This is a genomic window from Microbulbifer mixtoriginis (SeqCode) (assembly GCF_052468275.1).
On the sequence record NZ_CP174341.1, the window covers coordinates 3,743,944 to 4,205,316 of the forward strand.

Sequence of the window (461,373 nt, forward strand, 5' to 3'; positions counted from 1 at the left end):
CTTCTCAACCGCCCAACGGCTTCCCCCCTCTATTTGATGCTCAAATTCCTTCTCACCACAATATCCAGAAGCCTCTAGTTGACTAGCGATACTATTTAGCAAAGGGAGTGATTTAATGGCATGCCTTGGCTTTTCATGAAGGCATAGGAACTTGTCAAGATCAGAGAACAGCGTCATGAGGGATCTGCCATCAAGTATGGCATGTATATTTATAAAACAAATCCACTCAACAAAGCCTTGTTTATTTGTATATACCCTTAATCTATATACATGCTCCTCAGTTTTAATGAAGATCTCAGCAAGGTCCCTAAACTCTTTCTCCAAATCAAGCTGATCAACAATTAGAGTTACTTCTATTGGCACATCAACAAAATCAACATCACAAACCCACCTTAATCGCTCACCCCTTTTTACACGCGCCCTCAAAAATGGATGACGCTTATGCAAGTAAGCCAACCCCTCACGCAAGGACTCCATTTGCAAGGGCTCACAGACTTTTATAAAAGAAACAAATTGCAGGCCACCACGAGATAACCTATTCATTTCAATAAATAATGCTTCTTGGGGCCCAAGCTCTCTCGAAAATGGTTCTGGACTCATTGAAAATACCTTGTATTCATAACATTGCCTCTAACCTTTATGATGGAGACATGTAAATCAACAACTATTGATCTTTAGTTGGCCTTATTTATTCCAGGAGCATCAACAGATCGCTGAATAAAACATAGTATGCAATTAGACTTTTCTTACTCGTTGACATATACACTAACTTTCCCCCAAGAAATTTAGTAATGATGCCGGTGGTAGAGATATTTCAAGATATGTAATCCACAACAGATCTTTAAAATACAACCTTTATTTCTTTTTATCATGATTATTACAATTCTTTAGATTGTAAATTTCTTGAAAAACAGGCTATTTTTGTAAAGACGCAAATAACTCCTTATCATCACTAATGCCGCCAAATGCAGGTCAATATCTTTTGCAAAGACCAACAAATTGCTCATTGTTTATGCTATAGGAAATTAAACTGTAAAATTATTATATTACTAGTTTGTCACTTATTAAGTTGGGGATCTCCTTTTGCAAAGGTGATGCTTCAGCTTTCAAAGCACCAGAGTACATTTACATGGTCTCCTCTCCTTATAGAAGAAGCATGGCCAATGCGATTCGTGCTTTATCCATGGATGCAGTCCAAAAAGCCAATAGCGGGCACCCTGGTACACCTATGGGGATGGCAGACGTTGCGGAGGTCTTATGGAACGATTACCTAAGGCACAACCCAGCTAACCCGAATTGGCCTAACCGTGACCGCTTTGTCCTCTCTAATGGACACGGTTCCATCCTGTTGTATGCCCTGTTGCACCTTTGCGGCTACGACTTATCAATCGAAGAACTGATGAATTTCTGCCAATTGCACTCCAAGACCCCGGGCCACCCGGAATATGGTTGCACACCTGGTGTTGAGGCCACCACAGGCCCCCTAGGCCAGGGGGTTGCTAATGCCGTAGGTATGGCCCTGGCGGAGCAAGCACTGGCCGCTCAATTTAACCGCCCTGGCTATAAGTTGATCAATCATCACACCTATGTATTTATGGGGGATGGATGCCTGATGGAAGGCATATCCCATGAAGTATGCTCTCTGGCTGGTACTTTAGGCTTGGGCAAGTTGATCGCATTCTATGACGACAACGGTATTTCTGACGATGGGCAGATTGAAGGTTGGTTTACTGACGATACACCCAAGCGTTTCGAGTCCTACCATTGGCACGTCATCCCTAATGTTGACGGCCATGACGCAATTGCGATTAAAGCAGCAATTGAAAAAGCCCATGCATGTTCTGATAAGCCCACCATTATTTGTTGTAAAACCGTGATCGGCTTCGGCTCCCCGAATAAGCAAGGCCGAAAGGAATGCCATGGTCAACCACTCGGGGAGGAGGAAATAGCTCTCGTTCGCAAAACGATTGGTTGGGACTACCCTCCTTTTAAGATCCCTGAAGATATCTATGCATATTGGGATCAAAGGTCTAAAGGTAAAGCATTCGAGAAGGAGTGGAAGAGTCTCTTCGCTAAATACCGTGAGGAGTATCCTGAGATGGCATTCGAGTTTGTGCGTCGTGAGAGTGGAAAACTTCCACCAGATTTCCTGGTAAAAGCCGATAGCTACATTAAGCAATGTCAAAAAGATGTACTAAGAATCCCCTCTCGTAAAGCGAGCCAGAATACACTGAATGTTTACGGGCCTCTGTTGCCCGAACTCCTAGGTGGTTCAGCCGATTTAGCCGGCCCTTGTTTTAGCCTATGGTCCGGTTCTAAAAGATTGAACAAGAAAGATGCTTCAGGCAACTATATACACTACGGAGTTCGTGAATTTGGTATGAGCGCCATAATGAACGGCATTGCCCTGCACGGAGGTTTTATACCTTATGGTGCTACCTTTTTGGTTTTTATGGAGTATGCTCGAAATGCCGTGCGTATGGCGGCATTAATGAAGCAACAAGTTATATTCGTCTATACCCATGACTCCATCGGAATAGGTGAAAACGGCCCAACTCATCAGCCGGTGGAGCAACTCAGCGCCTTGCGTTCTACACCGAATCTACACACTTGGCGCCCCTGTGATACTACGGAATCAGCGGTAAGCTGGAAGATGGCTATTACACGCAAAGAGGGGCCCACTGCACTAGTATTCAGTCGTCAGGATTTAGCTCCGCAGGAACGAAATACCACGCAGATAGCACAAATTGAAAAAGGTGGTTATGTACTGTCTGACTGCGAAGGCGCTCCTGAGGCAATCATTATTGCGACCGGCTCTGAAGTCGAGCAGGCCATAGCGGCTAAAAGAAAGCTCACTAGCAAGAGAATTCGGGTTGTGTCCATGCCTTGCATAGAAACCTTTTTGGAACAGGAAGAACCGTACCGTGAATCAGTTCTCCCCAGTACTCTCCGCGTCCGGGTGGTGGAAGAGGCTAGTCATAAAGACTATTGGCACAAGTTCGTAGGCTTTGACGGTGAAATCATCGGAATGGATAACTTTGGCAAATCTGCACCCGGCCAGGAAGTCATGCAGTACTTCGAGTTTACAGCTGAGAAAATTATTGAAAGTATCGAGAGGCTGCTGAAGTAATTTAGTATGGAAGTACACCCTTTCTAAAGAAAATACGGTGCCGAGCATTAAAATGGCAAATATTTCATCGAGTCATTGGCCATTAATAGCTCTACATTTCAAAGTTATTTTTCATAATTGAAAAAATTAAATCATTTTGTTTTAGTCGCATCAATATCTATTCAGATTATTCCATCCTCCTTTTGGCACTCGCACAATTTTTCTTGTTTGTATTCGTGAAATTTTTATAACCTAACTACCCTACAATGAAGTGAAAGTTGCCAAATTACCTGCTCACGCTACAAATCCCCAAGTTTGCCTCCATACTCTAAAGCTATTTAGGCCCTATCATTTTCACACCTAACCAGCCTATCAGGTAAAAAACTTAACATTGGGAGAATTTAGATGTCCAAGCACCCTTACTCTTTGGCATTAACTGTAACTTTCTTGCTGTTAGGTATTGCCTGCAATGCGATTGCCCAATCAAATAACCTTGAAGAAAATAAAAAAACTGCCATGCAGGCAGCCGACCTATGGCACAGTGGGTCAAAGGTCAATCCTGATTCAATTTTGGCACCTAACTATATCAACAATCTAGACTCGGCCACAAATTTGAGTATCGGCTCACAAAAACGTAATTTAAAGGAATTCAAAGCCGAAGTCGCCAAATTTCATACGGCCTTCAAAAATGTAAAACTGATTGATTCAATGCAGGTCGCCGAGGGAGATCTTGTCGCAACCCATGTAAAAGTTAGCGCCAATCACACAGGATCATTTATGGGAGAAATTCCAACAAATAAAACCATCACCTGGGATGCCGTAGAGTTTGTTAAAATCAAGGATGGAAAAATACTAGAAACCTGGGTGACCTGGGACAAATATGGTTTCTTGAAACAGATTGGAGTATTGAAATAGCTATTAGAAATCCCAATATAACAGTGTAGATCCAGTCCCTCCAACAAAATCTGGAGATTTACCAATTGGCTTTCACTTGAATGGATTTAGCTTTCAAGTTCAGCTAAATAACTTGCACAGCAGCCATCGCCGTCTAAATTTAAGTTCAAGCTTAGGCGGCAAAGATTTCAAAATAATTACAACCACTCAATAACAACCACCTTGAGTTGATTCATCTTGAGACTCCCAATGAAAACACCTGTTTTAGTCTTTGCTTCCTTTTACCCAAAACCCGACAAGGAACAAGCTGTCAAAAATTTGCTCACAGAGATGGTTTCACCATCCAGAGCGGAGCCTGGTAATTTATTGTATGAACTTTGCGAACAGATCGACCAGAAAGATCACAAAATAATCTATAGTCTCATAGAGAAATATATAGATGAAACCGCGCTCAGTGAACACAAATCTTCAGCTCACTACATTAACTACCGAAAGAATATAGAAGATCTATTATCCAGACCTATAAGCGTGGTTGTGCTAAAAAATATTTACCAATCCGACTGAGCTCTTACTCTATGCTCAATAACTCTTGGGTACTTGACCAACTCCCACCTCATAAAGATGACCTACATCTCACGCCTCCTCAGACAGCCTAAGCTTAAACTCCAGCCTGCTATTGACACACACATTAATATTTGCACTCCCTAAAATAGGAAGAACAACAACTTTTAGACCTATAATTAAGCTGATTTAAAATCTTGAAGTTTTACCTTAAGACTTGACACCCAAATCACCTACACTGCCATCTTTAAAATGAAAGGTTCTCAGCTAATTAAGAAACTGCCAGTAGTTAGGTACTAACTGTAAGTTAAAAACCTAACATCACAACATTTACACTGTTAGCGGAGTTCAATGTTGAATCTTGGAATTACGAATAGAGTAGCTATTGTAACTGGCTCCAGCTCAGGAATTGGCTATGCCATTGCCAAAGAGCTTCTTGCCAATGGTGCAAAGGTAGTTCTGGTTGCACGAAACGAAGCACATCTACAAAAAGCAGAGAATAAGCTACATAAAAACTCAAAGTCTGAGGTCACTTCTATCTCAATAGACATAACTCGAGATCATGCTGCACAACAGATAATCGATAAAACCCTAAACACCTTTGGAGCACCAGAGATTCTAGTCAACAATGCTGGGCGCGCCCATGCTGGTGGACTTATGTCCTCAACTGAGGAAGACTGGGAACAAATGACTGCAGTAAAACTCACTTCTATGCGGAGAATGTGCAAAGCTGCCATCCCTTATATGCAGCAAAAAAGCTGGGGAAGAATAGTTAACATGTCATCTATTGGCGGCACCTACCCAAACCCAAAGCTACTCATATCTCATGTCCTAAGTGCAGCAATCAATAATCTATCAAAATCTCTTGCATTAGAGGTTGCACCGTACAATATACTAGTTAACTCGATTGGAGTAGGCGCAATTAAAACGGATAACTGGAAAAATAACATGATCCCATTTATCCGCAGTAATACGCCAGAGTATGCAACACTTACAGATGATGAAATTCTTGTTCGAGTATCGAACGAATGTACGCCTGTAAAACATCCAGGGGAACCAGAAGACATTGCTACTCTGGCGGCCTTCCTTTGTTCTGCGCGTAATAATTTTATCACTGGGGATAGTATTGAGGCATCAGGCGGAGCTGACCGCTTTATGTAGGATTTAGCTTTCTCATTAACTAACATATACAGCGGCTAACCAACAATAATAGCGCGGCCTTTTATCCATCACATATCAATATGAATAACACTTTTTTCTTCATACAAGATCATAGCTCTGGAAACTGTCATAACCTCTGTCACTATCACAAAGTTTAATCTTACCCTCTACCGGACAAACAATCATTAACACCGAGCGCACATAATAACAACCCTATACTAACAAGAACAGATTAGTGATCAAACAAACTGATTTGTCACTGGCATTTATTCGCTTACAAATAAATTCGGACGTCCTTTTACTCAAACTAACAGACAATTAAAATAAACTAAAAAATCATCAAATTATAATTTTCTTCAAGTAACAATAGAGATTTTCTCTTCCAAGAGACCGCCAAATTTTCTCAAGGAGAAATAAAGTGCCGGCTATCAACCCTATTCCAGATGCGATGAGTGTAGTGCTTGTCCAATTTTCGCCTTACCCAGCCTCTGATTCAGAAGGCATCAAACAAAACATAAAGAGAATTGAAGCATATGTTGATCGTGCATCTTTATGTTTCCCGGGCGTGGATTTAATCATTTTTCCTGAATACAGCACTTACGGATTTGGCTTCCATCCATATGCTGAGCATTTAAAACTTGCTACAACCATACCGGGACCTGAAACAGAAGCTTTTGGGAAAATAGCTAAGCAATATGGTGTTTGGCTGTGTGTATCAATTGTCGAGCTTGCACCTGAGCCACATATGAAACCATATAACGCAATGGTCCTGATCAATGGTGATGGTGAGGTCGCTCTTTCCTATCGCAAAATGGTTCCATGGTGTCCTATGGAGCCCTGGAGTCCCGGGCCTGAAATGTCAGTTTGTAATGGTCCAAAAGGGTCGAAACTGGCCATTGCGATTTGCTCAGATTTTGACTACCCAGAAGTGGCACGTGAAGCAGCTTGGAAGGGTGCAAATGTAATTCTAAGACCTGCTAAATATATGTACCCATGGGATCATATTTGGGGGATTACAAATCAAGTGCGGGCTTATGAAAACCAAGCTTATGTAGTAGCGGTCAATCATACTGGAGAAGATAGTTCCTACTCTTATTTTGGTCGCTCAATGGCCTGCGATTATGATGGGAACATCATATGTTCTCTAGATGGCAGTGAAGGTATGACAAAAGTTGACCTTTATCCTCAACTAGCTGAAGAGGCTCGTGATAAGCGACTATCGAACAACTATCTTTATCAGATTAAACACCGCGGGTATACAGGAATGCCTCCTAAGGGGGCAACTCATAACCCTTTTACCATATATAGTGACTGGGATAAGATCCCTAAGCGATGGAACCGTGATCCAAGCAACGAAGCCGAGAAGATCGCGAATAGAGGAAGAAAAATTCTGGCTGAAGCTTCAAAGAAAGAAAACCTTAAATCACCAGATTCAGAGGAGTAGCAGTCTTTGCAGAGTTCTTTCTTAGAACTACCATATTTAATTCTGAAATAATTTGGTTACTTAACTCCCCCTTTAATCAAAGGGGGGATCTTACATCCATAAGATCAGCAACTTACTACTGAATTTTCATTGCGAAAGCGGCATCTGAATGATACTTCAGGCCGAAGCTAAATGATTCAGCGCTGCATTTAATTATTTTAATTACTACTTATAAACTATCCAGTATCGAGTATTTTATCTCATCATCATTAAAACCCTAAAAAATATCACTATCAAAAGGCCCACGTTATAAATCAACTCCCTCACAACAATCCTACAACCCATAATGGGCCATTAAATCATAAATCAAATAACATTAATGAACACCCTGTAGAAACACCATCCATGTAGATATTACAACACACTCACTCACACATCTTTTTCGCCCCCTATAATTAACCACACACAACCTCAGGTAACAACATCAATAACCCTACCGTATTAATAAATTATCGTTGAACTCAATCGTGACCCGGCTCACAAACATATTCAAAGCTAAACCACCACCAATGATTACGCCTGCAACCAATTGACATTGCAAATATGAATTTTGCAGTATGAGCCAACTAATTCATTGGGAGACGCCAGCAACAGAACGATTAATTGGGAATTAACACATAGAACTTACAAAGATTAACCGCTCACACTTTTCAAGGAATGGAGAGTATCAATGCTTAATAGAATTCTAGCACTCACACTTTGTTCAATCTTTTCTATCCCCACTTTGGCAAAAACTTTACTAATTGATGGTCAACAAATTGAGATTGGAGAAGTCGCCGTTAATGGTACAGGCTGCCCTGTAGGGTCAGTAACGGCTACGGCAACAGATGATAATAAAAATATCGCGATACTTTTCAGTAAATATAGCGCCGTAACAAATTCTTCAAATCCAATTGCTAGCTCTGATTGTAACTTGGCAATACCTTTAAGTGTAGAACCTGGGTTTTCAGTAGGCATATTAGATATTGATTGGCGGGGTACAGTATTTTCTGCCGATGGATCACTTATCAACTTCCATAGAGAATACTTTTTTTCTGGCAGTCAAGGCCCGAGCCATGACAATAACTGGAATAGCTCTGGCTTTGAGAACTTTGTCCTCAATGATCGCCCACCATTTGCCTACTATTCCGGGTGCGATGGCGAGGCCCTTATTGCGAGAGCAGATACCGTTGCAACAGTAATCGGTGCCGACAGCCTATTTTCTCTGCGTTCTGCCGATGTTGGAGCACAGTTGCTTTTAAATATCCAAATTATTCCTTGTGATGAATAATTAGAGTAATTGTATTCACTCCCCCCTTAATAAGGTGGGGAGTATTTATTAAAATAAAACTCTTGATTTGCATGGCAATATCTACTTCTTGCTTTCAATAATTGAGCAGCCAACCCAGTCAGCAGATCGAAATTCATACTGATGGCTTTATCTGATATTTCGACCATTTTTCAATTATTGAACAACGAGCTACCTGAACGGCACTAGTCATAGCCCCTCCCCCTCCAGTCCTCAAGACGCAAAAAACTACTACCTTTGCTCACTTGCGCCGCAAATGCGAATCATTACCATATGAGATGAATTCACTTCTGGGGAATCACCCATGCTTCGCAAAAGCTTGATTGCCATCGCCCTCTCCTCAGCAATCCCTGCCTCTTTTGCCAATGACGCGCCTTCCGGACAAAACGCTGTAATGGAGGAGACCCTAGTGATAGGTGTCCGCCAGCGATTGTATGAACGCGGCGCCCTTTTGGACGCCATACAGAAGACTGAAGTCGTAGACGAGAGCCTGATCAAGTCCCAACAAGCGGTAAACCTGACGGATGCCATTGAGAAATCCCCCGGGGTACGGGTTTCCAATGAGTGTTCTATGTGTGGCGTCAAGCGGGTAATGCTGAATGGTATGCGTGGGGAGCACTCCACCATCCTCACCGACGGCGTTCCCTTACACACGATGATGGCTGGCTACTACGCGGTAGATGCACTGGCCACCACCGGCATCTCACGTATCGAAGTAGCCCGCGGTGCTGGCGCATCACTGCTGGCACCCGAAGCAATCGGCGGAACCATCAATGTGATTTCCAAGGAGATAGAAGAAACTGGCGTCAATATAAATGCCTCCATGGAGGACAACGACAGTTATTTTCTTGGCTTGATGGCAGGCTATCTGAGCGATGATGAACGTACCCGCACATCGCTGGTCATCCAGGATGACAAACATCACCAGATGGACAACGATGGTAACGGCGTCAGCGAAGCGCCGTTACAGGAAAATACCAGTTACGTGGTGCGTCTCTCGCAAGACCTGGGTGAACGGGACAACCTTATCCTGCGCACAGCCTACACCGACTCCAATATTTTTGGCGGCCCTCAGGGAAACAGTATTGGTTCGGTTTTACACGGACACGATGGTGTGGAATCTGATCATTTATTTATCGACGACGATGTGCGACAGCGATATATCGGTAAACCCTGGGAAACCACTGAGTGGATCGCCACCACCCGCAGTGAAATTTCCGGTAGCTGGCTACACGAATTTAACGAGTCCTATAACGCTTTGCTAACAGTTGCCTGGTCTGAGCATAAACAGGACTCCTTTTATGAGGGGTTCGACTACAGCGCTACCGACACGCTCAATTACTTCGACCTGCGCAACAACCTGATCCTGAACGACCAGCATATGCTGACGTTTGGTGTCGACCTTCGCGATGAATCCATGCGCTCCGACTCTGCTGCAGGAGAGGAAAGCGACAACTACATTGAAGATAGTTTCAATTACCAAACTACCGGCCTTTATCTGCAGGATACCTGGACAGTCTCACCAGAACTTGAGGTGGCACTAGCCATACGCCTGGATAATGCCAAGGCCGATTTCGTCGCCGAGCAAAAACCCGGTACCGAGATCGATGAAACAGTGGTAGCCCCGCGTATAGACTTGCGCTATCTGCACGATGATCAATGGACCTCCCGCGTAGCGATGGGGCGAGGCTACCGAGCCCCCCTCTCCTTTTTCGAAACGGATCACGGCATCCTGGATGCCGGAGATGGCTTTGCCATCGACATTGAAAGTCTGGAGAAGTCTCTATCTGCAACTTATGCGCTGAGCTTCGAAGGGGAGCGCCTTAACAGTACCCTGTCATTGGCATTTACCGAGGTAGATAACCTCGCCGCATTAAGTGAAACCGAGGACGGGGTACCGCTGCTTACCCAAATGCAGGAAAGTGCCTCTGTAGGCGCTGCCGACATTACTCTCAATTATGCGCTGAACGATAATCTATCTATTGGCGGCACTCTGGAGACCTACGACTACGATGATGTTTTCCGGGAATCCTTTGCCATTGCCCCAGTGGAGCAACGTGCGCTATTCAATCTGGATTACAAAGCCGATTACTGGATGCTATACGCCAGCGCCACCTGGATCGGATCTCGTGACCTGGCTGAATTTGGCTACGAAGGCTTTAACCAGCTGGGCGATTCCACACTTAAGAGCACAAACGCAGACGCCTATTGGACACTGGATATGAAATTGACCTTTGATGTGAGTGAAAACCTCAGTCTGTACCTGGGCGGCAACAATCTCACGGATTACACCCAGGTCGAGGAAGGGGAAACCCCTCTGTTCTGGGATGCCAGTGGTGCCTATGACGTAGCCTATATCTATGGTCCCCTGCGCGGCCGTGAATTCTACCTGGGCTTCGACTGGAACCTGTAATGCGAGCCTGGCTCTTACTCCTCACACTTCTGTTCGCGCCAACTGGCGCGACTGAAGTTCCCACTTCCCTATTCGATTTTGAATTGCGCAGCCTTGCCGGGCCTGAGCGTATCAACTTGCAGCACTTCAAAGACAAGCCAAGCCTGATGGTACTGGTAGAACCCGACTGCCCCTGGTGCTTTCGTCAGGTTCGAGCACTCAACCGGCTTACACACAAGTGTTCACAACAGTTCCAGCCACTTGCCCTGGGTATTAACGGATCGCGCAAAGCACTATTGGCTGAGTATCGAAAATTGCGCCCGGAATTTCCCATGTTCCAGGCGAATCGAAAACTCCAACAAGTGCTGGGTGAAACTCCCGGCACTCCCTTCAGTTTTCTAATAGCACCCAATGGCAAGCCACTGCGCCGGCTCAGGGGTTATATTCCTGATGAGCAACTGCAGCCAATCCTGGAACAAAGCTTTGGTTTTACCTGTAGTAATACTTCTTGATTTCAATTAATAACTGCAATTCCTTATGCTGTAGTAGATCATCTTGCTGTTCCTTAAATAACTCATTCGGTGACCTGTCACCCCGGCTCTCTCTAGGTTTACTATTCAGACGATCCATTACAAATTGAACCTACTCGTCTGTTATTTTATTTAAGTCGGCATCCTTTGGGAAATACTGTCGAATGAGGCCGTTAGTGTTTTCGTTAATCCCCACCATGATGAATATAGGTGGGCAAAATATATATCGACCTCTAAATCTTCTGTAATCCTTTCATAATCAGAGAATTCAAGACCATTGTCGAATGGTAATTAATTAGCCTTGTCCGCACTAAGAAAGTCAATTAAGTTTGCAGCCAAATTAAAATCAATCTTCATTCGACTTGCGTAGTTAAATGGCCGGATACTTTACCTCTAGAAATAGATAGCTCTCGCAGAAGATTTATTATCTTTGAACGTCACTCCAGATTTAATACTATAGAATTTATTTGGGCCTAAGAGTCTCTATATACTGTGCATCTACCCACATTATTTCAAAATTCGGGGGGGTACAACGACGACAGTAGAAAAGATATTTTCCATCTGGTGTTACATACCCACCACCATCTTCCCCCTCTGTATTGATTTTATCACCAAAGTTAATAGCTTCACCCCATGAGCCATCCTGCTGGCGAAAGCTAATATACATATCGCTATCACCATATCCGCCCTCTCTTTCACTATCCCAGATGATGTAAGACTCATCAGGGGCAATAAAGGGGTGAGCAGTCCACTTGCCCGTGTTTATCTGTTGGCCAAAAGGCTTTGGCGTTTCACGCTTACCATCTAACAGTCGTGAATAGCGAAGAATACCATCGCCATTTTGACCTACCTCATCAAATACAAAGGTTCCTTTCGCAGAAGCAGTAAGGCGCATAATACGAATGTCTTCAAATTGTGAACCAAGACTTTTAAGCTCTGACCAACCATTAGCGGTACGCTCTCTATATTGATTTCTAGCATACATCGTTTGACCATCCGGTGAGATGGAGCCGCCCCAGGCCACTTTAGACTCATGCCATCGATTGTTCTCAAGCTTAAATACAACTTTCGAGGATTTGCCACTTTGGTGATATCTTCTTGTAACGTAGTACTCTTTCATATCGGGCGTGAAGTAACCGCCCCAGTCACGATACTCTTTCGAAGGCTTAGGGGCGAACAGTTGTGGAGTCAGCCCAGGTGGCTTCTGTCCAAGGTAAGGGCCTTCAAGCACTACAGGGGTATCCTTGCTATAGCTGGTACCACTTAGAGTTAGCAGGGAAAGTAAAATGGCTGAAGTAGAACGATGCCTCATGACTTATCCTTATTTGATCAAGGGGTAACTGGCAATCACTGTAATCAACTTGGCTATATAGCGCCTGACGTCCTTGTGAATTTTGCCTGATTCTTATTCTGATGGCGGCAATCAGCTCACTACATGTATAAAATATATACAAATACCACCCTCTTAGGCAGGCTTTCAGTTATGGGCAGTGGTAAGCTCTAGAAGCAATAACAATACGGATCAACCTCCATAGACTCCTCAACTGTTTCCAATCCACCATTCTCCCAGTTTCAGGATTTCTATACTTTTTACTTTGTGGCCAGCCTCTACTTTAGCGATTTCTTCCTCGTAAAATTTACTCTACTATTTTGTGTCCTTCTGGCAATTGCATCGCCTTATCCAGTAGTCATATCCTCTGAGTGCAATAAAAATCCATACCCCCCACCTAACCGTAAAGCGGGCTCAATGTGTATAGACTTTCCCACCCTCCTTATGGGCATCTACCCGCTTAGGGTCGCCAAAATTCAAAGGCCCCATCCGGAAGCTTTAAAAGCAACTCATCAAATACCTCTTCATCCACATGTTTCCGTAAAGCTTTAGCAACATCTTTAATTGCTGTAACTGTTGAAAAATTGTGCTCTCCTCGTAATAACCGCACCTCCCTGGTCATTTCCTCAACACTATCAAAGTCTTTCTTTTCTTCGTTAACATCCCAGTCGGCCACAAACAAAGATCTCAGGCAAACGGGTAAGACATTGGAAAACGCAATAGCATCGGATGTAGAAATTCGACGGCGGAACACATGAAAAACGCCCTGTGTCATTGTATAGGTAACATGCGTACTCCAAAGCCCAGCTATATCTCGAGCATCAACTAAATATTCAAAAAATTTTTCAGATGCTTTCTCATATTCCAATGGCACAGTCATAATTAGTTTTACTAATCCTGATTAATATTAATTACGATTAACACCTTATATCAAACACTACTGAAGTAGCGTGATTGATGTATTCTATACTTATAATAATCTGATGTTTTTTCCTAACGATTAATCATGTATGGCAACCAAACACGCTGCCTATCATAATTCATAACCTTAAGTGTGCAGGATTATGACTGACATGTACTAAGATTGATTCAAATTTTCATAAAAACCAAACCATGACAACGTCTATACGCCAGCTCTCTGAAATGGTCCGCAAAAGGAAGATCACAGCGACATCCTTAATTGAAGAGGCCTGCGATAATGCGGTGGCCCACTCAGATCTGGATGCTTTTATCTGCCTGGATAGGCAAGGCGCATTACAGAAAGCACAGCGCATTGATAACGAGCTGAAAGAAAGCAGCAATAACTGGCATCTTGCTGGCATCCCTATCGTTGTCAAAGACAATATCAATGTGAGAGGTTTTCAAACGACTGCGGGCACACCTGGTATGAACTTCCAGGCCAAGACTTCTGCCCCAATAATTGAGAGTCTAGAGAAGGCCGGAGCTATCGTCATTGGCAAAACGAATTTGCACGAACTCGCCTTCGGCGTAACCTCGAATAACGCCGCCTATGGTGCCGTCAGGAATCCTTGGGATAAATCCTGCTTTCCAGGTGGTTCATCCGGGGGAACAGCAGTAGCCATTGCCGCCGGGATCGTATCTGCAGGCCTGGGCACAGATACCGCCGGTTCAATCAGGCTGCCAGCAGCCCTCACGGGAATTGTGGGCTTTCGACCATCCACTGGCTGCCTGAGTACCGAGGGAATAGTGCCCTCTGTACCAGCGTTTGATACCCCTGGCCCCATGGCCGCCAATGTAGAGGATACCGCTTATCTGTTTGAGATATTAACCGGGTCTGCCCTACCCCAGGCAAAGCCACTTAATCAGCTGCGCCTTGGGCTTGCCCACCCGTTATTTGATAATCTCTCACCAGGTGTATACCAAGCTTTTAAAGCTGCGTTACATTCCCTTAGCTCCGCGGGAACCACCCTAATAGAAATCGATTTATCCTCGTTAGTGAGCGCAGTACTTGATGTTGGGTTTCCTATCGGATTTCATCAAATGAAAACCGCTATGACCCAATTTCTGGCGAGCTACCAGCCTAATACCCAACTGGCTGAGTTGGTTGCAATGATCAAAAGTAATGATGTAAAGGCTGTCTATCAGGAGTCAGTACTCGGCCCCAAGGCACCATCAAATGCCGAGTATCAAACCGCTTTAAAGAAGATGCCTGGAGTACGCGACAATTACCTAAAAATCATCCAGCAGCACCAACTAGATGCGATTGTATTCCCTACAGCACCGATCGAAGCTCAATCTATTAGTACTTCATCAAACCAACTTGAACTAAACGGAAAAATACTTCCAACTCTGGACACACTCATACACAACAATGCCACAGCAGCAGTCACCGGTGCTCCCGGAATAAGTATTCCTATTGGGCGAGGCAATAATGGCTTACCGGTAGGTGTGGAACTGGATGGAGTGCCCGGCGCCGACTTAACACTTCTCGCCATAGCAAAGGAAATTGAGCTTCAGATACCGCCACTAGTGTCGAATGGTCTGAAGTGAAACTTCAAACCCCATTAGAGATGCCTCAATGACTGGCAGCTCACTTTAACCCTTCTCTTTTCTTTAAAACCATCACTTTAGCGAAAGACCGAACGCTGACAGTCTCAACCAAGTAGAAAGGGCTCTGAGCAAATAACTTATTCCATTCACTGACCGTGCGTTCACGCCCTTTTGTTCCCATTAGCATCTGCATATCCATTGCCGCTAAATTGAGATCTGCCCCTTTCTCTGGCAGTACAGCATCAACAATCGCTAAAGTAGTATTACGTTCACCCATCGCCCGATGAATATTCATTAAAAGCTCTTTAGCCCTGGAATCATTCAGCAAGTGAAAAATAGCCACACACAAATAGATGTCCTTATCACTTACTGCATCTGGAAGTGGGTCATTTAGGATATCAGTAGGATAAAAATCCAATCGTTTCTTAACATCATCACCGAGGTGACTATCCCAATACTCTCGCGCAGTCGATTCTACATTACTCCTATCAACAACAACTGCAGTCAGGTGTTTGTACGAAGAAAGGATACTGGCACTTTTACTACCTTTTGCGCCACCCAAATCAATAATTCGATCAAAATTCTTCCAGTTAAAGTCTTGCAGGTATTGTAAACCGGTAAGATGATCAACAGTATCCATTGCATCCGAAAATAGGTCACTAACCTTCGGGTGATCATTCATATAATCAAACATCTCCTTTTTATACACACCTTCAAAAGGCACGCTGCCCTCTTTGATATGCCTCTCAAAGTTGGAAAACCATGGCCTACTAAATTCAGGTGAATTATGCATCAGGATCATATTTTTTACGCTGTTGTCGGCGTTAGTACGAAGCGCTCTTGAATTTCTATTATGCGAAAAACATTTTGGTTCCTCTTCTTTAAAAATCCCCATTGCGCATAACATTCTCATCAATCGATAGAGGTACTGCTTATCGGCTTTGCAGGCATCCGCCAAGTTATCTATCGAAATGGCTTTATCTTCAATATGATCTGCAACATTAAGACAGGCAACAGCATATAAACAGCGAGATTGCCAAAATAAAGATCCTATTTGCATCAAACGAAAGGGAGCCGGGATCAGGCGATTTGGGATATTACACAAACTATAAACCGCATTAGAAACCCTCTGAAAGACCCAATTAGAGACCCTATTCTTTTGCATAGACCTGGGCATAAGAACTCCTCAGAATAAAATGTCTGATAAAAATATCCAATAAAATAAACATCTCTGTTATTACAAACAGAGACTTGAAAGGTTACATATTTTGTAAACCGACCTTTAGGATTCGGCCATTAAAATCGGCAAGCTGCTTTAAAAACTCAGGCCCCATTTCCTGGCCCATTTGCTCCTCAAGAACTGGCTTGGCCAGCATGGGCAACATGGCAAGACTGACAAACGCAATCCTGAGCAAATCATATTCAGTGCCAGCGTCCGAAGGTTCAGCGCCCTGAATTTCCGCCAATCTCCTGGTCCCCCGTTGGCGCCCCCGCTCTAAGAGTTGGCGAATAACATTCTTTCCTGGCCCCTCGTTAAGCGCCATAACTTTCAAGATTAGGGCTGGAAACTTGGGATTCTCCTGCATTGTGGCATAGTAGAGGTCGAAGAAGTCACCAAAATCCCAGTCGCCATCTAGGCTCAGCTGCTCAACAGCATTAATCAGGGGGAGTAAGGTTTGACGAATCATATCTTCGTATAAGCCATCCTTACTGCCGAAGTAATACCGAATCATTGATACCGCCACTCCCGCCTTGGCAGCAATCTGGCGAGTAGTTACCCGGTGATACTCATCGTTCAAAAAGCACTCTCGTGCCGCTTCTATCAACCGATTGGCAACATCTGACTCCTGCATATTCCTTACCATCCTCGATTTGTAATGCAATGGAGGCTAACAGGGTATAGCGCCACCTTCCATAATGACTATTGTTCAATATAAGGGGTTTGTACGAACACTAGTTTTTTTCTAATGTTATAACAATATTAGCAGCCTGCCCCAAGGTAGGCTTTTAAATAGGTATGGAGCTTCCCTTTAATAAAGCTGGTCAGACATATACTCCCTATATCTTCCAGATATTTTTGGCCAGATAAAGATTCTCCAGCGAAGGCCCGTAAATTTGATGATATTATTTTAAATTCACTTTAAAATTTAACTTATGCTAGACTCATAGATAATTTTTAAGCATCAAGTACAGATTTTTTTACAGTTCACTAGCGATTTTTAGCTCAATAACGAATGAATCCGTTCCTGACTGTAAAACTAAATGTTTTTAACAATATGGCTAGCTGCTTCGATTGGATCTCAAAATTTTTCTAACGAATTAGCTTAGCTTTCATCATATAGAAAAATAATTCGACTTCAGCATTATCTAAGTGGCACCCCTTTCGACTTAAGCTCCTTGCGAACCGACATTTCTTCAGGGCTTCTCTAAATTCATCTGTGCTATATTCGCTCCCTGATCCGAGTGGGGCAAACAACCTGCTAGGGCCGCTACCGAATTATGGTATTAATCTAGATACATTTATTAACTTTGTATCACATTTTTTTGAAAACACAGTACCACAACTATACAGATCAATGTCGGACTACTGGTGCTTGTATGATTATTCTCTTCCGATTCTTATGCTGAAATCCCTTTTCTCTAACGAGCAAATAGAGACCTACTGGCCAATTCTTCAAAGAGTACTAACCGAGTCTAAAGGAAGACTTGAACTAGAGTTTGTTTTTGCCGTAGGCAAAGCGGGATTACCTATTGTTATTTGCAATCCTTGTAAGATACTAAATTTTGCCAAATCAGCTGGATGCCTTACCAAAACAGATAAACTAGATGCAATCCATATCGCATATTTTGGTAAAGCAATGAAGTCAGAGAAACTTAGAAATATCAGTGAATTATTAATTGCCAGAAACCAGTACTTAAGATGAGGACTGTGACCTACATTGGTCTTTCCCACAAAAGTAGACACTCTAGCTATATATTTACGCTCATACTCTGCTGGACTTACATAGCCCAATGCAGAGTGCCTACGAACCCTATTGTAGAAAATCTCAATGTATTCAAACACCTCAGATTTTTCTTGCTCTTCGCTTTCGAATGTTCCGGCATAGACCAGCTCGACTTTTAGCCTGCTAAAGAATGATTCCATTGCCGCATTATCCCAACAGTTAGCCTGGCGACTCATACTCGGCTTGCACTTGCTTTCGGACAAGAGATCTTGGTATTTCTGTGATAGATATTGTACACCCCTGCCAGAGTGAACTATTAGTCCAGGCTTTATTGGTCGTCGCTCTAGGGCCATTTTCAATGCTCGACGTGTCAATTCATCGGTCATCTGGGAGTCAAATGCCCAACCTACAATACGACGAGAGTACAGATCCATAACTACCGCGAGGTATAACCACCGCTCCGGAACCCAGATATACGTAATGTCCCTGGTCCAGCGGCAATTTGGTCGACCCACATCAAAGCAACGCTTAAGTAAGTTGGCAGAGACGTTAATGCTCCCCTCTACGGGCTGACTATATCGAAAGCCTTTGCCGTTTCTCGCTTTAATATGCTTCTGATGCATAAGCTTAGCGACGTAGTTCCGTGAGCATGGCTCACCTAACTCTCGAAGCTCGCAAGCGATTCTAGGCGCTCCATAACGACCTTTAAACGTAGTAAACGTCTCTCGGATTTTCTCGATTGTTCGTATCTTTCTAATCGTGCATAGAGCTGGCAACCGTCCTAGCCACCGATAATAATCCGATCTTGAGACCTCTAAACACCGACACATAAAGCTAACCGGGAATGACCCTACATACTCTTGTATCAGTACGTGCTTTACTCTTGGTGGTTCTCAAAGTACGCAGCTGTAGGTTCAACCTGTCAAGGCAACACCCTGTTTAATAACCTGCTTTGGTGTTGCAAAGTTCAGTGTTTTTCTTGGCCTGCTATTAAGCTCGTTAGCAACTTGATTGAGTTTCCTCTGAGTATGCTGAGCCAAGCATGTCTTTTTTGGAAAGTACTGACGGATTAAGCTGTTGGTATTCTCATTCGTTCCCCTTTGCCAGGGGCTCTGAGGATCGCAGAAGAAGACAGGGACACCTGTCTTTTCCGTAAATTCAGCGTGCTTCGCCAGCTCCATTCCTCGGTCCCACGTCAGTGATTGGCAAAGCTCTTTTGGCAGTTTTTTAAACTTAGCAACAAGCGCCTGCTTCACAGAATTCGCATCTTTCCCTTTCAACTTAAGAATGATCGTATACCGCGATTTTCAATCAACAAGCGTGGCAATATGAGTGTTGTTTGAACCTGACACTAAGTCACCCTCCCAATGACCTAAAACACATCGTTCTTGTATCTCCTGAGGATGCTCCCTTATCGATGTACCGTTGACGATGTTGATAGTAGCGCGCTCGGCTTTACGTGAATGTTGTTTGCGTCTACTGCTTTATAGTATCGTCGCCCCCGATTTCTCTGAATCTCACGCGAGATTGTGGATGGATTCCGATTCAAGGAGCGAGCGATTGCTCGAATACTTTGTTTTGCAGAAAGACCTGCACGTATTTCCTCGCGTTCGGCTAATGTGAGCTGTTGAGGAGATGGCTTTCTGTGTATTGGTTTAATTCCGCCAGTATCTCTCAAAACAGTAAAAATGGTTCCTGGCTTAGAATCTATGGCATTGGCAATTTCACTAAAGCCAATGCCCTTTTTCCAAGCGTCGAAAATCCACTCTTTTTCTTCTGCTGTAAATATGCGCTTCATTCAATGATCCCCCGATAGGCCATATTCCTACAGGGGTGTTGCACTGATCAATTGAATCTACAGCTGCCTTTTTTAGAAACTCAACCTCCTGACGAGCTTCATGCAGCTCCTTCTTGAGCTTGTGAACTTCAGCGCTTTTCTGTTTGGAATAGTCGACGCCGTCTAAACTATTGAACTGCTCATCAGACAATCGATTAAATTGACGACACGAATTGTAGATCTGCTGTGCGCTGACACCTAACTCCCGCGCCACAGAAGCCGTTGTTGCTCCAAGAATCATCAAGATCATGCTACGGTATAAGGAATCTGATCCAGAACCCCAAGCTTCTCTCCGAGATTAAACACTAAATACGCATGGCAAGAATAAAACTACCAGCGTGATTCTATCCAACAACAACGGACACGCCACTAAGCGGCTAACGATCCCTCAAACAGCTCAAGGCTACTAATGTATTGATGCCAAGAATGCCATAGCTAAACCACCCCGCTTCTTGATCAACCGGAGTAGGAACTAACCACTACTCTCCTTTGCATGATGGTCAATATTTAACCTCAATTACTCTTTTTCATAAAAGTACTTGACGCCCTATGGAGAAGTCTTTATTGTGCGCACCCTCAACGACGCGCTCGTAGCTCAGCTGGATAGAGTACCTGGCTACGAACCAGGCGGTCGGAGGTTCGAATCCTCCCGAGCGCGCCATTTCAAAAGGGCTTGCATCTCCGGATGCAAGCCCTTTTTTTATTTCTTCAGTAGATAGATTCACAAGTAGTGATTTCAGGCATACGACCATACACTTCTCATTAGCCTAAGGTAATCTCGGCTTCGGACCGGCAGCATTCATTAAATCTTTAAGTAAGAGTGGCCTGCAGTCTTATGCTTAAGCGTGCGATTTTAGTCCTGCTCTGTATCCTTTTGATTTATATTGTTGCCGCTTACGTCTACAACAAGCACTTTACTCAGTCTGCCACCTTCAAAAGCTCCCCCTCCGAGCCCGAACGATCTGAAAGCCTGGATTACCTCAAAGAAAAAGACACCATCAAAATCTTGATTGTAGATGGCGGCGGTGTCCGGGGGCTCATCCCCTTATATGTGCTCAACTATATCGAAAACAAACTAAACAAACCTATTAGCGAAGTTTTTGATGTTTATAGTGGTGTATCCAGCGGTGCTATTGTAGCCAGCGGCATCAACATCCCTGAAAAATTTATTCCCAAAAACTACACCGGGCATGATTCAGCCACAGAGTACTTGATACAACTCTATAAAGAAGAAAGTGACTATCTATTTTCCTCACCCTGGTATCACGATCTATTGACAGGCTGGGGACTTTTTTCCCCCTCTTTCATGGGGGAACGGCTCCACCGTGTACTGGAAAACCACTATACAAAGTCGCTTTCTTTTACAGACTTAAATAACTTTGTTCTTATTCCTGCACTGGACATTCACAATGGTGAAATACACCTTTTCAAAAATCGTGGGGATGCAATCAAACAATTACCTACCGACAGCTTATACCAACTTATCACGGCAGCAGTCAGTGCCGAGACCGCCTTTCCCCCGGTAGTCTTCAAAACACCAGAGCAAACCAGAGTGCACCGTTACTTTGCTGATGCAGGTCTAGCCATGAATAACCCCACCAGTCTGGTGCTACTTGATATCCTTAAAGAGTTCCCAAATAAAAACTACTACGTTCTCATATTGGGGGCAGGTTCACCACCATTGGCCAGTAGCGAGGTAGATTATAGCGAGCTAAAAAACTGGGGGCGCATTCGCTGGATACGAGATGCTTTTTCTAATATCCAGAGATATATGGACCTTCAACAATTATACGCTCTTGATCTCGCCCAACATTTCTCCGATAGCGACCGCCTGGAATACGATTATCTCAATATCGAAATTGCTGATCCATTCGTCGATATCTTTGACTACGATTCCCTACACCATTTAAAAATTTATGCCGACCGCTTGATTGAAGAAAATCAACAGGACATACAAAGAATTATCGACCGGCTCAGCCAGCCAGATGGAACATCTTCTCAATAGAAGCGCATGACAAGTTCGAATATTTGAGCATCTATGTTTTCTCTGATTACTAAATATCTTCTCCTGCCCTTAACTTTCGATAGTTCACCTGCATTTTTTATGCCCTGAAGATCACCTAGTTACTCAGAAAAACCGTATAGAATACGATTAGCTCGATGATGATATTACCTGTCCTTTTGTTGACCTCCTCAACTATCAACACCATAGCCCCTTGAGATGTCACACTGATAGACTTATTGGACAGATAAAGATAACCCTAGGTCACATTGTGAAGTTTGTAGGCAAGACACCCTGACAAACCCAACTCTTCCGGCTCCACAAGATCAACACTATTTGATTGGCTCGCTTTACCATGCAGGAGCAGTTTTCCAGGCAACACCTACTAGTGCAGATTGACAATAAAGCATCATTCCAAACATTAAAGCATCATACTTTTACAGCAATCTAAGCTATGCCGAATGAAATAGGCGTAGCTTGGATGCTTTAAATGAACAAACGCTATTCCTTCTTAAACCCCCACCCGATGAAATCAGGAACTCCTAGAGCCTGCCATTCTAAAAAGGATTCAAAAGACAAGCCTGGGTAGCCTTTCTTTCTCTGGGCTTCCTATTTTTCTCAAAGTCTCTCTCTAAAACTCAGAAAACACCCTTTAACAGAAAGAGCCAAGTGCAAACTCAGCCAGCCAAATAGCGTTACCCTACTGCTGTTTTTTTAGCTGTTTCTTCGGCCAGCTCCGGCATGCCAACCAAAAATTTAAAGATGTTGGGTTTTAGAAATCAGTAATGCCCTGGCCGCTTTTATGAGATAAAGGCTGAGCACATTGAATGAGGAACTGTAGGGGTGTTCCAGCATACCATCTTATGGCAGGTAATAAATTTCCATCGATGCCTTTTCCTACCTCTTTAATATTTGCGATAAAGCAGCAGTATTCCCTAAATTTACCTTAAATAAAATACATGAATGTCAGCTAAGTCAGCTGGTTGGCACATTAATACTCTGCCCAAAAAAAACTGTGATAGGATCTCCAAACTTTTTTTCTCGAAGAGTAAGTTTCTAATGTACTCCTTCCGCATTCTATTGCTGATATTGGCCTGTCTACTTAGTGGCCAAGCTTTTGCAACGATCAGTATTTCTTCTACCACAAGTAGTACAGGAAAATACACGGTCACTTACTCCTACCCCTTGCCGCCCTCTGATTGGATGAGCCATCTTTCATCCCTAAAAGTAGTAGAGCTAAAAAATGGAACGGTTAATAGAACCTTTAGTGGTTTAAGTACTACCAATCCTTCTGGCAGCCTTTCAATTTCTGTGAGTTCAACAGCGCAATATACTTATCAATTAAAAGCGATGGTTTCTGAATGTATTAATATTCAGGATACCAGGCCGATTTCTTGTGGACGCTGGACTTTCCCGAAAGAGACTGATGCTGGGTCGGCTGTTATAAATGTCGTATTTAAACCCAATACGCCTTCATCGCTAACGTTTTCTTGGGTAGAAAGCAGAGTAGAAAGCGGATATATTGATACTACTGGAATATATAGAATCCATTGGGGGGCTCCCAATGGAGGGCATACAGTCTCTGGCTATCAGTGGTGTCAGGAAACTAATGGTAGCTGGCAATCTGATAATAGCTGCCCGAAAAAAGAAAGTGAGACAAACCTTGGCGAAGTTTTTCCCACTTCAAGAACGGGTACTATGCCAAGAGGTAAGTATCGATATCGAGTGCGCGCCTACGCTAAGGTCGGCAGTTATTACCAATACAGCGGCTGGCGTACCTCTCCCACACTCTATGTTAAGCATTATCCAGTCCAGGTTAGTGGCTGGCAGGAGCCGGGTGGCAGTACGCTACCTGGGCCCAGTTTCCAACTTAAGTGGAATTCTGTTGCAGATCCTGACGACTCTGATCCGGTAATTAACTATGACCTGGAATGGAATGTAAACGGCAGTGGCTTTAGCGATGTTTTTACCACTAAGCCCACCTCTACATTAGTCACTATCAGCAAGGCCACAACAGGCAAAGATATTACCGCGGGAGACTATGAATTCCGGGTTAGGGCTTGTAACAGTTCCGGCTGCGGCCCCTGGTCCACAACAAAACGATTAGTTCCCCCCACACCGCCAGAGCCTGAGTTTTCAGATAATCACCCTACGCAGTTTTTTAAACTGGACCAAAACATCACCTGGAAAGATGTTGGGGCGAATGTCTATAAACTGGAACGCATGCGCAAGGGTGAGAGTGGCTGGACCACTGTGGTCGCCAACACCGCAGGCACAAGCTATTTCGATGGCGGCAGTGAACCTGGCACTTACCAATATAAGCTGACCGCCTGTATTGATTTTGCGGATAATTGTGCTTCGGTACTAAGCCCCTGGATCAAAGTGCATAGTCTGGCCAATACAGACGAAGCTCCAGCGGTCACCACCGAGCAAGCAACTACACCGGGCACCCTGCCATATAGTGCCGATGTCAGTGCCACCGGTAATGCCATTATTAATGTCCCCCTGCAGCCGGCGCCTGGCGTCAATGGCTTGCAGCCCAATTTATCCCTGCATTACACCAGTGCGCGTTTCCAGAAGCGTATGACCCAAGCCCTGCCGGAAGATACCCTCGGCTATGGTTGGCGATTGGGCGGATTGAGCAGTATTCGCCGCTGTGTGGTGAATAGGCCCAACAGCGATAGAGTTCAACTGACAGACGCGGATTCACTGTGTTTGAATGGTGAGCCTTTAGTATTGGCCTCTGGTACTCACTGGCAGGCGGGCGCCCAGTATCGCACCTTGCGCGATAGCTTCCGTCTGATTGAGTTACAGAAAAATAGTGCCGGTAAGATCTGGTTCAAAGTCAAAACCCCCAGTGGCTCAATCAATGAATATGGAGCAACGGCGGATAGTCGCCTGCGAGGGGAAGATACCCCGCACTTTGCCTGGAGTTTGAATAAAGTTACCGATGCCTTCGGCAATACGATGGCCTACAAATACCATCGCGATCTTATCGAGGGTATTAACTATCCCCTGGAAATCACTTACGGCAACCAGGGCGATGCAAAAATAGAATTCCAGTACGGTACCCGTACCGATGCCCCACCCATGCCGCTGCAGGAAATCCAGCAGGAACAGCTGGTGTTACTACACCATATCCGCGTGCACTTGGATGGCAAACTGCAGCGGGAATACAAGCTGATCTCCGAGGAGGAGCCCGCCGATCGCCAGCAGGCCCATTACCGCCGCCTCAAGCAGGTACAGCTGTGTGCTTATGATGAAAATGGTACCGGTCGTCAGTGCCTGAAGCCGCTGGAATTTACCTGGAAGTTTACCGACTCTGCTAACCCGGATGACTTTGAAACCGGCATCGAAACGGTTACCAATGGCCTCGGCGCCCAAACCAAATTTACGCTGGAACGTATCTCCGATAACCCTGGCGAAGAGGAAAAGGGCCGCTTCAGCGAGGAAGTTTTTGGCCCAAATATTTCTATTCCCGATACTAGCTCAGTGCGGGCCTCAAATGGCGATTACCGCACCGTAGTGACCAAGGTGGAACGCTCCAACGGCTACAGCCTAGGCTGGCATACTACCCATTACACTTATCAGGGTGTCGGACTAGCCAGTGAGAAAGGCTGGGGCTTCCTCGGCTATCACGCCCAGCGCATCTGGGACCCGCAAGCCAAAATTGTTACCTATCGCCAGTTCCGTCAGGACTTCCCTTACTTTGGCAAGGTGGCGCGGCAGGTTCAGTATTTTGACAATTATGAGTTTGGCGAACTGCTCACTAACCAGCGCTTTAGTTACGATGCCCTTGAGCTCAGTGCCGGTGATAGTAAAACCTACTACCCCTATATGGCGCAAAGCTTGGACACCCAGTTGGAGGGGGGGCAAATACTCGGCTATGTAGTCAGCGACAACGCGCCCCAGGCTATTTCTTATGGCGACGCGGGCGATCTGTTAAGCGGTAGTGTAAGTACCAGCCGTGTAATGAAAACTGCCCAGATCAACGACTCCCAGAGTGTTTGGGGTGAGGTGTTGCCGGCCAATAATTATGGCGATATTCAACGCAGTGTGGAGAGCACCACGCTGCTGGAAAACCGCATCAGCGGCAATTGGCTGGTTGGTTTCCCCAGTGCCCAGGAACAGCGCCACTTTAGTGGCGATACCAATGGCAGCCCAGATCAACAGTCCCGTAGCGCCATGACCCCTTATGGCAATACGAATAAGGTGCACACGGCAACCCAATATCCCGGTGATGCCAAGTACCAGATGGTGGTCACTTATGATTACGATGCCTATGGCAATGTGACCAGTGAAAACGTCACCGGTAAGGTGGATGCCACAATTAATGGCTCTAGCAGCCAAACGCGCAGCACCCAGGTGAACGGCGCCTTCTCCGATCGGCGTTATCCTACCAGCCTGAGTAATGTCTTGGGTCACACCATTACCATGGACTACGACCGCCGCTTTGGCAGCATCACTCAGGTGACCGATGCGAATCTCCAGTCCAGCAGTATCCAGTACGATCCCTTCGGTCGCGAGGTTAGCAGCACCAATGCCGATGGAGTGGCATTCAACACCCAGTACAACTTCTGTTTCGCTAATTGCCCCGTTGTTGACAGTATCGAAGTGCCTTACTCGGTACAGACCAGCTCGGCAATTACTCCCACCTCGGAATACTATTACGACCAACTGGGCCGCCTGGTACAGCAGGATGTAGAGGATTTCTTCGGTAACAACGTCTCCCGCCGCGAATATAAGTACGACCCTCTCGGGCGGCTTAATATGGAGACGGCCCCCTTCTTTGCCCAAGGTAACGCAGCGGTCGATGGTTACAAACCGACTACCAATTACGAATATGACTTGCGTAACCGCCTCGACTATATAGAGAAAGCCGGTGGCGGCACGATGGATATTGATTACAGCGTAGCGACGGGCAACAGTGGCAAGCAAGTCAAAGTCCGCGTAACGGAATCGGTAGTGGGGGGGAGTGGTAACAGCACCCAGGTGCAGGAGAGCTACTACGACCTCAATGGCGACCTGGCGCGCACGATCGATGACGCCACCGGCGAAGCGGTAACGACCGACTACACCTACTACGGCAGTGGCCTGCCGAAAACCGTGTTGGTTAACGGCGGTAGCCGCAATATCGAATCCAGTTTTGTCTTCGACTACGCCGGCTTCCGCACCAGCATGACCGATGCCAATTTGGGCACCGTCTCCAGCAGTTACAACGCCTTTGGTGAGCTGCAGCGGCAGACCGATAACAAAGGTCAAAGCATTACTTATCTGTACGACCAGCTGGGCCGCATGCTGGAGCAGCAAGATGCCCAGGGCCTGGCCCAATGGCAATACGATGCCGCGAATGCAAAGGGCGGCCTGCACAGCCGTAGTTACACAGAAAACGGATCACAGGTATTTTTTGAAGAGTACATCTACCGCTCCGACAGCAAGCTGGACACTATCCGCACTCAGTTACTAGCCGGTGGTGCCAGCCGTAATTACCAACATCAGTACGGCTACGACAGTTACGGGCGCACCAACAAAGTGGTTTACCCCAACAGCGTTGAAGCCCATTATCGCTATAACGCGCGCGGCTATATGCAGAGTCTCAGCAGCGATGCAGCCGGCAACAATCCCCTGCAAACCTTTGACAGCATCAACGCCTGGGGCCAGGTAGAACAGGAGAGCTACGGCAACGGCCTGATCACCAATCGCACTTACGACCCAGATACCGGGCGCCTGCAAACCATCAAAACCGGTGGCGGTCAGGTACAAAACAACGAGTACCGCTGGCGCTCCAACGGCACCCTGCAAAGTCGCCTCACCTACAATGCCTCCCAGGCACTGCAGAAGCAGGAAGACTTTAGCTACGGCGGCCTCAATCGTCTGCGCCACGCCACTATGAAGGTCGGTGGCGACCGCGTGCTCAGCACCCAGTACGACAAGCTCGGCAATATCCTCGCCAAGACCTCCAGTGTCAGCAACGACACCCAGGTCAGCGGCTACCAGTACGGCGAGTTCGGCAATGCCGGTCCCAACGCGGTCAGCAGTGTCACCATTAACGGCGTCTCCCACAGCCTGCACTACGATGCCAACGGCGCTATTGAACGCTATGACGCCGCCAGCGGCGATGACAAATGGATCAGTTGGAACGCACGGCAACTGCCCACAGAAATTGTGCTGGGCAGCAGCCAAAGCGATAGCACACCGACCGCCAGAGACCGCTTCCACTATGGACCGGATGGCCAGCGCTTCTATCGCGAAAGCAGCTGGATGGAAGATGGCCAGCTCAAAACTGAGAAAGCCTTTATTGTGGGCAGCTATGAGGAGCAGATCCCCGCAGATGCTAGCATTCTCACCATTGAAAAAACCGCACTGGCCGGCAGCGTACAGCATGTCGCCATTACGGATCTCACCGGCACCAGCGGCGAATACCAGTATCTGCACCGGGATCACCTGGGCTCCATCGAGAAAATCACCGATGAAGCCGGCCTGGAGATCTTAAATCTCGCCTTTAACCCGGACGGCAGCCGCCGCCAGGGGGACTGGACTGGAGACCTAAACCAGCAGCAACTACAGGAACTGCTGGCAGTACAGGGCCTTACCACCAAGCGCGGCTACACCGGCCACGAGCACCTGGACAGAACCGGCCTGATCCATATGAATGGGCGTATCTACGACCCCACCTTGGGTCGCTTCCTCAGTCCGGACCCAATTGTGCAGTCACCGACCTATAGCCAGAGCTGGAACCGCTATAGCTATGTGTTCAACAACCCATTGAGCTTTACCGATCCTAGCGGATTCTCTGCTAAGGAAAAAGAAGATGAGACTAAACCGATAGACCAAGGCCAGACGCCTGAAGGGGGGGGAGGTTCGGAACCTCAAGTAGAGAGTGAAGTAGAAAGAACTGGAGAGCAGGGACCTACACCAGGAGGAACACGGATTGGTGGTGGCGCCTTCAAGAAAACTACGATGGGGGCGATTGGAGTGATGTCTGGTAGTAACCCCTCTAAAACGTTGAGTTTGGGTAGTATTGGTTCTCGTATTAAAAATAAGAAAGGGGATGAATTTAATTGTGGGGAGGATGGTGATTGTGTTTCGGTTACGGCAGATTTTGAAACTGAACGAGTGATTAGCTTTTGTTCAGATTTTATGTGTAGTTATCGAGATATTATTGTAGGAGGGACATTTAGAATAAATATCGGAAAGCTTAATGAGGTGCAAGCAATAAACCTATCTAATGCGAATACATTCTGGCGTGGAGCAAAAGTATTGGGGGCATCTGCCCTGATTATGGGAGGGGCAGCCATGCTCCCGGAGGTTGGTGCTTCGGTGGGAGCTTTAAAATTTGGAAACATAATGGCTGGTTTTCCTGGGGCGATGGCGACGGGAATCGCAGGTCTTAACGCCGGGCCAGGTTTTCAATTTATGTCTGGAGATGTTATTAATCAAACAGTAGATTTTCAGACTACTACTTTGCTGGGGAATGAAGATGGAGTTCTTATTACTCGCACTATTAATATTACTAGAGGTGATACAACTTACACCTTTACAAAGAAAAATCATTAGATACTAAGTTAAATGATGCTTATAATATTTATAATCTTTTATACTGTAACTTGGTTTTTGACGAAGAAGTTATTACAGTTCCGGCGCGATCTTATTAGATGTTTTTATTTTGTATTTGTCGGTATTTTACTCTGGAACCTTTATTCATTATTCCAATATGGTATGTTGAGTACTGCAAAATTTGATTTGTCGATTTTTACTATGATCAGGCTGTATATGTATGCTGCAATGTTTGCTATGGGATCTGTTTTTGTCACAGAAAGGCTAAAGAGACCATAGTGCACAAAAGAATAAAGAAATTTCATTGCTAGTGGATTATAAAAAAGTTGAAACTGGCTGTTCTGATTTCAGGTGTAGTTATAAGGAAGTTGCAGTTGGGTGGACTTTTACACAGGCCCCTTACAAACTTTCTTGGCAAGAAGCTCGAGCAATTAATGATTCGAATAGAACTATTTATGGCGCAAAACTATTCTTAGCTGGTTTAATTAGCTCAGAAGTAGGAGCTGTCCTTCTAGGAGCAAGAGTTGGAAGCATTTTAGGCGCAGGATATGGAATAGCAGGCTTCACAACTGGCCCGAGTTTTAGCTTTGATGGTGGAGATATTATTACTACTACAGTGGAAGTCAGAGCGGCTTCTCTGATGTTAAATGATGATGCCGTTCGAATTACAAGAACTATCAATGTGATTAGAGGCAAAGAAAACTTCTCTTTTGTAAATAAAAATTTTTAAAGGTAAAGTTGTGATTCTTATAGTAGTGTTTTTGCTTTTCTATATTGCTATTTGGTTTTTGGTGAAAAGTCTGCTAAGCATAAAGATCAATATGCTTAAATATTTATATGTGGTTTTTATATGTGTAGTGTTATGGAATTTTTATGTCTTATATGAGTACGGTATGTTGTCTGTAGAAGAGTTCGATTTTTCTGCGGGGAAAATGTTCCAGCTATTTATGTTCGCGGCAATGTTTTCGATGTGTCCTGTACTTGCGATCGGAAGGGAAGATCGATCAAAAAAATAAACGACGAAATTTTTAAAGTTTGCACAAAAGGGAATTACCGTAACTCAAAATAGTGGACTGGAAATACCTTGGCATTACAGGTTGGGTGCTCAACTGCCGGTTCCTTCTCAAGAGTTTGTTGATTTTGTTGCTGGTTTCGGTGATTCGCTCTCATTCAATCTCACAAAGCATTACAGAAATTGGCGTGGTATAGGTAGGGTGGATACAAATTCAGATAGCTATGGTTATGGTAATACAAGTGGGAAGGTGTTTGGGTTGGCCAATGCCGGGCGTGCCGGATTCCAGGTTTATAAAGGTTTAAATAAAGCAAAAAGCTGGAGGTCTAATAGTAAAACAGCTAGAAGAACCCGAGCTAGGAGAATTGCCGCAGCTGGAACTTACAGGCCGAGTGTGGGAGATGCTACGTTAACGTTGATTGGTGGGTCTGGCGTGGATTCATATGTATCACTGATAACAATTAACACTGGAGATTGAAGCCTTGAGAATCAAACCCCGGCCTGGCCTTTTCCTTTGGACATTTATTTGCGTTTTTCTAGTTTTTTGGCTTGGGTTTGATCTTTGGTCGGGTATTCATCTGAAAGAAATACAAGATTTAAGAACTGGAAACAAGCTGCTTTTAGATGATCGTCCAATTTGGTTTTGGATTGTATTTACCCTGAAATCTTTGGCTATAATGGCGTGTCTTTATTTTTTGTATGGTGTAGGTCAAATATTTAGTTTGATATTCAAGAGGAGGATAAGGAAAAGGGCAAAATAAAGTAGCAGAGCCTGTTCTCGTACCCCCGCAAAAGCCCCGCTGGTGACCCCGGCGGGGCTTTTTATTTAACTGATCTGCCGCTTGGTATCCCAACGCCGGGATTGATACTTAATAATCATCCCGTCCAGCAACTCCTTAACAATCTCTTTCTCTTCCGTTGGTAGTTGGCTGATAGCTTCAAATTGCAGCCTTAGCTGCTCATCCGGTCCGCGCTCGTCTTCTTCGAATACCAGTGAGTCAATGGTGATACTCATGGCGACAGCAATCTTCTTTAACGCCTCCAGGGTTTGTTGGGATTCATATTTTATTCCAATACGGGATACCGGTTTTTTTGCAGAAGTTATTGTCGACGAAAGAAGCTTAATATTCGAAGCCCCAATTAAGAGCTGGGGCTTCTTTGTATGCAGCAGGCTTTAAATGCAGCAGGGAATCAGGTACCTGATCGAAGCCATCGAAGAATCGGCACCACCGCTCTAGCCAAACACTAAGAGGGGCAAACGCCCCTCAGCGTTCAGGCGTTGGAGCGCCTGCGCGGCTAAACAGAAGGGGCCGTTGCCTCAGGAAAACATCCGGTTAAGGTAAAACCCGCGTCGGGGCAAAAAAGTGGCGAAGAGCCAGTGGCACCGGTAAAAATAGTTGCTAACTCGTTGATTGCGCTAGGAAAAATGGAAGGTTAAGGTGCGACCGGCCTCTGGGTGATATCTTTGCACAAAAGGCAGTGTTCGATGCAGCTATGTCACGAGCTAGTGAAGCTCTTAAAGATGGCCGCCTATCTCTTCTTGAGGCTAACTCTATCTGGCGAGCGAATAATAGGGCGGGCCTAGAAGTTACTGTTGATGCAGCTCAATTGAAGGTGGAGATAACCTCCTTATGGAGGTCGGCAGGAAATTCAAGTGCGGTTGTTAAAGGGCTGATTGGTTGGTCCATGGTTCCGTAACTTTATATAAAGACCCATCAAACGGGGCTATTTCAATCTTGCCAGGTATGTATGATTTTGAGCAACATCAAGGGCGAACAGTTAGAAATATTTTAACTTATGGTGGTTTTTATGTTGCTTCCAATGCTGGAACTATGGTTGGACATGATTATCTGATCAAGTATTCGGGCTCTCCCCAGCTAGTCACACCGCAATCTACTTCTAAGGCTGGCTCTACACCTTAATAGAGAATTTTACTTGTTATGCATAAAGAAAAATTAACAGTTTTAATTGTCCTCTCATTATTCCTTTTGGGGTGCGGAGGCGGTATTTCTGATGATTACACATATATTGAAGGACAATATTATTATTTGAATGCTGGTGAGCCGGAAAAAATGATTGTAAGGAGATCAAAAGATGGTTTGGATGAGATCGTTATTGATGCTAGGGTCGATAGATATATAGTTAAAGAGGGAAAAATCTTTATTGCTAGAAGACCAAGATCGGTTAGTGTTATCAATAATGTTGCAGAAACAAATCTATCTTCAGCTTGTGAATATTGGGCGATTGATCCTATTACTAGTCACGTTGAAAGAGTTTCCGTGTTAAGTAAGGAAGCTGTTGAGGTTGAGTGCTTATAAAAATGATTGAGGAATCAGTCCTGATTACGAGCTAATGCACAAAAGGGTTTGACGCAAGGCCAAATCAATAGCATGTCTCCAGCAGGCCTAGTTAAGTACTGGGCGACAGGAAATGGCGGTAATATCTACTTCGTCCTTGATAGTAATATGTCTCAGTTATTCAGTCAGGGGGATGGGCAACATTACTCGAAAATCTTTTTTACTCAAAATTCAATGGTAGTCCACCTCATCTTGGGAAAATGGATCGTGTTGATTGTAAGTACACATGGTTTTTCCGCGCATTTAACCTTAATGCAGCCGCGCAAGTGACGGGGACATGAAAGGGCCATGCTGTTAGGGTTCATGATCAAATTCTATTTAGGGCAGAGAATACAATGAGTTTTAGCTCTCTCACATTTGGTAGACAAAGAGCGGAGAGCGGCTGGGACTGGTTAAACCCAAAAGCCTTTGATCCAAAAGCAAATGATTTAAATATCACAATTGAGTGGTCGAGACCTGCTAGATGAAAAAAAATAAAGTGATTGCTTTCTGTGTTGCACTTTTTATCGCAATCATAATGTACGTATTGCTACTATATGGATTTAACAGGCCATTAGTAGTTGTAACTGGTTGTTACTTTCAGGATGATATTGAGCCGTTTGACAGAATCTGTCTTTATAAAGATGGAAGCTATGAACAGTTTTCTCTGAATCAGGATGGAAAATTTGAAAGCTACAATTTAGGTAGTTGGCGGAGTTATCCATCTCTATCGGGCAGTGAAAAAATTGCGGGTGTGACTTTATCAGGTTAATTTGATCGCTTTGAAAGCCAGTCAGAGTTAGATATTTGTCCATATCACAATATGTTTAATAAAGAACTATTTGTTGTGGGGCCTATAGATCAACAGAGGTTCTATGTTAAAGAGTAGAGATTCTTAATTGGAGGTAATTTAAATAAAAGCGGCAAGAGATTCCTTAGCCGCTTTTGCACAAAAGGGATTTGTTAAACCTTTACCTCCGTACAGAGCTGCTACCATTTCCTGGAAATGGAGGAACAGTATCCTACATTGATCCAAACTCTCTAACTATTTCTGTATCAGAATACAGCTTGAGGCGCTTAAGTAGCACTTCGCAAAGCGAGTGGTACTCGGTCTGTAGATTATAATTCTTCCCCTTAACTCCGGATGGTAGTAGTCATCCGGGGTTGGAGTGTATAATGTTAGGAGGTAGAGAAGGGCTATGTTGCCTATTTGCATTTTCTATGAACTAAAAAGAGAGATTCTAAAAACATGAAATATCTTATTCCACTTGCCGTACTTATTCTTACTGGTTGTGCCTCCAGCTCCATACAACAACAGCCACAAAAAAGCCTGGTAAAAGGATTCAGATCTGACGTGGCATGCAAAACTGAAAGCGTGGTAGGCAGCAGGCTTAAAAAGGTCAATATTTGTAGGAATATAAATGAGCCAGATTATAATGCCGAAAGGCTTCGTGAAAAATTAAAATAAACTATTTATTGTTTGATAAGTGACTAGAAGCTGTTTCATAACTTGAAATCAGTTATTCTTGCGACCTCATGGAATGATAAGACCAGTAAGTGTGAGTAGATTTAAGTCAGAATTAACCGACGCTCAGTGGAAATTGATTGAGCCTTCCCTTCCCCAGCGAAAACGTGGAAAAGGAGGTCCCAAACCCATTGATAATCGTACATGTTTTGAAGGTATCTTGTGGATTTTGCGCTCAGGAGCACGATGGAAGGATCTCCCCCCATCTTACCCTTCGCCGAGTACTTGCTGGAGAAGGCTCCAGTTTTGGGAAGAGCAAGGCGCTTGGTTGGAGGCTTGGAGAAAATTTCTCGGACAGCTTGATCAAAGATCCCTGCTTAATTGGGAAGAAGTCTTTTCGGATGGTAGCTTTGCTTCAGCAAAAAAAGGGGAGCAGAAGTCGGAAAAACTAAGCGGGGCAAGGGTACAAAGTGGATGGTGGTGGTCGATGGCGAAGGTATTCCATTGGGAGGCACCGTTACTTCGGCCTCACCAGCAGAAGTAAATTTATTACATCCACTACTCGATGTTACCTATGAAAATACAAAAATTCGACGACTAGTGTACGACAAGGCTGCAGATTCTGATCCACTACGCCATAGTTTGGCCCGCCGTGAAATTGACCTGATTTGCCCTCACCGTAGGAATAGAAGAAAACCTTCGAAACAAGATGGCAGAAAGTTTAGGAGATATGTGCGACGTTGGAAAGTTGAGCGAACTTTTGCATGGCTAGGGAACTACCGTCGTTTAGTTGTCAGGTGGGATCGCTACTTATCTTCATACAGAGCTTTTTTCTATATTGCCTGCATGTTAATTACGCTAAAGAAGTTATGAAACAGCTTCTAGGCCTTAATAATTTGAGGCTTAGTAAGATGTTGACGTCTAGTTATGTCTTTTAGGTATCTCCCCTTTCGAAATAATCAGCAAGTATTGATACCTGCAATGGAGCCATCAGGCCTCCATCGAGAAAATCACCATGAAGCCGGCCTGGAGATATTAAATCTTGCCTTAACCCGGACGGCAGCCGCCGCCAGGTGGAGTGGGGACCTGAACTAGTAGCAACTACAGGAACTGCTGGTAGTACAGGGCCTCACCACCAATCGCGGCTACACTGGACACGAGCACCTGGACAGAACCGGCCTGATCCATATGAATGGGCGTATCTACGCCCCCGCACTGGGCCGCTTTCTCAGCCTGTCCCCCTCGTGAGATCGCCCTAGAAGTTAATGTTTGCAGGTAAGTTCACCATTGGTGAGGATGTCTATGTTTTGACAGCTCAGTCTATAGACTCACGTTCAATCATAAAAAGAATCTTAGATGATATAAAATTGACCAACTATGATCCGGTTGATGGCGGCTCTTCGGGGAATAATACATCTACAATTGTTAGCTTAGGAGGAGGGTCCCTCCCTAATGGGGACAAAGGTGCACAAAAGGGGATAAGTCCTGTCGCCCTGTATCGCTCGGCAACCTATCCTGGGGGGCAAGGTAATCCAGTTTATGTTGATCCAAACTCTTTGACTGCCACCACCTCCGAATGGGGTAGCCCTGGTATGGCAGAGACCCCTGTATGGGGAGCATTTAAAGGGCTATTTGTGGCAAGGACTTCGCAGCTACTTGGAATTGGCGCAGCGTCATCATCTCTTGCTGGAACCGGCTTTTGGGGGGCCACCGGGGAAAACTTAACCGTTCAGGTTCAAACTACGACTTATACTGCCAGTGTTTCAGATTGGCATGGCACAGTATATTTTGGGTTAATGGGTGGAGTAAGAGCGATTGATTTTCACGGTTTATCAAATACTAGAACAATGACCTTAGAAGTCACTCGAAGCTATAGAGTTATGACTGGATCCTCAGTACTTTATACCTCCTCGTCAGAGACTATATCTATGTCCCGAGTATCAAATTTCATTCCAAACAGTAATGGATATCCAATTAATGATGTCGTTTATTAAAGTTATTTTTAAAGCGAGATTATCATTTATATCCGCTGTTTTAGGTGGGGCATTTATATATTTATGTGCCCCCTTAGCTTTAAGTTTCGGTAAGGTTTTTCTTTCTGGTCCGATGGCTAGTCCGGAACAGATCAGTGGGGCTGCATATTTTATAACCGGAGCTTCAGTTTTTATTTTCGGAGTAAGTTTTATATTTGGTGTATGTTTTTTTCTTTCAAAGAATATCTTTTTATGGGGCAGGATTACTGAGGAATTTTTATTTGTATTCTACATCTCTCAGCTCTTATGCATATCAATTTTGATTGCTGGTTTGTTTTGGTTTGACTTTGAGCCAAGTTTTGCAGCGGAATATATTGGGATTACAGTAGTTATGTTTATTTTTAGTTTTCAGAATTCTTACAGGAAATTCCAAGCTAGGAGCTAGTACATGTTTCAGTTTCAAGAAACTGACTAAAGTAAACCCTCAAGAAAAAGCGCTAACTACCAGTAGTTAGCGCTCTAATGGCCGCATAGCATTTTCCACCTGACGCTGAGCGATAATCGTATCAATCACCCGAATTACCGTGTCCTTGTCTTGATCATCAAAAGTCTCCAGCAGCTTGAAGCGCTTAAATAGCACTTCATTGCGGATCGGGCTTTCCTCCATTGGCTGACCCATCACCAGATAGTCCAGTGACACCTCGAAAATATCCGCCAGTTGGATCAGCTTCTCCAGCGACGGCGCATGCATACCGCTCTCGTACTTGTTGAGGTAGGAGTAGCGGATATCCTGTTTGTTGGCCAGCTCCTTCTGGGGCCAACCCTTCTGTTTGCGCAGTTCCTTGAGTCGTTTCCCGAAGGCTTGCCTGATGTCCTGATCATGCATGACTTGCAAAAGCTCATAAACAATAGATGCTTCTTGTCTCTATGACTCATAAAACACCTTTAAAGTGAGTCATAGAAGCTCAGTCTATGACTCACACCTATCACAAATGATGGTGCACGAAGAGTACTAAGATACAAATCAAGGTTATCAATGCCTACGTTTCATCCAACGGGGACCTGAGAGGCACCGAGCTTATAGCCCAATAGTGCAATTCTGGCTAATTGATAATGGATTCAACTAGTGAAGATCTCAACAACCTTTGAGGATCGGGCCAGCATCCGTACTTGCAAGAAAGCTCTCAATTTAAAAAGTATGATGCTTTATTGTCATATTTTTAAGATAAATATGCTTCTCTAAAACGAAAAGTATGATTCTTTAACTTTTCCAAGAAAAATATTCCCTTGTAAAATCAATAAGCTAACTTCGTGAAAGTATTAAATATTATTGTTAACTTACAACTAGATAGGTATCACCCATTAAATGCTGAGGTATGCACACTTTTGAGATTTTTCTAAAGTAGTTACACCCACTAGGAATTTGGATTATTTATGCCAATAAAGGACTTAGCTCTAGCTTGCACTGTCGTTATTATTTGGGGAGTTAATGTTTCTGTCATCAAGACCGGGTTAGAAGAGCTGCCACCTACCCTTTTCTCCAAACTTCAATTCCTTGTGGTTGCAATTCCAGCCGTATTTTTTATCCTTTTCCCCAAAACCTCCCCGTGGAACCTGCTGGGTGTTGGTATTTTTCTAGGAGCATTCAAATTTGGGTTGCTCTTCTTCGCCATGAACGCCAATGCCTCTACGGGTGTCTCTTCGCTGATCATCCAGGCCCAGGTCTTCTTTACTATCTTACTCAGCGCACTCCTTTTTAAAGAGGCAATAGAGCGATTCCAGCTCTTCGGTTTATGTATCGCACTGGCCGGATTTTCTCTGTTCCTTTCCAGCGGTGAGGGCAGCGCGACTTCTTGCGGTTTGACTCTATTATTGCTAGCGGCATTCTTTTAGGCGCTGTCGAACTTGATTATGTAACGTATCCAGGGTGTCAATCTGCTGCACTTTATGATCTGGGTATTCCTGGTACCTCCCATACCACTTTTTGTTCTCTCCTATTTCCTGGAGAGCCAAGACCCGCTAACTCTAATCATTAGTGCCAATCAGAAAACCTGGCTATCCCTTGCCTTTGTCAGTTACATCTCCACCCTAATTGCTTTCGCAATTTGGGGCAGGCTCCTTAGATCACATCCCGCTGCAGCGGCTACCCCTTTTGCTCTATTGATTCCAGTAGTAGGTATTATCACTTCTTGTATTATCCTGGACGAAAAGTTACAGAGCATAGAAATTATAGGCTTTGCGCTGATTATGGCTGGGCTTATATGCAACTCCTTATATGGTAGATTATTAGGGCTAGAAAAGCCCCTGGGTAAACCGTTCAGGCTCCCAAAGATTGAGTAGACTTGATCTCGATGCTCTCAAAGAGAGCACCCTCAGAGAAAGATTAAACAATTTCATATTTAAAGGTGTAGGGCGCAAGCTGTTCCGCAAGGGCGCCCTCCAGGCTAGGGTTCCCTCCTGTGGTAACCCTGGCAATAGTGCCAAGTACCTTATCCTGCTCCACCTTTACCTGGTTGCTGGCAGTGGCCATGTCTGTTCCCCTCACCAACTGATCAATAATCCCCTGAACACACAAACGAATCTCTTCCATTTCCAAAGCGGGCTTGAAAATCTTGCCAACCGCTGTAGTAGGGAGCTCGGCACGGAGCACAATTCTTCTGGGAATGGCCGCTCGCTCAGTAATATTTTCTTTGGCATAGGTAGTAATTGCTTCAAGCAGGGCTTTGGCCAAATCGTCCATTACAACCTCATGCCCTTTGATTATCAGGGTACTAATTGCTTCCTCTGATAACTTGACGTAGGCGACAGGAACCTCTCCCGCGTGGGCATCTGGTGTACCTACCGCTGCGGCCATGGCAACGGAAGGATGCTGGCAAAGCACCTCTTCTATCAATTTGGGCTCAATATTATGCCCTCCACGTACTATCAACTCTTTTTTTCGGCCTGTGAGCCAAAAATAGCCATCTTCATCCTGCCTGCCCAAATCCCCGGTGTTAAACCAGCGCCGTCCTTGAGCATCTTCTACCCATATCCCCTGGTTATGCTCAGGGTTAAGGTAACCATTAAATACATTATTCCCATGAATCAGCAGATTACCGATTTCATTGGTCTGGCTATACCGAATGAAATTGCCTTGCTCATCCAGTTGGGCACTTCTCATCTCTTGCAGCGGTAAACGCAGTCCGATAGAGCCCACCTTCTTCACGCCATGTGGTGGGGTGAGACTGCTAGCGCAAGTGCCTTCCGTTAAACCATATCCCTCTACGATTTGCACTCCGGTTATACGCTCAAAAGCATTAAAAACCTCAATCGGCATAGGCGCCGCGCCACACAAAGCCATTTGTAGGGAAGAGATATCGCACTGATTTACTGGCTGCTGCAGCAAAGTGGAATAAACTGTGGGCACAGCGCTGAAGCTGTTCACGCGGTAGAACTCAATAATTTTCCAAAAATTACTGAAAACACCCTCACCTCGGTAACCTTGAGGGGTCATTAATACCACTTCGCAACCATTAATAAAGGCCGCCAGCCCCGTCACAATTGCCGCATTCACATGAAAAAGTGGCAGGCCACACAAGATAACTTTTCCTGGTCCCATAATGTCGCCAGCTACCAGACCTATACTTTTTGCATTGGCCAGTTCATTCCCGTGTGTATGGGTAGCAATTTTTGGTAGGCCTGTTGTGCCCCCAGTACAAAATAGAGAGGCGGTATCATCACTGTGGATACTGCGTTTGAAATTCAAATGGCTAGACGGTTGCTGATTAAGTGCCGACTGGTAGGCTATCCGCTTTTTACCTTGCAAGGGGGGCAGCCGTTTGCGGTATTGATACTGTATCGCACTAGCCGCAATGCCTTTAAAACCTCCTGCATGATAAGCTGGGTCCACATGGAAGATATTTTTCACCTCAGGCAAATTTGGCAAGATACTTTCAATTTTTTCACAGATATCGGTACCAGGGAAAGGGCTCAAGGTAACGATAGCCTTTGCTTGGCTATGCCGAATCAGCTCTTCTATCTGCCTGGCCTCCAGTAGCGGATTAATGGCCAATACTTTAGCGGCCGCCTCTGCCCCCCAGAGTACATAGTGCGTTTCTGGTAAATTTGGCAGTACAAACGCAACCGTGTCATGTTCTTGAATGCCAACACTATTCAATAAATTAGCAGTTTGAATAATACGTTCAGCCAGTGTTTGATAGCTGATCTTTACTGGCTTTCTATAATCTTTGCCTGAGAGAAAAAAAGAAATCGCTGTTTGCTGGGAGTAACACTTGCACGCAGCCATTATTGCTTCAAAAGTGTTGCCGCTGAATTTTTCAGTAAGCGCTTTAAGGTTGGAGAAATCTTCCCCCTCTGGTTGCTTGCCCGTTAGCAAGTAATTTTCCAAAGCCTCAATATCTTTCAAAGTTGAAGTGGACATAATATTACTCCCTGATAGCCAATCAGAATGTGGCTGTATTAAATTATTTTTTATTTTGATATATAGAAAGCAAAGCGAACCTAGCTGGATTGCTGTGAGAGCCACTCCTGCTCGTCTCCGGGCTCCGGCATAACTGCCCCACCCTCAATCACCCAACTGGCGGGAACATCAATAAGATCCACCTCACAACGAGCTGATGAACAACCCAAAAGCTGAGAGGCCATTTTTATAAAGCTATTAGCTAGAGCTGACTTGATTTTATCGCTACGGCCTGAGCGAATGGAACCCAGAATATGAAGACTACTCTTTGAACGCAAATGAATGCCTCGACTAAATACAACCTGTACAAATTGCGCGGGCGCGCCAGTTATTGTGCAGTGAGCTTCTGTGACCCCGGAGACAAGAGCTTGCTGCTCGGAGCCGGATAGTGGACGCTGGGTGGAAATCGTGTAAAGCGGCATTTGCGGCCTCTTATAGATTGATATGAGTGTTGAAGTGCCCCGTGGTGCTTTTGGATCTCACTAAACGCACCAGTGTTTTGGCTATGTAGGCAATTTGCCGCAGCGGCGGCATACGTTTGCGATTTGCACTTAGAAATTTCCTGCTGAGAGACTGGTCAGGTGCAGTAATAACGACCTCGTTTTTATTGATCCCAGTGGTGACACACCACTGCTCCAGCAGTTCGTATAAAAACGGGTGACGCAGCTTGTTTGATGTCCCATCAGGCACGGGAGCCATCAGGGTAGCCACCGAAGATTTCTCTCCGTTCATAAAGGCCTGATCTGGCGGAACCTCCATCCACACCAGCCTGGGAGTGACGGACTGGTCCAGGTGACCCCGGTAAGCCCGCCGTATCACCTGCTCCAACGCAGCCTTGTTGAAACTTGCTTGCGAGCCCTCGACCAGAGCGCATAACACGATAGGTTTAAAATGCATTTCATCTCCAAATAAGTTTCATTTCGGAACTAATTTAATGCCATTAAGTTCCAAAATACAACTAAAATTGATAGGTTATCGGCCGATCTCTCAATAACCTATGGCAATATGACGGCCCGAAGCGGCCTCCAGGGAAGTTTTGTTTTGGAACTGGCTTGTGAGACTATGGCGCCTTGAGCAACCTTGGGACTGCTATGAGCGAGAGTAAACCCGCTGTTCGATGTGGGATCGAAGAGGCACTTTCTGTAATCGGCGACCGCTGGAGCCTGCTTGTTGTCCGCGATGTACTGAGAGGCGTTAATCGGTTCGACTCGCTTCAGGACAGCTTGCAGATCTCCCGAAATATCCTTACACAAAGACTCTCCAACCTGGAAGAAGCCGGCATTCTGATTAAGGCGCCCATTAAGCCCGGAGCACGGCGTATGCTGTACAGCCCTACCCCAAAATGCCTCGCGCTCGTTCCCGTTTTGGTTTCTATGATTGATTGGAGTGCACACTGGTCTGAGAAAGCCAATGTGCGCTGGTCCCGTGTGATTGATAAAAGAACCGGGGAGCCTGTTCAGATAGATTTGGTGAGTAAAGATGGTAAGCCGGTATCCCTGCTGGATCTGGATTTGAAATACTAAAGAGCAGCGGGTTAAGACCCACCGAGGGGCCTGCTCTCTCCACACTTACTTATCTCGCTACCCTCCCTCGTTCCCTCCCCTTACTCTCTGCTTGTAGCTAGACTGGTTTTTATCGATCGGTAACTAATCCTAACCACCCAATGCAACTGTATTGTGATCATTGCGGCCAAATCTGGAATATCGAGGATTCAGCGCTTATTTCAATACAGGAAATCCTCCGCGCTTTTCCCGATAGCAGAATTAGCGCAAAGCTGATCAAAACTTTAAAACCAACCATTGGCCTCCCCATGATGGCGGTGAAGCAATTCGCAGGCCACAAGACCTTAAAGAGCGGCCACTGTTTCTTTTGCAATACTCAGCTGGACAATATTCCAATTCTCTTCAAAAACTGCAGCAGCTGCGGAGCGCTAAATCTCGATATTCCGAAGCAGGGCCAGCGAGACCCTTATTAAAAACACACCTTCTTAAACATGTACTAATGGCAGGGCCTCCCAGCGTGTGGTGTAGGCGGGTGAGCGATAGGCTTGGCGCATCTTCCAGTGCTTATGCACCCCCTCAGCCCCTAGAAAAAGAGTGCCGCGGCCAAAGCGCTGGTTGACTCTATCGAGGGCCTGCATCATCTCCGCGGCACGGGCCGGCTGGCCGGCGGTAAACATATCCCCCTGCCCCAGGGAGCTGGGCACCAGCTCCACCAGGCCCACACCGGCTTTCATAAAACGATGACCAGGGCGGTAAAGCTCGGTTATGGCCCCCTTGGCCAGGCTCGCAATCAGGCGGGTGTCATCGGTGGCATAGGGGCACTGTACCAGCGTACTGCGACTGTAATAGTGAGGCTCGTGGGGCGAGGTGTGCAGAAAGACATGTATCGAAGCCACCAAGCACTCCTGGCCGCGCAGCTTTTCTGCCGCCCGGCTGGCATAGAGACTAACTGCCTGCAGAATGGGCTGTAGTTCGCTCAATTTCTCGCCAAAAGAGCGCGTGCAATAAATCTGTTTTTTTGCCGGCGGCTGCTCCTCCAGATTCAGGCATGACACCCCATTTAACTCCTCAATGGTTCGTTCAATATTGATATTGGTGTGTCGGCGCAAGATTTTAGGATTGGCCTGGGCCAGGTCATAGGCGGTCTCTATGCCCAAGCGCCTCAATCGCTTGGCAAGACGCCTGCCGACTCCCCAGACTTTATCGACCGCCATGCGTTTCTGCAGCCATTGCCATTTCTGCGGAGTATCCAGGGCACAAACCCCGTTGCACTTGGCAATTTTTTTCGCTGCCCGATTGGCGAGCTTGGCCAGAGTCTTACTCGGAGCAATCCCCACACCCACCGGCATACGTACATCGCGCCACAGAGTTGTGCGAATCCGCTGGCCGTAATCCAACCATTCCTCCTGTAAACCATACAGATTCAGAAACATCTCATCGATACTGTACACCTCCACCTCTGGGCTAAAGCCCTTCAGGGTCTCCATAACCCGGTGGGAAATATCGCCGTACAGTGGATAGTTGCTGGAGAAGATGGCCACATTGTGCCGCCGCAACAGATGTTCAATCTTGAAGAAGGGCTGCAAATCCCCAATTCCCAGTGCCTTGGCCTCTTTTGAGCGTGCCACCACAAAACCATCATTATTAGAGAGCACCACCACCGGCCTCCCCCTTAAGTCGGGCCGGAATATCTGTTCACAGCTGGCATAGCAGCTGTTGCAATCCACCAGTGCCAGCATTCAGAGAGGGCGGTGATAACGAATGGAGGCTTTAACCACCCCTTCAACAATCAGTTCCTGCCCTTCCCAAACCGGTATCGGCGGGTAACGATCGTTGGCCGATAGCAACCGCCCATGATGGCGATCCAGTACTTTGCAGGTAAGTTGACCATCCAAAGCCACCACCACCACATCGCCGTGTACTGGCGTTAGTGAACGGTCAACAACCAAAAGGTCGCGGTCGAAGATCCCCAAGCCCTGCATGGAATCTCCATTGGCACGAGCCATAAACGTGGCCGCCGGGTGAGTGATCAAATGCTGGTCAAGGCTGAGGCTTTTCTCTTTGTGGTCATCCGCCGGGGATGGAAAGCCCGCGGCCACACCGTGACTGTAGAGAGTCGCTAGTTTCATAGGATTTCACTCGATACTGTATATACATACAGTTTAGGGGGAGTTCGCCAATTCCGGCAAGGACGATGGCTGACCAGCGAGCCGTCAGCCGTGCTCGCTACAGGTCCATAGCAAGGCCACAAAAGCACAGCACGCACTAAAACGGGTACCCTGTAGCAGGGACCCACAAGGTGTAAATACCAGCTACGGGCTATTCGAGTATGTTGTGAGCCCAGTGCACTCTTGGGTAAAGCCAGGCAACGGGCCACAACCTCCCTCCAAGTGGCCGCTTGGCAGCACAGCTGCCTGGGATTATGATCCGCGCAACAGGCGGGTAATGATCGATGACAAGGCCTGCCCTAAAAAGGCAACAGCCCCCACCCGAGTGAACATAGTACGGAGACAAGACAAAAAATGAATTTGGCTATAGCGGCACTGATCGTGGCCTCCTATTTTATCTGCATGAGGCTTAGCTCCTCCGCTATCAACCGGTTCGGGCAGGCCAGGGCGGTGAAGCCCTATCGCCTCAAATATATCTCCAAGACCATCAGTATTGCCGTCTTGGTATTCCATCTGGTGCTGCTGATCAGTGCCCTGGGGTTTGAATACACTCAGGTTTCCATTTTTCTCTCCTCCGTGTTCGCAGTAATTGGCGTAGCACTTTTTGCTCAGTGGTCGATACTGAGTAATATTACCGCCAGCCTGATTATTTTCTTTGGCTTTCCCTACCGGGTTGGCGACCAGATTCGGGTGATAGACAAAGACGACGATATCTCCGGCACTATTGAGGAGATCACACTGTTCCATGTTCTCATCAGGCGCGGCGAAGAATTAATTACTTACCCAAACACTTTAATTCTGCAAAAAGGCGTAATCAAAAACCCCAGCAAGCAGCAGACTGAAGCACCTGCAAAGCTGCCGGAAGCCGGCCAGACTGAAGCGCAATAGCTCTCTACTTTCCCGCCCTCAATTCAGGGCGGGAAACCTGAAAGCGACAAGTCCTCTCTGGAACTTTTGTACCAACGCGCCCTTCTCTCCCATACAGAAAACCATGCCATCTGGCTGGCTACACCTAAATAACAAAAAACAGGCCCACAAAATCTCTACAAAAGGCACAAAAAAAGTTCTTACCACTTCCCATCTCCAGCGAAGTAATTTGCTTCAACCGTCTCAATAGTTAAAAATGCGCAAGATTCAATGAAATTGGCTTTAAGGGACTGCATGACCGATACCCTCAAAGATATACTCCACTTCGTACAGGAAATGGGCCTGAAAAATGGCTTGTTTGTCATTTTTTTCATCTTTGCACACTATTTATTGTTCTGGATGTACAGTGGGCGATTGAAAGATCGTCAAGTTGAAATTGATCGACTAGCGGCAGATAATAAGGAGTATCGGGATAGGTTCCTCAAGCTGATGGATAATGCCTTTTCCTATTCTCCGCCCACCAGAAAAGTGGCCCCAAAAAAGCCAGTTAATGAAAAGGAGTTTGAGTAGTGCTCTCCATATTGCTCGCGATCGCTCTTCTCTTCATTGCAATTCAGTTATACCGGCTTCATGAGATAAGAAAGCACGACCAACACCTGTTCGAGTTTTGTCAGCTGCGGAGAGATACGATCTCGTATCTCTCTAATTCCTATGAGAATCTCTCCAGAACAGATTATATTGCCCTCAGGAAGATCAATGATGCGCTGAGCAGCATCATAGCCGGCTACAAAGAACACAGAACCGTTGTCTTTAACTACCGCCTGTTTATCGAGTACCTGGATGAACTCAAAGCCTTTGAGAAAAAAGCCGAGAAGATATCCACCGGCAACAAAGATATTCAAGACCTGCTCAAAAGAATCCACTGCTCCATTTTCAAAGCCTTCCTGGCATTTACTCCCCACCTGAAATCAGAACTTGCATTTTCCCTCATGATGAAACTGATTTCCCTTGGCGTTAAGGCGGGGGTTAAATCTCTAAAAGACTACTTATTACGCCTCAAAGAGGCAAAGGTTATGGTGAATACCTTCAAAGGGTCTTCTACCCCCTGTTAGCCCCTAGTAGCAGATTTGGGGGCCTATGCCCCCGCCATCGCGTCCACTCCCCGCACTCAAACCCAACAGTCCCTCCTGAGGCGATATCCAGCAATTTTGGTCAAGTGCCAGACACACACAAGTCCTAGAATACTTTCATAAGAAGAGGTGACAGCTATGGCAGAGTATAGGAATAGGTTTGTGCAGGTACTGCACTATATTGAGGAAAACCTAGACTCCGAACTCGATATCGACAAACTCTGTCAATACAGCAACTTGTCTAAATATCATTTTCACCGGCAATGCTCCGCCTTTTTTGGAATGCCGGTAATAGCCCTAATCAGGCGATTGAGATTAAAAAGGGCGGCTTATCAACTCACCTATAGAGACAAAAAGGTGGTGGATATCGCCCTGGAGAGTGGCTACGACAGCCACGAGGCCTTTGCACGAGCCTTTAAGAAACTCTTTGGCAAGAGCCCCTCAGAATTTCGCCGCGCCCCAGACTGGGAAGTTTGGCATAAGCGCTATGAACCAATTACAGTACTTAGGAGTCACTTTATGGGAAATACAGCGAAATACGAAGTAACCATTGTTGAATTCCCCGAGACTCAACTCGCCGCCATGGAACATAGAGGCCCAGCCCACCACCTAGGTGCTACTATCAAACAGTTTATCCAATGGCGGAAGGCTCAAGGGCTTTCACCACGTAATAGCAGAACTTTCAACCTGGTTTATGATGACCCAGTAACCACGCCCCCTGACCAATACAGATTTGATGTCTGCTGTACCGTGCAATACCCCATTGATGCCAGTGAAAGGAATATAGTCAACAAAGTAATTCCGGCAGGGAAATGCGCAGTCATAAGGCACTTAGGCAGTGACGATACCATTGGAGCGGCTGTTCAGCACCTATACTTTCATTGGTTGGATCATTCAGATTTTGGAATTCGTGATTTCCCGATCTTTTTTGAGCGGATAAATTTTTTTCCCGAAGTACCTGAGAGTAAAATCATTACAGATATATTTCTTCCCATAGAAGAAAATATCTAACAGTAAGGGTTGAGAAAATACAATAAATATGCAGCTAAGAAGCGCCCCATAAATCACTCAAAATAATAAAACTAATCCTACCACCTGCACTCTCTATGATATGGATTAAAGAGCACAGGTCGCCCCATGAAAATCAGCCACATATCGACCATTCTGGTCGTTGTTATCATTGCTTTTGTGGGGCTATTGTATATCTACAATTATCGTCTGACCCAGAGCATTAAATTTAACGCTTACCCGGTTACAGACGAGTTTATTAATAGCAATGACTCTCTCAAAGACAAAGATACTATTAAAATTCTGATTATAGACGGAGGGGGTATACGTGGATTAATACCACTCTATGTTATCCAATTTATAGAACAACAGACTGGCAAGCCTATTGATGAACTCTTTGATGTTTTTAGCGGAGTATCAACTGGCGCCATCATTGCCACTGGGCTTAATGTCACCCAGATACCAAATCAAGAAGGTATCCCAGAAAAAATAGACTCAAGAACTAAAACTGAGAAAGTAATCGATATTTATAAAAATGAAAGCAGATACCTATTTTCATCACCCTGGTATCACAAATTAATGAGCGGGAATGGTTTTTTCTCGCCTCGCTTTAGCGGAGAGCGCCTACGCAACACCATCGAGAAACACTATACCGATGAAATAAATTTCACTGATCTAAAAAATTACATCATTATACCTTCTTTCAATATACATACAGGCCAGTTACATCTGTTCAAAAACCGTGGCGAAACGGTTAACAAACTGCCTACGGACACACTGTATCAACTGGTCACCGCCGCAGCTAGCGCAGAGACCCTATTCCCTCCTGTCGATTTTATAACTACTGGACGGGATATTCTTCACCGCTATTACGCTGATGCCGCCATATACGCAAACAACCCCACCAGTATTATATTACGCGATATCATTAAGGAATTTCCGGGGAAAAACTACTATGTGTTAATTCTCGGATCCGGCACATCACCATTGGCCACAATGGAAACCAATTACAGAAACCTAAAAAGTTGGGGGAAAATTAACTGGCTTCAGGATCTTATATCCGGTGTGCAAAGGTCCATGGATGACCAACAACTATATACTCTGGAGATTGCAAGTTCTCTAAGCCCTAAAGGAAGAATCAGTTATAACTATTTAAACGTGGAAATTATCGACCCATATGTCGATCCATTTGACTACAAATCAATCGATAAACTAAAAATTCTTGCCGATAGACTGATCAGTGAAAACCAAGGAGAGATTGATCAGGTAATCAATAACCTCAAGCAGAATGGGTAATTATTACTCTAAAACACCTTCCACACAGGTATAGTTGCTTTTCATCACGGTCAACATTACTGTTTCCCGGTGAGACATTCACAGATGCGACAATCAGTATGGCAACTGGAAAATTGACGCTGGTAATATGCATGCTCCTAGTGTTTTTAGGAGCCTCCTCACTCTCCTTGGCGAGGAGCCTCAATGAGCAGGAGGCCCGCAAAAGATGCCTGCGAACCTGCAAGCATGTTTACTATCGGTGCCTTAAAAATAACCGGGAGATTCCAGCCGACTGTGTTAGCGATAAGAGATTTTGTGATTTTATTTGCTATGACGATGATCTCTATTATCGCGAGCGGGACTACCTAAAGCGACTCCATAGGCGCAACCGTTGGTATTAATGATTGAATCTGGGGAAGATCTCAAGACATAGAGGTAAGAGGGATTAAATCGAGAAATTAAAGAACCAACATTCTCAAACCCCTGATGCCTTACACTGCCCTCGCACACCCAGTCAATAAGCCACTTTAAAATTGCAATATTCCAATCAGTTCTCCTGAAGCATTTTTAGAGTTCAACTTTTGGATAGAGCGCACAAAGTAACCAGAGTGACTTTCTAACACATTAAGCCTTACAGTATCTCCCGTCTCAACCGAGTCAAAAAAACGTTGATTTACACATGTAGAGTAAGGCTGACCATAATCAATACTATAGCAAGTATGCCCCAAGCGACCTGTCCTCACCCCTTTACGGGTAACAACCTGCTCAAAGCTAGCCTCTTCGCCAAACGTATTTGTATAGTAGGCGGGGATAGCATAATACACCGCTCCCCAAGTCAGCCCATAAGAAATTAAATACCACAGAACCCAGTAAATACCCCGAATAACAATATTCGAGCGGATTATCTTGTTTGAGGGGTGCTTATCCAGGAGAGCAGGTAGAACCCAAATCGCAGCCAAAAGCCAAACAATTACACCACCATAGCCTGGATTCTCATAGAACTGGTATCTACCAACGCTGGCAGAACCCATCAATAAAAGCACTATCGTCATGGATACCAGGGTATAAACTTTTTCTTTGCCACTGGCCCCCTCACGAAAAACAAAACTCACAAGCTAAACCTCATCAAGAAGCAATAAAAAATATAATCGGCAATCAAGACTACCTGCCCAACCCAACAAACTGGCCGCAAGGAAAGCAATTTTTACAGCGCTATTAGTGCAGATATAAGAGAAAGAATACAACTCTATTTTTAACAGCGGAACGGTAGAAAAATATAAATCCGGGAAGCTAATAGTTAAACATCAGCCTCCCTAAAAACGCTCTAAGCATCCAGAAAGCTATTAATGGCTGTAATACCTTTATAAGCCATAACCCCCGCCTGACGTATAATCGTCTCTTTGTACTTGCTGAAGGTGGCACTTTCAGCCAAGCGATGATCTATACAGCTCATCATATTAATAACCTTAGCAGTGTGGCTCTTGTAGATCAGGGGCCCCTGAACCACAGAATAACCAAAACTTTTCAGTCCGATTAGCTCTCTACCGGTCACCCTAAAAATACGATCCAGAGGATCACCACTCTTAAAGTCTTTATTAGCAATAGTCGAGGAAGTCGGCCGGGAAACCAGCTCCACCTCAGCTTTGGCGTGTACGGCTCCCAATATCCATGCGTCATTCAAAATAATTGACCAGGTTTTTGTTCTCAACACTGAGCCGTTATCTCTTGAATTGGTTGGCCCAAAAACCTTTAATGCCTCATGCAAATCTTCAATACTACCAGCGACGATCTTTCCATCCTTAGTGGTGGCAGCATTATTGTAAACCTGCCAGCAAGCTTCGATATGTTGCGCGGTACGATCGGCCGGATTCAAAAGCCCTTCGATCTCTTTTTTGAAATCACTTTCGATATACATATATAGTCCTTTAAATCTATAAGGGAAAAATTCCAGATAGTGCGGCCACCTTATGTATTAAATGCCGAGGCCAATAGTTTCCCGCCCCACAAGAGCCCATTCCTTTCATATGGGTTCTGCCACAAGAACCTGAACACCAGTACCAAATAATATTGCCCTGACCAATCACCAAACCAGTAGCTTTTGTGAAGAGCTAGGTATAGCCACAACATGTCAGAATTGACAAATGTAACCTTTTTCGAGATTACTTGCTTACCTTTGAATGTCAACATCCTTAATGATTTTTATTAGGGCAACTAGAAGAGGCTCACACTTTTTTCTATTGAACCCCTTCTCCCCCTAAAGCCTGCCATGTGGATTTTGATAAAATTTATGATCAGGTAAATCTCAGAAGCACAAACCAAAATCCTCAAGTACCATTTGTCTATGCAACACAAATAGCACAAGGATACCAAGTGGAAAATTGCTAACGAATATAGCCCCGCATCACTAATGACATTGGATCATAAAGTGGGCCCAGACCCTAAAAACTTATCGGCTGACATACAGGGAATATAAACTGAAAATGTAAAAGAAGCCCAGAAAAGCTGGGGGCCAAAAATCTGAACCCTGGCAGGAATTAACAATGCACCCCATACTTCGCACTCCACTAAGTATGCTTTTCATAGCCAGCTATAATCGTTGTACTAAGAACCGACAACTCAAAATACTTTTTCTTTACAGCTGTATATTTAGGACTGGAGAAAAAGTCATTCATTATCTGCTCAGATGGAAACCTGATTGTAAACACACGATTTATTTTAAAATTACTCTCAGATTTCAACACCTCTGACACCCTAAAATCATAGCCAAACGAACCACCATAAGACTCCAATATAGGCCTCATAGCGTTACGATATACTTGGTAGACATCATCATTACTGACATCCAAACCTACTAGCATCTCATACATTTCAGTACTCCAAATCCAACCTTCGATTACTCTCTGGGTGATACATTTCTGCCTAGGAACTTGGCTAATTGATAACTAGTCTCTCCCCTAGAACAAAATCATAAACGTTTCGCTTTACACCGAGTATAATAGGATTGCGCATTGCGTCCCAAATACATACTGCTGCACCAACAAGCCAGAAAGCCCCCCGGAATTAATAAGAGGGTGGTATTCCCTTCCTGAGAACCCAGATATAGTAAAAACACTATACTAGCCAGCACAGAGAGAAGTGATACAACTCTATACAAAGGATTATCAAAAGCCAGTAATAAAGCGGCCGCTAAATAACTAGCAGGTATGCCAATGAGCACCCAATGCTCCCACGAGGCCGCATAAAAATACACCATAGCGCTCCCGAGTACGGCAAATAAGAACTGCAAAAACTCCCAAGCTACTAAATATTTCGGCTTCCGTATCAGCTCACCGGGTATATTTTTAATCCAGGGATACTGATCCTCTCCACGATTAAAATTTCGAAATCGGATTTTCATCAGTGTTGTGTGTCAAAAATTCCAGTGGCTGGTTATACATAACATTCTTACAATAGTATCCAAATAGCGGGTTACAAATATGCCACGCAATAAACTCAACTCAGAAACTCATCCTTTTACCTCCTGTAGCCTCCTGCCAACCCTAAGCGCTACTTCTATTCTTTTGCAGATATAGAAGCTTCTATCCAATCCATAAAATAAGAAATACGAGCATTGTTTTACCCACCGTATAATCCCTCCATGATAGTTGAGCAAATCCCTTCCACTGGTATCCCAGCCACCAAACATCAATTCTTGTTTTTCATTGATATGAACCAAGCCCACACCCTCTCCATTGCCCGTCATCCCCACAAGTGGAGCAATGATTTTGTGGGATCAAAAGTGCAGGAGATACAACGTCTGTCAACACTGGAAAGCTCTACGCAAAGAAATGCAACATGAGCTATTAGATTTCGCCTCTCTTTACCATTGTCGGTAACTCTCTTCCCGGCCAACTGGATATCCCTACCTACCCATCTCATCCCTGCTGCGAGGGAGAGGTATCCGCTTCACAGTTTAATTAGCGACTCCCTGCACCATTCTAAAAGATGCTTTTCCACCCAATAAAAGGTAAGACTAAGCTTAAAAGGTATAAATATACCTATTAATGACATGTTATCCAATCCTGCTATAATAGACAAAAAATCACCTATTAAGGTAGATTTTAACTCATAAGAGATTGAAAAGCGGCTATTATGAACTTCCATGGACAATCCGATAAGCAGATACTTGCGACACTGGGCGACCGGCTTAGAGAGTATCGCTTGCGCATGAATCTCACCCAGGATGATATGGCTGAACGTGCCGGCTTATCCACCTCCACCATCAAAGGTTTAGAGGCTGGTCGCGGCAGGCTAGACAGCCTGGTCGCTGCACTGAGAGTCCTACGCCGATTGGACGCACTGGAAGCTTTTCTCCCGGCCCCAACGGTCAGCCCTATGCAACTTGCTCTTCACGGCAAACAGCGAAAAAGAGCCAGAGCCTCTAACGCTGAGAAAGCGCTTAAAGAGACCACTGCAGAAAGCCCCCCCAAGACACGCGCAAGCAAAATTAAAAAGAGAGGTAAACCAGAATGGTAAGCCAAACAAACACAGCAGTGGTGCAATTATGGGGAGAGATAGTTGGGGCCGTCCATTGGGAGAATAGTGGGTATGGAGCCTTTGAATACGCCCCAGAATTTCTGCAGAGTGGATTGGATATTGCTCCGATTACCATGCCTATCGAAGCTTCAAAGGAGCCCTATACGTTCCGCACTCTCAGCCGGGACACTTTTAAGGGTTTACCGGGACTCCTTGCAGACTGCCTGCCGGACAAATTCGGTAATGCCGTTATTGATGCCTGGCTCGCCCGGCAGGGGAGAACTCCGGAAAGCTTTAACCCTATTGAACGACTTTGCTATACCGGTACCCGTGGAATGGGCGCACTGGAGTTTCAGCCTGCAGTAGATGGTAGTTTTAGGGATTCCGTCGATCTCAATATTGAAGAGCTGGTAAAACTAGCAGCAACAATCACTCATAAGCAGACGGACCTTAACGCCCAACTTGGCAACAGCGATGCGGAGAAATCCGGTGCACTGCTGGACATATTAAGAGTGGGCACTAGCGCTGGGGGCGCCAGAGCAAAAGCAGTTATTGCCATCAATAACAAAGGAGATATACGTTCAGGCCAAGTTCCCGCATCCAGTGATTACGACTATTGGCTACTAAAATTCGATGGTGCCGGAGACCTTGAGCTCGGTACAACCGATGGGTATGGACGCATTGAATATGCTTATCATCTGATGGCCATCGAAGCCGGTATTAACATGGCAGACTGCCAGCTCTTGCAAGAAAATGGCAGAGCGCACTTTATGACGCGGCGCTTCGATCGGGTGAATGGCAAGAAACTACATATGCAGTCTCTCTGCGGCATCGCGCACCTGGATTTCAACATGGCTGGTGCCCATTCATACGAACAAGCCTTTAGCGTTATGCGTGAACTTTACCTGCCCAAAAATGAGGCGATTCAGCAATATCGCCGAATGGTATTCAATGTTTTAGCCAGAAACCAGGATGATCATACAAAGAATATTGCGTTCCTGATGAACCCCGAAGGCGAATGGTCTCTATCGCCGGCATTCGATGTAACCTATGCCCACAATCCGGGCGGCGCCTGGACCAGCCAACATCAGATGAGTATCAACGGCAAACGCGACCACTTCCAACTTGAGGATTTGCTTGCCGTGGGAAGAGCAATCAGTATTAAACGGCCCATGGATATTATTGAAGAGGTAGCAGCAGCCGTGAAGCAGTGGCAGGGCTTTGCTGAACGTGCTGGGGTTTCTGAAAGCTGGGCAGTCGAAATCAGTCAAAACCATCGACAACTCTGCTGATAGACAATCAAAACAGTAAGCCTGCAAGGAGCGCGGCTCTACAGAGGAGAAGCACAACTGTAGAAACGCTGTAACCCCTCTGCTTCTGTAGATACTCTTATCTGAGCTTCCCAGCTGCCATCTTAATTTGGATAGAGGCCCCGCAGCATTTGCCTAGGAGCCAAACATCTAGAGCCTTTTTGGCGCTAAGTTATTTCTTCACCTCAACTAGCAAACGGCTTGCTCGCGGCGCAACTCACTGCGCGCCGACTCTTTAGAGCCTCGCCGCAGATCAACCATGCGCGCGATAAACCAAATAAACGCTTCCACTTGGCCATTTAACACACAGCCTCCTTCGCAGATGCTCTTAAGCAGACTTTGTACATCGGAGGAGTGCAAGGCGGAAACAGCCCCGCTGCTTTTAAGAAGTATTGAACACGTGGGCAGACCGGAAATTTCATGATCGCTCAAAGTGATATTGCCGTCGTAATACAAAATCCTTACTGGCTCTGACTGGTCAGAAACACGAATGGATAAAGACAAGTTTGGCGTTGGACCAGAGCGCTTGGCCAGTGATCGTTTAAGATAGCTGGAAAAACTATGAGCCCAATCTTCTACTTCGGACTGTGCAGAGTTTGAATCCATCGATAGCTCTTTACTTGCCACCAATGAGCTATCAACTTCCCGCTCCGCCTCAATCAAAGCTTCAACAGTTTTATCGACATCCTCTTTCGTGTGGGCTGCCGAGCAAATAAGTCGGAGTCGGCCACGCCCACTCTCCACTATGGGATAGGTAACCGCTGATGTCTGAACACCACGTTTATATAATTCCTGTACTATCGCAAACAGCTTGTCTTTGCTACTAAAGTGCGGCGTGACAATAGGCCCATCCCCTGTTCCCAAATCATAGCCAGCTTGTTCGAAGCGCTGCCGCATATAGCGTGTCGTATCCCAGAGCCGCTCCCGTAAACCATCATCAGTACTGAGCCTGCGCAAAGCAGTCAATGCCGCGGCAATATCTGCAGGACTGATCGAAGCCTGGAAAATGTAAGCTCTGGATGATGATCTCAAAAGATCTACATATTCTTCCTTCGCCGCAATAACGCCACCGAGGCTACCAAGTGCCTTACTGAGCGTTGTCATAATAAAGTCTACTTGATCGGTAACTCCCTGAGCGGCACAAATGCCCGCTCCACCTTCACCATAAAAACCGAAAGAATGTGCCTCATCTACCAAGACAAGCGCGTCATATTTCTTGGCCGCGCGGACAATTTTGGCTACCGGTGCGGCGCCCTCTCCCATGCTGTATACGCCCTCCAGAACAACCAGGACCGTTCGGTATGGGGATACTTCCGACTCAAGCACAGACTCCAGGTCGGCCACATCATTATGTTTGAAGGTCCTAATCGTGGCACCACAAAGACGAGCGCCATCCACAATAGATGCATGACAAAGCTGGTCGATAACCACTACATCGTCTTTACCAAGAAGCCCTGCAACCACTCCAACATTAGCGGTATAACCTGTTGGGAACAGGCAAGCGCTCGGCTTTCCGACCAGCTTTGCAAACTCGGTCTCGAACTCCAGGTGAAGATCTGTGAGGCCTGATGCTGCCGCAGAGGTCCCCATACCAGTACCAAATTTCGCTACTGCGGAAGCGGCCTCCTGCATAACTTTCTTATCTCGGTTCAGGCCAAGATATAGATTGGTGGTCCAGATTATTGCTTCCTGTTCTTCATCGTTGTAAACATCACTCACCGTGCCATGAGTGGCGCTACCTGTGCGCAGGACTTTGCTGTAGGGATTTCTGCGCTGGTCGTTCACCATATACATGACTTCCTGCACCAGCTTACTCTTATCCAGTGCAGACCAGGACGGCGCTTTTGCAGCCTGGAATGTAGGATGGCTGGACTGGATATGCGATTGGAAGCTGGCAAGTGAATCCGATGCAGTGCGATTCACTTTTTCATCCGAACCCTTGGCTTCGCCATCACTCAAAGTACCGAGGATGTAGTTCGTTAGGGCATTAGGAGTGGCGTAATTAATAATCGCCTGGGAAGCAACCGAGTGACCCAAGTTGTTGCTCAAACGTCTGGCCAATTCCAGAGTTGTGAGGGAATCGAGGCCGAGACCAAAGAAGGACTGTTCTGGAGATACTTCTTTCTGATCAGGAAAATTCAGGAGAACGGCCACCTCTCTTTGAATAATCGATAATAAGATGCTTTGCTGCTCTGAGCTGGAACCAATCAGGCGCTGCATCAAGTCACTGGAATTACTCACTGTATCAACACTTAATTCCAAACCAGCATAGCCCTCCTCTAGCTCCATAAGCTTTTTGCGATCGAGCTTATCGTTGGGGAGCATAGGTAATACCTCTAGGTGCCTCACAATTTGCGGGACCATATATTTTGGAAGTCGCTGTGCCAGGAACTCTTTAACGGCTATATCTGTTACCGTTTTATCCTGGTTAACAATATAGACCGCGAGCATTTTCTGGCCAATACCACCATCTACGGCGGCCGCTGCAGCAGCATCAATACCCGGCATAATCTCAAGCGTCGACTCTATCTCCCCAAGCTCAATGCGGAACCCCCTGACCTTAACCTGCTGGTCGATTCTGCCAAGAAATTCGATCTCTCCATTTTCCGCCCACTGACACAGGTCCCCAGTTTTATACAAACGGCTATCTTGGATGAGGTCACTAGATTCTATTTCGATGAAACGCTCTTTAGTGAGGGCTTCGTCATATAAATAACCTCTTGCCAGCTTACCTCCTGCAAGATACAACTCACCGGCTTCTCCTGAAGAAACGGGTTGCATGGACTCATTTAAAATATAGGCACGGGAGCCTGGTACTGATTTTCCAATTGTGATCGACTTAGTGCCAGGCTTAATTTCGGCAATGGTCGAGTACACAGTATCTTCGGTAGGACCATAGGCGTTAAACAGCCTTAGCCCTGGCCTCAAGCTATAAACTTGATCAACCAGAGACCGCTTTAATGCCTCTCCACCAAATACAAGACACTGAAGTCCAGCTGGCAACTTCTCGGAAGCTAATAATGTCTGCATTGCGGAGGCGACAGATACGCAAGTTCTGACTTGATCTGTTGCCGGATGGTTTGGTAATTCCAGAATATTCTTACCCAGTATTACTGTGCCCCCAAGTGACAAGGTACCGAAGATTTCCATTACAGAAGTATCGAAACAGACTGAGGCCCCTGCAAAGACCCCCCGGAGTTCTTCCTCACTGAACAATTCATCCATAGAGTGGCACATGGCCACAATACACCGATGCTCAACCGCAACACCTTTTGGCTTGCCGGTAGAGCCAGAGGTATAGATCACATAGGCCAAGTCACTGGCTGATGGCCCCGCTGAATCAGTTAGAAATTCTTTGCCTTGAGCACTCACTCTGTTGAGCCAGATTAACTCACCCACTTCGCGACATAGGTCCGCAGAGCTATCACTATCCACGATAGCTGCCACAGCACCTGAATGTTCCAGCATGTAACCCACACGATCTTGAGGGTAAGCTGGATCCAAAGGTACATAGGCACACCCTGCTCGCATTACGCCAATTAAAGTTGCCACAAGCTCCCAGGAGCGCTTCATGCATACCCCCACCAAGGCGCCGGGTTGAATATCCCGGCGCTCAAGCTCCGCCGCAATCGCGCCGGCCCGCTGCAGCAGGCACTCGTAGCTCACTCTGACCTCCCCATCAATAATCGCTATGCGATGAGGAGCTGCTTTCATTTGCTGTGCAATCAAGTGGCAGATTGAAATATTGAACTGGGATCTTATTTTGGAGTTTTTAACTGGACTACTCACAGAATCTTACCTTTTATCTTTATTAAAGATCTGGAAATTAACTTTCAATGCAAATTAATGTCTTTCAAACTTGGTCAAGTTTCTTACTTTTTAGAGCTCCCCTAAATTTAAAACCAAACACACAAGTACAAATATTTATTTGAACCTTACAAAAAGTGTAACACTCAAACTGATACTAAATTCTCTATTTAGAGAAGTTTTTAGCTTACACCAAAGCTTCACCTTTTAAATAAGTACCTCCAAGAACTCTAAACCAATAAACAAACGCTACGCAGACAAAAGCTCTAGCAAGTAAATTGTTGAGTTATCTTTCAGGGAAAAACTTGATAAACAAGCACCTAAAACCCTTCCCTCGCAACCCTGCAGCTCAACCTTAATATAACCATCTTATATTTATTTTTTATTGCCAAAGAAATCTATACGACTGCACCCACAGTTAAAAATTCACAAAAAAATGATTCCCTCTCATTGAGCATCCAAATAAATGGTACATGCATGCCTACCTGCATTTCGAAAATGTTCACAGAGAGGGATAACAACCATAAAAAAGGCACCTTAAGTGCTATCAAGATTAAGCGGCTTATTTACAACTTACTAAGAACAGATAAAGAAAATAAAGTCAGACCCTGCATATCGAAAAGTTTGAGAAGATCGCCATTGACCGCAATACCCTGCTGTTGCCCCTAATAGCACCCCAAACCCTCCTATTACTCCCTGGACAGCACGATACGATACTTAGGATTGCCCGATTTCAAATGCTTAAAAGCTTCTTCTATCTGGCTCATAGGATAAATTTCCACCTGCGGCCTGATCTGATGGTGTGCGACAAAGTCAAGCATCGTTTCAATGGCTGCAGGGCTACCCACTGGAGAAGCGGAGATATCACGCTGGCCAAATATCATGGGGAAGAGGGTAAACTGGATTGGATCCACAACAGCACCGACAAAATGCAGGCGCCCTTTTGGTTTTAAAGCCTGAATATATAAATCCCAATCCAGATTGACATTGACCGTGGAGATTATGAAATCGAAACTCATGGAGGCTGATTTAATTTCCTCCGGATCACGTGAGTTCAATGTCTTGTGAGCACCGAGAGACAAAGCTTCGGTGCGCTTATGCTCACTGGAAGTAAATGCCGTTACCTCACAACCCCAGGCATTCAAAAACATCAAGGCCAAATGCCCCAGGCCTCCTATACCAATCACCCCCACTTTAGCCGTCGGTTGAATATCAAACTGTATCAGTGGATTAAATACCGTAATGCCGCCACACAGGAGAGGCCCAGCCGAAACTAGGTCTACTCCCTCTGGAATAACCACCAGGCTACCCATATCTGCACGAACTTTATCGGCAAAGCCCCCGCCGGTAAGAGTGGTAAAGCGAGCTTCGGCACACAAATTTTGATCGCCCCGCCGGCAGTAGTGGCAGGTCTCACAATAGCCGGAATTCCAACCCAGGCCGACAACCGTACCGGGCTTAAAGTGCCCGGCCTGCTCTCCCGCAGCCAACACCCGTCCAATCACTTCATGACCCGCAACAATGGGGAACTTGGACACCCCCCACTCATCCTCAATCATGCTGAGATCACTGTGGCAAATACCACAGTAGAGCACCTCCAACTCCACCTCTGTTGCTCCCAGATCCCCCACTTCTACCTGATAGGGTTTAAAGGGCCCGCCGGCTTGCATAACCCCATAGGCATTGATGGTAGTCCCACTGGTCATAACCTACTCCCGTGGTATTCACTGAAGATCAACCCTGTGCATTCGGCCTAAAAAGCCGCGGCTAAGAAGAGTGAAAAAAAAGAGCCGGGGGTTTCCCGGCCCAAGCCAAGTCCTGTGAGGTTGCCGAATATCAGAGGACCCACGAGAAAACCTGGCTAACTCCTGTGAGGGGAATTAATTGAGCACGCGATATCCGCGCCCGCGCAGACAGTTCTTGATAATCTGCTGGGCTTCTGCACCGGCACTGCCAGCACCAGAGAGGCCACCCACCAGAGCGCCCGCTCCAGCACCTGCCGCCGCTGCGCGACTGCTATCACCAACAATAGCGCCCAGCGCGCCGCCCACTACAGCTCCGCCCGCAGCACCGGTTAACCCCCGGCGCCCCTGGTCGCTGTAGGTGGAATAAGCAATCCCCTTACACTCAGAGAGGTCGATTTGATACTGGTTCATATTGACGCCCCAGGTATCAATCACAATGCCACCGGCACCAGGTACCTGTTCCGGTTGAGCAGCACAGCCAGCTAATAGAGCTATGCAAAATCCTGCAGTTGCGCTAATACCAGTTTTCATCGAACACCTCTTACAGCCTGAGCCTAGAGATTGCGTATATGTCACGCTTTTCATCTTTAGGTTTAGCTGTTGGTTGAAGATGGCGCCAGTCGATGAAGAGAAAAAGCGAAGAAAAGAGTGACCAGATAGCCTAACAATCGGAATTTGATATGGCTTGCGAACTTGCTAAAGCCATTGTGATTACCTGGAGGAAAAAGTTAAGAGGTCTTTAGGGAGTCTTCAAGGAAAGGGGTCTACCTGCCAAGCAAAAGCTTAAAAACAAGCTCTCACATAAAAATTCACCCGTGAACAGAGTTAAAACTCTTTACCGGTAAGCGGGATTAATAGCGCGAGCCAGGTAACTAAATCCCGGCAATATCAATGCCCAAATTAGAGACAGGATCATCAGTGATTGCCACAGGGGCTGACCCAACTCTACGGTGCCATTCAGAAAAGCGCCGGTGTAATAGCTAAAAGGACCAAAAAAACCACCCAGTAACACTGCCAACCACAAATTACGCTGCAAAAACACCAAGCTGTAACGCAACGTCATCGCAAAGTTTAACCATAAACACACCAGCCAAATGGGTGGCCAAGAAATACCGCTGAGATTTTGCAAGATACCTAAATGGAAGAGAACGGAATCCACCCCCACACCAAATAAAAAAACACCCCCCAACCACAAAGGCTCCCTACGCAGATTTACCACAAAAGTTAAGTGGATGAACAAATTGATCAAGGTGAAGGGCACAACAATCCAGGGGCGTGCGACTATCACACAGAGAGGCCAGGCAATATCAAATAATAAAGCGTTGACTATTAACCGCCACATATCAGCCGATAAGAGCGCGTGGCTTGGCGAAGACGAACTGAGCAGTACTGATCACCCGCTGCATAAAGCCACCCTCGCAGTAACACAAGTAGAATTCCCACATGCGAATAAAGCGATCGTCAAAGCCCAAATTGCGCACTTGCGGCAGCTGATTCAAAAATGCTTTGCGCCAATGTTGCAAGGTACGCGCATAGTCTGCAGTAATATCCTCTAACCCCACAATCTGCATATCGGTAGCCATGGCAGTCTGCTGAGCAATCACTTGATTGGATGGCAGACAGCCGCCGGGAAAAATATAGTGCTGGATAAAATCAATATCTTTGCGATATTGATGGTAGCGTTGATCCGAAATGGTAATGGCCTGCATCAACATCAGGCCATCCTCTTTAAGCAGGCGCCCACAAATTGAGAAAAATTTGTGGTGGTATTCGTGCCCTACTGCCTCAACCATTTCAATAGAGACCAGTTTATCAAAGCGTCCCTCTAAATCCCGGTAGTCCTGTAGCAGCACGTGTACTTTATCTTGTAGTCCTTCACGCTCCACCCATTGGCGAGCGTATTGATATTGTTTTTCAGAAATAGTCGCAGTGGTTACCTGGCAGCCGTAGTGTTTTGCCGCATAAATGGCCATGCCCCCCCAACCAGTGCCTATTTCTAGCAAGTGGTCTCCGGGCTTTAATTGCAGTTTTTGGCAAATATGCTCCATTTTATGGATGGAAGCCTGGTACAAGGTTGTCTGCTCTGAGGGAAATATCGCCGAGGAGTAGAGCATGGTTTTATCGAGGAATAACTGAAAAAAATCATTTCCCTGATCGTAATGTGCAGCAATGTTTTTACGCGAGCCACGGCGGTTGTTACTGTTGAGACAATGCAGGGCACGCAGCAGCATACGGGGCAATTTACTCCAGCGGCTATCCATACTTTCAATCAGGGACATATTGTCAACCATCAGGCGAATGACATCCAATAAGCACGGGGAGTCCCAAACCTTTTCCATATAGGCTTCACCGGAACCAATAGTGCCGTTTAACAATACCTGTACATAGGCAATGGGATCCCGCACACGAATATGCGCCCGAACTTTTGCCTGTTCAATTGGTTGACCAAAACGGTAATGGCTATCCCCTTCTTCAATCAATAGATGGCCGCGCTCTATCACTTGCATCTTGCCCAAAACCAGCTTGCGGGCGAGTCTGATCAACCAGGACTGGCTCTCTCCTTCGACAATAACCTGTGAAGATTCTTTTGCATTCATAAACGCTTCTCCCCTCCCTGGACTTCACCCCTGCCACCGGGATGGGCATAGACAGGTGTGCGCTTGAACCATAATTTCAGCGCCTGCCAATAAATTGTGGCAATCACTTTTACGGTCATAAATGGATACTGGATCAGGATACGATTGAGCAGGTCACCACTCAGCTCACTGCGGCGCAGACTGAGAATGGCATCAAATAAGGGGCGCTCTTCCTGCTCCTCATCGCTTAAATCAAAATTCTGTAAATAAGCGGTTAGGCGATCGCCGGGAGTAATACTTCTCCAGCGATATCCCTGGGAAATCGGCATAAATGGGGAGACGTGAAAAGTCTTTGCAAAAGCTACTTTCTGTACACGAGCCCCAGAGCGGCAATCGAGTACATAGCTATGACGCTCCTTCCAGGGAGTATTATGAACATCCAGTAATAGCCAATGCACTTCCCTGCCCTCGGCATCAAAACAGTAATAAATACTGATGGGATTCATGTTATAGCCAAAGTAGCGCCAATTAGCGAGCACGCGTATGGGCCCTTGCGGGCGCTCTCCTGCAACCCGCTCAACTCTGAGACATACAGCCTCTTCGACACTGAGTTTCGGATCGCCAAAAAAATCCTCGCGACGAAATCGAGCCGGTGCCCAGGACTTTTTGGACCACCAGCGCGATAACGAGCAAAAATCATCCAGCTCCGCCAAGTCTAAATAAACCATAAACACTTTGTAGCGGAACTGATTTTGACGGGGCGCAAAACGACGATGCTGAACCCAACCAGTATAAATAGCGCTCTTCATGGCCGCGCCAGCAACGATAGCCTTTGGCTTTTCCTTCACCAATCAACCCCAAGCCCTTTGGCAACCCGCAGCGCACTGCATACCCCATCTTCATGAAAGCCGTTGGCCCAGTAAGCGCCACAAAACCAGGTACGATTCACTCCGTTTATCCTCTCCCACCGCTGTTGGGCACGATTACCCGCCACAGAAAACTGGGGATGCGCGTATTCAAAGCGAGCGAGAATTTTTTTAGGGTTGATTCGCTCCTCAGCATTCAGGGTGACACAATAGGTTTTATCCGTTGCCAATCCCTGCAGGATATTCATGTTGTAAGTGAGTACCGGCAGCTCATCGCTTTCGGCACGCAAGCGGTAATTCCAGCTGGACCAACTGCGCCTGTGCTGTGGTAATAAAGTGGAATCGGTATGTAGAGCCACACTATTGCACGCGTAGGGGATGGCACTGAGCAGTTGTCGCTCCAAATTAGAGGCATCTTTAAGGCATTCCAGCGCTTGATCCGAGTGGCAGGCAAGGATTACCTGATCAAACGTCAGCTGCTCGCCCTTACTGGTCACTAGCTCTACGCTTTGCTCCTTGCGCCAGAGGGATTTCACTTTAGTGGAGAGCCGAATCCTATCGGCATAGGGCGTACTCAGCGCAGGAATATAAGAGCGAGAGCCCCCTTTAATCACGCGCCACTGTGGCCGCCGCAGCAGATTGAGCAGCCCGTGATTGAAAAAGAAGCGCACAAAAAAACTTACCGAGAATTCCAGCATCTGCGACACACTGGCCGACCAAATTGCCGAACCCATGGGCACCAGATAACGGTTGGCAAATTCGGCAGAATAGCCATTTGCCGGTAAATACTCACCCAGGGTCAGGCCCTCATGAAGACGCCCTTCGCGCCAATCTCGCATAGCAGTGCGATTAAACCGCACTATATCCCATAACATGCGCCAGTGGCCGGCACTGAGAAGATTGGAGCGCTGGGAAAATAATGTATTGAGATTGTTGCCGGCATACTCATAGCCCTCCCGATCACAGCGCACACTGAAACCCATAGAGGTTGGCTGGGATTCGACACCCAGCTCATTGAGTAAACGAATAAAGTTCGGGTAGGTCCAGTCGTTATACACGATAAAGCCGGTATCAATAGCCAGGGTTCGCTTGCCTTCTTCCTCTACATCAATAGTCGCCGTATGCCCCCCCAGGCGGTCCTGTGATTCAAACAAGGTAATCTCATGCTTGCGACTCAAAAGATAAGCCGCCGTCATGCCGGCAATTCCACTCCCGACGATGGCAATACGCATCAACTCTTCCTTAAGGTACGAATCCTACTTATTTTTGGTGTGCAAAAACGAAACCAAAGAGAACGGAAAAATCCGAGAAAACGCAGTGGCAGGCTCAAGCGCAGAGGAAAATCGATTATGGATTTTTTGCGAGCCAACCCCACCTCAATATACTCCGCTGCTTGCTCCGCGCTAATCAAAAAAGGCATGTCAAAGTCGTTCTGCGCAGTGAGCGGGGTGTTGACAAAACCAGGGCGGATCAACACGACCTTGAGGTTGGTATGACAGACATCCCCACGTACCGATGCCAGAAAATAATCCAGCGCGGCTTTGGAGCTGCCATAAGCCTCTGCCCTGGGAAATGGCACTAGCGAAGATAAGCTGCCCAATGCGGCAAAAACCGGAGAAGCACTGACAGCCAACAGCGGTAAAGCACAATGCAATGTATTCACTACACCAAAGAAATTGGCATCAAAAACCCGCCGGTACATTGTGGTATCAAGCTGTAAATCATCGTCGTACTCACAAGTGCCAGCACAGGCAATCACCGTATCCAGATGATCGGTTAAATCCTTGAGGCGCTCGAAGGTAGAGGCCATACCGCTGTCGTCGGCCACATCGCAGTCGAGTATGCGAATATGTGTGGGAGCGAGCTGTTGCAGCTCTTCTAGCGCTTCACGCCGGCGCCCACTGGCAATTACAAAGTTATTATGCTCGGCAAGGCGCAAGACCAAGGCGCGTCCAATGCCGGAACTGGCTCCGGTAACCCATAGTGTCCTGCCGCGAATCTCCGTCACCAGTCAGCCCCGCTCCAGACGCAACTTAATCCTGCGCAACAGGGAGCCCAGCAGGGGCACCTGCTCGTACACCATTGCCCCCATGTCATAGAAATCTTCGTGATAAAACACTTTGTCGGAAAAGCGCACCAAACTACAACCGCGTAAACGCAGCGGCCGGCCGCCCTTCAAAGACTGGTGTGCATAGTGCATATACCAGGGCAGGCAGGCACTATCACGGGTAATGGAAGCCTCCTCAAAGCGAAAGCGACACTGGGTAAGGCCGTGGCTCATATCAGAGAAATAGGCCTTGAGGGCGGGGAGCCCCTCGATTCGGTGCAGAGGATCGCGAAACACAATTTTGTCACTGTACATATTTGACAGTTCCGCCGGGTCTCTAACCAAAAAATCCCGATAATAAGACTGGACTTCTTTTACCAATGTGCGGCTGCTCATTTTCCCTTCCACTGTATTCCGCGGCGCTACCCCTCTGATTTACGTTAGCCTGCCAATGGCAGATCACAGCGCCAAAATAAAAATAACCCAATCCATTTAGTGCGCAGATGCGTAGTAAGGATCGACACAACATTAGAGAGCGCTAATATGGCGCATAGGCAAAGACAAAACGGCAATGGAATTGCGGTGAAAGCTTCCCAGGACTACAAGGATGACTGGAGCAGGCTGCTAACGCAGGTTGGCGCTCAGCGCGACCGCCAGGCGTTTGAGCGTGTTTTCCGACATTTTGCCCCGCTCATTAAGGGCTTCCACCACAGCCGCAGTACCCAGGCACTCAACGCCGAAGCGGCCGATGAACTGGTGCAGGAAGTTATGCTCAAGGTATGGCATAAAGCCCCCCGCTTTGACCAGGGCAAGGCCTCGGCCAGCACTTGGATATTCACTATTATGCGCAATTGCCGTATTGACATGCTGCGCCGCAACCAGCGCCATCAAAATCGCGACAACGATGTTGATGTGGCCGATATTTGGGATGAGAACCTGGAAAGCCAGCCGCTGCTGTTCTTACAACACAAGCGCAACGAGCGCGATATTGCCGATGGCCTCAGCGCCCTGCCCGCTGAACAGTGCCACATTTTGGAAAAGGCCTATATGGAGGGAAAATCCCACAGCGAGATCTCCGAAGAATTGCGCCTTCCCTTGGGCACGGTCAAATCCAGGGTGCGCCTGGCCATGAAGAAATTGCAAGCTCGGTTCGTCAGGTAAACATCCAATGATTCGCCATCACCCGGATGAAAACCTTCTGTTGGAATACGCCTCAGGCAGCTTGGCCAGGGGCCCCAGCCTGGTTGTTGCAGCCCATGTGCAGATGTGTGCTGATTGCCGATCCCAATTGCATACCCTGAACAATCTCGGTGGCTCCCTCCTAAATGGGAGCCCGGCGCAGCCATTGCAAGCCAACGCCTTCGAGCGCCTGATGGAACGCATCAGCCAGATCCCGGAGAAAATCCTCCACAAAAATGAAGAAAGCTCCACCCCGGCCCCGGTCAGCAGGGAACCGGCTATGGACCACTTACCCAAAGTGTTAAATAAATTATTGGCCAGCAATCCAAACAGGCGCTGGAAGACCCTGACTCGCAACCTACAAATATGCCGGCTCAAGTCTGGACAGAGAGAGTATGAAGTGGCTTTTCACAGCCTGCGCAGCGGCAGCGGACTACCGAAACACGATCACCGTGGGCGGGAATTCGCCCTGGTACTGCACGGCAGCTTTTCCGATCACAACGGTATCTATGGGCGGGGGGATTTTGTCCTGCGCGAGCCGGGGCAGGTACACAGGCCCATCGCCACTCAGGACATGGACTGCCTGTGTTTTTCCGCAGTAGAAGCTCCGGTTTCACTCACTGGAGTCCGCGGTCTGTTTCTCAATCCGCTGATCCCCTTTCGGCCGGGTTAGACCCGATAGATTTTGCCTCCAGGTACACGGTAAGAAATATCACTGGCGTCCCTGCCATACATCCATTCCTTACTTATTTCCGATGCACTCTTTCCGTTGCTTACCCAGGGGCTCAGGAAACCGCCACCGGCGCCTGCTCCTTGTTCCCCGCGGTAAACTGGGTGAATAACTGCTGCCAGCGCTCCTGTACCTGGGCAAATTTCTGCTCACGCACATGCCCGTAACCGCGCACTTGCATAGGAATTGCCAGCAATTCCTGGGCTTCGGCAAGATTGTCAGCGCTTAGCTGAGCCGCCACCGACTTCACCGCCTGTGCCACCTGGCGCGCCCAGTCCCGTTCGGCGCGGCGCTCTTCGGTGTAGCCAAACACATCCAGCACGGAACCACGCAACGCTTTACCACGTGCCAACAATGGCATTAAGCGGCCCATCCAAGGGCCAAACTGCATCTTGCGCACCCGGCCACTGGCATCGGGGCGTGCCAGCAATGGCGGGGCCATATGGAATTTGAGGGAATAATCACCGCTAAAAGTCTCGCGCAACTGACGCTGGAAATCCTCGCCGCTGTACAGGCGCGCTACCTCGTACTCATCTTTATAGGCCATGGCTTTGAACAAGCTGTTGGCTGCAGTGCGGGTCAATTCCCCCGTCGTGCCGGCAAGAGCCAGCTCCGCTCGGTATAAATGCTCGATACCCTGTGTGAACTGGTGAGCGTAAGCGGCATTTTGATATTCAACCAGCTCGCGGCTCAAACGCGCGATCAGTTGCTCCACAGATTCCTGCGGCTCGATCATCTTTACGGGCTGCGCCGGTACCGCCAGCTTTTCTATCGCCCTCGGGTCCGTCGCCAACAAGCGCCCCGCACGGAATGCGCGCAGGTTATTTTCCACTGCCACACCATTCAGTTCGATGGCCCGCTCCAGTGCCGCCTCACCAATTGGCAGCAGTCCCTTCTGACAGGCGAAGCCCATAATCATCAGGTTGCTGGCAACCGTATCGCCAAACAGCGCCTGTGCGTACTTATTCGCATCGAAGGCGAAATACTCGGCACAGAGGGACTCAATGCTCTGTTGGGTGGCATCCGCCGGGAAAGCTAATTCGTTGTCTCGTACGAAGGCCGCCACCGGCACCTCCGCCGTATTCACCAGCGCACGCATTTTGCCCGTGGCAAATTTCGGGCGCTGGCCCGCAGCGGTGACCATATCGCAACCGAGCAGCAGCTCAGCGGCGCCATCGCGGATACGTGCAGTAGTGATGGCTTCCGGGCGCGCACCCACTTTTACGTGGGCGACCACCGCACCATTTTTCTGTGATAGGCCGGTGAAATACAGCGTGGTACTGCCCTTGTCTTCCAGGTGCGCGGCCATACCCAAAAGTGCCGCCACAGTGAGTACACCGCTGCCGCCGATACCGGCCACCAAGATGCTAATAGGTTGTTCCAGGGCTGCCACCGGCGCTGGCGGCAAATCGACGATGGCAGAATCCAGGGACTCAGCCAGAGACTGAACCGGCGGTTTCTTCAGCTCACCACCCTCGATGGTGACAAAACTGGGACAGAAGCCATCGGCACAGCGCATATCTTTGTTACAGCTGGACTGATTGATCTGACGCTTGCGGCCATAGGGGGTTTCCAGGGGCTCCACGGCGATACAGCTCGACTGCACACTGCAATCACCACAACCCTCACACACGCGCTGGTTAATCAGTAGGCGCTTGGGCGGATCCACCATCAGTTTTTTCTTGCGGCGCCGGCGTTTTTCTGCGGCGCACACCTGCTCGTAAATAATGGCGGTGACACCCGGCGTTTCACGCAGACGGCGCTGGACGGCATCCAGCTCTGAACGGTCTAACACTTCCACTTTCGCCGGCAACTGGCCACGGTGCTGATGCCAGTGATCGGGGTTTTCACTGAGCAGAACCACCACCCCAACGCCTTCTGCCAGCAGCTGCGCGGCCAGACTTGGAGCGTTTACCTCGCCATCGGCAGGCTGGCCACCGGTCATAGCCACCGCATCGTTGAGAAGGATTTTGTAGGTGATATTGACCTTACTGGCGACTGCCTGGCGAATCGCCAATAAACCGGAGTGGTTATAGGTACCATCTCCCATATTTTGGAAAATATGCTCGGCATTCGAGAAGCGGTGCAACCCCACCCAATGGGCGCCTTCACCGCCCATATGGGAGTAAGTATCGGTGCGCAGCCCCTTGCCCAGCGCCATGATATGACAGCCAATGCCGGCACTGCCGAGGCTGCCCTCCGGTAGTTTGGTGGAAGTATTGTGGGGGCAGCCAGCACAGAAAATTGGCTCCCGCGCCAACAGGCCTTGTGCTCGCTGAGGCACATTGCCTCCCAATTTTTCTGCCAGGGGGATCAAACGCTGTGCGAGGTCAGTATCTGCCAGCCAGCGGGTAATCGCCTTGGCCACCTGATCTGGTCCAAAACCCCAGATCGCCGGCAGCAGATCTTCACCATTGAGGTCCTTCTTACCGACTACTTTCGGGCGGCGGTTGTCCTCCCAGCCATACAGCAGTTTCTTCAACTGGTCTTCCACCAGCGGGCGTTTTTCCTCCACCACCAGCAGTCGTTCCATGCCGTCGGCAAACTCACTGATACCGCGAGGCTCCAGGGGCCATGACATCGCCACCTTATAAATGGCAATGCCCGCCTGGCGCAGATCTTCCTCGCTCAGGTTGAGCAGTTGTAACGCTTCCAGCAGGTCCCCATGGGCCTTGCCCACAGTCACGATTCCAAAGCGCTTGCGCTCGCTTTCATGCGTTGTTTTATCCAGGCGATTGACATAGGCAAAGGCCTGCGCCGCCGGCAAGCGCTCCTCCAGCATACGGCGCTCGTACTCCAGGCGCTCAGCGGGCCAATTCAGGTGCGGGTCATAATTCAAGCCATGGGCAGGAATGGGGAAGTCCGCCGGAATAGTGAACTGTGGCAAGCTTGGAACCACCAGAGAGGCACCGGCCTCTACCGTTTCGGTAATGGCCTTGAACCCTACCCACAGACCGGAAAAGCGCGAAAGTGCAATACCAGCGAGACCGAGAGTGAGATACTCGTCGATACTGGTGGGAAACAGCAACGGCATCATTACCGATTCAAAAATCTGATCGGTGTTGTGGGAAAACATGGAGGACTCAGCGGTGTGGTCATCGCCACACAATGCCAGCACACCGCCGAGTTTGGCGGTGCCCTGGATATTCGCCTGGCGAAATACATCTGCGGTGCGATCCACCCCGTGGCCCTTGCCATACCAAATGGAAAAGACCCCATCGCGGGTAGCCTGCTCTCGGTAGTGATCGACTAGCTGGGTACCCCAAATGTTGGTGGCCCCAAGGTCTTCGTTAATACCCGGTTCAAAGTGGATATCGTGCCCAGCGAGTAGCTTCTTATGACGCCAGAGCGCTTGGTCGTAACCGCCGAGAGGGGAGCCCCGATAGCCGGAAATAAAGCCCGCAGTATTCAGGCCAGCCAGCTCATCCATACGTTTCTGCATGAGCGGCAGGCGCACCAGCGCATCAATACCAGTCAGAAAGACTCGGCCAGAATCACGGGTAAATGCGGCTTTGAGAGAATACTCGGTATCAAAGCCCAGCTCCTGATCGCCTTCGACCATTGCCATGGGTACCACCTATTAATTCATTATTGCTTTTCTTTTGCCCGGTTTGATGACGATAGCCACGGTGCCACATTTCTCTCGGCACCTACTGAAACAGCTCAAAGCCAAACCGAAGCATCTGCTTACTAGCCGCTAAAATTAACACCGCCCGGCCGGGCAGGTCATACCAAAATAAGCCTGGCTAGGGCATAATACGGACACAACTCGCTAAAGATCACAAACTACCAGCAACAATTCACTCAAAAAGTCAGTTTTTTAGGGATTCATCGAATAGGCCCTACGCGGGGGCGCCACTGTGAGAGACGCAGAATCTACCCCTACACGTAACCACCTTCCTAGTTTGCAAGTCGGTTACAGGAAAGCTGAGTGAACGAGTAGGTGGTGGCTGGTCACTCAGCACAGATCTAGTGAGCGGATATTGATAACAAAGAATAAACGGTTTCACGGCGCAGTCATAAAACAGGATAATTGCCCAGAAAGGACTCAACCGGGATGTTTTGTCATGCCGGCATGGCAGTGAAGCAGCCGGATAATCCGGTGTTCGTTCAGAGAGAAGAGATACGGAAAAAACCATGGCCTATTTACTGGATGCCATCGATAAAAAAATCCTGGAGATCCTCCAGGAGGATGCCACTATTCCCAATATTGAGCTGGCAGAAAAAGTCTGCCTTTCCCCCTCGCCATGCTCGCGGCGGGTAAAAAATCTCAATGAACAGGGATTTATCAAGCGCGCCGTGACCCTTTTGGAGCCCGAAAAAGTAGGCCTTCCAGTTAGTGTCTTTATTCAGGTAACCCTCAACCACCAAGTGAAAAAAGAGCTACAGGATTTTGAATCTGTTATCGGCCAATGGCCGGAGGTTATGGAATGTTACTTAATGACCGGTGACTTCGACTACCTGCTCCGCGTGGTTGTTCCCAACCTACAGGCCTACCAGGAATTTCTCGATAAAAAACTGACGGAGTTACCGGGTATTGATCATATTAAGAGTAGCTTTTCCCTAAAACAGGTACGTTACCGCACTGAATTACCGTTGGATCAGTTGTTGGAAAAATAAATTAGACAGAAATACCCTCCTGCCACTGTCCTGATAAATTTTTAAGGCAATCCTCCAGTTTAAAGCGCCTGAGTTATACCCGGGCGCTCTCGCTATGCAGATCGTTTATTAATCTTGCTCTTGTTAATGGGGTCCATCAGGCTAACTCATTGAGAGACAGGCTCTCATAGATCATTGAATTATCAATATACTTGATCTGGGAAAAGCTATCCGCAAAAAAGAATATGAATAATTGGTGTTTTAAGGGAAGTCATTGAAAGCAATAATCAGAAAGATCTTACTGGCCACGTCAATTGCAGGCGGCTCTATTGGAAGCATTATGGTTGCAGCAGATACCATGATTTCACGAGAATTAACATTCAATAAAGCAATTGGTAGCAGCCTAGTATTTGCCTTTTTTGTATACTCAGTATACGCGGGCATAAAATTTTTGAGATTCCCTTCAAACATTAAGCACCTTGAGCGGGTTTTTATCGTACAGATCCCCTGGATTACATCTCCTATTCTGAGTTTTAAACTTGCCACCGGAGTAGGCGCCTCCTTTTTATTGATATATCCACCCTTCAGTGATACATATCGCCTGAGCATCGGTGCTGAATACTCACTCTCCCTATTAAGCGAACAAACTTGGGGGATTGGAGTAAACTTGGCCCCTATCAGCTTCTTGGCCCTTATCAGACTTTACAAAGAGTAAAACTTTAAGGCATAGAAGCGCAAACCCAAGCTATTAGCGCTCTCTAATTCAGAGAGTGAAAAGTTAGAAATAAATAATAAAGCTTATATACCAAAGATGAAGCACTCACTAGAAAAACCTAAAGAAACTGTCCTCTTTCTTCATGGTGCACTTGCCGATGAAAGAATGTGGGAACCACACCATCGTATACTCGCAAAAGAATACAGGGTTGTTTCTCTCACCCAAAGACATTTTGGTGTTGATAATAAAGGCTCGAGTGGAAGTTTTGGCATTGAAACTCATGCCGATGATTTAATTAGTTTCTCAGCCACGCTTGGCGATGGCCCCATTCACTTGATCGCCTGGTCTTATGGTGCTGATGTTGCCTTAAGCGCAGCAATAAAAGCCCCCAAATTGTTCAAAAGCTTATTTATCTATGAGCCTGGCTATCCAGGACATCTGGATGCCAAGAAAATGGAGGCGTTTATGCAGGATGCCGAAGCCATGTTTGGCAAGGTATTCGAAGCGGTTGACAATGGTAAGCTTGAGGAGGCTGTGGCGTTTCTTATTGATGGTTCCGGGAACAGAGCTGGCTATTTCTCTTCACAAGCACCAGTACTTCGGGCCCAGCAACTGGAGAATGCTCACACCCTGCCCTTACAACTCTCTCAAACTGAAAAGCCCTGCCTGGATAAAGAGCACCTGTCGAAAATCCAAATCCCCACTACGATTGGATACGGCAGTAATACCAGAAATCTCTTTCAGATAGTATCCAAATCTGCTGCCAGTCACACTCCTTCATCTAAATTATTGCAAGCGGCTTCAGAAAATCACATGTTGCCAATAGAAAATCCAGAAAAGTTTTGCCTGTATATTAAAGAGCACCTTTCAAAGAATTAACACTCAATCATCAATAAAATAAAAAAGAGTGGTGAAACCACCACTCCTTTTGTATCAATACAAGCCTAATCTTTCTTACATATCCGCGCCTCGGAATACCAATTACCTGCTTGGCAAGTTGCCCCTTGCTCACAATGTGCATCGGTTCTGCAATAGCACTGCCCGTCAGCATTACATTGGGGCGTTAGATAATTCTCAAGAGGGTCTTGGCCACTAACCCGCTGCCAGAATGGATTGGTAAAGACATTCTCAGGATCCAATTCCGCCTTGGCATCAAGGAACTGAGACCATTTCGGGAAGCGCGAGGGCATATCCTCAAAAATAGCCACCGAATTCTTACCCCAGTGCGGTCTGGCGCCATATTTGCGTAGCGACATCTGCTCAATTTCCAGGTTTACAAAGTAGTTTTTAGGCACCGCCTCACCGCGCTGGCGCAGAGTATACTCAATACCTACAAAAGCGGTGTCGCGCCCAGCACTCATTCCCAGATAGCTATCGGAGGCCTTACCAAAGCGGAAGTAAATACCGTTCAAGGGGAAGCAGGTGCGCTCACTGTGGGCAATAATCTGGCGCACATCGGCAATCCAGTTGGGCAGCTCCTCAAAAGGTATGGCCACTTCCTGCAAGGCAATCGGCAACTTATCCCAAACACAATTGTTCGGCTCTTTACAGACAAAATGCTGCATCAGATCCGCGTGCCCCGTGGGCTTGATGAATTTCTTTAGACCGGTATTTACATCGCGGAAATAAGAACTGGAGCGGGCCGTATAGCGCAGAGATGCGGCAAAGCACTGCAGGGCAGCACTGTCGGCTTCATGCAAGCTATCAAAAATCAGGCCAAAGAGATATTCGGAAAAATCCGAGACATCAGCTTGAGCGTTATAAGCATTGCCCCGGGTGTCCAAAGGAACCTTATTATAAGTAGTAACCGTATAGCGGCCGAGACCTGGGAACCAGGCAATATTTGCGGAGTGGTTATCCCGAGCCAAGCCCAAAATGACATTCTCCAGATCGCTGTCATCCCGGTGCCCCTTCACTTTGGCTTGCACCTTGTAGCCGGGTTCGGCTTCAATAGTCACTTCAACCACAACCCCCAAAACACCAAGGTTAACCCGCGCAGCATTGAGTAGTTCACCAGTGATTACACGCAGATTCCCCTTGCCATCAACGAGCTTTATCTCGGTGACATAGTCAGAAATCATATTGCTTTTCTGAGTAAAGGTGGATCCATGAGTGCCGCTGCCGAGCATCCCGCCAATCGAGAAGATCGCCAGCTCAGTAACCATCGGTACACTGAGTTCATGCTCACGCAAATAGGCTGCTAGATCATTAAAACGCATACCAGCTTGAACAGTTACCAAGCGGTTTTCTTTATCCAGGCTAACCACCTGGTTCATATTTTCCAGAGTGATTTGCACTTCGCCGTTGCCCGCACAAGCCGCGTCTATCTGGCTGTTAAAGCGCCGGGTACCGGTCATGACCTTGCGCCCCTGAGCCGCAGCATCGCGCACTATCGACTGTACCTCAGCGATTGTTGAAGGGTCATGAATAACACCGGGAAAACAATCCTGGGTGTCCTGATAGTTTTTCAAAACCTCAGGTACATCAATGGGGGGAGGTAACTGCTCCGCCGAAGCCCCCGCAGCAAAAAACAAACCTGCCGCACACAAGAAATTGGTAGCCCGGCGCAACAAATGACTTCGCCCGGAGAGAAGTGGATGGTACATGCCTTTGCTTCCTTGTTGTTGCATTACTGAGTTGTTGTATTTCAATTAATGAAAAAATTAACCAAATCTAGGTAGTAGCTCCCGGTCGATTATTTCCTGAACATTGCGACTGTGATCAGGCGCTTTACTACGTAGGAAATCCCCATATCCAGAACGGTAAGCCATAGCTGGACGGCGACCTATAGAGGGCACCCACAGGGCATGGTTAGTGGTAGCAAATTCCAAAGACTCACTGGCGAGGATACAGAGTGGCCCCCGGCTGAGTGCGGCAGCATCAAATATCCAGAACTCTTTACCGTTGGATTGCGCACTACTCGGATTTTTCCGAACAACCGCAGCAATTAGATAACCATCATTCTGCGCGGTGGATCCAGGCCGCGCCATAAACTGCGGTGTCCGCATCACACAGTCATCGGGGAACTGATAAGCATCGGCAATTTGCATGCGGGTGCAATCCATATGCACCAAAGCAGATGGCTTACTTTGCTCGGGCATATCCCAATAACTATAAAAACGTTCTGGGTAATTGCGGTATGCCCAGGAAACGCGCATAGAAACCAAATCTGGGCGGTAGCCCACCGCAGCCCAATACAGATGCTCAAATGTCTCTGGAAACTGAAAGTGCCCTCGATAAGCTGGGTCATTCATATCCCAAAGGAGGTTTTCATCGCGGATAACCCGGTAATCGTCTTTGATTTCCCGTGCAAAGTTGGACGTTACCTGAATTCTAGCCCGCACCAGACCTCCAACATCCACAGGCGCCGCCGGATAGCCGGACAACCACTTGGGCACTAGCCCACCCTCTTGGAATATTTCATAGCGGAACAGCTGTTCAGACTTATCCATGGCTCCCATATACTGGCCATAGAGAGTGATTTCACCGGCACTGTCGTCATAGTTGCAAACAATATCGGAGGTATCAAAGCCCAGCTCCAGGTAGTCAGCAATAATATCCTCACGCCCAGGTACCATATCCGACTTGCGTATCACCCAACAGCGAGTTTTGTGTTCCTGCGGCAGCACAATATGGGTACCGAGAATACGAGTGGATTCGACCCTCGCCGCGGTCTCAAAAATAATGACATGGTTACGAGTAACCCCCAGGGAGTGGGAACTGGCCGCGATATAAGCGTTATTTCCCTGGCGATCACGAATATTCCAGCTTTTGAAAGCCCCCCGCTGATCCCAGGAAATCAAGCGAATAAAGCCCGAGCGACCGGAGTCACCCATATTGCCACCATAATTGATGGTAATGCACTCACCGGACGCCAAATCAAAGAAGGGGTGACCAGTAGTGCGAATTTGTGGGAACAACCACTTCTTTGGCGTTAGGTTATCCAATAGAGGAGGAAGACTGGATTCCCACTCTCCCACCTCACCAATAGGGGTTATCATTTCCAGAGTGGTAGCATCGAACTCATAGGGCACCCCACCCTCATAGCTCATCGCAAAGCGATTTTCCCCCATATAATTGGGGGCCGTATTGCAATAATTCATAAAGCCAAGATTTGGGCTGGAATAGATAGTTCCCCCCAGCAAATTAAACTTATCGAAACCACTCAAATCTTGCTCCTGCATAATTGCAGAGGCGGTTCTGATCATTTTTCGCGTATAAGCCACACTGCCATTACTGGCTCTACCACTGAAATCCAACCGGGTAAGCGCACCTTTTCCATTTGGAGTCAAATGGTTAGGAGCGAGAGGAATCCCCTCGGCCATCAACAAATGGCCGGTAACATCATCAGGCAAGTTACCTTGAACCACCTTAAGGAAACCGGAAGAATCCTGCAGGCTGCCATGCATAATTGACTTTGGGAAGGTGGAATCCTCTAGGCGATTACTTGCCTGAGCTGTAGAACTGGTCATACCAGCCAGTGGCAGTGCCGATAGAGCACCTGCGGCTTTCAGAAGATCGCGACGTTTCATTATTTTCCTTGTAATAAAAACGGCCGACTGCTTTAACTGACCTTATGTTTATAAATTTAGTGCAATGTATTCATATTTGATTTTTAACACCCTCTTCACCAAGCGATATATATTTATTATTTCCCAGCTTGGCGAGCACACCAAAGGTGAAAATATTTAAACCCGAGCGGCAGTTAATTATATTAAACCGCAAAAATCAAGAACGAGATGATGACACTGTTAACCAGTTTTTCCGTAAAGCATAAGCGCCCTACAGAACTAAACAGTCAGGCAAAATAATATCAATAAAACATCTACTAAATCATATTTCCAAGCATTAACTCAGACGGAAATGAGAATCTTTTTCAGTACTTATTGTAATTCCGAACATCTAGGCTAGAAAATCTCAAAGAGCCAAACTCTATTTTTATTTCAACCACCACAACCCCCTAGACATTTACCACTAAAAAATCGTGCAACTTAATGTTGCCACAACGATTTATTCAGCCTTAAAGGCTAAAAGGTTAAAAGGTTAAAAGGTTAAAAGGTTAAAAGGCTAAAAGGCTAAAAGGCTAAAGCAGGGAGTTTTTCACCACCAAACAAATATTTACATTAATCGGCATAGCATATATTTCCCGTCCACTCTCAACGCTCAATGTTATAGAAGTATTATTTGTAGAAAGCTTGTTGAGGCACCCTTACAAAGTCCTAAATTTAAAGGATGAGAGCGAATTAATATAAACCTTCCCACCTTAATACACATCGATTTCTCAGCCTATATAGGGCCCGATACAATCAATAAAAACCGCAAGGAAAATAGGCATACAGAACGTACCGAACCTTATAGGAATATAAGGACTATAATTCCAGCTTCAACCTCTCCCCATTAGAGTTATCTGAAAATCCTTCCCGACGATAAAAATCTGCTGTCCTGCTCCACTTGTCCTTCTCTGGTGTACTCACCTCCAAACGTGGCCACCCCTGCTCTCTTGCAAAATAAACCACTCGGTCCAGCATTTTTTTTCCAATCGACTGACTTCGGTATTCAGGCTCTACGTAAAACTCTTCAATTACGCCATAATACCCCCCAGCATAAATAGCTGCAGACCTGGAAACGGTAATAACAGCAATAATCTCACCCTCAACTCTATAAAGAAAAGCATTATAAGCACTCTCCCTTACCAGCAGCTTGTTACTTGCCTCAATGAGTTGATCAGGTTCGATTTCACGCTTATGCCCCACCAAAGCCATTAATAGCTTGGCAACTAGATGCGCTACTATATCGGCATGCTTTGGCGTGGCAGTTATTATTTCACCCTGCATACTTCTACTCCCTGAATTTATTTATCAAAAAAATAAGAGTCTTCAAAAGCCTGAAAATGTGATCACATTTTCAGGCTATCAGCCTAAAGCACTTATAGCAAGGGGAAATAAATACTGCCCCTAAAATCAATATTCAGCGAAAGGAGTATTTTTCAGAACAAGGGGAGAGGCGGTAGCCAAAGCTCTCAGGAATTACCTTCATACTGAGTAGCTGAAACCAGTTGTTTATTCCCTCAGCTTAAAAAGTTAGAGATTACTTTGAAATGGGGCCAGGGACAGTTAAGCGTATTGGAGAACAAAAAGCCTATCTTATTAACAGGGAAATATCACAGAGAAACAAAAAAAGCTCCCACTTGAGGAGCTTTCACAACCATCAATACTTATCAGTCCCAGCGATTAAATACCACATGCATTCCGTGGTTGTCATCACTAACAAATACGAAATAACCTGCATTGGTGTGCCTGGAAGCACATATTTTAGTACCGCCAGAGGTCTCTGAACACTCCATTTTATTGGCTTCAATACCTATCGTTTCATAGGCACATTGATTAGATTGTCCAGCCAGATTTTGCACCAGATCACGTGTAGTTCTAGCCAACACAAATCGGTAATCACCAAAGTAACGGTAATTATAGGCATCCAGGTAATACGCCTGGGAATCCACACCAGACTTTAGAAGGTCGGAGTAACACTTCGCAGGATTGGCCATCCACAGCATGTCCATGTCATTAGAGGTGTGAACTGCAGGCCAGTTTTGTTGGTCATGCTTGGAAAGGACTACATTGGTGGAATCAACGTAGTCTTTTACAACAACATAGTCACCTTCATCACTTTCTATACGGCAAACTGGCGCACCACCGATAAAATCATCACACTGTACATCATCTAATGTGATTTGAGTGGTGGAAGTGATACAGCTAGAGGCAAAGTTTTTTGCCCAGTTTTTCACCGCGATAACGGCATACTCGCGCTTATCTTCAATTTCATAGTAGAAATCTGAAAAAATGCGGTACACCTCACGGTCATTTGTATTGCTCTGAGTCGCAGCCTCGGAGCATTGGCTAAAATTCGGCAAATCAAACGTTGTGTTGGCCTGTGCAGGAATAGCAGCAGCAACAGCCATAGCTACTACAGATAAGGATGCAATGGTTTTCATTCGAAATCCTCCGTGAACTTACTCTCTCAAAATCGTCGCGGATTCTAGCAAAGTGAAGCAATCGAATGAAACATTTTTGTAATATGGTGACAGAGCAACCCTCTATTAACCAAAATCGTCCATTGAGGTATGCAGGTACTACTCAATTGCAAAAGGGCCCAAAGCATGAGAAGAGCACAATAAACTAAGTCATAGTCACCAGACCCAGCAATAAAACTTATACACTAATACACCGATTGATTAGATTAACCAGTTGCTTCAGCTGTTTTTTTGCCTGCGAACACTCTCCATTTTAATACCTTAAAGGAAAACCGCAATTGCCCCTCTGTCAATCTTTATAATAATTTAGGCTACTGAAACATACACCAGTTCATATATCCAAGCGGTACTCATTTACTAGAGTTGGGAATGTAATCTCATTTGACAGTAAATAATGACTTTAATTAAATATTAAATTTGTCCTTATATAGCATTTCTGCTATTTTAAAATCCATTTCGGTATCAATATCTATTGATTCTTCACTAGAAATCTTATAGTAGTGAGTTTGGCCACACAAATAGTTCTTATCTTCTATCAATTTTTCTCTTTTGCATATAACAAGCCCAAAGGTGGGGATAAGATATTCTTGTAAATCTTGAGAATTTGGCATTTTATTTTTTGTGAAATTAAAAGGCTTATTATCAAATATAATAAACTCTTTAAATGAGACTACTGACATTAAGGAATCGAAATCACCTTTGAAATATGTTTCTATTGCTTCTAAATAAGTTTTTTCGTTTACAAGAGGGCTTGTAACCTGTGTCACTATAATATTTTTAGATTTGGTTGTGCTTCCCAAATATTCGTGATACTCGCTATTTGAGCAATCAGAAGAAGCATAATATGGATCTCTTCTAAAATACTTTAAATTGTTCTTTTTTGCGATTTCAATCGCTAACTCTGAATCAGTGTTTATTATAATATCTTCAACTGGTAATTTTTTAACCTGATTGATTTTTATTTGCAGAAGATTGCTATCCGCAAATTTTTTAAAATTTTTGTTTTTAACTCTTTGAGAACCTGCTCTTACAGGTATGACTGCTGTAAAATTTTTCATATATTCTCAAAATTATCATAAAAGTGTTTAACGCCTAAAGATAAATTAAATTTTGGCTCCCACCCTATTGACTTTAGCTTATTATTAACTCCTGTTATATGTGTCTGATCTCCTACATAACCTTTTTTTTCTATTATGGAAACTTTCTTGTTTAACACTTTTGAAATTTGATTTATTATTTTTTCAGGAGTTTGAGGCTCCTCATGCAGAACATTATATGTTTGACTATCTGTTTTTTCATTTGAAATAGACAGATAAAATGCTTCACAGACATCGTTTACATGCACAAGCGATCTTACTCTATCTTTTTTTCCCGTTATAGGAACCTCTCCGGTATCAAGAGCATATTTCAAATAAATACTGACAATTCCTTGGTGAAGGTTGTCCATATCTTGCCCTGCTCCATATGTAGCAAACAACCTATAAATTGTATAAGGAATGTTATTATGCTCATATAGCAACTTAACATAGTTTTCGCTTGCTAGCTTACTTACTCCATAAAAGCTAATTGGATTCTCCTTTGTTTCTTCTGTGACAAACTCATTATTTCCATAAACAGACATAGAAGAAGACAAGATTATTTTTTTGATATTTGTTTTTTTACAATAATCTATCAAATTTACAGTAGCCAAACAATTATATAAACAATCTTCTTGAGGATCTAATAAAGATTTATATCCTCCTGATTGAGCCGCAAAGTGAAAAATATAATCATATTTTTCACCCAAAAGAGAAAATTTTTCTTTATTGGACATATCAAATGAAAAGCAAGTAAACTCATTTCTCTGTGAAGAGGTGGGCGTTTTTTTATCTAATATATGAACATCATGTTTTTTAAGTTTAAGAAATTTTGCAAAAGTATAACCTATAAACCCTAACCCGCCCGTTATTAAAACTTTCATTTTACAATTCCATTTTTCTTTAATTCTTCTTTACAAGAAGCTCAATTCTCAAATTTTATTGCTTTGTCGTCAAAATAAGCAACAACATTTGTTTTTTCAAAAGTAATTTCTCTGATGTATTTTAACATTCCTTTATCTTTTAACCATTCTTCAATCAACTCTTTGGCGGTTTTTTCATTAACTAAAGGTCTATCAGGGTTACATTTACAAGAAAATACAATTAAATTAAAGTTTTCTGATAAATCTTTTAATATTTTTACTGTATCTTTTATAGGTTTTCCATATATTGTACCATCATGAAAGCCTTTATCCATTTAACCTGGGAACTTGAAGCCATAAAACCAATCCTCCTGTTGGCATGCTAATCCACACCTTTGGGATGAGATGGTCAGTCAGGAAATTACGATACTGATCAACTTGCTCCCGCAATCGGGGTCTCAATGTCGCCGGGTGCTTAGCATATTGCCCACTACAGATAAAATCAGCCAAGCTCAATTGGAGTGGTGAATTTACCCCTAAGCTCTCGAGTTGACGTTGCTGCCTGTAATAATTTAAATATCGTCCAGGCAAACACCAACCCAGTCGATAACCAGAACTCAGTGTTTTTGATATAGATCCACACCATAATAAGTATCCCCCGGTATCCCAATGGCATGCTGGGAGTGGAGGGACTCCCTGGTGATCTAACTCATGGTAGACGTCGTCCTCACCCATCCCATCTCCTCCAGATAACGATAACAATTCAATGCGGTAGTCAGGCGAACCTCATTCACCCGAGCAAGCTGACGTAGAGACGGAAGCTTTTGTCCTGGCTGCACCTTTACCTGGCGAATATCTTCCATTAAATGATCAGCCATTCTCTTGTACCGCATCATACTCCCCAAACTCAATTAACCTTCCAGCCCCTTATTGGGCAGAAAGTAACAAACTGTATACTTTTTTTAATTGAAATCTGTATCTGTCCCTAACCTCAGAATGCACAGAAACTATCCCGATATCAATGGGACAGTAGTTATGAGATACAAAGATTTGAGCCTTGGAATTTTCGTGATGGCTATTTGGAGAGTCAACTTTATTGCCATTAAAGTGAGTACGACAAATCTCAATCCACTACTAGTTACCGCGCTGCGCTTCACTCTTGCAGCAATACCGGCCATTTTCTTTATTCCCAAGCCGCCCGTTGCCTGGCGCTATATCCTCAGCTATAGCTTGGTCTTTGGCACAGGTATCTGGGGACTTGCTACTTGCTCGCTTACTGCTGGGCTCTCTCTAGGTATGGCATCACTGCTGCTCCAGCTCAATGCAGCAATTAGCGTATTACTTGGCTGGCTGATCCTTAAAGAGACGGTCAGTGCACAAAAAATATTGGGAGCCAGCCTGGCAATCTTAGGATTATGGATTGCTTTCCTTATTGAGGATGGCAGTGTCAGCCCCTCGGGGTGGTGCTAGTGATTCTGGCAGCAACTTGCTGGGGTATCAGTGGTCTGATTGTCAAAGCGGCCAATACCAAGGAGGTTTTCGCTTTTATTGTTTGGAGCCTTCTGTTTGCTCCCATCCCTTTACTGGTTCTTGCGTTGGCTCTGGAAGGTAAAGAGGTTTTAAACAACCTTATTGAAATTGATAAGCTTACCCTAGCCTCAATTCTATTTCAGGCTTGGCCCACCACCTTACTAGGCTATTGGATTTGGAATCGTTTGGTTGTCACTTACCGTTTATCAACTATCGCTCCTCTTACCTTACTGGTACCAATTTTTGGTCTCCTAGCTAGCTGGCTTGTTTATCAAGAGCCTCTGGGGATAGTGAAAATCTGTTCAAGCTTATTGATCATTTCTGGGCTCATTGCGGGAGTCATAAAGTGGGATAAAGTGAGATTGAGCAAAAAGAAGCAAGCAAATGTGCCCATAAATATTCAATAAGGTTTTAGAGTAAGTGCGGATTGGGCCTCCCAACCCGCCCTCACCTCCGCCACCTAGGGCAAACAAGAAGGCGTAGTAAAGAAGTATTTTACCTCGTAATCACTACAATTCTCTGTTGCACAGAAGAAACGATAATTAGAACCGAGATTCCCCACTAATATACTCTCTCCTGTAAACCTGTAATCTAGTTTGGAATCAGCCAAGCGACCAACAACATTTACGACATCTTTTACTTCACAGGTATTGGAGATATTACCTGCCGCTTTGTGTTCATTAAAACTTTCGTAGTCAATGCCACCAGAGGAGGGGTTGTCATTATTGAGCCATTCCGTTGCGTAATAGCCAGCATTGATCAAAGAACTGGAAAGCTTGTGCACACCCAAAGCAATAACTTCATCCCCTTGGCGCCCATGGAAAGCAAATATCTGCTGGGTAGAGGTAGAAGAATAGCTCTTACAGGAACCCTGCTGCATGCCACCTGAAACTGTCTCCCCTGTACTGGAAGTCAGTTTTAAATAATAAATACTACCGGAACTGTACTTTTCATCATCCCAGCAGATTTTAACATCATCGAGATATTCACCACTGGCGGAGTCAAAACTAAGGACAGAGCCCATTGAGCCACCATCTCCGTCACCATACTCAATGCAAAGTTCATGAACGCTCGCATTTGCATGGCTGACAGCCTGCTGGAATTCATAACAAGCCTTTAACCCATCAATACGACTTCCAGAGCGAATTTGTACCGATTTCAAATTCATAGTGCCGCTACCAAGCAGTTTACGCTTGATTAAATCGATGGAATCAAATGCAGAACCACCAGTGCCACCAATCGCATCCTTTTTGAGGTAACCATAATCAGAGTAAGCATCCTGGCTGGCAAGCCAAAAATCCTCAAATACCTTATAATAATTTACCCAAACCGAAGTTGTTATGCCCTTAGTATTTCTTTCAGCATAGAGTTCAGTACTTTCAAGGGCATTATAAGGCATACCGTATTGATAGCCCTCTGCAGCACAAGCGCTATAGCCATCAGCCCAGGCACCGGTGGACTCACTGATGTGCCAATTCCTATTAGCATCTACACACGCAAATACACGGATCGTAGAGCAATCATAATCTCTAATCTCCCCATCATTAGTTAGCCAACTACAACTGTGCTCGGTACCCGGTCAGTCATCTCGCCAAGACCAAAGGTAATCTTCAATTTGTGGAGCTTTGGATGCTCCAATGGTTGTTGCATTGGCTTCAACTAAAGCCAACTCTATCAGCTGGTAACCTGCCTGTGCTTTTTCTTGGACGGTATCACCATAAATTTTGATATCGTTCTTACTGTACTCCGTAGTCGCATCCAGTACGACACTGAAATTTCCATTTTTATAGTGGGTGGTAGCGCTGCTATTACCATCAGAATCCACTGTCAACTGGCTGGAATTTTGAGCCAAAGGTTCATTGGAGGTTAGATTGCCAGCAGCATCCATTTCATCTACGCCAATCCAGACATTCCTTAAATACTTGCTTGTTTTGGATTCATCATGATAATCGCAAAGATTATTATCCCCTGTGTGCGGATACTCTCTAGGTACCTGAGTAAAAAGAATAATGTTTCGCCCTGTATCCAGCACATCTTGCTTGCTTAAAGTTTGCACTGGCAATGAAGCGCAATCCCCTTCCGCGTAACCCCAGTCAGTTGGCTTGAAAACATAGTCCCCCAGGCGACTCTCAATCTTTTCACCAATTTTGTTCCTAAAATTCTGATGATAATCTGAATCATAAGCTTCTAATTTTATAAATAACACTTCATCCTGATTATCCTCAAGAAAATCTGTGATCTCATCAAAGCCATCCCCGAGAGTTGCCGCTGTGCCTACCATGTATATGCACATAGTGGCCTCTTCAAGTCCCATGTGACACATGTGTGGAGTAGAACTAAACGTGGATGAAGGGTAGGTATCGTACTCCACTAAGCGGATACCACGATGGAACAGCTTCTCAGGGGCATACCATTGATTAACATCGGTATATACTCCTTGATCCCACTGGAAAGAAGCATAGGCATTATGTGCCCCTGCCCATAACGTTTTTGACAACGGTGCCCTAGTATCAATTTGTCCCTGCAAATCCAACCGATGCACCTTTGCATCCCCTGAATCAATTTCTCCAGCAGCCATCATCGATGCTGAGATTCCCAGTAAAAAAATAGATAATGAGTTAATTATTCTTAGCATTATTTATCCCTGACAGATCGTTTGTTAGTGAAAACACAAAATACAGAGTGTCTCTCCAGTTTTTCGGGGGTTTACTAGCGCTGGCGATTCAATAGGAAAATTACCCTAAAAGACCGCAGTAAAAGTGAATCCTTAACGTTACTTAACCATTCCATAATGCGTACACATTTTTGGATAGGAGGGTTGAGAGGTAACTTGAAAATTATAACTCTGGATCTTTCTTATTTTTTAACTATTACTTCACACACCTAGTAGCTGCTCACAGTCAATCTATAAAGCTATTTTTCATAAAATTTCACAATAGGCACAAATGAATTAGCGCTGAACGCTATCATTTAGGTATGATTGTAAAGTTTCACTTTTACTTCTGAACGTCCCATCTGGATGAATGTTACCCCCCGAGGCAACACTGGATTCAGGCAGCATTTCCAACACATGGATGAAAAAATAGACGAAGCTATAAGCGTCCAACTTTTTCCAATAGAAATACCCTACCGTCAGTACCAAGCCATAAGATACGGAAAGATCATGGCCTATACCCTTGACAGCCAATTCAGCCAAGCAATCAAGCAATTTAGGGCTTTACTGGAATCCATAGAGCCAATAGAAGTAGGTGATGTGGCCACAAGACGTGAGGTTGGTGAGCATGTTCTCAGAGAGGTATTTCAAACCCATCCCATGCCAACCGATGTATCAATAGAAGATTTTCTGGTAAAGCTGCCCGATGAATCCAGCATCATATTGCGATGGTACTGTAAACAAAACTCAACGCCGGGGTCAGCGGTACTCTACTTACATGGTGGGGGCTTGATCTTCAATGATGTAGGAATATACGACCGATTAGTCGCAAACTATGTCTCAAAGAGTGGGGTGCCATTTCTCTCAGTGGATTACCGCAAAGCGCCAGAATATCCTTTTCCAACCCCCATTGAGGATTGTTACTCGGCATTGTGCTGGCTCCATAAGAATGCCAAATTGCTGCAAGTAGACCCCAACAGGTTAGCTGTTATGGGCGATAGTGCTGGTGGAGGGCTGTCTGCGGCACTGACCATCTTAGCAAGGGACAGGAATGGCCCTTCTTTAGCAAAACAAATTCTTATATATCCAATGCTTGATGACCGGAATACTGTTGAGGACCCAAAGCTGGCTCCCTATGTACTTTGGACTAATGATGACAACCTTACCGCTTGGCAGGCTTATCTCGGAGAAACAATGGGTACAAGTAAAGTAACCGCTGTTGCCGCTCCAGCTCACTTAAAAAACGCGGAAGGATTGCCCTCCGCATATATTGAAATTGGGGAATTGGACATTTTTCGCAATGAAAATATTGAATATGCACGCTTACTCGCCAATGACGAGGTAAGTACAGAGTTCCACTTGCGTCCAGGCGTTAATCACGCATGGGAGGTATTTGCACCTACAATCCCAATCTCCATTAGAGCCATGAATGACCGTATTCGGGTTATTCAATCTGTTTGAACTCAATAGATTTTGCTGGGGAAATTAAAGGCTTTTCTCTTTATCTTTAGCTTGAAACCAAAACTCGATTTCATCTGTATCCTCTTCAAATGAGGCAGCATGTTCAGTATTTGCTGGAACATGGTACCAATCGCCAATTCCAAAGCGCTGAACAGCACCATTCATACTTAGTATCAACTCGCCTTTCGTAATCACCCCATAATTATCAGTCGCATGCGTATGATCTGGAATAACCGTTCCCGCCGGATATGATGCAAAAAGAACATCACTTCCTTTTGCCTCCAACTTGTAGGCATCAAACCGACCATCATAAAGAGGTAGCTGCTTAATTCTATCTGGATAACTTCCTGACATTCTGGATACACTCCATGTATTAAACTTTGAGCCTCGCTCCCGCAAATAAAATATTAGCCCAGGATGATAAAAAGCGCACCATTCGAAACAAAGTAACACAAGACATTAGTGGTTGTATCTAACCTATGGAGAAAAAATAGTTAATCAAAGAGAGGCAAAAGCTTGATAAAGCAAAACCCAAACAAACACTAGAGAAGCAATTATATTGACATATTACAGCAACCACCTTAGATGCAGCGAATTGCCTTTCTATTTTATTCTATCGTGTTTTAATTTCTATTGAGAATTCCACCCCCTCCAATGACTGAAGGTAATCAGGATTTTCAGGATCGTTTATTAGCTTACCACTAAAAGAGACATTCTCAGCCTTTTGCTGCGTCTCAAAAAGATTAGGCAATGTGCTTTTTCTGGAGAAATCATACTTCTCAACTGAAGATACGCCCTTCTCGAAAGCTGCACTGATATCTATCGGCCTAGAGCTTTTTTCAGTCGCGAGAGCGCTTTGAGGGCCATGTTGGTTATCAGGAGTTTCAGTGTGATCTTCCACACTTGAAATATCATCTTTAGATAGCTCAGAGGAACTAACAAAGTCCTGTAATTGTTTTTCCTGCTCCAGCGTCCCCTCAACGACCTCTTCAGTACCAAGCCTAGCTTCCCCCCCAGATTCAACTGAAAGTGACTCGGACCTGCCACATGAAGCCAAAATCAACAACAAAAGGGCCACTAAAAAATATTTAAACATAATTATTAGCCTAGAGCTCACAGCTTAGAATTCTTTACAAAACCAGTGGGTCTATATCTAGGGTTCGGTACACATCTATAATGACCCTATCTTAGCATAAGTCATAATTCGATCAGCAGAATACAGTGAGTCTAGGAGGTTATCCTAAATATCACCTTTTTGAAAGGTAGTTGTTCTCAATACCTGTGCAAAACGTTAACAGACAGTCAGAATATTGACTATGTAGATATCACAAGACCAACCAGATTATATACTCTTCTGCAATATATGCATTTCGATAGAATTCCAGAGGGAATAGCCATCTCAGCCACTCCGATCAAAACACTAACAACCCTACCAACAATATAATTTATGAATAAGAAAAATAAAAATTAAATCAAAAACTTCACTAAAAGCCACTTGGAAATAAATATTATTGCTCAAATTATGCCTGAATTGTCGGCAGGCTACTTGGGTGACACAATGAAGACCTGGCAACTTACACTCTTTACACTTCTATTGTTAGCCACAATTGGCATCACAATTTATATCTACAATCATCGCTTTACTGAAAAAACTAAGTTCCATAGGATAGCGGTTACTGAAGAAGCCATTATCTATGAAGCCCCCCTCAAGGATAAAGAAACCATCAACATCCTAATTTTGGATGGTGGAGGGGTTCGAGGTCTTATCCCACTATATGTTCTTCAATATATTGAACGTCAAGTAGGCAAGCCTATAAATGAAATATTTGATGTTTTCAGTGGAGTATCCACCGGAGCTATTATTGCTACAGGAATCAACATTCCCATGAAACAACTACGTGAACAATATGGTGACTACGGCTCAAAAATAGACCTACTGATAAAACTTTACAAATCTGAAAGTAAATATTTATTCTCAACACCCTGGTATCATAAAATATTGACTGGAGCTGGAATGTTTTCACCGAGGTTCATGGGAGATCGACTCCATCAAGTTTTAAAATTTCATTACTCAGAAAGCTTAAAATTTACTGATTTAGAAAAACCAGTCATTGTGCCTTCTCTTGATATCTACACTGGAAGGGTACATCTTTTTAAAAATTATGGTGAAGAAATTGCTGAACTCCCTTCAAACAGTGTCTATCAGCTAGTGGTTGCTGCATCCAGCGCGGAAGGGGTATTCCCTCCTGTAGACTTTATAACATCAAGCAGGGACCTCAGTCATCGATATTTTGCAGATGCCGCGGTATCAGAAAATGATCCGACCAGCATGATATTACTGGACATCATTGAAAAATACCCAAATAAAAATTATTACATACTTATAATGGGATCGGGCACCCCGCCTCTACGTAGCGCAAAGGATAGTTATCAAGACATAAAAAACTGGGGACGACTGCAATGGTTTCCTGACCTTATCACAGATGTACAACGATCTATGGATACGCAGCAGCTCTACGCTCTAAGAATTGCAAAATTATTATCTCCAAAAGGGAGGATAGAATTTGACTACTTAAACGTAAAAGTAAACAATCCCAAAGTCGGGATTTTTGACTACGAATCAATCGATTCATTAAAAATTCATGCAGATAGATTAATAGAAGAAAATAAGCCGGAAATTGATCAAGCCATTGAACACCTAAAGGAGAGATCAGAATAGAATGGGCTAAACGCCTATACTTTCGATCCCGCTTGAGCCAACAGCCTACCTGTTTATACTTTCTTACCACTAAAATTATGGCTGTCCCTTACGAGGAGCAACAGGATTTTCCATCTTTTTGAACCGGTGGGCATGCAACCGTTCCATAGGAGCAAAATACACAGCAATCGCCTTTCTTGGGACTTAATAGCTCTCCACAATTCTTACACTGATAGAACCATTGGCATGCATCAATCGGCATAGTTTCCGTATGATCATGACCACATAAAGGGCAGGTGATCCTGGAAGTTAAAACCTGCGTACTCTTTGTCATATCAATCCCTATAACGCTTATGACTTAGGCTATAAAGACAAGTCCAGAGTTTCTCAAGTAGCAATTTGATAAGAATATTTAAATAGAGGCTATTAGTATCTGCGTTAATTCCTCAGGCTTATCAATCATTACATCATGTCCACATTGAATAGAGTTGGACTGCCATCCGCTATCCCGCTGTACCATTTCATAAAATGGCTTACCAATTCCCGGAGTCCACCCTGTTGCATAGATATAAATGCGATCAGGAATTAGTTTCCAAGCCCCCTCCAAAAAGATTGGTTGCTCAAAGGTCTTGAGGGGCTGGTCTATACAGCGCCTATTAACCCAGGCCTGATCATGAATATTTACTCCAAAGTTTTTAGCCTGATCTGGGGCTACCAGAAAGCCTTTATCTGTAGACCTAGCACTTTCAAGCAAGGTAGAACTTATTTCCTTAGGTAAGAGTTCTAAAGTGCATAGCCCGCTCTCCGGCACCAAAGCATCAAGATAAACAAGGGTGCGGACATTACTGGGTACCTTATCAGCAACACCGGTAATGACCATTCCCCCATAGCTATGACCACATAAAATGATGTTAGAGAGTTCTTCCGATTCAATGACACCAAGAACATCCTGAATATGTGTGTCCAGGTCAATCTTATCATTTAAAAGATGAACTCTCTCTCCTAGACCTGTTAATGTGGGAGCAAATACTAAATGGCCAAAATTACGCAAGCGATCCGCAACCCGCCGCCAACACCAACCTCCCTGCCAAGCGCCATGTACCAAAACGAAGGTTGCCATCCGTTGCCACCTTTATGTACGTAATGAATTTATATGTAATAACCGACCAAAGAGGCTGGTAAGAAATGACTTGAAAAGTAGCATTTCACGCTGTCAATACTAAGGAAATGGGCCACCTATATTCAACCGCCTCCCTCTCATTATATGAAGCGGTTGAGAATGTTTAAGTTACTCACATGAGCTCTGCTCCCAGTACTGGGGTGCAGCAGTGGGAGACCACCAGTTTGGCCCGTAGGTGGAAGTATATACCTGGCCCTCAAAAGTTACACGATCACCAGACTGATAGGCCTCATCGCCTGCGTAGGGCTGCTGAAATTCCGGACAGGAAGCTGCCGAGTCGCCCTCTGTACTGGTATTGTCATCAGAATTGTTATTAGAGGTATTACCTGATCCCGTATCAGAATCGCTGTTTGATTCACCCCCTGCCGTTTCACAAGTGGTTTCAATCCAAAGTGATGGCACCGAGCTTGGAGACCACCAATTGGGCTCGTGTTTGGATTCGTAAGCGATACCATCGAAAATAACGATATCCCCAATCGCGTAACCCGGATCACCAGCGTAGGGCTGCTCAAATACTGCACAAGAGGTAGTCCCAGTATTCCCACTACCCTCGGTGTTTCCAGTATCATCTGAATCATTGTCATTGGTATCTGAAGTACCATCCCCCTGATCAGCACTAAGTTCGTACCCAATCTCAACGTTTCTCAGGCCACTATTTTCTAGCAGATAAATACTATTAATACCGTACAAGGGTTCAAAGCTGCTGCTACCATCATAATCACCAGCTCTAATACTGGTTTGCTCTCGGTTAATCAATTCAGCCAAGTCGTGAGACCAATTTTCTGCGATCCCTTGCTCGCTTGAGGCAATCTCCAGAAGTGTAGAATAAGAGCTATTTTCACCGGAGCTATCAAACACACGGGTATATACCTTGTCTCCAATATTTAAGTCTTGTGTTGGATTAATTGTGCCTACAGCACTCCACGCAGTATTGGTAACATTATCACCATCAAACTCAACATCGATAACGTTATAAAAAGCATTCACTGTATCACCAACATCCCAAACAGCGAGTATGACATGGTAACCCTCACGATCTGGAACCTGACACTCATGTGTCATATTTGTTGGAGGTTGCTCATAGTTTCCATCCACTTCACAGAAGGGATCAAGATCAAACTGATCACGGGTTAACGACGCGTTAGGATTCCAGTTTTCTTTGGTAATATAGTATTTCCAATCCCTGGTTACATGGTTCGCAGTGAAGTGCCATTTAAAGGTTTGCCAACCAGAACTGATATAATTCTTAACCCAGCGATCAGAAGACTGTTCATTTAGCTCTGACCAAGAGCTATTCCCCGCACTGGCAATCTGCCCATCAGCGGGTCCACTTTCCGGGAAGCCTTCATTACCCTCTACACTTTGTGGTTCCCACTGAACTGCACCGCAGTTTATATTCATCTCTCCAGAGTCGAGAGGATATTTACATAGTGTCCCACGTGCGGATGCAACCCCGCCATCAGCAGCTTCTACATAACCATGGCCAAGTACATTAGCGCTAATTCCAGTTAAAACTACAGCCATTAATGTATGACTAAAAAAAGGTTGTTTAAATACAGAAGCTAATTTGGTTTTTCGGTAAATCATATCTTTGCCTGTTATTCAATCTTGTCCGATGTCCTTCCCCAGTTAAGCTAGATCCTTCACTTACCGAAGCAGGTTTTACTTCAGAAGTAGCGTTAGCGACAAAGCTATGGACCGCCACTGATTAACACGGTTCCTAGAAACCAAGCAAAAAACCATTTAGATCGAAAATAGAACCCTGCTCTCACTAAAATTCATTAAAAGCAATATAAAACCACTTAAAAAAGCCAAGAGAGCATAAAAAACTGAAATTATGATTCGAATTCACAATGCCTTGATAAAATTAATGAACACTAACGACAATTACGGCCAGATTTTTGGCGCAAAAAAACAAGCCAATAAAAAACAAGGAGCAGTAGCCATGTTTTCCATATTTCCTGCACAATTACGCTGTAAAATGTCCAATTGTGGAAGCCCATCTATAGTTATCTTCTACCCGCAAGCACAATAAATCCTAGTGACTGACAAGCAAACCGCGCACAAAAAGATATTTCACAACTCTATTTTGGTCCAATTCGAACCAGGATATAAATAAAATCTGAGCGAGCGCATCTATGTATAGTTGAAAGTCTGCTAGTGTAAATAAATAGAGCTATATAACGTCAATTGCACTCTGAAAACTCTGTCTTCTAAGTGAAGGACCCAAAACCACTAACCGAAACCACACGCCTATACTTTCGAACAGGAAGGACATTATCTCCACCTTAAAAAACTGAAAGCACTCACCAATAAAATCCCAAGCAATATTTCTCTTTCAATTTGTAATTAACTGATATTGATCAAGGTCACTGTGTGATGTACGGTTATATTGTTGCTGACCAAGTAGTCAAATAATTGATAATTATCCGATAAGGAGGCAATGTTATGGCAGTTCAGCTAGGTGGTAATTATGCTGCTTATCGATTCAGACCGGAATGTACCTGGGTGACAGGCACCAATGCAGGAGAGCTGCGTTCTGATGGTTATGGTTCCTGTGTGGGGCTAGTACTCTATAGCGGCGCCCCTAGAAAGATTGGTGTAGTCGCTCATTTTTCAGGATCAATGCAAGCTCCGCAGGTAAGAAATGATGCCCTTGAGATAATGGCAGCAGTCTGCCCTATTGCACCGGGAAGAAAGTGGCGGGGATGGGTTTTTGGTGGCGTATCACTCAATGGTAGCTCTTCACATCAGACCATGCTTGGAAATGGATCTAGCTTGACACACACACGAGCGCTAGTTGATACCGTACGTGGCGTGTTGGAATTTAATCGCATGTTTGATGTTAATTTTAATATTACGAATATGGAAAGATTTAATTTCACTACCCAGGGAGTTTTCACTGAGATGACTTTACGTCAAGGTGGAAATTATGTTGGACATCAGGGTGTTAAGTTAGATCTCGCCAGCGGAAGAGTAACCTGGGATGATCTCAATCATGGTTCAGGCAACTCGAAAGCCAACAAGATGATTAATTCTATGTTTTGACCTTCAAAATTTGACCTGGCAGATATCTCACCACTGCTGTCAGGTCAAACCTTTCAGACCCACTTTTTATGAAGATGCCCACTTTATGAGAACATCTTTTACCCTCAAACTCTTGCCTTATAACTTTTGCAGAATTCAACATAATAACGCGAAGATATCAACAGATAAAAAGCTGCAGATGCGCTTATTATCAACCAAACATTTGATATAAAGTACAAGCTCCATAAGTATGCCAAAAATGGAAAAGTAAATATAATTAACTTATGAAAACCAGCTTTTGTTATATGAAGCCCTGCATATATAGAGACCAAAACTGATAAAGATGCACATACTAAAAGCAGTGAAGAAGACTGTAATGTCTGCATTAATAAACCCAGTAGGATAAAAACTATCAGCCCAAACCAACGGGTGTTAGGCTCAAGGGCTCCCATACTGATAGGCGCAGCCATATAACTAACAATATGGTACCCTGTTACTATTACCATAAGTGCTGCCCAACTATCCGCATTAGCCAAAACAATAGCTGCCAATACCCAGTTAACTAGAATGGATCGTCTGGAAATATTGTGCACTGGATCTAGCACCGCTAGCCAGCGAGGCATTTGCCCTACCTTGGCCATCGCAAATAAAATCCTTGATGAAGCTCCAAGGTACGTATATCCAGAAGCTGAGGGGCTAGTGATACTATCTGCAAGTAATATTAACGCCAAAAAGTGCAGGCCAAGCAGAGTGGCTAGATCTAACAGTGGTGAAGCAAAATTCAACCCCTGCCAGCCACCATTCTCTATCAACACCTGATGTGGAACGGCCTCCATAAAAGCAAATTGCAATGACAAATAAACCAAAGTAATGATTACTATCGATAGTGTTATAGCCAAAGGGATATTGCGTTTAGGATTTTTGATTTCACTAGCAAAAGCAATACTTACTTGAAATCCATTGTAGGAATAGATCAAACCTGCACCAATAATGGCTGAAAAGGCACTATGGAACTCAAACTCCTGACTGGAAGGAAGAGAAAAATTTGAGCCTATGTGATTTCGGGTAAAAACTACAATGAGTAATACTGTCAGAGCAAATAGTGGAGTAAAAATCTTGAGTACAGTTACAATATTATTGATTTTAGTTAGCCAACGAATACCATAAAAATTAATCAGTAGATATAGCGCTAAGATGCTAAGGGCAAGTAACTTTCCCCAAATCGTAAGACTATGACTTTCAATCAATAAAGAAGAGCCAATAGCAGAAGAAAGATACTGTGTAGTAGCCTGAGCCTCCGTTGCAACAACCATTAGAATGCCAAACCAATTGGCAAAGGAGAAAGGCATACCAAAGATACTGTTATAAGAAAAAGCACAGGCTTGAGCTAGCGCGCCTCGGACCGGATAAATCGACACGACACGCGCAAGACACAAACCTACCATCAGAACTAAAGCTGCAGCGAGTATCCACGCCATAAATGCCCAGTTACCTGCATATCTAGCTGTTAATTGGGAGCTAAACAGCCAGCCCGAACCTATCATGCAAGTAGCACTGAGCAATGTTGCGCTTAGTAGCGTCGCTTTTTTCTTACCACCCTTCTTATGATGCATGTTTGGTAGATTTTTATAATTTATATTTTGAGTAGATCACCATTTTACCAATCGAAGCATATCAATAGTTCTTATTCACCTGCCTGACTAAAAAACACACACAAGCTTTTGCAACTACTTATCTACAGTTCGCAGCATCCAATAGTTTTTTCGAACTTATATAAAATTACCAGGTTCATAACCTCTAAGAAGTTTTAAAGCCTAATGTTTAACTATTTGTCCTAGATATTCTGTGGTTAACAAATTCAATACCGATCAATTGAAGCACCTAGTATACTGTTTAACTATCAACCGACATCAAATAAGAATCATTCGTCGTGCAATGCCTCTAAACGGCATAGAATTCATCATTTTATCTACTGATATATCTATTTTTTCTATCTTCCTTTAGCTCACCCAAAAGAAAAATATATTTGATTAATCGATCTATACCTGTACGAACATATTGCAAGTGCATTAGAGTCACAATGGATAGCAAATAGATTTTGGGGAACTCACCTGCATTGGCCTACGTTGGATTGAAGGCTATAAGTAAGCACCAACAAAAATAAAGCCATCATCTTAATAGTTATAAAACTATAAAAACTGGCAGCTCATATAGCAATGAAATACTATTTATTTAACTATCTGCAACTGTTTCAATAGATCGGCATACAAGTTTATCTTTTGTTTTAAAAATTGTGAGATCACCACTTTAAATTGATTATTCAAGACAGTGAAGTATTGTAAGGTTCCTCTGAAAATTATTAAGTTATTTTTCAACCAATTAATATCAATCAAAGATTGATTCAACTTCCATTTAAACATCTTCCCTAACTTGATATTTCAAGGAAATTAAATGCCTAAACACACAAAATAAAAAAACATAATCCCTCACTTTTGTTTAGCATTAGATTTCAAACATTCTTAAAAATCTAAAACTACAGCTATCGAGAAATTTATTAAGATAAATGGGTATACAAACAAATAATTATGTAAAACCTTGCACAGAATCAGTACATTTGATTGCTAAATGGCACATCCCCAAAAAATTATTGAAGAAGAAGAGGATTTCCTATCAAAAGCATAAACACGATATAGCCAACCAACAGATAGACTACGAAGCTATCTAATAAATTCTGAGCTTTTCACCATCCTGTCTTGTGCTGCTTCCTATTTTTCCTCTGCCGGCAAGTAAGATCCAATCCATAACTCACTAAATAATCTCGTCGAAAGTTAGGGGCAGTCACTTTAGAATTTACAAAGCGACCAATTTCTGTACTTCAATGCATAATATGAATTAGGATGCAATAAATTTACTTCAGCTAATGAGTTAACGGTAATCCGTAATAAAATGTCTTCGCAGCCGACTATTACCATCTACTTTGTATCCTAACTCCGAATAGTTTCTCAACTTCAGCCCTCATTTTCTTGCTGTAGAAAAGCTGTAATCGGAAATGATGCCCCATTTCAAACAGAAACCTTTGATTAAGTTGTCCCAGAAACTTTCACCGCCCCCTAAACAAGTACCTTGCTCTTCCTATAGTTAGTGCCTTTTCCAGCAAGTGCTCGATGGGGATAGTAGTAAAAAGAAGACATTTCCATTGGGCTCAGGATGGAAAAAAGTCATAATATGCTTTCTAGCCGATAAGTGAGCTTTGGGCCTCTGTTAAGCGAAGAAAGGCAGAGTTTGATCATTTCCAATGATCACCTGTTAATCCTGACTTGAATCGACTCTCAACTGTCGGTCTTATTTTTATGTGAATACGTGAGACCAACCAATTTAAAATTATGTAATAGCTTTCAACAATCAAAGGTATCAATTAAAATAACTAAAATAGATTTAAGAAGCATGGAAATAGCTTTTTGAAATAAGGGTTATAGACACCTCTTTAAACACAATATCTGATACACACCCTAAATGAAATACTCCATAGCATTTTTTCCACATTGAATGTTATAAATTTAATGATGACCTATAAGGAGGCCTCCAATCCTTCTAATGACAAACTAAGCTTATTTAGAGCTTTGAAATATGGTTTACTTATAACTGAGATATTAGCTCACACACGTAGAGAGATCTAATGCAACTTTTCAGAAAGATAAGGATTAATCTATTTACTCCAGTAAAAACTCCAAAAAGTTTTGTACAGCAGTTTTTAAAGGAGCATGATACTGTAACAACATTAATGGTTTATCGCTTTAAAAAATATGGAAAGAAAGAACTTACGAGTTGCTTGAGCACACTTTATGATTTGGTAGGGCTAACTTCTGCTCCTCACTCTAAGTCTTATTATCTTTCTCAAATAAAACAATTACAAAAGCAGGCAACCAAAAACTCAAGTAGGAATTTTATTTATAGAAACCTAGAAAAAATGAGGATCCCAATTTACATTCATTTCAGTGAGAACAGCACAGACTTCATTATTGATCACGAATACTTCTCAGGATATACAGGGCTGCTGGTTGTTAAATGTGCAAAACATCTATTACAAGGCAATAAAGCTAGATCCGAAAAGTATTATTTAAAGTTAAAAAGGCTCTACCATGGGAGTAGAAATCGCTCTCTTTTGAAGTACTCAATAGATTTCCTCAAGGCCTTATTTCTCATTGCTGGACTACTTTTGTACAACAAGAGGGACCCTAAAACAAATCCTTTTCACCTGAAAGGGTATAGAAATACAAAAAGCGATCTTGGCGATATTGTAATGATATCAGCTAAAGTGAGAACTGAAGAACCTTCTCTTGAGGATATCACTGAAAAATTCATTGTTTCTTTTACAGAATTAATGGGCAGAAAAAAAGCAAACATACTAATAACACAGGAATTTACACAAAATTTACCTAAACAACACATTATTGAGAAAAGAATCGGTAACACTGCGTGTGGATTTAACTTTTCCTTCAGTACACTAAATAAATCTGCCCGTCAGCAGATTCATCTATTAAAGAAATATGATATAGCCTATTACGGAATGGTTTTACTTGATGCTCTTGGAGTGGAAAAAAAATTTGACCGGCTGATAAAAGAAGACTTTATGCTGGGTTACTTGCCTATTGGGGATGATGAGTGCATCGCGGTCTATTCAATTGCTAGAGATACTTTGAATTTTACTATCAATAAATGTGACAAGGGGTATTGGATATACACCACAGCCAATAAAGCGGCCTTTGATATAAAAAAAATAATCTTTTTCTTAAGGCAATTCTCACTTGAATGTAATGTGGCGGACATCTAATGGCTTGAGGCGTATTTTTCACGGGTATTGTGAATCATATCTTATTAAGAACCAGTAAATTTCTATTTTGATATAATTCTAGATTCCAATAAAAATATATCAGGAAGAATTATAACTACCTCAGACAATTAAAAATCAGTTAATCCAAATCGCCTGAACTCACGAGTACTAAACTCATAGTATCCGTTAATTTTCTTGCAAATGTACTGATAGTTTGGATTATTTAGCTTTTCAGTCTTTGAAACTGACTCGTCAACTTTCTCAGCCGGTGCAACCTTATCTTGATGATAAACAACTGCTTTATCTGCAAAAATTGGCTCAATATTTAATTCACTGATAATTCTGTAAGCCATATCAATATCATCATACCCCCATGTACCATCATAAAATTCGTCAAACATTCCCACTTTGATAATATCTTCTTTTTTATAGATCATATTACAACCATAGAAATGGCCCCAGGGTTGCTCCGTATCAGGTAAGTCTTCTATCTTACCTATCCTTCTATCTTTTGTTAACCCATAATTCGATGGGCTTTTAAATCTGGGGCAGGCACTTAGATGTAAATCAGTGCCGTCGATCATATCAACCTCAACGTCCTTGAAGTGAAGGAACTCCCTCAACCCTGTCATACAGATGTTCTTCCCCTTGTTATTAATTATATTATTAACCCGCATTAGGTAATTGGAGGATGGGATGCAGTCGCTATCTGTAAAAACACACCAGTCATATTTAGAAATCTTTACTCCTAAATTTCGAGCAGAATTAAGGGCAAAAGGATTATCTAAGATCTGGCGATAAAGTAAGGTTAAATTCAACTTGTCTTTGTATTCCTTATAACAAGAATAAATACCTGAATCACTTGAATTGTTATCGACAACAATAACTTCGAAATCTTCTTTTGGATAATTTTGGACAGAAAACCCTTTCAGCATGTTGCGCAAGAGACCCGAATTATTATAACAAGGGGCGATTATGCTAAATCTAGACTTCATAATATCAATCGTTCCCTTGTTACCATTAAGTTCACTTTCACTACATAATGCTCAATAAAATATTTAAGCAAATTTAACTTCCTCCCTGTGGCTGTAATTCAGAGATTTACCTTATGGGTAAGCTCCCATTCTCGCCTATCATCCGTGTACGCATAATGATTATCAAGGTGCCAAATTCTTAAACAATATTATTCATTGGGATCTTACTTGTGCAGTAGTATAAACATAATATTTGCCTACTCAAGATGAAATTCATGCAGCTTGACAGCTAGCGATCTACAATAGAGTCGGGCTTGTACACAGATCAATTCAGATCACAACCTATAGATATTCACTAGTGTTATATCCATGAATACAGAAACCAACATTTCGCCTTTCAACTATAGATTGCATCTCAAGAATTTAGGGGTTCACATTCTTACCCCTTAAAGGACAATCCGGCATATATCAAGAGGATGTTGATTTTTTATATCACAATTATTATGAAATATTAAGTAATCATGATCAAACTTGCCCTAATACACAAAGGGAGTCTAAGGCCACAGTTATTATTAGTAATGAAACCCATATTTAACATTAGCATTCATACCAATGATTCGAGAATACCTATGAGTAGTCGCCCACTAAATAAGTGTTAAATTTCACGCAATAAAGAGCCTACATTTCATTAGCCGAAACCAGGCTTTAACATGTATTTCCCTCTTTTGTATTGTACAAAATCTACTTTTAGGGAAAGTGACTAACACCATGGACTGTAGACTTTCCACAATCAATAAGCTGACAAACAGAATATATACATGCACTCAGTATTTTTTAATGACGAAATAAATTCTTACTATGGTGCCAACATTCCCCCCTTATCCTGCCCACCCTACACGACTTTACTTACGCTTAAAGCGCCCTGATTTCTTTACGGTGTTCCACTTCACTTCTATAGATTCTAATTCATCATGTTTTTCTACACAGGTAGAATCAGAACATGCCTAGTCAGGGATTACCTGCTCATACTGAAATTTAAATCTCGTACTTATTGGCAGCTATTGTATCGGCGCTATGTGTTAGCCCGCCAGAATCCTATAAATCAACATCCAACTTTACTTCAATATACCTGAATTTTTTTGTATTACGTTGTTCAGGATCACGCTTCTTCTACTTACTCTGTGGAAGAGGATACCAATAAGTCGAACCCCTAACATTTTAAAAAATGCATTCAATGCCAATACAACTCTCAGAGGATACACAAGTAGTGTCTCTCTGGCCCGGTCGTTAATAAGTAAACACTCAAATTTCAGCTCCTTCTATAAAGTGGGAACATTCAACTGAGCAAGAAAGTTCCCCCACGAGTTTTAACTTATACTATGATTCGCCAAATCTGACTTAATGTATAAGTCATACATACCCCAGCAGGAAGACAAACAATACCCCATCAGAATAAAATTATTCAAAAAACCCAAGTAGAGGTTCGAGCAGATTGAAAAATATTCTAGGGGTTGTAAGGGTACATAGGTTATAGGCAGCATTTCACGAATGGCCACAACCCTTCGAAAAATCTTTAATACCGGAATTATGCCGTTCGGAGTTTGTTACACCGATTTTTCAGGATGATTCGTATACACCATTATGAATTTAAAGACTTAGATAGCCATGCAAAGCCATACCTTGGTTACAAATTATTATTAGAGACAGAAATCTAAATAAAGCAACCAGACTTCCTCAAAATTACTTTACATGTAAAATATAATGTGATCTATCCAATCAGAGCTCTTTCAGTTGAGTAGGTTGTAGAATATGATTTATTCAAGTGTTCTTGACAAGATCCCTAAGTGTATTGATAAATTTTTCCGCGAAGTTTAAAACATTATCTTTCTTAGTAAGGGGAGAACAGTAAGAGAAAATAAATACTGAGTTCCTAACCGTTGAATAGGTTAACAGTGATATTGGGTGAGCACCATGTGTCTGGAAAGGAATAGCTGTTACAATTTCAAAAGATTTCATGTGCGTGCCCAAAGCTTTCATGCTTCCAACATTTGAAATACATAACCCTTCAGAGAAAACTGGTTTATTATTTTCATATTCTTGAGCCCAACCGATAATATCCCCTAGGATATAATCTTTAGGAAAGGCGAACTTACATGATTCTCCCTCCGCGGCTTGGCGATCAAGCTCAACTTGCAAGTATCTTGCTAGCTGCCAAATATTACTAGTATCAATATTAGGTATTACTTCTAAAGTGGTTACTGCTGAAAATGCACCCACTGCGCTTAAACCGATTTCTGATCCACATAAATCTCGAACATCTAAAGGTAAGAGGATTTTAATCCAGTCCCTATGATTAGGTAAAATTTTTGAGGCCTTAATAGCAACAGCACAAAAAAGTGCACTAGGCCTAACTTTGTAGCTCTTCCCCTGCTTTACAATACTTGAAAGATCCTCCATAGGAAATTGTCTATAAATAGCGTGCCCCTCACGCTCTGCAGCAAAGGCTGACTCTTCAACTGGCCATTTAAATAAATCATCTTTAGCGTTACATGACTCCTGTCTTGCGAAGTATTTGGAGGAGCTAAAGTAGCTCTCAACCGCTTCATACAAGGGCTGCCTTCCTAATCTAAATGTCTCAGGCTCCCTAAAATATATATCTAGAACACAAAAAAGAGTCATTACTGACCGGCCATCCAGGGCTGCATGGCTGCTTACCAGGGATATCCAGTCAACTTTATTCTGGGAATTTATATAGAACGAGAGCGTATAAGTGCATTTTTCAACATCAAGTCCAACCTCGCCTCTACGCGTAAACTCCTCTTCAAAATCAAGAGGCCCATCTAATTTCACAGCTTCGAAAGGGATAGAATCAAATGACACATCACAACGCCAACGAAGTTGCTCTCCAGACTCCACACGTGCTTGTAATAGAGGATAAATTTTATGAATAGATGCAAACCCAGACTTTAATTGCTCAACGCTTAGTGGTGTAAGAACTTTAATGAAGGAAATAACTAAAGTACCTCCACAGGTCCTCCTGGCTAATTCTGTGAATATTGCTTCTTGAGCACCTAACACTCTGGAAAGGTTTTCACTGGACACAAAATATCATCTCCATAAGGCATATCTATGCTAACTAAAGTAATTCCTAGAGGAGGTAATAACAAAGAAAATTTAGTATTGAAGAGTGATTTTTTTCATACATTTCACACTTAATAGCTGCAATATTTTTTTACTTTTTAGCATCAACCAGGAAATTAATCTACGAAACTGAACTTATACTTCTCGTGTATTGAGTTAAACTCAACTTGGCTTCAGCCTACTAAAAGGACAGGGCAATTTAAAAACCCGATGTAAAACTTCGTTATAGATAGTTGCCAATACGCCTCCCAGAATATCTGCGTACATGACGGCAGTACACAAATTAATTTCAGAGAAAATCTAATAAGAAGTGATATAGATTAACGCTTCACCAATAATACTACGGGTGCTCCCCATTAGGCTCCTTGAGCTCAGTATATTTAACTGGACAGTTTTTTTGAAGCCGCATAGTTTTAATCAAGGATGCAGTAAACACTAATTTTGCACTAAAGCGGAAATAATATAGAGTTTTGTACAAGCATTTCTCCCACCTTAATTTATCTTTAAAACTTTAGATCTAGCAATAGACAAAATGGTATCGATAATAATCTGATTTTGGACTCTTTATTTTTCTGCGGTTTTTGACGACAATTGATCCTAACCTTTTCCTACTCAGAGAATAATAATGAAGGATTTTTTGATTATAGGCGGTGGCCATAATGGCCTTGTCTGTGCCTGCTATTTGGCTAAAGCTGGAAAAAATGTAACGATTCTTGAGCGCCGGTCGATTGTTGGTGGTGCTGCGGTTACTGAAGAATTCTACCCAGGCTTCCAAAACTCTGTGGCAAGCTACACCGTGAGTCTGCTTAACCCCAAGATCATCGAAGACCTCCATCTAGGAGAGCATGGCTTGGAAATCAAATTACGGCCGCAATCAAACTTCTTCCCACTTTCAGAAGCCAATAGTCTTTCCTTCCATAAGAATCTTGCAGATACACAGGCAGAGGTAGCACGTTTCTCTGAGAGAGACGCAGCTACCTTACCTGACTTTTATGCCATGCTGGAAACCGTTGCGGATATTTTACGCGAAGAGCTACTGCGCGCTCCTCCCAACGTGGGTGGTGGCCTTATAGACCTGGTTCGCGCTGGTGGATTTGGGCTTAGAGCGAAAAAGTTAAGCATGGCATCACGCCGAGACGCTCTGGACCTGTTCACCAAGAGTGCTACCAACGTGCTGGATGCCTGGTTCGAAAATGACCATGTAAAAGCTGCGTTCGCCTTTGACTCTATTGTCGGCAACTATGCCGCTCCAAGCACTCCCGGTTCCGCCTATGTGCTCTTGCACCATGTGTTTGGCGAGGTAAACGGTGAGAAAGGCGCTTGGGGCCATGCTATGGGTGGTATGGGTGCTATCACTCAGGCCATGCGTAGAGAGGCAGAGCAGCTCGGGGTCACTATTCGTACAGACGCTGAAGTTAAAGAGGTGCTTATCGATGGTGGTCGCGCTACCGGAGCACGGCTAAGTAGCGGGGAAACTATTGCAGCTAGTAAAGTAATCGCTAATGTCGGCCCTAAACTTCTCTATTCCCAGATGATTGACGAACAACATCTGGAGCCGGAATTTCACCGCAGGGTACGTGGTTTTAGAGTGGGGTCCGGCACCTTCCGTATGAATGTCGCACTGTCTGAACTGCCAGACTTTGCATGTAAACCCGGTACTCACGTACAACCGCACCACAAGTCGGGAATCGTCATTGGCCCTACCATCGATTACCTGGAGCAGGCCTATATAGATGCGGCTCAATACGGCTGGTCAAAGCAACCCATAGTAGAGATATTGATCCCCTCCACCATCGATCCCTCCCTAGCCCCCGAGGGCCAACATGTGGCCAGCCTATTCTGCCAACAATTTGCTCCAGAACTGCCGGAGGGTAAGAGCTGGGACAACTACCGTGAGCAGGCAGCTCAGACCATTATCAATACCGTCAACAACTATGCACCCAATTTCCGTGATTCCATCATCGCCCAACAAATCCACTCACCGCTGGATTTAGAGCGCAAGTTTGGCTTGATGGGTGGCGATATCTTCCATGGTGCCTTAGGCCTGGACCAACTGTGGAGCAACCGCCCTTTTATGGGCTTTGCGGATTACCGCACGCCGATTCAGGGCCTGTATCTCTGCGGTTCCGGTAGTCACCCGGGAGGTGGCGTTACTGGAGTGCCTGGGCATAATGCTGCGATGGAGATTTTAAGGGATAAATAAAAAATGACCCGCAGAAAGCAGGCCATTATCTGTTTGGATTCAGTAGTGGGGTATGAGTCGAACTCAACCCCCTTTCAGGCGCTACAATGAACTTGTTGATCGCTATTACAATTAACGCGAGCTCACTCTAAATAGCAAATGATACTGCTTGAAATGCCTTTTTATTAACTCTCTTAGACTTTCTTAGTAGCAATCCAGCGGTCAACAAGTTGCTCTAACACCATCAGCGGTACGGCACCATTAGTTAGCACTACATCATGGAATTCACGTATATCAAATTTATTCCCTAACTTTTGACGAGCACGTTCTCGCAACTCCAATATCTTCAACATACCAGTTTTATAAGCTACAGCCTGACCCGGCATCACAAAGTAGCGCTCAACCTCAGTGGTGACTTCAGTTCTCGGAAAACCGGTCGTTTTCACCATATATTCAATCGCCTCTTCTCGACTCCAGCGCTTGTGATGTATACCGGTATCTACCACTAAACGAACAGCACGAAGCATCTCATCTTGTAATCGCCCAAGATCATCATAGGGATCATCTTGAAAACCAATCTCCTTGGCTAGTTTCTCTGTATAAAGAGCCCAGCCGTCCGCATAAGCTGTATTTGATACGGCTTTAAGAAAAGTTGGCAATCCCTCTAAGTCTTTTGCAATTGCTTCTTGAAAATGATGCCCTGGAATTGCCTCATGATAAGCCAAGGTTCGCATGGTAAATTTCTTTGTTTCATGTACATCGCGCAGGTTTACATAAAACACCCCTCCGCGAGACCCATCAATTGCCGGGGGCATATAGTATGCTTTCGGTGCGCCTTGTTCTTTGAACTCTGCAATTCGCTTAACTTCAACGCCCGCAGTTGGTTTTATATTGAAATAATCGTCAATACCTGTGTTAATCTCATCGATAATCAATTGATAGTCTTTGATAATCTGCTCACGGCCCTTATCTGAATTTTCATAAAGAAACCGAGGATCATTATTTATAGCGGAGAAACGGGAGTTAATGCTTCCCGTATCAAGACCTACAGAAGCAAAGATCTGTTTCATTTCATCTTTTATACGCTCTACTTCCATCAAGCCCGTATTGTGCAGTTCATCGGGAGTCAGATTTGTAGTGGTATGAATACGTATTTGATATGCATAAAATTCATCACCTTCCGGGAGGGCCCAAACGCCATTATTCTCTGAAACCTTATACTGTAATTCTTGATAGTAAGCGATCAAGCTTGCGTACGCAGGATAGACATCTGTTTCAATTAATATTTTTCCTCTATCAAGGATACGTGTACGCTCTTGATCTGGTAAAGTTTCAAGAGTATCCAAGCGATTTTCCAGAGAGGTATAAAGTATGTTTTCATGCGCCGGAACGTTAATAAACCCTTGCATTTCTCTTAACACACGATCAATTACAAAGCGTGGAGGCAAGATCTTTTTCTGTTCCCGAATTTTCAACCCATCCAATACTTGAGAAAATTTTCTATCTACTTCACTTAAGCGGGAGAGATAATAATCCGCTTCTTTGACATTGTTAATTTGATGCAACTCAACAAGAAACTCCGGAAGAGTATTTTGCACACCAAACATTTGATTGAGAGGGTAATTATGATGCCTCCAGCGCTCCCCTTCTACTAGACTTTCCAGGTAGTACTCCAGAATATCATAGGAAATTGCCTGCCGGTCATTGAGACTAGATCTGTCATAGCTCCTTAAAGTAGATAGTTCATCCTTAACTATCTGTATCTCATGTTGCTTCATCTTTTCAGAAACATCATCAAGATGAGCATTATGGCCATCAACCCCAAATCGCTCCAGTATGCGAAAAATTGAGAGTGTTTCCGGGCTGGTACTTTGAATTTTTATAAAGGCTCGCTCAAAATATACATTGATAGACCATGGTTTAAAATAAATTGCATTGACGGCAAAGACCGAGATTGCAACCATCCCAAACAATAGTATCCCGCCAACCCACTTGGCTGTTGTTTTTATCATTATTAGATCCTCCTAATTTGTGCCACTATTTTCACTATGCCCTTAAACAAAGCACAACCATTACCTCTAGATAATGCGTCAAACAAACCGAATAAAGCGATAAGATGCACATTGTAGATAGATCATGACAGAACAATGGCTTTCAGAGAGGCCTGAAGACCAAAGTAGCTCAAATATTAGCAAGCATGAATCTTCCACCATCCTTTCGATTCCAGCTGCGAAAGCCACCATATCACCACGCTATTCTGCTAACAAATCACTCAAGAACTGCTGGAGGTCAAAAACTAGAGAACTATCGTGATTGGTCAGCGAAAACTATTACTGGTACCATCACCAACTACAATTCGAATATTCGTAATGCCATCATCGCCTAGAAAATTCACTCTCCCCAGATTTAGAAAATAGGTTTTGTTTGATCTATTGCGATAGATACCATAACCCCTTGGGATTGTATCAAGCGTGGAGGAACTGGCTCTTTATTTACTTTGCGGATTGGCGCACCCTGTACCAAGCCCCGTATATTTGTGACTCCGGTAATCTCGATAAGTGTAGCGATCTGTTTTTGGACTTAAGATACTAAGAATCAGGTGATACAGAGGCAGTGTAGATAAAAACAACTGATAAAAACGCTGACTAAAAAATCAAAGGTAATTCAGTGGGATTACAAGAATATTGTCAAACGAAAAGGGAAGTTATTGCGTATAATATGAGCAAGGGTGCGCATATTGCTAAACATAGCATAGCTTGAGATTAATACTTGATTTTATGGATTTGTCGCCAACTTGAAATTCCAACATATAAAAACACCGGAGTTCAACCCCAGCCTTTTTGGCTTAAACTGAATAATAGCCCATTAAAGAAAACCAAAAGTAATTAACAATTTTTTATTTACTCGTGCAGCTTTTAAACAATGGAGATAACGCTCGGATAGTATCCATATAGAATCTCACCCGGTTGGCTTTGTCTAGTTGATGGCAGCCATAAAGACACCCTTTGTTTGGTGATCTGTAACTATTTCAATCAAAATCGTCGTTGACGATCAAGACATTGTATCGCCAGCAAAACCAAAGGCGTTCCATTGTTTGATAAATGGTAGAGCTTCACATCTGGTATGGGTCAGTTTTATTCCAACTTTCTTGGAATCTGTTTTTAGTTGATAATGATTCCATCCAATTTCATCTCCAAACAAAATGTGCTGCGCAGGAATATGATCTTGTTAGTATGCTCAATAAATCAGTCAATCTTTTAATTCTCTAAAGCTCTTTGAATAGCTGGGCCAATTTGGCGTTTTCGCGAGATCACCCCTTTAGCAACAACCATATCATCTACTACCTGGTCCCCAAAAGCGGAGATAATAAGATCTTTGTCTGAGGTGTCACTCCAAAGTAGATAAGATTTATTTTCACGAGTGTCGACAATTGCGAAGATCAAGTGATCGATACCTTTCTCTTTTTTTATCTCGCCCATGGCAGACTTCAGTTCATACCTTCTGTTGATTAACTGTTGAGCTGTCAGCGTTTCAGCAACACCAATACCAACTTTTTTTCCTCCGAACTCAAAATCTTTAAAATCAAGTAAAACAATATCCTTAGCGGAAAACCCACCCAGATCTGATTTCTCTAGCAACATCCGCTCTGCAAACTTATCTACATCATCTATACCAGCTCTCTTTGCCAATTTTTTTACATAGACTTTGTCGTACTCGGTTGTGGTAGGTGATGTCAGGTTAACCGTATCCGAAAGAATTGCAGCCAACCCCATACACGCCAGATGAACTGGTAATTCAATAGCAAACTTCTGAGCATGATCAGTTAAAATTGTCGCGCTCGATCCCCATGGCCTAGTCTCTATACTGATTACATTTGGAATATTAATTGGCGATCCACCAATCGCATGATGGTCGATTATTGCTACGATTAAGTCTGGATCAACGCCAGTTGGCAATTGAGTGCCTTGATTGAAATCTACCAATCCAACAGTCTTTCCTGAGAAATTCTCAATTATTTCGGGCTCCTCAGCACCACATTGTTCAATGGCGAAGCGAGTCTCCGGATTGATTTTACTGGGAATTGCTGGCTTACCACCATAAATGAAGGCTGAGAGCAAGCTCCCACTAACGGAATCAGTATCGGGTATTTTATGCCCGGTCCAAACCAAATTCTGGGTGCCTTTTAACTCTTTCCTCAGATAGTCAGCAGCAACTTCTGGGGTAGACGTATCTTGCCCCAGGTCTGAGGAACTGATTTCCTGCGCATCTAATGAAGCGCCTACAACCCAACTGAGTGAAAAAAACAAGGCTCTCGAAAGCAGACCGGGGAAGTCTATTGGGCGGTGATCACCTAGTATTGACAGGCATGAGATTAGAAATCTCACCAGCATCCTCCACAGTCATTTTCTAACAGATTAATAGAAACCTTAAAATAACCGATGGCATGACTAACGTCCGTCCATCACATTCATTCACTCATTGCATCTTAAGCGGATCGATAAACTATCAAAGCTCTCTGAGTAAATAGGTAAGCAATTCGTACTATAGACAAGGTATAGTCACTTAGCGGACAAGCCAGCTACAGCTTAACTTTACTGGCACTATTTGTCGCATGCGGATACAAATAAACGTATTCCCTCGAAACTCTAGCTACTTCATTAACTTTCATTATTGACGCCAAATAAACTAAGGACACTTCTCAACACTCACCAAATATAAAGCCTAAACCGCCAACCCTACTGATGAAATTTAATAAAACACCTTCTATTTATCCATACCAATATGAGAGCAACCAAGGACTCGGCCCAGAATCATCCAGGTATTTCTTCGCGTAACGCCCTCTTATCAGTGCACTCACCCCTACGCCTAGTACCAGTGAATTGAAACACCTATAAATAGGTTGGCATAGGTTTTAACACTTAATATCGTAGCCTATACCGTAATGAGTAATCATTACCATATCGTACTTTATATCGGTAAAAAGGCTGACCTGACCAGATATCGAAGTGATTCTTCGCTATCTGGAGCTATTTAAGGCCTTAAACTTGGCACAACGATAACCCAGGGCAGCATACTCGATCACTGTGAATCGCTAAAGCTACAAAGCGTTGCCCTTCTCTGGCAGGAAAATTTAATCAATGTCAGCTGTTTTATACACTTCTTAAATGAATCCCAGCTAATCCTGAAGACAGCGTTACAGGCCACTAATTAAAATCCTGGGCTTTATTGGATAAAAGCGTTAACGCGGCCAGTATGGGCTATGTAGACCTAAACACAATCAGGGCCAATATCACAAATACGCCTAAACACCCTGATTACACTTTGATTCAACTATGCATTCGTGCAGCAAGCTCAATAAACATAGGGTACATGGTTTGATCCACTATCGGAGTTTCCTCTTTGATAATTTAACCCTGCTCCAATCTATCAACACTACGATTTCTGACTTATTACCACAAAGTGAAGTTTTCTAAAGCCTAAATACAAGTTCTTAACATTTCACCTACCCTTATTTCCAAATCAGATATGAGTAGCCACCAGAACCGATGCTTGTCGCAAAACTGAGACTTTTCTCCAATTTTTGGGTGCCCTGAATAATTCACTCTGCAAGGCTTGGTGTTATAATTTTGGCATTGTAATAATAACAAGGTGTAAAAAATGGCAAAATACATTTACCTCCCGGTAAACAGTGATGAAATGCTAGAGTTCGCGGAGAATATGGCGAGTGCATGGGATATTCCGAAGAATCAAATTCTTGCCAACAAGGTAACATCTGGTATTGGTAAGTCTATGTACCGCTGGATAGATAAGTGTCTCAGTAGCCTCAAATCTGGTGACACTCTTTATATTGTTGCTCATGGTACCGGCGGTGGCGATGGCAAGCAAATTGGTGCACAACGCAATAGTGGTAAGAATAAACAAGCAAAAGTTTTCGATAGAGGAGTAGAGTCGTGGCAGGGTGGAGTATGGAAAACCTATACCCCCACGCAGCTAGCGGGCACTCTGGTTAAAGAGGGTTTGCCTGGCAATTTTGTCGATCTACATCTCTGCGCTTGTGGCTCAGGTTATGATGGTGAGAAGTTAAGGCCCTGGGCCCAGCGTTTACGTGAGGCGATGGCCACTACCCATAAAAGCCTAGAGGTTACCGGGTACCTCGGCTGGTTTGATGCTACCGGTAGCTCTGTAAAGATTAAGGTTAATACTCAGTATTATGATTTGAATGAGCGTGCAGTCACCTTTTCTTAATAGTTATCGACTAAAAAGTGAAGTGGGCATCTGCAAGGATGTTCAAAACTCTGCGTGAGCTAGTCATCTATAGGCAGATTATTTCTCTCGGCGATCTGGAGAACAGATCGCCAGCTGTAATAGTGCCGAATTCAGGCTTTGAATTGGGCACGCCTAGCATTAGGCAGTTTTAGTTGTATTAATTCAGGACAAATCTGACACACCCTATTTTAATTGAGAGCTGTAATGCGGACCACAATTAGGAATTTCATGAATCAAATTCTCCCTAAAAGAATCATACTTTGAAGAATATTGCTTATCGCAAGAATAATCCTCCAGCCATCATTTTCAATCAAGACTCGCAATTTAAAACACACTACTCACCCAAATTTTACTTTTGAAATTAAGTTCATCACTATTACGTGCCTCTAGAATGGCCTACAATATTTGATAAGATTCAGCTTCAATCAATTAATCAGCCGGCAAAGATATTAGTTCTACGTTATGCTTCCCCAGGACCGGCCCTATGGAGCCCATCCAAATCCATTGTGGTCAGACGGCTTACAGGGGCAAACGAACCAAACATTTCCTCTCAAGGCAAACCAAGAGCTATTTCCTCTACGTATCAATTCACTATGCAGCAGTGCTCTAGATTTAAACCGACAAACAGAGACCTACCTCCTTGTGAGTTCAAGTAGTGGCGGGTTATACGCTCCTTTAGTTTACAGTGCCCCAGCATATCAATACCAAGTTACCCGCTTTGTGAAGCGCACCTTGGAATGGAAGCGATGCCAATGCTCCGGAATAGGTTACCAATTTACTTAATGAAATCCACAACCTCCCCGAAATTGATACCCAATTGGATATATCCTTTAAAGCTGATCATTATTGGAGCTCTATTAATGAACAAGCAAATTTCTACCCCACACTAGTACAGCTTTACCAAACAATTTCTTCCCATATTGCTGCCGCGGAACAGCTAAGTAGTAGGCTCTTTCTTTGCCATAATGATTTTAAGCACTGGAAATCTCATCACTAAAAAGACCGGGCGGCTTTATGCCATTGATTGGGAATACGCGGCTATGGGCGATCGCTTCTATGATCTCGGCGTTATCATTGAGGAACATCAGCTCAACAGAATTCAGCAACAATCCTTACTCGAGCTGTATCTTAGGTGTAATCCGGCCGGAGAATATTGGCGCAGAGTGTACAAATATCTAGACTTACTCTGGTATACCGTATAATGGGGCTCTGAGATCCCAAAAACAAATTTTTTGCTTAAAAAATAGACAGAATCGGCGAAAACCTGCTCCGATCGGAACTCGCCTAACATTTATAGCCTCCCTCACCTTAAGGAGTTTAGACACTTGATAAAGTAAATGTTGTAAAATCAACACTTCCGTTACTAATAATTAACCTCTAAAAACCAGGAAAATAACTTATGCGAAATATTGTTTTTACATTGATGTTGTTTGTTTTGACAATCGATAACGCGCAGGCACAAGAGAAGCCTGAAGCATTCAAAACTATCGAGAACCTTCTAAATTACCTATCCGATGTAGACCATGAGCGTATGAGAGGCACCGTAACTGAATCTTTTCTCTTGCTCGAACATGGTGAAGTATGGACGATTGAAGATCTAATTAAGGTAGCAAAGCCATCAGATACTGTTAGAACTAATTACTTTAGCATTATTGACTTTGATGAGAAGCCAGACCTAGTCACAATCAACTATTGGAATAAGGCCAATTTTGCTAAAAAGAATGAGAGCCAGGATGTTTATTGGCTCGAAAGCGCTATTCTAAAGAAAGTGAAAGGAAAGTGGCTCATCTCACAATTGCACTCTACAAGACTGTCATCTGGAAAAGTGCCAGAAAATGTGGTGTTTAAGCCATAAGGCTACCTTAACCACCAATAAGTAAGAGCCAAAAGGGATTTTGGTCTTATACTTCAGCGCTAATGACGCATTGATATATCCTAATTGACTCAATCAATAGCCCCCTCCTCTCAAGTCAAATTCCTACTGTAAGTCATTTACTAAGTATCAAACTCTATTGTTTACCACTATTAAGTAACTAAACTAAAAACTGAAAGTATATCTCTCTAGAGAAAACCACTCTGACTGGAGAGCCCAGATAATTGAAGGCTGCAATAAGCAGGGACTGGAAATCTTTTTCTTCTCTGCGGTGACCAATCACTATGCAGTGATGCAGCTGGCTATGGTCCTGGCGTAGAAGCTAACTCCTTCTGTCGAGATCATAAGTCTGCCTAGGTCAACGCGATACGGATTAAACACCACATTTAAAATTGTGGCCTGCCTATTATTCGCTTTGGTGAAGATATAATAAATGGAATGCAGTGTTCGATGCTGGATGCTGCGTAGCGCTTGGTAAATCCCATATCCCTCTGCATAATCAATCCCTGGTACCTGCGTTAAAAGAGGTTGATGGTGCCGCTCAAGCCTGGGCACAAACACTTGACTAGGTTGACTCACTACACGGGTATCAACTTCAGCTTTATGCCATTAGAGAATCCAATAGACCCAGATTTCCCGTAATGACTGTGGGGGAACCTGATATTCACGGGAGCAAAGTCAGGATAATAGTCACCGAAGTTTGTTCAGATAGCTTGCGGTACCAATAGAGGAACTGGCTGTAGTTTAGATTGTGATTACGAACATTGGCGCACTTGGATTGAGAGCTTTTCTCCGAAGTTGATGGAGGGGGCATCGTGCCAGTCTGCCAGGGAAAATTAAATAATGTGGCTCATGCACTGCTTATATGAGTAACAACTCCTTGCAAATCAAGCTCACCAAATTTGATGAGGAAATATATACTGCCTGCGATGCGCTCAGGATCATCTATCACTAGCTTAATCTTTCATTGTGGAAATTTAAAATCCCAAACAAGCGTATGCAGTAGCACGCTGGATCGCTTTGACTTTTTTCTACTGGGTTCATCGGCTATTTTTGTCTGGTAATCTGGGGCCCAATTTGGCTACTAGTTCACTTCGCTAAATAACAAGGGACGATTGCCGGCATCACTCCTCTAGTCTTTTCAATAAGGGTGCACCAGAGAGGCAAGATTATCCCTCCTGGCTGCCGCTTTAAGCGCTTTCAGGCCTTCGCTTTCAGCTGCTTTTTGATCCGCACATAGATTTCTTCACGGTGGATGGGCAATGACCTGGGTGCACTTATACCTATCTTCACTTGATTACCTTTAACCTCCAGCACTGTGACGGAGACATTTGCTCCAATCCTTAAGTTTTCACCTATCCGTCGCTTTAAAATCAACATACACATTTCCCTCGATGGTCAAAGTTTGGGCGCCTCCCAGGTGGGGAAGCTTGGGCTTAATATTTGGAGGAAATGTTGGGTGGTGCGCGGGGGCGGTAGGCAGAGAAGAGGAAAAGGCGGGCGCTAGGGTTCCAGAGATTGGGAATAGGCCCCAAGCTGCTGAATGTACTCCACTTTATTGAAGACGAGCGGGTTTCTAGCGTATTATCCATATAGCCATCTTGATACTTATCCTATCAATTTGGTTAGCTGGCCCCGGGTGTTGGTAGCACCTTGGGTCAGCGCCTTTTACTTACTCTTACGTCACGCTACCGTTCTCCTTTGAGGGGATGGGTTTTTTATAAAATTCTCGGCTCTCACGCAGCTTTCAAAATTTTTTGAATTTCTGAAGTCTTTTTAAGCGGCCCACTCTATTACTGCAAAAATACCAAGAGTATCAATTGATTTTACCCAGCTTTGGGGTTGAAACAAACTGAATAAATTCTAATAAGAATATTTCTGCGCCTATATTTTTAGTTATTTTCGACTGAGGAAATATCAATTAACCATTGGAAAACTCAATTCACATTGAAATTAACCCCATGCTTTTCTTAAAAAATTAAAGAGCAATATTCTCAATCACATGGCTAACTAAAGGCTAAACCGGGGAATGTGAAAGTCCACTAATGATTTAATTGACTCATTAGTTTTATACTCGTATCCGCACTCCTTTGTTAAATATTGGAAGAGCGGGATTCCGCTGTAGGGATAAATATTGAGTTCAGCGTGGAGTTACCATCTTGCAAGTCACCTCTCCACACTAGTGCTATTGCTTGGTTATTTTGGATTAAAACCAACCGTACAAGTAGCCGCTGGTGAGGTCATTTGAAATTCCAGGCTTTACTGAAATAAAACGCCCTTACCGCCTTAGTGGCACTTGTGGGCCTTACTCCTATCCGTGCCAATATCACCAAGACGCCTGAAGACACTAAGTACATTTTGATTCAACTGAATTTTTGGAAACGGCTTTCGATGCTTGATGGGATCAGTGGTGGCTATGCAACAAGCTTACAGCCAGTTCAATAAACGTTGGGTACACGGCATAGGCAACTGCCGGCACTACCTCTCAGCTACCCCCTGCTAATCTAGCCCCACTCCAAACACTCAACGCCGTGATTGCCAATTTCCTATCCAAAACAAACTTTTCCAAAGTCTGAACACAAACTCCCAGCATTTCACATCCTTTACGGATGAAGAGCCTCCAGAACTGATACTTGTTACGTAACTGACACCTCTCTCCAATCCTAGGGTGCCCCGAATTATTGCAGATCTGCGACCCAACGGTAACTTCGTAGGCTTGCCCATAGTTAGTCTGCCGAAGCCGTTTTAGGCTCAATAGATAGTGAGCTATTGAAAGGACTCATCGAGGCTGCAGACCAAGAGATCAGAGAAATCTTCACTGAACCCCTAGCCAGCCTCCCGTTATGAGCACTACACGTCGTTACGAGGGGCATTAGCAAATATGGATAAATAGCTCAAAATTTGAGCAAACTTCTGCTCCAGGCGGATCACAAGTCATTACTTCCTCTCACGAATGGACATTTAGGCCAGCTGCTGGTTGTGTGAATAGCGGCGCAAAAACTAAAGCACCAGGATGAGCAAGCGCCTTCCCTTGGATTTCTGTCACTAACTATGTGGGTACCTTAAGAGACTGATTATATATGCGCCAAATAATGTTATCATTTAGAGATTGCTACTGATCAAACTTTGAAGCATACATCTTTCCTGTTCAGTAACCACTTGCCCCATTAATTGATACCTTGGTCGACGCCTAGTATCAGCAAATCAATTTGGCTCTAGAGCCATGATAACGAAGGAAAGCTATGGAACAGCTGTTTGGAGGAGTGGCCTCTCTCCTGCTATCGAATGAGGGTAAATTAGTTGACGGTACCCATTATCCACTTGCTTTATTTGCCCTTTCATCGGCAACAATGGGGTTTCTGGTTGTGCTACTTGACTGGCTTATGCACCTCTCGGGCCGAGACAGTGTACTAAAGCTAATTTATCGTGGACCCAACATTGTATGGCTTATTCTACTATGGGGGCTGGGCGCAGGCCTAGGAGGTTTCGTCGGTGCAGCCTTTGGCATCCTGCAGCTTAATCGTGCTGCCTGCATTACCATCGGTATAAGTTGGCCCCTGATCCTACCTAGAATAATTAGTTCGCTAGACCAACATGAAGAAAGAGAAGAAATTGAAAGTTTCCCTGGAGATACCGAATGAAGCTATCTCAACTGCTGCTTGGTGCACGCAAGTTCGCAAGCCAAACTCGAATTTTAAAAGTACTAAAGTCGAGCGAATACTTCGACCATTCATCTGAAAACATCAAGGAAGTAACATTACTGCTGATTTTCAAGACATCCACACAGCGCTCTTGGTTAGCATTTAGTAATCATAAGATGTACTTCATTCTTGATGATTTAAGTAGAGAACTGCCTGAGGTTCGCTGGAGAAGAATTCGTCAAAATATTATTTCAAACAACAGAATTACACTCGATCTAAAACTAGAAGAATTTACTGAAAATACAGGCCGAGTGAATATTGGAAGAATGAATAAAGGTTTTCTATATTCTAAGTCACTTTTTTTAAACGAAGGAATAAAGAAAATGATTTTCAAATTGATTCAAGAAAAGATGCTTAACGTAGCTTGCAAAAATTGAAAAATTAACAGCACATTGCTAGTTCTGTCATGATACGCACTCAAAAATTCTTAGTTTGAAAGAAGTTCTCATTTGTAGTCCTGAGCAAGCCTATGCCTTTTGTTCAGCTGCAGTGTAGATAACACGAAAACCTAGCGGAGAATCTCAAAATGGCTGGTTATTGCTTCTGTGCACCCGAAGCTCAAGAGTTAGTCAACGGCAGTGGATTGATGGAAAAAATCGCAACTCATGCCGAAACAACAAGAAAGCAAACTTATGTACTTCATAGACCTCTATCAAAAGAGGATGCTACCTACGATTATGACAACGCCATAGTTATATTCTCATCCGGAATGAAACCATGTTTTGTAAATATGGGAAATGACCAGGATGCCTTCGAAGATTATATTGATGACTTCATTGAAGATATATCTTACTTGTCCGAAAAATTTAAATACCGTGAAAAAATTGGGCGAAAAAAGCATTGGCTGTCAATATTCTCTAACAACCCTAATAAGGATATTGACTTTTCAGAATTGACCGTAGAAAAAACTTCTGATACAAGATTGGTAGACTTAATCACCTCTCTGGTTGTAGGTAGTATTAATGACATTTCAAAAATTGACTTAGAAGCCAAGGATCTACTCAGCTCTGTAAAATCAAAAATCATTCTATTCGACACTGATCAAACTAGCTTTGTTTTTCGCACAGGGTCAAACAAAAAATTTGTAATCCAGGGGCTAGCAGGATCGGGAAAAACCGAGCTCCTCCTACACAAAATAAAAGAAATTTATTCGAGAGACGACCAAGCAAGAATTGCATTTACTTGCTTCAACAAAGTACTTGCAGCGTCAATGAGAAGCAGGATTCCAGATTTTTTTGATTTCATGCGCGTCGATCGTCAGATTGAATGGACAGACAAGCTATTTTGCTTTCACTCTTGGGGAAGCGCGAAAGATCCTTTATCTGGAATGTATAGGTATATATGCTACCAATATGAGATCGCATTCGGCAATTTACAATCAGGAACATTTGAAAGTCTCTGCAAACGGGCAATCGACGATATCAGGAAAATTCCTGGAGAAAAAACTTACATATTTGATTACGTGTTTATTGATGAAAGCCAAGATTTTCCTGATAGTTTCATCGATCTATGTGAACTAGTAACAGAGAAAAAAGTTTTTGTAGCCGGGGATGTTTTTCAAAACATTTTCCAGCCCATTGATGACCGAGTTAATCGCGCAGATATGGTCTTGAAAAAATGCTACCGAACAGACCCCAAGAACCTTATGTTTTCTCATGCATTGGGAATGGGGCTTTTTGAGACTCCAGTATTGAGATGGCTAAAACCCGGTGAGTGGGATTCATGCGGTTATCGCTACTCCAAGCACGGAAATCGCGCTCATGTTTCTCGAGACCCCTTGAGACGCTTTGAGGACATACCCAATGACTTCAAAAGCACAACAATCCAGACTCTAAATGCAGGCAAAGCAATTTCGGAAAGCCTGCTAGAGGTGGTTAATGGGATCAAGCTTCGGCACCCATCTGTAAGGCAAGGTGATATTGCTGTCATATTCTTGGACAGAAGTAACTATATATACAATGTAATACCAGAACTAAAATTAGCGGTAAAAAACAAATTTAATTGGGACGCCAACGTTTCCTTCGAAACAAAAATGAGCGACCCTGATAAATTTTTTATCTCAAACATCAACAATGCAAAAGGATTGGAATTTCCTTTTGTTATCTGCTTCGCTCAAAATCTAAACCAGCGCCCAGCCTTTCGAAACGCTCTATATACGATGATGGCTCGCTCATTCTTAGAAAGCCATTTGATTTTAGGAGCCAACTCTGACAATAACGTAGTAGAACAGGTACGCACCGGTTTAGACTTCATGTCAGAAAAAAATTACATGGACCTTAGAATACCGTCTGCCGGAGAAATTGAAGCACAGAAAGATCTCTTCGTCTTGGATGAAGCAGAATCACTTGAAGACTCTATCCGCCAATTCGGTGTAGAAAAAGGAGCCTCTCCTCGGCTAATTGGCAAACTTATCAGTCGAGTAACTAACATGATTGGAGACAGTGATTACTCCAAAGAATATCTCGATGGGATTCTAAATCTAGAGTATGAAAGGCATCGAAACCTATGAGTGCCTTTTACTTCAAGAACGTCCCAGATTATAGAATGCGAGGGTTTATTGCTGTCCGGGATGCGTTCGATAACTTACGTAACATCTTACAGATTGCGGAAATTGTAAATACTTGCCCAACGTGCTTGAGCAGCCATCACGAGGCTGATTTCGACTTTGTCATATTTTCCGGCAGCTTCAGTCGCGCTTTAATCAGTAAAAGTGATGGCTATTTCTCGATGTCAATTCCTTTTCAGATAATTGATCATGGAGAGCACATTTCATTCAATTTTGATAAGGCCGGGACCGAAGTCGATGGCCAATTCATTTCAATAATGCGCAATGCTATTTTAACGTCGCGAGACGAGTGCTTTTCTTACGACGACATTGTGCACTCAATTCATGAATCCTTTGGCCTGGAAATACCTGACGCTACCCACTATTATGACGCATATATAGCACTTCTAATGGAAGACCACGGCTACCTTCGCTTTGATGACGACCCCGACCGTGAAGATGGCAATATCCACCCCCGATATCATTTTGATTTTTTCTATAAAAATTCTTCATCTGTGAAAATAGGGATAAAAAGTGCTGCTGACATTGATTGCTTCCACTCACTGTTTGATTCCAGTCGTCCCAAAAGATATCTGACTGAATAACTTTTTATTCGCCTCACAGCTTGATCCAGCACCCCAACAACAGCACACGCACCAATACCCTAACGTTTAGCTTGCCTTCACATGCAACCATCCACTCGGAAACCCCAATCTTGCACAACTGAACTTAAATCCCACCCACAAAAAAACCCGCTAAAAAGCGGGTTTCTTGGCCGTTGCCAGGCAACGATATATATGGTCGGAGCGGCCGGATTTGAACCGACGACCACCACACCCCCAGTGTGGTGCGCTACCAGGCTGCGCTACGCTCCGATTTTGAAAAATCGCTCACTTCGCTAAGTGATTGATTTTTAAAGACATCGTGTCTCGATGTGGCGTGAATCATACCTGAGTGCGGCTGGATTGCAAGCCCAGGTTTACAGTTTTTTAGAAATTCTTTCTCCCATCCAGCAGGGCCACTACATCTTTGAGTTCCGCTATCACTTCCGGCAGTACCTGTTGAAGTTGCACCACTTCTGCCCTTTCACTACCGGTCTCTATCTGCTGGCGGGCTCCTCCAATGGTATAGCCCTCTTCATAGAGTAGCGCACGAATCTGGCGCACCATAATAACGTCCTGGTGCTGGTAGTAACGGCGGTTGCCGCGGCGTTTAACGGGCTTCAGCTGTGGGAATTCCTGCTCCCAGTAGCGCAGTACATGGGGCTTCACGGCACAAAGCTCGCTCACTTCACCAATGGTGAAATAGCGCTTACCGGGGATTGCAGGTAGCTGAGCATTATTGCTCGGTTCCAGCATGTTCCTCTACTCGTGTCTTGAGTTTTTGCCCTGGTTTGAAGGTGACTACCCTGCGGGCTGAGATGGGGATTTCTTCGCCGGTCTTGGGGTTGCGACCGGGGCGCTGGCTTTTGTCACGCAAGTCGAAATTGCCAAAGCCCGAGAGCTTGACCTGCTCGTTGCTTTCCAGCGCATTGCGGATTTCCTCGAAGAAATACTCGACGATCTCTTTTGCTTCGCGCTTATTAAAGCCCAGCTCCTCGTACAACTTCTCGGCGAGCCCGGCCTTGGTCAGTGCCTCTGTCATTGGATCCTACCAATTGATTCAGAGGCGTCGACTCCAGATCGGAAGCGGCCCAAACCGCGGCGGCTTTCAACCCGGAAGCAGACGCTCTCGGGGTGCAATTCAGTCTGCACACCGAGAGCATCATGCCCTGTTAGCGCAGACTAGCGTTATATTTTTCTTCTAATTTACCGACCACCGCATCTACAGCGGCATTGATTTCTTCGTCATTAAGGGTGCGCGACGAATGCTGAAACGTCAACCCCAAAGCGACACTTTTTCTATTTAAATCAATACCTTTGCCCTGGTAGACGTCAAATATCTTGAGGTCCGTCAAGGTTTCACCGGCGGCCTCGGTGGCGGCCTCTACCAGATTGGCGGCGGGAACATCCGCGTCGATCAACAGGGCCAGGTCGCGGCGCACTTCCGGGAACTTGGACAGCGGGCGGAACGCAGGGGCTTTACCCTGGCCGATGGCTTCCAGGCTGAGTTCGAATACGAAGGCCGGCTTGGCCAGATCCAGCTTCTTCTGCAGCTGCGGGTGCAGGGCACCGATAACCCCTACTTCGCGGTCGCCGCGCATAATCTTGGCGGTTTGGCCCGGGTGCAGTGCGGAGTGTTGGCCGGCAACAAAGCGGAATTCATCGGCGACACCGGTGCGAGCCAGCAGGGCTTCCACGTCGGCTTTCACGTCGTAGAAATCCACGCTGTCTTTGCTGCCCGTCCAGTTTTCCGCAAAGCGGTTACCGTAGGCGAGACCAGCGATCATCTGCTCCTGGTGCAGCTCCGCGCCAGGTACAAAGCGCAGGCCGGTTTCAAACAGGCGCACGCGGTTTTGTTGGCGATTGAGGTTGTACTGCAAGGCTTTGCACAGGCCCGGCAATAAGGTAGTACGCATCACCGCCAGCTCTGCGCTGATCGGGTTTTGCAGAGCCACCGGGTCGGCTTCCGGGTCAAACAGCGCGGCGCTGTCGCTATCGATAAAGCTGAAAGTGATCGCTTCGTAGTAGCCGCGGCTCAGTAAGGTCTGCTCCAGATTGTCCTGGGCAATGGTGCTCTCCGGGCGCGGGGCAATTTCCAGCTCGGCGGTAAAGCTTTCGCTAGGGATACGGTTGTAGCCGTAAACACGGGCCAGCTCTTCCAGCAGATCGGCTTCGATGGCGATATCGAAACGGAAGCTGGGGGCGAGGAAGGTCCAACCTTCGTCGTTCTGGTCGATTTTTTCCAGGCCCAGGCGAGTAAGAATATCGACGATTTCGTCATCGGCCAGTTTGATACCCAGGCCCAACTCCACCTTGGCACGGCGAAGGGTAATATGGCGCTCGGCGGGCATGGTTTCGGTCAGCTCGCGCACGTGTACCGGGCCTGGCTCACCACCAACGATATCCAGTAGCAGTTGGGTAGCACGCTCAACCGCTTTCTCTTGCAGGTGATAATCCACGCCGCGTTCAAAGCGGTGAGAGGAATCGGTGTGAAGACCGTAGGAGCGGGCTTTACCGGCAATCGCCAGCGGACTGAAGAAGGCGCTCTCTAGGAAGATATGTTGGGTACCTTCGGTAACGGATGAATCCAAGCCACCCATAATACCGGCCATGGCCAGAGGCTTCTCTTCGTCGGCGATCACCAGGGTGCCTTCCTGTAGCTTCACTTCCTGGCCGTCCAGCAGGGTCAGCTCTTCGCCGGCTTCTGCCATACGCACCTTGATACCGCCGGAGAGTTTCTCCAGGTCGAAGGCATGCATGGGCTGGCCCAGTTCCAGCAGTACGTAGTTGGTAACGTCCACTACCGGATCGATACTGCGCAGGCCGCTGCGACGCAGGCGCTCTTGCATCCACAGAGGTGTTACCGCTTTGATATCGATATTGCGAATGACACGACCTACGTAGCGCGGGCAGGCGGCTTCGGCTAGCAGGGATACGGGCAGGCTCTCATCGATTTGCTGGGGTACCGAGGCAACTTCCGGGCCTTCAACAGCGCAGCGATTCAGTACGCCCACTTCGCGAGCAATACCGGCAACACCGAGGCAGTCGGAACGGTTCGGGGTGAGATCCACTTCGATGGTTTCGTCATCGAGCTGCAAGTATTCACGCAGATCGGTACCGGTGGGTGCGCCTTCCGGCAGCTCCCAGATACCGTCGTTGTCTTCGCCTAGCTCCAGTTCGGTTTGTGCGCAGAGCATACCGAAGCTCTCTACACCGCGCAGCTTGGCTTTTTTGATTTTAAAATCGCCCGGCAATTTGGCGCCTACCAGGGCAAAAGGAATTTTGATTCCGATGCGCGCATTGGGGGCACCGCACACCACCTGCATTTCACCGTCGGGGTGGCCGGCCACTTTACACACGCGCAGTTTGTCGGCATCCGGGTGCTGTTCACAGGCGACAATCTCACCCACAACCACTCCGGAAAATTCACCCGCTACTTTTTCTATGCCATCCACTTCCAGACCGGCCATGGTGATTTGATCGGCCAGTTCCTGTGTGGTGAGTTTCGGGTTTACCCATTCCCGCAACCAGGAGTTGCTGATTTTCATAGTTGATCTCTTTCTGTATTCCGTCAGCGCAACTTGGTGCGCATTTCGCCCGGGGTATTTATTTCGCCACCCGGGCCTCCACAATTCGATTGCTACTGCGAACCGCCTCGGCCATTCGCGCTCTCACTGGGCTAGAACTGTTTCAAGAAGCGCAGATCGTTGTCGAAGAACAAGCGCAGATCGTTAACGCCGTAACGCAGCATGGCGAGGCGCTCGATACCAATACCGAAGGCAAAGCCGGAGTATTTTTCACTGTCGATATCGCAGGCGGCAAACACGTTCGGGTGCACCATGCCGCAGCCGAGAATTTCCAGCCAGCCGGTGCCGGAACATACGCGGCAACCTTCACCACCACAGGCGGTGCACTGGATATCCGCTTCTGCAGACGGCTCGGTGAAAGGGAAATAAGACGGACGGAAACGCACTGGCACTTCCGCTTCGAAGAAAGCACGCAGGAATTGGTCGATGGTGCCTTTCAGATGCGCAAAGCTGATGTTCTCACCGATTACCAGGCCTTCTACCTGGTGGAACATGGGCGAGTGGGTCACATCGGAGTCGCAACGGTATACGCGGCCGGGGCAGATAATGCGCAGCGGTGGAGACTTTTTCTCCATGGTGCGAATCTGCACGGAAGAGGTGTGTGTTCTCAGTACGGTGGTGGGGTCCACGTAGAAAGTGTCGTGCATCGCGCGCGCTGGGTGGTGCGCGGGAATATTCAGGGCTTCGAAGTTGTAGTAGTCCTGCTCGACTTCCGGGCCGTTCTCAACTGTAAATCCGATGCCCGCAAAGAAATCTTCTACACGCTTTAAGGTGCGGGTGATGGGGTGAGCATTGCCCTGCTCTTCACCACGCCCTGGCAGGGTGACATCAATGGTCTCTTCAGCCAGCTTGGCATTGATGGCTGCTTGCTCCAGCATAGTGCGGCGCGCATTAATTTTTTCCTGCACCTGCTGCTTGGCTTCATTGATCTTGGCACCCGCAGCCGGGCGCTCCTCAGCAGACAGCTTGCCCAGGCCTTTCAGCAGTGCCGTCAGCTGGCCCTTTTTGCCCAGGTAATCAACACGCACCTGATCCAGTGCGGCGAGGCCATCGGCCTTCTCCACCAGCTCCATTGCCTGCTCGGTGAGGGACTGCAAATCTTGCATCGAACTGTTCCCGTTTGAATCCAACTTCGATTGAGGCCGATTGGCCCTAGTTTTGTGCTTGTTTTAACCGGTGCATTTGCACCGCGGGGGTTCCCCTGGCACCGCCACCGGTAAAAAATAGCGGAAACCCCATAAAAAAATAGGGAAGGGCCGCTACAGCCCTTCCCTATTTTAAGTATTCAGTTTTACAACTGAAGTGACAGCTTACGCTGCCAGGGCTGCCTTAGCTTTTTCAACTACGGCAGCAAAAGCGGCTTTATCGTAAACAGCCAGATCAGCCAGTACACGGCGATCCAGTGCGATTTCCGCTTTCTTAAGACCTGCGATCAGGCGGCTGTAGCTCAGGCCTTCTGCACGGGACTGGGCGTTAATACGGGTAATCCACAGAGCGCGGAAGTTACGCTTCTTAACGCGACGGTCACGGTATGCGTACTGACCAGCTTTAATAACTGCCTGCTTGGCAACGCGGAATACGCGTGAACGCGCACCGTAGTAACCTTTAGCCTGCTTCAGAATCTTCTTGTGACGACGACGCGCCTCTACACCACGTTTTACACGGGCCATAACTCTATCCTCTTAAACCTTTGCGATTTGGGCCAATTACTTGGCGCGCAGCATACGATCGACCAGACCGGCATCAGACTTGTTCATAGTCTGGGTGCCACGCAGCTGACGCTTACGCTTGGTGGTCATCTTGGTGAGGATGTGGCTCTTGTTAGCGTGCTTGTGCTTATAGCCCGCAGCCGTCTTCTTGAAGCGCTTGGCAGCGCCACTGTGAGTCTTTGCTTTCGGCATTTTGTACTCCAAAGTGAATATTCGCCTGCATAACAGGCACCTTTAGTATCTGCCGACAACCTGAGCCATCGGCACGGTGAGAGTGAGGAGGCAGCCGTCGCCCAATCACTTCTCAAAGGAGGTTCCGGGAATCGCTTCCCCAAACCTCACTTTTTCTTTTTGCTGGGAGCGAGAACCATCAGCATCTGGCGACCTTCCATTTTGGGTCGCTGCTCTACAATAGCCAGCTCTTCCAGGTCTTTTTCGATGCGCTGCATCATTTCCATACCCAGCTCCTGGTGAGCCATTTCACGACCACGGAAGCGCAGGGATACTTTGGCCTTGTCACCCGCCTCCAGGAAGCGGATGAGGTTGCGCAGCTTGATCTGGTAGTCACCGATATCGGTGCCCGGGCGGAATTTCATTTCCTTGATCTGCTGCTGCTTCTGCTTCTTCTTGGCGGCATTCTTAGCTTTCTTAGCTTCGAATACGTGCTTGCCGTAGTCCATGATCTTACAGACTATCGGCGTGGAGTCCGGGGCAATTTCAACGAGATCCAAGCTAGCCTGCTGTGCAGCTTCCAGCGCTTCATTCAGGGAGACAATGCCTACCTGTTCGCCATCAGCGCCAATCAGGCGGATTTCTGACGCTTCAATCTGATCGTTTATGCGGGCCTTTTTGGACCGTCCCTTAGTGTCTCGTTTAATAGCTATGGTCTCCCAGTTGCCAAGTTGTTATGCATTATCTTCGGACAAACGGCCGCGGCGACTGACGTCCTGCTCGAGAATCTCAAGGAAAGACTCATAAGTCATGCTTCCCAGATCCTCACCGCTGCGGGTGCGCACGGCAACCGTCTGGCTCTCTACTTCCTTATCGCCAATGACCAGCAGATAAGGGACACGCTGGAGCGTGTGCTCGCGGATTTTAAAGCCGATCTTCTCGTTTCTCAAGTCAGCACTGGCGCGGTATTGCAGCGAACCAAGGCGGGCCTCCAAGTCACGACAGTAATCGGCCTGACGATCGGTAATATTCATGATCGCCACCTGCTGTGGTGCCAGCCAGGTGGGGAACGCGCCTTCGTAATGCTCGATCAGAATTCCGATAAAGCGCTCGAAGGAACCCAAGGCTGCACGGTGCAACATCACCGGGGACTGACGCGAACCATCTTCGGCGACATATTGCGCATCCAGACGGCCCGGCATAGAGAAGTCCACCTGAATGGTACCGCACTGCCATACCCGGCCGAGACAGTCTTTCAGGGAGAATTCGATCTTGGGTCCGTAGAAGGCGCCTTCACCTGGCAACTCTTCCCACGGCAGGCCCGCGGCATCCAGCGCATCGGCCAGGGCTTTCTCTGCCTTGTCCCAGCTCTCATCAGAACCTACACGCTTCTCCGGGCGAGTGGAGAGACGGTAAATAACATCATTAAAGCCGAAGTCTTTGTACACGGAGTGCAGCAGATCCATAAAGTCAGAAACCTCTGACTGGATCTGATCTTCACTACAGAAGATATGGCCATCATCCTGTACGAAGCCGCGCACGCGCATCAGACCGTGCAGGGAACCGGAAGGTTCACTACGGTGGCAGGAGCCAAACTCCGCCAAACGCAGCGGCAGGTCGCGATAACTGCGCAGACCTTGATTGAACACCTGTACGTGACAGGGGCAGTTCATCGGCTTGATGGCAAACTGACGCTCTTCACTGGTAAGCGTAAACATGTCATCGGCAAACTTGTCCGCGTGACCAGACTTCTGCCACAGGCTGAAATCCACCAGCTGCGGAGTCTTGATTTCTTTGTAACCAAACTCGCGCTGACGGCGGCGCATGTACTGCTCGACAGTACTGTAAATAGTCCAGCCATTTGGGTGCCAGAACACCATACCGGGTGCCTCTTCCTGGATATGGAAGAGATCGTATTTCTTGGCCAGCTTGCGGTGGTCGCGCTTCTCTGCCTCTTCAATGCGACGCAGGTAAGCTTTTAATTCTTTCTTGTTGGCCCAGGCGGTGCCGTAAACACGGGTCAACATCTCGTTGCTTGAATCGCCGCGCCAGTAAGCACCAGCCACCTTGGTCAGCTTGAACGCTTTCAGTCTGCCAGTGGAGGGCACGTGGGGGCCGCGACAAAGATCTTCGAAATCGCCCTGGCGGTACAAAGAAATATCTTCGTCGCTGGGGATGCTGTCGATAATCTCGGCCTTGTACTCTTCACCCATATCGCGGAAGTACTGCACCGCTTCTTTACGGGGCATTAGCCGGCGGCTGACTGTAATATCTTCCTTGGCCAGCACTTCCATACGCTCTTCGATCTTCTCGAGATCTTCCGGCGTAAACTGACGCTCGTAGGCAAAGTCATAATAGAAGCCATCTTCGATAACCGGGCCAATAGTGACCTGGGCCGTCGGGTACAGCTGCTTAACGGCTTGCGCCAGTAAGTGTGCAGCGGAGTGGCGAATGACTTCCAGGCCTTCGGGCTGGCGGTCGGTGATGATGGCCAGATTGACATCGCGATCGATGACATAGCTGGTATCAACCTCTTTGCCGTCGACTACGCCTGCAAGTGCAGCCTTGGCCAAGCCAGGACCGATATCTGCGGCAACGTCATGCACGGAAACCGGAGCGGAAAATTCTCGACGAGAACCATCGGGGAGAGTAACAACGAGCATTGTTTGTCCTTTCTCTCAGTGGCGATCCCTACCAAAGACCGCATGAAACTATCCATGAAGTGGTTCATGGAACTATTGATTCAGATGGGTAACCATCCTTTTGAAGATGGTAGACCCGAGCGGATTTGAACCGCTGACCTCTGCCATGTCAAGGCAGCGCTCTAACCAACTGAGCTACGGGTCTAGAACTCTGCAGCGGGGGAACCCAGTGCTGCGAAGAGCGCGAACTTTAGCACCGCTTTTCAGTGTTTTCAACAACTTACTGAACTTTTTGCAGAGTTTTTTTAAGTTGCCGTGGTGGTGAGGGCAGCCGAAAAAGCCGCCCTCAACTAAACTATTCCACCTCCTTCAGGTGGGCAATCTCATCTCGCAGCTTCGCTGCAGATTCAAACTCCAGATTTTTGGCGTGCTCATACATCTGGTTCTCCAGCTCAGCAACTCGCGCCCAGCGCTGCTTATCGGACATCGGTTTGTCATCAACCTTATAGGTACCCTTCCCTTCTGCCACCTTACGCTTACTTTTGGGCACACCGGGCGCCACAGCGCCCTCAAGAATATCCGCAACGCTTTTGCGAATACCTTTCGGTGTAATGCCATACTCTTTATTGAAAGCAATCTGTTTTTCCCGGCGACGACGGGTCTCTTCCAGCGCGCGCTCCATGGAGCCGGTTACTTTGTCCGCATATAAAATAGCCCGCCCCTCAAGGTTGCGCGCCGCACGTCCAATAGTCTGGATCAGGGAGCGATCAGAGCGCAGGAAGCCCTCCTTGTCAGCATCGAAGATAGCCACCAGTGACACCTCAGGCATATCCAGCCCTTCTCGCAGCAAGTTAATACCCACCAACACATCAAACTCACCGATACGAAGATCGCGAATAATCTCCACCCGCTCGACAGTATCAATATCGGAGTGGAGGTAGCGTACCCGCACCCCATTCTCCGCCAGATACTCAGTCAGGTCCTCTGCCATCCGCTTTGTCAGCACGGTAATCAGCACTCGCTGATCCGCTTCCGCGCAGCGGTGAATTTCAGAGAGCGCATCATCAACTTGGGTCTGAGCCGGGCGGATTTCTACTTCCGGATCAACAAGCCCTGTGGGCCGCACCACCTGCTCGACCACCTGCCCTGCATGGTCGCCCTCATAGGGCCCCGGTGTTGCCGAAACGAATACTGTTTGCGGGGCCAGGTGCTCCCACTCCTCAAATTTCAGGGGGCGATTGTCCAGGGCAGAAGGCAGGCGAAAACCATACTCCACCAAAGTTTCTTTGCGCGATCTATCCCCGCGATACATGCCGCCGATTTGTGGCACGGTTACGTGGCTTTCATCGATAAATAGCAGTGCATCGTTTGGCAAGTAGTCAAATAGCGTGGGGGGCGGCTGGCCAGCATTGCGGCCGGAGAGGTAGCGGGAATAGTTCTCCACACCATTGCAGTATCCTAACTCCTGCATCATTTCCAGGTCGTAGCGGGTGCGCTGCTCCAACCTTTGCGCCTCCAATAACTTGTTATTACCGCGCAACTGCTCCAGACGTACTCGCAGCTCATCTTTGATTTCATCAATAGCGCTGACAATGGTCTCACGCGGGGTAACGTAGTGACTCTTGGGGAAGATGGTAACCCGAGGAACTTTCTTAAACTGCTCTCCAGTAAGCGGGTCAAACAAGGTGATCTCTTCAATCTCTTCATCAAACAGAGACAGGCGTACCGCCTCCAAATCGGAGTCGGCCGGGTAGATATCAATAATATCGCCGCGCACACGATAAGTTGCGCGGCGGAAATCAGCATCATTGCGCGTGTATTGCAACTCCGCCAACCTGCGTAAAATTGTGCGCTGATCCACCAGGTCGCCGCGATCCAAGTGCAATACCATTTTTAGGTATTTATCAGGATCACCCAGACCGTAAATAGCCGATACCGTGGCAACGACCACAACATCACGCCGCTCTATCAGTGCCTTGGTGGCGGAAAGGCGCATCTGTTCAATGTGCTCATTTACCGATGCATCTTTCTCAATAAAAGTATCCGAGGAGGGAACATAGGCCTCGGGCTGATAGTAGTCATAATAAGAAACAAAGTATTCGACGGCATTCTTGGGGAAAAACTCTTTGAACTCTCCATAGAGCTGAGCTGCCAACGTTTTGTTGTGAGCCATCACTATCGCCGGGCGCTGCAAGCGCTCGATAATATTCGCCATCGTGAAGGTCTTACCTGAGCCGGTAACCCCTAGCAGTGTTTGATGACTCAAGCCGTCATCTATGCCCTCGGATAACTGCTCGATCGCCAGCGGCTGATCCCCGGCCGGCTGATACTTAGATTCCACCTTAAAAGGTCGCGACTCCATACACTTCCCTCAACCACTCAATCGTTCATGCAACAGCGGATTGTAGGCTGTCGTCATACCACCCTCAAATACAAGAGAATAGCGTCCTACCCCGCCCCACCCAGACCTGAGGCATTTTGCGCACAGGCCAAATAAATAATTTCCTGACAAATCAATTAGTTAAAGATCAAAAAAGGGGTTGACCTCGCCAGGAGTGCTCTATAATATACGCGCCATCTCAACGGCACAGCCGAAAAGATATTCCGCCTTAGCTCAGTTGGTAGAGCAAATGACTGTTAATCATTGGGTCGCTGGTTCGAGCCCAGCAGGCGGAGCCAAATTTCAAAGCGCAGCTTAATTTGCGCTCTATAAGTTAGATTAAATTCCGCCTTAGCTCAGTTGGTAGAGCAAATGACTGTTAATCATTGGGTCGCTGGTTCGAGCCCAGCAGGCGGAGCCAAACAAAAACCCCGCATAGCATGCTATGCGGGGTTTTTTCTTATTCACTTTCTTCATACTTCACCGCACTTCCCTCACCCCATGGGCAGAATGGCTTTTACCTATATTCCACCCTAGGACTTACAAGCCCCCAAAATCAGGAGCTCATCTAACAGCTTACCTGGCAAGCTAGTGCAAGCCGCCCTCACTGGTAACAGGAAGACGCTCCACCGTGGCCATTTTTATCTGGGGCTTCACAGTGCGAGACCGGGACCAAACAGCATCGACCAAACCTTGCTTTGAGGTGTAACCACTTACCGCCTCAGACAAAATCTGATGAACCCTTTCACAATGATGTTCTACGCAAGCCTGCCTCAACCCTGCAATCAATCGCTGCAAGACCCCAGGCTCCAAAAACTCTTCTTCCGCACGCATTATCATCGAGTGATCAGTGCCCAACACATTGTCACCGAGTAGCAGCTCTTCATAGAGCTTTTCCCCAGGACGCAAACCTGTCACTTGAATCTCAATATCCCCATCAGGATTTCTATCATCCTTCACAGAGTGTCCCATAACCCTAATTAGCCGCTCAGCAAGGTCATATATAAGGACTGGCTCCCCCATATCCAGAACGAATACATCGCCATTGCGCCCCATATTGCCTGCCTGCAATACAAGCTGAGCCGCTTCAGGGATAGTCATAAAGTAACGCGTTACTTTTGGATGGGTTACAGTGACAGGACCGCCCGCATTAATCTGATCCGTAAACAGGGGTATCACCGAACCCGAAGACCCCAACACATTACCAAAGCGCACCATGCAAACCCGCATTTGAGTAGAGCGACGCCCATAATCCTGGCACACCAACTCCGCGAAACGCTTGGTAGCCCCCATTACGTTCGTAGGGCGTACAGCCTTATCGGTGGAGATCAGCACAAACTGCTCAACTTTAGAACCCTCCGCGGCCTCCAGAACCGACAACGTGCCCAGCACATTATTGTCCGCCCCCAGAACAACATTTTGCTCAACCAGGGGAACATGCTTATAAGCAGCGGCATGATAAATGGTATTAACCGAGAAACCCTTGATGATATCCGCCATCCGGACTCTATCCCGAACATCACCAAGCAGCGCGGTCACCCGAAGTTGATACCCCTCATCCTGCTGCTGCTGACGAAGCTCGCGCTCCATTTGATAAAGCGCATACTCTGAAGATTCCACCAGCACCAAATGAGCCGGGCCCCACTGGGCAATCTGCCTGCAAAGCTCCGATCCAATAGAGCCGCCAGCGCCCGTCACCAGCACTACTTTGCCGCTAATGGAACCAGCTATCAAAGCCTTCTCAGGCTCCACCGGAGCCCTGCCCAATACATTCTCATAGGTTTGGGACATATCTTCGGTACGGCCTGCTGCGTCAACCAGCTCCTCCACACCAGGAATAGCTTTGACTACCAACCCCTGATCACGGAGCCCTCTCGCTATTTCTCGGCGCCGGCGCTTTGGAACACCAGGCATCGCCAGTAATACTTCAGCAATATCATGCTCAGCGACCACATCAAGTATGCTTGAAGGGGAGTAGACCATAACACCATCTATCAGGGTCTTTTGCTTAGAGGTGTTATCATCAAAAAAGGCAACCGGCTTGTAGACCTCACCGTGAAGCAGGGCCTTGTAAACTTGCAGGCCAGCAGTACCAGCCCCATAAATTGCCACTCGCGTTTTATGAATTTCCAACGCCATTTGATAGTAAATTCGGACGAGCCACCGAGACCCCCCCACTGCTATCAACGCGAAACACCAGTAAATTACGGGAACCGAGCGGGGGACACCTGCGGTCGTCAAATAAGAAGCAACCGCAAGCAGAATTGAGGATGCGGTAACTCCCTGGAGCACAGCAATAACCGCTTTCTGCCCCATATAGCGGATAACTGTGCGGTAAAGACCGAGCTTTAGAAATATTAAACTGCTAGAGCAGATCGTAATAATCAAGCAACCCAGCATTGGGAGTGTTACGGCTTCAGCTAATCCATTCAATCGAATTGCCATCGCCATAAAAAAGGCAGCACTCAGCATTGCCAAGTCAAACAGCAACATCAAAACCGGCTTCCTAGCCCTCTCCAGCTTTCGCCAAATTCCCATCACAGGATTACCCCATACATAAAAATCAACCAATCCGTGGCGCCAATTAAAAGCGACCGTTGAAATCAAGTTGCCGCGAAAGCAGAAAAAGTGAACGCCAGGGCAGAGGCTGCGATCATCAGAATCAGCTGCAGGTAGAGCGCTTTTGCCACCCCGATACGAATAGCCAAGCGTTGATAAAAATGTTCTCGATGCGCCTCCCACCAACGCTGCCCGCTAGCCATTCGCCGCAACAATGTAATACTGGCATCCACCCAAAAAGGGCTAAAAACAATGATTGGAAACCATAACTCAAAGGCCCCTCTCTGCCATCCAAATAAGCTTAAGGTAAACGCCGCCAAGCCAATGCACGTCGACCCTGCATCTCCCAAGAAAATTTGCGCAGGAGGCCAGTTAAAGCGCAAGAAAATTAATGCGCACACAACGAATAAGACACACACCCCTGCCAACTCCCAGTCTTCCACCAAGAGGAATGCCAGACAAAGAGATGAGAAGCCGATCACGGTCATACTGCCAGCAAACCCATCTATACCATCCATAAAGTTGTATAGATTGATCATCCAGGCCCCGCCCAACACAAAAAGGGGAAGCCACCACCACTCCAGCCCTACAGGTAGCGCAAGGACAACCATCAAAGCAGCAATCAACTGGAAAGCCAAACGCACCTTCGCCGCCACATGCCTAATATCATCCATGGCAGATACGGCAAGGAGCAACACAAAAGACATATAAACCGGTAACGGGAGGGAAGCAGGCCCTACAGCTATGCCCAGTCCGCAGCCCGCCAACAGTGCCCATCCGCCTGTGCGCGGAATTGGAGCGCTGTGCATTGAACGGTGATTAGGAACATCTAAAGCCAAATTTCGCATGCGCAACAGCAAGACAAGCGTCACGCCATAACTCAGAACCCCTCCAGCTAGCAAGGGAAGCCACCAAGCTGACATCGGATCCACTAAACCTCTCTCCTCAATGCTCTACGATTGGCGTGAGATAGCGCCAACACTAAAAACTCAAATAAGTGCTGACGCCAAATTCACAGCAGAGGGGGTGATTGAATCCTCTCTCTAGCCCGATTAAGCAAATAGGTAGACATAGACCCCTTACCCACTCAGCAAAGAAGACCTTAATCCACCGCTAGTCAGAAGCAGCTACAACCGAATGCGCTCACGATTCTTATCCAGGGTGGCCGCCCCAATCCCTTTGACATTTAGAAGCTGATCCAAGGATGTAAAGGGTCCATATTGTTCCCGATACTCGATAATCAACTGCGCCTTAGCCTCACCAACTCCAAGAAGCTTGCCAGCAAGCTCCCCAGCAGATGCACTGTTTACATTGACCTCAAAGGCAACTTGCTGCTCACTCTCAGCCCCATCGGCAAATACTACTGATGAGGAAAAAAATGAAAGTGCAATAGCTAACAGCAAAGAAAGTAATGAATGAGTTTTAATCATGTTCGACTCCCAGTGAAAGTGTTCTAGTTTCACATTGGGACAGCTCTACCTCCCCAAGCCGGGACATGATACCAACAGGTCAAACAACACTTTGCCCGAGGGCTATTACACTACATCACACCCGGTCTAGGCAAACAAACCTTAATTTCCTGCAATTTCAGTCAATATGTCTTGAAGGGCGACCATGGGGTTCTTTGCTGCAGTAATAGGTCGACCTATCACCAAGAGGTCAGCACCTTGATCCAGCGCCTCAGAAGGGGTGAGAGTCCGTCGCTGATCGCCGGCATCACTGCCCGCAGGACGAATTCCCGGGGTCACCAGCTCAAAGTCGGGGCCGCAAGCCGCTTTTAACGCTTCAGCCTCACGGGCAGAGCAGACCACGCCATCGAGACCACAAGACTGTGCTTGTGTAGCCAGATTTAGCACCTGCTCCTGAAGCGGTTTAGCAACCCCAGTGGCAGCCAGCTCTTCCGGGGTGGTACTGGTCAATACAGTAACTCCAATCAACAATGGCTTGCGAGCACCAAATTCACTCAGAGCATCTACAGCCGCTCTCATCATGCGCTCTCCACCACTAGCATGCACATTCACCATCCAGACCCCCATGCGCGCAGCCGCCTTAACCGCCGCAGCGACAGTGTTGGGAATATCATGAAATTTCAGGTCTAGAAACACCTCAAACCCGCGGTCCACAAGGGCACGAACCAGATCGGGCCCAGCAATAGTGAAAAGCTCCTTGCCAACCTTTACCCGACAAAGCAGCGGATCTAACTGGTCAGCCATGGAGAGCGCGGCATCAGCGCTGTCATAGTCAAGAGCAACAATAACTGGGGAGGAGACTTGAGACTGCAAAGAAATACCTCTTAAGGATTAGGTTATACGGTGGCCGAGGGAGCTGATCACTCACCCTCGATCCCTTTGACTGATCGGACAGAATCCCAGTGCTTACAACTGGGGCACAACCAATGCAACTGGTTACCAGAAAAACCACAGTTGCTACACCGGTAGTGTGGGCGACTAGCGATCAACTGATCGACAAGCGCTTTCAGTAGGGAGAGATTTTCCCTCGATCTACCCTGCGCAGTACCTATATATAAGTCCAGAAAGCGGCCAAGCCCTCGCAAAGAAGGACGCAGAGCAAGCTGCTTTCCCATAAAAGCTGCAGCGGCAGCTTCGCTATCCTGCTCCTGAATTCTGCTAGTCAGGGCAATCAACACACTATTTGAAGGATGCTCCTTGAGAAGCGACTCAAGATAGCGGTCCAACCCCTTCCCATCATTAAGCTCCACGTAGCAGGTGACTAACAGCTCTAGAATCTCTGGGATATAGTCTGGACTTTGCTTGGGGATCCGCTGCAATACTTTAATGGCATCTCGCTGCTTGCCGAGCAAGTATTCGAGTCGCGCCCACAACAGGCAAGCCCTGACCGAACTTCGATCATATCCTAAAGCCGCGTCGAGATGCTTTCGCGCACTCAAGTAGTCTTTGCCGGTAATAGCCTCCTCAGCCAACTCACAGCAAAAGTGTGCCTGCACAGGAGCCCAGTCCGCTGACAGCCGCTTAAAGCGACGGCCATGCAGTAGATTTACTGCATGAATAGCCTTAGCCCACTCTCTCTCATCCCTATAAACTTCTATCAAGTGCTCGAGGCTGGTTGCACGCAGCTCCTGTGAAGTCTCAACCAGCTCTTGTAATAGTCGCTCGGCTCTATCCAACCAACCAGCAGCAATATAGTCGCAAGCCAGCTCAAATTGGGCCTTGTGCTGGCTCTGCCTTGATAGACTAGGGCGCGCCAGCAGGTTCTGATGCACTCTAATAGCCTGGTCGTACTCCCCTCGCCTACGCAAGAGGTTCCCCAAGGCCAGGTGTGTATCGAAAGTGACCGGGCTTACCTCAAGAGAATCAATAAACTTCTCAATAGTGTCATCGGGATGCTCACTGAGTAAATAGTTGAGCCCCTGAGCATAGGAGCGGGCGAGGGATTGCTCCTGCTCACTAAAGTCAGGTTTTTTCCTGGTACTGCCTCGACCCAGCACCCAACCGATTGCAACCGCAGCCAGTAAAAAGAAGAAATAGGCTAAGTCCAGCAAGTCAGTCTCCGGTAGCCTTATGATGAACAGCCTGGAGTTCGCGCTCCATCTTTTTCAGCTGCTTGTTAAGACCTCGCACGCGGCGACGCTGGGAAAAAATTGGCAAAAGGCTGGCGAGAAATCCGAGCAGGACACCCAGCAGCAACATGCAGATAAGCCAAACACCAACGCTGCCTGACTGCAATGAGTAGCCTGCAATAACCGGGGAGATTACCTGGGAGTTTTCCACCGCGAAATAAATTCCGAGAGCAACGCATACCAGGGCCAGAAGACCGAAAATAAAGTGCATCAGCCAGCGCAGAAATGACAAGGGAACCTCCACGTTCCACTAAAGGGTGACTCTAATAGCCAATAGAATTTTCTGGCGAACGGTACTGCCACTCGAGGAGCGCTGCCCCTCTGATCCCGCAAGCCCTAAGATGCAATCATACTTCGATCCCAACCACATCATGCATACTGCGATTGACTCTGTCGCGCAACTCTTTCCCCGGTTTGAAATGAGGCACATACTTACCCGCTAACGCCACAGCATCCCCCGTCTTGGGGTTACGCCCAGTGCGCGGCGCCCGGTAGTGTAGGGAAAAACTACCAAAACCACGTATCTCAATACGCTCACCCTGCGACAGGGAGTCAGACATAGTATCCAACATCACCTTCACCGCCAGCTCTACATCCTTAACTGGCAGCTGATCCAACCTCAACGCAATCCTTTCGATCAGTTCGGACTTGGTCATGCGCTCCGCAACCTTTGTAAGTCATTGATTTTCTGGAGTAGAGCGCCAATCATCTAATAGAAAGCCGGACTGGGCAACCCCAGTCCGGCTTTCGGGTCACTCCAAGCACTAAACTTGGAGCAATGAACACTTAAAGACTATTAATCTTTGTTGCTCATCTGTGCCTTGATCAGGTCACCGATAGTAGCGGGCTGAACCTGCTCAGACTGCTTCTTGCTGTGATCCTTGATGGCTTGCTTCTCGTCGTCCTGATCTTTGGCTTTGATAGACAGGCTGATCACGCGGTTCTTGCGATCCACGCTGGTGATCTTAGCTTCTACTTCTTCGCCTTCTTTCAGAACGTTGCGAGCGTCTTCAACCTTGTCGCGGCTGATTTCAGAAGCACGCAGAATGCCTTCAACTTCATCCGCCAGGGTGATTACCGCTTGCTTAGCGTCTACTTCCTTCACGATACCATTGACGATGCTGCCGCGATCGCTAGTGGATACGTAGTCGGAGAACGGATCGGACTCCAGTTGCTTGATACCCAGGGAGATGCGCTCGCGCTCGGAATCAATGCCCAGGATAACAGTCTCGATTTCGTCGCCTTTCTTGAACTTGCGAACAGCTTCTTCGCCAGCTTCGTTCCAGGAGATATCGGACAGGTGAACCAGACCGTCGATGCTGCCGTCGAGACCGATGAAGATACCGAAGTCAGTGATGGACTTGATCTTACCGGAGATCTTGTCGCCCTTAGCGAATTTACGCGCGAAGGCATCCCACGGATTTTCCTGGCACTGCTTGATACCCAGGGAGATACGACGACGCTCTTCGTCGATATCCAGGATCATCACCTCTACCTCGTCGCCAACCTGGACAACTTTGGAGGGGTGGATGTTCTTGTTGGTCCAATCCATTTCGGAAACGTGTACCAGACCCTCGACACCTTCTTCCAGCTCGGCGAAGCAGCCGTAGTCGGTCAGGTTGGTTACAACCGCCTTCACGCGGCTGTTCTCTGGGTAACGCTGCTTGATGGATACCCAAGGATCTTCGCCCAGTTGCTTCAGGCCCAGGGATACACGGCTGCGCTCGCGGTCGAACTTCAGTACTTTTACTTCGATCTCGTCGCCAACGTTCACGATCTCGCTTGGGTGCTTGATGCGCTTCCAAGCCATATCGGTGATGTGCAGCAGGCCGTCGATACCGCCCAGATCTACGAAAGCACCGTAGTCGGTCAGGTTCTTAACGATACCCTTAATGCTCATGCCTTCTTGCAGGCTTTCCAGCAGCGCTTCACGCTCTTCAGAGGTTGCAGCTTCCATCACAGCGCGACGGGAAACCACTACGTTATTACGCTTGGCATCCAGCTTGATAACCTTGAACTCGAGCTCTTTACCTTCCAGGTGCGCGGTGTCGCGAACCGGGCGAACATCGACCAGAGAGCCGGGCAGGAATGCGCGGATATTGGCAACGTCGACAGTAAAGCCACCCTTAACCTTGCCGCTGATAACACCTTTAACCACTTCGTCAGCTGCGTGAGCTGCGTCGAGGATTTTCCAGGCTTCAGCACGCTTGGCTTTTTCACGGGACAGACGGGTTTCACCGAAACCGTCTTCTACAGCTTCCAGGGCAACCTGTACTTCGTCGCCCACCTGCAGCTCAACTTCGCCTTTATCGTTGGCGAACTGAGCAGCAGGGATAACGCCTTCAGACTTCAGGCCCGCGTGAACGGTTACCCAGTCTTTGTCTACGTCAATTACAACACCAGTAACAATAGCGCCCGGTGCCATTTCAACGCTTTTCAGGCTCTCTTCAAATAGATCAGCAAAGCTCTCGCTCATTACATTACCTATAGTGCTGGGTCCAGCCGTTGGTAACTGTTGAGTTTAGTCAACCGCCAGCCAAGACCCCAACCGCGATGCCAGAACGCGGGTCGGATTACAACAACGGCCGGGCAATTCTGGCAAAACCCGGCCGTTATCGTTAAAAACTATCTGCTGCTGACCTCTGTGGTTCAGGGCGCAATTCGCCTCTGCACCAGTGCCAGCACTTCGTTGAGAACCTCTTCAATCGTCACCCCAGTACTATCGAGCTCTACCGCATCTTTCGCAGGAGCCAGGGGTGAGGCTTTTCGGTTCATATCCTGTGCATCACGGGCACGGATGTCCTCCAGCAGGTCGCGGAGGCTAACAGAAACCCCCTTCTCCCGCAACTGAGCCTCGCGCCTTCTGGCGCGCTCTTCTGCACTGGCGGTCAAATAGACTTTGACTGGAGCATCGGGAAATACGGTCGTACCCATATCGCGGCCATCAGCAACCAATCCAGGCTGTAGTCGAAAATCACGCTGGCGCTGCAACAGTGCGGCGCGCACCCCAGGAATGGCAGCGACAGTAGAGGCCGCCATACTCACCCGCTCCATACGAATTTCATGGCTGACTTCGCGCCCTTCCAGCAGGACCTGCAGACAACCATCACTGATCAGAAAGCGAACATCCAGATCTCTGGCAACCTGGGTCAGAGAATCCTCATCGGCCAGATCCACCTCTTTTTCCAGGGCCGCCAAAGCTGCAGCCCGATAGAGAGCACCAGAATCCAAAAGAACAAAGCCCAGCCTATCCGCCAGCAACTTTGCGATAGTCCCCTTACCAGAACCACTGGGGCCATCAATTGTGACGACCGGTGGCAGCTTGTTCGTTTCATTCATAGTTTTGTACAACTCAACTTCATTGTAAGCCGCGCAAACCGGCCCCTCCTTAACTCATGCCTTAGGTCATGCCAACTGCAGATTTAGACCTGCACCGACGGCCAGCTCGGCAAAATTTGGAAAGGAGGTCGCCACATTAGCGCAGTGGAGGATGCGAATTGTATCCTTTGCGCGCAACGATGCCACCGCAAAAGCCATCGCAATACGATGATCCCCCAAACTATCCACAGTGCCGCCTGAAAATACAGCATCTTCAATAGAACCATCGATTACAATTCCATCCGCGGTAGGCTCCGCGCTCACCCCCAAGGCAGAAAGGCCGTTAGCCATCGCCTGAATACGATCACTCTCCTTCACACGCAACTCTTCGGCGCCGGTCAATACCGTCTGCCCCTGGGCACAAGCGGCAGCAATAAAAAGTGCGGGAAATTCATCGATAGCCAGTGGCACCTGATCCTCTGGAATGGCAATCCCCTTTAAAGGTGCATAGCGAACCCGAATATCCGCAACCGGCTCCCCCCCTACAGTACGCTTATTTAAAAGCTCAATATCGCCACCCATGGCTCGCAGGATATTAATAATCCCGTCGCGGGTGGGATTGATGCCCACATGCTCCAGCATCACATCGGCTCCCGGGGAAATAGCCGCAGCCACCATAAAGAAAGCCGCAGAGGAAATATCCGCCGGCACATCAATACGGCAAGCCTTAAGCCCCCCACTACCACGCAAGGTCGCACAGGCGCCATTTCGCTCCACCGCATAACCAAAGCCCTGCAGCATACGCTCGGTATGATCTCGAGTGGGGGCCGGTTCTTCGGTACTAGTCTCACCTTCTGCATAAAGGCCTGCAAGTAGTACCGCAGACTTCACCTGGGCACTTGCCATTGGCAACCGGTAATTGATCCCTGACAGAGGCTTGCCGCCTTTGATCAATAACGGCGGACGCCCCTCAGGGCCAGTCTCAATAGCCGCGCCCATCTCTCGCAATGGGTTGGCAACTCGATTCATAGGGCGCTTAGAGAGGGACTCATCGCCGGTTAGGGTAACGTCGAAGCCCTGCCCCGCCAGCAAACCAGCAAGCAGGCGCATAGAGGTTCCGGAGTTGCCCAGATATAGGGGGCCAGGCGGTGCCTTTAAGCCATGAAGTCCCACCCCGTGTATTGTCACTCGGCCCTTGTCCGGCCCCTCAATCACCACCCCCATATCGCGGAAAGCCTGCAGAGTAGCGAGGGCATCTTCCCCCTCGAGGAATCCCTCCACCTCTGTCACACCTTCAGCCAGGGAGCCCAGCATTATTGAACGGTGAGACATGGATTTATCTCCAGGAACACGGAGTTTGCCACTCACTGTGCCACCCGGCTGGGCAATAAAAGTTACTTCCTTAGCTTGCATAGGTTCTGAATACGCTTGTTTTGCCAACATTTTTGTAAAGTGATCCCGCGCCGCTTTAGCGCGGGTAAAAACCCCCATCAGCGCCGCGCTATCACCGGAGGAAATGGCACTGCGCAGTGAGGAGAGGTTGAGACTGTAGAGATCGATCGACTGTAAAATGGCATCCCGGTTGGCCAACATAATGTCCCGCCACATCACCGGGTCGCTGGAGGCAATACGGGTAAAATCGCGAAAACCTCCAGCAGCATAGCGAAAGATATTTTCATTCTCGGCGTCGTGGGCCAAGGTATCCACTAGGCTGAAGGCGATTACATGAGGTAGATGACTGGTTGCAGCCAGCACCTCATCATGCTCTTCTACCGACATTGTCAGCACCTCAGACCCTGCAGCCTGCCAAGCCTGAGCCACCAAGCGCAGGCGATCGACATCGGTATCAGGAGCTGGAGTGAGGATGACACGGTGATCGCGATAAAGGTCATCTCGTGCGGCACTAACCCCGCTCTTCTCAGAGCCTGCAATCGGGTGCCCTAGCACCAGGAAGTTCGGCACCCTGCCCCAGACCTTTTCCGCCGAGCGTTGCACACTTCCCTTAACACTGGCAGCATCGGTAACCGTTACACCTTCAGGCAGATTGTCCTTCAACTGCGCAAACACCGACTCCACCGCCAAGGTTGGCACAGCAATAAAAACCAGGTCTCCCTCCTCCAACAAGTCGAGCGCTTCCGGCAGACTGGTATAGGCACGATCGACCACGCCCAGCTTCTTTGCCTCTTCACAGACCTCCTCTTGGAGTGCGACACCGATCACCTCACGGCAGGCACCCGCCGCCTTTAGGGACAATGCGAAGCTACCACCAATAAGGCCGACACCAACCACCAATAAGCGACCTATATGAGACTTCTCCATCACAGAACACCGCGCGGGTAGGACCCGAGCACTTTCAGGTCCGAGGCACAGGCGCCAACCTCTTTGAGTGCCTCTGCAATATCATCTGTATTCCGGTGCCCTTTGAAATCTACGAAAAACACATAGGTCCAATTTCCAGACTGGGATGGGCGGGTTTCCACCCTGGTGAGATCGATTCCATAACGGCGAAATGGCTCTAGCAAATCGTGCAGCGCACCCGGCTCATTGCGCATAGAGACCATCAGGGAGGTTTTGTCATCGCCGCTGGCGGGCACCCGCTGGGTACCAATGATCAAGAAGCGCGTAGAGTTATCCGGACGGTCCTCGATTTTCTCAGAGAGCACTTTGAGACCATATAATTCGGCAGCCATATCTCCGGCGATTGCCGCTGCGTTCCACTCCCCTTTAACACGCCTGGCCGCATCCGCATTACTGGAAACCGCCACCCTCTCCACGTTCGGGTAATGTGCATCCAGCCATTTTCGGCACTGGGCCAGACTCTGAGCATGGGAGTAAATCCGCGTGATCGATTCAGGGCGGGTCACGTCAGAAATCATTAGATGATGGTGAATTCGCAGCTCCACCTCACCACAGATACTGAGGTTGGAGTTCATAAAGTTGTCCAGGGTATGATTAATCACACCCTCAGTGGAATTTTCCACGGGCACTACACCGTAATTTACGGCGCCGGCTTCCACCTCGCGAAAGACCTCATCAATGGCCGCCAGCGGACGACTCTGCGCAGAATTACCAAAATGCTTCAGGGCCGCCTGCTGGGTAAAGGTACCTTCTGGCCCGAGATAAGCCACTTTGACCGGCTCCTCCAAAGCAAGGCAGGCAGACATAATCTCACGAAACAGCCTTGCCATTTCTTCATCCGTCAGGGGGCCGTCATTGCGCTCCATGGCGCGACGCAGTACCTGCGCCTCACGCTCAGGACGATAGTAGAGCGCATCCTCACCTGTCGCTTTCTTTACTTCAGCCACTTCCAGTGCACAACTGGCTCGCTCGCTGATTAATCGCGCAATCTCTGAATCAATACTATCAATACGATTGCGCAGCTCCAGCAGGCGCTGGTCGCCTCCCACGGTTTCCTCTGTCATCCGCTTTCTACTTTCTCCTGAAGTTAATAATTGTCTGCTCTCTAGCCTTTGCGGGCTTCAAAGTCTGCCATAAAGGTCACTAACGCCTTCACCGCCTCAAAAGGCACAGCGTTGTAAAGGGATGCGCGCATGCCACCCACAGAGCGATGCCCCTTCAAACTCAACAGCCCAGCTGCTTCAGCCTCTTGTAAAAACGGTTTATCGAGGCGCTCATCGGCCAGCACAAATGGGACATTCATCCGCGAGCGACTGGACTTTTCTACCGGACTGGAAAAGAAATCGCTGCCATCGAGAAACTCATAGAGTAACGAGGATTTTTTAGCGGCCTGTTGGGCCATAGCTTCAACCCCGCCCTGCGCCTTAAGCCACTGGAAAACCAGACCGGAAAGGTACCAGGCAAATGTGGGCGGGGTGTTATCCATTGAACCGGCATCGGCTGCCACTTTCCAGCTCAAACTGCGCGGAATATCTTTCATCGCCCGATCCAGGAGATCATCGCGCACTAAAGCGACCGCAATTCCCGAGGGCCCGATATTTTTTTGCGCGCCGGCATAAATTACACCGAACTTCTCCACGTCGATCGGGCAGGAAAGGATATTTGATGACATATCCGCAACCAGAGGGCAGTCCACTTCTGGAACATAATCAAACTCGATACCGCCAATAGTCTCGTTGGGCGTGTAATGAAGATAGGCCGCACCCTCGCTCTGCTGCCAGCTATTCTGCGCTGGCACATAACTGAAATTGCGGTCCTCGCTAGAGGCAACCACATTCACATCACCATAGCGCCGGGCCTCTTTAATCGCTTTTGCGGCCCATTGTCCCGAGTGGATAAAATCTGCCTGCTTAGAGCCGGCGCCAAACAAGTTCCAGGGTATCGCGCTAAATTGCCCGGTAGCGCCCCCCTGCAGAAACAGCACCTTATAGTTATCTGGCACCTGGAGCAGATCGCGCAAGTCCTGCTCCGCGCGCTCAGCCACCTCAACAAATTCCGGCGAGCGGTGGCTAACTTCCATTACTGAACAACCCAGACCCCGCCAGTCCATCAGCTCCAGCTGTGCCTGCTGTAAGACCGGTTCCGGCAGAGCCGCTGGACCAGCGCAGAAATTGTATTTCCTCATGACCTGATTTCCACAAACTAAAAATGGTTTCAAATTCAACTAGATATGCCGACGCACAAAACACCATCTTGAGAGATGGATATCACGCTTTTAAGCATTTCTTAGGGTGCCAGAGGCAAGAAAGGCCGCGATAATCGCAGCCTTTCTGTTGGTAGTTTGGGGTGGGTCACTCGGCCCCACCGTTATCTTCACCCTCTTCTTCCGTCTCCTCGATGCGCCCGAGGCCCACGAGTTTTTCACCGCTCTTGAGTCGAATGACACGGACACCCTGGGTATTGCGCCCCAGCACCGAAACCTCATCGACTCGGGTGCGCACCAGAGTACCCTGATCAGAAATTAACATCATTTCCTCACCCGGGTGGACCTGACAGGCTCCGACCAGAGCGCCGTTACGCTCGCTTTCGGCGATTGCGATAACCCCCTGGGTACCTCGACCCTTGGTGGGGAACTCGCTGATCGCAGTGCGCTTACCGTAGCCGTTTTCAGTCGCCATCATCACGGAGCCTCCCTCTTCAGGGATTACCATGGCGATCACTTCCTGCCCCTCCTGCATGCGGATACCACGCACACCGCGAGACACGCGTCCCATAGAGCGCACATTGGCTTCGGAGAAGCGGGCTGCTTTACCAGCACTGGTGAGCAGCAACACATCGCGCTCACCATCGGTTACCGCTGTAGCGACGAGACGATCGCCCTCCTCCAGCTCAATTGCGCGCAAACCAACGCTGCGCGGACGGGCAAAGGCCGTCAGTGGAGTCTTCTTCACGGTGCCATTGGCGGTGGTGAAGAAAATAAAGTGATCCTCATCGTATTCAGACACTGGCATCAGACTACTAATGCGCTCACCCTCTTCGAGGGGCAGCATATTGACCACCGGGCGGCCACGAGAGGCGCGGCCAGCAGTCGGCACTTCATAGACTTTGAGCCAATACACCTTGCCCTTGTTAGAGAAGCACAAAATAGTGTCATGGGAGTTGGCGATCAGCAGGTGCTCGACGAAGTCTTCATCTTTCACCTGGGTGGCCGACTTACCCATACCACCACGACGCTGAGCTTGGTAATCGGTCAGAGGCTGGCTCTTGGCATAGCCACCGTGGGAAATGGTCACCACCTTGTCTTCCGGGGTGATCAGATCTTCTACGGTCAAATCCTGACGGGAGGCAACAATATCGGTGCGACGCTCATCACCAAAGTCTTTTGACAGCTGCTCCAGCTCCTCGCGAATCACTTCCATCAAGCGCTCAAAACTGCCGAGGATATGCAGATACTCGGCGATCTGCTCCAAGCGGTCCTGGTATTCCGCCAGCAGTTTGTCGTGCTCCATACCAGTGAGGCGGTGCAGGCGCAGTTCGAGAATGGCCTGAGCCTGAGCTGGGGACAGATAGTAAGCGTTATCGCGCAGGCCAAACTCTTTAGGCAGGTCATCTGGGCGGCAGGCATCGGCGCCAGCGCGCTCCAGGAACTGCTGTACGTTACCCACCGGCCAACCCTTGGCTAGCAGCGCCTCACGGGCTTCCGCCGGCGTTGCGGAGGATTTAATCAGTTCAATGACCGGATCAATATTGGCAATAGCAATAGCCAAGCCTTCTAGAATGTGGCCGCGCTCGCGTGCTTTACGCAGCAGGTAAACGGTACGGCGGGTAACCACTTCCTGGCGGTGACGTACAAAGTGCTCAAGCAACTCTTTCAGGTTCAGCACCTTGGGCTGGCCATCAACCAGAGCTACCATATTGATGCCGAACACGCTCTCCAGCTGGGTCTGGGAATAGAGGTTATTCAGGACCACATCACCCAGCTCACCGCGCTTAAGCTCAATCACTACACGCAAGCCGTCTTTATCGGATTCATCGCGCAGCTCAGAGATACCCTCAATCTTCTTCTCTTTCACCAGCTCGGCAATTCGCTCGATCAGGCGCGCTTTGTTCAGCTGGAAGGGAATCTCAGTAATGATGATCGTTTCGCGATTGCTCTTGTCATCGCGAACAACGTCCGCCTTGGCGCGCACATAGATGCGTCCGCGACCAGTGCGGTAGGCTAGCAAGATACCGGCACGGCCATTAATGGTTGCGCCAGTGGGGAAGTCCGGCCCGGGAATATGCTCCATCAAGTCGTCAACAGACAGCTCAGGGTTAGCAATCAGCGCCAGGCAGGCATTAACAACTTCCCCCAAATTGTGAGGAGGAATATTGGTGGCCATGCCCACAGCAATACCGGAGGAACCGTTTACCAGCAGGTTCGGTACTCGGGAAGGCAGTACCTCCGGCATCTGCTCGGAGCCATCGTAGTTGTCGACAAAATTGACCGTTTCTTTATCGAGGTCGGATAGCAGCTCGTGGGCAAGCTTATCCATGCGAATTTCGGTATAACGCATGGCGGCCGGGCTATCACCGTCGATAGAACCGAAGTTACCCTGGCCATCCACCAGTGTGTAGCGCATAGAGAACGGCTGAGCCATACGCACAATGGTGTCGTAGACCGCGGTATCTCCATGCGGGTGATATTTACCAATCACATCGCCAACGACACGCGCTGACTTTTTATAAGGTTTGTTCCAGTCGTTTTTAAGCTCGCTCATAGCGAAGAGCACACGACGGTGTACCGGCTTGAGACCATCGCGTACATCCGGCAGTGCGCGCCCGACGATCACGCTCATGGCGTAGTCGAGATAAGACTGCTTTAGTTCTTCTTCGATATTAATCGGAGAGATTTCTTTGGCTAATTCGCCCATGGCTTACGGCGTTCCTTTTATAGCGCGGGCATGGATACTGAGCCCGGATAAGCGGGCGATTCTAGCACAGTTTGACGCCTTTGGATGGCAGTCCCCACGCACTTCCGAGCCTCACCTACAGCTGTTGCTGTGGGCAGACTCTGCCGCTAAAGTAAATCCCTATCTTAACCGTCGCCACTTACCTCCCATGCCCCAAGCAATAGATACCCTGATTCATGCGCGCTGGATTATTCCGGTAGTCCCCGAACAAAAAGTGTACGAGAACTGCTCACTCGCTGTTGAAGGCGGACAAATTACCGCTCTGCTGCCATCGGCAGAAGCCAAGATACGCTTTAAAGCAAAGCGGGAAGTAGAACTTGGACATCACGCCCTGATTCCCGGACTGATCAATACTCACAATCACGCGCCCATGACACTATTGCGGGGTTATGCTGATGACCGCCCCCTCAAGGAGTGGCTGGAGAAACATATCTGGCCAGCGGAACAACGCTGGGTGGGGCCGGAGTTTGTCGCAGATGGCAGCCGCCACGCTATTGCTGAAATGTTGCGCTCGGGCACTACCACCTTCTCAGATCAGTACTTCTACCCAGAAGCCGTAGCAATCGCCGCTCGGGAAACCGGCATCCGCGCTCATATCGCCTTCCCGATATTAGACGCACCCACCCCCTGGAGCCGCCACGCCGAAGAGGCCTTGCACAAAGGCTTGGCACTGCGCGACGACTACCGCGCCCATGAACGCATTGAAGTGATGTTTGCACCACACGCCCCTTATACAGTTGGCGATCAGACCCTGGAAAAAATCGCCGTGTGTTCCGCCGAGGCGCAAATTCCCGTGCAGATCCATCTGCATGAGACTTACCAAGAAGTGGAAACTGCGTTGAAACAAAATGGTGAACGCCCCACCGAACGACTACAGCGGCTAGGCCTAATGAGCCCACAAACGCTCTGTGTGCACATGGTAGCAACCAATGAACGGGACATAGAGTTGTTAAAAACCAGTGGTGCGCATGTGGCCCATTGCCCATCCTCCAACCTCAAACTGGCCTCCGGCTTCTGCCCCACGGTCGAGATACTCGACGCCGGTATCAATGTATCACTGGGCACCGATGGAGCCGCGAGTAACAATAGTCAGGACCTTTTTGCCGAGGCCAGTACCGCCGCCCTGCTCGCCAAAGCCGTAAGCGGCAAGGCCACTGCGCTTCCCGCTCACCAGGCACTGGCGATGGCCACCATCAATGGTGCCCGCGCCCTGGGAATTGAAGAGAAGACTGGCAGCCTGGAAATCGGCAAGAGCGCCGATATTGCCGCGATCGATCTATCCGGCCTCGAACAGCAACCAGTGCATGACCCTGTATCACAGTTAATTTATGCCAGCGGTGGGCACAATGTCAGCGATGTCTGGGTTGCCGGCAAACAACTGCTGGAGGAACGCCAGCTGTTGACCTTGAATGAAGCAGAGGTAATCCAGCGGGCGCAATTATGGCGTGATAGAATCGCCGGCCATTCACGCTAGGCGTAATTGGTTACGGTAATTCAACTGCTATAAGCAGCCAGCAATTAACGATTAACCGGGCAATTAAATTGACTCTCTTCGTCATTTATTGCCGCCCGTGAAGTACGGAAGTAGTCATTCGACCTCCTCGTATTCGCGGACTAGGACCGGCTAATAGCCGGCGACAGCACCTCAGTGCTGAACTAACCCGGCACAAATTTATTTGCGGGTTGATAGCGACGGAGTATGCAGAGAATTTCATGAGTAATGTAGATCCCGCGGAAATCGCCAAATTCGAACAACTCGCCAGCCGCTGGTGGGACAAAGAAGGTGAATTTAAACCCCTTCACGAAATTAACCCATTGCGTGCTAATTATATCGATAGATACGCCTCGGTGGCTGGTAAAAAACTGTTGGATGTCGGTTGTGGCGGTGGCATTCTAGCCGAGGCAATGGCTCAGCGAGGCGCGACGGTAACCGGTATTGATATGGGCGAAGCCCCTCTCAATGTCGCCAAGCTACACGCCCTGGAAAGTGGCGTATCGGTAGATTATCGACGTATTACAGTGGAAGCACTTGCCGAGGAAGCCCCTGGAAGTTACGACGTTGTCACCTGCCTGGAAATGCTCGAGCATGTACCCGATCCTGCCTCGGTAATCCGCGCCTGTGCCAACTTGGTCAAACCCGGCGGGCACCTGTTTTTTTCGACGATCAACCGCACCCCTAAAGGCTGGCTTTTCGGGGTGGTGGGAGCGGAATATATCCTACGCTTACTACCCAAAGGTACCCACGAATACAGCAAATTTATTCGACCTTCGGAAATGGGTGCCTGGCTGCGCGAGGCGGATCTGGAGTTACGCGATATCACCGGCATGACCTACAACCCGGTAACCCGCACCTATAAACTGAACCCCCGCGACGTCGACGTCAATTACCTGATGTATGCCAGCAAACCCGAATAAGCGAACCATAGAATGAAAGCAGTTTTATTTGATCTGGATGGCACACTCCTCGACACCGCACCAGACTTTATTGTCGTACTCAATCAGTTGCGCCACCAGGAGCAACTCCCTCCCCTGCCCGATCAGGTTATCCGTGGCACAGTCTCTAGCGGCTCGCGAGCACTGGTCACTCTGGGGTTTGGCAAGCAGGAAGGCGATCCTGAATTTTCCAGCCTTTTGCAGCGCCTACTGGATCTTTACCTGGCACACCTCGCAGAGCAGACCGTACCTTTTCCCGGCATAGAGCCATTGCTTGATACGCTGGCACAAAATGAAATCCCCTGGGGTATCGTTACCAACAAGCCCGAAGCGTTTACTGTGCCCCTTATGCGAGCATTCGAATACCTGCCGCCAGCCTCCACTGTGATTTGCCCGGATCATGTGAGCAAGTCCAAGCCGGACCCTGAAGCCATACTGCTCGCCTGCAGTAAAATAGGCTGCACTCCAGCAGATGCCGTTTATATAGGAGATCATCAGCGAGATATCATTGCCGGCCAGCGTGCGGGCATGCCCACCATTGCGTGCGCATACGGGTATATTGATGCCTCCGATGATCCCGCTAACTGGGGTGCCGATCACCTGGTCAGCTCAGTGGATGAAATCTGGCCCCTACTCCAGCAACATTATATTTAACCTTCGAAACCATGCCCGGCCCGATGCTGGGCGCCAGCATCAGGATGTTTCATGTCTGAATATGCCGGCGACTATGTCGCTCCATCAAACCTACTAAAAGATAAAATCATACTTGTTACCGGCGCTGGTGACGGTATTGGCAAGGTTGCAGCAAAGACTTTCGCCGCACACGGAGCCACTGTAATCTTACTGGGACGCACCACTCCAAAACTCGAAATGGTCTATGACGAGATTGAGGCCGCAGGAGGACCGCAGCCGGCCATTTTCCCAATGGACCTCAATGAAGCCAAAATAGAGCACTTTGAAAGTTTTGCCGAGGCCATTGAACAGGAGTTTGGCCGTCTCGATGGGCTACTTCACAATGCCAGCCTCCTCGGGCAGCGCACCCCTCTGGCAAATTACAATTTCTCCGCCTGGCAACAGGTTATGCAGGTCAATGTTAATGCCGTATTTGGACTCACCAAAACACTACTGCCATTACTAGAAAAATCCGAAGCCGGTTCAGTGGTATTCACCAGTTCCAGCGTAGGCCTAAAGGGAAGGGCTTATTGGGGTGCCTACTCTGTATCAAAGTTCGCAACGGAAGGCCTTATGCAGGTGTTGGCCGATGAGTTGGATGGCGTATCCAATGTACGGGTGAATAGCCTCAACCCAGGCGCAACTCGCACCCCAATGCGTGCAACAGCCTATCCGGCAGAAAACCCCAAGTCTGTGGCGGCACCAGAAGAAATTATGCCCACCTACCTCTACTTAATGGGCGATGACAGCCGTAGTCAAAGCGGCAAACACTTTAGCGCTCAAAAACGCTGAGCCCATGTAAACAGTAAAAAACCGGGTAAAACCCGGTTTTTTACTAAGAAGGATACCCTTGCATTACTTACTTGGGGATTTCTCTCCCAATGAATCTCTCTGCCCGACACCCTTATCGGTTGCCGCATGCTCAGGCACATCCGCAAAGATATCCCCTTCAAATTCCAACATCTCACTGCCATCGAGCATTTCACCCTTCCGAGCACCATTTACAGAAAAGTTTTGCTCTATGTTTTTACCCTGCTGTTCCTGAGACAGAGTAACCACGCTCGTCGCGGCAAAGGCCTCCCCTGCAAAAGAGAGTTGCAACCCCTCCAAACTGAGACAGCCTAGTGTGGCCAATAAAACTGCGGGAGTGATAAGACTTTTCATTTTTCCGCCCCTTGATAGTTTTTGCCTATATTTTTAACCCAGCTAATAGCTAAGCACTCGAAAATCCCCTAAGACAAGGCTGCTATTACGGACGAGCCCACCTAAACAATGAAGAGCGTCAGGATGGCCCGTCTTAATCGAGGGTATTTTTCCATGTAGGTTCCACTAAAAGCGTGCTGAGACGCACAAATCCAATTGTCCATCGTCAACTGCTCCGGCAAAATAAAGCCAACAACCGGCAAAAACGTAATAAATAGTCATGACTCGAATTTTTATAATCTCCCTTCTAGCAATCCTTACCCCCAATGTTTATGCAGATTCACTAGGAAAGCAGCTCAAGCACTGCTCTAAAGTGACGTCCAATACAGACCGATTGGCCTGCTACGATAAGCTCAGCAGCTCCATTGAGAAGCGAGCCGAACAAGATTTTGGCCAGGAGTTGAAGCAAATCAAAGAAGCTCCAGAGTCTATTGAGGCAAGAATCGCTGAGATTCAAGAGGGCGCCCACAATAAAAAGATTGTCATTCTGGAGAACGGCCAGATCTGGAAGCAAAATGATACAGGGCGCGTATTCTGGAAGGCCGGCGATCTCGTTACTGTAGAACGCGCGATGCTTGGATCCTTTTTTATGAAACCCGCTGACGGCGGAAAAAAGATGCGAGTTAAGCGCCTAAAATAATTTATCTTTTACTAACTGGGCGTTTGCTACGCCCAGCCCCTCCCCAAAAAACCCATCAGTCAGCCTTTATTGGGCGCAAAATTCAACTTTCATCTATCGTTAAGGTGAAAAGGGCGCCAAGAGCGCCTGGAGAGACTGAACAAAGCATATCGTTCACGCAGTCAACAGAAGGTTTAAGCACTTGTCCCGAGAAAACTTTTACTCAAGGGATGAAGACTGGCTGAAGGATACAGACAACGCCCTCTCCGATTCCTGCTCCAATGCGGAAAATCGCGGTCAGGCAGAAGATGCCGAACCCGATATCGAAGAGATCCATTCAGTTGGGGAATCGCTCAGCGAAAGTGGCAGCACCCCAATGCAAAGCTATCTCAAGCACCTATACAGACTTGAGCTGCTTACCCCCGAGGAGGAACACAGTACCACCTGCCTACTGCGGGATCTCGAAGATACCCTGATTGAGAAATTACAGCAGTGCGGAACCGAGCTTGTGCAATTGCGTAGTGAAGGCGTGGAGCAGCGGGGCAGTACCGGTGCCTATGACCACGGCCTGATAATTGCTCGCACGGAGATGTTACTGTCACTCGAAGAACTCACCCGACGGGAAAGAAGCAAACTCGGTGGGCTTCTGAGACGCTTTCAGGAGCAAAGAAAAAAGCTGATTCAGTGCAATTTACGCCTGGTAATCGCTATTGCCAAGCGCTTTCGCAATCCCTCAATCCCTTTTATTGATCTGATTCAGGAGGGGAACGTCGGCTTGATGAAAGCAATAGAGCGCTTCAAGCCGCAAATGGGCTACCGATTTTCAACCTACGCCTACTGGTGGATTCAGCAGGAAATACAACTGGCTATGCGACGCAATGAAGATTTGGTTCGCCAGCCAGCCAATGTGCAGGATGACTTACGCACAATTTACCGTGCTATCGGCGAGGTACGCGCGTTAGGCCAGCCCGCATCCGATGAAAATCTGGCTAGACACACGGGGCTTGACCTGGAGCGAATTCAAAGCTTGCTCAAACTACCCGGCCCAACAGGCTCACTGGACGACCCTGTCGCAGACGACCAGAGCAGTACCCGCTTGGATTACGCTCCCGCCGACGAACTTTACAATACCGATGAATTGGTCACCAACCAAGAGCTGGCAGAGCGACTACGCGAAGCTGTCGACCGCCTGCCAGCTAGGCAAAGGACGGTATTGAACCTGCGCTATGGACTGATTTCAGACAAGGATTGCTCTTTCAGAGTTATCGGCGAACAGCTTGGGCTCAGTCAGGAACGCGCCCGCCAACTGCACTCCGATGCCATTCGTCAACTGAAACGTCAGTGGCGATAACCGTCCAAAAACTCCGCGGCCTGGGGCTGATCTCAGCCCCAGCCAAACTTGAGGAAGCCGGTGGCGGTCGATAGGTAGCGTGCTTGCCTTCAATCACTTTCCCACTAGTCTTAGTTACAGCTCTTGCAACTATGATCCTCACAACCCATGCGTAAATATTCCAAAAATGGTGTAAGCGGCAACACAGCATTGGGCTGTACACTTTTGCTCGCCTGGATTCTCCCCGGAGCCCCTGCCACTATCGCCGAGCAGGAAATTATTATCAGCGCAGGAAAGGGGCTAGGAAATGTCCTGATGCAGAGAGACTCGATTTCAGCCGCCAAAGTAGGCGGTATCAACTATTCCTACCTGTTCACCTCTTTCAACAATGCCAATAATTCCTGGCAGTGGTGGGGGCAAGGCAGTTATTCCTATATTCGCCTGGAACACCTCAATAAAACCCAGCAGCAAAATATTCTAGAAATCAAACCGGTGCTGCGTTGGTATCCGCGCAGTGAACCCCTCGGTAGCTTTGGCGAGGCGGGTGTCGGCGCTTCTTATTTAAGCCAGCAGGAGTTTGGTGATATTCGACTCAGCACCAAGGTAAATTTTGCCTTACATTTTGCTCTGGGCTATCGCTTCAGTAGCGGCCATACACTATCGCTGCGCTATAGCCACTTTTCCAATGCCTATACGAATATCCCCAATCCCGGTTTCGATTTTGCCTCATTTAATGGGCACTTTAATTTTTAATCAGCCTCTGCCTAGCTGGAAGAACCAACTAAATCCCGATAGATATTTATGGTCTTTTTAACGATTTCTTCATGAAAAAAACCATTTAACTCCACTTTATCCCGCCGCTCCATTAAAGCCAGCCCCACATCACATAAAGCTTGTGAACCTCCCCGCTCAACGACTCCCCTGGGGAAGCAGCCCTCCAGCACCTCTCCAGCACAAGTATCTTTATAGGCAACCACAGAGCACCCCATCGCCAAAGCCTGCATAGCACTTTGGCCGCTAGGCTCACCAGGGCTGGCCAAACTGAAAGTCAATTGCGAGGAGGCATATAGCTCCCGTAAATCCTTTCTCTCTCCCAGAAAAAGTACTTTCCCTTCCAGCCCCAACTCTTGAGCCAGTTGCTCCAACTTGCGGATATGGTGTAAATCACCACCCTTTGATGCCCCTACCACCAACCCCAATAAATCCTCCCGGCTAGTTACGGCCCGCGCCAGAGCGTGCAAAAACACCTTCAGCTCACCCTTTTCAGACAAGGGGCCCGAATACAGCCACCAATTTTTTCCCTCCAGTTGCGGATAGCTATTCAGGAAACGCAGATGCCATTGGCCTGATACAGGTTTACTGCGATCGAACTCCCGAGAGCTAATGCCCCAGTGCACGATATGGGTAGGATTAACCAATTTTTCCCCAAGATGCGCTTTCAGGTGGCTGGCAATTCCATCGGATGATGCGATCACACATGGCCCGGAAACCAACCCTACATCCCTTCGACTGGGCGAATAATAACCATCGACATGAGTGACCAAACTGGGGCGTGTATTGACATCCATACCATCCCAAGCTCGCCAGACCACCTGGGCGGTTAAACGCCCATGGACATGGACCACATCGGCATTTAAATTCTGTAGGACACTGCGTAAGCGGCGCACAAGGGCCATAGCCCAAAAAGGCTTCTTGTTCAAAGGCAATGGGATATGTTGGACATCATGCAGTTCGAGGCGCGCCACCAAGGCCCCCCCGGCTGAGATCACAATTGGTTTTGCGTCCTGCCGAGCCAACTCCTGAATGAAATCCAGCGCAGCCTTACCTCTATCTCCAGGCTCCAATTCAGGCCAGATTTGTACAATTCTCAAAACATCTACCGCAAAAGTGGAACAAAGAGAGTATTTTGACCCTCACAGAAGTAATTTCCCAGTAGATTCCACACAGATTTGCAACAAACCCCTCTGGCAAGGCCAATTTACCTGCGCAGTCACTTGGTATCAGACGGGCTTCTCGAGTGCTAACATGATTCGCCTCAACACATTCAGGGAAAAGTAATGTTCCAACGCTACTTCACACGGTCAATCGCTCTTGTTCTTATATTATTTGTTGGCACAGCCTCTGCAGCCGAAACAGATCAAGGTATTTTCTGGAAAGCCACCAAGGAGGATAAAACTGTCTACCTGCTGGGATCTATCCACCTGGCCACAGAAGACTATTACCCAATGCGCTCCCAGATAGAGCGTGCCTATGCCCAAAGTGATGCCGTTGCTGTTGAAGCTGATATCCTCGCCGCCGAAAGCGATATGTTGATACAGCAGAAAATTATGATGGAGTCTGTTTATCAGGGAGAACGCAGCCTGCGTGATGACCTCCCCGCAGATTTGTACAAGAAATTACAAGCCTGGATGCACAAACGCAACATGCCGGAGGCTATGTTTATTCGCCAGCGCCCAGCCATCGCCATGATTTCCATGAGTATGATCGAAATGCAGGCCCAGGGGCTCAACCCGGAACTGGGTATCGATCGCCACTTCCTAAGTAAGGCTAAAAAGGACGGTAAACCGGTATTGGAGCTGGAGGGGGTTCTACAGCAATTCCAACTATTAAATGGCCTGGATAATCCCGCCCTTTTACTCCAGCAGACGCTTGAGCAGCTGGAAGATATCTCTACCTTTTTGCCAAAGCTCACCAGTGCATGGAAAGCCGGAGACGACAAAGCTCTCAATCACCTGATTATTCTCGATGGCCTTGAAGAAAGTCCCGAGTATCAGCCGCTTTATGAAAAATTATTTTTTCAGCGCAATGAGAAAATGGCGAACAAAATAATCTTAAAAGCGCCGAAGTATCAGAAACTCTTTGTGGTTGTCGGCGCCGGCCATTTAGTCGGCCAAGGCAGCATTGCTGAGCTGATGAAGCAAAAAGGCTATAAGCTGGAGCGCATCTAAACTTTCACTTATCAGGAAAACAATTGAGCTGTAACCTGCTTCATTTCCACCCAAGAAACACTTGCACAAGTATACACAGCTGCAGGTGTTTCACGGACTTACTTAAGTACACCCATCCCTTACTCGACCATACCCCAAGACCTTCTCTTTATAAGTAAACCCTACCCCAGAAAACCGAAAAATCATCAAACCTACTTGCTAAACTGCAACAATACGCAGCTAAAGATACAGCCGCCTCTAAGGACACTGCATGAAATACTACGCCCTGTATTTCGCCCTAACCTGTGTACTTTTATCTCCCTTCGCCACTGCTGATAAGGCCAAAACTGAAGGGGGACTAAAAATTACGTCCAAGGATGAAAATTTTTCTGCAGAACTCGGCGGCCGCATTCACTTTGACACATATTTTTTTGACAAAGATAAAAACTACTATGACACCATCTTGTTTGATACAGAACTTGAAGAACCCGTAAACACTACAGATTTTCGTCGAGTACGACTAAAAATGCGGGGAAAATTGTGGAAATGGGAATACGAACTGGAAAGAGACTTTGCCTCCTCTGGAACTGGAGGATTAAGGACTGTATACCTGGGCACTAAAGTCTTTGATGGAAGCCTCCGCATAGGAAATTTTAAACCCAGCCGTTCGATGAACCAACTCACTTCCTCCAATCAAATCACCATGATGGAGAGATCCTTTGCCTCATCCGCTGGTATTTACGACAACCGCGGCAGGCAACAGGGAATTGGCTGGCATACCCATTGGTGCTGTCATACCTATGGGGTCACCCTTTTTAATCTGCGCAACCCCGGTGATCCACGCAACGAGGGTATTGGTGCCGCCACCCGATTTACCTGGGCCCCAATCAGTAACTTCGACAGTACTGTACATCTGGGCGCTTCATTCAGCTATGAAGACGCCAATGAAGACACGCCACCGCGCGAGGCACTAGTCGAATACGCAGGGCGTCGCGGCCCAGAACAACTGGTTGCACTGAGCCCCGGTGGTGGTGAATTTTTCTTCGGTGATTTTGGCGATGATGAATTTTATCAGGGCGACCCCGGTGGAGATGTGTGGATTCTAGGATTAGAACTCGCTGGTGCCTATGGGCCTTTTTACGCCCAGTCTGAATACGCTTTTGGGAATTTTTCCGGAGATTTCTATTTATCCGAATTTACATTTTTTGAGTTCTTTGGTGCGCCGCCTCGTTTTTTTTGTGACCCATATACCGGTTGTTTTATCGGAGACCAAGATGTACGCACTTGGTATATCGTGGGAAGTTGGGCGATCACTGGTCAGCACAAACCCTATGATGAGAAAAATGGAGTTTTCAGATCTATCAAACCTACTCCACCAGAGAGCGCCTTCGAGATTACTGCACGCTACGATACCATCGAAAACCGGGATATTCCCGGCATGAAGGTAAGTAATTTTGTTTTTGGGTTTAATTACTATTTTAATCCCAAAGTGCGCCTGATGCTGAACGTGACTCTCGGGGATGATAAATTTACCGGCGATCAAACCAAGCAGCTTGCTATTCGTATGCAGGGATTCTGGTAAGCGGAACAACCCCGGTGGAAACCCACCGGGGCTTTAGTAGGAGCGGAACGTTAGCCCACTTGCTGAGCCTTAGTGGGGTCGAAAATTTCAACCTCTCTAGCTTGGCCGGTTTTACCAACAGGATTTTCAAAACGACTTAGCGCCTGCTCTCTTTGGCGTTGCGCCTCCAATACATTAGCCTCTTTGATGTGCCCGTAACCTTTAATAACCTCAGGATAACTGAGCAATTCAATAGCCGCCTGGTGGTTTTGTTCGTTCAACTGCCCCACCACTTTCTCAACCAGTTGCTCATACTCAGTGATTAAAGACCGCTCCATACGTCGCTCAGCGGTATAGCCGAAAATATCCAGAGCAGTACCGCGCAGGAACTTTAATTTGGCCAAGGCTCCGAATGCTTTGTGCATCCAACCACCAAACTTCATTTTGCGAGGACGCCCCAACACTTTGTCGAAACGGGCCAGTAATGGCGGCGCCAAGTTGAATTCGAGGACAAAGTCTCCGCTAAAATTCTCCTGCAAGGATTGAGTAAAGCGCCCATCAGTGTAGAGGCGCGCAACCTCATACTCATCCTTGTAAGCAAGTAACTTGGCATAATTTTGCGCAACCACTTCGGCGACCGCTTGGCGCCCGGGTACCTTAAGGGTTTCCGCCGCTTTAACTTTATCCACCAAAACTTGGTAGCGCTTAGCCAACTCTACATTTTGATAGCCTGTCAGATGCTCAACCCGGTGGGCAACAATTTCATCCAGACCTTTGGGTAGCTGTACAGGCGTCCGATCGTGAGCAAGCAACCGGTTTAGAACTTTACGGTCTGCCGCAGCAAGACGCCCGGCAGCAAAGCCCTGCAGATTGCCCTCCACTGCCACACCATTCAGCTCAATTGCCTGCAACAGCGACGCCTGAGAAAGTGGCAATAGGCCTTTTTGCCAAGCAAAGCCCAACATAAATATATTGGCCGCCAGAGTGTCACCAAGTGCAGATTTGGTCAGACGGTGAGCCTCAACAGAATCCAGAGCGTTAACCGCGTTACTTAGGGTATCGAGAACCGCTTGTGGAGAGTGAGCATCCTCACGCCCCAAAACGGTGGCAGCGGTGGGGCTCAGGTGGGTATTCACCACCGCACGACTATGGGTTTCATCCAGCTTGGCCAAACAGGCGGCGAGATTTCCCGCAGCGATCAAATCACAGGCCATCAGTGCATCGGCGCGACCATCGGAGATTCGCACCGCTTGCAATGCTTCTGGGTGGGCTGCAAAACGAATATGGGAATACACCGCGCCGCCTTTTTGCGCGAGGCCAGTCTGATCCAGGGTACTGCAGGCTTTGCCTTCTATATGGGCCGCCATCGCCAACAGAGCACCAATAGTCACCACCCCGGTACCACCCACTCCTGTCACCAGGAAATTAAAGGGCTCATCCAGACCCGGCAGCTTTGGTACAGGCAGCTTTTCTGCCTCTGTGCGCAAGACATCGCCAACGCCCGCACCTTTAGCCAAGCGCCCACCTTTTACCGTCACAAACGAGGGACAGAAGCCATTGATACAGGAGAGATCCTGATTACAACCGGTCTGGTTAACACGGCGCTTGTCCCCCAAAGCTGTAGAAACCTTTTCCACGGCAATACAGCTGGATTGCTGCACACAGTCGCCACAGCCTTCACACACCAACTCATTAATAAAGGGGCGCCCCTCAGCCTGGGGGAGTAAGCCGCGCTTGCGCTTACGGCGCAATTCAGTAGCACAGGTCTGGTCGTAAATAATGACCGTACACCCTTCCACCTCACGCAACTCCTCCATTACCGCCGGCATATAATCCCGATGGCGAATCTCTACCTCGGAAGGGAAGCTCAGGGCGCCCTGATATTTGTCTGGGTTGTCCATCACCAGAACAACCTTCTGCACACCCTCGGCCAGCACTTGGCGGCAAATCATATCCGGCGCCAACTCTCCATCATGGGGCTGGCCACCTGTCATGGCGACGGCATCGTTGAACAGGATTTTGTAGGTGATATTTACCTTAGCGGCGACAGAAGCGCGAATTGCGAGGACCCCCGAGTGGAAATAAGTACCATCCCCCAGGTTCACAAATACATGCTTTTCATCGGTGAAAGGCGCCTGCCCCACCCAGTTGACTCCTTCGGCGCCCATTTGGGTAAAGGTGAACGTCTCGCGGTCCAGCCACTGAGCCATATAGTGGCAGCCGATTCCGGCAAGGGCGCGACTGCCCTCAGGCACTTTGGTGGAACGGTTATGCGGGCAGCCGGCACAAAACATGGGTAGGCGAGAAACATTGGAACCCGCTTGTTGCGCGATGCGCTGGGCCAGGGCATTAAGGCGCATCAAGCGATGTCGCCCGCGCTCACCCAGCTTATCCTGATCCAAAATCAGACCAAGCACCTGGGAAATAATGGCCGGGGATAGCTCACCATAGGCAGGCATCAGCGGTTGATCGTGTTCATCTACTTTCCCGAGAATACGCGGGAAATTAGGGTCTTTGAGGTGAACATTGTACAGCTCCTCTTTCAGCTGCACCTCCATCAGACTACGCTTTTCCTCCAGCACCAGCAAAGTATCTAAGCCGCGGGCAAACTCCTGAATTCCAGGTACATCGAGGGGGTAGGTCATCCCCACTTTGAGGATACGAATGCCCAATTGCTGGGCTTTTTCCTCATTAATCCCCATGTCCTCGAAGGCCTGCATCAAGTCCAGGTGAGCCTTACCGGTAGTGACGATACCAAGAGTGGCATTAGAGTTTTCCAGCACTACCTTGTTCAGCTTGTTCGCCCGAGCAAAGGCCAGAGCCGCCGGGCGCTTATAGCGCCACAGGCGCTCTTCCTGTTCGAGGGGGTTATCCTCCTTGCGGATATTCAGGCCACCTGCGGGGCGCTCGATCTCAGGATAATTGAACTGTACCCGCTGGGGATCGACTTCCACGGTAGCGGAACTATCCATATTCTCTGCCAGAGTGATCATTGCCACCCAGCAGCCACTAAAACGGGACAACTCCAGGCCATAGTGGCCATAATCCAAGACCTCCTGCACAGTTGCAGGATTCAAGACTGGAAGATGCATATCCACGAAAGCAAATTCCGACTGCCCCGGGTAGGAAGAGGACTTACAGCCGTGGTCATCCCCAGCGATAATAAGAGCACCACCCTTTGGCGAGGAACCCGCAGCATTGGCGTGACGGAAGGCATCACATGAGCGATCCACGCCCGGAGTCTTGCCATACCAGATACCACAAACGCCATCGACTTGAGCGCCATCGAATAGGCCAACCTGCTGGGAGCCCCACACGGCCGTCGCGGCCAGCTCCTCATTCACGCCCGGCTGGAATCGAATATTGTGCTGATCCAGTAACTTTTTGGCCCTCGAGAGCTGCAAGTCATAACCACCGAGGGGAGAGCCGCGGTAACCGGAGATAAAAGTTGCGGTATTTAAACCGCGAGCTTGGTCCATCCGCATCTGGTCAATGGGCAGACGCACCAGCGCCTGGATCCCCGAAAGAAGCACACGGCCTTTGAGGGTGGTAAAGCGATCATCCAGTGAGATTTGTTTTTTCCCCTGGGAGTCCACCGCGCGCTGGGGACTGGCTACTTTTTCAGTCATACACCTAGTTTCCGGTCATTTATTCTTCTCGAAACCCAGTTCGAGTTATAAGTCATTATTCTTCCGAATTGCTCCGTCTCGGTAGTTAGCTGATCACTTTTTCGGCACCCTGCAAAACTCTCTGGCGGGTAATTACAAAAAGCGCTCAGGCTGAAACGGATTGGTCAGGTCATACTAGTGCGTTAAGCGCAACAGAGCATTGCTTTATTTACGTAAATGTGCGTAAATTTGTGATGAAAATCTCGATCGAGCAATTTTTTATAGGATAGGAGTCTTTATGAAGCGTTCGACAGACCTGGATGATTTCGACCGCAAGATTCTGCGAGCGCTGCAGGAGAACGCCGATTATTCCATGGCGGAGCTCGGAGACAAAGTCGGTCTTTCCCACACCCCCTGCTGGCGCCGTATCAAAAGGCTGGAGGCGGAGGGTATTATTCGCGGCCGCGTCACCCTGCTGGACCCGCGTAAATTGGACCTGGGAGTCACAGTATATTGTTACGTGACCATCCACAACCACGATGAAGAGTCCCTGAATAATTTCGAGACTGCGGTACAGGATGTTCAGGAAGTGGTCGAATGCTATTCAACCAGTGGCGACAAGGACTATGTTCTGCGTGTAGTAGTGGACAGTGTTGAACATTACGAGCAACTGTTAAAACGCTCACTGGTGCACCTGCCCAATGTAGCCTCGGTGAATTCCACCTTCGCCCTTAAACAAGTGAAATATACCACTCAGTTGCCGCTCTAGCAGAATAAGAGGCTGAGGCAATACCAGAGTCTCATGAATGAGCCCCATAGTTTGTGGGGCTCAAAAAACCTATCAAGCCAACGCCCGCAGCTTTTGCATTAATCGATCCAATGCCTGTTGCAGATTCAAACCATCACAGCGCAAAGTAATATCCGCATATTTGCGGTAGAGGATCTGGCGCTCCTCAAATAAACTGTCAAAACTTTGCTCCGGTGCTTTGGCTATCCCACGACTTTCATAATTGTGGATTCTCCGGCGAAGTTCATCTGCGGAACATTCCAAAAACACGACTGTGCCCTGCGCACGCAGATTAGCCATTCCCTCAGCACTGTAGACCGCGCTGCCCCCAGTGGAAACCACATGCTTGGGCAGCTGCGCTGCGGCAATGATCTCCCCCTCTATAGCCCGCAAATTGAGGTAGTCACTCTCCGCCATAATTTCCTGTAGTGTTTTCCCCTCCCGCGCCTGAATCAAAACATCTGTATCAACAAAATCCAGGGCCAGCTCTTTGGCCAGCAACACACCCAAAGTACTTTTACCTGCACCCGGCATGCCAATCAGAACAATACTTTTTCTTTTTTTCATCTTTTTACCTGTTCGCAAAAATCAGAGCGAAGCAGTGATCAACGTTAATCGCCGCGGCGAGGGAAAAATACAGCGCGCAGCCAGCCAAATAGGCTATTACCTTGCAGCATATATTTATCCAGCTCATCCATATTGTGAGCCTGGCGGAAAGCATCGGCAAAAAGCGCCTCGCGGGTAATCATTCTCCGTTTGGGGTTAATGGTTTTTATCGGCTTGGCTGGATTCCCTGCTACCACTGTATTGGCTGGCACATCCTTGGTGACCACACTACCCGCGCCGACAACGGAATTATCACCAATGCTTACGCCTTTACAAATAGTCGCACTATCGCCAATCCAAACATTATTCCCAAGACGCACCGGCGCAGTGCAACGAAAAGGCCTGGTACGATTATAGAGGCCATGCCAATCGGAATCAGAAATATAAACATTAGCGGCGATCATACAGGCATCGCCAATTTCTATGGACTGCGCAGCCGATATCCGCACTCCGGGAGAAATCAGCACATAGTTCCCAATGGTAATAAAAGCCTCGCGCCCCTTGTGCCCAAAGGTAGTAAAGCGAATGCACTTTTCCGCATTAGAAATTAAATGGGGATAATTACCCAGGCGAACATTCCCTCCAAAAACATGTACTGAAGAAGGGTCCATCACCTCAGGGTCAACACCTACCGCATCAAATTGAGGAAGTAAAAAATAGTGCGTGCGCCAATTGCGCCAACGCAACTGCAGGCGCTTTAACCAATAAGGCCTATGATCCTTGCGCATAATTAAATATCTACTTGATGGGGCAAACTGCCCACAAAAAATCGCAATTGCTTTTGTGCAAGCGCCGGTTTAGTGTTTGGGCCAAGTAAAATAGCAAGCAGTAAAATATGTCCATTCATTTGCCCATCGATATCAGAGCCATCAAGGGGTTCCTCGCTGCCCACGAGGGCGAAGCGCTCTATCATCTTGCCGCTGAGACCAGCAGCCTCGGCCCCTGCCTCGAAGTAGGCAGCTACTGCGGTAAGTCCACAATCTACTTAGCCTCAGCCTGCAAACTAACCGACAGTGTCGTGTTTGCCGTGGATCACCACCGCGGCTCCGAGGAGCATCAACCGGGTGAGGAATACCACGATCCCGATTTGTTTGACCAAAAAGCCAACCTAATGGACAGCTTCCGAACCTTTCGAGCCAATATGAGAGCGGCCGAACTGGAAGACTGGGTTGTGCCCGTGGTAGCTCCCTCCTCGGTGGCCGCGCGCCACTGGAATACCCCACTGGGCCTGGTATTTATCGACGGAGGCCACTCCCTTGAAGCGGCACTGACCGACTACCGCAGCTGGTCCAGGCATATTGTGCCAGGCGGCTACCTGGCCATTCACGATATATTCCCCGACCCCGCCGATGGCGGCCAAGCCCCCTATGACATTTACAAGCTCGCTCTAGCTTCCGCTCAATTCGAGCTGGTCGAAACTGTCGACACCCTGGGCATCCTGCGCCGTATCTGAAGGCAGGCACACCGAGGTAAACAAACCGCTTGCCGGCGTCAGGTCGGCGAGTGCATCTGCCGCAAGCAACATCGCACCCACGGTCCAGGTGGTTTTCTCCTCGGGCCAAACCGCCTGGTCTCGATAGACATACCCTGTCCAGTAGCCACCATCGCTGTCCTGCCAACGGTGCAGGCCGCGATAAATGATCTCCGCACGCGCCCGCTGCCCCGAGGCCAATAGGGCCATAGTCAACTCGCAGGATTCCGCCACGGTCACCCAGGGCTCATCATTGACACAACGGCAACCCAAACCGGCCACCACAAACTCATCCCAGCGCTGCTGTAGCCGAGCACGCGCAGCTTCGCCTGTAAATGCGCCAGTGAGCACAGGGTAAAACCAATCCATGGAAAAACGCGCCTTGCTCTCCCAGGTACGGTCAAAACGCTCGGGCTTACTCTGTAGGGCCTCACCTAATGCCGTGCGCCCCCGCACCCATTCCGGTCGAGCCACCCCCAACACACTGGCAATATTGATCGCACACTCAAGGCTTTTAAAAACTGAGGCACAGCCGGTAATCAGGGCATCCTCTTTGGGCTGTCCCCCGGCATCCACGGCCCAGTGAATTTCACCGTATTCAGTCTGAAGACCCAGGACAAAATCGATAGCGCGCTCAACCATCGACCAGTACTGCTGTAGAAAACCTTTGTCACCACTGATCAGGAAATAGTGCCAGACCCCAGTGGCTACGTAGGCGACAAAATTCGTCTCCCGACGCTCACCGTTATCGATCTCTCCATCTTTATAAGCCGCCCACCAGCTGCCATCCGGCAATTGAATATCCGCCAACCAGCGATAGGCTTTCTCCGCGGCACCAAATTCTCCGGCGATAGCCAATCCCATGGCCGCCTCAACATGATCCCAAGGATCGGCATAGTGCCCTTTAAACCAGGGGATTGAGCCATCGGGTAATTGCTGGGAAAGGATATAGGCTGCGCTATCACGCACAAAACTTACGGGGAAAAGGCTTGTACTCTTTTTGGGGGGCAATATCGTTTCACTCATGGGTTCACCTCCCCTGCCAAACCCAGGGGCTCAGGCGCCCGCTGCTCCGCTTTCACAAAATAGAGCGCGACACTTTTCCCCAAAAGAGGATTCAACAGCTTTTCAGCCACACGCGTGAGTGCGGGCCGCTTCATCAAGTCCCACACTAACAAGCGATGGTAAGCTTTCACCAAGCGGTTATCTGGCTTATCCCAAAACAGACATTTCAACCACCAATAGGGCGCGTGCAGTGCGTGCGCCTTGTGCCGAGCGAAATGGCGATGTCCCAGGGCTTCAATACTCTGACGCAGCTCTCGCTCACGGAAAATACGAATATGCCCCCCCTCCACCTGATGATACGCATCGCTAAGCTGCCAGCAGACCCACTCGGGAAAATACGCCGGCACAGTAGCGGCAAAGATACCTGAGGGCTTCAATACGCGGTCAATTTCTGCGAGAACCGCTTTGTACTCATGAATGTGCTCCAATACCTCGGAGCAGATCACCACATCGAATGTGGCGTCGGCAAACGGCAGCTGCAAACCATTGGCAACCCCAAGTAACAGGCGCCCTTTGGCGTGTTCAGAATTATTAAAAGGCTCTGCCCGCTCATTGGCGGTACACACATCATCTAGGCACAGATCGATGCCGTATACATCCACCTCATCAGTGATCATCAAATGAATGGAGTGACGCCCCTCGCCACAGCCCAGGTCCAAAACTTTTTGTCCCGGGCGAAGGTTCAGGTGTTGCGGATCTACAGTAATCATTAAGCAGCCTCCGCACCGCTAACATCTGTATCGACTAAGCCCGTTTCGTTCTGCTGTTGCACGACAGACTCGCCAAGTATTTCCCGGTAGTAAGCCACCAGGTTCGATGCCGCCAAACTCCAACAGAACTTGTTTTCAATACGCGCCCTGCCTTGAGCGCCCATATCCGCTTGCAAAGATTTATCCGCCAGAACACGACCAAGGGCCTCCGCCAGCGCATTACTGTCACCGGCCGGGACGACGATGCCGGCGTCGCCGACAACTTCTGGCAGCGCGCCTCCATCACTGGAAACCACCGGGGCCCCACAGGCCATCGCCTCACCCGCAGGCAAGCCAAACCCTTCATACAGTGATGGGCAGGCCACTACTGTTGCACTGCGGTAGTGGTTCACCAGTTCTTCATTGGAAATCCCAGAAACAAACTGCACAGCATCTTGCAGTTTCAACTTCTGCAACAGCTTTTCGGTAGCGCCGCCTTTGCGCAAACGGCCAACCACCAATAGCTCCAGCTCAGGAAAGCGCTCACGCAATCCGGCCATGGCCTGCAGTAAGATTCCAAGCCCTTTGAGCGGCTGGTCCGCCGAAGAGGTCGTCATAATACGCAAGGGTTGGCGTTGCACCTTGTTATCGGGGCTGAAGATCTCTGTGTCGATACCGTTATAGATCAGGTGTATTTGCTCCGGCGCCACCCCGAATTGTTCGATGATGTCCCGCTCTGACTGGCGCGATACCGTGACAATATGGCGCAACTTCCTCGAAACCTTGATTTGCATATTCAGGAAGTTGTGCCAACGTAGCACCAACAAACGAAAGCGCCAGTCCGGCGCCGCATCCAGGGCTAGCTGGCGATCGCGGGTAATGGGATGGTGAATAGTGGCAACAACTGGGAGGCCGCTACGCTCGATATCCAACAGCCCATAGCAAAGCGATTGGTTATCGTGAACTATGTCGTATTGGGGACCATGCTGACGTAAGTATTTACGCACGCGACGACCAAAAGTATATGGCTCGGCAAAACCGCCGGTCAGTTTACTCAGCCATTCAAAGAAGTCTGCCCAAGAGAGCAGATGTTTTGGTCTAAGGGCACGGCTGGGCTTTTCTACTTCATAGAGATTGAGTCCGGGCATCTTGATCAAGTTCACCCGCTCATCCAGCTCTGGGTAGGGCTGGCCGGATATCACATCGACCGAATGGCCGGCATCAACCAGAGCCTTACTCAAGTAACGGAGATAAATTCCCTGGCCACCACTGTGCGGATGACTGCGATATCCCAGTAGACATATTTTTAGTGGCCGTGTCTCGCCAGCCATTGGACCGTCTGCACAATTTCCCAAGGCGGTCATAGATTCCCCATCTGCTTGTTCTGAGACCCACACTCATTAATCAAAAAGGCAGCGCCCTGCTGTGAAGCCTGGCTAAAGCAATCGACCAATCCGGGGCCCTACGCTGATAAAGCGGAAGAATACACTGGCGGGGAAATGACTGCTAGGCAGAAGTAATCCACTCTCTTGGCCAGTCTGCCCTTCCGCGTGGCTTCTGAAGCCAAATAAAGTACGCAGCGAACTTCTATCAAATACATTATCAGCCGATGAACTACACCAGATCTCTGCGCTGCGCATACCCCATTTAAAAATATTTTTGCCTGCGCCAGGTTTACTCTCAGCCCAGTCATCAGAGGCAGGATGAATAGAAAGAAAAGTGTGACAAGAATTTTTAGCAAAAGAGATGGAAAAATAGCCTATATATTTATTTTTGACCGGCAAAAAAATGCCCGCCAAAAGGCGGGCCAGGTTTCTCGAACACACTTTCAGGAGGAGAGTTTCAAGTACGTTACGCACTTAAATTTAGGTATAGCAGAGTATCGTTCTATCCTGTGTCCCTGCCGGCATTCCTGTCGTAAAAGCCGTTCAGTATTTATGCCGCCGGCGCACGAGAAACCGTGATTAAACCCGATGCAAATAACTTTGGTATTCCACATCGGTAACTCGGGCGCCAATCTCCGCCATCTCCTGGCGCTTCAGCATAAGGAAAAGTTCGACAAACCGAGGATCGAGATATTCTCTCCACAAGGCACTCTTATCAAAGCGCTTCAGTGCCCCACTCCAGGTATTGATCAGTTGCTCGCTTTGCACCTGATAGGCATCGCCTTCAACCGGATCGGGAGCTTGTAACTGGTTCTCAATTCCGTGGCAGACACCGGCCAAAATACCCGCCAAGACCAAGTAGGGATTCACATCGGCACCGGCAATGCGGTGTTCGATACGACGAGCCTCGGGATTACTGGCTGGTACTCGCAAAGTGGTGGTGCGGTTGTCGTAGCCCCAGCACAGATTCAGCGGCGCGTGAGAACTCTCTTGGAAGCGGCGATAGGAATTGCTGTGTGGCGCAAAGAAAGCCATCGCATCATTGGCGGTTGCCAACATACCTGCCGCTGCCTGACGCAGCAGCTCGGAGCCCTCTTCACTGCCATCATCAAAAACATTTTTACCATGGCTATCAATCAAACTCATATGCACGTGCATACCGTTGCCAGCCTGATCCCCAAAGGGTTTAGCCATAGTGCTTACACGGAAGCCGTGGCTGCGCGCCACGCCTTTCAGAAGGCGCTTAAATAACAGAGTTTGATCCGCCACCTTGACAGGATCGGCACTGTGCAACAGGTTAATTTCAAACTGACCGGGCGCACACTCTGAGAGCACTGAATCAGCTGGAATACCCTGCGCCTCACAAGCGGCACGCACATCGGCAAAAAAGTGACGCTGCGCGTTCAGCTCAGACAAATCATATACATCGGTAGAGGGCACCAGTTCGGCATCGTTGTCGCTGACTGGGCGCGGGCGCGCCAAGTGATCAACGTCATCGCGCAACAAATAGAATTCCAATTCGGTGGCACAGACTGCGGTATAACCGAGCTTCTGCAGGCGATCCACCACCCGCTGCAGCTGGGCACGTGGATCGGCATAGAGCGAAGAGCCATCCGCCTCGTGCAACTGCATATGCAGCTGTGCTGTTACCTCCCGGTGCCAGGGCGCCAGACTGATCGGCGATACCGGCAGACAAACACCATCACTGTCACCACTGGCAAACACCAGAGGGCTATCTTCAATATCCCGCCCCCAGATATCCAGGCTGACAGCGCTACGCGGCATTTGCAGGCTTCCCTTCAGCAGCTTCTCCGCCGCTTCTGCTGGTAGCCATTTGCCGCGGGGGACACCATTGATATCGAACATAAAGCCTTCAATCCACTTTAGGTCCGTGTGTTCTGCCAGGAATTTGCGCGACTGCTCCAACAGTTCTGGTTGGGCAGTAAATTCTTTTTCTTGTGACATAAGTTGCCTGAGGTAATCCTGTCAAACCGCAGAAGCGGCCCAGAGCGGTCACCTGCATTCTCCGTTGACGGATAGTGGGTGACAGCCTTGCGCCGCTTCCAAAAAAGGGGCTAGACCCCGAGTTTACGCTAGAGCTTTAGCGGTGTCGTCAAGTGCGCGATGCGCTTTTTCCACAAGCTCATCCACCTGCTCAGTGGTAATAATCAGTGGCGGCGCAATCACCATGGCATCACCCACGGCACGCATGACCAAACCGTGCTTGATACTCAGATCACGACATACGCCACCGGCAGTGCAGTCATCATCAAAGCGGGCGCGGCTGGCCTTGTCTTTCACCAGTTCCAAAGCGCCGACCATACCCAGGCTGCGCGCCTCACCAACGATGGGGTGCTCAGCCAACTCTGCCCAACGTTTGGCAAGGTAAGGGCCAGTCACATCGCGCACATTCTCGATAATCTTCTCATTGCGCAGGATATTAATAGTGGCCAGGCCTGCCATACAGGCCGCAGGGTGCGCAGAGTAGGTGTAGCCGTGGGTAAATTCCCCGCCCTTGCTCTTGATCACATCAGCAACGCGATCACCTACCATGGTACCGCCGAGAGGGAAATAACCATTGGTCACCGCTTTGGCGAAAGTCATCAGGTCCGGCTTGAGGCCGTAGTAATCTGCACCAAACCATTCACCAGTGCGCCCAAAGCCGAATATCACCTCATCCATCACCAACAGAATGTCGTATTGATCCAATACTTTCTTCACTTCTGGCCAGTAGGTTTCCGGCGGAATGACCACACCACCTGCACCCTGGATAGGTTCGGCAATAAAGGCGGCCACTTTCTCAGGGCCCAGCTCCTGGATTTTTTCGTCGAGGCTGCGCGCGGCTTGAATACCGAACTCCTCTGGGGACATTTCCCCGCCCTCAGCAAACCAGTAAGGCTGCTGTACGTGTTCAATGTAATCCAGCGGCTGGAACTGCTTGTGCATACCGCTCATACCACCCAGGCTGGCACCGGCGATGGTGGAGCCGTGATAACCATTTTTGCGGGAAATCACAATGCGCTTCTCGGGCTTGTCCTGCAGATCCCAGAAACGGCGAATCAGGCGCAAATTGGTGTCATTCGCCTCAGAACCGGAGCCGGTGAAGAACACATTGCTCATACTGGCGGGAGTTACTTCTGCCAGGGCATCTGCCAGCTCGATAGATGGCACGGTAGTGCACTGGAAGAAACTGTTATAGAACGGCAGGGTATTCAGCTGCTCATAGATTGCATCGCTAATTTCCTTACGGCTATAACCCAGGTTGCAGCACCACAAACCAGACATGCCATCCAGTAGACGATTACCATCGATATCGGTGATATAAGCGCCTTCAGCACTGGTGATCACCCGGGTGCCCTGTTGCCCCAAGTCATTGAAGTCAGTAAAGGGGTGCAGCAGGTGCTCGCGGTCGTGTTGTTGCAGCTCACTTTTGTTCATATTTCGCTCCTGGCTTTGCTCTGGGGGCTCTCCACAGCACCGGACGAGAGCCCGCATGCATCGAATGAGTCATCCCGCAATTGATCACCTACCCTCCGGAGCCCATTAACGTGCCTTGCCGGACAGGGTATTGCTTCCAAAATTTGTGATCACATTCTAGTGGCGAGACTGACGGAAGCGCAAGATCTATCTATGCCTCAGGGTAACAATAGGGTCCAGAACCGCAGTTACCCTTAGCTTGTAGAAAATCCTGACCTGAAATTGCGGCAACAAGAACCCTTACAACAGGGATACGTGAAGACTCTCACAGTGACCTATCAAGATGGCTAAAAAGGTCGGGCTTGTTGGCCTGGGCTGGCTCCTATAAATATGGCTGTAAAAGCGCCTGCCCAAGCCCTAGAGTAATTCTTCGGCGGGAATTGAGCCGAGCCCCTCCTCAATATCCTGACGAATAGCAAGGCGCACTCGCGCCACATCGCCATCGGCAATCGCACCAAGCAGGTCCTCGTGACGGTCCGGCAACTCTTGTACACCGAAGCGCTGGAACACCAGGTGCTGCAGGGGAGCTGTTTGCAGCCATAGGCTCTCTATCAGCGAGAGGATGATATGGGGATGCCCCAGGCGATAGAGGGTAAAGTGGAAATCGAGATTGGCCGTCACATACTCCTCGATATCCTTCTCTCTGAGCGCTTTAGTGACTCGAGCATCTAGCTGTCGTAACCGCTCGAGGGCCCCCCGTCCTACAAAGGGCAGCGCCTGCTCTGCGGCCTGACACTCCAGCGCAACCCGTGCCGCACAAATCTCTGCGAGCTTTTCTGGCGTCATGGTGGGCACAGTGACACGGCGGGTATCAGACAGCTCTAGCGCTCGCTCCGAGGTCAGGCGCCGCAAGGCCTCACGTACAGGCATCGGGCTGCAATTCAAGTCCGCCGCCAAACCCCGGATAGTGACCGGGTGCCCCGGCAAAAACTTGCCACGCAGAATGGCATCTCGCACCTGAAAGTACACACGCTCCTGGGTAGTGCGAAACTCCTCCTGCGGAGGGCTAAATTCTGGTGCCATCTTCATGCGGCCCCAACCTTTTGCAACTTATGGGGCAAATCATCGGAACCCACTTCGATAAGATGATCTGCTACCCGGCCGGTCTGCCAGATTTCATAAAAGTCGTCTGCCACCTGCCGGCTCATTTCCACCACTTTTTTCCAATAGCGCACACGCTCATCCGAGGGCATCTTATAAAAGTCGTTGCGATCCGGGATCTTGCCAAATGGTAACTGCTCCACAAATCCCGGCGACGGTGCGATCAGTAGTGTCGACATCATGGCATCGCCACGCACACGTCGCCAGGACAACCCCTTGTCGAACCAACCGGGCACCATAAACGGGAAGAAATGCGGGTAGAGCACTAATCCACGTGGATGACTGAAGCGCAAATCAAAGTGGTAGTCTGTAATCCCGCCATCGCGATAATTTCCCAAGGGTGCGCCAGCCGGGTTGCGCACACCCGCCATTACCAGTGGTATAGAACCACTGGCGAGCACCACCTCACGAACATTCTCCCGAGTGAGGGGGGTATTCGCCGTACTCAGATTGCCAAACTTCACAGTGGCCTGGGCCCGGGAGTGAAACACTACGCGCTCCCAAAAGGCTTTAAGGCTATGTCTGGAAACCGCATTGACCAACGCAGACGTGAAGAGCGCCGGAGCGAGAATGGCCCGCTTTTCACTTGCCAGGGGGCCACGCCCACGCGCTGTCACGAAGTGACTTTGCCACAAGGGATTCTCCACCACCTCGCGCGCACCACTTTCCCCTAACACTTCCTGTAGAATCGCACCACCCGTCGCCGTAATCTCAGCCGGGGTGGGCTTGGTATCGCCGTAGCTCTGGTGAATATATCCATATTCAAGACGTTCCAGCGCCGCCAAAGGATTCTCCATGGCGTAGCACATATTGCGAAAACTGCCGATTGATGAACCCAGCGTCGCAATAGGCTCACTGCGACCTTTAAAAAAAGCCCCCATAAGAACCCGATCCAGCTGACTGATAACCAGCCACTTGGGGCCCCCAGAAGCTCCCACCAAGGTTGAGAACTGCCCTTGATGTAATCCCTCCTCGCGAACCCTACGCGCCGCTTTGGCGCCGGCCAGTAAAATGCAACTGCGGTTCTTCACATAAATTCCTTATCAATTTACCTAAAAGCCAAAGTCAAATGAGAGCCTTGCCAGGGCCAATTACCATTCGCCGCTGTTCTCCATCGACTTCCAGGGTTCCCTCGGTTCCAGGGGCTCGCCATTTTGTAACAGTTCAATTGAGATACCGTCCGGCGAACGGAAAAAGGCCATATGGCCATCGCGAGGGGGACGATTGATCGTAACCCCCGCATCCATCATTCTCTGGCAGACGGCGTAGATATCATTCACTCCATAAGCCAGGTGGCCAAAGTTTCGCCCGCCACTATAGGACTCCGAATCCCAGTTGTAAGTGAGTTCCAGCGTGGGCGCTTTATGCTGGCGAGCACTATCGACATCCTCAGGGGCCGCAAGATATACCAGGGTGAAACGCCCTTTGTCATAATCTTTGCGATGCACCAACTGCAAGCCCAACTTCTCACAGTAAAACTTTAAGGATTCTTCCAGGTTGGCCACGCGGACCATTGTGTGCAGGTATCTCACCCTCTACTCCTTCCTGTTGCCAGGATCTACAATCGCGGAATAATAAATAATTCAGCTTCGCCTGGCGAAAAGCAAATGTATAAAAAATTCTATCGTGCATTTTCTCAAGCACCCAGCGGCAGCCCATCCTCCATGCTGCACATGGCCTGTCACTCCCATCATTACTGGCCCGATGTGACATTGGAGGCAGTCCAACAATACTGGCAGGATGCGGCACTGCTCGCCGATGACAAGTGGGGACCTATTTTCCAGGAAAAAATACCCGCCTGGCAAAGTGCCGTCGCTCGAACACTAAACCTCCCCGACGCTTCTCAAATAGCTATTGCCCCCAATACCCACGAGCTTGTCTACCGCCTACTTAGTGCCTTTCCCATCACTGAACCCCTACATATCCTCACTACAGATGGAGAATTTTACAGCTTCACCCGCCAGCTGCAGCGGCTGGAAGAATTGCCCAACATACAAGTAACCCGTATACCCAAACACCCCTTCTCCACCCTGGCAGAGCGCTTTGAGCAGGAACTGCATACGGGAGACTACCAACTGGCTTATGCCAGCCTGGTGTTTTTCGATTCTGGCGTGGTATTCCCCGACCTATTGCGAATCGTCGAGCAGAAGCCAACCCAAACCCAGTTTGTAGTCGACGGTTACCATGGGTTTTTTGCCCGCCCAATCGACCTGAGTGGTATTGCTGACAAAGCATTTTTTACTGCCGGCTCGTATAAGTACCTGGGTGCCGGCGAAGGGCTGTGTTTTATGAGCATTCCTCGCGGCTGCTCCCTACGACCACTAAATACCGGCTGGTTTGCCGAAATTGCGGAGCCTGAAAATCGCCGTGGCCATGTCAGCTATGCGGACAACTGGCTGAGATTTGCCGGGGCAACTATGGATTATTCCTGCCTGTACAAGGGTCTTTCCATTTTCGATCTATTCCGACGCGAAGGTATCACCGTAGATAAAATCCACCGCTATGTCCTCAATGCCCAAAGCCGCTTCCTGAACACAATGGACAAAAACAGCCACCCGCTACTCAACCGGGAGCGCCTAATTCACCACGACCTGAAGGAGGGCCATGGCCACTTTTTCACGTTCGATTGCGGCACAACAGAAAACTCAGAAAAGCTACAAAAAGAGCTGAAAGCCCGAGCAGTCCTTTGTGACAGGCGCCAACAGCTGCTGCGCCTGGGCTTTGCTATCTACCATGATGAAAATGAAACTTATCAGCAGGTTTTTGGCTCTCCCCAAATAAATTCGGAGGCGCTGTTATGCTGATTAACAGGCTAAGCCAGCCGGCAGCCTCTATTGATCAATACTTTGATCCATACTTTTGCGGACGATGTAACCTTAAAAACTGGAGAGCCCGGACCTAATCATGAAGCTGCTTCTCCTCAACCCAAATACCACAGAATCTATGACGTCACTAATGGCGGGCGCCGCACAAAGGGTTGCATCTCCGCGCACCAAAATCGTAGCAACCACCGCCAAGATCGGCTTTCCTTATATTTCGAGCCGGGTCGAGGCCGAAATTATCGCTAGTGATATCCTCGAGACAATTGCTGAACACCACACACAGGTAGACGCAGTCATCATCTCTGCATTCGGGGACCCAGGTCTCATTGGTGCGCGCCAGTTATTCGACATTCCCGTGATCGGTGTTGCCGAGGCGGCAATGCTGACCGCTTGTGCACTTGGCCAGCGCTTCTCGATAGTCACATTTAGCGATAGTTTGGCGGACTGGTTTCGTGATGGTGTGCTGCGTGCCGGTCTCGAAAATCGCTTCACCGGCATTCGCCTACCTAGCGAGCGTTTCCAATCAATCGAAACTGTACAGGAAGAGCTTAGCGAGAGCTTGGTTCAGCTCGTAGAAGAAGCTGCATACACTGACCGGGCAGATGTCGCCATCCTCGCTGGAGGACCGCTCGCCGGTCTTGCCACAAAGATTTCTGGCAGACTGCCGATTCCTGTGGTCGATCCAGTCCCTGCCGCTGTCGTGCAGGCAGAGGGTCTTGTACGGCTCAACCCAGGTATCGCCCGCGCAGGTGGTTTCGCCCGTCCGCCCGCGAAAGACACATTGGGCCTCCCCGATAGCCTCTCCAGGCGAATAGAGCACACTGACTGAGCTTCTTCCAAGACTACCTTATAATCTCCACTCTCCCGATAGCTCTGGCTCAAAGAATTACGGAGGTTGGATTTAGCCAGCCAGATACAGCCTGCGATTAAGCATCCTAAAAACGAATGCAGCCACGTGTTTCTAACAGGCGTCGTTACCTTCTTCTCCTGAGTTTTGTTTTCTACCAAGAAAGATGAAACTTATCAGAAGAAATTTAGCTCTGATTAAGTTGGCAGCACTTTCCCGGCCAAGTGGCAAGCCAATATTGCCAAGCAGCTTGTCTACAGCTCCGCGATGATCCGTTATGCTGACCTTCTTGCTCAGCTACGGTTCAGAAAGGCATTGATAGTATTTGGCACCTAATGCATCGGAGTGATGCCAAATCCATAGCGATTGATAAGGAAAAATCATGAAGTTAGTAAAATTCTCGACAATCACAGTACTTACTCTGCTTATCGCCGCTTGCGGAAATGGGCAGGCTCCCCCCGAACGGGGAACCCTGGTCTCTATTGCGGCCCAAGGTGAGGCACGTCAGGCTCCCGATGTTGCCAATTTGTCTGTAGGCGTGGTAACCGAGGCAGACGACAGTAAGCAAGCCATGCAAGATAATGCCGAACAAATGGCTACGCTAATGAAAGCGATTAAGAAAGCCGGCATTGCCAAGAAAGATATTCAAACCAGCGGCGTCAGTCTTTCTCCCCGCTACCATTATCAGAGAGATCAGAAACCCAAAATCGTCGGCTATACTGCGCGAAATACCCTCAACATCAAAGTGCGCAAATTGGGTGAGCTGGGAGGTGTACTGGATGACCTCACCGCCGCCGGGGCCAACCAAATTAACGGTCCCAGCTTTGAGATTGGCGAGCCAGAACCAGTAAAAGCTGAGGCTCGCGAAAAAGCCCTATTGGATGCCCAGGAGCGCGCGACTATTTACGCTAAAGCACTGGGCATGAAGGTTCGTCGAATCGTGAGTATTTCTGAACAGGGTAGCGGCGGTATGCCCCGCCCTATGATGTTAAGAGGCCAGATGGAGTCAATGAAAGACAGTGCTTCAACCCCTATTGCCCCCGGTGAGACTACCGTAGCTGTCAATTTGGACCTGGTCTTCGAGCTGAAATAATCAATTACTTCTATATCGGCCCCGCAACTCTATGCGGTGCCGGTATTCTACTCACAGCTGTTAACCATCCCCCTCATGCTCCAGAAATACCTCCACTGCCGGCTCGCTGGGGTATTTGAAAACCTTGCCTTCCTTCATGACAAACTGCACCCGTTGCAATTCAGAGATATCCTCCAGAGGATTTCCTGCAACCGCAATAATGTCCGCGAGTTTGCCCTCGCTGATACTGCCAAGCTCGTCTTGAATCTGCAGTAATTGTGCGGCATTCCAGGTTGCAGAGCGGATGGCGTCGGCAGGAGTCATTCCCCCCTGTACCATCAAGACAAATTCCCGCGCATTCTCTCCATGCCGGGTCACACCGGTATCGGTCCCAAAGGCAATTTTAACTCCACGTTTATAAGCCTTGGAAAAAGTCTCTTGCATTAGAGGCCCCATAGTGGCGGCCTTGGGACGAACAATTTCAGGTAAAAAGCCATCAATCGCAGATTTCTCAGTTACCCACTCTCCTGCCATCAAAGTCGGAACAAACCAAGTGTTGTTCCTACGCATGAGATCCATCACCTCTTCATCCATGTAAGTACCGTGCTCAATGGAGTTCACACCGGCGCGAATAGCTCGAATCATGCCTTCCTTACCATGGGCATGTACCGCCACGGTAAAGCCATAATCTTTGGCAGTGGCAACAATTGCCTCCAACTCATCCTGCATAAATTGTGGATTTTGCCCACTTTTGGCAACACTCAGCACCCCGCCAGTAGCAGTGATTTTGATGAGGTCTGCACCATCCTTATAGCGCTGACGAATCGCCTTGCGCGCGGAAATAGGCCCATCCACAACACCATCGGCCGGGCTGGGATTCCCTACTAAGTCATGGCGGCGACCATTCGTGGGGTCGGCGTGACCACCGGTGGTTGCGATAGATTTTCCCGCAGTGTAAATCCTCGGTCCCTCAATAGTGCCTGCTTCAATCGCTCGCCGCAGACTGACGGTAACATTATCGTGATCACCCAGATTGCGGATGGTGGTAAAGCCCGCCTGCAAGGTACGGCTGGCCGCATCGACACCGCGCAGAGTGAAATCTGCCGGATTCCAGGTATAAGATTCCGTATAAGCACGAGGACCAAACTCATAAGTGAGGTGGCTGTGCATATCCATCAACCCTGGAAGCACAGTGTAATTGCGCAAGTCGACAAGAGTTTCCCGCTCCCGCTTGGCAAACCCTTTTTGTACCGATTCAATACGGCCATCCACAATATGAATGGTGCGATTCTCTAACAGTTTTCCATTACTGCTATTGAAGAGTTTCCCCGCATAAATAGCGAGTTCTTCAGCAGTAACCTGCTGGCAAAACAGACCGGCAAAAACAGCCAGCGCCGTGACTGTGCGGCGAAAGAAGCAGCCTCTCTTGGAACTTGTGGTCATTGTCGTCACCAGTAAGTCTCTTTTAGATTTGTAATGTTTTTATGGACAGCTGCTCAATTTAACGCAATCGCCGAGGCGAGAGGAAGCCCTATGAAGATCTATGAGTTTGCAAGCGCCCCCAATTGTCGTCGAGTTCGCATGTATCTTGCGGAAAAAGGCATCGAAGTTGAATTTACCCATGTAGATATTACCAAGGGCGAAAACCTCAGCCCCGAATATCGCAGTAAAGATATCAACAAGAAAGTTCCCGTATTGGAACTGGATGATGGCGCTTATATCTCTGAGTCCGTAGCGATTCAACGATACTTCGAAGAACTACACCCGGAGCCGGCACTCTTTGGCCGCGATGCAAAAGAAAAAGCCCTAGTGGAAATGTGGAATCGCCGTGCCGACTTCAACTTAATGTTTCCAGTAGGAATGTGCTTCCAACACGTTTCTGGCTTTTTCAAGGACCGCATGAATGTCTATCCTGAATTCGGCGAGGATTCGGGCAAACGCGCGATAAAATTTATGGGGGCCCTAAACGACCACCTCTCTGATCATGAATTTCTGGTTGGAAATTATTTCTCAGTAGCCGATATCAGCATGGTGTGCAGTCTCGATTTTGGCAAAGTACAGAATCTGCGTCCGGATGCCGAAAAACACCCCCACCTGATCCGCTGGCGTGAGCAGCTCAAGCAGCGCCCAAGCTTCAAGGCCTGAGGTAAATTTCTGAAAAACTATTCGGAATAGCCTGCCCAGTGGAGGGTATCAGGTTTTGAAAAAAACCACTAAACGCCCATAAAAAACGCCCCGGTTTATAAGAAACCGGGGCGTTTTTAGTATGACATCAATTTTTTATTGATCTTTTGCGGGTAGTACCTCTACAGGACCAATATCCAGGGCTTCAACCTCTCCCTTAATCTTTTCCAGATCGCCAACAATGACCCAAGTAAATTGATCTGGTGCAAGAAACTCTTGCGCAGAGGACTCTACCTGCTCCTTATTCAACGCGGCCACCCTTTGAGGATAATCAGCAATGTAATCTTCCGGCAAGCCTTTTTCCACCTGCCAGTTGATACTGGACAATAACTGCCCTTTGGTTTGGAAGCGTGCACTCTGTTTTAGCACCTCATCGTTTCGATAGTCCTCCAACTCCTTCTCGGTAATTGGGCGGTTAGTCAAATACTCCTGATATTCTTTGATTAATTCCTTGATGGCCGGGGCTGTTTTATCGGTCTGCACCGGGGCAAACAGAATGTAAGGCCGCTGACCTTCCGTATCCATGGAAACCGCTCGGGCGCCGTAGGACCAATGCTTGTCTTCACGCAGGTTCATATTAACCCGCGAGGTAAACTTGCCAGCAATTGTATTGGCCATCGCATCAAAAGCTTCAGCACCCTGCGGCTGCCAAGGTGGCATCACCAATCCAGCCATGATGAAACTTTGCTGGGCGCCTGGACGATCCAGGAGGTAAACCCTAGCCTTTTCCGGACGCGCCACCTTGGCCACATCAATTTGTGGCAACTCCTCTTTGGGCGCTTTCCAACCACCCAGAGTTTCATTCAGGAGCGGCTCGATCTCTTTTTCTGTCACATCACCAACAATGGTGAGAGTGGCATTATCGGGACGCACCCAGGTATTCTGGAAGTTCACCAGATCTTCGCGAGTGATCGACTTAATGCCTTCAGGTGTGCCAGAGCCGGTCAAGGGGGCGCCATAGGGATGCTCGTTACCAAAGAGCAGTGGCGGCAACTCACGCAGTGCCAATCCCTGGGGTTGTGCCTTTTCCTGGGCGATAGCATCCAGGCGATTGGACTTTACCCGCTCGAGATCAGACTCGGGGAAACTGGGCTCGGTTACTACCTTGGAAAATAACTCCAGTGAGGGTTTCAACTGTGACTTAAGGGCACTCATACTGATGGAGTTGTAATCCAAACCACTGCCACCACCAATACTTACCCCTAGTTCCTCTGCTCTGGCACTAAACTCCAAGCTATCGAGATTGCCGGCGCCCTCATTCAACATTTGTGCCGCAACTGAAGCGAGCCCGGGTTTACTTTTGTCTGCTGAGGCGCCACTGCGAAATTGCAGATTCATTAACACAACCGGCGTATCGTGGCGCTCAGCCAAAACAACCCGAAGACCATTTTTCAGGGTAAAGTTCTGCTGCTTAGGTAATTCCAGCTCTACATTTTTATCCACCTCCGGCAGCTTACTGCGGTCTGCCCCCTCGGTGGCTGCGGTGAACTGCTGCTGAGGTTGGATAATCAAAGTGTAAGAGTCATCTTTAAGCCACTGCTCTGCAACATCCTGCACCTCACGAGCGGAAACCTTGGCATACTCTTCAACACCTTTCAGAAGTGCGCCGGGATCGTCATAGTAAAATTCCGAGCGGGCGAGGATATCGCTCTTACCACCAAAGCCACCGGTTTTTTCCAATCCTTTTACCAGGCTGGCGAATTCACCCTGCTTAACCCGGCGCAACTCTTCTGCGCTGACGCCATTTTTAGCAAACTGCTGCAACTCCTTATCTAAGAGTTTTTCCACTTTATCGACAGGCTGCCCCGGCTTTACATCCACCACAATAATCAGCTGACCTGCCAACTGGCGACCGTAATAAAAAGCACTCACACTGGTCGCTACTTTTTCATCCCGAACCAATCGGCGATATAACAAGGAATTTTTACGATTTGCCAGCAGCGAAGTCATCAGCTCCAGGGCATGCTCTTCCTCACTACCAATGGCGGGGACATTCCAAACCTTGTAAATACGGGTTTGCGGTACTTGGTCGTGAACAACTTCGCGCTTTTTCACCTGGGTGGGTAACTCCCAGTTTTTGATTCGAGGTTGCACTTTAGTACTGGGAATATCAGCAAAATATTTGCGCGCCTTGGCCATCGCCTCATCAACACTGATATCACCGGCAATAACCAGGGTAGCGTTGGCGGGTTGATAGTGATCTGCAAACCACTTCTTTACATCTTCAAGGCTGGCATTATCCAGGTCTTCCATGGAACCTATAGGTGTCCATGAATAGGGGTGATCCGCAGGGAAGGTACTTTTGGCAATAATGTCAAAAGCCTTGCCGTAGGGCGCATTCTCTCCCTGGCGCTTCTCGTTTTTAACCACTCCGCGCTGCTCATCCAGCACCTCCTGGGTAATAGCACCTTGGAAGTGGCCCATCCGGTCAGACTCCATCCACAGAGCCATATCCAGAGCCCCCTTGGGAACTGTGGCAAAGTAATTGGTGCGATCGTTACTCGTGGTGCCGTTCATATCGGTAGCACCGGAGCGCTGAAAGGGTTCAAAGTATTCGCCGGGAAAGTTCTCACTGCCATTGAACATAAGGTGTTCAAATAAGTGCGCAAAGCCGGTTTTACCCTTCGGCTCATCCTTGGAGCCCACCTTGTACCAGATGTTGGTAGAGACAACCGGGGCCTTGCGATCCTCGTGCACAATAACGGTCAGTCCGTTAGGCAAAACCTCCTTGTGAAAGGGAATATCCAGTTGAGGAGGCGGTACGAATGCTTTCTGATCCGTAGCCGCATCTTTACTGCTGGCTGCGGCTTCCTTGTCCACGGAAAGAGCGTGGGGGGTATCATCGGTAGACTGATTACAGCCGGCAAGACCGGCAGTAGCGATAACGACACTGAAGAACACTGGACGCAAGTCCATATTGTCACTCCCTAGTAATAACCACGGATTCAGGATGGCAAGTTTAGGCCAGTATCCAATCCATTTACCGGCTCGCCCTCCGCAGTAACGAACCAAAAACCTGGCACCAGAATGAGGCACCAGGTCACTACATCAATCTTGAGACAAAAAAATGGGCACTAAAGTGCCCAAATAAATACATCACAGAGAGAAGCGATGATGCCAATCGCCAGGGATCAGGTCATCGGCACATCTCCCGTGCCGAATTAGGTTATGCTGCCACGGTGCCGGATTTGTTCTCCGTATCACCGGTCACAGAGTGGTATCCGAAGCGTTCTTCAGCAATACGGTCGGCCACATGCGCTGTGGTCTCGCCAGTCTCGTCTGCACGCACAAACACTTCTTTCATGGTGCTGCCGATTTCTTCGATATGGGCCTTCACCTCTGCGGCGTCGTAGTCACCTTTTTGCTGGTAGTAAACATCAATAATGCCGCCGGCGTTGATCACATAGTCTGGCGCATACAGAATACCTTTCTCGCGCAGAGCCGCTGCATGGCGCTCCTCGGCCAGCTGGTTATTGGCTGCACCAGCCACAGCACCCACCTTCAGGCGGGAAATGGTGTCGTCATTGAGGATGGCACCCATAGCGCAGGGAGCAAACAGATCCACATCCAGATCAAAGATCTCATCTGCGGTCACGGCAATAGCACCCAGCTCAGTTACCGCACGGTCGATATTGTCCTGGAAGATATCGGTCACAAACAGTTCTGCACCAGCGTCTTTCAGTAGTTTACCCAGGCGGAAGCCCACGTTGCCCACCCCCTGAATAGAGACCTTCAGACCCGTAAGGTCGTTTTTGCCCCAGCGGTGTTCGACAGCAGCCTTAAGGCCGACAAACACCCCATATGCAGTGGAGGGAGAGGGGTCACCGCCGAATTCAGAACCCGCGAACAGACCGGACACATACTCGGTGGTCTCGCCAATTACGCTCATGTCGGCAACACTGGTGCCGGAATCCTCTGCGGTAATATAGCGGCCGCCCAGGGTATTGATGAACTCACCCATGGCGCGCAGCAGCTCGGGAGTCTTTTCCTTACGCGGATCGCCAATAATGACGGATTTGCCGCCACCCAGCTTCAAGCCAGCCATAGCAGACTTGTAGGTCATGCCTCGTGAAAGACGCAGAACATCATTCAGAGCCTCGCCGTCATCGGCGTATGGCCACATGCGGCAACCACCCAGGGAGGGACCTAAATTCGTATTGTGTACCGCGATAATTGCTTTGAGACCACTCTTAGCATCTTGGTAAAACGCCACTTGTTCGTGCTTATCGTAGGCGGAATGGGAAAAAATACTCATTAACTGTTCCTCTCCGGAAGGCCGGTTCTACAGCTGGGGAACAACCACAGCCCTTATCTGTTTTTATTTAGGGGTAAGATTATATCTAGCTTCGGCAGATAAAGTTTGCATATTTTGCACAGAACAGCGCTGTAATAGCTAAATCCTCACACGAATTATTTTTTTTTAGGACAGCGGCCCCTACGGAAATATACTGGGCCATACAGTCATCGATCTTGACTGCCCCTTCAACCCGGCATCTTTGCGCTTAATCAAACGGATATGATTTCTCCTTCTTTAGCCCCCTGTTACCCGCTTCATTCTGGTCTGGTAGAATCCGCGCCTAAATCGACCCCCGAGAGATCAACTCGATGCTGAATGCCGACGCTCTGAAACAACTTTCACAACTGAAAACAGATATTCGCTCCAGTAAGGAGTTTGCCGAGGGCCGGGTTCGCGGCAGCAACGGCAAATTTGGCTTTGTGGAGCTAGAAGATGGACGCGAGGCTTTTTTACCTCCCAATGAGATGGAACGGGTTTTCCCAGGTGATCGTGTCCGCGTCAGCCTCACGGAAGAGAAAAAAGGCAAGCTCAGCGCTGAGCTGGACACACTGATCGAAAGCCAACTCGATTATCTGGTTGGGCAATATGTCCAACGGGGCCAGGGGCATTTTATCCAGCCCAGCCAGAACGGCTTGTCGCGCTGGATTTTCCTGCCTCCCAAGGCCCGCGGTAAAGCACAGCCGGGAGAGTTTATCGCCTGTAAAATCAATCGACACCCATTCAAAGATGGCCGCGCCCAGGCAAAAGTGGAAACGGTCATTGGCAAGCCCGATATCCCCGGTATTGAGCATGCTTATGTAGTAGCGCAATTCAAATTGCCTGAGCAGTTTGGCCAACCTGCGGAGGCCCAGGCGCAAGAAATCAGCGCTCAACTTGCCGAAGTGATCTCCGAGCGCCAGGATCTGTCTGAACTGGGCTTTGCCACAATCGATGCGGAAAGTACCCGCGATATGGACGACGCCCTCGCCGTCACCACCCGCAACGAAGGCTGGACCCTGCATATCGCCATCGCCGACCCCTCCAGTGTGATAGAAACCGGCAGCCCCCTGGACAAAGAGGCGTTCGAGCGCGCTCACAGCCAATACCTGCCCGGTGAAACCCTACCCATGCTGCCGCGAAACCTGTGTGAAAACCTGTTCTCCCTGGTACCCGGAGAACTGCGCCCGGCCCTGGTGGTTCATATTGATATCAACACTGATGGCAGCCTGGGCGAGAGCCGCTATGAATTTGCTGCGATTCGCTCCCAGCACAAGCTGAGCTACATCCAAGTGAGCCAGTTCATTGAGGGCGACGAATCCGCCGTACCAGAAGAGCAAAAACAGAGTTTGCGCAACCTGGCTGCCGTTTTTGAAGCTCGCTCTGCCTATCGCGCAAATCACTCCCTGGCGATGGAAGACCGCCCCGATTACGAGATTCACCTCGACGACAAGCGCAAGATCGCTCGTATCGAAAAGCAGGAGCGCAATATTGCTCAGCGCATGGTGGAAGAAGCCATGCTCGCCACAAATATCAGCATTGGCGGCAAACTGGCTGAGCTGCAACAGGGCTGCTTCTCGGTACACCTGGGTTTTCGCGAGGAACGCATGGGTGAGGTACGTAGCCTACTCAAAGAGTTACTACCGGAGCATGCAGAGCAAGACCTCGGCGAATTGCCAAATTACCTAGCCCTGGTTAAGTATCTGGAAAGCCATGGCGATGCACAGATGCAAAACCTGTTGTCGGTTCTGAAGCGCATGCTGCGCCCCGGCCAACTCGACAACAAAGCGGGAGCGCACCTAGGTCTGGGCCTTGAAGCCTACGCCACTGCGACCTCCCCCATTCGTAAATACAACGACCTGCATAACCATCGGGTACTGCGTGCCGCCCAACAAGACGGCCCTGCTGCGGCGCTTGGTGACGAACAGATCGAAGCCCTGCAGGACAGCCTGACCCGCGGCCGCCAGGCCAATCGTGCGCTCGAGCAATGGCTTTATGCCCAATTTATGCAGGACAAGGTTGGACAGGCGTTCAGCGGCAAGATCACCCTGGTCAATGGCGCCGGTCTCGGTGTGCGCCTGGACGAATTTGGTATTGATGGATTTGTTCGCCTAAATGGGGATAAAAAGAACCTGCCGAATTTTGACGGCAAGCACCTTACCCTTACCTACAACGAACAGAGCTACCAGCTGGAACAAACTATCAGCGTTAAAGTTTCCTCTGTAGATGTCGATAAACGCCGCATCTCCCTGGAGCTCTTACCTGAAACTTCAGCAAACGAAATGGCTATAGAGAAATAAGCCAAGTAGAACCCCAAAGAGCCCGGCACCCGCCGGGCTCTTTACTGTTATGCCCTAGCTGCGCCAATTTAAACGCAGAGCATAAAACCAACCCATAACAATGCCCGAGGCCACCAATGAGCAATATTGCTGAGCTGAACCCTAAACCGCTATGGCAACACTTTGCCAAACTCTGTGAAATTCCCCGCCCATCCAAGCATGAAGACCGCGTTGTCGAACACATTGTGGAATTTGCCAAGAATCGCGGCTTAGAAGTTCAGCTCGACGAAATTGGCAATGTCATTATCAAGAAGCCGGCTACCCCCGGCATGGAAAACCGCCAGACACTGGCACTGCAAAGCCATGTGGATATGGTGCCGCAGAAAAATGCCGATACTGATCACGATTTTCTGACGGACCCCATCAAACCCTATATCGATGGTGAGTGGGTAACCGCAGAAGGCACCACCCTGGGGGCCGATAACGGCATCGGTGTAGCTGCCATCCTCGCCCTGATGGAATCTACAGATATCCCGCACCCAGCCCTGGAAGCACTGCTGACTATTGATGAAGAAGCGGGTATGACCGGAGCGAAAAATCTTAAGCCAGGTTATTTCGAAGCAGACCTGCTGTTAAATCTCGATACCGAAGATGAGGGAGAACTCTACATCGGCTGTGCCGGTGGAGTGGACGTTAATGCCGCCTTACCCTACACCGCCGAGCCTCTGATGGCTGATGCTCAGGCTTTCAAACTCACTGTACGCGGTCTACGCGGTGGGCACTCCGGCCTGGACATTGACAAAGGTCGCGGTAACGCCAATAAAATTGCCAATCGTGTTATTGATACCGCTCAGCGAAGCATTCCCCAATTGCGCATTGCCAGCCTCGATGGTGGCAGCTTGCGCAATGCCATCCCTCGGGAATCTTTCAGCACTCTGGTTGTACCGAATAACGCACAGAAACAGTTACAGGAAATTGTTGAGCAAGAGAGCGCGCAAATTGCACGCGAATTCGACAATGAAGCAGCGCTGGAGATTTGCTTAGAAGCAGCCGAAGCACCGAGCAGCGTTATGGATGAAGCGAGCCAGCTGAAATTAATCCGTGCTATTCGCGCCTGCCCCAACGGTGTAGAACGCATGAGCACCGCACTGGATGGTATTGCCGATACATCCAACAACTTGGCTCGTGTGGTAACTGTTGAAGAAAACGGCCAACATCAAGTAAAGATGCAATGCCTGGTACGCAGCCTCTCCGACAGCGCCCGAGACCACCATGGACTCGACGTAGCCGCCATATTCGAGCTGACCGGTGCAAAAACCAAACTGGGCAATGCCTATCCCGGCTGGACGCCAAACCCAGCCTCACCACTACTTGCCATGATGCGGGAAGTGTACAAGGAAATGACTGGGGAACATGCAGAAGTAAAAGTCATCCACGCCGGCCTGGAATGCGGTCTTTTAGCCAAGCCATACCCCAACTGGGACATGGTCTCATTCGGCCCCACTATCCGACGCGCCCACTCACCCGAAGAGCGAGTGCATATCCAGAGTGTGGCTAACTTCTGGGATTATTTTATTAAAGTTGTGCAGGCCATTCCTGCCCGTAGCTAGCTTAACGATCAACCTATAGAGCTATCTTTAACAGTATCATCCTTTTTTATTGCCTGCCCACTACAAATCATCTAAGTAGGCAGGCGACCCCCAACAAGAAAAAATCTAGTCAGCAGTCTTCTTTCTCAATCTGATTTACTTTTTTATCCCATCAATTAATAAAATATTTTTCATTTTCCAAAGAGTGCTCAGCGCCTTTATAAAAATTCTTGCTCTAGAAACCACCATGGAACTTCCCTTGAATACCTTAGGTCAATAGAATCGCTTTAACACAACATGGAAGAACTATGAAAAGTGTGATTTTTGCCGGTATTCTTTTCCCATCCTTCGCATTCGCCTCTGCAAATCTGAATAACCACCTTAGCCTTGGTGTAGGTACACAATATGGAGGCCTTTTAGGTATCAAGTACTCAACCACCTATGGGACCGACACTTTTTATATCGGAGGAGGGCTGGCCGACAACCTTGATGAGGAGTATGGAATAACCCTTGGATGGGAAAGAAGCTTGAACCCGAAACACTCCCTCGGCTTGCTTATAAGAACAAAAGAGCTAGATTGGGAACATTATATTTATGAAAATTCAAACCTTCTCAGCGCATCGCCGAACGATAAGTCATTATCTGAATTCAAATATAAAGGACGTTATGAAAGCTATATCGCAGGATCTTACACTTACTTCTTCAATAGATATGACGAGGCCAGCCTCTTAGGTGGTATCAGTTTGGGAAAATCCTACCTAAAAACTAATAAAGATGGCTCATTCAGAGATGGGACCGAGCTAAAACTACATTTCGGCTATCAATTCTAAACATTCACAGGGAACGATATTAATGAAAACTATCAGTCTAGCAATTTGCTCTCTTATGTTAACGGGCTGTGGGACTTTCACCACCCTCTCCAGCACAGACCGTGAAATTTCTGCAAATTTAAAACGGCAAAAATCCAACTGTGAATCCATCCCGAGAGTCTACAGCGGTCTTTCCTACAATATATGTAAAATGCATTCAGACAGTGAATCAATAAATGTCGACTTACTTCTCGGCGTGTACCTCGTAGACAGCCTCTTTTCCACCGCAACTGACACAATAGTGCTTCCATTTACCATGATTGAGCAGAGGAAGAACGGAAATATTTCAGTCTCCAGCAGCCAGTATTAACAACGGTATTTAAGTAAAAACAGAGAATAAAAGCCGCTGGCAGATCTATGAAGTATCAATTGCTGCCAGCCTCTTATAAATTAACAACATTTCCTATGACAGTTGAAAAACCCTATTGACCTCGACAACACAAAGAGCTTAATAAGGTTAACTACTCCCCCCCCGCTGAAGGGTGCTGAGAAATCCAATGTTTGGCAATATCTGACCTTCTACAAATCCAAACTTTTTCATGATTTTGGATATAGTCAATAAATTGGAGTAAAGCCATTGCACGAGCGGGGTGGCCACTGATTCGGCCATGTAAGCCAACCGTTAACATTTTCGCCTGACTCTCCCCTTCTAGCCAGAGAAGATCAAAAGCATCTTTTAAAATTTGAAAAAAATCTTCTGCCGAAGCGCAGCCATTTGGGAAAAGATATCGAACATCATTATTCACAAGGCTATAGGGAATGATTAGCCTAGGCTTTGGGGTGTAACTCCAGTATGGCAAGTCATCGCTGTAGGAGTCAGAACTATAGAGGACCTGGGAAACTTCCCCTAGAAGTTTGCGGGTATTAGCACTAGTGCGACCAATATACCAACCAACTTCTCTCTCTCCAGTTAGTCTTTCAATGCATTTATGGGTTGTTCGTATATGCTCTCGCTCAACAGCTTCATCAATATGGCGATAATCTAACCAGCGATATCCATGCCCTGCTATTTCATGACCTGCAGCTACCAATGCCTGTGCCACACTTGGGTTCAATTCCAGTGCCAACCCACAGGCGAATGCCGTTAGTGGGAGTTTGTTAGAGTTGAAGATATTGAGGATACGCCACACGCCAGCCCGGCTACCATACTCATACATACTCTCAACACTGAGGTCTCTTTCCCCTAAACGCGGCTCCCTACCAAAGAGTTCATGTAAGTAAGCTTCCGATTGGTCATCCCCGTTTAAAACACAAGATTCAGCGCCTTCCTCTATATTCAGTACAAATTGAACGGCTATCCTGGCCCCATTCGGCCATTTTGGATCCGGAGGCTGCCCTGCATAGCCTTCTAAGTCACGCTCAATCATCAACCCAGCTCAAAGGTTGTTACACCGAAAATACGCTCATGAGCAATATCGGGCTTAGAGCCTAGGTACATACGCGCACAACCAAATACCTCTTTCATATTATATTTTTTAACTAAAGCCATGGCTTCTTGATTATTTTCCGGCACGTCCAAAAATACAGCCCCTCCTGAAGAAAACTTTGTCAATTCAATCAATAGCGCTTCAGCCAACTGACCGTTATTGGCAAATAAAGGGCCCACTTTACAACCTTCACCACAGCGGCGAATTACCCCATAACCTTTCAACGTTCCCGATTGCAATACCCCCAAAGCCTGAGCCCCTTCTTGATTCAGCCAAGTACGCAAGAATTTTTCCCTTCCTGCAGGGAAGCAGGTCATGTCATATTGAAGAAGCTGGTCGAAAGGAATCTCTGCAAGAGGTAATATTTCAAAATTTCCACTACTATTTGAAGCCACTTTTAAAGGCACGGCCATACTAAAACGCAAGTTGCGATGAGAGAATTTAAAGCCGCCTTCCCCATAGAAATCCTGCATCTGGAATGCAGCATCCAGCCCCACTGAAGCTCCTGGGCTTAACCTTTCAAGCATTCGTTGACGACGAAAATACCAAAGTTTACGACCAAGCCCCAATCCTCGGTACTCTGGCTTCACAATAAAGAAGCCCATAAAGCCATATATTCCCTCATACGAGGTAATAGCACCACCACCTATCATTTTGTCCTGAACCAGTGCAGCGATAAATGCTTTAGAGTCCGTTTGCCAAAAAGTTTCAGCATCATGCAATCCTGGATTCCAGCCCTCTTGAGCTGCCCAATGTACCAAGACATCGACTTCAGGGCGCTGCATATTACGTATAGTCATTGTATCTTTCATATCCACCCCTATTTATAAAGAGACTGAGATCAACTCCATTTATAATCTAGTTAAATGTGACTTTTTAACTCCGGTTAACTCTTTGGTGCAAGAAATTTAAAGGGAGTTGCCGGCTTAAGCTGCGAAGATATTTCACCACCAATATCACTCGGGGTATCCAGCTTCATAGATAAAACCTTCGCTCCACTTTTAAAATCTAAATTACTAAAATCCAACCAAACCACCGAAGGATTAATCACGGAGTCAAAGTAATATCGCATTCTCTTTTGATCTATCACTGAACGCCACAGGGTCGAGGCAATATTAGGTTTCCCTGGATCACTCATCCCCAGTGGCACACTCACAGCGCGTATTTGTGAGAAGACTGAGGCAACTGCCTTTCGATGATCTTTAAAATTTGGTGATGACTCAAGGGCAAAGCTAGCACGGACAAAACGATCTGCTGCAGTTATGGTACCTGGCAGAAAATTCTCACCACCAATCTGGCTCCAATAAGTATTAATCGCCAGTTGTTGGCTATATATCGGAGAGTTGGTCATGACCTTATATTGTTTGCCATGATGGACCTGTAGTGCTCCATTGATATACTCGAATATCGCAGAATCCCCACTGGGATCGGAGATTGAAATATGCGCAGTAGCGGGCTTACCATCAGGCAAATCAGCTCCTATCACAGTAAATGGATCTGCCTCCATCGCTGTAACCACTTCTTCAACAGTTGCATAATTGTCCAGCATATATTGAAGCCAGGCTCCAACTGAAATTGTCGGTTTTCCACGCTTTTGAGGGTTCCCATATTCAGCCTCGGCCAGATAAAGTAGATTCCCAGCCAAGCCTGCCTCATTAAGGCCATCAGAAGTTGCCGCCTCATAAATACTTATTACTACCGAACCGTACTTCGAAGTCCAAGTTATCGACTGTTGACCGACACCTCCATTTCTCTGCATCCCTTTTGGGAACAACCAAAAGTCCATTGCAGCTGTGGTATCACTCCAGTCCATACTTCTCCCTGTAATATAAGAACCATCACCAGCCTCATAAAAAATTCTAGTGCAGGCACTGGCATTGCTTTGGCTCAACCCAACAAACAAGATCAGAGCTGTACCAAGTAAGCCGCGAACAAATTTATTGTCCATCATCTTTTCCCTGATATACATGCCATTAATTTCCTTTTAAATTTTTAAAGCCACACCGATCAGCCGCTAATCAATTCTATTTCAATAACGATCAAGTCATCTTTAATGGCCAAGTCTAGCTTTAGCTGCCAACAATAAACGACAACATGTGGAAAGAGACGAAAACGATTTAACTGAATATTTCCACCTAACTCTAACCCCATAAAAAGACGCTTAAAGATTCATTATGAAGATCGCCCACAAGCCTTAAAGCGATCCTGAATCTCACTATCTGATAACGTGAACAGCAACCGTTTGATACATCTAATTAGAACCCCTTGTGTTTAGGCACTACAGGAGTATTTCTGTCATATAATTCTACGTTGTGATTTAATCAAATTCTGACTGCAATAGTATTCAGTACAACAAAGCCAGTTAATATCAAGCCCTTCTATCAACATTCAATCAGCAAAGACGGGATTTTATGAACACTATAGGAAGATTGGTTATTCTTGTTCGTGACTACGAAGAAGCTATTACTTTTTACCGTGACAAACTTGGTTTCGAAGTATTTATTGATTCAGAGGCTCCGCCATTAAGATTCGTTCACCTTCGCCTACCCGAACAAAAAGACATGGGTATTTGGCTCTTACAAGCCTCCTCCAATAGTCAATTGGATCAGGTTGGCAGGCAGACGGCGGGTCAACCCTGTGCAGTTATTTATACAGAGGATTTTGATAATGAATATAAGCGCCTAATAAATAATGGAGTAAAATTTACTAAGCCAAGAACCTCAGATTCCAACGCTGAGTTTGCCCATTTTGAAGACCTGTATGGCAATGAGTTTATACTTGTCCAGCTGCAAACAGAAGTGGTTGATTAAACTGCTTTTTCTACCAAACTTGCCACCGCTAGCACTCAACTACGGTGGCAGGGGTTCAATTTAAATCTCTCCGAACTCACTAACTGCGCCTCATTCATTCGTTAGTATAGAAGCCATACTATTGTAAAATTTCCTGTTTACTTCTCTTTCTCTATCACATATAAATCGGGCAAGACTCGCTTTACATGTACCAATTCCCATACTTTTATACCTCTTGATCTAACCCGAGCTAATTACAGGTCAAGTTTTCAGCATCGGAGTATGCATAACCAGTCCAAAACTGGTGCGTCAAAGAATAAAAGGAAGTTTGTTTCTTAACATAATAATACTCAAAACATATAGGGCTCTTCAGGCCATTGAACTACGGGCACTAACTCAAAGAATGAAGCAGCCCGAGGCTCAACACTATCATTTGGAAGTACCATGAAAAGAAACTTGATAATGCTGGTACCAGGACTTACCCGTGTCACCAGTACTGCACAATTGTCCGAGTTTACAGAGGGGCTTATTGCTGCGAGTGAACGTATACCACTCACCCCCATAGCGGCGCCCACTATTCCCCCGGGCGTTCAGCGTTTACGAGCTACCTCCGCAGGGCAGGAAATGGAACTAGACCTGGTTGAAGCTTATTGGAACGACCTGGTACCCAGTATTACCCAACAGACATTAAAAACTCGCCTCGCCAGGGGCTTTTCACTTATCTGGTTCTGGCTCGCTAATTTACATATTTGGAAAGGAGTACTGCGGCGCAAATACCTCACCTTTGGGCTAACCCTGTCAGCACTAGCCTTTATAGTTTGGTACTTGGGTACCATTATACTATTTGTTGAAGCTATTGAACCTGCCGCTGATAACCCATTCTTCCCTCTGGTAGAGGAATTGAAAAGATCTGTTGAATATATTGGTGGCTGGCGTATTTGGGCAGTGGCAACAGCGATTGTCGCTCTCATGCCCGTATCGCTACTGGTTGATATCTCAGATTTTTGTAAGCGCTACCTAACCAATGAGCCCGCGGCCAGAGGTAAACCCGCTGTGCGCTTTGAGATTATCAGACGTGTGCGCGAGCAACTGCAAAGCAGCCTAGCCTTAGAAAACTATGAATCAGTTACAATAGTCGGGCATAGCTTTGGTAGCGTAGTTACTGTGGATCTCTTTGCAGACCTTCCCTCCTTTGGCACGCCAGTGCGAATTCTAACCATGGGCTCATTAATCGAAGTTCTGGGTAAACAGGCCCCATGGCTACAAAACGAAGTTCTAGAGTTATCCCAGCGCGATGATCTGATTGAATGGATTGATATCAAATCCCACTCCGACTGGTTTGCCAGCGGCTCAGCCGTACCTGAAGCTCATAATTGCTATGAGAGGGTAATCGGTTCTTATGGCACTTTTCCAGATAAAATCGCGGCTAAAGTACATTCCCGCTATTTCGACAATCAGGAAGCAGTCAGATTTCTATTGTCATATTTTGAACGGCAGGGCTCCGCTAAAGTTTGTACAAATGAAGAAGCCTTAGAACCAGCTTAATGAAAGTTGAGCGATAGTAGCCATCCAACTATCGCTTACTTGAAGTAACAATCAGAATATCCATAAACGTCAACAGCAAGGAGAGTACAGATGTTGTCCACCCCACCCAAGGTAGCATCCGCTCTGTTATACATAGTTCTAGCTCTAGCCATCAGCAGTTGCTCCCAGCTAGCTCCAAGATATGATGCGGAACTCTATTCAGATCTCACTGAGGTGAATGCAGAACTGATGCAGTTCTTTTCCTCAGTTTCTCATGGTACAGATAAAGAATCCTATGCTAAAAGAGACCAAAACTACCATGCATTAATTGGCAAGATTGACGCCTTAGCGATGCAATCCAACACCCGGCCAATGCCCAATAAAGATACACTCAAGAAAATCAACAACTATTTGAGTTCTACAGGAGCAGATATCGTTTTCAATGAGCAGCCACCCAGTGTCAATTCACTTAAAAAAATCTCTAGCAGTCTTAATCGAATGCGTAAAGAAGACGAAGACAAGGGGCTTCGCTCTACCATTGTGGCGCTTTTCAAGAATGAAGTTGTAATCTCTATGGACCAGGCTTTAACTTACGAATCCTTCTTAAACCGCTGAGGACTTTGCCATGTCACTGGACGTAACCCAATTGATCTCAGATATTAAAGATGCAGCCTCTACCGTTATTGAGCATGACATCACAGAAATCCGTGGCTTCTCAGAGCGCCAGTTATCCGCTCTAGCCCTTCAGGCAAAATTGATTGCCAAAGCCATCGCGGAAAACGAAATCGGTGAGGACTTGAGAGATTACTTTCTTGATTCTATCGAGGATATGGCTTTGAATTTTGCCAGAACCCTCCGCGGCCTTCTCGCTGTAACCATAGAAAAAATCTGGAATGCCGTCGTGGGAGTAATTTGGACCGCATTGGAAGCCTGCACAGGTATTTCATTAAAAATTGCTTCCTGAGCATTCAGTAATTATATAGCCCCACAAATGTCACGGACTGACTGTGGGGAATGCCATGATGTAATTGTTTTTATATTTCAAGCAGTTTTACGGAAATAGCATTCTTCATTACCGCCACACTGCCCCTCTAAATCAGCTTCAGATTCCGCGAACAATTCAAGTAGCCATCCGGGAAATATCGAAGTAATCCTTTGCTAAAGATAAGTCAATCCATTTACTTCTTCCTCTTCAAGGTTAATATCGATAAGCGCCCAGCGGCTTAAAGACACATTACCAAACAGAGAATAATAATTGGCCTTGCTGAAATATGGGGTTAAGGTTGGACTACTGGCGTGGTGTGACCGGCTCAGATAAATCTGGCCAGCAGCCCTGCCCCCTACTTTTAAACGGTTAGGGGAGTTCTCCGATGACCCTACCCTTTAACAGAACCAGGTGTCTGCGACTGCACTCAAACTATTGCAGCTCAGCCACAAAGGCTTTCACAGAGAAAACGGCCCCGTTACGACCATCCTGCTGAAAGAACAATAACCTACAATCTCTGCAGGCATTGATGCTGAACATTCTATCCTGCCCCGCCAAATTTCGGACAAAAAACAACCAATTCGTCATTTGGAAACAGCTCACTAGCTGCCGCGCCCCAGTTTCCGCATAATTAACGTCCGCACACGCAACTGAACACCAAATGGCCTGATGTATGTGGTTTAAGAACCTTCGTATTTACCGCTTAACCAAAGAATTCTCTCTGGATGCCGAAAAACTAAACGAGCTACTGGAAGCCCAGGCATTTGTGCCTTGCGGTAGCCAGGACAGTGTCCGCTACGGTTGGGTCTCTCCCCTAGGCAGACACGGCAGTCAATTGGTACATGCCACCAATGGCTACCTGATGGTCTGCGCCAAGAAGCAAGAAAAAGTTCTACCAGCAGCCGTTATCAATGAGAAAGTAGAAGAAATGGCCCAGGCCATTTCAGAAAAAGAGGCCCGACAGGTGGGCCGCAAGGAACGTCAAAACCTCAAAGATGAGGTACTGCTGGAAATGCGGCCCAAGGCTTTTGCACGGTCCCGCTTGCACTTCGCCTATATCGCCCCGCAGGAAGGCTGGGTAGTGGTTGATGCTTCCTCTGCCTCCGCCGCTGAAGAGTTATTAGAAAATCTACGCGAAGCCATTAGCAGCCTCGCGGTAGTCCCTCTATCAGCCAAAAACCTGCCACAACAAACAATGACCCACTGGCTCACCGCTCCCGAGGCCCCCGCTCAATTTGATTTCGGACACGAATGCGAACTGCGCGACCCAAAGGACAGCGGCAGTGTGATCCGCTGCAAAAACCAAGACCTATGCGCCGAGGAAATTCACAACCACTTGGTTGCTGGCCTGCAGGTACATAAATTAGGGTTGGTTTGGCGCGGCGGGGTCGATTTCCTGGTGGACGACCAACTCTCCGTGAAACGGGTAAAGTTCAGCGATGAGCTGCTGGAAAAGGCAGATAACACCGATGCCGAAAGTGCGGCGCAGCGCTTCGATGCAGATTTCGCAGTAATGGCACTGGAAATTTCAGCCCTAATCAAGGATCTACTCAATGCCTTTGGTGGCGTTAATACCGAATCTACCAGCGTAGAGGAGATGGTCGCTAAAGCCTCCCACTCTGAAGCTGAAGAGCTGGCGCGAGAAGTAGAAGAAGTGGTCTTCTGATAGCCTTGTTTTACTGCAAAAGAAATGAATGGAGCAGTGAACAATAACCTGACCCTGAGCGGGACGAAAGCCCCGCCCAAGGTCAAAGTGTCGCTTTCTGAAGCTCAGATCTCCACAACTGGTCGGCCCGGCTCACCCCACAGCACATGGTATTTGCGCTGCTCGGGCTGATCTACCCGTGAAAAGGTGTGCGCACCAAAGAAGTCCCGCTGCCCTTGCAGCAAGTTGGCTGGTAGGGACTCTGAACGGAAAGCGTCGTAATAGCTCAGAGCTGAAGACAGCGCCGGTACCGGAATGCCATTGAGAGTTGCACTCGCCACTGCCTGGCGCCAGTTAGCCTGGTGGTCGGCGATCTGCTGGGTAAAGAAGTCATCTAATAACAAATTAGAGAGTTTGGAGTCTCGATCGTAGGCGTCACTAATCGATTGCAGGAATACCGCACGGATTATACAGCCGGCACGCCAGATTCTCGCAATTTCCGAGAAGTTCAGCTGCCAGCCCTGCTCCCGCGCAGCCAGTTTCATCAGGTCAAAACCTTGGGCGTAAACACAGATCTTGGCGCAGTAAAGGGCATCATGCAGCTGCTGGATCGCTTCCTCACGCTGCTCTGCCGCTACCTGGGTGAGAACTGGGCCCTTGAGTTTCTGCGCGGCGCGGGTGCGCAAAATTTTGCGAGTAGATAGGGAGCGGGCGTAAACCGCCTCGGCAATGCTCGGCGCAGGGCAGCCTACTTCAAGACTGCTGATAGCCGTCCAAAGGCCGGTCCCCTTCTGACCCGCACGATCCAAAATCACATCCACCAGCGGTTGTTCGGTAACAGAATCTAGGGTGGAAAGCACTTCAGCACTGATATTAATCAGGTAGCTGTTTAACGGGCCTCGATTCCACTCACGGAACACTTCGGCAATCTCCGCCGGTGACATCGCCAAGGCACTGCGCATCACATGGTAAGCCTCGCAGATCATTTGCATATCCGCGTACTCGATGCCGTTATGCACCATTTTTACATAGTGCCCAGAACCAATAGGGCCGATATAAGCCGCGCAGGGCTCACCCTCTTTCACCGGATTACCCGGCTCAAAGCGTTCTATAGGCTGGCCACTGGCCTTGTCCACTTTGGCCGAAATCGCGTGCCAAACAGGCTCGATACGGCTCCAGGCGTAGCGATCGCCACTGGGCATCAGAGACGGCCCAAATCGCGCACCAACCTCACCACCGGATACTGCCGTTGTAAAGAAGATCAGCTTACCTTCATAGCGCTTGGCACGCTCTACGGAGTCAGTCCAAAGGCTGTTACCCGTGTCCACAACAATATCATCAGCCTTGAGGCCAGCATCCAACAGTTTGCAACAAACATCATCTACTGGCGCCCCTGCAGGTACAGAAAGAATGATCAAGTGCGGCGCTTTGACCTTAGCCAATAACTCAGTGTATGAATTACAGGTTTCCACACGCGCAGGCCGATCACCACGTTCCTTTTTATCCTGTTCTAGCAGTGCATTGAGCCGGTTGTGATCCAAATCGAAGGCACAGACCCGATAGCCATTATCAGCCAAGTTCAAGATCAGGTTCTTACCCATCACACCAGCGCCAATAAAGCCAATGTCGCACTGTGAATCAGACATCAAATTCTCCGTCATAAGATAGGGGGGCTTTCAAGGGCGCGGAGTATAACAATATGAGTCCGGGGCAGGGAGAGCAAAAACCAAACAAAACCGTCCCCAGCCATAGTAAAAACGGCTTATGAAGTAGAAACTGGTACAGCGTAGCCCTTCACCAAGGACTTCCTCAAATTAGCCAGTAACGTGATAGCTTTTATCCTTTAATGCCAAATACACGCTCATTAAGCCCCACAAAAGCCTGCCCGAGTTAATTTAGATATTTAAAGCACTACAAAAAAACCTATGCAAAATTACACGCTGTCCGTTGATGCTAATTCAATCCACAACAAGACATTTACTGGAAGCCTCACGCTTTTCATCGGGTTTCTAACTATTTAGATATGTTCAAATATATTTCCTTTAATTTCCAACTCAAGTGAAAATTAGACTAACGAAAGTCTATAAATAGTCAATATTTTCTTAACTGCTCAGAACTGGGAATACATCGACAGATTAAATCGACCCAATGGAAAATTACAATCAATAAAACCTTTCCATAACCAGGAACCCAGCCACCGATAGTAATTTGTTATTAGCAGCCATAACACCCCACCAGGAAACATCTTATAAACAAACATGAAATAAGGATTAAAATAAAGTTGAGAAAACTGACAAACCAAAAGCTATATAAGCACTTTTAACTTGTTGAGTTTAATGAGAGAACAAATCCTAAATTCCTGTACTTTTGCACAACTCAAAACACATCAGAAATCTTAATAAAGGTCTACAGAACAAAAATAATATAAATCTGAGAATGCCATTATCAACAATATAAAAATTTTTTATATGTAACGCTGAGCTACCCCCGTGCCCATCATAAATAAAACCAACCTATTAATAGATTGAATTTGAGGATAGGAAATACGCCTCACAAATAAATTTGCGTCTATTTGGGCTAGACATCCCCCCAACAGCCATCCCAACACGTCTTTATAAATGGAAGGGGTTGGAACTGGGTCGGCTCCTATTATTGAGGTCTACTAAGTTTCATCACTTTCCAGCGATGATGAACGCTTCAAAAGGTAGCGCATATAAATTGACCAAGCATCAAGTAATGTGCCTGCATTAATAATTAACAGAAATATTAGGAACACCATTATTATGAAAAAGATCCTTACCGCTGCTTCTATCTGTTTAGCCTCTTTTGGGATAGCCGGGCTCGCGAATGCAGAAACCTGGTCTCCCCCAGGTGCAATAGCCCTAGCGAGTGATGGTAACCTCGAAGTAGAGAAAGGTATCCTGCTTCAATGTAAACTTTCTGGAAGTGTCGACTCTACAGGAGCAGATGCCTCAGTTGGAAGCCTGGCCCTCTCGGGAGGTTTCCTTAACATTTGCGGCACTATTTCTTTTAGCGGGCTACCATATGCCCTTGTAGGACATGCAAACAATACTGTAACCCTAAAAAATGTAAACGTAGCAGCTGTATCAGGTAATTGCGCGGGAGATTTGAATGGTAGTTTCGACCAGTCAACAGGCAAAATTACCTTTAATGATGCCCAAATACCTAGTACTGGATCAGGATCTCCTTGCGTTATAAATGGCGTTGTATCTACCAATCCACAATCATCGTTCACTGTACCCTAGATAGCCCCCTATAATTTAGACGCACGGGGTACTATCAGCAATCATGATGGTGCCCCTTATACAATTAATTGACTTATAGCAAAACACCCACCTAACCTAACTACCCTCAACTCACCCATCTCCAGCCAAAGAGCCTAAGCTTTAGCAATCGGCTAAAAATTCATAAAGAAATATTCAAAAAACTGGCAAATTATCAAATAGCAAGTTTACATTTAAAAACGCACCTCAATTTGTCAGAAGAACCTATCCAACAGATCAAGGTGCTCTTAAAAGGGCAATTAATATTTAAATCTGTCAATCAGACATAATCTCAGAGTTTAAAACCCTTTACTTATACTGAACCCAACAATACGAGGCTCTAAAGTAAATACATTTGTGGTGAGACCTGAATCATCACTATTAGTAAACATGTCTGTGATCGGTGCATCATCAAATATATTCTTCACATAGAGCTGCATATACAATTCTGAGTTAGGATGACTCAAACTGACTGAAGCATTGAGGTTACTCCAGGCCTTTAAACGATCATACTCTGTATTGTAAACCCTTGCATAACTCTCCGATTGACGATAATAGTCAGTTCGCAAAGTTAGGTCCCAATCTTCGATAGGAATTGTATGCTCCACTCCCAAATTTACTGTGAACCGTGGGGCATTTGGCAGTTCATTGCCACTTAAATCGGCGGCAAAGCCTCTCGCTCCATTCGGTGCATCAGTGAGCGGGTTATAGGGGTCGATATTTAGCCACTCATGGAAATACTGGCTAGACTCTATTTCCGGTGTGAAAGAACCCCATCTACCCGTAGTATCACATAAAGCCCAAAGCATTAATGGGTATGGTATTGCAAATGTCGCCTCCACTACATCTTTCGGCGCAACACAGTTAGAAGGAACTTGAAGACTTGGACGAACCACTAACCAATCCTCATGTCCTTGAGTACGGTTCATTACATCAATAGACTCTTCACCATCTGCAATACGGGTCTTTAGATAACCCATATTCATATCTAGCCGAGTATTGTCTGTAAGCTGCCATGCTAATTCCAGCTCAATCCCCATACTCTCTGCATCAAAGTTTTCGTTTAACGAAATACGGTCAACAATTTGGGAAACTTGATAGTCGCTATAGTCATAGTAAAAAGCATTAGCGTTGAGAGTTAAGCTGCCATCAAATAAAACATTCTTTGTTCCAATTTCAATTGCATTAACAAATTCAGGTTTAAAAGTTTCATCTAAAGGTTGGTATTGCACAACATTGGGATCAATATCTGCGCGAGGGGGATTGGTGCCGCCCCCTTTATAACCGTGGGCAAGGGAGAGATAAAGCATAGTTTCATCGGTAAAGGGCGTATCTGTACGCCAGTCTAGTACAGCGCGCCCAGTGTACTCCTTCCAGCTTTGAGTAACGGCATCACCCTCCGGATACCCTTTATAAACCAGCCCCCCAGAGGCAGGGCCAGGAACGATCTCACCGGTATCATTATCAGTTTCTGTTCCCAGTAATAACTGACTGGGTACCGGTGTGGAACGCTTGCGATCATTCGTGTAGCGTAGACCAGTGGTAAGCTTTACATCATTATTAATTTGCCAGTAGGTTTCGCCAAAAATAGCCCAGGATCGTGTTTCCACTAGATTTCGACTGAGGAAATAATTATGACCTTCCTCATCAATATTCTCTAATGAGTTGTAATCCACATACATACAATCTTGAAAACCCTCAATGTTCTGAGGGTCCGTGCAATTCTCTGTACCCAAACCAGCCTCAGGATCATCAACGCCATTGTATACATGCTCGGCAATCAGGGAGAACATATTATTAAATACAAAATAATCATCCTGAGTCTTAAAATCTAGATAATTAGCTCCCACAACAAAATTCCAAGGGCCATCAAAGGATGTTTGCAATCTGAATTCTTGACTCCACTGTTTGTTATCAGATCGGCTGATATCCACTGCCAAGACGCCATCCGAAGGTCCTAACTGTGGATCGGTATAGATCCCACCGGGCGTAGGGCCTGGATCCAATCCATATTCAGTAGAATCACTAAAAATCGAATCTGACACATACCGGTTGTAATCTTGGGAAGAGTAATAGTCGTCCTTGGCATATGTCGACTGGGAATAAAATGTAAGAGTATCACTCATTTCCCATGCAAAATTTAACTGTACCAAGTCATTCTCAGCGCGAAACACAGGATCAAAACTGGTAGCAATTTCACGCAAATCCCTGGACTGCTCAGCATTGGCATAAGGATTTGGAAGAAATTCCTTCATTACCGGATAATAGCCTTGAAGAAGTGCTTGCGGAGCAACAACAAATGCAAGCCCCTTAGCATTGGTTGTACCATATGCTTCATCACTATAGATTGAGCCGGGTAAACAACCTTGACTAAAAAAACCTGTGAAATTTTCTGGTACTTCAACATCTCCAATCATTGAAACGCCTGGATCTGTCGTACAAAGCTGCTTCCCTGTTCGTGAACGCTTATCATCCTCCTCAAAATGCTGCCAAATTAGATTGGCGCTAAATGTTTCTGATGGCTCCCACTCAAAAATTGCCCGAGTGGAATAAAGATCACGATCATTAACGTCATTGTCTGTATAGGTATTAGTATCAAATCCATCGCGCTTGGTCATAGCACCGGAGAGACGTAACCCTATGGTCTCCCCAATGGGTAAATTAAACATACCGCTAGTACGCTTCGAATTATAACTACCTATCTCCGCTTTAATTTCAGAGGAAAATTCATCCTCTGGCATAACCGGCAACATATTAACCACACCAGCTGTGGCATTACGACCATACAATGTGCCTTGTGGTCCGCGTAGCACTTCCACCCGCTCAACATCAAAAAACTCCTGCTCAAACAACCTGTTACGAATCAATGGAGCATTATTAAAACTCACTGCCACTGCAGGATCTGTGGCGGCAGAAACTGCCTTGGTGCCAACGCCGCGAATGGAAAAGTTATAGGTACTAAAATTTGATTTGGAGAAATTTACATTCGGTATCGCCCGTAGTAGTTCCTCACCACGTTCGATCTTCAAGGCATCCATGCTATCCCCAGAGAGTGCCGAAACTGCAATAGGAACATCTTGGATACTCTCCTCAATTTTCTGGGCCGTTACCGTCACTTCCTCGATCGGCTGTTTGGAGCGGCTACTTCTTTCCGTATCCTGTTCCTCCTGGGCTAGGGCCGCAGTGGAAACGGTAGACATCACCAGACAGGCTATTGCAGCGCTGTACCAGGGCGTTGTTTGATTGAGCGGATTGGTGGCACGAATCGCTTGTGCAATCAAATTTTTTTGCTTACGCAGGCTCATCATCATTCTGATTCTCTCTATTATATTTTCTCTGTTTTTCTGTCAGCCAAACACCACCTTATCTCAGGCCTAACTAGGTTTAAGACGCATTTACAGCACAGTCGGGGGGATCTAACCCCAGATTTTTCAGATCCACATTTACTAAATATTCGCCCCCAGAAATCAAGGAGATTAAATAAAACAACAATTAACACAACCAAACAATAGCGGTGACCAAAAGTTACAAACTCCGTCTTCTCAGCGTTACACTCACTAAAAAGGGCAACTTATTTCAAGCAGGAAGCTCTCACCTTTCATAAATAAAAAAGACTAGCCTCCAAAAGGTCTTTTCGAGTGTAGTTCAAGTAAGTGCAAGCGGATTTACAATTGGGGATAAATATAGCTTTTAGAAAATCTTTAAATCTGCAAAAACCATCTGAAGATGAAGGAGACAATAAAAGTAGAGAATTTTTCTATTTGAGAGGCAAGCATCAATATGCTTAGGTGAATAGGCGTAAATTCAAGTACCAGATTCTAAAATTTGCACAGATAGACTTAACCTATAATTTAAAACACTTGTACTTAACCAATCTTTAATTGGATGATAGCCTGATTAAATATCCGAGAAAAACAGGTTATGAAACCTCCTCCACTGCCCGCCTAACCCTAATTAATGCGCGCTGGATAAGTTCCTTTACAGATTCCTTGGAGATCCCCATGCGTTCGGCAATATCCTGGTAAGTCAATCCCTCAAAACGGTGAAATTTGAATGCCGCCCCTGCACGTGGTGGCAGCCCCAGAATTGCTTTTAAGACGCACCGACAATCCTGCATACCTATTACTGTACGCTCCGGTGTAATAACATCGGGAATTTCATAATCAAGGGAAAGTGACTCATGGAAGGCTCGACATCGAGACTTGTGGTACCGACTGTGACTAACCAACAGATTTTTAGCTACCGTATAGATATAGTTTCTTGGATTTTCTATCTCTATATCGGACTGATTAAGGTGCCAGTGCAACTGAGCAAAAACCTCTTGCACTAAGTCATCAACATCAGCTGAAGCTACTCGAGAAGAAAAGTATCGTTTTAATCCTGGGCGATACTTATCCACCCAAGCTGAAATATCTTTTTGATAAAAATTATCCATAGTGAAACACACATGTGATTCAAATGATATTTAGTGCTCCCCCGACACAGAAAAGATTAGACAAACAACCAATGCAAAATCCACGAAATCCAGAAATTTATTCTTGTTATTTATCTGTAACAACTCCCCCCTAAGAACCAAGCCAAGCAAAACACAAAAACTACTTGGTCACAGTGAAAGGAGATTAAAAACAACCAAGTTAAGGAGAGTTAACAGAATAACCTCACAAAATTTTTTGATAAATGCTTGAAAGGACTATTTGAGAAAAATGAAACGCCTTTTTATAACTGAGAGCAAAAAACCAAATAATCTCCAAAACTAATTTCCTACTTCTCACCCTCAAGCTGAGTATCAACGAAATTAATCGAAGTTAATCTACCAATCGAGGACCTTTCAAGCAAACTGTGCCGCCCCCACCTTGTTCCAACGAGAGATTCCCAATGCTCATCAACTCAGAATTGCCAATCATTCTATGCAAAGCCGTCCTCACATATAGGTAGCGCCAACCAAACAAATCACAAGATGGTACAAATGCATACCCTACGGAGAGTAAAGAGTTATGAAATCAAGCCATAGGGCCATCGATTGAAGTAAGAGGTAGAATTGAATGACAATTCATAATCTCAATAACATTCAAGACTGAAAGCTCCAAGCTTACGAATATGAAAGGGTTTCAATCATTTCAGTAAAGGTAAGAGACCCACCTCTTTTACCATCAGCTGGCTCAATCAAGATTTTTCAAGTATAAAAATACAAAAAATTCACTCTAGGGAAGGATGGTAGTCAATGAGTTTTACTTTCAATCTCCATTTTTTAAAGGTCTTTCTATTTTTAAGTCTCCTTGTTGGTACAACAACCACCCATGCCAAATCTCCTGTTAATGAAGAGGCATTTACTTTCACGACCTGGAATAAGCAGACTGCAGAAGGCTATAAGGGCTTCTTTGAGGTAATTGAGAATCGTAGTAATCCGGAGAGCCGCTCACTGAAACTTCACTATGTGCGCTTCCCTACAACCGGAAAAAAGTCGGGCCCGCCGATTATTTATCTTGCCGGTGGCCCTGGTGGATCGGGCATCATGGCCGTCAACTATCGTTTTGATATGTTTATGGCTTTGCGGGAGTACGGCGATGTGATCGCCCTGGACCAGCGTGGCACCGGCCGCTCCAACGATCTGCCTCACTGTGAATCTCGGCAGGTTGTTCCCGCCCTGAAAAAAACAACTGATAGCCAATACATCGAATATCATCGCGAAGCTCTGCGTGAATGCCTAGCATTCTGGCATCAAAAGGGGGTCGATCTAGCCGGTTACAACACCCTGGAAAACGCTCGCGACCTGAAGGCGCTGAAACAACATCTGGGGGTAGAGAAGATTGTGTTATGGGGCACTTCTTACGGCAGCCACCTTGCTCTAGCGGCAATAAGGGAGATAGAAGACTCCATAGACAGAGTGATCCTTTCCAGTGCTGAAGGCCTGGATCAAACTGTTAAATTACCCGCGCGAACGGGTTCTTATTTAGATCGACTGCAACTCGCCCTGGACCAGCAACCCGCAGCCAAAGTGGCCTACCCTGACATCAAGGTTCTTATCGATAGAGTGCACACAAAGCTGGAGCGGGCCCCAGTCAAAATCCATATCCCTCAGCGGGAAGGCCACACTCTGGAGTACCTGCTTCAGCGTAGAGATATGCAACAAATTGCCTCCGCTTTTATTGCCGACCCCAAAAGTGTCGCCCACTTGTTAGGCTTCTATCGAACTCTTGATTTGGGGCATGTTCCGGCTTTCGATCGAGTTCCCAGGCGCTACTTTCCCGATGGATTCTTGAGTCCAGGCTCTCCAATTTCCCTGAGTGCCATGCCAACGGCAATAGATATAGCCTCAGGTATAAGCACACAGCGAAAGTCTGAAGTGAAGGAGCAAGCAAAAACCGCCCTGTTAAGTGACTACCTCAACTTTTCCTATCACTACGATGGTTTGGCTGAACAGTTAGACCTGGGTGATGCTTTTCGCAGCAACCCCCATAGCAATATTCCCATTTTGCTATTCAGTGGCACTCTTGATGGCAGAACTTACATAGAGAGCCAGCAAGAGGCAATGGCAGGACTTAGTAATGCCACACTGGTAACAGTAGAAAATGCCGGTCACAATTTATTTATGGCATCCCCAGAGATACAAGACACCATCAACTCGTTCATGGAGGGGCGCCCAATCGAAAAAACCACTCTTACGGTGGATTTACCAGATTTTTCACCACAATAAGGCTTGCCCACCCAGATTGCGGTAGGTCAATAGTGCCTGCTGCCATATCCAGCCCACATTCCCTCGTTTACCCAGCCCTTGCACATTAATCTTTCAATAGATGAAATTGGAGGCGGGGGATGACCAATATCACCGACGAAGTTCATCGTGGTGCCATCTGCGACCTGCGAGCGTTGCAACAACCCGGTCTACAGACTTTCAAACGATATATTCGTGGAAGTTTGCCGGGACCGCCCTTTTGGCGGCTCACAGGTATGCAGCCAACGGAAGCAGGGTTGGGCAAAGCCACCTACTCAATGCCCATCACTCCCTGGCTGGCAGACGGCACCGGGGTTTACTGGGGTGGTATTTACGCGATGTTCGCCGACGCGCCCCTCGCCTCTGCAATTTGGACGACTCTCCCGGCCGGTAAAGTACTTAGCACTTCTGAGTTGAATATGTGTTTTATCCGGCCAATTACCAGCAACACCCAGAATATTGTTGGCCGGGCCACGACTGTGCATTCCGGTAGTCAGGTGGGGCTCTCCAGCATTCAGATCAACGATCAAGATGGCAGAACCCTCGCCTATGGAAGTACCCGCTGCCTAATTGCAGACTTCCCAGTCAATCCCGATCAGGAGCTACCTCTGCCAGACCTGGGACCAACCGATCCCCCAGACCCCTATCTCAGACCGCCACCCAAACCCTATTTCTGTGATATGGGGCATCTGCCGGAACAGGTACCTATTGAGCTTCAGCGAACTACCATCAATGAGGGTCGCATTCACCCCGTATGGTTGCTCACCGGTTACCGCGCCATCGAAATCGAGAACGGCCGCTGTATTTCTACCATGCCCTCATCCCCCTGGTTCTCTAACGGCACCCTGTCTATCTACGGAGGGCTGCTGGCCTGGGCGGCGGACTTCACTATGGGGGCGGCCGTATATTCCACCTTACCGGCGGGCAGTATATTTGCCACCTTAGATATGCATATCCGCTTTGCCAGACCGGCCAAGCTCAACAGTGGGGACCTGATCCTCGAGGCGCAAGTTCTTCACCGCGGCCGCCAGCTACGGGTTTCCTCTTGTAATATCGATACCCCCAGCGGCAAACGCGTGGCAATTGCCACGGGCTCAGCACTAATGATTCCAGGGGGTGCACAAATGTTGAGCGATGGTAAAGAGCCCGATGAGATCATTGCTACCGCTACCTCTGGTAAGCCCTGGACCCCTTAAATCAAATTCCCTGCCAGCACCGCGGCTATCTTCAGGTAAAATGCCCCACATCTATGAAAGGGGTAAGTCCCCAATTACACTTTGACCAAGTAGCCACCAAACTTACTGGCGGCACAATCCAATTACTAATTACTAATTACTATTGCAGGAAACATACTATGGCCTCACTGCAAGACCAGCTGTTACAAGCAGGACTCGTCGACAAGAAAAAAGCCAAACAGATCGGTAAGGAAAAGCGCAAGCAACAGAAAGTTGCAAAGAAATCTTCACAACCACAGGTAGATGAAACGAAGTTAGCCGCGCAGCAAGCGCGTGCGGATAAGGCTGCACGGGATCGCGCCCTGAATGCCGAACGTGACGCTGCGGCTCAACAGAAGGCCATCGCAGCACAAATCAAGCAGCTGGTGAACAACAACCGCCAGCCCTACTCAGGTGAAACCGCCTATAACTTTACCTTTGATAAAAAAATCAAAACTATCTATGTCAGTGAAATCCTGCGGGATCATCTCATTGCCGGCCGGTTGGTGATTGTCGCCCAGGGTGAACAGTTTGAACTGGTACCCAGAGTGATCGCCGACAAAATTGCCGAGCGCAATACCGAAATCATTGTCAAACCTACCGAAACTTCGACCTCGGTGGACGAAGACGACCCCTACGCCGACTTCCAGATCCCCGACGACCTGATGTGGTAAGCCGGTACATGGAGCAACAAGTTACACAGACAGTGGAACAATGGCTCACCGATGTTGTGGTGGGCCTAAACCTCTGCCCTTTTGCGCGCAAACCACTACGCGCAGGCCAGATTCGTTATAAGGTCTGTAAGGCAAACAACGAGGATGCTTTACTGGCAGACCTCCTTGCTGAGCTTCAACGACTCGACAGTACGCCGGAAAACGAACTCCTGACTACCCTGCTGATTATTCCAAATTACCTAAAGGATTTTGCTGACTACAATCAATTCCTCGATCAGGCCGAATGGCTACTGAAGCGCAACCATTACGAAGGTATCTATCAGCTGGCCAGCTTCCACCCGGACTATCAATTCGCAGGTACTGCCCCAGAGGATGCCGAGAACCTCACCAATCGGGCACCCTACCCGATTTTGCACCTGCTGCGGGAAGAAAACCTAGCCAAAATGATTGATCTTTACCCAAACCCGGAAGCTATTCCGGAAAATAATATCCAACGGGTAGAGTCTCTTACTCAGGAGGAGAAGCTAAAACTCTTTCCTTACCTTTTCCAGCAGCTGAAAAAATAAACGATGAAGCCCATCGCAGAACTTCTTCGCTTGAAGAAGAAACTCCGCATTATTGGCTTTGACGATGCCCCTTTCCAAAAAGAGCGGGGCTCACCTGTAAACATCAGCGGGATAATATGTACCGATACCCGCTTTGAAGGCATGCTCTGGGGTGAGGTACAAAAAGACGGCATGGATGCTACTGAAGTTATCACGCAAATATTGCAAAGCAGCAAGTTTTACCCCCAGATTAACGTGGTACTGATTGATGGCGTCGCCGTTGGAGGCTTTAATATCATAGATCTCCCCAAACTGGCTGAATCCTTGAAGCGCCCCTGTATCGCGGTAATGCGTAAACCACCGGATATGTCAGCCATTAATAAAGCCCTGAAAAACTTCCCTGATTATTCACTACGCAGGGAGATTCTACTTAAAGCAGGCAAGGTTTATTCTCACCGTAATTTTTACTTTCAGGTACAGGGCTGTGTCCCGAACATTGCCGCCCAGATACTTGAGCAAGCTACTGATAACGGCAATGTGCCTGAAGCCCTGCGTTTAGCGCATATGATAGGCGCAGCAGTAATGACTGGACAAAGTGGGAACAGAGCCTGAAACATCTCTTTAATGTATTTTCTTATCCTTGGCACCTTTGAATTTATTCTTTCCACAATCCAATTAAGGCTAAGAGTGAGGACATCTTTCATTGGATACCAAACTATTATCGGCGACCTGTATCTCAAAATAGGCTGTTAGGAATTCTTTTATCGATCTTTCTGCTCAGCTCTTCTCCCCCATATTGATCAACCCTCCCAAGATATCTCAAAATATCTATTATACTCAGCAGCAAGCAATAGTAATCTGAGTAAATCAGGATCACTCCAATGCCTCAATACTTCAATATCACCTACTGCCTTGACCTCAATATCACCAAGAAAGTAAATTACGCCTATATAGAGGATAATAAGCTGGAAGAAGGCTTTGTTGGTTACAGGTATCGAGTGGAATGTACATGCAGAGCAAAATACCAAGATCCTCCCACCGACATGTCATTCCTGAAAAAAATATTTAAAGCTGAGATTCAGGATCTCTGCGATCATGCTACGATTATTGATTATCAAGACCCCTTTTTAAAGGAAATTATTAACTCCATAGAATACATGGGCATAATCTATCAACAACAAAAAAAGGCACAATTTATTCAAGCGAACTCCAAAATTGGGAAATTGTGTATAACACCCTTTAAACCAAGCTCCGAAAACCTCGCTAAAGCTTGGCATGGTGCCATTCATCAAAGAGTTGCCGCCAATAGCTCAGACCTAGATATTAATTTCGAAAAGATCAAAGTCTGGGAAACCAACAATTGGTATACAGAGTTCTCTGTAGATCTGTAATTAAAATAGTGGATAGTGATAGCAAAACAAGTTTCACTTAGAGTGGACCACTCGGGTACATTTCAAGGCTATTTTCACTGGTTTTTAATGAAAGTAGCCCTGAATATTAAAAGGTACTGCAATCTACAGAATAACAGCGCTATCCCTCGAGCCAGAGGTGAAAAGAGCGACTAAAGAAAACTGGCTAAACCCTTGGTCCGTTGAAAGAAACTCCTTGCACCAAAAGTGTAAATCTTCAGAAAATGCAGCTATAGCGGATTGTTTGTCGTCATCAGTTTTAAACTGAGATTCTTGAAATTGCTTTTCCAGCGCAGTGAAGTGACAGCGAACAACAGCCTGGGCATCATTCTTTCTTTGGTCATCCGTGACGGTCAGGGTTAATTGCGAGCTGATGGGTTCCCACTGAATAAGGAAGTAACGAGAACTATCATTTACATTTTTACTTAGCTTGGAAATAGCCAGCTCAAGGCTTTCGGCAAGATCCTGATAAATACCCTCACTGCTTAATGCCTGACTTTCCGCATTATATATTTCATACTCAGTATTATCCCCCTCTACCGCTTCAAAGGCGGATATCGAATGACTCATATCCCAAATTAAACCCATAACTCCTCCAGCCAGTCGATCGATTACCCTTACAAGTGAACTATTTTACGACGTTCACGGCCTCCGTACATCCACTTACGAGGTTCAATTGACTGTATAGATTATAAGCAGTGATCTAGGCCAAGACTGTTATATTTCAGATACTCAGAAAAGGACTATGAGGACTACCTGCCCTCAATTTCGGTCAATTTCTGCGACTTGTGACAGTCTAAAAACCTAACCCCATTTGCCAACCGCAGCCTTTACTTGTTTGTGGGGCGCTGAGATACACGCATGGTGATGTCCGCGTGAAACACTTCCTCACCGTTAGCATCGAAGACACCCACGGGCATAACCACATCACCAACCTGAATAGATGCAAAATCTGGATACTCACAAACCGCACGCAGGTTGGTTTTTGCCATTTTCAGGTACTTAACTTCCATCCCCACGGGTATCCAACGAAAGCGGCGATCCAGAGAAACATCCAAGCAGACCCCGCCGGCTAGTTCGGCAGCATTACACATCGCAATCGCATGCACTGTGCCTATATGGTTTGTCACTCCCCAACGTTTCTTCAGCAATACTTCTACACGCCCCTGTGATACCTCAGCAAAGCAGGGCTTAATAGACCTAAAGTAAGGTGCTTTGAAAGCGACCACCTTCGAAACTGTCCAACGCCCAAACGCCGAACCACCAAACTTCTTCCAAAGCTGCAAAACTGCACTCTTCGAGGACTGATACTCCATCTTGTCTCACTACCTTAACCGTTTACTGATAAGCCCTTTGCTAAGGGGCTTGTTAACGGGGGCACTATACAACATCTCTTCTCTAAATCAGGTAATCAGAACTATCAGGGTAATTGACCCTCAAGTGCGCCTAGGGGTTGCCCAAAGACAAAGGAAGCGGAAGATGACCTGTACTCAAGCCTGTGTAGGCTCTCATCCACAGTTTAACCATGCATGCCAACCCTGCACTGAAATTAGCATTTAAATAGAAAGTAAAAGTCGAAAAGCTAAAAACACATTCACCGGAACTTAAATATCTATCTATAGCTTGTGAATTGTGAGAACCATTTCTTATCGACAACATGTAATACTTGAAGAAATTTTACCTATGAATCTACAGCAAAATCAAAAAAACCTAAAAACCATCTTTAAGTTGTATGCTGATTATTGTTTAATTTCGTAAGTTAAAATCATAAAAGTCTAAATACTAACATTTAATAAAAGAGGCTTGCCAATGCCTATTGAGCGATTAAGAACTCCCGAAGAGCGCTTTTCCCTTCTGCCAGGCTTTCCCTATCAACCAAAATACATCGATACTCTGGATGGATACGATTCAATGCGTATGGCCTACATTGATGAAGGCACCTCTGATGCAGAAACAACATTTCTTTGCCTACATGGGGAACCAACCTGGAGCTATCTGTACCGAAAAATGATTCCAGTATTCATAGAAGCTGGGCACCGGGTTATTGCTCCTGATCTCTTTGGTTTTGGTCGTTCCGATAAACCAACAGATGACAATACTTACACCTTTAATTTTCATCGCAACAGCCTGATACAACTTATTGAACACCTAGACCTAAAAAATATCACTTTGGTATGCCAGGACTGGGGTGGACTTCTAGGCCTCACTCTGCCAATGGATATGCCGGAAAGATTTACACGATTACTGGTAATGAATACTGCGATTGCAGCGGGGGATGGCGCTTCGGAAGGTTTTTATCAATGGAGAAATTTTTCTGTCAGTGTTCCAGAGATACCGGTAGGCGGCTTAATTGCCACTGATGCCAGATCGGAAATCAATCTATTTGATATAGTGGCTTATGATGCTCCCTTTCCCGATAACAGCTATAAGGCCGGTGTTCGTCGCTTCCCCTCAATTGTTCCCGTTGATCCCGACATGGAGGGTGTAGAACTGGGGCTAGAGGCCAGAAATTTCTGGTCCAAGACCTGGGAAGGCGATAGCTTTATGGCAATTGGAATGAGGGATGCCGTACTCGGTGAAAAAGTAATGGAAATGCTTAGGGGAATTATCAAAAATTGTCCTCCGCCTCTCAAGCTTGAAGAGGCTGGTCACTTCGTACAGGAATATGGCAAGGAAATTGCTGAAAAAGCCCTATCTCATTTTCAGCTACAAAAACCTGCCCAATAGATAAGAGTTAAAAAATTAGTGTTCATTGCATCTAAATCAGGCCGAATTAACGGCCTGATTTACTAATCGAATAATTTGATCAACACAACTCAGTTATTGACAGTAAAACTGCTCGACTTGCCTGAGTAGCTGCTAACCTTCCCTGTCCAGCCACTTTTCCAGTTTCCCTTGTGTTTTATGCGATAAGTACCCGCAGGAGTATCCTCACCAATTACCCACTGCCCTTCAGCAAAGGAGCAGGCCAGGCAGTCTACCGCAGTATCCCGTGTCCAGATAAAGCGAGTATCCAAGTCATTGTCAGTAAGATAGGTTTCCCAGTTGCCATTTACCTTACGTTGAATCTCTATAAAGGTATCTCCCGTTCTGAAATCGTTACGGGGATGACCGGAGCGAAAACTCGCGGAGACAGTATCACCAATAGAATAGTTGTTACGTACATCATTCCAAACCTGGCCGAAGGATTCCCATAGGCGCTTATCATCGTAGACGACACCAATGACATGAATAATTTGGTCATTCGATAAATCTGTTGGTGTCGGCCCTGCATCCACCGCCAGATTATTATTCATGGCGTTGGCCATGCCTGTATAAATCTGTTGATAAGCCGCCAAGGTATTGGGCCCATAGATCGTATGCCCCCCCTCATAGTGTTGTCTGTCAAATTCTTCATGAGTGGTCACATAACCGGTATAAGCATTGGCCAAACCGGCAATAACTACCCTGGTAACACCGTGCCCCTGCATTGAAGCCAATACCTTTTCTTCCAGGCGGCGACCAGCCATAGTGGTCATTTCACTCGGCGCAGCCACTAGGACCAGGGACCCAATGCGAAACATCTGAAATGGCAGATAAGGGGTATACAGCTGTTGCCCTACTACTTTACGCTCAACAAAAGTGGGTTTGGGATATTGGCAAGGATCATCCTGTGTATCCTTATAAACGGCAGCCGCAGAGAAAGCGTTCATTAACCCAAAGAGCGGGAAACCTCTGATCACTGATTCGAATAGGCTTTCGCTGCGATCCCACTCAATGCCTTCGTTTTCAACTGACATCCCCTCGAAAATACCATCAATCCCACTGGGGCCATCCCAGGAAGAGCCAGCTGTGAATGACCAGCCCACGGCACCTTCGCAAATGTTTTGCTGCCCTTCGCCAGTATATTCCCCGGCTACGGTATAACCGGGGAAATATATGTATTGATGGCGATAATCAAGATTGTTCAATAATTTATTGTTAGAGGTGCTGTAAAGAGACTTCGCTTTGTTTGCCTGTTTTTCTGCAGCCAACTCAAGACTCTCATATTCACTGGAGCCACAACCATTCCCTGGGCCACAAATATTGGGAGAAGCGTCACCTAGATTGCTATTGGCAAAGGCCGCAACAAGATTTCCTGTCGAATCTGTCTGATTTGAAGCCCATTGCTCAAATAAATAACTGGCAGCACCCTTGTGATCACTACTCAACTGACGTTGACCGGTACCAAGTGAAACATTGTGTAGCGCAAACCAGTTAATAATACCCAATGCTTTATTATTCGCATTAACCAGCTTGAGCTGCGTCATAGTTTTGTTGGTATCGTATTGGTAATTGCCCGTATCCGGATTTTGCGCGTAGGGCTCCGGGTTGCGGTTGATACTCGTGTTGAGCAAGGTACCTTGCTCCAGGTAAATGTCGCCCTCTGCCAAACTGCTATTTGCCATAACAATAGATTGGTAGATACCTTCTACGATCGCGTTATAGTTATCTTCCGCATAACCCAGTGCACTCATATTGAGCATCACATAGTGATCATAACCTCCAGGGCCTACGTGGGTGTGGGTGGCCGTGAGCATCACATTTTCATCTGTAAAGCGGTCGTTGCCATACCTACTCTTGAGCTTAGCAACCACACCCTGTTTAACACCTTGAGTAATACTCTGTAAATCGGCGGAAACAAATACTAGACGCTGACTATCCTGAGGATTGGCGATTACAAAAGCACGGGACCACAAGCGGCTATGAATTCCTTTGGTTGTCTGACTGGTTTCTCCATAACCAACCATACCAACATCGGCGGCTGGCCCAGTGATATCGTATTTACCCGTACCTAATAGCCACTCTGCACTAAGAGCCAGGGGGGAGAATCCAAGCAGTATAAAAAATGTGGTATACCACCGAATTATTTTTGTCTTCATTTTTTCTCCATAATTTTTATACGAAAAGTCCTTTCAAAGGCCCTCTATCCTTGATTTCAAGGCGCCAAGAAGCCAGTCCCTTCCGAAAAAATCAGCTTGATATTGTGTGATAAAAACTGGCCGAACCAGTGGATACCTGTAAGTAATTACCAACTACTCACAACGGTTTTCTCTTCCTGATACCGCTGCCTTAGCATTCTAGAAACTGTGAAGAATGATCGGCAGGGTCGATGTCCTTGATCGCACCAGGCGTTTATTATTTTGTAAAGGCACGCAGGTGCCAGCATACTCTAATTATCCCAGTCAGTGTGGTTAACAGAACTCAACGGCCGCCAAAATAAATCTGACATGATAAATTTCAAAGTAATACCAACCCAATAAAAAACAGAAATAACAATTAATTATTTCTGTTTGCGCCAACTGACAGCACTATTCATCTTATAAAGCACAACAATAAAAAGATGACTCACGCGTTCTAACAAACACTTGATCAGCCGCTCATCTACCATGCGATAAAGGACGTAATGAAAAAAAAGACCGATAAAACTCATAGGCTTCCAGTAAACAATCACTGAGGAATGCTGGGAAGGGGATCAAAGTATGGCCAGGCCTTTTTCGGATAAAATGACCTACAAATGGGAGAAAATAGAGAAAACTATACCTTGGCTATTTAGTCATGAAAATCTCGATATTCCAGAAAGAAACTTTATTGCCCAGAAAGGGCCCTAAGATGAGTTGCAAATAATGAATAAGCAGTGGTTAGCAAATGCGTATTAAATTACTCAAAGCGGGTTTCACCTCCCTATTCTTACTCGGCATCACCCCTCTCTCCATGGCCGCAACCAACTGTAAGGTCAATATGGTTATCCAAAGTCAATGGGATAAGGGCTATATGGCCTCTGTAGTGGTCCGTAATACTGGCACAGAGCCTATTAATGGCTGGAACCTTGATTGGCAATGGCCCGGAGACCAGGTAATTGACGGCTCCTGGAATGCCAAAATTTCCCAAAATGGCAATACTGCAACAGCAGAAGGTACAGGTGACTTTGCCAATATTCCCGTGGGTGAGGCTCGCTCTTTTGGCTTTAATATCGCCTACTCTGGAGGAACACAAATCCCCTCCAAAATCAATGCCAGTTGTCACAATCAGCAAACCCCTCCACCGACAACATCAGAGCCACCGAAAACCAGCCCGCCCTTATCAGCAATAGAGAGCTACAACTATATTTTGGGCACCCAGACTATCAGCCCTAAGTACAGCTTCACTGGCGAAGGCTCTCTAGTGGAATCCGCTAAAGCCATCCGCGCAATGGGGTCCAACCTACTTAAGATCGCCCTGTCTACCGGCTTGTACGATGAACTTAATGGCTTGGGCCTTGACTACCAGTTCAAACGGATGCTGGAAGAAGTACCCGCTTACCGAGAGGTGCTCGATATGGACTTCTCCCACTATATGTTCTGGGTGGAGGACTCCGGATCTTGGATGGACAATAAAGGCATGTCTCAGGAAGAGCTCACCTGGCAGTACGATAAGATTTATGCGATGGCCGAGTATCTATTAACGAAATACAGCGGCTCAGGTAAAACGTTTATGATCGGTCATTGGGAGGGCGACTGGAACCTCGTGCAAAAAGCCGATGGAACACGGGACGACAACCAAGTGAAGATTGACCCGCTGCGAATTCAGGGATTGATCGACTGGCTCAATATTCGCCAAAAAGCCATTGAAGATGCCAAGGCCAATATTCCCCACTCCAACATCAACTTGTATCACTATGTAGAGGTGAATCGGGTTGAATCCGCAATGCAGGGTAAAGAGCGCATCACCAACGCCGTATTACCACACACCAATGTCGACCTCGTTTCCTACTCAGCCTATGATCTGACTACCAAAGAGAAACATTCTGATTTCGCCACCCTACACACCGAGCTAACCAAAGCACTGGACTTTATTGAGTCAAAACTGCCGCAAAAAACTGGTCTGCCCTTCGAAAAGCGGGTGTTTATCGGTGAATACGGTTACGGTGAATCTTGGTTTAAAGACTGGGGCACCCGCTCTGGTGAAGCGCAAGATATGTTGTCTCGCAATGTAATTAAAACCTCTCTTGAGTGGGGCTCTCCCTTTATTCTTTACTGGCAGATGTACGGGAACGAATACGATAGCTGGATTAAAGAATTTGTCGGTTACTGGTTGATTGATAACAATGGCAATAAAAAGGAGATTTATCAAACCCACAAGAATTTTTACACTGATGCCAAGAGCTATCTAAATAACTATCACACCAAGCAGGGGGCTCTACCCTCAGAGTCTGAATTCCGCGCTTTTGCCCTAAAATGGTTTGAATCCTCTACTGCTACCAAACCTGACAATACCACTGAGCCCACATCAGGTACGAACACTGGGAACGGCACTAATACTGGAACTGAGCCAACACCCACAACACCCGCAGAGCAACCCCAAGCCTCAGGTCAATGTACGGTGGAATACGCCATTCAAAATGACTGGGGTAATGGATTTATGGCCAATGTTGTCATACGCAATACCGGGGATCAGCCACTGGATGCTTGGCAAATAAAATGGCAATGGCCGGGCAACCAAAAAGTAACCCACTTTTGGAATGCTGAGGTGGTTGACCACTCTGGCTCGGTAACCGCTAGCGGCCAGGATGTTATTCCACCAGGAGAGGCACGTGCCTTTGGATTTAATGGCGAGTATAGCGGAACCAATAGTCAGCCAACTCTTAATGCCACCTGCCAAGCCAGCGGTTCATCCCAGGTTGGCACCGGCAATCCAGCAACTCCCCCCGTAGCCGGAAACCAACCCGGCGATAGCGGAAGCTCCTCTCAGGATGGTACCGGTAAAATCAAACTTTGGTTTATCGGGGATTCAATCACCTATGGTATGACCACCCTGCCCTACAACTCAATGGGGTTCCGCTCACAAATCTGGCAGCAAATCGTCGAGGCCTCTGATGGGAAATCCAGCTTTCCCCTAAGCAGTAGCGATAATAACGGCAGCCTGACCATTAGCTATAATGGTCAGCCCGTAGAAACTATTGGTACTGTGAGTGGCCCAACCGGACCCGATGGAGTAGAGAAGAAGACTGGAAATTACTGGCATACCGGAATTCCTGGAGCAAGTACGAGCGATATGCAGTGCTTTCTTAATCCTACAGGCCATCAAATCCCAGCAGGTTATAGCTCTGCCAGCTGCGCAGATGCTATTGCCTACTTTAATTCTGTCGTTACTGAAATGTGTCGTGAAAGTGGTAACAGCGCAGGGTGGTTAGACAACCAAGCCTGCCCATTAAACCTAAATCTGGCGGCATCAGATGCTATTATTGTGCCTATCCAGCTGGGCACAAACGATATCACCCATCTCAATCGGAATGGCGTTACCCAATGTGGTGCGGCTCCGAAGGCTGGGAGCCTAACGGCTAAGCGCCTAGACGAAGTAGTGGAAAGCATTATCTCTAGCAATAATACTCGAGATAAAACAACGTTGGTGGGCAAAATATACAGCCACCTAAGTGCAATGGGTATACCGGATAATAAAATTGCCTTTGTAATTTCCACCATTCCCCGTAGAACGAACTTGGATGGTCAGGACCCTTCCAACCATTGTACAGACTATTACAATACGAAAATCAAAAGTACTATTGCTAGTATCACTCCTCCGGTAAAGATTCTTCTTGTTGATCAGGGCAATATTGTACCGACAGGTGATTCTGTACACCCAACAACAGCCGGACATAAAGTTATGGCCTGCAACTTGCTGTATGGCTATAACTATGGGCACTCAGAAAATTTTAACTGTCCTACCCCCAATAGCACACCAAAAACTGGTTTACTGCATGCTTTTTCTGCTGTATCAGTAAAATAGCCTCTATTAGCTATTAGAAAGGTGTTCTAAAAATTCTAGTACCCATTAAAAAATAGAAGTGATTTATTGCGGAGCATTTTTGCAAGATATAAAGTCCCCATGGATTGGTGCGGTATCATAAATAATTGTTACAGCCATAAAAGTACTGAAATCTTCCGTTAAATCGAAGAGGTCTACCACATCAATTGTGGCCGGACCTCTTCCTTCTACTGACCGGGTATAGCTAAGATGTAATGCAACTTGGTTAGTCTTTAACACACCCGAAAGTATATTATTCAGTTTCATAGCACGATCACTAATTGACTGAAAAATATAGGAATAAAAACTCTCTACTGAGCATTTCCCAAAAATTGGCGAATAGACCAAAGCATTTTCTGAAAACAATGAAAGAAGTGTATCCAAGTCCCCCCGCTCCAAGGCAGATAGATATTGGTAACAGAGCTGCTCGGTCTCTTTAATATCTACAGATTTCTTCATCATTTATCTTGCCTAGCCAAAGTTCGATCCACCATCTCACCACAAAGCCCAAGGTAATTATTGGGATCAAGCAGCTTATCCACTTCATTATCGGTTAAGGCCTTAGAAACCTCATTATTCTCCTTTAATAGATCCGCAAATGGTCGATCAGTTTCCATTGCTTGACAGCAAATTTTGTAAACAAGATCATGAGCTTTCTCACGGCCAATCTTTGGGCCTAGCCCCATCATCACCGCTTCAGAAGAAACCAAACCTCCAGTCATCTGTAAATTTCGCATCATATTATCTGGGTGTACATTGAGACCCCGCAACGCGAACTTCGCCTGTGCCAATGCCGCAGCGGATAAACAAAAGATTTCAGGAAGAACCACCCACTCAATCTCCCAGGTTCCCGTCGCACGCTCGTGATCTTCCTCCATAGCATTGAGTAACGCCGCCACCTGTTGTCGCACAATGGGCACTATTCCACTCATATATACTGAGGAAACTGGGTTGTGCTTTTGCGGCATAGTGCTAGAAGCACCGCGCCCCGCAGTGAAGGGCTCCGTGACCTCCCCGACTTCTGTCTGTGCCATCAGTTTGATATCTTGGGCTATCTTACTCAGAGTGCCGGTGATTAACCCCAATAGACAGGCGACTTCAGCTATCCGATCACGCATGGTATGCCAGGCGATAACAGGTATAGCGAGATTAAGCTCCTTCATAAGTCCAGCCTGCACCGCTAGGCCTTGATCTCCCAAGGAGGCTAGGTTTCCCGCAGCACCACCAAATTCCCCGACTAGGACTCGTTTCTTAATTTCTGCAAGCCGTTGCTGGTGCCGATGAAAACCCGCTAACCACACAGCTGCTTTATAGCCAAAGGTAATTGGTACAGCTTGTTGAAGGTTACTTCTCGCAACCATTGGCGTATCCCGGTAATCCTCGGCTAGAGCGGCCAGCGCACCGGCGATTTCATCTACTTCCGTCTCCACAAGCTTTAATGCTGCACGAATCTGCAATATAGTAGCGGTGTCGGTAATGTCCTGAGTTGTTGTGCCCCAGTGGCACCACTGCCCTAGCCCCCCCTTACAACGCTCAACTAACTGCTGTACAACTCCAAATACCGGATAGCCAATTAACTCTGTCTGGGATCTCAACTGCTCAAGGTCAATTTCTTCAACACGACAATGTTGGCAAATCTCATCTGCTGCCTCTTTGGGAATGATATCAAGTCTCGCCTGTACCCTGGCCAAGGCAGCCTCTACATCCAAGTAGTACTGAACTCTTTGCCGGTCAGAAAAGATCTCACTCATGGCAGGAGTACTAAAGAGACCAGAAAAGACCTGCGAGTCTATAAGAGTTGCAGCCATTGTTAACCTCCCAAATAACAGGTAACAGCAGCGCTTTAAAGCAAAGTGTAATAATCAAGAAGAGCATAAAATGAGACAAATACAAGCATCAGTGTGCATATGCCACATTTTCTTTAAAGAGTAGACAATAGTCCCAACTTTCAGAGACATTGGTATGATCCATAGCTGGTAAACTTAACCGGGTCAAATTAAGAAACTATGTAATCAAATTGAAGCAAAATTGAGATATTCGCCGCTAACCAGCACCTAGGCCAAATGCTAAGTATCCGGTAATAGCCAACAGGAGCAGAAGCCCAATTAATCCCGCCCGACCAGGTAATTCTGTAGGTGATGACTGTATGTTTTTTTCACGTACATAGGTGTTAACAATTATTCTTGCTTCTTTAAGATTAATATTCTTGTATTCACGCAGAAGCTTCATAGCTTGAATCATTTGGCCACTTTCAATTGCATCAACTACATCTTCTTCCAATTTCATCATTGGTCCAATTACCGCTCAAGGAACTATAATTTTGGCATATAAAATATGAAAATTCATGGAAACTACTATAGTTATGTCGAACCATTCCTATTAGTGTAATTGGTTCTATAAGAACATCTCCTCAAGAACCTGACTACAAACACCCACAAATTCTTAAATAATCTTTAATGTTACTGACTGAAAAATAAGCTATGTACTCTATAACCACCAAGAGCAAGCCGCCACTAGATCCTTTTTTGCAACCACAAAGAAATCAACTCAAACAGGCGAAAATAAATTAGTATCAACCCCTACTAACCAGGAGAAAGCCTTCTTTGGAAACCCTAAAGACAACAACGTTAAAGCACCTAGATCACACAAAAATATTACCAGTGAGACTTACAAGTGCGACAACTATACCCTTCTCACACATCGACCAACACAAGAGCAACCCCTTTAACCCAATAAGATATTGAAATCATTGATTTAGATCAATAACCCGCATCTCAAGACAGGAAATCAAAAAATATAAAAATATCAAAAATGAAGTCATTAACAACCAGAAAGCCTACAACTGCATCAATCAAAAACGATAAAGCACAAAATAAAAAGCATGCTCTTGAAATATTTTTGAGCACAAAAAAATCATTCACTATTCAAAAGGAAACAAAACAAACACTAAACCTGCATCAACTCTCTCTTAAAAAAAAGCAAATACTCCCAAATAGGTATAGAGATCTAACCACCAAGAATCACAGCTAACAAAAAACCATAAAATAAGAAGCGCCCATGGGAAATCAATTACAATTTAACAATTGCCAATAAAAATCCAACTTCGTATACTGAAATTCTATCAAAAAACAATAAACTTAAAGCTAGTGGGCACAGGATGTGCATTGACAACCTGAAAAGCAAACAAGCTATACCGTCAACATCTAGAAAAGGAATTTTAACATTAAAACGAGCAACACAAGCCGAGTTTGGCTGAAAGATCTATCCGAGGAAGCACTTAACCATAGGGCTGTAAATCATACCTATTTAATACGATTTAGCGAGGCATCCCTGCCAAATTTTCCTTACGTTGTGGCTGATTTTGCACAACAATACAGCCTATACACATCCCGATTTATTAACTTATTAAGTGCAGCCATCTCCAAGCTGACCATTCCGGAGCACCGAAATATACTCTTGGAAAACCTGAACGAAGAATCTGGTAATTATGAGGAAGATGAACTTGGAATACTAAATCACCATGGAATAGATCCAAGGTGGATAAAAAATATCCCCCATGCTGATCTTTTTACCCGCTTTAAAGAAAAGGTCACACAGGGTAAACAAGAAACACCTCTTTCGGATGATGCGATCATCTGGTATGACATGCTTTCAATGGTACTACTTTATGGCTCTACCGAGGAAGCAATAGGAGCTTTAGGGATAGGAACAGAGCATGTAGTGAGTACAATTTATCCATATATTGAAAAGGGGTTGAAGCATTTACCTGAAATTCAGCCCAAGGACTACTGCTTCTTTTCCGTTCACACTCTAATCGACGATGATCATGCTGAAAGTCTCAACCAGATCGCATTAACTTTTGCCGAGACAGAGGAAGGAAGGAGGCGTCTTCGCCAGGGTGCAACTAAGGCTCTGAATTTAAGAGCTGCTTTTTGGGATGGCATGCTTGCACGAGCATACAACAATACAAAAATCATCGACAACAATTATAACTCGACAACCACACAAGTATCAGGAGTGGCTCAGGATGAACCAACCTATATCAACTGAATCAATTTATAATGCACAAGCCACGAATTGGCTTAGATCAGAAAAAATACTGTTGAGTGACTTCACGGCAAGACCTCGTGTTTTAGAGGCTCTGGGCAAAATCAAAGACCAAGATATCCTAGACTTTGGCTGTGGAGAGGGCTATGTATCACGCATGCTGATAGAGGCTGGTGTCAAGTCAATTTTTGGAGTTGACTCTTCTGCTGAAATGATAGCTCAAGCACAATCGATGGCTAAGGAACTCAAGCTATCTAATGCAACTTATACCGTAGGCAATGCAGTTTCATTTAATCAATTTCCACAAACCAGATTCGACAAGGCCATTGCCGTATTCCTTTTCAATTACCTGACTATCGAAGAAATGACTCAGGTAATGAGTAAAGTACGTTCTTTGCTGGTAGCAGGTGGTACTTTTGTCTTTACCGTACCCCATCCATGCCTCCCCTTTATGAGGGAAGAAAGCCCACCGTTTTACTTTGAACATGGTGAAAAATCTTATCTCGACGGTATAAATAAGACCTTTGAGGGGAAAATCTGGCGTAGAGATGGGGTCCCGGTCTCTGTTCGCTGTGTACATAAAACCTTTGCACACTACTTCGAAGCCCTTGCTAAAGCCGGCTTTAACAGCCTACCCGAAGTCAAAGAATTAGCTGTAACGGATGAACATCTAGCATTTGACCCTGAATTTTTTGGTCCACTAAATGGCTATCCACTGCATGTGTTATTTAAGGTGAAGGTAAATGATTGATATAGCACCTGACGAGACTATCCGTGCACAGGCATGGACAGCCGCAGAGTTGGAAGCTAAACCCAACTGGAAATTTAATTGGCCTAATGACTGGCCAAATGAAATCAAAGCCCTGCAAGAATGGTCTAAAGAGCAGGACAACCCTATTCGGGCTTTGCAAGCAGATTCTGTTGCCACTCCTCAGTTTGATCAGCTCGCCCAAAAAATCAAAAGTGAAATCCATGAAGGCAATGGTGTTACTTGGATTCGAGGAGTAAAAGGCTTTGATCAAACAACACTAAATCTTCTGTTTCTCAAAATCAGCCTGGCAATGGGGCAGACTATTGATACCTACGGTAGACTCTACGGCATTTTAGATACGGGCAAAAGCTATAAAGACGAAGCCATTCCTGTTTCACAAACTAACGCAGCAACTGGTGTACATACAGATAGCTCACAACGAGCCATACAACCAAATATTTTAGGGCTCTGCTGTATTACCCCCGCGATTCAAGGTGGTAAATCTAAAGTAGTTTCTGCAGCCCAGGTACATCAAAATCTCAAGAAACAGGCACCTAAAAAGCTAGAGCTGCTCTACAAGAATTACATTCGAGATCTTGTCACACCAGGGAGCGATAAAGATATCCAGAATATTCTGAACAATCATTTCCCGATTTTCAGCTATGCCAATGGCAAAATTTCTATCCGCTATATGCGCTACTGGATAGAGAAAGGCCATCAACGAGTCAATAATCCCTTAACGGCAGAGGTACTTCAAGCACTGGATCTTCTTGATGGAGAACTAAATAACAAAGAAAATGTTGTTAGCTTTTATATGAATTCTGGCGATATGATTTTTATTGACAATACTAGAGTCTTGCACGATCGCGATGAATTTATAGACACACCCGAGCAAAAACGAATATATACAAGGGTGTGGATAGATTAAGTGCTTACAGGCTCCAGGAGAATCTTCTCCGGGGGCCTGGCAATTAGGTGCATTAGTCTACTGGGTAAGTAATTATAAAGTCGGATCCGATTTAATCATTCTCACTAGCAACATAAGTATGAGGAAGCTGAATATATTCAAAAAACTTTCGCCCAAATCGGCCTCCAGTACTCTCTCTAACTCCAGGCCTGCTAAAAAGCAGCTCCCCTATATTCACTCCAACCCCAACATAGAGCTCTCTACGCAAAGGGTCGTCTCGTTCTTTTTCTTTCAAAGTGAAACCCCGAGCAAAGTAACCCCCATGTAACTCCAGATAATTAAGAGGATTTCTCCGTGATAAGCCAAAACCACTTAACTTTAAGGCCAGTAGATATTTTTGCCCCGAGTAATCTGAGTGTGGCTTAAAGCCAGAGCGATTACCCGATGGAAGATATTCTAGACGAAAATCCAGCTTTTCCCTAAGCCCGGGGATATTCCGTCTTAGGTAAGAGATTCCTACCCCTGCAGTATTGGCAACAACGTCCTCCCAGGCAAAGCCATGCTCCTTAGAGTAACCATCGCCTAACTCCACAAATAACATACTCAGCCAAGCTAGAGTAACTGCACTAGCCTCCGCCCCCACCGCATTACCAGCCTTGCAGTGAATGGCATCTGTAAAGAATTCACTGAGAAGATAGCTACCATAGACATGACCGAGCTTATCCATACCACCATTGGCAGTATCATCCTCAAAGAAACCCTCACTAGTTGTACCAAAACTACTAGATCCCCAGTCCCAATCCACTAAACCAATCGCTAAAGTGGAAACAGCTACCCCTGCAGCCTCAAATGGAATGGTAGATACATGCTCCTTGAATTTAGGCAGTTTAAAACCATGCCATCTAGAATCAGCCACCGGATACTGCTGTATACAACCAAATCTTTGTGATTCTTCGAAGGACATTGAATTACGGCCTACAGGGCTGGCCACCTCTTTAGCTAACCCCTCAAAGCTCCACATAGCAAAAAGCATGACCAAAGAAATTCTCTGAGCTATTACACGGTTCATCATTTCCATTTATTCCTTTAATAGGAAAATCCGACTTCAACTTTTATCACATTCAAGGGTAAGTGTTGTATGACAAAGCAAGCTATCTTAGCAATAAAGCCAAACTTGCTAGCTCAACTTTCCTTATTATCTCTATATATACCAATCATTAAGCATAGGAATAAATATAGACAAGGTCCAGAAACAGACCTAAAGGAGATTATTGCGCCAGAAAGGTGGGACGGGGCATATTGAATCAACTGATATTATTATTGGAACAACTCACTTCAAGACAATGCATCAGCATATAAACACCGCTCCAGGAGGATAAAGCATCTATAAAGACAAAGTGATTTATTTCATATAAATAATCGACTAACCGCCAAGTATTGGCGCTTTAAATTAAAGATTAGTAAAGATCAACGTCAAACAACATTACATCATAAAAATTCACTGTCTATCAACACTTGAAAGTGCACCCCAAAAATCAGCCTCATAGGCTTGAATAAGCCTTACGCGAGTTTCAATATCCGACTCACTTACTCCGGAGGCCAAGCCTTTTGCCACTATAGCTATAGCCTGCTCTCTAAAATCAGAAGGTAAAGTGCTAAAATTGATTAAGAACTCCAACTGACTGTCAGACAACCCCCTATATTGTTTAAGTGCTTTTGCCATACGGCCAACATTTTTACCAAAACTTTGAAAGTTGATTAAAAGAGCTGCCGCAATCTCTGCAGGTTCCGCATAATTTGCCAACCATGTTGTATAAGCTGGATACGCCTGCGCTCCAGCTAGTGGACGATACTTGGCAATGTGACTTTCCGAGATATTAAGCGCCTGAATGAGAGCCGGTAATTGCTCACTGGCTGATACCTCATTAACAACTAAACGATAAAAGAATTTATTAGTTACCTTACTTGAAGAATCACCGAATCGATGCAATGAAAGTGCGTTATTACGAAGGTCAGATTGAATAATCAAACGCTGCTCCAGTGCAAAAGCGTTTATAACTGACATTGACAACTCATTCTTCTCTAGCTTCTGGAGAATGACAGGAACTTCATTACTAAGATATTTATTTTCAAGCCTCTGGATTAACTCTTCGGCCTTATTTCGCTCTTCCTTAACAACCTCAGCTACAGAATCCGCCATAGCCATTACAAAGAAAATCACAATAACCGCCATCCTGGCAAAAAATCCTAAAGTCACCTTATGGCATCCCCGCAATTAAAACATTAAGTGTAGCACCCTTTAGGAGGTTTAATTAAGCCACCTCAAGAAACCTCAAAAGATAATTTAGACAAATTACCATCAGAGGAGATATCATTCATTTAAAATTAACAAGAGACATAAATCGCTACCAGCAAGACGAAACTGCTTTCATTAAAAATGAATAAATTTTCCTTACACAAAAACTTTCAAAACTAATATTTAGCCGACCCCACATATTCACCTCAATAAACAACACAGTTTATATTAGGTATGCAGGAAAACCCTCTAATGAACCTTGATTTTAACTTTAATTTACCGATCACAGGATAAAGAGATCGGTGATCTCCAACCTCAATTAGGTCAAGCGGCGATAATTATCATTGGAAGCTAGTTTTCCCAAAATGAAAACTTGTACGGAAGGTTCAGAACCCACAAATAATTACTCACAATCATGAAGCAACGTTAATATTGCCTCACCTTCTATTACCCAACATCAAGCCCTTAATGGAGTAAATTGTAATGCAAAAAAATTGATCGATTGCAAAAATTTCTCTAACTGTTGACATAATCATTAAGTAAATTTAATCACCACCCCTAGCGGCATCAGAGCCTTTCAATTAGGACACAGTTTACTAGAGGCTGTTTCATAACTTGAAATCGGTTATTCTCACGTAATTACATAGAAAAAAGTCCAGCAATAGTGAGCCGATTCAAGTCAGAGTTAACCAATGATCAATGGAAATTGATCGAACCTTGTCTCCCTGAGTTAAAACGAGGAAAGGGAGGCCCAAAACCCATTGATAATCGAGCTTGTTTTGAAGGCATCCTTTGGGTTTTACGTTCTGGAGCGCGATGGAAAGATCTTCCTTCACACTATCCATCACCGAGTACATGCTGGAGAAGGCTTCAGTTTTGGGAAGAGCAAGGAGCTTGGTTGCAGGCATGGAGAAGGTTCCTGGAGTTGTTGGATCAACAGTCTTTGCTTAACTGGGAGGAGGTCTTTTCTGATGGCAGCTTTGCACCAGCAAAAAAGGGGGCTTCGAAACCGGAAAAACCAAGCGGGGCAAGGGTTCAAAGTGGATGGTGGTGGTCGATGGCGAAGGTATTCCACTGGGAGGCACCATTACTTCGGCCTCACCAGCAGAAGTAAAGTTATTGCATCCATTACTTGATGTTACGTATAAAAATACAAAGATTCATCGCTTAGTTTATGATAAAGCGGCGGACTCTGATCCTCTTCGAGATAGCCTGTTGAGTCGTGGAATCGACCTTATCTGTCCACACAGGAGAAATAGGAAAAAAGCCTCAAGGCAGGATGGTAGAAAGCTCAGAAGGTATACTCGACGTTGGAAAGTTGAACGGACTTTTGCGTGGCTGGGAAATTACCGCCGCTTGGTTGTTAGATGGGAGCGATATTTATCCACTTATCGTGCTTTTTTCTATATTGCATGCATGTTAATTACGTTGAAGAAGTTATGAAATAGCTTCTAGCCACACTCTATCACTGGGACTATTAATTAAAAACCAATTAATCCTCCCTCACCTTCAAAACATTTATCTCAAGCCTCTCCACTCATACAATACTCATTTATGAAACAAAAAGGAAAGCCATTTGAAATGGTATATGAAAAAATATTTCACTATGATAATATAACAAAATCTATTGATGATAATTTTATAGCTCAGTGGATTCAAAGGGTCTAAGAAGCTTTCTTTCTGACTTCTTGGACGAACCACAAATATTGAGTGAATTTTATACCATTATATACGTACGGTAAATTAACTAATGAGAATTAAGATTTTATTCTTGGCCCTTTCAATTTTTTCTTTATTACCACTGAAATCCCTCGCAGGGCATTCCGGGGAGGCTGGGGGAAATGTTCATAATATTATGGTTCACCGTACTATGGATATTCCAGTTTTAATGTTTTCTACAAACCCTTACTTTGATGCACCGACCTGTCCCGAATCAAACAAGCCCGCAATACAATGGGCAGTTAAACTGGATGAGTTTGGGAAATCTGTTTACTCTCTTGTGCTATCGGCACAGGCACAAGGGAAGAAGGTCAAAGTAACTGGTTCTCATCAATGTTCAGACTGGCCAGATAGAGAGTCTATTTTCTATATTGAATTAGTAGACTAATCTAAAGCAGCAGCCATTTACAATTGAGCCCCATGTCTCCGAATCAAAGGACATGGGGCTACTGCCTATTGTATATACGCGATTTCACTGACCGCTTTAAACATCAAATTTAACAGCTCTTGTTAAGATAATCATTACCATATCTACCCCACCTAAATCGACACCAATTTGTTTGCTTTTCAAGCAAAGTTAACAACCAAGGGGTAAACAATAAATTATTATTCTCGTTATACCTTCAAGACCCAATAGCAACTCTAAACAATTAAGAAGCGCCTATAACAACACTAATATTTAGCACCCTAGAAATTACTGTTAGATGGGAGAATGAGCAAAAAATTTTAATTTAAATTACTTGTATTACCTACCATACTCACCCATAGCAGACATTAATAATACGCACATTTAAAAGTTCAGAAATTTTTATCAACAAGCGCTAGAAGTAAGATTCTTTTTTGCAGAAAAGCATAGGTATTTAATGGTTTTAACAGGGATTCAAATACGCAATAATAGAAAGCTAACAGTGATGTCAAAAGAAAATGTCCCGGGTAATCCGCCGTGAATCATACGAAGAATAGTTTCTATGGAGAATTAGGATATGAAATTAAAATCCGCCATATTTGCTTTAGCTTCCTTTTTGTTTACCTATGTTGTTTTTGCTGGCAGCATCACTAGTACAGTTCGGAAAGTAGCTTGTCACATTGACCACAATCACTGCTTTGTCTATTTGAATGAAACAATTGAAGATAAAGCAAATTGCGGGAATAATTCCTCCCTAAGGTGGGATGGTTCAGGAAACACCTCACAGAATGTCCAAGCAGCTTTATCAATTTTACTTACAGCCAAAACTACGGGACAAGCTGTTGAACTTGGATCTGCCGGTAAAACCTGTTTTGGAGGATACACCAGCTTTACCTAGCTAGAATTACACTGAACAGCACAGAACCAGCACACTAATCCTGGCCCCACAGCACTCGGTATATTTGGCGATAGTGAAGGGGCTTGTTGACTGAAGGATTTCCGCATTAATAGGCCTAAAATCTTATTGCCCCCCGCCCCTACACATAAATACCTATAGGTCAAAGTAAGCCCTAACCATTAATAAGAATTGATACACCCCCCCTTCAACTATACAATTATTGAACAGTTATTACACTTTTACATTATAAGATTTGCATAAAACCTTTTATAGGAAACAACATGAGAAATATTGTTAAAGCTGGATCCGCAATTTCATTGCTTTTTAGTTCAAGTATCACTGGAGCAGCCACCTCAACTGCAGCTGGTTGCACAGGCACGGTTTCTAAAGTATGGGTAGAAACCAATGATTACCTGTACTATGAGATAGAGCCATCGAGTTCAACCTCATGCACCTGTAACTTTAACATAGGTAACGCGAAAGGTTTTATAGTTCCCTCAAGCCAGCCGAATAAAGATGAACAGTATACAGCCCTTTTAGCCGCATTTATGGCTGACAAGAAAGTTATGGTCTGGTATGACTGGGACGGTGTGGATGGCAGTAACAGGTGTAAAGGCTACAATATATCGCTTTCTAAATAATCTCTAGATTTCGACATACTTATGCAGTGCCGATGAAGTAAAGAGGCAGCCAGTCAATCTAAAATTGGCTAGCTGCCTAAATAATAAGCTGGGTATACTATAAGGATTGATTTAAAATCGTCATCCTTGAAAAATACCAGGCCACACCTTTAGCATGGAATAATCAATATGACTCCAACTAACAACTTAGGCATCAGAAATTTTTCTATATCCAAATGTTATCATCCCTAAAATAATCCTGCCCCCAGCTAGTTAAATATTGTTGACCAGCTATCAAGTAGCTATAGGCTAATTCAACCAAAAAGCAATGCATGATCTCTGCCAACCTTTAAATTTCTGCACCTTCATATTCTACTTTATGGCCAACTAAAATTAATTAGCGCATGCGCAGTCTGACAAACTCGGCAGCATCGCCAACACATGACGACTCGCTAGTCTGAAAATCAATAGTACGATTCGAGGCCTGCGCAGCGAGAGCAATAGATAATGCATGGGAACAATAAGAATTATCTGTAGAGCAAGCAATAATTGTTTCCCACTTGGAGCAGGATGGCTGCTTGTTCATAGGCTCCTTCAAATGAATGTATACTTTGTTTCCACTTAGAGCCTCCACCAAACGAATAGCTTTATCTTCATCATCCAATGCCAAAGCATTTAAGGAGGTGAATGCAAATAGGCAGAGACTGGCTATTTTTTCAAATGAACCTTTAAACATCATTATTCTTTCCTCACAAACCTTAAAAAGTCAAAAAATCATACACACTCTTGATGGAAGGGCAATAGTCAAGCCCCACAAAAGCCGAAAACACCATTTAAAATTTATCAAAAAAATCATTATAGTCCTCTCGACCATCAGGGCGAAATATGCTATTCGACAATCAATAGATCACAATAAGTAACCTTAACGGTGAAACTTACTGATTATTTTTTGTTAAAAAATAATCAGTAATCATACAAAACCTAATACATGATAATTATAACAATCCCCTTTTATGATTATCACACCACCAGAAGTAATAAAAAGCCTATCTTACGAAAGATAGGTAAAATTTACATATGACTTTATTTGCAGAACCTACGAATTTAAGAAGAGTTTCTTTTAAAACCGCCATGATAACTACTTAACAATACGTATCATCGAAGTTACGTCGTACATTCCTATACAAGTCTTACCATCAACACGCACCTGCACTTTTTTACCCAGGCTAAATGCTGTTAAAGCCGTACTATACATTGCCTCACCTTTACCTTCCTGTAAAGGCCACACAACCCAATCCCCACTTGCGCATTGATTATAAGAAGTGTAGTTGCTACAACTTCTAATAAAAGCCGTATCATTAGTTGCCTGAATTGCACAAACTTCAAAATCGAAATCTGCACTCCAAGCAGGAAACGGCAAGAGCATCAAAAACACTAAAAACTTAAAACGCATAAAGTAGTCCCTTTATCTATTGCAGATAATTTATTGCCCACCAAGAGTATTAGAATGAATAAAAAATATCAAGAGGTAGCTATGCCCAACCAAACATTAATCCTATTTAGCTTTAGCTTGAATCGAATGGAGCATACGTACCAAATATATTACACCCTTCCTTTCCACCGCCTATAGAATGCCTGAATGATTAAAGTATAAACCCTACACGATGCACAAATCTGCAAATAGCTTAAGGCCAGCAATCATTGATTGACCTTATACCTCGAGCCTTTTATGCGGCTATTTCTACTTTGATTCCCTCTATGATAAGCTCAAATATATAAGCATAGATGCTCATCATTAGCTGATATTTACCAATAATTTATTTTTGAGACAAACGGAATTATCTAAGCTTTTCACATACAGCTAAATATCAGAATAGGCATAAAGTCTTAAACCTATTAATCTAGCAGGCACTCTCACCTTAGAAAAACAACTTAATTTTATACTTTGAGATTATTTCTGAAGCAGCGGAATTAAAGCCAAAAGGAAAGGTGAGATCTAAAACCCGAAATAAAAACCACAAACGTTTACCTTGCATGAAAATTCATTCATGTTGATTTAAGCCTTTGAATCCAGGGAGACTTTTACTCATATCTAACTTTCATTTTCAAACCGTTTTGTTATGCATTTGCACCGTATTCAGAGACTCCATTACTACGAATATCAACTTAGATAAGAATCTTCCACTTCCAATTGCCTTGTTAAACACTGTCAGCTTCATTTCCACTACCTTAGTATCTGATAACTCCTAGCCCTCATTTTCTGTGAGCAAAGATAACAAACTCAACTACATGTCAGTCATTACTCACTGACCTAAATATTGATCATTCCAGCCTTATCGATGATTTCTACCTCTTTCATAAGTCGCCCAATGCGCTTATAATTTATTCGCCCATCATCTGCTTACAACTTAGTTAAACTCTTTTTCAGATGCTGCAATGATAGCCTTTATACTTCCATGATTCTTTTATTTTTCAATTAAAAAATTTTCAATATAGTTAAACTATTTATAGAAGTCCTGGGGCGTAACACTGATATATCTTAAAATGGGGAAACGTTTTTCTCCCCCCCTATATAAGGCCTTATACACCTTGATTTCAAGTAATAACTGCAGTTTCCTTACACTGCAAGCAGATCATCTTGCAATCCTATAATTAACTATTCGGTGACCTTTCTCCACGGCTCGCTCCAGGTTTGCTATTTAGGCGATCCATTACAAATTAAACCTGCTCGCCTGTTACTTTATTAAAGTCGGTATCCTTTGGGAAATACTGTCAAGTGAAGCCGTTAGTTTATCGTCGCCCCCTCTTTTCCTGGGTAAATACTGGAAGGCAAATTAAATATCGGCTTCTAGACCCGCTGCAACCCTTCCATGATCAGAGAATTTAAGACCATTGTCGAATGGTAATTGTATTAATTTTATCTTTGATAACTCACCATATGACTAATCATTACTTCAACCAGCAAGTCTTATCGTTTACCCGTCAGCCTAATATTAACAGTTAACAACGTCTTACGCTCGACTATAGTCAGCATAACTCCATCATCCCCTTGTCTGTAACGGTATCGCCTTCCCAGCCACTTATCCAATTTTCTGGATCAACAACCGCTGGCCGATTATCTATACTCTCTCTCTACTTTTGATTTTTCCGCGCCGATCATACCTACCGTAGCATTTGCGATAAAGTTTTGATGCGATCCTAAGATGCCTGTATAGCTCTCCAGCATTTGTCTGGTCTAAATAAATCAGCTAGAAGATCGTCTCGCGATATAACAATTCACTCGTATGTCTCTTTTAATTGCTGGCTGTTTTTCCAGGGCGATATCCTCGCAAACCACAATTGCGTCATAGCTCTCGAATGATTATTGGGGGGGGGTACCTCCCCAATAATGCTGCAATTACTTTCTGAGAATGTTCGGCTTTTCTCAGGCTGTAAATCTGGTATCGTTTGTCCTCACTTAGTTGGTGGTAGCTCATCAGCACCTTTCTCTTAACCGAGAGGGGTACAGACTCCACCAGCTGAGTCTCCCTTTACCAATTGCACTTATTATCCGAAATCAAGTGAAATTAAAATCCCCTTATTTGCTTTAGCCTCCTTTTTGCTTACCTATGACACTTGACTGGCAGCATTACACATATAGTTCGGAAAATAGGCTGCCACATTGACCACAATAGCTGCTTTGTCTATTTGAATGGAACAATTGAAGATAAAGCATATTGCGGGAATAATTCCTCGCTAAGGTGGGATGCTTCAGGAAATACCTCCAAGATTGTCCAGGCATATTTTATTTTCAGCCAAAACTACGGGGCAAGCTGTTGAATTTGGATCTGCCGGTGAAACCTGTCTTGGAGGACACACCAGATTTACCTGGCTAGAATTACACTGAACAGCATAGAAACATTAGACTAATCTTTTATTTTCTGGCCCCACCGTACTCGGTATATTTGGCGACAGTGCAGGGGCTTATTGACTGCAGGGCCTCCATAATAATAGACCTAAAACCTTATTGCTCGGCTCTTGCAAATAAACACCTATAGGTCAAAGTAAACCCTTACCGCAAATTAAAAATTTATTCAAACCCATTCAACTGCACAATTATTGATTTAGTATTTTACCTTTACAATATAAGATTTACATAAAACCTTTTATAGAAAACGACATGGAAAATATCGTAAAAGCTGGAACCGTGTTTTCATTGCTTTTTTGCTCGAGCATCGCAGGAGCCAACAACTCGACTGCAGCCGGCTGCACAGGCAGTGTTTCTAAGCTTTGGGTGGAGGCTGATGATAGCCTGTACTTTGATATAGAACCGTCAACTACTTGTAACTGCAACCACAGCGTTGGTAATTCGAAGGGATTTAAAGCTACTGCCGATCTACCTAACAAAGATGAACAATATGCGGCTCTTTTGGCAGCATTTATGGCTGATAAGAAAGTTCAAACTTGGTATGACTGGCGCAGTACCGATGGAAGCAATAGGTGTATCAGCTACAATATAGCACTTTCTAAATAGACTCCAAGTCACCACTCTTGGCTTTAGTCGAGCGGGCCAACTAGCTGCAGGCTGGTTAGCCCCCATACAATCATGCCAGTGCCTTTTAAAGCCAACTATAACTAGCCATCCTAAAAAGAGCGGTATCAGATATTAGCTCTCAACGTGAATAGATTTACGCGCGCCCTAATTGTTAAATTAAGCTAAGCCCCAATCATTTATTCACCCTAATTATTCAGCAACGCCAAACATATTTATAGATTGAAAATTCATCTGCAAAGCCATGAACAAATACCAAAAATAATATCTATTTGCAAAACCTATTCGGTGCCTTCATTTCACTCCACTCTAAATTATTTGCCTTGTTAGATAGTATGTTAGAGGATAACTAAAGCAGCGAGACACGTTAAAAGTGCCATAAATCCCTCCTTGGATTTATAACCACAAGCTTACAAAGCAAGCTCTTAAAAAGTTTTTATTGGGTTTCAATATTTTACTTGAACTCAAATTATTCCAAGTCCAACCATTCCTAAGCGACTCAATAATAACAAACTGAAAACACTAATAATCAATTATATCGAACACGTAGGTAGTGCCAGCTTTGTACATACCTATATCTCTTCTTGACACAAAGGAGATGCGGAAGACCAACCCTTTCTGCACATTAAAATTTCCAGACCTCGATATAGGTGGCGTGCTGACTATTAAATCTCCAATAGCAGACAACACATTTCCGGAAATTTCCACATCCCTGCATTTAACAGCTTCTGATAAATCCTCAGAGAGTAGCAATGATATTTCCGATACTGTTTCTGTATTTTCCTCTACTTCAACCTTAATCCCTAACTCATTCGCCTCCAATAAAGTCATTTTAGCAACCTCTCCAGTGATATAGCTTTCGTTGGTTGCAAAATCAATAGCTGAGGCTTCCGATACTACTCCACACCCTAAAATAAATAGAAGCAGGATAATAAAACAAGAACTCGAATGCATATCAAAACCCTCTTCGATATTGTCGTATGGCCTTAAACTCCCTGTTCAGCATGACATTACCATGAGAAATATCGGCAACATGCCCTGTTTCATGCGCAAGAGTCTGAATAACATTCTCAACTCCAGTCATACTAGTGGAAAACGACCTACCACTTAACAAATAGGCCTTTAGCATGGAGCCAACTCGTAATGCAGTTCCAGAAGCAGTAGCTCCAGCATAAATACCTATACTGCTGCCTCCAAAGTGAATCCCATCCACAATGCCCCAACTTGGATTCGCTTTCAAGAACGCTATTGCATCAGATTTTGAGGAAAACCCTTGATAATCCCAGCCATTTCCATTGCGGTGACCGAGCATAATCGTCTCCAGGTCTAAATCTATATTAGCCGCATCAATATTTGTCTTATCAATGTTTCTCGCTGCCTTCAAGCCCTCAATATATACAGCTTGGCGATCCTCAAGAGAATCTGGAATGGCATTAACCCGATCAATACTTTCTTGATTTGGAGCACCTTCTGGAGTTCCCTTTTGGCTTAAGGAGTTTATCGCAAACGCAAACGCCGCTGTCACCGCGCCATTTGCAAATTTTCCACCAGTTAGCCTGGAAATTGTACCTCCAGCGATTGTGCCAACAACAAACTGCCCGGTGCTATTTCCAATATTGCCTATATAAGGTGCAGCAGCCATCCCTAGCCCAGCAGAAACAAACCCATGCCCAAATTTGCCACCCTGCAAAACGCTCATGGTGCCGCCAACCAGTCCTGCATATAAAGCTGCTTGACCAAGATTAATTGCACCCGCTTCAAGCCCTCCGCTTATTCCAACAAACGCATTATAGGAAACATAAGCATATGCACCCGCCTTAAGTGCACTCTTCCAAGATGCACCGTGGCCTCTCGCGGAAGCTACTGCGTAGGCAGCGCAACCCCATTCGCCGCCGTAATAACAAGCAGCAGCCTGTGCAACAGCATTTAACAGTGGACTCTCAGTTATGCCTAAAATATCATCAAATACTTCTGAGAAAAATTCATAACCACTTGGGTCAACTCCACTAAGCGGATTATTTTTTCCATAACTGTAACGACTGTAACCCTGGGTATTAAGCGTACCATCGATAAAGGGGTCCGCCTGCATAAAGCGCCCCAGGCGCGGGTCGTAAATCCGCCCATTCATATGGATCAGGCCCACCTCATCCAGCATTTCGTGGCCGGTGTAACCACGGGTGGTGCGGCTGTGATCGAAGCTGGACAGCGCGCTGAGAGAGAGCGCATTCCAGTTGGCCGTATTTCTGCGCTGACCCCAGGCGTCGAAAGACATTTCCTGTTTGACATTACCGGCTTTGTCGGTAATCAGGTCCATAGAGCCCAGGTGATCCTTGTACAGAAACAGCTTATCGGTGGACTGTACAGCGTACGCCAGGTCGGTCTTGACCGTATATACGGCGGTACCCAGTTGACGCTTCCATTCGATTTCGTTGGGGGCGCTGGATTTCTGGATACGCTCGATGCCGCCGATATACCAGGTTTCCGTGACTTCGCCATTGCTGCTGTTGGTGTCCTTGCGGTAATAGCGGCTGTGGCTGGGCCCGTAAAGGAATTCAGTCGTGTGATTACCTTTCTTGATCCAGGAGGCTTTGTCGAAGGTGGTATAGCGAATAGTGCGGCCACCGTTAAAGCCATCCGAGGTCATATTGCCATTGGCGTCGTAGTTGTAGCGCACGCCGCCGGCAGTGGTCACTGCGTGGGGACCGGCTCCATTCTCGCCGTACACATAGGATCCAACCCCGGCTTTATAGGTGATATTGCCGATGGCGTTATAGCGCACATCCTGGTTGGCACTACTGAGACTACTGCAGTTGTAGTTGCTGCTGCCGATATGGGTTTTGATCAGGCGATTGAGGCTGTCGTAACAGAAACTCTCGCGCAGATTCTTGCTACCACTTTGGTTGTGGCGGCTACTGAGGTTGCCGAGGGTATCCCATTGGTAGGTAATATTCTGGATACCAAAGGTGCCCAGTACGCTGGAGGTCTGGTTGAGCAGGCGACCAGTACTCCCTTCGTAGCTGTAACTGGTGGTGGCGCCGTTCCCCAATAGTTGCTCTTTCAGCTGGCCGCGGGCGGTCTGGGCTTTGACTTCCTGGATCAGGTCTCCAGTCGCAAGATCGACCACTTTGTACAGGTAGCCATTGCCATTGTAGTAGTTGCGCACACCTGATTGCCCGGTGCTTAGCAGACTGTCGAGGGCGTCGTAACTGCGCTCTACCCGGCCGTAATCATCAAATAGCGTGGTGGTGACGTAGGCGGGCTGAGGGCCGGCCCCATCGAAGTCTACCGCTTGGGCATGGTTGCGACCCAGCTGGTCGTACTGGTACACGGCTTGGTAGCCGGTGACGCTGTCGCTGATCATTTCCAGCTGGCCGAGGCCATTTTGGGCGGTATCGTAGAGCCAGGTTACGTTGCTGGTGAGGCTGCTGCCTCCGGCTTTTTCCATACGCGTCAGCTTGCGACCCAGCTTGTCGTAGGTGAAGGCGACGGTGTGACCATTGGCATTGGTCTGCTTTTTCAGCTCGCCATAGCCCGTGTATTCATAGCTCCAGGCGCCCTTATCGGGGTCATCCATATTTTTCTTACGACCCAGATGGTCGTAGTTGATGGTGACGACGATGGGGTAGCTGAGGCCGTCGCCTTCATCAATATGGCTGCCGGAGGCATTAGTCTTGCCCCAGGATTTCGCTTTGTGCAGGTTGCCCTGGCTATCATACTCGTAGGTGAGGCGACCATTCATTGCGTCGATCACTTCCACCAACTCACCGGCGACATTTTTGACTTCGGTCTTAGGCTGCCCCTTGTCGTTGGTGGTGATGGTCTTCAGACCGGCGTAAGTGATCGTTGCGTCCGAGTTGTCGGGGGCGATGACACGGATAGGACGGCCGAGCAGATCGTACTGGGTCTCGGTCCACATACGAGTGTCCCCAGAGAAATAGGGCTCGCTGACAAATTTCACCCGGCCGAGGCTATCGTACTCTTTATCTGCATAGACTTTATTGTGCAGCCCTTGGGTTTCGGTGCGCATGGAACGGCCGAGGGCATCGAAGTATTCCCTGCCCCAGCTGCCGGTACTGCTGCTGGTGGTCACTCTGTACTTGGCGCCACTGGGACAGCCACTGGTACAGCGTTCATATAGAGTCTTCTTATCCGCACCGGCGTTGTTCCAGCTGTAGCCTTCACGGCCAAAGGCGTCGTAGGAGGCATAGCTGATCAGACCATTCAGACCCTCCACTATCAGGGGGGAACCAAAGTGGTTACGGGAGACGACCTTCTCAGTCAGATGCCCTAGGGCGTTATAGCTCTCGGAGACATAGCGACCGGAGGGGTCGTACACCGTTTTGGCGCTGCGGCTTGTCTCGCCAGCAGCAGAGAGTGTTTTCTTGCTGACATTGCCGAAGCCATCGTACTCGTAGCTGGTGACCTGCTTAAATTTCGACTTGTTCGGTTCGATGATCTCGGTTTTCAGCAGCCCTTTGTGGGCTCCAGAGGTGTAGTAGGTAAAGGCCGATTCACGCACATGGCTGGGCATCCCTGGGCGGGTGCTAGTAACCTTGGTATGGCTCAGGCGGCCCTTCTCTTTTTCCCAGGTAGTACTGCCATACACATTCTCGGTTTTTTTGACGAACTGCTGGCCGGATGCTCCATCCTTTGTCACCACGTTAATAGTGAGAGCGTTACCGTAGCCATCATAGCTGTTAGTAGTACTAACCGTTTGCAGCAGCTCTCCAGCACTATTGCCGTTATCTTTTAAGTCATAGGTTTCTTCGACCGCATTGTAGATATAGGGTTTGTACGGCCTAGAAGGTGTGCCACTGCCACCCCACCCCTGCAGGCGCCAATTATTAGTTGCTCTGCTCAACAGCCTTCCGCTAGCTGTGCGAGTTTCCGTTTTTAACGGCATTCCGGTAAAAGGAAAGTCCTGGCGATAGGTGGTTTCTGTTACCACGCCAGTCTGGTTATCTGTAGTACTTAATTTTTGAAAGCCCAACATACCGCGCCCAGCTGCTTGTAGCTTCATCTGATGGTAACGATAAGTAATTGAACTGCGGGCTAACTGATTAACTGAGCCTGGATTGATACCCGCTGCAGGAGCAGAGCTCTCCACTTTTGTAACCAAATACAGAGGGCTTAAGAGTTCTAGAGTTGGTTTATCTTTGCCCAGAGAGTGGCTACCATTAGGAAGCACCCAATTACCATTTAATGCCTTATAAAAGTCCGTAACACTGGCTTTAGGGCTAATGCCGGAGTAAACATTTCCATCCAGCATATTCGCATAAGTAATTTCTGTAACATTACCCAAGCCATTATCTACTTTATAAATGACTTTATTAGGTTTTCTCTGTTCAGCTGGCTTATCTTTATTGGCAATTCGAACGGCAATTCGCCCGAAATCCCCATTATATTTATGATAATCCATCTGGCCATCGCCATTTATATCGGAAAACCAGATAGCATCATCATAATCACTACCTACAGACTGAGCAGTTTTCTGGGTAGCCGTGAAGTTATTTATGCTTGGATCAAAGTAACGCACCATCATATAGCGGCTACCCTTAAACTCAGGCCAAACCAAATCTTGGTAACCATCATTATTTAAGTCTACAAAAGTAGATTTCTTGCCATATGAGAACAACCCAAGATTTTCAAACCCTGTACCTGTACTAAGTTTAACAACTAGTTTGTTTGATTTATTCAGAACATATGTAATGTCAGTCAAGCCATCAGAATTGATATCCAGCGCCCTAGGTTCTTGAACCTCTGTAACAGGTAGATGTCCGAAGGATACAAATCTGTTACGTGACTGATCAAAAACCGCCACTTCATAGCCACGGAATTTAACACCCAATTCCCTCCACTCGTAATTTGGAGGGCAAGTGCCCGGACCACTGACCAACTGCCTAGGAAGAAAAGGTTCATCAGGTATAAAGGGTGGGTCAGTGACACCACCTCCACCACCGGTAGATTTCTTCACACAGCGCGCATCATTGTAGTAAGAGGCTACAAGGATATCGATAGAGCCGTCACCGTTAAAATCGCCCAGAGTATTAGGAACCCTCTTTTCAGGATCACCTATCGTTGCGCCCTCTACATCCACATAGTAGCGCTGTTCTTTACTGCTAAATGCATAAAAAACATCAGATGAAGCAGACTTCCCTGAGGGGACTAAAAGACGAACTTTAACTTTTCCATCTTGCGCAAATGAAATGTAATCAGCCAGTCCATCACTATTAAAATCGGCGAAAATAGCATCCTTATCTCCTAAACCAGTTTTAACGGGAGAATCGGAGTCAAGTTGCCAACGATTATTTTTATAGCGGCTAATAAATATATTCCACTGATAACTTGGCAAGCCATAATCAACTCGCGGGCTATAGACTGCCAGGTCAGTTCGACCATCACCGTTATAATCCAAAGTGCGTATTGAAAAAACTTTACCCACATCAGCTTTAGAGAAATAGTCCTTAAACTTAGAGCCACTAAAGACTTCTTTATCGTAACCTGTGCCATTAGCGAGGGCATATTTTACTCGAACATCTGTATCGCCGTGGTCACCGTCTTTATATCCCTCAATCCAAACAACATCCTGCTTACCATCTCCATTAAAGTCTGCATATTGGTGACCACCAGAGAATCTATTGGAAGTAGGTTCAAAGTCTAAGACTTCCACCTCCTGTCCCGAGTACTGCAATTTGGGCTGTAGCCAGCTAAAACTAATTGCAGGTAAGCATTTCGAGCCGACACATTCCTGTAAACTACTTAGTAAAGAAGTTTTATCTACGCCAATCGTTTCGCTGATGAACTGATAGCCGAAATTATATTCTCTAATAATTTGATTATCGGATCTTGAGACTAATTTCTTAAGGCGCTGAGTTGTTTTCAATTCATAACCCGCAGTATATCCACTCAGCTTGTCAGGACGGGGCTCGTAAAAAAATTCAATTTCAGCATTATAACTGCCAGAGCCAAAAGCATATCTGATCTTTTTAATCCGGTGTCCAGTTTTCGTATCACCCTCATAGCGATACTCCATGTGATTGCCGACACTATCCTCAAAGCGATTCTGAGCCCAGGACAGGGTATGATTTCCAACCAGCTGTTTAGAGTCAGTGGAATTGCCATAGTAACTGATGGAGCCATCTTTGCGTTCAACCTTGAAATAGCTAGGCTTTCCAAGACTGCCTCCAACCGAAGTCACCATGACATAGGAGTCCATTTCGGTCTTATAAGTAGCGCCTACGGCACCATACTGAGAGCCGCTAGTCTTTATTAGGCGCTGTCCATCAAGACAAAAACGATCTGATGCAGACCAATTTAGAGGTGTGACCTGGCCATCAATCGCCAAAGTCTGTCGACAGCGTGATACTCCAGACATACCGCCGATGGCCCAGCCACGTCCCAATAAGCCATTGCCACCGCTGCTGCTATAATTAAGGGTAACCTCAGGCGCAACACCCGCAGTGCCCGCTGCTTTTGCAATGGGAACAGAGTATGTTGCCGCTCCAGACTCATTGACGCGAAACTGCCCAGCTGAAGAACCCGCCACATTGGGGCTACTTACCACTGCTGAGTCATTGTGCCCCTCAAAAATTCCTGTATTGCTGGCTAGAAGCGTTCTACGTAAAGAGCCCCCCACAGAAATATCATCCCTGCCATCTCCATTAGCATCACCAATAATCAGAATATCTGCATTTGCACGCGATAGAATAACTGCTGCCTCTGTGGCAGAACTATTAATAGGAAATTCTTGCGCAAGGCGAGGAAGACCGTTGCCATTGGCATGCAGGACTAGAGGGGTTGTGTCAAGCAGCAATAGATCAGACGCCCCATCACCATTAAAATCACCGGAAAAAGAATTTCTTTTGTCGAGCTTTTGTAGTTTCGCGACAAAATTACTACTTAGTGTTTTCTGTATCGGTGTACCGTAAGTCTCCCATGCTACCCCTCCCTTTCGATACAAAACGAAATTAGGCAGTAACGGCATCGCAATCGGAGTTATGACCTCACCATGTAAAAGAACCAATGGCTGATCATACTCAAAGTAAAGGTCACTATACCCATCGCCATTAATATCTCCTTTATATATGGTGTAGCCCCCATCCCAGATCCCTACGGAAGCAACTGAAAGATTGGAGAAGCTTAAAACACAAATCAGACATATAAAATTAAAGAGAAGGCGCATAGGTGTCACTGGAAACCAATGGTTTAGCATTACTAAAAAAAAGGCCGCGACTCTAACAAGACATAGGGATTAATACAAATTATTTTAACTATGAAATCGCAAGCATTTGTCCAGAGGTCAACTTGTGAGTACATTTTTTGAGCCGCTTATAATTAACGGGTGCATATCGGATTCACACAAACAATAGGCAACCCAATACAATCGCATAAAAAGCACTGTAAAAAGTTGAATTACCTACTTTTCAAATATGAATAAGACACATCAAAAAAAAGAAAGACTCAACATTATCCTTAAACACTATGCGAGCCACTGAAACCGAGGTTTAATTCTCTCCAGCCACAAAAAATAAGTCATTTCTACTTCTTTATTAACTTTAGCGACAAAGAGGTTCTAGATTAGCTTGTAAAGAATGGAGAGACTTACTTTAACAGTTTTCAGCTTAAAAAATTCTGAAGAGCATGAAAGACAAGGCCAATACAGTCCCGCAAGCTGTGCGGTTGCCAACAAAACCGCCTTCAAAAAGATAACTCTGTAACCACTCTAAAACTTGAGAACTCTAACTATTAACCATAGCCTATCCCAGCGCGATTGATGTAACTATCTCGCTGAGGAGCAACTAACCACTCATCGCTATAAGCTTTGCCCCAGCAAAGCGCTTAATACCGACAGTAGAGTCGTGCATACAGTGAAGATTTTCAGAAAATTCCTTTATTTCATCAGCCGATAATATTGGAGGCAACTCCCTCTAAAGCACAAAAATATTTATATTTATAGTTGTCCCATGAAATATCTTGAAAGTCTACTTTTACTAGCCTATCCATACACTGAACCTTATTAACCATAGCATCTACCTTTGCAACTGCATCCTTCCCCCCTAAATAACGCAGCTCCTCAGGATAAAATTCCGGATAACACTGCTCATCCGGCACTAATGGCGTACAGCCTGCTACGGCGGCCTCCATTACTGCTAACCCCTGAAATTCATGATAAGCGGTAGATAGAAATACATGGCTGTTATGCAAGGTTTGTCGGTATAGAGATTCACTCTCCACGTACCCCACCACTAGCAGATTTTCACTAAACTCCCGTTGTATCTGCTCAAACTCTTTTGGGCTATTACGAAAGGATTGCCCCATCAGGTTGAGTAAGAATTTTACCTTTTTCTCTTTTAGGCCCCGAAGGATTTGCAGCAGACGGTCAGCGCCTTTGTCATATTCCCAGCGGGCGGCCCAACTGATGATTAGTGTATCCTCGCTTACTTCACCCTGATAACCCTGCCCCCAGCGGTGATCCCAGCAAAAATCAGCTTGTGTGTACCCTTGAGTAAAGAGTGCATCCTCTAGTGGTACTGGCAGCACCTTCGACTTACTTGTAATTTCTTCACAAATTCCCACCGGCACACAGTCCGGGAAGCGCTTTAAAAGCTTGGCTGCGCCTTCAATCAGGGTGCGGCGGTTGTATTCCGAATTAAACAGCAACAGGTCACCGGCTAACGCGGTATAGATATTGAGGAGCTGTGGCTCTATAGACTCGAACGCACCTGAACTGACTGGATAGGCAAACTGATTCTCGTGAAAGTAGACCACCGTGGGCACCCCCACTATCTCGGGCACTAAGCCGCGCAACGCACTGAGATCAGTCATAGACGTGGCAACAATTAGGTCCCACTGTTGCTTTAGTATTTGTGCCGTCTCCCCCCTGGCCCATGAAAGGCTGTTGCCACGTATACGCCAGCTGAAATAGCGCGGGGGCAGTGTCAAGACTGTCCACTGCCACCCGGGGAAGGCGGCGACTAGGCCTTTACGCCAACGCTTGTGACTGTCGGCATCATAGGCCGAGAGCAATAAAACTTTCATGAGAATCTAAAACAACAAGGAACGGAAATACAGAGCTGGAAACAGAAGTATCCAGCCCTGTTATAGGCTTGAGAGGAAGTAAAGTCAGTCGAAAGAGCGCACATTCATCAGGCGAGCAAACAGACTAGAGGTATCCCAGCGAGCACCGCCGATCGCCTGCACCTCACTATAAAATTGATCCACCAGTGCCGTCACCGGTAACAGGGCGCCATTATGCTGGGCTTCCTGTAAAACGATGGCCAAATCCTTCCGCATCCAGTCCACGGCAAAGCCGTGATCATATTCACCGGCCAGCATTGTTTTTGAGCGGTTTTCCATCTGCCAGCTTTGTGCCGCGCCCTTGGAAATTACATCCACGACCTGTTCGCCATCCAGCCCTGCCGCTTTAGCAAAATGCAGCCCCTCTGCCAGCCCCTGCACCACACCGGCAATGCAGATTTGGTTGACCATTTTACAAAGCTGGCCACTGCCCACCGGGCCCAATAAGGTAACAGCACGGGCAAAAGTGTCTATCAGCGGCTTTACACGTTCAAAATCTGTCTCTTCACCACCAACCATTACGGTGAGAACCCCATTTTCCGCACCGGCCTGGCCACCAGATACTGGGGCATCGAGAAAGCCGATACCTTTCTCTTTGCCAATTGCTGCCAGTTCACGCGCGACATCTGCCGAGGCAGTAGTATGATCGACGAACAGGGTGCCCTTTTCCATAGTCGCGAAGGCGCCCTGCTCTCCAGCAACCACCTGGCGCAAATCGTTATCATTACCCACACAGGCAAACACCACCTCTGCACCTTTTGCGGCCTCAGCGGGTGTTTCGAAGCTCTCCCCCTCATACTCGCCCAGCCATTTTTCTGCACAGCTGGCGGTGCGGTTATATACCCGCACTGAGTGACCCGCTTTTGCCAGGTAACCCGCCATTGGGTAACCCATTACTCCCAAGCCAATAAACGCTACCGTTGCCATATTGATTACCCCCATATCATCCAAATAAGAGCCGCCCCTAAAATCAGGCGGTAAATCGCAAATGGCGCCATGCCGATGCGACTAATAAATTGCAGGAAAAAATGAATACATAGATAGGCACTAATAAAAGAAAGCAAAGTACCCAATAAAATATCCCCCCAGGGTACCGACTCTAGGGCGAGTAAATCATAGGTCAGTAACATGGCCGGCAGGGCTATCGCCGGTATGGATAACAAGAAAGAGAAGCGCGCAGCAGCTTCGCGCTTCATGCCGAGCATCAGCCCTGCGGTCATGGTGATACCCGAGCGGGAAGTACCTGGAATAAGCGCCAATACTTGCGCACCACCAATAACTAGTGCTTTTTTCCAGTTAAGTTGCGCTAGGGTTTGCACCCTGGCACCACGCACATCAGCCCACCAAAGCAACAGGCCAAAACCGATGGTGGTGGCCGCTATAACTACTGCTGAGCGTAAATGCGTTTCTATATAGCCTTTAAAAATTAATCCTACCAAACCGACAGGAATCGTAGCCAGCACAATCAGCCAAGCCAAACGCCCTTCATCGCTAAATTGCCTCGATTTAAGCCCCCCTAAACCATCGCGCAGGAGTAGCCAAATATCTTTTCGAAAATAGGTGACTACCGCGATCAGTGAGCCAAAATGTACAGCCACATCGAAAGCAAGCCCTTGATCCTGCCACCCTAAAACTTCTGCAGGCAAGATCAGGTGTGCCGAGCTTGAAATAGGGAGAAATTCAGTCAAGCCCTGGATCAGGGCCAGTACAACAATCTGAAATATTTCCATGAATTATCAGGATCGAATTTTTTGACGTTTTTGCCAGGTAACTTCATTGCGAAGATAAACGGGCTCCAAAGCTTCAGCAGATACCATTGCACCAGCTCGATAGAGAGGAACCGCTAGCTCAGCAATATCCCGTGCATGGATTAAGGCATTCAGATCCAGCTCTGCCGCTCGAGCCTTGCCTAATGCCTCATAGTGCCAACCGGGACCGGCACCGTAATATGTGTTTGTCAGCTTGGCCTCACTCAATGACAGTAGAACCTGCTCTGGATTCTGTACTGCCTCAGGTATCAAGCTGTCATTAGGCATCTCGGTGCCGTAAATACCCCAGTACACCTGCTGCATACGAGCGTCGAGCATAGCGACAATAGGATCTCCTCCCCACTGCGGGTGCGCCCTTCTGGCCCCCAAGGCCAAAGCGGCAAGGCTGGAAACCGGCACTACTGGCTTATCGGCGGAAAAGGCCAGCCCCTGTACACAACTGATAGCGATACGCAGACCCGTAAATGAGCCGGGCCCCCTGCTTACAGCAAGGGCATCCAGGTCGGGAAGGCTCAACTGGGCCTCAGCCAATACCTCATCCACCATTGGTAGCAGGCGCCGTGTATGGTCTCGCTCTGCTTGCACAAAGCGTTCCGTAATCTGGCCATTACTATAAAGTGCCACTGAGCAGGCACCAGACGTGGTATCCAGGGCAAGAATCTTCACAACTATTTCAAACCGGGTTATCGAAGGGAGTGAATTGTGGCACGGTCACAAGGTCTAGTCATGTAGATTAGCGATATTGAGGAAAGAGAAAACCCCGGTATTAACCGGGGTTGATGAAGAGTGAGCCATGCCACTAAGGCATGCTGTGAACTAGAGGAGGTTTAATTAAGCCGCACTCTTGGGTGGTCGACCACGGCGAGCGGTACCGGCCTTAGGTGGGCGCCCTCGACGAGTTGGCGTTTTCTTGGCCGCCTCCGCTTTGCTAGCAGACTTCTTCGGACGCCCTACTCTTTTCGCTGGCTTTGCTGCGGAGGTGGCCTTCTTGGGGCGCCCTACACGCTTGGTGGCTTTAGTTTCAGAAGCAGCCTTTTTGGGGCGGCCTACTTTCTTGGCCGTAGTAGTCTTTTTAGTCGCCGCCTTTTTAGCTTTTTGAGCATCAGCTTTTAGCTTCGCAGCTGCTTTCTTCTCTAGCTCCTTGGCTTTTGTCGCAGCCTTCTTTGCTGCAGCTTTTATCTTAGCCTCAGCTTTTTTCTCGGCGGCTTTGATCTTCTTGGCATGAGCCTTAATACGAGACTTCATCCAGCGCGCTTCGAACGCCTTCAATGCCGCCGCCAGGTCTTTATCTGCCTTGGCAGAAAGGCTTTCAGAAAGGGTGGCCACCTTCTCCTTAGCCGCTTCTTCTGCATGACGCACGGCATCCATGGTCTTGGCCTTGGCAAGCTCCATTTTTGCCATCGCCAGCTTGGCGCGTAAATCTTTTGCTTTGCCATTGGCGCTGGTCAAGGAAGCCTTGGCCGCTGCCGTACTACTTTTTTGTGCCCGCGCTTTTGCTTTTGCCACACGATCCATTTGTGCATCCAGCGACTTACTTGCTGCATCCACGGCTTTCTGTGCTTTTACGACTACCGGCGACGCTTTGGTCGATGTAGTTGCCTTTTTAGCACGTGTACTCTTTTTTACTACTCTTGCCATCCCTTGTCTCCTCATTAAAAAGAAGAAGTACTTCCAAAAGTGTGCTGGCAACGCGGCCTGTTAGCTATCGAATAAAACCCGGGGGTTATTTTATTGCTTATACAGAGCGGTGCGCTGCCTATTTCAATACAACTTTATCAAAGTTAATAAAAATACACGGCATTGCAAGTAAAAAAGCGAAAAATGAGAAATTTTTCAGCAAATAAGTCTCTTTTCCTTAACAAATTGCCTTTTGAAGAGGCAAAACACCTAAAAGTAAAAATTATTTTGGGCCTGGCAACTTATCTTCAACAACCGCAGCAAGAGCTTCGATATGATCCGCACGTAAATTTAGCGCGGGAATATAATGGTATTCACTTCCACCCGCTTCGATAAAATTAGCGCGATTCTCTACCGAAATTTCTTCCAATGTCTCTAAACAATCGGCCGAAAATGCTGGGCAAATCACATCAACACTCTTGATACCGCCTTTGCCCCATTCAATCAGAGTTTTATCGGTATAAGGTTGCAACCACTCAGCCTTACCAAAGCGTGACTGAAAAGTAACTTGCCAACGCTCCGGGGAAATTTGTAATTCTTCCGCAAGCAGCCTCGCGGTTTCCTGACAATGGCGTAAATAGGGGTCCCCTTTATCAACATTTGCTTTGGGGATACCGTGAAAAGAAAGCATTAATTTTTCAGCCTGGCCGTGTTTCTGCCAGTGTTCCCTGACAGAGTTGGCGAGAGATTTAATATATAGAGGGTTGTGGTAATAATCACGAACCAGGGAAATATCCGGAATATCACGACTCTTTCGGAAAATTTGCGCCACTTGATCATATATTGCAGCAGTAGTGGTAGCCGAATACTGCGGATATAAAGGGAAAACAACAAAGGACTCATAGCCTTTTGATCGCAAGCTTTCAATAACTTTATCGAGGCGCGGTTCACCATAAGTCATGGCATACTCTACCGCGATATCCCGTCCTTTATCCTTTAAATGCTTTTGCAGTAGCTGCGCTTGATGGCGGGTATAGTAGAGAAGTGGTGAACCTTCAACTTGCACATCGTCCGCGCTGCAATTCCAGATTTCCGCATAAGCCGGAGCAATTCTCTTGGGGCGAAAAGGTAATATCAAACCGTTTAGTATTGTAAGCCACAGTGGTCGGGGTATTTCCACTACCCTGGGGTCGGAGAGAAAGTCTCGCAAGAAATCTCTTACGGCGGACGGCGTGGGCTGCGCAGGGGTACCCAGATTCATCAAAACTATCGCTGTGGACATACAAAGACCCGTCTGAAATACAATTTTGCCAGGAATAACCTGCCGGCCATCTTAATGATTGGTCAGTCAACTACAAGGTAAGCGCTTGCGAAACTAAAAAGGAAACCATCGGAGAAGATACAAAAAAGCCCCCAAGAGGGGGCTTTCTTTAACAATATTCAGTGTGATCAGCTCAATGCTTCGATGACCTTATCGCGGATCTCATCCATGCTGCCAACTCCCATCACTTTGCTGTACTTCGGAGCTGCTTCAGGGGAGCGCACTTCCAGCTCTCGGTAGAAGCCAACCAGCGGCGCTGTCTGCTCGTGATAAACCGCCAAACGCTTGCGCACAGTCTCTTCGGTATCATCATTGCGCTGTACCAGTGCCTCACCAGTCACATCATCCACACCTTCGCTCTTGGGCGGGTTGTACACAACGTGATAGACGCGGCCTGAACCCTCGTGCACGCGACGCCCAGACAAGCGCTTGACGATTTCTTCATCGTCCACAGCAATTTCCAGCACATGATCGATATGCACATCGGCATCCAGCAGTGCTTGCGCTTGGGGAATAGTGCGGGGGAAACCATCGAAAAGGAATCCATTTGCACAATCTGCCTCTGCGATGCGCTCTTTCACCAGGGCAATAATCAGGTCGTCGGAAACCAGTTTGCCGGCCTCCATGATGTCTTTTGCCTGCAAGCCGAGAGGTGTGCCCGCTTTCACCGCAGCGCGAAGCATATCGCCGGTGGAGATCTGCGGAATGCCGAACTTCTCTGTTATGAATTGTGCCTGAGTGCCTTTACCGGCCCCCGGTGCCCCCAAGAGAATAATTCGCATGTTCAGTAAGCCTCCAAAACTATCGACGCACTAAGAGCCGCCGCGCCAAAAGAGCGCTACCTTACACGTCCACCCCAAATTGGGCAAGATTATGACTGTGGTACCGCCATTACCACAGAATAAACTGCGGCCAATACGGCTACTTATCTGTCTGAATCCTGTCTTTCTATGTCTTTCGCGCGTTCCCAGAGTCGATCAAGCTCTTGCAGGCTGGCATCTTCTGGCCCACGCCCATCTGTCCTGAGCGCTGCCTCAACAGCGCCAAAACGACGCTCGAACTTACGATTACACTGTCGCAGTGCAGACTCAGGATCAACTTTCAAATGCCTGGCCGCGTTTACACAGGAGAACAACAGGTCGCCGAGCTCCTCCCCAGCATGCTCACGATCACCGGTTGCAATAGCCTCGCGCAATTCGGCTACCTCTTCCTCTATTTTGTCCAGCACACCGGTAATATCTGGCCAATCAAAACCCACCTGTGAGGCACGCTTTTGCAATTTGGCCGCACGCGTCAGCGCGGGTAAGCCCGCGGTAACACCAGCCAGGACTCCACTCTCACCCTTTGCGTTGCGCTCTTCAGCTTTAATGGCTTCCCAGTTTTGCTTTACTTGAGCTTCATCCATTGCAGAGGAGCCATTCTCGCCATAGAGCTTTCCGCTGGGGAATACATGAGGATGGCGTCGCACCAACTTGCGTACCAGGGTGTCCACAATACGGGAAAAGTCGAAATGCCCCTGCTCACGGCCGAGCTGGGAATAGAAGATCACCTGGAACAATAAGTCCCCAAGCTCTTCATGTAGATGTTCGAAATCTTCAAGCTCAATTGCCTCGGCCACTTCATAGGCCTCTTCAATCGTTGAAGGAACAATACTGGAAAATGTCTGTTTCAGATCCCAGGGGCAACCACCGTTTGGGTTGCGCAACTGGGACATTAGGTGAAGCAAGTCCTCCACCGAGTAATGGTCTTGCATGGGTCCCCCTCAACGCAGCATACGCCGCTTCGCCGAAGCGACATTGGGCAGGCGATTAATGCGGTGCAACACGTAACTCAACTCTTCAAAATTATGAATCTCGGCGGTAAGTACCATCTCTACAGTATGCTTATGCTTATTACTGTGTGTCTGCATCGCCGTAATATTGATTTTCTGACTATCGAGCATAGCGGTGACATCGCGCAACAGCCCCAGGCGATCATAGGCTTCGATAACGATTTCCACCGCATAGAGTTCCCTCGGTTTTGCCGCCCAATTAACTTCTAGTACTCGCTCAGACTCCTCTGCCTGCATACGCAGCATATTCGTGCAGTCTTTACGATGTATCGATACCCCGCGACCAAGAGTGATGTAACCCATAATTTCATCACCGGGAACAGGGTTACAACAACCCGCAATATGCGTCAGTAAATTACCAACCCCTTCGATATAAACATCGGCTTTGCCCGTCCCCGTGGCCACCGGGGCAGTAAGTGAAGGCACACGCTGCGCATTGTCGACCTTTACCATACGCTGGGCGGTGTTCAGCACCTGCCCCACACCGATATCCCCAGCTCCCACTGCCGCATAGAGATCATCCAACGAGTGCATATTCAGCTTGGCAGCAAGCTGTTCAAAATTAAAATCACTCAGAGCAAGCTGTTTGAACTCACCATCTAAAATACTGCGACCATCGGCAATATTTTGATCTCGGGCCTGCTGCTTAAACCAGTGGATAATCTTGGCCCGCGCCCGCGAGGTTGTTATATAGCCCATACCGGACGAAAGCCAATCGCGACTGGGGGCTTCACGTTTACCAGTGAGAATCTCCACCTGATTGGCGGTTTCCAGCTCGTGGTTTAATGGCACTATGCGGCCATCCACCTTAGCGCCGCGACAGCGATGACCAATCTCGGTGTGGATTTTATAGGCAAAATCCAGCGGTGTGGCTCCGCGGGGCAAATCGACTACATGGCCATCGGGAGTAAAAACATAGATACGGGAGTCCCCTTCCCCGGTTTGAAGATCTTCTTGTAAGGGATTACCACCCACTTCTTCATGCCAGTCGAGCACTTGCCGCAGCCAGGAGATCTTTTGCTCATAGCTATCTTGGCTCTCTGTTTTCAGGTCGGTGCCCTTATACCGCCAGTGAGCACAGACCCCATATTCAGCCTCCTCGTGCATGGCAAAAGTACGGATTTGCACTTCCAGCACCTTGCGTTCGGGGCCGATCACCGCAGTGTGTAGGGAGCGGTAGCCATTCTCCTTCGGAGAGGCAATATAGTCATCAAACTCGTTGGGAATATTGCGCCAGAGGTTATGTACAATCCCCAGCACCGCGTAACAATCCCGCACGGTAGGCACCAGTATGCGTACAGCACGAATGTCATAAACCTGAGAAAAGCCGATATTCTTGCGGCGCATCTTGCGCCAGATACTGTAGATATGCTTTGCACGGCCATAGACATCACCCTCTATATCCGCCCGCGCCAGTTCAGTGCGAAGAAGCTCCAGCACCTCATCGATATATTCTTGTCGCGCCATCCGCTTTTCATCTAAAAGGCGCGCTATCTGCTTGTAGTCTTCAGGCTCGAGGTAACGGAAGGACAAGTCCTCCAACTCCCACTTGATATGCCCTATACCGAGGCGATGCGCCAGTGGTGCATAGACATCGGCCACCTCGCGAGCGACCCGCTGGCGCTTTGTGGGCTCAGCATTCTTGGCCGCACGAATTGCACAGGTCCGCTCGGCAAGTTTGATCAGCGCAACGCGAACATCATCAACGAGCGCCACCAACATACGGCGAATATTTTCCGAGTGTTCCTCTACCGCACCGCTTTTGCTTTCCTCACCAGTATCGGCACTGCGACTGCGAATCGCCGCCATCCGCAGTACCCCGCGAATAAGCTTGGCTACAACCGACCCAAACTCCTCTTCAACGCTTTTTAGCGCGAGGCGCTTCTCTCGTACTGCTCGGTAGAGCACTGCAGCCACCAGTGCTTCAGAATCAATTTGCAAGTCCGCCAGGATTTCCGCCATTTCAAGGCCGGTGGCAAAACTGCTGGCACCCTCTGCCCAAATATTTTCCGCGGCAATAGCCTGTTGTTCGGCTTCAGCACTTACTTCTGCTGCACGGCGCAAGGTCACTATGGCAGCCCCATCCAGCCCAGCCAGTTTTTGCACATGGCGCAACCAGGCTTCCAGGTCGTGCTCTCTCTCACCTCCAAAGGAATGATGTTTTCTGACTTGAACCATGTTTTAACCGGGCCGAAACAGGAGTTTGTAAGCTTACTAGCATTGCTCAGTGGCTTGCATGATGGCAAAACCAAGCAAAAAGAATAACTTCCCAAATTAGGGACGCTTCTATCATAGGTTTGGTCAGACTAAAGTCCACGATTTTCTTTATGTTTTCAACAAGCTGCGTGAAATTTAGCGATAACTCACCCCAGTGGATATGGCTTGATACTGGAAACTGCAAACGACAACACCAATTGGTCAATCACATTGAGCAGCGAGAATTCTTACCGAGGAGAATGCGATCAAAGGAAAGCTTGTCGGGCTGAAAGGCTTTTACAGAGAGGCCCTCTCATTTTCAACATCTCAGCGGTGACACTGGAAAACCGAGAAAACCAGCCTCTATTACAGCCTTTTTAGTGGAAGCCTATTCGTTAGCCACATAAAGAGAGCTTTAAGCCCTCACCTGCCGCCCACAGCTAATTAATGGTCTTTGTTTTAATAAAACAATCTACGCACTGACAATCTTAAACTGAGAACACGCTTAAAATCAGAGCGTCAAAAAAAACTAAAAATAAAAGTCGGAGAGAGAAAATATCAAATATACGCAGATAGATTGGCAGGCATATAAAAAATCACACTAAAGTCGGGGGCAACAAAAAATCTGCACACCCGACTGTGCCTTTTTTCCCAGCCTTACTGATTGAACAATCCCGAGGATAAATAGCGATCACCGCGGTCACAGATGATTGCCACAATTATGGCATTCTCCACTTGGCAGGAAAGGCGCAGTGCTCCGGCAACCGCTCCGCCGGAAGAAACACCACAGAAGATGCCCTCTTCACGCGCCAGCCTACGTGTCATTTCCTCCGCTTCCCGCTGATCCATATCGATAACGAGATCCACTTCCTCTGGGACAAAAATTTTTGGTAGGTAAGCCTGTGGCCATCGGCGAATTCCGGGAATACTGGAACCATCGGTTGGCTGCAGACCCACAATCTGAACCTCCGGCTTCTGCTCTTTCAGAAAGCGGCCGCAGCCCATTATGGTACCTGTGGTCCCCATAGAAGAGACAAAATGAGTAATTTCCCCAGCGGTCTGCTGCCAAATTTCGGGTCCGGTACCCTCGTAATGGGCCAGAGGGTTATCCGTATTGGCAAACTGATTGAGCACAAGGCCACGACCTTCGGTCTGCATTTGAAGAGCCAGATCCCGAGCACCTTCCATTCCCTCCTCCGCGCTGACCAAAATCAGCTCGGCACCGTATGCTGTCATAGAGGCCTTACGTTCTGCGGTAGCACTGTCCGGCATAATCAGGATCATACGATAACCTTTAATGGCAGCTGCCATTGCCAGTGCGATACCCGTATTGCCGCTGGTAGCTTCTATCAAGGTATCCCCTGGTTTAATCTGCCCTCTTGCCTCGGCGTGGTTGATCATTGATAGCGCCGGGCGATCTTTTACCGAACCGGCCGGATTATTACCTTCCAGCTTGAGCAAAATCGTATTGCTGGTATCACCGGGGAGGCGTTGCAGCTTGATCAGTGGCGTATTACCTACGCAGTCAGCAATCGTTGGGTAATCCATAGTACCTTGAGTCCAGACATATTGCGGCCGCACAGTGTACCCGATGCTCCCTCTCAGGCTAAATACCGACTATTTTGGTGGACTATATAGTCGAGTTATTACAAATATCAAAAAATCGCAAAGCAGAAAACATTTACCTAGAGCAGCCCGTATAGGAGTGCGCCTCCTCTCGCATAGGGGTAAAATGGGGAAAAAATAATCGCACAAGACCCTTGATTTCTCATGGCCCCAAATAATACCGACCCTTCCATGCCGGCTCCTTCAGAGCTCCGCTCGTTGCGTTCAACTATGTTTCGCTTCACGGTTGCGCCAGCGCTGATTTTGGCCATGACTCTGGCCCTGGTGTTCACACTGCAACAAATGCATGATCGCCGTCAGCTCTTACTCAGCCACGGACGGGCAAGTGCCGAGCAACTGGCCGAGTTAATTGAAATGAGTGGCGGCCACCCTTTCGATCTGCGTATGGAATGGTTACGCAAGAGCCTTCTGGCACTGATGCTGGAAAAGGACATGGTGCGCTCGGTGCATATTTATTCCACTGAGGAAAGTAAAAAAATCTCACTGGATAGATCCACTGGGCTGGGGCTTCTGGCCAGTGTGGGCCCACGACCACGCACCCCGCTTACAAACCACCAACTCAATCAACGCGAAGCTTTTATTTTTGAAGATGATGAAACCCTACAGGTATTACAGCCATTAAAGGGGGACATCACCACCTGCTGGATTAGTATCGAGCTACACCGGCCCTATTTTCTTGTGGGCACCTACCAAGTATTACTCGTGGGCTTGGTGGGCTTAATTATTTGCACCTTGGCCGCCCTAGCTTGGTCGGTGATTTTATCTGAGCGTTTTGCTCACAGCCTGGTACGTATGGGACAGGTGTTACAAGCCATGGGGCGCGGTGAGTTTGACCGCCGCATTCACGAGATAGAGAACCGCGAACTCGCACAACTGGCCGATCAGATTAACGAGATGGGTGAAAGTCTTGCCAATTACCAGCGGGACTATAAATCCAACATGCTGCAGAGCATGGACGATCTACGCCAGTCTCTCGACAGCATGGAAGAGCAAAATATCGAGTTGGACCTGGCACGCAAAAGGGCCCAGGAGGCGAGCCGTATCAAGTCGACCTTCCTTGCCAATACCAGCCATGAAATCCGTACACCATTAAACGGCATTATCGGGTTTACTAATTTATTACTTAAAACCGAGATCGATGAGCTACAACAGGACTACCTGCAAACCATTCTGCGCTCCTCAGAAAACCTGCTCACCACAATTAACGATATCCTGGATTTTTCTCGAATCGAGTCCGGCAATTTGGTGCTCGACCATATCCCTATGGACCTGGGGCAGCTGCTTGAGGAGACCCTGCAAATCCTTGCCCCTTATGCCTATGAGCATCACCTGGAGCTGGTGCCACTGATTGACCCACAATTGCCTGTCACCCTGGTGGGCGACCCTCTGCGTACAAAGCAAATATTTACCAACCTGCTCGGTAACGCCGTGCGCAGTTCCGAGAATGGTAATATCCCGGTACGCCTCATTGTGCAGAGCAATAAGGACTCTGAACTGGTATTGCGAATCAGTGTTACCGACCTGGGCAATCGCATTGATGAGCCCGGTCGCCGCGAGCTGGAACAAATTCTCAACGCCAAAACACCACAACATTCGCAGCAGATCAGCGCCAACGGGCTCGGAATCTCTATCGCTCGCAGCCTCGTCGAGCGCATGCGCGGTTGCACGGGTATGGAAGTAGCTGCAAATGGTGCCAGCACCTGCTGGGTGGAACTGACCCTGGTACCGGAACGCAACCGCGGCATCCCGCCACGGGTGCTTTTCCCAGACTGCCGCATACTGATTGCCGACCCCAACGAATTGACCCGCTCCCAGGTTGCTCAACTGCTTAAACAGTGGCAGGTTGAACCCATTGAACTTGCCGATACCGATACTCTGCAGCCAGCAATTGAACAAATGTGGCGGCACGATGCGCTGCCAGATGCGGTGATTATCGATACCGCCATCGCCAAGGGAGACTTTGACAGCTTCAGCATGAAGGTACAGTCCCTGGTCGATGCCTATCAATGCCGGGTAATCGTACTCGGTGCCCCAGCAGAGCTGCGCCGCTGCTATGAGCAGTTGCGCACCCGCACCTTAACTTTCCTTGGCAAGCCGGTAACCCGCGAGAACCTGCTTCGCGCCCTGAAAAGAGCCGTCCCCCAACAGAGCCAGCCTCGCCCCAGTAATGGTGCCGTACCCGCCCTCCCCTGGCCCGCGCCACCGCGTGTCCTGGCCGTGGATGATCACGCCGCTAACCGGCGCCTGGTCGGCGAGTTACTGCGCGCCCAGGGTGTAGAGGTGGTGATCGCCGCCAGCGGTGAAGAAGCCTTACTACATTGGCAGCAAAGCACGTTCGACTTGGTCTTCATGGATATCCAGATGCCCGGTATGGACGGTATTGAAGTCACCCGCTGCATCCGCGAACGAGAGACCGGCCGCCGCACGCCCATTATTGCACTCACTGCCCATGTGGGAGCCGAGGAGAAGGCGAGGCTACTGTCCGCAGGGCTAGACGACTACCTGAGCAAACCAGTAAGCGAAGCCCAGTTGTCCCATATGATCAAACGCTGGCTCAAAATTATCACTCCACAAGTGGTAGAAAAATTGAACCCAAACCAGATGCGCCTGGTGGATATCGGAGAGAGTCTCAACCTGGCAAATGGCGATGCAAAACTGGCCAGGGATATGCTGCAAATGCTCGTGGATGGGTTGATAACCGATGAACGGGAACTGGAGCGACTACAGGGTCTAGGCGACATAAAAGGCATGTTTGAGTTGACCCACCGCATGCACGGCGGCTGTTGTTATTGTGGCGTATCACGCCTACGAGAGGCCACTTGTGTGTTACAGGAGGAGTTACGTATCCAGCAAAATCAGGAGAATCCCCAGCTCGACCGCCGCAAATTGGATAGGGCACTCAGGGAAATTCGCGCCCTGCGAGAATGGGCCTCCGAGCAGGATCTCGACACACTGTTTGGGTTGGAGGTTGCCTGACTCGCAGTGAATTAAGGCCGGGGAGATGCTCCGGCCTAACTGCGAGCTTCAAAAATCACGAACGCCAGGGCTGCATCCTTTTCATCGGAAAGGGAGAGGTGTATCACCTCCACTCCCATCGCCTGAGCCCGCCTCTGCGCTCCACCCCGCAGCAGCACCTGCGGAGCTGCACCCTGGCGCCGGCGCACTTCAATATCCTGCCAGGAAACACCTTCTCCAATACCAGTACCTAGGGCTTTACCCACCGCTTCTTTAGCTGCAAAGCGCTTGCACAAATAGGCCGCTCTATTGGCCTCGGCAAGATCGGCAAAATCACAGCGTTCGCCACCACTCAATATACGCTCCACGAAACGATCACCATGGCGGCGCCAAACTGACTCGATACGGCTGTAATTGCAAATGTCGGTACCGATGCTAACAATCATTTCCCGTAAACCTGTTTAAATAACTCGCGGCTCTGCAAGGGCTTCTCCCCCAGTAATGTGCGCAACAAAATACGGGTTAAACGCTTTGCCGGGCCCAATACTTCTGCCGGCCACTTGCCAGACTCTTTAGCCCGCAGTATCCCCAGCAGCTCTGAACCAAAAAACTCCCACTCACGCAGAGCAGTGGCACCCTGCCTGTGCACCGGCACAAAGCCCACCTCCAATTCCAACCTGTAGCTGCCGGCCTCACTCACAACGCCCTGACTCTGCACACAATAATCCAACGGTGGGCAACTACCCAACTCCGCGAGCAGCTGTAATTCGAAACTGCGCAGTGGTCCTTCCAACTCTGCACTGTCCGTACCGCCCAGATCTGATAGCCCCTGCAATAGACGCTGATAGGTGGCAAAAAGACCTATGTGCGCCTCGCCCTCCGGTAGCAAGCGCACCATCAACTCATTGGCGTAGAGCCCGCCATAGACAGCACGTCCCTTAAGCCAGAGTGGAACTCCAACATTCTCCACGGGCCCGAGGGTTTTCAGAGATCCAGCACCGAGCAGAGTAACTAATAGAGGCGTAAAAGGTTGCAGCGCCTGCTGGCGCCGCTGCTTGTCCCTCCGCGCACCGCGGGCAACACAACCAATACGGCCATGGTTTGGAGTGAATAACTCAAGAATCAGGCTGGAGTCGCGATAGGGCCGGGCGTGGAGAATGTACGCCGGCTGCGCCGGCGGTGGTGTCTTCATGGCGGACGAGTCAGGGGAAGAGGGTTACTCGTCACGATAGCCGAGACTGCGTAGGGCACGCTCGTCATCAGACCAGCCGGACTTCACCTTAACCCACAAATTCAGCATTATCTTGCTATCGAACAGGCGCTCCATATCTTCACGAGCCTGGCTGCCAATCTGCTTGATACGCTCACCCTTGTTGCCGATGATAATGCGCTTCTGCCCCGATCTCTCCACCAGGATCGCCGCGCTGATATGCAGAATCTTCCCTTCCTGTTTGAACTCCTCAACCTCAACAGTGACTTGGTAGGGCACTTCCGCACCCAGCTGACGCATAATTTTTTCACGCACAATCTCTGCGGCGAGGAAGCGTGAACTGCGATCAGTAACTTGATCCTCTGGGAAGAAGTGTTGCCCCTTTGGCAAATGCTTGAGGATTACCTCTTCTAAGGAATCGAGGTTGACGTTGCGCAGTGCCGAGATCGGCACAATTTCAGCCTTAGGGTGCTGTTCCGCCAAAGCCTGCAGCTGAGGCAGCAGATCACTCTTATCCTCCAGCTGATCGACTTTATTGACGGCGATAATCAGCGGACACTTGAGACCGCGCAACTTGTCGGCCACCAGCTGGTCACCCTCACTCCAGCGGGTGCGCTCCACGACAAACACCACCACATCTACATCCCGCGCTGCACTGGAAGCGGCGCGGTTCATATAGCGGTTGATGGCCTTTTCCTGATCCGAATGCAGGCCGGGTGTGTCCACAAAAATAATCTGATTGGGGCCATCGGTTTTAATACCGAGCATGTTGTGGCGGGTTGTCTGGGGCTTGCGTGAAGTAATTGCCAGCTTCTGGCCCAGCAAATGGTTAAGCAGCGTGGACTTTCCCACATTGGGGCGGCCGACGATCGCTACATAGCCGCAGCGAGAGGGTTGTTCGCTCAAGAAGTTTCTCCGAAAGGGTTGAAGTGCCCAGCGAAACCGGGCTCTGCTCGCCCCCGCACACAGGGGCTATCTGTCCGAGCCGGGCGATAAACCACTGCGCTCTAATTGTAAGGTTAGTCCTGCCCAGTGAGGCGCTTATAAGCCTCTATCGCAGCAGTTTTCTCTGCGGCGCGGCGACTATTGGCCTCGCCGCGAACCGGCTGGGCCAAACCACTAACCCGGCATTCTACGATAAAGTGCTGGGCGTGCTCAGCACCGGACACATCCACGACTGAATACTCTGGCAATGGCTTTTTACGGGCCTGCAGCCATTCCTGCAAGCGGGTTTTGGGGTCTTTCACCGTCTCCAGTGACAACTCCTGTAGCCGTGGTGCAAACCATGCCAGCACTCTAGCGCGCGCTGCCTCCAGACCGGCATCAAGGTAGATGGCACCGATCAGGGCCTCCACCGCATCAGCCAGGATAGAGGCACGGCGAAAGCCGCCGCTTTTCATCTCCCCCTCGCCCAGGCGCAAGCAGTCGCCAATATCCAGCTCTCGCGCCAGCTTGGCCAGGGTTTCACCACTGACCAGTTGCGCGCGCAAACGGCTCAGCTGGCCCTCGCGACCCTGGGGAAATTGCTCATAGAGTGCGGCACCAATAGTAAAGCCGAGAATGGAATCGCCGAGAAATTCCAAACGCTCGTTGTTACGGCTGCCGTGGGATCGGTGTGTAAGCGCCAACTCCAAAAGAGTGCTTTGTTCAAATTTGTGGCCAAGGCGCTGGCAGAGGCGCTCCAGTAAAAGGTCAGTCACGTTTGCGGAATTGCTCCAGATCTATCAAAGGATCACAACAAAGCTCAGGCTTGGCCGTATTGAGCTGTTTGTTAAATTTCATCACGACATCCACGTTATAAATCAGCGGCTGGCGCAACTCGTAATTAATACTGACCACAGTACTTTTCGCCCCACGCACCACCTGCAATGCTTTAGTGGGCTCTCCACGCACATTATTGATCAGAAAGAAACGGCCCAGCTCTTTCTTGATCTGGCCGGTCGACATATTTTCCAGCTCCGGGTTCTCACCCAGAGTTCTCAGGGCCTCACTCACATAACGCGCATCCACGTAGGCTGGGGCCATTTTAGAAACACAGGTAAGGGCAAAGCCCAACACCGCAATAACCAACAACCAACCCCAGTAACTCATGCCGCGCTGACGCTTTAGTGAAACCCGGATAACACTACTCATTACCTTTGCCCTCAATCCATATCGCCGGCACAACGCCGGCCATTTTCGTTATTGGATAGAGCCTACACGTTTAAAGCTGGGCAAACTGAGCCAGTTGTCCCAGTGCATCCAAATAGCAAAGGCTTTACCCACTACGTCACGCTCAGGTACAAAGCCCCATGCACGGCTGTCGAGGCTGTTATCGCGGTTGTCACCCATCATAAAGTAATGGCCTTCCGGAACTACACCACTAAAGTTACCGTACTGACTGGCAGGGATATTTTTTTGCATTAAATGGCGCTTGCCATAGAGATTTTCCCACAATATTTCCTGTCTCGGATTTACCGGGGGCATCGCCTGAATCAGCTCCTGAGGTGCCAGCTCACCGTTGACATAGAGCACATTGTTTTTCAGCTCAATTTTGTCACCGGGAAGGCCAATAACCCGCTTGATAAAGTAGGTATCATTCATGTGCGGTGGGAAAAACACCATCACGTCGCCGCGCTGAGGTTCGCCGATATCTACTACTTTTTTACGGGAGACTGGCAAGCGCAAGCCGTACTCATACTTATTGACCAGAATAAAATCACCAACCTGAAGGGTTGGGATCATGGAGCCAGAGGGAATCTGGAAAGGCTCGACAATAAAAGAGCGCAACACAAAAACGATTGCCAGGATTGGGAAGAACGACTTTGCGTACTCCACAACCACTGGATCCTCTTGCTTGCCCCCGCCTTCTTTTTTGCGGCGACGGGCAAAGAACAGGCTGTCTACCAGCCAGATACCGCCACTGATAACGACTAACCAGAGCAGAATCAGAGGTAAATTAATATCCATTATGTATCTCTATTTTCCTTGAAGCCAATAGCGGGCCTAGCCGCTATTGATCCACCTTCAGCACGGCCAGGAAGGCCTCTTGTGGCACTTCCACTCGACCGAGCTGTTTCATACGGCGCTTACCCGCTTTCTGCTTTTCAAGCAGTTTTTTCTTACGGGTGACATCGCCACCATAACATTTTGCAGTCACATTCTTGCGCAGAGCCTTTACGGTGGTACGGGCCACCACTTGGCCACCAATAGCCGCCTGAATTGCCACATCGAACATCTGCCGGGGAATCAATTCTTTCATTTTTTCCGCCATGGCACGCCCCTTCTGCTGGGCATTCTCACGGTGCACGATGAGCGCCAGGGCATCGACTCGATCCCCGTTAATGAGGATATCCAGACGCACCAGTTTTGCCGCTTCGAAGCGCACAAAGCTGTAATCCAGGGAAGCAAAGCCACGGCTCACCGACTTGAGGCGATCGAAGAAATCCATCACCACTTCACTCATGGGCAGCTCATAGCGCAGGGATACCTGGGAACCCACGTACTGCATATCTTTCTGAATACCGCGCTTCTCTACGCAGAGAGTAATCACGTTGCCCAGATATTCCTGCGGTACCAGGATATTCACCTCGGCAATAGGCTCACGCATCTCCTCAATGTTACCCACATCCGGCAGGCGCGATGGGTTATCCACCATCACCACTTCGCCGTCGGTCTGCTCAACCTCATACACCACAGTTGGCGCGGTGGTGATCAAGTCGAGATCATACTCGCGCTCCAAACGCTCCTGGATAATCTCCATGTGCAGCATACCGAGGAAGCCGCAGCGGAAACCAAAGCCGAGCGCATCAGAGGTCTCAGGCTCATAGAACAAAGAGGCATCGTTAAGAGAAAGCTTCTCCAGCGCATCGCGGAAGCCTTCGTAATCGTCGGAGCTAACCGGGAACAAACCCGCGTAAACCTGTGGTTTGACCTTCTGGAAGCCCGGCAGCATTTCGATTTCATCGGCACCCTTAGCGTGGGTCAGGGTATCGCCCACTGGCGCGCCATGGATATCCTTGATGCCAGCCACAACAAAACCCACTTCACCGGCACGCAACACACCAGTTTCTTTGCGCTTGGGGGTAAAGATACCGACGTTGTCCACCACATGGGGACGACCAATCGACTTGGTGACAATCTTGTCTTTGGTTTTCAGGGTGCCCTGCACCACTCGTACCAGGGACACAACGCCCAAATAGCTATCGAACCAAGAGTCGATGATTAAGGCCTGTAGCGGAGCATCCACATCACCCTCGGGTGGTGGAACCTGACGCACCAGATCCTCAAGGACATCCTCTACACCCAGACCGGACTTGGCGCTGCAACGGGTCGCATCGGCAGCATCAATGCCGATGATTTCCTCAATTTCCTCAGCGACTTTATCCGGATCCGCTTGGGGCAGGTCCATCTTGTTTAGTACCGGGATAACTTCCAGGCCCTGCTCAATCGCTGTATAACAGTTGGCCACTGACTGGGCCTCGACACCTTGTGCGGCATCCACTACCAACAGCGCCCCTTCACAGGCTGCCAGGGAGCGGGATACCTCGTAGGAGAAGTCCACGTGTCCCGGGGTATCGATAAAGTTCAACTGGTAGGTCTTACCATCCCGCGCTTTGTAGTCGAGCGTTACACTCTGCGCCTTGATGGTAATACCGCGCTCGCGCTCCAACTCCATGCTGTCGAGCACCTGAGCTTCCATTTCGCGGTCTGAGAGCCCACCGCAATCCTGAATAAAGCGGTCCGCCAGGGTAGATTTCCCGTGGTCGATATGGGCAATAATGGAGAAATTGCGGATATGTGAGAGATCTGTGGCCACTGCGGAATAAAAACCCTTGAAAAATCAAATGATTAGCTGGCGGAGCTGCCAGCTGTGTGGCGCAAGTCTAACAGAACTCCCGAGCAGAGGTGAGAGGCAGGTGACCCAATGGGCCACCATTTGCCTCTTGTACTTAGCTTTCGATCTTAATTGTGCGGAAAGTTGACTGGCCAGCTCGGAAAAAGCGGATCGGCAACAGCTCATCTTTGGGTAGGTCATCGACCACCGTTTCGTAGTCGCTGATATCAGTCACTTCCTCAAAGCCCAGCTGGGCGATGATATCACCGCTACGCAGACCCGCCTTAGCACCTGGCTTGCCGGGAATAACCTGGCGCACAAGCACGCCAGTATCTACATTCCAGCGCTGCTTCATACCCTCCGGGATTTCCTCGACAACCACACCCAGGGGGCCACCCATTCTGGATGCCGGCTGATTGGACGCCTGGCTGCGCTCTTCATCAGAACCCGGCAGGGAGCCAACAACCACTTGTAGCTTTTCGGTTCTGCCCTTGCGCATCAGCTCCACGGGCACCTCGGTGCCGGGGCGAACCTGACCTACTACATGTGGCAGGTCTCCATGTACACCAATCTTGCGACCATCAAAACGGATAATTACATCTCCAGGTTTAATACCGGCCTCAGCCGCAGGAGTACCTGGACTCACCTGCTCCACTAGCGCACCAGAAGGTTTACCGAGCCCCATGGCTTCAGCCATATCACGGTCCACATTGCGGATACCAACGCCGAGCCAGCCGCGATCCACACGACCCTTCTCTTTCAACTGGGCAACCACATCCTGGGCCAGGCTCGCTGGGATAGCGAAAGACAGGCCTATGGATCCGCCGCTACGGGTATAAATCTGGGAATTGATCCCCACTACCCGCCCATCGAGATTAAACAACGGCCCACCGGAGTTACCAGGGTTGATCGCTACATCGGTCTGAATGAATGGCACATAGTTTTCACGACTCTCATTGGGAATACTGCGCCCCATAGCACTCACGATACCGGCACTGGCGGAGTAGTCGAGGCCGAATGGCGAGCCGATCGCGACCACCCATTCACCCACCTGCAGCTCCTCTGAGTCCCCCCAGCGCACTGCCGACAGGTCATCGGCTTCGATCTTAAGCAGGGCGAGATCCGAGCGCTCATCGGTGCCTATCACCTTCGCCTCGTATTCGCGGCGATCGGTTAGCGTAACTCTCACCTCATCTGCACCATCGACCACATGGTTGTTGGTCACGATATAACCATCTTCAGAAATGATGAAACCTGAGCCCATGCTGGCCACTGGGCGCTGACGACGGCGTGGCTCGATCAGGTGACGGAAAATATCGGGGATTTCCTGCTGATACTGCGGCGAACTGTTGCCGCGAGCCACTCGGCTGCGATCCACCGTGTTGATCTTAACCACCGCAGGAGAGTTTTCCTCTATCAATTCGGTAAGCTCTGGCAGTCCGCGCGCACTAGCAGCGCCGGAAACCAAGAGACAGAGTACCAAGAGATATTGTGTACAGCGTTTAACCATAGGTTTGTTACCCCTAGTGTTCCCTTCTAATATGAAACCATTGGAATTTGAATCCCTTCCAGGGCATGCCTCGACGGAATGGCTCCGGCCCCTTTAGGGACATTCAGTAACGATTTAGTGGCTGTATAGCCACGAAAGTTCTGCCGCCTAATGTAAATCTGTGTAAAGGCCAGCGATGTCCAAACTGCGCCCACGCCCACAGCGAGGCCAATTCCACCTCCCCAAAGAACTGTACGGATACAGTGCCCTGGGCGCACCACTTTTTTATTTTCCCGCTCAATCCGGCCACAAACCAGGCCTGGTGATGGCCGGCACCCACGGCGATGAAGTCGCAGCAGTGGTAGCACTCTCTTGTGCATTGCGCTCACTCGCGACGAACCAACTCAAGCACCATGTGATACTGGCGGTAAATCCCGATGGTTGCCAGTTGGGTACCCGCTGCAATGCACACGGCGTGGATCTGAACCGCAACTTTGCCACAGAGAACTGGGACGGCGGCGGCAATGTTTACCGCTGGAATAGCACAGCAGATGCCCGCGATGTCCAACTCGGTACCGGCAACAGGCCCGCCTCCGAGAGCGAAACTTCCGCGTTATCCCAGTTGATTACCAAACTGGCACCCCCTTGGACGGTATCCATCCACGAGCCCCTGGGCTGCGTGGAAGACCCCGACAAAACTGCTCTGGGAGCCTGGTTGGCCGAAGGTATGCAGCTGCCACTGGTCGAACAACTAGGCTACCAAACACCGGGTTCTTTCGGTACCTGGTGCGCCGAGCGCGCCCTACCCTGTATCACCGTGGAGTTTCCACCAATCTCCGCCGATGCAGCCAGTGAAGAATATCTGGATATACTGATCGACCTGATTACTTACGACCAATAAACCCTGCCAGCAGTAAAGCGCAGTGGGGGCTCGGTATCCCTCGCCAGCCAGGTGGGGCCATCCAAATCCAGGTAGCGCGCCTTTGACCCCAGAGGCCAAGCCGCACGTATTGCCCGCGAGGTACACAACATACAACCGAGCATCAGCTCAAAACCCTGCGCGGATGCCTCCTTCGCCAGAGCCTCAGCCTCACGAATCCCCCCGGTCTTATCGAGCTTAATATTGACCATCTCATAGCGCCCCTTCAGGCGCGGCAGGTCAGCTCGGGTATGGCAGCTCTCATCGGCACAGATAGGAAGTGGATGGGGAAATGTGGTGAGAAATTCATCGTCGTCCGCAGGCAAGGGTTGCTCCAGCATGGCAACCCCCAACTCGGCCAACTGCTGACAGCGCTCGATCAGAGTGATGCTCTGCCAGGCTTCATTGGCATCAATCACCAACTGGGCACTGGGCGCAGCGGCACGTACGGCCGCCACCCGCTCACAGACCAGATGATCATCCAGCTTGAGCTTTAATACTTGCACTCCATGGGATACCGCATTGTCCGCGGCCATAGCCATGGCCTCCGGGCTGTCGATCACCAAAGTCTGTACGGTGGGCAGGGAATCGGGGCCGGCAAAGGGCACATTATTGTACTTCGCCTCCCAGTCAGCCAGCGCGCAGTCGAGGCCATTGCGCGCGGCGCCAGCAGGCAATCGCGACGCCAAAGCACTTCGCTTCAAACCGGCAGCCAGCTCGGAAAGCAAGGGTTCCAGCTGCTGCACAACCGATTCAGGGCTTTCGCCATAGCGGGCATAAGGGGTGCACTCTCCAATACCCACGCGGCCTTCCAGCTTTACCTCTACAACGACGACTTCTGCTTCAGTGCGAGCTCCGCGGGAGATAACAAAGGCCGTGCGCAGGGGCCAGCGCTCTATATAGCAGCGGGCCAACATGGAAAGACTCCGATTAAACCTTGGAGTTATCAGTTTAGGTTCAGTTATGAATGCCCGCTGCTGGGCTCTATGCGCAACAGCACCGGGGTAAAAGTGGGATTGGCAGCTTGGCGGCGACTGTACCAACGCACGCCGAGAGCACCGCCCAGCAGGCCCATTAGCGCGCCTATAACGGCGCCAGCCTCAGCGAAAAAATAGTCCCCCAATAGTGCGACAAGCACCAGGGAAACCAGGGGTAACAAATAAACCAGCAGGGTACTGCTGGTGAGGGCACTCTCAGTAATGCCGATTACGGCGGTATCATTCAGGGAAATTTTATCGGCCGGGTAGCCGTTAAGAACTGCTCTCACTCGCGTGGAAGAAGAAAAAAAGTCACCAAGTAGACCAGTGCCGCAGCCAGACTTGGCCTCACAACCATTGCAGGCGCTGCGCTGGATTGTTTCAACCCAGACAGCGTCGGATTCTATGGCGACAATACGGCCGCGCTCTTCAAGCACGGCACTCAGCCTTTTTCAGCAATAGAACTGGCTACTCTGCGCGCCGTGGCATCGGGGATTTCCCCAACGACAGTAACGGTATAAGCGACGCCATTGACTTCCATTCGGTCCATATAGGCCACTGTCGCACCGCGTATGGCTCGGCCTTTAAAATCCTTTAGCTCAGGTCCAAGGCGTTGCACAAACACGGTAAATACGCCTAGCCCATCACTAAAGACCATCATATCGCCATCGGAAAGGGGTTTTACCGATACCACCTTGAAACCTTCCGGCAGCCAGCGTACTTGCCAGCGACTCTGGGAGGATTCGCAGCTAGTTCGATTATCAACCCGTCGCGCATTATTGGAGACCGCCTCCAGGGCACCATCCTCTACCGGCGACAAGTCTAGCTGTACAAACTGGTAGCGCTCCAACACTCGGCCCTGGGTGCTCACCAACATAGTTTTAAGGGGCAGGCCGGTTTCCCTGTCTAAGCTGACCACCAGCCCGAGCCGGTAGCGATCCCGCGGCCTAGCCTCGATAACTACTGCATCGCGATCGGCAATACGCTCCTCGCCACGCAAAATAAACTGGTAGGCGCGCTGAACTTGCTGCTGTCCCACCGCATTCCATAGGGTAGCCCGAGCACTGGGCGAAACACCGTAGTCACAATTGCTGCTGCTACCGTGGCTAATCAATTCTCGCGGCTCGCCACTGAGGTAGCGCACACGCTCTACCTGTTCTCCGTCGCGGACCGCGTGTACCACCTGCAGGGTTTCAAGCATGCCGGCGTGCTCAAAGGTGACCAGCCCGCTGTATTCCAGCTCGGCAACCGCCTTGGCAAGCTTGGCCAGCCACTGCTCTACCTCATTACCGGCAACCGCTACCGACACAGCACCAGGACTGGCCAGAGCTTCTGCAGAGAGCACTGTGGGGTCGACAGCCGGAGGCTCCGGGTTGGCGGTAGTCAGGGCATCCTGCTCACTGCTCGGGTTTGTCACCTCAGCAGCAGAAGCTGCCGCCTGGGTGCTGGCCATATCGAGGTTTACGATACTCGGCGCACTGGGTTGGATAGCATTATCGGTGCTGGCTGTCTCCTGAGCGATCGCCAGTGGCGCCAGCAGTGAGGTGGCCAGTAAGAGGTTACTGGCCCTGCGAATTCCAATACGGATAAGACTCCCCCTGAAAACGGCTTTCGTCACGCTACATACCAACTTGTTCGCCGTAGGTCGCGCGGGCAAAAGGCACCATGCCCTGGCTGCCGACATGCGCGGCCTGTTCTGAGTGTTGCATCATTACGCGGTTCAGATGGCGCATCAGCTCCGGCGTAGGCACCTGCTGAATCACCTGCTGGCCAACCACACCGCGCTGCTCGGGTACAAAGCTCGGAGTGGCTGTGCTCACTGAGCGGGTAGATGGTGCCGGCACATAAAAACCGGACGGCTGCGGGGCAGATTGCACTACCGGCTGTGCCGGGCGCTCAACCTCCGCCATCAATTCCACACCCTGGCCCTGCACTGGGCTCTGCTGTGTATCGGTAATCTGTTGAACCCCAAGAATTGCAGCAAATGCTACAGTGGCCGCTACCGCACCGCGTGAAAGCGGACGCCACCAACGGTTATTGATCAACCCATTGGCCGCCACGGCACCACCACTCCCCGTTTGCGACAAGGGCTCTTCGAGATCAATTGCCGCAGAGATGTTCGCAGCGAGACTGCTGTTCACAGGGGCAACCTGTTCGCGGCGCATTACGCTTGCCGCAAGTTGGTAGCGTGACCAGCGCTCACCCAACTCTTCAGAAGCCGAAGAGGCTTTTAACAGCCGCTGCAACTCCAACTCGCTGACTTCGCCATCCATAAGCGCCGAGAGCGACTCGTTGAGACGTTCCTGATGATTCCCGTGGGACATAGGGGTTAACCCTCTTGTGCAATCATTTATTCGGTGCCCACACGCACCATAGTTGGTATGAGATAAGACCGGGCTCTCGGCGGTTGGTTTCCCCAGTTGGGAAAATTTTCCGCAATTTTAACCCCGGTCACCCAGTGTTTCCGGCTCACCGGCCATCACGGCCTGGACTGTCCGGTCAATAGCTTCCCGTGCACGAAAAATTCTCGAACGCACTGTGCCTACCGGGCATCCCATTACCTCGGCGATCTCCTCATAGCTCAGTCCCTCAAGCTCTCTCAGCGTAACCGCTGAACGCAGATCCTCTGGCAGTGCGCGAATGGCGCGATGCACCGCAGATTCAAGCTGGTCACGAAACATCTGGTTCTCAGGTGTTTCGTTATCCCGCAACAGATCGGCACCGGAGTAGAACTCGGCATCCTCAAGATCCACATCGGAAGACGGGGGCCTGCGGCTACGGGAAACCAAATGATTTTTAGCGGTATTAATCGCAATCCGGTACATCCATGTGTAAAAAGCGCTGTCGCCACGGAAATTGGCGAGCGCCCTGTAGGCCTTAATAAAAGCCTCCTGAGTGACATCCTGTACCTCACTGTGGTCCTTGATAAATCTGCTGACCACAGCAACAATTTTGTGTTGATACTTGAGTACTAACAGGTCAAAAGCGCGTTTATCTCCCTTTTGAACCCGCTCCACCAGCTCACGGTCACTCGTTGACGCCTGATGCGCTGTCATCCCCAACTCCCATATCCAGCCACACTGCGGGCACCACAACGATTTACTGAGGGGCTGCCGGCGCAGGCGTTTCTTTTACTGTGTTGAAGACACTGACAATAGGACATAAGTTCCACGTCAAATCGACGAATAATCAGGAGGCGCTATACTACGCGACCCTTAAAGATAAATGAAATCTATGAATGCCCCGGTAAACTACGACGTTCTCGTCATCGGCAGCGGCGCCGCTGGCCTCACCCTGGCCCTGCATCTCTCCGCCAAATACCGCGTAGCCTTGCTTTCCAAGCAGCGTCTGCAGGACGGTTCCACCTGGTTCGCCCAGGGGGGCATCGCGGCAGTGTTAGACGATATGGATTCGGTGGAGTCACATATTGCAGACACATTAGACGCGGGTGCCGGACTCTGCCACCCATCGTCTGTCCGCTTCACGGTAGAAGAGAGCACCGCAGCCATTCGCTGGCTGATTGACCAGGGCGTGAGTTTCACCCGCGAGGGCGAGGACTACCACCTGACAAAAGAAGGTGGGCACAGCCATCGCCGTATCATTCACAGCGCCGACGCCACGGGCAAAGCCGTACATAGCACCTTGCTGGTGAAAGTGCTCAACAGCCCCAATATTGACTGCTTTGAACATCACGTCGCCATTGATTTAATACGCCAACCGGACCCCGAGAAAGGGCGTTTTCGCTGTGCTGGCGCCTATGTGCTGAATAAAAATACTGAAGAAGTCGAGCTATTGCAGGCCAAGGCGGTGATCCTCGCCACCGGTGGTGCCAGCAAGGCCTATCTGTATACCAGTAATCCAGATGGTGCCAGCGGCGACGGCATTGCCATGGCTTGGCGCGCCGGCTGCCGGGTGGCTAATATGGAATTCAACCAATTCCACCCCACCTGCCTCTACCACCCCAAGGCTAAAGCCCTGCTGGTTACAGAAGCCCTGCGCGGCGAGGGAGCACAGTTGAAACTGCCCGATGGCGGCCGCTTTATGGAACGCTTTGATAAGCGCGGTGAACTAGCCCCCAGGGACATCGTCGCCCGTGCCATTGACCATGAAATGAAACGCCTTGGTGCCGACTGCCTCTATTTGGATATCTCCCACAAAGATTCCACCTTTGTACGTGAGCACTTCCCCACCGTGTATAGCAACTGCCTGAAATACGGCATAGATATCACCAAAGAGCCCATCCCGGTGGTGCCTGCCGCCCACTATACCTGCGGTGGAATTATGGTAGATCAACACGGTTGCACCGACCTGGACCAACTCTATGCCATCGGGGAAACCACTTTTACCGGCCTTCATGGCGCCAATCGCCTAGCTAGTAACTCCCTATTGGAATGCCTGGTATACGCCCGTTCTGCGGCCCTGCATATCGACGAACATCTCGACTCGGTGCAAGCGCCGCGCAAGGCGCCGGAGTGGGACGCCTCGCGAGTTACAGACTCTGATGAAGACGTTGTGATATCCCACAACTGGGATGAGCTGCGGCGCTTTATGTGGGACTACGTGGGAATCGTGCGCACCCGCAAGCGCCTGCTGCGCGCTCAGCACAGAGTAAAACTCCTGCAGCGGGAAATTCGCGAGTTTTATGCCAATTACCGCATCACGAATGATCTAGTGGAACTACGCAATCTGGCCTTGGTTTCCGATTTGATCATCCGCTCGGCTCTGGACCGCCGCGAGAGTCGGGGCCTGCACTACTCTCTCGATTATCCAGATCTCAGAGAGCTGGCCATGGATACGGTGCTGGTACCGGAAAACTACGCCAATCAGAGGCAATTTATCTGAACACAGGGGTATGGGTGGGCAGAGCCCACCCTAGCGCGAATAGCGCAAAGCCACCTGCAATCTGCGCCAGTCGTCCCGATTGAGCGCGTCCCGCGCCAAAACCAAGCAAAGAGAGGCGCCCATCTGATCACGCCCACGGATTACCAGCAACCACTGCCACACTACCAGCTCACCACAAAACTCAAATTCTCGTTCCACTCCACTTTCAGTACGCCAAAACCAGCGGCGGTCTCGGGTTGATAAGATCCCGCTCATCCGCTCCAGACGACGTTTTTCAACAAAGGCATAGAGGCACACAAGCAGCAGTGCCGACCAGAAAAGCCAGGAAGGGAGGTCACTCAACCACAGCAGCAATACCGTCTGCCCTGTGGCAAGCAATAAAAAGAGAAGAAGGAGAGGCGATCGCGCAACCACGCAGCTCAAGCGTGCGCTGCGCTCAAAAATTTGAGACGGCGGTCTACTGCTGTAAACCGGTGTTGTCACGGATGATCTGTACTATGCGCAATAGCTCCGGGTCGGCCGGATCTTCACGGCGCATGAACCAGGCAAATAGATCCTGGTCCTGCTCGTCCATCAGTCGCACATAACGCTGTTGATCTTCGGGCTCCAGGGTCTCGTAGATATTGTCCAGAAACGGCAGCAGCACCAGATCTAACTCCAACATGCCGCGGCGGCTGGCCCAAAACAGGCGGTTGCGATCCATACTTCATTTCCAACCAGATTAAAGTGCGCAGTATACCTGCTAGCTGAGCAAACTTGAAAAGGGGCGCTGTAATCCCCAATTAATGCCACCAAGACAACCGGAGGTGGCAACACTATGGACCAGCAACAGTGGCAGGATTTTCTCAGTAGCGAAGGCGCCATTTGGGAAGGCGGCAGGGCCCACTTCCCCCTTACCAGCAATGATGACCGCCAGGGCTTACATCTTATCGACCTCGGCCCCGTGGGCGCCGTTTCAGTAGTAGGCCCCGATAGTCAGAAGTTTCTGCAAGGCCAGCTCACTTGCGACCTTGTAAATCTACCCGACGGGCACAGCACACTGGGTGCTCACTGCAACCCCAAGGGACGCATGATCAGTGCCTTTAGTGCCCTAAAGCTCTCCCAGAGCGAATTTATACTCCGCCTACCCCGCAATCTCGCCCCAATCGCCCAGCAGGCGCTGGCGAAGTACGCCGTATTTTTCAAGGTGGAACTTAGCGACATCAGCGATGACTCCCATTGGCTAGGCCTACAGGGAGAGGGTGTTGCGGAGCAGGCGGCACAACTACTGGGCTTCGAGGCCCCTTCTCCAGGCCAGGTAGTGACTTTCGATTTCAGTAGCGAGCGCTGTATCGCCCAATCGGTCAATGAGTTCCAATTGGCTCTGCTTAGCCCCAGCGATAAAACACAACAATTCTGGCAAAAACTCTCTCCCCATAGTGAAGCCACAGGTTACGACCAGTGGCAGAAGGGGCAGATCGAAGCCGGCATCCCCCAGGTTGATGCCACCACTTCTGAGATGTTTATCCCACAAATGACTAACCTGCACCTACTTGGCGGTGTGAGTTTTAAAAAGGGATGTTACACCGGTCAGGAAGTTGTTGCCCGCATGCAGTTCCGTGGCGCCGCCAAGCGTCGCCTATACCGTGCAAAATGTGAGGGTGGTGATCTTCCAGCCAGCGGACTGGAAATTTTTGCCGACGGACAACAAAGCATCGGCAATCTGGTTGAAGCCTGCCACAGCGAAGAAGGCATAGAATTGCTCGCCGTACTGACAATCGCCAAAATTGCCGCCGGCGAAACCTTAAAGTTGAAAGATGGCCGCTCCCTGGAGATTCAGGATTTACCCTACGATGCTGATGCCGACCCCTTAGCATAAGGGTAATTAACCGGCTGATTCACTTTTGGCAGATAGACCGGTATACAGTTCATACCGGTCTCAGGCGGAAAACACCTTTCCAAACGGCCTTTAGTCAATGTTTATAACCATTGCCTCCATAGGCCTGATAATCCAATCAGATATTAGGCAAAATATTCACAAAGTGATATTCCCCGTCGCCGCTTTCACATTCAGGCCACTAATTAATAAGCGCTTTCCTAATACGACATGTAACTTTTACACCAAATAATTACAGCTATTTCCACAAAAATATTTTGCCTTTTTCCACTAATCTTATTCTGCTATACCCAAAACTTACACAGGCAAAGGGATGACTCCACTGAAAGAGATGAGCCAGATTATCGTTACTCTTGAATCCTGTGTTGTACTGGCAGGTTTCGCGGCAATCGTAGGCACCCTTCAGCCAAAAAAAACCAGGAGAATCACCAAGGGAAGAATTGTCTCCCTCGCCATGATAATTTATATCAGTCTAGTTAATGCTCTCCTCGCCGCCTTCACCCTAATACTTGCAAACTTTGGCATTAGTGATCAAACCTTATGGTCTGCAAGCAGCTTTGCCATGAGTTTGGCTACCGCTTTCTCCATTACTTATTTATGGATAAAAAAGCGCCTTAGGACAGTTTCCAAAGTAGCGAAAATTATTTACTTTGCACTCTTTGGAGGCGCAGGGTGCATGGTAATTATCAACCTCCTAAATGCCTTTGGACTTGGCTTTAACAGAGAATACGGACCCTACTTCCTATCATTTGTTTTTAATTTGTTTATTGTTGGTTATGCCTTCACTAGACTGCTTATGCGACCTCTTTGGGCAGTAGTAATAGAAAACGAACAACAACATGCAAGAAAGAGTCAAGCCGGTACAAGGTAGCTCTACCAAAACAGATAAGAATCACACCCGACTCTCAAGGGCATATAAATTGCCCTAAACAACCAAACGTACTTCATGCACCGAGAAGTACCTACCTTACCAAGAGCCCTCAATAGAAAATTTCGGCATGCAACAGAAACGAATGAAACCCTATAAAGTCTGCAAGCCACTAAAAAACATAAACTATCCTTTACACACCGATAACCCCCTCACAACATAACATCTCTGCCCAGGGCAACAGCGGAAGATGGATACACTGCCGGGACAAATTGAACAACTGCTGCATATTATCGAAGTCTCCATTATCCTGGCAGGTTTTGCAGCTATGGTTGCAACTTTTCAGTCAAGAAAAATGGAAAGTATCTCCAGAGGACATGTCGTCTCTCTCGCCATGATTGTCTATATCAGCTTGTGTAGCGCCTTACTCTCCGCTTTTTCACTTATCCTTTTAAATTTTCATGTCGAGGCTAAGCATGTCTGGTCTATCAGCAGCAGCCTTATGGGAATAGCCACCATGGGGTTTATTGCTTATCTGTGGAAGAAAAGACATTTTAAGTTTGTCTCCCCCATAATGAAATTCACCTACTACGGACTTTTTGGCATAGCTTCTTCCATTGTCATCATAAGCACTCTAAATGCAGCCGGGATAGTTTTTGAAAGAGAGTTTGGGCCGTATTTTCTTGCTTACATATGTAATTTGTTTTTTGTCGGCTTCGCCTTTGCCAGGCTCTTAATGCGGCCTTTATGGAAGTCCGTTGAAAAGAAAGAAGCCAGCCAGCCTCATAGCGAGCGTGCAAGGAGGCGCCGTTAACCACACCGGGAAGCCTCTGAATAATTCATGAAAAAATATTTTTTAGTAGATCCAAGATCTTAAGGAATCTGCTTCACAGTAAAATCAACAGCTATTTGAAGAACCAAGGACCCCATACCTACTTTTCAATTGATAGATACGGGATCTATGGGAACTACCCAGCTGTAACTTCAACTATTTACCAGGGCTGCTCTTCACCAAGGTGAATAAACTGACCGTTAGGGCCGTCACTATCAATCAAGGCAAGCTCCACAACAGTTCTCGCCCCTTCGGTCACATCCATTGGCGCCGCGCTGGTACCCAAATCGGTTTTAACCCAACCTGGGTGTGCGCTGTTTACCTTAATAACAGTATCTGCAAGACTTTGGCTCAAAGAAACTGTAAACATATTAAGCGCAGCCTTTGACGCATTGTAAGCGAAGGGCTTCACTGCACTCCAACCAGAGTTCTGGTCAGCATTCACAGCTAAAGAACCCAGAATACTGCTCACGTTCACGATACGGCCAGCTTTACTCTTCTTTAGCAGTGGCAGAAGATCTTGCGTTAGACCAATTTGAGCGAATAAGTTAATACTAAAAGTGGTGTTCAGATCCTCCTGCGAAACTGTTTCACTATTGTTCTGGCCCCACTCCCCCTCAACGATAACACCGGCATTATTCACCAGAATATCCAGCCGACCATATTGCTCCGTAATCTTTTGAGCAGCTCGTGCCCTATCTTCTGCTTTGGTAATATCCAGCTCAATAATATCAATTGGTGCCACCTCACCATTCCAAGTAGCTTGAACGGCCTCCAATTTCGCTTTATCTCGACCAGACAGGATTACTTTGACTCCCTGGTTAGAAAGCTGCTTGGCAGCCTCCAGACCAATTCCTCGATTTGAACCGGTGATCAATGCAATTCGATCATTAGACATGGTAAGTCTCCTGTGAGTTAAGTTGCTTCAAACACAGGAGCATTCTATTATTCGATAAAATAGAAACAATTATATAAAAAGAAAATGAATGTTCGCGAATTAGAAACAATCAGTCTTAGAACTTTATCTGTTTTTGTCCATGTCTGTAGGACATTAAACCTATCGCTGGCTGCAGATCAGCTGGAACTTCCTAAGTCAACGGTTAGTAAGGAGGTTTCAAGACTGGAATCCCACCTGAAAGCCAAACTATTGGATCGTACCACCCGGCGTGTTGCACTGACAGAAGTGGGGGCTATTGCCTATGACCGGGCTCTGCATTTGATAGAAGACTTTAAAACCATGCAAAATGATGTGCTAGTAATGGATCAGCAGGTCCAAGGCTTATTGCGAATCTCAGCCCCGCCAGCCCTGGGTGAATTTCTCTCCAAGAGAGTTTTACCCACTTTTTTGAAGCGCTGGCCAAAAATTACCGTCTCCCTAAACCTCACTTACGACTTTGAAGACCTCTTCTCCCAAGGCATTGACCTCGCGTTTCGTGTTGGCGACATACATGATGAGCGCCTGATTTCCAGAAAGCTTGGCAGTTCAACGCGAATTCTCGTAGCCAGCCCTGAATATCTCACCACACAGGGAAAACCACAGCAGCCCAGCGACCTAATAAGCCATAACTGCCTGAGATTTCAATTTAACCCTGGAGATACCGAGTGGGCGCTAACCTCTAAACAATCGACAATGACTTTACCCGTTAATGGGAATTTCTTTTGTGCTAATATTTCAGCCCTGAAAAATGCGGCAGTCAATGGGCTGGGAATTGCGCAATTACCAATCAACAATATTATGGAAGAGTTAGGCAAAGGCTCACTCGTTAATATTCTTCCAGACTGGCATGTTCCACCAATGGACATTCATGCCGTTTACCGCCAGGGACTCAATAAACCCAAGAAACTCGCTGCATTGTTAGACTTTCTTAAAGAGGAAAAAAATTTATTTAATTGGAGTATCTAGCGGCATGAAGGGAATCCTATACGGTCAACCACCAATCGCCCCTCACCTGTATCGCCACCAGAGTATTCCCTAAGAGTATTTGAGCTGAATTTTTAACCTTATCTCAAATAACATTACAACAACAAAGCCCTCAAAGGGCTCCGCCCAAAATCATAATCCCAATAGGCAAAATTCTTTGCATTTAGAGCCTCTCAGGAAAACACCCAGAAAGCCTACTCTTCTAACAACAAGCATCGAAATCAACTAAATACCAAGCTCTTAGATTTGACAGGAAGACTCTATTCTTCTCACTTTTTCCACAGAAGGAAACCCTGTTACCATCCCCCTTACAGCAGACTTTGTGACAGCAAACAGAGACTTGTTTAACTTGAGGCTTTCAGCCAACTCTGGCAGATGCGTCCCTTTGCCGCACAAAGCTTGAATTGCCGAATAAGTCCCATGTGACCATATCCCAAAAACCAAGCATATAAAACTGTCTTTATGGTAGGGGTTTTTCGAAAAAAATATAAACCCATAATCTTCTGTAATTGAATCTCCTAAAACACTCGACTTATAAACACTATCATCAACCTCATCAATCGCATAGCGGCCTAAAAAATCCATTTTGAACTTTTCATCTATTCTTCTAGTTAGCAATAAATCACGGCTCACAACATTTATAGCGGGCCCACCGACACAGATAAAGGTCTTGTGATCATCTACAAAATTATGAGAATCATGAAAAATTACTTTTCTTTTCGGATACACCCTCTCAATCCGATCCTTTAACAACTGTATTCCAAGAGACTCATCGTAGGGCATAAACAGCACATTATCAGGAATTCGACTTTGTGTTCTAGTAATCTCGGAAAACAGTGTTCTTTGCTTTATCAAAGGAAGCACCACGTGAATATCAGAGTCAGAATCACCAAAGAATTTATCCCACAGAGCCTTATAATCTTTTGCATCAAATTTTTTCTTTAAAATTGCTGCAGAACCAATAAAGCTAGCAGTAAGAAAAGCCTCCACAAATGGGGCCGAAAGGAAATCCAAAAGAAAATCTGCAAATGTTAGCACCATTTCCACCCCTAGTCAGGCCACCAGACACCCTAAAAATTTTATACAATGAAAATCTGTCAAATAAGGGGCAAACCTAGAAAACCCTTATTAAAGGTTGCAGAAATTTAAACTACAACCATTGTAGACAAATTGTAAATTCCATCAGTACGTGAATTTTATTCTGGCGCTGAAATACATAAATGGAGAAGTGTTATTAAAAAGATTTCAAACAACTAAAAATCTTCCGACTTAGCAGATAAAAGATGCCCAGCATACTCACAAAAGCCGGAAGCTGGGCAAAGATATTATTAAGTAGACATCTACCGCACTGATAAGTGCTATTACACTTCCACAGCAACTCTTTCCAACAGATGCGCTTCCGGCAACGCCCACTCAATGGGCTTTTCACCTCGCTGCTGCAACCAGTGGTTAGCTTGAGAGAACGGCTTGGTGCCAAAAAAACCGCGGTGCGCTGAAAGGGGGGATGGGTGAGGGGCGCGTAGTACCAAGTGTTTATTGCGATCAATAAAACCGCCTTTCTTCTGTGCGTAACTACCCCAGAGTATAAACACTAGACCTTCACGCTGCTCGGCCAGCTTATGGATAGCGGCATCGGTAAACTGCTCCCAACCGCGCCCCTGATGGGCACCAGCTTTACTGTCCTCTACAGTGAGGGTGGCATTGAGTAGCAGCACTCCTTGTTCTGCCCAGGGTTGTAGACAGCCGTGGTGCGCTGGAAGTATCCCCATATCAGAGTGCAATTCTTTGTAAATATTTTGTAACGATGGCGGGATTCGTACGCCGGGCATCACAGAAAAGCATAAACCGTGCGCCTGGCCTATCCCGTGATAGGGGTCCTGCCCCAAAATCACCACTTTCACCTGATCAAATGGGGTGGAGTTGAAGGCATTAAAGATCTGCCCACTAGGTGGATAGATGCGTTTACCGGCCTCTTTTTCTCCCCGCAGAAACTGACGTAGTTCAGCCATATAAGGCTTTTTGAATTCCTCGCTCAGCACATCGTACCAGGAGGGGTGAATCTTAACTTTTTCCGGAACCGGCATTATCAAACCTTCAGAATCTTTTTTACGTACTTTTGCAACTCGGGCACCACAGCCTCTTCAAACCAAGGTCTTCGCCGCAGCCAAAGTGTGTTGCGCGGGCTCGGGTGGGGCAAAGGGAAATACCCTGCGGGCAGGGCATCGCGGTAATGGCGCACATTCTCTGTAATATTGCCATACCAATGCGGCAGGTAGTGTCGCTGGGCGTATTGTCCCACCAACAGCGTGAGTTGCAAGTGAGGTAGCTGTTGCAGCAAGCGCTTATGCCAGGTGACAGCACACTCCGGGCGCGGTGGCAAATCTCCTCCCTTACCTCGCCCCGGATAACAGAAGCCCATGGGAATAATGGCAATCTGGGATTCATCGTAAAAGATATCCCTATCGATCGACAGCCACTCGCGCAGACGATCACCAGAGGGGTCATTCCATGGGATACTAGTGGCATGAACCTTAGTTCCCGGCGCCTGACCAATGATCAACAAACGAGCAGATTCTGCCGCTCGCAGCACCGGATTAGCTCCCAGTGGCAGGTGATCCTCACATAGACGACAAGCGCGTATCTCCTCCAATAAGGTTGGTAACTTCTCGACGACCACCTATTGCGCCCCTTCGGGATAAGCTAGATGTAACAGAAGCGCCCTGCGATCTTGAGGGTCATGTATACGGCTGATATTGTCGTTGTCAAACACTATAAAAATGCCCGTATCGCCCACTGCCAACCCATCGCCTTTGCCCCCAGTGCGGGATACTTCATAGCCCAATTCAGAGGAGTTCTCTTGCTCCCAATAATCCAAGCACCACTGCGCCTTCAAGCTAGGTAATTCTCTCCGACATACCGCAGACGCATTGGGCTCCAAAGTAAACAGCGCGCCATCATAATAGGACAAACCCGCCAGGTTTTCTGATTGCCCGCGAAAATTAAGCCCCTCTACAGCCGGCGGTGTAAAAATTTGCACTCCCCCCTTGGGGCCAAGCTTAACTAAAGCACGGGGATCGCGCTCTAGCACCATCCAAAAATCATCGCCAACTTTCTGTAAGCCTACGCCTGAGAGGTTGTACCCCTGCATATAGCCCTGAGCCTTAGCTGTGGTCGACCACATATTTTCCAGCCAACGTCCCTGCCCCTGCATATCAACTTCGGCAATGCGGTTGTAGCGTTCGCTCAACAAATACAAATTATTATCTACACAGCTGATGGCTTCAAAATCCATTGCCGCTGCCGGTCGGGTAAGATCCAATAAAAAGTACCATACGTTTGTCGGTCGATCTTTCTTTGGAACATTCAAACCAGAGAGTGTGACAAAGGGCTCCAGCTTGGCATGAACACCCTTTAAAACGATCTGATAAACTTTCTCTGACTTTTTATCTGAAATAGTAAGAAGTCTGCCATCACAAAAAGTTAAACCAGAGAGGCTCAACCCTGCGCTGGCATTTACCCAATAATGCTGTACTTTTTTAGCGGGAATAATGTCAGCAGCCATCGCTGAAGGCACCAACAAACTGATAAAGAAAAATAAAATTCGCTTGATCACGATTTTTCCAATCCATCGAGAAATGAATGAACTAAAAGGATAATTAGTGATTTGGCGCATTCTTAGATCTTCTAATTCACCGTTTACCTTTCAGAGAAATGGAAAAGTCTCTCTCCATAAAGCCGCTGCCAACATACTCTAGATCGCTAATCACTAGGAAATAGCATAGCCACCATAATACCCATCGACAATTTTTGCGCTACAAGGAGGATAATACGATACCCGATTTAGGAGGCAGACTAAACCCAAGCCAAAAGTTGGCAAATAAAAGGAGAGGAAATGAAAAGAGTTCGACGCCGAGCGCAATAAACGTGACGCCGAAATTTATCGGCATAGTGCCAATAGAGCTGCAATTAATTTGCCATTTCCGGCATTGCAAGGTGTAGCAGTAACGCGCGCTTATCTTCAGGCTCTTGCGCACGGCCAACATTGTTATTGTCCAGCACCACAAAAATGCCCTTCTCGCCCACAGCCAATCCCTCACCTTTTCCATAGCGGGTTTCCTCATAAACACGCTCTGGAGACTCTTCAAGCGAGCGATAATCCAGACACCACTCCGCCCGTAGACTGGGCAATACTCTGCGACAAACTGCGTGCGCATTGCGCTCCAAGGTATAGAGGGCGCCGTTAAAGAAGTCCAGGCCGGCTAAATCCTCAGAGCGATCAGCAAAATTTAAACCCTCTACCTGTGGCAAAGTAAATGCGCTGGCCTCTCCATCTGAATCCAGCTTCAACAGGCCCCTTGGCTCACGCTCCATCGCCACCCAGAAAGTATCGCCAGCTTTTACCAGGCCCTCACTGGAAGCGTTGCTCTTTTGTAAGAAACCTTGAGATTTGGCTTCACCCGACCAGATATGCTCTTGCCAGCGCGCATTCCCCCCTGGGTCCACCACGGCAATGCGATTGTAATGCTCACTGACCAGAAAGATCTGATTCTCACCACAACTAACGCCCTCAAAGTCCAGATCTTCTGCGGGGCGGAAAAACGCTTTAAAGCTCTCCCAGACATTAACAGGCTCGTCACGTTCCGGCACTCCTAGACCACTCAAACGCAAAAAGGACACCAGATCGGCGGAACCTTCGCTGAGCTCTAATGAGTAAATCTCTCCAGAATTCTTATCGGAAACTGCCAGCAACTTGCCAGCACAAAAGCTTAGGCCAGAAATATCCAGACCTTCGCTATTATTCACCCAATAGCTGGCTTGCAGCTTGGCGGGAGAAATCTCCACTGCCGCCAGCAAGGGGGAGAACAGCACGATAGCAATGCCAGAGAGATAATTTTTGATCACTGTGTAACCATTTAATCGCGGAAGTTATTAAATTGCAGTGGCTGTTCCAGTTCCTTACCACGAAGTAAGGCAATTACCTGTTGCAGATCATCGCGCTTTTTCCCGGTAACCCGCACCTGTTCACCCTGAATAGCCGCTTGCACCTTGAGCTTTTCATCTTTGATCAGCTTAACGATTTTTTTTGACAATTCTTTATCCAGGCCATTCTTTAGGGTCACACCCACTTTAACCTGCTTACCAGACTGCTCTTTTTCACCTACATCCATAGCCAGCGGATCGATATCACACTTGATCAAGGCACCACGCAGCATATCCACCATTTGGTCTACTTGCATATCCACCTCGGCACGGACCACCAGAGAGAAATCGCTCATCTCCACTTCCGCATCCACGCCTTTAAAGTCAAAGCGATTAGTAACAGTGCGGTTTACCTGATCCACTGCGTTAGTCAGCTGGTGCTTGTCTACTTCAGATACAATGTCAAAAGAAGGCATTAAATTCTCGGCTCCTATTTCCAGATTTGCGGAGTAATCTCCGTATTGTGATCGTTATCGGCCAACCAAATATGGCCGTCTTGAATGGTGATACTGAAATCCATATTGCGCTCAACCATCTGTGCCAATTGCTCAGTGGTGTCCGCAGCGAGATTGTAAATTCTAAGGTTGTCAAAACGTTCGAGCTGATTCTCCAGCTTTTGCCACCAGATCGGTGCGGCACGACGCCCGTAACTGTATACCAAAACCCGCCCGGCACGGTTACAGGCCTTGCGCAAGCGCTCCTCAGCTGGAAGACCCACTTCTATCCATAGGTCGATTTCTCCACTGAGGCTCTTTTGCCATAAATCCGCCTCCTCATCAGATGAGAGGCCTCGGGTAAACTCCAATAACTCGGATGCATTGTGTGCAAACGCCAATAAGCGCACCATCATACGCTCATCTGTTTCTGAAGGGTGGCGCGCCAAGGTCAGCTGGTGTTCCGCGTAGTAGTCACGGTCCATATCGGCTATTTGCACCTTGGCTTTGAAAATTGTTGCTTTTAGTGCCATTTCGGCTCCATCTCTACGCCACCTTCAGCACTACAACTGAGGCGGACTATTCTTGGTTGGTTTACGGAAGAATAAGGATATTCCGCATGACCTCTGCTACCGGCAACAGCCTGCTAATTTGGCGCTGCACCATGCTGTGTCTGATGGCAAGTCTCATCAGTGGCTGCGGCGTAAACAATATCCCCACCTATGACGAACAGGTAAAAGCCGCCTGGGCTCAGGTGGAAAACCAGTACCAGCGTCGCGCAGACCTAGTGCCTAACCTGGTGAAAACCGTTCAAGCCTATGCCGGGCATGAGCGGGAAACCCTTCAGGCCGTAACCGAGGCGCGCGCCAAGGTGAACTCACTTCAGCTGGACAGCAACCTGCTCAACGATCCGGTCAAATTACAACAGTTCGAAGCCGCACAGGCACAACTCTCCAGCGCCTTGTCACGGCTGCTGCTTGTGGTCGAGCGCTACCCCAACCTCAAAGCCAATCAAAACTTTCTCAGCTTGCAATCCCAGCTAGAAGGCACCGAAAACCGCATCAGTGTCTCGCGGCGGGATTATATCCAGGCAGTGCAGCGCTACAACCGTGAGATTCGCACTTTTCCCGGTCGTATTTGGCACGCACTCCTATATCGAGATATGTCTTTGAGGGAGACCTTCCAGGCCACCAGCGAAGAGGCCGAGAAGGCTCCGGAAGTCAATTTCTAGTAGGCCGCCGGGAAACCCTTATGACACGCTCCCTTCTGACCTTGTTGACGCTCATTACAGCATTACTGGCTTTGGCTCTATGGGCCGAGGTACAGCTCCCTCCTCTATCCGGGAGGGTGGTGGATAAAGCTGAGCTACTAACTGCCGAAGAGAGATACAAACTTACAGAATTGATTCAGCAATACGAATCTGAGAGCAGTAACCAACTGGTGGTGGCCACCCTCCCAGAGCTCCAGGGTATCACCATAGAGGAATACGCCAATCAACTGGCAAGAGAGTGGAAGCTGGGCCACAAGAAGAAAAACAATGGAATTCTCTTCTTGATAGCCCCCAAAGAGCGCAAGCTCCGAATTGAGGTTGGCTACGGCCTCGAAGGTGCTCTCACCGATGCGCTATCTGCCAATATTATTCAAACCAAGGTTCTGCCGGAATTCCAGAAAGGGAGTTATGCCGGTGGAATTAATGCCGGCGTGAACTCAATTATTGCCGCCACCAAGAACGAATATGTGGCCGAACCGATCGAGACCAAGGAGGGCCGACGCCTGGCCTTTGTAGTTGGGCTATTTCTCTTACTGGTAATGCTGCATCTGTTTGGTAGCTCGGTCCTCAGCTCACCAATTCATGGGCGTAATTATAAACGCGGTCGCTTTGGCGGCTACTATGGTAGCGGAGGCTTTGGCGCGGGGCACCCTAGAGGAGGCTTATCCGGGACTGGTACAGGCGGTGGATTTAGTGGAGGAGGTGGCGGATTTGGCGGAGGAGGTGCTTCGGGAGGATGGTAATGCTTAGTAATAGCTATCAACGCCAGGTGGCGGAGGCCATCAAAGAAGTGGAGATCCAAACCGACGCGGAGTTGGTAGCTATTGTCGCGCGGGAAGCCGATAACTATTTGTATATCTCCACCCTTTGGGCTGCCTTCTTGACCCTGCTGTTATCGCCACTATTCCAGTTCCTACCCTGGTGGCTCAGCTTTCAGCAAGCCTTTCTGCTACAGTGGGTTCTCTTTATTGCGCTGGCAGTACTGTTTCGCTGGCGGCCGATAACCATGCGCCTTGTACCCAAAAAGATCAAATACTGGCGCGCCTCAAACCTAGCCCGCCGTCAATTTCTTGAACAAGAGCTGCATAGCACCAAAGATCGACTGGGTCTGTTGATTTTTATTTGTGAAGCGGAGCACTATGTAGAAATTCTGGCAGATCGCGGCTTGGCTCAGCATGTATCCAACGACAACTGGCAGGTTATTATCGAGCAATTTGTACGGGAAATTAAGCGCGGTAAGGCTGGGGAAGCACTGTTACTCTGTATTTCCCAATGTGGAGACTTATTAAAAGATGCAGCCCCCTGTAGTGCTGTGAAAGATGAGTTACCCAACCACCTGATTCTAATTAACTAACCTAATTTATTGCCCTACTTACCCTTCAGGCGTGATTTTAACGCCACAATACTTCTATACCTACGCTTTAACAACTCCTTCTACTAAGCTGCTGTAAAGGAGCAATAATCCCCATGAAAAATTAAAGCTTATGGTGATTATGCACTTATAAAACCCATTAAAAGTGAAAACTAAACCAGATAAAAACAAAGTCAGCCACGCCAATTTAACTGGGCCTGGCAATTAATATTAAGCTTAAAAAATGTCAAATAAAAACTTCAATATCCGTATGAAAGCATCCAGCTCACAGAAAAGTCCAGCGCCAAATACTAGTTACGCCTATAACTACAGTGATTCCTCGCAACCAAAAAATTAGAAAACCTAATGAGAAAGATCTTAATTACAATTTGGTTATTTATATCGGCTTCACTGTCCTCCACTATCTGCGCCGACTATATCAATCTCACCGGTGCGGAGACTGCACCAAATATTGCAGAAATAGAGATACTCAATAACAATCTTTACATCAGCCTAGAGGTTTCTGCAGCTGATGCGAACGCGTTTTGGCCGGGAATACCACCTACAAAGAGTATTTATGAAATAGCTAGACTTGCTCTTGCACAAAAAGAGATCGCCATTGAGGTGCACTCCCCAGAGGGTAAAATTGAGCCGACTATAACCTCTGTCAGAATTGCCGAGAGAAAACCGAGAAACTCACCTTTTGCGGGAAGAATAGATCCAAGGACAGGCCTGCTAAGGCCGAATTTTCCAGCCGACAAAACCATACTGTTGGCAGATATCGAGTTTCCAATAAAAGGCTTGAGCAATCTGGAAATACGTCCACCACTGGATTCCGATGGGGCTGTCTTAGCCACAATAGGATTTACCAGTCAACACGGCCACACATCAGTAAGCAGTTTTCAATATTTGTCTCAAATAGAAAAGCTGAAAATTGATTGGGGAGATCCTTGGAATACTCGCTTTGAAAACCAAGCTATAAATCGGCACAATCGCTATCCCCTTAGGTCTTTCCTCTACGTGGAACCTCGCCAGGTTCGCCACGAAATTTTATTGCGCCCAAGAGATTTATTACAATGGACCGACCAACCCTTTGATGCCTGGAAGCCCCTTACAGCCAAGCGAAGAAAAGAGTTAAGAGCAACTACAGAGAAATTCCTACAGAAAAAAAATCCCACTAGCATCAACCAAACGCTGGTTGAACCTATCAGCACGGAAACAGTTTTTCTCAAGGCAAACGATACAGGCTTTACCACAATAGGAGAGCATGAGCGGATCGAGATAGGTTCATTACTGATCGGTTACCGGGAAAAATATCATGTTAAGGAGCTACCACAAAGTGTTACTATCGACTGGAACCTCTTTACAGAATCTATCAAATCAGTTCCCACACTAATACAAGATCCGGCTGGTCCTTTCCCAACACATGTTATGCCGGACTTTCCCGACATTCAATGGCGCAATTATTTATATGATTACCGTGCTCCCAATAGTGATCCAATCCCCATTGAGAATACCATAGCGGCCATACCCATGGCGGTGCTTTTCTCCTTCTGCTTTGCAGTATTTTTCATTCTCACCCTGCGAAGCAAAAAGGTTGAGACAAAAAACAAACATCCGATACTCTTTTACGGCATTGTAATTATTTGTGCCGTACCCATTTATTACACCCTTCCAAGTGAACTGCGCATCCCCCTGCCCGGAACCATAAACAAGCAAGAAATAAAAGAAATTACCGAGACAATACTTGATCGCCTTTCCGCTGCCTATGAAGAACCTCAAAGTGAAAAATTAAACGACCAGCTTGCCAATCTAGTAAGCAGTGAAAATTTTGATTTTACCGTCGCAAACTTGTCACAAGTTTACCAACCTCTAACCAACAGCGGCAATAAGGGTTCTATTAGATCTATCCGTGACCTGGAAATTGAGCACGCAGATCAAATGATCCTAAACGGAAATAAAATTTTCAGAATTGTTGGGAAGTGGCATTCAATGATTGAAGATTACAGCTGGGGACATATGGAGCAATTACCGCGAGAAACTCGTGCAAGTATAGAAATAACCCAATCAGACAAGTATTGGAAGATATCCGCCTTTACACCACTATCTATACGATAAGCCTGCCACTAGAGTTGGCAACTAAGTGCCATGAAAAAAAATATCTCAAATTTAATTAATCTCCTCTCTTTTGCTCTGGCTCTCCACCTATCTGTAATATCTCAAATCACTGAAGCCCACTTTTCACTAAACCTAAATATAAGAATTCTACATATTGAGCACACCATCAATGGAACCAGCCTCTATATGAGACTGCCTCTTTCCTATTTACTGGCGGATAAGGCGCAACATGGTATTGATCCCTACTCGGGGAAAATTCCATATCAAGTACCATATACTCGCAACAGCTTGGAAAATGATCGGCTGGTTCACTATGTGGATGTCGAACAATTCACGATCGACCCTGAGGGGGTGGGCAATATTGCCGCAGCAGCGACACATATCCTCTCTACTGATCAGGAGCTTAAAGGGCATGTAAAGTCAGTACGCCTTTATCCTATTGGCAACGAGCCAGCCTTTGCCACACTTGCAGAGGCAAAACGAGCCCTTTCTAATAACTTTGCACAGATGGCACTTAACAACTCGCTCCATGTCAGTGACACACTGGTTGATATCCACATCCATTACCCTACTCAGCAACCGCTGGAAGAATATCAACTCTTTAGCTCCCTGAATCCAGGGCTTCCCGATCAAGAAAATACTGCAAATTTAATCCTCAGTTATAACCCTGGAAAAATCCAGATTTTCCGCTCTAGGGGGCTAATGCGAGAGCCTGTTCAAATCCGCTATTCCAGTATAGATGCCATCAATACCTTTCTAAAGGAGGGCATGGTACATATTATTCAGGGGCTAGATCATGTGCTTTTTGTACTTTGTCTTAGTCTTGGTGCCCTCGCTCTCCCCTTATTATTCTGGCGTGTCACGGCCTTCACTATCGGCCACAGTATTACCCTATCCGTAGGTTTCTTTGGTTTTATTCCTAGCACTGTCTGGTTTGTCCCACTGATTGAAACCGGAATCGCCATTTCCATAATCTATATTGCTTGGCTTTCAATGAGACAAAAATCGATCGCCTCTATATCCACCGAGCGTACAATCTTTTTAACTTCCTTGATGTTGGGCTTACTGCATGGACTGGGATTTTCCTTTGTATTACATGAAATACTCAACATCAACTCACCTAATATTTGGCAGAGTTTGTTAGCATTTAATCTCGGCGTAGAGGCTGGTCAAATTTTAATAATTTTAGCAATCTGGCCTCTGCTTTATTTAGCCAGACGTCGACAGAAAAACTGGGAATCTAACCTACGCTACACAATTGCCACTATATGCTGCGCCATTGCCTTACTCTGGACTTTTGAGAGGGGTTATGAATTGGTGAACGCCATACAGCAAGAAAACCAACCCAGAACCAATATTACAATCAGCAACAGTAAAATCTAATTCATGATTTCATCAGAGAGCAAGTTATAAGCCTCATTATATCGAACAATAAATCTAACAATTTAAAGTTAAAGACAGCCACAAATCAAGTAGCACTCTATTTACTGGATTTGTAACCAAGAACCGAAAAGGTAACCACCCCTATAGACTCAATGGAACAAGCCAACAACAAGGTATTATTTTTTATAACCATCGCTATTCGCCCCCAAGGGATCTTATTAAACTCACCAGCAGAGTGCATTCTGCACGCCATTACCCACTTCCCCCCCTGCCTCACAACCAAAAACAAATTCGACCACACCCTACTTAGAGCTGAATGAAAATAGCATCCATATAACATATGGGCATCTCAGAACAAATGATATCTATTAATCTAAAGGAAAAAATCACCGATATCATCATAAATTAATACTCCCTCATAAATATCTTAGTGTATTTTTCGAGACAGATTGCATTTACTTAATTGAATCAGGGATTCTGCACGGGCGCCTAAATGCCCTCCAACACTGGAAACTCTTACAGATGTTCATGTATTTTGCACTGCACAAGCCGGGATAAATAAATCCACTTCGCTACAACCCCACTGGAGGTCTCTCAGCATGCATGACTACCAAATCTACACCCTAGAAGAATAGCTCCTTGTATTATTTGCCCACCTGTTAATCGACAATACTATTTCCATTAAACAGGCTAAAAACGAACAACAGAAAACTTACACAGAAAAAATGGGGATACAACCGCCCCCTAGTTACTCAGAATTAAAACCACCTACCCCACAAACAAGAAGGCCTGCTCTTAGGCTAGGTCAATCTAGAACAAATACTAGTAACCAAAAAGATGCTTCCCTCCATTTACAACTTACAAACATTCAATCTCGGGGGACATGATCATCCTTAGCAGATGGGTTGGTAAAGCACTCTTTCTTCGACGGCAAAACTGGGCCAGTGGCCACACACCAAGTCAGATTAGCTTTACCAAGGTAATATCACCTTAACCAATAACAAGTACCAAAATATAACGAATAGTTTTGCTTTTATTTAATCACTATTTAAAGGCTTGAATCGCTGCTTTATATATTAAGATTACCAAGGGAATATTGGATAAAGCGAAGACAACAAAGCGAAATTCTATTATATTCACTAAAGCCTGAACAAGACTATGAATCACTCTTAAACCCACATATGCCCAAGCAGTATAAACGACAAACTCCGTGGCTGCGCCTAGAAAAGCCAATGAGAAAACTGCTGCGTAAAATAGAGTAGGCTGCTCCATTAAATGATTATAATTATCCGCCTTCCATCTAACCCTTGCCGGAAGCTGTGACATCTGGACTCCGGATGGCACTTCAGAATCCAACTTCATTTTCATAGATGCAATCGCCGGCAATCTTGTTGCGTACATCCAAAACCACATAACCATTGACCAAACCAGCAAAGCCACTACTGGCTGAATTAATTGAACCGTTGAATTCATCTTATTTCCAACATTTAATTTTTATTTTCCAATAATGAACCGGACCTTTAGGGAAGCAAAATTACAAAGCTTAAGTTATATCACCTCACCCACCAAGCAAAAGCTATCAAACTTAATCTAATTCAACATGCAATAGCAGATACGGATTCCCTCAACCATCCTATTGAGACCTACCAATAACGATGACACCTAATTTTCTTAAGCATCCAGGGTTTGGCCTCTATATTCATCGATATTTTTTCGTTACGCCTAACTTTTATTGAATATCTAGCAGCAAGGGTACCGGTCTCAACCACTCTCAACTCAAGCGCAATAAGCAACACCTCAATAATCCTATCACTTACCCCACAAAAACCAAACCCCAACTCCATCTATCACGTACAGTAAATTAACTTTATCAAAATGTTGCTGCACGATAAAAACTTATATTTAAAAAAACACCTCTATTTATCAGATATTTGTTACCACACACTCATAAAACTCTGGAGTTTCAGAGGGCTCAATCTTACTGACTTTTTCTACATTAACTTTTGAAACAACACCCCCAAAACTGAAATGTAAAAGTATCCCCCTAATAGACTGCGTCATATGCCACTGCCCGGTTTCCTTAAGCATAAAACCCTAACTATTTTACTTGCCACCCGTTGATTGCGATATTTTGGAAGAACAAAGATATCAGACAATTCCGGCATTTCCATACCAACAATTTCGGCTTGCTCTATAGTTACAATACCAGCAATTCCACCTTCAACCAGAACAACAAATGCATCACATTCTACATTGCCAGATATCACATCACTTAGATGCTCTTCATCTATAGTACCGACCTCTACTATCAATATCTTCCAAATTAAAGGAGCTCTGATGATATTGATAGAACTGCCATAACATAAAAAACGAATCGGCATAATCGCTCACGAAATTGACCCGATAAGTACTCGCTGCCACGGTCAGAGTGAAAGATCAGCTTCGGATGATGTCCACGGTTTCGTACCGCCCTATCGATACTAGCCAGTGTCAGAGAGGCATCCCTCCTACTGTAGCGATCCACGACTACTGACAAATACTGCCAGCTGCCATCTCTGAGCTTTATATAAGTAACATCACCTACCCATAGCTGGTTCGGGCACGTTAGCTTGATTCCCTATATCTTACATGTGATCCCGTAAACATGTCTGTAAGTACCTGGCCTAGCCGTATAGAGCCTCGATTTTACAGCCTAAGACCATGATTTCGCATGATCCTTGCCACCCGTTTTTGACCAACTTTTATACCCCTCTTTTTCAGATCCTGGGTGATCTTAGGACTACCACAGCAGCCATCATGCCGGTTAAAAATTGATCTTATATGTGCAAACAGCTCACTATATTCTTGTCGATGTTCACACATGCCCCGGCGGCGCCAAGAATTGTATCCATCACGGGTGACGTCATAGATCCGGCACATCATTGCGATACTGTGCTTCTCCCTGTTTTGATCTATGAACTCGAAGATTTCCTTTTTTGTAGTAAAGAGAATCGGGTGGTTTTTTTTAAAAGGGCGCGCCCTTCCTGAAGCAGATTGTACTCCTGCTCCAGTTTCCTGAGACGCTTCAGCTCGGATTTTACCTCAGAATCTATGTTTATGTTTTTCTTCTTTGCCATGATCTGCCCCCGCCGCATTTCCATGCGCCAACGATAAAGCATCACGTCATGGATATCGAGAGCATCAGTCACGTGTTTTGCTAGTACACCGGGGGTATCCGCTGTTGCCTTAAAATCGTCATCGTAACGGTTGTAGTGTTTTCTTCGTGCCATAAGACGCCTCCCCATACCAGTTAGGTGGAGGTGTGTGTAAAAACGGGTTAGGCTCCCTCTGAGTCCAATCCTTTTGTTAAGTCATCAATCATGGCCCTAGAGAGTATAACGCCCAGTGCAGCGGTGTGTATTAGAGCGTCCGAAGGGAGATACTGCCTTTGCTTGTATGGTTGTTCTTGCCCGATTCTGATGTTGAAAATCCTTTTCGCTAACGGGTAAATTGAGACCCACCTTCGGCGGCCAGCGAAGGCCTTGTTTATCACAGTTCGCTGCCTGGCCGGCTCGTAAAAGACCGATAACAAGTATGAACGTGATAAGCACTCACTAGGCATAACTCGAATAGTCATGTGGGCCTCAAGCTCGAATAGCAAGGCGGAGATAGCTTATCTTATGGAACCTCAAGAGATCAATGTCGGTATCGATACCAGCAGTAAACAACTCGATATTTATGTGAGACCTACTGGCCATTTCTTTAGTGTTGCCAATGATAAAAATGGCATCAAGGAGGCCATTAAAAAACTACAACCTCTTAAACCCCAAAGAGTATTAATAGAGTCTACAGGAAGACTAGAATTAGAATTCGTTTGTGCTGCTCATAAAGCGGGACTGCCGATAGTTGTTTGCAATCCTTCACAAGTAAGAAACTTTGCAAAGTCAGCGGGGCGGCTCGCAAAAACAGATAAGCTGGATGCAATTGATATCGCACATTTTGGTGAAGCAATGAAGCCAAGATTGTCATCAATCAAACCAGAAAAACTTAGAAATATTAGTGATTTACTGACGGTCAGGAACCAGTGCTTAGAGATGAGCACAATGCAAAAGAATCGTCTCAAAAGAATGCCCAAATCTGTTCACAAGCCCATTCAGGCTATCTTAAAAGCCATCAAGAAAGAGCTAGAAGGGGTCGATAAGCAACTTGATAAACTTGTTAACAGTGTTGCCGAATGGCGACAAAAACGCGATCTCTTATTAAGCGCTAAAGGAGTCGGCAATGTACTGGCTTACACGCTAATGAGCGAACTTCCTGAACTGGGCAAGTTGAACCGCAAAGAGATTGCGGCACTTGTGGGTGTCGCCCCGATGAATCGTGATAGCGGCAGCTTCCAGGGTAAACGCTATATTCGAGGTGGGCGACATCGTGTACGCACGGTTTTGTTTGTTTCTATGATGTCAGCAATACAATGTCACCCTATATTAAAGCCAATGTATGAGCGCCTGGTCGCTGCCGGTAAACCAAAGAAAGTGGCCCTTATCGCATGTATGAGGAAGCAACTTACCATTCTAAATACGATGGTAAAAAACAACACTTACTGGGATGAGAAAATGGCTTAAATACTTGACAAAGGACCATAGTCACTTGTTAACCAATCCTCGCGTGGACTTTGACTGGGCGATCCCTGTACCCGAACTCAACGCTAAAAATAAGTTTGCCATATTTTGAAAGATCTATTAGATCCTCCATTTCAATACGACCGCTCCAAATCTCACCAGGGGCTAGAAGTATTGGAAAGTTCTGATGCGTGTGACTTTGAAACCTCTGATCTGTTTTGGTTAAAGTCGATCCATTTTTGGAGGTATGGCTGGCCTCAATTTTTGTAATTGTTCCAGCAACTCTACCAACATTGACAATTTCTTTATGGCAGTAGGATGCCAAAGTGGAGCTTGTGCCATGCTCCGACACTTCTTTAGAAATTACTCGTGAGTCTGGGTAGCAAGTATTTGGCTTTAACTTTACCTTCATCCGGGCGTTACTCAAAAAGAAATTAAAGAAATTCCAACTTAGAGCAATCGTTGCAACTACCGCGCCCCACCATTTTATAAAATCGATATCTTCCACAGAACTTCCTTAAAGTGGCTAACGTTGCCAGAAAGGGCAGCCGAAGCGGAGCGTAAGCTGTCCAGCCCAGCCTCCGGCTGGGCGAGCTTGCCTGGCCTGGTTATAGCTGGCGCGCACTGAACAACCTACTTGCTCTCTGCCAGCCACCGCTGGCTGGCCACTGCCCGATAAATTTACTAGGAAAAATACCATACTTTTCCAACCAGTTAACTAGCTGATTGGCACTCCACAATGGTGCAACTGAATTGCAGGGCTTACTTGCTTTAAACGAAGGCACTTGAGCGAAACTACGGTGCCAGCTTGCAGATAAACTCTCTGGAGGAGAGTGTTCAGGTAGAGCTTGGTACTTGCAGCAACTACATACGATCTAAAAATTGACCGCCACAATAACGACGCCGGCAGGGGCAGCTTACCTTGTACGCTTTTTGCGCGAAAATAGGAACGCAGCGACCTGCACAAAACGTGCACAAGGTAAGCTGTCCCGCGGAGGGCCGTCGGCCCGGAGCAAACTGCCCGGCTTTGTTAAGGTTTACGGGGCCGGATGTCACTAGGATTTACCCCTATCCTCTTTACTTGCCACAAACCAGAACTCATATGAAAAGCTACTATTTTTTCTCCGACCTGGACATTAGGAGAACCGCACGAGCCAAGCTCAATTCCGATTAATTTCTTTTCTGAGCCGGCGCCTAATAATGTTTCCACGATCGATACTATAATGGTGCGATCATATAGGCCCGATATTTCTATGGGAGGGAATTGGTCTTCAGTAACATTTTCGATGCTTTTTACTCTGCGGCTAGTGACATACCCTACATAAATGCCTTTCGAATTTTTTATCAAGTGGGCAGTGGTTTCCTGCGGTATTTCACAAGCATTTGTCACTTGGCAGATAAGACCAAGAAGTAGAACCGCAATGTATTTCATTGCTTGAAACCTTAACGCTCTGCGCACAGGCGAGCGAAACGTAGTGTAGCGAGTCCAGCCCGCGCTTTTTGCGGGCGATTGTGCAGTAGTTTGTTATAAGCTTTTGCCACGATGCTTCTTCCTTAACGCCCTAGCACTAACTGGCTTTAGTGGGCAGTATTTTGCAAAAATAAACTCAGCTAAAAACGGACCCGCTAGTAGTAAGGAGCCAAAAACCAGTAAACTTTGAAATCTCAACCCCAAGTAAATAGCAAAGATAGGTATAAACGCCCATCCGAATGCTATTACCCTCTTAGATAAGGCTGTATATTCATACTGGAAAAAGCATTTATCACAATGCATTCTACTTGAGAAAGATAACATCTTTACCTTTACAGTTTTTCCATTACATTTTGGGCATTTTCTCAACATGAATTATAACGTTACCAGCAAGGGCAGCCGAAGCTTAGCGTAGGCTGTCCAGCCCAGCCACCAGCTGGGCGATCTTGCCTGGCCTGGTTATAGCTGGCGCGCACTGAACGACCTACTTGCTCTCTGCCAGCCACCTATGGCTGGCCACTGCCCGATAAATTTACAGGGAAAAATACCATACTTTCCCCACCAATTAACTAGCTGATTGGCACTCCATAATGGTGCAACTGACTTGCAGGGATTGTTGACTTAAAACGAAGGCACTTGAACGAAACTGCGGTGCTAGCTTGTAGGAAAACTCTCAGGAAAAGCATGCGCAGATAGAGATTGATGCTTGCAGCAACTACAAAATATCTAAAAATTGACCATCTCAATAATGGGCCAGAACGTAGCGGCGAAGCCGCGGAGTGAAAGTCCAGCCCCGCAGGGGAGTCGATGATTGATTTGTTATGATTTTTCCTCACTTTCTATACACTACAATTTTAGTGAGAACCCCCGCTTCATTAAACATAAATCCGGATATTTCGTTCGTAGCAGTGTCATACATATACACGCTTCTACCATCTGGATTGTTGTCTATATAAGCAGGCTTCCCAAGTAGCGCAATTGTATCTTCCTGAGAAGCTTCGCCAACTTTTAGTGCACTATAGTCAAGGCGCGAGGTCTCTCGTACTTGAGTTGTACTACATGAGGTCAAAAATAGTACTGCAATGCAGAGAAAAACTTTGATTTTCATTTCAACGCTCTCTAAGAATCATAACGCCCGCAACAGGGACAACCAATGCTGTGCACCTTTTGTGCAAAACTGGGAGCGCAGCGACCTGCACAAAAGATGCATAGCGTTGGGTGTCCCGCGGAGGGCCGGAGCAACCTGCTTGCGTTTGTTATGCACGGGTAGCCCTAAACTCTAAAATAGTTTTCGGCATGCTATAGCGATCTATAGTCTTTTCCACAAAGAACGAGATATCCCATTTTTTGTTGAAGAGCCTACGTAAGTCAGCTTTGTCGAAGAAACGCTTAGCTTGATTATTTACAATGAAGAGGTTCGATTCAACTTTAGGGTAACCAGTTGATCCGTAATTGGTATCATTTTTCGAATTTACTCGGCCTATTAACATACCACCAGGCGTTAATACCCTATAAAGTTCGGATACTATCTCTTCAGTTTTATTCCAATCGAAGTAATGTAAGCAAAGACTTGCTACGACCACTTCAAAACTATTCGATTCATATGGCAATGGCTCGCTATGATCTAGCTCTTCAATATCCAACGGATCATTTCGCACCAAGTCAGTCGCTATCAGTTTACTCGCAATAGATCTAAGAATCTGCGTATCTATACCCGTACCTGCACCAAGCTCTAGAACTGACTTCCCCTTTATCTCTTTTACCCAGCTGTCTAGCCACTTGTAATCAGATTTCATATTAGATTCAGTGCAAAACGCAGCAAGCATCGAAGAGCGAATCGAGTCCGGTGCCTTGCTTTGTTATACTTGCTTTGTGAATGTTTCTAACAAGCGATTGAAAATTTGGTACTCTCTGTTTTTTACAGTTTCTTCGGATGGGTTATACATACCATCAAAGGACCTAGAAATATCGGCCTCGACCACATAGTACCCTTGGTTAAGGTATACCACCCCACACAAAAGCCACTGAGATGGCCCCATTTTGAAGGCTACGTAAAAACCTTTATTGCCATTAATCTCGATTTCAGTGTTCACGAGCTGCTCCGCCGTGTCAACCTCCCGATAGGGCTGCATTTTGGTTAATTGATTAAACAGACCTTCCGAATGTTTAGATATATCATCAATAGAAGGAGTATTAACTAATGTGACATGATAATAATTAATATTAAACGCAGCTGGCCCAAACACTACCTTTGTGTACTTTTCTTCCTGGTGTTCGTGAACCTTTGTGTACGTCCACTCATATCCATCAATGCTTGGAGGATGCGGCAAGCCCACCTGAAACACACAACCCTCGGCAATATACATATCACCTTCGACCTCTCCTTCTAGAAACTTTGGCGCTGGTATAAGGCCTCCAATAATTCCTCCCGTTCCAGAACACGCTGTTACAAACACGCACAAGAAAAAAAGAACGACTTTTTTCAATTTAGTTCTCCTTTGTTTGAAGAGGTATAACGCCCGCATTTGCTTCTGGTTTGGAGCGCAGCGGAAAACCAGTGATCTTGCCCCATTTTAACGGACACCTCGTCTGTTTGACTTTGGTGTCCGTTAAAATGGGGCAAGATCAACGTCCCGTTGCTGCGCCTTGTTAAGCCCTTACTCCCAGAGCTCCAGGTACTTGCTATGGAGCTCTTTCCGCTCTTGATCTGACATATTTGAAATTGCCAAACCTTTGGCGCACCTATTTTCGATCACATACTCCTGCCAGCTTGGAGGGAAATCTGAAAGCCTTACTTCTGGCTCAGGCCGCTTAAAGTGAACTAGCTTGAGAGTAAAGTAACTAAACTCTTCTGCTCCACGCATAACTTGGAAAGATTGCCAGAAATGCATATGCCCGAAGAGAACAGAAAGCATCAAAACGAGCGAAAAAAATGGAATAAATCGCTGGGCTTTTGCAACTATACCAAGCCCCAACTCCAAAAGTGACCAGATAGCAAGTAACAGGAATACTACCGTATACATCCAAAAAGGATTCAATGAATCCGGATGGTAGTCCCACACGTCCTCAAAACTCCAGCATTCGAATGTAGTTACCGTCATAAAAATATGGAATCGGAAGAAAATCAGAACTGCCGTAACCGACAGCACCAGCACCGTTAATCTCCAATAATTTGATTCCACGTATCTCATTTTACTTTGGCTTAACGCCGGCCACAGCGGCTGGCAAAGCTGGCGGTTTTTGTGCTGAAAGCACAAAAAGTGACAGGTTTGACAGTCCGTTGCTGGCCCTTGTTAAGCGCCTAGCCATATAAGTACCCCAAACTAACAAAATTTGAATTAAGCCAATAAGGATAAGCCCCCTTACCTTTGACCAAACTCTCCAAAAGAGACTTGAAACTGTATGCGATTATGGGAGATTCACTTGTTGCATGAAGCTCCCAGAAGCTATCGTAACAGTAGCCAAACTGGGGATTTCCCAGATTAATGCTTATTGCTTGTTCCGGGCCATTTCTTGCGATGATATAGAAATTGTTAGAAATATCATCTTTAGTTATTTCTTCCTCAAATCCTTCAGGCAGTATATCTGGATTAGCAGGAATTAATTCTTCCGGTGAAGAGATCTTGAACCAATAGTCACTTCCCTCAAATAGAAGCACACCACCGCAGAGTGAATAAAACTCTTTTAGATCATCTGGAAGATCTATTTCGGGAATACTTGAAGGTGGAAATACCTTGCAGCTTTCCATCTCACCGATCTGTCGGAGTAATTCTCTCATTCTCTAGTCGCCTAAACTCTCTCTGCGCTTAACGCCGCCAACAAAGGCCGAGTGGTAGCGAGGTCCAGCCGCGCTTTTCGCGACGATTTTGCTTGGCCTTGTTAGCATTTTTCTTTGAGGCTGTAAGATGCATACCCCGAACGTTTTCCTTTTTTGTACTTTTCATGCCTTCCGAGTTTTTTAATACAGCCCACATCAATTCGCCGTTCTTCGGCGACATATTGAACGAGCGTAAAGTAATTCTTCGGATTTTGGCAATCCAACCTTCTAGGATTACAGAAGAATTCAGCAGGACCTATATTCCTACTGTTTCCCTTACAGATTCTTAAATAAGGTTGTTTCTTACACAAGACTCCTGCATGAGCTTGAAATATATTCTCACTAGGTAGAGATATCACAAGATTTTCCTCTCCCATACATAGGCTCGACAACAAGAAGCTTGCAACTAATAAGATGCCCCTCACTTTATACTCCGAAATGCTAACGTCGCGCTCAGCCGCAGCTTACTTTGGACATATTATGCGCAAAAATGGGAGCGACAGCGACCGCGCAAAATATGCCCAAAGTAAGATGTCGGGCTGCAGCGCTTTGTTATGGCTGAACGATATCAATTGTACCCATGCCATCCACTACTTCATTAACTTTGTGCAAGTTTTCTGAACTTGGCTTTAAAACAAAAGCGGGCCTGCATGGGTCTTGTAGTATTCTGTATTTTACAGCTTTTGATCCAATAGAATAAGGTTGATTCGCCAGCACAGCTGATGGCAACGCCTCCCTCTTAACAGCAACAAGGTATCTACCTTGCTCGAAATTCTCAGGCATATAACTGTAATCCTGCCAGAACGCATCCAACTCATATTCTTTATCATCACCTAGAAGATAACTTTCAATCTCAAAAGAAATTAACGAATATGAAGCCGTCTTTGCCACCGGGTTTCTATCAAAATAAATGAACTTAGATACATGACCAATAAAAATTGCGTCAGCATTTTCAATGTAGTCAAAATCAAGAGGTTCAGGAAATAAACAGGCTTTCACTGAACTTGAGCCCGTAGAGGCCAACAAAAACAATGAAAAAATTAATAATTTAGAATTTCTCATACTAGCCATCAATGGTTAACTCTGAGCCATAACAGTTAATTCAAAAGCAGCGTCTACATATCACCCTTCTATATAATTCTGCTGTCCTCAATCAAAGCCAACTCAAAAACCTAGTAAAGTCAAAGAACTACATTGAGTGTCACAAAATAAAACAGGTAGATATATAGCAGCGTCTTTATAATTCCACGCTCTCCCTGCTTTATATCACTTTTCACATCCGTTAAAAATCAACAAGTTATAGAGTTTTCCCTAGAAATAGGAGAAGCGTCTTTTGAATTCTGATATACGAAGCAGGGCTTAGCTGTCAGTACTGTATTTCACCAACCTACTATGCACACATGTCCTAACTGGAAGGATGCACTACCACGTAGAAAATTGGCTTTCTCAGTACACGGTCTTGAAGAATCGGGTACCTCCCCTGAAAAAAACAACAACAGTTTTTTTTGAGCAAAGAAAAGTGAAAGCCCTTACCTCAAAAGCAAAACATCCCGCTTCTCTATTAAAGTTCTCATAAAATCACAGGGTCGCTAATAGCCATCTCTCCAGCGCTTGATAAGCCATCCATAGTGGTTTGTCCTCCACTCTGCTATTCTGCGCCCCCTATAAAGAAGCTCTTCGAACTTTGGCCTGGACCTTTCTGTCCAGATCTACCCCGATTGCATGCTTCAAGAACATCAGGTTTGGGCTTGCCGTTCATTATTTGATCGAACGCTTCTGCTCATTAAGCCCCCAGGAAACCTGCCCCCTACCCCAATCTGAGCCGACCGCCACTCCTGCGGAGCTCTTGGGGTTTGCGAACACTTTTGTAACTTACTGATTTTCTTAGAGAAAAATGCCAAAAACCGCAAACAAGACTAAGGCCGCGAAACCCGAACACACCCCCATGATGCAGCAATACATGCGCATCAAGGCCCAGCATCCCCAAGAGCTGGTGTTCTATCGTATGGGGGACTTTTACGAGCTGTTCTTTGATGATGCCAAGAAGGCAGCTGAGCTGTTGGATGTCACTCTTACTGCGCGTGGCAAGTCCGGGGGTGAGCCTATACCCATGGCCGGTATTCCCTACCATGCAGCTGAGGGCTACTTGGCGCGGCTGATTAAAGCTGGTGTTTCCGTTGCCATCTGTGAACAAATCGGTGATCCCGCCACCAGCAAAGGGCCGGTTGAGCGCCAGGTAGTACGTATTGTTACTCCGGGCACGGTCACGGACGAGGCACTTCTCAACGATCGCCGCGATAACCTCCTGGCTGCTATTTCGCACTTGGGCGATGTATTTGGCGTGGCACTGCTGGACCTGGCAACCGGTCGTTTTGTGGTTCAGGAAACAGATTCTCTGGAAGCCCTGGCCGAGCAGGTTCAGCGCCATAACCCGGCTGAGCTACTCGCGCCAGAAGACCTCTCTTTGCCAGTGGAAATTGAACGCCGTGCCGGTGTACGCCGCCGTGCGCCTTGGGAGTTCGAGCTGGAAACCGCCCTGCGCCTGCTCAATCAACAATTTGGCACCATGAACCTGGAAGCCTTTGGTTGCAGTCATATGCACGGCGCCATAGTGGCCGCTGGCTGCCTGCTGCAATATGCACGGGATACCCAGCGCACTGAGCTGCCACACATTCGCGGCCTGCACACCGAAAGCGGCGATGAAACCGTGGCCCTGGATGGCGCCAGCCGTCGCAATCTGGAAATCGATCTGAACCTGAATGGCGGCGATGATAATACCCTGCTGTCGGTTCTCGACAGCTGTAAAACCGCCATGGGTAGTCGCCTGCTGCGCCGCTGGCTGAACAACCCGCTGCGCCAGCTCACTACCCTGCGCAACCGCCAGGATGCCATTGCTGCATTGATTGAAGAGTATGGTTTCGAGCCCCTGCGCGATGCCCTCAAACCCGTGGGTGATATGGAGCGCATTCTGGGCCGCCTGGCACTGCGTTCCGCACGCCCCCGCGACCTGGCAAGGCTGGGTCAGTCTCTGGCACAGTTCCCCGAAATCCTACAGCAGCTAAATGAATCAAATGCCACTCTAATAAAAGAGTTATGCGGTCAGATCGGTGAATGGCCTGAAACTGTTGAGTTGCTGCAAAAAGCGATTATTGAAAATCCGCCTGTCGTGATACGTGATGGCGGCGTAATCGCCACCGGCTACGATGAAGAGCTGGATGAGCTGCGCGCTATCAGTGAGAACGCAGGGGATTACCTGGTACAGCTGGAACTGCGCGAAAAAGAGCGCACCGGTATCCCCACATTGAAGGTGGGTTACAACCGGGTGCACGGCTACTTTATTGAAATCAGCCGTGGACAGAGTGACAAGGCACCGGCGGAATATATCCGCCGCCAAACCCTGAAGAATGCCGAACGCTTTATTACTCCCGAATTAAAAGAGTTCGAAGACAAGGCACTTTCAGCCAAAAGCCGCGCCCTGGCGCGAGAGAAGGCCCTCTATGAGGCGCTGATTAATCAACTGAATGAGTCTCTGGCTGAGCTGCAAGCCGCTGCGGCTGGTATTTCTGAATTGGATGTTCTGGCCTGCTTGGCTGAACGTGCCGACAACCTGCGCCTGTGCCGCCCTGAGCTGGGCACCGATCCTGGCCTGCATATCACCGGTGGACGTCACCCGGTGGTGGAACAGGTATTGGACGAACCCTTTGTCGCCAACGATATCGAGCTGCGCGACGATCGCCGTATGCTGGTCATTACCGGCCCGAATATGGGTGGTAAATCTACCTATATGCGCCAGACTGCGCTGATTGCCCTGCTGGCGCACTGCGGCAGCTATGTCCCAGCAGACAGCGCCCAGATCGGTCTGCTGGATCGCATCTTTACCCGTATCGGCAGTGCCGATGACCTGGCCGGTGGCCGCTCCACCTTTATGGTGGAAATGACCGAGACCGCTAATATCCTGCGCAATGCCAGTGAACACAGCCTGGTACTGATGGATGAAATCGGCCGCGGCACCAGTACCTATGATGGTCTTTCCCTGGCTTGGGCCTGCGCTCATTACCTGGCCGGAGAAGTGCGCGCCTTCACCTTGTTCGCCACCCATTACTTCGAGCTGACCGATCTACCCAATCAATGTGCCGAAGCAGCCAACATCCACTTGGACGCCACAGAGCACGGTGAGGGCATCGTCTTCCTGCATCGCATTCAGGAGGGACCCGCCTCCAAAAGTTACGGTTTACAAGTGGCCAAGTTGGCGGGGATTCCCGCCGATGTACTCACAGAGGCCCGTACTCGCTTGGCGGCCTTGGAGGCCGGCGCCCAGTCAGTAGATGTACCCGTAGTGACTCCCAAGTCCACTCAAGCACCTGAGCAGGCAACGGAAACGACTATAGCGCCAGTGCTCTCAGCACCAACTCAAGCTGATTCTCCCCAACAGGTCGATCTGTTCGGCAGTCCCAGCCACCCGGCAGTGGACGCGCTGGAGGAGCTGGACCCAGACGATCTGACCCCGCGCCAGGCCCTGGAAGCGCTCTATGCTTTACGCAAGTTATTGAAGTAAAAGGCTGGGCGGCAATTGTCGCCCAGTGCAACTTGTTATAAACAGTGAACTAAATCGACTGAAAAGCCACTACAATTCGCGCCAGTAATTGATAGAATCCGTGCACGAAAGAATCAGTGCACTATTGAGGGACAATCATGACATTCGTAATTGGGGAAAACTGCATTAAGTGCAAATACACCGACTGTGTAGAGGTTTGCCCGGTAGACTGTTTTTACGAAGGCCCTAACTTTCTAGTGATCCATCCCGACGAGTGTATCGACTGCGCCCTGTGCGAGCCGGAGTGCCCCGCCAATGCGATTTTCTCTGAGGACGAAGTGCCCGATGATCAACAGGAATACATCGAGTTGAATGCCGAACTCGCCGAGGTTTGGCCAAATATCACCGAGAAAAAAGACCCGCTACCCGATGCCGAAGAGTGGGATGGCAAGAAAGGCAAGCTCGACCTTCTCGAGCGATAGCAAAGCACAAAAAGCCGTCTCTGACGGCTTTTTTCTTTTCTGGTCCAGATAAAATTGCCGCATTAAATGAGAATAATAATATTTACGGTATCGAGCATTTTCCTATGCCTGTCTCTGGCAGTACTGGCAGAACCCAAAGAGAAAAAACGTATTGCCCTGGCTTTTAGTGGCGGGCCTGTGCCGGGCATAACCGAATCCCTGTTACACCAGCTTGAAGCCCTGCAAATACCCGCAACTTTCTTTCTGGTTGGCAAGGATATGGAGCGTTATCCCAATCAAACACACGCCATAGTGCGTGCCGGCCACCAGGTGGGAAGTCACGGTTACTCCTATGTCGACTTGGCAAATCTACCTTTGAGTAGTGCCAAAGCAGAGATTAAAAAGACCTGTCTGCTTTTACAGCATCATAGCTATCGAGAAAAACCGGCGATCCTGCCCCCTTTTGGCCGTATCTCTGAAGAACTTGGCAGCCTTTTGGCTGCACAAAACTTCGAGTTGGCTCAATGGGACCTTCAGCCTCACCTGCATGTGGATATGAGCAGGCCCGAGCTCATCGCCGACTACATAGTTCAGAATGCCAAAGACCGCAGCGTGGTGATGCTGCACCCAATGTATGCGCATGGTGAGGAGGTGACAGCAGCACTGCCTCTCATCCATGCACAGGCCACGAAACAAGGGTTTTACTTTGTTAGCCTCGATAAGGTCACAGATACTGGCGGTGATAGAAATTTGTAATTAGCGACTCCATTCACTACCAATTAAGAGGTTGGGAGTCTGCCCCCCAAAGTTTTGCAACCGGTTCCCTCTATCTTAACTGGAGACCACCATGCTACGTTGGGCCATCATTTTCCTGGTTATTGCACTGATAGCCGCATTTTTCGGTTTCAGTGGTATCGCCACCACAGCGACAGAAATCGCTAAAATCCTCTTCTTCATCTTTATTGTGCTTTTTGTCCTGACATTGATTTTTGGCAGGGGCCGGCCACCCAAGTAGTACCCTTGCGCTATACAAGATTTTACCCCGGTAATTCACCGGGGTTATTTTTGGTGGGGCGTTCTGGTTGGTACCAGGTCCAGCACTTCTGCCAGGTGGTTGAAGCCCAGCACCAGCTCCATAACCCCCAAGGCTTCCAATAACTCATCATCCCCCGCTCCCAGCTTGCGTGCCTCAGCGATCAGGTGCTGCCGGTGATCGTCTGGGGATGTATTGGCGTTGCGAGCTAGGTCAAACAGTGCATGCTCCTTCTCGGAAAAGTGCACATTCTTTGGGTCTGTGCGAATACGCATGACTTCATCGGGGGTTACCCCGAGCATTTGCAGGGAGGTACTGTGGTGGTAAATGCCATAGTCGCAGTGATTATCCGCAGAGACCGCCAAGCCAATAGCCTCCTTCAGCTGGGCGGAAAGACAGCCGTGTAACATCACTGCCTTGAACTTCTGCCAATTAGCTAGCAGCAGTCCTTGGTGGTGGGCATAAATCCTAAACAGGCTGGGAATCCCACCCAGCTCATCCTGAATTTCTGCAAATACCCTGATGGCTTCATCTGAATCAGGGGTCTCCACTAAAGGAATGCTACTCATCGTTCACCTATCCGTTGTCAAACCGGCTCTGTCTAATGGCAGAAATAACTTCCTGGCGCCATAATACACTGTATATAATCACAGCATGAAAAAGATTATCCACTGCGACTGTGATTGTTTTTACGCTTCGGTCGAAATGCGAGACGATCCCAATCTTCGCGGGCGCCCACTCGCCGTAGGTGGTAGCAGTGACCGCCGCGGGGTAATCTCTACATGCAATTATGAAGCTCGCAGTTACGGCGTGCGCTCCGCCATGCCAACCGCCCAGGCCAAAAAACTCTGCCCTGACTTGATTGTAGTACCCGGCAACATGGCCAAATACCGTGAAGTCAGTCAGCAGATCCGCGAAATTTTCCTCGATTACTGTGATGATATTGAGCCCCTATCGCTGGATGAGGCTTTTCTAGATGTCAGTAATAGTGGGCGCTGCCACGGTAGCGCTACATTAATGGCGGAGGAGATCCGCCAAAGAGTGAGAGAGACCCTTGGTATTACGATCTCAGCCGGCGTCGCCCCAAACAAGTTCCTGGCCAAGATCGCCAGTGACTGGCGTAAACCCGATGGACTCACGGTAATCACGCCAGAGGAAGTAGATCAATTCGTATTGCGTTTACCGGTGAACAAAATCCATGGTGTGGGCCGAGTAACAGCAGAGAAAATGCACCGCCAAGGAATTCACACCTGTGCCGACCTCAGGCGCTATTCCCAGGTGGAGTTGAGTAAAACCTTTGGGAAGTTTGGGCGCCGTCTCTATGAACTGAGCCGCGGCATCGACGATCGCCCAGTGAGTGGAGATGGCTCTCGCAAGAGTGTCAGTGTGGAGCGCACCTTTAACAAGGATCTCTGTGAGTTTAACGAATGGTTGGAGGAAATGACTCACCTGTATACGCGACTGCTGGAACGCCTGGAAAAACTCGGCGATCGCTATGAAGTTAATGGCGCCACCGTAAAGGTAAAATATGCTGACTTTTCCCAGAGTACTCATGAACGCAATAGTCGCGCAGGTCGAATTTCTGAATTTCGCCAGTTACTGCAGGAATGCTGGGATAAACGATCGACTCCCATTCGCCTGCTTGGCGTAGGTCTGAGACTAACAGATCTGCGCGCCGAACACGGTCCCTTACAACTGCCTCTACCACTGCCGGATTCGCCGACACATCACTAACCGGGAGACTTCTCAAGCAAATTATTTTTTATAAATAGTTTGCCCTGCCCCCGCAGAATCGGTCGCATTTTTTCTGTCATATTTTCAAACAAAGCGAACATCGACAATTTTAAAGAAAACACTCTTTATTAAGAGAATTTTTGAGTCAAAAAAAGTCATTGCGCGCCAATTACCCCTCAGAAAAAGGTTTAAAGCGCCAAACGACCGTTCATCAAGTTATGGCGTTACCCGTTACCCTCTGTAAGCCCTGGCTAAGCAGGGGCATCTATACTTCGCAGGCCAAGAGAACTTGGGCCGATCTAAAAGCAAGAGGCATCCAAAGTCGTTCACTTGGATAAAAAATTTAATGTCTAAACCGACTACAATTTTTATGATCAACGACGCATAAATCCAGACCTAAGCCACCTCTGGCTTTCGGGTTCACTGCGTACGGAGGCACAACACTTTGTCTCGCAAAGCATTCAAACAATTTTCTGATGAAAAACTGCTCGAGCATTACCGGGAGAAACGCAGTCTTGCTGTATTTGAGCCACTGTATAACCGCCACAAAGACGCTCTCTATCGCTACTGCGTACAAATGGCACCCTCTTCAACCACACAGTTGCTACAGGCCCTGTGGGAAAATATCTTACAGAACCCTCCGCAACTTCATGGCCGGCTATTTAGAAACTGGCTGTTTATTCAAGTCAACAAAGCTCTGCGGGAACATGTAGACAGCACTACACGATCTGAGGCATTAACCAGTGAGAGTAAGGTTGTCGCAGCTATTCAAAAACTCCCCAAGCTTCAGCGCAACGTATTACTACTGCATATGGAGTGCAAACTCTCCCTGGCCTCAGTAGCGGATATAGAGCGTATTTCACTGAAAAAATGTCGAGAGTATTACCAGTTGGCTCGACAACAAATTGAAACCCTGATCTACGGATCTCAAGCAAAACCCTGGCAAGTGGAGGCCATAAAAGAGTGATTGAGGTAGAAGCATGAGTAACTGGGAGCACCAATACCGCGAAGAGGCGTCAGCTTTTACCTCACCGCAAAAGTTAGACAGTGGAATCTTATTACAGGCAAAAGGCTATCAACCGAAAAAGGATATAGGCCGAATCTTATCCGGAGCCTCCCTGAGTTGCGCTTTGGTGACCGCTTTTTTAATGTTGGTACATCCGGCACAGCACCTTGGTGCCCGAACCCCCGCTATGACTCAGAATAATGAGATTCAACTAACCACTCAGGAAATTGCCCAGTGGCAACCTCCTCGGCCAGAACCTGAAGTAAAGGAAGACCCATGGCAGACATTACGCAGCCAGGTTAGTGCCGAAAACTATGTTGCTCTTTGCCAAGAATGGCGCCAACAACAAAATAATATTGCGGAACCGGTCTTACCCCGAGAACTGCGTAAGGCAGCGCAGAAACGCTGTCGGATTCTGCCATAGAAACAGTAGCTCTCTTACCAGTGTGCTACGTCTATTTCTACACTTAAGCATCAGTGTCGTTGCAGTGCAAAATGACACTTATAAACAATAAAGTTACAAAGAGTGAGCTGGCCGTGGTGGGCATCTATGGCGCGGGTGGCTCCAATGCCGGTGATAACCAAGCTTTGAGGGCTTGGGTAACCGAAATGGACGGGGCCATGTTCGGTCCAACTGAAAAAAGTAGAGCCCGGGATTTTCTAGTGGGGGCATCTCTACAGCAGAAGCACTTATTACTGCTTGGCTACAGCCGTGGGGGAACCACGGCCATCAACCTGGCCAATTTACTCGGTCGCAAAGGCATATCCCTAAACCACCTGATAATCTTCGATGCACATAGTGTCTTCGATAATAGAATTTTTTATCTCAGATATGACAATGTTCAGCAAGCGATCAATTTTCTGCAGAGAAACCCCAGAAGCGCTGGTCGATATGGCTGGTGGGGAACAAATCCCTACTGGGGAAGCCCACTAGTCTCTAACTTTATCAAAGTTCAAGAAATTGACTTTACCGGTGCATTCTTTAGAAAAGGGATGCCGGTTTCCCATTTAAATATCGTGCGTCAATCTCTTGCTTCGCTCTGACTTCTTAAACTCAAAGGCAGTGATAAAAAGTAGCAACAAAAATTCTTTACCCATAAAACTCTAGAGAGAGAACGGAAGGATAACCTACTCATAAACCCCAGCAGTTTTTTCAGCACAAGCAATCACTTAATTTCAACCATCCACTCCCAAACCGGTTTCTTGGCTGCTTCTGGGCTTGTATCAATAAATGGTTTACCCATGGTTCACTGAGCAAACCGGTTAATGCATTACTGAGCAATCTCTAATCTTCTTACAGAGTCTCTCCCAGCGTATTTAAGACTTCCCATATTCTTTTTAGAAATTAATTTTGACTGGGAATATTCCCTTTAGAGTACTATCTTCATTGATAATTTATTACATTGAAGACTCATATTCCTGTACCCCTTCGAAAAAGATAACAACTCTATATCAAACAAAACATTGTCTTTAGCCTAATATATCTACATTACCCTATTAACCTCAGATATCCGCTAAGCAAGTGAAATCGATATGCCATCAAAAATATTATCGCATCTTAGCCTACTCCTGATCTGCTTCGCCTTCTCAAGCCACGCCAAAGAATTGAAAATTGCCATATCTCAGGATGCCCCCCCCTATGTCATCAATCAGGCGAGGAGTGGATTAGAAGTTGATGTCATCACCCAGTCTCTTCCAAATTACACCATCTCATTTATCCAAATGGGCTGGGGGGAGATTCTTGGAGCAATAGAGCGAGGTATGGCAGAGGCTGAAGCGAATGTACACGAAAATAATAGAGACCTCTATTATTCAAATGACTATATAGCTTTTATCAACTACGCAATCAGCCGTAAAAAAGATCAAATTAAAATCAATCAACTAAAGGATCTAGTAGGACACCACGTAATAACCTGGACAGGAGCACACAAGGATCTTGGGCCAGAATTTAGCCAGCTCTTCTCTCCCGGAAAGATAGGTGCAAAGAATTATGTAGAATTAGAAAGCTCTCAAGATCAGGTAAGGGAATTCTGGAGGGAAGACAACTCAATTATAATCATTGATAAAAGTATTTTTTCTTATTTCTCCTATAAAGATGGCCACTCTATGAATGAGGTCGATATCCATACAATCGTTGTACCTGTTCTGACATTTAAAATGGCATTTAAAAACAAAGCAGACAGAGATGCCTTCAATCACGGTCTCAGACAGCTATGTAATAAAGGAATATACGAAGCTCTCCTAAAGCGATATAGCGTTGCACCAGAAGCCAACATCTGCAAAAACCTTTCGCAATAAGCTTGCTTTTAGGATTCTCCATCGCGGACTGGTTTTCATCAACCAAAAAATATCAGGTTGTGGGCTGTTAACACCTATCTGCCTTCTCCCTTGCTCGGCAATAAATCTTCAGGGGTGGCAGTGCAGGTATTAACAGCACCTATTTTGATCCACCTCAGCTATCAATAAGCCGATAAACCGCCATCCACAGCCAGTGCCTGGCCGGTAACATAAGTCATCTTCGGAGAGAGTAGCATTAACATAGCCGCTACTACTTCTTCCGGCTCACCAAGACGCTTCATCGGACAACCTTCGGCGAGAAAAGCCTGAACCTCTTCCGGGCTGGCCCCTGGGGCCTCCACAGAAGTCACCATTGGCGTCAGGCAATAGAATGGGCAAATGGCATTCACCCGAATACCGTACTTGGCGTTTTCCATTGCTGCAGTTTTGGTCAGTCCAATAACCCCATGCTTGGCGGCAGCATAGGAGGCAATTTTGGGTGCCCCCCCCAGCCCTGCCATAGAGGAAACATTGAGAACCACACCGCCTCGATCTTTCATTAATGGCAGCTGGTGCTTGAGACCGAAAAATACGCCCTTCAGGTTTACATTGTATTGATGGTCCATCATCGCTTCGTCAGTCTGCTTCAGGGACATCATCGGTGGAGCGATACCGGCATTATTAACCGCCATATTCAGGCCACCGAACTCAGACTCGGCCAGTCGCACCAGAGCAACGCAATCCGCTTCAGAGGAAACATCGCAACGTTGAGCGCGCACCTGGATACCATCACTACCCAAGTCATCAGCGAGTTGCATCAGGCCCTCTTCATTAATATCTCCAAGTACCAAGCGCGCTCCGCGAGATCCCAACTCTTTAGCCAGCAGTTTGCCAAAACCACTGGCGGCGCCGGTAATTAGGGCAACCTGGTTGTCGAAATCCAATATTGGATCTTGCATATTAAATTCCCCCACAGGAAGTCATTCCGCCATCCACCACTACGCATTCGCCCGTGGTGTAACTGGAGGCGTTGGAAACTAAGTAGAGTACTGTACCCGCCATCTCCTCAGGCTCGGCGTGACGGTGCATAGGGATATGGCCGATTGCGGTTTTATAAATATCCTCGTGGGTGAAGAGAGCCCCGGCAAACTTGGTTTTGGTCAGCCCAGGCAATAGGGCATTAACACGGATATTGAACTGGGCACACTCCTTGGCAAAGGCTTTGGTCATATTGACTACTGCCGCCTTGGTGATGGAATAGATTCCCTGCCCCACACCAGGCTGCAGGGCATTGACCGAGGCAGTATTCACAATCACACCACCACCCTGCTCACGCATCAACTTGCCCGCTTCCACAGACATAAAGAAATAGCCACGAATATTCACTTCAACCGTTTTTTCAAAAGCCGCGAGGTCGGTATCAAGGATATGACCAAAATAGGGGTTGGTAGCCGCATTGTTAATTAGGATATCCAGCCGCCCAAAGCGTTCGCGGACATCGGAAAACATTTTCTGGATATCTTCCATATTGCCGATATGGCAAGGCACCGCTTCCGCTTTACCGCCGGCATCGACAATCGCATCGGCAACAGCCTGACAGCCTTCAATTTTTCGGCTGGATACCAGCACATGGGCGCCCTGCTCAGCCAAAAGTTTGGCAATTGCCTCACCAATACCCCGGCTAGCACCGGTTACCAGAGCAATTTTTCCGGTGAGATCAAAAAGATTCTTTGCCATTTTTTTATCCTTATCATTTTTCCAAAGCACAATAAAAAGCGAAATAAATTGTATCGAGATGACCTTCTAACTAACTCGCCTCACTGGCAATGCTCATTGCCGTTTGTGCCAGTGGCGCTACCAGGGCGCCGAGGCTCGCCGCATTGCGATTAGAGGCGTTGCCATCCTGTGCGCGTTTGGCCACGCCCTGGACTATCGCCGCTAAACGGAAAAAACTAAACGCCAAATAAAAAGGCCAGTGGTCAATGCCCTCAATCCCCATACGCTCACAATACTTGGCCACATAGGCCTGCTCTGAGGGGATACCCAGCGAGGCAATATCCAGCCCCAACAGACCGGACATCTTGTCACCCCCAGCAGGCATACGCATTTGCATACACTGATAGGCAAGATCGGCAAATGGGTGGCCCAACGTAGAAAGCTCCCAATCCAGCAGGGCGATCACTTTGGCTTCTTTAGGGTGGAAAATCATATTGTCGAGGCGGTAATCACCGTGTACTAGAGCTATCCGACCATCGTCTTCCGGGAGCGCACTGCCAAGCCATTCAATCAACTCTTCCATCGCCGAAATAGGCTGTGTCTCGGAAGCCCGGTATTGCCCCGTCCAGCGTTCCAGCTGCCGCTGAAAATAGTTTCCCGGGCGGCCGTAATCGGATAACCCCATAGCGTCGATGTTGAGACTGTGTAATGCGGCGAGCACCCGATTCATTTCATCGTACATAGCACTGCGCGTGGGAGCATCCACCTCGGGAATTGCCGCATTCCAGAAAATCCTCCCCTCACAGTATTCCATCAGGTAAAACATGGAGCCGATCAGATCCCGGTCTTCACATAAATGAAAAACTTTGGGCACCGGTACATCGGTATCTGCCAGTGCAGACATAACACGGAACTCACGATCCACTGCGTGAGCAGATTTCAATAGTTTTCCCGGGGGTTGCCGACGCAATACATAGGTATTTGAAGGCGTTTCCAGCTTAAAGGTGGGATTGGATTGACCGCCGGAAAATTTACTGACTTTCAGTGGCCCGGAAAAACCTTCAACATTTGCGCTGAGGTATTCCTGCAACTTTTCCAGCGGCAAAGCTTCCACTGAGTTACGTGACTCCTTTACGGTTTCAGACATGCTCCTCTCCCTGTGCAGTCTCTGCGGCATAACGGGCAGCCAGGTTACGTCCCAGCTGCATCATATGTACTTGGTCTGGTCCATCGGCTAAACGGATTGTCCGCGCGTAAGCATAGTGGTGGGCCAAGCTATAGTCCTGGCTCAACCCTGCCGCACCGTGAATCTGGATAGCGCGGTCAATCACCTTGCAGGCCATTTGCGGTGCAACAATTTTAATCATGGCAATCAGGTCTTTGGCCGCTTTATTGCCAAGCCGATCCATTTGCGCCGCAGCTTTTAAAGTTAGCAAACGTGCCTGCTCAATTTCACAGGCAGACCTGGCAATATCCTCCCGCACTGAGCCCTGCTTGCTCATCGGGCGTCCAAATACAATACGATTTTCCGCGCGGCCTGCCATCATTTCCAGGGCGCGCTGGGCCTGGCCAATTAAACGCATACAATGGTGAATTCTGCCCGGCCCCAAACGCCCCTGGGCAATTTCAAAACCACGCCCTTCTCCGAAAATCAGATTAGACGCAGGCACCCGAACATTCTCAAAAATCACTTCCGCATGACCTTCCGGAGCATCGTCGTAGCCAAATACCTGCATGGGCCGAATTATTTTTACCCCAGGGGTATCTGTAGGAACCAGGATTTGCGATTGCTGTCGATGCCGATCCGGATTAGTGGGATCGGTCTTGCCCATCACAATCATGACCTTACAGCGCTTATTCATCAGGCCACTAATATAAAATTTATGACCATTAATCACATATTCATCGTCATCGCGCACGATAGAAGTTTCAATATTCGTAGCATCGGAGGAGGCCACCTTGGGTTCAGTCATGGCGAATGCCGAGCGAATATTGCCCTCCAGCAATGGCCTCAGCCAGGTTTCCCGCTGCGCTTCCGATCCGTACTGGGCCAGCACTTCCATATTGCCGGTATCCGGGGCGCTGCAATTAAAAATTTCTGAGGCAAATAAGACCTTCCCCATCTCCTCCGCCAAAGGCGCATATTCCAAGTTTGTAAGGCCGGCACCATAGCGGGAATCGGGTAAAAATAAATTCCACAGCTCAGCCTCACGGGCTTTTTCTTTTAAAGCCTCCATAATAGGGGGCTCGCCCCAGGGGTCATCCTGCAACTGCTGTATATAGGTACTCTCAGCGGGATACACATATTCCTGCATAAAGTTTTTGAGCCGCTCCAACAGGCCCTGTACCTTTTCTGAATATTCAAACTCCATGTCTTTTCACCTTTAATTGTGTTGTAGGTTTTAATTCAGCTGTAAGTCACGGAAGTGTGGCGCTCATCTCTCTCCAAATGAGGCACGTGATTAAAACTGTTCAAGCTGAGCCCCTGCCCTGCGCTAGAGAAAAAACGGGTAGTGCCGGTATTCTGTATCTGCATATTGAGTTTGATCACCGACTCGGGGGGACCGCCCAATACCTGCCGCACCATCATGGCAATAGCCCCACCGGAACTGACCACCAGAGTTTTACTGCCTTTGGGGCTATCGCTGATTAAATCCAAAACTTCACGAATGCGATTTTCGAATGCCTGCCAACTCTCTGCCGGTGCAATTTCCCCTGCAGACCAGGCGAGCATGCCCTGCATTAGAAAGCGGTAAAAGTCGGCACGGGGTGCATTGGGGCCCGGGGTAGCTGTGGGTTTTTTCTCACTGTAGAGGCGAGCTACTTCAAGGAAGTCGAACTCATTCAATTGGGGAACCACCGTCAAGTGGCCCTCTAAGTCGATGCCAAGGCCTGCACAGATACCCTCGGTAGTTTGCCGATGACGGCGCAGGCTGCCGCAGAAAATCCGGTCAAACTTCTGGCCAGTGCCCCGCCAGTATTCCCCCAGCCAGCGGGATTGCTGCCAGCCGATATCGGAGAGATTGTCGTAATCATCGGCGCCGAAGGACGCCTGTCCATGGCGCACCACGATTGATTCGGCCACAGCGAGTTCCTCTTTTTATGGAACTCCAACCCTAGTCCTCTCGTTTGAATCATCAAAGTTTATTGTGCGAATATATGATCATTCACACTGGTTATGATTGAGGCACAGATGCAGTTGCAAAAAATGGATATGAACCTGTTCTTGGTTCTGGAGGCCATTTATAACTCGGGCAACCTCACCCGAGCCGCTGAGCAGTTGCATATCACCCAGCCGGCAGTGAGTAATGCCCTGGCACGTCTGCGCCGTACCCTGGACGACCCATTATTTATTCGCGGCCCCTCCGGCATGACTCCCACCCCTCTTACGGAGTCCATCATGCCCAGGGTGCAGCAGGCCCTTTCCCTGCTGGGCACCAGCCTGAATGAACACCGCCAATTCAACCCCGCCCTGGCACGCAAAACATTGCGACTATCTATGAACGACATGGCAGAAACCCTACTGCTGCCGCCTCTATTAGAGCGCCTGGAAAAAGAAGCGCCGGGTGTAACAGTAGAGTCATTTCACGTTCCCAGGGATCAGCTTGCCAAGGAACTGGCCGCCAATACATTGGATTTCGCCCTGGATGTCCCTCTGGCGACAGCGCCCCAACTGCAACAACAGCGCCTGCACCAGGACCGTTATCTCTGTATGTTGCGCAATGAGCATCCCTTGGCTGGGGAGTCGAGCCTGACACTGGAACAGTATTTACAACTGGAACATATCCATGTTTCCAGTAGGCGCACGGGTCCTGGCCTGGCGGATATAGCACTGAACAAACTGGGGCGGCGACGCACCATCAAACTGCGTGTACAACACTACCGAGTAGCACCTTTAATTGTATTACGCACAGATTTGGCTCTAACCGTACCGGCGAGTCTGGCCAGTCAGTATTCGGCACGTCTATTTGAACTGCCGTTCCAAATACCCCTGATGGACTGGCATCTTTTGTGGCACAAAAATCTACAAGAAGATCCCGCCAATCGCTGGCTGCGAGAGCAGCTTCTGTCGGTTTTGGCTGTGTAAGTGAACAGAGCAAAATCCCTTTAAAAACAAGCATTTCAGCCAAATGAGAATGGGACGCAAATAGCTTAATAAAACGTCAGGAATTGATCACTGAATTCGACCGGAAAGGTCACTGTTTCACGTCAAAGGCTCTTGTTATCCTGCTGGGCAACGATATGCACTTTTTTGCATATATAAATGAACCCCAAAGGTTACAAGAAGAGAATTTTGCCATGTCCCAAGCCTACCCTAATATGCTTGCCCCCCTGGACCTGGGCTTCACCACCCTGAAAAACCGGGTGCTGATGGGCTCCATGCACACCAACCTGGAAGAACACCCCGGTGGCTTTACCCGTTTGGCGGCATTCTACGCTGAGCGCGCCCGCGGTGGCGTTGGCCTGATTGTAACGGGGGGTATCGCGCCCAACGAAGAGAGTGGCGTATTTAAGGGTGCCTCTAAAATGAACACCCCAGAAGAGGCTCAACAGCATCGGGAAGTGACCGAGGCCGTTCATGCCGAAGGCGGCAAAATCTGCATGCAGATCCTGCACACCGGCCGCTACGCTTACAACGAAAACCTGATTGCTCCCTCCCCCATCCAGGCTCCGATCAACCCTTTCACTCCGCGCGAGCTGACCAGTGAGGAAATCGAAGGCCAGATCGATGATTACGTACGCTGCGCCACCCTGGCCCGCGAAGCCGGCTACGACGGCGTAGAGATCATGGGCTCCGAGGGTTACTTTATTAACCAGTTCATCGTAAAGCGCACCAACAAGCGTACCGATGAGTGGGGCGGCAGCTTCGAGAATCGTATCCGCCTGCCGATCGAAGTCGTTCGCCGTGTGCGCGAGGCTGTTGGCGAAGACTTTATTATTATCTACCGCCTGTCCATGCTGGACTTGGTGGAAGATGGCAGTGACTTCGACGAAGTAGTTGCCCTGGGCCAGGCTATCGAAAAAGCCGGCGCCACGATTATCAATACCGGTATCGGCTGGCACGAAGCGCGCGTTCCCACTATCGCCACCAATGTACCCCGCGCCGCATTTACCGATATTACCGCCAAGGTGAAACAGCACCTGTCTATCCCGGTAGTTGCCAGTAACCGCATCAATGTGCCGGAAGTGGCCGAAGAAGTGCTGGCCTCCGGGCAGGCCGATATGATCTCCATGGCGCGTCCATTCCTGGCAGATTCCGATTTCGTCAACAAGGCCGCAGAGGGCCGCGCCGATGAAATCAATACCTGTATTGGCTGTAACCAGGCCTGCCTGGATCACACCTTCCAGCTGAAGCTCACCTCCTGCCTGGTCAACCCACGCGCTTGTCATGAGACAGAGTTGAACTACCTGCCTACCGAAAACGTGAAAAAAGTTGCTGTTATCGGTGCCGGCCCCGCTGGTTTGGCTGCCTCCACCGTTGCCGCCGAGCGCGGACACCAGGTAACCCTGTTTGAAGGCAGCGACAAAGTCGGTGGCCAGTTTAATATCGCCAAGCAGATTCCCGGCAAGGCAGAATTCCAGGAAACCCTGCGCTACTTCAAACGTCGCCTGGAAGTGACTGGCGTTGAGGTCAAACTCAACACTATCGCTACCGCAGAAGACCTGCAGTCTTTTGACGAAGTGATAATCGCCACCGGTATCGAGCCACGCACTCCACCGATCCCCGGTATTGAGAGCGACAAGGTGTTGGGTTATCTGGACGTACTGAAGCACAAGAAACCAGTCGGAGAAAAAGTGGCCATTATCGGCGCGGGCGGTATCGGTTTCGACGTAGCGGAATACCTGACTCACGACGGCCCCCACTCTACCGAAGAGGAAGTGGTTGCCAGCGATAAAGAAGAGTTCTTTAGTGAATGGGGTGTGGATATTGAGCTGGAACAGCGCTCTGGCCTGAAACCCCGCGAAGCGGTAAGCACCCCTCGCCAGGTTTATCTGCTACAGCGCAAAACCACCAAAGTGGGTGCGGGCCTGGGTAAAACTACTGGCTGGATTCACCGTGGCAGCTTGCAACACCGCAAGGTTGAGATGATTGCCGGTGCTCTTTACGACAAAATTGACGAGCAGGGATTGAATGTTCGTGTAGGCGATGAAGAGCGACTGCTAGAGGTGGATAACATTATTGTCTGCGCCGGCCAGGAACCTGCTCGCAAACTCTATGAAGCGCTGCAGGAGCGCGGAGTAAAGACCCACCTAATCGGTGGTGCCGACGAGGCCGCGGAGCTCGACGCCAAGCGCGCCATTGACCAAGGCTCACGCCTCGCCGCAGAGATCTAAAAAAATTCCCCGGCAATATTCTTGTCGGGGATTTTCTCAGGCAAATCAGAACGGGAAATTCCATGCTTAATACTGGATTTCCCGTTTTTTATGCCTCACAGACACCATCTATTTCTATATCTGAAAAACCTCTTTTTAACTATCCAGTGATTTTGGCACTTTCACCTGAAGAGATTGTCTGCTCTTTCTGCTCCGGCCACTGTGGGCGGGAGAGGTAAGCTGTTGTGCGATAAAGCGCGAATACGACACCGCAAAGCGCCAGCAACATCCAATAAAGCGTCGGTCCACCCCACCACTCTAAAACCACCCCTCCAGCCAAAGGAGCCAGGGCCCAACCAAGAGCGTAAAAGGAAGAGGCCCCAAAATAGGTACCGCGTAAATGTTCAGGCGCCAACCGGTCTATCTGTACACTCATGGTTGGAAAGAGAATCGCTTCAGCCAAACTGAGAACAAAGGTCGCCCCCATCCAGCCCCAAAACCAGTGCACCGGATTGAGGGCAAACCACATTTGTGCCGCAGCCAATATCACCAGCCCGATCATAATTCGCCCATTAATATCCAGCTTGCGCATCAACTGCATGAGTGGAAACTGCAATAACACGATGGTCATTGCGTTCACAAAGATCATACTGGATATCAGCTCAACCAATCGCGGAGCCTCCGCCCGTGTCAGATATTGCACCAGACTGGAATCCATATGGGCATAGATAAACATCGTGAGAATATTGGCAAAAATCACCACCATAAACACCTGGTCCCTGCGCAATATCGCCAGGGTACTGCCTAAATCGACAGAACCATCACCATTGCTCTTTGAGAGCTGTCCCTTCTCTGTTTTTGCAAATCCCCAAATAAACGCCAGCGCCAAAAGCAGATAACTGAAAGAAGTTAAGCCAAAGGTGGACTGCTGCGCACTAAGCCCCGCCCAGACACCAACAATGGGCCCTAATGCCGCTCCCGCATTAATAAGGAAGTAACGCAGCTGCAGAGCTAACTCACGACTCGCCTGGTTATCCATTAAGTCGCCAATCAATGCGCTAGCTGGCGGCTCCCAAACGGCGCGACCAATTGAGCAAAGAGTCATCGCCAGAATAAATCCCGCTAATGTCTGGGTCACTGCTAGTAGGGCAAAAGAACATAAGTTTATTAGCGAACCTAATAGCAGGATATTCCGACGTCCATAACGATCAGACAAAGCCCCCACAAAAAAGCCTAATAGCGCCGCACCAATTGCTGAGGCACTCAGAATCAAGCCAATTTCCGCTGCACCCAACTCAAATTTATTGAAAAGAAGAATGGCCAGAAAGGGCCAAACCATAAAATAAGTGCCACGACTAAAAAAACTGCCTACTAATATTATCCAGACCAGAGGAGGAAATCCCCTGAGGTTCTGCCACCAATTCCAACGCATTGCCTAATACTCCACTTCTATTTCTTCCTTGTTCTCTAAAGGTCCTCTAAGACTCTTTGAGCTCCGCACCAGGTAGTAAAATTCAAACAAAACCAGGAAGGACAACCCTTCGCACAGGCTTAACGCCCATGTGCCGCCTTAAAAGTCGACAGGGTAATCAACCGCGAGAACCAATCTTTAATTGGTCGGTTAATAGTTTTCTGACAAAAAACCCGAAAGGGTCGCCTTTCGGGTTTTAGGGATTGGCAAGCGTATAACCTGCAAACTCATTCAACCTGGAGTTAACCCTTTTAAGTTGCTTAAGGGTTAATTGTGAGAACCTTCGGCACTTTGCGTGCCTTCCATTCTTAAGCGCGGTATCCCTAATACTATCCAAGTGGATTAGTTTTGAAAACCTAATTTTCTATATTCATAAAAAATTTATCTGATCAGATTTTTCCTGCAAGATTTCTCTCATTACCAGCAGAATCTGTTCGCATGTCTATACTCCAGCAGGAAAGTCCTCTTTTAGTTACCCAGCAAAGCTATACGAATAATGTAGCCGTCACCCCGATCCACAGAGAATAATAGCGACATGTCCCTATCCAGCATGCTTAGACGAGCACGCCCCATGGTAGAGCGGGCACTGCGTGATCTCAGCCCACCCTATACGCTTTTTTTTTCTATCAGTGACGCCAAGCAACGAGCTCAAGTACGGCACACCCATGCTAAGGACTTCCCAAGCGCTTGGCAGACTCTCACTGAAATTACCCATAGGGCAGCTAAAAGCTCCAAAATAGAACCCTGCTGGCTACGGGTAGATTGGGTTACCCGCAGGAGCACAATGACTCTTGCCGGTTTACATGAACTTCTCCAGGACACCAAGCGCTCCTACTTCCGCTACGGCCTTGCATTGGATGTCGATTGCAAATTTGCTTTTCTCGAACAAGAGCTTAACGGGAATGCCATGCTACATGGCGGCGATAAAATCGAGCATGGATTCCTCAATGAAAAGAATTTTACTTCATACTTCAAGAAACGTTTTAACCAGCAAGAAGATCTGGATTTCTCCGATGAACGAAGCATTGTACTTCTGACCACTGCAGGGCTTTTTTGCGAAAAAGAACTGGAGCCTTTGTGCCTATATGAATCGGGATTGAATACTGGACGCCGGGTTATTGAAGAGCTGGATAGCCAGAATGCTACAAAGATTATTGAAAGTAGCAGCCATTATCTAGCTGGTCAGGTAAAGCCCAGTGGGCATTTTCACTATGGATGGCATGCCTGTTTCGATCAAGAGATCATCAATGACAAAAACTTATGCCACGCAAGTAGCATCTGCGCGATGGTTGAGGCCTGGGAAGTCACCAAAGAGTATTCTCTATTGGAAGCCATAGAGGAGGCATTGAAATATCTTACCTCTAAATTAATCCAAATAACTTTCCCAAACACAAGTGAAGTCGCTGCCTTTTGGGTAGAACAGCATAGTGAAATTGACCTAGCTAGTAACGCGGCAAGCCTATTAGCCCTGGTTAAATATTCTGAGGCTTTGCAGTGCAGGACTTATGCAGACCTGATGGAGCAATTAGCCAGGGGCATAGAATTTTTACAAAACCTGGACACTGGGCAGCTTCCCCTTGTTCTGGAGTTTTCTTCTTTCACCATTAAACAACAGCCGGCCTCGAATAACCCTCTGGGTAAAGCAGCTTTCGCATTAATATGCCTTTATAGCTGGGATAAGAATCCGCGCTGGTTAACACTGGTAGAGAAAAGCTTGGATCATTTTATAGCGACTGAGCACTGGCGCGCTCACGATCACTGGGTGAGCCACTGTGTAAACCTGCTCACGATTTATAGGCCGAAGGAAAAATACTATCAGTTCGGTATCCGTAACTTTGTCAGTATTCTGGACTTTGTCGAGAAGCATATAACTGCATCCCCAAGGTTACTCGAGTTAATGGTGGCTGCGGCAAAGATGATCTCAGATCTAAGCACCCAAGAGGCATATCAATATCTACTGGACCAAATTGATCTTGAACACTTTTATCGTGCATTACATGGAAGGGCCAATCACCTATTAAACGGCTATTTTTGGCCTGAGCTTGCCATGTTCTTTAAGAATCCGGCAAGAGTTACTGGCAGTTTTTTTACTCGCCATGAAAACTTCAGGGTCAGATTAGACGAAGTGAGTCATTGTCTTTCTAGCTTGATCGCCTATAGGAAATATCTTTTATCCCAAGCACCTAAAAAAACAGGGGCTACCGCCAATCTATACCATTCCAAAATCATTACTGATGGGCAAGCCACCGCGTCCTCTGTCGCTCAAGATCGGCCAGTGATTGCCTGGGGCGGTGATGTAAATCTGGGGCGCAGACAACACTACCGTACAGCCCAGCTGGGCATTGAACAGGTTCTGGGGCATGTCCCAGCAATGAATAATGCCGATCTCAGCGTTATCAATCTGGAGTGCGTGATCGCCACTAGCGGTGAGCAGGGTATTCCAAAGGGAGAGGCCTCCCCATGTTATTACCGCGCTAGACCAGAGATGCTGTCCATACTCATTAATGCAGGAATAGATATAGCCTGTACTGCTAACAATCACAGTGGCGATTATGGGCCTGCCGCATTAATGGAACAGGGGCAGTGGCTTGATTGCACAGGGATTGGACATTCAGGTTCCGGCAGGAATCTAGAGGAGGCACTCAGCCCTGTAATCAGACCTGCTGGAAATATCAATGTAGCGATATTCTCTCTTGATGCCACCCAGCCTCGTTATGCTGCCGGCCCCACGCATCCTGGTTGTGCTCACCTCCCCCTATCAGTACCAGAGCTATGGTACGACACTCTGCGGCCCCTTATTACTGCAGCTCGCAAGAAAGCCCAGGTGGTTCTGGTAGCCGTGCACTGGGAAGCAAACCATAAGGCTCAACCCTGTCCGCAGCAAGTCATCGCAGCCCACAAAATTATAGAGGCTGGCGCAGATGGTATTCTGGGCTCTGGCAGTTACAATCTAAAAGGTATAGAAATATATCAACAGCGCCCTATTATCCACGGTGCCGGGGACTTACTCTTTGATTGTATCCGTGAAAGCGTGTCCGATAGTGGCGTTTTTCGCCTGCATCTAAGTACCAGTGGCATTGAGCAAATCACATTTGCTCCTGTTGAAGCTGGTTTTGGCTACTCAAAGCAGTTATATGGTGAAGCTGCTAAAGCACACTGTAAAAGGTTTTCCCAAATTTGTTTGTCACTGGGAACTCAACTCCATTTATGTGAAGACGGCACAGCCAATCTAAAGCTTACTCCGCCCTCACGCCTGGCAGGAAAACTCTCTATTAGTAGGAAAACCACTTATCGGCAAGAAAAGATATTGGCAAAACGCCCAATAAACCCCCAATGGCAGGTTCCTTCGGTACCTGTTGATGCCCAAATCCCCCCCCAAAAAATTGGCCCTCTAGTGCTACTGGGGGTTAAATTAACTCCTAGAGAGCTAATATCCCGGCAGATGCTATGGGTGGAGTCCTTTTGGAAAATCGAAAGTAAACTCTCTGAGGACTTCAGACTGGACTTCCGCGCTATACCAACTTTGCAGAGTTCCATGCCCTGCTGGGGAACCTCTATGGACCACGACCCCTGTGACTGGCAGCTCCCCACTAGCCACTGGGAGCCCAACACGATTTACCGCGATTTTTTTGGGCTTAGAGCCCCTGCAAGCAGAGATCTTAGTGATGCGGAGCTACATCTATATGTCGGTTTGATTTCCAATAAAACTAAAATCAAGCCAATACCTATTCCAGGAGTAATGAGCAAACTAAGCCTCACTCCGCAACGTGAATACCAAAAGAGCAAAATTCCAGTTTATAGAACCAAGTTTCCAGACATTATTTATGATCATCTACCTGGGCAAACTTGGAATGCAGAACAGCTGGCCACTATCTCTGGAGGCACCTGGCTGGAACCTCCCCCTAAAGATAAAGAGTGGTTCGTAAGCAGTGTAGTTTCAGATAGTGGACTTATTGAAGCATCATCAGAGCCAGTTCTCTTCGTTGCACATACAAACTTGGATCGCTCCTACCATGCGCCGATTCCGAAGGTCTCAGCAAAATTCTGGGATTCTCATAAAAAACTACCATCGTTTGCTGACCGAATTGCCGGAGCAATAGTCTCACGCCCTATCCCCGGACTGCCTAAAGGACTGCCAGTGTTAAAGGTGGATGACCCTCTTAAGACGATCATAGAGCTAGGTTTTGCAGCCCGCGAGCGTTTCGATGGTGAAGTCATTGCTATTACTGGAACATCAGAGGGGCTTCCTATACGAAACATGATCACACATACACTTGGTCCAAAGGATAAAGTTCTAACCAATTCCGGTGCAGACAATTCATGCATAGCAGCCCCATGTGTGTTGGCCAGTCTAAATAAGGATCATGAAGCTGCGATTATTGAAGTTACGCAAAGTGCCCTCAGTATGAAGCCTGGGCCAATTACACATCGTATTAAACCGACAATATCTTTAATTACTGAAATTGATTTACCGTCCACTAACCAAATGGCAACTTCAGTAGCCGACATGGCCAAATTGTGCTCCCGGATCTTTGAAGGTTTAACCGGTCCTGCTATTGCAATAGTTGGAGAACACCTTCAATGCTTTGACTATATATTCAAAAAGGCTAAGAAACACGCTCGAAGAGTTATTCTATTTGGGGAAAGCACTAATGCCGAAGTCCGTATCAATAAAACATGCGCAAACGACAATGATGACTCGGTTTCCCTACAGTTACCAAATCGAGAATTAGAGATAAGTTTACCAAACTCAAGTAACGAAGTTTTATATCGCATAGCAGCGGTAATTAGTATCATCTATGCAATGAATGGCAATATTGAAGAGGCAGCTTCTAAACTTCAAAAAATCAATTTGAATGCGAAGCCCAAGCAACAAGCAACCATCTCTCCACCACAATATATCAACTGGATATGATCACTAAACACACAAACTAAGTTACAGTGGTCATCATTAAGGGAACGCATGAAGATCTTCAATCTCATAAGAATAACAAGCGACTAAAAAGTGGGGCAAACTATCTCAAACGAGGTATGTTTCTCATAAACGTTATAAATAGTGAAGTCAGCGTTTTCAAAGACAAGAAATTTGAAAATATGAATTTTTTATGAATGTAACATGACCAATCAGCTTGCAACATAAAATTCATGAAATCTCTAACCACTTCTTAAGGCCATCGCTTAATACCCGACCAGCAGTGCACTCCCCCATGACTAATCATCCTTCAAAATCCTAATCTAAACAAACCTCAGACTAATAGACAGCTAATACCCCACCGTCAGTAATCCGCTGACTAAATTATAATTCACCTCATTAAAATTACGCTCAGGGTATAAGTATGCACTCCCCAACAGCGCCTTTTTGTAAATATGATTTCAGTTGAGCCTGTAACAGTCATGCAACCATTCACACTGCAAAAACAAATCTGAGAATTAATTTTAGAGATAGGGGCGCCAGAAATGACTAAGGATCCAGATATTGGCAAACACTTAAATAAAAATCTGACGCCAATAATAGAAACTAGCTCTGGCCCCATCATCGGTAAAAGTGATTTGAAATTGGGAATCCATAAGTTTCTTGGGATACCTTATGCCCGCCCCCCCGTAGGAGAACTACGCTGGAGTCCTCCTGAAGAGCTCCCCCCCTGGACAACTCCATATCATGCAGAAGAATTCGGCATGCCGGCTGCGCAAAACCCATCCACATTAATGGAAGTCCGAGGACGAGATGGCGAAATTCCTGAGCGGGAGGAGTGTTTACATCTCAACATTTTTTCTCCCTCAGTCAACCCCTCACAGAAGCTTCCAGTTATGTTCTGGATTCATGGGGGATCTTTCTATATGGGCTCTGGCTGTCAACCTATTTACAATGGTAGTTACTTAGCTGCCAGTGGCAGGGCCATCATCATTACATTCAACTATCGACTAGGCTCTTTTGGGTTTTTGCGCCTCAAGGACATCAGCGAGATTCCCTCTACCGGTAATGAGGGCATTCTGGATCAAATTGCCGCACTTAAGTGGGTAAAGAATAACATCTCCGTATTTGGTGGAGACCCAGACAATATTACACTTTTTGGCGAGTCTGCAGGCGCTATGAGTATCGCCTCTATTTTGAATATTTCTGAATGCCAAGGATTATATGCCCGTGCCATTGTGCAAAGCGGCCACCCCAGAGCCCTTCACTCTATCGAGCAGGCAAACCAGATGGCAGAAGCCTTTACTTTTCATCTCAGGAAAATAAGTAAAGGAAAATCACTTTATCACTATACAGCAAAAGAACTTTTACAAGCACAGAAAAAAATTCTAGAAGCTACACAGCTACATCAAAAATGGGGAAAACTTCCGTTTAAACCCGTTATTGACAATAAACTTATAGAAGATACAAAACTTAGTAGAAAACCAACAGAAAAAGGCCTCCCACTCCTTTTAGGAAGCAATCTAGAAGAATGGAATTTGTTTAGTGCATCCAATCCGGAAATATATACACTTACTTATCAAAAGATTTGTAAACACCTAGAGTGGTTAATTCCTGAAGATAAGCTAAAACCCATTATCAATTATTATTATCAACAAGCCTCTATAACTAAAGATAATCATTGGCCAATATGGAGTAAAACCTGGAATCTAATGCTTACAGATATGGTATTTACCCTCCCAGGCCTCAGGCATCTCAATGGATATCCCGGTAATTGTTTTCACTACCATTTCACACAACCCCTTGCCTCTCAACCTCTGTTAGGGGCTTGTCATGCAGTAGAGCTCGGCTATGTATTTGGAACCCATGGCGAAGATTCTCTTAAGATGCTGTACGGTGGAGAAACCGAGGCCCATCTGCTCAGCGCCTCTATTCAGGGATCCTGGCTTAGCTTTGCTGAAATAGGTACTCCTGGAGGGGATTGGGCTGTCTATTCAGGCACCAACAGTAAGCGATTAGGCCAAAATTCAACCTCTAGAGAATTTAATGCCACGGATTTACTCAACTTATGGCAAGATATTCCCAATGAAGCCTTAAATAAATACCTATAAAATCAAAAGCATGATAAAAATTCTACTTGCCCGTCATGGTGAGGCCGCAAAAGGTCCTCTAATACCTGACCCAACTCTCACCACCTTGGGACATAAACAAGCCACAACTTTAGCTCAAAGTTTCACTGAAAATACGGATCTCAATATAGTTAGTAGTCCCAAACTACGCGCACAGCAAACTGCACAACCTTTAGCAGAGAAGTGGAGGAAAATCGTTACTTTAGAAAACAGAGTCAGCGAAATCCCTACACCCAAAGGGGTCACACTACAACAACGCTTACCTTGGCTACGTTCTTTATTAGATCAGAATTGGGACCCCAACAATACACAACAAAAGAAGTGGCGTGACGGAATCATTCACTATCTTTTAAGTGTTCAAGAAGACACTATAGTATTTTGCCACTATATGGTAATCAATTCTGTAGTAGCACATGTTCTAGATAACTCTAAAATTCAGCAGTTCCGTCCTGACTATACATCCATTACCGAACTAAAACTACTCAACGAAAAACTCAACTTAGTTAGACTTGGCAGCGAGCGGATAAGACCAATATTATAAAGAAATTTAGAGTGCTTCACGCTCAAGTCAAAAATGGGGCAATTTATCGCCCCATTTAACAAACTTGACAACTGAGCTTTAGTTTATACTTTTACTCACCACCTCAAAAACATCCTTAGATAACCCACCAGAATCAAGAATACCCTGAAGAGCCTCTCTCATTTTACCCGAAAGATCATCACTGTATTTTTGCCAGCGTGTAATCGGCACAACAAGCCGTGCTGCTATCTGTGGATTAATTTTATCTAGCATAACGACCTGCTCAGCAATAAAGAAGAAGCCGCTACCATCTTCCTTATGAAACTGCTTAAAGTTTCGATTAGCAAATCCACCGAGTACCGCTCGAACTTTATTTGGATTTTTAATCTCAAAGGAGGGATGCTTTATTAAATTTTTGATATTGGCAAGAGTCCCGTTTCGGGCACTGCTACTTTGCAGCCCTAACCAAAGCTCCACAACTTGAGTATCATCTTTCCAGCGCTGATAGAATTCTTGTATTGCCGAATCAACCTTCGGAGCACTTCCGTAGTTAATCAATGCACTAAGTGCTGCGGCGCTATCAGTCATATTCCCAGCTGTCTCAAACTGCTTTTGTACAATATTTAACGCATCATCTTTTTCTGTAGCTGCAAGATAAGATAAGCAAGTATTTTTCAAGCTTCGCTCAGCAATATCTTTTGCATTGGGACTATAGGGTTTCTGGTGATCCAACGCTGTATATCTTTGTAACAGCTCAGGAGCCAATGCCGTTGCCAAAGTTTTTAAGGCGAAATCTCGCGCTACAACTATCGCTTCAGCATCAATAAGATCATTCATCTCTGCAACGGATTGCTCACTTGGCAATCGTAGTATTTCTGCCACTAAGGCGGGATCTAGTGTGCTATCTTTTAGCACATCCCGGTATGCCTCTATCAGTTCAGGCTGTAACTGAAGTGCCTCTCCACTACGATAGTCTTGCTGTAGTTGTGTAAGGGCCATAAATGCAAGACGCTGCGATGCATCCCAACGGTTAAACGTATCTGAATCATTACGCATCAGGAAAATCAACTGTTTCCCGGTATAGGGGTAACGAACCTTGACAGGCGCAGAAAAATCACGCAGAAGTGATGGCAGGGGTTTTTCCCGAAATCCACTAAACTCAAAGAGTTGCTCAGGCTGAGTAACCTCTAGAACTTCCTCAATGTCCCCTTCATTGTTGAGAATAGAGTTATTTCCATCCACATCCAGCAAACCAATTTTAATCGGGATATGAAGTGGTAGACTTTTATCCTGGTTCGCCCTAGTTGGGCAAGACTGAGAAACTTTAAGGCTATATCTGCCCGTTGCTTGATCAAAGCTGTCTGTAACCTCTAAGAGTGGAGTTCCAGCTTGACTATACCAATGTCGAAACTGGGTGAGGTTTACCTGATTAGCATCTTCCATCGACAGGATAAAATCTTCACAGGTTGCTGCACTTCCATCATGTCGTTCAAAATAGAGATCGCTACCTTTGCGAAACTTCTCCTTCCCCAATAGGGTGTGCAACATCCGGACTACTTCCGCACCTTTTTCATATACTGTTAATGTATAGAAATTGGAAATCTCTATGTAAGAATCTGGTCTTATTGGGTGAGACATGGGGCCCGCGTCTTCAGCAAACTGGTTGGTTCGTAATAGTGAAACATCTTCGATACGCTTAACAGCCCGAGAATTCATATCAGCAGAAAATTCGGCATCACGAAACACCGTAAAACCTTCTTTTAAACTGAGCTGAAACCAATCCCGGCATGTAACTCTATTTCCCGACCAGTTATGAAAGTACTCATGCCCAACGATAGATTCTATTCTCTGGAAGGCAGAATCGGTTGCTGTCTCAGGACTCGCCAGCACACAAGCTGAATTGAAGATATTTAGCCCTTTATTTTCCATGGCCCCCATATTGAAATGATCTACCGCCACGATCATAAAAATATCTAGATCATATTCTCTGCCATATACTTCCTCATCCCAACTCATAGCCTTTTTCAGGGAGCGCATGGCATGCTCGCATTTACCGATGTTTTTTGCTTCAGTAAAAATTTGCAGTTTTACTTCACGCCCGCTACTAGTAGTAAAAGTATCCTCTACATTTTCTAAATCCCCTGCCACCAAAGCAAATAGATAAGATGGTTTCGCAAAAGGATCCTCCCAGGTCGCAAAATGACGACCATCCTCACAATCGCCAAAATCAATCTGATTACCATTGGATAGCAATACAGGATGATCTTTTGGCGCAACGATAGTAGTGGTGAATTTCGACATCACATCTGGACGATCGGGGTAAAAAGTTATTTTTCTAAACCCTTCTGCCTCACATTGTGTGCAATACATACCATTTGAAAGATACAAACCTTCTAAAGAAGTATTATCTTCAGGATTAATTCTATTATGGATTTCCAATATGAATTCAGGCTTATCCACCAATATAGACAATCCCTGGAGGGTTTCTTGATATGAGACCTCGGGAAGAATTGAACCATCAATTGCAATAGATAACAGCTCTAAATCGACGCCATCCAGAAGTAAAGGCGGCAAACCTTGACCCGCCTTGGGGTTCCTACGGATTTTTAGCTGTGACTTTACCAGAGTCGCCTTGGGCTCCAATTCAAAATGAAGATCTGTGCTATCTACCAGATAATCTGGTACTTGATAATCTTTGAGGTAAATAGTCTTCGGCTGAGCGTCTTGCATTTTTTAAATATCCTCATTCAATTCGCCCCCATGGAAGATTAATTCCGTGTAAATTGGGCTCGTATATTCCAACACAGGCTAAAGAAAACATAAATAGATAATACCTCTTCTAATCTTGAATATCTCTAAGATCCATGCCCCATTTACCAATCACAAATTAGGCTAATTTTGCACAACTCAAGCAACGCTTCCTAAACAGATTCAATACCCACCCAGAATCATCGCCGTGTTTATCCCTCTAGCGGATGGTCAATTTTTTAGCTATTTAAGCCTCTCTCCACCAATCACCGGCTAAAAATCTTATATTTTTAGTTTGATAAGAATGGGGTTCTTGGACTGTTTGTTGGTCCATTGACAGAGGCAGTGGTTTAGTAGGGGTAAACTGATCGGCTATCTTCTAATCAATGAAAACTTCTAGTTACCCGCCCGCCACTCCTGTGGCAGATTTCAGCCTGGACAGCAACTCTAACCACGTGCGGACTGCCTCCGATCGTACGTGATGACCTTCACAACAAAAGCAATTACAAGACTCTTACTGATAGCCTAAAACTATTTAACATGCACCTTAATCACTGAGTGAACCTACAAAAGATTCCAGGTGTTGCAGGTCAAGATACCCCTCCCTCATGAGGTATCTGCATTGCTATCAAAGCCCAATACAGCCTTAATACTTCATTCGAATGGGACTGCATGGCTAAGCCTGTTGCTTTCTGGCTTTTACACCCAAAGCCGGAAAATAATAACAGATGCAATGACACCTAAAACTGCTGCAGGACAGAGTGGCTGACATCTTATGACCCAACATTCATTTCTCATTTTGGTGGGTAGGTGAACCATCTTAGTAGTCAATAATCTAACTCTCACAAAGTATTATCCTGACAGTCTGATAAGATATCTTGTTACAGATCTGCAAAAGACACTATTAACCCGTTACATGACTGCTGCAGTTTTCTAGCGATTATACGAAATCACCTCCACTCTATAAGTTAAGAGTTTTAAAGTGCGAAAACCCCGTATTCTTATCATTGTGACTACAGTACTCTTAGCTACCTTTCTAGTTGGTAGTTGGTGGAAAAAAGATATTGTTGTCTCTCAGATGATCAACCTATTTGCAGGCGAAGTTGTTATTCAGCAATTATCCGGATTGAAATTAGGCATCAAGGAAGCTTCTATCGAACAAGTCCGCCTTCAGTCCAACCGAAAAAATAACCTTATCCTGAACAAGGTTAAAATACTCTATCCTTTTCATATTATTTTTGATCGGGATAACACCCAAAAGATTGAGCTATCAATTGGCAAACTCACATACTCTGAAATAAAAAACTCTACATCAAGCAAACCTAACAAAACTGAAAAGATACCCTCTAAAGAAAACACTCTCACCTTAAGTAATTTAACTCAGAATATAATAAGCTTTATACCTGGATCAGTATTCGTAAGAGAAATTGAATTTGGTGATGATTTGAAGGCTGGCCCACTGAAAATTAACCGGCATAATACAGAGATCCATATACAAACACCTTTCAGCTCAATCAAAACCGGAAATCACGAACTTTCACTAAAAGCCAATTTGACTTCAGGCGACATTACTACAGTTACAGAAATAAGCTCTGACTTAATTAAAGAACCTTCTCGACTGGAAATAGATATATCCAAAACCCATAAAAATCAATGGGAACTAGATGCGAGTGCATCATCAAACCTAAATTCCATTGAGTCGATTCTAAACATCTCTGAAGTATTGGCCGAAACCCCTGTAGATGGGATGAGAGCCAGTGGGAATATACTGATTAATGCTCGCGCCTTCATTCCAGACGAAATCTTATCCAAGGCAAATTATCAGGATATTCTATTTAAAGTTGAGAGTGATAACCTGGGATTGAGCTTACCCATTGAATCTTCCAATAAAAAGATACAGGCTCACTTGTCAACTCAGTCACCCATAGAACTCAAACTAAAGACTCTAAATCCTATTCAGTTAGAGTCCGTCACTGGTTCTGGCTCAATTGAGGTTTCAACACTAAAAGATTCTGGCAGCAAAAATCTTTTGGCAAATCTTAGGTTCGAATATAGCGATCTAACACCCAACCCTAAGTTCCAATTGAAGGGCTCTGTCGATCTGGCTGGAGCAGAACCACTAATCAAGCCCCTTTTGACTAAGAATTACTTTCCTTCACTCGAAATTACCAATCCCAAAGGATATCTCAACTTTCAAAGTGAGGCTCACTTAAATTTTACCGAAACATCGTCTATAAATAAAAACTGGCTTGAGCAAATTCATCTAACTATCTTACCAAAAAGCGATTTACTGTTTGATGCAGAAGTAACCGGTCTGAAAGAAGAGTCTCCCTTACTCAACAGCGGGTTAAATCATAATCATATTCAAGCCGAAGTTAAGAAGAACATTCATATTACCGGGAGCCCCTCGGAATCCAACTCCTTCAATATACAAATTCACGATGGATTAATTGTCACTCAGCTAAAAGCCAAAAACACCTCTAATTCAGCCGCTTCAAAAATTGAACACATTCAGTGCAACATCAAAAATTTTACCGAGTGCAAGTTTAAGTTCGAGGCCATATCTCCTGTAATAATTGATATGCCGGCGGGTGTTGCTCTCAGAAAAATGGATATTTCATCTACCATTCACTTCCAGGAAGATGGCCACATTCAGAATTTAAAACTGGAACAAGTTAAAGCCTCACTTGGAGAGCTGAAAGCTAAGGAATTCAAGATTAGGGAAGCGGAATTTATAGCGCCTAAAGTCAATTGTGAAATTTTATCAGACATCACAAGTTGCATTATTGAGAAATCAAGCAACCATTTTAGCAACCTCTCCAATGAGCATGGGACCTTATCTGGAACACTAGATCTGAATAATATAAAAGTAATATCTTCAAGAGATAGCACACAGTTCAGCAGTGACTTTAGTAGTAACAGACTTAAGGTCGCTACCCCTGAAAATTATACCCTTGAGACTTCTCTTACTGGCTCTCTCTCCCTGGACGGGAGTAAGCTTGAGGGACAAAGCCAAGTTAAGGCCGGTAATTTACAACTCACCTCAAGTTTGCATCATGATATCGAGTTAGCAGTTGGCGCTCTTCAATTTTCACTGCCATATGTTGAGTTCAATTCCGCAGCACCTCTCAGTAAGGTTTTCCAAGGCTTACCTTTAGATATCGTTTCTGGGGGGCTTTCTGCCAATGGCGCTATATCATGGCCTCGCCAATCAACTGATACTATCGATATAAGTTTAACTAATATCGCTGCGATCTACGATAGTAGCTTTGCTGCAGGAGTTAATGGGAATGTTCTGGTGGAAACTCATAGAGGAAAATGGTTTACATCTAAACCACAGCCTCTGACTATAGAATCCATCAACGCAGGATTACCTCTAAATAATTTGTCCTTTTCTCTGTCTGTAAATAAAACACAAGATCTTATCCTAAACGATTTTTCTGCAGAGTTTCTTGATGGAAAACTGTCTTCCGAAGCTTTGTATTGGAATCTGGATAATATAGAGCGCAACAGTACCTTGTACGCAGAGCATGTATCTCTTGAAAAGCTAGCTAAAGAAACCGAATCGGAAAGTTTCAAAGCCAAAGGACGTCTAAACTTAACCATACCTATTACCACAGGCCCCCAAGGGATTACCGTTAAAAATGGTCATTTGGAAGCAGTCGAGCCTGGCGGAGAGCTAAGATATTATGGTGCATTTTCTCAGCAGATGCTCAAGGGCAATCCCCAGCTGAAACTGATCTCAAATGCCCTTGAAGACTATGACTTCCGCACCCTGGAAGGCAATTTACAATATCCTCCCAGTGGAGACCTATTACTCAACTTAAAACTTGTCGGGCGTAGTGAATCAATGGATTCAGAAAGAGACCTGATTATTAACCTCAACCTTGAGAATAATATTCCTGCAATGTTGCGCTCGTTACAGGCCAGCCGTGACCTGACAACAGCGTTAGAAAAGCAACTGGACCAATAGGTTGCTAGTACAGTAGGCTCTCCCCACTAGTGCATAAGGTCGACTAATTCAGAGCGGGTTAAGGTAGAGCCATTACAATTGCCAAATGTGGTCACTCCCGACGCAGTTGGCGAACCTGGCCTGATTTTTGACGTAACTGCTGAAGATGCAACAAATAAAAGGCGCCTAAGTGGCACCATAAGGAGTATCAGATGAGGGCCAGCCGGCTGATTCTTTTAGGAGTACTGTACACTTTGATTGCTATAGGTTGCACACCTACTGTAGCAGTGAAGGCCCCCAGCGAGCCAATTACTGTAAACCTGAATGTTAAGATTGAACATGAAATCCGGGTCAAAGTGGACAAGGATCTTGAAAACCTGTTTGACGACAAGGAAGGCATTTTCTGAGGAGATAGAATATGAGTATGGTAAAGAAAGCTCTATTAGTTCTGGGCTTGATATTGGCGTTACCCGCAATGGCGATTTCCTTAGAAGATGCCAAAAAGCAAGGGTTAGTGGGAGAAGCAAACAGTGGCTATATCGCTATTGTGGACGCCAGTTCGCCTGAACTGGAGAAGCTTGTAAAAAAAATTAATGCGGAACGTAAGCAGGCCTATACCGAGATTGCCAAAAGCCACAATGTCGATATTGCCCAAGTTGCGGCACGTGCTGCCGAGAAACTAGAGGCCCGCCTATCCCGTGGGGAGTACTACCAGGACAACCTTGGTCGCTGGGTGAGAAAATAAGCGCTCTTGAAGTAGAAAAACGGAAACTGTGACGTATTACATCGCTATCACAGTTAGTTTGAGGAAGCCCCACGAAACACACCTTTCATGGGGCCTCCCTATTTAGGGGCCAAAATTAGAGATTTCCAAACAGGGATTGCCCGTCAAGTCCCTGCTTTTCCATAACTTCCCTTAAACGTTTCAGTGCATCAACTTGGATTTGGCGAACCCGTTCACGAGTGAGACCAATTTCACGCCCAACTTCTTCTAGGGTGCTCGCCTCAAAGCCACGTAATCCGAAGCGCCTGGATACAACTTCACACTGCTTATCGGGAAGCTCACCAAGCCAGCGATTAATGCTATCGAAAAGGTCGCTATCCTGAAGGAGTTCTGCCGGATCAGACTCCTGCTGGTCGGGTATAGTATCAACCAACGTCTTCTCGGAAGAAGGGCCTATAGGAGTATCTACGGAGGTGACTCTCTCATTGAGCCCCAGCATCCGTTCGACGTCCTCTACTGGTTTCTCCAACAAGTTAGCAATCTCTTCTGCAGATGGCTCGTGATCCAGCTTCTGTGCAAGCTCACGAGATGCTCGAAGATACACATTTAACTCTTTTACTACATGGATTGGCAGGCGAATAGTACGAGTCTGATTCATAATGGCTCGTTCTATTGTCTGACGTATCCACCAAGTAGCATAAGTAGAAAAGCGGAAACCTCGCTCCGGATCAAACTTCTCAACAGCGCGAATTAACCCCAAGTTGCCCTCTTCGATTAGGTCTAACAATGCGAGGCCACGACTAACGTAGCGACGGGCGATTTTTACAACAAGGCGTAGGTTACTCTCGATCATACGCTTTCTTGATGCAGCATCACCACGCAAGGCCTTGCGTGCGTAATAAACCTCTTCTTCAGCGGTCAGTAGGGGGGAAAAGCCTATTTCATTGAGATAGAGCTGGGTGGCATCCAGGTTCTTCTGTAAATGGCCATCGCCATCCAACCTGCTAACCCGACTCTTCTCTGTGGGGGAGGAAACGGAGTTATTTTTTGCCGCATTTCTCCGCGTACGGCCACTACTTTTACCTTTTTCGGAATTTAGTTTCTGCTCATCATTCTCTACCGCCAACTCAGGAGGAAAGTCTTCTGCCTGGCCAGTCATGGACTGGTCTTGCCGTTGTGCTTCCATTTCCCCTGCTCCTTGTACTTTGCCAATATCAACCGCATAGCATGAGACCAGAATCGGTCTAAAAAACGACCAATCAGGTACACATGTGCGACAGCCACAGAATCGGCTTGACCATTTGGTCGCCACGATTGCTGTGACCACCCCAAGTGGTATTAGTTAAAAGTCCATTTTTATTTGCAGAGCTTTAGAGCACTCTCCCGGCTTAAGGCAGATACGCGAGAGGGTCCACTGGCTGACCGTTTTTTCGTATTTCAAAGTGGAGCTTGTCGCGGTTGGTACCACTCGAACCCAGTTCCGCTATCCGTTGTCCAGCTTTGACCTTACTACCCTCTTTCACCAGCAGTCGGTGATTGTGGGCATAAGCACTCAAGTAAACATCGCTGTGCTTAACGATCAGCAGTTTTCCATACCCTCTCAGTGCACTGCCAGCGTAGATAACAGTGCCATCAGCTGCTGCCGATACAGATTCTCCCTTTTCACCGGCGATATCAACACCCTTCCGCAAGGGGTCTCCAGAGCGGAACTTACTGATGACTTGTCCACGGACAGGCCAACGCCAGTGAATCGCCCCTGTTCGCTTACTTTGAGGCTTCTGGCGCGTAGAGCTTCTCGTTAAAGATTTTTTATTCTTGGCGGGAATAGCTTTTTTTGTGGGCACAGGCTTAGCCACAGTTTTTTTTCTGGCTACAGGGGAGCTTGAGGCGACTTGACGCGGCACTTTACCATTCAACTGTAAGCGTTGGCCGGGATAAATATTATAGGGAGGCTTAATGCCATTGATAGCCGCCAGCTTGCGGAAATCCTGACCGTAACGCCAGGCAATAGAATACAGGGTATCCCCGCGGCTCACAGTATGATGATTGAGACGGATACTTGGAGGCTGATTTAGGGAACTACTCGGTGCTCTGTGGCCAGCACAGGAAACCAGGGCTATAGCCACGACACAGACGCCTAATATTTTTAACATCAAAGTCAAAAAATGACCAATATTAGGCTTATTGTTCCGCCAAAAATGGGCCTCAACTTGTCGTAAAAGATGACATTCCATTATTCTCTTTTTACATCAGACCACGGCATTTATGGAAAAAGTGTCTAAAGAAAAGCTCTAAAAATCATTGGAAAAGCTTCATAAAAAGCTGCCATACCGAGATATTCCAGATCTTATTGCGGTGTGGCGTAGGATTTACCTCGATGCCCCCCTCCGAAATAGTCCACCGCGAGAACCAGTACCGCAGCAACCAAAGCGGCAATAATCGCAGGCCCCAGATTCGCATTCTCACCTGTCTGGGCCATAAAGTTCGACGGGGATGTATTGGCGAGTAATGGCGCAAGCTTACTGGAAACAGTTTCGGCACCATTGATTGGTAGCTTCCAGGGCCAAATTATTTTCAGGCTACCTAATAAGATCCCTGCAAGAAAAGCCAATGTGCGAGCGACATATTTGTGCATCAACCAGGAAAGCAATCGGCTAAAAAGCATTAACCCCAGAGCGGCCCCAACCGCAAAGTACAATAAATTCGACAATTGCAGCTCATGTACTGCAGTGAGTACCTTGGGATAAATCCCAATCATAAGCAGGATAAAGGCACCTGAAATTCCGGGCAAAGCCATGGCACAAATTGCCAATGCTCCAGATAAAAATAAAGTAAGTGGCGTAGCTGGGATGTCCCCAGGGCGAAGCTCACTGACAACAACTGCCAGCGCGATGCCTAGAAAGAGAAAGACCGCTGTCGAAAGAGACCACCTGGGGATATTGCGAAGAATAGGGAAGGTAGAAGCCAGCACTAGGCCAAAAAAGAAAGACCAGACGAGAATAGGATATTGCTCTAAAAGGCCGCTAATAATCCTCGCCAGGCTGAAGATACTGATCAACACCCCTAAAAACAGGGATAACAGGAAGCTGCCATTGATGTGCTTCCACGTCGCTGATAGCCCTTCCACCCGCATTATCGTAATACAGTGAGGCCCTATCCGGCTCAAAGAGTCGAGTAACTCCTGGTAGATCCCTGTGATAAAAGCAATGGTCCCCCCGGAAACCCCCGGAACAACATCTGCAGCACCCATTCCCATACCACGCAGCACTACACCCGGGTACCGGCTCTTAAAGAGCTCTCTAAATTTCATCGAACCACACCACTAAGCAGCGGCACAAACCGCACTGCTTCTAGCTTTTCCACATCGAACTGATCGGTATCCTGGCGACGAGAGATCATCATCAGGTGCTGTTGCTCCGAACCCACAGGAATAACCAGCACGCCATTTGGTCCCAACTGTTGCTTGAGTTCATCGGGAACCGTTGAGGGAGCCGCTGCTGCCAGGATTGCATCATAAGGCCCTTTTTCCGGCCAGCCAAAACCACCACTACTGAGATTGTATTCAATATTCTGATATCCCAACTCGTTAAGACGCTGGCAGGCCTTATCGAGCAAGGGTTCGACACGCTCAACAGAAAAAAGTTGTTCAACCAGCCTAGAAAGAATTGCGGTTTGGTAGCCGGAACCCGTACCAACTTCTAAAACTCTATGCAGGGATTTGGCCCTGCTCAGCAGCAACTCTGTCATGCGGGCAACAATGTAAGGTTGGGATATTGTCTGGCCATAGCCAATTGGCAGAGCTGTATCCTCATAGGCGCGGATCGCCAGGGCTTCATCCAGAAAAAGGTGCCTGGGGGTCGAAGCCATCACATCGAGGACTTCTTCATTGCTAATGCCCTCATCCCTCAAGCGTTGGATCAGGCGATTGCGAGTTCGCTGGGAGGTCATTCCCAAGCCTTCGTGTCTCAAGCGGTCCATAAGCTTTTATTCCATCCCCTGTATAACTCTCGCTTTCAGCCACAAATTTTATGTGTCCGAGTTCACATTGACCAGCTGTGCCACCTCCCTTAGCAAGGCTGTTGCGAATGCCCCAGGCGGCAACGCAAATTCCAAGAGGAGGTCATCAGACTGCCACTCAAAACGAAAGGCCTCTGGACGTAGGGCCAGTGGTCTTCGCTCTTGCTTGAGCCCGCAATGTTCCAGCCAGTTACACCAGCTCAGCCACTTCTCTAGTACTTGCTGCTCCAATTCGCCTTGAGGACCTGTGGCGAGGTTTCTACCGCGCCCCCACAAAGGACCACTGGGCTCACTTTGTGGCTCACCCTCAATACTTTGCTGCCAGCAGTCTTGAGTGATTCTTTCTGCCAATACCTGATTAAACAGCCAACTGCGCGCAGCCGACATGGCAAAGGCCTTTTCATTCTTACGACAGCGTCCCTCTTCTTCCGCCAGGTGACGCGCCAGGTTCAGGTTGCCGCCATCGATACCAAAGCGCTGCTCACCGAAGTAATTTGGCACTCCGCCACCTACCTGTTTAAGCACCTCTTCCGCAGCCACCCGATCACCACTTACATTGCGCAGGCGAATTTTAAACCGATTGCCTACATGCTCCCCGCGACGTAGTTTACGGCCGCCTCGAAAAAACCTCAGAAGTGAAACTTCTTCACTATTGATCTGCGACCAATCTGCCTCTGGCTTCTGTCCGAGCCAAACACTAAACCACTGCGTGGTTACGGCATGTCGATCCTTCAACCCAAAGTAGCTGACATCCAGAGGGCGCACTCCGGCGAGTTTGGCTAGCTGTTTTGCCACCCAGACAGTATTGGCCCCCCGCTTCTTAATATGCAGATACACATGCTCCCCGTCCTCTGTAGGTTCGGGAAAAGCCATCTCATCGACAACAAAATCTTCCGCAACAGTACGAAAATCAGCAGAGATTGCCGCCCCACCCAAAGCGCGGGGCCAATTTAGATTCCAGACTTCAGACATCATATCGCTCAAGTAAAACAGTGGCCTGGGCCGCAATTCCTTCACTCCGCCCGGTAAAGCCAAGCTTCTCCGTAGTCGTTGCTTTCACACTAATATCGGCGATATCCACACCGCAATCCGCAGCAATATAGCCGCGCATGGTTTCTACATGAGGAGCCATCTTGGGAGCCTGTGCAATGAGAGTGGTATCAGCATTCACCAGGCGATATCCCCTTTCCTTAATTAGGGTCATGACATGTTGCAAAAGGGCACGACTATCCGCTCCACTAAAACGCTCATCCGTATCGGGAAAATGATGACCGATATCACCGAGAGCCAAAGCACCAAGAAGCGCATCGCAAAGTGCATGCAGCAACACATCCCCATCGGAATGGGCTTTTAAACCAAAGCTATGGGGAATTTTTGCTCCACCAAGCACAACATGATCGCCAGGGCCAAACGCATGCACGTCAAAGCCCTGGCCAATTCTAAAACTCACTATCGATAATCCTCGGTGGGAGCGTAGCGCAGACGTAAAATGGTCTCTGCCATTACGATATCGGTGGGGTGGGTCACTTTGATATTGTCACTCCGACCTTCAACAAGTTGCGGAGAGTGACCAAAAATTTCCAACGCACTTGCCTCATCTGTAACAGCTTCACCTTGCTGCAATGCTTGACTGAGGCAGGAGCGAAGTAGTGCAAGAGGCGCTCGCTGAGGGGTCTGCGCAAGCCATATCTGTTTGCGATCCAGGGTTTGTTCAACACATTGAACACCGCTTATCTCAGACCCTCTCTTTACAGTATCACTGGCCTGACGCGCTAGCAGCGCGGTCTGTGCAACCTGGCTGTGCAATAGTGCACTAATGTCTTCCATTGCAACACATGGCCGAGCGGCATCATGTACAAGCACTGGGGTGTCGCCATGTTCCCGTTGAGCGAGAAATTCCAGGGCTGAGAGGACAGAATCCGCTCGCTCAGCGCCACCAATTACAGTGTGCATTAATGGGTGAGAGGCTTCTTTCAAGTGCGGGAAAAATTCATCATCCTTTGATAGGGCCACAACAACGCCAGCAAGTCCCGGCCAACTTAAAATATTCCGCAGGGTTAGGGACAATAAAGGGCGCCCCAGTAATGGTAAATATTGCTTGGGGCGATCGGCTCCCATGCGTTTACCAACACCCGCAGCGGGCACAACCACCCAATAATCTGTAATCACTTTTTAGCCTCTTCCGAGTCCAGGAAGATAAACAGGGTTTCCCCTTCCTTAATCAATCCCAAATCATAGCGTGCCTTGGCTTCGACACCATCAGTGCCCACTTTCAGGCTTCGTACTTCTCTCAACAACTGGCGATTTTCCCGCGCTAAAGCTGCATTTTTTTCCTGTTGCTGAGCAAGCTGTCGTTTGAGACGGGTAACTTCGGCAAGACTGCCATCATCAACCCAGAGACGATACTGAGTGGCAAGCAGAATAAAGGTAAGAATTCCCAGCAGCCATTTCATACGAGATTACGATATTTCGCTTGTTCGTATTATAGGTATTGCAGAGGAATCCCTCTGCAATACCAATGTGCGATTCAAATATTGATTATTTGAATTCAGCACGGCCACGGTAAGGAGCGGAACCATTCAGTTCAGCTTCAATACGCAGCAGACGATTGTACTTAGCTACGCGGTCGGAGCGACACAGGGAGCCGGTTTTGATTTGGCCAGCAGCGGTAGCTACAGCCAGGTCAGCAATGGTGGTGTCTTCAGTTTCACCAGAGCGGTGAGAGATTACAGCGGTGTAGCCTGCATCTTTTGCCATCTTAATCGCGTCCAGAGTTTCGGACAGGGAGCCGATCTGGTTGAACTTGATCAGGATAGAGTTACCCACGCCTTTCTCGATACCTTCTTTTAGTATCTTGGTGTTGGTTACGAACAAGTCATCGCCTACCAGCTGTACTTTTTCACCTATCTTGTCGGTGAGAATTTTCCAGCCGTCCCAATCGCTCTCGTCCATACCGTCTTCGATAGACAGGATCGGATAGTTGGCGGACAACTCAGCCAAATAGCTGGCGAAACCTTCGCTGTCGAACTGCTTGCCTTCGCCAGCCAAGTCGTACTTGCCATCTTTGTAGAACTCGGAAGAAGCACAATCCAGAGCCAGGGTAATGTCATCACCCAAGGTGTAACCGGCCTTTTCTACCGCTTCAGCAATCACTTTCAGAGCGGCTTCGTTGGATGGCAAGTTCGGAGCAAAGCCGCCTTCATCGCCAACCGCAGTGTTCAGGCTGTTGCTGGACAGTACTTTTTTCAGTGAATGGAAGATCTCAGCACCTTGACGCAGGGCTTCGGCAAAAGATTCAGCTTTAACGGGCTGAACCATAAACTCCTGGATATCCACATTGTTATCGGCGTGCTCGCCGCCGTTTAGGATATTCATCATCGGAACCGGCATAGAGTATTCACCCGGAGTGCCGTTTACTTCAGCAATGTGCTGATACAGGGGGATTTTTTTGGAAGCTGCAGCGGCTTTAGCGGCCGCTAGTGAAACCGCCAAAATAGCGTTGGCACCCAGGTTAGCTTTGTTTTCAGTACCGTCGGCATCGATCATCGCCTTATCCAGGGCGCGTTGATCAGTTGCGTCCATACCTTTGAGCAGATCGGCGATAGTGGTGTTGATATTCTCAACCGCTTTCAATACGCCTTTGCCCAGGTAACGACTTTTATCGCCATCGCGCAATTCCAGAGCTTCACGAGAACCAGTGGAGGCGCCAGAAGGAGCGCAAGCGGAACCAATGGAACCGTCTTCCAGGATTACATCGGCTTCGACGGTAGGGTTACCGCGGGAATCCAGCACTTCGTAGGCTTTAACAGCGACAATCTTGCTCATTAACAATGGGCTCCGTATTAGTACTAACTAAACTTGTTACTTATTAAAAAGGTAATTACTGAAAGAAATTTTCCAATAGCTGCACGCAACAATTAAGGGTTCTTACTCTTGTGAAACTTTTTCTCACAGTTTTTTGTGAGTATCTCTAATCGTAGCTTCCATGAATAATAGCTACAGAATAAGTACCAAGTGCCCAAAAAGGGCGCGCGCTATGTATTTCTTACTTTTATTCAGTATCCAGAGGCGTAAAGCCTTTGATTAAATCATCCACAGCTTTCATCTGTGCGAGGAATGGTTCCAGCTTCTCCAGTGGCAATGCACTGGGGCCATCACACAATGCCTTATCTGGATTCGGGTGTGCTTCCAGGAACAGGCCGGCAATACCAATAGCCAAACCTGCTCGGCCCAGCTCAGTGACCTGTGCACGGCGACCACCAGAGGCAGCACCGGAAGGGTCGCGCATTTGCAGTGAGTGGGTGACATCAAAAATCAGCGGCGCACCGCCGGAGGCATTGACCATGGTACTGAAGCCCAGCATATCGACAACCAGGTTGTCGTAGCCAAAGCAGGCACCGCGCTCACACAAAAGAATATTTTCATTGCCGCACTCAGCAAATTTCTCCACCACATTTTTAACTTGCGGAGGGCTCATAAACTGGGGCTTTTTGACGTTGATCACTGCACCAGTCGCTGCCATAGCGGCGACCAGATCAGTCTGGCGGGCCAGGAAGGCCGGCAGCTGGAGAATATCCACGACTTCGGCAACCGGAGCAGCCTGGTGTACTTCGTGGACATCGGTAATCAAGGGGACCTTAAAAGTGTCTTTGATTTCCTGAAAAATCTTCAGGCCTTCTTCCATACCCGGTCCGCGATAGGAGTTGATGGAAGAGCGATTGGCCTTGTCAAAAGACGCTTTAAAAACATAGGGAATACCCAGTTTTTCAGTGACTTTTACATAGTGCTCAGCCACCTGCATCGCCAGGTCGCGGGATTCCAGTACATTCATACCGCCAAAAAGCACAAAGGGCTTATCGTTGGCGACCTGAATATTTCCGACTTCAATTGTTTTCACTGTCAGCTCCCTGTCATCTCACCCCCAATCACAGAGACCGGGGGCGGATTACTGATTAACCCTGGTTGTCACGCTGCTTCATTGCGGCGGCAACAAAGCTTTCGAACAGCGGGTGGCCGTCGCGCGGGGTTGAAGTAAATTCCGGGTGGAACTGGCAAGCAACGAACCAGGGATGGTTCGGCAATTCAACCATTTCTACCAGGGTATCGTCTGCAGACCAGCCGCCAATTTTCAAACCGGCTTGCTGCAGGCGATCAACGTAGTTGTTGTTCACTTCGTAGCGGTGGCGGTGACGCTCTACAATGACGTCTGCGCCGTAGATATCGCGAGCCTTGGTATCTTTAGCCAAGCGACACTCCTGGCCACCCAAGCGCATGGTGCCCCCCAGGTCAGACTGCTCGTCGCGCTTCTCGATATTGCCTTCACTATCGATCCACTCTGTAATCAGGCCGATAACCGGGTGCGGGGTTTTAGTATTGAATTCAGTACTGTTGGCACCTTCGAGGCCGAGCACATTGCGCGCGAACTCGATAACCACAGACTGTAAACCGAGGCAGATGCCCAGGTAAGGGATATTGTTTTCACGAGCGTAGCGAACAGATTCAAGCTTGCCCTCTAAACCGCGCTCACCAAATCCACCGGGAACCAGGATTGCATCGGCATCCTTGATCAGGTCAATGCCGTTCTCACCCTCAACGTCTTCAGCGTTGATAAAGTCGATATCCACTTTGCAACGATGCTTGATACCCGCGTGGGTCAGGGACTCGATCAGGGACTTATAGGCATCCAGCAACTCCATGTATTTGCCAACCATGGCAATTTTCACTTCGTGCTGGGGGTTCAGCTTGCCATCGACCACTTCATCCCACTCGGAAAGGTCTGGTGCCTGGCATTCCAGCTGCAGTTTTTCCACAACGATATCGTCGAGGCCGTAACTGTGCAGAAGACGCGGTACGCCATAGATGGTCTTGGCATCGGGCAGCGGTACAACAGCGCGCTCTTCAACATTGGTGAACAGTGCAATCTTGCGGCGGGAGTCCTCATCGATCTCACGCTCGGAACGGCACAGCAGAATATCCGGCTGCAAGCCGATAGAACGCAACTCTTTAACAGAGTGCTGGGTCGGCTTGGTCTTGGTTTCACCAGCAGTGGCAAGAAAGGGCACATAGCTCAGGTGGATCAACAGGGCACGGTTGGTGCCCATTTCCACACGCAGCTGACGCACAGATTCCAGGAACGGTTGGGATTCGATATCACCTACGGTGCCACCGATTTCAACAATAGCGACGTCGACATCGCGGCCACCTTCTACAACGCGGCGTTTGATCTCATCGGTAATATGGGGGATCACCTGTACGGTGCCACCCAGGTAGTCACCACGGCGCTCTTTGCGCAGTACGGTCTCGTACACACGGCCGGTGGTGAAGTTGTTACGCTTGGACATCCGGGTACGGATAAAGCGTTCGTAGTGACCCAGGTCCAGGTCAGTCTCGGCACCATCCTCGGTGACATACACCTCACCGTGCTGGAAGGGGCTCATGGTACCCGGGTCTACGTTGATGTAGGGGTCCAGTTTGAGGATGGTAACCTTGAGGCCGCGGGCCTCGAGAATGGCGGCCAAAGAGGCGGAGGCGATACCTTTCCCCAACGAGGAAACCACGCCACCAGTTACAAAAATATAGCGCGTCATGCAAAACCTTGGTCAGTTGAGCGCTCGATGAATGTCGAGCTTACAGGGCTGGCCCGGGCGGATAATCCAGCTTCTCCCGGTGCCTTTGAGACGGGGCGCCAGGGTAGCAGAAAACCCCTCTCCGCTCAATCGAAAAACCGCCAGCTGGGCGGTTTCACCGAAGGTGCTACTGGCAAAGTGGAGCAGCCCGCCTTACAGCAGAATAAATCGGCAACTGCCACCAGCTCTCCATCCAGATACACGAGCGGTATCCGGTCTCGCAGCCAGGGTTCCAACGCCCTCTCCTGCAACACCTTCTTGAGAGTCTGGGAGCGAAGTCGGTCGAGAGGCTGGACGCGCTCACCGCCCCGGCGGTATTTCACTTGATATACCCCCTGAGGCCAACCCTGCACCGATTCCAGTACACCACCTCTGGGCAACAGTAGTGCTGACACGCCATCCCATTGAAGGCTTTCTTCGGTGGTAGAAAAGGGCTCCATGACAGGGGTCAGATAGAGGCGCCGCTGAAAGCGTCGCACTACACACCCACCCAGTCGTACTTCCACCTGGGCATCCGCACCCGCTTTCTCAATTTGCGCCAAAGCTTCTTGCAGAACCACGGATTCCGGCGCCATACCACCCTGCAGCAACACCCAACCGCGCAGTAGATTTTTGCGCCGCGCAATACTTAAATTCATGAACGTCGCTAAAAAGAGGCTCTCCCCTAACCTCTCTCGCCTGATATCACAGATCTGCAAGTCAGCAAGCGCCAACTCCTCTAGCAGTAATGCAGATTCCCTAAGATTATCTGCAGCCCGCTGAATACTCTGCCGTGCCGACCAACGGGTGGATAAAACAGGCATGACCTGTTGGCGTAAATAGTTGCGCTCAAAAGCCTCATCAGCATTACTCTCATCCTCAATCCAGCTGAGCCCGTGTTCAAGGGCCCAGGCTTCCAGCTCACGGCGCCCCGCTGACAACAAAGGACGAAGTAAGGATTTACCCTCACCCAACGGCCGACTCTCCGCCATACCCGAAAGCCCAAGGACGCCCGCTCCCCGCATTAGTCTATATAGAAAGGTTTCTGCCTGATCATCCCCATGGTGACCGAGCAAAATTTGATCACCGGAGGACATCACCGAATCAAAAGCCTTGTAGCGAGCCTTACGCGCCCCCTGCTCTATCCCACCACCGCTTCTATCGACTTGCACACGCACCGCAACAAAAGGCACTTGCAGCTCACGGGCAACAGCTTCGCAGTGGTCAAGCCAGCGCTCTGCATTACTACTTAGGCCGTGGTGCACATGCACTGCCTTAACGGGGATACCATTCTGGTTGAGAAGATGCAGCAAGACAGTGGAATCCAAGCCACCAGAAAATCCAACCCATAGCTGTCCCAGAGCCGGGTGGCGCTGCATCGCAGACTTTATAAGTTGCGGTAGAGAATTTGCTGCGGATTTGGAGGTCACTGCCTATACCCTGGAACTGAGATCGACACAGTATACCGGTGCTGGCAACTTGAGTTGATGGACTTCTGAGCGGGAAGCGGGATATTGCAGAGCTACAGCTCTTCAGCAACTCAACCACTTAAAAGAGAGGTGTAGCCCAGACCTCAATTTTTACAGACCCGGGCATTTAATTACCAAAAACGGCTAGAGATAAAAGTCACTAACCCGCACAGCGAATATCAGCAGAAGCTGCCGCATCGGGTACCAATCGAACATTGGCTACGGCTATCGCTGCGGCCCCCTCACTCTCCAAGCGGAAGGCACTGAAAACCTTGCTAAAGTCAGCGCCAGCTTTGGCGAAGCATTGCAGGTCCACCGAGAGACGGGTCCAGTTATTCAGCGGCATGGTTTTCAGAGTGGCTTGCAGCGGCACTCTGGCAATACAGCCCTCTCCACAGGTCACCGCCGCTTGTAACGGTTCGCGCAGCTTTTGATCAACGCGAATATTCAGACTCAAGGCTGAGCCCTCCTCCAAATAAATGTCCAAGTTCTGCATATACTCCGCAGACAACTGCACAGCACCGGGGCGCAGGCCCTTCCACTCGATCAAACGCGCATCCTCTTGAGAGGACATATCAATCGAGGTCACAACGATATTGTTATCCTCACCACTGGCCGCTCGGTTGCCATTCACTGGAACTGCCTTGGCTCCGTCCTCGGCAATATTCAATACCCAGGGAGCGCGCGGACGGGAAACCAATAACCAGGCATCCTCCAGTCCACCCGCAGCCATATTTTCGCTGGTCTCAGGCAAGTCGTTGCTGACCAGGGATTCCTCATTCACACTCAAGCCGTAACCCAAAGCAAACAGGGGGTCGTAGTGCTCGTGGTATGGATTCAAAACCGTTTGATTGGTGTACATCGGCCAGCTAAAGGGCAACTTACCAGTGAAATCGTATCGAATCTCACCTTTGGCACCTCGGAATAATACATCGGCCACACCGGCACCCTCAGACCCCGGCAGCCAAGCGGCCACAAAAGCATCCGATGCATTTAATTCACTGTTCACCCAAAGCGGGCGACCGGACAGGAAAACACTGACAACTGGAATTTCCTGTTTACGCAATTTCTTCAACAGTGCCAGATCTTTCTTGTTACCGCGCTGGTATTCCAGATTTGTGATATCACCATGCCATTCCGCGTAGGGTTCTTCACCATAAATGGCAATAGCCACCTGGGGTGCCTTGCCATTGGCAAAGCTGGCATCGGTAAAGCTTCCATCCTCACTCAGTATGGCTTCACCACCCACGCTCTTTACGGCTGCGGCGATGCCCTCAAAGATGGAAGTAGCACCGGGAAAATCTTCACGGGTATTACCAGTGCCCTGCCAGGATATTGTCCAACCACCACTTTGTTTGGAGAGGTTGTCGGCCCCATCGCCGACGACTAGAACATTCTGCTTCGCGGCTAGCGGCAACAATTGATCATTGTTTTTCATTAACACCAAAGACTTCCGCACTGCCTCTCTGGCGATAGCGCGGTGCTCGGCATTGCCGAGAATACCAGCCTTGCCCGCTAGGGGCATATTACGCTCGAACAAGCCGGCGCGAAGTTTCACTCGCAGTATGCGGCGCACCGCATCATTCAAACGCTCAGTGGGGATTTCACCGCTCTTCGCCTGAGCCAAGGTATTGTTGTAGAGGGCCTTCCAATCCGCAGGCACCATAAACATGTCCAGACCAGCGTTAATTGCCGCGGCACAACTTTCCAGAGTGCAACCCGGTACGAAACTGTGACCATTCCAGTCCCCGACTACAAATCCATCGAAACCCAAACGCTCCTTCAAGACATCTGTCAGCAAGTATTGATGGCCATGCAGCTTCTCACCATTCCAACTATTAAAAGAAGCCATTACCGTTTGCACACCAGCGGGCAAAGCGGTCAGGTAACCTGCCGCATGTACTTCTGCCAGCTCCTTTTCAGGCACAGCGTTATCCCCGCGGTCGATTCCACGTGTAGTTCCACCGTCACCGACAAAATGCTTAGCCGTGGCGACCAGGTTTTCCCCGCGCAGAAAATCGGCTTCGTTCTTGCCACCCTGCAACCCTTTCACCATGGCTTCCGCATAGTCAGCCACTACAGCCGGATCTTCAGAATAACTTTCATAAGTGCGTCCCCAGCGGTCATCCCGCACTACCGCCACAGTGGGGGCAAAAGTCCAGTCGATACCGGTAACAGCGACCTCGCGGGCCGTCGCACGACCAATACGCTCGATCAGCTCAGCATCCTTCGCCGCCCCGAGGCCAATATTGTGGGGAAAAAGAGTTGCCCCAATAACATTATTGTGACCGTGCACCGCATCGGAGCCCCAAATCAGGGGAATAGCAACACCGCCATCGGAAGTGTCCATGGAAGCCTTGAAAAAGGCATCGGAAAGCGCGAGCCAATCTTTAGGCGTGGCAAACTTATCGTTGTTTGGAAAGGCACCACCACCGTTTAGCACAGAGCCCAGATGGTATTTCTTAACATCTTCAGCGGTGACGTGGCGGACCTCCGCCTGAATCATTTGCCCCACCTTCTCTTCCAAAGACATGCGCGACATAATTTCGGAAATACGCGCTTCCCGCTTTTCGCTGCGTGGAAACGCGGGCTCGAGTAGCGGCCAGTTTTCCAGGCTACCGCCACTGCTTATCTGGGAGTTATCCTCTTTTGACGGAACTTCTTCCCCCTGCGGCTGACAGCCAACAAGTGCCGAAACACAGAGCATTAAGCTCAGTGAAAATCGTTTTTTTAATTTCACGGATAACTCCCAAAGTTTTCCCACGCGAGTCCTTCTGTCCTACCAATTCCATCGCTATCAGAATGAGTAACACAGATATTATTATTTCGGTGTAAATCCCATACTCCAGCCACAGCCAATAAGGCCCCGATTGGATTTCAGGTATTCCACGCAACGGTATCAACGGAGCAAAGTGCAATACTTGCCGAGGAGCGCCAATAGAAATCCGATGGATTGGGCTAAATCACAGACAAGGCGGAAAACAATTTCTAGCTGGACTACTTAAAAAATAGCCTGGAGAAACGTTTCAGTTGCCTTTGCCCACTACTCCATCGCAGCGCCACGCAGAGCCGGAGAAAAAGCACCGTAATAAGCGATATAGCAGTAGCACAGCAGCGGTACTAAAAAAGAAATCTGAATACCCGCTTCATCGGCGAGCATCCCCTGAAGCAATGGAATAACCGCACCGCCAACAATGGCCATGCACAGGACACCGCTGCCCTGACTGGTGTACTGACCCAAACCTCGCAACGCCAGGCTGAATATGGTTGGAAACATAATGGAGTTGCAACCCCCCACAGCGACAATCGACCATACAGCCAAATAACCAGAGGAGAGCATCGCCACCCCGATAAGTACTACAGAACCCAGTGAACACACTGCCAGTGTTTTTCCCGCAGAAACATAGCGCAGCAGCAGGGCCCCGGCAAAGCGGCCTACCATAGCGCCACCCCAGTAGTAGGAAACATACTTTGCCGCTTCAAATAACTGCATTTCAGCAACAGAGGATTCACTAAAAAAGCTAACCAGGAAACTTCCTATAGCTACCTCGGCGCCTACATAGGCAAAAATACCAATTGCCCCCAGTGTCAATCTGGGAAAGCGCCAAATGGAAAAAGTCTCACTGCGGGGCGGGCTTGTACTGTGAGAAAGGCGGTGTTCGGGGATTGTCGGCAAGCGAATCCAGGAGAAAAAAGCCACCATCATCAACAGCACTACTGCCAACCAGAAATAGGGTTTTTCCACCAGGGCCGCCTCCCTAGCGCGAAATTCATCGACACTAGTTGCCGTATCGGGATCGGCGCCCATTGAAATCGCGGCAAAAAAAACGGCACCACCGGCAACCGGCGCCAAGGTAGTTCCCAGAGAGTTAAATGCTTGGGTTAGGTTTAAACGGCTTGGAGCCGTTTTGGCACTACCCAAAGCAATAACGTAGGGATTTGCTGATACCTGCAATACTGTAATACCAGAAGCCAGTACAAAAAGCCCCAATAAAAACACTTCATAGATTTGCAGGCGCGCAGCAGGAATAAAAACCAGGCAACCAGCACAAGCCACTAATAAACCAAAGACCAACCCCAACTGATAACCAACTCTACGCAACAGCAACCCAGCAGGAACGGAAACCAGAAAATAGGCTGCAAAAAAGTAAAACTGTACCAGGACAGCGCGGGTATAACTCAGCTCAAAAACATTTTTAAGATGTGGCACCAGAACATCATTCAGCCCGGTGATAAAACCCCACAGAAGGAAAAGCGAAGTCAACGCTGCAAGATTTAAATACCCTGGAGAGCGCCCCTCTTGAGCCTGGGCATCTGAATCACAAACAGCCATTTCGTTCGAGTGAAGACTCGAATCGGGCAACATCTGGCGCATTGGAAACCGATCCCCAAATTTCAAACTCGTTTCTTGGCGATTATACTGTTCTTCCTAAACGCTTTTGAGTCGCCAGCGGAAAATTAAGGACAAAATGTGCAATTTTTTATAACCCTTAATAAAAAACACTTTCACTCAATGAAAGTTGTCTTATGGGTCCAGATTGCCGAAAGTAACTTGACTAATCACCCCGAAAAGCGACAAAAAGGACTAAATAAGGGCTAAGCTGGAATCCTAGCGCACAGGCCCACTGGCGGGCACCGGTAAGCCAAGGTAATATCTTCCGGATAATAATGAACGCGATGATGAGCGTCTATCCCGTCATTTTCACAAAATTAAATATACGGGACATCATGCAGTACTCTACCCGTCAATACTGGAAGGCAACTGCGGAAATTCCTTCGACCCGCTGGTTTTGGAAATTACAGCTGGTCAGCTGGATTGGCATTTTGTTGGTGACATTCCTCTCCCTGACTCTCTGGCATTCACCCACTGAGTGGCCAAGCTTCGAGCCAGCAAATACTATTTTCCAGTGTGCTGTGGCTTTTGTTCTCTCGATATTCCTAAGACCCATTTTTGATATCGCCTGGGACTCTGAACTGGCCGTTCGCACAGTTATCTATCTACTCGCCGTTGCGGTGATTTCCGGCATCTGGACCCTGGTGCGCATGGAGGCCTATATCCGCTTGAGCGGGGAGCACTCCATCTGGTCTGAATTCGGCGGCTGGTATTATGCCTCCCTCTTTGTCTTTCTTTTTTGGAGTGCACTTTACTGTGGGGTTAAATACCACATACTGCTGCAAGGGGAACACAAAAAAATGCTTGAAGTGGCCGCGGACAACGAGCGCGAGCAACTTCGTAGACTCCAGGCAGAGGCTATCGCCAATGAGGCCCAGCTTAAAATGTTGCGCTATCAGCTCAATCCCCACTTTTTGTTCAATACACTAAATTCCATTAATGCTCTAATTCGCTTTCAACAGGCCGATGAGGCCCGCGAAATGGTTGTACGACTCAGTGATTTCCTGCGCCTCTCCCTAAAAGAGAGCCCTATGCAAAAAGTAGAACTTGAACAGGAAGTCAAAGCAGCACTCCTCTATCTGGAGATTGAAAAAACCCGCTTTGCTGACCGTTTGACTGTAGATCTCAATGTCGATGAAACAGCCCGACAAGCATTGGTGCCCAGTATGTTGCTACAACCACTGGTAGAGAATTCAGTAAAATATGCCATCGCCCCCAATGAAATGGGAGGCACCATCGGAATTCATGCGAAAAGTACCGGTGAGCGCCTACTGCTGGAAGTACAGGATTCAGGCTGTTCGGAAGACTGCGCCGGCGAGAGAAATTTCCAAGCAAGTTCCACCGGTGTTGGACTGAAGAATGTACGGGAGCGACTTTCCAACCTCTATCCACAAAATTACCGTATGGAGCAACAGGAAAAACCTGATTGCGGGATGTCGATACGAATCAATATTCCACTAGAAATAGCCACTTATCCCACCTATAAAACACGGGGAGAAGTCCAATGAACAAACTCACTGTCGTGCTGGTGGACGACGAACCCCTAGCCCTGCGCCTGCTGCAAAGCATGTTTGAGGAATTCCCGGATATAGAAATTGCCGCCTGCTGCCGCAATGGGCGCGAGGCGTTGCAAGCCGTATCTGAATACAGTCCAGACCTACTGGTTCTGGATGTACAAATGCCAGGCATGAACGGCTTTGATGTGGTCAGTCGTCTACAGGCCGATACCATACCATTGGTAATATTTGCCACTGCTTTCGACGAATATGCCCTCAAAGCTTTTGAGGTTCACGCTGTCGATTATGTTTTAAAACCCTTAGAAAGCGCTCGCCTAGAAACCGCCCTTGATCGCGCACGCCAGCGCTTGCAATTGGAACATGCCGGTAAAAAGAATATCCACCAGGAAGAAAAAAACCGGCTGCTGCGCTCTATTGAGGAAATGAGTTCAACCAAGGGACAAGCCTCTGAGACTCGCACCCCAGTGATCAACAATCGCCTGGCGATTAAGGATCGCGGCAGTATTACTATGGTCAATCAGCAGGATATCGAGTGGATTGATGCCGCCGGTGACTATATGTGTGTGCATGTAAAAGGGGAAACCCATGTTATGCGCAGCACCATCAAAGACCTGCAAAAACAGCTGTGCCCGGATAATTTCAAGCGTATTCACCGCTCCACCCTGGTGAATCTCAACTATATCGTACACATCAAAGTACTAACTAAAGGAGAGTACTTTCTCACCTTAACGAGCGGCGCTAAAGTCAAAGTCAGCCGTAACTATCGCCTACCGATCAAGGAATTTCTCGAAGCCAACCGACGCATAGCTTCAGAAGCCTCCTAAACAGCTTGCCCTTCAACGCCACTCAATACCGGCAGGGACTCGCCGGTATACCAGCAAAATAACCAACCTAAGCAATATCTGATCCACGCCATCCAGTTAATACAGAGAGCCCCTATCTTTACAAAAAAAAGCCGGCAAAAAATACCGGCTAAACGAGCTCAGAAGAGAAGAAAAAAATTAAGAGCGTTTGTCTGGGCGGTGACCAATGGCACCGTAGTAAAGAATATAGAGGTAGCAGAAAATAGGCAGGACAAATGCCAACTGGATACCCACTTGGTCCGCCAATAATCCCTGTAATAACGGCACTATAGCGCCGCCGACTATAGCTAGGCACAAGATACCAGAACCCTGACTAGCCGCCTTGCCAAGTCTCGCAAGAGCCAAACTGAAAATTGTTGGGAACATAATGGAGTTACACAAGCCCACCGCCAAAACAGCATACATTGCCAGGTAGCCGCTACCGGCTACAGTGATAAGCAGAAGTAGGCAGGAACCCAGGGAACACATTGCCAGCACTTTTCCCGCGGAAATAAAGCGCATAATCAAGGCTCCGGCAAAACGCCCAACCATGGCCCCACCCCAATAGAGAGATATATAAAAGGCCGCCTCGGATTCCTCGAGACCTGCTATGGAGTCTTCGGCAATAAAGTTCACCAGGAAACTGCCGATAGAAACTTCCGCGCCGACATAAACGAAAATCGCTACCGCCCCTAATACGAGATGGCGATAATTCCAGGCCGAAGCTTCACCTACCTCCGATGGGGTCTGTGAAGTATTGCTGACAATAGACGGCAGATTCAAAAACGCAAAAACCAGGGCCAACACGGCTAGGGTAGCCGCCAGAATCAGGTAGGGCACTTCGATCACTGAGGCACTGACTACGCCGACGGCTACTCCCGCAGCTGGGAGAATTAATAATGCACCGAATTGTGGGGCTACGGTGGTACCTAGTGCATTAAAGCCCTGAGTCAAGGTTAGTCGGCTGGGTGCCGTTCGCTCATTTCCCAAGGCGGCAACATAGGGATTTGCCGATACCTGTAAGATAGTAATACCGGAAGCGAGAATAAACAGGGCCCCAAGGAAAAGCCCATAGACCTCCATGCGCTCCGCAGGAATAAATAGTAAGCAACCCAATACCGCGATAGTGAGGCCGGTGACGATACCTTTTTGGTAACCAATCTTACTCACCAGACTACCCGCCGGCAGGGAAACCAAAAAATAAGCCCCAAAAAAACAGAATTGCACCAGCATCGCCTGGGCATAGTTCAGCTCAAAAATCCCCTTGAGATAGGGAATCAGGATATCGTTCAAACAGGTAATAAACCCCCACATAAAAAACAGTGAGGTCAAAGCTACCAGCGCAAATTTTTGTCCCGCTTGATCACCAGCTTGTAACTGCACAGCATCCGTTGCCATATTCCTCTGCAAAATTGCCATATTTGATTCCCAGAAACTTCTGCCGCAACTAAACCGTAAATGGCAAGCCAGCACTTAAACACTTGTTATTCTTTTTGCTTTCTACCATGGAGGCACAGATACGACGCAGCGGTTTTCGATAAGGGGGGTAAAAAATGGGGGCAGTAGGGACAGTGTAAAGTGCCCTGGGCACGCTCAACTAGCGGGACAAACAAATAACAGAAGAGGAACAAGCAACCCAACAAATGGGGAATCGCCAAATATAGAGTAGATCTCGTAAAAAGAAACTGGACTCTAAAGAAAGAAAAAAGGGCAGCGCCATGATCGGGACTGCCCTTTTAAGGATATTAAGAAACGATATTGCCGTAGCTCATCAGGCGCTGATAGCGCTTTTCCAGCAACTCATCAATAGGAATAGCACTCAACTGTTCCAGTTGTTCACCGAGGCGCTCCTTCAGGCTCTCAGCCATGGCATCCGGATCTCGGTGCGCACCGCCGAGGGGCTCTGGGATGGTTTCATCCACAATACCTAACTCCTCCAACACACTGGAAGTCACCCCCATAGCCTCGGCAGCCAGTGGAGCCTTCTCTACGGTCTTCCAAATAATATTGGCGCAGCCCTCCGGAGAAATCACAAAGTAGGTGGAGTACTGCAGCATATTGAGCTGATCACCAACACCAATTGCCAGAGCACCACCGGAAGAACCCTCACCAATCACGGTACAAATAATCGGCGTGCGCAAACGGGACATCACCGCCAGGTTCTGGGCAATGGCCTCACTGATGCCGCGCTCTTCACTGTCGATTCCGGGGTAAGCCCCTGGAGTATCGATCAAAGTCAGCACCGGCATTTTAAAACGCTCGGCCATTTCCATAATGCGCAAAGCTTTGCGGTAGCCCTCCGGCTTAGGCATACCGAAGTTACGCGCAACCTTCTCGTTCACAGAGCGGCCTTTTTCTTCACCGATCACGGCTACTGGCTTGCCATTCAAGCGTGCGATCCCAGTAATAATCGCCTTGTCATCACCAAAATGACGGTCGCCGTGCAGCTCGTCCCAATCGGTGAATAGCCGCTCAATATAATCCTTGGAGTATGGACGCTGCGGGTGCCTGGCCACCTGGACCACTTGCCAGGGACTCAGGTCTGCGTAGATGGACTCGGTCAGAGTTCTGCTCTTATCCCGCAGCCGGGTCACTTCATCGGCGATATTCAGCTCATTGTCGTCCCCGACCAGCTGCAACTCTTTAATTTTGCTTTCCAGCTCTGCAATCGGCTGCTCAAACTCGAGAAAGTTGAAATTCATGAAATCTGCGCCTTAACTCTTTTCCATGCCTCTGGGCAATCACAGCGACATAGCTTAACTGTACAGAACCGACCAGTCGAGCCCAGTGGACTTTAACGCCGCTCAGCGTATTGAAGTGCCACCCGCTCACGTCCCAGCAACTCCCGCAGGGACTGAACCATCTGATCATTCGGCTCCACATTCCACTGTGGAGGCAGGCGGTAGAGACCTCGCGCATCGTGGCGCAACACTTCCAGACTGACCCCGCACTGGCCACCGGTATAGGGCTGCAAACACGAGGCCAGACGCTTGGCTAACCCAGGGGCCACAACACCGGTATCGACTTGCAGGCGCACACCGGTCACCCGGCTCTGACGCAGCTCATCCAGGGTGGAAACCCCATTCACGGTCATTTTCAGACCGCCGCTGTAATCGTCATTGGCCACGGGGCCTTCGAGTACCAGCAGCGCATCCTTAGCCAGCTTGTCGCGGTGTTCGCCAAATGCCTCGCTAAACATGGCCGCCTCAATACGGCCGCTGCGATCATCCAGGGTAACAATAGCCATGGAATCGCCACGCTTGGTCTTCATCACCCGCATAGCAACCACCAGGCCCGCCACTTTTTGCGCTTCGCGGCCAGGTTTTAAGTCGGCGATTCGCGCCTTCACCAGGTGCTGTAACTCACCGGCATATTCGTCAATGGGGTGGCCGGTGAGATACAGACCCAGGGTGTTTTTCTCACCCTCCAAGCGCTCGCGAATACTCCAGCAGCGAGTGCGACGGAAGTCCTCGTACACATCACCATCGGAAGATTGGGGCACCACCTCACCGAACAAATCCATCATGCCTGCATTGGCATTAGCCTTTTGCTGTTCCGCCGCCTTCACCGCTTCATCCAGCGCGTTAAACAGCACCGCGCGGGAATAATCCAAGCCATCACTGCCGCCAGTATCCGGCCCAATGCTGTCGAAGGCACCAGAGCGCACTAGCGCCTCTAGTGCGCGCTTATTCACCTTGCGCGGATCGACACGCGAGCAGAAATCGAACAGATCGGTAAAGGGACCGCCCTCTTCCCGCGCCGCAATAATATTTTCAATCGGCCCCTCACCCAGGCCCTTGATGGCACCGAGACCGTAAATAATGCGGTTATCGATATCCACCGAGAACTGGAAGCTACCCAGATTCACATCCGGCGGCACCAGCACCAGCTCCATGGCTCGGCACTCTTCGATAAAGGTCACCACCTTATCGGTCTTATCCATATCCGAAGACATGGTCGCCGCCATAAACTGGGCGGGATAGTGCGCTTTCAGCCAAGCGGTCTGATATGACACCAGTGCGTAAGCCGCAGAATGCGACTTGTTAAAACCATAGCCTGCGAACTTCTCTACCAGGTCGAAGATCTTAATCGCAAGTTCGGGGTCAATTCCTTGCTCTTTTGCCCCATTTTCAAAAGTGGCCCTCTGTTTGGCCATTTCCTCCGGTTTCTTTTTACCCATCGCCCGGCGCAACAGGTCAGCGCCACCGAGGGTATAGCCCGCCAACTCCTGGGCGATCTGCATAACCTGTTCCTGGTAGACGATCACGCCGTATGTGGGCTCCAGGATCGGTTGTAGTTTCTCGTGCTGGTATTTGGCATCAGGGTAGGCCACCTGAGCGCGACCGTGCTTACGGTTAATAAAGTCATCAACCATGCCCGATTGCAGCGGACCCGGACGGAACAGAGCCACCAAGGCGATCATATCTTCCAGGTTGTCCGGCTGTAGGCGCTTGATCAGGTCCTTCATCCCCCGGGATTCCAACTGGAATACCGCAGTGGTCTCTGCCCGCTTGAGCATCTTGAAGGTTTCATCATCGTCCAGTGGCAGCGCGGCGATATCCAGAGGTTCCAGCCCCTCGCGCGCTCGCGTCTCATCCACCATGCGCTTGGCCCAGTCGATGATGGTCAGCGTCCGCAGGCCGAGGAAGTCGAACTTCACCAGACCCGCATCTTCCACATCGTTTTTATCGAACTGGGTCACCAGGCCTGCACCGGTCTCATCACAATAGAGTGGCGCAAAGTCGGTAAGCTTGGTGGGGGCGATAACCACACCACCCGCGTGCTTACCCACATTACGGGACACCCCTTCGAGCTGCAGGGCCATCTCCCAGATTTCCTGGCCCTCGTCATCGTGGTCGAGGAATTCCCGCAGGATCTCTTCCTGGTCGAAGGCCTTTTGCAGGGTCATGCCCACATCGGGGGGAATCATTTTGGACAGCTTGTCGGCGAGGCCGTAGGACTTGCCCTGTACCCGCGCCACGTCCCGCACCACCGCCTTCGCGGCCATGGTTCCGAAGGTAATAATCTGGCTCACCGCCTGGCGGCCATAGTTATCCGCAACGTAGCCAATTACCCGGTCGCGCTTCTCCATACAGAAGTCGATATCGAAGTCGGGCATCGACACCCGCTCCGGGTTCAGGAATCGTTCGAACAGCAGATCGTATTGCAGCGGGTCCAGATCGGTAATGTCCAGCGAGTAAGCCACCAGGGAGCCGGCACCGGAACCCCGCCCCGGGCCCACCGGTATATCGTGGTCTTTGGCCCACTGGATAAAGTCCATTACGATCAGGAAGTAACCGGGGAATCCCATCTGGATAATGATATCCAGCTCAAAGCGCAGGCGGTCTTCATAGACCTGGCGGCGCTCGGCATAGTCCGCAGCGGATTTGTCGAGGATAGTGGCGAGGCGCCGCTCCATACCTTCATAGGAGACCTTTTCGAAGAACTGGTCTTCGGTCATACCCTCGGGAATCGGGTATTCCGGCAGGAAGTATTTACCCAGCTGGATCGGTGCGGAGCAGCGCTTGGCAATCTCCACGGTGTTTTGCAGGGCTTCGGGGATATCGCCAAACAGCTCCCACATCTCCTCTGGCGTGCGGAAATACTGTTCGGCGGAATAACGGCGCTCGCGGCGGGGGTCATCGAGGGCGCGGCCTTCGTGAATACACACGCGCACCTCATGGGCCTCGAACTCGCTCTCTTCCATAAAGCGCACATCGTTGGTGGCTACCACTGGCAAATTTAATGCCTGCGCCAAATCCACCGCCGAGTGCAGGTAGTCTTCATCGCCGGCGCGACCGGTGCGCTGTAATTCCAGGTAGTAGCGGCCGGGGAATAACTCCGCCCACTCCCGTGCCAGCTCCTCTGCCTGGGCGCGGCGCCCCGCCACCAGTGCACGGCCCACATCGCCGTACTTAGCACCGGACAGCATCAGCACCCCTTCGCTGTACTCCTTAACCCATTCCCGTTTGATATAGGCGTTACCGTGGTACTGGCCTTCCATCCAGGCGCGGGAAATCAGTTCGGTAATATTGCGGTAACCATCGGCGTTCATCGCATAGAGAGTAATCAGCGTCGGCTTGCCCTCGCCGCCTTCGCTGAGCCAAAAATCCGCTGCGGTAATCGGCTTGATACCGGCGCCCAAACAAGCCCGGTAGAATTTGATCTGCCCGTAGAGGTTGCACTGGTCGGTAATCGCCAGGGCTGGCATTTCCAGCTCCTGGGCGCGGGCGATGGCCGGCTTGATTCTTACCAGGCCATCGATCAGGGAAAATTCTGAGTGAATTCTTAGGTGGACAAAGGGTTGGGTCATAGTCGCATTTAGTTCCGGGCCCTGCGAGGCCCGGCCCCGACAAAGCGCTATCGATTGTTTACCAGATTCGGCCCATTTGCCGCGCGCGCTCGGTGCAGAGCTTTAACACTGCACGGCGCTCATCATTGTTCATGGAGCCCCAGCGGCTGATTTCGTTACCACTGCGAAAACAGCCCTCGCACAGGTCCTGCTCATTCAGGGCACATACGGAGATACAGGGGGATTTCACCGGGCGCTCTTTCGGCTCCACGGTTTTTACCGGTTGTTCAGACATCTTTAGCCTCAAGCGGGACCAGTTCACTGGCGAAATGTTTGCCGTTGGCCGCATAGTGATCGCTGCTGGCTTTGAGCAGCTCGTAGGTGGCGGGATCGAGAGATTTTACTACCTTGCCGGGAGAGCCCAGCACCATAGAGTAATCGGGGATTTCTGTGCCCTCGGTCACCAGCGCATTGGCGCCAATGATACAGCACTTGCCGATTTTGGCCCGGTTTAAGATCACGGCATTGATACCAATCAGGCTGTAATCACCAATGTCACAGCCGTGCAGCATCACTTTATGGCCTACGGTGACACCGGTGCCGATGGTTAATGGCACACCCACATCAGCATGCAGTACCGAGCCATCCTGTACGTTGCTGTATTCACCGATAGTGATCGGCGCACAGTCACCGCGTACCACCGCGTTAAACCATACGGAGCTGTGGGCGAGCATACGCACATCTCCAATCACATGGGCACCGGGCGCAATATAGTGGCCCTCACCTTCCAGTTGTGGCTGTTTATCCCCCAATCTGTACAGCATTTGGCCTCCGGCTCGATATGATTATGAACCGCTTATTATCTCGCGCCAAAGAGGCCGTGGCTAGGGAGAGATGATTGCGCTTTTCCCAATATTACCCGCTAGAGCAACTCGCCCTGCTGGACAAAGTTGGCACCCTCAAGAGAGAGTAAGCGCGCTTTCAAAGACAGGCCGCCGGCGTAGCCGGTAAGGCTACCATTGGCTCCGATTACACGATGGCAGGGAATAACGATGGCAATCGGATTCGCACCATTGGCCCGCGCCACCGCGCGAATAGCCCGAGGCTGGCCCAGCCACTGGGCTTGCTGGCTGTAACTGCGGGTTTCGCCAAAGGGAATTTGCAACAGCGCATCCCAAACCCGGCGCTGGAATTCAGTACCCTTTGGCGCCAGAGGCAGATCGAAGCTTTTGCGCTGGCCGGCGATATATTCCCGCAACTGCTGGACGGCCAAATCCGTCAGCTCCGAGGCGCCCCGCTGCCAACCGGCCCCCAAACGCAATGGTCGTTCATCGTCATAAAACTGGAGTGCAACTATACCTCTGGCGCCTCGGGAGAGCCCCTCTTGCTCGCAGGCTGCGATGGCAACATCCCCCAATTCCGTGGTGTAACTCTCATAGACAATCATTTTTTCTCTCCAGATTTCAGGGACTGCCACAACAAAATGGCTCCATATGCCCGCCAGGGCCGCCACTGCTCTGCCCGCTCCAGGGCCTGCTTGGGTTTTGCCTTTTCACCATCACTGCCCAGGGCTTGTAGAATACCCAAATCCGACGCGGGGAAAGCATCCGGCATCGACAGGCCGCGCATAGCAATATAATGCGCTGTCCAATCGCCAATACCCGGCAGTGCTGTGGCCTGGCTGCACCAATCCTCCAGGGACTGATCGGCAAAACTCACACGGCCATCCAAAGTTGCGGCGACAAACTCCTGTAGGGTTTTCACCCGAGCCCGGGTCAAGCCAAGATCGGCAAAATCCGCCTCGGCGAGACGCTCCGCCGTTGGGAATAAAAACCGCTCTCTGCCAGCATCGTCCACAAACGACTCCCCGTAGCGGGCCACTATACGTCCGGCAATAGTGGTCGCCGCCGCGACACTGATCTGCTGACCGAGAATCGCCCGCAGTGCATATTCGAATGGGTCCCAGGCACCGGGCAAGCGCAGGCCCGGATTCTTCGCCAACTGATCTGCCAGCAATGGATCTTCGTTTAATACTGTCTGGATCTCCTCAATATCCGCATCCAGATCAAACAGCCGGCGCAGGCGCTGGTTCAGCAGATATAACCCTGCCCCACCTTCCTGACCAAAAACCTCTACTACCAGGCGATTGCGTTCCGGGTCGTGGGAGACCTCCATCACGCCGCGACAAGCATCCAGTTCGAAACTGCGTGAATAGACCTCCCCCTCCACCTGCTCTACCCCCGCCAAAGCGCGAGTTCCCAAAAAAGCCAGGAGTTGCTGCCAATCTAACGGCGGGCGGTAATCCAGGTACAACCGCACCCGAGTCGCACTCGCCGTCTCGGCGCGCACTGCGTGTCCCTCCCTGCGCACCTCGGATGGAGTGCGTTGATAGATCTGTTTGAATACGCCGTTAAAGCGTCTCAAACTGTTAAAACCAGCCTCGTAGGCTATTTCAGCAATAGGCAAGTCCGTATCTCGCAGTAAACGAAAAGCAAACAGTGCCCGCTCGGTTTGCCAAACCGCCAAGGGGCTTACCCCCAAGTGCTCAGAGAACAGACGGCGCAAATAGCGGCTGCTGACCCCGAGACGCTCTGCCAATCGCTCCACAGATTGAGGCTCGCGCTCACTGCGCATCAGTTTTAAAGCGCGCTGCACGGTGGTCGAAACCAATCCCCAAGCTGGACTGCCCGGCGCAGAATCGGGGCGACAGCGCAGGCAGGGCCTAAAGCCCGCATTGGCCGCCTCCGCCGCAGTTTCAAAATAAGTGACATTGCGCTCCAACGGTGGCCGAGCGGGGCAGATGGGTCGACAGAAGATACCTGTCGTCTTCACCGCCGTAAAAAAACGCCCATCAAAACGCCGATCACGGGCAAGCCGCGCACTGGAACAAATTGCCGCATCAATTTTCATTTACCCTCCCGAATCTGACCTACAGTGTATTTCCACGCTGCCTTGGAAACTAGTCAAAAACGGAACTGACCCAAAAACCATTAGACCCGATAGTCACAATAAGACTCAAGCCTTCGTTATCATGAGAAATAAATTCACATAACCAATGTTTGTCGCGGCAATGACTATATCCGGTTGCCAGATTAATTTACGCACCTGATTACTCTTTACAACTCACAAGAAATTTTCAAAACTATCAACGTCTTTCCGCTTATTCCCCATCAAAAATACACACCGGCAACAAGCTGAAAAATTTCTCAGCACAAATGTTCGGGAATTTTCACTTCCCTCACTGCCAACAAGAAAAACTAAAAAAATAAACTGCCATTATTTTTTCAATAATCACCTTTATTCAGAGAAATCACACATATTTACCCACATCGAAATTCGGTGGCTCATCTATTCTGATAAGAAATAAAAATCAGGTATTTGCTCCACAAATTACATCTATAGGGAAGCAACCTTCAAGAAGTGGGCACTTATTTTCACTTCTATTTTCTCGTAGCAAATGACAGTTCTTCCCCAACAGATAACAAAAAAGTATTTGTTTCCAGAGATTTCAAAGCATGTCAAAAATATCGTTAATTGTATTTTTTCTTTCGCTACTGCTATTGAGTGCCTGCGGATCGGACAAAGGAAAAGCCCGAGCCGCCGATAACTTCCCCCCGGGCTCCAATGTGACAGACAGTGATGGAGATGGCATTCGCAATTCCGACGATAACTGCCCCAGCATCAGTAATCCCTCCCAAGATGACCTCGACAGCGACGGTAGCGGTGATGCCTGTGACAACGATGATGACAATGATAATCACCTGGACTTAGAAGATAACTGCCCACAAATCGCCAACATCGATCAGGCAGATAGTGACGGCGATAAAGTTGGCAATGCCTGCGATGAAGATCTCGATGGTGATGAAGTAGTCAACGATGCGGATAACTGTCCTGCAAACGCCAACCATGAACAGAGTGACACGGATGGCGATGGTGTCGGTGACAGCTGCGATAACGACCTCGATGGCGATGACTTCACCAATAGCCTCGATAACTGCCCTACCGTCTCCAACCCAGACCAAACCGATCAAGACAATGACGGCATTGGCGATCTATGTGATAGCGACAATGATACCGACAATGATGGCCTGGATGATGGTGTAGACAACTGCCCGCAAGTGCCCAACGGAGATCAAGTGGATACCGACAACGACGGCACGGGCAACGCCTGCGATAACGACGATGACGGTGATAGCATTGAAGATATCAGTGACAACTGTCCAGGCAAACCAAACCCAGCACAAGAGGATCAGGACAACGATGGATTAGGCAATATCTGCGATCCGGACCTCGATAACGACGGCATTGATAATGAAGCTGATAATTGTCCTGCTATCGCCAATACCGACCAAAGTGATATCGACTCCGATGGAAAGGGCGATCTATGCGATAGCGATGATGATGCGGATGGCATTGAAGACCATGCCGATAATTGTCCCATCGATGCCAATGCAGATCAAACCGACACTGATAGAGATGGCAGAGGCGACCTATGTGACTCCGACCGGGATGGCGATGGGGTAGACAACGATGCAGACAATTGCCCCCTCGTGGCCAATGAGGACCAGGTAGATACCGACGGTGACAGCTTTGGCGATGCCTGTGATAACAACTCTGATATCGACGGGGATTTAATTACTGACTATGTCGACAACTGTGTAAGCATTGCCAATACCAGCCAATTCGACCGAGACGGAGACGGTATTGGTGACGCCTGTGACAGCGATAAGGATGGTGACGGCAGTGCCAACACAGAAGATAACTGCCCTGCCATTCCCAATCGAGACCAAGCCAATAACGATAGTGACCAGATCGGCGATATCTGTGACAGCGACGATGATAACGACGGTATCATCGACCTGATCGATAACTGTCGCTTCGACCCCAATGCCCATCAAAAGGATAGCGATGCCGACTACCTCGGTGACGCCTGCGACCCCGATCTGGATAACGATGGCATCGTAAATAGCAGTGACAATTGTCCCCATAACCCCAACACACTCCAGGAGGATCATGATGGGGACGGCGTCGGGGATGCCTGCGATACCAATACCGATGCAGATAACGATAGCTTCGACGATGGTGTAGACAATTGCCCCGCAGTAGCGAACCCGAATCAATCAGATCAGGACAACGATGGCCTGGGAGACATTTGTGACAATGACCGGGATGGCGATGGTACGACAAATGAACAAGATAACTGTCCCTTCGTTCCCAATGATCAAAGCGATAGTGACGGCGACGAAAGCGGTGATCATTGTGACAACGATGTCGATGGAGATAGCATCGAGGACACCCTAGACAACTGCCCACATGTACCAAACCCGGAGCAGGAAGACGGGGATGAAGATGGCAACGGCGACGCCTGCGATAGTGATATCGATAATGACACCTTGGATGACAACGCAGATAACTGCCCAGCTATTTCCAATCCAACGCAAACAGATAGTGATGGAGACGGACAGGGCGACGCCTGCGACCCCGACGTAGATAACGATGGTGTGGAAAACACCTCAGATAACTGCCCTCAAACCTGGAATCCGAATGGAGAAGACTCTGATCAGGACGGCATTGGTGACGCCTGTGACTACGATACTGTCCTTTCCTGCACTTCCTTCGAGGGGCTTGAAATAATGGATGGCGCTAGCACAGAGCTGGAACATGGTATCAATGCTCCCTGCGATGGCTGCTCAGTAGTTTCATTAGCCAAAGTAGGCAATGGAATACTCTCCGATGCCGCCAGAATGGAAGTTGCGAGTGGCGCTGGAGGCAGCACTTATATCCAGGTCAACCACAGTAACGTGAAAAGTGGTCGCTACCTACTTAGCTTCCTGGTGGAAAATACGAGCTCAGTACTGGATCTTATCTACCTCAACAGTATTACCATCAGTACCTATCTGGACGGAACGGCTACAGGTGAAAGCATCAGCGGTTATAGGTTGGCTCCATTTAAGGTCAATGGTGCCCAGAATCACCGCCTGTTACTGGCAAATACTCAGGCAGACTTTAACCAGGTACGCCTGACTCTTGGCGGATTGGAGCTCACCAATAACAAGCTAGATATCTATCTCGCCTGTGCGGTTCCCATAAGCCTGCCGTAGTAAAGCCCTTATAAAAGCAATAAAGCCCCGAGTTCCGGGGCTTTATGTTTACAAAGGTTTATTGAAACGATATTTGACCGCGCATATAGTCAACGGCTTGGCCGATAAGAATAACCTCATCACCTACAACCTCACAGGTGAGCACTCCGCGCCTCTTTGATAGCTGCATTGCATTGAGATGTGACTTACCCAAAACCTGACTCCAATAGGGTGCCAACTCGCAATGTGCAGATCCTGTTACTGGGTCTTCATTGACTCGCAGCTTGGGAAAAAAAACAGCGACTGACAAAATCACAGTGATCCCCCGGTGCGGTAATCACCACACCCCTTAAATCGAGCTCAGCCATCAACATGAAATTAGGCTTAACGCTCTTTAGTTGAGTCTCGCTATCCAATACAACGATATAGTCAAAGGCAGCCAAAGTTTTCACAGGAACGACACTTAAAGCCTCAGCCAAACCTGATGGACATTCCGTTGGGGCAGGGATACTGGTAGGAAATCGCATTTTATAGCCGCCTTCGCAGAGCCCCACTTTTAACAGGCCACTGCGAGTTTCGAAGTTGATAACAGGCTTTGCGTACGATAAATGTTTAAACAAAACATGGGCTGCTGCCAGGGTGGCATGACCACAGAGATCCACCTCAGCTTCAGGTGTAAACCATCGCAGCCTATAACCCTCTCCCTCTGGAACAAAAAAAGCCGTTTCAGATAAGTTATTTTCTTCAGCAATATTCTGCATCTGTATATCTGTGAGCCACTCTTCAAGTGGACAAACCGCGGCCGGATTACCAGAAAACATTCTGGATGCAAAGGCATCTACCTGATAAATATTAATTTCCATGTTCTTCTAAACTTCCCACTTATAAAATAACAACTAGATTATTACTAGTAGTGCCTCTATTACAGGCAACAGATACAACGCAGCACAAAATAAACAAATATAAAAAAGGGACAACTTAGTGCCCCTTTAAGTAGAAACCCGGCTTTAAATATTAAGTTACATTTTCACCTTATCCATACCGCATACTCCAGAACTCTATCAATCCAAAGGGCAAACACTTGCCAGGGAGGTAGTGAAAGCCCGCTTCATAAACTCAAACTGCTCGTTGGTTTCCATATGTGCACTCAAGGAATTTCTGGCCGAGAGAAAGCGCTTTTTCTCAAGCTCCGTCATGCCGTCATGATAGAGGTATAATTTTTCAATCGGCTTCATGGCCGACTTTTCACTTCTATAAAATTTATCCTTGGACATAGCAAGGTCAACCTTATCCCGTATTGACCCATCCGGCATTATCTGAACAGACACACTCGGCACATAGTTTGCAATTGGCCCCTTTAGATTTAACACCTCGGGGTTCAACTCACTAAGTTTCTTGGCGATATAGACTTTCAGCTTGTTATTTCTAACTTCCAACTTCACAAACGGCTTTATTATTTTGAATTTATCTTTATCTTCTTCAAACAACTGCACAGACGCTTCCAACATCACTAAACTCTGAGTGTTTAGAAAACGTTCATATTCCTCTAATTGACAAGACGCCTGTACATACTGACTAAAGAAGAAGGCAAGAACCAGGGCTGGTATTTTCATAGTTCTAATGATTATCCTTAATTTTTAGATATGGACCGCCCAATTCCACTGGGCAAATCTGACGTATATCACACCCTATTCTAGTCGTCTTTTTTTCTTGGATAATCTATAGGTTCACATTTGCGGATCTTCCCACAGAAAATACGCAGCTTCCTTCATTTTTCAGGTTATATACGCCATACAAAGGCAACACAAATAAGTACAAGGGCCAGACTTTCAAGGATTCATTCACCACGAAAACCAATGTAATAAAGCTGCTTAGAAGCTGCTTCATAACTTGAAATCGACTATTCTAACGCAATTACATAGAAAAAAGTCCAGCAATCGTGAGCCAATTCAAGTTATAAAACAGTCTCTAGCGTCAACGCGTCATCGCCATAACGCTGCTGCAACTCCATATCAGCGGCACATACTGCCGGCGCAGTGTTGCGACCGAAGGGCTCGAGCAAGTAACGAAGCGGAATAAAAGGTGACAGCTCCCTATTCCCACTCTCTGTGCGGAAGAACAACTCGCGGTTAGTCACGATTGTAAGACTTTCAACCGTGCCAGTGGCATTTCCACGCAAGTAGATGTTCTAAAGTAAGGAGAACTCATCTTCCATCTTGACGAGAGGCTTGGGATTTGCCTCACGCGAGACAGGCCATAACCGAGAGCCAGCCCCACCTGCAATTATTAAGACATGCATGTCAACTCACTTGCTACTTATATCAAGATAAAAAAATACAGGAATAAATAAATCAAATCGTCACAGAAAACGCAGCAATTAAATTCTCACGAAATCGTTAATTGCTTCTCGAACGTTAATCTTGTTATGCATTACCCACCGCTGCCAGTCAGCGACCTCACTCCAGCCACTCAAGAAAACAAAGTCCAACCCTGCGCCACTGGCTGCCTGGTAGTCGTACTTACTATCCCCCAAAAAAAGTGCAGGTTTTAAGATATTCCCATTTGCCAATTCACGAGAAAGAATTTCATCCTTGGTATGCGGACTTCCAAAAATACCCCCATCAAATAACCCTTCCAATCCTCGCTGAGAAAACACATTGCGCAACTCTTCCTGATCCCCGCCAGAAACAATAAGCCATCGGGCGTTGATCGTTTTCTTACGTAACTGAGCAAGGCCGCTGACGATATCGCAGCTCAAAAGGCCTTGACGAACTTCTTCAGCGTACGTTTTCAGTAAAACGTCAAGGCCCGGCCCAGAACAACGCAATGCCAGCTCAGGCAGAATGTATTCAAAAAAATATGCAAACTTTTTATACCGTGATACACCACCATTTGCCAGATGATAGTCCACCATGGACTCTGCCGCAGCCTTCCCATAAGGCAAGACGGCTTGATAAAAGGCTTGAGTTTTGACAGAATTTGAATGCAACACCACACCATCACAGTCAAAAACCAAAGTTTCGTAGGCGGATATATCAAAGTTCATCGTAAAACTCTTTCATTGCCAGTGAAATTTGATAGCCCTCATACCCGTCAATATCCACACTGGAAATTTTACTGACCTGGTACATAAAAGGCTTTGAACCAAGAAAGTAACCTTCAGCCAAGGTAGCCTCTTTATTGCGCATGTATAAGCCGTTGGTAACTCGATAGATATTAGGTAATTCTTTACTGATGGTTTGATGCCTATCTGCACGATAATTCAATGGACCCTCATCACTCCAGAAGTATTCCTTCAGTAAATTAACAGACACCAAACTATCATGTATCTTATTTTCTACAACCTTAGAAAGATAATACTGAAAAGCCTCGCGATACTCTGAGGGCTTCATTAACGGTAAGACAACCGTTACCCAGGCAAAGTGTTCCGTAGGCAAATCATTGATAACTCCCTTGATTACCTCGCTAAACGACGCATCATGCCCAGTGCTAAGATAGCTTTTGGGAGGAATAAACTCAACGCCCATATTATCTGCAATGGCTTTTACATGGATAGAATTAGAACTTAAAAATATGCGATTCCCACTTTGCAATCGTTTTAATTGATCTATTTTCCACTCAACAAGATTTAGCTTCTCATGATAGGGAAGAAAAAAATTTTTCTTTAAGCGGCTACTGCCTTCCCGCACAGGTATAACCACAGAAATACCAGTAAATTCATTCATCCGATCATTTCTTTCACACCTATACAGGCCTCGAGATAAACGTTTACATCAACGGAGTACGCTATATAGTGAAAGCCCTGCTGACGCAAGATTTTGACATTATCGAGAGAATCACTGAAAGCGCCCAGTAGAACACCTTTCTCCTTCGTCTTTTGGGCAATCTCTCGCATTAAATATAAGACCTCTGGCGCATCTACATCACCAGGTTTCCCTACTGACTGCGAGAGATCATATGGGCCAATAAAGAGAACATCGAAGTTGGGCACGTCGAGAATCTCATCTAAATTCCGGACGCCTTCAATCCCCTCCACCTGCAACACTACAACTGCCTGGTTACCTTGCGCAAAGTAATTGGCTTTATCTTGACTACCGAACTGAGCTGCTCGAACAAAACGACATACACCACGGCTACCGTGGGGATAGAAACGCGCAGCGGCTACTGCTGCGTGTGCTTGGTCCGCCGTATTAATATTGGGCACCTGCACTCCAGCAGCACCAGCATCAAGCGCATTCCCAATAGCGTGAGCATCAACGCCCTTGACTCTCACGATAGGTTGCATCGACGTCAGGCGTGCTGCTCTAATATGATGCTGAAGGTTCTCCAGGCTAACAGGGCCATGCTCCGTATCTAAAATAATGAAATCCAGGCCAGATAGTCCTGCTGCCTCGACAAATGCACTATCAGTAGTCTTGCTAAACATCCCGACAGCCACTCTATTCTGCATGATATCAATCAATGCCATGTAATTTCCTACGAATCAATTTGCGCGGAATAGTGCACAGGTTAGAGTGCATAAACACTGGCAACATTAATGTTATAACGCGTTGGCGTGACAGCCTTAATAGGGGCAGCGCCTTCTGCGTCTCCATATGCAACCAATAGCTTTTCCATCTCAATATTACGTGGGTCATCTGCAGCAAACCCATCAAAACCAGCCATTAAGACCTGTTTCGCATTGCCACTGGTTGCCACAGCTAACGCATAGGCAACGACGAGCGATGAAGGCGCAGTGCAGTGAGTATCTCCAAACTCAAATAAACCTGCCTGCACATTTATGCCGAAGTCCAGCACCTCCTTGTCCGCAAGTAACCTCTGTACATCTTCCGGCAGCATCGAGTAAGGAGTGATCAAAGGCTGCGGCAATTGCGTATGTGCCCCACAGTCCGCCAACAAACGTAATGGGTGACAAGCCACGCGTAAATCTATCAATTCAGCATCAATAGCGTTTTGTGTGTTCAATGCCAATACCAATGGCTTTTGATCACTGATATAACGTTCAAGCGCCTGCCGATGGCGTGCGACACCGGGCCCAGTGCCGAGCAACAACACATCACGCCCCGTAAAATGCTCAAACGGCGACCATTGTCCTTTTGGTTCACCACGGAAGAAATGTCTCGCAGCATCCAAGGTATTCAGACTGAACTTTTTGCCACCTTTCAAGCGCAGATGCTCGATAACTGCCAAGACGTCTTCGTCATCGAAGCGAGAGTCACTGAGCATTTCCTGGATGTAGGTAGGATGAATACCGTACTTACCTGCCAAGTAATAGTAGGGGTTGGTGCCCCAACCGTAGTGGACCTGCATGGGCTTAAAATGCTTACGAAGTAGCGCCATCAACGGTACCATATTCGAAGGCTTACGGCCCCTCTCAGAAATTTCAATGGCCAATTCTTCTGTACGCGCATTCCCCGGCCCGCGCCCCATGCCTGTCACTGTAGAATCCACCCAAGTCACACCTTCATCCAATGCACGTAAAGTATTGGAGAGAGCCAGACCAAGATTGTCGTGAGTATGAATACCCATCTCACCGTTCCACTCACTGCGGAACCAGTGGATGAGCTGCGTCACTTGATCCGGGTTCATGCTACCCATACTATCCGCAAAGTAGAGTACATCCAGAGGATACTTTGCCGCTTCTCGAGCTAGGCCCTTTACCTCTTGCTGGGTTCGGTCGGCTACTTGCATTAAATTAAAACCGACCTGATAACCCCGCTCTTTTAACCAGCCCACTGCCGGCAGTGCCTCGGTAAATTCATGCACATGGCAAGCAATACGCACTAAGCCCACTGGGGATTGATCTGCAGGCACAGGGAATAAATGCTGCAGCACCTCTTGCTGCGGGAAATCCCCAATCAGCTCAATGCCGTTAACCATGACACCGACGCCCAAGCCTGCCGGAATATCTAAGCTTCTAATAAAATCATCAGTAGTAAACGCACAGGGACCTTGAAAACCTTTGCTTTTCAGTGTGCGCAACCCCAATTCCACGATATCCACACCTGCGGCCTCGACGGCCTCGATGTAATTAAGGATAAGATCTCTAGAAAAATCCCAGCAGTTGTAATAACCACCATCTCGCATGGTGCAATCTAAAAATTTCATAATCTAGGCCTTATATAAGCTTAAAATGAAAAACCTTGAAACACTCGAGAGATGAAGATAAAAACTTATAGCATCATTGATGCAGAAACTTTTGGCCTCCAATCGCTAGACCGATTTATCAAAAGTTTCATATCAAGGAAACCAACATTTTCAGGCACATCCACAGAAAAACTTCCCTTCACCTCCCTATCTAACACTGCAACTCCCTTAGAGTCCTTAAGTCTTAAAATTAAACTTTTAATGTTTTTCGAGTAATCATCCAATCTAAAGGATAATTTTTTATTGCTGATAAATGGAGCATCAAATAGAGGGCTCTCATACGTACCTGCGCCATTCTCAACTGTTTTTTTCAAACTTGAGAGCCAATCATTTAAAGTTAAAGTCAAATCAATACTATTTTTCAACGCGCTGATCAAATAACTTGAATCTATACTGATATCTTGTCGATCCCAATCGTCCGTAGATATCTCCCCGACATCAGACACCATTTTTTTTGGTACTTCATGGGTGAGAGGGTGAAGAAAACTTCCTCTACCGAAAGCTAATTTAGGACGATAAGCAATACCTGGACACGCCCCTATGGCAGAGCACCATATAGAATCCGTTAAGTAACTTGAGAAATAGAAATCTACGCTTGAAGCGACAACTACCTTCTCTTTGGCTGTGGCTCCAATCAAATTAAGAACATTACTCTCTGGAAAATTTGATACTATAGAATTAAAGCAGCTCAATTCACTAGAGCACTTTGAGGCTACAAATTTTTCACGATCCTCTGAAGGTACACGAGTAAGCCCATCAAAAACAAAGAGAGGATTTTTATACTTACAGGAGAGGTAGTCTATAACACCACATATTACAGCCTCTCTTTCTATGAACTTACGCTTTTCAAGACTCAATCCAAACCAAAACACCCTATCAAACCTGCTAAGCTCCCCCTCACCATCAGTCCTGGACTTAACCAATGAAGATTTCAAAGTTTCGAAGAAATTTCTGGGTGATCGGGTATAAAGAGATTTTGACGGCATCAAATAAAAGCCAGACTCTTCTGATTGCTCGCATCGAACAAATGATGTCGAAACCTCATCCAGCTCGACAAAAGAACCAGAAATATTTCGATACTTAACCTCTCCCAACTCATGAATCAAGCTGAGTGTTGGATAGAGCTTGTCATAAAAGTAATGATATGGCCTACGGTACCCATTCAATATTCCATTAAAGCAGCCTTTATCGCCAATGGATAGATTCATCAAGGAACTTTCAAAAATTTTTTTAGCTTTTGACTTGGAACTATTTCCACATACAACCAAGTCGAAAGCTGGAATATATATAGAGTCACAAAAAACAAGATGCTGAATCACCCAGAATCCTGCTGCACCACTTTTAAAGTACAAAAAATTATGAGGGCAAATAAAACAACTCTGATTGCAATAATCACTATCGCCACCAAAAACCGAGGGTGAAGTTATACGACCACCTGCAGTAGCTTCCTTTGTTATTTCAGAAAACTGCCTCTCTTCGAAATAAATAAAAACATCAAGTGCCCCCCTCCCTAAACCTCCGAAGCTGTCAGGTTTAACATCTTTTCGATCTACAAACCTCATCTGCTGCCCCTCTAATAAACCTACGACAAAAATTTACTTATTACTCGAATATACGCACTGAACAGCTGGTCAGCCCCACACCTAGAGAAAATGCACGTGATTGAGCAGCTACAGTTTTAGAGTGGCCAGTACACCTCGGTGTTTCCTCTAGGTGATTGTCAATATCACCGTATTTTAGGGGAGCATCTTCCTTTAAGTGCAGGCTGCAGCTAGAGAAAACCGGCTTAAAAAGATAACTGTCAAGGTTTACAACTTCTAAGTTAGAAGAGAAATTATTATATATTTTTCGTCGTTTTATACAGGGTACTGCTTCATTAAAGACTATGCTTTTATCCTCTGCAATTACGCTTCTAGCATGCGTAGAAAAACTAAAGCGCGCTAGGCTCTGAAGGCGACTCCTATCACTTCCAACTGAGGTAGAATTACCCCCCAAGTCTAGTGAGTTTTTCATACCATAAGACAATAAATTATGGCCAATACTTGCCCTAAACCACTTATAGCGAGATTCATCACCATGCTTATATGGGCCACCAGAATCTACTATCACGCCATCTATTCCAGAAGACCAAATGTCAGCATACAATGGAGAATAGCGCCCATGAGAACTCTCACCATTGTGGCTCAATATCAAAAACTCAGCATTATGATGTCTTGATGCGCTACGATAGCAACCAAGCTCGTTCATTCTTCTCCAACAGCTAGTTTTCTCTTGGTTATTAAACTTATTTTTTTTGATGGCTTGTTAATCTAAGCCCCACCGGACTATCTCCATAGACTGGTGACGAATCATGAGGATTCTGGTTACTTCGTACTACATCAGGATTATTTTTTTGATAGCTAACTCTGCAAATTAATTCCGAGAGACTTCGACCTATGCGCCAACCATAGCGAGGATAGTGCTGCACGGGTGTGAGCTTTACATCCTCCAGATCTGAGAACGGAGAGTTCTTGAGTAACCGTACTTGATATTCCTCATTCACTATAGTGTTCGCCATGCATTATCAATATAAGATTGATATTTAATTAGAGCCCATTAATACTGGCAATTAATCCACCACAAATAAACACCAATAAAAGCTAGGCAACTATGCATTCGGCCAAACCAAACACTTACTTCATCAATTAAAGTTGGCAAAGGCGTGGACTCTATTAAACATAACCTTATATTTTTGACTTGCAAACTGCATATACAATAAAGCACTCTTCATTTAAGGCACCCATTAAACTTTCGTAAATACCTACAGGGATTTCGATTGGCCATCCAGATGTCAATATGGCAAGTTTTAATGTTCTGAATTTTGTTTGCATTTCAAAATACAGCTTACCCCAAAAGTATATTTACCCATCGCCTTATAATAATTTTTTTCACTTGTGGAAATCGATTTTTAGAAATATAGCAACTGATAATTCTAGAGCTTATCGAACTTAGAAGTACACCAGCCCGCTCGCTAAATGTCCAATCAATAATGCGCCAATTTACTTTAATTGATGCGTATCAAACCTAATAGATTAGATGTGCGACATTTTCCTATATGATAAAACTTAGATATCACAATCAGGACGCCAAATTTTGAATTCAGATATAATGCGACTAGAGATACCTGCTCGTCAAAAATCGCTAACATCAAGTGATAACTGAAACTCCCATATGCTGTGAGTATATCATCTTGCAGCCCCTTAAATAATGCATTTGGTGTCCTGCTTCCCCGGATCGCTCCTGACCTACCATTTAGGCGATTCATTACAAGTTGAACTTTCTCGCCTGTTACTTTATTGATCTCTCTCCAAAAATGAATATGAATGAGTAAAATAGATATCAGGCTTTCAGCCTTATGCAATCGCCCCATGACCAGTGAACTCAAGACCATTTCCGAATGGTAATTGTTTTTATTTTACCTCTGAAACTCACCATATGACTAGATGCTGTCTCAGCTAACAAGTCTGATCGTTTACCCGTCAATCTAAAAATAACAGTAAAAAATGTTTTACGCTCTACCAAAGTCAGCAAAGATTCGCCACGCTCCTTGCCTATAGCGGTATTACCTTCCCAGTCGCCAATCCGATTAATTCGGTCTACAACAGCTGGTCGATCATATATGCTCACTCTGTTTTTGATGTTTCCGCGTCGATCATACTTGCCGTTTCGCTTGCGATAGAGCTTTGATTTAATCCTAAGATGCTTGAATAAGTCTCCACCATTTTCCTGATCTAAATAAATTAGTTTGCAGATCGTTTCATGATGTAACGATACAGCTTTATGTCTCTTTAAATAGCTCACAGTCTGTTTTGGACTTAATTCTTTCCGAGTTAGGGTGTCTATTTGTTGCCACACGCTATCAATCACTTTTTGTGCCTTGTACGCTTGCTGACGTCTTAGTTCGGCGAACTTATGTACTTGCCCGAGACGATATCCTCGCAGGCCTATATTGAGTCATAGCTCTCGGCTGATCGTCGAGGGATATTCCTCTAACAATTTTGCTATTGCTCTCTGAGGATGTCCGGCTTTTTTAGGCTGTAAATCTGGTGTCGTTAGTTCTCACTTAGTTGGTAGTAGCTCCTCAATGTCTTTATCTTGATCGGGAGAGGTTCCGACTCTACCAGCTGAGCCCTCCTATACCAATTGCACTTATTATCCGTGACCAAGATTGAAAGAGCACTACAATATGTTGATAATCATTTTGATGATTTTGACAGAGTATTTTTCACCCCCCCTGTTACCTGACAAAAGATAATATCTTTAATTTTCAAGGGAAAACATGGTACGTATTTTATATATCAGCACCAAAATAATTCTCCAGCTGGGCTTTCGGGCATGGCTTCCTTTTAGGACGCTGGGTATTGAATTTAAAGAACAGGGGATTGATATTTACAAGCCGTTGCTCTTTGAAAATTTGCGTAGAATAGGTGAAATGTCTCCCGCTGCCTTGGTAGCCGTGCTGGTGGAGAACCAAAGTGTTATCTTTGATTCGATGGATATTATGGAGTATGTCAATGAGATTGGTGGCAGACATTTACTTCCCTAAGATCCCTTAACGAGAGCTGGGGCACGTTCCTTCTTAAGTTGGCTGTGTGCCAGCCACTCAGGGCTATGCCCACAACTTTCATTTGAAAGTGCTTTCTAACAGGATAAGCGTCAGATGACCCAGTCTGAGCAGGCAGATGCCGAGCGATTGTTTCACTGCTGGGAGCAAGAATTAGTCCATAGTGGTGGCCCTTACCTTTGTGGTGATCTCTCCCTCGCAGATCTGGTACTGATGCCCACGGTTATCAGGTTGATTTCCCATAGCCCGGAAATGTGTGATTGGCCCCGGGCTCATCAATGGGTAATGAGGCTTCTGGCAAGAGAGAGTGTGGAAGAGTGGATGTCGGAAGCCAAAAGCTTAACCCCGGTAATTTTGCATAGCGATTGACAGTAAAGACATAGAAGCTATTTCATAATTTTTTTAATGTAATTAACATGCATGTAATATAGAAAAAGGCACGATAAGAGGACAAATATCGCTCCCATCTAACAACCAAACGGCGGTAATTTCCCAGCCAGGTAAAAGTCCGCTTAATTTTCCAACGGCAAGCATACCTTCTGAGTTTTCTACGAGCCTGCCTTGAGGCTTATTTCCTATTTTTCCGGTCTTGACAGATAAGGTCGATTCCACGACTCAACAGGTTATCTCCCAGAGCCCGAAGTAATGGTGCTTCCCAGTGGAATCCCTTCGCCATCGACCACCACCATCCACTTTGAATCCTTGCCCCGCTTGGTTTTCCCAATTTCATAGCCCCCTTTTTTTCTGGTGCAAATCTGCCATCAGAAAAGACCTCCTCCCAGTTAAGCAAAGACTGTTGATTCAACAGCTCTTGGAATCTTCTCCATGCCTGCAACCAAGCTCCTTGCTCTTCCCAAAATTGCAGCCTTCTCTAGTATGTACTCGGTGATGGATAGTGGGAAGGAAGATCTTTTCATCGAGTTCCAGAATGCAAAACCCACAGGATGTCCTCAAAGCAATCTCGATCATCAATGGGTGTGGGGCCTCCCTTTCCTCGTTTCAACTCAGGAAGACAAGGCTCGATCAATTTCCATTAATCATCGGTTAACTCTGATTTGAATCGGCTCACTATTGCTGGATTTTTTTCTATTTACCTGTGTGAGAATAGCCGATTTCAAGTTATAAAGCAGCCTCTAGTATGGATCACGGGGTTTATCTTTGGTTTTAGGTTTAGGTTTAGGTTTAGGTTTAGGTTTAGGTTTAGGTTTAGGTTTAGGTTTAGGTTTAGGTTTAGGTTTAGGTTTAGGTTTAGGTTTAGGTTTAGGTTTAGGTACCTTCATCAAAACCAGTAAACTCCTCGTTTTCAAGGGGATGTATCAGATTTGGCCTGAACTAATACACTTTGAGCTTATTATTTCTTACTTCCAGTTTCACAACTGGTTTTATTACTTTGAATTTATCCTTATTCTCTTCAAACAGCTACACAGATGCCTCCAGCATCATCAAGCTTTAGGTGTTTAGAAAACGTTCATATTCCTCTAATTGACAAGACGCCTGTACATACTGACTAAAGAAGAAGGCAAGAACCAGGGCTGGTATTTTCATAGTTCTAATAATTATCCTTAATTTTTAGATATGGACCGCCCAATTCCACTGGGCAAATCTGACGTATATCACACCCTATTCTAGTCGTCTTTTTCTTGGATAATCTATAGGTTCACATTTGCGGATCTTCCCACAGAAAATACGCAACTTCCTTCATTATTTCAGGTTATATACGCCATTTGAGGACGACACAAAGAGGTAAAAGAACTAGTTCCTAAAGTACCCATTGAGTGAGGAAACCAATACGGGAAGCCTCTCTCCTCTTTACCTTCGGTAGTCATCCAGAATTACCGGCGGCAAGCTTTTGGCTTCCAGCATCCACTCTTCCACACTCTCTCTTGCCAGAAGCCTCATTACCCATTGATGAGCCCGGGGCCAATCGCACATTTCCGGGCTATGGGTATACAACCTGATAACAGTGGGCACCAGTACCAGATCTGCGAGGGAGAGATCACCGCAAAGGTAAGGGCCACCACTATGGGCTAATTCTTGCTCCCAGCAGTGAAACAATCGCTCCGCATCTGCCTGCTCAGACTGGGTCATCTGACGCTTATCCTGATAAAAAGCGCTTTCAAAAGAAAGTCGTGGACACAACCCTGAGAGACCCGCATGTTGCCAACTTAAGAAAGAACGTGCTCTAGCCTTGGCCAAAGGATCTGAGGGAAGTAAACTTCCGCCGCCAATATCGTTGGCATATTCCATAATGGCTAGGGAATCAAAAATAACACTCTGGTTTTCAACCAATACGGGTACTGAAACAGCGGGGGATATCTCACCAATCCGGCGAAGATTTTCAAAGCGCTGCGGCTTGCGAATATCAACAACCTGCTCTTCAAATTCAATACCCAGCTCCCTAAAAGGTAGCCATGCCCGAAAAGCCCAGCTGGAGGCATTTTTAGTACCAGTGTATAAAATACGTTCCATGTTTTTCCCTTAAAATTTTTAGATACGGTCTTTAAAACAGATAACAGGGTAATTAAATAGACTCAACTATAAATCCAAAATGATGATCAACCTACTGTAGTGTTTCTTCAATGTAAACCTCCTTATTTTTTATGATTAATCACTTAGCTTTTTCTATCAACCGATAAAAGAGTCTCCATAAAAGCAACATCTGATACTCAATATTTATTGCATCTAAACTGCACCCCTACTTTCCCCTAAGAGTTTATTCCAGGTAAAAATAAAAAACCCGGCAAATACCGGGTTTTTAAGGTGAAAATTTGCTTAGTTTTACTTCAAGCCAAGAACTTCTTTACCCTGGATGAAAGTAACATCCACGGGTATATCCGCCTCTGCCAATCGATCCAGGTCAGCCTGTAACTCAGGACCGATAACCCCTTTTTCAGCGAGCAGAGTTTTGGCCTGCTCGTAGTTACCATCACCCTGAATAGTCAGGATCAGGCGCGACAGGTTGGTCATGGCCTGCTGCATTTTTTCGAAATCCACACTGTATTGACCGGTTTTCGGATCGCGGGTAAAGGCGCCCTGCTCTTTGAAGAAGTTAAAGCGCATCATATTGGCCTTACCGTGGGCACTGGCTGCACCGAAGCGCACGCTGCGGAAAATACCAGCGAGGAAGGTAACGTAGTTATCCATCAGCTCGCCCTCTTGGATCTCGCCTTTCTCATGCAAGCGGGTCACCATATAAAGGCCGAGAATATCGGCTTTGCCTTCTTCCAGAGAGGAAGAAGTCTCCTTCAACACCTGGCGTACATTTGCTCCGCCGGTCACAGTCTTCTTAATACCCAGGCCGTGCGCCACCTCGTGGAACATGGTATTGGCAAAGAAAGCGGGGAATGTGATGTGCTTGCGCTGATCTGGAGCAATCAATACATCGCTGATGGGCACCAGGATCTTGTCAAACTTGGCACGCATAGCGTTTTTCAACTGCAGGCGACGAGTGCCTTTCGCCAGCTGAACTTCTTCATCGTTAGGCAGGTTAATGGCAATCGTCTTGGAACCCGCATTGCTGTGACCTGCGTAGAAAAGTACATCGTACGCATTCAGATCAGAATCAGTACCCGGCTCTTCGGCCTTGTACTTTTCCTCTACTGGCAAACCTTCCTGTAATTCAGGCAACAGCGCAGCAAACTTGGCCAGCTTCTTACTCCACTCTTTATCTTTGAGGAGTACGTAAGACTCGTAAGCCGTGCGATAGGCGAACATTTGATCTTCGTAGTTTTCAATGGGGCCGATTACTACGTCAATATCATTTTCCTTCATGTCCATCCAAGCCATATCGCTGGGACGGAAATTATCATTGAGCAGCGCTTCAGCACGCATGTCCAGATAGTTGGCGAATTCTTTACTTTCCGCCAGCGCGGCTGCCTGGCGCAGGATATCTGCTGCCTTCTTCAGGTCAGCATTGTAGGCTTTGCTGTAGGGGATTAATTCCAGCTTACCGGCATCGTTGCGGCGCACCAGAGAGTAGAGGCCATCTTTTCCAGGTTGGTCCCAGTTCTCAAACTCTTCGCGAGTCATATCTGCCGGATAGAAGTTGGCACCCAGGGGTTTGAGACCGTAGCCAGTGATAAACGGCTTATTGTCATTGAGGCGATCCCAAGGACCGTAATTAATCTCGGCAAACTTGCGCGCGCGGTTGTCTTCGATATCGGGCAGCAGCACTTCTGCTGGGCCGTAGGACTGCAACCAGAACAGTCGATCCATGATCCGGCTGGCATCAATCAACAGGCCGATCATCTTACGCTGATTCTCGCTAAGATCACTCATATCAGCGGTAAGTTCTACCGGTACATAAATATTAAAACGCTTATCAGCGTTTTCTATGGCTTGGCCTGCGGGCGGTGTGACCGTCTCAGATTCTACAATCTGTGCCTCCGCTTCATCTTTACGGATTTCCTCGGCCTGTTTGTCTTTGCTACAGCCGCCCACCAGCGCCATGGCCAGCAGTGCGGCAGCGATCTTGGTAGTGTGAAAGGGAATGGTCATATCGCTCTGCCTATCATTTTTGGTTTCGGCGCCACATTAGTCTGGCTACACACAATTATCAAGACAGGCTTTTATGGCTCCGCCACCTGAGAAGCCACAGGAGTTTCCTCCCCCATCCCAGCCGTACGCTCCTGCTGTTGCATGCGCCACAGAGTCGCATAGTGCCCGCCTTCCTCCAGAAGCTGGCTGTGGGAACCCTGCTCAACGATCTGGCCTTGATCCATGACTAAAATCTTATCGGCATCTACAATTGTCGAAAGACGGTGGGCGATCACCAGTGTGGTCTGTTCGCGGGCAATTTCTTTCAGAGAGGCGACAATACTGCGTTCCGAACGGCTGTCCAGAGAGGAGGTGGCTTCATCAAAAATCATAATCGGTGGTTTTTTGAGCAGCGCCCGCGCTATGGCAACCCGCTGTTTTTCACCACCGGATAGCTTAAGGCCGCGCTCACCAACCAGAGTATCCACTCCCTGGGGCAGCTGGCGGACAAAATCCGACAGGTGAGCATGATGAATTGCAGCCATCACTTCCTCATCAGTGGCATCCACCCGCCCATAACGCACATTTTCTTTGATTGATTGGTTGAATAACACCGCATCCTGGGGCACCACACCAATAGCGCGACGCAAGGATTCCTGACTTACCGTACGAATATCCTGGCCATCAATGCGAATCGACCCATCACTTACATCATAAAAGCGGAACAACAACTTAAACAGGGTCGACTTACCGGCCCCGCTGGCTCCCACAATCGCCACTTTCTGGCATGGCAGCACGGAGAAACTAACCTGGCGCAAAATTTCACGATTGTCTTTGTAGCCAAAGCGCACGGCATCAAATTCAATTCGCCCTTCCTGCACTTGCAAATCTGAGGCCTCGGACTGATCGGCCACCGCTGGCTTAACCCTGAGCAAAGAGAACATCTTTTCAATATTGGCCAGGGCACCTTTCATTTCCCGATAGACAAAACCGAGAAAATTCAACGGGATAAAAATTTGCATCATAAAGGCGTTAACCAGGACAAAATCTCCGATGGTCATCTGCCCCTTGGTCACACCTACTGCCGCCAAAATCATCGCTGCGCACATGGCAGAGGCAATAATCAGTGCCTGACCAGTGTTTAGGCTAAACAGCGATAGGCGGTTTTTACGCCGGGCCCGCTCCCATACCGCCAGCTCACGATCGTAATGATTCGATTCGTGCCGCTCATTGGCAAAATATTTCACCGTCTCATAGTTGAGCAAGCTGTCTACTGCACGACTGCTGGCCTGGGATTCGGCTTCATTCAGGGCGCGAACAAAACGGGTGCGCCACTCGGTGGCCACGACAGAGAAACCGATATAAACAATAACGGCAACCAGCACTACCAGAGCAAACTCGCCGCTGTAATTCCACCAGAGCAAACCCGCCACCATGGCAATCTCAAGCAGAGTGGGTACGATATTGAACACCATAAAGCGCATCAAAAAGCCGATGCCACTATTACCCCTTTCAATATCCCGAGAGAGCCCCCCGGTACGCCGATCCAAGTGAAAGTCCATATCCAACTTGTGTAGGTGCCGAAATACCTCCAGGCCAACTCGACGCTGAGCCCGTTCCGTCACCCGACCAAAGATGGTATCCCGCAACTCACCAAACAGAGTACTGGAGAATCGCACCGCACCATAAGCCAATAACAGCCCCAGTGGCAGAGCTATGGCTTGGGCAACACCACCGGTTTTATCCAGATTGTCGACGATATGCTTGAGGATAAAGGGTAAAGTGACCCCCGCAATTTTTGCCCCAATCAGGCACAAAATTGCCAGGGCGACAGCCCGGCGAAACTCCAATAAGTAGGGGAACAGGGTTTTCAGCGCACCCCAGTGCACCTCGTCCAGAGAAACAGTGGACTTGGGTCTCGGCATAATCAGTTCCGGAAGGAAAAATAGCCGCCTATTATAAATAGACTTAAAGGGTTATATAGACGCTCAATCGCAGAAACCGATTGGATGCAGCACCCCTAAACCGAAAGTTGAGCAGCAAATCTCAAACCTTGGCTACCAAGCCTCCATCCACATTAATCGTTTCTGCCGTGATAAAGCGAGAGTCATCTGACGCCAAAAACACAGCAGCATTAGCAACATCGAGCGGGTATCCTGGCCCCTTCAGCATCTGCGCGGGCTCTAAGAAGTTAGTAAAGACATGCTTGCCCTCTGGAGAGGTAACCGCCTCGGTCAGTATCTGCCCAGGCCGCAAGCAATTGGCTCTGATATTGTGGCGTGCCCCAATCCCGGCAATATAACGAGTAAAGGCTTCCACCCCTGCTTTCGAGGCATAGTAAGAAGCTGATGGCAGGAAACTAACCTGCTCCAATTGCGTATCGGTTGGCGCACTCTGCGCAGCAAGCGAAGACACATTAATAATGGCACCACCCCCTGCGCCAATCAGGTAGGGCCAAACCGCTTTACACATCAGAAAACAGCCAGTCAGGTTGACTTTAAAAACCTCCTCCCACTCCTGTAAGCCCTCGTAGGGAAACATATTCGGCGCACCCGTTCCTGCACCGTAAAACAGGATATTGATTGCCCCATAGCAACTGATTGTCTCCATCACTGCTTGACTGACTAACTTGTTATCGGTGACATCGCAGGGGATATAAGTAGCTTCTCCGCCGGAAGAACGAATGGACTGCTCGACCTTTCGCCCTTCCAAAGCGCGGCGCGCCAAAATAGCCACCTTGGCGCCCTCCTCCACAAAGCGATGAGTAGTCCCTTCACCGATACCTTCATTACCGCCAACAACAATGGCGACTTTGTTGCTTAGTTTTCCCATAATCGGCACTGCCAAAGTCGATAATTACTGTATTGATGAAGAGAGTACTTATAGTTAAGGAGTCTCTGAAAAATTCCGTAATACATTTGTGGCCCCCTAAAGCTTTAGAGGTTAGACAAAACTCCTGGCCAATGGCCTTTGCAAGAGCTGAAACCCAGCAGTTGCAACCTTCAACATCAGCCTTCTAGCTTTCAAAGCAGCTTAAAGAATTAGGCAGGAATTCCTTAATTTTAGGTTAGCTATATAAAAGCCTAGTATCACCGTGCGATATGCCAACCAACAAATCGGCCAAAGAATATTTTCATGCCTCCATAAAGAACATATGAAAGACATGTAAATATACGACCGCAAGAAAAATAAGCCTCGTTAAAAGTGTGATTTCAGTAAAATAGATTAGATGTCATGGACAGAAATCAAAAGAGAAAGCTCAATGCAAAAATTAATGGAAAAGCCTTATCGCAACCCCGCCGATTTACAACTAGCGCTGATACGGATTTATATTGGGCTTAACTTTACTCACCATTTTGCTGAAAAATTCGGACTTCTAGGCGCCAAGACTTACGAAGAAGTCGTTCAATATTTCACAGCTATAGGTTTCTCCAGCATCATGGTAGTTATATCTGGGCTTTGCGCATTTGCCGCATTTATTGGTTTCACTTTTGGCCTATTCACTCGTTTCGCAGCAATAGGAACGTCACTTTATTTGCTCATCGCCTTGTTTTCAGGGCGTCACTATCTCGCCGGCTTCTCCTGGGCTGACCATACTAGCGGCATTGTTATTAATGGTGTAGAGCAAACTGTTTATGGTGGATGGGAATACCCCTTATTTTGGTCATTGATCTGCCTATCGCTCGTGTTAACTGGTGGTAGAAAGTGGTCCTTAGATGCACATTTAAGAAAATGCAGCTCTGCTATTATTAGATTTTTAAGCCAGTGAGTTACTGCGAAGAAAAAATTATCGGTTTTAAAAATCACAAGCGTCTAGGCGATTGTAGATTCAATTGATCAGTGCAACACCTCTGTAGGAATATGGCCTATCGGGAGATCATTGAATGAAGCGCATATTTACAGCAAAAGAAAAAGAGTGGATTTTCGACGCTTGGAAAAAGGGCATTGGTTTTAGTGAAATTACCAATGCCATAGATTCTAAGCCAGGAACCATTTTTACTGTTTTGAGAGATACTGGCGGAATTAAACCAATACCCAGAAAGCCATCTCCTCAACACCTCACATTAGCCGAACGCGAGGAAATACGTGCAGGTCTTTCTGCAAAACAAAGTATTCGAGCAATCGCTCGCTCTTTGAATAGGAATCCATCCACAATCTCGCGTGAGATTCAGAGAAATCGGGGGCGACGATACTATAAAGCAGTAGACGCAAACAACCGTGCAAAACGGATGGCAAGGCGTCCTAAGCCGTATTTGCTGGAGCAAAACCCGAGGCTAAAGAAGCTTGTTTTGGAAAAATTAGAGTTGAACTGGTCACCAGAGCAGATATCGGGTTGGTTACGGAAGACATATCAGGCTGATGAATCAAGGAAGATATCAGCAGAGACTATCTATAAAACACTGTACTTCCTTGTGCGTTCAGCACTTCATCATAAGCTAGTAAAGCATTTGTGTCGGTCTCACAGTCTTCGTCACAGCAAACAATATTCACGTAAAGGCGAGCGCGGTACTATCAACATCGTCAACGGTACATCGATAAGGGAGCGTCCTCAGGAGATACAAGAACGATGTGTTTTAGGTCATTGGGAGGGTGACTTAGTGTCAGGTTCAAATAACACTCATATTGCCACGCTTGTTGATCGAAAATCGCGGTATACGATCATTCTTAAGTTGAAAGGGAAAGATGCGAATTCTGTGAACCAGGCGCTTGTTGCTAAGTTTAAAAAACTGCCAAAAGAGCTTTGCCAATCACTGATGTGGGACCGAGGAATGGAGCTGGCGAAGCACGCTGAATTTACGGAAAAGACAGGTGTTCCTGTCTTCTTCTGCGATCCTCAGAGCCCCTGGCAAAGGGGAACGAATTAGAATACCAACAGCTTAATCCGTCAGTACTTCCCAAAAAAGACATGCTTGGCGCAGCATACTCAGAGGAAACTCAATCAAGTTGCTAACGAGCTTAATAGCAGGCCAAGAAAAACACTGAACTTTGCGACACCAAAGCAGGTTATTAAACAGGGTGTTGCCTTGACAGGTTGAACCTACAATAGGCATCTTTAGCACTGAACAACAAAATCAAAGGGTAAATCTATGCAATATAGCCTTCACCCGCTAGTTGAAACCGATGCACATGAAGGCCTCGTATGGGTCGATTGGCAAAAGAGATTATATTTCACCTCCAAACCTTCAAGTGATTATCGAACTCCATCGGCCATTCGTTATTTTGATTTTAAAGACAGGTCTATACATACGGTAATTGAGCGAAGCAATATGGCTAATGGTATGTGCCTGACAGCTGATAAAAATCACCTGCTAGTGGCTGAACAGGGATTCCATGATAGTCCTGGATGTATTAGCCGCATAAATTTAAATAGCTTTTGCCGAGAGATTATTGTTGACAACTTCAAAGGACTACCCTTTAACTCACCTAACAAGATAGTTCAAGCAGACTCCCACTTTTTCTTTACCGACCCCGATTATGGTTACTACCAGGGGTTTAAACCACAAAGCGAATTACCCACCGGATTATACTCCTATGATGTACAAGCATCGCAATTATTTTGCCTGGGCGACGAATTTATTGTTCCTCACGGGCTTGCACTCTCCCACAATCAAGAAACTTTGTTTCTAGTTGATAACTGCAGCATCACGAAAGAAAAGCCTTTTTACGACCCCAACCATGAACAAATTATATTCACCCTCCAGCTCAGCTGTGGGTCAAGCAATGTTCAAACAGAAACAATCATCGAAATACCCCCAGAGGGTTTTATCGATGGAATAATTATTGGAGAGAACAAACAGTTAATATTTACCAGCTTTAATAAGTTGATGACCTGCTCAGCACAAGGAGAAAACTTACAGTGCCTCTACGAAAGTTCTGAGGATATTAACTTTGTAAACATAGCAATGGCAGAGGGAAGACTTTACGCCACTTCAGATAATGCCATCTACTATCTTGAAACTTAATGAAAAATATGAAAACAAACCATGAGGCCCAGCAAAAGTACTACCACCTTTGGACAGACAAAAGTCATATTTCCAGGACAACAGAGCACTATTTAACTGGCTTTACATTAATCCAATATTCCAATCCCAATCCAGAATATCACTACAAAGATTTGCCAGAGGTAATAAACAGTGAGTTTGCCATCTTACCTCCCAGCTGGGAAAGTGATTTCCACCCAACCCCCAGTCCACAATGGGTCATTACCTTATCCGGCCGATGGAGAACAACAACAAAAGATGGGGTTTGTGTAACCTACCAACCAGGTGATGTGCACTTTGGTGGAGATTTACCGTTGAAGGGAGTGCCGTTAAATCAACAGGGTCATAAAGCGCTTAACCCATCCTCCAAAGAATCGACAAAGGTACTGATACTTTCTGTCAACACCCCTCTTTCAATTCCTGAAAGCCAGTTCTGAGCCTAAATACCATAGCCATATAGAAAGAACATATAAATTATTATGGAGGATGAGAATATTATTTTTGAACAGCTGGCAATTTTCGATTTGCTGTCAAAGTTTATTCTCACTATAGATAATCAAGACGCCAAGGTCTATGCCTCGCTATTTACCGAAAATGGTCGCTTTGAAAACGGTAGTTTGATGATTAAAGGGCGGCAAAAACTTTATGAATACCTGCTTGTCCACAGCCGTTTGGGTACCCGACATATCACGTCTTCATATCTTTATGTTGTTTCTCTCGATAGGGCGACCGCCAAGGGAAAAGCAACCACAGTGGTTATTGCAGCAAATCGCACAGGTTATCGCGTGGTAATGGCGGGCCAGTATGACGATGAACTTGTGAAGGTTAATGGTGAGCGGCTATTCCTGCGCCGAAGTGCCATCGCTTCTGGTTTACCTGAAGATCCAAAATTTTTATTACTCAATGCAGATCAGCAAACTGCACATGTAATAAAACCCTTATTAGATACATGGCAGCAACTGGGCGAGCCCATCAGGCATTGATGGCACCAATTGTCGAAGCCCTTATGACAGTTACACGAGCACCAGCCATACTGCAAGAGTATGGAAAATCAACAAGAAAACAACGATTCAGCACCTGACCAAAACATAAATAAGATTTGCTGTATTCTATGTTTGCCCTGTGGAGAGATAATCACTTCAATCAGTATCTATCCAGACTTAACGCAATTGGCTCTGATATTGCAATCTGCCTAAATTCAGGGAATGTAATAAATAAAGCCTCCCACTCCAGCCTCAGAGGGCTAATCATTGACTAGAAATAGGGCTTCAATTGCACATCCGTCAGTACACTTAGTGCAGCGAGTAGAAACACATTGATGATCTGGCCCCACTCACTACGCTAAGCAACAATGTATCAATAAGGAAATAAAAGAATTAATATGCTTTAGCCCCAGCTCTGGCTATCCATGCCTTACATGCACCACAAGGAGGCCTTCTATCCGATTTCCCTTTGTGCTTATTGGGCTGACGAGCCGCAAAAATACTATTTTTGATAGATTGACTGTTTTCTCCTGATTTACGCCGCTGACTGAATGCCCTTCTCAGGCAGTCTACCTCAGCACAGGTTCGACCAAAGATATATCGGTCTACATCCAGTTCTGCCGGAATAGTGTTCCAAATCGTATTCGGGATATATCCTCGACTGGTTCCATTCCCTGTTGATCCTTCAAACCACTGTTCTAATATACTGTCGTACATAACTGCTACCATACTCGGTGTGTTCGAACCATTTCCGCCACGGTCCCTGGCTAGTGTTCTAACTTTATTGACGGCCTGATTCCCTAAATTTTGGGCAGAGCCAGCCTTCGGTACTGTCTGAATATATTTGACATATTTTTGGCAATGCAACATTGGCCGGCGCTTAGGGGCTATCCCCTTATAGATAGGACCAAACTGACTGATAACATTATGGGCATGGTAATAGGCATGTTCCATCACCGGAGGAGGCAACGGAGAACCGTTTTCAACCACAAAAATACCACACTTATTACACTGGAACTTATGATGATATTCTGGCATCTTGTATATCCTTTACGTTAACCCAATTTAATTAAAAAGTTAAAAACTGCTCTTTTTATTTCTCAAAGAAATCTACGCACCCTTTAATTGAAAAGGCACCTCTTAGTCGAGAATGGATCTGTTTTTGTTACATTAAATATCTATAAAATAACCATCATTAAAACTGGCCAAAAATTCTTGGCCAGCGAGCGTTGGCGATACTGCTAGTTAGCAGCGAAAATCAGAAGTATTTATACTGTTACCTTCAGCTTGGTTCTATAGCTTCAAAGTCATCCTCGCGCAGGCGCATGGTTCCATCCTCTTGCAGGACCCATAGTTCCCGAGTGATAACTCCTTGCGCATTGTTCATCTTCCACTTACTGGTAAGAACTGTTGAGGAACCATCAACTACCTCAATCTCGGTATCCTGATAAGCCACATCAGAGAATCCCTGAGCCACTAGGTTTTGCCAGAAAGCTTTTATCTGCTCCCGACCTAGAAATACACCAAACGGCCTGGCATTCATTTGAGCATTCTGTTCATACATTGAAGCGCAGCCTTCAGCATTCCCTTGATTAAAAAACGACTTCCACTGTTCGCTGGCCACAATAGTTTTCTCAATAAGTATCTTGTTCATATCCGACTCCTCTTGATAAAGGTTTGATCTTTAACTTCCATAAGCATATTGCCCTAACGCACCGCCTGTGATAAATACACATTCAATCAAATTAGTGTTTAGTGAAATTAAACTATGAAACCCACTCTAGAGGATATGCAGATATTTTTAGCCGTAGTTGAGGCCCGCAGCTTTACTGCCGCAGCAGACAAGCTGGTACGTACCAAGTCGGCAATTAGCCAGGCAGTGACTAGATTGGAAGAAGATCTCGGTACAAGGTTGCTTTACCGGAGCACCCGCTCGCTTTCACTGACGGAGACAGGAACCCAATTCTACGCTCACTGTCGCGAGATCCGGGATATCTACAACAACGCCCTGGCCGATTTAAAAAGTAATAACAAAGAACTCTCAGGCACACTGACAATCACAGCTCCCCACGCGCTCTGCGAGCCGGTTATAGTCCCTGCAATTAGACAGCTTAACGAGCAGCACCCACAGCTGGGGGTTCGTTTACTGGCGGATGATGCCCCAATGAATTTGATTGATTCCCAAGTAGACTTGGCAATTCGTGTAGGTAACCTGGATATGCAATCCGCCAAAGTGTCAAAGCTGGGAATACTCCGGGAAAGCCTCTATGCGAGTAGAGGATATATAGAGCAACAGGGAGGAATACCTGACGATCTTACCGAATTACGCAACTGGCAACATATCATCAATGATTGGCAAGGCACCCCGGTGAAATATCAGCTGGGTAGTAAAAAAGAGATTCGAGTTATTCCCAAGATACGCTGCAACTCACTACATGACATTTTACAAATGACAACAATGAGTTTAGGGGTTGCAAGACTACCAGACATTGTTGCAGAAAAATTGGTTAGAGAAGATTCTTTAAGGCATCTAGCCACAGTAGCTTCAACTCCTGTTCACTATATGCACCTTTTTTCTAAAAGGCCTCCGCCAAAGGTTCAACACTTCACCAAGATTTTGAGAAGATTAATGTCATCTTATCACTAGCTTCCGAGTTATCTTCGACTGAGGTGCTATCGAACACAGGTAGGACCTTAGCCTTAGTATCCGATAAAAATTTACAATAAATAAAAAGAAAAAACCCTACAGGCAGGGTCAATTTTCAAGTGCCAGAGTTCTTTCCCGCTCCACAAAAGAGCGCTTTACAAACTCAGAAGCGCTAAGACCCAACTCCTCTTTGAATGCCCGGGAAAACTGGCTGGTGCCGTTAAATCCACAATTGAACGCCACTTGTAAAATACTTGCATTTTTCCCGGCAGCCAATAACTGTGCGGATGCGGCCTCCACCCTGGCACGTCTCACCAAGTTAATATAAGAGGTATTATGAAAACGCAGCGCTCTATGTAAATAGGAGGTTGAGATATCCAATGACGCTGCCAGCTGTGGAGCGGACAAATCCGAGTCACAACAGTGTTTTTGAATCAGCCTGCAAGCCTGTTGAAAAATAGACTTTAAGCGACTCGGAGTTTCCGACTCCGCCTGCAAATTGCCACGACTCTCCTGGATACAGGCAATAATTAATTCGGCTATCGGATTAAAGAGGAAGCTGGAAGAAGCAAAGGTGCACCTCTGTTTGGCCTGGGGAAACAGCAAAAGATAATTGCGTAATAAGAGGCCGGGACCACTGCTACCATCTATGGTCAGAGGACAGTTATCCTTGGGACCTGAACGAAACCCCTCGAGCTTCTCACGGGGAATGCGACACAATAGCGAGCGACTTTCATGAACCAAATCATGAGTAATTGTCTGCGCCAGATCAACCAAGTAGAGTCCACCGGGATTCATCGGGGTAAAATAACTCCCACGCTGTATAGCACCACGGCCAGATAAAAGATATATCAATGTATAATTGGCATAGCCATCACTCAAGTGATTGCTTGCTCGATGGAAAGAATTCCCAGAGAAGCAGGCTCGAGCAAATGAATCTCCCGTTTCAGGATTGGAAGATACTGCAAACTCCCCATAATACGTGCTGTTATGATGAGACTTGAGCAACAATTCACAGCGGTAGGGTAGACCAGCCTCCATCAGCTCCTTCCAGCGGCGCCAGCGTTCATTAACTACAAAATCATCTGTCCTGGCCACCCAGTCAAAAAACGGAGTCTTATCGCGATCTATCGAAACATCAGTCTGCATGACATGCTTATCCTTAAGCTGTCCATTTATGGTATTAAGCAAGAATAATAGATTTTTGAAAGCCTCTTTGTACCCAAAAGTTATTTCGGCGGCATCCTAATTTTTTCTACACCAGGGTACAGGCTGGAGAAGCGGCACCTGTAAATAATCTCCAGAAACACGCCTTAAAAGCTATTTTCATAAATAGTGAAGCGAAATAATCAGTGGGTAAAATGATGAATGAACTACAGCTATTCAGAGACCGATTCGCAATTAGCGACCTACTTGCTCGCTACACTTTAACTATCGATAACCGTGATGCCCGAGGTTGGGCGTCACTTTTTACACTTGGCGGTCGCTTCGAGCATGGCAATCGAGTAATCCGAGGAAGGGAAAAACTAGAGCGCTATGCAGTCATCCACAACAACCTGGGTAGCCGGCATATTACCTGTTCGCCATTACATCATATTTCAGAAGATGGGCAATCTGCCTCAGGCAAAGCAACTACAGTATTTATTTTAGTGACTCGCTCTGGTTATCGCGTTGCCGTAGCCGCAGAATACCATGATGAATTAGTCAAGGTGGACGGCAGCTGGCTATTTCAATGCCGCCGTGGCGTTATTGCTAAGCTACCGAATGATCCTGATTTTCCCATACTTACTGCGGATCCCAATACTCGTGACCAGTTAAGTCTTTTAGAGGATGCCTGGAAAGACTTGGGTGAACTGATATCAGATTAAAGCTACCAATATAACGAGTATCAAAAAATCCGAATCCGTGAAGTATTCCTCTAGAGCAGGGCTAATTCAATGTACGTAATGGCACATCATCCCTGCGCCCAATAGAAGCGCCCAGTATTCTAACGAGGAACTCGGTTAATACTCCGGCAGTAAAGCCCCAGATTTCATAGTCGCCAAACTGGTAGGCGGGTAGATAAATAGCTTGATTATCGATAGTGATTCGGTCAGTGCGGATACGGGGATCGTCAAGAAAAAACGACAAAGGCACACGAAAAATTGCATCTAGCTCACCAGGGTTGGGCCTGAGATGGGTATCTGGTGAGATCACCCCCACCCAGGGAGTGACATGTACCTGCCAGCGAGTAGTGCGCGGCCACAGAGGGCCGAGCATCCGCACCTGATTCATAGGCAGGTCCACTTCCTCTTGAGCTTCGCGCAGGGCGGTATATTGCAGGGAGGGGTCAGTGGCATCCCAACGCCCGCCCGGTAGGGAAACTTCTCCGGAATGGGTAGATAGTGTATCGGCGCGCTTAGTCAGCACTACATGAGGGTCTGGCTCTTCGGTAAGAGCAATCAACACAGCGGCATGGCCATACAATTCTGGCCCTGTTGGTACGCCAGCCTCCAGCTCTTCTATTTGCTGGGAAATTTTCTTTTCGATAATCGATAACATATCCACTTATCCCGCCTCATACAACAAAGGCTCCCTAACGTTCATCATACCGATTCCCGGTGATAACACCGAGCTGTATACCGCAATCTCCATTTGCGGCTCCCAGCCAGTTACTGCCGCTCAGCCGAAGCTGCATCCAGCTGGGGTTGAGGCGTATAGCCCCCTTTGAGCTTCTCACGAATCGCCTGCACCAACGCGTAGTACACAGGCACCAGTAAAGTGGCAAACAGGCTGGCTGCGAGCATACCGCCAAACACGACCAACCCCAGGGAAATACGGCTTACGGCACCCGCGCCTGTGGCTACCAACAACGGTATCACTCCGAGAATAAACGACATAGCCGTCATCAATACTGCCCGGAAACGCAAGCGGGTGGCTGAAATCGCAGACTCGGCAATAGACTTGCCTTTATCCCGTTCCACACAGGCGAACTCAACAATCAAAATTGCGCTCTTTGCCGCCATACCAATTAACAATACCAAACCGATCTGGGTATAGAGATTATTGATAGATCCGGCAAGCCACACCACCAACATGGCACCGCAAATCGCAATAGGCACGCACAAGAGCACCGCAATAGGAATACTCCAGCTCTCATACTGGGCCACCAAAAACAGGTACACAAATATTATGGCCAAACTGAACAGGATGGGAGCCAGATTGCCCGAGGTAACCTCCTGTAAACTGATCCCGGTCCATTCATAGCCGTAGCCTTCCGGCAGCCTGGAGGCCAGCTCCTCCATGGCATCCATGGCCTGACCACTGGAGTAACCCGGCGCTGGAGCGCCATTAATCGTCACGCTGTTATAGAGGTTGTAGCGGGTGATAGTTTGTGGTGCCACAACCGGCTCAATAGTGGAGACCGAGGTAATCGGCACCAGACCACCACTGTTGGCGCGCACATAGAAGCCCGCCAGATTTTGTTCGTCATCGCGAAACTGCGCATCTGCCTGGGCGATCACTCGGAATACTTTGCCATATAAATTAAAGTCGTTTATGTAATATCCGCCCAGAAAAGTCTGCAGTGTCGAATAAACCTCTGGCAACGGCACACCGAGTACGTGCGCTTTTTCTTTATCGATCTTTAATTCCAACTGGGGGGTAGCCGCCTGGAAACTGGTGAAGGCCTGGGAAATTTCCGATCGCTGATTGGCCGCACCCAGCAGATCAATCATTACTTGTGATAATTCTGTAATACTGCGCCCCTGCAAATCTTCCAGCACAAATTCAAACCCTCCCACGGTACCGATACCCGGCAGGGGTGGTATGACAAAAGGCATAATCTGTGCGTTGGGTATCTGCGCCAGTTTTTTCTGTGCCCGCTGCATAATGGCGAACTGGTGATCCTCTTCACTAGTGCGGTCATCCCAGGGTTTTAACACCGCAAACATCATTGCGGTATTAGATGAGACACTGTTGGTAAGCAGGTTATAGCCGGGCACACCCACCACATGGGCCATACCGGGTTCTTCCAATAATATGTCCGTAACCTGATTCACCACCGGGCCCGTGCGCTCCAGGGAGGAACCATCCGGCAATTGCACGTGTAGCATAAACGTGCCCTGGTCCTCATCAGGGATAAAGCCAGTGGGGATACTACTAAACAACCAAAAGGCCAGCAGGAAAATACCGATAACGGAGATAATTCCGATTAGCGGAATCTTTACGCAGGCTTTTACCATGCCCACATAAAAATTGGTGGAGCGATGCAGCCCTCGGTTGAAAAAACCAAATACCCCGGTCTCTTTCACTCCGGCAACTTCGCCTTCCTTACCCACTTTTAAAATACTGGCGCAAAGTGCCGGGCTCAGGGTAAGCGCATTAAGGGAGGAAATCGCGACCGACATAGAAATAGTAACCGCAAATTGCTGATACATTTTTCCGGTGATACCCGGCATCAACATGACCGGTACAAACACCGCAAACAACACCAGCGTAGTGGCAATGACCGGTCCAGTAACCTCACGCATAGACTGCAACGCAGCCTCTTTTGGCGTTAGGCCGTCACTCATCAGTCGCTGGGTGTTTTCCACCACAATAATCGCATCATCAACCACTATGCCAATCGCTAGAATCAGCGCAAACAAGGTGATGGTATTAATAGTCATACCAAACGCCAGCATCAATGCAAAAGTGCCCACCAGTGAAACAGGGATGGCAATAGCGGGGATCAGGGTGGAGCGCCAATCCTGTAAAAACAGGAAGACCACCGCGATCACCAAGATCAGGGCAATAAATAGTGTCTGCACCACCTCTTTGATAGAGGCCTGAACAAACAGAGTGGTGTCGTAGAGGATCTCTGCCTTTAGGCCATCTGGAAAACGCTGGGAAAGCTCTTTGACCTTGGCCTTGATGCCGTCAGCCACTTCAATGGCATTGGCTTCCGGCAACTGATAAACGCCGATCACTGCCGAAGCCTGGTTATCCAATTGCCCATAGGAGGAATAGGACTCACTGCCCAATTCCACCCGCGCCACATCTTTCACTTTTACCATGGCGCCATCGGGTTTGGCGCGAATAGTAATTTCCTCAAATTCCTTGGGGTTCACCAGGCGCCCCTGCACCAGGATGTTGTATTGAAATTGCTGGTCCTTGCGAATGGGTGGCGAGCCAATCTGCCCAGCCGCTACCTGCACATTTTGTGCCCGTACCGCGCTGATAACATCCTCGGTGGTAACGTCCAGGGACGCCATCCTATTCGGGTCCAGCCACAGGCGCATGGCGTAATTGCGCGAGCCAAAAATAACTACGCTGCTAACGCCCAATACGCGCGCCAGCTCATCCTTCAAATAAATTTCTGCATAATTAGCTAGGAAAAGTTCATCAAATTTCTGCTCAGGAGAAAATAAGTTCACGACCAATAGCAAAGTGGTGCTTTGCTTGGAAACCACCACACCATCGCGCTTTACATCCTCTGGCAATTGCGGCGTGGCCTGCTCCACGCGGTTCTGTACATTGACCTGAGCGATATCATCGTCATAACCAGATTTAAACGTTACCGTGAGACTGTAAGAGCCATCGTTGCCACTGGTGGAGGACATATAATCCATGCCTTCCACGCCATTCACTTGGGATTCGATGGGCACGGCAACACTATCGCGCACAACTTCAGCACTGGCCCCGGCGTAATTGGCTGCGACGTTTATTGTGGCTGGAGTAATTTCTGGAAATTGCGCCACCGGTAATAATGGCAACGAGAGAATACCCGCAAGAGAGATCAGTATGGAGATGACAAAAGCGAAACGGGGCCGCCGTATGCAAAAGGCACTGATCATAAATTCGCTAAGCCCCCCCCATTTCAGGCGGGCTATTTATAATCATGCTCTTGTCCCTCGTATCGGTGGCGTTCGCCCTCCTCCACACCTTCAGGAAGTTCCATGTCATCGGGGAGCAGTGTCCCCTGCCCGAAGCCTATAGGCTGTTTGGTACTTTGCTTACCTACGGGAGAAGCGCCACCACTTGCGGGCTCCGCCGGCTTTTCTGATACGTCGTAGGGGTTTCGTGGCGTGTTTTGAGGGGTCACTGGCTTACCGGCAACAACCCGCTGCAGACCGTTAACGATGACCGACTCCCCAGCAACCAACCCATGGTTGACCGCCCAAAGCTCCCCCTCCCGCTGCCCCAAAGTGACATAGCGTTTTTCAGCAATATTTTTCTTACCCAGCACAAAGAGGTAACGCCCCTGCATGTCCTCCAGCACTGCAGATTGCGGCACCAGCGGTTTAAGTGCCTCACTGCCGGTATACAAACGGATTGAGACCCGAGCAAATTGTCCTTGCACCAGTAGGCTGCCCGGATTGGGAAAGAGTGCGCGTACCGCTACGGAGCCGGTGTTGGGGTCTATCTGGTTATCGATAAATACAATCCTGCCCTGATAGGGGTAAAAATTGCCATCCGGTAGCTCTATACGCACATCCAGCCTCGTTGGCGGCAACCCCTCCCGGCGGCGGCGCTCGGCATCCACCTGTACGGCATAGAGTTGGTTTTCAGGAACCTCAAACAACACATAGATTGGGTCCATCTTGACGATGGTAGTGAGCGGGTCCGAATCAGGTCCCACCAGGGAACCCTCAGTGAACTGGGTACGGCCAATGCGGCCGGTAAGTGGCGCGTAAATCTTTGTGTAGGAGAGGTCTAGGCGAGCACTTTCCACTTTGGCCCGATCTGCATCGACCTGTGACTTGGCCTCTTCAAAAGTGCCCAGTAATTCATCCATCTGCACCTGGCTGATAGCACCTGTAGCGACCAACTTTCGACCACGTCGATAATTGCGCTCAGCGATCCGCAGAGTTGCCTCGGCGCGCTCCAAATTGGCGCTTTGGTTATCCAATTCAGCAATAAATGGGCGCGGATCTATTTCAAATAGCAGGCGCCCTTTCTTAACCGTTTCCCCCTCTCTAAAATCGCGACTCTGGATATAACCTTGCACGCGGGGGCGCACCTTATACTCATCGGTGGCCTCCACCCGGCCGACAAATTCAAAGCGCGGAATCACTGGCTGTTCTCGTACCACCAGCACCTCTACAGGAGGCGGTGGCGGTGCCTTTTGCTTATCGTCTTTGCCGCCACAGGCCGCCAAGGCGATCAGCACAAGCCAAAAAAATAAAATACGCGCCATAGTAAAGCTGGCACCGCCCTATGAACTTCAACACCTTTAACAACTATAGGCGTCAAAAAGCTGGAAGCTGGCGCTGGAATCTTGCATGGGTATACTGACGCCATGAAATTTTGTAGCCAATGCGGCAGTAATGCCGTCACATTTTCCATCCCCCAAGGCGATGACCGCCCTCGCCACCTCTGTGGCAATTGCGGCACCATCCACTACATCAACCCGCGTGTGATTGTCGGTGTTTTACCCTACCTGGAAGACCGGGTCTTACTGTGTAAACGCGCCATTGAGCCGCGCCTGGGACTCTGGACCCTGCCCGCCGGCTTTATGGAAAACGGTGAAACCAGTGAAGAAGGTGCTTTGCGCGAGTCCTGGGAAGAAGCACGTGCCAGCATTCGTGTGGACGAGCTTTATTCAATTTATGACATTCCGCATATCAATCAGGTTTACCTGATGTATCGCGGAGAGCTCACCGATATGAATTTTGGCCCCGGGCCGGAGTCACTAGAAGTGTCACTATTTCGCCAGGAAGAAATCCCCTGGGCTGAAATTGCCTTCCCGATCATGCATAAAACTCTCAAGCACTATTTCACCGACACGGAGCAGGGGCAATACCAGCTGCACCGGGGCGTTATTTCGCGGAAGCTATAGTGGTAGCTGCAGCGCGAGCCAAGCTGAAGATAGTGCACTGGAAGAGGACTCTGGGTGGGAGAAGCACTCACCCACCTGGGTACATTTAAAAAGGATGTTCCAATGAAATACGCCTATATGCTTGCGGTACTGTTATTAGTAGGCGTGGGCTTACCCATGTTGATTCCCGGTCCCGATGGCAAACCGATTATGTCTCCCCAAGACTGGCTTCCCGATCAGCAGACCCTGGACACAGTTCGCCAGCAAGGCCAACGCGCCATTCAAGCGGTGAGCGACAGTACTCAGGAATCTGCCGAGCAACTGGAAACCCTGGTGGAATCCAGTGGCCTTTTGCCAGAAGAGCAACATAAACAGACCAGGGAGGTATTTAGCTGGCGGGACAGTGAGGGCAATTGGCACTTCTCTGATTCGATACCCGAGGGCCTGGATACTCATGTACGTATACATCGGATAAAACCCATCAATACCCTGCCCGCCACACCCAGCAACGATGCTCAGCCACAAGGCCCCCAGGCACAGCTATTGCAGGAGAACCGTGAGGGCGATAGCCGGATTTCACAGATTTTGAAAGAGGTTCAAGCGTTAAAAGAAAACAGTCAGCAGCGCCAGCAGGCACTGGATAACCTTTAAAACCCTCTCTCGCGAATGGCAGGATACTGTTTATTTCCTGCCACTAGCGAATTTTGCCGCCACAACGCTCATCCAGGCGCCAAAGGTCAAAGGCCGGCTCCTCGTAAGGATGTGCCTGGTAGAGGGCTTCAAGTGCTGCATCCACAGACTCATCGGCACACGCCATCTCAACCCGATATTCCTCTACCTGCTCTATCTGCCCGGACTCACCAATAAACGGCTGACTGCCCGCTAGTGGCCGGAACTGACCGACACCCAATACCTGCCAGCAACAACTGTCGTAGTCGCCGATTCTGCCAGCTCCGGCGTTAAACAGAGCTTGCTTAACAACTTCCAGATGACTTGAGGGTATATAGATACAGAGCTTATGCATTCTGCTGATTCACTATTCAACGGTGTATAAAGTAAAGGGGCCTTCAAGGCCCCTTTACAGTGCAATACGATTGAAACGTCTAGAACATCAACGTCATCAGCTTACGCTGATATTGGGTGGCGATGGGGTCGCCGGCACCCAAGCTTTTCACCATATCGAGAAATGCCTGCTTGGCCGCGCCATCGGCAAAATTCATATCCTTGCGCAGGATATCCAACAACAGCTCCAGGGCTTCCTCGTGACGATTGGCCTGACTGTACTGTACCGCCAGCTTATAGGCGGAATCATAATCCTGCGGGTTCTGCTCCAGGGCCTTCTGCAGCGCCTGAATCTCGGGGGTATCCGCCGCCTGTTGTTTTAGCTCCAACTGGGCCATCAGGCGCTGGTATTCCGCATCCTGATCCGCCAGCAGAATTTTGCTGAGCACGGTTTCTGCTTCCGCAGCACGGTTTTGATCGAGCAGCAACGCCGCCAGGTGTTTGGCAATATCCACCCGCTCGGAGGATTCAGCGTAAGCCTGGCGCAGCAACGGCAGAGCTTCATCCACCTTGTCCTCACCAATCAGCGCCTGGGCCTGCTGCAATTTGATGTCCCAGGGTTTGGGCAGATATTTATCGAGCATTTCACGAATCTGGCTTTCCGGCTGCACCCCGGCAAAGCCATCTACCGGCTGCCCCTCTTTGAGCAGCATAACTGTAGGTAAGCTGCGTACCCCCAGCTGGCCGGCGATCATCTGCTCGGTGTCGGCATTCACTTTTGCCAGGAGGAACTGGCCCGCATATTCATTCGCGAGCTTTTCCAAAACCGGCATCAGCTGTTTGCACGGCTCGCACCAATCGGCCCAGAAATCCACCAGAACCGGGCGATTCATGGATTCTTCAATGAGTACCTGCTGGGCGTTTTCTGCCGTTACATCGACAATAAAATCGTTCACAAACTCTCCTGAGTAATATCTTGCTAATCTGCTGAGGTTCTAGCGGTAGAGGGTATCCGTGCCATAAGCCAGCTCAAGGGATTGCCGCTCAATTTTACGCAGCCCCTTAACCACCAGGCCATAGGAGCGATCCGCCATCCGCTCAATTTCATAATCCGGCACTGTGCCATCGAGCAATACAGTATTCCAGTGCTTCTTGTTCATATGGTAACCCGGCAACACGCCAGGGAAGATATCCCGCAGGGCCTGAGCCTCATCGGGATCACACTTTAAATTGGTCGCATCTACCTCGCGGTAGCGGCTGAGAGTCGCGAACATACGCCCCTTAATCTTGTACACAGCAACATCGGGACCAAAGGGGAAGTCCTCAATCGCCTCTGGTCGCGCAAGTAAATAACTTCGCAGTTCCGCCTTGTGCATTGTTAGCGCCTACCAGTCTAGCGAAGAGGGTAAGCGTGGCGACGACAACAGCTTGGCGAAACGCTGCCAGCGCTCTCGTGCACTGTTTGTATCTCGCTCCACATAATCAGCTACCAGTTTTTTGCCCCAGTTGTAATTAATGACATAGGCACCGTAGGCATCGACAAAATCCTTGCGCTGCTTTGCCTTGGCCGGGCTCATCAGAGTGTATTTCTCAAACAGTACCGCAACTTGCTCTGGGGCAATTTCACCATCGATATACTGCCGAGCAATTTCATTGCCGGCAAAACTGAGCTTATCCACCAGTCCCATCACCCGCTCATACTTTTGTGCACTTTGTGGATCCAACCCGGCGAGGGGATAAAGTACCTCCATCTCGAAGCGGTTTTTTTCCTCCCCAGGAAAGGCCAGGTCGATACCGTAATTGGCACTGCCCTCGGCAATCAGAGATTGGGGACTGAACAGCGGATACACGCTGTATTCCACCCAGCCACGGTCTTCCACCAACGTCTGTTCCAACAACGCGTTATAGGTATGATGGCCCGGGTAGCCTTCATGGCAGCCAAGGTCGATCGCGCGATCAATGGTAATCGGCAAGCCACTGTTCACCTGTATCAGGCTATGCGCCCCTCCCTGATACCAGTTGTAACCGCTCCAGGGTTTGTCACTGACATATTCAAGGGCAAAATTTTCATCCTGTGGCAGCGGAATATACTGCTTGGTGCGCTTGCGACACTCCTCAATGGCTGCATCAAAAACCTCTTGGAGCTTGTCCACTGGGATTTCATACTGCTGCCGAAACGCCTGCACTCGCGCACTTAGGGGCTCATTGCCGGGCAACAGCTCATCCAACTCCTGCAAGAGTGGATCGAAACTAGTGAAATTTTGCCTGGGGGGCTCGGTGTCATAAAGCTCGCGCGCTTCTTTGGCAAAGTTGCGCTCGCTTTCGCCAGCAAGGCTGCGGGCGTGAGCCACCAGCGCAGCCAGTTGAGTTCGCAGGTAGTGTAGACGCAGGCCGTCAAGGGAACCATCCACCACGCCGTCCCCGGGTAGCTGAGCGATGAGGGCGTTACCGCGTTTGGCAATATCCGCCGGGCTGGCCTGGCTCTGCTCCGCCTGCTCTCGCCACTGCGCCGGGCCATAATAGGCATCGACATAACTCTTGTCGTGATTACCCAATTCCAACACCAGGGCAACATAGTCCCTGGCCACTGTATCCATGGACATATCCCCTTTCCCTTCTATTGCAGTTTTTTGCCCTTTAACCTCTACTGCTTCTCGTAACGTATCCTCTGATCGCGCTTTACCCTCGCAGGCGGCAAGAAATAGAGGTGCAGCCAGAATTGGCAACAGACACACCGCCTTTAGTACTTGTTTCATTATTATTTCTCTTGAAATTTATTTCACATCTGGAAGTTTACTCAGCCGGGAAAACCCCAAAACGGCCTGCTATGGCAGGACCAGGCCGAGATGCCCCTCAACGTTGACGACCGGGATTTTCCTGAGCGGAGCTATCTTGCTTCTCTAAGCCTTCTTGCTGAGCTTCACTGCCCCCCGCAGGCTCAGGTTCCCGACCACCGGTCTGTACATCAAACTCTTCGGTAACCGGCGCAGTGCGCAGTACCAGGAAACCAGCGATACCGGCAATTACAGAAGCCAGCAAGATACCTGCCTTGGCCTGATTCAACAGGTTGTTCTGGTAACTGAACGCCAATTCGGCAATAAAGATCGACATAGTAAAGCCGATACCGCCGAGTAATGCCACGCCAATGATATGCTGAAAATTAGCCAACTTAGGTAAGCTGCCCAAGCCTAATTTCCAACCGATCCAAGTAGCCCCCACAATCCCAATCAGCTTTCCGAATACCAGCCCAGCGATTACCCCCAGGGTTACCGGGTTGAAAACTGCACTTGAGCTAGTAAAGCTATCGAAGGGAATACCTGCATTAGCGAGCGCAAAGATGGGAATCACCAAAAAGCCAACCGGAGTGTGCAGGCGGGTTTCCATACGCTGCAGAGGAGACTGCGCCAGGTTAACGCCACTGCCAAGGGCCATAACCCGTGCGCGTAAGGCATCGTTGGCAATGATTTTATCGCCGGGCCGGAAACAGCGATCAAAGCTGCGGATAATATCTTTAACGAAGGTACTAAACGCCACTGGATCGTACTTGGGCTTCGCCGGCAGCGCCATTGCAGTTATGACCCCCGCAATGGTAGCGTGAACTCCGGCCAGATAAAATTCATACCACAGCAGAATTCCCACAAATACATAGGGGGGGGAGTTACGCACGCCAGCCGCCTTCAGCAACCACATAATCACAACCAGGCAACCCGCAGCGATCAGCGCGGTCATATTTACCTGCTCTGTATACCAGATAGCGATCACCAGAATGGCGCCCAAGTCATCAACAATAGCCAGGGCCACTAAGAAAGTCACAACCGCGCGAGGCACACGATTACCCAATAGGGCAATACAGCCCACGGCAAAAGCAATGTCCGTGGCCATGGGGATTCCCCAACCACGCTCCGCCTCACCGCCAGCATTAAATGCTGCATAAATCAATGCCGGCACCACCATGCCACCGATTGCCGCCATCACAGGTAGTACCGCATGGCGTAAATCGGACAGCTCCCCTACCATAAACTCCCGCTTGAGCTCCAAGCCCACTAAAAAAAAGAAGATCGTCATTAGACCTTCATTAATCCAGTGGTGTAGCGATAAAGAAAACTCCCAATTTCCCACAGTGAAACTGATGGGCATATGCAAAAGGGTTATGTAGACATCTTCCAGGGGGGAATTTGCGATAATGAGCGCCGCCAGCGCAGAAAGCATCAGTAAAATACCACTACTGCTCTGCCGGTGGATAAACTCTTCAAAAGGTGTCACCAGGCGCCCAAAAGCCTGTTCTAAAGGCGCCTCAAAAACCTTTCCTTTGCGGATCTTGAACTTATTCAGAACGCTTTTTGCCATCGACAACCCCCTCTTTAGTAAAGAGTAGCCCGACTAGAAACGGAGCCGCACTTCTACCTATGGGAGCCAGAGGTTAGCATGGCCACACTATTCTTAACCATTTGACAGGACCCAGTAGCAAAACATGACCCGCTTGGACCAACTGCTAGTACAGAGAAGACTCGCCAATTCCCGCACCCACGCCAAAAAACTGGTCGAAGCCGGCAGGGTCACGCTGTCCGAAGGCGGCCCCATGGAGCTGGCGCGCAAAGCTGGGCAATCCGTCAGTGAAAACTGCGCCTTAGAAGTCACTGCACTACCCGAAGATCAATATGTTTCCCGCGCCGGCCTAAAACTTGCCGCGATACTCGATCACACAGGATTAAACCCTATGGGCTGGCACGCCCTGGATGTAGGCTGCTCTACTGGAGGCTTTAGTGACTGCCTGTTGCAGAGAGGCGCCACTTCCGTAGTAGGGGTAGATGTAGGGCGAGATCAGCTAGCACAAAAACTAATAGGTGATCCACGTATGCACCTCTTCGAAGGAATTAATGCCCGATATTTAGAGGCATCACAACTTTCTCCTTTCGCAGATACTGGCTTTGATGCCATCGTGATGGATGTATCCTTTATTTCCCAAACGTTAATACTGCCGCAGCTGCCTTCTTTACTCAAACCCGAAGGCCAGCTGTTGACCCTGGTAAAGCCACAATTCGAGGTGGGACCTGAGGGCATTGGTAAAGGGGGAGTGGTGCGTAACGAAAAACTTTACCCGCAGGTACGTGAGCGTATTACGGCATTATGTGATGAACTCGGCCTTGAAGTGAAGGAGTATATTGATAGCCCGATTAAAGGGGGCGACGGCAACCGGGAGTTTTTGCTCTGGGCAAGCCCAGCAATTTAAGATTAATTAAATCGAGAGAACAGGTTAATAAGGAATTAGATGAAAGACCCTTTACAGGGTCTTTCAAATTAACATGCTTTAAAAATAATTATTGCTGACCACTAAACTGGTCAGTGAGAAGACTTAGAGGAATTACACCGTTTTGCAAAACTTTCCCATGAAATTCTTTTATATCAAAGCCTGCCTTTTCCTGCTCTACCTGTCGAAGCCTCAAAATATGTGTAAAACCAATATAATATGAACTTGCCTGACCTGGAGAGTAAATAAAGCGATTAATGTCTCTAGAAACTTCTGCATCTGTCAGCCCAGAAACCTCAGAATAATACTCCCTAGCTTCTTCCAAAGTCCAGCCTTTTGCATTTATTCCAGTATCAACTACTAAGCGGGCAGCTCTATGCAGCTCCGCCTTTAATCGACCTAGATTTCCATATTGATTACTATCATACCAACCCTGCTCAAAAGCTAACCGTTCTGCATACAATCCCCAGCCTTCAGAAAACCCTGAGATTTTGGTAATACTCCTAAAGAGAGGGAGATTAAGTTTACCAGTAAATGAATACTGAGCATGGTGACCGGGTACCCCCTCATGATAAACAAATCCAGGTAAATCCAGCATTGTAGTGTCTACAGAATTATTTACATAAAGCAAAGCACTTTCGTTATCTTTAGCAGGGGCATAAGCATAACTAATACCATTCACTAGCTCTAACTTAGAGTAATCAAATTCAGGGAATAGATTAACACTTTTCTCACTTGCCTCATCTAAAAGCTCTTTGAAAACAGCAAGCACATTTTCCTTTGCTACTTGTGGCGCATCCTTGCGGACCATGGCGTACAGTGTAGCCAAATCATTTGACATATCATAACCAAGCGATTCAAATTCCGAATAGACTTCTGTATGCAGATCCCTGAGCGCATCAATACCTATTTGATGTAATTCAAGTGCATTAAGCGGCATACTGACTTCTCGGCTTAACAAGCTATTGTAATATTCCTTACCTCCCGGATATTGGGCAAGACCTGGATTTTCAGGTGCATCTTCCAACTGAGTTAAGAGTAAGTTTGACACCTCTGTTCGCATTGGAGTAACTTCCTCCTCCAATATGTACTTACATCGTAGCAACCACTCTTTACGCTGCTCCGCTGAAACTTCTATCTTATTTACAGCAGCCTCCAACATTAAATAGATAGGGTCTCGCTCAGGATTTTCTACCCAATAATCAAGCCAATCAAGCACCGATAAAATAGTCTCTTTGTCATCAATTATTCCAAGCCTACCCCTAACCAACAACCAAAACTCCACAGAGGAATAATAGGATGACAAATATTCTACTTGACTTAAGTAGTGCTCAACATCTCCCGCATTTTCAAGCATAAAAAAATAAAATATATCCTGAACCTGAACTGCAGTGGAGGCATTAATAACAAAATGAGGCTTACTTTCAACAGCTAAGTAACTCTTCAAAAACCAACTATAAAAATCGTAATCAACATTCTGCACATTGCTTAATAGCCGCCTATCAAATGCTTTCAATTTAACCAACGCCTTAGTATATAGCTCAAGAGTTTTCGCCTTATAAGGTAAAGAAATTGGAGTGATGCCAGGCGAGGACAAGCCCACCTCCTCATGCACTCGATAAATTAAAGCCAAAATCGGATCCCGTCTAAGGAGCTCAACATTTGACTCCTCTATAAATGAGTCAAAATTCGGATCGTATGCCTGAAGTGGAAAACTAATAACAAAACATAGCGCAACCAAAATATATTTAAAGGCTCTCATAGAGTTTCCTTGTAAACTGTATCTTTAAGAAAAAATAATAATGCCAAGAAAAATATCAAAGTGGAATAATATTCACTCAAAACGCCCGGCGTTCATACCTTATAATTACAAACAACCTAACAAAAACAATCACTCAACACTCGCGATTTATACCAAAAACAAATCATGCCAAGAATACTGCAAAAACTGACAAGGAAATTACAGGCACAAATTATAACTTGATTCACTTGAGACAAAGTCAATCAGAAGCGATGCCTATGCCTTGGGAAACAGGCATGAGCATATGAACAAACCCAATATTAATTAGGAAATCGTACCATCGCCGCCTCCAAGAGTTATTGCAATCACTACAGCTGTGAATTTGAAATGGAACAGGGCTAAAGCATCAGCTTTTGGCCAAATCCTGAGGCTAGATATCCTAATATTTTCGCAAGAATTTGAACCCCGATTACTGCCACCACACCCTGCAGCACAAACCAACTTTTGACAACTAGAATCACCTAAAGAAAACTCTGTTAAAACCAGCACTAAATAACTTGGCGACCTGATTGCAGAATAAGCAGGAACATCTCAAGACTTCAAATTTAGGATGGACACTGAAATAAAATTAGCGAACTCCCAATTTAGATATTTTGCTTCCAGAAGCTGTTTCATAATTTCTTTAACGTATTTAGCATGCAGGAAATGTAGAAGAAAGCTCTATAAGAAGGTAAATAGCGATCCCACCTGACGATCAAGCGACGGCTATTACCCAGCCTCGCAAAAGTTCGCTAAACTTTCCGACGCCGAATATACAATCTAGGCTTTCTGCCTAATTGTTTCGAAGGCTTTTTCCTATTCCTGCGGTGAGGGAAAATTATTTCAACTTTACAGCGGGTCAAGCTGTAGAGTAACGGGTCAGAATCTGCAGCTTTGTCGTACACAAGGCTTCGATTTTTTATTTTTATAGATAACACCAAGTAGCGGATGTAATAAATTTACTTCTACTGGTGAGGCCGAAGTAATGGCGCCTCCCAACGGAAGACTTTCGCCAATGACCACCACAATCAATTTTGCACCCCTGTCCCGCTTGGTTTTTCCGAATTCTGCTCCCCTTTTTATGCTGAAGCAAAGCCGCCACCTGAAAAGACTTCTTCCCAGTTAATCAGGGATCTTTGATCAAGTTGTCCGAGAAATTTTTGTCAAAGCTCCAACCAAGCGCCTTACTCTCCCCAAAACTGAAGCTTTCTTCAGCAACTACTCGTTGATGGATAAGATAGAGGGAGATTTTTCCATGGCGCTCCTAAGCGCGAAATCCACAAGATACTTTCAAAACGTACACGCTTATCAATGGGTATGGGACCACTTTTCTCACGTTTTAGCTAGGGTAGGCAAGGCTCAATCAATTTCCACTGAGCGTCGGCTAATTCTGACTTAATCCCAACTAAACTTACTGTATCTTATCATTCCATGAGGTAGCAAGAATAACTAATTTCAAGTTATGAAACAGCTTCTACCAATTAGAGCTAAGTAATATCCTCATGCCCACCTCTAAAAACCCCCTTTAACAAAAACTATTTATTACTATCACAATCTATAAATAAATACGTAATAAATACCCCCTATCCTGCGCACATAAAACAACGACGCAGATAATCCCAATGAAAAGATTAATTTTGCTGTGTACGCTCTCCACTTCATTACAAGCGGCTCCACTGACTAACTACAGGATAATAGACGGTGACACAGTTCACGGATATGTTTCTGGTGAATATGTTGAGATACGTCTTCAGTGCATTGATGCACCAGAAACCTATCCCAGCACGCAAATATATGGCCCAGAAGCCACTCAAACCCTGAATCATTTATTGTCATTTGGCACTGTGGATTTCCAATCGACAGGAAGGGATCAATACGGCAGAGAAACTGGCTATCTATTTGCAAATGGATACAACATCAATCAAGAAATGGTTGCAAGAGGAGCCGCTTGGAATTACGCCTACTATTGCGAAGATAAATTCAAGATTGAGCAAGACTTTGCATACTACTCAAATCTAGGGTTATGGGGCGAAATGGAAGCAAAAGACCCCTACTGCTTTCGCAAGAATCTAGATCACGATTTTTGCTATTACAATCCGGAAAACAACTTCTTTTTAGATGATTAAAAGCTAAATTTTCTGAACATGAATTTTTACCCACTAAGCAAACAGTTCCCATAAAGCTCAAAATAAAAAATCATTAGAGCTACCAAACTGGTCTATAACTTACACCATACAGGAGTATATGCGACTGTTTGCGGATATTTTAAGAGGAGATTCCTTGGGTTTTACCTTTGGGAGGTTGGGTAAGATTCTATTGCCTGTCCACCCTTTTTATAGAGGACTCCTCCTTTCATAACCAATGAGACATTGGATAGAAGGTTAATATGCCTCAGCACATCCCCTCTTACTGCGATGATATCGGCAAATTTTCCTTTAGATACAGTCCCTGATTGGTCCGAAACCCCCATCATTACTGCGGGCCAGTAGGTAGCTGCTCGAATTGCATCCATAGCGGAAAAATTCATCTCTTCAACCAAAACGGCCAATTCGTTCCAAGTGCTTTGGCAATGAAATTTAGTTGGGATACCACTATCTGTCCCCACAAGAAACACCACACCAGCATCTTTAAGCTGGGAGATTTTCTTTTTCAAAGTTGGTTTACGTAAGGGAGTTAACTGCATGTACTGCAATTGCCCAGGGTTTCTCAATGACTGTTTAATATCGTCAATAGTGTCTGGTTTTAGTCCTTTGTGCCAGCATGTATCATCCAGCCTTTCCGGGTTATCCACAGTGTTACTATAGTTCCAGAGACCTTCTACGGTTGGAGTCCAGAAAAGCGGCCCCCCAGCAACGCGGCCCTTAGCAGTGCGCTCTTTTAATAACTGGATGATATCTTCAGGGTACTCAGGTGCTGTTGTCAGCCCTGTATGTTCAAAGTTATCGACACCTATGGCCAGCCCTCTGCGGATCTCATCTGGGCGGTGCGAATGAGCTACAACTTTTAAACCATGCTTATGGGCCTCATCCACGACCGTTTGAGCAACTTCTATAGTCATCTTGTCATGGTCAATCAGCTTAATTATATCGACACCAGCTGTTGCCAGTAAGTTTACTTTCTTTTTTGCTTCAGGGGCACTAGAGACTGACCAACGAAAAGCTTCAGTACCAGGATAAACTTCATGTTGGATAAATGGACCGGAAACAAATAGTCTTGGCCCAGCAATTTCACCAGAAATGATTTTGCGCTTTATCTCTATAGATGCTTCTAGCGGAGCACCCAAATCACGAACACTAGTAACCCCGGCTAGCAGCAATTGTATTGCACTAGCAGGCATTATTTCATTGGTCAGGCGATGTAGGTAGTGTTTATCCCAATGCACATAGTCCGCGTGTCCACTGAGCATTAGGTGAGCATGATTTTCCCAAAGTCCAGGTAAGACATCCATCCCCTCAGTAGAAATAATTTGATACCCGTCGGGGACGGGAAGCGTTTCAACCGTTCCAACTTCCTCAATTTTGTCGCCCCGAATTAAAATAACACTGTTTGCGATTGGCCGATTACCAAAACCATCGATCAGCCGCCCCCCCACAAGCGCACTTCTCGTCTCCGCCTGAATTGACAAGCTGAACAGCAACATAATACCAAGAGATGATGCCTTAATTATTTTTTTCATCATTAAAATTTCCTTCTATTAGCTGGTGATAAATTCAAATCAACAAAACAGGATAAAAAGCCCCCCACTCAACTAAAAGCGCTTAACATGCATTATCTAAATAGACATACCCAATAGCGCTTCATAGCTTTTCAACCAACATCGAATCGCATAGCTAGTTTTGACCTATATACACCCTACTAACTTAACGAGTAACACTGCAAAGACCATAAATCAGACAATACATTCATCTCTCTCATAGTCTAAACAGTTATCTTATCTCTGAGTGTAAACATATTGCAGCATCGCTCACCATCAAGCCCATATTTCATAACGCATGATCAAATCCCGACATAATAGAGACAGCATTAGTTTTTCACGACAAACTATCATTATATATCGTACTGCACAACAAAACATACAGACCAAAATACAATCAAGAATACATAAAGAGAAAATAAAGGATAAAAATATTCCGGTCAAAGAACTGGGACTGTAACATTAATTTTTTATGGATTTACAACTCAGTGGCCATCCTACCCACACGCAGTCTTTCATCTCCATTAATAAACTATTAGAAAGAATAAAAATTAGACAAATCAAAAAATAAGCATCTAGAGAACTTACCGCAGCATCTATTGAAATTCTTGCAATCTATTTTACACAATTAACAAATAAACAAATAAACAAATAAACAAATAAACAAATTAGAATAAAACTCCTAAGAAGGAAATGATGACTACACCTAAAGACGACGTAATATCAACCTTCCAACCCTACAACAAATTGCTCAAAACCATAAGGTCTCACGTACCTACATAAATTCCTAACACATTGCTCAGAAACTTTTATCTTTCGGCAGAGATAGATAAGACCGACCTCACGAAACCCAAGAGAACCCCTTAAAAATTTGGAATCTACAAGCTTATCATGTATTAAATATTGGCTCTTTTGAAGCTAAGATAGACAGACATTCTTAGAAAATACAAATAAACTGCATGCTTTTTACCACCCTAAATATACGAGTTAAGAAGTGATCAAAACAGCTACAAATAAAGTGCCGTTGATTATAACGTTGCTCCTATTTTCCTGGCCATCGATACTCTATGCATGCTCCCGAGTTACCTGGAATACTGAGCAAGGTGTTTTTGCCGCCAGATCAATGGATTGGGGACATTCTTTTGAGGATATTCTTTATATAAATCCTCGAGGTATGAAGATGGTTGGTGAGGATGGCCATAACCCCGCCAAATGGACTTCAAAATATGGAAGTGTTGTACAAAGTATTATTCCTTATGCCCGCCAATATGGCTTCTCAAATAATGACGGTGCTACCGACGGAATTAACGAGAAAGGTCTAACGGCACATATTCTATATCTTGGAGCAACCCGCTACGCCAAACCAAATAATACGCCAGGAGTATCCTATATGCGCTGGCTGCGTTTTATTCTCGATAACTATGCTACAGTCGCAGATGCTGTCATTGGGATGAAAAATATACGCATATCGCCAGTGAAAGTTGGTGGCGAAGTTCTTGGTGCACATATGGCAATAGAGGACCCAAGTGGTGATTCAGCTATCTTCGAAATAATCGATGGTAAATTAGTTGTACATCACGGTAAGAAATTTTCGGTCATGACAAATGACCCACCATATGGCTGGCAGCTTCAAAACCTGCCTTTTTACCAAGGCTTTGGTGGGATTAAATCTGTACCTGGAGGGATTGATGGCGCTGACCGTTTTGTTAGGTTATCTTACTATCAACACAATCTACCAAAACCTGCCAATGCTATTCAGGCAGTCTCTTACCTCCTAAGTGCTATCCGTACTGTGGCCGTTCCTTTTGGCGCACCTTATAGCCGCCCCAATCAGGAAGAAGGAGCTGAAGAACCAGCTACTTATCCCACTTGGTGGCTTTCGGTGATTGATTTAAAACGCCGAATTTACTATTTCAACTGGGTCAAAAATCCAAATATTGTTTGGGTAGATTTACATGGAATCGATTTTTCAAAGGGCACAGGAAAGCGGGTTGCCGACCCAAAGAACCCCAAATTGGTTGGAGATATCACGGATGTATTTAAGCCACTAAAAAAATGAACAGAAAGAAACACAAAGTGTACAGGTTACTCTAAAAACATCGCTGAATATAAAACACTCTGCCCGATACCCAATATGGCCTTAATTACAGCCAAGAATTTACATACTTTGAAATAAATCTACTTCAACATGTACATCCCTTCACTTTCAGGGCTGCTTAACCTAAAGCCAAACTTCTCGTACAGCTCCGGTACATCCGCCATAAGGGTAATATAAGCAGAAGGAAGCGCCTCACGATCCAAATAAGACATAATGTGTTCCATCACAACCCTTCCCAACCCTTGACCTTGATAAGTTGGGGCGACAGCGACATCCACAATCTCAAAATTTAAGGCTCCATCACCAACCACCCGCCCCATGGCAATGGTGGTTGAACGAGTTTGAATGTGAATGCCATAGAGACTATTTGGCAACCCCTTCTCTGCGGCCTCCCGACTTCTTGGGGATAGCCCACTAATCTGCCTGAGGCAAAGAAAATCCTCAACTGAAGCCACAGTTTCAATAACTTTAAACATACTGCCGTCTACATGAGTATTTATGAAACCTACTCACTTCAATGAGTAGTTATACCTCCCGAATCTCAGTAACCACTTCCGTTTTTACGGAGTTAGCAATAAAGCACTGCTTGTGGGAAAGATGGTGGATTTTTTCCAATTGCTCGCGACTAGGTTTCTTTTCACCAGAAAAGCGGATCAAAGGTCTCAGAGTGACCTTAGTCATGGCCAACTTACCCCCCTCTATTGTATCCATCACGCCTATCGCTTCATCGCGATACTCATCAATGACGAAACCCCTTTTTGCGGCAATTGCAAGGAAAAACAACATATGACAACTAGATAGCGACGCCACGAAAGCTTCTTCTGGGTCGACATTTTCCGGGTGTGAGTAGGGGATTGGGACAATATGGGGAGATGAAGAGGCTGGAACTGACAAACCGCCATCAAACTGCCAAGTATGAGCGCGGCTGTATTGATTGTCGGTAAAAATCTGGTCATCACGTTGCCAGACCACTGTAGAAGTATACTCAGACAAAATCTCTCTCCTTCTATCCAGGGCACACACTTTCAACTATTGATATACAGGGCTACCGAACGACTCCGGAACCAGGAGGTATTTAGCGGAGTGAATAGAGCCGAAGGGTTCCTTCTAGGGCAACCTCAGTTTAGAAATGACGCGGGATGGCAGAAAATTGGGCGCTAGATGCGCCCTTGGGAGATGCTTAGTCTGCATCTACTTGCTGGTCGGTGCGCGCAGCCATAATAAAATCATTCTTATGCAACCCCTTGGCCTCATGGCTCCACCAGGTCACGGTTACCTTACCCCACTCGGTAAGCAGTGCCGGGTGGTGGCCCACTTCTTCTGCGATGGCACCTACACGGTTAGTAAACGCCAAGGCCTGCTTGAAATTCCGGAACTTGAACACGCGCTCCAGCTGCATAATGCCGTCGCGGGTCATTGGCGTCCAATCAGGAATTTGGCGCAGCAATCCTGGCAGCTCGTCATCGCTGACGAGAGGGGCATCGGCGCGGCAGGCTTCACACTGTTGTTGGGCTAGCTCAGTCATGAATAAATCCTCAAAACCTTGTTTATTATCGGTTATTTCACGTGGGGCTCACTCTAACCGGGGCTCTTCCACGACACAAGCGCAGACGTTAAAAACGCATTATCTACGGTTTTCACTCGCCAATATGGGACAGTGTGCTAAATGCTTGGATATCAATTCACGGTGTAAACAACCATTGTCAGGCTGATCAAGGGTCTCCGGCCGATATGATAATTTTTAAGCAGATACACAAGCGTTTATAAACCCCTTTTGGCAAGGATCGCCATGAAAGCCCCTCTTAAACTGTTGATTTTGACGTCGCTCACTCTTGTTTGTGCCTGTGGCCCCCAAGGTACCGATAGGAAACGCATAGTGCCCCCTCAAGTTGAAACGATGATTGAAATGCGTGCCGAGATGGAACTGGCCTTTCAGCAGCTGAGCCAACAATTCGTTAACGGTCTGTGGAAACTGTTTCCGTCCTGGGCAGTCCGCGAAGGCTATTATGAGGCTGCCATACATTTACAAGTGCCTGACAAGGCCTTCCGCGCCTATCTACTGGACTTCGCTCAAACTTATGAACGCAAGTTCGCCGCTCTGGATAGTGAATTACTCAGTATTTCTTCCCTCACCGATATGGCGCTTATTATGAATTTCCTACAGCGCCTGCAGTGGGAATATACCACCTTCAAATCCTACCAGTGGGACCCCTCCATATATAACGTATCCCATCCTTTTGCCCTGATTTTAAATACCGAGTACGCCCCCCTCAAAAACCGACTGCGCACCTTCAATACGCGTATGCGCTTGGTTCCCGATTACTACCAAGCCGCAAAACAGGCTATCCGTAGGCCCGCCGCGCCACAATTAATGTTGGCTATTCAACAGAACGAAGGTGCCCTGGAAGTTTTTGGGACTAGGGTAGAAAACCTGGTAGAAAGCAGCCAGATGTTTGATGATGAAAAAGAAGTATTCAGGCAACGTCTGCACGCCTCCCGTGAAGCGATAAAAGACTATGTAAACTTTTTAAAAAATTTACAAACCAGCCTGGAAAAATCTGCAAGGTTTCGTGATTTCCGTATTGGAGAAAAGCTATATGAAGAAAAATTCCGCTTTGATATTCAGATTGATACCAGTGCCAGTGCCCTCTACCTGCGTGCTTTGGAAGAAAAAAAACAGGTCCACAGTAAAATGGCGGCGCTCACCGAGCAACTTTGGCCGAAACATTTTCCCGATACCCAGTCACCATCAAATCAAATGGAAAAGGTCCGGCGCCTACTCGAAAAACTATCCCTTAATCATGCCAGTAAAGATACATTCAAAGAGGTTATAGAAAAGCAAATACCACAGCTGGCAAACTTTGTCATACAGCACAATCTACTCGACCTGGACAAAGAAAAGCCACTAATAGTACGCACTACCCCCCCCTATCTTCGTGGCTTTGCTGTTGCCTCTATCAATGCGCCTGGTCCCTACGATAAGAATGCCAATACCTATTACAATGTGTTGCCCATAGAGAATTACAGTGATGAGCAAGCGAATAGCCTGCTGCGGGAATATAACCATTACACTTTGCAAATACTGAACATTCACGAAGCCATCCCCGGTCACTATACCCAGTTGGTTTATGCCAACCAGTCTCCGAGTATTATTAAAACCATCTTCGGTAACAGCGCCATGATTGAAGGCTGGGCGGTCTATGCCGAACGTATGATGCTGGAGGCTGGATACGGTGATTTTTCGCCGGAACTCTGGCTGATGTACTACAAGTGGAATTTACGCGTGATTACCAACACCATTTTGGATTACGGTGTACAAGTCAAGGGCATGACAGAAGCCGAAGCAATGAATTTAATGGTTGATGGGGCTTTTCAACAACGGGCTGAGGCGGAGGGAAAGTGGCGTAGAGCAACTCTCAGCCAGGTTCAACTCACCAGCTATTTTGCCGGATTTACAGATATCCTTGCCTTGCGCGAAGAAGTAAAGAATAAGCTCGGAGATAAATTCAACTTAAAGGAATTCCATGAAAGCTTTCTAAGCTTTGGCAGTGCGCCAGTGCCGATTATTCGAGAACTAATGTTGACCCAACTGGAGAAGACGGGTTCTATTTGAACCAAGCACTCTGTAGAGCTCTAACTCTCACTCTTCTGACAAGATCCAATAGATTTCCAGTGAAAAGTGCCCAGCAAAAGATCAAACAGAGGGATAGTCAAATTAAAATTACATTCATTCATCCACTTACGTTGATGATGTATGCGATGCAATTGAGCCAACTCACGCAAAACGGGAACTCGATGAAACCAATGATCTTGAGGCTGGTGGTATCCCAAGTGCAACAATTCATAACCCAAATGATTTACCACCATAGTCACAATCAAGAGGTAACCAGCATTCATCGAAAAAAGTATGGAGAAAAAGTATCCTAAAATTGGCGCAATCACTAAAGCAAGAGTCGCAGTTAAATAAGTGGGGAAAAGTACTATTCTCCAGTCTCTGGTAGAGTCAATAGAAAATAGGGGTGGAGAGAAAAAACTGTGATGATCCCCGGTATGTCTGCGATAAAACAGCCCTGCAATCCGAATCTTTTTATGACCAGCCCAACGGTGACTAGCGTATTCAGAAAAATTATATATAACAGTCCCTGCGGGGATCACTAACAACTCCCAAGTTTTTAACAAATCCAATTGAAATATGCAGTAGATACAAACTCCGGCACCAATAGCTAGAATACCCATCAGATGAAGCCATCCATGGTAACGGCCTTTCACTCGCGCCCTGTATCCAGCCCTGAAAGGGGCCGCATCGTGATTGATCGACATATTTGCTCCTTTTTATTAGCGTTGGAATTCCGTAAAACTATATAAACAATCAAAACCCGGCAGTTTGATTACATCCATCTAATAGCGATGTACAGAGTGCCCCTCATCATTTGCACTAGAAAATTTAAGAATTTGATTGACCAGAAATATAATCAGGCGGATGATTGAATTCTAATAAATAATAATTAACAGCATTATTTGTGAGATTGATAATGTCGAATCATCTCAGATCAATGGATTTGAATTTACTGCCTGTATTTGATGCCCTGATGGTCGAACGCAACCTGACTAGGGCTGCAGTAAAGCTACACATGAGCCAACCTGCAGTAAGTGCTGCCTTAAAGCGTTTGAGATCCACCTATAACGATGCACTTTTTATCCGCACCGCAAAAGGCCTACGCCCTACCGAGCGTGCGCTGGCACTACACCCTTCCATTCACACGGCTCTTGGGGCAGTGAGATCAAGCTTCCGGCAGCTCGACTTTGAACATCGCGAGGCAGAACGGGATTTTTCGATTGTTCTACCAGATGTGGTGGAAACCCTTATGATTCCAGGACTCAGCGCCTGGCTACGAGAGTATGCACCAGGGATAAAGCTTACAATATTACCTGACGAATCAGAGATGACTTCCAGAATGGTAAGTAATGGTGAAGTCGACTTAATTATCGATTATTTACCATTAGAATCTCCCAATTACAGCAGTCTGATTATTGCCGAAGAAGAATTGGTGGTGATCGCAGGGGAGCATAATGAAGAGGTGGGAAAATCAATCTCTGAGGCAGATTTTCAATCAATACCACAAATATCATTGCTGAGAGGAAGCCCCGTAGGCTCACCGATGGAGAGGCTGGCCAGACCGAATAAATTACAGCGCAATATTTGCCTGCGTGTCCCTCACCTATCCTCCTTTCCTCATATAGTCGCCACCACCGATTTAATTGCCGTTGTACCCGCAAGGATGATGAAGTCCTCTCATTACCGAGCACTACCTGTTCGTACAATTGAGCTGCCTATGGATTTCCCCAAGGTCAGCCTGCAGCTGATTTGGCATAAGTCACAAACTAACAACCCCGCCCATCGCTGGTTAAGAGAAACCATTTTGCAGCTTTACCCAGAGCTGGGGATGTAGAAGCTTTTGGAGTGGGCTGTACCAGAATGAATCTAATTGAGGCATCAGGTTAGGCTTTTACTATGCCTGTTTTACCGTGACTAGCTGAGAAGACAACCTAGTCCCGCCAAACTTAATCCCTAAAAGCTTGAAGACAAAAAAGCCGGGAACCTCGCGGACCCGGCTTGTTTAGATTGGGGCAGCCCTTAGGCGAGACCCTCCTCGATTTTCGCCTTCCAGATCAATGGTCCCGTGGTATGCACAGACTCACCTTGGCTATCGACTGCTACGGTTACTGGCATGTCCTCCACCTCAAACTCGTAGATGGCTTCCATACCCAGCTCCGGAAAGGCAATTACCTTGGAGGCTTTAATCGCCTGAGCCACCAAGTACGCAGCGCCACCCACAGCCATTAGGTACACCGCTTTATTGTCACGAATCGCTTCAATTGCCATTGGGCCACGCTCTGCCTTACCGATCATCCCTTGCAGGCCGGTCTCTTCAAGCATGGTGCGCGTAAATTTATCCATACGGGTGGCGGTAGTTGGGCCTGCGGGGCCAACTACTTCATCGCGCACAGGATCTACCGGCCCTACGTAATAGATAAAGCGGCCAGTCAGGTCCACTGGCAGCTCCTCCCCTTTCGCTAGGATATCCACCATTTTCTTGTGAGCGGCGTCGCGACCAGTAAGCATCTTGCCATTCAGCAGCAAGGTTTCACCGGGCTGCCAGCTCTGTACATCCTCTGCAGTAACGGTATCCAGGTTGACACGGCGAGTATTGCTGCCAGCTTCTCGAGTAATTTCCGGCCAGTCTTCCAGCTTCGGCGGAGTCTGGCGCGCGGGGCCAGAGCCATCAAGAGTGAAGTGGGTATGACGAGTAGCGGCGCAGTTGGGAATAATTGCTACGGCCTTATTTGCTGCGTGAGTGGGATAATCCTTCACTTTCACGTCCAAGACAGTGGTCAAGCCACCCAGGCCCTGGGCACCAATGCCCAGCTTGTTGACGGAATCGTATAGTTCCAGGCGCAACTCTTCGGCACGGTTGGAGGCACCGCGCTCCTGCAACTCCTGGATATCGATAGGATCGAGCAGGGATTCTTTGGCCAGCAACATAGCTTTCTCAGCAGTACCGCCAATGCCAATACCCAGCATGCCCGGCGGACACCAGCCCGCCCCCATCTGAGGCACCATCTTCAGAACCCAATCCACTACAGAATCAGAGGGGTTGAGCATGGCAAATTTGGTTTTGGCTTCACTGCCACCACCTTTGGCTGCCACATACACTTCCACAGTTTCACCAGGAACGATTTCATAGTGAATCACTGCCGGAGTGTTATCACCGGTATTCTTACGGGCGCCATCTGGGTCGGCAAGAATAGAGGCGCGCAACACGTTGCTGGCATTTTGATAAGCGCGGCGCACACCTTCGTTGACCATGTCGGTAACGCTCATGTCCGCTTCCCAACGCACATTCATACCCACTTTCAACTTCACGGTGACAATGCCGGTATCCTGGCAGATAGGGCGGTGGCCCTCGGCACACATCCGTGAATTGATCAGGATCTGGGCCATGGCGTCTTTGGCCGCCGGGTTGACCTCTTTCTCATAAGCCTTGTTCAGGGCCTGAATGAAGTCCTGTGGGTGGTAGTAAGAGATAAATTGCAGCGCATCAGCAACGCTGTCGATCAGATCATCCTGGCGGATAGTGGTCATGCCCAACTCCGATTAACGTCTCAAGGCCGGCGATTCTACACGAAATGTAGGGTTATTGGCCTGTTATTAAAATGGCGATAAATTTTCCACAGGCAATAAAAAAGGCGAACCCAAGGTTCGCCTTTTCTAGCCCCTGAAAAACTACATTGAGGAGGCTGTAGGCTCACTGGACTGCAGAGAGCGAATCGCATCGCGCAGTTGTACCAGATCTTTGTTCACCGAGCGACGGTAGGCATCAATAGACTCCACTGCCTCTTCATTGGCTCCGACACGCATAGTCAGATCACTGCGCACAGAGGCCAGCTGACGCTCCAGGCGTGAAATTTTGTCGGTCATCTCACGCTTGCTCTCAATACTGCCTTTACGCAATTCCGCCAGGGCAGATTCAACCGCAGCAATCTTTTTCACACTGGCATCGAGGCTACCGAGCTTGCTGTTGAGTGAAGCAACCTGTTTCTTGTTGGCTTCGTTTGCGGCCTTATTGGCTGCAATACTCTTGCGGTTGGTATCGTAAGCCACCCCCCAAAGCTTGCGGATCTCGGAGGAGTTCTCCTTGGCCTTGGCGCTCAGCACCTCAACAGAAGCTGTAGACTCCTCATCGGAGAGACTAAAGCGCTTCTCCAGCTCAGCAATCCGGTTCTCGGCATCGGCTATGCGATTCTCCGCGTTGACCAGCTGGGTACGGCTTTCCTGCCACTGCTGGTAGAGGAAACCAGAAGCAGCAAGTCCCCCCATGGCTAAGACCAAGGCACAGAGGCCTAGGAAGGAGAAGCCACCGCGGCGCTCCTCAACGATCACTTGTGGTTCCTGGGACTGCTCGCTGCGCTCAGGAGAGCTGGGCTCCAGTGCGGGTTCGATGGCGGCGCTGCCGTCCAGTGTGGGCTCTCTACGTTGCATGTATCAATACACCCGGTAACTAATCTGGTGGGTTCGGTACTGGTCAGTTCGGGATTGTCCCGCCCGGCACCGCTAAATTCATTACTTAGAGACAATCAAGCCGGGACAGATTCGTCGAATTATGCGGCAGTTATACCAAAAATTGACGAAAAAGTAATCGGCCACAAGTAAGAATAGACGACAGCAAAACATTGGTGTCATCAAACACCACCCCTTGAGTTCGAGGAAAACGTCCCAAAATCCCCTATTCTACTGCGCCGGCTTAATTCTGGCATACGGCGCGTGTAGAATGCTCTCACCAATAACCCTAAACAAAGGAAGGAAGACACCATGGCTTTCGAATTGCCCGAACTCCCCTACGCGATGAATGCCCTGGCCCCCCATATCTCTGAAGAGACTCTGGAGTACCACTACGGTAAACACCACAAGACTTACGTTGACAAGCTGAATGGTCTGCTGGAAGGCACTGCTGACGCCGATAAATCCCTGGAAGAAGTGATCAAGTCCTCTTCCGGTGGCGTATTTAACAATGCCGCACAAGTATGGAACCACACTTTCTACTGGAACTGCCTGAGCCCCAACGGCGGCGGCGAAGCCACTGACGCTGTTGCAGAAGCTATCACCACAGCATTCGGCAGCTTTGACAAGTTCAAGGAAGAGTTCACCACCAGCGCGGTAAACAACTTTGGCTCTGGCTGGACCTGGCTGGTGAAAAAAGCCGATGGTTCAGTAGCTATCGTCAACACTTCCAACGCAGCCACTCCGCTGACTGATGAAGGCGTTACCCCACTGCTGACCTGCGACGTATGGGAACACGCTTACTACATCGATTACCGCAACCTGCGTCCTAAGTACATGGAAGCTTTCTGGGCGCTGGTGAACTGGGAATTTGTAAACCAGAATTTCGCCTAATCGCGGAATTACCTAAAAAGCGGGCACTGCCCGCTTTTTTTATGGGAGGAAATCACTCCCGACATGGCTCCAGAATACTGCCCCTAGTCAAAGACCCATCTAGTGCGCACAATACCCTCTGGAGTGCGCTGTTCTCGCCACGTTAAGCGCGGCCAGAATTGGCTCAAAAACCTAAAGAATGCCACCCAAGTGGCACAATATAGCAATGATTATCCGAACACTGGGAATATGCTTATGAAGTTGAAACCAACCCTGATCGCAGCTGCCATTAGCGCGCTGGTTATCAGTGGCTGTGACCGCGGCGCCCCCGAAGCTGCACAGCAGAATGCTGCCTCCGTCACCGCGGAAAGCAAGTCCATTCAAGACAGCACTGCCAAGGTGAGCCAAGAGGCCATCAAGCAGGTAAACCAGATGTTCGAGGACTTCTTCCAGGAGCATCTGTCTCGCAGTCCGGAGTTCAAAACCTTCCTGGGCAAAAAAGAAGATTACGATAAGTGGGATAATCTCTCCCCAGAATTCGCCAAAGAAACACTGGAAATTAACAAGCGCCAGCTCGCCGAGCTGAATAAGGTTGACCCCAATACTTTGGATGAAGCCACTCGCCTGAGCCTGCGTCTTGCCAAGCGCAATCTTGAGCAAGACATTGAAGGCTACAAGTGGCGTAACCACTACTACCCGGTTAACCAGATGTATGCCACCCATACCAGTGCGGCATCCCTGCTGATCAGCCAGCATCGTATCGATGCAGTGAGTGATGCCGAGGCTTACATCGCCCGACTGAACGGCATGCCCCAATACTTTGCCCAACTGGAAGAGAACCTGAAAGCCAACGCCAAGGCCGGTACTATTGTGCCGAAGTTTGTCTTCCCCTATGTGATCAGCGACTCACAAAACCTGATCAGCGGCGCACCTTTTGAAGGTGAGAAAGACAGTCCGCTTTTTGCTGACTTCAAAGGTAAAGTCGAAAAGCTGGAAATCAGCGCCGAACAGAAAAAAGCGCTGATCGATAAAGCCAGCACCGCCCTGCAAGAGAGCGCTGGCCCAGCGTACAAAAAACTGATCAGCTACTTACAGGAACTGGAAAAGAAAGCCACTACCGATGACGGCGCCTGGAAGCTGGCCAACGGTGATGACTTCTACAAGTTCCGCCTCGGTGTATACACCACCACCGATATGACAGCCGATGAGATCCACCAGACTGGCCTCAAGGAAGTTGCGCGGATTCACGATGAAATGCGCGAGATTATGCGCAAAGTGAAGTTTGAGGGTAACCTGCAAGAATTCTTCGAGTTCATGCGTACCGACAAGCAGTTCTACTACCCCACTTCTGAGGAAGGTAAAGCGGAATACCTGGAGAAGGCTACCGCCATTATCGACACTATGAAGGGCCGCCTGGACGAGCTGTTTATCACTAAGCCCAAAGCCGACCTGGATGTACGAGCTGTGGAACCTTTCCGCGAAAAATCCGCAGGTAAAGCTTTCTATCAGCGCCCGGCGCCCGATGGCTCGCGCCCAGGTATTTACTACGCCAACCTGTATAACATGGAAGATATGCCCACTTACCAAATGGAAGCACTGGCTTACCACGAGGGCATCCCCGGTCACCATATGCAGCTCTCTATCGCACAAGAGCTTCAGGATATCCCCAAATTCCGTAAGTACGGCGGTTACACCGCCTACACCGAAGGCTGGGGCCTCTATTCAGAGTTAGTACCGAAAGAGCTGGGCTTCTATGAAGACCCCTACTCAGACTTTGGCCGCCTGGCAATGGAGCTGTGGCGTGCAGGTCGCCTGGTAGTAGACACTGGCCTTCATGCCAAAAAGTGGACTCGTGAACAGGCTATCGATTATCTGGTTGAAAATACACCAAACCCGAAAGGCGATGTGGTTAAAGCCATCGAGCGTTACATTGTGTTGCCTGGTCAGGCGACGGCTTACAAAATCGGTATGCTGAAAATTATTGAGCTGCGAGAGAAAGCCAAAGCCGAGCTGGGTGATCAATTTGATGTGCGCGGCTTCCACGACACCATTTTGGCTAACGGTGCGGTACCACTAAATGTTCTCGAAGAACTGGTAGACGGCTGGGTTGCAAGCGTTAAAGCTAAGAGCTAACTTCTCCGGGTAAATAGCACCCAATAAAAAAGGCCACTCTCAGAGTGGCCTTTTTTGCAACTATCTAAAGGAGTTAAAAACTACTTTATCCTTTTTTAATTGCAATCCAGTCATCCACTTGGCGCTCCAAGATTGCCAATGGCAAGGCCCCATTGGTCAGCACCACATTGTGGAACTGGCGAATATCAAACGCCTCGCCCAGCTCCGCCTGGGCCCGATCACGCAACTGCAGAATTTTTAACATTCCAGCCTTGTAGGCCAGTGCCTGCCCAGGCATTACCAGGTAACGCTCGATTTCTGTGGTCACTTCGGTTTCGGTCATGCCAGTTTTTTCCACCATATATTCGATGGCTTCTTCGCGACTCCAGCGCTTGTAGTGCATACCAGTATCCACCACCAAACGCACCGCACGGAACATCTCGGCCTGCAAACGGCCAAGATCATCGTAGGGGTTTTCCTGAAAGCCCGCTTCCTTGGCAACCTGCTCAGAATAAAGTGCCCACCCCTCAGCGTAAGCCGTAAACAAACCCAATTTGCGGAAAGTGGGCACACCTTCTAGCTCCTGAGCAATCGCCAACTGGAAGTGGTGGCCGGGAACCGCTTCGTGATAGGCCAGCGTGCGCATACCAAATTTCTTGGTTTCATGAACATCACGCAGGTTTGCATAGAAAACCCCCGGACGGGAGCCATCCATAGCCGGAGGGTTGTAGTAAGCCCCCGGTGCGCCCTGCTCTTTAAATTCTGGTACCCGTCGTACTTCAACCCCCATCGCCGGCTTCACATCGAAATAATCTCCTAGCCCAGCATTAATCTCATCGATCATCGCTTGGTAGTCGGCAACTATGCGTTCGCGCCCCTCATCCGAATCTTCGTATAAAAACTGGGGATCATTGTTAATCACAGAAAAGCGGGCGCTGATACTGCCGCTATCTTGCCCAATTGAAGAGAAAATACGATTCATCTCCCCCTCTATTCTTGCCACCTCTTCAATACCAACTCGGTGCAACTCCTCGGGGGACAAATTCGTTGTGGTGTGGCTACGAACCTGGTACGCGTAAAACGCCTCACCATCAGGAAGCGCCCAAACACCATTATTTTCGAAAACCTTGGGCTGTAACTCACGATAGTAAGCAATCAGATTCTTATATGCAGGATATACTTCTGCATCAATCAAGGCCTCTCCCTGAGCGAGGATACGCACCCGCTCCCCATCGGCCAGACCTTCAACTTTATTTAGGCGTTCTTCAAAGGAGGTATAAAGAATATTCTCATGGGCCGGTACCGCTATAAACTCTTGCATCTCTTCCAGCACGCTGTCGATAACAAAGCGGGGAGGCAGGATGTTTTTTTGCTCACGGATTTTTAGACCATCAAGCACCTGTGAAAATTTGCGGTCAACCTCACTCAGGCGGGAAAGGTAATAATCCGCTTCTTTGACATTATGAATCTGGTGCACCTCCGCAAGAAACTCCGGCAGGCTGTTTTGCACTCCAAACATTTGGTTAAGCGGATAATTGTGGTGTTTCCAGCGCTCCCCCTCCACCATATTGCCAAGAAAGTAGGCAAATACATCGTAAGAGATCGCTTGCTGGCCATCCATGCCTGCACGATCGTACTCCTGCAGAACGGCAAGCTCATCCTTAATCATCTGCATCTGACGCTGCTGTTCAGCCTCAGAAGCGTCATCAAGATGGGCATTGTGTCCATCGATTCCAAACTGCTCGAGCAATCGCAACTGGGAGAGAATTTCTGGACTGGTACTGCCGAGCTTGAAAAAGGCCCGCTCAAAGTACACATCTATTGACCAGGGTTTAAAATAGATCGCGTTGACCGCAACAACAGAAACCGCCGCAACCCCCAATAACAAAATACCGCCAAGCCATTTGGCCAACGTTTTAATCATTTTTTATTCTCCTAATATAGATATTGCGGTTCTAACTCCTCTCCGCCCCATGACGGCCCTACCCTGAGTGAGTCATGGCCAGCTAGGTCATAGAAAAAATTATACTGCCGACACACCGCACACCCATATTAAGCGCTATATCTTGATGGGAGAAACAAAATCACTGGGCTTTAACGCAAGCAGAGAGCAACTTACCTTTTGCAGAATATTCTCGGCAGTGTTTCCCATAATAAAACCGGGTATACCCGCACGACCCACAGTACCCATGATGAGGAGATCCAGCTCCTCCTCATCGATCAGCAGGGGAATATAGCTATCTGGGTGAGCAATGACATGGTGAACTTGAATATCCCCGCCGATACCCGCAGCCCGAATAAGTACATCCAATTTTGAGCGGTGTTGAGATCGAGCCGCTTCTGTAGCCTGGTCCAGCTCCTCTTCAGAGGCGCTGATAGGGAAGTGACGACGCAAGAACTCATCAACGTCATAATCCCAGCAGGAAACAACGTGTAAAATACCGTTACAACTATCCGCCAACACCCGCGCCCAGCGTAGTAAGCGGATCGCCAGATCGTAAGTACTCCCCTCATCACACTCGGGGTCAATCGCCACGGCCACCCTTATCTCAGTGTGCGCACGCTCTATGGGACGACACAGCCACACTGGGCAGGGGCACTTGCGTAATAACTCCATATCAATGGCTTTGAAGCCCTTGAGCTGGCTCAGCCCCTCCACATTTTTAATTACCAGATCGTAACCTTCGCTAAGTACGCGGCGAATAACTCTCTCTGCAGGGCGTGGACCACAGTCAGATTCGATCTCTATATTCACCTGCTCTTTCGACAGCTTCATACGCTCTCGAGCTGCGGCAATTCCTTCATTTACACGTTCCAGCATTGCCTTAACACAGAAGCTACTAAAGTCCTCAAACCCCGCCGGTACCGCTGGGCAAACCAGCAGCACCTTAATTTCCGCATGATTATTGCGGGCTATGGCAAAAGCCTGTAACAACCCACTGGACTCATCTTCAGCAGCATGGCTCACATAGAGGACTTTATGAATATTCGGCATAACAATTTCCTCAAACTGTGGGCATTGGAGGTAAAAGCAGACGGAGACCACCATGCAGCCCCTGCGGCCACCACCATTTAATATGGTCGATGAAAGCCAATTCACAGAAGAAGAATAGAAGTGCAGCTCTAGTCACCACCAGATTGAATACAAACCTGGGAACAAAAGAGGAAGCAAAGGGGGGGGGGGTTATAGAAGGGGCGGCGGCAGATGACCCAGAACTCTTTGACAGTCTCCTAGGTCAACTACTGAGTTAGGCTTAGGGGCAAATTGGATACCCTAGATATCCAGCACCTGCTTTACAAAGGGGATGGTAATTTTACGCTGTGCCATCAGGGAGGCCCTATCTAACTGCTCTAACAGCAGGAACAGTGCGCGAGTATCCCTAGGCGCGCGGTGCAAAATGTATTGCGCCACATCTTCGGGCAGATCGAAACCGCGCAGGCGGCTGCGCCTGCGCAAGGCAGCCACTTTATCGCGATCATTCATTGGCTGTAACTGGAATACCAGCGACCACTGCAGGCGCGACAACAAATCAGCCAAGGAGATATCCATCCCCCGCGGAGATTTTCGCGCCCCTAATAATAACTGCCTACCGCTGTCTCTGACCCGGTTGTATAAATGGAACATCGCCGTCTGCCACTCGGGCTGCCCCTCTAACAAGTGCAGGTCATCAATACACACCAGATCCAACTGCTCGAGGCCGTCGAGCAGTACAACCGGGTCCATGGCCATCAATTCAGCCATAGGAATATATTGGAAACTGCGACCATTGGCCTCGGCACTCTGACAAGCAGATTGCAGCAAGTGGCTAACACCACTTCCTGCATCCCCCCAGATGTAAATCACCGCTTCGGGATTTTGCCCACTGGCAAATGACTGCAGCAGAGCTACAACTTGGCGGTTGGGGTCCGACTCCGACAGATAAAAGTTATCGAAGGTAGCGTCGTCTCGCAGGGATACTCCCAGCGGCAACTGTTGCGGAATACTCATCTCAATCCCAACGATAGCGCAACGGATTATCAGCGCTGCCCAAAGGTGCACGGTGCCCATTCAACTCAATGGCATCCTCGTCCCCATGTGCTCGCAACTTATGATTTAACGCCAAGGTATCGCGCAAATTGCGTAGTCCTACGGTGGCACTCAATGCCAAGCGCATCCGATCTCCCTCCACAGAAAGGAGATTTGCACTGCTCACCTGCGCCAGTCCCTGTAAATAGGCCGAGGCCTCTGCGTAATCGGCAAAGCTATCCACGCCAGATAACTCCACAAAAATTGAGCCCTGTTGGGCATCCTCAATACCGGGACGCACGGCATAGCGTTGGGCAAGCAAGTTAGCCATCTGATTAACACCGCGCAGTGCAACCTCTTCCAAAGAGCCACCATTGCTATCAAAGGCATAACTGCGACCACCGTGCAGTAATAACCAATCAGCCTGCCAGCGGCGCCCCGACGCCTGAAGCAAGCGCCCCATCAAAGTGGCATCCGGCCTGTAGCGTAAACCAGCGCGCTCTGCGGCCTGTTCACTCTGAGCCCAAAGGTCACCAAGAGGCATATTGTGCTGGTCATTGAGGTCCATCACCGGGAAATCCAATGGCACACCGCGCTCCACAGCCATAGCATCCAATACCGAAAAGAGCTCCGGGGCATCTTCTTCCCTGAGGATACTGCGCCCTTCCTTTAGGGTATCCACAGCCAGCCACACCAGAGTGCCGGGGCGATTATTGGGCCACATCGGCAAACCCAACTGATGGATTTGCCTGGAAATAGCTTGGGGATCGAAAGAGAGATGAAGGTAGAGCTGATTATCTTCGCTGGTGTAGCGGTAACCTTCTAGGAAATGCTGGGCTTTCTTCAGGATAGGCTGCAAATTTGGATTACTGCCAATTGCGGCGTCTCCGGTGACACGCACAAATATCCGCTCCAGCCCCCGGCTGCCAGCACTCGCGCGGTCAGTAGCCCCACGGCTCGGTACAGCCTCGACCACTTCATACAGGTCCGAGATAACTCGAGCCTGGACTGGCAGAATTAGGGCACCGAACAACAGGACCAAAAACTGCAACACCAATCCCTGCCGGAGCAGCTTGTGCATAGGATTCTTCTCCAAACCTCATTCCAACCCGTGAGCTTGCACGAAATCGTTGTTATTGCGCAAGACGCCAAAATCCACGGCCGGGATAAAAATTGGGGCTATTGTATCAGCGTCGGCGACTTCTCTCAGCCCCGAGTTCTCACTATTAGAGGGTTTCTAGCCGTTTAACGGAAGATAAATACCAGATTCCTTCATTGAGATGCCCACTGGGCGTGGCTACCGGACCAAGACCCAGCTAGAATACGCGCCCTTCGAAGACCCACTGCAGGAAGAATCATGAGCGATTCCAAGCCGCAATCCGCTGAAACATCCCTCTCTTATAAAGACGCCGGTGTCGATATCGACGCGGGTAACGCCCTGGTAGAGCGTATCAAGCATGTCGCCAAGCGCACTTCCCGCCCGGAAGTCATGGGAGGCCTGGGCGGTTTTGGCGCTCTCTGCCAACTCCCCAGCGGCTATAAAGAGCCAGTCTTGGTTTCCGGCACCGATGGCGTGGGTACCAAACTGCGCCTGGCGATGGACCTGGGCATCCACGACACCATTGGTATCGACCTGGTTGCTATGTGTGTCAATGACTTGGTGGTAGCAGGTGCCGAACCACTTTTCTTCCTCGACTACTATGCCACTGGCAAGCTGAATGTGGATATCGCCGCTGAGGTTGTCTCCGGTATTGGTAAAGGCTGTGAGTTGGCAGGCTGTGCCCTGGTCGGTGGCGAAACCGCCGAAATGCCCGGCATGTATGAAGGCGACGACTACGATCTGGCCGGTTTCTGCACCGGGGTCGTGGAGAAATCCGAGATTATTGATGGCAAAAAAGTAAAGAGTGGTGATGTGCTCATTGGACTCGCCTCCAGCGGCCCCCACTCCAATGGCTACTCTTTAATCCGAAAGGTACTCGAAGTCAGTGGCGCCGATTTACAACAGGAATGCGGTAGCGAAACGCTGGCCAAGGCATTGATGGCCCCCACCCGCATCTATGTTAAGAATCTGCTGCAACTGATGAAGAGCGTCCAGGTAAATGCCCTCAGCCACATCACCGGCGGCGGCCTGCTGGAAAACCTGCCCCGCGTACTCCCGGAAGACTGTCTTGCTCGTGTAGACGTCACTAGCTGGGAGATGCCCGAAGTATTCCGCTGGCTCCAACAGGCAGGCAACATCGACGCCCGCGAAATGTACCGCACCTTCAACTGTGGTGTCGGTATGGTAATTTGCGTACCTGTGGAACAAGCCGACCAAGCACTGCAAACCCTGAAGCAAGCAGGTGAAGACGCCTTCGTCGTGGGCAAAATCGAAGATGCTGTGGCAGGCGCAGATGCCGTAGAGCTGGCGGGCCTGTAATGTCACAGGGAGTATGCAAAGTTGCCGTGCTGATTTCCGGTAGCGGCAGCAACTTGCAGGCGCTCCTGGATGCCTCGGCAAATGCCGGGGCAGACTTTTCCGTCTGCACAGTAATCAGCAATAAGCCCGAGGCCTTCGGCCTCAAGCGCGCCACCGAGGCCGGAGTCCCCACATCAGTGGTCGACCATCGCAACTTCTCCGGCAGAGAAAGCTTCGACCAGGCGCTAATCGCAGAAATCGACAGCCATCAGCCGGATTTGGTTGTCCTGGCCGGGTTTATGCGTATCCTCACTCCCGAGTTTGTTCGCCACTACAGCGGTCGCCTGCTCAATATTCACCCCTCTTTACTGCCAAAATATCAAGGGCTCCATACCCATCAGCGTGCTCTGGAAGCCGGTGATAGTGAGCACGGTGTTACCGTTCATTTTGTCACCGAAGAGCTCGATGGCGGACCACCCATCGTTCAAGCCGCCGTACCTATAAAGGAAGGGGACACTCCCGAATCTTTGGCAAAGCGGGTTCAGGTACAGGAACACGTCATTTACCCCATGGCTGTTACCTGGTTTGCCCAGGGGCGCCTAAAAATGCTGGCAGACCGCTCGCAACTGGACGGCGAGCTTCTACCTCTTAGTGGCGCCAGAATCGATAGTTAAGCAAAGCCAAGCTGGCGGGATCAGCATTGCAATGTACTTTGCGGGTCGCGCCAGCTAGTATTCAAAGAGGTTCAGATTTTGCGAGGCTCTGTCGTGCGCATTTTTTTCTCCTCTCTGTTTTTTCTCTTTCTCTCCACTCAATCTCTCGCCAGCCAATTGGAACCCTTTAAGGCGACTTATACCGCAAGGTACAACGGCATTAGTGTTACAGCCACTCGTGAGCTTACTGGGCAAGAAGGGAGTTGGCGGCTGGACTTTAATACCTTTGCGCTTTTTGCCAGTATTAAAGAATATTCCCGCTTTATCAGCCAGGACGGCAATATTACCCCCTACCACTATGAGTATCGCCGCAAAGGACTCGGCCGCGATCGCGGTACAATTCTCAGCTTCGAACCCGACAAAGGCATGGTGTTCAACGTCTCCAACCCAGAACGGGATATGGAAAACGTATCGCCAAACATCCTGGATAAGTTGAGCTATCAAATGCAGCTAACACTGGATGTCGCCGCAGGCAAAGAAAATCTCCAGTATGAGGTCGCCGACGGTAAGAAGATTCGCAAGTACACTTTCGCCAAAGAGGGCACCGAAGTAGTAAAAACACCAATGGGGAAAGTAGAAGCAATAAAGGTACGCCGGGTTAGAGATGCGGACTCAGAAAGAGAGACGACCGTCTGGATTGCACCTCAATGGAACTACGCCTTAGTGAAGCTGGTACAACGTGAGGAGAATGGCAAAAAGTACCAAATTACTTTGAAAAAGCTATCTATCAATGGCAAAAGTGTCGGTGCTGGCCAATAAATTGCCATTTTTTTACAGAGGCAAAAAAAATATTCACATTTGATGGATTTTTGCCTCCTTTCTCTTTATAAAGTGACTCCTTTCCCTTGCACAGGCAATTCCTTGTTGCCTAACCTGTTTAAAAGCGAGGGATTTGCTACGAAAACGGAAGGCATCTATATAAATCTAATGGCCTTCCCTCCATATCCCAGCATTTCCAATGCTACTTATGGTTTTCAGTAATCAGCAGACTTAGAGATGGGCTCTCATGAATAAGAAATACCTGCGACATGCAGTTTTAGCCGCAGCAATCGGCTCCGTTTCCCAAGGCGCTATGGCCGCGGGCTTCTACCTTCAGGAAACCAGCGCATCCGGCCTTGGCCGTGCCTTCGCTGCCGAAAACACTATCGGTGATAATGCCTCCATCCTAGCCCGCAACCCGGCTGGTTCTGCACTATTTGATACTTATACTTTGACTGGCGGCCTCACCTACGTCGACCCCGAAATCGACGTGGCCGGAACAGTTACTAACTACGCTTTTAGCCCGCAACTTGGCAGATATGTTGCCGTTAGCTCTTCTGTGGCTGACGCTAGCGACTATGCCACCAGCGCCTTTATCCCCAATGGGTATCTGGCAGCACCAATCAATGATGATTGGTCCTGGGGCTTAGCTATGTACACAGATTTCGGTCTTGAGACTGATTTCCCCGACAGCTTCCCCGGCACCATCATCGCCAACAAAACCAACTTGTTGACCCTTAATATCCAGCCCTCTGTTGCTTACGATATTAATGACACCTTTAGTATCGGCGCATCTATTAACTTCCTCTACGCCGAAGCAGAATTATTAACCACCTTCCCCACAGATTACGAAGTTGTTCCTGCTCTGGCCGATGCAACTATCTTGGATGTTAAAGGGGATGGCTGGGATGTAAGCTGGACAGTCGGCGCCCTGTGGCGCATTAGTGACAACACCCGCGCAGGTATTTCTTACCACGCAAAGTACGACCCCAAGCTAAAGGGTGATGTTAATTCGGATGTTACCCCCGCAGAAGATCCCTTTGATGATGCCAGCGGCAGCCTGACCCTGAACCTACCCGACACCCTGGAGCTGGGTCTATACCATCGTTACGATAACAACTGGGCTATCGCTGTTGGCTATATGTACACGAACTGGGATCGCTTCGAGCGCCTAGCCGCATTTGTTCCAGCGGGCGGCGCCGAGTGGGACCCTAAAGTACTTAAAGAGGAAAACTTTAAGAGCGGCTCCCGCTTCAGCCTTGCCGCCGAATACTTCTTTAATGACAATGTAACCGTACGCTTTGGTTACGCCCATGACGAAGGTGCAGCTCGTGACGGCTTCAATCGCCACGAAGAGGAAGTTATTAGAGAAGAGACAGGCTTCGATTTACCAATTACTTGGCGCACACTGTCTATCCCCGATACCGACCGTCAATGGCTGACCCTGGGCGGCACCTACACTCACAATGATCGCCTGAGTGTTGATGCTGGCTTCGCTTTCATCTGGGGTGATGATGAGCGAATCCAGGAAGTTTCAGAGCCTGGAGCTGTTTTCGCATACTACGATGGCGGCACCACCAAGACCGAGGCTTGGCTATTCAGTGCAGGTGTAAACTACAGCTTCTAAGTAGTTCGCCCTCTCGACAAACAAAAGGCTCTACCCCGGTAGGGCCTTTTTTAATTCTCCTATCGACCTCTCACCCTAGCGCCTCCAAACCCACCAACACCTCACCCCCATCAGCATCAGCATCAATACCACTTAATAGCAATATTAAGAATTAGTGGTTAGATATCTATCGAAAGTAATTTGTTATATAGCCTCATCAACAATTAAGAAAAACAACACAACATCGAAAATCGATTCATTATTGAAAATATATAAATTATTAACACTCACCTAAAAGAAAACAAAATGACTTTATCGCGAACACCAGCTTTCTAGATAATTTTTGTAACATGCCATAGTGAGTGACAACAGTGGCTCTAAAGCAGAAAGGTAACCCTCTCACTAATAAGTCTGAAATGGGGCAGCTGAAAAACTAGCAGACAAGCCCAAAACCTCAAACTTAAAAAGTCAAACCAAAAGAGCAAAACATGAAGTTAACCGCAGTATTTTTCCTACTTATAGTAAGCCTTGATGTTGCAGCATTAACCATAGGAGAGGCGATAAATATAGCAGGACGTCAACGAATGCTATCTCAAAGAATCACGCAAGCATTTATCCTAAACGGTGTACAACCCGAAGCACAACGCCACCAGAAAGTATTGAAACGGTCAGTGCAGGAATTTGAGCGTAACAATCAGAAACTCAATACGTTCCCAGCTGCAGAAAAAATCAAAGATCAGCTAAAAAAAGTACAGAGCGAATGGCAACCCTTTAAGCAACTCAGTCTGCAACCGGTAACCAGGGAAGGAGCAACCGACTTATTCCTGCGCAGCAATAAACTATTAACAGAAACGCACAGCTACGTGGTTAAATTACAGCAACTCGCCAATCACAATTCTGCCGAACTAATCAACATTGCCGGTCGGCAGCGAATGCTTTCTCAAAGAATTTGCAAGAATTATGCTGCTAAACTTTGGAACATCTCACCAGCTGAAGCGGAGCAAGGGCTACAACAAGATCTTACAGAGTACTCCAGTCGCCTAACCCGCCTTTTGGAGAGCACACTCAACACCCCTGAAATCAGCAGCAACCTTCTCAAAGCCAAGGATCATCTCAGTTATGCCAGCCGAGGCTTTGAAGGGGAAATGAAACTATCTGAACAGCGTCAGATTCAAGTAATTACTGGCACTACAGACTTGATGCTGCGCGATATGGATGTCGTTACCAAGCAATATGCCAGCTTGCTGGACTCAAGAGAATAGCCATGAAAACAGATGTTGAATTTAGGCCCAGTATGGAGGAGCTTCTGGAAAAGCTGGCAACGCCAAAATTCCGAGGCCTAAATCAACAAGCTAATGACGAAACCATAAAACGTATGAAGCAGTCCGTGCCGATATTAATAGGGATTGGCAAAGCTGGGGATCACATACCCGGCATGCGCAAGAATCTGATTTTACACGCCGGCCCACCAATCACATGGAACCAGGCCTCTGGCCCTTTAAAGGGGGCAATTATTGCCGGCCTCCTATTTGAAGGGCTCGCAAAAAACAAAGAAGCCGCCATAGAGATGATGAAAAAAGGGGAGGTGGATTTAGAGCCTTGCCATGATCACAATGCCGTTGGACCAATGGCCGGCATTATTACCTCTTCGATGTCAGTGTATATTGTTGAGGACCAACTCTCTGGCTATAGAACTTACTCCAACCTCAGTGATGATAGAGGTGATTTTCGTGGAAGCTCCATTCGCTTTGGCGTTTACGAAAAAAGCGCTATCGATTACCTCCACTGGGTTGAGAACAATGTGGCCCCAGTTCTCAATCAAGCCATTGCCGATGTCGATGGGATTGACTTCCTGCCAATCATCGGCAGAAGCCTACTTATGGGCGATGACTGCCATGTAATGACCAATGCTGCCACTTTAATATTTTCCAGAATTCTCCTCCCTGGTGTTATCAAGGCCAGCCCTAAAAAAGAGTGGATAGAGAAAATTGCCTCACAGATTTACCAAGATGAATCATTTTCCCTGAACGCCATTATGGCCACCTGTAAAGCAATTGCAGATGCGGGTAATGGCATACCACATAGCAGTATTATCACAACCATGGCGCGTAATGGTACCGAGTTCGGCATCAAGATATCAGGACTCGGTGAAAAATGGTTTACCGGCTTGGCCGGTGTTGGACGCGGTTTTTTGATGCCCGGAATTACACCTGCGGATGTCAACCGCGATATGGGTGACAGCGCAATAACCGAAACCGTAGGGCTTGGTGGTACTGTGAAATCACTATCCGGTTCAAACCTGGACACGATCGACAACACTCTCAAGATGTATAGCATTGCACACTCAGAGAGTGATTCATTCTTAACTCCAGGTATTGATGATCAGGGGCCACCGCTTGGATTCGACCTATTAAAGATCGTCAAGACCAATACAACCCCAACAATCAACTCCGGCCTGGCACACAAAAATATGAATCGCTATATGGCCGGTACTGGATCACTTCACCCTCCAATGGAGGCTTTTATTAAAGCCGCTGTAGAGTTTTCTGAAGTTGAAGTCCCCTTAACTCAAATGCAGTCCTGACATTTTTTAAACAAAAAAAGGGGAGTAACACTCCCCTTTTTTGGCCACTTCTCGCAAAGCTAGCAGATTACCAGCCGCACTGACGACCCTTGTTCTGCTCTTCCAAGTATGCCATCAAAGGCTGGAAGTAATCGATAATTGCAGATGCATCCAGATCGCGCTGGCCTGTCAAAGCTTCCATCGCATCCGGCCAAGGCTTACTGGCACCCATAGCCAACATGGTACGCAATTTCTTGCCCGCTTCATCATTTTGATAAATAGAGCAGCGATGCAGTGGCCCGGTCTCGCCAGCAGCTTCACACAATGCACGGTGGAACTGGAACTGCTGAATGCGAGCGAGGAAATAGCGAGCATAAGGAGTGTTGCCGGGAATGTGGTACTTGGCACCCGGATCGAAGTCCGCTTCGGTGCGCTCTACCGGGGCCTGGATACCCTGATACTCCTCGCGCAGCTTCCACCAAGCCTTATTGTAATCAGCCGGCTGAACCTCACCATTGAAAACCTGCCAGCGCCACTTATCTACCAGCAAACCAAAAGGCAGGAAGGCAATTTTATCCAGTGCCTGCTGCATCAGATAACCGATATCTTTGCTCTCATCCGGCACCTCATCCATCAGGCCAATTTCCTTCAGGTACTTAGGTGTGATAGACAGGGCAATGGTATCGCCGACAGCTTCGTGGAAACCATCGTTGGCCCCCTCTTTATAGAGGAAGGGCTGCTCCTTATAAATGCGCTGATAGAAGTTGTGGCCCAGTTCATGATGGATAGTAACCAGATCTTCTCCGGTCTTGTTAATACACATCTTGATGCGGATATCATCCTGGCCGTCCATATTCCAGGCGCTGGCGTGACAGACAACATCGCGATCACGGGGCTGCGTGAACTGAGAACGCTCCCAGAAAGTTTTGGGCAATGGTTTGAAGCCGAGAGAAGTAAAGAACTTCTCACCCGCCTTGACCATATCCTGCTCACTCATACCCGAGTCAACAACGAGCTGGGTCAGGTCATAGGGTGCCTGCATGTCATCGTCTTTGACCAGGTCATAGACATTGCCCCACTCCTGAGCCCACATATTACCAAGCAGATGTGCGGGGATTTTACCCTGAGCAGGTACTACCTCATCACCGTAGTGATCATTTAGCTTGGCGCGTACATGGCAATGCAATGCCTCATACAAAGGCTTCACTTTGCCCCACTGAGCATCCATATCGGCAGCAAAGGCATCTGGCTCCATATCGTACTTGGAGCGCCAGAAAACACTCAGGTTATCGTAACCCAGCTCCTCAGTGCCGGCATTGCCGATCTCCACTTGACGCTCATACAGAGGCTTCATAGGAGGGGAAACTTTACGCCAGCCCACCCACAAATCCTTGAGCAGCTCTGGGTCGCGGTTGCTAGCCATAACCTGACCCATCTCGGTCAGGGTGTAACACTTTTCAGCCCCTTCCTCTTCCCGACAGTACTTACCGGCACCATACATACCCTGCATTTTCGAGCCGATCTGGGCCAGCTCAGCGGTCAAAGCGGGATCTTTCGGCGCCGGGAACACCAAACCCTGCTTCAGCATGGTCAATTGGCGACGGGTATCTGGATCGAGCTCCAAGTCATTAAACTTTGCCGCTTCCGAAGCGAGCTCCACAGCCATCGTTGTGTAGCGCTCGGAGGCGAGGGCTTCTACATACTGTGAATCAAGATTGATATAAGTGGATGCCAACCAAGCGGCGTGGCTCATTTCCTGAGCCATTTTCTCCAGGCGGGCCTGGGCATCATTGAGGAATGCCTTGGCATCCTCAGCAGTCAGCGGGCCATTTTTGGCCGCTGGGCTTTCTGCGGTGGCCTGAGCCACCCCCATGGATTTTGGTGACTGCTGATTGCTGTCACAGGCAGACAGCGCTACTGCAGCGGCAATGGCAAGAGCAACTTTCTTCATCTTCCCCTCAAATAATCGTTATTGGGCCTAGCTATAACTGTCGCCGTTTATAGCATAAGCAAGCTACTAGCAGCGACGGTAAGCTTATGAGTTAGCTACAGATCGACACAAAATCTCACGTATTCGGCGGTTTCTGGGGAAAAATACGGCGTGATCGGGTACGGCTGCCAACAGACAGCGGGACGATTAGCCTCAGAGGCCATCTGGCGAAGAATCAGGGAAAGCTTTAAAAAGGAAGGCGTTTAAGGAGGCAGCCCAACCAGCAACACCCTCGGCACATGATACCACTGCTACCGTTGCTCCCTTCCGGGCCTGGCGGGGTTCGCAGCTGCTCATTGCGAGGGGACCGGAAGGGCCACCACAACGATCTTCGGTGCATCCGAAGAGGGCGCGATTATAGAGGGTTAAAGGCGCAAGTTCCAGCCCTATTAACAGGTTATAATAGGCGACTACTACTTTATCCCGTTCTGAAGAGTTAACCATGCATCTGTTTGTCGATAATTTGACCAATGTTGATTTCAGCTACCTGGACCACCAGCGTGGTTTAGTGGGCGAAACCTGGCTAGCGAATGCCGCCCTGGATGGGGCTCTCGATCACCAGGGCATGGTTTGCGATTTTGGTATCGTTAAAAAGACATTGCGCCACTGGTTAGATGATCAGCTGGATCACCGCCTCCTGGTTCCGATCCTCGCCCCTGGCCTGGCGCTAGCCCATCAAGACGGCAATATCTCTCTCAAGTGGCAACTCGCAAGCGGCAAGCAGATTTCAGTATCTGGACCAGAACAGGCATTCGCCCTAGTAGAGAGCGATAGCATCAATGCTGAAAGTGTTGCCCGCTGGAGTGTTCAGCAACTGGCTAACTCCTTCCCTGCCAGTGTTGAGCAGCTCAAGCTATCTTTTGAAGACGAGCAAATTCAGGATGCCTTTTACCACTACAGCCACGGACTGAAAAAACATCAGGGCAATTGCCAACGTATTGCCCACGGCCACCGCTCTCGCATCCAAATTTTTGTTAATGGAAAGAGAGACAAATCGCTAGAAGAAAAGTGGTCTCAACGTTGGAAAGATATTTACCTGGGTACCCGTGAAGACCTGCGTGAAGAAAATAAAGAGAATGGACATAGCCTGGTCTTCGCCTACAGAGCCCAACAGGGAGATTTCACTTTGCAGTTGCCCGCAAGCGCCTGTGAAATTTTGGATTGCGATACCACTGTTGAGCAGCTGGCTCAATATATCGCCACGACTCTTGCCGAACAGTACCCCGGCAGTGAAGTCAGAGTGCGCGCCTATGAGGGGCTCGGCAAAGGAGCCATTGCCAGTGCTAAGCTCTAGCCTCTGTAAAAGCCACTAAAACTAACAATTCTCCATAGTCTCAAGAGACTTGATTTTGAATTTGATTCTTTTGCAAGAAGCGGACTTTATCAGCCCTGATGTCGTCCGCCTCTCTGGCCGTAGGCTAGAGCATATTGTCAATGTCCACCGGGCCGAGCCCGGTCAGCAACTGCGCGTAGGTCTGCTGGACGGAAATATCGGCTATGGGCAAATCACTACTCTCGCCGATCAGCAAGTAGAGCTCCGGGTGGAGCTAAGTAAAAACGCTCCACCACCTCCTCCCATCACCCTGATCCTGGCGCTGCCACGCCCCAAAATGCTGAAGCGCATTATCCAGCATGTCACCGCACTGGGAATTAAGAAGCTGGTCTTGATCAATAGCTACCGGGTGGAAAAGTCTTATTGGCAAACCCCATGGCTAGAAGAGGAAAAGCTTTTTGAACAATGCCTGCTTGGGCTCGAGCAAGCCGTCGACACACAAATGCCAGAAATTCTATTGCGCAAACGCTTTAAACCTTTTGTGGAAGATGAGCTACCTGAGCTGTGTCAGGGCTCTCAAAAACTGGTTGCTCACCCGGTCGGTGGCACTGCTTGCCCAGTAGACATCGGAGAGGCCTGCACCCTGGCAATTGGTCCTGAAGGGGGGTTTATTGCCTACGAAGTTGAGAAGTTAAAAGAAGCGGGGTTTCACTCTGTACACCTGGGTCCACGAATTCTCCGAGTAGAAACAGCCCTACCAGTTCTGGTTAGCCGACTTTTCCCCTCCTGTTAAGTGTAAGTCTCGAATCGTGGTCACATGCCAATTTCACAGTGCATGTGACCCATACTTCTCATATTTATTTCACAAGCCATTAATATCGCTCGCCCCAAGCTTTCAAAAAGCTACGGCAATATGGTCTTGTTTACCGCAAATTGTCCTGGACTCAAATTTGAGACTTTTGCACGCTTCCTTCATGAATATTTCATCATTTTGTCACAATTAAGACATATTTTGCGGCCTCGTTTTACTTCCCTAGGCTCTGAGATCACATGTACCTTTTTCTTCAACGACTGTGCCGCTCATTAATACTATTAATACTGCTTGCTACTAACCTTCTAAGCCCTTTCGCCACCGCTGAACTTCCTCCTTTTCCTTCAGACAGCAATGGAAAGCTATTTAGCCTACACGGCTCCAATACTATTGGCGCACAACTGGCACCCAACTTGGTTCAAGACTATTTCACTGCGAAAGGGGCGAGTGACATTAGTGTCCAGCCACTAGACGCTCCCAACGAAATCCGTATTCAGGCAAAAGTTGGCAACAATTCTGTATTTGTCGATATTGCTGCACATGGTTCCAGTACGGGTTTTACTGGGTTAAAACTGGCAAAGGCCGATATCGCCATGGCTTCGCGCCCAATCAAAGACGGTGAATTCACAGAGCTGAGCACGCTGGGCGATATGCGCAGCCGCAATGCGGAGCATGTCATTGCCATAGATGGACTGGCCATAATAGTGCATCCACGCAACCCACTTCACCAACTGACCCTACAGCAAATAAGTGCTATTTTTTCTGGTCAAATTAAAGACTGGTCGGAACTCGGTAAAGGCAAAGGGCGAATTAACGTTTATGCCCGAGACGACCAATCAGGCACCTGGGATACTTTTAAGAGCCTGGTACTTGGCAAGCGTTACGCTCTCACCAGCAGGGCCAAGCGCTTCGAGTCCAACGATCAACTTTCCGACCGTGTTACCTCTGACCCCCGCGGAATCGGTTTTGTTGGGCTAGCATCCATCCGTCAGGCAAAGGCTGTAGCCGTTTCTGACCAAAATACACTGCCGCAGGCTCCAGAGCACCTAACCATTGCTACGGAAGACTACCCACTGTCACGCCGCCTTTTCCTATACACTCCGATTTATTCCTCCAACTCTACAGCGAAAGAATTTCTGCGTTTTGTACAGAGTGAGCCGGGACAGGAACAGGTGAAATCCTCTGGATTCGTCGCGCAAACTCCCATCGGCTTTAAACCAGAGGATTCTCGGGAAGGACCAAGCGAATATTTGAAGCTTACCCGAAATGCTGAGCGACTCAGTATCAATTTCCGTTTCTCCGAGGGCAGTGCTTCCCTGGATAACAAGGCTCAGCAGGATATTGAAAGGCTGGCAAAGTACATGGAAAAGCCACAGAACCAAGGTCGAAAACTATTACTTGTCGGGTTTGGCGATGAGAAAGTCAGCCCTGAACGTTCGGTTATCCTATCCAAACTTCGCGCAGTTACCGTACGTTCAGCTCTGCGCGATTATAAAATTAGTACCGCGCCAGTGCAGGGTTTTGGTGCTTACCTCCCAATCGCCTCGAATAACTCCAGCGCAAAAATTAAAAATCGTCGAGTTGAAGTTTGGCTACTCTAGCCATTAAAGTCCGGCCAGAATCAGGGAAGAAGAAACGAATAAGGCTGGATAAATAGACATCTAAAGGGAGGCTACCGCGGTCTCCTTTTTTACGACACAAATCACTGTATTTGTTGAGAAATGAAAAATAGTTAAGGAGTAAAATTATTTTTTTAGGGGGAGCGGAGCTATCGTTCAAGGGTAACGATAAATTAGCAATAAAAAAGCCGCGTTTAAACGCGGCTACAATGGTGGCACAAGCCACCAGGTCTCACAGAGAGGAACGCCAAAGAGCGCTCCGGGGAAAATTTCCCTTCAAAACAAGCGCGTTACCGCTTTCTTGTTCAAGGTGCGGCTGACACAGCCGCATCCCATTAAGCTACGGCGCCTTCCGCCTCAGCTACTTTTTGCAAAGCCAGCTTCGGATCTACAAACTCATATCCCAGTACATCGGCAACTGCCTTGTAAGTCACCATACCGGCGTGAACATTCAGACCTTCCAGCAGGTTGGCATCATCCAGCAACGCCTGCTTAGCGCCTTTGTTTGCCAAGGCTACAGCGTAAGGCAGGGTAGCGTTGTTCAGAGCCATAGTGGAGGTACGCGCTACACCACCGGGCATGTTGGCCACACAGTAGTGCACTACACCATCGACAACGTAAGTGGGCTCCTGATGAGTGGTCGCTTTGGAGGTTTCGAAACAGCCACCTTGGTCGATAGCTACATCCACTACCACTGCACCCTTCTTCATACGGCTGATGATATCGCGGGTCAGCAGCTTGGGAGCTGCGGCGCCAGGAATCAGCACTGCACCTACGACCAGGTCTGCTTCCAGAGCGTGCTTTTCAATCGCATCATTCGTGGAGTACTCGGTGCGTACAGCACCACCAAAAATATCATCCAGCTGACGCAGACGCGGCAGTGAACGGTCCAAGATAGTGACGTCGGCACCCATACCCAGCGCCATCTTGGCGGCATTGGTACCAACAACACCACCACCGATGATGAGCACTTTGGCAGGTGCTACACCGGGAACACCACCCAGCAATACACCGAGACCGCCCTGAGCTTTTTCCAGGTGATGCGCACCACACTGTACAGACATACGGCCGGCAACTTCGGACATGGGGGCCAGCAGAGGCAGGCCGCCAAAGCGGTCGGTCACAGTTTCATAGGCGATGCAGGTTGCACCAGATTTTACCAATAGCTCGGTTTGCTTGGGGTCTGGAGCAAGATGGAGATAAGTGTAGAGAACCTGCCCTGGGCGCAGCATTTCGCACTCATTGGGCTGCGGTTCTTTCACCTTGACGATCATATCGGCAGTAGCAAAGATCTCTTCCGGAGTCTCGATGATTTTGGCTCCGGCCTGCTCGTACATTTCATCAGTAAAACCGATAGCGGCACCGCCATCTTTCTGTACGATTACTTGGTGACCATGGCCGATCAGTTCGCGAACACTAGACGGCGTCAGGCCAATACGGTACTCGTGGTTTTTGATCTCTTTCGGGACGCCAATCAACATTTTCTGCTCCTTAATCTCTGCGTTTGGCGTAGTCTCCGCAAAAAGCTCGGAGCTACACCTACTTTCTGTGTTTTACCCAGTATAGGGCCACTCTAAAAGTGGATTTCTACAAGAATTTTTAACAAACTAGTGGAATCAACTGCTTACAATAGTAACAAGACTGTTTTTTGATCTGATCGCCCACAAAGGAAACAAGATATGCGCAAGCGCGCGGGAGAGCTGAATACCGTAGACCGCAATATCTTGCGGGTTCTGCAAAAAAATGGCCGTACCAGCTATGCAGAGCTAGCTCGTCAAGTGGGATTGACTGCTACGCCATGTGTCGAGCGGGTGAAACGGCTGGAAAATGATGGGGTTATTCAGGGCTATACCGCGCTGATCAATCCAGAGTTCCTCGACGCAGCCCTGGTGGTTTTTGTGCAGATTCGCCTAAACCGTTCCGCCCAGGACGCCTTCGAAGAGTTCCGCAATGCTGTAGCAGCCCTGCCGGAAGTACAGGAGTGTTACCTGGTATCAGGCAACTTCGATTACCTGATCAAGGCACGAGTTGCCGATATGAGCGCCTACCGTAAGTTTTATGGCGAGACACTTTTGACCCTACCGGAGGTACAGGAGTGCACCAGCTATGTGGTAATGGAGGAAGTGAAAGAGACTTTAGAGGTGCCGGTCCATTACAACCGCTAGCCCCAATTTGCGGAGTTAGATCACAAGAGAGACGACTGACCCATCGCCTCTCTTGCTTGCTAACAGCACATGAAATCAGTACTGAATTCCCAGTTTTCGATAGATGAAGCCTATCACCCAGGCGGGGCCGATAAGCAGGAATTGAATATCCTTGAAGAAGGAAGGTTTTTTCCCTTCGATATGGTGACCGATAAACTGAAAAATCCACATCAGCACAAACAGTCCCAGCGCGGTTTGCCAGACGGGTATTCCCAGCCGCTCTACCACAGACCAGGCCCACAGGCACACTAGCGTTAGTGCAGTCATCCCCAGGCCAATGGAGAATGACAGGGCGAAATAGAACAACATCACCGGCACTGTGATCACTACGGCCCAATTTAACCAGGGTATTGATGCCATAAACTGCGGCTGAGGTATGGCCCATAAAAGGCCAGCGACGGTGGCGTAAATCACTGGTACCGCAATCCAGTGAATCGATTTATTGACGGGGTTCTGATGGCTTTCACCATATTCGGCAAACCACTGTTGGGCACTGCGCATGACAATCTCCTTTTCTTATTTTTTATTGTCAGACGCTCATCTTGCTAAACAGCTGCAACGCAATCAATGGCCGAATGTATCAGGCAAAAGCGCAAAGTAATCAGCTAACGCCGTACATAGGCATCCAGTTGGGTGTGATAGAGCTCTGCCATTTCCTCGTCGAAACAACAAAAAACAATACTCACTGGCGCCCCTTCCCTCTCCTGGTGTTGCTGTACCTGCTCTACAGCAATTTCCACAGCCTGCCTGGGAGGGTAATCGTAAACACCGCAGCTAATCGCGGGGAAGGCTATAGAGTACATGCTCTCTCGCCGCGCTAAGGCCAGACACTGGCGATAGCAGCTCGATAGCAGCTCTGGCTCACCCAGGCGGCCCCCGCGCCAAACGGGTCCGACCGTGTGATAAATACGTTTAACGGGGATTGAGAAAGCGCTGGTAGCACGGACCTCGCCAACTGGACAGCCGCCGATACTTCGACAAGCTTCCAGTAGCTTAGGACCTGCGGCACGGTGAATGGCCCCGTCCACACCACCACCGCCGAGCAGGCGTGTATTGGCGGCGTTGACGATGACATCGACGTTCAATCGTGTGATATCACCGAGATGAACTTTGATCACTCAGTATCTCCAACCGCTATTTGAATAATCGCTGCGGATGGAAATCCTTTTCGCTTCACAACAGTCGCGCCCATGAGTAGGACGCGTCCTCTGCACTGCAGACAAGTGGCCGGGCCAATGCAACAGGGCCCCGCAGCCCCCGGGCTTATCCCAGCAGTTTCTTGTGTTGGGAGGCCACAGTTTCCGGGCATTTCGTCAGCGCGCTAACTATGACGATAGCAGCTGCTGAGAAAATGAAACCTGGCAGCAACTCATAGATATCGAAGATTCCCCCAGACAGCTGCTCCCAAATCACTACGGTAAGCCCACCGACAAGAACCCCGGCAATGGCTCCACTGCCCGTCATACGGGACCAGTAAAGGCTGATCAACAGTGCCGGGCCGAACGCGGCACCGAGTCCTGCCCAGGCATAGCTCACCACATCCAAAACCTTGGAATCCGGGTCCATCGCGATCCACACCGCGATCAGGGAGAGCCCAACAACAGCCCAGCGCCCCACTTTAACCATGGCCTCCGGACTGGTCTTGCGACCAAACCAAACATGATAGATATCTTCCGCCAATGCCGCAGATGACACTAACAGCTGGGAATCTGCGGTACTCATGATGGCTGAGAGGATCGCTGCCAACAGCACACCGGCAACAATCGGGTGGAACAACACTTGAACCAGCTCCATAAAGACAGTCTCGCCATCGGGCAGCCCTTGTTCCATTTGCAGATGGGCAAAGAGGCCCACCGCCATGGCGCCGAGAAAACCGATCAGGGACCACACCGCGGCAACGGTTGCCGCTGCCGGCACATCATCGGGGCTGCGCACTGCCATAAAGCGCGCCAGGATATGGGGCTGACCAAAGTAACCCAGCCCCCAGGCCAAAGAGCTGAGAATCGCGACTAAGCCCAATGCCTGGCCGCTGCCATCTGTGAGCCAATGCGTTAATTGCGGTTGCTGCGCTTGCAACTGGGCCCAGCTGGCGGAGAAACCGCCCTGGTCCGAAATCACAACCAGTGGTACGGCAATCAGAGCAGCGCTCATTAATAAGCCCTGAAACACATCAGTCCAGGATACCGCCAGGAACCCACCAAACAGCGTGTAGGAAATGACAGCAATAGCACCAACAATTACCGCCCAGTGGTAATCCCAACTGAATACCGTTTCAAATAGCTTGCCGCCGGCAATCAGACCAGAAGCCACATAGAAGAGGAAAAACAGCAGGATAAAGACCGCGCATACCGTGCGCAGGTAGGGGTGCCCCATTTTGAAGCGACGATCCAGGTAAGCGGGAACTGTGAGGGAGTCATCCAACTCATAGGTATAAATACGCAGGCGACGCCCCATGCTAACCCAACTCAACACAATTCCCGAGAACAGGCCTATAGCGATCCAGCCTGCGGAGAGACCGGCAGCATAAGCAGCTCCGGGCAAACCCAGCAGTAACCAACCGCTCATATCCGAAGCGCCAGCCGACAAGGCTGCTACAGCTGGAGGCAGCGAACGGCCACCGAGGAAATAGTCACTGGCATTTTTGGTACGCAAATAGGCGTAAATACCGATCACCAGAATCAGAGCCAGGTAGGCGATAAAAGTTAGGGCGACGAGCCACTGTGCGGACATGGGAATTCCTTCTGCTCAAAAACGGAATGGCACCGAAAGAAGGCAATGACTGCGACACTTGCTCGCTTTTTGAGCAAAATGCACTACAGAACCGGAGCCACTTCAAAAATAATTATGTTTATTGCGCGTAAATCTACTTAACGGCTGGCGCCAACTCAATCCACAAACTAAATATTCAGAACAACCACAGAAAAAAGACAATACTATGGGCATCTGTCTGGACGAACTGCGCCTCCAGGTTATCCGTCCAACCCTCAAGCACTTGAGAGCCTGGAGCCAGGGCATGGAAAACCTTTTGCTGGGCACCGCTGCACAGGAGTCACAGCTGGGCTTTCATCTCAAGCAGGGGCGGCGCCACGGGTTGGGGATCTATCAAATCCAGCCACATACACACCGGGAAATCTGGGATAACTACCTGATTGATCACCCCGCACTGGCCTCAAAAATTCGAGGGCTCGCCAGCCAACGGGATTTTCTCGACCACCCCCACAGCGAACTGACCACCAACCTGCGCTATGCCACCGCTATCGCCTGGCTGGTTTACCGCTCGGCAGAAGTGCACAAAATACCCGAATCAGACACCCACGATGTGGCCAAAATGGCGCGATTGTGGCACCAGCACTTCCATCACGGACCCAGTGCCACTACGCGGGATTTTGAATGCAGCTATGCCCAGCTGGTGAGCGGTGCCGATCCTACAAATTCAGCGCCGAGATATACTGGGGCTCAACCTCCTGGGCATCGTCCGGCTCCCACGAATTCACCTGGCGCTGAATTAAATGGTCAGGGCGCTCGGCAGCCGACGGCTTAGAGCGATCCAATTCCAGACTTTCAAAATCGTAGAGATCCCTGTCCGCCAATTGCGACGGGGATATACGTGTTAATGCGGCAAAGATATTTTCACTGCGCCCAGGGAATTTATTGTCCCACTCCCGCAACATCTGCTTGATCGCCTGGCGCTGCAAGTTTTCCTGACTACCACACAAGTTACAGGGAATAATGGGGAATTCCTTGAACTCCGCGTAACGGGCAATATCCTCTTCTCGGCAATAAGCCAGCGGGCGAATCACAATATTGCGCCCATCATCGGCACGCAGCTTGGGCGGCATCGCCTTCAGGCGACCGCCGTAAAACATATTTAGGAACAATGTCTCGACAATGTCGTCCTTATGATGCCCAAGAGCTACCTTGGTAGCACCAATTTCCTCGGCAAAGCCGTAAAGGGTACCGCGACGCAGTCGTGAACAAAGGCTACAGGTAGTCTTGCCCTCTGGCACCACTTCCTGCACCACCGAATAGGTATCTTTCTCTACGATATGGTGTGGCACGCCGAGGGAGCGCAGATACTCCGGCAGGATATGCTCAGGGAAACCAGGCTGCTTCTGGTCCATATTCACCGCCACCAACTCAAAGTTCACCGGGGCGGTTTTTTGCAGGTTCAGCAGAATATCCAGCATGGCGTAAGAATCCTTACCACCGGATAAGCAAACCATGATTTTGTCGCCCTCTTCAATCATGTTGAAGTCGGCAATAGCGCGACCCACATGGCGGCGTAGGCGTTTCTGCAGTTTGTTGAATTCGAGTCGCTCGCGGCGATTTTCCACTTCGGACATGGTGTCTCTCTAACTATTTCGGTACCGGTGACCGGGGCTGGGGGTCACAGCCATCGCCTATCTGTGTGGAGCGAGGCTTTCATATTGCTAGGGGGCGCGATTGTACGCATTTCGATCACGGAGTACACGACTCCCCATCCGACTTATCCGCTAACAAGAACTCAACACAGGGCCAAACATGCTCCAGCAAGGCAGGCTGTGCCTTGGCGGTTGGGTGGATACCATCGGATTGCATGGCGCCGTCTTCAAGAGCGACGGTTTCCAGGAAGAAGGGCACCAACCCGACCTGTTCGGATTTGGCCACCTTGGGATAAACGGCGGCAAAGGCATTGGTATAGGCGCGGCCGTAGTTGGGCGGGATACGCATGCCAAGCAGCAAAACCTCTACACCAGAGTTCTTCGCCAGCTTCACCATCTCCATCAGGTTGCGCTGTAAAGACTGGGGAGGGTATCCCCGCAGACCATCATTGCCGCCCAGCTCTACAATCAGCCAACGCGGATTGTGCTCCTGCATCAGGCGCGGCAGACGCGTCAATCCACCAGAAGTCGTCTCTCCGCTGATACTGGCATTGATCACCCGAACTTTTCTGCCCTTTTCCTGCAAACGCTCCTGCAGTAATTGCACCCACCCCTGCTCTTCATTGATACCGTAGGCCGCACTGATACTGTCACCCAAGACCAACAAGGTATCTGCCTTACTTGCCTGGGCAGCTCCAATGGGGATAAACAGCAACAGTACCAAGCTGAATTGAGCCGCCATCTGCCGAAAAATGGCTGTCGTCATGTCATACTCTCCAAAAATTCGCGCATCCGTATAGGGAACACAGTATGTCCGCCATTCTTACGGCAGAAAACCTGTATCACAGAGTCTCCACCAGCGAAGGGCCATTGACCCTATTAAACAATATCTCCCTGCAGCTGGCGCGCGGAGAGAGTCTGGCTGTGACCGGTGCCTCAGGTTCTGGCAAGTCCACCTTGCTCGGTCTATTAGCAGGATTGGACAAGCCCAGTGAGGGAAAAATCTGGCTGGCCGGCGAAGAAATTACCGCCATGGATGAAGAACAACGTGCGGCGGTACGTGCCCGCTGTGTGGGGTTTGTCTTCCAAACCTTCCAGCTACTACCCGGTCTCACCGCTCGCGAGAATGTCATGCTGCCCAGTGAGCTGCGCGGTGAACGCGGCGCCGCCAAACGCGCGGAGGAATTCCTGGCCAAGGTCGGGCTCGAACATCGCCTGGGCCATTACCCGCGCCAACTCTCCGGCGGGGAGCAGCAAAGGGTCGCCATTGCCCGGGCATTCGCCAGCTTCAGCGGCGAGGACGCTATCCTTTTTGCCGACGAACCCACCGGCAGCCTGGATGCCGGCAACGGCGCCAAGATCATCGATTTACTCTTTAAGCTCAATGCCGAATCCAGCACCACTCTGGTGTTGGTGACCCACGAGCAGCGCCTGGCTGAACGCTGCGCCACTCACTTGCGTATGTCTGCAGGTGCCGTGGAGTCTTACGAGCCCCTCGCCGGTGACGACAACTTCTCGGAGGTATCTGCCTGATGCTGCCACTCAGACTGCTGTTCAGGGACTGGCGCGGTGGCGAGTTGGCGCTAATTGCCTCTGCCCTGATTTTGGCGGTTACCTGTGTCACTGCGATCGCCCATTTCACCGACCGCCTTACCCGAGCCATGGAGCAGCAATCCCTCACCTTCCTGGCTGCAGAGCGGGTGCTGCGCAGCAGTAAGCCTGTGGATAGCGCATGGCTGGAAGAGGCCAATAAAAAAGGGTTAGAACAGGGCCAGATAGTCCAGTTTTCATCCATGATCTCCGCCAACGACCAGTTCCAGTTTGTCTCGGTCAAAGCCGTCGACAAAGGCTATCCGCTGGTGGGGCAACTGGAAATCAGCAAATCCCAGGGAGGCCCAAGGGAAGTGGCACCACAAGGACCTCCCCCGGGAGAAGCCTGGGTGGAGTCCCGCCTTCTACCTTTGATGGGAATCCAGCTCGGCGATCCTATCGCCCTCGGCGACACCCAATTAAAAGTGACAGCCATACTGGAGCGGGAACCCGACCGGGGCACCAGCCTGTTTGATATGGGTGCGCGACTGCTAGCCAATACCGCAGACCTGCCCGCCGCAGGTGTAATCCAGCCCGGTAGCCGAGTGCGCTACCGCTACCTGTTTGCCGGTGATGACCAAGCCCTGAAGGATTACTTTGACTGGCTCAAACCTCAACTGACTGAACACCAGCGGATCTTGGACCTGCGCGAAGGCCAGCCCCGGGTTGCCTCTGCTCTGGATAGAGCCGAGTCCTTCCTGTTTCTCGCCGCCAGCCTGGCCGTACTGCTCGCGAGTGTCGCCGTTGGCCTGGCAGCCAGGCGCTACGGACTGCGCCACGGCGCCTACGTAGCTGTAATGAAAAGCCTCGGTGCTGGGCGCAACAAAATTCTCGGTATCTACCTGGGGCAGCTGGCCGCCCTCACCCTGATTGCCACCGCTATCGGGCTGGCACTGGGCACCTTTATCCAGAGCCAGGCGGTCAACCTGATGGAAGGGTTCTTCCCGGTACAACCCCCAGCCACCAGCTGGAGTCCACTGCTGATTGGACTCGCCACCGGCCTCGCCTGCGCCCTGGGCTTCGCCCTGCCGCCGCTGTTCCGTCTGGCGCGCACAGACCCGATGCAAACCCTGCGGCACGACTGGAGTAACCCGGACAGGCGCGAATGGCTCGGGCTGATTCTCGGCCCCAGCGCCATGCTGCTTCTAATTTGGTGGCTGTCCGGCAGCCTGCTTATGACGCTCGCCCTGTTTGTCGGCATGCTTCTGTTGGTAGCGGGCAGCGCCCTGGTTAACCGACTCCTGGTGCGTGGTAAGCTGGCTTCCCTGGGCGGCGCCTGGCGTATTGCCCTGGGCAGCCTGCAACGCCGCGCCGCGTTTAACACCCTATTGATTGCCGCTTTTGGCACCGGATTATTGGCCATGCTGGCCATGGTCTTTGCCCGCACCGCCCTGGTGGACGAATGGCGGATGCAATTACCAGAAAAAGCCCCCAACCACTTCCTCCTGAATATCGCCCCCCACGATGTTCCAACCATGGAAAATATGTTGGCAGAGGGCGAGGTAAGCAGCACCGAGTTTTACCCCATGGTGCGCGGCCGCTTGGTAGCGATTAACGGCGTCTCGATTAAAGAGAAAAAAGATCGTCCCGGTGGCGTTCGCCGGGAATTAAACCTGAGTTACACCGATACCCTGGCGCCGGACAACCGCATCTTGGAAGGCGAGTGGTGGGACAAGGCCAGCGAAGGTGTTTCCGTAGAAGTGGAGCTGGCAGCCCAGCTGGAACTGTCACTGGGAGATCAATTGCGTTTCTCTATTGGCGGACTGGAAGTAGAAGCCCCGGTAGCCAGCTTCCGCTCGCTGGACTGGAACAGCATGCGCCCCAACTTCTATATGATATTTGCACCGGGCACTATCGATGATTTCCCGGCTACCTATATCACCAGTTTTTACCTCCCTCCGGAGGACAAGTTACTGGTCAACGATCTGGTTCGCGCCTTCCCCAGCGTCAGCGTGATAGAGCTGGATAAGATCATCCAGCGTATCCGAGACACCATTAACCAGGTGTCCTTTGCCATCGAATCGGTCATGGCCCTGATGCTGGTGGCCGGGGTCCTGGTATTAATTGCCGGGGTGCGCGCCAGTATCGCCGAGCGATTGCAGGAAGCGGCAATTATCCGCACACTGGGAGGCCGCAGGCGCTTGTTGCTGAGAAGCCTGATACTGGAATTTGGCCTACTGGGTTTTGCCGCCGGTTTGCTCGCGGCTATCGGTGCTGAAGCCACCTTGGCGGTGCTGTCTTATTGGGTCTTTGAACTACCGGTGATATTGCACCCAGTCCTTTGGCTAACCGGGCCACTCACCGGTGCAGTACTGGTTGGCACCGCCGGTACCCTGGCTTGTTACAGCTCGATCAGCCAGCCCCCGCTCAGAGTACTGCGCGAACTGGCCTAACTGATGATTGTCGGCTCTTAAGAATAAAGATGTAGTTTTTATGGACCTGGATTTCGATCGCAAACATATTTGGCATCCCTATTCCTCCCTGATCGACCCGCCCCCGGTGTACCCGGTAGCGCGGGCCGAGGGGGTAAGACTTTACCTGGAAGACGGGCGCGGCCTGATCGACGGTATGTCCTCCTGGTGGAGTGCCCTGCACGGCTACAATGTGCCCGAGCTAAACCAGGCCATGCGCGATCAGATGGACAAAATGTCCCATGTGATGTTCGGGGGTTTAACTCACGAGCCCGCAATCGAGCTGTGCAAGAAATTAGTGGAAATCACTCCACCTGGCCTTAACCGGGTATTTCTCGCCGATTCCGGTTCAGTGTCTGTGGAAGTGGCCATTAAAATGGCCATTCAATACTGGCACTCCCAGGGAAAACCGCAAAAGAGCAAACTGCTCGCCCTGCGCAACGGTTACCACGGCGATACATTCGGAGCCATGGCCACCTGTGACCCGGTCACCGGAATGCATCACCTGTTTGCAGGGCAACTGAGCCAGCATCTGTTCGCCCCCGCTCCGCAGGTCCCCTTTGGCAACACCTGTAGTGACAGTGATATCGCCGAACTGCGCCAGCAAGTGGAAGCAAACCGCGATCAACTGGCCGCGATTATTTTAGAGCCGATCGTCCAGGGCGCTGGCGGCATGCGTTTTTATTCTGCCGATTATTTGCGCCGTGTACGCGAACTCTGTGACGAGCACGACCTGCTATTAATCGCCGATGAAATCGCTACCGGCTTTGGCCGCAGCGGCAAGTTATTTGCCTGTGAACACGCCGATATCACCCCGGATATCCTCACACTGGGCAAAGCCCTCACCGGCGGCACCATGACCCTCGCCGCCACCCTCTGCACAGATAAAGTAGCCGAAGGAATTTGCCGAGGGGAAGCCGGAGTCTTTATGCACGGCCCCACTTTTATGGGGAATCCACTGGCTTGCTCCGTTGCTAATGCCAGCATCCAGCTACTACTCAGCAGCCCCTGGCAGGAGCGAGTAGCGGCGATCGAGCAACAGCTGACCGAACAGCTAGCCCCATTAAAATCCGCACCGGGTGTCGCCGATGTTCGAGCCCTTGGAGCGATTGGCGTGGTGGAAATGCGCGAGCCGGTAAATACGGCCAAAGTGCAGGAAGCTCTAATCGAACGCGGAGTTTGGCTGCGCCCCTTCGGCAAGCTGGTCTACGCCATGCCGCCCTATGTGATCTCGAAAGAAGACCTCAGCCAATTAACTTCGGCGATGGTTAATGTTCTGGGAGAGATTTCCTAGCCTCCGTACCAATTAATTTGTGAAACCGGTCTCAATAATACAGAGTTAACCGGCTCTTTCTGTAAATAACCTTCTCTTTGTTACACGAAGAGAGGGTTAACAGATCAAATTCCATAATACGGGAGTCGCCTCTTCCTGGCTAAAAACCTCCGTTGCCCCCTCCCCTGCGCATCCTTTCCAGATTCAATTTTCTTATTCCTTACAAATTTCGATCAGCTTGATCGCAATTTTTACGACAAATGTTTTGAGCACCTAAAAATTCCTGTATCATGAATGTTAATGATAGTTATCCTCATTTACGATAGCGATCAAAGTGAGCAAAATGATCACTGTTAAATGTTAGGCATTCACCTCGCCCGATCAATGCCTTACCAACCCTTAAAGTTTGGGCGTCAGAGAGGAAAGATGAGAATTTTAATTGCACTACTTTTTGCGGTTACTTTTGCTACCACAGCGCAAGCTAGCGATGCTTCTGGAGAAAAGCCCATTCAGCACCTTAAAGTAGCGGATGTTACTTCGATGAAGGATGCCAAGAAGATTTTCGTTGAGAAAACCGCAGAAATTAAGAGCAAGCAAAAGCTTGATGCTGCTGAGCTTCACCAGATACATGTCATCACCTACACGCTTGAGAAAAGTGTTGAGTTTTTCGCTGAGAACCTGAAGGGTGAAAGACAAAAGCTGGCAAAAGACATCGCCGTTGTTGTGGAAAACATCCACATTAACTCCGAAAACAACCGCCCAGAAAAAACCCGCAAGGATCTGAATCAGTACTTTAAATTAGCAGACAAATTTGCTGCTGAATTTAAGCATAAGCATCACTAATACAGATCACTCCCGAGCTTAACCTGTAGCTCTATCCGCAGCGAAAGGCTCGACTGAAAGCGCTAACTATCAGCAGTTAGCGCTTTCATAGCAACACCACCCACTTATGGTTAAACGCCACAATCCTGATCAGATCCTCAACGATTCCCATTGTCCATATTTCCTCCCCTTTTGATCCGCCTATAAATCTCCTCGCGGTGTACTGGCAAGGATTTTGGAGCAAGTATGCCTACCTTTACCTGATTACCCTTAACGCCTAATACTGTGGTTGAGACATTCGCCCCAATCCGTAAGTTTTCGCCAGCGCGGCGCTTTAAGATCAACATATTTATTTCCTACTGATACTCAAACCATGGATAGACCTTCCCCGTTGAGGAAGCTTGGATAGAAAGGTTTTGAGTAAGTACGAGGAGGTGCGCGAGAACGGTAGGCGTAGAAAAAGAAAAGGCAGACGCAGCGCCCCCAGGGCTTAGAGAATCTCTCCAAACCGCTGATTGTGCTCCACTTTATTGAAGACGAGCGGGTTTCTAGCGTACTATGCATATAGCCATCTTGATAATTAGCGTATCAATTTGGTTAGCTGGCCCCAGGTGTTCCAGCACCTTGGGTCAGCGCCTTTTACTTATTCTTACTTCACGCTACCGTTCTCCTTTGAGGGGATAGTTTTTAGAAAATTCTTGGGTTCTTGATTCTCTCGATACTATTGAACCGAGCTGCTTTGATTGTTGTTTTTAGATGGCTTCTTAATCGCCGCTAAAACACCAATAAATATCTATCGATTTTACTTGGCTTTGACACTAAAACAATCCTAATAAAATCTAATAAGATTATTTTTGTGCCTATATTTTATTGTTATCACCTAGAAGAATCTCAGTTAATCATAGAAAGAGCTGATTAAAATCAAATTCTTCTCCGGTTATCACATTAGAGTTCAAAAACGATGAATCAACAATTCCACTACTAGAAACTTTTTTCTTGTATCAACACAAAAGATCTCTCTAAAGACTGAGTAACTTTAAACTTTGAAGATACTAATGTGCGACTTAGGAGGTCACACATTAGTAGTAGAATACTGTCTTTTAAGTCACGAGATATTCGGCGCAAGAGTACCAGTTTAAGAGAGAGCAGACTCAGAGCATCTATAAAGCGCTTTGATTCAATAGGCCGCTTTGGGGAAAAATCGCCTACAACACTGACTTTTTATGTTTGTAATGTGTTTTTATTGTTTTCTTAGTTTGTCAATACCCAAGACCAAGAGTAGCCGCAACATATCCACCAGTGCTGGCTAACATACTGATTTATTTGTTGTGTTCTGGCTAGAGGAGCGCTTCACTTAGGATATATTGATCGATGGTATAATGAGTCTGCTTTTGAGTACACTGTTTAGCAAAGGTGATAATTCATGGAAGAGTCTAAGAATAACAACTTCACTATATCTGCTCCTGTTAACAATTCGACGATCTCGGTCAGCCAGAATCAAGATGGAAATCAGTCAGTTGCATCTAATAATATTGAATATGTGATAGCTGAAGAGTCTTGTAGGATCGAGAACCACGAATCCCTTAGTAAATCTCAGAATATTTTCAATACCACCGTTGCGTTATCGGTAATTGCTATTCTAGCTGACGTAGCCGGACTTATGACTTATATAGGAATTGATCAGGGTGTATTGATTTTGGTGCTTGCTCCCATTGCTTGGTTCGTCACTTGGATTACTAGTGAAAAGCGCTGGATGCGACGCTTGCCCCAAAATAATACAGCACATTTTAAGGATGGAGAGTGGTATCAAAAATTACCAAACGATGATGTTGCAATTTTTTTGAAAAAAGCAAAGTGCACTTTTCCTAAATGCAAGGGAACTATTAACATAGTCCCGGCCCCAGCAAGAGAGCACCCTAATCACTCTTTAGTAGGGAAGTGCTCAGTTGGAGGACTTCAGCATACTTATACAGTTGATTTTAATGGGATTGGCTATCCAAGAGAGTTTGATTGGCGCTCTCCTCCTAACCCAGAACGTGGAAATACTTAACAAAGCATTGCAGACCACGATCAACTTTATGCGAAGTCGCTACGCTCCTGTTGTCGCGTATAAAGCGCCCAAAATTTTCCGCGCTGACCTCAACGGTATACACAAACAGTTACTTACATGGATCAGATATGGCGAAGAATATAAATTCAGCTTATCGAATAAAAAGCATTCTCGATAAAGTCAAATCTAAAGCAGATAAGACTCCAGCTAACGAAGTGTGGTCTGAAGTGTTTGGTTTAAATGAACCAGATCAACACAAGAAAAACTTTGCTATATCTAGATGTTTGGCTGATCTTCATGATGAAGTCGAACTAATACGAAGTGAGATGCTTAAAGCTGGATATACAAAGAGCTTGTATGAGCCAAGCCTAAACCAGTGTAATGCCACTTTTGCTGTCCAGTTTATTACGGGGCAGTGGGCACAGCCAAAAAATCAAATAACCCAAGAAGTCTTAACCGTACTGGGGTTTTGTTCAGAGATTTTGCCAAATGAAGAGGGGTTAATTGACCAGATGAGCCTTGATGAGCTAAGGAAGATGGCTGCTGACCTTCGTGAGGCTTTGAGCGACTCTAAGTTGCCGTCGTATACAATAAATATCATCGAAAAACACCTTTCAAAAATAGAGGAAGCCATATCGGCTTATCAGGCAGTTGGCATTAAGGCCTTAAAAGAAGTGATACATTCAGCCTATGGCGAAGTTATTTCAAATGAGGAGGTGTTTAAGGAAGCCAAGGGAAGCAAGGAAGTAAATAAACTATCGAGCATATGGCAAAAAACAAGAAATGTATTAGACGGTGTAGTCTCTGCTGATAAACGCATAGGTGGTGTACAAGGCATGACTGAAAAAGGCCAAAATATTTTAGAGTTTATACAAGGCCTATAAAATATATAACAAATACAAACTGGTTGTTACGGGCCTTTGGCTCTTCCAGAAACGACCTACGCTTCATCCCTATTATAATCATAATAAGACTGTATGGTATCGACAATGAATGAGAAGAAAAGTAATAATTTTGTAAGAGCATTACTCATAGTCTTGGCCGGGTTCATCTTGTGGGTCGTGGCTTACAGTTTTTTATCCTTAGAGCCAAAAGGAACCATATCGTCAGGTGTTATTACATTAATAGTTCTACTTGTAGTTATCGTCCTCAGCGAAAGCTTTGATAATTTCAACGTCGGAAAACTATTTTCCATATCACGAGAGCTAAAAGAAAAAGAAGGCTCAATTGATAAACTTTCAGTTGAAAATACAGGACTTAGGAAAGAATTGGTTAATATCGTTACATCTATAAACCAAAATCAATCAAGCACAAATATAATCGGCTTATCCAGTGATTGGCCAAAAAACATGGGAGTAGTTAAAGCATCAGATGACGAAATCTCAAACAAAAGAAATGAAGAAAGCGAAGGAAATAACGATAGAGAAAAACCAACAAGAAGACGCGTGAATACTCACAAGGTTGAAGAGCTAGCTCTTTCAAAGTTTTTAAAAAAAAGAAACTTATCAGATTTTGATGTAATTAAAGAGGCAAAGCTGGCAACACAATTTAGCGGGATTGATGCTGTTAGCAATATCCAGCCTATTTACGACGGCTATATAAATACCGGCGATAGTGAAATTTTTATTGAAATAAAAATGTCTCGAACATCCTCTCTAATGATGAAGGAGCGAATTTATCTGATGCTCAATAAAATTTATCTTTATAACAAGGTGAAAAATGCAAATGCCCACCTTAATCTGTTGCTAGTTGATCTGGACGGAGAGAACGGTGACCAATTAAGAGCTCAGCGAAACTCAGATAGATTGAAGGAGTTTTTTGAGCCATCTTTAGTAAACGGTCTCCTCAGAATCATCCCAATTGAGCTTTCGGATGGAGAGCTTACTGAAATTTACACTGAGGAATCTGCCACCGCCTAATAATAGGGCGTCCCTTAGTTTGGAGACGCACTAGGAGAGCCAAAGACCGGAGGATGGTGTCAGCAGTAGCGCAAGCTCTCTTTCTGGCGGTTCTTACTCTTTTGATTTAATGATAAAGGAGATGAAGTTCTGGGAATTGTTATACAGGTTTTGTGAAATGCTTTCTTAGATAAAAGAGCGGTAATCCTGATATAAAGTACCAACACTAGGACACCCATAGATTGAAAGATGACTCTGGAAATAGTGAAGGCCTTCCACCTTGACGGCCATTTCTCCTGATCAGGTATAGAGCAAAGTGAAACACTGAGAAATTTTGCTTTAGGTTTGAAAATTGCGTGATTTTGGCCAAACCGGAAGGAATAGTATCGAAAGGCTGGGAGGGAATTGGTGGGGCATTGCAGATAGGAAACTTTGGCAGTCGCCTATACCGTGTACCCAGCGTTTATTGAGCTGAATACAGGCTTGCCGTAAAGCCTCTGCTGATCCCACCAGGCCTTTAAAGCGGCTTTCAAAGTTCCGATTAAGATAGAGCCAGTGTTTTGCTGAGATTCCCAGCCGCTCAAGGATAGGGGGCGCGTTTTGAGAAATGGCACCGCGCTTATTGGGATCTAAATGCCAGCCACTCCAGTCTACTAACGCCAAATAGTGATCCAATTGAAAGGGCAACCCTTTCGGCATATTAAGGCGCTCACCGCCCACAAACGGTAGTAGCTCTTTGGGCTGCTCCCCTGAGGTCACAGCGCGAACACGCTGCTGAATGGACGTGTAATCGGAGTCCTCCGGGGTTTTTGCAATATCGGCACGGATAGGATTGAGATCGACATAGGCTATGCAGGCAGCCAAGGCTCTTTCATCCAATAGCGCCTGAGATTTGAAACGGCCCTCCCAGAAGCGGCCAGTACAACGGTCTTCTGCATTGGCTTGGCAAGCAATAGATTCGTTTAGGCTGCGCACAAACCAACTGATATCTATTAATCGCTATCGCCATAGCTCGATCAGCTCCTTAAGCTTGTTCTTTTCACTGCAAGCCAGAGAGGCACCCTGAATAAAGCGTTGAGCCAAATTAGAAGCTTTAAATAGTTCCTGCCAGCGGAGAATGACCTCAGTATCAGACAAAGTTTTGGCCGTTTTAGCATCAATATAGAGCACCACATGGTAGTGATTACTCATTACCGCATAAGCAGCGATATCCAGCGCAAAGATAGCAGCTAGCTTTTGCATCCCAGTCTCAATCCACTGGCGCCGGTGCTCATAATCCCTCCCCAATTGACCATCTCTTCCACAAAGAAACGCCCTGCGTACACAGCGGGAGACGCAGTGATAGTACGGCGTCGCATCAAGTGAGACCTGAGAGCGGCGAGGCTGGGTCATCGGGTATGGATTTAACTGTTTTAATATCCAGTATCTTTATTGTGATTTCAGTATTGTGTCAATAGTCGTGACGCCTTAAGCTCAACCTTTGATGGGTGTCCAGAAACGGGCTCATTTTTGTCGTTTGGGCAAAGTCAAATGCTTAACAAAGCCAAGCAGTTCGCTTCGCCCCCTTCGGGGTTCCGCGGGACGCCTTAGCTCTCTGAAGTGGCTACAGGGACTTATCGTAGTTAGTTATCCTGTCAAGATGAACAAGGGTGGATATTTGAAAAATAGATTTATAAAAACAGAAACTCTGCCAGACAGTTTATGGTGTGATAAGTCTGAAAATATTTTACTTCCAAATCAACTGGTAAATTTATGGAAGGGGTTGTTGAATGAAAATTCACTTTTAGACCTAGCTAAAGAAAAGGCTCCTAAGGGCTTTGAAGGTGGTATATCGAAAGAGGATACCGATAAGCATCTTGCTTGGCGTTATAACGGGTCGTGCGCGCGAGTAATTTTGTCTTTATTAGATCCTAAGGCAAAGCTGCCAGAAGTTTCTGATGCTTATGCTTCAATATTTGCAGGAAACAAGGTTTTTGTCGCAGATCTTCCAAGTGGCTCTGGCGCAGCAATTGTCAGCATACTCTGTACTCTGTATGAGCTTAGAAAAAATAACGTGCTTCCACGCCACCCGCTAGAAGTTACTATTTTAGCTGGAGAAATATCTGAAACTGCTAGAGGGTATTTACTTAAGCAACTAGAAGATTTGAAAGGAGTGGTTGAAGAGCAAGCAATATGGATAAAATTCGAAATATTGGAATGGGACACCTTGAGCAAGGTAAGCACAGTTGATTTAATTAAGAGAATGACCCTTTTAAGTCAGGACTGTCATGCAAGAGTGCTCTTGCTAACAAATTTTACAGGTTTCCTTGAGAACTCTGGTAACTGGAAAAAGGCTAAACCCCAATTTGATGATATTTTCTTACATAGTAGAGACTCTTTGAGTACT

At 47.6% G+C, this 461,373-nt stretch carries 390 protein-coding genes, 5 tRNA genes, 1 other RNA gene and 8 pseudogenes (2 of these 404 cut by a window edge); 169 read left to right on the top strand and 235 right to left on the bottom strand.

Going from position 1 to position 461,373, the window contains the following annotated elements; translation table 11 throughout:
- A protein-coding gene (locus ACJJIC_RS16420; RefSeq protein ID WP_444939521.1) for a hypothetical protein crosses the window boundary here: on the bottom strand, positions 1–600 show its 5' end (the start). Its footprint begins 696 nt before the window's first position; the window shows 600 of its 1,296 coding nt (coding positions 1–600); the start codon lies at positions 598–600; the stop codon falls past the left edge of the window.
- 529 nt (positions 601–1,129) lie between these two features.
- Here ACJJIC_RS16420 and tkt point away from each other — a divergent pair.
- From tkt to ACJJIC_RS16460, 8 genes are all read left to right on the top strand, one after another.
- The gene (gene tkt, locus ACJJIC_RS16425; protein WP_445357441.1) at positions 1,130–3,130 is read left to right on the top strand and encodes a transketolase; all 2,001 of its coding nucleotides are present in this window, start codon (positions 1,130–1,132) and stop codon (positions 3,128–3,130) included.
- A gap of 384 nt (positions 3,131–3,514) precedes the next feature.
- Positions 3,515–4,024 (top strand): ester cyclase, encoded by a 510-nt coding sequence (locus tag ACJJIC_RS16430; protein WP_445357442.1) that lies wholly within the window; start codon positions 3,515–3,517, stop codon positions 4,022–4,024.
- Positions 4,025–4,252: 228 nt separating this feature from the next.
- Positions 4,253–4,567 (top strand): putative quinol monooxygenase, encoded by a 315-nt coding sequence (locus ACJJIC_RS16435; protein ID WP_444900405.1) that lies wholly within the window; start codon positions 4,253–4,255, stop codon positions 4,565–4,567.
- 348 nt (positions 4,568–4,915) lie between these two features.
- Positions 4,916–5,725, top strand: coding sequence for an SDR family NAD(P)-dependent oxidoreductase (locus ACJJIC_RS16440; protein WP_444939524.1), 810 nt, complete (start codon positions 4,916–4,918; stop codon positions 5,723–5,725).
- A gap of 418 nt (positions 5,726–6,143) precedes the next feature.
- Positions 6,144–7,169, top strand: coding sequence for a nitrilase-related carbon-nitrogen hydrolase (locus ACJJIC_RS16445; protein ID WP_444939525.1), 1,026 nt, complete (start codon positions 6,144–6,146; stop codon positions 7,167–7,169).
- A gap of 709 nt (positions 7,170–7,878) precedes the next feature.
- Positions 7,879–8,478 (top strand): DUF4360 domain-containing protein, encoded by a 600-nt coding sequence (locus tag ACJJIC_RS16450; RefSeq protein WP_252082183.1) that lies wholly within the window; start codon positions 7,879–7,881, stop codon positions 8,476–8,478.
- 322 nt (positions 8,479–8,800) lie between these two features.
- A complete protein-coding gene (locus tag ACJJIC_RS16455; protein WP_445357443.1) occupies positions 8,801–10,909 on the top strand; it encodes a TonB-dependent receptor plug domain-containing protein in 2,109 nt (702 codons plus the stop codon).
- On the top strand, positions 10,909–11,400 hold the full coding sequence (locus tag ACJJIC_RS16460; RefSeq protein WP_444905198.1) for a TlpA family protein disulfide reductase: 492 nt from the start codon (positions 10,909–10,911) through the stop codon (positions 11,398–11,400). Before ACJJIC_RS16455 ends, ACJJIC_RS16460 begins: the two co-directional genes overlap by 1 nt.
- Here ACJJIC_RS16460 and ACJJIC_RS16465 read toward each other — a convergent pair.
- The 3 genes and pseudogenes from ACJJIC_RS16465 to ACJJIC_RS16475 form a co-directional block, all read right to left on the bottom strand.
- A pseudogene (locus ACJJIC_RS16465) lies at positions 11,378–11,709 on the bottom strand (IS30 family transposase); the annotation flags it as partial. The gene ACJJIC_RS16460 and the pseudogene ACJJIC_RS16465 overlap by 23 nt on opposite strands.
- Before the next feature lie 172 nt (positions 11,710–11,881).
- Entirely contained in the window at positions 11,882–12,730 is an 849-nt protein-coding gene (locus ACJJIC_RS16470; RefSeq protein ID WP_445357444.1) for a TolB-like translocation protein, read from the bottom strand.
- Between the two features lie 478 nt (positions 12,731–13,208).
- On the bottom strand, positions 13,209–13,628 hold the full coding sequence (locus ACJJIC_RS16475) for a DUF2267 domain-containing protein (RefSeq protein ID WP_445357445.1): 420 nt from the start codon (positions 13,626–13,628) through the stop codon (positions 13,209–13,211).
- A 233-nt stretch (positions 13,629–13,861) separates the two neighbouring features.
- Here ACJJIC_RS16475 and ACJJIC_RS16480 point away from each other — a divergent pair, with 233 nt between their 5' ends.
- Entirely contained in the window at positions 13,862–15,259 is a 1,398-nt protein-coding gene (locus ACJJIC_RS16480) for an amidase family protein (protein WP_445357446.1), read from the top strand.
- A gap of 40 nt (positions 15,260–15,299) precedes the next feature.
- Here the strand turns inward: ACJJIC_RS16480 and ACJJIC_RS16485 are convergent, their stop codons facing one another.
- The 5 genes and pseudogenes from ACJJIC_RS16485 to ACJJIC_RS16505 all read right to left on the bottom strand — a co-directional run bounded on the left by ACJJIC_RS16485 (position 15,300) and on the right by ACJJIC_RS16505 (position 20,282).
- Positions 15,300–16,436, bottom strand: a complete 1,137-nt coding sequence (locus tag ACJJIC_RS16485; RefSeq protein WP_445357447.1) for a methyltransferase — start codon at positions 16,434–16,436, stop codon at positions 15,300–15,302.
- An 82-nt stretch (positions 16,437–16,518) separates the two neighbouring features.
- Entirely contained in the window at positions 16,519–17,112 is a 594-nt protein-coding gene (locus ACJJIC_RS16490; protein ID WP_444909214.1) for a TetR/AcrR family transcriptional regulator, read from the bottom strand.
- Positions 17,113–17,933: 821 nt separating this feature from the next.
- Positions 17,934–19,076 (bottom strand): annotated as a pseudogene (locus ACJJIC_RS16495) (IS3 family transposase); the annotation flags it as partial.
- A 42-nt stretch (positions 19,077–19,118) separates the two neighbouring features.
- Positions 19,119–20,002: pseudogene (locus ACJJIC_RS16500) on the bottom strand (IS30 family transposase).
- Positions 19,932–20,282, bottom strand: a complete 351-nt coding sequence (locus tag ACJJIC_RS16505; RefSeq protein ID WP_445357448.1) for a transposase — start codon at positions 20,280–20,282, stop codon at positions 19,932–19,934. The pseudogene ACJJIC_RS16500 and the gene ACJJIC_RS16505 overlap by 71 nt, the downstream one beginning before the upstream one ends.
- 343 nt (positions 20,283–20,625) lie before the next feature.
- Here ACJJIC_RS16505 and ACJJIC_RS16510 point away from each other — a divergent pair.
- The 5 genes from ACJJIC_RS16510 (at position 20,626) to ACJJIC_RS16530 (ending at position 31,090) form a co-directional block, all read left to right on the top strand.
- Positions 20,626–20,702, top strand: a tRNA-Arg gene (locus ACJJIC_RS16510).
- 213 nt (positions 20,703–20,915) lie between these two features.
- The gene (locus ACJJIC_RS16515; protein WP_445357449.1) at positions 20,916–22,046 is read left to right on the top strand and encodes a patatin-like phospholipase family protein; all 1,131 of its coding nucleotides are present in this window, start codon (positions 20,916–20,918) and stop codon (positions 22,044–22,046) included.
- A 1,695-nt stretch (positions 22,047–23,741) separates the two neighbouring features.
- The gene (locus ACJJIC_RS16520; protein WP_445357450.1) at positions 23,742–29,600 is read left to right on the top strand and encodes an RHS repeat-associated core domain-containing protein; all 5,859 of its coding nucleotides are present in this window, start codon (positions 23,742–23,744) and stop codon (positions 29,598–29,600) included.
- A gap of 310 nt (positions 29,601–29,910) precedes the next feature.
- A complete protein-coding gene (locus ACJJIC_RS16525; RefSeq protein ID WP_445357451.1) occupies positions 29,911–30,330 on the top strand; it encodes a hypothetical protein in 420 nt (139 codons plus the stop codon).
- 367 nt (positions 30,331–30,697) lie between these two features.
- Positions 30,698–31,090, top strand: a complete 393-nt coding sequence (locus tag ACJJIC_RS16530) for a hypothetical protein (protein ID WP_445357452.1) — start codon at positions 30,698–30,700, stop codon at positions 31,088–31,090.
- A gap of 348 nt (positions 31,091–31,438) precedes the next feature.
- On the opposite strand, the gene ACJJIC_RS16535 is transcribed toward ACJJIC_RS16530, so the two are convergent.
- Complete coding sequence (locus ACJJIC_RS16535) at positions 31,439–31,627, bottom strand: hypothetical protein (RefSeq protein ID WP_445357453.1); 189 nt, start codon at positions 31,625–31,627, stop codon at positions 31,439–31,441.
- Positions 31,628–32,552: 925 nt separating this feature from the next.
- On the opposite strand from ACJJIC_RS16535, the gene ACJJIC_RS16540 reads away from it, so the two are divergent.
- From ACJJIC_RS16540 to ACJJIC_RS16575, 8 genes and pseudogenes are all read left to right on the top strand, one after another.
- Positions 32,553–32,930, top strand: coding sequence for a hypothetical protein (locus ACJJIC_RS16540; RefSeq protein WP_445357454.1), 378 nt, complete (start codon positions 32,553–32,555; stop codon positions 32,928–32,930).
- Between the two features lie 502 nt (positions 32,931–33,432).
- The gene (locus tag ACJJIC_RS16545; protein ID WP_445357455.1) at positions 33,433–33,720 is read left to right on the top strand and encodes a hypothetical protein; all 288 of its coding nucleotides are present in this window, start codon (positions 33,433–33,435) and stop codon (positions 33,718–33,720) included.
- Between the two features lie 477 nt (positions 33,721–34,197).
- A complete protein-coding gene (locus tag ACJJIC_RS16550) occupies positions 34,198–34,416 on the top strand; it encodes a hypothetical protein (protein ID WP_445357456.1) in 219 nt (72 codons plus the stop codon).
- 73 nt (positions 34,417–34,489) lie between these two features.
- Complete coding sequence (locus ACJJIC_RS16555; RefSeq protein WP_445357457.1) at positions 34,490–34,957, top strand: transposase; 468 nt, start codon at positions 34,490–34,492, stop codon at positions 34,955–34,957.
- Positions 34,855–35,286: pseudogene (locus ACJJIC_RS16560) on the top strand (IS5 family transposase); the annotation flags it as partial. The gene ACJJIC_RS16555 and the pseudogene ACJJIC_RS16560, both read left to right, overlap by 103 nt.
- Before the next feature lie 240 nt (positions 35,287–35,526).
- A complete protein-coding gene (locus tag ACJJIC_RS16565) occupies positions 35,527–35,661 on the top strand; it encodes an RHS repeat-associated core domain-containing protein (protein WP_445357902.1) in 135 nt (44 codons plus the stop codon).
- Between the two features lie 17 nt (positions 35,662–35,678).
- Entirely contained in the window at positions 35,679–36,407 is a 729-nt protein-coding gene (locus ACJJIC_RS16570) for a hypothetical protein (RefSeq protein WP_445357458.1), read from the top strand.
- Complete coding sequence (locus tag ACJJIC_RS16575; protein WP_445357459.1) at positions 36,391–36,831, top strand: hypothetical protein; 441 nt, start codon at positions 36,391–36,393, stop codon at positions 36,829–36,831. Before ACJJIC_RS16570 ends, ACJJIC_RS16575 begins: the two co-directional genes overlap by 17 nt.
- A 66-nt stretch (positions 36,832–36,897) precedes the next feature.
- Here ACJJIC_RS16575 and ACJJIC_RS16580 read toward each other — a convergent pair whose 3' ends face one another.
- The gene (locus ACJJIC_RS16580) at positions 36,898–37,272 is read right to left on the bottom strand and encodes a helix-turn-helix domain-containing protein (protein WP_445357460.1); all 375 of its coding nucleotides are present in this window, start codon (positions 37,270–37,272) and stop codon (positions 36,898–36,900) included.
- Positions 37,273–37,820: 548 nt separating this feature from the next.
- On the opposite strand from ACJJIC_RS16580, the gene ACJJIC_RS16585 reads away from it, so the two are divergent.
- Both ACJJIC_RS16585 and ACJJIC_RS16590 read left to right on the top strand, forming a co-directional pair.
- A complete protein-coding gene (locus tag ACJJIC_RS16585; protein WP_445357461.1) occupies positions 37,821–38,279 on the top strand; it encodes an EamA family transporter in 459 nt (152 codons plus the stop codon).
- A gap of 45 nt (positions 38,280–38,324) precedes the next feature.
- The gene (locus ACJJIC_RS16590) at positions 38,325–38,726 is read left to right on the top strand and encodes an EamA family transporter (protein ID WP_445357903.1); all 402 of its coding nucleotides are present in this window, start codon (positions 38,325–38,327) and stop codon (positions 38,724–38,726) included.
- 43 nt (positions 38,727–38,769) lie between these two features.
- Here the strand turns inward: ACJJIC_RS16590 and ACJJIC_RS16595 are convergent, their stop codons facing one another.
- From ACJJIC_RS16595 to ACJJIC_RS16605, 3 genes are all read right to left on the bottom strand, one after another.
- Positions 38,770–40,806 carry an acyl-CoA synthetase gene (locus tag ACJJIC_RS16595; RefSeq protein WP_445357462.1) on the bottom strand — a complete coding sequence of 679 codons (2,037 nt, stop codon included), beginning with the start codon at positions 40,804–40,806 and terminating at the stop codon, positions 38,770–38,772.
- An 80-nt stretch (positions 40,807–40,886) separates the two neighbouring features.
- On the bottom strand, positions 40,887–41,267 hold the full coding sequence (locus ACJJIC_RS16600; protein WP_445357463.1) for a tautomerase family protein: 381 nt from the start codon (positions 41,265–41,267) through the stop codon (positions 40,887–40,889).
- A 10-nt stretch (positions 41,268–41,277) separates the two neighbouring features.
- The gene (locus ACJJIC_RS16605) at positions 41,278–41,742 is read right to left on the bottom strand and encodes a hypothetical protein (protein WP_444884352.1); all 465 of its coding nucleotides are present in this window, start codon (positions 41,740–41,742) and stop codon (positions 41,278–41,280) included.
- A 194-nt stretch (positions 41,743–41,936) separates the two neighbouring features.
- Between ACJJIC_RS16605 and ACJJIC_RS16610 the strand changes: the two genes are divergently transcribed.
- The gene (locus tag ACJJIC_RS16610; RefSeq protein ID WP_445357464.1) at positions 41,937–42,368 is read left to right on the top strand and encodes a winged helix-turn-helix transcriptional regulator; all 432 of its coding nucleotides are present in this window, start codon (positions 41,937–41,939) and stop codon (positions 42,366–42,368) included.
- A gap of 464 nt (positions 42,369–42,832) precedes the next feature.
- On the opposite strand, the gene ACJJIC_RS16615 is transcribed toward ACJJIC_RS16610, so the two are convergent.
- Together ACJJIC_RS16615 and ACJJIC_RS16620 are read right to left on the bottom strand one after the other, a co-directional pair.
- A complete protein-coding gene (locus ACJJIC_RS16615) occupies positions 42,833–44,086 on the bottom strand; it encodes a Y-family DNA polymerase (protein ID WP_445357465.1) in 1,254 nt (417 codons plus the stop codon).
- Positions 44,087–44,476: a LexA family protein gene (locus ACJJIC_RS16620; protein ID WP_252082261.1), complete on the bottom strand. Its 390-nt coding sequence runs from the start codon at positions 44,474–44,476 to the stop codon at positions 44,087–44,089.
- A 393-nt stretch (positions 44,477–44,869) separates the two neighbouring features.
- Between ACJJIC_RS16620 and ACJJIC_RS16625 the strand changes: the two genes are divergently transcribed.
- The 5 genes from ACJJIC_RS16625 to ACJJIC_RS16645 all read left to right on the top strand — a co-directional run bounded on the left by ACJJIC_RS16625 (position 44,870) and on the right by ACJJIC_RS16645 (position 48,816).
- Positions 44,870–45,403 carry a mechanosensitive ion channel family protein gene (locus ACJJIC_RS16625; RefSeq protein ID WP_444884350.1) on the top strand — a complete coding sequence of 178 codons (534 nt, stop codon included), beginning with the start codon at positions 44,870–44,872 and terminating at the stop codon, positions 45,401–45,403.
- Between the two features lie 273 nt (positions 45,404–45,676).
- On the top strand, positions 45,677–45,952 hold the full coding sequence (locus ACJJIC_RS16630; RefSeq protein WP_252082264.1) for a hypothetical protein: 276 nt from the start codon (positions 45,677–45,679) through the stop codon (positions 45,950–45,952).
- Positions 45,952–46,494 carry a hypothetical protein gene (locus ACJJIC_RS16635; RefSeq protein ID WP_252082265.1) on the top strand — a complete coding sequence of 181 codons (543 nt, stop codon included), beginning with the start codon at positions 45,952–45,954 and terminating at the stop codon, positions 46,492–46,494. The genes ACJJIC_RS16630 and ACJJIC_RS16635 overlap by 1 nt, the downstream gene beginning before the upstream one ends.
- 156 nt (positions 46,495–46,650) lie before the next feature.
- Positions 46,651–47,523, top strand: coding sequence for an AraC family transcriptional regulator (locus ACJJIC_RS16640; RefSeq protein WP_444909207.1), 873 nt, complete (start codon positions 46,651–46,653; stop codon positions 47,521–47,523).
- Between the two features lie 126 nt (positions 47,524–47,649).
- A complete protein-coding gene (locus ACJJIC_RS16645; protein WP_444909206.1) occupies positions 47,650–48,816 on the top strand; it encodes a patatin-like phospholipase family protein in 1,167 nt (388 codons plus the stop codon).
- 506 nt (positions 48,817–49,322) lie between these two features.
- On the opposite strand, the gene ACJJIC_RS16650 is transcribed toward ACJJIC_RS16645, so the two are convergent.
- From ACJJIC_RS16650 to ACJJIC_RS16660, 3 genes are all read right to left on the bottom strand, one after another.
- Complete coding sequence (locus ACJJIC_RS16650; RefSeq protein WP_444909205.1) at positions 49,323–49,907, bottom strand: hypothetical protein; 585 nt, start codon at positions 49,905–49,907, stop codon at positions 49,323–49,325.
- 212 nt (positions 49,908–50,119) lie between these two features.
- Positions 50,120–50,710: a hypothetical protein gene (locus ACJJIC_RS16655; RefSeq protein ID WP_444900343.1), complete on the bottom strand. Its 591-nt coding sequence runs from the start codon at positions 50,708–50,710 to the stop codon at positions 50,120–50,122.
- Between the two features lie 649 nt (positions 50,711–51,359).
- Positions 51,360–51,662 carry a DUF1330 domain-containing protein gene (locus ACJJIC_RS16660; RefSeq protein WP_252082272.1) on the bottom strand — a complete coding sequence of 101 codons (303 nt, stop codon included), beginning with the start codon at positions 51,660–51,662 and terminating at the stop codon, positions 51,360–51,362.
- A gap of 1,264 nt (positions 51,663–52,926) precedes the next feature.
- Between ACJJIC_RS16660 and ACJJIC_RS16665 the strand changes: the two genes are divergently transcribed.
- Together ACJJIC_RS16665 and ACJJIC_RS16670 are read left to right on the top strand one after the other, a co-directional pair.
- Positions 52,927–53,310 (top strand): helix-turn-helix transcriptional regulator, encoded by a 384-nt coding sequence (locus ACJJIC_RS16665; protein ID WP_445357466.1) that lies wholly within the window; start codon positions 52,927–52,929, stop codon positions 53,308–53,310.
- Positions 53,304–54,602 (top strand): type II toxin-antitoxin system HipA family toxin, encoded by a 1,299-nt coding sequence (locus ACJJIC_RS16670; RefSeq protein WP_445357467.1) that lies wholly within the window; start codon positions 53,304–53,306, stop codon positions 54,600–54,602. The genes ACJJIC_RS16665 and ACJJIC_RS16670 overlap by 7 nt, the downstream gene beginning before the upstream one ends.
- A 207-nt stretch (positions 54,603–54,809) precedes the next feature.
- On the opposite strand, the gene ACJJIC_RS16675 is transcribed toward ACJJIC_RS16670, so the two are convergent.
- The 9 genes from ACJJIC_RS16675 to ACJJIC_RS16715 all read right to left on the bottom strand — a co-directional run bounded on the left by ACJJIC_RS16675 (position 54,810) and on the right by ACJJIC_RS16715 (position 66,057).
- A complete protein-coding gene (locus tag ACJJIC_RS16675; protein ID WP_444909202.1) occupies positions 54,810–58,334 on the bottom strand; it encodes an amino acid adenylation domain-containing protein in 3,525 nt (1,174 codons plus the stop codon).
- A gap of 782 nt (positions 58,335–59,116) precedes the next feature.
- A complete protein-coding gene (gene ahr / locus ACJJIC_RS16680; RefSeq protein ID WP_444886646.1) occupies positions 59,117–60,133 on the bottom strand; it encodes an NADPH-dependent aldehyde reductase Ahr in 1,017 nt (338 codons plus the stop codon).
- A gap of 174 nt (positions 60,134–60,307) precedes the next feature.
- On the bottom strand, positions 60,308–60,703 hold the full coding sequence (locus ACJJIC_RS16685) for a YMGG-like glycine zipper-containing protein (RefSeq protein ID WP_252082282.1): 396 nt from the start codon (positions 60,701–60,703) through the stop codon (positions 60,308–60,310).
- A gap of 304 nt (positions 60,704–61,007) precedes the next feature.
- Positions 61,008–61,514, bottom strand: a complete 507-nt coding sequence (locus ACJJIC_RS16690; RefSeq protein ID WP_444909201.1) for a DUF2878 domain-containing protein — start codon at positions 61,512–61,514, stop codon at positions 61,008–61,010.
- Between the two features lies 1 nt (position 61,515).
- A complete protein-coding gene (locus ACJJIC_RS16695; protein ID WP_444909200.1) occupies positions 61,516–62,769 on the bottom strand; it encodes a class I SAM-dependent methyltransferase in 1,254 nt (417 codons plus the stop codon).
- On the bottom strand, positions 62,766–63,596 hold the full coding sequence (locus ACJJIC_RS16700) for a DUF1365 domain-containing protein (protein WP_445357468.1): 831 nt from the start codon (positions 63,594–63,596) through the stop codon (positions 62,766–62,768). Before ACJJIC_RS16700 ends, ACJJIC_RS16695 begins: the two co-directional genes overlap by 4 nt.
- On the bottom strand, positions 63,593–64,846 hold the full coding sequence (locus tag ACJJIC_RS16705) for an NAD(P)/FAD-dependent oxidoreductase (protein WP_445357469.1): 1,254 nt from the start codon (positions 64,844–64,846) through the stop codon (positions 63,593–63,595). The genes ACJJIC_RS16700 and ACJJIC_RS16705 overlap by 4 nt, the downstream gene beginning before the upstream one ends.
- On the bottom strand, positions 64,846–65,622 hold the full coding sequence (locus ACJJIC_RS16710; protein WP_445357470.1) for an SDR family NAD(P)-dependent oxidoreductase: 777 nt from the start codon (positions 65,620–65,622) through the stop codon (positions 64,846–64,848). Before ACJJIC_RS16710 ends, ACJJIC_RS16705 begins: the two co-directional genes overlap by 1 nt.
- Before the next feature lie 3 nt (positions 65,623–65,625).
- The gene (locus tag ACJJIC_RS16715) at positions 65,626–66,057 is read right to left on the bottom strand and encodes a nuclear transport factor 2 family protein (protein WP_252082292.1); all 432 of its coding nucleotides are present in this window, start codon (positions 66,055–66,057) and stop codon (positions 65,626–65,628) included.
- Between the two features lie 147 nt (positions 66,058–66,204).
- On the opposite strand from ACJJIC_RS16715, the gene ACJJIC_RS16720 reads away from it, so the two are divergent.
- Both ACJJIC_RS16720 and ACJJIC_RS16725 read left to right on the top strand, forming a co-directional pair.
- Complete coding sequence (locus ACJJIC_RS16720; RefSeq protein ID WP_252082293.1) at positions 66,205–66,822, top strand: sigma-70 family RNA polymerase sigma factor; 618 nt, start codon at positions 66,205–66,207, stop codon at positions 66,820–66,822.
- A gap of 7 nt (positions 66,823–66,829) precedes the next feature.
- Positions 66,830–67,513 carry a ChrR family anti-sigma-E factor gene (locus tag ACJJIC_RS16725; RefSeq protein WP_444902683.1) on the top strand — a complete coding sequence of 228 codons (684 nt, stop codon included), beginning with the start codon at positions 66,830–66,832 and terminating at the stop codon, positions 67,511–67,513.
- Between the two features lie 112 nt (positions 67,514–67,625).
- Here the strand turns inward: ACJJIC_RS16725 and ACJJIC_RS16730 are convergent, their stop codons facing one another.
- A complete protein-coding gene (locus ACJJIC_RS16730) occupies positions 67,626–71,138 on the bottom strand; it encodes an indolepyruvate ferredoxin oxidoreductase family protein (protein ID WP_444902684.1) in 3,513 nt (1,170 codons plus the stop codon).
- A gap of 569 nt (positions 71,139–71,707) precedes the next feature.
- Here ACJJIC_RS16730 and ACJJIC_RS16735 point away from each other — a divergent pair.
- The 3 genes from ACJJIC_RS16735 to ACJJIC_RS16745 all read left to right on the top strand — a co-directional run bounded on the left by ACJJIC_RS16735 (position 71,708) and on the right by ACJJIC_RS16745 (position 73,763).
- Positions 71,708–72,190: an Lrp/AsnC family transcriptional regulator gene (locus ACJJIC_RS16735; protein ID WP_152456185.1), complete on the top strand. Its 483-nt coding sequence runs from the start codon at positions 71,708–71,710 to the stop codon at positions 72,188–72,190.
- Between the two features lie 253 nt (positions 72,191–72,443).
- Positions 72,444–72,884, top strand: a complete 441-nt coding sequence (locus tag ACJJIC_RS16740) for a hypothetical protein (protein WP_444902685.1) — start codon at positions 72,444–72,446, stop codon at positions 72,882–72,884.
- 96 nt (positions 72,885–72,980) lie between these two features.
- Positions 72,981–73,763, top strand: a complete 783-nt coding sequence (locus tag ACJJIC_RS16745; protein WP_444902686.1) for an alpha/beta fold hydrolase — start codon at positions 72,981–72,983, stop codon at positions 73,761–73,763.
- Between the two features lie 65 nt (positions 73,764–73,828).
- Here the strand turns inward: ACJJIC_RS16745 and ACJJIC_RS16750 are convergent, their stop codons facing one another.
- The 8 genes from ACJJIC_RS16750 to ACJJIC_RS16785 form a co-directional block, all read right to left on the bottom strand.
- On the bottom strand, positions 73,829–75,490 hold the full coding sequence (locus ACJJIC_RS16750; RefSeq protein WP_252082302.1) for a D-arabinono-1,4-lactone oxidase: 1,662 nt from the start codon (positions 75,488–75,490) through the stop codon (positions 73,829–73,831).
- Positions 75,491–75,547: 57 nt separating this feature from the next.
- Positions 75,548–77,416, bottom strand: coding sequence for a carotenoid oxygenase family protein (locus ACJJIC_RS16755; RefSeq protein ID WP_444909197.1), 1,869 nt, complete (start codon positions 77,414–77,416; stop codon positions 75,548–75,550).
- Positions 77,417–78,253: 837 nt separating this feature from the next.
- Positions 78,254–78,718 (bottom strand): GNAT family N-acetyltransferase, encoded by a 465-nt coding sequence (locus ACJJIC_RS16760; protein ID WP_444909196.1) that lies wholly within the window; start codon positions 78,716–78,718, stop codon positions 78,254–78,256.
- A 383-nt stretch (positions 78,719–79,101) separates the two neighbouring features.
- Positions 79,102–79,875 carry a hypothetical protein gene (locus tag ACJJIC_RS16765; RefSeq protein WP_444909195.1) on the bottom strand — a complete coding sequence of 258 codons (774 nt, stop codon included), beginning with the start codon at positions 79,873–79,875 and terminating at the stop codon, positions 79,102–79,104.
- Between the two features lie 443 nt (positions 79,876–80,318).
- Complete coding sequence (locus ACJJIC_RS16770) at positions 80,319–80,972, bottom strand: acylneuraminate cytidylyltransferase family protein (RefSeq protein WP_444909194.1); 654 nt, start codon at positions 80,970–80,972, stop codon at positions 80,319–80,321.
- Positions 80,969–81,874: an NAD-dependent epimerase/dehydratase family protein gene (locus ACJJIC_RS16775; protein WP_444909193.1), complete on the bottom strand. Its 906-nt coding sequence runs from the start codon at positions 81,872–81,874 to the stop codon at positions 80,969–80,971. Before ACJJIC_RS16775 ends, ACJJIC_RS16770 begins: the two co-directional genes overlap by 4 nt.
- A gap of 41 nt (positions 81,875–81,915) precedes the next feature.
- Positions 81,916–82,188: a hypothetical protein gene (locus ACJJIC_RS16780; RefSeq protein ID WP_444909192.1), complete on the bottom strand. Its 273-nt coding sequence runs from the start codon at positions 82,186–82,188 to the stop codon at positions 81,916–81,918.
- Between the two features lie 369 nt (positions 82,189–82,557).
- Positions 82,558–82,746 carry a GntR family transcriptional regulator gene (locus ACJJIC_RS16785; protein WP_445357471.1) on the bottom strand — a complete coding sequence of 63 codons (189 nt, stop codon included), beginning with the start codon at positions 82,744–82,746 and terminating at the stop codon, positions 82,558–82,560.
- A 142-nt stretch (positions 82,747–82,888) separates the two neighbouring features.
- On the opposite strand from ACJJIC_RS16785, the gene ACJJIC_RS16790 reads away from it, so the two are divergent.
- Together ACJJIC_RS16790 and ACJJIC_RS16795 are read left to right on the top strand one after the other, a co-directional pair.
- Positions 82,889–83,323: an EamA family transporter gene (locus ACJJIC_RS16790; RefSeq protein ID WP_444909190.1), complete on the top strand. Its 435-nt coding sequence runs from the start codon at positions 82,889–82,891 to the stop codon at positions 83,321–83,323.
- Positions 83,323–83,790, top strand: a complete 468-nt coding sequence (locus ACJJIC_RS16795) for an EamA family transporter (protein ID WP_444909189.1) — start codon at positions 83,323–83,325, stop codon at positions 83,788–83,790. Before ACJJIC_RS16790 ends, ACJJIC_RS16795 begins: the two co-directional genes overlap by 1 nt.
- A gap of 53 nt (positions 83,791–83,843) precedes the next feature.
- Here ACJJIC_RS16795 and ACJJIC_RS16800 read toward each other — a convergent pair whose 3' ends face one another.
- The gene (locus ACJJIC_RS16800) at positions 83,844–84,782 is read right to left on the bottom strand and encodes a jacalin-like lectin (RefSeq protein WP_444909188.1); all 939 of its coding nucleotides are present in this window, start codon (positions 84,780–84,782) and stop codon (positions 83,844–83,846) included.
- A 180-nt stretch (positions 84,783–84,962) separates the two neighbouring features.
- The gene (locus ACJJIC_RS16805) at positions 84,963–86,018 is read right to left on the bottom strand and encodes a PI-PLC domain-containing protein (RefSeq protein ID WP_445357472.1); all 1,056 of its coding nucleotides are present in this window, start codon (positions 86,016–86,018) and stop codon (positions 84,963–84,965) included.
- Between the two features lie 435 nt (positions 86,019–86,453).
- On the opposite strand from ACJJIC_RS16805, the gene ACJJIC_RS16810 reads away from it, so the two are divergent.
- A complete protein-coding gene (locus tag ACJJIC_RS16810) occupies positions 86,454–87,497 on the top strand; it encodes an alpha/beta hydrolase (protein ID WP_444909186.1) in 1,044 nt (347 codons plus the stop codon).
- Between the two features lie 24 nt (positions 87,498–87,521).
- Here ACJJIC_RS16810 and ACJJIC_RS16815 read toward each other — a convergent pair whose 3' ends face one another.
- Together ACJJIC_RS16815 and ACJJIC_RS16820 are read right to left on the bottom strand one after the other, a co-directional pair.
- Positions 87,522–87,851, bottom strand: coding sequence for a cupin domain-containing protein (locus ACJJIC_RS16815; RefSeq protein ID WP_444902696.1), 330 nt, complete (start codon positions 87,849–87,851; stop codon positions 87,522–87,524).
- Positions 87,852–88,110: 259 nt separating this feature from the next.
- Positions 88,111–88,593 (bottom strand): hypothetical protein, encoded by a 483-nt coding sequence (locus ACJJIC_RS16820; RefSeq protein ID WP_444909185.1) that lies wholly within the window; start codon positions 88,591–88,593, stop codon positions 88,111–88,113.
- 462 nt (positions 88,594–89,055) lie between these two features.
- On the opposite strand from ACJJIC_RS16820, the gene ACJJIC_RS16825 reads away from it, so the two are divergent.
- On the top strand, positions 89,056–90,216 hold the full coding sequence (locus ACJJIC_RS16825) for a patatin-like phospholipase family protein (protein WP_445357473.1): 1,161 nt from the start codon (positions 89,056–89,058) through the stop codon (positions 90,214–90,216).
- An 88-nt stretch (positions 90,217–90,304) separates the two neighbouring features.
- Here ACJJIC_RS16825 and ACJJIC_RS16830 read toward each other — a convergent pair whose 3' ends face one another.
- The 3 genes from ACJJIC_RS16830 to ACJJIC_RS16840 form a co-directional block, all read right to left on the bottom strand.
- A complete protein-coding gene (locus ACJJIC_RS16830) occupies positions 90,305–90,529 on the bottom strand; it encodes a GDCCVxC domain-containing (seleno)protein (RefSeq protein WP_444884319.1) in 225 nt (74 codons plus the stop codon).
- Positions 90,530–90,607: 78 nt separating this feature from the next.
- Positions 90,608–91,315 carry an alpha/beta fold hydrolase gene (locus ACJJIC_RS16835; RefSeq protein ID WP_445357474.1) on the bottom strand — a complete coding sequence of 236 codons (708 nt, stop codon included), beginning with the start codon at positions 91,313–91,315 and terminating at the stop codon, positions 90,608–90,610.
- A gap of 168 nt (positions 91,316–91,483) precedes the next feature.
- Positions 91,484–92,962, bottom strand: coding sequence for a lytic polysaccharide monooxygenase (locus ACJJIC_RS16840; protein WP_445357475.1), 1,479 nt, complete (start codon positions 92,960–92,962; stop codon positions 91,484–91,486).
- Positions 92,963–93,823: 861 nt separating this feature from the next.
- On the opposite strand from ACJJIC_RS16840, the gene ACJJIC_RS16845 reads away from it, so the two are divergent.
- Entirely contained in the window at positions 93,824–94,423 is a 600-nt protein-coding gene (locus ACJJIC_RS16845; RefSeq protein ID WP_444902701.1) for a hypothetical protein, read from the top strand.
- A 104-nt stretch (positions 94,424–94,527) separates the two neighbouring features.
- Here ACJJIC_RS16845 and ACJJIC_RS16850 read toward each other — a convergent pair whose 3' ends face one another.
- The gene (locus tag ACJJIC_RS16850) at positions 94,528–96,015 is read right to left on the bottom strand and encodes an APC family permease (RefSeq protein ID WP_445357476.1); all 1,488 of its coding nucleotides are present in this window, start codon (positions 96,013–96,015) and stop codon (positions 94,528–94,530) included.
- 2,063 nt (positions 96,016–98,078) lie between these two features.
- On the opposite strand from ACJJIC_RS16850, the gene ACJJIC_RS16855 reads away from it, so the two are divergent.
- Entirely contained in the window at positions 98,079–99,233 is a 1,155-nt protein-coding gene (locus ACJJIC_RS16855; RefSeq protein ID WP_445357477.1) for a hypothetical protein, read from the top strand.
- Between the two features lie 128 nt (positions 99,234–99,361).
- Here the strand turns inward: ACJJIC_RS16855 and ACJJIC_RS16860 are convergent, their stop codons facing one another.
- Entirely contained in the window at positions 99,362–100,228 is an 867-nt protein-coding gene (locus ACJJIC_RS16860; RefSeq protein ID WP_445357478.1) for a glycosyltransferase family 2 protein, read from the bottom strand.
- Positions 100,229–102,025: 1,797 nt separating this feature from the next.
- Entirely contained in the window at positions 102,026–103,309 is a 1,284-nt protein-coding gene (locus ACJJIC_RS16865) for a hypothetical protein (protein WP_444922980.1), read from the bottom strand.
- Between the two features lie 664 nt (positions 103,310–103,973).
- Here ACJJIC_RS16865 and ACJJIC_RS16870 point away from each other — a divergent pair.
- Positions 103,974–105,551 (top strand): phytoene desaturase family protein, encoded by a 1,578-nt coding sequence (locus ACJJIC_RS16870; protein WP_445357479.1) that lies wholly within the window; start codon positions 103,974–103,976, stop codon positions 105,549–105,551.
- Between the two features lie 173 nt (positions 105,552–105,724).
- On the opposite strand, the gene ACJJIC_RS16875 is transcribed toward ACJJIC_RS16870, so the two are convergent.
- The gene (locus ACJJIC_RS16875) at positions 105,725–107,542 is read right to left on the bottom strand and encodes a DUF885 domain-containing protein (RefSeq protein WP_445357480.1); all 1,818 of its coding nucleotides are present in this window, start codon (positions 107,540–107,542) and stop codon (positions 105,725–105,727) included.
- 1,245 nt (positions 107,543–108,787) lie between these two features.
- Entirely contained in the window at positions 108,788–109,915 is a 1,128-nt protein-coding gene (locus ACJJIC_RS16880; protein ID WP_445357481.1) for a manganese-dependent inorganic pyrophosphatase, read from the bottom strand.
- A 1,273-nt stretch (positions 109,916–111,188) separates the two neighbouring features.
- On the opposite strand from ACJJIC_RS16880, the gene ACJJIC_RS16885 reads away from it, so the two are divergent.
- The 5 genes from ACJJIC_RS16885 (at position 111,189) to ACJJIC_RS16905 (ending at position 114,239) form a co-directional block, all read left to right on the top strand.
- On the top strand, positions 111,189–111,776 hold the full coding sequence (locus ACJJIC_RS16885; RefSeq protein ID WP_252082349.1) for a hypothetical protein: 588 nt from the start codon (positions 111,189–111,191) through the stop codon (positions 111,774–111,776).
- A gap of 986 nt (positions 111,777–112,762) precedes the next feature.
- Positions 112,763–112,999 (top strand): phosphotransferase family protein, encoded by a 237-nt coding sequence (locus tag ACJJIC_RS16890; protein WP_445357482.1) that lies wholly within the window; start codon positions 112,763–112,765, stop codon positions 112,997–112,999.
- Between the two features lie 197 nt (positions 113,000–113,196).
- The gene (locus ACJJIC_RS16895) at positions 113,197–113,652 is read left to right on the top strand and encodes a nuclear transport factor 2 family protein (RefSeq protein WP_445357483.1); all 456 of its coding nucleotides are present in this window, start codon (positions 113,197–113,199) and stop codon (positions 113,650–113,652) included.
- A gap of 241 nt (positions 113,653–113,893) precedes the next feature.
- Complete coding sequence (locus ACJJIC_RS16900) at positions 113,894–113,989, top strand: hypothetical protein (RefSeq protein ID WP_445357904.1); 96 nt, start codon at positions 113,894–113,896, stop codon at positions 113,987–113,989.
- Positions 113,990–114,113: 124 nt separating this feature from the next.
- Positions 114,114–114,239: a YtoQ family protein gene (locus tag ACJJIC_RS16905; protein WP_445357484.1), complete on the top strand. Its 126-nt coding sequence runs from the start codon at positions 114,114–114,116 to the stop codon at positions 114,237–114,239.
- Positions 114,240–114,870: 631 nt separating this feature from the next.
- Here ACJJIC_RS16905 and csrA (ACJJIC_RS16910) read toward each other — a convergent pair.
- Positions 114,871–115,050 (bottom strand): carbon storage regulator CsrA, encoded by a 180-nt coding sequence (gene csrA, locus ACJJIC_RS16910; RefSeq protein WP_444884303.1) that lies wholly within the window; start codon positions 115,048–115,050, stop codon positions 114,871–114,873.
- A 1,862-nt stretch (positions 115,051–116,912) separates the two neighbouring features.
- Here csrA (ACJJIC_RS16910) and ACJJIC_RS16915 point away from each other — a divergent pair.
- The 4 genes from ACJJIC_RS16915 to ACJJIC_RS16930 all read left to right on the top strand — a co-directional run bounded on the left by ACJJIC_RS16915 (position 116,913) and on the right by ACJJIC_RS16930 (position 120,521).
- Positions 116,913–117,311 carry a hypothetical protein gene (locus ACJJIC_RS16915; protein ID WP_252082354.1) on the top strand — a complete coding sequence of 133 codons (399 nt, stop codon included), beginning with the start codon at positions 116,913–116,915 and terminating at the stop codon, positions 117,309–117,311.
- On the top strand, positions 117,308–117,748 hold the full coding sequence (locus ACJJIC_RS16920; protein ID WP_445357485.1) for a hypothetical protein: 441 nt from the start codon (positions 117,308–117,310) through the stop codon (positions 117,746–117,748). Before ACJJIC_RS16915 ends, ACJJIC_RS16920 begins: the two co-directional genes overlap by 4 nt.
- A gap of 149 nt (positions 117,749–117,897) precedes the next feature.
- Complete coding sequence (locus tag ACJJIC_RS16925) at positions 117,898–119,880, top strand: STM2767 family DEAD/DEAH box helicase (RefSeq protein WP_445357486.1); 1,983 nt, start codon at positions 117,898–117,900, stop codon at positions 119,878–119,880.
- On the top strand, positions 119,877–120,521 hold the full coding sequence (locus ACJJIC_RS16930; protein WP_252082358.1) for an STM2766 family helicase-associated protein: 645 nt from the start codon (positions 119,877–119,879) through the stop codon (positions 120,519–120,521). The genes ACJJIC_RS16925 and ACJJIC_RS16930 overlap by 4 nt, the downstream gene beginning before the upstream one ends.
- Before the next feature lie 193 nt (positions 120,522–120,714).
- On the opposite strand, the gene ACJJIC_RS16935 is transcribed toward ACJJIC_RS16930, so the two are convergent.
- The 11 genes from ACJJIC_RS16935 to uvrB all read right to left on the bottom strand — a co-directional run bounded on the left by ACJJIC_RS16935 (position 120,715) and on the right by uvrB (position 130,989).
- Positions 120,715–120,791, bottom strand: a tRNA-Pro gene (locus ACJJIC_RS16935).
- A gap of 114 nt (positions 120,792–120,905) precedes the next feature.
- Positions 120,906–121,274, bottom strand: coding sequence for a MerR family transcriptional regulator (locus ACJJIC_RS16940; RefSeq protein WP_152452791.1), 369 nt, complete (start codon positions 121,272–121,274; stop codon positions 120,906–120,908).
- On the bottom strand, positions 121,255–121,560 hold the full coding sequence (gene ihfA / locus ACJJIC_RS16945; protein WP_108733837.1) for an integration host factor subunit alpha: 306 nt from the start codon (positions 121,558–121,560) through the stop codon (positions 121,255–121,257). Before ihfA ends, ACJJIC_RS16940 begins: the two co-directional genes overlap by 20 nt.
- Positions 121,561–121,690: 130 nt before the next feature.
- Positions 121,691–124,066 (bottom strand): phenylalanine--tRNA ligase subunit beta, encoded by a 2,376-nt coding sequence (gene pheT / locus ACJJIC_RS16950; protein WP_445357487.1) that lies wholly within the window; start codon positions 124,064–124,066, stop codon positions 121,691–121,693.
- A gap of 131 nt (positions 124,067–124,197) precedes the next feature.
- Positions 124,198–125,211 (bottom strand): phenylalanine--tRNA ligase subunit alpha, encoded by a 1,014-nt coding sequence (gene pheS, locus ACJJIC_RS16955; protein ID WP_252082361.1) that lies wholly within the window; start codon positions 125,209–125,211, stop codon positions 124,198–124,200.
- Between the two features lie 204 nt (positions 125,212–125,415).
- Entirely contained in the window at positions 125,416–125,775 is a 360-nt protein-coding gene (gene rplT, locus ACJJIC_RS16960) for a 50S ribosomal protein L20 (RefSeq protein WP_252082363.1), read from the bottom strand.
- A gap of 36 nt (positions 125,776–125,811) precedes the next feature.
- Positions 125,812–126,006, bottom strand: coding sequence for a 50S ribosomal protein L35 (gene rpmI / locus ACJJIC_RS16965; protein WP_020413351.1), 195 nt, complete (start codon positions 126,004–126,006; stop codon positions 125,812–125,814).
- Positions 126,007–126,152: 146 nt separating this feature from the next.
- The gene (gene infC, locus ACJJIC_RS16970) at positions 126,153–126,698 is read right to left on the bottom strand and encodes a translation initiation factor IF-3 (RefSeq protein WP_435583647.1); all 546 of its coding nucleotides are present in this window, start codon (positions 126,696–126,698) and stop codon (positions 126,153–126,155) included.
- 21 nt (positions 126,699–126,719) lie between these two features.
- Positions 126,720–128,648, bottom strand: a complete 1,929-nt coding sequence (gene thrS, locus ACJJIC_RS16975) for a threonine--tRNA ligase (protein WP_252082365.1) — start codon at positions 128,646–128,648, stop codon at positions 126,720–126,722.
- 107 nt (positions 128,649–128,755) lie between these two features.
- Positions 128,756–128,832, bottom strand: a tRNA-Val gene (locus ACJJIC_RS16980).
- Positions 128,833–128,982: 150 nt separating this feature from the next.
- Positions 128,983–130,989 (bottom strand): excinuclease ABC subunit UvrB, encoded by a 2,007-nt coding sequence (gene uvrB, locus ACJJIC_RS16985; protein WP_445357488.1) that lies wholly within the window; start codon positions 130,987–130,989, stop codon positions 128,983–128,985.
- A gap of 241 nt (positions 130,990–131,230) precedes the next feature.
- On the opposite strand from uvrB, the gene ACJJIC_RS16990 reads away from it, so the two are divergent.
- Together ACJJIC_RS16990 and ACJJIC_RS16995 are read left to right on the top strand one after the other, a co-directional pair.
- Positions 131,231–131,306: transfer RNA gene (locus ACJJIC_RS16990), tRNA-Asn, on the top strand.
- Between the two features lie 46 nt (positions 131,307–131,352).
- Positions 131,353–131,428 (top strand) — tRNA-Asn (locus ACJJIC_RS16995).
- A gap of 167 nt (positions 131,429–131,595) precedes the next feature.
- On the opposite strand, the gene ACJJIC_RS17000 is transcribed toward ACJJIC_RS16995, so the two are convergent.
- The 13 genes from ACJJIC_RS17000 to gyrA all read right to left on the bottom strand — a co-directional run bounded on the left by ACJJIC_RS17000 (position 131,596) and on the right by gyrA (position 147,753).
- Positions 131,596–133,545 carry a polysaccharide biosynthesis protein gene (locus tag ACJJIC_RS17000; RefSeq protein ID WP_445357489.1) on the bottom strand — a complete coding sequence of 650 codons (1,950 nt, stop codon included), beginning with the start codon at positions 133,543–133,545 and terminating at the stop codon, positions 131,596–131,598.
- Between the two features lie 65 nt (positions 133,546–133,610).
- Positions 133,611–134,489, bottom strand: a complete 879-nt coding sequence (locus ACJJIC_RS17005; RefSeq protein WP_445357905.1) for an MraY family glycosyltransferase — start codon at positions 134,487–134,489, stop codon at positions 133,611–133,613.
- 204 nt (positions 134,490–134,693) lie between these two features.
- Positions 134,694–134,996: a ComEA family DNA-binding protein gene (locus tag ACJJIC_RS17010; RefSeq protein ID WP_444909162.1), complete on the bottom strand. Its 303-nt coding sequence runs from the start codon at positions 134,994–134,996 to the stop codon at positions 134,694–134,696.
- 141 nt (positions 134,997–135,137) lie between these two features.
- A complete protein-coding gene (gene pyrF / locus ACJJIC_RS17015; RefSeq protein WP_252082369.1) occupies positions 135,138–135,848 on the bottom strand; it encodes an orotidine-5'-phosphate decarboxylase in 711 nt (236 codons plus the stop codon).
- A gap of 47 nt (positions 135,849–135,895) precedes the next feature.
- Positions 135,896–137,086: a lipopolysaccharide assembly protein LapB gene (gene lapB / locus ACJJIC_RS17020; RefSeq protein WP_444909160.1), complete on the bottom strand. Its 1,191-nt coding sequence runs from the start codon at positions 137,084–137,086 to the stop codon at positions 135,896–135,898.
- 1 nt (position 137,087) lies between these two features.
- Positions 137,088–137,396 (bottom strand): lipopolysaccharide assembly protein LapA domain-containing protein, encoded by a 309-nt coding sequence (locus ACJJIC_RS17025; protein WP_252082373.1) that lies wholly within the window; start codon positions 137,394–137,396, stop codon positions 137,088–137,090.
- A gap of 115 nt (positions 137,397–137,511) precedes the next feature.
- Complete coding sequence (gene ihfB / locus ACJJIC_RS17030; protein ID WP_252082375.1) at positions 137,512–137,820, bottom strand: integration host factor subunit beta; 309 nt, start codon at positions 137,818–137,820, stop codon at positions 137,512–137,514.
- Positions 137,821–137,960: 140 nt separating this feature from the next.
- Positions 137,961–139,640, bottom strand: a complete 1,680-nt coding sequence (gene rpsA, locus ACJJIC_RS17035; RefSeq protein WP_252082377.1) for a 30S ribosomal protein S1 — start codon at positions 139,638–139,640, stop codon at positions 137,961–137,963.
- Between the two features lie 173 nt (positions 139,641–139,813).
- Positions 139,814–140,503: a (d)CMP kinase gene (gene cmk, locus ACJJIC_RS17040; protein ID WP_444909159.1), complete on the bottom strand. Its 690-nt coding sequence runs from the start codon at positions 140,501–140,503 to the stop codon at positions 139,814–139,816.
- Between the two features lie 66 nt (positions 140,504–140,569).
- A complete protein-coding gene (locus tag ACJJIC_RS17045) occupies positions 140,570–142,801 on the bottom strand; it encodes a bifunctional prephenate dehydrogenase/3-phosphoshikimate 1-carboxyvinyltransferase (protein ID WP_445357490.1) in 2,232 nt (743 codons plus the stop codon).
- Positions 142,801–143,904, bottom strand: a complete 1,104-nt coding sequence (gene pheA / locus ACJJIC_RS17050; RefSeq protein WP_252082383.1) for a prephenate dehydratase — start codon at positions 143,902–143,904, stop codon at positions 142,801–142,803. Before pheA ends, ACJJIC_RS17045 begins: the two co-directional genes overlap by 1 nt.
- Positions 143,905–143,945: 41 nt before the next feature.
- Positions 143,946–145,025: a 3-phosphoserine/phosphohydroxythreonine transaminase gene (gene serC, locus ACJJIC_RS17055; RefSeq protein ID WP_444909157.1), complete on the bottom strand. Its 1,080-nt coding sequence runs from the start codon at positions 145,023–145,025 to the stop codon at positions 143,946–143,948.
- A 166-nt stretch (positions 145,026–145,191) separates the two neighbouring features.
- Positions 145,192–147,753 (bottom strand): DNA gyrase subunit A, encoded by a 2,562-nt coding sequence (gyrA, locus tag ACJJIC_RS17060; RefSeq protein WP_252082387.1) that lies wholly within the window; start codon positions 147,751–147,753, stop codon positions 145,192–145,194.
- A 187-nt stretch (positions 147,754–147,940) separates the two neighbouring features.
- Here gyrA and ACJJIC_RS17065 point away from each other — a divergent pair, with 187 nt between their 5' ends.
- The 4 genes from ACJJIC_RS17065 to ACJJIC_RS17080 all read left to right on the top strand — a co-directional run bounded on the left by ACJJIC_RS17065 (position 147,941) and on the right by ACJJIC_RS17080 (position 151,689).
- Positions 147,941–149,266, top strand: a complete 1,326-nt coding sequence (locus tag ACJJIC_RS17065) for a TRZ/ATZ family hydrolase (RefSeq protein ID WP_444911006.1) — start codon at positions 147,941–147,943, stop codon at positions 149,264–149,266.
- Between the two features lie 239 nt (positions 149,267–149,505).
- Complete coding sequence (ubiG, locus tag ACJJIC_RS17070; protein ID WP_252082389.1) at positions 149,506–150,207, top strand: bifunctional 2-polyprenyl-6-hydroxyphenol methylase/3-demethylubiquinol 3-O-methyltransferase UbiG; 702 nt, start codon at positions 149,506–149,508, stop codon at positions 150,205–150,207.
- A gap of 12 nt (positions 150,208–150,219) precedes the next feature.
- Positions 150,220–150,879 (top strand): HAD family hydrolase, encoded by a 660-nt coding sequence (locus ACJJIC_RS17075; RefSeq protein ID WP_444884291.1) that lies wholly within the window; start codon positions 150,220–150,222, stop codon positions 150,877–150,879.
- Positions 150,880–150,930: 51 nt separating this feature from the next.
- Positions 150,931–151,689, top strand: a complete 759-nt coding sequence (locus ACJJIC_RS17080; RefSeq protein WP_444889836.1) for a YciK family oxidoreductase — start codon at positions 150,931–150,933, stop codon at positions 151,687–151,689.
- A 63-nt stretch (positions 151,690–151,752) separates the two neighbouring features.
- Here the strand turns inward: ACJJIC_RS17080 and ACJJIC_RS17085 are convergent, their stop codons facing one another.
- Entirely contained in the window at positions 151,753–152,061 is a 309-nt protein-coding gene (locus ACJJIC_RS17085) for a hypothetical protein (RefSeq protein ID WP_444909156.1), read from the bottom strand.
- A 259-nt stretch (positions 152,062–152,320) separates the two neighbouring features.
- On the opposite strand from ACJJIC_RS17085, the gene ACJJIC_RS17090 reads away from it, so the two are divergent.
- The 3 genes from ACJJIC_RS17090 (at position 152,321) to ACJJIC_RS17100 (ending at position 154,802) form a co-directional block, all read left to right on the top strand.
- Positions 152,321–152,740, top strand: coding sequence for a hypothetical protein (locus tag ACJJIC_RS17090; RefSeq protein ID WP_444909155.1), 420 nt, complete (start codon positions 152,321–152,323; stop codon positions 152,738–152,740).
- Positions 152,741–152,921: 181 nt separating this feature from the next.
- Entirely contained in the window at positions 152,922–154,070 is a 1,149-nt protein-coding gene (locus ACJJIC_RS17095) for a sigma-70 family RNA polymerase sigma factor (protein WP_444909154.1), read from the top strand.
- A gap of 147 nt (positions 154,071–154,217) precedes the next feature.
- Entirely contained in the window at positions 154,218–154,802 is a 585-nt protein-coding gene (locus tag ACJJIC_RS17100) for an acyloxyacyl hydrolase (RefSeq protein WP_252082397.1), read from the top strand.
- An 11-nt stretch (positions 154,803–154,813) separates the two neighbouring features.
- On the opposite strand, the gene ACJJIC_RS17105 is transcribed toward ACJJIC_RS17100, so the two are convergent.
- Positions 154,814–155,920 (bottom strand): glycosyltransferase, encoded by a 1,107-nt coding sequence (locus ACJJIC_RS17105; protein ID WP_444909152.1) that lies wholly within the window; start codon positions 155,918–155,920, stop codon positions 154,814–154,816.
- A 186-nt stretch (positions 155,921–156,106) separates the two neighbouring features.
- Here ACJJIC_RS17105 and ACJJIC_RS17110 point away from each other — a divergent pair, with 186 nt between their 5' ends.
- Positions 156,107–156,997, top strand: a complete 891-nt coding sequence (locus ACJJIC_RS17110) for a TraB/GumN family protein (RefSeq protein WP_444902734.1) — start codon at positions 156,107–156,109, stop codon at positions 156,995–156,997.
- Between the two features lie 250 nt (positions 156,998–157,247).
- Positions 157,248–158,558, top strand: coding sequence for an OprO/OprP family phosphate-selective porin (locus tag ACJJIC_RS17115; RefSeq protein ID WP_444884284.1), 1,311 nt, complete (start codon positions 157,248–157,250; stop codon positions 158,556–158,558).
- Positions 158,559–158,608: 50 nt separating this feature from the next.
- Here the strand turns inward: ACJJIC_RS17115 and ACJJIC_RS17120 are convergent, their stop codons facing one another.
- Positions 158,609–162,166 (bottom strand): indolepyruvate ferredoxin oxidoreductase family protein, encoded by a 3,558-nt coding sequence (locus tag ACJJIC_RS17120; RefSeq protein ID WP_445357491.1) that lies wholly within the window; start codon positions 162,164–162,166, stop codon positions 158,609–158,611.
- Positions 162,167–162,443: 277 nt separating this feature from the next.
- Between ACJJIC_RS17120 and ACJJIC_RS17125 the strand changes: the two genes are divergently transcribed.
- Positions 162,444–162,914 (top strand): Lrp/AsnC family transcriptional regulator, encoded by a 471-nt coding sequence (locus ACJJIC_RS17125; RefSeq protein WP_152452743.1) that lies wholly within the window; start codon positions 162,444–162,446, stop codon positions 162,912–162,914.
- A 72-nt stretch (positions 162,915–162,986) separates the two neighbouring features.
- Here ACJJIC_RS17125 and ACJJIC_RS17130 read toward each other — a convergent pair whose 3' ends face one another.
- Positions 162,987–163,499, bottom strand: coding sequence for a shikimate kinase (locus tag ACJJIC_RS17130; RefSeq protein WP_444909150.1), 513 nt, complete (start codon positions 163,497–163,499; stop codon positions 162,987–162,989).
- Between the two features lie 44 nt (positions 163,500–163,543).
- Positions 163,544–164,266, bottom strand: coding sequence for an acyltransferase (locus tag ACJJIC_RS17135; protein ID WP_444884281.1), 723 nt, complete (start codon positions 164,264–164,266; stop codon positions 163,544–163,546).
- Between the two features lie 107 nt (positions 164,267–164,373).
- Between ACJJIC_RS17135 and ACJJIC_RS17140 the strand changes: the two genes are divergently transcribed.
- Complete coding sequence (locus ACJJIC_RS17140; protein ID WP_252082408.1) at positions 164,374–164,991, top strand: class I SAM-dependent methyltransferase; 618 nt, start codon at positions 164,374–164,376, stop codon at positions 164,989–164,991.
- Here the strand turns inward: ACJJIC_RS17140 and ACJJIC_RS17145 are convergent.
- From ACJJIC_RS17145 to gloA, 9 genes are all read right to left on the bottom strand, one after another.
- On the bottom strand, positions 164,926–166,035 hold the full coding sequence (locus tag ACJJIC_RS17145; protein WP_444909149.1) for a prenyltransferase/squalene oxidase repeat-containing protein: 1,110 nt from the start codon (positions 166,033–166,035) through the stop codon (positions 164,926–164,928). The two genes, ACJJIC_RS17140 and ACJJIC_RS17145, sit on opposite strands and share 66 nt — an antisense overlap.
- Positions 166,032–166,784 (bottom strand): class I SAM-dependent methyltransferase, encoded by a 753-nt coding sequence (locus tag ACJJIC_RS17150; protein WP_444884278.1) that lies wholly within the window; start codon positions 166,782–166,784, stop codon positions 166,032–166,034. The genes ACJJIC_RS17145 and ACJJIC_RS17150 overlap by 4 nt, the downstream gene beginning before the upstream one ends.
- Positions 166,784–168,127 (bottom strand): glycosyltransferase family 4 protein, encoded by a 1,344-nt coding sequence (locus ACJJIC_RS17155; protein ID WP_444909148.1) that lies wholly within the window; start codon positions 168,125–168,127, stop codon positions 166,784–166,786. Before ACJJIC_RS17155 ends, ACJJIC_RS17150 begins: the two co-directional genes overlap by 1 nt.
- Before the next feature lie 72 nt (positions 168,128–168,199).
- Positions 168,200–168,562 carry a hypothetical protein gene (locus tag ACJJIC_RS17160; RefSeq protein WP_444909147.1) on the bottom strand — a complete coding sequence of 121 codons (363 nt, stop codon included), beginning with the start codon at positions 168,560–168,562 and terminating at the stop codon, positions 168,200–168,202.
- 165 nt (positions 168,563–168,727) lie between these two features.
- Complete coding sequence (locus tag ACJJIC_RS17165) at positions 168,728–170,113, bottom strand: glutamine synthetase family protein (protein ID WP_444884276.1); 1,386 nt, start codon at positions 170,111–170,113, stop codon at positions 168,728–168,730.
- A gap of 123 nt (positions 170,114–170,236) precedes the next feature.
- Entirely contained in the window at positions 170,237–171,643 is a 1,407-nt protein-coding gene (locus tag ACJJIC_RS17170) for an aspartate aminotransferase family protein (RefSeq protein ID WP_286036970.1), read from the bottom strand.
- A gap of 339 nt (positions 171,644–171,982) precedes the next feature.
- A complete protein-coding gene (locus ACJJIC_RS17175; RefSeq protein ID WP_444909146.1) occupies positions 171,983–172,648 on the bottom strand; it encodes a GntR family transcriptional regulator in 666 nt (221 codons plus the stop codon).
- A 2-nt stretch (positions 172,649–172,650) separates the two neighbouring features.
- A complete protein-coding gene (locus ACJJIC_RS17180; RefSeq protein ID WP_444909145.1) occupies positions 172,651–173,757 on the bottom strand; it encodes a patatin-like phospholipase domain-containing protein in 1,107 nt (368 codons plus the stop codon).
- Positions 173,758–173,817: 60 nt separating this feature from the next.
- Positions 173,818–174,258, bottom strand: a complete 441-nt coding sequence (gene gloA / locus ACJJIC_RS17185) for a lactoylglutathione lyase (RefSeq protein ID WP_252082423.1) — start codon at positions 174,256–174,258, stop codon at positions 173,818–173,820.
- A 75-nt stretch (positions 174,259–174,333) separates the two neighbouring features.
- On the opposite strand from gloA, the gene ACJJIC_RS17190 reads away from it, so the two are divergent.
- The 3 genes from ACJJIC_RS17190 to ACJJIC_RS17200 all read left to right on the top strand — a co-directional run bounded on the left by ACJJIC_RS17190 (position 174,334) and on the right by ACJJIC_RS17200 (position 177,488).
- Positions 174,334–175,530, top strand: coding sequence for a hypothetical protein (locus ACJJIC_RS17190; protein WP_444886757.1), 1,197 nt, complete (start codon positions 174,334–174,336; stop codon positions 175,528–175,530).
- A gap of 100 nt (positions 175,531–175,630) precedes the next feature.
- Positions 175,631–176,377 (top strand): aspartate/glutamate racemase family protein, encoded by a 747-nt coding sequence (locus tag ACJJIC_RS17195; RefSeq protein ID WP_444909144.1) that lies wholly within the window; start codon positions 175,631–175,633, stop codon positions 176,375–176,377.
- A gap of 400 nt (positions 176,378–176,777) precedes the next feature.
- Entirely contained in the window at positions 176,778–177,488 is a 711-nt protein-coding gene (locus ACJJIC_RS17200) for an SIMPL domain-containing protein (RefSeq protein ID WP_445357492.1), read from the top strand.
- Between the two features lie 60 nt (positions 177,489–177,548).
- On the opposite strand, the gene ACJJIC_RS17205 is transcribed toward ACJJIC_RS17200, so the two are convergent.
- Positions 177,549–178,910, bottom strand: coding sequence for a metal-dependent hydrolase family protein (locus ACJJIC_RS17205; RefSeq protein ID WP_444909143.1), 1,362 nt, complete (start codon positions 178,908–178,910; stop codon positions 177,549–177,551).
- A gap of 90 nt (positions 178,911–179,000) precedes the next feature.
- On the opposite strand from ACJJIC_RS17205, the gene ACJJIC_RS17210 reads away from it, so the two are divergent.
- A complete protein-coding gene (locus ACJJIC_RS17210) occupies positions 179,001–179,612 on the top strand; it encodes a glutathione S-transferase family protein (protein ID WP_252082433.1) in 612 nt (203 codons plus the stop codon).
- Positions 179,613–179,747: 135 nt separating this feature from the next.
- Here ACJJIC_RS17210 and ACJJIC_RS17215 read toward each other — a convergent pair whose 3' ends face one another.
- Positions 179,748–182,567 (bottom strand): M16 family metallopeptidase, encoded by a 2,820-nt coding sequence (locus tag ACJJIC_RS17215; RefSeq protein WP_444909142.1) that lies wholly within the window; start codon positions 182,565–182,567, stop codon positions 179,748–179,750.
- A gap of 250 nt (positions 182,568–182,817) precedes the next feature.
- Positions 182,818–183,906, bottom strand: a complete 1,089-nt coding sequence (locus ACJJIC_RS17220; protein ID WP_444909141.1) for a Glu/Leu/Phe/Val dehydrogenase dimerization domain-containing protein — start codon at positions 183,904–183,906, stop codon at positions 182,818–182,820.
- Between the two features lie 350 nt (positions 183,907–184,256).
- On the opposite strand from ACJJIC_RS17220, the gene ACJJIC_RS17225 reads away from it, so the two are divergent.
- The 4 genes from ACJJIC_RS17225 to ACJJIC_RS17240 all read left to right on the top strand — a co-directional run bounded on the left by ACJJIC_RS17225 (position 184,257) and on the right by ACJJIC_RS17240 (position 188,971).
- A complete protein-coding gene (locus ACJJIC_RS17225) occupies positions 184,257–186,224 on the top strand; it encodes a VacB/RNase II family 3'-5' exoribonuclease (protein ID WP_445357493.1) in 1,968 nt (655 codons plus the stop codon).
- 116 nt (positions 186,225–186,340) lie between these two features.
- Entirely contained in the window at positions 186,341–187,813 is a 1,473-nt protein-coding gene (locus ACJJIC_RS17230) for an aminoacyl-histidine dipeptidase (protein ID WP_444909139.1), read from the top strand.
- 287 nt (positions 187,814–188,100) lie between these two features.
- The gene (locus ACJJIC_RS17235) at positions 188,101–188,622 is read left to right on the top strand and encodes a hypothetical protein (protein ID WP_445357494.1); all 522 of its coding nucleotides are present in this window, start codon (positions 188,101–188,103) and stop codon (positions 188,620–188,622) included.
- 22 nt (positions 188,623–188,644) lie between these two features.
- The gene (locus ACJJIC_RS17240) at positions 188,645–188,971 is read left to right on the top strand and encodes a YceK/YidQ family lipoprotein (protein ID WP_444884263.1); all 327 of its coding nucleotides are present in this window, start codon (positions 188,645–188,647) and stop codon (positions 188,969–188,971) included.
- Positions 188,972–189,122: 151 nt separating this feature from the next.
- Here the strand turns inward: ACJJIC_RS17240 and ACJJIC_RS17245 are convergent, their stop codons facing one another.
- The 3 genes from ACJJIC_RS17245 to ACJJIC_RS17255 form a co-directional block, all read right to left on the bottom strand.
- The gene (locus tag ACJJIC_RS17245; protein WP_445357495.1) at positions 189,123–190,028 is read right to left on the bottom strand and encodes a polysaccharide deacetylase family protein; all 906 of its coding nucleotides are present in this window, start codon (positions 190,026–190,028) and stop codon (positions 189,123–189,125) included.
- Positions 190,028–190,900, bottom strand: a complete 873-nt coding sequence (locus tag ACJJIC_RS17250; RefSeq protein ID WP_445357496.1) for a GNAT family N-acetyltransferase — start codon at positions 190,898–190,900, stop codon at positions 190,028–190,030. The genes ACJJIC_RS17245 and ACJJIC_RS17250 overlap by 1 nt, the downstream gene beginning before the upstream one ends.
- 74 nt (positions 190,901–190,974) lie before the next feature.
- Positions 190,975–192,036, bottom strand: a complete 1,062-nt coding sequence (locus ACJJIC_RS17255; protein WP_444884260.1) for a bile salt hydrolase — start codon at positions 192,034–192,036, stop codon at positions 190,975–190,977.
- Positions 192,037–192,499: 463 nt separating this feature from the next.
- Here ACJJIC_RS17255 and ACJJIC_RS17260 point away from each other — a divergent pair, with 463 nt between their 5' ends.
- From ACJJIC_RS17260 to rdgC, 5 genes are all read left to right on the top strand, one after another.
- On the top strand, positions 192,500–192,898 hold the full coding sequence (locus tag ACJJIC_RS17260; protein WP_444886767.1) for a VOC family protein: 399 nt from the start codon (positions 192,500–192,502) through the stop codon (positions 192,896–192,898).
- Positions 192,899–193,321: 423 nt separating this feature from the next.
- Positions 193,322–194,422 carry an alpha/beta hydrolase family protein gene (locus ACJJIC_RS17265; RefSeq protein WP_445357497.1) on the top strand — a complete coding sequence of 367 codons (1,101 nt, stop codon included), beginning with the start codon at positions 193,322–193,324 and terminating at the stop codon, positions 194,420–194,422.
- Positions 194,423–194,512: 90 nt separating this feature from the next.
- Complete coding sequence (locus ACJJIC_RS17270; RefSeq protein WP_444909132.1) at positions 194,513–195,016, top strand: hypothetical protein; 504 nt, start codon at positions 194,513–194,515, stop codon at positions 195,014–195,016.
- Between the two features lie 10 nt (positions 195,017–195,026).
- On the top strand, positions 195,027–195,365 hold the full coding sequence (locus ACJJIC_RS17275) for a hypothetical protein (RefSeq protein ID WP_252082473.1): 339 nt from the start codon (positions 195,027–195,029) through the stop codon (positions 195,363–195,365).
- Positions 195,366–196,059: 694 nt separating this feature from the next.
- Complete coding sequence (rdgC, locus tag ACJJIC_RS17280) at positions 196,060–197,052, top strand: recombination-associated protein RdgC (RefSeq protein WP_444909131.1); 993 nt, start codon at positions 196,060–196,062, stop codon at positions 197,050–197,052.
- Positions 197,053–197,156: 104 nt separating this feature from the next.
- Here rdgC and gnd read toward each other — a convergent pair whose 3' ends face one another.
- Positions 197,157–198,677 (bottom strand): NADP-dependent phosphogluconate dehydrogenase, encoded by a 1,521-nt coding sequence (gene gnd, locus ACJJIC_RS17285; RefSeq protein ID WP_444909130.1) that lies wholly within the window; start codon positions 198,675–198,677, stop codon positions 197,157–197,159.
- A 1,137-nt stretch (positions 198,678–199,814) separates the two neighbouring features.
- On the opposite strand from gnd, the gene ACJJIC_RS17290 reads away from it, so the two are divergent.
- Complete coding sequence (locus tag ACJJIC_RS17290) at positions 199,815–200,297, top strand: PraA/PraB family alkane oxidation protein activator (protein WP_252082480.1); 483 nt, start codon at positions 199,815–199,817, stop codon at positions 200,295–200,297.
- A 317-nt stretch (positions 200,298–200,614) separates the two neighbouring features.
- Here the strand turns inward: ACJJIC_RS17290 and ACJJIC_RS17295 are convergent, their stop codons facing one another.
- Together ACJJIC_RS17295 and ACJJIC_RS17300 are read right to left on the bottom strand one after the other, a co-directional pair.
- The gene (locus ACJJIC_RS17295) at positions 200,615–203,626 is read right to left on the bottom strand and encodes a TonB-dependent receptor (protein ID WP_445357498.1); all 3,012 of its coding nucleotides are present in this window, start codon (positions 203,624–203,626) and stop codon (positions 200,615–200,617) included.
- A gap of 608 nt (positions 203,627–204,234) precedes the next feature.
- Positions 204,235–204,750, bottom strand: coding sequence for an RNA polymerase sigma factor (locus ACJJIC_RS17300; RefSeq protein WP_252082484.1), 516 nt, complete (start codon positions 204,748–204,750; stop codon positions 204,235–204,237).
- Positions 204,751–205,536: 786 nt separating this feature from the next.
- Between ACJJIC_RS17300 and ACJJIC_RS17305 the strand changes: the two genes are divergently transcribed.
- The 6 genes from ACJJIC_RS17305 to ACJJIC_RS17330 all read left to right on the top strand — a co-directional run bounded on the left by ACJJIC_RS17305 (position 205,537) and on the right by ACJJIC_RS17330 (position 210,851).
- Positions 205,537–207,009: an alpha/beta hydrolase gene (locus tag ACJJIC_RS17305; RefSeq protein ID WP_445357499.1), complete on the top strand. Its 1,473-nt coding sequence runs from the start codon at positions 205,537–205,539 to the stop codon at positions 207,007–207,009.
- A gap of 119 nt (positions 207,010–207,128) precedes the next feature.
- Positions 207,129–208,223, top strand: coding sequence for a PaaI family thioesterase (locus ACJJIC_RS17310; protein ID WP_252082487.1), 1,095 nt, complete (start codon positions 207,129–207,131; stop codon positions 208,221–208,223).
- A 158-nt stretch (positions 208,224–208,381) separates the two neighbouring features.
- Positions 208,382–208,915, top strand: a complete 534-nt coding sequence (locus ACJJIC_RS17315) for a DUF2058 domain-containing protein (protein ID WP_252082489.1) — start codon at positions 208,382–208,384, stop codon at positions 208,913–208,915.
- An 8-nt stretch (positions 208,916–208,923) separates the two neighbouring features.
- Positions 208,924–209,481 carry a DUF1415 domain-containing protein gene (locus ACJJIC_RS17320; protein WP_252082491.1) on the top strand — a complete coding sequence of 186 codons (558 nt, stop codon included), beginning with the start codon at positions 208,924–208,926 and terminating at the stop codon, positions 209,479–209,481.
- A 3-nt stretch (positions 209,482–209,484) separates the two neighbouring features.
- Entirely contained in the window at positions 209,485–210,072 is a 588-nt protein-coding gene (locus ACJJIC_RS17325; RefSeq protein ID WP_444884251.1) for an endonuclease dU, read from the top strand.
- A 269-nt stretch (positions 210,073–210,341) separates the two neighbouring features.
- Positions 210,342–210,851, top strand: coding sequence for a 6-carboxytetrahydropterin synthase (locus ACJJIC_RS17330; protein WP_444889798.1), 510 nt, complete (start codon positions 210,342–210,344; stop codon positions 210,849–210,851).
- Between the two features lie 123 nt (positions 210,852–210,974).
- Here the strand turns inward: ACJJIC_RS17330 and ACJJIC_RS17335 are convergent, their stop codons facing one another.
- Both ACJJIC_RS17335 and ACJJIC_RS17340 read right to left on the bottom strand, forming a co-directional pair.
- Entirely contained in the window at positions 210,975–211,457 is a 483-nt protein-coding gene (locus tag ACJJIC_RS17335) for a hypothetical protein (protein WP_444900262.1), read from the bottom strand.
- A 242-nt stretch (positions 211,458–211,699) separates the two neighbouring features.
- Positions 211,700–212,185, bottom strand: a complete 486-nt coding sequence (locus ACJJIC_RS17340; protein WP_445357500.1) for a hotdog fold domain-containing protein — start codon at positions 212,183–212,185, stop codon at positions 211,700–211,702.
- Positions 212,186–212,678: 493 nt separating this feature from the next.
- Between ACJJIC_RS17340 and ACJJIC_RS17345 the strand changes: the two genes are divergently transcribed.
- A complete protein-coding gene (locus ACJJIC_RS17345) occupies positions 212,679–213,596 on the top strand; it encodes a haloalkane dehalogenase (protein WP_252082499.1) in 918 nt (305 codons plus the stop codon).
- Positions 213,597–213,685: 89 nt separating this feature from the next.
- Here ACJJIC_RS17345 and ACJJIC_RS17350 read toward each other — a convergent pair whose 3' ends face one another.
- Positions 213,686–215,770, bottom strand: a complete 2,085-nt coding sequence (locus ACJJIC_RS17350) for a neutral/alkaline ceramidase (RefSeq protein WP_445357501.1) — start codon at positions 215,768–215,770, stop codon at positions 213,686–213,688.
- 766 nt (positions 215,771–216,536) lie between these two features.
- Here ACJJIC_RS17350 and ACJJIC_RS17355 point away from each other — a divergent pair.
- Positions 216,537–219,653, top strand: a complete 3,117-nt coding sequence (locus ACJJIC_RS17355; RefSeq protein WP_445357502.1) for a cellulose binding domain-containing protein — start codon at positions 216,537–216,539, stop codon at positions 219,651–219,653.
- Positions 219,654–219,716: 63 nt separating this feature from the next.
- Here ACJJIC_RS17355 and ACJJIC_RS17360 read toward each other — a convergent pair whose 3' ends face one another.
- From ACJJIC_RS17360 to ACJJIC_RS17370, 3 genes are all read right to left on the bottom strand, one after another.
- Positions 219,717–220,130: a nuclear transport factor 2 family protein gene (locus ACJJIC_RS17360; RefSeq protein WP_445359696.1), complete on the bottom strand. Its 414-nt coding sequence runs from the start codon at positions 220,128–220,130 to the stop codon at positions 219,717–219,719.
- Positions 220,130–221,479: a 3-carboxy-cis,cis-muconate cycloisomerase gene (gene pcaB / locus ACJJIC_RS17365; RefSeq protein WP_445357503.1), complete on the bottom strand. Its 1,350-nt coding sequence runs from the start codon at positions 221,477–221,479 to the stop codon at positions 220,130–220,132. Before pcaB ends, ACJJIC_RS17360 begins: the two co-directional genes overlap by 1 nt.
- Before the next feature lie 235 nt (positions 221,480–221,714).
- Entirely contained in the window at positions 221,715–221,957 is a 243-nt protein-coding gene (locus tag ACJJIC_RS17370) for a hypothetical protein (protein ID WP_444923029.1), read from the bottom strand.
- A gap of 1,065 nt (positions 221,958–223,022) precedes the next feature.
- Between ACJJIC_RS17370 and ACJJIC_RS17375 the strand changes: the two genes are divergently transcribed.
- Genes ACJJIC_RS17375 through ACJJIC_RS17385 form a run of 3 tightly spaced genes read left to right on the top strand, consistent with a single transcriptional unit; the run spans position 223,023 to position 225,397 of the window.
- Entirely contained in the window at positions 223,023–223,721 is a 699-nt protein-coding gene (locus ACJJIC_RS17375; protein ID WP_445357504.1) for an iron-containing redox enzyme family protein, read from the top strand.
- On the top strand, positions 223,699–224,469 hold the full coding sequence (locus tag ACJJIC_RS17380; protein WP_445357505.1) for a class I SAM-dependent methyltransferase: 771 nt from the start codon (positions 223,699–223,701) through the stop codon (positions 224,467–224,469). The genes ACJJIC_RS17375 and ACJJIC_RS17380 overlap by 23 nt, the downstream gene beginning before the upstream one ends.
- Positions 224,462–225,397, top strand: a complete 936-nt coding sequence (locus ACJJIC_RS17385; protein ID WP_252082514.1) for a TauD/TfdA family dioxygenase — start codon at positions 224,462–224,464, stop codon at positions 225,395–225,397. The genes ACJJIC_RS17380 and ACJJIC_RS17385 overlap by 8 nt, the downstream gene beginning before the upstream one ends.
- A gap of 91 nt (positions 225,398–225,488) precedes the next feature.
- Here the strand turns inward: ACJJIC_RS17385 and ACJJIC_RS17390 are convergent, their stop codons facing one another.
- Positions 225,489–226,448: a DUF2279 domain-containing protein gene (locus tag ACJJIC_RS17390; protein ID WP_444909120.1), complete on the bottom strand. Its 960-nt coding sequence runs from the start codon at positions 226,446–226,448 to the stop codon at positions 225,489–225,491.
- A 426-nt stretch (positions 226,449–226,874) separates the two neighbouring features.
- On the bottom strand, positions 226,875–227,633 hold the full coding sequence (locus ACJJIC_RS17395) for a thiaminase II/PqqC family protein (protein WP_444909119.1): 759 nt from the start codon (positions 227,631–227,633) through the stop codon (positions 226,875–226,877).
- Positions 227,634–228,336: 703 nt separating this feature from the next.
- On the opposite strand from ACJJIC_RS17395, the pseudogene ACJJIC_RS17400 reads away from it, so the two are divergent.
- From ACJJIC_RS17400 to ACJJIC_RS17420, 5 genes and pseudogenes are all read left to right on the top strand, one after another.
- Positions 228,337–228,516, top strand: a pseudogene (locus ACJJIC_RS17400) (transposase); the annotation flags it as partial.
- 146 nt (positions 228,517–228,662) lie between these two features.
- A pseudogene (locus ACJJIC_RS17405) lies at positions 228,663–229,115 on the top strand (IS5 family transposase); the annotation flags it as partial.
- Positions 229,116–229,422: 307 nt separating this feature from the next.
- On the top strand, positions 229,423–229,779 hold the full coding sequence (locus ACJJIC_RS17410) for a hypothetical protein (protein WP_445357506.1): 357 nt from the start codon (positions 229,423–229,425) through the stop codon (positions 229,777–229,779).
- Between the two features lie 595 nt (positions 229,780–230,374).
- A complete protein-coding gene (locus ACJJIC_RS17415) occupies positions 230,375–230,695 on the top strand; it encodes a hypothetical protein (protein ID WP_445357507.1) in 321 nt (106 codons plus the stop codon).
- Positions 230,696–230,976: 281 nt separating this feature from the next.
- Positions 230,977–231,336, top strand: coding sequence for a hypothetical protein (locus ACJJIC_RS17420; protein WP_445357508.1), 360 nt, complete (start codon positions 230,977–230,979; stop codon positions 231,334–231,336).
- A gap of 376 nt (positions 231,337–231,712) precedes the next feature.
- Here the strand turns inward: ACJJIC_RS17420 and ACJJIC_RS17425 are convergent, their stop codons facing one another.
- Together ACJJIC_RS17425 and ACJJIC_RS17430 are read right to left on the bottom strand one after the other, a co-directional pair.
- Positions 231,713–232,054 carry a hypothetical protein gene (locus ACJJIC_RS17425; RefSeq protein ID WP_445357509.1) on the bottom strand — a complete coding sequence of 114 codons (342 nt, stop codon included), beginning with the start codon at positions 232,052–232,054 and terminating at the stop codon, positions 231,713–231,715.
- 399 nt (positions 232,055–232,453) lie between these two features.
- Positions 232,454–232,768, bottom strand: coding sequence for a hypothetical protein (locus ACJJIC_RS17430; RefSeq protein WP_444909114.1), 315 nt, complete (start codon positions 232,766–232,768; stop codon positions 232,454–232,456).
- Between the two features lie 2,706 nt (positions 232,769–235,474).
- Between ACJJIC_RS17430 and ACJJIC_RS17435 the strand changes: the two genes are divergently transcribed.
- On the top strand, positions 235,475–235,828 hold the full coding sequence (locus ACJJIC_RS17435) for a hypothetical protein (RefSeq protein ID WP_445357510.1): 354 nt from the start codon (positions 235,475–235,477) through the stop codon (positions 235,826–235,828).
- Between the two features lie 540 nt (positions 235,829–236,368).
- Here the strand turns inward: ACJJIC_RS17435 and ACJJIC_RS17440 are convergent.
- From ACJJIC_RS17440 to cysM, 12 genes are all read right to left on the bottom strand, one after another.
- On the bottom strand, positions 236,369–236,800 hold the full coding sequence (locus ACJJIC_RS17440) for a hypothetical protein (protein ID WP_445357511.1): 432 nt from the start codon (positions 236,798–236,800) through the stop codon (positions 236,369–236,371).
- A 1-nt stretch (position 236,801) separates the two neighbouring features.
- Entirely contained in the window at positions 236,802–244,028 is a 7,227-nt protein-coding gene (locus tag ACJJIC_RS17445; protein WP_445357512.1) for an FG-GAP-like repeat-containing protein, read from the bottom strand.
- Positions 244,029–244,744: 716 nt separating this feature from the next.
- Entirely contained in the window at positions 244,745–245,884 is a 1,140-nt protein-coding gene (locus ACJJIC_RS17450) for a tRNA-queuosine alpha-mannosyltransferase domain-containing protein (RefSeq protein WP_445357513.1), read from the bottom strand.
- Between the two features lie 84 nt (positions 245,885–245,968).
- Positions 245,969–246,850, bottom strand: coding sequence for an NAD(P)-dependent oxidoreductase (locus ACJJIC_RS17455; protein ID WP_445357514.1), 882 nt, complete (start codon positions 246,848–246,850; stop codon positions 245,969–245,971).
- A 5-nt stretch (positions 246,851–246,855) separates the two neighbouring features.
- Entirely contained in the window at positions 246,856–247,653 is a 798-nt protein-coding gene (locus ACJJIC_RS17460) for an undecaprenyl-diphosphate phosphatase (RefSeq protein ID WP_445357515.1), read from the bottom strand.
- Between the two features lie 6 nt (positions 247,654–247,659).
- Positions 247,660–248,358, bottom strand: coding sequence for a tRNA (adenosine(37)-N6)-threonylcarbamoyltransferase complex dimerization subunit type 1 TsaB (gene tsaB, locus ACJJIC_RS17465; RefSeq protein WP_444884233.1), 699 nt, complete (start codon positions 248,356–248,358; stop codon positions 247,660–247,662).
- 165 nt (positions 248,359–248,523) lie between these two features.
- Entirely contained in the window at positions 248,524–249,330 is an 807-nt protein-coding gene (locus tag ACJJIC_RS17470) for a hypothetical protein (protein WP_445357516.1), read from the bottom strand.
- Positions 249,331–249,592: 262 nt separating this feature from the next.
- Positions 249,593–250,591 (bottom strand): ferrochelatase, encoded by a 999-nt coding sequence (hemH, locus tag ACJJIC_RS17475; RefSeq protein ID WP_445357517.1) that lies wholly within the window; start codon positions 250,589–250,591, stop codon positions 249,593–249,595.
- Positions 250,592–250,758: 167 nt separating this feature from the next.
- Complete coding sequence (gene adk, locus ACJJIC_RS17480; protein WP_445357518.1) at positions 250,759–251,412, bottom strand: adenylate kinase; 654 nt, start codon at positions 251,410–251,412, stop codon at positions 250,759–250,761.
- A gap of 143 nt (positions 251,413–251,555) precedes the next feature.
- Entirely contained in the window at positions 251,556–252,383 is an 828-nt protein-coding gene (gene mazG / locus ACJJIC_RS17485; protein ID WP_445357519.1) for a nucleoside triphosphate pyrophosphohydrolase, read from the bottom strand.
- Between the two features lie 9 nt (positions 252,384–252,392).
- Positions 252,393–254,639 carry a GTP diphosphokinase gene (gene relA / locus ACJJIC_RS17490; protein ID WP_444886794.1) on the bottom strand — a complete coding sequence of 749 codons (2,247 nt, stop codon included), beginning with the start codon at positions 254,637–254,639 and terminating at the stop codon, positions 252,393–252,395.
- Between the two features lie 675 nt (positions 254,640–255,314).
- On the bottom strand, positions 255,315–256,205 hold the full coding sequence (gene cysM / locus ACJJIC_RS17495; protein WP_445357520.1) for a cysteine synthase CysM: 891 nt from the start codon (positions 256,203–256,205) through the stop codon (positions 255,315–255,317).
- A 288-nt stretch (positions 256,206–256,493) separates the two neighbouring features.
- On the opposite strand from cysM, the gene ACJJIC_RS17500 reads away from it, so the two are divergent.
- Positions 256,494–259,259: a response regulator gene (locus ACJJIC_RS17500; protein WP_445357521.1), complete on the top strand. Its 2,766-nt coding sequence runs from the start codon at positions 256,494–256,496 to the stop codon at positions 259,257–259,259.
- Between the two features lie 35 nt (positions 259,260–259,294).
- On the opposite strand, the gene acpS is transcribed toward ACJJIC_RS17500, so the two are convergent.
- From acpS to ACJJIC_RS17540, 8 genes are all read right to left on the bottom strand, one after another.
- Positions 259,295–259,684, bottom strand: coding sequence for a holo-ACP synthase (gene acpS / locus ACJJIC_RS17505; RefSeq protein WP_252082544.1), 390 nt, complete (start codon positions 259,682–259,684; stop codon positions 259,295–259,297).
- Positions 259,681–260,430: a DNA repair protein RecO gene (gene recO / locus ACJJIC_RS17510; RefSeq protein ID WP_445357522.1), complete on the bottom strand. Its 750-nt coding sequence runs from the start codon at positions 260,428–260,430 to the stop codon at positions 259,681–259,683. The genes acpS and recO overlap by 4 nt, the downstream gene beginning before the upstream one ends.
- Before the next feature lie 24 nt (positions 260,431–260,454).
- The gene (gene era, locus ACJJIC_RS17515; protein ID WP_445357523.1) at positions 260,455–261,354 is read right to left on the bottom strand and encodes a GTPase Era; all 900 of its coding nucleotides are present in this window, start codon (positions 261,352–261,354) and stop codon (positions 260,455–260,457) included.
- A gap of 113 nt (positions 261,355–261,467) precedes the next feature.
- Positions 261,468–262,148 carry a ribonuclease III gene (gene rnc, locus ACJJIC_RS17520; protein WP_445357524.1) on the bottom strand — a complete coding sequence of 227 codons (681 nt, stop codon included), beginning with the start codon at positions 262,146–262,148 and terminating at the stop codon, positions 261,468–261,470.
- Entirely contained in the window at positions 262,141–262,581 is a 441-nt protein-coding gene (locus ACJJIC_RS17525) for a DUF4845 domain-containing protein (protein ID WP_252082554.1), read from the bottom strand. The genes rnc and ACJJIC_RS17525 overlap by 8 nt, the downstream gene beginning before the upstream one ends.
- Before the next feature lie 48 nt (positions 262,582–262,629).
- On the bottom strand, positions 262,630–263,397 hold the full coding sequence (gene lepB, locus ACJJIC_RS17530; protein ID WP_252082555.1) for a signal peptidase I: 768 nt from the start codon (positions 263,395–263,397) through the stop codon (positions 262,630–262,632).
- A gap of 43 nt (positions 263,398–263,440) precedes the next feature.
- Complete coding sequence (gene lepA / locus ACJJIC_RS17535; RefSeq protein ID WP_252082557.1) at positions 263,441–265,246, bottom strand: translation elongation factor 4; 1,806 nt, start codon at positions 265,244–265,246, stop codon at positions 263,441–263,443.
- Between the two features lie 133 nt (positions 265,247–265,379).
- Positions 265,380–266,774 carry a Do family serine endopeptidase gene (locus ACJJIC_RS17540; protein WP_444900240.1) on the bottom strand — a complete coding sequence of 465 codons (1,395 nt, stop codon included), beginning with the start codon at positions 266,772–266,774 and terminating at the stop codon, positions 265,380–265,382.
- A gap of 175 nt (positions 266,775–266,949) precedes the next feature.
- Here ACJJIC_RS17540 and mpaA point away from each other — a divergent pair, with 175 nt between their 5' ends.
- Positions 266,950–267,654: a murein tripeptide amidase MpaA gene (mpaA, locus tag ACJJIC_RS17545; RefSeq protein WP_444909102.1), complete on the top strand. Its 705-nt coding sequence runs from the start codon at positions 266,950–266,952 to the stop codon at positions 267,652–267,654.
- Here mpaA and ycjG read toward each other — a convergent pair.
- The 5 genes from ycjG to rpoE all read right to left on the bottom strand — a co-directional run bounded on the left by ycjG (position 267,642) and on the right by rpoE (position 271,705).
- Positions 267,642–268,589 carry an L-Ala-D/L-Glu epimerase gene (gene ycjG, locus ACJJIC_RS17550; protein WP_445357525.1) on the bottom strand — a complete coding sequence of 316 codons (948 nt, stop codon included), beginning with the start codon at positions 268,587–268,589 and terminating at the stop codon, positions 267,642–267,644. The two genes, mpaA and ycjG, sit on opposite strands and share 13 nt — an antisense overlap.
- Positions 268,590–268,633: 44 nt before the next feature.
- Positions 268,634–269,086, bottom strand: coding sequence for a SoxR reducing system RseC family protein (locus ACJJIC_RS17555; protein WP_252082567.1), 453 nt, complete (start codon positions 269,084–269,086; stop codon positions 268,634–268,636).
- Between the two features lie 5 nt (positions 269,087–269,091).
- Positions 269,092–270,267 carry a MucB/RseB family sigma factor regulatory protein gene (locus tag ACJJIC_RS17560; protein WP_444884218.1) on the bottom strand — a complete coding sequence of 392 codons (1,176 nt, stop codon included), beginning with the start codon at positions 270,265–270,267 and terminating at the stop codon, positions 269,092–269,094.
- Between the two features lies 1 nt (position 270,268).
- On the bottom strand, positions 270,269–270,973 hold the full coding sequence (locus ACJJIC_RS17565) for a sigma-E factor negative regulatory protein (protein WP_252082571.1): 705 nt from the start codon (positions 270,971–270,973) through the stop codon (positions 270,269–270,271).
- 117 nt (positions 270,974–271,090) lie between these two features.
- A complete protein-coding gene (rpoE, locus tag ACJJIC_RS17570) occupies positions 271,091–271,705 on the bottom strand; it encodes an RNA polymerase sigma factor RpoE (RefSeq protein ID WP_226647383.1) in 615 nt (204 codons plus the stop codon).
- A 178-nt stretch (positions 271,706–271,883) separates the two neighbouring features.
- On the opposite strand from rpoE, the gene nadB reads away from it, so the two are divergent.
- Positions 271,884–273,491: an L-aspartate oxidase gene (nadB, locus tag ACJJIC_RS17575; protein ID WP_444902780.1), complete on the top strand. Its 1,608-nt coding sequence runs from the start codon at positions 271,884–271,886 to the stop codon at positions 273,489–273,491.
- Positions 273,492–273,521: 30 nt separating this feature from the next.
- On the opposite strand, the gene ACJJIC_RS17580 is transcribed toward nadB, so the two are convergent.
- A complete protein-coding gene (locus tag ACJJIC_RS17580; RefSeq protein WP_444902781.1) occupies positions 273,522–273,974 on the bottom strand; it encodes a protein YgfX in 453 nt (150 codons plus the stop codon).
- Entirely contained in the window at positions 273,949–274,194 is a 246-nt protein-coding gene (locus ACJJIC_RS17585; protein ID WP_252082577.1) for an FAD assembly factor SdhE, read from the bottom strand. The genes ACJJIC_RS17580 and ACJJIC_RS17585 overlap by 26 nt, the downstream gene beginning before the upstream one ends.
- Before the next feature lie 114 nt (positions 274,195–274,308).
- Between ACJJIC_RS17585 and ygfZ the strand changes: the two genes are divergently transcribed.
- From ygfZ to ACJJIC_RS17600, 3 genes are all read left to right on the top strand, one after another.
- Positions 274,309–275,349, top strand: coding sequence for a CAF17-like 4Fe-4S cluster assembly/insertion protein YgfZ (gene ygfZ / locus ACJJIC_RS17590; RefSeq protein ID WP_445357526.1), 1,041 nt, complete (start codon positions 274,309–274,311; stop codon positions 275,347–275,349).
- 331 nt (positions 275,350–275,680) lie between these two features.
- Positions 275,681–276,238, top strand: a complete 558-nt coding sequence (locus tag ACJJIC_RS17595; RefSeq protein WP_445357527.1) for a hypothetical protein — start codon at positions 275,681–275,683, stop codon at positions 276,236–276,238.
- 247 nt (positions 276,239–276,485) lie between these two features.
- Positions 276,486–277,049, top strand: coding sequence for a hypothetical protein (locus ACJJIC_RS17600; protein ID WP_444900230.1), 564 nt, complete (start codon positions 276,486–276,488; stop codon positions 277,047–277,049).
- A gap of 178 nt (positions 277,050–277,227) precedes the next feature.
- Here ACJJIC_RS17600 and ACJJIC_RS17605 read toward each other — a convergent pair whose 3' ends face one another.
- Entirely contained in the window at positions 277,228–277,965 is a 738-nt protein-coding gene (locus ACJJIC_RS17605; protein WP_445357528.1) for an SDR family oxidoreductase, read from the bottom strand.
- Between the two features lie 84 nt (positions 277,966–278,049).
- Between ACJJIC_RS17605 and ACJJIC_RS17610 the strand changes: the two genes are divergently transcribed.
- Positions 278,050–278,970, top strand: a complete 921-nt coding sequence (locus ACJJIC_RS17610) for a LysR family transcriptional regulator (protein ID WP_252082588.1) — start codon at positions 278,050–278,052, stop codon at positions 278,968–278,970.
- 258 nt (positions 278,971–279,228) lie between these two features.
- Here the strand turns inward: ACJJIC_RS17610 and ACJJIC_RS17615 are convergent, their stop codons facing one another.
- The 7 genes from ACJJIC_RS17615 to ACJJIC_RS17645 all read right to left on the bottom strand — a co-directional run bounded on the left by ACJJIC_RS17615 (position 279,229) and on the right by ACJJIC_RS17645 (position 284,935).
- Complete coding sequence (locus ACJJIC_RS17615; protein ID WP_445357529.1) at positions 279,229–280,029, bottom strand: hypothetical protein; 801 nt, start codon at positions 280,027–280,029, stop codon at positions 279,229–279,231.
- 320 nt (positions 280,030–280,349) lie between these two features.
- Positions 280,350–281,072 (bottom strand): uracil-DNA glycosylase, encoded by a 723-nt coding sequence (gene ung / locus ACJJIC_RS17620; protein WP_445357530.1) that lies wholly within the window; start codon positions 281,070–281,072, stop codon positions 280,350–280,352.
- Between the two features lie 2 nt (positions 281,073–281,074).
- Positions 281,075–281,665 (bottom strand): uracil-DNA glycosylase family protein, encoded by a 591-nt coding sequence (locus tag ACJJIC_RS17625; RefSeq protein ID WP_444902788.1) that lies wholly within the window; start codon positions 281,663–281,665, stop codon positions 281,075–281,077.
- Entirely contained in the window at positions 281,666–282,601 is a 936-nt protein-coding gene (locus ACJJIC_RS17630) for a YjiK family protein (RefSeq protein ID WP_444884208.1), read from the bottom strand.
- Positions 282,602–282,954: 353 nt separating this feature from the next.
- Complete coding sequence (locus tag ACJJIC_RS17635) at positions 282,955–283,890, bottom strand: esterase-like activity of phytase family protein (protein ID WP_445357531.1); 936 nt, start codon at positions 283,888–283,890, stop codon at positions 282,955–282,957.
- A gap of 11 nt (positions 283,891–283,901) precedes the next feature.
- Entirely contained in the window at positions 283,902–284,384 is a 483-nt protein-coding gene (locus ACJJIC_RS17640) for a YajQ family cyclic di-GMP-binding protein (protein WP_444909094.1), read from the bottom strand.
- Positions 284,385–284,398: 14 nt separating this feature from the next.
- Positions 284,399–284,935 carry a YaeQ family protein gene (locus ACJJIC_RS17645; protein WP_444909093.1) on the bottom strand — a complete coding sequence of 179 codons (537 nt, stop codon included), beginning with the start codon at positions 284,933–284,935 and terminating at the stop codon, positions 284,399–284,401.
- Positions 284,936–285,021: 86 nt separating this feature from the next.
- Between ACJJIC_RS17645 and ACJJIC_RS17650 the strand changes: the two genes are divergently transcribed.
- The 5 genes from ACJJIC_RS17650 (at position 285,022) to ACJJIC_RS17670 (ending at position 290,524) form a co-directional block, all read left to right on the top strand.
- A complete protein-coding gene (locus ACJJIC_RS17650) occupies positions 285,022–285,633 on the top strand; it encodes a LemA family protein (RefSeq protein ID WP_445357532.1) in 612 nt (203 codons plus the stop codon).
- 20 nt (positions 285,634–285,653) lie between these two features.
- Positions 285,654–286,415: a TPM domain-containing protein gene (locus ACJJIC_RS17655; RefSeq protein ID WP_444884204.1), complete on the top strand. Its 762-nt coding sequence runs from the start codon at positions 285,654–285,656 to the stop codon at positions 286,413–286,415.
- On the top strand, positions 286,415–287,026 hold the full coding sequence (locus ACJJIC_RS17660) for a TPM domain-containing protein (RefSeq protein ID WP_444909091.1): 612 nt from the start codon (positions 286,415–286,417) through the stop codon (positions 287,024–287,026). Before ACJJIC_RS17655 ends, ACJJIC_RS17660 begins: the two co-directional genes overlap by 1 nt.
- A 363-nt stretch (positions 287,027–287,389) precedes the next feature.
- Positions 287,390–289,141, top strand: a complete 1,752-nt coding sequence (locus ACJJIC_RS17665) for a hypothetical protein (protein ID WP_444909090.1) — start codon at positions 287,390–287,392, stop codon at positions 289,139–289,141.
- 30 nt (positions 289,142–289,171) lie between these two features.
- On the top strand, positions 289,172–290,524 hold the full coding sequence (locus ACJJIC_RS17670; RefSeq protein WP_445357533.1) for a HupE/UreJ family protein: 1,353 nt from the start codon (positions 289,172–289,174) through the stop codon (positions 290,522–290,524).
- A gap of 1,044 nt (positions 290,525–291,568) precedes the next feature.
- Here the strand turns inward: ACJJIC_RS17670 and ACJJIC_RS17675 are convergent.
- From ACJJIC_RS17675 to ACJJIC_RS17695, 5 genes are all read right to left on the bottom strand, one after another.
- Entirely contained in the window at positions 291,569–291,997 is a 429-nt protein-coding gene (locus ACJJIC_RS17675; RefSeq protein ID WP_445357534.1) for an MAPEG family protein, read from the bottom strand.
- Positions 291,998–292,581: 584 nt separating this feature from the next.
- Positions 292,582–292,905, bottom strand: coding sequence for a GNAT family N-acetyltransferase (locus ACJJIC_RS17680; protein WP_444909087.1), 324 nt, complete (start codon positions 292,903–292,905; stop codon positions 292,582–292,584).
- A complete protein-coding gene (locus tag ACJJIC_RS17685) occupies positions 292,848–293,138 on the bottom strand; it encodes a DDE-type integrase/transposase/recombinase (protein ID WP_445357906.1) in 291 nt (96 codons plus the stop codon). Before ACJJIC_RS17685 ends, ACJJIC_RS17680 begins: the two co-directional genes overlap by 58 nt.
- 71 nt (positions 293,139–293,209) lie before the next feature.
- Positions 293,210–293,446 carry an IS3 family transposase gene (locus tag ACJJIC_RS17690; RefSeq protein WP_445357535.1) on the bottom strand — a complete coding sequence of 79 codons (237 nt, stop codon included), beginning with the start codon at positions 293,444–293,446 and terminating at the stop codon, positions 293,210–293,212.
- 29 nt (positions 293,447–293,475) lie between these two features.
- Complete coding sequence (locus ACJJIC_RS17695) at positions 293,476–293,793, bottom strand: transposase (protein WP_445357536.1); 318 nt, start codon at positions 293,791–293,793, stop codon at positions 293,476–293,478.
- A gap of 390 nt (positions 293,794–294,183) precedes the next feature.
- Between ACJJIC_RS17695 and ACJJIC_RS17700 the strand changes: the two genes are divergently transcribed.
- A complete protein-coding gene (locus tag ACJJIC_RS17700; protein ID WP_444909085.1) occupies positions 294,184–295,125 on the top strand; it encodes an IS110 family RNA-guided transposase in 942 nt (313 codons plus the stop codon).
- Positions 295,126–295,153: 28 nt separating this feature from the next.
- Here ACJJIC_RS17700 and ACJJIC_RS17705 read toward each other — a convergent pair whose 3' ends face one another.
- The 8 genes from ACJJIC_RS17705 to ACJJIC_RS17740 all read right to left on the bottom strand — a co-directional run bounded on the left by ACJJIC_RS17705 (position 295,154) and on the right by ACJJIC_RS17740 (position 301,472).
- Positions 295,154–295,630, bottom strand: coding sequence for a hypothetical protein (locus ACJJIC_RS17705; protein ID WP_444909084.1), 477 nt, complete (start codon positions 295,628–295,630; stop codon positions 295,154–295,156).
- A gap of 522 nt (positions 295,631–296,152) precedes the next feature.
- Positions 296,153–296,554, bottom strand: a complete 402-nt coding sequence (locus ACJJIC_RS17710) for a hypothetical protein (protein WP_444909083.1) — start codon at positions 296,552–296,554, stop codon at positions 296,153–296,155.
- Between the two features lie 871 nt (positions 296,555–297,425).
- Positions 297,426–297,701: a hypothetical protein gene (locus ACJJIC_RS17715; RefSeq protein ID WP_444909082.1), complete on the bottom strand. Its 276-nt coding sequence runs from the start codon at positions 297,699–297,701 to the stop codon at positions 297,426–297,428.
- Positions 297,702–297,849: 148 nt separating this feature from the next.
- A complete protein-coding gene (locus tag ACJJIC_RS17720) occupies positions 297,850–298,389 on the bottom strand; it encodes a class I SAM-dependent methyltransferase (protein WP_444909081.1) in 540 nt (179 codons plus the stop codon).
- 63 nt (positions 298,390–298,452) lie between these two features.
- Complete coding sequence (locus ACJJIC_RS17725; RefSeq protein WP_445357537.1) at positions 298,453–299,079, bottom strand: hypothetical protein; 627 nt, start codon at positions 299,077–299,079, stop codon at positions 298,453–298,455.
- 171 nt (positions 299,080–299,250) lie between these two features.
- Complete coding sequence (locus tag ACJJIC_RS17730) at positions 299,251–299,748, bottom strand: hypothetical protein (protein WP_444909079.1); 498 nt, start codon at positions 299,746–299,748, stop codon at positions 299,251–299,253.
- A gap of 146 nt (positions 299,749–299,894) precedes the next feature.
- The gene (locus ACJJIC_RS17735; protein ID WP_444909078.1) at positions 299,895–300,371 is read right to left on the bottom strand and encodes an SMI1/KNR4 family protein; all 477 of its coding nucleotides are present in this window, start codon (positions 300,369–300,371) and stop codon (positions 299,895–299,897) included.
- Positions 300,372–300,962: 591 nt separating this feature from the next.
- A complete protein-coding gene (locus ACJJIC_RS17740; protein WP_444909077.1) occupies positions 300,963–301,472 on the bottom strand; it encodes a hypothetical protein in 510 nt (169 codons plus the stop codon).
- 832 nt (positions 301,473–302,304) lie between these two features.
- Between ACJJIC_RS17740 and mutS the strand changes: the two genes are divergently transcribed.
- The 4 genes from mutS (at position 302,305) to ACJJIC_RS17760 (ending at position 306,420) form a co-directional block, all read left to right on the top strand.
- Positions 302,305–304,965 carry a DNA mismatch repair protein MutS gene (gene mutS / locus ACJJIC_RS17745; RefSeq protein ID WP_445357538.1) on the top strand — a complete coding sequence of 887 codons (2,661 nt, stop codon included), beginning with the start codon at positions 302,305–302,307 and terminating at the stop codon, positions 304,963–304,965.
- A 137-nt stretch (positions 304,966–305,102) separates the two neighbouring features.
- Positions 305,103–305,426, top strand: a complete 324-nt coding sequence (gene fdxA / locus ACJJIC_RS17750) for a ferredoxin FdxA (protein WP_252085117.1) — start codon at positions 305,103–305,105, stop codon at positions 305,424–305,426.
- Between the two features lie 66 nt (positions 305,427–305,492).
- Positions 305,493–306,161 carry a polysaccharide deacetylase family protein gene (locus ACJJIC_RS17755; protein WP_444938615.1) on the top strand — a complete coding sequence of 223 codons (669 nt, stop codon included), beginning with the start codon at positions 305,493–305,495 and terminating at the stop codon, positions 306,159–306,161.
- A gap of 91 nt (positions 306,162–306,252) precedes the next feature.
- Entirely contained in the window at positions 306,253–306,420 is a 168-nt protein-coding gene (locus ACJJIC_RS17760; protein WP_252085115.1) for a DUF1328 domain-containing protein, read from the top strand.
- A gap of 44 nt (positions 306,421–306,464) precedes the next feature.
- Here the strand turns inward: ACJJIC_RS17760 and ACJJIC_RS17765 are convergent, their stop codons facing one another.
- Positions 306,465–307,007, bottom strand: coding sequence for a carboxymuconolactone decarboxylase family protein (locus tag ACJJIC_RS17765; protein ID WP_252085114.1), 543 nt, complete (start codon positions 307,005–307,007; stop codon positions 306,465–306,467).
- 85 nt (positions 307,008–307,092) lie between these two features.
- Between ACJJIC_RS17765 and dinB the strand changes: the two genes are divergently transcribed.
- The 5 genes from dinB to ACJJIC_RS17790 all read left to right on the top strand — a co-directional run bounded on the left by dinB (position 307,093) and on the right by ACJJIC_RS17790 (position 311,476).
- Entirely contained in the window at positions 307,093–308,172 is a 1,080-nt protein-coding gene (dinB, locus tag ACJJIC_RS17770) for a DNA polymerase IV (RefSeq protein WP_445357539.1), read from the top strand.
- Between the two features lie 445 nt (positions 308,173–308,617).
- Positions 308,618–309,139: an RNA polymerase sigma factor gene (locus ACJJIC_RS17775; RefSeq protein ID WP_444909065.1), complete on the top strand. Its 522-nt coding sequence runs from the start codon at positions 308,618–308,620 to the stop codon at positions 309,137–309,139.
- 13 nt (positions 309,140–309,152) lie between these two features.
- On the top strand, positions 309,153–309,602 hold the full coding sequence (locus tag ACJJIC_RS17780; protein WP_444909064.1) for a hypothetical protein: 450 nt from the start codon (positions 309,153–309,155) through the stop codon (positions 309,600–309,602).
- A 71-nt stretch (positions 309,603–309,673) separates the two neighbouring features.
- Positions 309,674–310,222, top strand: coding sequence for a hypothetical protein (locus tag ACJJIC_RS17785; protein ID WP_445357540.1), 549 nt, complete (start codon positions 309,674–309,676; stop codon positions 310,220–310,222).
- A 489-nt stretch (positions 310,223–310,711) separates the two neighbouring features.
- Positions 310,712–311,476 carry a substrate-binding periplasmic protein gene (locus ACJJIC_RS17790; protein ID WP_445357541.1) on the top strand — a complete coding sequence of 255 codons (765 nt, stop codon included), beginning with the start codon at positions 310,712–310,714 and terminating at the stop codon, positions 311,474–311,476.
- A gap of 161 nt (positions 311,477–311,637) precedes the next feature.
- On the opposite strand, the gene ACJJIC_RS17795 is transcribed toward ACJJIC_RS17790, so the two are convergent.
- From ACJJIC_RS17795 to ACJJIC_RS17815, 5 genes are all read right to left on the bottom strand, one after another.
- Positions 311,638–312,414, bottom strand: a complete 777-nt coding sequence (locus ACJJIC_RS17795; protein WP_252085108.1) for an SDR family NAD(P)-dependent oxidoreductase — start codon at positions 312,412–312,414, stop codon at positions 311,638–311,640.
- A gap of 1 nt (position 312,415) precedes the next feature.
- Entirely contained in the window at positions 312,416–313,192 is a 777-nt protein-coding gene (locus ACJJIC_RS17800) for an SDR family oxidoreductase (protein ID WP_252085107.1), read from the bottom strand.
- 70 nt (positions 313,193–313,262) lie between these two features.
- On the bottom strand, positions 313,263–314,318 hold the full coding sequence (locus tag ACJJIC_RS17805; RefSeq protein WP_444909063.1) for a phosphotransferase: 1,056 nt from the start codon (positions 314,316–314,318) through the stop codon (positions 313,263–313,265).
- A complete protein-coding gene (locus tag ACJJIC_RS17810) occupies positions 314,311–315,543 on the bottom strand; it encodes an acyl-CoA dehydrogenase family protein (RefSeq protein ID WP_444888407.1) in 1,233 nt (410 codons plus the stop codon). The genes ACJJIC_RS17805 and ACJJIC_RS17810 overlap by 8 nt, the downstream gene beginning before the upstream one ends.
- A gap of 35 nt (positions 315,544–315,578) precedes the next feature.
- Positions 315,579–316,256, bottom strand: coding sequence for a histidine phosphatase family protein (locus ACJJIC_RS17815; RefSeq protein ID WP_444898748.1), 678 nt, complete (start codon positions 316,254–316,256; stop codon positions 315,579–315,581).
- A 108-nt stretch (positions 316,257–316,364) separates the two neighbouring features.
- Between ACJJIC_RS17815 and ACJJIC_RS17820 the strand changes: the two genes are divergently transcribed.
- Complete coding sequence (locus ACJJIC_RS17820) at positions 316,365–317,258, top strand: LysR family transcriptional regulator (protein WP_445357542.1); 894 nt, start codon at positions 316,365–316,367, stop codon at positions 317,256–317,258.
- Between the two features lie 212 nt (positions 317,259–317,470).
- Positions 317,471–319,507, top strand: a complete 2,037-nt coding sequence (locus ACJJIC_RS17825; protein WP_445357543.1) for an oxidoreductase — start codon at positions 317,471–317,473, stop codon at positions 319,505–319,507.
- Positions 319,508–319,646: 139 nt separating this feature from the next.
- Here the strand turns inward: ACJJIC_RS17825 and ACJJIC_RS17830 are convergent, their stop codons facing one another.
- Positions 319,647–320,918 carry an MDR family MFS transporter gene (locus ACJJIC_RS17830; protein WP_445357544.1) on the bottom strand — a complete coding sequence of 424 codons (1,272 nt, stop codon included), beginning with the start codon at positions 320,916–320,918 and terminating at the stop codon, positions 319,647–319,649.
- A 574-nt stretch (positions 320,919–321,492) separates the two neighbouring features.
- On the opposite strand from ACJJIC_RS17830, the gene ACJJIC_RS17835 reads away from it, so the two are divergent.
- The 3 genes from ACJJIC_RS17835 (at position 321,493) to ACJJIC_RS17845 (ending at position 328,539) form a co-directional block, all read left to right on the top strand.
- Positions 321,493–325,872, top strand: coding sequence for a CapA family protein (locus ACJJIC_RS17835; protein ID WP_445357545.1), 4,380 nt, complete (start codon positions 321,493–321,495; stop codon positions 325,870–325,872).
- 542 nt (positions 325,873–326,414) lie between these two features.
- Positions 326,415–327,980, top strand: coding sequence for a carboxylesterase/lipase family protein (locus tag ACJJIC_RS17840; protein ID WP_444909057.1), 1,566 nt, complete (start codon positions 326,415–326,417; stop codon positions 327,978–327,980).
- A 10-nt stretch (positions 327,981–327,990) separates the two neighbouring features.
- The gene (locus tag ACJJIC_RS17845; protein ID WP_444909056.1) at positions 327,991–328,539 is read left to right on the top strand and encodes a histidine phosphatase family protein; all 549 of its coding nucleotides are present in this window, start codon (positions 327,991–327,993) and stop codon (positions 328,537–328,539) included.
- Between the two features lie 78 nt (positions 328,540–328,617).
- Here ACJJIC_RS17845 and pepN read toward each other — a convergent pair whose 3' ends face one another.
- On the bottom strand, positions 328,618–331,248 hold the full coding sequence (gene pepN / locus ACJJIC_RS17850; protein WP_444909055.1) for an aminopeptidase N: 2,631 nt from the start codon (positions 331,246–331,248) through the stop codon (positions 328,618–328,620).
- Between the two features lie 1,000 nt (positions 331,249–332,248).
- Between pepN and ACJJIC_RS17855 the strand changes: the two genes are divergently transcribed.
- From ACJJIC_RS17855 to ACJJIC_RS17865, 3 genes are all read left to right on the top strand, one after another.
- Positions 332,249–335,239, top strand: a complete 2,991-nt coding sequence (locus tag ACJJIC_RS17855; RefSeq protein ID WP_445357546.1) for an intermembrane phospholipid transport protein YdbH family protein — start codon at positions 332,249–332,251, stop codon at positions 335,237–335,239.
- Between the two features lie 191 nt (positions 335,240–335,430).
- Positions 335,431–335,625 carry a YnbE family lipoprotein gene (locus tag ACJJIC_RS17860; RefSeq protein ID WP_252085095.1) on the top strand — a complete coding sequence of 65 codons (195 nt, stop codon included), beginning with the start codon at positions 335,431–335,433 and terminating at the stop codon, positions 335,623–335,625.
- Positions 335,626–335,636: 11 nt separating this feature from the next.
- Entirely contained in the window at positions 335,637–335,963 is a 327-nt protein-coding gene (locus ACJJIC_RS17865; protein ID WP_444909053.1) for a YdbL family probable chaperone protein, read from the top strand.
- A gap of 115 nt (positions 335,964–336,078) precedes the next feature.
- On the opposite strand, the gene rpoS is transcribed toward ACJJIC_RS17865, so the two are convergent.
- The 14 genes from rpoS to ACJJIC_RS17935 all read right to left on the bottom strand — a co-directional run bounded on the left by rpoS (position 336,079) and on the right by ACJJIC_RS17935 (position 352,408).
- Positions 336,079–337,128 carry an RNA polymerase sigma factor RpoS gene (gene rpoS, locus ACJJIC_RS17870; protein ID WP_252085093.1) on the bottom strand — a complete coding sequence of 350 codons (1,050 nt, stop codon included), beginning with the start codon at positions 337,126–337,128 and terminating at the stop codon, positions 336,079–336,081.
- 202 nt (positions 337,129–337,330) lie between these two features.
- On the bottom strand, positions 337,331–338,068 hold the full coding sequence (locus ACJJIC_RS17875) for a peptidoglycan DD-metalloendopeptidase family protein (RefSeq protein ID WP_444909052.1): 738 nt from the start codon (positions 338,066–338,068) through the stop codon (positions 337,331–337,333).
- Between the two features lie 221 nt (positions 338,069–338,289).
- Positions 338,290–339,252 carry a DUF368 domain-containing protein gene (locus ACJJIC_RS17880; protein ID WP_445357547.1) on the bottom strand — a complete coding sequence of 321 codons (963 nt, stop codon included), beginning with the start codon at positions 339,250–339,252 and terminating at the stop codon, positions 338,290–338,292.
- Entirely contained in the window at positions 339,249–339,920 is a 672-nt protein-coding gene (locus ACJJIC_RS17885; protein WP_444909051.1) for a protein-L-isoaspartate(D-aspartate) O-methyltransferase, read from the bottom strand. The genes ACJJIC_RS17880 and ACJJIC_RS17885 overlap by 4 nt, the downstream gene beginning before the upstream one ends.
- 48 nt (positions 339,921–339,968) lie before the next feature.
- Entirely contained in the window at positions 339,969–340,931 is a 963-nt protein-coding gene (truD, locus tag ACJJIC_RS17890; protein ID WP_445357548.1) for a tRNA pseudouridine(13) synthase TruD, read from the bottom strand.
- Positions 340,924–341,409: a 2-C-methyl-D-erythritol 2,4-cyclodiphosphate synthase gene (gene ispF / locus ACJJIC_RS17895; protein ID WP_444909049.1), complete on the bottom strand. Its 486-nt coding sequence runs from the start codon at positions 341,407–341,409 to the stop codon at positions 340,924–340,926. Before ispF ends, truD begins: the two co-directional genes overlap by 8 nt.
- On the bottom strand, positions 341,409–342,128 hold the full coding sequence (gene ispD / locus ACJJIC_RS17900; RefSeq protein WP_252085087.1) for a 2-C-methyl-D-erythritol 4-phosphate cytidylyltransferase: 720 nt from the start codon (positions 342,126–342,128) through the stop codon (positions 341,409–341,411). Before ispD ends, ispF begins: the two co-directional genes overlap by 1 nt.
- Positions 342,125–342,412: an FtsB family cell division protein gene (locus ACJJIC_RS17905; RefSeq protein ID WP_445357549.1), complete on the bottom strand. Its 288-nt coding sequence runs from the start codon at positions 342,410–342,412 to the stop codon at positions 342,125–342,127. The genes ispD and ACJJIC_RS17905 overlap by 4 nt, the downstream gene beginning before the upstream one ends.
- 85 nt (positions 342,413–342,497) lie before the next feature.
- The gene (gene eno, locus ACJJIC_RS17910; protein ID WP_444888392.1) at positions 342,498–343,784 is read right to left on the bottom strand and encodes a phosphopyruvate hydratase; all 1,287 of its coding nucleotides are present in this window, start codon (positions 343,782–343,784) and stop codon (positions 342,498–342,500) included.
- Positions 343,785–344,010: 226 nt separating this feature from the next.
- Positions 344,011–344,856, bottom strand: a complete 846-nt coding sequence (gene kdsA / locus ACJJIC_RS17915) for a 3-deoxy-8-phosphooctulonate synthase (protein ID WP_445357550.1) — start codon at positions 344,854–344,856, stop codon at positions 344,011–344,013.
- A gap of 55 nt (positions 344,857–344,911) precedes the next feature.
- The gene (gene pyrG / locus ACJJIC_RS17920; protein WP_445357551.1) at positions 344,912–346,546 is read right to left on the bottom strand and encodes a CTP synthase; all 1,635 of its coding nucleotides are present in this window, start codon (positions 346,544–346,546) and stop codon (positions 344,912–344,914) included.
- A 125-nt stretch (positions 346,547–346,671) separates the two neighbouring features.
- Positions 346,672–347,994, bottom strand: coding sequence for a tRNA lysidine(34) synthetase TilS (gene tilS, locus ACJJIC_RS17925; protein WP_445357552.1), 1,323 nt, complete (start codon positions 347,992–347,994; stop codon positions 346,672–346,674).
- Positions 347,995–348,193: 199 nt separating this feature from the next.
- A complete protein-coding gene (locus ACJJIC_RS17930; RefSeq protein ID WP_445357553.1) occupies positions 348,194–350,773 on the bottom strand; it encodes a glycoside hydrolase family 3 protein in 2,580 nt (859 codons plus the stop codon).
- 303 nt (positions 350,774–351,076) lie between these two features.
- On the bottom strand, positions 351,077–352,408 hold the full coding sequence (locus ACJJIC_RS17935; RefSeq protein WP_444909046.1) for a sugar MFS transporter: 1,332 nt from the start codon (positions 352,406–352,408) through the stop codon (positions 351,077–351,079).
- 353 nt (positions 352,409–352,761) lie between these two features.
- On the opposite strand from ACJJIC_RS17935, the gene ACJJIC_RS17940 reads away from it, so the two are divergent.
- Together ACJJIC_RS17940 and ACJJIC_RS17945 are read left to right on the top strand one after the other, a co-directional pair.
- Positions 352,762–353,934, top strand: coding sequence for a sensor histidine kinase (locus ACJJIC_RS17940; protein WP_445357554.1), 1,173 nt, complete (start codon positions 352,762–352,764; stop codon positions 353,932–353,934).
- Positions 353,931–354,767, top strand: coding sequence for a LytR/AlgR family response regulator transcription factor (locus ACJJIC_RS17945; protein ID WP_445357555.1), 837 nt, complete (start codon positions 353,931–353,933; stop codon positions 354,765–354,767). Before ACJJIC_RS17940 ends, ACJJIC_RS17945 begins: the two co-directional genes overlap by 4 nt.
- Positions 354,768–354,944: 177 nt before the next feature.
- Here ACJJIC_RS17945 and ACJJIC_RS17950 read toward each other — a convergent pair whose 3' ends face one another.
- The 7 genes from ACJJIC_RS17950 to ACJJIC_RS17980 all read right to left on the bottom strand — a co-directional run bounded on the left by ACJJIC_RS17950 (position 354,945) and on the right by ACJJIC_RS17980 (position 363,987).
- On the bottom strand, positions 354,945–356,204 hold the full coding sequence (locus tag ACJJIC_RS17950; RefSeq protein ID WP_445357556.1) for a sugar MFS transporter: 1,260 nt from the start codon (positions 356,202–356,204) through the stop codon (positions 354,945–354,947).
- Between the two features lie 326 nt (positions 356,205–356,530).
- Positions 356,531–357,487: an acetyl-CoA carboxylase carboxyltransferase subunit alpha gene (locus ACJJIC_RS17955; protein WP_252085077.1), complete on the bottom strand. Its 957-nt coding sequence runs from the start codon at positions 357,485–357,487 to the stop codon at positions 356,531–356,533.
- A 92-nt stretch (positions 357,488–357,579) separates the two neighbouring features.
- The gene (gene dnaE, locus ACJJIC_RS17960) at positions 357,580–361,098 is read right to left on the bottom strand and encodes a DNA polymerase III subunit alpha (protein ID WP_445357557.1); all 3,519 of its coding nucleotides are present in this window, start codon (positions 361,096–361,098) and stop codon (positions 357,580–357,582) included.
- A 58-nt stretch (positions 361,099–361,156) separates the two neighbouring features.
- Positions 361,157–361,372, bottom strand: coding sequence for a DUF1289 domain-containing protein (locus ACJJIC_RS17965; protein WP_108732299.1), 216 nt, complete (start codon positions 361,370–361,372; stop codon positions 361,157–361,159).
- Entirely contained in the window at positions 361,365–361,901 is a 537-nt protein-coding gene (locus ACJJIC_RS17970) for a gamma carbonic anhydrase family protein (RefSeq protein ID WP_252085074.1), read from the bottom strand. The genes ACJJIC_RS17965 and ACJJIC_RS17970 overlap by 8 nt, the downstream gene beginning before the upstream one ends.
- 98 nt (positions 361,902–361,999) lie before the next feature.
- The gene (locus ACJJIC_RS17975) at positions 362,000–362,524 is read right to left on the bottom strand and encodes a methylated-DNA--[protein]-cysteine S-methyltransferase (protein ID WP_445357558.1); all 525 of its coding nucleotides are present in this window, start codon (positions 362,522–362,524) and stop codon (positions 362,000–362,002) included.
- Positions 362,521–363,987, bottom strand: coding sequence for an AlkA N-terminal domain-containing protein (locus ACJJIC_RS17980; RefSeq protein WP_445357559.1), 1,467 nt, complete (start codon positions 363,985–363,987; stop codon positions 362,521–362,523). The genes ACJJIC_RS17975 and ACJJIC_RS17980 overlap by 4 nt, the downstream gene beginning before the upstream one ends.
- Before the next feature lie 605 nt (positions 363,988–364,592).
- Between ACJJIC_RS17980 and ACJJIC_RS17985 the strand changes: the two genes are divergently transcribed.
- Complete coding sequence (locus ACJJIC_RS17985) at positions 364,593–367,178, top strand: thrombospondin type 3 repeat-containing protein (protein ID WP_445357560.1); 2,586 nt, start codon at positions 364,593–364,595, stop codon at positions 367,176–367,178.
- Between the two features lie 58 nt (positions 367,179–367,236).
- On the opposite strand, the gene ACJJIC_RS17990 is transcribed toward ACJJIC_RS17985, so the two are convergent.
- The 12 genes and pseudogenes from ACJJIC_RS17990 to ACJJIC_RS18045 form a co-directional block, all read right to left on the bottom strand.
- On the bottom strand, positions 367,237–367,473 hold the full coding sequence (locus tag ACJJIC_RS17990; protein ID WP_445357561.1) for a PhzF family phenazine biosynthesis protein: 237 nt from the start codon (positions 367,471–367,473) through the stop codon (positions 367,237–367,239).
- Positions 367,427–368,020: a PhzF family protein gene (locus ACJJIC_RS17995; RefSeq protein ID WP_445357562.1), complete on the bottom strand. Its 594-nt coding sequence runs from the start codon at positions 368,018–368,020 to the stop codon at positions 367,427–367,429. The genes ACJJIC_RS17990 and ACJJIC_RS17995 overlap by 47 nt, the downstream gene beginning before the upstream one ends.
- 198 nt (positions 368,021–368,218) lie before the next feature.
- Positions 368,219–368,770, bottom strand: coding sequence for a hypothetical protein (locus tag ACJJIC_RS18000; RefSeq protein ID WP_444885676.1), 552 nt, complete (start codon positions 368,768–368,770; stop codon positions 368,219–368,221).
- Between the two features lie 341 nt (positions 368,771–369,111).
- Positions 369,112–369,336, bottom strand: a complete 225-nt coding sequence (locus ACJJIC_RS18005; RefSeq protein ID WP_445357563.1) for a hypothetical protein — start codon at positions 369,334–369,336, stop codon at positions 369,112–369,114.
- 9 nt (positions 369,337–369,345) lie between these two features.
- On the bottom strand, positions 369,346–369,456 hold the full coding sequence (locus tag ACJJIC_RS18010; protein WP_444909037.1) for a sugar phosphate nucleotidyltransferase: 111 nt from the start codon (positions 369,454–369,456) through the stop codon (positions 369,346–369,348).
- A 78-nt stretch (positions 369,457–369,534) separates the two neighbouring features.
- A complete protein-coding gene (locus ACJJIC_RS18015) occupies positions 369,535–370,203 on the bottom strand; it encodes an HAD family hydrolase (protein ID WP_445357564.1) in 669 nt (222 codons plus the stop codon).
- A complete protein-coding gene (locus ACJJIC_RS18020; protein WP_445357565.1) occupies positions 370,193–370,882 on the bottom strand; it encodes a cytidylyltransferase domain-containing protein in 690 nt (229 codons plus the stop codon). Before ACJJIC_RS18020 ends, ACJJIC_RS18015 begins: the two co-directional genes overlap by 11 nt.
- The gene (locus ACJJIC_RS18025) at positions 370,879–371,625 is read right to left on the bottom strand and encodes an HpcH/HpaI aldolase family protein (RefSeq protein ID WP_444909034.1); all 747 of its coding nucleotides are present in this window, start codon (positions 371,623–371,625) and stop codon (positions 370,879–370,881) included. Before ACJJIC_RS18025 ends, ACJJIC_RS18020 begins: the two co-directional genes overlap by 4 nt.
- 41 nt (positions 371,626–371,666) lie before the next feature.
- Positions 371,667–373,265: an aldolase catalytic domain-containing protein gene (locus tag ACJJIC_RS18030; protein WP_445357566.1), complete on the bottom strand. Its 1,599-nt coding sequence runs from the start codon at positions 373,263–373,265 to the stop codon at positions 371,667–371,669.
- Positions 373,266–373,330: 65 nt separating this feature from the next.
- Positions 373,331–374,866 (bottom strand): hypothetical protein, encoded by a 1,536-nt coding sequence (locus ACJJIC_RS18035; RefSeq protein WP_445357567.1) that lies wholly within the window; start codon positions 374,864–374,866, stop codon positions 373,331–373,333.
- Between the two features lie 40 nt (positions 374,867–374,906).
- Positions 374,907–375,551, bottom strand: coding sequence for a heparinase II/III family protein (locus ACJJIC_RS18040; protein ID WP_445357568.1), 645 nt, complete (start codon positions 375,549–375,551; stop codon positions 374,907–374,909).
- Between the two features lie 964 nt (positions 375,552–376,515).
- Positions 376,516–377,386: pseudogene (locus ACJJIC_RS18045) on the bottom strand (IS30 family transposase); the annotation flags it as partial.
- A 236-nt stretch (positions 377,387–377,622) separates the two neighbouring features.
- Here ACJJIC_RS18045 and ACJJIC_RS18050 point away from each other — a divergent pair.
- Positions 377,623–377,889 carry a thioredoxin domain-containing protein gene (locus ACJJIC_RS18050; RefSeq protein ID WP_445357569.1) on the top strand — a complete coding sequence of 89 codons (267 nt, stop codon included), beginning with the start codon at positions 377,623–377,625 and terminating at the stop codon, positions 377,887–377,889.
- 114 nt (positions 377,890–378,003) lie between these two features.
- Positions 378,004–378,276: a glutathione S-transferase family protein gene (locus tag ACJJIC_RS18055; RefSeq protein ID WP_444909029.1), complete on the top strand. Its 273-nt coding sequence runs from the start codon at positions 378,004–378,006 to the stop codon at positions 378,274–378,276.
- 42 nt (positions 378,277–378,318) lie between these two features.
- Here ACJJIC_RS18055 and ACJJIC_RS18060 read toward each other — a convergent pair whose 3' ends face one another.
- Positions 378,319–378,519, bottom strand: a complete 201-nt coding sequence (locus tag ACJJIC_RS18060; RefSeq protein ID WP_444909028.1) for a hypothetical protein — start codon at positions 378,517–378,519, stop codon at positions 378,319–378,321.
- Between the two features lie 213 nt (positions 378,520–378,732).
- Between ACJJIC_RS18060 and ACJJIC_RS18065 the strand changes: the two genes are divergently transcribed.
- Positions 378,733–378,966, top strand: a complete 234-nt coding sequence (locus ACJJIC_RS18065) for a hypothetical protein (protein ID WP_444909027.1) — start codon at positions 378,733–378,735, stop codon at positions 378,964–378,966.
- A 99-nt stretch (positions 378,967–379,065) separates the two neighbouring features.
- Positions 379,066–379,368 (top strand): hypothetical protein, encoded by a 303-nt coding sequence (locus ACJJIC_RS18070; protein WP_445357570.1) that lies wholly within the window; start codon positions 379,066–379,068, stop codon positions 379,366–379,368.
- Positions 379,369–379,716: 348 nt separating this feature from the next.
- Here ACJJIC_RS18070 and ACJJIC_RS18075 read toward each other — a convergent pair whose 3' ends face one another.
- The 4 genes from ACJJIC_RS18075 to ACJJIC_RS18090 form a co-directional block, all read right to left on the bottom strand.
- A complete protein-coding gene (locus ACJJIC_RS18075) occupies positions 379,717–380,376 on the bottom strand; it encodes a glutathione S-transferase family protein (protein WP_444909026.1) in 660 nt (219 codons plus the stop codon).
- 309 nt (positions 380,377–380,685) lie between these two features.
- The gene (locus ACJJIC_RS18080) at positions 380,686–382,404 is read right to left on the bottom strand and encodes a DUF8614 domain-containing protein (protein ID WP_445357571.1); all 1,719 of its coding nucleotides are present in this window, start codon (positions 382,402–382,404) and stop codon (positions 380,686–380,688) included.
- A gap of 71 nt (positions 382,405–382,475) precedes the next feature.
- The gene (locus tag ACJJIC_RS18085) at positions 382,476–384,308 is read right to left on the bottom strand and encodes an ABCB family ABC transporter ATP-binding protein/permease (RefSeq protein WP_445357572.1); all 1,833 of its coding nucleotides are present in this window, start codon (positions 384,306–384,308) and stop codon (positions 382,476–382,478) included.
- A gap of 121 nt (positions 384,309–384,429) precedes the next feature.
- Positions 384,430–385,215: an SDR family NAD(P)-dependent oxidoreductase gene (locus tag ACJJIC_RS18090; RefSeq protein ID WP_445357573.1), complete on the bottom strand. Its 786-nt coding sequence runs from the start codon at positions 385,213–385,215 to the stop codon at positions 384,430–384,432.
- A gap of 430 nt (positions 385,216–385,645) precedes the next feature.
- Here ACJJIC_RS18090 and ACJJIC_RS18095 point away from each other — a divergent pair, with 430 nt between their 5' ends.
- The 5 genes and pseudogenes from ACJJIC_RS18095 to ACJJIC_RS18115 all read left to right on the top strand — a co-directional run bounded on the left by ACJJIC_RS18095 (position 385,646) and on the right by ACJJIC_RS18115 (position 389,347).
- Positions 385,646–386,152 (top strand): DoxX family protein, encoded by a 507-nt coding sequence (locus ACJJIC_RS18095; protein WP_445357574.1) that lies wholly within the window; start codon positions 385,646–385,648, stop codon positions 386,150–386,152.
- Between the two features lie 115 nt (positions 386,153–386,267).
- Positions 386,268–387,419: pseudogene (locus ACJJIC_RS18100) on the top strand (IS30 family transposase).
- A gap of 51 nt (positions 387,420–387,470) precedes the next feature.
- Positions 387,471–388,346, top strand: a complete 876-nt coding sequence (locus ACJJIC_RS18105; RefSeq protein WP_445357575.1) for an SMP-30/gluconolactonase/LRE family protein — start codon at positions 387,471–387,473, stop codon at positions 388,344–388,346.
- Positions 388,346–388,801, top strand: a complete 456-nt coding sequence (locus tag ACJJIC_RS18110) for a cupin domain-containing protein (RefSeq protein ID WP_445357576.1) — start codon at positions 388,346–388,348, stop codon at positions 388,799–388,801. The genes ACJJIC_RS18105 and ACJJIC_RS18110 overlap by 1 nt, the downstream gene beginning before the upstream one ends.
- 42 nt (positions 388,802–388,843) lie before the next feature.
- Complete coding sequence (locus ACJJIC_RS18115; RefSeq protein WP_445357577.1) at positions 388,844–389,347, top strand: nuclear transport factor 2 family protein; 504 nt, start codon at positions 388,844–388,846, stop codon at positions 389,345–389,347.
- Between the two features lie 393 nt (positions 389,348–389,740).
- Here the strand turns inward: ACJJIC_RS18115 and ACJJIC_RS18120 are convergent, their stop codons facing one another.
- Entirely contained in the window at positions 389,741–390,385 is a 645-nt protein-coding gene (locus tag ACJJIC_RS18120) for a hypothetical protein (RefSeq protein ID WP_444909019.1), read from the bottom strand.
- A gap of 244 nt (positions 390,386–390,629) precedes the next feature.
- Positions 390,630–391,001, bottom strand: coding sequence for a nuclear transport factor 2 family protein (locus ACJJIC_RS18125; protein WP_444904156.1), 372 nt, complete (start codon positions 390,999–391,001; stop codon positions 390,630–390,632).
- 114 nt (positions 391,002–391,115) lie between these two features.
- Here ACJJIC_RS18125 and ACJJIC_RS18130 point away from each other — a divergent pair, with 114 nt between their 5' ends.
- Positions 391,116–391,994, top strand: coding sequence for a LysR family transcriptional regulator (locus ACJJIC_RS18130; RefSeq protein ID WP_444909018.1), 879 nt, complete (start codon positions 391,116–391,118; stop codon positions 391,992–391,994).
- Between the two features lie 108 nt (positions 391,995–392,102).
- On the opposite strand, the gene ACJJIC_RS18135 is transcribed toward ACJJIC_RS18130, so the two are convergent.
- Complete coding sequence (locus ACJJIC_RS18135; protein WP_444909017.1) at positions 392,103–393,143, bottom strand: helix-turn-helix transcriptional regulator; 1,041 nt, start codon at positions 393,141–393,143, stop codon at positions 392,103–392,105.
- A 215-nt stretch (positions 393,144–393,358) separates the two neighbouring features.
- Here ACJJIC_RS18135 and ACJJIC_RS18140 point away from each other — a divergent pair, with 215 nt between their 5' ends.
- Positions 393,359–393,862: a nuclear transport factor 2 family protein gene (locus ACJJIC_RS18140; RefSeq protein ID WP_445359697.1), complete on the top strand. Its 504-nt coding sequence runs from the start codon at positions 393,359–393,361 to the stop codon at positions 393,860–393,862.
- A gap of 61 nt (positions 393,863–393,923) precedes the next feature.
- Here ACJJIC_RS18140 and ACJJIC_RS18145 read toward each other — a convergent pair whose 3' ends face one another.
- From ACJJIC_RS18145 to ACJJIC_RS18155, 3 genes are all read right to left on the bottom strand, one after another.
- On the bottom strand, positions 393,924–394,535 hold the full coding sequence (locus ACJJIC_RS18145; protein ID WP_252085055.1) for an NUDIX hydrolase: 612 nt from the start codon (positions 394,533–394,535) through the stop codon (positions 393,924–393,926).
- Positions 394,536–394,645: 110 nt separating this feature from the next.
- Positions 394,646–397,810, bottom strand: coding sequence for an efflux RND transporter permease subunit (locus ACJJIC_RS18150; RefSeq protein WP_445357579.1), 3,165 nt, complete (start codon positions 397,808–397,810; stop codon positions 394,646–394,648).
- 32 nt (positions 397,811–397,842) lie between these two features.
- A complete protein-coding gene (locus ACJJIC_RS18155) occupies positions 397,843–399,153 on the bottom strand; it encodes an efflux RND transporter periplasmic adaptor subunit (RefSeq protein WP_445357580.1) in 1,311 nt (436 codons plus the stop codon).
- Between the two features lie 102 nt (positions 399,154–399,255).
- Here ACJJIC_RS18155 and ACJJIC_RS18160 point away from each other — a divergent pair, with 102 nt between their 5' ends.
- Entirely contained in the window at positions 399,256–399,795 is a 540-nt protein-coding gene (locus ACJJIC_RS18160) for an NUDIX hydrolase (protein WP_445357581.1), read from the top strand.
- Between the two features lie 102 nt (positions 399,796–399,897).
- Entirely contained in the window at positions 399,898–400,425 is a 528-nt protein-coding gene (locus ACJJIC_RS18165) for a hypothetical protein (protein ID WP_445357582.1), read from the top strand.
- Between the two features lie 43 nt (positions 400,426–400,468).
- On the opposite strand, the gene ACJJIC_RS18170 is transcribed toward ACJJIC_RS18165, so the two are convergent.
- The 5 genes from ACJJIC_RS18170 to nhaA form a co-directional block, all read right to left on the bottom strand.
- Complete coding sequence (locus ACJJIC_RS18170) at positions 400,469–400,798, bottom strand: YqfO family protein (protein WP_444890953.1); 330 nt, start codon at positions 400,796–400,798, stop codon at positions 400,469–400,471.
- A 79-nt stretch (positions 400,799–400,877) separates the two neighbouring features.
- Positions 400,878–401,732 carry a thioredoxin gene (gene trxA, locus ACJJIC_RS18175; RefSeq protein WP_444885693.1) on the bottom strand — a complete coding sequence of 285 codons (855 nt, stop codon included), beginning with the start codon at positions 401,730–401,732 and terminating at the stop codon, positions 400,878–400,880.
- Between the two features lie 39 nt (positions 401,733–401,771).
- Positions 401,772–402,152 (bottom strand): MmcQ/YjbR family DNA-binding protein, encoded by a 381-nt coding sequence (locus ACJJIC_RS18180; protein ID WP_444885694.1) that lies wholly within the window; start codon positions 402,150–402,152, stop codon positions 401,772–401,774.
- Positions 402,153–402,161: 9 nt separating this feature from the next.
- A complete protein-coding gene (locus ACJJIC_RS18185) occupies positions 402,162–403,532 on the bottom strand; it encodes a hypothetical protein (RefSeq protein WP_445357583.1) in 1,371 nt (456 codons plus the stop codon).
- 97 nt (positions 403,533–403,629) lie between these two features.
- A complete protein-coding gene (gene nhaA / locus ACJJIC_RS18190; protein ID WP_444885696.1) occupies positions 403,630–405,123 on the bottom strand; it encodes a Na+/H+ antiporter NhaA in 1,494 nt (497 codons plus the stop codon).
- A 124-nt stretch (positions 405,124–405,247) separates the two neighbouring features.
- Here nhaA and ACJJIC_RS18195 point away from each other — a divergent pair, with 124 nt between their 5' ends.
- Positions 405,248–406,006: a TlyA family RNA methyltransferase gene (locus ACJJIC_RS18195; protein ID WP_445357584.1), complete on the top strand. Its 759-nt coding sequence runs from the start codon at positions 405,248–405,250 to the stop codon at positions 406,004–406,006.
- Between the two features lie 88 nt (positions 406,007–406,094).
- Here ACJJIC_RS18195 and ACJJIC_RS18200 read toward each other — a convergent pair whose 3' ends face one another.
- Positions 406,095–407,786, bottom strand: coding sequence for a DUF885 domain-containing protein (locus tag ACJJIC_RS18200; RefSeq protein ID WP_444909012.1), 1,692 nt, complete (start codon positions 407,784–407,786; stop codon positions 406,095–406,097).
- 1,640 nt (positions 407,787–409,426) lie between these two features.
- On the opposite strand from ACJJIC_RS18200, the gene ACJJIC_RS18205 reads away from it, so the two are divergent.
- Positions 409,427–409,930, top strand: coding sequence for a thermonuclease family protein (locus ACJJIC_RS18205; RefSeq protein WP_444909011.1), 504 nt, complete (start codon positions 409,427–409,429; stop codon positions 409,928–409,930).
- A 161-nt stretch (positions 409,931–410,091) separates the two neighbouring features.
- Here ACJJIC_RS18205 and ACJJIC_RS18210 read toward each other — a convergent pair whose 3' ends face one another.
- Positions 410,092–411,483, bottom strand: a complete 1,392-nt coding sequence (locus ACJJIC_RS18210; protein WP_445357585.1) for an amidohydrolase family protein — start codon at positions 411,481–411,483, stop codon at positions 410,092–410,094.
- A 1,009-nt stretch (positions 411,484–412,492) separates the two neighbouring features.
- On the opposite strand from ACJJIC_RS18210, the gene ACJJIC_RS18215 reads away from it, so the two are divergent.
- Positions 412,493–413,557 (top strand): bile salt hydrolase, encoded by a 1,065-nt coding sequence (locus ACJJIC_RS18215; protein ID WP_444909009.1) that lies wholly within the window; start codon positions 412,493–412,495, stop codon positions 413,555–413,557.
- 119 nt (positions 413,558–413,676) lie between these two features.
- Here ACJJIC_RS18215 and ACJJIC_RS18220 read toward each other — a convergent pair whose 3' ends face one another.
- The 3 genes from ACJJIC_RS18220 to ACJJIC_RS18230 form a co-directional block, all read right to left on the bottom strand.
- Positions 413,677–414,072, bottom strand: a complete 396-nt coding sequence (locus ACJJIC_RS18220; RefSeq protein ID WP_444909008.1) for a GNAT family N-acetyltransferase — start codon at positions 414,070–414,072, stop codon at positions 413,677–413,679.
- A 49-nt stretch (positions 414,073–414,121) separates the two neighbouring features.
- Positions 414,122–414,589 (bottom strand): OsmC family protein, encoded by a 468-nt coding sequence (locus tag ACJJIC_RS18225; protein WP_444888354.1) that lies wholly within the window; start codon positions 414,587–414,589, stop codon positions 414,122–414,124.
- A gap of 187 nt (positions 414,590–414,776) precedes the next feature.
- Positions 414,777–415,121 (bottom strand): 4a-hydroxytetrahydrobiopterin dehydratase, encoded by a 345-nt coding sequence (locus tag ACJJIC_RS18230; RefSeq protein WP_252085039.1) that lies wholly within the window; start codon positions 415,119–415,121, stop codon positions 414,777–414,779.
- A 351-nt stretch (positions 415,122–415,472) separates the two neighbouring features.
- Between ACJJIC_RS18230 and ACJJIC_RS18235 the strand changes: the two genes are divergently transcribed.
- Entirely contained in the window at positions 415,473–417,209 is a 1,737-nt protein-coding gene (locus ACJJIC_RS18235) for a DUF885 domain-containing protein (protein ID WP_444909007.1), read from the top strand.
- 20 nt (positions 417,210–417,229) lie between these two features.
- Here ACJJIC_RS18235 and ACJJIC_RS18240 read toward each other — a convergent pair whose 3' ends face one another.
- Entirely contained in the window at positions 417,230–417,916 is a 687-nt protein-coding gene (locus tag ACJJIC_RS18240) for a sterol desaturase family protein (protein ID WP_444909006.1), read from the bottom strand.
- 212 nt (positions 417,917–418,128) lie between these two features.
- Here ACJJIC_RS18240 and ACJJIC_RS18245 point away from each other — a divergent pair, with 212 nt between their 5' ends.
- Entirely contained in the window at positions 418,129–419,046 is a 918-nt protein-coding gene (locus ACJJIC_RS18245; protein WP_444909005.1) for a LysR substrate-binding domain-containing protein, read from the top strand.
- Positions 419,047–419,231: 185 nt separating this feature from the next.
- Here ACJJIC_RS18245 and ACJJIC_RS18250 read toward each other — a convergent pair whose 3' ends face one another.
- Positions 419,232–420,740 carry a fumarate hydratase gene (locus ACJJIC_RS18250; protein ID WP_445357586.1) on the bottom strand — a complete coding sequence of 503 codons (1,509 nt, stop codon included), beginning with the start codon at positions 420,738–420,740 and terminating at the stop codon, positions 419,232–419,234.
- Positions 420,741–420,881: 141 nt separating this feature from the next.
- Positions 420,882–421,637, bottom strand: a complete 756-nt coding sequence (locus ACJJIC_RS18255) for a hypothetical protein (RefSeq protein WP_444909003.1) — start codon at positions 421,635–421,637, stop codon at positions 420,882–420,884.
- Positions 421,638–421,967: 330 nt separating this feature from the next.
- On the opposite strand from ACJJIC_RS18255, the gene ACJJIC_RS18260 reads away from it, so the two are divergent.
- Positions 421,968–422,549 (top strand): superoxide dismutase, encoded by a 582-nt coding sequence (locus ACJJIC_RS18260; protein WP_445357587.1) that lies wholly within the window; start codon positions 421,968–421,970, stop codon positions 422,547–422,549.
- 234 nt (positions 422,550–422,783) lie between these two features.
- Positions 422,784–424,661, top strand: coding sequence for a DUF885 domain-containing protein (locus ACJJIC_RS18265; protein WP_444885708.1), 1,878 nt, complete (start codon positions 422,784–422,786; stop codon positions 424,659–424,661).
- Between the two features lie 85 nt (positions 424,662–424,746).
- Here ACJJIC_RS18265 and ACJJIC_RS18270 read toward each other — a convergent pair whose 3' ends face one another.
- The 4 genes from ACJJIC_RS18270 to ACJJIC_RS18285 form a co-directional block, all read right to left on the bottom strand.
- On the bottom strand, positions 424,747–426,564 hold the full coding sequence (locus tag ACJJIC_RS18270; RefSeq protein ID WP_445357588.1) for a DUF885 domain-containing protein: 1,818 nt from the start codon (positions 426,562–426,564) through the stop codon (positions 424,747–424,749).
- Positions 426,565–426,699: 135 nt separating this feature from the next.
- A complete protein-coding gene (locus tag ACJJIC_RS18275; RefSeq protein ID WP_444885710.1) occupies positions 426,700–427,635 on the bottom strand; it encodes a universal stress protein in 936 nt (311 codons plus the stop codon).
- A 279-nt stretch (positions 427,636–427,914) separates the two neighbouring features.
- Positions 427,915–428,628 (bottom strand): DnaA regulatory inactivator Hda, encoded by a 714-nt coding sequence (gene hda, locus ACJJIC_RS18280; RefSeq protein WP_252085029.1) that lies wholly within the window; start codon positions 428,626–428,628, stop codon positions 427,915–427,917.
- 1 nt (position 428,629) lies between these two features.
- Complete coding sequence (locus ACJJIC_RS18285; protein ID WP_444898800.1) at positions 428,630–429,727, bottom strand: DUF2066 domain-containing protein; 1,098 nt, start codon at positions 429,725–429,727, stop codon at positions 428,630–428,632.
- A gap of 276 nt (positions 429,728–430,003) precedes the next feature.
- On the opposite strand from ACJJIC_RS18285, the gene purM reads away from it, so the two are divergent.
- From purM to ACJJIC_RS18315, 6 genes are all read left to right on the top strand, one after another.
- Positions 430,004–431,065, top strand: coding sequence for a phosphoribosylformylglycinamidine cyclo-ligase (gene purM, locus ACJJIC_RS18290; RefSeq protein WP_445357589.1), 1,062 nt, complete (start codon positions 430,004–430,006; stop codon positions 431,063–431,065).
- Positions 431,065–431,718 (top strand): phosphoribosylglycinamide formyltransferase, encoded by a 654-nt coding sequence (gene purN / locus ACJJIC_RS18295; protein ID WP_444885713.1) that lies wholly within the window; start codon positions 431,065–431,067, stop codon positions 431,716–431,718. The genes purM and purN overlap by 1 nt, the downstream gene beginning before the upstream one ends.
- A 78-nt stretch (positions 431,719–431,796) precedes the next feature.
- Positions 431,797–432,516: a DUF3108 domain-containing protein gene (locus ACJJIC_RS18300; protein ID WP_444909000.1), complete on the top strand. Its 720-nt coding sequence runs from the start codon at positions 431,797–431,799 to the stop codon at positions 432,514–432,516.
- A 247-nt stretch (positions 432,517–432,763) separates the two neighbouring features.
- Positions 432,764–434,143, top strand: coding sequence for an OmpP1/FadL family transporter (locus tag ACJJIC_RS18305; protein WP_444885715.1), 1,380 nt, complete (start codon positions 432,764–432,766; stop codon positions 434,141–434,143).
- Between the two features lie 467 nt (positions 434,144–434,610).
- On the top strand, positions 434,611–435,384 hold the full coding sequence (locus ACJJIC_RS18310; protein WP_445357590.1) for a type IV pili methyl-accepting chemotaxis transducer N-terminal domain-containing protein: 774 nt from the start codon (positions 434,611–434,613) through the stop codon (positions 435,382–435,384).
- A gap of 2 nt (positions 435,385–435,386) precedes the next feature.
- Entirely contained in the window at positions 435,387–436,706 is a 1,320-nt protein-coding gene (locus ACJJIC_RS18315; RefSeq protein ID WP_445357591.1) for a YlbE family protein, read from the top strand.
- A 67-nt stretch (positions 436,707–436,773) separates the two neighbouring features.
- Here ACJJIC_RS18315 and ACJJIC_RS18320 read toward each other — a convergent pair whose 3' ends face one another.
- Together ACJJIC_RS18320 and ffs are read right to left on the bottom strand one after the other, a co-directional pair.
- The gene (locus ACJJIC_RS18320) at positions 436,774–438,636 is read right to left on the bottom strand and encodes a M2 family metallopeptidase (RefSeq protein WP_444885718.1); all 1,863 of its coding nucleotides are present in this window, start codon (positions 438,634–438,636) and stop codon (positions 436,774–436,776) included.
- A 254-nt stretch (positions 438,637–438,890) separates the two neighbouring features.
- Positions 438,891–438,988: signal recognition particle sRNA small type (gene ffs / locus ACJJIC_RS18325), an RNA gene on the bottom strand.
- A 129-nt stretch (positions 438,989–439,117) separates the two neighbouring features.
- On the opposite strand from ffs, the gene ACJJIC_RS18330 reads away from it, so the two are divergent.
- The 3 genes from ACJJIC_RS18330 (at position 439,118) to ACJJIC_RS18340 (ending at position 442,360) form a co-directional block, all read left to right on the top strand.
- Positions 439,118–439,969, top strand: a complete 852-nt coding sequence (locus tag ACJJIC_RS18330) for a 6-carboxytetrahydropterin synthase (protein ID WP_444904133.1) — start codon at positions 439,118–439,120, stop codon at positions 439,967–439,969.
- A 55-nt stretch (positions 439,970–440,024) separates the two neighbouring features.
- Positions 440,025–440,741: a 16S rRNA (uracil(1498)-N(3))-methyltransferase gene (locus tag ACJJIC_RS18335; protein ID WP_444904132.1), complete on the top strand. Its 717-nt coding sequence runs from the start codon at positions 440,025–440,027 to the stop codon at positions 440,739–440,741.
- Positions 440,742–440,998: 257 nt separating this feature from the next.
- Complete coding sequence (locus tag ACJJIC_RS18340; protein WP_445357592.1) at positions 440,999–442,360, top strand: substrate-binding domain-containing protein; 1,362 nt, start codon at positions 440,999–441,001, stop codon at positions 442,358–442,360.
- Positions 442,361–442,713: 353 nt separating this feature from the next.
- On the opposite strand, the gene ald is transcribed toward ACJJIC_RS18340, so the two are convergent.
- The gene (ald, locus tag ACJJIC_RS18345) at positions 442,714–443,859 is read right to left on the bottom strand and encodes an alanine dehydrogenase (RefSeq protein ID WP_252085017.1); all 1,146 of its coding nucleotides are present in this window, start codon (positions 443,857–443,859) and stop codon (positions 442,714–442,716) included.
- 198 nt (positions 443,860–444,057) lie between these two features.
- Between ald and ACJJIC_RS18350 the strand changes: the two genes are divergently transcribed.
- Positions 444,058–444,543 carry an Lrp/AsnC ligand binding domain-containing protein gene (locus tag ACJJIC_RS18350; RefSeq protein WP_152452263.1) on the top strand — a complete coding sequence of 162 codons (486 nt, stop codon included), beginning with the start codon at positions 444,058–444,060 and terminating at the stop codon, positions 444,541–444,543.
- Between the two features lie 75 nt (positions 444,544–444,618).
- On the opposite strand, the gene ACJJIC_RS18355 is transcribed toward ACJJIC_RS18350, so the two are convergent.
- The 3 genes from ACJJIC_RS18355 to putP all read right to left on the bottom strand — a co-directional run bounded on the left by ACJJIC_RS18355 (position 444,619) and on the right by putP (position 447,312).
- Entirely contained in the window at positions 444,619–445,083 is a 465-nt protein-coding gene (locus tag ACJJIC_RS18355; protein ID WP_252085016.1) for an Mpo1 family 2-hydroxy fatty acid dioxygenase, read from the bottom strand.
- Positions 445,084–445,187: 104 nt separating this feature from the next.
- A complete protein-coding gene (locus tag ACJJIC_RS18360; protein ID WP_252085015.1) occupies positions 445,188–445,700 on the bottom strand; it encodes an O-acetyl-ADP-ribose deacetylase in 513 nt (170 codons plus the stop codon).
- 145 nt (positions 445,701–445,845) lie between these two features.
- A complete protein-coding gene (gene putP, locus ACJJIC_RS18365; protein ID WP_445357593.1) occupies positions 445,846–447,312 on the bottom strand; it encodes a sodium/proline symporter PutP in 1,467 nt (488 codons plus the stop codon).
- A gap of 205 nt (positions 447,313–447,517) precedes the next feature.
- Here putP and ACJJIC_RS18370 point away from each other — a divergent pair, with 205 nt between their 5' ends.
- Positions 447,518–448,123 (top strand): hypothetical protein, encoded by a 606-nt coding sequence (locus ACJJIC_RS18370; RefSeq protein WP_252085013.1) that lies wholly within the window; start codon positions 447,518–447,520, stop codon positions 448,121–448,123.
- Here ACJJIC_RS18370 and ttcA read toward each other — a convergent pair.
- The gene (ttcA, locus tag ACJJIC_RS18375) at positions 448,008–448,925 is read right to left on the bottom strand and encodes a tRNA 2-thiocytidine(32) synthetase TtcA (RefSeq protein ID WP_252085012.1); all 918 of its coding nucleotides are present in this window, start codon (positions 448,923–448,925) and stop codon (positions 448,008–448,010) included. The genes ACJJIC_RS18370 and ttcA overlap by 116 nt on opposite strands.
- A gap of 115 nt (positions 448,926–449,040) precedes the next feature.
- On the bottom strand, positions 449,041–449,709 hold the full coding sequence (locus ACJJIC_RS18380) for an arylesterase (protein WP_445357594.1): 669 nt from the start codon (positions 449,707–449,709) through the stop codon (positions 449,041–449,043).
- Positions 449,710–449,753: 44 nt separating this feature from the next.
- On the opposite strand from ACJJIC_RS18380, the gene ACJJIC_RS18385 reads away from it, so the two are divergent.
- From ACJJIC_RS18385 to ACJJIC_RS18400, 4 genes are all read left to right on the top strand, one after another.
- Complete coding sequence (locus ACJJIC_RS18385) at positions 449,754–450,476, top strand: ABC transporter ATP-binding protein (RefSeq protein WP_252085010.1); 723 nt, start codon at positions 449,754–449,756, stop codon at positions 450,474–450,476.
- On the top strand, positions 450,476–452,926 hold the full coding sequence (locus ACJJIC_RS18390; protein ID WP_445357595.1) for an ABC transporter permease: 2,451 nt from the start codon (positions 450,476–450,478) through the stop codon (positions 452,924–452,926). Before ACJJIC_RS18385 ends, ACJJIC_RS18390 begins: the two co-directional genes overlap by 1 nt.
- A gap of 40 nt (positions 452,927–452,966) precedes the next feature.
- A complete protein-coding gene (gene bioA, locus ACJJIC_RS18395) occupies positions 452,967–454,238 on the top strand; it encodes an adenosylmethionine--8-amino-7-oxononanoate transaminase (protein ID WP_445357596.1) in 1,272 nt (423 codons plus the stop codon).
- Positions 454,239–454,643: 405 nt separating this feature from the next.
- Positions 454,644–455,060, top strand: coding sequence for a DUF6746 family protein (locus ACJJIC_RS18400; RefSeq protein WP_444904125.1), 417 nt, complete (start codon positions 454,644–454,646; stop codon positions 455,058–455,060).
- A 137-nt stretch (positions 455,061–455,197) separates the two neighbouring features.
- Here the strand turns inward: ACJJIC_RS18400 and csrA (ACJJIC_RS18405) are convergent, their stop codons facing one another.
- Positions 455,198–455,386 carry a carbon storage regulator CsrA gene (gene csrA, locus ACJJIC_RS18405; protein WP_445357597.1) on the bottom strand — a complete coding sequence of 63 codons (189 nt, stop codon included), beginning with the start codon at positions 455,384–455,386 and terminating at the stop codon, positions 455,198–455,200.
- A 1,076-nt stretch (positions 455,387–456,462) separates the two neighbouring features.
- On the opposite strand from csrA (ACJJIC_RS18405), the gene ACJJIC_RS18410 reads away from it, so the two are divergent.
- The 3 genes from ACJJIC_RS18410 to ACJJIC_RS18420 all read left to right on the top strand — a co-directional run bounded on the left by ACJJIC_RS18410 (position 456,463) and on the right by ACJJIC_RS18420 (position 459,008).
- The gene (locus ACJJIC_RS18410; RefSeq protein ID WP_445357598.1) at positions 456,463–457,089 is read left to right on the top strand and encodes a hypothetical protein; all 627 of its coding nucleotides are present in this window, start codon (positions 456,463–456,465) and stop codon (positions 457,087–457,089) included.
- Between the two features lie 128 nt (positions 457,090–457,217).
- Entirely contained in the window at positions 457,218–457,973 is a 756-nt protein-coding gene (locus ACJJIC_RS18415; protein WP_445357599.1) for a hypothetical protein, read from the top strand.
- 105 nt (positions 457,974–458,078) lie between these two features.
- The gene (locus ACJJIC_RS18420) at positions 458,079–459,008 is read left to right on the top strand and encodes a hypothetical protein (RefSeq protein WP_445357600.1); all 930 of its coding nucleotides are present in this window, start codon (positions 458,079–458,081) and stop codon (positions 459,006–459,008) included.
- 318 nt (positions 459,009–459,326) lie between these two features.
- On the opposite strand, the gene ACJJIC_RS18425 is transcribed toward ACJJIC_RS18420, so the two are convergent.
- Positions 459,327–459,962, bottom strand: coding sequence for a hypothetical protein (locus ACJJIC_RS18425; protein WP_445357601.1), 636 nt, complete (start codon positions 459,960–459,962; stop codon positions 459,327–459,329).
- A 24-nt stretch (positions 459,963–459,986) separates the two neighbouring features.
- Positions 459,987–460,229, bottom strand: coding sequence for a hypothetical protein (locus ACJJIC_RS18430; protein WP_445357602.1), 243 nt, complete (start codon positions 460,227–460,229; stop codon positions 459,987–459,989).
- A gap of 415 nt (positions 460,230–460,644) precedes the next feature.
- Here ACJJIC_RS18430 and ACJJIC_RS18435 point away from each other — a divergent pair, with 415 nt between their 5' ends.
- A protein-coding gene (locus ACJJIC_RS18435) for a hypothetical protein (protein WP_445357603.1) crosses the window boundary here: on the top strand, positions 460,645–461,373 show its 5' portion. It continues 228 nt past the right edge of the window; the window shows 729 of its 957 coding nt (coding positions 1–729); it begins with the start codon at positions 460,645–460,647; its stop codon lies off the right edge, out of view.

Coding starts and splice junctions, on each gene's coding strand:
- tkt (WP_445357441.1), top strand. CDS start 1,130: ATGGTCTCCTCTCCTTATAGAAGAAGCATGGCCAATGCGATTCGTGCT.
- ACJJIC_RS16430 (WP_445357442.1), top strand. CDS start 3,515: ATGTCCAAGCACCCTTACTCTTTGGCATTAACTGTAACTTTCTTGCTG.
- ACJJIC_RS16435 (WP_444900405.1), top strand. CDS start 4,253: ATGAAAACACCTGTTTTAGTCTTTGCTTCCTTTTACCCAAAACCCGAC.
- ACJJIC_RS16440 (WP_444939524.1), top strand. CDS start 4,916: ATGTTGAATCTTGGAATTACGAATAGAGTAGCTATTGTAACTGGCTCC.
- ACJJIC_RS16450 (WP_252082183.1), top strand. CDS start 7,879: ATGCTTAATAGAATTCTAGCACTCACACTTTGTTCAATCTTTTCTATC.
- ACJJIC_RS16455 (WP_445357443.1), top strand. CDS start 8,801: ATGCTTCGCAAAAGCTTGATTGCCATCGCCCTCTCCTCAGCAATCCCT.
- ACJJIC_RS16460 (WP_444905198.1), top strand. CDS start 10,909: ATGCGAGCCTGGCTCTTACTCCTCACACTTCTGTTCGCGCCAACTGGC.
- ACJJIC_RS16470 (WP_445357444.1), bottom strand. CDS start 12,730: ATGAGGCATCGTTCTACTTCAGCCATTTTACTTTCCCTGCTAACTCTA.
- ACJJIC_RS16475 (WP_445357445.1), bottom strand. CDS start 13,628: ATGACTGTGCCATTGGAATATGAGAAAGCATCTGAAAAATTTTTTGAA.
- ACJJIC_RS16480 (WP_445357446.1), top strand. CDS start 13,862: ATGACAACGTCTATACGCCAGCTCTCTGAAATGGTCCGCAAAAGGAAG.
- ACJJIC_RS16485 (WP_445357447.1), bottom strand. CDS start 16,436: ATGCCCAGGTCTATGCAAAAGAATAGGGTCTCTAATTGGGTCTTTCAG.
- ACJJIC_RS16490 (WP_444909214.1), bottom strand. CDS start 17,112: ATGCAGGAGTCAGATGTTGCCAATCGGTTGATAGAAGCGGCACGAGAG.
- ACJJIC_RS16505 (WP_445357448.1), bottom strand. CDS start 20,282: ATGATTCTTGGAGCAACAACGGCTTCTGTGGCGCGGGAGTTAGGTGTC.
- ACJJIC_RS16520 (WP_445357450.1), top strand. CDS start 23,742: ATGCCAAGAGGTAAGTATCGATATCGAGTGCGCGCCTACGCTAAGGTC.
- ACJJIC_RS16535 (WP_445357453.1), bottom strand. CDS start 31,627: ATGAGTATCACCATTGACTCACTGGTATTCGAAGAAGACGAGCGCGGA.
- ACJJIC_RS16540 (WP_445357454.1), top strand. CDS start 32,553: ATGCATAAAGAAAAATTAACAGTTTTAATTGTCCTCTCATTATTCCTT.
- ACJJIC_RS16545 (WP_445357455.1), top strand. CDS start 33,433: ATGAAAAAAAATAAAGTGATTGCTTTCTGTGTTGCACTTTTTATCGCA.
- ACJJIC_RS16550 (WP_445357456.1), top strand. CDS start 34,198: ATGAAATATCTTATTCCACTTGCCGTACTTATTCTTACTGGTTGTGCC.
- ACJJIC_RS16555 (WP_445357457.1), top strand. CDS start 34,490: ATGATAAGACCAGTAAGTGTGAGTAGATTTAAGTCAGAATTAACCGAC.
- ACJJIC_RS16570 (WP_445357458.1), top strand. CDS start 35,679: ATGTTTGCAGGTAAGTTCACCATTGGTGAGGATGTCTATGTTTTGACA.
- ACJJIC_RS16575 (WP_445357459.1), top strand. CDS start 36,391: ATGATGTCGTTTATTAAAGTTATTTTTAAAGCGAGATTATCATTTATA.
- ACJJIC_RS16580 (WP_445357460.1), bottom strand. CDS start 37,272: ATGCATGATCAGGACATCAGGCAAGCCTTCGGGAAACGACTCAAGGAA.
- ACJJIC_RS16585 (WP_445357461.1), top strand. CDS start 37,821: ATGCCAATAAAGGACTTAGCTCTAGCTTGCACTGTCGTTATTATTTGG.
- ACJJIC_RS16595 (WP_445357462.1), bottom strand. CDS start 40,806: ATGTCCACTTCAACTTTGAAAGATATTGAGGCTTTGGAAAATTACTTG.
- ACJJIC_RS16600 (WP_445357463.1), bottom strand. CDS start 41,267: ATGCCGCTTTACACGATTTCCACCCAGCGTCCACTATCCGGCTCCGAG.
- ACJJIC_RS16605 (WP_444884352.1), bottom strand. CDS start 41,742: ATGCATTTTAAACCTATCGTGTTATGCGCTCTGGTCGAGGGCTCGCAA.
- ACJJIC_RS16610 (WP_445357464.1), top strand. CDS start 41,937: ATGAGCGAGAGTAAACCCGCTGTTCGATGTGGGATCGAAGAGGCACTT.
- ACJJIC_RS16615 (WP_445357465.1), bottom strand. CDS start 44,086: ATGCTGGCACTGGTGGATTGCAACAGCTGCTATGCCAGCTGTGAACAG.
- ACJJIC_RS16620 (WP_252082261.1), bottom strand. CDS start 44,476: ATGAAACTAGCGACTCTCTACAGTCACGGTGTGGCCGCGGGCTTTCCA.
- ACJJIC_RS16625 (WP_444884350.1), top strand. CDS start 44,870: ATGAATTTGGCTATAGCGGCACTGATCGTGGCCTCCTATTTTATCTGC.
- ACJJIC_RS16630 (WP_252082264.1), top strand. CDS start 45,677: ATGACCGATACCCTCAAAGATATACTCCACTTCGTACAGGAAATGGGC.
- ACJJIC_RS16640 (WP_444909207.1), top strand. CDS start 46,651: ATGGCAGAGTATAGGAATAGGTTTGTGCAGGTACTGCACTATATTGAG.
- ACJJIC_RS16645 (WP_444909206.1), top strand. CDS start 47,650: ATGAAAATCAGCCACATATCGACCATTCTGGTCGTTGTTATCATTGCT.
- ACJJIC_RS16655 (WP_444900343.1), bottom strand. CDS start 50,710: ATGTATATCGAAAGTGATTTCAAAAAAGAGATCGAAGGGCTTTTGAAT.
- ACJJIC_RS16660 (WP_252082272.1), bottom strand. CDS start 51,662: ATGTATGAGATGCTAGTAGGTTTGGATGTCAGTAATGATGATGTCTAC.
- ACJJIC_RS16665 (WP_445357466.1), top strand. CDS start 52,927: ATGAACTTCCATGGACAATCCGATAAGCAGATACTTGCGACACTGGGC.
- ACJJIC_RS16670 (WP_445357467.1), top strand. CDS start 53,304: ATGGTAAGCCAAACAAACACAGCAGTGGTGCAATTATGGGGAGAGATA.
- ACJJIC_RS16675 (WP_444909202.1), bottom strand. CDS start 58,334: ATGAAAGCAGCTCCTCATCGCATAGCGATTATTGATGGGGAGGTCAGA.
- ahr (WP_444886646.1), bottom strand. CDS start 60,133: ATGACCAGTGGGACTACCATCAATGCCTATGGGGTTATGCAAGCCGGC.
- ACJJIC_RS16685 (WP_252082282.1), bottom strand. CDS start 60,703: ATGAAAACTGGTATTAGCGCAACTGCAGGATTTTGCATAGCTCTATTA.
- ACJJIC_RS16690 (WP_444909201.1), bottom strand. CDS start 61,514: ATGTGGCGGTTAATAGTCAACGCTTTATTATTTGATATTGCCTGGCCT.
- ACJJIC_RS16695 (WP_444909200.1), bottom strand. CDS start 62,769: ATGAATGCAAAAGAATCTTCACAGGTTATTGTCGAAGGAGAGAGCCAG.
- ACJJIC_RS16705 (WP_445357469.1), bottom strand. CDS start 64,846: ATGCGTATTGCCATCGTCGGGAGTGGAATTGCCGGCATGACGGCGGCT.
- ACJJIC_RS16715 (WP_252082292.1), bottom strand. CDS start 66,057: ATGAGCAGCCGCACATTGGTAAAAGAAGTCCAGTCTTATTATCGGGAT.
- ACJJIC_RS16720 (WP_252082293.1), top strand. CDS start 66,205: ATGGCGCATAGGCAAAGACAAAACGGCAATGGAATTGCGGTGAAAGCT.
- ACJJIC_RS16725 (WP_444902683.1), top strand. CDS start 66,830: ATGATTCGCCATCACCCGGATGAAAACCTTCTGTTGGAATACGCCTCA.
- ACJJIC_RS16730 (WP_444902684.1), bottom strand. CDS start 71,138: ATGGCAATGGTCGAAGGCGATCAGGAGCTGGGCTTTGATACCGAGTAT.
- ACJJIC_RS16735 (WP_152456185.1), top strand. CDS start 71,708: ATGGCCTATTTACTGGATGCCATCGATAAAAAAATCCTGGAGATCCTC.
- ACJJIC_RS16745 (WP_444902686.1), top strand. CDS start 72,981: ATGAAGCACTCACTAGAAAAACCTAAAGAAACTGTCCTCTTTCTTCAT.
- ACJJIC_RS16750 (WP_252082302.1), bottom strand. CDS start 75,490: ATGTACCATCCACTTCTCTCCGGGCGAAGTCATTTGTTGCGCCGGGCT.
- ACJJIC_RS16755 (WP_444909197.1), bottom strand. CDS start 77,416: ATGAAACGTCGCGATCTTCTGAAAGCCGCAGGTGCTCTATCGGCACTG.
- ACJJIC_RS16760 (WP_444909196.1), bottom strand. CDS start 78,718: ATGCAGGGTGAAATAATAACTGCCACGCCAAAGCATGCCGATATAGTA.
- ACJJIC_RS16765 (WP_444909195.1), bottom strand. CDS start 79,875: ATGAAAACCATTGCATCCTTATCTGTAGTAGCTATGGCTGTTGCTGCT.
- ACJJIC_RS16770 (WP_444909194.1), bottom strand. CDS start 80,972: ATGAAAAATTTTACAGCAGTCATACCTGTAAGAGCAGGTTCTCAAAGA.
- ACJJIC_RS16775 (WP_444909193.1), bottom strand. CDS start 81,874: ATGAAAGTTTTAATAACGGGCGGGTTAGGGTTTATAGGTTATACTTTT.
- ACJJIC_RS16780 (WP_444909192.1), bottom strand. CDS start 82,188: ATGGATAAAGGCTTTCATGATGGTACAATATATGGAAAACCTATAAAA.
- ACJJIC_RS16785 (WP_445357471.1), bottom strand. CDS start 82,746: ATGCGGTACAAGAGAATGGCTGATCATTTAATGGAAGATATTCGCCAG.
- ACJJIC_RS16790 (WP_444909190.1), top strand. CDS start 82,889: ATGAGATACAAAGATTTGAGCCTTGGAATTTTCGTGATGGCTATTTGG.
- ACJJIC_RS16800 (WP_444909188.1), bottom strand. CDS start 84,782: ATGCCTTATAATGCCCTTGAAAGTACTGAACTCTATGCTGAAAGAAAT.
- ACJJIC_RS16805 (WP_445357472.1), bottom strand. CDS start 86,018: ATGCTAAGAATAATTAACTCATTATCTATTTTTTTACTGGGAATCTCA.
- ACJJIC_RS16810 (WP_444909186.1), top strand. CDS start 86,454: ATGGATGAAAAAATAGACGAAGCTATAAGCGTCCAACTTTTTCCAATA.
- ACJJIC_RS16815 (WP_444902696.1), bottom strand. CDS start 87,851: ATGTCAGGAAGTTATCCAGATAGAATTAAGCAGCTACCTCTTTATGAT.
- ACJJIC_RS16820 (WP_444909185.1), bottom strand. CDS start 88,593: ATGTTTAAATATTTTTTAGTGGCCCTTTTGTTGTTGATTTTGGCTTCA.
- ACJJIC_RS16825 (WP_445357473.1), top strand. CDS start 89,056: ATGAAGACCTGGCAACTTACACTCTTTACACTTCTATTGTTAGCCACA.
- ACJJIC_RS16830 (WP_444884319.1), bottom strand. CDS start 90,529: ATGACAAAGAGTACGCAGGTTTTAACTTCCAGGATCACCTGCCCTTTA.
- ACJJIC_RS16835 (WP_445357474.1), bottom strand. CDS start 91,315: ATGGCAACCTTCGTTTTGGTACATGGCGCTTGGCAGGGAGGTTGGTGT.
- ACJJIC_RS16840 (WP_445357475.1), bottom strand. CDS start 92,962: ATGATTTACCGAAAAACCAAATTAGCTTCTGTATTTAAACAACCTTTT.
- ACJJIC_RS16845 (WP_444902701.1), top strand. CDS start 93,824: ATGGCAGTTCAGCTAGGTGGTAATTATGCTGCTTATCGATTCAGACCG.
- ACJJIC_RS16850 (WP_445357476.1), bottom strand. CDS start 96,015: ATGCATCATAAGAAGGGTGGTAAGAAAAAAGCGACGCTACTAAGCGCA.
- ACJJIC_RS16855 (WP_445357477.1), top strand. CDS start 98,079: ATGCAACTTTTCAGAAAGATAAGGATTAATCTATTTACTCCAGTAAAA.
- ACJJIC_RS16860 (WP_445357478.1), bottom strand. CDS start 100,228: ATGAAGTCTAGATTTAGCATAATCGCCCCTTGTTATAATAATTCGGGT.
- ACJJIC_RS16870 (WP_445357479.1), top strand. CDS start 103,974: ATGAAGGATTTTTTGATTATAGGCGGTGGCCATAATGGCCTTGTCTGT.
- ACJJIC_RS16875 (WP_445357480.1), bottom strand. CDS start 107,542: ATGATAAAAACAACAGCCAAGTGGGTTGGCGGGATACTATTGTTTGGG.
- ACJJIC_RS16885 (WP_252082349.1), top strand. CDS start 111,189: ATGGCAAAATACATTTACCTCCCGGTAAACAGTGATGAAATGCTAGAG.
- ACJJIC_RS16890 (WP_445357482.1), top strand. CDS start 112,763: ATGATTTTAAGCACTGGAAATCTCATCACTAAAAAGACCGGGCGGCTT.
- ACJJIC_RS16895 (WP_445357483.1), top strand. CDS start 113,197: ATGCGAAATATTGTTTTTACATTGATGTTGTTTGTTTTGACAATCGAT.
- csrA (WP_444884303.1), bottom strand. CDS start 115,050: ATGTTGATTTTAAAGCGACGGATAGGTGAAAACTTAAGGATTGGAGCA.
- ACJJIC_RS16915 (WP_252082354.1), top strand. CDS start 116,913: ATGGAACAGCTGTTTGGAGGAGTGGCCTCTCTCCTGCTATCGAATGAG.
- ACJJIC_RS16920 (WP_445357485.1), top strand. CDS start 117,308: ATGAAGCTATCTCAACTGCTGCTTGGTGCACGCAAGTTCGCAAGCCAA.
- ACJJIC_RS16925 (WP_445357486.1), top strand. CDS start 117,898: ATGGCTGGTTATTGCTTCTGTGCACCCGAAGCTCAAGAGTTAGTCAAC.
- ACJJIC_RS16930 (WP_252082358.1), top strand. CDS start 119,877: ATGAGTGCCTTTTACTTCAAGAACGTCCCAGATTATAGAATGCGAGGG.
- ACJJIC_RS16940 (WP_152452791.1), bottom strand. CDS start 121,274: ATGCTGGAACCGAGCAATAATGCTCAGCTACCTGCAATCCCCGGTAAG.
- ihfA (WP_108733837.1), bottom strand. CDS start 121,560: ATGACAGAGGCACTGACCAAGGCCGGGCTCGCCGAGAAGTTGTACGAG.
- pheT (WP_445357487.1), bottom strand. CDS start 124,066: ATGAAAATCAGCAACTCCTGGTTGCGGGAATGGGTAAACCCGAAACTC.
- pheS (WP_252082361.1), bottom strand. CDS start 125,211: ATGCAAGATTTGCAGTCCCTCACCGAGCAGGCAATGGAGCTGGTGGAG.
- rplT (WP_252082363.1), bottom strand. CDS start 125,775: ATGGCCCGTGTAAAACGTGGTGTAGAGGCGCGTCGTCGTCACAAGAAG.
- rpmI (WP_020413351.1), bottom strand. CDS start 126,006: ATGCCGAAAGCAAAGACTCACAGTGGCGCTGCCAAGCGCTTCAAGAAG.
- thrS (WP_252082365.1), bottom strand. CDS start 128,648: ATGCTCGTTGTTACTCTCCCCGATGGTTCTCGTCGAGAATTTTCCGCT.
- uvrB (WP_445357488.1), bottom strand. CDS start 130,989: ATGGAGTCGCGACCTTTTAAGGTGGAATCTAAGTATCAGCCGGCCGGG.
- ACJJIC_RS17000 (WP_445357489.1), bottom strand. CDS start 133,545: ATGGGAATTTGGCGAAAGCTGGAGAGGGCTAGGAAGCCGGTTTTGATG.
- ACJJIC_RS17005 (WP_445357905.1), bottom strand. CDS start 134,489: ATGTCAGCTTGGTGGCTTCCCTTGCTAGCTGGAGGGGTTCTGAGTTAT.
- ACJJIC_RS17010 (WP_444909162.1), bottom strand. CDS start 134,996: ATGATTAAAACTCATTCATTACTTTCTTTGCTGTTAGCTATTGCACTT.
- ihfB (WP_252082375.1), bottom strand. CDS start 137,820: ATGACCAAGTCCGAACTGATCGAAAGGATTGCGTTGAGGTTGGATCAG.
- rpsA (WP_252082377.1), bottom strand. CDS start 139,640: ATGAGCGAGAGCTTTGCTGATCTATTTGAAGAGAGCCTGAAAAGCGTT.
- cmk (WP_444909159.1), bottom strand. CDS start 140,503: ATGAATGAAACGAACAAGCTGCCACCGGTCGTCACAATTGATGGCCCC.
- ACJJIC_RS17045 (WP_445357490.1), bottom strand. CDS start 142,801: ATGGAGAAGTCTCATATAGGTCGCTTATTGGTGGTTGGTGTCGGCCTT.
- pheA (WP_252082383.1), bottom strand. CDS start 143,904: ATGACAGAGGAAACCGTGGGAGGCGACCAGCGCCTGCTGGAGCTGCGC.
- serC (WP_444909157.1), bottom strand. CDS start 145,025: ATGAGGAAATACAATTTCTGCGCTGGTCCAGCGGCTCTGCCGGAACCG.
- gyrA (WP_252082387.1), bottom strand. CDS start 147,753: ATGGGCGAATTAGCCAAAGAAATCTCTCCGATTAATATCGAAGAAGAA.
- ACJJIC_RS17065 (WP_444911006.1), top strand. CDS start 147,941: ATGCCCCAAGCAATAGATACCCTGATTCATGCGCGCTGGATTATTCCG.
- ubiG (WP_252082389.1), top strand. CDS start 149,506: ATGAGTAATGTAGATCCCGCGGAAATCGCCAAATTCGAACAACTCGCC.
- ACJJIC_RS17075 (WP_444884291.1), top strand. CDS start 150,220: ATGAAAGCAGTTTTATTTGATCTGGATGGCACACTCCTCGACACCGCA.
- ACJJIC_RS17080 (WP_444889836.1), top strand. CDS start 150,931: ATGTCTGAATATGCCGGCGACTATGTCGCTCCATCAAACCTACTAAAA.
- ACJJIC_RS17085 (WP_444909156.1), bottom strand. CDS start 152,061: ATGAAAAGTCTTATCACTCCCGCAGTTTTATTGGCCACACTAGGCTGT.
- ACJJIC_RS17090 (WP_444909155.1), top strand. CDS start 152,321: ATGACTCGAATTTTTATAATCTCCCTTCTAGCAATCCTTACCCCCAAT.
- ACJJIC_RS17100 (WP_252082397.1), top strand. CDS start 154,218: ATGCGTAAATATTCCAAAAATGGTGTAAGCGGCAACACAGCATTGGGC.
- ACJJIC_RS17110 (WP_444902734.1), top strand. CDS start 156,107: ATGTTCCAACGCTACTTCACACGGTCAATCGCTCTTGTTCTTATATTA.
- ACJJIC_RS17115 (WP_444884284.1), top strand. CDS start 157,248: ATGAAATACTACGCCCTGTATTTCGCCCTAACCTGTGTACTTTTATCT.
- ACJJIC_RS17120 (WP_445357491.1), bottom strand. CDS start 162,166: ATGACTGAAAAAGTAGCCAGTCCCCAGCGCGCGGTGGACTCCCAGGGG.
- ACJJIC_RS17125 (WP_152452743.1), top strand. CDS start 162,444: ATGAAGCGTTCGACAGACCTGGATGATTTCGACCGCAAGATTCTGCGA.
- ACJJIC_RS17130 (WP_444909150.1), bottom strand. CDS start 163,499: ATGAAAAAAAGAAAAAGTATTGTTCTGATTGGCATGCCGGGTGCAGGT.
- ACJJIC_RS17135 (WP_444884281.1), bottom strand. CDS start 164,266: ATGCGCAAGGATCATAGGCCTTATTGGTTAAAGCGCCTGCAGTTGCGT.
- ACJJIC_RS17140 (WP_252082408.1), top strand. CDS start 164,374: ATGTCCATTCATTTGCCCATCGATATCAGAGCCATCAAGGGGTTCCTC.
- ACJJIC_RS17145 (WP_444909149.1), bottom strand. CDS start 166,035: ATGAGTGAAACGATATTGCCCCCCAAAAAGAGTACAAGCCTTTTCCCC.
- ACJJIC_RS17150 (WP_444884278.1), bottom strand. CDS start 166,784: ATGATTACTGTAGATCCGCAACACCTGAACCTTCGCCCGGGACAAAAA.
- ACJJIC_RS17155 (WP_444909148.1), bottom strand. CDS start 168,127: ATGACCGCCTTGGGAAATTGTGCAGACGGTCCAATGGCTGGCGAGACA.
- ACJJIC_RS17165 (WP_444884276.1), bottom strand. CDS start 170,113: ATGTCACAAGAAAAAGAATTTACTGCCCAACCAGAACTGTTGGAGCAG.
- ACJJIC_RS17170 (WP_286036970.1), bottom strand. CDS start 171,643: ATGCGGGCTCTCGTCCGGTGCTGTGGAGAGCCCCCAGAGCAAAGCCAG.
- ACJJIC_RS17175 (WP_444909146.1), bottom strand. CDS start 172,648: ATGGCACCAGAATTTAGCCCTCCGCAGGAGGAGTTTCGCACTACCCAG.
- ACJJIC_RS17190 (WP_444886757.1), top strand. CDS start 174,334: ATGTATAAAAAATTCTATCGTGCATTTTCTCAAGCACCCAGCGGCAGC.
- ACJJIC_RS17195 (WP_444909144.1), top strand. CDS start 175,631: ATGAAGCTGCTTCTCCTCAACCCAAATACCACAGAATCTATGACGTCA.
- ACJJIC_RS17200 (WP_445357492.1), top strand. CDS start 176,778: ATGAAGTTAGTAAAATTCTCGACAATCACAGTACTTACTCTGCTTATC.
- ACJJIC_RS17205 (WP_444909143.1), bottom strand. CDS start 178,910: ATGACCACAAGTTCCAAGAGAGGCTGCTTCTTTCGCCGCACAGTCACG.
- ACJJIC_RS17210 (WP_252082433.1), top strand. CDS start 179,001: ATGAAGATCTATGAGTTTGCAAGCGCCCCCAATTGTCGTCGAGTTCGC.
- ACJJIC_RS17215 (WP_444909142.1), bottom strand. CDS start 182,567: ATGGACTTGCGTCCAGTGTTCTTCAGTGTCGTTATCGCTACTGCCGGT.
- ACJJIC_RS17220 (WP_444909141.1), bottom strand. CDS start 183,906: ATGAGTATTTTTTCCCATTCCGCCTACGATAAGCACGAACAAGTGGCG.
- ACJJIC_RS17225 (WP_445357493.1), top strand. CDS start 184,257: ATGCTGAATGCCGACGCTCTGAAACAACTTTCACAACTGAAAACAGAT.
- ACJJIC_RS17230 (WP_444909139.1), top strand. CDS start 186,341: ATGAGCAATATTGCTGAGCTGAACCCTAAACCGCTATGGCAACACTTT.
- ACJJIC_RS17235 (WP_445357494.1), top strand. CDS start 188,101: ATGAAAAGTGTGATTTTTGCCGGTATTCTTTTCCCATCCTTCGCATTC.
- ACJJIC_RS17240 (WP_444884263.1), top strand. CDS start 188,645: ATGAAAACTATCAGTCTAGCAATTTGCTCTCTTATGTTAACGGGCTGT.
- ACJJIC_RS17245 (WP_445357495.1), bottom strand. CDS start 190,028: ATGATTGAGCGTGACTTAGAAGGCTATGCAGGGCAGCCTCCGGATCCA.
- ACJJIC_RS17250 (WP_445357496.1), bottom strand. CDS start 190,900: ATGAAAGATACAATGACTATACGTAATATGCAGCGCCCTGAAGTCGAT.
- ACJJIC_RS17255 (WP_444884260.1), bottom strand. CDS start 192,036: ATGGACAATAAATTTGTTCGCGGCTTACTTGGTACAGCTCTGATCTTG.
- ACJJIC_RS17260 (WP_444886767.1), top strand. CDS start 192,500: ATGAACACTATAGGAAGATTGGTTATTCTTGTTCGTGACTACGAAGAA.
- ACJJIC_RS17265 (WP_445357497.1), top strand. CDS start 193,322: ATGAAAAGAAACTTGATAATGCTGGTACCAGGACTTACCCGTGTCACC.
- ACJJIC_RS17270 (WP_444909132.1), top strand. CDS start 194,513: ATGTTGTCCACCCCACCCAAGGTAGCATCCGCTCTGTTATACATAGTT.
- ACJJIC_RS17275 (WP_252082473.1), top strand. CDS start 195,027: ATGTCACTGGACGTAACCCAATTGATCTCAGATATTAAAGATGCAGCC.
- rdgC (WP_444909131.1), top strand. CDS start 196,060: ATGTGGTTTAAGAACCTTCGTATTTACCGCTTAACCAAAGAATTCTCT.
- gnd (WP_444909130.1), bottom strand. CDS start 198,677: ATGTCTGATTCACAGTGCGACATTGGCTTTATTGGCGCTGGTGTGATG.
- ACJJIC_RS17290 (WP_252082480.1), top strand. CDS start 199,815: ATGAAAAAGATCCTTACCGCTGCTTCTATCTGTTTAGCCTCTTTTGGG.
- ACJJIC_RS17295 (WP_445357498.1), bottom strand. CDS start 203,626: ATGATGATGAGCCTGCGTAAGCAAAAAAATTTGATTGCACAAGCGATT.
- ACJJIC_RS17300 (WP_252082484.1), bottom strand. CDS start 204,750: ATGGATAATTTTTATCAAAAAGATATTTCAGCTTGGGTGGATAAGTAT.
- ACJJIC_RS17305 (WP_445357499.1), top strand. CDS start 205,537: ATGAGTTTTACTTTCAATCTCCATTTTTTAAAGGTCTTTCTATTTTTA.
- ACJJIC_RS17310 (WP_252082487.1), top strand. CDS start 207,129: ATGACCAATATCACCGACGAAGTTCATCGTGGTGCCATCTGCGACCTG.
- ACJJIC_RS17315 (WP_252082489.1), top strand. CDS start 208,382: ATGGCCTCACTGCAAGACCAGCTGTTACAAGCAGGACTCGTCGACAAG.
- ACJJIC_RS17320 (WP_252082491.1), top strand. CDS start 208,924: ATGGAGCAACAAGTTACACAGACAGTGGAACAATGGCTCACCGATGTT.
- ACJJIC_RS17325 (WP_444884251.1), top strand. CDS start 209,485: ATGAAGCCCATCGCAGAACTTCTTCGCTTGAAGAAGAAACTCCGCATT.
- ACJJIC_RS17330 (WP_444889798.1), top strand. CDS start 210,342: ATGCCTCAATACTTCAATATCACCTACTGCCTTGACCTCAATATCACC.
- ACJJIC_RS17335 (WP_444900262.1), bottom strand. CDS start 211,457: ATGGGTTTAATTTGGGATATGAGTCATTCGATATCCGCCTTTGAAGCG.
- ACJJIC_RS17340 (WP_445357500.1), bottom strand. CDS start 212,185: ATGGAGTATCAGTCCTCGAAGAGTGCAGTTTTGCAGCTTTGGAAGAAG.
- ACJJIC_RS17345 (WP_252082499.1), top strand. CDS start 212,679: ATGCCTATTGAGCGATTAAGAACTCCCGAAGAGCGCTTTTCCCTTCTG.
- ACJJIC_RS17350 (WP_445357501.1), bottom strand. CDS start 215,770: ATGAAGACAAAAATAATTCGGTGGTATACCACATTTTTTATACTGCTT.
- ACJJIC_RS17355 (WP_445357502.1), top strand. CDS start 216,537: ATGCGTATTAAATTACTCAAAGCGGGTTTCACCTCCCTATTCTTACTC.
- ACJJIC_RS17360 (WP_445359696.1), bottom strand. CDS start 220,130: ATGAAGAAATCTGTAGATATTAAAGAGACCGAGCAGCTCTGTTACCAA.
- pcaB (WP_445357503.1), bottom strand. CDS start 221,479: ATGGCTGCAACTCTTATAGACTCGCAGGTCTTTTCTGGTCTCTTTAGT.
- ACJJIC_RS17370 (WP_444923029.1), bottom strand. CDS start 221,957: ATGAAATTGGAAGAAGATGTAGTTGATGCAATTGAAAGTGGCCAAATG.
- ACJJIC_RS17380 (WP_445357505.1), top strand. CDS start 223,699: ATGAACCAACCTATATCAACTGAATCAATTTATAATGCACAAGCCACG.
- ACJJIC_RS17385 (WP_252082514.1), top strand. CDS start 224,462: ATGATTGATATAGCACCTGACGAGACTATCCGTGCACAGGCATGGACA.
- ACJJIC_RS17390 (WP_444909120.1), bottom strand. CDS start 226,448: ATGATGAACCGTGTAATAGCTCAGAGAATTTCTTTGGTCATGCTTTTT.
- ACJJIC_RS17410 (WP_445357506.1), top strand. CDS start 229,423: ATGAGAATTAAGATTTTATTCTTGGCCCTTTCAATTTTTTCTTTATTA.
- ACJJIC_RS17415 (WP_445357507.1), top strand. CDS start 230,375: ATGAAATTAAAATCCGCCATATTTGCTTTAGCTTCCTTTTTGTTTACC.
- ACJJIC_RS17420 (WP_445357508.1), top strand. CDS start 230,977: ATGAGAAATATTGTTAAAGCTGGATCCGCAATTTCATTGCTTTTTAGT.
- ACJJIC_RS17425 (WP_445357509.1), bottom strand. CDS start 232,054: ATGATGTTTAAAGGTTCATTTGAAAAAATAGCCAGTCTCTGCCTATTT.
- ACJJIC_RS17430 (WP_444909114.1), bottom strand. CDS start 232,768: ATGCGTTTTAAGTTTTTAGTGTTTTTGATGCTCTTGCCGTTTCCTGCT.
- ACJJIC_RS17435 (WP_445357510.1), top strand. CDS start 235,475: ATGGAAAATATCGTAAAAGCTGGAACCGTGTTTTCATTGCTTTTTTGC.
- ACJJIC_RS17440 (WP_445357511.1), bottom strand. CDS start 236,800: ATGCATTCGAGTTCTTGTTTTATTATCCTGCTTCTATTTATTTTAGGG.
- ACJJIC_RS17445 (WP_445357512.1), bottom strand. CDS start 244,028: ATGCGCCTTCTCTTTAATTTTATATGTCTGATTTGTGTTTTAAGCTTC.
- ACJJIC_RS17450 (WP_445357513.1), bottom strand. CDS start 245,884: ATGAAAGTTTTATTGCTCTCGGCCTATGATGCCGACAGTCACAAGCGT.
- ACJJIC_RS17455 (WP_445357514.1), bottom strand. CDS start 246,850: ATGGCAACGGTAGCGTTTATTGGCTTGGGAGTAATGGGTTACCCAATG.
- ACJJIC_RS17460 (WP_445357515.1), bottom strand. CDS start 247,653: ATGGAAATATTTCAGATTGTTGTACTGGCCCTGATCCAGGGCTTGACT.
- ACJJIC_RS17470 (WP_445357516.1), bottom strand. CDS start 249,330: ATGGCAAGAGTAGTAAAAAAGAGTACACGTGCTAAAAAGGCAACTACA.
- hemH (WP_445357517.1), bottom strand. CDS start 250,591: ATGTCCACAGCGATAGTTTTGATGAATCTGGGTACCCCTGCGCAGCCC.
- adk (WP_445357518.1), bottom strand. CDS start 251,412: ATGCGAATTATTCTCTTGGGGGCACCGGGGGCCGGTAAAGGCACTCAG.
- mazG (WP_445357519.1), bottom strand. CDS start 252,383: ATGCAAGACCATTACTCGGTGGAGGACTTGCTTCACCTAATGTCCCAG.
- relA (WP_444886794.1), bottom strand. CDS start 254,639: ATGGTTCAAGTCAGAAAACATCATTCCTTTGGAGGTGAGAGAGAGCAC.
- cysM (WP_445357520.1), bottom strand. CDS start 256,205: ATGGATTACCCAACGATTGCTGACTGCGTAGGTAATACGCCACTGATC.
- ACJJIC_RS17500 (WP_445357521.1), top strand. CDS start 256,494: ATGTTTCGCTTCACGGTTGCGCCAGCGCTGATTTTGGCCATGACTCTG.
- acpS (WP_252082544.1), bottom strand. CDS start 259,684: ATGATTGTTAGCATCGGTACCGACATTTGCAATTACAGCCGTATCGAG.
- recO (WP_445357522.1), bottom strand. CDS start 260,430: ATGAAGACACCACCGCCGGCGCAGCCGGCGTACATTCTCCACGCCCGG.
- ACJJIC_RS17525 (WP_252082554.1), bottom strand. CDS start 262,581: ATGAGTAGTGTTATCCGGGTTTCACTAAAGCGTCAGCGCGGCATGAGT.
- lepB (WP_252082555.1), bottom strand. CDS start 263,397: ATGGATATTAATTTACCTCTGATTCTGCTCTGGTTAGTCGTTATCAGT.
- ACJJIC_RS17540 (WP_444900240.1), bottom strand. CDS start 266,774: ATGGTTAAACGCTGTACACAATATCTCTTGGTACTCTGTCTCTTGGTT.
- mpaA (WP_444909102.1), top strand. CDS start 266,950: ATGTCCAAACTGCGCCCACGCCCACAGCGAGGCCAATTCCACCTCCCC.
- ycjG (WP_445357525.1), bottom strand. CDS start 268,589: ATGTTGGCCCGCTGCTATATAGAGCGCTGGCCCCTGCGCACGGCCTTT.
- ACJJIC_RS17565 (WP_252082571.1), bottom strand. CDS start 270,973: ATGTCCCACGGGAATCATCAGGAACGTCTCAACGAGTCGCTCTCGGCG.
- rpoE (WP_226647383.1), bottom strand. CDS start 271,705: ATGACAGCGCATCAGGCGTCAACGAGTGACCGTGAGCTGGTGGAGCGG.
- nadB (WP_444902780.1), top strand. CDS start 271,884: ATGAATGCCCCGGTAAACTACGACGTTCTCGTCATCGGCAGCGGCGCC.
- ACJJIC_RS17585 (WP_252082577.1), bottom strand. CDS start 274,194: ATGGATCGCAACCGCCTGTTTTGGGCCAGCCGCCGCGGCATGTTGGAG.
- ygfZ (WP_445357526.1), top strand. CDS start 274,309: ATGGACCAGCAACAGTGGCAGGATTTTCTCAGTAGCGAAGGCGCCATT.
- ACJJIC_RS17595 (WP_445357527.1), top strand. CDS start 275,681: ATGACTCCACTGAAAGAGATGAGCCAGATTATCGTTACTCTTGAATCC.
- ACJJIC_RS17600 (WP_444900230.1), top strand. CDS start 276,486: ATGGATACACTGCCGGGACAAATTGAACAACTGCTGCATATTATCGAA.
- ACJJIC_RS17605 (WP_445357528.1), bottom strand. CDS start 277,965: ATGTCTAATGATCGAATTGCATTGATCACCGGTTCAAATCGAGGAATT.
- ACJJIC_RS17610 (WP_252082588.1), top strand. CDS start 278,050: ATGAATGTTCGCGAATTAGAAACAATCAGTCTTAGAACTTTATCTGTT.
- ACJJIC_RS17615 (WP_445357529.1), bottom strand. CDS start 280,029: ATGGTGCTAACATTTGCAGATTTTCTTTTGGATTTCCTTTCGGCCCCA.
- ung (WP_445357530.1), bottom strand. CDS start 281,072: ATGCCGGTTCCGGAAAAAGTTAAGATTCACCCCTCCTGGTACGATGTG.
- ACJJIC_RS17640 (WP_444909094.1), bottom strand. CDS start 284,384: ATGCCTTCTTTTGACATTGTATCTGAAGTAGACAAGCACCAGCTGACT.
- ACJJIC_RS17645 (WP_444909093.1), bottom strand. CDS start 284,935: ATGGCACTAAAAGCAACAATTTTCAAAGCCAAGGTGCAAATAGCCGAT.
- ACJJIC_RS17650 (WP_445357532.1), top strand. CDS start 285,022: ATGACCTCTGCTACCGGCAACAGCCTGCTAATTTGGCGCTGCACCATG.
- ACJJIC_RS17655 (WP_444884204.1), top strand. CDS start 285,654: ATGACACGCTCCCTTCTGACCTTGTTGACGCTCATTACAGCATTACTG.
- ACJJIC_RS17660 (WP_444909091.1), top strand. CDS start 286,415: ATGCTTAGTAATAGCTATCAACGCCAGGTGGCGGAGGCCATCAAAGAA.
- ACJJIC_RS17665 (WP_444909090.1), top strand. CDS start 287,390: ATGAGAAAGATCTTAATTACAATTTGGTTATTTATATCGGCTTCACTG.
- ACJJIC_RS17670 (WP_445357533.1), top strand. CDS start 289,172: ATGAAAAAAAATATCTCAAATTTAATTAATCTCCTCTCTTTTGCTCTG.
- ACJJIC_RS17675 (WP_445357534.1), bottom strand. CDS start 291,997: ATGAATTCAACGGTTCAATTAATTCAGCCAGTAGTGGCTTTGCTGGTT.
- ACJJIC_RS17680 (WP_444909087.1), bottom strand. CDS start 292,905: ATGCCGATTCGTTTTTTATGTTATGGCAGTTCTATCAATATCATCAGA.
- ACJJIC_RS17690 (WP_445357535.1), bottom strand. CDS start 293,446: ATGATGTGCCGGATCTATGACGTCACCCGTGATGGATACAATTCTTGG.
- ACJJIC_RS17695 (WP_445357536.1), bottom strand. CDS start 293,793: ATGGCACGAAGAAAACACTACAACCGTTACGATGACGATTTTAAGGCA.
- ACJJIC_RS17700 (WP_444909085.1), top strand. CDS start 294,184: ATGGAACCTCAAGAGATCAATGTCGGTATCGATACCAGCAGTAAACAA.
- ACJJIC_RS17710 (WP_444909083.1), bottom strand. CDS start 296,554: ATGAAATACATTGCGGTTCTACTTCTTGGTCTTATCTGCCAAGTGACA.
- ACJJIC_RS17715 (WP_444909082.1), bottom strand. CDS start 297,701: ATGAAAATCAAAGTTTTTCTCTGCATTGCAGTACTATTTTTGACCTCA.
- ACJJIC_RS17720 (WP_444909081.1), bottom strand. CDS start 298,389: ATGAAATCTGATTACAAGTGGCTAGACAGCTGGGTAAAAGAGATAAAG.
- ACJJIC_RS17735 (WP_444909078.1), bottom strand. CDS start 300,371: ATGAGAGAATTACTCCGACAGATCGGTGAGATGGAAAGCTGCAAGGTA.
- ACJJIC_RS17740 (WP_444909077.1), bottom strand. CDS start 301,472: ATGAGAAATTCTAAATTATTAATTTTTTCATTGTTTTTGTTGGCCTCT.
- mutS (WP_445357538.1), top strand. CDS start 302,305: ATGCCAAAAACCGCAAACAAGACTAAGGCCGCGAAACCCGAACACACC.
- fdxA (WP_252085117.1), top strand. CDS start 305,103: ATGACATTCGTAATTGGGGAAAACTGCATTAAGTGCAAATACACCGAC.
- ACJJIC_RS17755 (WP_444938615.1), top strand. CDS start 305,493: ATGAGAATAATAATATTTACGGTATCGAGCATTTTCCTATGCCTGTCT.
- ACJJIC_RS17760 (WP_252085115.1), top strand. CDS start 306,253: ATGCTACGTTGGGCCATCATTTTCCTGGTTATTGCACTGATAGCCGCA.
- ACJJIC_RS17765 (WP_252085114.1), bottom strand. CDS start 307,007: ATGAGTAGCATTCCTTTAGTGGAGACCCCTGATTCAGATGAAGCCATC.
- dinB (WP_445357539.1), top strand. CDS start 307,093: ATGAAAAAGATTATCCACTGCGACTGTGATTGTTTTTACGCTTCGGTC.
- ACJJIC_RS17780 (WP_444909064.1), top strand. CDS start 309,153: ATGAGTAACTGGGAGCACCAATACCGCGAAGAGGCGTCAGCTTTTACC.
- ACJJIC_RS17785 (WP_445357540.1), top strand. CDS start 309,674: ATGACACTTATAAACAATAAAGTTACAAAGAGTGAGCTGGCCGTGGTG.
- ACJJIC_RS17790 (WP_445357541.1), top strand. CDS start 310,712: ATGCCATCAAAAATATTATCGCATCTTAGCCTACTCCTGATCTGCTTC.
- ACJJIC_RS17795 (WP_252085108.1), bottom strand. CDS start 312,414: ATGCAAGATCCAATATTGGATTTCGACAACCAGGTTGCCCTAATTACC.
- ACJJIC_RS17800 (WP_252085107.1), bottom strand. CDS start 313,192: ATGGCAAAGAATCTTTTTGATCTCACCGGAAAAATTGCTCTGGTAACC.
- ACJJIC_RS17805 (WP_444909063.1), bottom strand. CDS start 314,318: ATGTCTGAAACCGTAAAGGAGTCACGTAACTCAGTGGAAGCTTTGCCG.
- ACJJIC_RS17810 (WP_444888407.1), bottom strand. CDS start 315,543: ATGGAGTTTGAATATTCAGAAAAGGTACAGGGCCTGTTGGAGCGGCTC.
- ACJJIC_RS17820 (WP_445357542.1), top strand. CDS start 316,365: ATGCAGTTGCAAAAAATGGATATGAACCTGTTCTTGGTTCTGGAGGCC.
- ACJJIC_RS17825 (WP_445357543.1), top strand. CDS start 317,471: ATGTCCCAAGCCTACCCTAATATGCTTGCCCCCCTGGACCTGGGCTTC.
- ACJJIC_RS17830 (WP_445357544.1), bottom strand. CDS start 320,918: ATGCGTTGGAATTGGTGGCAGAACCTCAGGGGATTTCCTCCTCTGGTC.
- ACJJIC_RS17835 (WP_445357545.1), top strand. CDS start 321,493: ATGTCCCTATCCAGCATGCTTAGACGAGCACGCCCCATGGTAGAGCGG.
- ACJJIC_RS17840 (WP_444909057.1), top strand. CDS start 326,415: ATGACTAAGGATCCAGATATTGGCAAACACTTAAATAAAAATCTGACG.
- ACJJIC_RS17845 (WP_444909056.1), top strand. CDS start 327,991: ATGATAAAAATTCTACTTGCCCGTCATGGTGAGGCCGCAAAAGGTCCT.
- pepN (WP_444909055.1), bottom strand. CDS start 331,248: ATGCAAGACGCTCAGCCGAAGACTATTTACCTCAAAGATTATCAAGTA.
- ACJJIC_RS17860 (WP_252085095.1), top strand. CDS start 335,431: ATGAGGGCCAGCCGGCTGATTCTTTTAGGAGTACTGTACACTTTGATT.
- ACJJIC_RS17865 (WP_444909053.1), top strand. CDS start 335,637: ATGAGTATGGTAAAGAAAGCTCTATTAGTTCTGGGCTTGATATTGGCG.
- rpoS (WP_252085093.1), bottom strand. CDS start 337,128: ATGGAAGCACAACGGCAAGACCAGTCCATGACTGGCCAGGCAGAAGAC.
- ACJJIC_RS17880 (WP_445357547.1), bottom strand. CDS start 339,252: ATGAAATTTAGAGAGCTCTTTAAGAGCCGGTACCCGGGTGTAGTGCTG.
- ACJJIC_RS17885 (WP_444909051.1), bottom strand. CDS start 339,920: ATGGACCGCTTGAGACACGAAGGCTTGGGAATGACCTCCCAGCGAACT.
- truD (WP_445357548.1), bottom strand. CDS start 340,931: ATGTCTGAAGTCTGGAATCTAAATTGGCCCCGCGCTTTGGGTGGGGCG.
- ACJJIC_RS17905 (WP_445357549.1), bottom strand. CDS start 342,412: ATGAAATGGCTGCTGGGAATTCTTACCTTTATTCTGCTTGCCACTCAG.
- eno (WP_444888392.1), bottom strand. CDS start 343,784: ATGAGCAAGATTGTCGCTGTTAAAGCCTACGAAGTGCTGGATTCCCGC.
- pyrG (WP_445357551.1), bottom strand. CDS start 346,546: ATGACGCGCTATATTTTTGTAACTGGTGGCGTGGTTTCCTCGTTGGGG.
- ACJJIC_RS17935 (WP_444909046.1), bottom strand. CDS start 352,408: ATGCGCCAGATGTTGCCCGATTCGAGTCTTCACTCGAACGAAATGGCT.
- ACJJIC_RS17940 (WP_445357554.1), top strand. CDS start 352,762: ATGCAGTACTCTACCCGTCAATACTGGAAGGCAACTGCGGAAATTCCT.
- ACJJIC_RS17945 (WP_445357555.1), top strand. CDS start 353,931: ATGAACAAACTCACTGTCGTGCTGGTGGACGACGAACCCCTAGCCCTG.
- ACJJIC_RS17950 (WP_445357556.1), bottom strand. CDS start 356,204: ATGGCAATTTTGCAGAGGAATATGGCAACGGATGCTGTGCAGTTACAA.
- ACJJIC_RS17955 (WP_252085077.1), bottom strand. CDS start 357,487: ATGAATTTCAACTTTCTCGAGTTTGAGCAGCCGATTGCAGAGCTGGAA.
- dnaE (WP_445357557.1), bottom strand. CDS start 361,098: ATGACCCAACCCTTTGTCCACCTAAGAATTCACTCAGAATTTTCCCTG.
- ACJJIC_RS17965 (WP_108732299.1), bottom strand. CDS start 361,372: ATGTCTGAACAACCGGTAAAAACCGTGGAGCCGAAAGAGCGCCCGGTG.
- ACJJIC_RS17970 (WP_252085074.1), bottom strand. CDS start 361,901: ATGCTGTACAGATTGGGGGATAAACAGCCACAACTGGAAGGTGAGGGC.
- ACJJIC_RS17975 (WP_445357558.1), bottom strand. CDS start 362,524: ATGATTGTCTATGAGAGTTACACCACGGAATTGGGGGATGTTGCCATC.
- ACJJIC_RS17980 (WP_445357559.1), bottom strand. CDS start 363,987: ATGAAAATTGATGCGGCAATTTGTTCCAGTGCGCGGCTTGCCCGTGAT.
- ACJJIC_RS17985 (WP_445357560.1), top strand. CDS start 364,593: ATGTCAAAAATATCGTTAATTGTATTTTTTCTTTCGCTACTGCTATTG.
- ACJJIC_RS17995 (WP_445357562.1), bottom strand. CDS start 368,020: ATGGAAATTAATATTTATCAGGTAGATGCCTTTGCATCCAGAATGTTT.
- ACJJIC_RS18000 (WP_444885676.1), bottom strand. CDS start 368,770: ATGAAAATACCAGCCCTGGTTCTTGCCTTCTTCTTTAGTCAGTATGTA.
- ACJJIC_RS18010 (WP_444909037.1), bottom strand. CDS start 369,456: ATGCATGTCTTAATAATTGCAGGTGGGGCTGGCTCTCGGTTATGGCCT.
- ACJJIC_RS18015 (WP_445357564.1), bottom strand. CDS start 370,203: ATGAACTTTGATATATCCGCCTACGAAACTTTGGTTTTTGACTGTGAT.
- ACJJIC_RS18020 (WP_445357565.1), bottom strand. CDS start 370,882: ATGAATGAATTTACTGGTATTTCTGTGGTTATACCTGTGCGGGAAGGC.
- ACJJIC_RS18025 (WP_444909034.1), bottom strand. CDS start 371,625: ATGGCATTGATTGATATCATGCAGAATAGAGTGGCTGTCGGGATGTTT.
- ACJJIC_RS18030 (WP_445357566.1), bottom strand. CDS start 373,265: ATGAAATTTTTAGATTGCACCATGCGAGATGGTGGTTATTACAACTGC.
- ACJJIC_RS18035 (WP_445357567.1), bottom strand. CDS start 374,866: ATGAGGTTTGTAGATCGAAAAGATGTTAAACCTGACAGCTTCGGAGGT.
- ACJJIC_RS18040 (WP_445357568.1), bottom strand. CDS start 375,551: ATGAACGAGCTTGGTTGCTATCGTAGCGCATCAAGACATCATAATGCT.
- ACJJIC_RS18050 (WP_445357569.1), top strand. CDS start 377,623: ATGGTACGTATTTTATATATCAGCACCAAAATAATTCTCCAGCTGGGC.
- ACJJIC_RS18055 (WP_444909029.1), top strand. CDS start 378,004: ATGACCCAGTCTGAGCAGGCAGATGCCGAGCGATTGTTTCACTGCTGG.
- ACJJIC_RS18065 (WP_444909027.1), top strand. CDS start 378,733: ATGCCTGCAACCAAGCTCCTTGCTCTTCCCAAAATTGCAGCCTTCTCT.
- ACJJIC_RS18075 (WP_444909026.1), bottom strand. CDS start 380,376: ATGGAACGTATTTTATACACTGGTACTAAAAATGCCTCCAGCTGGGCT.
- ACJJIC_RS18080 (WP_445357571.1), bottom strand. CDS start 382,404: ATGACCATTCCCTTTCACACTACCAAGATCGCTGCCGCACTGCTGGCC.
- ACJJIC_RS18085 (WP_445357572.1), bottom strand. CDS start 384,308: ATGCCGAGACCCAAGTCCACTGTTTCTCTGGACGAGGTGCACTGGGGT.
- ACJJIC_RS18090 (WP_445357573.1), bottom strand. CDS start 385,215: ATGGGAAAACTAAGCAACAAAGTCGCCATTGTTGTTGGCGGTAATGAA.
- ACJJIC_RS18095 (WP_445357574.1), top strand. CDS start 385,646: ATGCAAAAATTAATGGAAAAGCCTTATCGCAACCCCGCCGATTTACAA.
- ACJJIC_RS18105 (WP_445357575.1), top strand. CDS start 387,471: ATGCAATATAGCCTTCACCCGCTAGTTGAAACCGATGCACATGAAGGC.
- ACJJIC_RS18110 (WP_445357576.1), top strand. CDS start 388,346: ATGAAAAATATGAAAACAAACCATGAGGCCCAGCAAAAGTACTACCAC.
- ACJJIC_RS18115 (WP_445357577.1), top strand. CDS start 388,844: ATGGAGGATGAGAATATTATTTTTGAACAGCTGGCAATTTTCGATTTG.
- ACJJIC_RS18120 (WP_444909019.1), bottom strand. CDS start 390,385: ATGCCAGAATATCATCATAAGTTCCAGTGTAATAAGTGTGGTATTTTT.
- ACJJIC_RS18125 (WP_444904156.1), bottom strand. CDS start 391,001: ATGAACAAGATACTTATTGAGAAAACTATTGTGGCCAGCGAACAGTGG.
- ACJJIC_RS18130 (WP_444909018.1), top strand. CDS start 391,116: ATGAAACCCACTCTAGAGGATATGCAGATATTTTTAGCCGTAGTTGAG.
- ACJJIC_RS18135 (WP_444909017.1), bottom strand. CDS start 393,143: ATGCAGACTGATGTTTCGATAGATCGCGATAAGACTCCGTTTTTTGAC.
- ACJJIC_RS18140 (WP_445359697.1), top strand. CDS start 393,359: ATGAATGAACTACAGCTATTCAGAGACCGATTCGCAATTAGCGACCTA.
- ACJJIC_RS18145 (WP_252085055.1), bottom strand. CDS start 394,535: ATGTTATCGATTATCGAAAAGAAAATTTCCCAGCAAATAGAAGAGCTG.
- ACJJIC_RS18150 (WP_445357579.1), bottom strand. CDS start 397,810: ATGATCAGTGCCTTTTGCATACGGCGGCCCCGTTTCGCTTTTGTCATC.
- ACJJIC_RS18155 (WP_445357580.1), bottom strand. CDS start 399,153: ATGGCGCGTATTTTATTTTTTTGGCTTGTGCTGATCGCCTTGGCGGCC.
- ACJJIC_RS18160 (WP_445357581.1), top strand. CDS start 399,256: ATGAAATTTTGTAGCCAATGCGGCAGTAATGCCGTCACATTTTCCATC.
- ACJJIC_RS18165 (WP_445357582.1), top strand. CDS start 399,898: ATGAAATACGCCTATATGCTTGCGGTACTGTTATTAGTAGGCGTGGGC.
- ACJJIC_RS18170 (WP_444890953.1), bottom strand. CDS start 400,798: ATGCATAAGCTCTGTATCTATATACCCTCAAGTCATCTGGAAGTTGTT.
- ACJJIC_RS18180 (WP_444885694.1), bottom strand. CDS start 402,152: ATGCACAAGGCGGAACTGCGAAGTTATTTACTTGCGCGACCAGAGGCG.
- ACJJIC_RS18185 (WP_445357583.1), bottom strand. CDS start 403,532: ATGAAACAAGTACTAAAGGCGGTGTGTCTGTTGCCAATTCTGGCTGCA.
- nhaA (WP_444885696.1), bottom strand. CDS start 405,123: ATGGCAAAAAGCGTTCTGAATAAGTTCAAGATCCGCAAAGGAAAGGTT.
- ACJJIC_RS18195 (WP_445357584.1), top strand. CDS start 405,248: ATGACCCGCTTGGACCAACTGCTAGTACAGAGAAGACTCGCCAATTCC.
- ACJJIC_RS18200 (WP_444909012.1), bottom strand. CDS start 407,786: ATGAGAGCCTTTAAATATATTTTGGTTGCGCTATGTTTTGTTATTAGT.
- ACJJIC_RS18205 (WP_444909011.1), top strand. CDS start 409,427: ATGAAAAGATTAATTTTGCTGTGTACGCTCTCCACTTCATTACAAGCG.
- ACJJIC_RS18210 (WP_445357585.1), bottom strand. CDS start 411,483: ATGATGAAAAAAATAATTAAGGCATCATCTCTTGGTATTATGTTGCTG.
- ACJJIC_RS18220 (WP_444909008.1), bottom strand. CDS start 414,072: ATGTTTAAAGTTATTGAAACTGTGGCTTCAGTTGAGGATTTTCTTTGC.
- ACJJIC_RS18230 (WP_252085039.1), bottom strand. CDS start 415,121: ATGACTGAGCTAGCCCAACAACAGTGTGAAGCCTGCCGCGCCGATGCC.
- ACJJIC_RS18240 (WP_444909006.1), bottom strand. CDS start 417,916: ATGTCGATCAATCACGATGCGGCCCCTTTCAGGGCTGGATACAGGGCG.
- ACJJIC_RS18245 (WP_444909005.1), top strand. CDS start 418,129: ATGTCGAATCATCTCAGATCAATGGATTTGAATTTACTGCCTGTATTT.
- ACJJIC_RS18250 (WP_445357586.1), bottom strand. CDS start 420,740: ATGACCACTATCCGCCAGGATGATCTGATCGACAGCGTTGCTGATGCG.
- ACJJIC_RS18255 (WP_444909003.1), bottom strand. CDS start 421,637: ATGCAACGTAGAGAGCCCACACTGGACGGCAGCGCCGCCATCGAACCC.
- ACJJIC_RS18260 (WP_445357587.1), top strand. CDS start 421,968: ATGGCTTTCGAATTGCCCGAACTCCCCTACGCGATGAATGCCCTGGCC.
- ACJJIC_RS18265 (WP_444885708.1), top strand. CDS start 422,784: ATGAAGTTGAAACCAACCCTGATCGCAGCTGCCATTAGCGCGCTGGTT.
- ACJJIC_RS18270 (WP_445357588.1), bottom strand. CDS start 426,564: ATGATTAAAACGTTGGCCAAATGGCTTGGCGGTATTTTGTTATTGGGG.
- ACJJIC_RS18275 (WP_444885710.1), bottom strand. CDS start 427,635: ATGCCGAATATTCATAAAGTCCTCTATGTGAGCCATGCTGCTGAAGAT.
- hda (WP_252085029.1), bottom strand. CDS start 428,628: ATGAGTATTCCGCAACAGTTGCCGCTGGGAGTATCCCTGCGAGACGAC.
- ACJJIC_RS18285 (WP_444898800.1), bottom strand. CDS start 429,727: ATGCACAAGCTGCTCCGGCAGGGATTGGTGTTGCAGTTTTTGGTCCTG.
- purM (WP_445357589.1), top strand. CDS start 430,004: ATGAGCGATTCCAAGCCGCAATCCGCTGAAACATCCCTCTCTTATAAA.
- purN (WP_444885713.1), top strand. CDS start 431,065: ATGTCACAGGGAGTATGCAAAGTTGCCGTGCTGATTTCCGGTAGCGGC.
- ACJJIC_RS18305 (WP_444885715.1), top strand. CDS start 432,764: ATGAATAAGAAATACCTGCGACATGCAGTTTTAGCCGCAGCAATCGGC.
- ACJJIC_RS18310 (WP_445357590.1), top strand. CDS start 434,611: ATGAAGTTAACCGCAGTATTTTTCCTACTTATAGTAAGCCTTGATGTT.
- ACJJIC_RS18315 (WP_445357591.1), top strand. CDS start 435,387: ATGAAAACAGATGTTGAATTTAGGCCCAGTATGGAGGAGCTTCTGGAA.
- ACJJIC_RS18320 (WP_444885718.1), bottom strand. CDS start 438,636: ATGAAGAAAGTTGCTCTTGCCATTGCCGCTGCAGTAGCGCTGTCTGCC.
- ACJJIC_RS18330 (WP_444904133.1), top strand. CDS start 439,118: ATGCATCTGTTTGTCGATAATTTGACCAATGTTGATTTCAGCTACCTG.
- ACJJIC_RS18340 (WP_445357592.1), top strand. CDS start 440,999: ATGTACCTTTTTCTTCAACGACTGTGCCGCTCATTAATACTATTAATA.
- ald (WP_252085017.1), bottom strand. CDS start 443,859: ATGTTGATTGGCGTCCCGAAAGAGATCAAAAACCACGAGTACCGTATT.
- ACJJIC_RS18350 (WP_152452263.1), top strand. CDS start 444,058: ATGCGCAAGCGCGCGGGAGAGCTGAATACCGTAGACCGCAATATCTTG.
- ACJJIC_RS18355 (WP_252085016.1), bottom strand. CDS start 445,083: ATGCGCAGTGCCCAACAGTGGTTTGCCGAATATGGTGAAAGCCATCAG.
- putP (WP_445357593.1), bottom strand. CDS start 447,312: ATGTCCGCACAGTGGCTCGTCGCCCTAACTTTTATCGCCTACCTGGCT.
- ACJJIC_RS18370 (WP_252085013.1), top strand. CDS start 447,518: ATGGGCATCTGTCTGGACGAACTGCGCCTCCAGGTTATCCGTCCAACC.
- ttcA (WP_252085012.1), bottom strand. CDS start 448,925: ATGTCCGAAGTGGAAAATCGCCGCGAGCGACTCGAATTCAACAAACTG.
- ACJJIC_RS18380 (WP_445357594.1), bottom strand. CDS start 449,709: ATGACGACAGCCATTTTTCGGCAGATGGCGGCTCAATTCAGCTTGGTA.
- ACJJIC_RS18385 (WP_252085010.1), top strand. CDS start 449,754: ATGTCCGCCATTCTTACGGCAGAAAACCTGTATCACAGAGTCTCCACC.
- ACJJIC_RS18390 (WP_445357595.1), top strand. CDS start 450,476: ATGCTGCCACTCAGACTGCTGTTCAGGGACTGGCGCGGTGGCGAGTTG.
- bioA (WP_445357596.1), top strand. CDS start 452,967: ATGGACCTGGATTTCGATCGCAAACATATTTGGCATCCCTATTCCTCC.
- ACJJIC_RS18400 (WP_444904125.1), top strand. CDS start 454,644: ATGAGAATTTTAATTGCACTACTTTTTGCGGTTACTTTTGCTACCACA.
- csrA (WP_445357597.1), bottom strand. CDS start 455,386: ATGTTGATCTTAAAGCGCCGCGCTGGCGAAAACTTACGGATTGGGGCG.
- ACJJIC_RS18410 (WP_445357598.1), top strand. CDS start 456,463: ATGGAAGAGTCTAAGAATAACAACTTCACTATATCTGCTCCTGTTAAC.
- ACJJIC_RS18415 (WP_445357599.1), top strand. CDS start 457,218: ATGGCGAAGAATATAAATTCAGCTTATCGAATAAAAAGCATTCTCGAT.
- ACJJIC_RS18420 (WP_445357600.1), top strand. CDS start 458,079: ATGAATGAGAAGAAAAGTAATAATTTTGTAAGAGCATTACTCATAGTC.
- ACJJIC_RS18430 (WP_445357602.1), bottom strand. CDS start 460,229: ATGCAAAAGCTAGCTGCTATCTTTGCGCTGGATATCGCTGCTTATGCG.